The sequence below is a fragment of the Pseudomonas sp. 9_2_1 genome (genome assembly GCF_059295275.1).
The window spans coordinates 2,108,643-2,564,207 of record NZ_CM181239.1 but is presented as its reverse complement, the minus strand read 5'-3'; the positions used below and the strand labels follow the sequence as shown (position 1 = coordinate 2,564,207).

Sequence of the window (455,565 nt, the reverse complement as noted above, 5' to 3'; positions counted from 1 at the left end):
GGTGCAGGTGAATGCGGTGGCACCGGGAATCATCGATACCCCACTGCATGGGGGCAATGTGCAAGGCCTGGGCGCGCTGTCACCCAGCGGCCGCACCGGCTCGCCGCAGGACGTGGTGGACGCCGTGCTGTACCTGGCCGACTCAGCTTTCGTCAGCGGTGTGATCTTGCCGGTGGATGGCGGCAGCACTGCCGGCACCTGGCACTGAACAGAGGAGCAAGCAGCCATGCCTTATGTGCATATTCGTGTGACCGATGAAGGGGTAACTGCTGAGCACAAGCGCCAGCTGATCGAGCAGACCACCCGCATGTTGCAGCAAGTGCTGGGCAAACCGCCGGCCAGTACCTTTGTGGTGATCGAGGAGGTGCCGACCGATAACTGGGGGGTTGGTGGGGAGACGGTGACCCAGGTACGGGCGCGAGAGCGGCGGTGAGGTTGCTGCCACACGAGAACCGATCACCAGGCGTTGCGCAGAGTGTGAGGGTGATTCTATGCTCCAGGGCAAATTGCATCAGGGCTGACAGGGAGGGTGTCAGAAATTTTGTGTTCGGGCATAACATGAGTAAGAGGTGCATGTATGCCAACCAAAAAAAAACCGCTCCGAGAGTTACCAAAGGTTCCGAAAGAGCTGCTGGAACAGTTTTCCGCTGTTCCGCTGATGACCGCAGAAGCCATCGAAGAAGCCTCTGCGGCATTCAAGAAGGCGCTGATAGAGCGAGCCTTGAATGCCGAACTGGGTCATCATCTGGGCTATCCACCGGGCGCGCAGCGCCCGGTGGATGAAACCAACCAGCGAAATGGGAAGAGCGGCAAAACGGTACTCACAGGTGATGGCCCGCTAAGGCTGGATATCCCTCGTGACCGGGATGGCAGCTTTTCGCCCATTTTGATCCCCAAACATGAGCGCCGTTACACCGGTTTTGACGACAAGATCATCGCCATGTATGCCCGCGGTATGACGGTCAGAGAAATCCGTGCCTTTCTCTCCGAGCAGTATGGAACAGAGGTCTCGCCCGACTTCATCAGTTCCGTGACCGACGAGGTCATGGAGGAGATTGGCGCGTGGCAACAGCGGCCTCTGGAGCCGATGTATCCGGTCATTTTCTTTGATGCTCTGCGGGTCAAAATTCGCGAAGAAGGCTTGGTTCGCAATAAAGCGATCTACTTGGCACTGGGCGTTTTGCCAGATGGAACGCGCGATATTCTTGGCATCTGGATTGAGAACACCGAAGGTGCGAAGTTCTGGATGAAGGTATTCAATGACCTCAGGACGCGCGGCGTCGAGGATGTGCTGATTGCCGTAACCGACGGCCTCAAAGGCATGCCGGAAGCGCTCAGTGCAGTATTTCCGGAGACGACACTGCAGACCTGCATCGTCCACCTGATCCGCAACAGCCTCGCTTATGCGGCCTGGGACAAGCGTCGAGCCTTGGCCAAGGCTCTCAAACCGATCTATCAGGCCATCAACGCCCAGGCGGCTGAACAGGCACTGGATGAGTTTGAAAGCGGGCCTTGGGGCACGCAATATCCAACAGTGGTGACTGCCTGGCGACGGGCGTGGGATCGAGTGATTCCGTTCTTTGCTTTCCCACCGGCCATCCGGAAGGTGATCTACACCACCAACGCCATCGAGAGTATCAACGCTCAGCTACGCAAGATCATCAAAACCCGCGGTCACTTCCCGAACGACGACGCGGCGACCAAACTGATCTGGCTGGGGCTGCGCAACATCACAGCGAACTGGGGGGCAGCGGCGCATGACTGGAAAAGTGCGATGAATCAATTTGCGATTCTGTACGGAGATCGGTTCATCAGGCCAACCTGGTGAAATCAAGGCCTGCCGGGCGGCAGGCCGTTACCGGCCCGCACACAAAAAACCTGACACTCCCCTGACAGGTGCTTGCCATTAGAGGTGCAGCGCCTATGAGATCGAGCGCCGCGCGGGCGGCGCTCGATCTCATAGGCGCTGAAAATGCTGTGCCAAGCACCTGTCAGCCCCGATGCAATCCCCCCAAAAATCCCCTGCCAGCGATCAAGCCCCTACTGCCGCAAACGCTCCAACGCCTGCAGCACATACTCCGTCGCCCGTTCCCCCTGCCCTTCCCGGCAAGCGATGCCCAGCTGCCGCCATAACCCCGGCCGCAGCGGCCTGCGCATAACACGCCGGTCCAGCTCCGCCGCCTCACCTTCCTGCGGCAACAACGTCGCCCCATACCCGGCGCCGACCAGGCTCTTGATCGCATCGTTGTAGTTCAGCTCGATCCGCGGCTCGGGGTACAGCCCCGCCGCTGCGAACCACTCCCCGGTCACCCGCGACAGCTGGGTGCTGCTGTCGTTGAGGATCAACGCCCGCTGCGCCAGCCAGGCCGGCGTAACCTTCGCCGGTGGCTGCCAGTCGGCAGGCACATAAGCCAGGATCGGGTCGCGCCGCCAAGGGGTTACCGTCAACCCTTTCCCCGCCACCTGCGGCAAGGCCACCAGGCCGATGTCCAGCGTGCCCTCGCGCAGCCGTGCCAGCGACGCCTGCGAGGTCAGCACCTGCACTTGCACGTCGATCCTCGGGTGCTCCACCCGCAGCTGCTCCAGCGCCTGAGGCAACAAGTGGGCGATGGCCCCGGTGGACGCGCCCAGCCGCACCCGGCCGGTCAGCCCCTCGACCTGCCGGCGCACTTCTTCAAGCGCCAGGTCGGCATCGGCCAGCAAGCGACGGGCACGCGCCAGCAGCGTTTCGCCGATCGCGGTGGGCCGAACCTGGCCGCGGGTGCGGCTGAGCAAAGCACCGCCAACCCGCGCCTCCAGCTCGGCCACGTGCAGGCTGATGGTGGGCGGCGCCAGGTTGAGCTGGCGTGCAGCCTCGGCAAACGAGCCTAGGTCGCTGATGACCACCAAGGTGCGGAGGCGGTCGAGGCTGATTTCGCGCATTGTCTATACCGTCCACTTCGCAGGAAGAGCCTGAGGGCCTGTCAAACCCAGCCCCGTCCGTGTAGAAGCGGCGGTGCGGCGATCCGATCTACCCGCTAAAGGGCCGGCCTTGACATGTTCGTTCAGAAAATCTGAACACTACCGTCATGATATTCAAATTTCCTTAATCAAAGCCACAGGCGAGCATAACCCACCCCTCCCCAACCGGACCCCGACCATGCATACCCCTGTTGTCTTCATCGATGGCGACCAAGGCACCACCGGCCTGCAAATCCACGCCCGTCTGCAAGGCCGCAGCGACTTGCGCCTGCTGACCCTGCCCGAAAGCGAACGCAAAGACCCGCAACGCCGCCGCGAGGCAATCAACAGCGCCGACATCGCCCTGCTGTGCCTGCCCGACGACGCTGCCCGCGAGGCCGTGGCGGCCATCTACAACCCGCAGGTGCGGGTAATCGACGCCAGCTCCGCGCACCGCACCACCCCGGGCTGGGTCTATGGCCTGCCAGAGCTGGACGACCAACAAGCCGAGCGCATTGCGCAAAGCAAGCGTGTCAGCAACCCCGGCTGCTACCCCACCGGGGCCATTGCCCTGCTCCGCCCACTGGTAAAGGCCGGCCTGCTGCCTGCCGACTATCCGCTGAACATCCACGCCATCTCTGGCTACTCCGGCGGCGGACGCGCTGCAGTCGAACGGCATGAACAGCCCGACGCAAGCAAGGCCCCGACCCTGCAGCTCTATGGCCTGGAACTGGCGCACAAGCACGTACCAGAGATCCAGCAGCACGCCGGCCTGTCGGCCCGGCCGATGTTCATGCCCGGCTACGGCGCCTACCGCCAGGGCATCGTGCTGAGCATTCCCCTGCAGTTGCGCCTGCTGCCTGGCCAGGTCAGCGCCGGCCAGCTGCAAGCCTGCCTGGAACAGCACTATCAAGGTGCCCGGCACGTCCAGGTCATGCCCCTGCACCAGCACGGCGCTGCGGCCAACCTCGACCCCGAGGCGCTCAACGACAGCAACGACCTGCGCCTGGCGCTGTTCGCCAACCCCGAGCACGGCCAGGTACTGCTGACTGCGGTGTTCGACAACCTGGGCAAAGGCGCCTCGGGCGCGGCGGTGCAAAACCTGGACCTGATGCTTGGTGCGTTACAGGCACAAGGCTGAAACGGAAAAACCGGTTAAACTGTACAGCCCGCGCCAGCACGGCGCGGGCTGTATTCCCACCCGCCGGAGCCCGTCACCCGATGTTCATCCTGAGCCGCCTCGACAGCGTGCCGCCCGAATCTTTCCAGAACCAGATCCGCGAGCTGGTGATCCACAATGTCAGCGAACTGAGCAGTGTCGCCATCACTGCCGACAACCCCCTGTATCCGCTGTACCAGTACGGCGTCGGCATGGAGGTGCACCAGTACCTGCAAGCCATGGACGGCACCCGCGGCCTGGCGGTGGCGCTGACACTGGCGCTGGACGCCGAGGCGCCCGACCATCTGCTGGGCTTTGCCCTGTCGCTGCCGGCCGAGGACGACGAACAGGCCTGCGCGCTGGCGTTCCTGGCCGTGCAACCCAGCCACCGCCGCCAAGGTATCGCCCGCGCCTTGCTGGGTGATCTGCAGGCGCGCCATGCCTGCGTGGAACTGAACGCCTTTGCCAGCCAGGTGCCGTGGTTCGAGGCCATGGGCATGCAGGCAGTGGCCGCCAACGGGCCGCAGGTGCTGATGAGCAGTACCGGGCAAGCCAGCGGTGCGTTGATCGGGCGGCTGGACATTGCACCGATCTACGAGGCGGTTGAAGTGATGCAGATTCATACCTACCTGCTTAACCAGCAGGGTGAAGATGCGATGATCGAAGCGGAACAGATGCGCGATGAGCGGCTGGACGAGCTGGCCGTTCAGGCGCGGGAGTGTGTGCGGCAGCGCAAGACCGTACATTGATCGAGGGGCCTTTTCGCGGGCTCGCCCGCTCCCACAGGGATATCACAAGACCCAAGGGCGATGAATACCGGTGGGAGCGGACAAGCCCGCGAAGAAACCTCATAGGCCCATCAGCCATGCACCCAGCGCCGATGCAGCCCTCGCGCAAAGGCATCCAGCACAAAGCCCAGCACCCCGATCAGCAGCACCATCGCCATCAGCTCGGAATACGCCAGCCGGTCGCGGGTATCGAGGATGAAGTACCCCAGCCCCGCACTGACCCCGAGCATTTCGCACGGCACCAGCACGATCCACAAGATGCCGATGGCCAGCCGCACCCCGGTCAGCACATGGCCGATCACCCCCGGCACGATCACCTTGCACAAGGTTTCCCGGCGTGTGGCGCTCAGGCTGCGGCTCAACTGCAGCCAGCGTGGGTCCAGTTGCCTGACCCCGGCAGCGGTGTTCAGCAGAATCGGCCACAACGCGGCAAACGCCAGCAGGAAATAGATCGGCTGGTCGCCCACGCCCATCAGCATCACCACCACCGGCATCCACGACAGCGGCGAGATCATGCGCAGGAACTGGAATGCTGGCGTGGTCGCCGCCTCCAGGTGCCGGTAGCTACCCACCAGCAGGCCCAGCGGCACACCAATCAGCAGCGCCAGCAGCAGCCCGATCAGGATGCGTTTCAGGCTCACCCAGATATGCCCGTAGATCTCCCCCTGCCCCAGCAGCTCGACCAGGCTGGCCAGGGTTGCGTTGGGCGAAAAGCGCGCCGACAAGCCATCGGCCTGGCCAAACACTGCAACACCCGCCCACCACAACAGTAACAAACCGAGCAAACCCGCCAGACCAAGCCCGGCGTGCAGGACATGCGTGCGCATCAGACCGCGAACTCCTCGTTACGCTCGTAGCTGTCGGCAATGCCGAACACCGACGGCCCGCCCACGGCGGTAATGGCGTTACGCACGAAGCGGTCGTCGACCAGGTCCCTGGCGGTCTGCACCGGGTCAAGGCCGGCAAGGAACGCGTTGTCACCCTCGATCAGGGTGGTCTGCAAGCGCTTGACCAGCGCTTCGGTGTAGCTGGGGTACGGGTACGGCTGGAAGTCGATGCGTTTTTCGTCCCACTGCTGATGGCGGATGGCACCACTTGCAATGTAGCCAGCCCGGTCCTCGGCGGCCGGCGCCAGCACCTTGGCCAGCACCGCAGGCTCGTGCGGGGTGTACTTGTTGGGGCCGGCCCTGGACAGCAAGGCCGCCGCTTCGGCGCGGTGATCGCGCGTCCACTGTTGCGCCTTGACGATGGCGTTGACCACTTTCTGCGACCATTCCGGGCGATTGTTCAGGTCATGCTCGTGCATGAACACCACGCAGCAGGCGTGATTGCGCCACACATCGCCGGTGAAACGCTGCACCCGGCCAACCTTGAGGTTCTCGGCCAGGGCGTTGAACGGCTCGGCAACGATGTAGCCGGCAATGCGTTTGCTGGCCAGGGCTGGCGGCATGTCGGACGGCGGCAGCACCAGCAGGTTGACTTCATTGGCGCCCAGCTGGGCAGTGACCGGCCTCGACACCGGCGTCAGGCCGTTGTCGTTGAGCATCTGCTGCAGCACCACGTTGTGGATCGAATACCAGAACGGGATGGCCACGGTCTTGCCACCTAACTGCTTGAGGTCGGTGATGTCCGGGGCCACGGTCAGGCCCGAGCCCCCCACGTGGTTCCAGGCCACCACCTTGGCCGGCACCTTGCTGGCATAGCGCGCCCACACTGTCATCGGCGACAGCAGGTGGATGACATTGACCTGGCCGGAGATGAACGCCTCGATCACCTGGGCCCAGCTGCGCAGCAGCACCGGGCGCTCGGCCTTGATGCCTTCGGCTTCGAACAGGCCATTGTTGTGCGCCACCAGCAGCGGCGTGGCGTCGGTGATCGGCAGGTAGCCGATGCGCACCGGCGCGTCCGGTTCGGCGGCGGCGCGGGCCTGCAGGCTTGAAAGCAATGGCAGCGCGCCGGCCGCCGTGAGCATGGCACCGAGCTTGAGGAAATCGCGACGTGAAGAAGCGGAACAGCAGTCATCCATGCACATGGACAGCCTCCGAGGGCAACGGGGTTGGGGTGGGTTCGACTGTGCGGCTTGCCCGCCGAAGGGTCTTGAGGATTTCGATACGCAGGGCGCCCAGTTCGTCGACCCGCTGCGCGCGCGGCTGCGGCAGGTCGACGAGCCACTGCCCGAGGATGTGCGCTGGGTGGTTGCCCAGTAGCAGCACCCGATCGGACAGCAGCAGGGCTTCGTCAATATCGTGGGTGATCAGCACCGCCGCCGTGTTGTGGGTGGCGATCAGCTGCAGCAGCAATTGCTGCATGTCGGCCCGGGTCACTTCGTCCAGCGCGCCGAACGGCTCGTCGAGCAACAGCACCTCGGGCTGGCGGGCCAGACAACGGGCCAGTGCAGTGCGCTGGGCCATGCCGCCGGACAGCTGCGCCGGGAACTGGCCACGGGCATGGGCCAGGCCCACGGCCGCGATGGCATGGTCGATGCGTGCACGCCGCTCGGCTGCGGCCAGTCTGGGCTGGCGGGCGAAGTCCAGGCCGAAGGCGACGTTTCTCTCCAGGCTCAGCCAAGGCAGCAGACTGGGGTCCTGGAACGCTACGGCCAGCCGGGGGTGCGGCCCTTGCAACGGCTGACCGTGCAGGGTGACGCTGCCAGCGCGTGGCTGCTGCAGGCCGGCCAGTACGCGCAGCAGGCTGGACTTGCCAACCCCACTGGGGCCAAGAATGCTCACCACTTCGCCCGGTGCCAGCTGCAGGTCGAACTGCGCCAGCACCTGCTGCCAGCCCTCCTCGCGCGGGTAGCCCAGGCTGATGTCGCGGGCTTCGAGCAACACTGGGCTCATGCCGCGCCTGCCTGGCGCTGCAGTTCGGCGCGCAGTTGCACCAGGCTGGGCGTGACAATCGGCACGAAGGCCGATTCGCGCCAGCGGCGGGCAAACCCTTCGCCATACTCGCTCAGGTAAGCCTTGCCACCGCTGGCCTGCAGCTCCAGTTGTACGGCGTCGGCGGCGCTTTCAGCCAAGGTGATGCGCAGCTTGAACAACGCCGCCGGTTGCTGCTGGAAGCGGCCATCGAGCAGGCCCTGTTTCAGTTCGCTTACGGTATTTTCCAGACGCTCGCCGAGCACCTGGCGGGCCTCCTCCAGGAACGAGGCACGACCATTCAGATGCGCCCGTACTTCCTCCAGTGCACGTCGCGCCAGGCCGATGGCCATGCCACACTGCAACGCCAGAAACGCGGGGCGTACCCGCGGCAGGAACTCGCGGGCATTCTCATGCAGCAGCCATTCCCGCGACAACTGCACCTGGCGCAAAGCCAGCGCCGCCGTGTTGCTCGACTGCAGGCCCATCAGTTGCAGGTCATCCGAACGCTCCAGGCCTTGCACGTCCGATGGAATGGCCAGCACGAACGGCGCGCTTCCGGCCTCGTCTTCAATCGCTGCCGCCACCACGAATCCACTTTTGCGCAGGTTGGTCACCCAGTGCAGGCGCCCATCCAGGTCCCAGCCATCGGCTGCCGGCCGACCGCGCACCTGCAGCGCTTCGATACCGGACAGAAACTTCATGGCGTTGGACAGCCCGGTAGCCCCGGCCAATTCGCCGGTCAGCAAGCGCGGCAACAGGCGCTCGCGCAGGGGCTGGTTGGGACTGTGCAGCAGGTACTCGATGAAGGCGCGTTGGCCCCAGCAGACAAAGGCTGCGGCCAGCGAGCGACTGGCGATGGCGGCAATGGCTTCGACCGCGTCGGTAACCTGCCCGCCCGTGCCGCCAAGGGCCGGGTCTACACCAATACGCAGCAGCTGCGATTCGGCAATCTGCGCCAATACCAATTGCGGTTCGCACTGGCCCCGGTCGATGGCCTCGGCATTGGCGTCCAGCCATCGTCGAAATGCACAATCTTGCATGGTCTTGCTCCTTGGGAAACGCCAGGGCCGCTGTGCGGCCCATTCGCGGCACAAAGCCGCTCCTACAACCACCGCGTTATGGCAGGTGTCACGCGCGGATCAAGCGGAAGGCTGCCAGCGATACTTGCCAAGCTCTTCATTGAGCGGCGTCTGGGCGAACACATTAGCAAAGTTGCACAGCGTTGCCAGACTCACGCCCAGAATCACCTCCAGGGCGTTGCCCTCGCTGAAACCGGCTGCGCGCAAAGCCTGGTAGGTGGCTTCACTGACGTTGCCGCGGGTGGCGATCACTTCACGGGCGAACGCGGCGAGGGTTTCGTAGCGGGCATCGGGCAGCTCGCCGCGGGCGCGCAGGGCATCGACCACTTCCTGCGGCAGCTTGGCTTTGTTCAGGGCCACGGCGGTGTGGCCGGCGACACAGAAATCGCAGCCATGCTGGGTAGCGGCGATCAGCTGCACCACTTCGCGCTCGGCCAGGGTCAGTTCGGACTTGCCATTGAGCGCCGAAACGGTCACATAGGTTTCCAGCGCTGCCGGGGCGTTGGCCAGCACGCCGAGCAGGTTGGGGATGAAGCCGGATGCCTTCTGAGCGTTCTCGAGGAACGGACGGGCCGCTTCCGGTGCGGTCTGCAGGGTGTGTAGAGTAATGCGCGAGGACATGCAGTGGTCTCCTTTGATGGGTGTCACTACAGTCTGTTGGTTATAAGAATTACCCTCCATATTCATCAGTCGCCTTTCCTTGCTCCCGAGTCTTTGTATTAGATGATTTCGTCCAGCCCCCTTGTCGATTGGTTATTAGAAGGCCTGGAGCTCGATGCCAGCCTGTTCCATGTCGGTCGCTACTGTGGCGGTTGGCACGCCAGCACCCAAGGCATGGGCCGGGCCAGCTTCCACCTGGTGGTTCAGGGGCATTGCTGGCTGCACATCGACGGCCATGCCCAGGCGCTGCGCCTGGAGGCCGGGGACGCGGTGTTCCTGCTGCGTGACCTTGGTTATCGCTTGTCCAGCGACCAGGACCCGGCCAGCGCCTGCGCCCAGCCGCGCCAGCACATGCAGGCACTGGAAGCGGATGCGGTCGAGGGGGTTGGGCTGGTGTGCGGTTTCTTCCATTTCAAGCCAGGCTTGTCAGCGCTGATCGTCGAAGGGCTGGCCGACTGGATAACGCTGCGCGGCAACGAACCGGCCGGGCATGCGGCACGCGCGTTGTTCGAGCTGATTCTGCAAGAATGCCAACGCGACGCCGGGCCATCACAGACATTGCTGGAGCGGCTGACGCATTTGCTGTTCCTGTATGTGCTGCGCCAGCAGGTGCATGCCGGGCAATCGTTGGGCGGGCTGGTTGCACTGGCCCGGCAGGCGGCGTTTGCCGGGTTGTTGCAGCAGTTGATCGAGCACCCGGGGCAAGCCTGGACGCTGGAGAGCATGGCCGCGTGTACCGGTTTGTCGCGGTCGGCGTTTTTCAAGCGGTTCAGTGAGGTCGCCGGGCAGTCGCCGGGGCAAGTGCTGCTGGCTTTGCGTATGCGCCATGCAAGCCAGCTGCTCAGAACCGGGCACACGGTAGAACAGGTTGGCGCGCAGGTGGGGTATCAGTCGGTGGCGGCGTTTACCAGGGCGTTTGCCAAGGCCGTGGGGGTGCAGCCAGGGGCTTATCGCAGGCAGCATGAAGGGCGGTGAGCCACAGAGCGCTACCCATCGATAAGACCGCCACAGCCAACAGATTCACACTTGTTTAACCGGAATATCCCCTGCTCCTTTACCATCCCGCCGCTCGCCCATCCAGGCATTGACCTTCTGCCCGAACTCGGCCGGCGCCTTGCGCCCGAAGCGTCGCGCCAGGTCGAGAATCGTCTGCTGCGCCAGGGCCTCCTCCATGCGCTTCTGCGCGCCCAGCATTACCGCGTGAATGGCACAGGTGCCCTCGGTCGCCCAGCTGGGTGCCGAGCCCTCAAACAGGCTGCAACGTTCACGGATCTCGCGGCAGTCGAAGATCTTTTTCGGCCCATCGATGGCATTGACGATATCCAGCACGGTGATTTCATCGGACGGTCGGGCCAGGCGGAAGCCGCCGCGCACGCCCTCGGTGGCGGCCACCAGCCCGGCTCGGGCCAGTTTGGTGAACACCTTGGCCAGGTATTCCTGGGGTACACCCTGCAACTCTGCCAGATCGCGCACGCTGGAATCTCGCGAATCACCGCGCTCGTCCACCAGGAACAGCAGGCAATGGATGCCGTATTCGACGCCAGCACTGTAGAGCGACATAGTAATCTCCGACCAATATTGTCGCAAATAATACGCTTGGGGAGAGGGATAGCGCAAAGTGTGAATCTGTCGGTTGCGGGCCTGGTTGTGGGGGATGGGCTGATGGTCGTGGGGTTGGGGCTGAGAGGTGACCGACATGAGAGTTTCAGCACCTGTCAGCCCCACCCCGCACAACCGACCGGCCTGCCCCATACACCCATCTCCCCAAGGCCATACCACTCGGCCAAAAACCCCAACACCCGAAAAAACACTTGCACCAAATAACTCCGACAAATACAGTCGTAGTTATTCGAGCGACCCCAACCCGTGCTCGAAGCCCTCTTCGACCCTTGCGGAGCACCTACATGAAATCGAACATCCTCATCATCGGTTCTGGTTTTGCCGGCGTCTGGAGCGCCCTCAGCGCCGCACGCCTCCTGGACCAGGCGCAGCGCGACGACCTGAGCATCAGCGTGCTGGCCCCGCAACCGGAACTGCGCATCCGCCCGCGCTTCTACGAAGCCGATGTGCACAGCATGAAAGCGTCGGTCAGCGACCTGTTCGAGGCCGTAGGCGTGCGTTTCATCACCGGCAATGCCGAGGGCATCGATGCCGCTGGCCGTAGCGTCAGCTACACCGACACCAACGGCCAGCGCCAGCAGATCGGCTACGAGCGCCTGATCCTCGCCGCTGGCAGCCAGGTCGCCCGCCCGGCAGTGCCAGGCCTTGCAGAACATGTCTTCGATGTCGACCAGATGGAGTCGGCGATCAAGCTGGAGCAGCACCTGGCCGGTCTGGCCGCCCTGCCCACCTCGCCGGCACGCAATACCGTGGTGGTCTGTGGCGGTGGCTTCACCGGCATCGAGACCGCCACCGAGATGCCCGCGCGCTTGCGTACCTTGCTTGGCAGCGATGCGCCGGTACGCGTGCTGGTGGTGGACCGCGGCGCCAAGATCGGGGCGGCGCTGGGCGCAGGCATCACGCCGTCGATCATTGCAGCGTGCGAACAGGCCGGTGTCGAATGGCGGGCGGGTACGTCGGTGGTGGCCGTCGATGCCGGTGGGGTGACCCTGGACAACGGCGAGTACATCGCCAGCAACACGGTAATCTGGACCGTCGGCGTCAAGGCCAGCCCGCTGACTGCGCAGGTGGACGGCGAGCGTGACAACTTCGGCCGGCTCAAGGTAGACGACCACCTGAGAGTAATCGGCCAGGAGCACATCTACGCCACCGGCGATACTGCCTGGGCGGCCGTCGACGAGCTGGGCAACCATGCCCTGATGACCTGCCAGCACGCCATCCCCATGGGCCGGCACTCTGGCAATAACGCCATGGCCGACCTGTTGGGCATGCAGCCGGTGGTCTACCGCCAGCCCAAGTATGTCACCTGCCTGGACCTCGGCGACTGGGGCGCAGCCTTCAGTGAAGGCTGGGAGCGCGAACTGAAGCTGCATGGCCAGGAAGGCAAGGACCTCAAGCGCCAGATCAACTCGGTATGGATCTACCCGCCAGCAGCGGACCGCGCCCTGGCCCTGGCAGCGGCCGACCCGCTGATCGCGATCGTTTGACGGCTATTTCCAGACAGAACCGCCAGCAAATGGCGGTTTTGTCACTTCATGCCGTAACGCCGCCACCGCCGTCAACCAGGTGACCGCGGCGGTGGAACTTGAATGCCTTACAACCATTCACGGCGACTGGTTCCGTTGTTCAGAGTGGGTCGTGTCCTACAGTGGACAGGATCTGAATTTGTCTGATGTCTGCTTGCCTGTTTTCAACAGCCGCGATCTCTCCTCCTCCCTGGGTTCGCTGATGATTGGCAATCATCTCATCACGAGAAAACGGGCGTTGGACTGGCCGGTGTTCCCAAAACCTGTCATCGCCTGACTGATTGATAGTTGGCCCCTTTGAGCGAGTACGGGCGACCCAGGTCGTTGGTAGCTTCAAGAGATCTTTTTGGGGAGCGCTTTCTCCCACCAAAATGTCCGTTCGACTCACACTACGCTCCGAAAGGGGCGGACGCGTGCCCTTGTAACTCCCCGGTCCATTCCTCTGAGCTGGTTCAACTTTGACTTGGGGATAGGGCATCACCTTGGCGACAGGCAATGCTGTGATGTCATTTCTAGTCGTGGAGAATGGCTCTAGATGGCCAATCCTGAACGCCCGTCCAGGCCAGGGTGCTTTTCCCGTCGGATCAACCCAGTTGATCGGGTCACCTGCGCAATAGGCATAACTGTTCAGCCCACCGTCACCAAATGGACTCAACTGGTCCGGGCTGATAAAACGCATGAGAGAGGGAGCGTATGACCGATGCCCGTTGCCAAGCCAATAACCCTGAATCAACCCATCCAGCAGTTGGCCGTTGAACCCCAACATTGCCTCAGCACTGCTGACTGGCAGGTAACCATACGCCGTATAGTTGAGTCGGCAGTCTGAGACTTGATTGCGGCGCCGGTTCATTCCATCACCTTCACGATCTACTGATCGCAAGACTGTGCCGAAAAATGATCGCTTGTTGAATTGGCATTTTTACCAGGCAACGCGGCGGCCGGCTTGCAGTGGGTGTGACTGGCCGGGTCGAGCAATACAACGCATGACCTGAAACAGCTGGGGCCGCTTTGCGGCCCATCGCAGGCAAGCCAGCTCCTACACCGATTGCACATTTCCCATGGCTTGCGCTGTACCTGTAGGAGCTGGCTTGCCTGCGATGGGCTGCAAAGCAGCCCCTGTCACAGCACCAACAATCTATCAGTCGCTAACGCCTACAACCCGCCCCGCCTTCTCGGCAGCCTTGCCGCGAGTCGCCAGGCAGTAATACAGCGGCACCGTCACCAGCAAGCCGAACAGCCACGACAGGTCAGCGCCTTCGACAATGTTCGAATACGGCCCCACATACAGCGAGGTATTGGCAAACGGCAACTGCACCAGGATGCCGCAGGCGTAGGCAATGATCGCGTGGTGGTTGAAGCGGCCGTAGATGCCGCCATCGGCACTGAAGATCGAGGCGATGTCGTACTGGCCCTTCTTGATCAGGTAGAAGTCGATCAGGTTGATCGAAGCCCAAGGCACCAGCACCAGCAGCAGCGCCAGGATCAGGCCGATGAACTGGCCGATGAAGCCCGCCGAAGCATTCAGGGCCACCAGCCCACAACCCACCAGAATCACCGAAGCCAGGATCACCCGCACCTTGATGCTCGGCGTCCACTCGGCGACGAAGGTCTGGATCGCGGTGACGATCGACAGCACCGCACCGTACAAGTTGAGGGCGTTGTGGCTGATGATGTTGAGCAGGAACAACACCATCAGGATAGGCCCCAGCCAGCCGGTCGCCTGCTTCACCGCATCCATCGCGTCGGTGCCTTCCGGCACGCACAGCACCGCCACCGCCCCAAAGCTGAAGCACAGGATGGTGCCCAGGGTGGCGCCGAAGTAGGTCGCCCAGAACGGCTTGGCAATGCCCACTTCCCGCGGCAGGTAGCGCGAGTAGTCAGAGGTGTACGGCGAGAAGCTGATCTGCCAGATCACCCCCAGCGACACCGTGGCGATGAAGCCCGACAGGTTGAACGCGCCGCGGTTGAAGAAGTCGGCCGGCAAGTCCTGGACAAACATCATGATGAAGCCGGCCAGCAACGCCGAGCCCATCACCCAGGTGCCGATGCGGTTGAGGATATGGATGAAGCGGTAGCCAACCACGCCAATGGCAGTGGCGCTCAGGGCACCGATCACGATCGCCCCTGGCATCGGCACGCTGGGTGCAATGCCGTGGATGGTCTTGCCTGCCAGGACAATGTTGGAGATGAAGAAGCCGACATAGATCAGCGCGGTGAAGAACACGATCAGCAAGGCGCCATAGCGGCCGAACTGGCCCCGGCTCTGCACCATCTGCGGAATGCCCAGCTGCGGTCCCTGCGCAGAGGCCAGGGCGATGACCACGCCCCCGACAAGATGACCCAGCACGATGGCGATCAGCCCCCACAGCAGGTTCAGGTGGAACACCTGGACCACCATGGCGCCGGTGACGATAGGCAGTGGCGCAATGTTGGTACTGAACCAGAGGGTGAACAGATCGCGCGCCTTCCCATGGCGCTCGGCAGGTGGAACGTAATCGACCGTGTGATTCTCGACAAACTGGTTTTGCGATGACGATTGGGACATAGGATTCAGCTCGAAAGGTCGTTTTTATCGTTGTAAGGAAACCGCGTCTAGGCGGCCTCTCAGCTGCGGACCATATTATGGTATTCCAAGCTTTTGACAACACTGATCCGCATGAAAAAATGGCCACTGATCCGCTTGCGCCTGCCGTGCGACAAACCGCCTCACCGCTACAGGCCACGTTATACGTGGCTTGTAGCCATTCATCGTGAAAAACAGCGAGTGAAAATTCCGCTTGCAAAATAGGTATTACGGTATACCATCAGACACATCAACGATAAAAACCGCGGACCACCGCAGCCTTTTAGAGGTACACCAGATGATCGACGCAACCGTCTACAAGAACGTCCTGGGCTCCTTTCCGTCCGGCGTAACCGTCATCACCACCCTGGACGACGACGGCTCGGTCGTCGGCCTGACCGCCAGCGCCTTCTCCTCCCTGTCGATGGACCCGCCGCTGGTGCTGTTCTGCCCCAACTACACTTCCGATTCCTACCCGGTACTGATCAAGCAAAAGCGTTTTGCCATTCACCTGTTGTCCGGTGAGCAGCAAGCCGAAGCTTATGCGTTCGCCAAGAAGGGCAAGGACAAGGCCAGCGGTATCGAGTGGACCCTGAGCGAGCTGGGAAACCCGATCCTGGCCGGTGCCACCGCCGTCATCGAATGCGAATTGTGGCGTGAATATGAAGGTGGCGACCACGCCATCATGGTCGGCAAGGTGCACAACCTGATCGTTCCTGAAGCAGCACCGCGGCCGATGGTGTACTGCCGCGGCAAGATGGCCAGCCTGCCGGCCTTTGCCTGAAGCCTATTCTGAATCGAGACAACTGGCGCCTGCCCTGCCCGGTGCCAGCCACTTTCAAGCGTTGAGGAAAGCCACATGAAATTTTCGTTGTTCGTACACATGGAACGTTGGGATGAACAGGTCAGCCACCGCCAGCTGTTCGAAGACCTGACCGAACTGACCCTGATGGCCGAAGACGGCGGTTTCAGCACCGTGTGGATCGGCGAACACCACGCCATGGAATACACCATTTCGCCGAGCCCGATGCCGCTGCTGGCCTACCTGGCCGCGCGCACCGAGAAGATTCGTCTGGGCGCCGGCACCATCATCGCACCGTTCTGGAACCCGATTCGCGTGGCAGGCGAGTGCGCCCTGCTCGACGTGATCAGCAACGGTCGCATGGAAGTGGGCCTGGCCCGCGGCGCTTACCAGTTCGAGTTCGACCGCATGGCCAACGGCATGCCGGCCACCGACGGCGGCAAGGCGCTGCGCGAGATGGTGCCGGTGGTGCGCAAGCTGTGGGAAGGCGACTATGCCCATGACGGCGAAGTCTACAAGTTCCCGACCTCCACCAGCGTGCCCAAGCCATTCAACGCTACGCCGCCGATGTGGATCGCCGCGCGCGACCCAGACTCGCACAACTTTGCCGTGGCCAATGGCTGCAACGTGATGGTCACCCCCTTGATGAAGGGTGACGAAGAAGTGCTGGACCTGAAGAACAAGTTCCAGGCAGCACTGGACAACAACCCCGACGTGCCGCGCCCGCAATTGATGGTGTTGCGCCACACCCACGTGCACAGCCCGGCCGACCCCGAAGGCTGGAAGGTCGGCGCCCAGGCCATCTCGCGCTTCTACCGCACCTTCGACGCCTGGTTCGGCAACAAGACGGTGCCGGTCAACGGCTTCCTTGAGCCAAGCCCGGAATCGAAGTTTGCCGAAGTGCCGGCGTTCCAGCTGGAGAACATCCGCAAAAACACCATGATCGGTACGCCGGAAGAGATCATCGCGCGCATCAAGTACTACCAGGAGCTCGGCGTCGACGAGTTCAGCTTCTGGTGCGACAACAGTCTGCCTCACGCCGAGAAGAAGAAGTCGCTGGAGCTGTTCATCAAGGAAGTGGTACCGGCGTTCGCCTGAATTCCCATTGCCTGAATTGTTGCGGGACGCAGCCCGCTCCCGTGGGCCCTTGTGGCCCGCGTGAGCGGGCTTTTTTTCGAGTGGTGCCCGCGAAGAGGCCAGTACAGACGGCACGGAAATCAAGGCATCAGCCCACCTTTCGTCCCCCGGCAAGAGAAATTTCCAGACACCTCTTGCACAACAAATATTATGGTATACCATCAGACAACAAGAGCTGATAACCCTCACCAGGAGCCACCCATGAGTTTCGAAATCCGCAAGATCGTCACCTACTCCGAAGAGACCCGCATCGAAGGCGGCAAGGCCACCGACAAGCCGGTGACCATGGTCGGCCTGGCCGTGGTGATCAAGAACCCATGGGCCGGTCGCGGTTTCGTTGAAGACCTGAAGCCGGAAATTCGCGCCAACTGCTCCGAGCTGGGCGCGCTGATGGTCGAACGCCTGACCGCCGCCATCGGCGGTGCCGACAAGATCGAAGCCTACGGTAAAGCCGCTGTGGTCGGCGCCGATGGCGAGATCGAGCACGCTTCGGCGGTGATCCACACCCTGCGCTTCGGCAACCATTACCGCGAAGCGGTACAGGCCAAGAGCTACCTGAGCTTCACCAACAAGCGCGGCGGCCCAGGCACTTCGATCCAGATCCCGATGATGCAGAAGGACGACGAAGGCCTGCGCTCGCACTACATCACCCTGGAAATGCAGATCGAAGACGCCCCGCGTGCCGACGAAATCGTCGTGGTCCTGGGCGCAGCCGACGGCGGCCGCCTGCACCCGCGTATCGGCAACCGCTACATCGACCTGGAAGAACTGGCTGCCGAAAAAGCCAACGCTCAATAACAACAACCAAGACGGGCCGGGGCGTGGCGTGCTTACCCGCCGCGCCCGACCTTCAAGGAGCGCCCTCCATGATTCAGCCTGTCGCTGAACGCACACCTGCCGGCACCAGCTACCTTGCCGTCGGCCAGGGCCAGCCCGTGGTACTGATCCACGGCGTGGGCCTGAACAAGGAAATGTGGGGCGGTCAGATCGTTGGCCTGGCCAACGACTACCGCGTCATCGCCTATGACATGCTCGGCCACGGCCAAAGTGCCCTGCCGGCTGCCGACACCAACCTGGAAGGCTATGCCGCCCAGCTTGCCGAACTGCTCGACCACCTGCAGATCCCACAGGCCACCGTGATCGGCTTTTCCATGGGTGGCCTGGTTGCCCGGGCCTTCGCCCTCAATTACCCGCAGCGCCTGGCTGCGCTGGTGGTGCTCAATAGCGTGTTCAACCGCACCCCCGAGCAGAGTGCCGGCGTTATCGCCCGCGCCGCCCAGGCCGCGGAGCTGGGCCCGGACGCGAACGTCGATGCCGCCCTCGACCGCTGGTTCAGCCGTGAATACAAGGCTGCCAACCCGGCGCAGGTCGCTGCCATTCGCCAGGTGCTGGCGAGCAACGACCCGCAGGGCTACCACACCACTTACTCGCTGTTTGCCACCCAGGACATGTACCGCGCCAGCGACCTGGGCAGCATCCAGGTGCCCACGCTGATCGCCACCGGCGAACTCGACTCGGGCTCCACCCCGGCCATGACCCGCCAGCTTGCCGCCAGCATCCCTGGCGCACACAGCGTGGTGCTGGCCGAGCAACGGCATATGATGCCGGTGGAAGCACCGCGTGAAGTCAACAAGATGCTGCTGGACTTCCTCGCCCAAGCCCGCACCCTTACCGAATCCGCCAAGGGGATAGTTGCATGACCCTCGTTCGTTTCCAGATGTGCATCGACGGCCAATGGCGCGATGCGCAAAGCGGCAAGACCTTCGACAGCCTTAACCCGGCCACCGCCCAGGCCTGGGCGCAACTGCCCGACGCCGACGAAGCCGATGTCGAACTGGCCGTGCAGGCCGCCCAGCGTGCCTTTGACAGCAAGGCATGGCGCAGCATTACCGCCACCGCGCGTGGCAAGCTGCTACGGCGCCTGGGTGATCTGATTACCGAAAACAAGGAGCACCTGGCCCAGCTGGAAAGCCGTGACAACGGCAAGCTGATCCGCGAAACCCGCGGCCAGGTCGGCTACCTGCCCGAATTCTTCCACTACACCGCAGGCCTGGCCGACAAGCTCGAAGGTGGCACCTTGCCGCTGGACAAGCCCGACCTGTTTGCCTACACCGTGCACGAGCCGATTGGCGTGGTCGCCGGCATCATTCCGTGGAACAGCCCGCTGTACCTCACCGCGATCAAGCTGGCCCCGGCCCTGGCTGCGGGCAACACCATCGTGCTGAAACCGTCCGAGCACGCCTCGGCAACCATCCTCGAGCTGGCCCGCCTGGCCCTCGAAGCCGGCTTCCCGCCGGGTGTGGTCAACGTGGTCACCGGCTACGGCCCAAGCACCGGGGCAGCCCTTACCCGCCACCCGCTGGTGCGCAAGATCGCCTTCACCGGCGGCGCCGCCACTGCCCGCCACGTGGTGCGCAGCAGCGCCGAGAACTTCGCCAAGCTGTCGCTGGAGCTGGGTGGCAAGTCGCCGAACATCATCTTCGCCGACGCCGACCTGGACAGCGCCATCAACGGCGCAGTGGCCGGTATCTATGCCGCTTCCGGGCAAAGCTGCGTGGCCGGCTCGCGGCTGCTGGTGCAGGACGAGATCTTCGACGAGTTCGTCGAGCGTTTGATCGCCCGCGCCAAGCGCATCCGCATCGGCAACCCGCAGGACGACGCCAGCGAAATGGGTCCGATGGCCACCGCGCAGCAGTTGGCCGTGGTCGAAGGCCTGGTCGCTGCGGCCAAGGCCGAAGGCGCCAAGCTGCACATGGGCGGCAAGCGTGCCGAGGTCGAGGGTGAAGGCTGGTTCTACGAGCCGACGCTGTTCGAGTGCGACAGCAACTCGATGACCATCATGCAGGAAGAAGTATTCGGCCCGGTGGCAGCGGTGATCCGCTTCAAGACCGAGGAAGAAGCCCTGGCGATGGCCAACGACTCGCAGTTCGGCCTGGCGGCCGGTATCTGGACCCGCGACCTGGGCCGTGCCCATCGCCTGGCCCGTGACGTGCGCTCGGGGATCATCTGGGTCAACACCTACCGCGCCGTGTCGGCCATGGCACCGATCGGTGGTTTCAAGAACAGCGGCTACGGCCGTGAGAGCGGCATCGATTCGGTGCTGGCCTATACCGAGCTGAAGACCGTGTGGATCAACCTGTCCACCGCGCCGATGCCCGACCCGTTTGTGATGCGCTAAGAGGTAGCACGAGATGATCGAACCCGGCATCTACAAAGACGTGATGGGCTCGTTCCCGTCCGGCGTCACGGTTGTCACCACCCTGGACGCCGACGGCGGCATCGTCGGCATCACCGCCAGCGCGTTCAGCGCGCTGTCGATCGAGCCGGCGCTGGTGCTGTTCTGCCCCAACTACGCCTCCGACACCTACCCGATCCTGCGGGACAGCAAGCGTTTTGCGATTCACCTGCTGTCCGCCGACCAGACCGCCGAAGCCTACGCCTTCGCCGGCAAGGGCAAGGACAAGGCCAAAGGTGTCGAGTGGCACTTGAGCGAGCTGGGTAATCCCCTGCTGGCCAACGCCACGGCGATCATCGAGTGCGAACTGTGGCGCGAGTACGACGGCGGTGACCACGCGATCATCGTCGGCGCGGTGCAGAATCTGGTGCTGCCGGCCGAACCGGTGACCCCGATGGTCTACCACAAAGGCAAACTGGGCGCCCTGCCGCCACTTGGCTGACAGACCTCACTGGCCCCTTCGCGGGTGAACCCGCTCCCACAGGGACCGCACAGATGCCGAAACCTGTGCAATACCTGTGGGGGCGGGTTTACCCGCGAAGAATCCAACACCGATCTTCCTGCTTTGCAGGGGTCGCGCTATCGTCTCACCCTCGGTTGCGGCCCCTTTTTATTCCGGAGTACTGCCCATGAGCAACGAGAAGTACGAAAAAGGCCTGCAGATCCGCACCCAGGTGCTGGGCGAGGACTACGTCAACCGGTCGATCCAGAACGCTGACGACTTCACCAAACCGTTGCAGGAACTGGTCACCGAATACTGCTGGGGCCACGTCTGGGGCCGCGAAGGCTTGTCGCTCAAAGAGCGCAGCATGATAAACTTGGCCATGATTTCCGCGCTCAACCGGCCCCACGAGCTCAAGCTGCACATTCGCGGCGCCTTGCGTAATGGCCTGAGCCGTGAACAGATTCGCGAGATCCTGCTCCAGGTCGGCATTTATTGCGGCGTGCCCGCGGCGGTGGACAGTTTCCGCCTGGCCCGCGAAGCGTTCGCTGAAGCCGATGCGGAGTCAACCCGTTAACACCGGGCTGTTCGAACCCACGCAAGGAGCACCCCAGGTTCGTGGTGCTGTTGCGGTTGCGGCCGGGCAGCCTCTTTAAGAGCGCACTTGATGAAACGCCAGCCACTCGACGACAGCTTCAAGGTCAACCGCAACCCCGTTACCCTGCGCGAAATCGTGCTCGACAAGCTGCGCGCCGCGATCATGAACTTCCACTTGCTGCCAGGCGACCGCCTGGTCGAGCGCGACCTCTGCGACCGCCTCGGCGTCAGCCGTACTTCGGTGCGGGAGGCCCTGCGTCACCTGGAGTCCGAAGGCCTGGTGGAGTTCGCCGATGCCAAGGGCCCGCGCGTGGCCATCATCACCCTGGAAGACGCCCGCGATATCTACGAGCTGCGCTGCGTGCTCGAAGGCCTGATCGTGCAGTTGTTCACCCTCAACGCCAAGGCCAAGGACATCCGTGCCCTGGAGCGCGCGCTGGAGGTCAATCGCGAAGCGCTGGAGGAAGGCGAGCTGCAACAGGTGCTGGATTCGGTGCAGGGTTTCTACGATGTGCTGCTGGAAGGCTCCGGCAACCAGGTGGCGGCGCAGCAGCTGCGCCAGTTGCAGGCGCGCATCAGCTACCTGCGGGCCACGTCGGTATCGCAGGAAAACCGCCGCGGCGCCAGCAACCGCGAAATGGAAAAGATCGTCGAGGCGATCAAGGGTGGCGACCCGCTGGTGGCCCACCAGGCCTCGGTCGACCACGTCCGCGCCGCCGCCAAGGTGGCCCTGGACTACCTGCGCCAGAAACAGGACGACAACGCCAAGGTGCGCGACATGGTCGAGCCCCTGGCCCTCAAGGAACCCCGCATAGAACCCCGTATAGGTCGCTGATCATGCCCAACGCCCCGCGCTACTGCCCGCACTGCACCACAGAACTGGCCCGGGGCGTTCCCACAGGCGACACCCACGAACGCCTGCTCTGCAATGGCTGCGGCTACGTCCACTACATCAACCCGAAAATGATCGCCGGCTGCATCATCGAGCGCGATGGCAAGTACCTGCTGTGCCAGCGCGCGATCCCGCCGCGCCCCGGCACCTGGACCTTGCCGGCAGGGTTCATGGAAGCCGGCGAAACCACCGAACAGGCAGCGCTGCGCGAAGTCTGGGAAGAAACCGGGGTACGCGCCGAAATCGTCTCGCCGTATTCGATCTTCAGCGTGCCGAAGATCAGCGAGGTGTACATCATCTTCCGCGCCATTGCTACCGAAGAGACCGGCCAGTACGGGCCGGAGACGCTGGCGTACAAGTTCTTCGAGGCCGACGAAATTCCGTGGGACGAGATCTACTACCCGGCCATCCGGCAGATTCTCGAGCGCTACATCCTTGAGCGACAAGCCGGGGTCTACGGGATCTACATGGGCAACGACGACACCGGCAAAGTGCACTTCATTCGCTGAGCATGGAACGCTCAGTCCGCCGCCCGGCCAGCAACCGCGCCACGCTCTGCGCCAGCTCTGCCCGCCGGTAGGGCTTGCGCAATACCTCGAACCCCTTCAGCTCACGCGGCGACAGGTTGGCATACCCGGTGATGATCAGCACGGGCAAGTCTGCCTGGCGCTCGCGCATCTGCTGGGCAAATCGCACACCGGTCATCTCGGCCATGACATGGTCGGTGACCAGTACGTCCGGCATCCAGCCCTGCTCTACCAGCCGCAATGCCTGCGCCGCGCTGGCAGCTTCGGTCACCTCATAACCCAGGTCACGCAACTGCAGCGCGGTGGCATGGCGCACGATGTTTTCATCGTCCACCAGCAATATCCGGCTCGGCCGCTCGGCCAGCGGCACCTCCTGGGCATCGGCAGCACGGCACGCCGCCACTTCATCGCTGGCCGGCAGCCACAGAGTGGCCTGGGTGCCCTGGCCGGGTGTCGAGCGGATGTCAAAGCCGCCACCCGACTGCAACGCCAGGCCCTGCACCATCGGCAGACCAAGGCCGGTGCCTTTGCCCACGCCCTTGGTCGAGAAGAACGGCTCGATGCAGCGGCGCAACTGCTCCTGGTCCATGCCGCAGCCGTCATCACTCACCTGGATCCACACCAGGCGCCCAGCCGCCACGCCTGCGGGACGCGGTGGCCCCTGGGCCTCCAGGCCCGCGACGATACGCAGGCCGCCACCTTCGCCCAAGGCATCACGACCATTGACGACCAAATTGAGCAACGCCAGCTCCAACTGATGCGGGTCGACAATCACCGCCGGCAATGCCGGGTCGATCTGCAGCTGCACGGCGATGGTCGGCCCCAGCGAACGGGCCATCAGCTCGCGCATGTCCTCCACCAGTGCCGACAATGCCACCGCCTGGGGCTTGAGGGTTTGCCGGCGGGCAAAGCTCAGCAGGCGCCCGACCAGGTTGCGCGCGCGCTCGGCCGCCTGCAGGCCACCGTCGATCAAGCGCGGTGCGCGCTCTGAATGCGGATGCCGGCGCAACAGCTCGAACGAGCCGATGATCGGGGTGAGCATATTATTGAGGTCGTGGGCGATACCCCCGGTGAGTTGCCCGATCATTTCCATCTTGTGCGCTTCGTGCAGCTGCAGCATGACAGCCTCGCGCTGGGCCAGCGCAGTCGCCACTCGTTCTTCAAGGCTTTCATTGAGCAAGTGCAAGGCCCGCTCGGCACGCGCGTGGGTGATGGCTGCCCAGACCTGCTTGGCGGTTTCCTCGACCAGTTGGCAATCGTCTTCGAAACACTGGCGCGGGCTATGGAAATACAAGCCCAGCATCGCCTCCAGGCGCCCTGCCCTGAGAATGGGTACGTGCAGGCTCAAGTGCAGGCCCGGTAATCGGGCGGGCGAGTCTTCATAGGCTTGCTGCACCGTCTGCCCTGCAGTCAACTGGGCGTGCAACGAAGCACCGAAGTCCTGGTATCGATGCTGGCCAACAAGCGATGGCACGCCATCGGCCCAGTCCTGGCTCACCTTGAAGCAGACCCCATCGCCCTGGTCCTCGCCAAAGCACACCCGCGCCGCGCCCAGCTCCTTGGCCAGGCGTTGCACGGCACAGGCCTCGATGCGCTCGGCCGAGCCCAACCCTGGCAAGGTCCGGCCCAGCTGCAGCAGAAACGCCTGGCGCTGCTGGAAACGCACGCGCTCGGTGGTGTCGGTGACCAGGCACAACACGCCGCCGACACTGCCATCGGCCTCCCGCACGGCCGAATAGGAAACATCGAAGTAGACCGTTTCACCAAGCCCACGCCGCTCGATATAGAACGGGCGATCCTTGGCTGCGAACGTCTGGCCGGTCTCCCGCACGCCGCGCAGCAACGGCTCCAGGTCGTCCCACAGTTCACGCCAATGCTCCTGCGCCGGTCGGCCAAGCGCCTGCGGGTGCTTGGTGCCGATGGTGGGGGCGTAGGCATCGTTGTACAACGCCACATAGGCGGCGCCCCAGAACAGCACGAATTGCGCCTGGGCCGGCAGCAGCGTGGTCATCACGGCCTGCAGGTGCGGCGACCAGGTTTCTGGTGGGCCCAGCGGTGATTCGGTCCAGTCCATCGTCTGCAGAAGGCTGCCGATGGCACCGCCGTTCAGCAGAAAGCCGAGCGCCGGGTTCACAGGGGTTGTCGATTGCTGAAGCGATCTCATGTCTGGGTAGTCCCGGGCATATTGCCATCCATCTCTGGATAGGAGAGCTGCAATCAACAGTTCGTTCCGCGGTTTTTCTGGGCAAGATCAACAGCACCATTTAGCTGGCATGGGTGCGGACCATAAGGCAGGCCAGCGACAGCCCGAGCGCACTCATCCCATTTGCCCAGCGATCAGCCCCAGGGCCACGCTGATCATCGCCACCCCCGACACCCGCCCGACCAGCTTCGCCGCCCCAGGCCGCGTGCTCAGCAAGGCTTTGGCGCCGTAACCGACCAGCGAATAGATCACCAGCGAGCTGCACAGATGCACCAGCCCCAGCAGCAATATCTGCAATGGCACCGGCCAGCTCGACTGCGGGTCGGTGAACTGCGGCAACAAAGCCAGGAACAGCAGGAACACTTTCGGGTTCAGGCCACTGACGCAGAACCCTTTCAACGCCCAGCGCGAGCCAGACTCCCCCGCCCCGGCCCGCCCGGCTTCGGGCAAGGCCGGGCTCAGCAGCAGGTTGCCGCCCAGCCACAGCAGGTAAGCGCACCCGGCCAGCGTCAGCAGGGTCAGCGCCAGCGGGTGGCCGGCCAGTAAACTCCCCACCCCGGCAGCGACCACCAAAGTGGCGAGGAAATGCCCCGACAACATGCCCGCCACCGCAGGCATCACCCAGCGCCCGCGCATGCCCGCCGAAATGGCGTAGGCCCAGTCCGCACCCGGGGTAATCACGAACAGCATCGACACAGCCCAGAACGCCGTCAGAACACTGATAGCCACTTGTATCTTCCTTTTCCACTGCTTGGGGATATCGAAAGATTACGGATTCCACTGGAGGATTATCTTTCGTATATTTCCCCCGAGCGCCTAATGACTGGAAGAATCTTCTCAATGGACCGGACTGATCGAAAAATCCTTGCCGAGCTGCAAAAAGACGGTCGGCTCTCGGTGACGGAGCTGGCCGACCGCGTGGGGCTCAGCCTGTCGCCGTGCCATCGGCGCCTCCGGGCGCTGGAAGACTCCGGCGCGATTCTGGGCTATCACGCCCGCCTCGCGCCCAGCGCGCTGGGGCTGAATTTTGCCGCCCTGGTGTTCGTGACCCTGCGCGAGGTGACCCGCCAGCCGGTAGCGGACTTTGAAGCGGCACTGGCCGAGATCCCACAGATTGTCGAAGCGCAGCGGCTGTTTGGCGACCCGGACTACCTGTTGCATGTGGTGGCCAGGGATTTGCCCGCCTTCCAGAAGCTGTATGACGAACACCTGACCAGCATTCCCAATGTGAAGCGCTTGAGCTCGACCCTGGTAATGAAAGAGGTCATCCAGGATCGGTTATTACCTATGTAAGCGTCCGTCACCAGGCGGCTACAACTGATACATCGACTGCCCCATAAACGCACACATGCACCACGCCGGATCATCCGTTCCGGCTTGCCATCCGCCTGATCCCTCTATTTCAGGCCCTCGCGCCAAATGGCACCCTCCTTGCTACCGTCACCCGCTTAAGCTTTTGTCAGCCTTAGGTTTTTTAACGTTTGTGGGCACATATTTACTAATTTCCCGTTATCCCGGCGCCCCGCATCATCGCTCCAACAAGAACGCGTCGCCCTTCGCCGGCACGCCCCCGGGCAGTTCCCGATGCCCTACCTTGCCTTGGAGTCAGTCATGACCAGTGCAGCCAATACGGCACCCCTGATAGAAAAACACACGATCGGCTACGTGCCCCCGCAAGACCGCCATGGAAAGGTAAGGGATCTGTTCACACTGTGGTTCGGCGGCAATATCGCGCCGCTGCCCATCGTCACCGGCGCGCTGGGCGTGCAGCTGTTTCACCTGAACCTGGTGTGGGGCGTTGTCGCCATCCTGGTCGGCCACCTGGTCGGCGGCGTGCTGATGGCGCTGCATTCGGCCCAGGGCCCGCAAATGGGCATCCCGCAGATGATCCAGAGCCGCGCCCAGTTCGGCACCCTCGGCGCGCTGCTGGTGGTGGTGATCGCCGGGGTGATGTACATCGGCTTCTTCGCCTCCAATATCGTGCTGGCCGGCAAATCGCTGCATGGCGTGGTCGACGCCGTGCCGGTGTCGGTGGGCATCGTCATCGGCGCGCTGGGCTCGGGCATCATCGGCATCATCGGCTATCGCTTCATCCACGTGCTCAACCGCATTGGCACCTGGGTGTTGGGTATCGGTATCGTGGTCGGCTTCGGCTACATCTTCACCCACGTGCAAAGCGACGATTTCCTGACCCGCGGCGGCTTCAACCTGGCCGGCTGGCTGGCCACCGTGTCGCTGGCGGCGCTGTGGCAGATCGCTTTTGCGCCCTATGTATCGGACTACTCGCGCTACCTGCCGGCAGATGTAAAAGTCAGCTCTACCTTCTGGACCACCTACCTCGGCTCGGCCCTGGGCTCGAGCCTGTCGTTCATCTTTGGCGCCGTGGCGGTGCTGGCGATTCCGGCCGGCATGGACACCATGGACGCGGTCAAGCTGGCCACCGGCACCCTGGGCCCGGTCATGCTGGTGCTGTTCCTGCTCAGCGTGATCAGCCACAACGCCCTCAACCTGTATGGTGCGGTGCTGTCGCTGATCACCCTGGTGCAAACCTTCGCCTACCGCTGGATCCCCACCGCCAAGAGCCGAGCGGTATTGTCGCTGATCGTGCTGTCGGCCTGCTGCGTGGTGGCGGTGTTCGCCTCGGCAGACTTCATCGGCCACTTCGTCGACATGGTGCTGGTGCTGCTGGTAGTGCTTGTGCCGTGGACTGCGATCAACCTGATCGACTTCTATGTCATTCACAAGGGTGACTACGACATCCAGTCGATCTTCCAGGTCGATGGCGGCATTTACGGACGTTACAACCCGCAGGCGCTGATCGCCTATGCGATCGGCATCGTGGTGCAGATCCCGTTCATGAACACGCCGCTGTACGTCGGGCCGATCTCCGAGCATATCAACGGGGCCGATCTGTCCTGGCTGGTGGGGTTGGCAATCACCTCGCCCCTGTACTGGTGGCTGGCCAGCCGTGACAGTGCCTACCGTCGTCGGCAGACGAGTGCCAAGCTTGCCATGGGGCACTGATTCAGCCTGATCCGGCCCCTCAGCGGGTAAACCCTACACGGGTCTCAACCTCGGTAATACCTGAGTGGGAGCGGGTTCACCCGCGAAGAGGCCAGATCAGACAACCCACAACGCCCCTCCCCGCACAAAGCCGCCAGACACCACGCGGCGCAGCAAGGCAACAGCCAATGTCGCGATCAGACAAGCACACGTCGCCCGCAACCGGCTGCCAATCCCTGTATACAAAAATAATACACACATCGACCAGCCCCGCGCCGTGGGCTGGCTGGTGTGGTACCTGCGAGTAAGCAGCCTCGCTTCACAATTCCAACGCTGTGGCGCCTTTTTGCACCGGGCAGTTCGTCCGGGCTCATAACGATAAAACTCCCAGTATTAAAGACCCGCGCCGCGCCAGCCGGGAGTGCTTGCGCGCGTCACATTGTGAAGACTTGACTGCCATGATCGCGACTTCAATCCCCGTAGCCGGTGCTGCCACCGGCCACCGTAACGCCCTGTACGTTGCTCATATCGCCGCTGTGTTGTTCGGCCTGACCGGTATCTTCGGTCACCTGATCGAAGCCGACGCCAGCATCATCACCTTTGGCCGCGCCACCTTCGCCTTCATCGCCCTGGGCTTCGTTGCCGGGCTGAAAGGCACCCGCCTGCTCGATGCAATCACCTTGCGCAACCTGCCCGTGCTGGGCCTGACCGGCGCCCTGCTGGCCACCCACTGGGTGACCTTCTTCATCGCCGTGAAAGTGGGCGGCGTGGCTGTGGCCACACTGGGCTTCGCCAGCTTCCCGGCGTTTATCGCCATGATCGAGCGCAGCGTGTTCGGCCAGCGGATCGGTGCCGTGCAAGGTCTGCTGTTGCTGATGGTCACTGCCGGCCTGGTGATGGTGGTGCCATCGTTCGACCTGCTCGACAGCGGCACCATCGGCCTGCTCTGGGGCCTGGGCTCGGGCCTGGCCTTCGCTCTGCTGACCGTGGCCAACCGCCGCAATGCCTCGAACATGAACGCCATGCAGGTGGCGTTCTGGCAGAACGTGGTGGTGGCTGCGCTGGTGGCCCCGTTTGCCTTCACTCATCTGGGCAATACCAGCCTGGGCGGCAGTGACTGGGTCAACCTGGCGCTGCTGGGGGTATTTTGCACCGGGCTTTCGCAGTTCCTGTTCGTCAAGAGCCTGGAGGGCCTGGAAGCACGCACTGCGGGGATGATCATCGCGCTGGAGCCGGTGTACGCGATTCTGGGTGCGTGGTGGTTGTTCGGCGACCAGCCGACCCTGCGCATGGCGGCGGGGGCTGCCTTGATCGTGCTGGCGACTATCCTGGCAGCAGCGCGCAAGGCCCCGGCTGAGCAAGGGGATACCAGCCGCTGCGCGCAATGAAGTGAAGCGGCTGCTCGATCGACAGGAATAACACTATCGAGGGGAGCGGCCGCTTTATTAGTGGTCTAGAACCAAGAGCCATACGCTGGCGGGGCATCCTGCGCAAACGCGCGCGCCCCTTCATGCGCGGCAATTACAGCATTGACCTCACTCACGCAATTCAACTTCGAAATTCACAGCAAGCACGCTCAGCAGGTTGGTAAGCTGGCATTCATGTCAGGTCCAATTACCTCATTTCCCCCCTGGCATCAGACTTTGGTCAAACACAAATGCCCGCGCCACACGGCCAGGAGGAATCGTCATGAAGATCGCCAGTTTCGATGTCGACGCGCAAAACGGCTTCACCGCCAACGCCCCGCACGAGCTGCCCGTCCCCGAAGGCGACGAAATCGCGGCTGATCTGAATGCCATGGCCCTGCGCGCCGACCTGCGCCTGGGAAGCAAGGACGCCCACCCTGCCAACGCCGCGTGGGTGGTGGCCGAGCCCGCGAGCATGCTGCAACCCTTGCAGTTGGCCAACGCCGACCTGACCTGGGTCAGCCACTGCGTGCCTGGCACGCCAGGCTTCGAACTGCTGCCCGGCCTGCCCGCGCCGATCGATTACGACTATTTCGTGTGGAAAGGCGTCGAACCCGACCTGCACCCCTACGGCGCCTGCTACCACGACCTGGCCGAACGCCGCTCCACCGGGGTAATCGAATTTCTGAAGGTGCAGCAGGTAGCCGCAGTGATCGTCGGCGGCCTGGCCCTGGACTACTGCGTCAAGACCACCGCCCGCCAACTGCGCCAGGCCGGGTTTCAGGTGCTGCTGTACCTGCCGGCCTGCCGCGCCCTCACCCAGGCAGGCGCCATCGAGGCCTGTGGCGCGCTGGCCGCCGAGGGCGTGATCCTCTGCGGCGATGAAGCCGCGCTCGACCACCAGCTTGGCCTGGTCAAACAAGACCGTTGATGAGCGAAAGCGTTCTCGTAATCGTTGCCTTGGCCATGGCCGGTTGCAACCGAGGCTTTAGCCCGCTGGTCAGCCCTTCGGAACAGGTCTGCCTGGCTCAATCTCCATCGCTATACCAGCTATGGAGGTGAAGGTGATGATTGATCCAACTACAGGTATGAAGGCAGGTCAGCGCTACTCGGTGGAAAATGTTGAACGTGCACACCAGTTCACTGGCTTCTTTCTCGATGGAAAATACTATCTTGGCCCCGAGTTGCTGACAGCCGTAGGCTGGGTGGAGGGCAAACGCTTCATTTACGACAACCTGGACGCTGCGGGTGAACCGGTCTTTCCTGACCGCGTGGCCGGAGAGGTGGAAGACCTGACACTGACCTTGGTGGATGGCACAGCATTGAAGCTTTTCAGGGTGGAAGTCAGCGCCATGCCTGAAGACGTCGAGGCAGCTGATCGGGTGCAGGCCGACGCTGCGCAGGACCACGAGCCGAGCGACGTGAAACCTGGCGAAAAAAGTCTCGCGCCAACTGTTACGCAGCGATGGCTCGCAGACGGCGGTCTGACCCGTAAGGACAAAATACCGTTATTGGTGAGTGCCGCAGTCATCGGTTTCGTTACCGGGTTGATCATCACCCATACGCAGCGCCGGCGCCGCTGAAGCGCTACACGGTCAGTGCCGGCAACTGGCTGGACAAGAGCCCAGCGGCTGTTGCATTCAACATCGCGGGGCTTAGCTTGTCTCTGACTACCCATTTCAAGGCCACGATTTCATTGCAAGCCATGGGTTTTTGATCATCATCGAAATGTGTGGTGAAAACGTGGTGGACTGTACACCCCACCTTCACCGTGCACAGCGCAAACAAACCGTGGCCTTCAATGGACGTCTCCTCCCGAAGCTCCCGTACTGCGGCCGCGACAGGCGACTCGCCCTGCTCGATTGCGCCGCCCGGGAAATTCCACTTTCCACTTTTTTTCCGAACCAGCAGGACTTTGCCGCTTCGAAGGCAAATTATCGTCGCCCTGGCCTTGATCTTGGCTTTTCGCGCTTTATTGTCCCGCATGCACACACTCAGCTCGTCATTGGGTTCATATCCGTCTCGTTGTAGCGAAGAGAGACTTATTCCCTGAAGACTCACCTTTATGACGACTCGTTCAACCTGATAGACACAGCTGCTAACCAACAAGCCATTACCCTTTACTTGAGCCGCGGTTGGCTGGGCTGGACGTCGCTGACGTTTTGCAGATGTTGCTTTCACTCAATTTTCACTACTTCGAGGGCAGACTTGGTCCATCCCTACGTGATAGACCTTGCCCGACTAGCAGCGGGCTTTCTTTTGCCCGCAAATCGTATACTGCAGATGGCGCCCGGCTTGATAGCGAGGTCAGGCTTTCCCGAACGAGGCCACTACCCGCCCGCCTGTTCCAAGCTCACGCCAGCTGGATGTACACCGAGTAACACCCCAGCAGCATCCAGAATACGAGAAAGATCCAAGGCGTTCGAAGTGAGAACAGCAGCGATTTCCGATGCCCTGCCTGTGACGTTTCGGCTTCGCAGAACAGCGGCGACTCATCATAAGCCAGCCCCATGAGCGGCTCGCTGCGCAGCAGGTGGCTCTGTTTCAACTGCCAGTGGTCGATGATGCGATAGGCCGCACGTATTCCCGGCCAGGCATTGAGAGAGCTGAGAACGCCCAACAACGCGAGAAACGCGGGCACGATCAGGGTGAACATCTCTCCCCATGACTGATTCAGATTGCCCATGGAAGATACGAACGCGATGACCAGGAAGGACTGGGCGGCCAGATACGCATCAGTGCGGTTGGCCAGGATGCTGGTCTCGTACTGAATCTCTCTGCGGTAGAAATCCAGTCGCTCCTTGGGCGAACCGAACATCCTGGCATTGTGTTCCGTCACCTCATGCTCAGGGGTTTGCGGTGTAATGATTCGGGGCACTGCGCTACTCCTGAATGCATCTACGTGTATGCAGTAGAGCAACCCCCGGTTTGAAAATTCATTGCGGTTAAACCTGTGCCTGCAGGCGGACCTTGCAGTCAACCCACCTCTCGCTGCATGCCCACACACAACTCCAGAAACCGCGCAGCAGCCCGGGAAGGCGTGGCCGCATGCGGCATCAATATGGAAAACCGCCTGACCAGCGCCTGCGGCGCAACCTGCAACCGGCGCAACGCCCCATCCTCATGCCGTATCGACATCGCTGATACAAAGCCGATCCCCATCCCGGCCCGCACCGCCTCCTTCACGCCCTCCACACCGGCAATCTCCAGCGCTACACGCATCGCCACGCCGTCGCGGGCAAACGCCCGCTCGACGATCTGCCGCACACCTGATCCGCTCTCGCGCAGCACTAACGGATAAGCACCCAGCGACACCAGCGTTTGCTGGTCACTTTCTGCCAGTGGATGCCCACGCGGCACGATTGCCACGATCTCGTCCTGACGCCATGCCGTCACCTCCGTTCCCAACGGCAGCTCTTGCCCGGGGGGCCCTTCGATCAGGGCGATATCGACAGTGTCCAGCGCAGCCACGATCTCTGCAGTGTTGCCATGTGATGTAGTCACCAGCACATCCGGGTAGCGGGCGTGAAAATCGGCGATCAGGTACGGCAGCAGGTAACTGGCCGGTGTGGTGCTGGCACCGATGCGCAGCGTCCCGCGCTCCAACCCGCGCATGGCCTCGCGCAGCGCCTGGGCCTGGCGAAAGGTTTCGCGCAGGCGCTGGGCATGCGCCAGCAACTGCTCGCCAGCCGCCGTCAACCGCACGCCGCGGCCGGCACGCTGGTAAAGGGGCTCGCCAAAGGCCTCCTGCAGCAGCTTGAGCTGTCCGGACACCGCCGGCTGCGACAGGTGCAGGGCCTGCGCGGCATGGCTGATGTTGCCGTGCTCGGCAACAGTGGCAAATGTTATCAGCTGTTCTGGGGTCATGAATGGAAAATATCAGCTATGCGGATATTTGCCATTCTAAATTACGATTTTTTATAAGCTTATAACCAGATTAACGTAGGGCTTGTCGAAACACCTTCCCGGAGGACTCACATGGCCACGGTTCCGTCCAACCCTGCTTTTGCACCTACCCTCTCTACCCGAGGGCGGCTCAATGGCATCCTTTTCGTCGCGCTGTTCGCGTTTGCAGTCACCGAGCTGGCCGCCATCCCGGCCATCGCCAACCTGGGCATCAGCCCGCTCATCGTCGGCATCGTGGCAGGGGCGCTGTACGGCAATGCCCTGCGCGATGGCGTGCCGGCAAGCTGGGCGGCGGGCATCAACTTTTCCGCCCGCGGCCTGCTGCGCATTGCCGTGGCGTTCTTTGGGCTGCGGGTTAGCTTGCAGGAAATTGCCGAAGTCGGCTGGTCGGGGCTGTTGGTGTCGCTGCTGGTGGTGGGCAGCACCCTGCTGATCGGCCTTTGGTGCGGCATGAAGCTGTTCAAGCTGGACCGCGATACCGCCTTGCTGACCGCTGCCGGCAGTGCCATCTGTGGTGCCGCAGCCGTGCTGGCCTTCGAGTCGGCGCTGCGCAGCGCCCCGCATAAAAGCGCCATGGCGGTGGGTAGCGTGGTGCTGTTCGGTACCTTGTCGATGTTCCTTTACCCACTGGCGATCAACGCTGGCTGGCTGCACCTGGACACCATGGGTGCCGGGCTGCTGCTGGGCGGGACCATTCACGAGGTGGCACAGGTGGTGGGCGCGGCCAGCAACGTCAGCCCCGAGGCCACGCATATCGCCACCATCGTCAAGATGACCCGGGTAATGCTGCTGGTACCGGTGTTGCTGGTGGTGGGCCTGTGGATCAGCCGCTCGCGGCAGGCGGGCCAGGCGCAAGGCAACGGGCGCATCGCCATGCCCTGGTTCGCCTTCGGCTTCCTGGCGCTGGTGCTGGTGAATTCGCTGCAGGTGCTGCCGGGCAGCGTGACCCAGGCGGTGAACAGCCTGGACACCTTTGCCCTGACCATGGCCATGACCGCGCTGGGTATGGAGACGCGCTTCAGCCAGATCCGCCAGGCTGGGCCACGGGCGCTGGCTACCGGGGCGATCCTGAACCTGTGGCTGATGGGTGGGGGATTGGCGATTACCCTGGGGGTGCAGAAACTGCTGGGCTGACTGGAGACCGGGTCGCCTGCTTCGCAAGTAGACCCGCGAAGCAGGCGACTCGGCTTCAAGGTTTTTCACAGCCCCCCTCGTTGCCGTCCACATTTCTAGGTATGGTGGTGTCAAAGAAGGATGTTTTACCCGCACAGGAAAGACTTAGATGCCTCAACGCCATGTCATCAATGCATCCGTCAGCCCCAAAGGCAGCCTGGAGACGCTGTCACAACGTGAAGTGCAGCAACTGAGTGAAGTCGGTACCGGTAGCCTTTACACCCTGTTCCGCCAGTGCGCCCTGGCCATCCTCAACACCGGCGCCCATGTCGACAATGCCAAGACCATCCTCGAGGCCTATAAGGACTTCGAGGTGCGCATCCACCAACAGGACCGCGGCGTACGCCTGGAGCTGCTGAATGCCCCGGCCGACGCCTTCGTCGATGGCGAAATGATCGCCAGCACCCGTGAAATGCTGTTCAGCGCCCTGCGCGACATCGTCTATACCGAAAGCGAGCTGGCCAGCCAGCGCATCGACCTGGAAAGCTCCCAGGGCATCACCGATTACGTCTTCCACCTGCTGCGCAATGCCCGTACTCTGCGCCCGGGCGTGGAGCCGAAGATGGTGGTGTGCTGGGGCGGCCACTCGATCAGCACCGAGGAATACCAGTACACCAAGAAGGTCGGCCACGAGCTGGGCCTGCGCAAACTGGACGTGTGTACCGGCTGCGGCCCTGGCGTGATGAAGGGGCCGATGAAGGGCGCTACCATCGCCCACGCCAAGCAGCGGATGCACGGCAGCCGCTACCTGGGGCTGACCGAGCCGGGCATCATCGCGGCCGAGGCGCCCAACCCGATCGTCAATGAACTGGTGATCCTGCCGGACATCGAGAAGCGCCTGGAGGCCTTCGTGCGTGTCGGCCATGGCATCATCATCTTCCCCGGTGGCGCCGGTACGGCCGAGGAGTTCCTGTACCTGCTGGGCATCCTCATGCACCCGGACAACCGCGACCTGCCGTTCCCGGTGGTGCTCACCGGCCCGCGCAGCGCCGAGCCGTATCTGCAGCAGTTGCACGCGTTTGTCGGCGCCACCTTGGGCGAAGCGGCGCACCGCCTGTACGAAATCATCATCGACGACCCGGCGGAAGTTGCCCGGCAGATGGTCGAAGGCCTGAAAGCGGTGAAGCAGTTCCGCCGCGAGCGCAACGATGCCTTCCACTTCAACTGGCTGATGAAGATCGAGGAGAGCTTCCAACGCCCGTTCGACCCCACCCACCAGGCCATGGCCGACCTGCAGCTACGTCGCGAGCTGCCGCCCCATGAACTGGCCGCCAACCTGCGCCGGGCGTTCTCCGGGATTGTGGCAGGCAACGTCAAGGACAAGGGCATCCGCCTGATCGAAGAGCACGGGCCATATCAGATCCGTGGCGACAGCGCCGTACTGGACCCTCTGGGCCGGCTGTTGCAGGCCTTCGTCGACCAGCACCGGATGAAGCTGCCTGGCGGCGCAGCGTATGTGCCGTGCTATCAGGTAGTCACCTGAAACCAACTCCCCCTGCCGTTGATCTTGATCTTGATCTTGATCTTGATCTTGATCTTGATCTTCGCGACTTCAGGAGGCCGAACGCAGGCCTTGCGGAGGGAGGTGACGGGCATGGATGCCCGTCAAGCGCTGGGCCCCAGGATGGGGCCTGCAGCGCGGTCCTCCCGGGAGCAAGGCCGGAGTGAGGGCACCCCGGAGCGCAGCGTAGGGGCCGGATGATGGGAGCGAGCGGTTTTTGGTTACTTTTTTCCAAGAAAAAAAGTGACTCGCCGTAAGGGCGAAAAGGTGAGTCAGCGTCGCCATCGCACATGGACAGTTCGCCATATCTAAACCGGCGCATAAGATTCAAGCTTCACGCCATGGGCATTCATATCAAGTAGACATTCATTAGCGAGGGTGGCGCTGAGTCACCTTTCCGCCCTTACGGCGGGTCACTTTTGTCTTGGCAAAAGTAACCAAAACCGCCCGCTCCCATCATCCGGCCCCTACGCTGCGCTTCGGGGTTCCCTCGCTCCGGGCTTGCTCCCGGGAGGACCGCGCTGCAGGCCCCATCCTGGGGCCCAGCGCTTGACGGGCATCCATGCCCGTCACCTCCCTCCGCAAGCCCTGCGCTCGGCCTCCTGAAGTCGCAACCTGTGTCGCCTGGACTATCGCGCGCTTAGAAGCAAAGCAAGAGCAGAAGCAGGAACTGTTGCTGTTGCTGTTGCTGTTGCTGTTGCTGTTGCTGTTGCTGTTGCTGTTGCTGTTGCTGTTGCTGTAGATCTTGATCTTGATCTTGATCTTGATCTTGATCTTGATCTTGATCTTGATCTTGATCTTGATCTTCGCGACTTCAGGAGGCCGAACGCAGGCCTTGCGGAGGGAGGTGACGGGCATGGATGCCCGTCAAGCGCTGGGCCCCAGGATGGGGCCTGCAGCGCGGTCCTCCCGGGAGCAAGGCCGGAGTGAGGGCACCCCGAAGCGCAGCGTAGGGGCCGGATGATGGGAGCGAGCGGTTTTTGGTTACTTTTTTCCAAGAAAAAAAAGTGACTCGCCGTAAGGGCGAAAAGGTGAGTCAGCGTCGCCATCGCAAATGGACTGTTCGCCGTATCGAAACCGGCGCATAAGCTTCAAACTTCAAACTTCAAACTTCAAACTTCAAACTTCAAATTTCAAGCCATGGGCATTCACATCAAGTAGACATTCATTAGCGAGGGTGGCGCTGAGTCACCTTTCCGCTCGTACGGCGGGTCACTTTTGTCTTGGCAAAAGTAACCATGGGCCTGCCCCGTGACCTCCCTCCGCAAACCCTGCGCTCAGCCTCCTGAAGTCGCAATCCGTGGCACCTGGACTATCGCGCTTAGAAGCAAAAGCCAGAGCAAAGCAACAGCAAGAGCTGTTGCCTTGACCTTGATCGTCGCGACCTCAGGAGATGTCGATTACTGGCCGATATCAGCCATCGGCCGCTCGACAAAACGCAAACTGTCCCGCCCCCCGCGCTTGGACTGATACAACGCCACATCCCCCTGCTCGATCAACGCCGCCAAGCTAGCCGGCGCCTGGTCGAACACATTGGCGCCGATACTCAAGGTAACTGCCTGCGGAGTAGGCACCGTCTTGCCGGCATACTGCTGGAACTGCTCGCGCAACACCCCGCCCAACTCCGCTACCCGCTCGCTGCTGGCCCCACTCAGCAGAATGACAAACTCATCGCCCCCCAACCGCGCCGCCAGTGAGCGCTCGGGCAGCACCGCGCGAATCATCTCGCTCAGGGCAACCAGCAAGCGGTCCCCGGCAATGTGCCCATGCAGGTCATTCACCAGCTTGAAATTGTCGATGTCGATCAGCAGCAATGCCCCAGGCTGCGCCGGGCTCACATCCTTGAAGAAATGCGCTGCCCGCACCTCCAGCGCGCGCCGGTTGTACAGCGCCGTCAGCGGGTCGCGGGCTGCCAGCCGGGCGATGCGCTCCTCGCGCCGGTAGCGCACGGTGCCGGTCATCGACAAGGCAATCAGCATGATCGCCATCGCCCCTTCTACCAGGGAAACCTGAATGATCAGCCCGCCAAAGGTTGCCAGGTCAATCAATGTACCCGGCGTGATCGCGATGATCGCCTTCACCACATAGAACAATCCGTGGATCAGCAGTACGTAGCGCAACTGCACCGCGCCGACGCTCAGCGACTTGCCGTGCGGGCGCAGCAGGAAGCTGGCCTTGAGGGTCAATGCCGCGACCAGCAACGAGTTGACCATCAGCATCACCTTTGACCACTGCGGCCCCACGGGCAACAGCAGCAAGGCGAACCAGACCACCACGATGATCAACCAGGCACGCGACAAGCGGTCATGGGTAAAGCGCAACACGCCCAGCAGGAAGAACCCGTGGGCGATCACCAGCAAGCCATTGGCGAACCAGATGCCGATGAACAGCAAGCCGATCCCGCGCAACAACGCCAGGATGCAACCGACGGTAATAGTGGCGAAGCCCGCACTCCAGTAAAGCAGCGAGGGTTCGCGGACACTGCGCCATTCGATCGCCAGGTACAGGGCAGCTGCTGCAGCCAAGGCGATCGAGATGGTCAGCATCGTAGGTGGATCTAGCGCCATATACGCTTTGGCCTATCTGGTTAACGAGGAAAGGGCGCGATTGTATGCGCACGTGATGACTTTTCAGAGGGGGCTTGCACACTTGCCGACAAATGATAGCCCAGCCTCAAGGCCATTCATGCAGCATAGATATCATATTGATATCACTGCTCCCTGGGCACCGCAACCTGACGAGAGGCCTGCCCTTCGCGCTGTTCGCCCGCGCCCGGCGCTGCAAGCTGTTGCCCGGACAAAAAGCTCACCAGAAGCCGCCCGTGCGAACTCAGTCGCTCCCAGTCGCGAAAGCACATTCCCGATGGCGGTGTCGGCCGCCAGCAATCGCCTGCGCTTACTCATGTTCGAAAAAAAGCGATTCATACAGGGATTGCATAAGGGCTGACAGGTGTTTGCCGCAAGATATGCAGCGCCGGTGAGATCCCGTCAAAGCCAGCAAAGCCAAAAAGCCTCAAAGCACCCGCTTGATCAACGGCTCCAACCGGCTATACCGCAACCTTCGCAGCAACTTGCGCACGTCCTTCGGGTGCTCGGTCTTGGCCCCGAGCGCTTCGGCCGAGCCGATCTTCGGCGCATGCCGGCGCAATTCGGTCAGCTCCGCTTCCCGCGGCGCCAGCCACTGCCCCTGCGGGTCATCGATCAGCAGGCCGTTCTCCAGGTCCAGGTTGAACCCGCGCGGGTTCAGGTTGTTGCCGGTCAGCAGCGAATAACGCTGGTCTATCCACACGCCCTTGGCATGGAAGGTATGCCCCGGATCGTTCCAGATCCGCACCTGCAACTGGCCGCTGGCGATCGCGCCGTGGCGGCGCCGGGCGAAGGCGCGCAGGTTGTCCTCGTACAAATAAGGCAACGCACCGCTGGCACTGAACGGCTCGCCAGGGGCGATATAGAAATCGTTGGCCGTGCGGTCACCGACGATCAGCTCCACCTGTACCCCCCGCGCCAAGGCTTGATCGAGCTCGCGCATCAGCACCCGCGGCGGGTTGAAATACGGCGTGCTGATGATGACCTGCTCGCGCGCGGCCGCCAGCAACGCGCACACCGTGCGGTTCAGCGGGTTGCCACGGCCCACACCGAGCAGCGGGATCACCCGCAGGCCCTGCCCCGCTCCGCTGGCAGGTGCCTGGTAGACCATGCGCCGCAGCCGCGCGCGCAAACGCCGAATGTCCCCCCGCAGGCTGCGGGTGGATGGCGGCTGCGGCAGATCGAGGCGCGGTGTGGCGGTGTGGTGCAGCAGACGCCGCACCAGGTCGACCATGGCATCGGCCAGCGCTGGCGACTGGAACAGGTGGTAGCGGTCCAGCCGATAGCGATCGAAGCGGTGCAGGTACACGTTGTTCAGGCTGGCACCGGTGTAGATCACGCAGTCGTCGATGATGCTGCCCTTCAGGTGCAAGACCCCGAACAGCTCGCGGGTCTGCACCGGCACCCCATGGATGACGATGTCCAGCCCGTGGTGCTGGCGCTGGGCCTGGTACCACGCGGCATTGCCCGGCTGGCGCCCGCCGCCCAGCAGGCCGCGCCTGGCACGGAACCAGTCGACCACGATGGTGATTTCCAGGCCTGGCCGCGCCGCCTTGGCCTGGTACAGGGCATCCAGCACTTCCTGGCCGGCCTCGTCTTCCTGCAGGTACAGCGCGACGATGACGATACGCCGGCTCGCGGTGCGGATGCGCTCCAGCAGGCAGGCGCAGTAGGCTTTGGCGTCCGGCAATACCTGGATCGACTCGGGCGCCACGGCGTAGCCTGGCAATTCCGCCAGCATGGTTTCGGGGTTCACTCACGATCACCTTATGTGTGCAATCACTGTCGGCCCCGCCAACCGGCGGGGCCATTCCTGGCCGCAGTGCCGGGGGTGTAAGATCAACCCGGCAACGACCTATAACAACAAGAACCACGCGAGGCTGTATTTTCTCACTGCCCCTGACGAACTATGCCTCAGCTTGCACAGGAACCGCGCAATGGTCCACCCCGCATCTGCAAACCTGTCGACGTCTACAGTAAAGACCTTCGGCTTTCTGATCCTGCCCAATTTCACCACCATCGGCCTGGCCTCTGCCGTCGAGACCCTGCGCATGGCCAACCTGGCAGCGCGCCGGCCGCTGTTTCGCACCGTGCTCATCGCCGCGGACGACGCACCGGTGATGGCCAGCAACGGCATGCGCGTGCTGCCCGACTTCAGCATCGCCAACGCCCCCGCGCTGGATGCGCTGCTGGTGGTCGGCGCCAACCCGATCGACCGCGGCCGTGGCAATCGCCCGCTGATCGACTGGCTGCGCCAGCTGGCCCGCCAACGCCTGCCGCTGGGCGGTATCTGCACCGGCAGCTACCTGCTGGCCAGGGCGGAGCTGCTCAAGGGCTATCGCTGCACTATCCACTGGGAAGACCTGCCGACATTGCAGGCACAATTCCCCGGCATTGTCATATCCAGCCAGTTGTTCGAGCTGGACCGCGACCGTTATACCTGCTCGGGCGGCGTGGCCGCGATGGACATGATGCTGCAACTGGTGGCCCGCGAGCCCGGCGGCCAGGACATCGCGGCCAAGGCCGCCGAGCTGCTGCTGTGCGACCGGGTGCGCGGCGAACGTGAGCGCCAGCGGGTGCCGCTGCGCACCCTGCTGGGCAGTGCCCAGCCCAAGCTGAGCCAGGTGGTGGCGATCATGGAGGCCAACCTCGAAGAGCCGCTGGGGCTGGAAGAGCTGGCCGACCTCAACCAGGTGACCGTGCGCCAGTTGGAGCGGCTGTTCCACAAATACCTGCAGCGCACGCCCAGCCAGTATTACCTGCAGCTACGGTTGTCGCGGGCGCGCGAATTGCTGCTGCGCAGCGACGTACAGGTGCGTGAGGTGGCGCTGGCCTGCGGGTTCAGTTCACCGGCGCATTTTTCCAAGAGCTATAGCCGGTTCTTCGGGTTGTCGCCGCTGGGGGAGCGGCGTCAGGCTTCGTTGCATTGATTCAGGTTGTGTTTACGTTTTGCCGGCCCTTTCGCGGATTCACCCGCTAAAGGGCCGGCACTGGCCAATCAGTCTTCCAGGGCCACGTGGGCTGTCTCCCGGCACATCAGCATGGCTACCAGCGCCACCAGTGCCGCCGCCAGCAAATACCCCGCCGGTGCCAGCTTGCTGCCGGTCACCTGGATCAGCCAGGTGGCAATGAACGGCGCGGTCCCGCCGAACAACGCGTTGGCCAGGTTGAAACTCAGGGCAAAGCCGCTGAAACGCACCCGGGTCGGGAAGATTTCCGCCAGCAGGCACGGCAAGGTGCCATCGTTCATCGCCAGCATCGCCCCGAAGATGATCTGGATCGCCAGGATCACCAGCAAAGGCTGGCCGTCAAGCAGGCGGAACAGCGGCACGGTCAAGCCCAGGAACAACAGTGAGGCCACCACCAGCATGGTCTTGCGTCCAAAGTGGTCGGACAGCCGTCCCATCAGGAAAATCAGCCCGATATAGGTGGCCAGCGACACCGTCGAGGCGATGAACGAATCCCGCTCGCTCATGCCCATTTCAGTGGACAGGTAAGTGGGCATGTAGCTCAGCAGCAGGTAGAACGCCACCGCGTTCAGGCATGTGACGCCCAGGCCGATGGCCAGGCTGCGCCGGTGCTTGCTCAACAGTTCACGGATCGGCGCGGGGGTCATGCAGGCCTTGTTCTCCAGGCGCTGCTCCATTTCCAGAAACTTGGGCGTGTCCTGCAGGCTCATGCGGATGTAGCGCCCCACCAGGCCGAATGGCGCTGCCAGCAGAAACGGCAGACGCCAGCCCCATTCGTGCAGGGCTTCACTGCTGAGCAGCTCATGCAGCACGGCGACAAACGCCGCGCCGAACAGCAAACCGGCTGCGGTGCTGGCCGGTACGATACTGGTGTACATGCCACGCCGGCCGGGCGGCGCGTACTCGGCGAGGAAGGCGGCGGCACCGGCGTACTCGCCCGACGCCGAAAAGCCCTGCACCAGGCGGATCAGCAACAACAGGCACGGCGCCCACAGGCCGATCTGTGCATAGCCTGGCAACAGGCCAATGCAGAAGGTAGACAGCGACATGATCAGGATCGACAACGACAAGGCGTTGCGCCGCCCGTGGCGGTCACCGAAATGGCCCCAGATCACGCCGCCCAGCGGGCGCACCAGGAACGACAGGGCGAACACCGCGAAGGTCGCCAGCAGGCCGGTGGCTTTGTCGGTTTGCGGGAAGAAGGTGGCGGCGATGATGGTGGCCAGGTAGCCGTAGGCAGCGTAGTCGAACCACTCGACGAAATTGCCCATGAAACTGGCCCGGGCGGCCTTGCGCAAGGCCTGGCGTTCAGCGCTGGGCGCGGCGCCGTCGAGGGTGGGAGCGTTCAGGATGGTGCTGGACATGACGGGTACCCTCTGATTCTTTTAATTGGAGGCAGGGTCTGGTGGTCATACAGGTATTTTTTTGTTGTCTGGGCCGGCCTCTTCGCGGCTGAAGCCGCTCCCACTGGGCCCTCTACAGGCCTTATGGGAGCGGGTCAGCCGCGAAGCAGGCCGCGCGATGCTTATTTGCGAATGATGTTGTGCTCCGGCCCATACGGGAACTTGGTGATGTTCTCGGCACCGCTGTCATTGACGATCAGGATGTCATGCTCGCGGTACCCACCGGCACCCGGTCGCCCTTCGGGCAACATGATCATCGGCTCGATCGACACCACCATGCCCGGCTCCAGCACGGTGTCGATGTCTTCACGCAGCTCCAGCCCCGCCTCGCGGCCATAGTAATGGCTAAGCGTGCCGAACGAATGACCATAACCGAAGGTGCGGTACTGCAGCAGGTCATGACGCAGGAAGATCTCGTTCAGTTCATGGGCGATGTCACTGCAGCGCATGCCCGGGCGTACCAGTTTCAAGCCGGCCTCGTGCACTTCGACGTTGGCCTGCCACAGGCGCAGGTACTCGTCCGGGCAGTGGTCGAGGAACAGCGTGCGCTCCAGCGCCGTGTAGTAGCCGGCGATCATCGGGAAGCAGTTGAGGCTGAGGATCTCGCCCTTGCCGACCCGGCGGCTGGTGACCGGGTTGTGTGCCCCATCAGTATTGAGCCCGGACTGGAACCAGGTCCAGGTGTCCATCAGTTCGGCATCGGGGAAGCGCCTGGCGATTTCGCGCACCATCGCCTGGGTGGCATGCAGCGCCACTTCGTATTCAGGCACCTGATCGCGCAGTGCCTCGACCACCGCGGCACCGCCGATGTCGGCCACCTGCGCACCGTGGCGGATCAGTGCCTGCTCCTCGGCCGACTTGATCATGCGCATGCGCATGCACGGCGCACCGATGTCCAGCAGCTCGGCCTTGGGGTAGCAGGCGGCGAGTTTGCTGTGGTTCTGCAGGTTGAGGTGGTCGTATTCCACACCGATGCGCGAGGCCAGCGGCAGTGCCTGCTGAATGGCGACGAAATAGTTGTCACGTTGCCAGTCGGTGTAGACGATGTTGTCGCCGCCGACCGTGCGCCGCCAGGGTTGCCCGCCATCGATGTTGGCACTGATCGAGACCACCTTGTCCTGGGTTATCACCAGCGCATAGGGGCGGCCGAACGAGCAGTACAGGAAGTCGCTGTAGTAGTTGACGTTGTGGTACGAGGTGAAGATTGCCGCCTCGATGTCCTGCTCGGCCATGTAGGCCCGCAGCCGGGCGTGGCGGGCAGCATATTCCTGGGCCGAGAAAGTCGGCTGGACCTTGTCGCCGTTGTGGATTTTCAGGGTCTTGGGCATTTGCATGGTCGGGGTTCCTTGTCGTTGTGAGCACGCTGTTCAGGCCGGCCGCCTGAGAAGCATTGCAACAGAACCGACGAGGACGCTTTTGTACCTATCCGACCTGGAATTGGCGGGATTGCCAGTGTCTCAAGGGGCTGCGTTGCAGCCCATTCGCGGGCTTGCCCGCTCCCACAGGTACAGCGCAGCCCTCCTGTGGGAGCGGGCAAGCCCGCGAATGGGACGCAGCGCGTCCCACCGATAATGCCTTTACTTCAGGTCAAAACGATCCAGCTCCATGACCTTCTCCCAGGCCGCCACAAAGTCACGGACAAACTTGTCACCGCCATCACCGCTGCCGTACACCTCGCTCACCGCCCGCAGCTGGGCATGCGAGCCAAACACCAGGTCGACGCGGCTACCGGTCCACTTCACCTGCCCGGTCTTGCGGTCACGGCCTTCGAACGCTTCGTTGTCTGCCGAGGTCGGCTTCCACTCCACGCTCATGTCCAGCAAGTTGCGGAAGAAGTCGTTGCTCAAGGTGCCGACCTTGTCGGTGAACACGCCTTGCGTGTTACCGCCATGGTTGGCGCCCAGCACCCGCAGGCCACCGATCAGCACGGCCAGTTCCGGGGCGGTCAGGGTCAGCAACTGGGCTTTGTCCAGCAGCAGTTTTTCGGCCTTGACGCTGTATCGGTCCTTGCTGAAGTTGCGGAAACCATCAGCCAGGGGCTCCAGCACGGCGAACGACTCGACATCGGTCTGCGCCTGCGAGGCATCGGCACGCCCCGGGCGGAACGCGACGTTGAGGTTGTGCCCCGCGTCCTTGGCCGCCTTTTCCACCGCAGCGGCCCCAGCCAGGACGATCAGGTCGGCGAGTGAAATCTTCTTCCCACCAGTATTGAACCCGGCCTGGATCTGCTCCAGCGCCGCCAGCACCTTGGCGGTGCCTTCGTTGGCCCGCCAGTCTTTTTGCGGGGCCAGGCGCAAGCGGCCGCCATTGGCCCCGCCGCGTTTGTCCGAGCCACGGAAGGTCGACGCCGCAGCCCACGCGGTAGCCACCAGTTCGCCAACCGTCAGGCCCGACGCCAGCACCTTGGCCTTGAGCGCGGCAATGTCCTGCTCGTCCACTAGCGGGTGGTCGACCTTGGGAATCGGGTCTTGCCACAGCAGCTCTTCGTTGGGCATTTCCGGGCCCAGGTAGCGCGCCAGCGGGCCCATGTCGCGGTGGATCAGTTTGTACCAGGCGCGAGAGAAGGCATCCGCCAATTGCTCCGGGTTGTCCTTGAAACGCCGGGCGATGGGCTCGTAGATCGGGTCGAAGCGCAGCGCCAGGTCGGACGTGAGCATCGACGGGGCATGGCGCTTGGCCGGGTCGTGGGCATCAGGCACGGTGCCTGCCCCTTTGCCCTCTTTCGGCCGCCATTGGTGCGCGCCCGCCGGGCTCTTGGTCAGTTCCCACTCGAAGTTGAACAGGTTGTTGAGGTACTCGTTGCTCCAGCGGGTCGGGGTCGAGGTCCAGGTCACTTCCAGGCCGCTGGTGATGGTATCGCCGCCCTTGCCGGTACCGAATTTGTTGGGCCAGCCCAGACCTTGCAATTCAAGGCCTGCGGCTTCGGGCTCGGGGCCGACGTTGTCGGCAGGGCCGGCGCCGTGGGTTTTGCCGAAGGCGTGGCCGCCGGCGATCAACGCCACGGTTTCTTCATCGTTCATGGCCATGCGGCCGAAGGTGTCACGGATGTCCTTCCCCGAGGCGACCGGGTCAGGGTTGCCTTCAGGCCCTTCCGGGTTCACGTAGATCAAGCCCATCTGCACGGCGGCCAGCGGGTTTTCCAGGTTGCGCTCGCCACCCAGGTCGCGGCTTTCTTCCTCCGGGCGCTTGGCAGGTTCGGCGACCAGATCGCCCTGCCCTGGCGGCTGGGCCTTGACCTGTTCCTTGCCATAGCGGGTATCACCGCCCAGCCAGACCTTTTCCGAGCCCCAGTACACGTCTTCGTCCGGCTCCCACACATCGGCGCGCCCACCCGAAAAGCCGAAGGTCTTGAACCCCATGGATTCGAGGGCGACGTTGCCGGTGAGCACGATCAGGTCGGCCCACGAAATCTTGTTGCCGTATTTCTGCTTGATCGGCCACAGCAGGCGCCGGGCCTTGTCCAGGCTGACGTTGTCCGGCCAGCTGTTGAGCGGGGCGAAGCGCTGCTGCCCAGCGCCCGCGCCACCGCGGCCATCGCCAATACGATAAGTACCGGCGCTGTGCCAGGCCATGCGGATGAACAACGGCCCATAATGGCCGAAGTCTGCGGGCCACCAGTCCTGCGAGTCGGTCATCAGGGCGCTGAGGTCTTGCTTGAGGGCCTGGAAGTCAAGGCTCTTGAACGCCTTGGCATAGTCGAAGTCCGGGTCCATCGGATCAGATTTGGAGGAATGCTGGTGAAGAATTCTCAGGTTGAGCTGGTCAGGCCACCAGTCACGGTTGGTGGTGCCGCCACCTGCGGTTTGATGGAACGGGCATTTCGATTCGTTCGACATCTGCGGGTACCTTTGGGTCGGTTATCCAGATTTCCGGTCTATGCCAGGTGTTCTTTCAGCCGAGCGTGTGGGCTCGTGCTACCCCTCATCAGGTCTACACGGGGCTTGCGAAGCTGTCACGGCGGGTTGGCGCGGTCTTGCACGCAGGTGCTGACAGGCCGCCCGCTCGCGGAATTCGCGGGGCCAGGGGAAAGACTAGCCGAGCTTGGGCAGAGTTCTAATAGAGTGGCTGTTGCGTGCTGATAGGCTGGCTCTTTCACTGCGGTGCGTACCGCCGCCAACACCCCCGCACATCCATACAAGGCACACGGGCCTGCGCCGTGCTTCAATACACCGCCCTGCCTTTCACTCCGGAACCCGAGCCCTCATGAACCGCAACGACCTGCGCCGCGTCGACATGAACCTGCTGGTGCTGTTCGAAGCCTTGATGATCGAACGCAACCTGACCCGGGTCGGCGAAAAGCTGTTCATCACCCAGTCCACGGTCAGCGCCGCCCTCGCCCGCCTGCGTGAACTGTTCGACGACCCGCTGCTGATTCGCAATGGCCGGGCCATGGAGCCCACGCCAAGGGCCATGCAGATCTTCGCCGAACTTGGCCCGGCCATGGACGTGATTTCCGCCGCCATCAGCCGTGCTCGCGAATTCGAGCCGGCAAACAGCTGCAACGTGTTCCGCCTCGGCCTGTCCGACGATGCCGAGTTCGGCCTGTTTCCGGCCCTGCTGCAGGCCCTGCGCGAAGAAGCCCCGGACATCAGCGTGGTGGTGCGGCGGGCCAACTTCCTGCTGATGCCGGGCCTGCTGGCCAGCGGCGAGATATCGGTGGGCGTGAGCTACACCACCGACCTGCCGGCCACCGCCAAGCGCCGCAAGCTGCGCGACATCGGCGTGCGAGTGCTACGCGCCGACGACCGCCCGGGGCCGCTGACCCTTGATGAATACTGCGCCCGCCCGCATGTGATGGTGTCGTTCTCGGGCGACATGAGCGGCAACATCGACCTTGACCTGGCGCGCATCGGCCGTTGCCGTAAAGTGGTGCTGGCGGTGCCGCAGTTCGGCAGCCTGCGGGCCCTGCTGCGCAACACCGAGATGATCGCCACCGTACCGGACTACGCTGCCTGCGCCCTGGCCGACGACGGCAGCCTGCGCGCCGATCCGGCGCCGTTCGAGATCACCGAGGCCGAGCTGTCGATGGTCTGGAGCGGTGCCCAGGACAACGACCCCGCCGAGCGCTGGCTGCGCGAGCGAATTTTGCAGTTCATGGCTGCAGGCCCCCAGCCGTCATAGCGATACAGGCTTTTATTTGCGCCGCTGCATCCAGGCCGCCCCCAGTCCACTGAGGCAGATGATGGAAATCCCCACCAGACTCAGCGTATCCGGCACCTGGCTGTACACCACCAACCCCAGCAACCCGGCAAACACGATCTGGCAATAGCTGAACGGCGCCAGCAATGCCGGTGCCGCATGCCGGAAGGCCTGGGTCAGCAACAGGTGCGCAGTCATGCCGAAGCCGCCCAGTGCCAGCATCAGCAGCGCATGGTCCCAGCGCGGCACTTCCCAGAAGAACGGCACCAGCGCACTCATCACCAGGGTATTGCACAGCCCTGCATAGAAGTTGCTGGTGGTCGGGCTGTCATGGGCGGCCAGGATGCGCGTGAGCAGCTGATAAAAGCAGAAGCCCAGTGCCGAGCCGAACGGGTACAGGATCGCCGGCGTGAACATCGCCCCACCCGGGTGCACCACCACCAGCACGCCGATAAAGCCCATCACCACTGCCACCCACTGCCCTACCGTCACCCGCTCCTTCAGCAGCGGCGCCGACAACGCCGTCACCAGTACCGGGGCCAGGAAGTTGACCGCCGTGGCCTCGGCCAGCGGCAGGTACTGCAGGCCAGTGGTGAACAGCAGGCTTGTGCTCAGCAGGCTCAGTGCACGCAGCGTCTGCAACAGCGGACGACGGGTGCGCAGCACATTGAGGCCCGACTTGGGCAGGAAGATGCCGGCCATCAGCAGCGTATGCACCACATACCGCGCCCACACCACCATGATGATCGGGTACAGACCGCCGAGGAATTTGGACAAGGCATCGTGGCTGGCGAACAGGAACGTCGCCACCACCACCAGGCCAATGCCACGCAGGGGTTGGTTGACGCCGGACAGCGGTGTACTGGAACTCATGGCTCTCTCGATGACGGCGCGGCAGGTTGCAACGCCCAGGGAAGGCCGCACAGGCCTGGCCTGGCGGATGCAACTGCTCGGATTCTAGAAGAGATAGCGCAGCATAAGGAAGTTCAAATGCCGCTTGTCCAGGCCAATTGCATTTTCTGTTCGCTGATCGACCACTTTGCGCTGCGAACGCATGGCCCGCACCGCGCTGATCGCCGACCATCGAGCGCCACCCTGCTCAACCCTACAAGGAATTTACATGCAAAGGCTCACCACCCGTAACGGCCTGGACCTGCCTGCGATCGGCCTTGGCACCTGGCCAATGACCGGCGCCGAATGCACCCAGGCCGTGCGCCAGGCGCTGGACCTGGGTTACCGGCACCTCGACACCGCCACCGCCTATGAAAACGAAGCCGCCGTCGGCCAGGCCCTGCGCGACAGCGACGTACCGCGCGAGCAGATCCACCTGACCACCAAGGTGTGGTGGGACAAGCTGGAGCCCAAGACCATGCGTCAGTCGCTGGAGGAAAGCCTGCGCGCCCTGGGGACCGAGCAGGTGGACCTGTTCCACATCCACTGGCCTGGCCAGGACTGGGATCTGGCCCGCAGTATCGACACACTGGTAGCGCTGCGCGACGAGGGCAAGGCACGCCATATTGGCGTGGCCAACTTCCCGCTGGGGCTGCTGCGCCAGGTGGTGGAAAGCCTGGGGGCCCCGCTGTCGGCGATCCAGGTGGAATACCACGTGCTGCTCGACCAGCAACCGCTGCTCGACTACGCCCGCCGCCACGACCTGTTGCTCACCGCCTACACCCCGCTGGCCCGTGGCCAGGCGGCAGCACAGCCGGTGATCCAGGCGATTGCCCGCAAGCATGGCGTGCTGCCCAGCCAGGTAGCGCTGAGATGGTTGCTGGAGCAGGACGGCGTGGCGGCAATCCCCAAGGCCAGCAGCCGCGAAAACCAGCTGGCCAACCTGGCGGCCCTGCAGGTGCAGCTGGATGACGAGGACCGCGCGGCGATTGCCGGCTTGCCGAAGGATCAGCGGGTGGTGAGCCCGGTGTTTGCGCCAGACTGGAACAGCTAAGCTGCCTCGCCCACCATCTGAAACCTTAGGAGATTGCCCAGCCCATTGGGCTGCGCTGCCGGGCAGAGTACTGATGCTGGGCGCTCCGTGTAGCGCCGCGAAGAATTCAACGCGGCGCATGGCACCGGCTGCGCCCAATTACCTCACCCCCGGCAGCCCCTGAAAACTCGGCAGGATGCTCAGGCACCCCGGAATATGCCTGCATGCCTTGGCCCCGGCCGACTCCGGCGCCGCGGAGGCCAGCAAGGTGAAGCCGATGATCAGCACCACGGACAACGGTACGCTGTAAACCAGCAAGCTCTGCAATTTCATGGCAAGCACCCTCGGTCTGCATCCCCGCCAGCTGCACTGGCGGGGCCTTGCGCCACTCAGCGCTCGTCCACGGTGACAATCTCGCGCCGCTCGGCCATGCTCGCCGGCACTTGGTCCTCGTCGGTGAAGAACTGCTGGTACCACTCGCGCAACTGGTACACCGGGCCGTCGTTCTCGGCCAGCACCGGCTTGTCGATGCGGGCCTTGTGCTTCCAGATGTCAACGTCCTGGTAGAACGAGGCGCGGTTGCCCATGACATAGGCCTTGGCGATTTCGCTGTTCTGCTCCTCGGTCCAGCCCGGCACGCGCTTGACCATGCAACCGAAGCGCAGCACGAAACTGTCGGGGCCCACCGGCACGTGGCTGTTGAGCAGAATGGCATGCACCCGCACATCACCGAACATCGAGCTCAGCTCGGTAAAATGGGTGGCCGGCCCGTAATACGCCGAGGGCGCGATCAGGTCGCCACCCAGGCGCTCGGAGTCGCCGTGGAAGATCTGCCGGCCGATATGTCCCTCGAACACGTTGGCGAAGTACTTGGTGGGCGTGCCGTGCACCGGCCCGAAATGCTGAGCGTCCACCAGGTTGTCGACCAGCTCGCGCGGGTTGGTCTCGATCAGCATGGTGTCGATGTTCCATTCGTGGATCCACTCCGGGTCGTCCATCTGCGGCAGATGCGGAATCACCACGCCGGCTTTCGGCGCACGGCCTTCGGGGTTGTTCCAGATGAACAGCAGGTTGTTTTCCTCGCAGGTCAGCCAGCTGCGGGTCTTGGCCTTGGGCGGAATGCGCTTGCAGTACGGGACTTCCACGCATTTGCCGCTGCTGTCGTATTTCCAGTGGTGAAACGGGCACACCACGGTGTCGTTCTCGAGGGTGCCCTGGGACAGGTCGGCGCCCATGTGCGGGCAGAAGGCGTCGAGGATGGTGATGCCGCCAGTGCTGGCGGCGAACGCCACCAGGCGCGTGCCGAAGATATTCAGGGTATGCAACTTGCCATCACGGTAGTCATCGGCCACCCCAAGGCAGTGCCAGCCCCTGGCGTAGCGATGGGCGCGCTGGGCGCTGTCGAGGGAGAGTTCGGCGAGCTTGGTCATGTTGTTGTTATTCCTGTGTTGGATACGCCATTCATCGGCAATGCCCCTGCGCGAGCAGGGGCATTGCCTGGCTGACATCTTTGAACAGACCTGCCGGGCCCTCATCCTTCAATCGGACTAGACGGGGCCCGCCCAGGCACTACTGGCCGAAACGCCGCGCCGCCTCGGGGCCAAAGTCGCGCGGGCTGAAACCAGGCCGGTTGAGCAGGTAGCCGTTGCGCTGCTCGTTGATCAGGTTGAACGCCAGGTAGCTGCCGGCATTGAGGTCGTGGTAAAGCCCGACGCCGGCCTGCGGGCGCTGGGTTTCATAGGCATAGAAGTAGTTCACCATCGAGGTGCGCCACAGCTCGCCGCGGTTGTCGTAGTTGTCGGCCAGCATCGGGAACCAGGTATCTTCGTCGATGTACAACTTGCGTTTGCCATACAGGTGGCGGTAGCCGGGCTTGAGGGTGCCCTCCAGCTCCCACACCCGGTGGCGCTCGTAACGCATCGCCTGCGGGTTGAGATGGCCCGGAGTCAGCAGGCTGGCGTACTTGAGCTGCGGGGCATGGACCTTGTAGGCGTTGTACGGGATGAACATTTCGCGCTTGCCTACAATTTTCCAGTCATACCGCTGCCCCGAGCCGTTGAACAGGCGCACCTCGTCCACGGTGATCGAGCCGCCGCTGCCAGGGAACGACATGTCGAAGCCATACCCCGGCGACTGCCGCACCCGCCGAGTGCCGGGGTCGTACCGCCAGGCCTGGCGCGGTTCGGTCTTGTCGTTCCAGAATTCGGTGCCGGTATTGATCTCGCCCTTGTCGCGCTGCGGCAACAGCGTCTCGTTGAGGTAGAACGACGAGTTGCCGACCGTGTCGCCCGCCTTGCCCGGTTCCAGCGATGGCGCCAGGTTGCGCGAGTGCACCCGGCCCCAGTTGATGTTGCCATCCTTGAGTACATACGCGTTGTCGGAGGTGTATTCCTCTGTCCAGGCGCGCAGGGTGAACGTGGACGCATTCTTCAGCAGCTCCAGGCCGCTGCGCGGCACCGGGAACGGCGTGCCGCCGGTCTTGCCGACCACCCCCTCGCCATCATCTACCAGCTTGGCCACCTTGGCATTTTCACGGGTGGCCTGGCACACCGCATCGTCGAAACGGAAGTCCCGGTGGCTGGGGTAGATCGGCATCTTGAAGGTGGCCGGGTACAGCTTGAACAGGGCCTTTTGCCCATCGGACAGCGCGTCGGCGTACTGAGCCATGTTGTCGGCGCTGATAACGAACAGCGGCTTTTCGCTGGCGTACGGGTCGACGGGATGATGGCCGGTGCCCTTGAAGTCCACCTGGGGCGGCGCCCCCAGCCATTGGCCGGAGAACGGTGGGATACTGCCGTCGGCGTTGCCCTGCGGGTCGGCCCCCAGGCAGGTCAGGTCCTTGCCCAGGCGCTCGACGTCCTCAGGGGCGGCCTGCACGCCAGTTGCAAGGGCGCTGAGCAGCATCACCAGCGCCAGGTTCTGCGGGGCAAGCGCACGGGCAGTGAGCAGACAACGGCTGGCCGGTTTACTGTCGGTCATTCTTGTTCTCCTTGGTTACCGATAGCGGTGGCCCAGTATCGGCAGGCCTTTGCGAGGGGAGCATCGTCCGCTCGGACTAACGCACTAACGCACGTCTACCCCATGCATGCCGGCGCCGACGGCTGGGCCAGCTGCCCTGGCGCCCCCAGTGCAACCACGCTGTTGAGCATGATGCGCACCAGTTCGGTCTGGCGCCGCACCCCGGTCTTGGAGAAGATCGAACGCAAGTGCGCGCGTGCCGTATTGCGCCGGATATTGAGCCGTTCGGACGCCTCCTCCAGCGACAAGCCATTGGCCAGTTCCAGGGCCAGTGCGGTCTCGGCAGGGGTCAGGTTGTAAAGCTGCGCGGTCACCCCGTTGCTCACCAGCGATTTGCCCACCGCATCGCGCACATACACAACCACGGTCGGCTTGCCCTTGCCCTCCACCAGCTCCTGGGACGGGATCAGCTCGACCACCACCCCCAGGTTGACCTGACCCGAAGGCCGTGACACCGACATGGCCTCGGCGCCCTGCTCCACCTTGTCCCCCGGCCGGCTGCGCAAGAACGCATTGCGTACCAGCCGGGCAAGCTCGCGGTTATCGCTGGGGTAGGTCGCTTCAAGGCGACCACCCACCAGTTTCAGGCCGTCGTTGCTGTCCAGGATCGCCCGTGCCACCGGGTTCAGCTGCAGCACATGGCCGTTTTCATCGAGCACGATGGTCGCCACCGCCAAGCGGTTGATGGTTTGCGAATACAGACTACCCAGCGAGACGCTGCGGTCGAGCAAGGTGTGCATGTGCAAGGCGCGGCGCAAGTGGGCGACAAGCATCGCGCACAGCGCCCGCTCGACGGCGCCGAAACGCGGTTGCTCACGGGGCCGGTTGATGCGCAGGCGCAAGGTACCGCCATCCGGCATGCTGATGTCCACCCCGAGCATGTGGTAGCAGCTGTAGGGCTGGCAGTACAGCAGGTAGAACGACGAGCTGGCCCACTCGCGGTCGCTCATCAGGTCTTCGATGGTGAACACCTGGTCGACCGGCAACCTGTCGAACAAGGTGGATTTCTCGCAATACGCGTAGTGGTTGACCCCGCCCTCGCCCGGTTCAACGTCACCCGCCACCATCATCGGTGACAGAAAGGGCTCGTCCAGCACGCGAAGGATCAAGGTCACATAGCAGGCGCCGAACAACCCGCGCAGCTGTTGCAGGGCCTCGTTCAGGCGCCGGGTATCCAGCGCGGCGTCGTACATGTTGCCGAGCAGGCGTTCATAGTCGGCCAACTCGACCCCCAGGTGCGCCAGCACCTGGGCGTTGGACAGCGTAGTCTGCATGGACAGCCCCCAGGGCGGGCCGATGCCGCCGGCCCGCAGCATTATTGTCGTAGTGGTGGGTCAAGCCGGGTTGGCGTGGGCCGGCACACCGCCCGGCAACGGTTTGGCGCGGTCGAACCAGGCCGCCAGCGCCGGTAGCAGGAAGATCGCCCCGAACACGTTCACCAGGAACATGAACGCCAGCAGTATGCCCATGTCGGCCTGCAGCTTGAGCGGCGCGAACGCCCAGGTACCCACCCCGATCGACATGGTCACGGCCGTGAACACCGCTGCCGTACCGCGCTGGCACATGGCGCGGTAGAAGGCGTTGCGCAGGTCTTGCCCATGGGCCATTTCGTGCTGGATACGCTCGTACAGGTAGATGCCGTAATCCACTCCCACGCCAACCCCCAGCGCCATGACCGGCAAAGTGGCGACCTTCAGGCCGATGCCCAGCAGCGCCATCAGGGCATTGCACAGCACTGCCACGATGCCCAGCGGCACGACGATGCACAACACCGCCGACAACGAGCGGAAGGTCACCAGGCAGAACAGCACGACCGAGCAGAACAGCGCGGCCAGCATCCACACCTCGGCATGCTTGACCGCCTCGTTGGCAGCGGCCATCACCCCGACGTTGCCGCCCGCCAGGTGGAACGATACCGCCGACGATTGCAGGGGACCGATGACGCGCCGGGCCTCGTTGACCACATGGGCCACAGTGGCGCCCTCGTGGTCATTGAGAAACACCAGTATCTGCATGCGGCGGCAACCCTCGGTGACCAGCCCGGCATCCGCCGTGTAGGCCATCGACCCCTGCTGCAACCCGCGCGCAGAGCCGGGTATGGCAGCCCAGCGCGGGTTGCCTTCATTGTTGCCGGCGATCATTTCCTTGCCCATGCCGGCCACGCTCTGCACCGACTGCACACCGGCGACATGGCGCATCTGGAAGTCGAACGCCTCCACGGCACGCATCACGGCCGGGTTCAGGCAGGCCTCGTCGATGCCGTGGCTCTGGACGAACACCGCCAGCACGTCCAGGCCGATCGAGTAACTGCTGATGATGCGCTGGTTATCCAGGTTGTAGCGCGAATCGGCGCGCAGCTCCGGGGCACCCGACCCGATATCGCCCACCGCCAACTCGCGCGCCTTGACCACGCCCAGGCCCAGCAGCACCAGGCTGACGGCGAACACCAGCAGCGCCGGGCCGGGTTCGGCAACCGCCGACAGCTTCCACCACAGGCCATGGCGCGCACTGGCGGGTGCTGGCTGCGCGGTGCCTTGGCCGCCCACGGGCAGGCATGCCAGCACCAGTGGCAGCAGCATCTTGTTGGTGACGATCATCAGCATCACCCCAAGGCAGGCGGTTACCCCCAGTTCGTGGACGATGGGAATATCGATCAGCATGATCACCGCAAAACCCAGGGCGTTCATCAGCAGGGCCAGCGAACCGGGGATGAAGATCTTGCAGAACGCGGCATACGCCGCCTGTTGCGCCGATTCGCCGGCTACCACCTCCTGCTTCCAGGCGTTGGTCATCTGTACCGCATGCGATACGCCAATCGAGAAAATCAGGAACGGCACCAGCACCGACATCGGGTCGATACCCAGCCCCAGCAACGGCAGCAACCCCAGCAACCAGACCACCGGCAGCAACGCCACCAGGAGGGCGACACAGCTCATCACCAGCGAGCGCGTGTAGGCCCAGAGCAGCAAGGCGGTGATGACAAAGGCCACGACGAAGAACAGCAACACCGTATCCAGGCCCTCCACCACATCGCCGACCAGCTTGGCAAAGCCCACCACGTTGATCTCGATGTTCGGGCTGTTGTAGCGCTCGCGGATCTGCTCCAGGCGCTTGGCGACCTCCACGTACGACACCGGCTGACCACTGCGCGGGTCGCTGTCCTGCAGGTCGGCGCGCACCAGTGCCGATCGCTGGTCGTTGGCCAGCAGGCGCCCCACCTGGCCGGCCCGCGCCGCATTGCTGCGCACCTTCTGCAGGTCCTGCGGGGTGCCGGCGTACTGGGGCGGCACCACCAGGTCACCGACGAAGCCGTCCTCGGTGACCTCCACATAGCGCACATTGGGGGTGAACAACGAAGTAACACTTGGCCGGCTGATACCCTCGATGAAAAACACATCATCGGTGACCTGTTGCAGCACCTTGAGGAACTCGGGGTTGTAGAGGTCGCCCTCGCCCTTCCAGCGCACGTTCACCAGCAAACGGTTGGCACCGGTAAACACCCGGCTGAAGTCGAGAAAGTTGACCATGTAGTCGTGGCGGACCGGGATCTGCTTGTTGAAACCCGGGTCCAGGCGCACCTGGGTGGCGCTGTAGCCCAGGGCCAGGGTCACCAGCAGGAACACTCCCAGCCAGACGCGTCGGCCTCGGAACAGTCGGGCTGCACAGGCGTGCACGCAACGCTCGCTCAAGCTGTTGCTCATGGTTGCTGCTCCATGCCGGTGCTGGCCACCCGCTGCTGCGCGCCCTGCGATACGCCTTTTTCACCGGCGACCAGCAAGTGGCGCGGGTTGAGCCCCACCGCCGAGGTCAGTGTGCCGAGGCCACTGCGCTGGTCGACTGCCACCAGCTTGCCTTGCCCATCCAGACGGATCAGCCTGCTGCCGGCCCCAACCAGCACCAGCCCCGCCCCCTCTGGCAGCTGCGCATGGCCGTAGATTGGCTGGCTGCTGCCGACATCGATGCGTTGCCAGCTGTCGCCGAAATCGCCACTGACGTAGACATGCCCGCGCATGCCATAGGCCAGCCAGCGCGAGGCTGACAGCCGCACCACGCCGAACAGCGAACCGTTGTAGAACGCTGGCAGTTGCTGCCAGTGCTGACCGCCATCGCTGGAGCGCAGCACCAGCCCTTGCTCGCCCACCAGCAGCTGACGGCCGTCGGTGCCGCCGTCCAGGCCGTTGAAATGCGCGCCATCGCCGGGCATCTCCCGCGCTGTCCAGTGTTCGCCGGCATCGCTGGAGACCAGGAACTTGCCGTAACTGCCGTAGGCCACCACCTGTTGGCCATCAGCGCTCCACACGCCAAGCAGGGGCTCACCCAGGTCGGCATCATGGTGGCGCTCTTGCCAGCTTTGGCCGCCATCGTCCGAGCGCAGGATCCAGCCATCGTGGCCTACCGCAATCAGCACCTCCGGGCTCAGGGCGATTACACCGGTCAGGGTCGCATCGCGGCCCGCGCCGACCTGGCTGGCTTGCCAGCTGCGGCCGTTGTCATCGCTGCTGAGCAAGGTGCCACGCTCGCCCACGGCAATCAGCCGTTGCGGGGTGCTGACCAGTGCATTGACCTGGACTCGGTCGGCGAGGATCTGGGTCACGGCCAAAGGGGCGGGTTGGCGTGGCGCGAAGGCGAAGGCGACGGCGGCGATCACCAGGGCGCTCATGGCGTATGCGGTCAGCTGGCGCATGACGGGCTCCGGGGCGACAGCGGCAGGCACGTGGCGGGATTCATGGGGGCATCCTTTTAGAATTGTGCCGGGGATGATCCGGTGGCCTTGGCCTGGGGTACATCGTCCAAATGGCCTAGACAAATGTGGGAGCGGGTTCACCCGCGAAGCGCCGCCCGGGCGGCGCTCGATTTCACAGGCGATGAATCTGTCGTGGCGGACACCCGCGAAGCGCCGCCCGGGCGGCGCTCGATCTCACAGGCGCTGCAAATGCTGCGGCAAGCACCTGTCAGCCCTCGTGCAATTTGCCCCACAACGCCCGCGCCCGGCTCAACACCCGCGCTGCACCTGTGAAAGCCCGGCAGCCTAGGGCAGCTCAAACAACCCCGCCGCCCCCATCCCGCCACCAATACACATCGCCACCACCACATACCGAACCCCGCGCCGACGTCCTTCGAGCAGGGCATGCCCGACCATCCGCGCCCCCGACATGCCAAACGGATGGCCAATGGCAATGGCCCCGCCATTCACGTTGAGCCGGTCCGGCGCAATACCCAGAGCGTCACGGCAATGCAGCACCTGGCAGGCAAACGCCTCGTTGATCTCCCATAGGCCGATATCCGCCACTGTCAGCCCGAAGCGCTTGAGCAGCCTGGGCACCGCCAGCACCGGCCCGATGCCCATCTCCTGCGGCGCGCAGCCGGCCACGGCAATGCCCCGGTAGATGCCCAGCGGCGCAAGGCCACGCCGATGCGCCTCGGCGCGGCTCATCAGCAGGCTGGCCGAAGCACCGTCAGAAAACTGCGAGGCATTGCCCGCCGTGACAAACTCGCCAGCGCCGACCCACTTGCCATCCTTCCACACCGGCTTGAGCGCTGCGAGGTCTTCGAGCCGCGTGCCTGGACGGTTGCATTCGTCGCGCCCGACCCGCACCCGCTCATGCCCGGCAGGCTGGCCTTCCTTGTCGAACAGCAGCTTGTCGACTTCAAGGGCTACCAGTTCCTCGTCAAACAACCCGCTGCGCTGGGCCGCCGCCGTGCGCAACTGGCTTTGCAGCGCGTACTCGTCCTGGGCCGCGCGGCTGATGCCGTAGCGGCGTGAAACGATTTCTGCAGTTTCCAGCATGGGGATATAGGCATCCGGCATCACCTCCAGCACCGCCTGGGACTGCGCCCGATAGGTGTTCTTGTGCCGGGTCTGGGTCAGCGACAGCGACTCCACGCCACCGGCAATGGCGATTCCCAGCTCGCCGGTGACGATACCCTTGGCTGCCAGGCCGATACTGATCAGGCCCGAGGCACACATGCGGTCCACGGCCATGCCGGCCACGCTGGCGGGCAAGCCCCCGGTGTAGGCACACAGCCGGCCGATGTTGTAGGCCTGGGTCCCCTGCTGCACGGCGGCGCCCATGATCACATCGTCGATGGCCTCGGCCTCGACCCCCGCACGCTCGACCACGGCGCGCACCACGTGGCCACCCAGCACAGGCGCCTCGGTGTCGTTGAACGACCCACGGAACGACTTGGCCAGCGCAGTACGGGCGGTGGCGACGATAACGGCTTCATTCATGTCCATCACAGGCTCACTCGGCAACAGGGTTGAAGGTGTAACGGCTGATGGTGTCGACCACGCAGCCTGGGCGGCTTTCGCCCTCGATCTCGACAGTGACCCGTACCACCAGCTGCACGCTGTCACCCAGCGCTTCGGCGCGCAGGATCTGGCCACGGCCACGCACCCGCGCACCGACCCGCACCGGCGCCGGGAAGCGCACCCGGTCACAGCCGTAGTTCACCCCCATCGCCAGGTTGTCGATTACCAGCAGTTGCGGCAGGAACAGGTTGACCAGCGACTGCGTCAGGTAGCCATGCGCGATGCACGCCCCGAACGGCCCGGACGCCGCACGCTGCGGGTCGACATGAATCCACTGATGGTCACCGGTGGCCTCTGCGAACAGGTCGATACGCGGCTGGCTGATGGTCAGCCAGCCGCTGCAGCCCAGCTCCGTGCCCTCGGCGGCCAGCAAGGCCTGGGCACTGTTGAAGGTATGGCTCATGGCAGTTTCCTCAGGCTTGCTGTGAACTGACCGACAGCACTTCGCCGACCATGTAGGAGGCGTAGTCACTGGCCAGAAACATCATCACGTTGGCGACTTCCCAGACTTCGGCCGCGCGGCCGAAGGCTTCGCGGCTGGCCAGGCTGGCCAGTAGCGCCTCGCTGGAGGCCTTCTTGAGAAAGTCGTGCAGGGCGATCGACGGCGCCACGGCATTGATGCGCACACCATGCTCGGCCGCCTCCAGGGCGCTGCAGCGGGTCAGCGCCATCACCCCGGCCTTGGCCGCCGCGTAATGCGCCTGCTCCTTTTGCGCCCGCCAGCCCAGCACCGAGGCGTTGTTGACAATGGCGCCGGCGCCACGGCGCTGCATGTGCGGCAGCATGGCGCGGGTCATGCGGAAGGTACCGGTGAGGGTCACATCCAGCACCCGCTGCCACTCCTGGTCGGTCATCTCGACCACGGTCTTCTGGCCGCCCAGGCCGGCGTTGTTGATCAGCACATCGACGCCGCCCAGCAGGCTTTCGGCGCGGTCGACCAAGGCCTGCACGTCGGCCTCGACCGTGACATCGCACAGCTGGCCGTGAATGGCCTGCAGGCCGGTTTCAGCCTTGAGGCGCTCGACCGCCTCCTCCAGCCGACGCGGGTGCACATCGGAAATCATCAAGGCCCGGCAGCCTTCCTCGGCGCTGCGCCGGGCCGCCGAATAACCGATGCCGGCACCGGCAGCGGCGGTAATCAGTACCGACTTGCCGGCCAGCAGCTGGTGACCGGGTACATAGGCAGGGGCTTGCTTCACGTGGGGCACTCCAAAAGTGGGGGGTGGCTCAGGGGCGGCATTCAGCTGCCCCAAACCTTCTGCGGCGCTGGCGCCTGGCTTAGGATCTGCGCGATGACCGGGCCGATTTCCTGTACCTGCCAGCGGCCGCCCTTGTCCTGTGTAGTGCCGGTGCGCCAGCCATCGGCCAGGGAAATCCGCCCGCCCTGGCTTTCGAATACCTGCCCGGTCACCTGCGCCGAGGCTTCGCTACCCAGCCACACCACCAGCGGCGCGACGTTGTCTGGCGCCCAGGCATCGAAGCTGCCGTCATCCGGTGCCTTGACCACCTCCGGCATGGCGCTCTCGGTCATTGCCGTGCGTGCGGCCGGTGCCAGGGCATTGGCCGTCACCCCGTAGCGAGCCAGCTCCGCCGCCTGCACCAGGGTCAGCGCGGCAATGCCGCCTTTGGCTGCGGCGTAGTTCGACTGGCCGATCGAGCCCTGCAAGCCGGCGCCGGAGCTGGTATTGATGATGCGCGCCGCCACCGGGGTGCCGGCCTTGGCCAGGTCGCGCCAGCGTCGACCAAGGATGTTGGCCAGGCAGTAATGGCCCTTGAGGTGCACACGCATGACCAGGTCCCAGTCCTCTTCGGACAGGCTGATGAACATGCGGTCGCGCAGCACCCCGGCGTTGTTGACCAGTACATGCACCTCGCCAAACGCCGCCAGCGCGGCATCGACGATGCGCTGGGCACTGTCCAGCGTGGTGATGTCGTCACTGTTGGCGATCGCCTGGCCACCGCTGGCAAGGATCTCGCCGGCCACGTCCTGCGCCGCCTCGGCACGGATATCGTTGACCACCACCCGCGCGCCCTCGCCAGCAAACGCCAGCGCATAGGCACGGCCCAGCCCGCCGCCGGCACCGGTGATGATCACCGTGCGGCCTTCACATATCGCCATGTCCCACTCCTTTGCATACGGTTGACAAGCTGCGCGTCACAGGCGCTCGATAATGGTCACGTTGGCCTGGCCGCCGCCTTCGCACATGGTTTGCAGGCCGTAGCGGCCACCGCTGCATTCCAGTTCGTTGAGCAGCGTGGTGGTCAGCCGTGCGCCGCTGGCACCCAGCGGGTGACCCAGGGCGATGGCGCCGCCGTTGACGTTGGTGCGCGCCGGGTCGTAGTCCAGTTCCTTGCTCCAGGCCATCACCACCGAGGCGAAGGCTTCGTTGATTTCCACCCGGTCGATGTCGGCCATGCGCAGCCCGCTGCGCTGCAAAGCGCGGCGCGTGGCGGCAATGGGTGCGGTCAGGTGCCAGATCGGGTCGTCAGCCAGCACGGTCAGGTGGTGAATGCGCGCCCTGGGGGTCAGGTCGTAGCGTTTCAGCGCAGCTTCCGACACCACCAGCAACGCCGCCGAGGCATCGCAGGTCTGGCTCGACACTGCCGCCGTGATAGACGGATATTGCGGGTCGACTGGCTGCAGTTCGGCCATCTTTGCCAGGGTGGTCTGGCGCGGGGTTTCATCCTCGCGCAAGCCGTTACAGGCCACGATCTCGCGGTCCAGGCGGCCGCTGGCCATGGCCGCCAGCGCCCGGCGATGGCTCTCCAGGGCAAACGCCTCCATCTGCTCGCGGCTGATGTGCCAGTGCTCGGCAATGCGCTGGGCAGCATAGAACTGGTTGACCGGCTGCGCGCCGAAGCGCCTGCGCCAGCCCTCGCTGCCGGAAAACGGGTCGGCAAAGCCCAATGGCTGCCCCGCCAGCATCGCCGCGGCGATCGGGATGCGCGTCATGGTCTGCACACCCCCCACTGCGATCACGTCCTGGGTGCCGCTCATAACCGCCTGGGCGGCAAAGTGCAGCGCCTGCTGCGACGAGCCGCACTGGCGGTCCACGGTGGTACCCGGCACGCCAAGCGGCAGCCCGGCCGCCAGCCAGCTGGTGCGGGCGATGTCCCCCGCCTGGGCACCGATGGTGTCGACGCAACCGAAAATCACGTCGTCGTAGTCTTCTGCGGGGACGGCATTGCGCGCCACCAGTGCTTTGAGCACATGCGCGCCGAGGTCGATGGCATGGACCTCGGCCAGCGCACCCTTGCGCTTGCCGGTGGGGCTGCGCAGCGCATCGACGATATAGGCCTCTGGCATGGTTCACTCCTCGAAGGTATGCCCGGGCCCGAGCCGGGCGTGGTCGGCGAACAGGTAGGCACCGACACGGGATTTGTGGAAACCGCGGTCGCCCCACGACGCATCCAGCGCCCAGGCCCGCTTCATGAACATCTGCAGGTCGACTTCCCAGGTGTACCCCATCGCGCCATGCACCTGGATGCCCTTGCGCGCGGCCAGCCAGCTGGCCTCGCAGCAGGCCAGCCGGGCCTGCGAAACCCACACCGAAGCACCCGGCTCGGCATTGGCCAGGCCATGAGCGGCGCGGTACAGCACGGGTTTGGCCTGCTCCACCTGCCGCGCCACATCGGCCAGGTGATGCTTGACCGCCTGGAAACTGCCGATCGGCTTGCCGAACTGCTTGCGCTGGGCCACGTAGTCCACCGACAGGTCGAGCATGCGCTGGGCCAGGCCCAGCAATTGCCCGGCCACCGACAGCGCGCCGCGGTCGAGCATTTGCGCTTGCAGGCGGCGGCCTTGCTCACCGCTGGCCAGCAGGGTCTGCGCGGTGGGGTTCCAGCTGACCTGACCCAGGCGCCTGGAGGCATCGATACTCGGCTGCGCCTGCACATCCACCGCCGCTCGCGGCACCAGGTGCAGGTCATCGCCGGCCGGCAAGATCAACACCTCGGCCAGCTGGGCGTCGCTGACCAACGGGTTGACCGGGTGGCTGATCGCCAGGCGCAGGCTGCCTTCGGCGATGCGGGGTAACAGCGCCGCACGCGCCGGGTGCTGTGGGTCGAGCCCGCTCAACAGGCCGCTGGCGACATAGGCGGTGTCCGCCAGCGAATCGGGGATGGCGTAGTAGCCCAGTTCCTGGGTCATCAAGGCCCAGGCGACATCGTCCATGCCCAGCCCGCCCTCGGCTTCGGGCACCGACAAGGCGGTCAGGCCCTGGGCGGCGATGCGGTTGCGCAGGTCCGGCGAGCGGCCGGCGTCGGTTTCCCAGATCTCGCGGAGCATCTCCGGGGCGGCCTCGGTCATCAGGAAACGGCTGATGGCTTCGCGAAACGACAGCTGGTCATCGGTAAAGGTGAAGTCCATGGCCTGGTCCTTACTTGGGCAGGCCGAGCATGCGCTCGGCGATGATGTTGCGCTGGATCTCGTTGGTGCCGGCGTAGATAGGCCCGGACTGGGCAAACAGGAAGCCTTCCAGCCAGCCGGCGGCGTCCTCGGCCTGCCTGGCGCCGGCCAGCAGTTCACCGCGAGCGCCCAGCAGGCGCATGGCGGTCTCGTGCATTTTCAGGTCGAGCTCCGACCAGATGATCTTGTTGATGCTCGACTCGGCGCCAATCTGCTCGCCGCGCCCCAGGCGCCCGACGGTGTGGTAGGCCGACAGGGCGTAGGCCTCGGCGCCCATCCAGCAGTCGATCACTGCATCACCCAGCCCCGGGTCGCGTGCTGCGCTGTGCGGGCTGGCCTTGAACAGCTGCACCAGCTTGCGGGCGGTGTGCTGGAAGCGCGCCGGCGAGCGCAACAGCAGCCCGCGCTCGAACCCGGCGGTGGCCATCGCCACATGCCAGCCCTGCCCTTCGGCACCAATGCGGTTGGCCACCGGCACCCGTACATCGTCGAAGAACACCTCGGCGAAGGCATCCTTGCCGTTCAGCGCCTTGATCGGGCGAATGGTCACGCCCGGTGCGTTCAGCGGCACCATCAGGAACGACAAGCCATGGTGGCGGGCCGAGCCCGGCTCGCTGCGGAACAGGCCGAACAGCCAGTCGGCAAAGGTGGCACGCGTCGACCAGGTCTTCTGGCCATTGATCACGTAATGGTCGCCGTCCAGCAGCGCCTTGCTGGTGATTGCCGCCATGTCGGAGCCGGCATTGGGCTCGGACCAACCCTGCGCCCACATGTCCAGGCTTGCCGCCATGCGCGGCAGAAACCTGCGCTTCTGTTCGGGCGTGCCAAATTCCATCAGCGTGGGGCCGAGCAGCAGCTGGCCGTTCTGGTTGACCCGCATGGGTGCGCCAGCGCCGTAGTACTCCTCCTCGAAGATCAGCCATTCGATCAGGTCGCAGCCGCGCCCGCCCAGCTCGGCGGGCCACATCACCATCGACCAGCGGCTTTCGAACAGCCTGGCCTCCCAGGCACGGTGCTGCTCGAAGCCTTCGCGGGTGTCATAGCTGGCCAGCGGTTCACGCGGCATATTGTGCGCCAGCCAGGCGCGCACTTCGGCGCGGAAGGCTTGCTGTTGGGGGGTATAGGTCAGTTGCATGGCGTGCCCTCAGAACTTCGCGTCGCGTTTTTCGACGAACGCCCGACGGGTTTCAGCCGAGTCGGGGCTGGTGTAGGCCTGCAGGGTGAAGCCCTGCTCCCAGCGGTATTTGTCTTCCAGGTTGCCGTCCTCGATGCCGTTCAGGGCTTCCTTGGCCAGGCGGATCATGGCCGGGCTCTTGGCGGCGATGCGGGCGGCAATCTCCAACGCCGTTTCGCGCAGCTGCGCCCTGGGCACCACCCGCTCGATAAAGCCGTAGGCCTGGGCCTCTGGCGCGCCGATGCTGGCACCGGTGAAGAACAGGTAGCGCACCTTCTGTACCGGGAACAGCCGCTGCAGGTGCGCACCGCCGCCCATGGCACCGCGGTCAACCTCGGGCAAGGCAAAGGTCGCGCAATCGGCGGCAACGACGATATCGGCAGCGCCAGTGATACCGATGCCACCGCCCAGCACAAAGCCGTGCACGGCGACGATCACCGGCACCGGGCTACGGTGCACGGCCTTGAAAGTTTCGTAGTTGCCGGCATTGACGGTAACGATGCGTTCCGGGTGTGCATCCAGCTCCTTGATGTCGACACCGGCGCAGAACCCCCGCCCTTCGGCACGGATCACGATCACCCGCACCTCGGGGTTGCTGCCAAGGGCATTGATGTGCGCGGCCAGGGCGTGCCATTGCTGGCTGTCCAGGGCGTTGACCGGCGGTTTGTCGATCACAAGCTCCGCGATCCCCTGGTCGATCTGGGTGGTAAAGGCGCAAGTCATGAACGTTCTCCAGTGAGGGCCAGTCGGTCGGCAACGGCTGCCGGTGTGTGCTCCGGGCAGCGTGCAAGCAAGGCATCGAGGCACTGCGCGGCTTCGGCGGCGATGCCTTCGATGACCTCGCGGCAGGTCAACAGGTCGCTGATGGCTGCTGCCACCTGGCCGCTGGGCAGGATGCCGTCGTCCGGCAGGCCGTCGACCATCGAGCGTTGCAGCAGCACCGGCTGGTTGGCGGCCATCACCACCTGCGCCAGCGCCGCCGGGTCTTCACGCAGGGCGCGCAGGAACACCGTAGCCATGTGCGCCAGGCTCATGCCGGTCTGTTGCTTCCACTGCCAGGCGCTGCCCAGGGCAATGCGCAGGCGGGCGAACGGCCCGGCTTGTTCCAGGCGGTTGATGAAGCGGTTTTCGATCATGCGGTGGCGCATGCCGTCCACTGCGGTGGTAACCCGCACCTGCTGCGGGTCAGCCACCTTCAGGTAGCGCGCCAGGGTGGCGGCGGGGGTGGGCGATTCGCGGGTCATCAAGAACCGCGTGCCCATGGCGATGCCACTGCCCCCGGCAGCCAGCACCGCCGCCAGGCCGCGCCCGGTGGAGTGCCCGCCAGCGGCGATCACCGGCACGCGCACCGCCGCCAGCACCTGCGGCAGCAGGATCGTGCCCGGTACGCCGCCGGTATGGCCACCGCCCTCGCCCGCTTGCAGGGTGATCAGGTCGGCGCCCAGCTGCTCGGCCTTCAGGGCATGCTTGAGCGCACCCACGGTGGGGATGCACAGCACCCCGGCGGCCTTGAAGCGGGCGATGGTCTGCGCATCCGGCCCGCGCCCATAACTGACGGCGCGCAGGCGGTAGGCAATGGCCAGGTCGACGCACTGCGCGGCGTTGTCCTGGAACATGTGGAAGTTCAGGCCGAAGTTGCTGCCGCCGGTGGCCTCGATCACCTTGCGGATCTGGCCCTCCAGCGCATCGGCGGCCAGGGTCGCCCCGGCCAGGAAGCCGAAACCGCCGGCCTGGGTGGTGGCGATGACCAGGTTGGCGTCCGACACCCAGCCCATGGCGGTCTGCACGATGGGGTAGCGGCAGCCCAGCGCCTCGGTCAGCGCCGTGTGCATCCAGCGGCTCACAGGCATCCTCCTTCCGGCTGCGCGGCCTGCTTGTTGGCCTGGGCCATGCCCTTGGCGTCGAAGCCGCCGAGCTTGTCACCCGACAGCAGCTCGTTGTGGGCATGGGCAAACTGGTGCCAGGCAAATGCGGCATCCATGGCCGCGCGCTTGCCCTGCAGGTCTTCGACGTGGTTGATGGCCTGTTTGGTCAGGGCCAGGCCCATGCGCGGCTGGCGGGCGATGCCGGCCGCCAGCGCGTAGGTTGCCGACTCCAGCTGGTCGCGCGGCAGCACGCGGTTGACCATGCCCATCTGGTAGGCGCGCTCGGCGCTCATGCGGTCACCGCAGAACAGGAACTCCTTGGCGATACGGGGGTTGAGCTCGTAGGGGTGGGCAAAGTACTCGACCCCCGGAATGCCCATGCGCACCACCGGGTCCTGGAAGAACGCATCGTCACTGGCGACAATCAGGTCGCAGACCCAGGCCAGCATCAACCCGCCTGCAACGCAGGCGCCGTGCACCATGGCAATGGTCGGCTTGGGCAGCTCGCGCCAGCGCCGGCACATGCCCAGGTACACCTCCTGCTCACGGGCATACAGCTGCTCGCCGCCCGGCTTGTTGGTGTGGTCCCACCACAGCTGCGCGCGTTCGAACGGGCGATTGATGTCACGCCCGGGCGTGCCGATGTCATGGCCGGCGGAAAAGTGCCGGCCGTTGCCGCGCAGCACGATCACCTTGACGCTGTCGTCGTCCACCGCCTGGCGCAGCGCGGCGTCCAGGGCGTAGGTCATCTGCGAGTTCTGTGCGTTGTTGAAACCAGGGCGGTTGAGGGTGACCGTGGCAATGCCGTCGGCCACCGCATACAGCACCGGGTGTTGGGTTTCATAGACCGCGTTGTCTTCGCGGCTGACGAACTGGCTGTCGCTGCTGTGCATGCTCACATCCTCAGGCCGGGCGAATGCCAGGTGGGTTGCCCTTCACCGCTGCCGCGCGCAGCCCATGGGGGTCGAGGTGGCGGATCAGTTCCAGCTGCTCGGCACTGGGGTGCGCGGTTTCGCACAGCTGGGCAGCCTTGAGCAGCGGGAAGCCGGTGTTGTCCTGGACTTCATCGAAGCTCACGCCTGGGTGCAGGGTGCGCACCTGCACGGCGCGCTGCGGGCCTTCGAAATCCAGGGTGCACAGGTTGGTGACCACCCGGCGAATGTCCATCAGGTCACGGCGGGCGCCTTGCGGCCAGCGGTCGGCCTTGAAGCCCACGCCCGAGACCATGTCCACTTCGCCACTGACGAACACCCGCGTGTTGTGGTTGGGCACAAAGAACGAATTGAGGTGGTTGATGCTGTTGCCGGGCAGCCCGCGCACTCCGAGCATGGCGGTTCTGGGCTTGTGGTAGTCGCCGACGCAGGACAGGTTGGTCTGGCCCCAGCGGTCGATCTGGGTCGGCCCGATCATCGCGTGGCGGCGGCCGCCCCAGACGCACTCGAACACCCGCTCGAACGACAGGTAGCCGCTGTAGCGGGCGACATACTCGCCACGCGGGCCCAGCGGGATGGGTTGTTCCACCAGAAACGCCTCGCTGTCGGTAATCAACAGCTCCGGGCTATGGCTGAGCTTGGCCAGGCTGGCGCCCAGGCGCGGAATCACGCCAAGGCCCGAGGCGATCACTTCGCCATTACCGCGCCAGGCTTCGGCAGCGGCCACGATCATCAGCTCGGCCAGGGTGAAATCACAGGTAGCAGACATGCTTGGCACTCCTCAGAACACAGGTAGGGGCAAGGCGCCCATGCGCGCGGCACCGCCGTTGTGCGCTTGATAGGCCAGCTCGCCACCCGCCACGCAGGCCTCGACATACTGCTGCCAGCCGTTTTCTTCCTGGCTGCTGGCCACGTAGCGCTTCAGGTGCTCCAGGTCCCAGCCATAGTCCGATGGGCACGAGGTCGGGTGAGCCCCCAGCGGGGCATGCACCACGCCGGTGACCAGGTAGCGCTCGAAGGTGTTGCCGCGGGCCTGCTCGGCATCCAGCGACAGGCGCTCTTCCAGCCGCTCGCACGAGACGAAACACTGCTGGGCGGCGCGGGCGAACAGGTGGTCGAAATACGGGTCTGGGCCGGTGACCAGGCAGTTGCCCAGGCGGTCGGCGACATTCACATGCAAGAACGCCACGTCCAGGTTCAATGCCGGCATCGCCAGCAGCAGCTCGCCGTCGTCATAGGGCGAGCACACGGTTTTCAGGGCCGGGTTGAGCCGGGTCACGTCGGTGGCCAGGCCACAGCGGGTGGGCAAAAACGGCAAGCGCATGCCGGCCGCCCGCAGGCCCCACTGGAACATGCCTTCGTCCAGCTCCATCAACTCCAGTTCACCGGCCTCGCGGGCCTTGCGGTAGTACGGCTCGAGCGGGATAGCGTCGAGGGTGACAAAGCCGAACACCAGCTTGCGCACCTTGCCGGCAGCGCACAGCATGCCTACCTCGGGCCCGCCATAAGCGACCACAGTCAGGTCCTTCACGGACGAGCGCAGGATTTCGCGGACAATCGCCATCGGCTTGCGCCGTGGCCCCCAGCCACCAAAACCGATGGTCATGCCATCGCGCAACTGGGCGACGGCATCGGCGGCTGTCAGTTGTTTGTTCAGGGTCATGATGTTGCTCCTTGCTGCTGCCCGACCGAGAAGTCGTGGCCCCAGATGCTCACGCGGGTGAATTCGAAGGCCGAGTGCTCGGCCCAGTCGACCTGCAACCCGCCATAGCCGTATTCCAGGTCGAAACCGGACGGCGTCTTCATGTAGAAACTGGTCATGCGGTCATTCAAGTGCTGGCCGAGGGTGGCCGACAGCTGCCCGCCGTGGGCCTGCAGGCGGTCGTGGGCACGGCCGACCTCGGTCATCGAGTCCACTTCGACCATCACGTGCACGCAGCCCGACGGCACCGGGTACTCGGCCAGGGCCAGGCTGTGGTGGCGGGCATTGCGGCAATGCAGGAAGTGGATGCGTACGGGCGGGGCCGACGGGTCGGGGCGGAAGTTGAAGATGTCCGACAGGCCGAAGCCGAGCACGTCCTTGGCGAATGCCAGGGTGGCGTCGAACTGCGGCGCAGGCAGCACCGTGTGGCCCAGCCCCATGTCCCCGGTGATGAAGCGCGGTACGCCCTGTGGGGACACGAACGGCTGGCAGTCGGAGCGATGGCCCCAGCTGAGCTCATGCTGGTTGCCGGACGGGTCGGTGAGAGTGACCAGCGCCTGCACACCGCGCTGCTCGATGGCCTGGTCGGTGCCCGCCTGCCATTGCACGCCGCGGCGCTCCAGGTGTTGCAGGGCCTGGACGAACGACTGCTCCGAGGCCAGTTCCCAGCCGCTGGCCAGGTAGCGCGGGGCGTCACCTTCGACCACCAGCATGCGGAACGGGCGCTCATCCATCTTCACGTACAGGCCGCCGCCAGGTGCCGCGTGCACTTGCATGCCAAGCACATCTTCCGCGTAGCGTTGCCACTGGCTGAGGTTCTCGATCTGCGAGACGAAGTAGCTCAAACCGCGAATGTCGATCATGCCCGGGTTCCTCCTGGCTCAAGTCGTTGCCTGGGGAACATTGTGCTAAGCCCCGCGCCAGCGCTCATCGTCCGTTGAGACTACGCAGCCGCCGCGCTGCGCCGGGCTGGCGGACTAGTCCGTTTCAGTGATTCGGCGCCATCCGGCGCCTGCATAGACTCATGAGGCCGCTGTGCTGCCCGGGCTGCACGGGGTGCATCCATCCGCCCACAGAGACCCACCCATGGAATTCGCTTTCACCGACGAACAGCTGATGATTCGCGACAGCGCCGAGCGGTTTCTGGCCCAGGCCAGCGACTCGCAGGCGGTGCGCGCGGCCCTGCGCCGTGCCGACGACTACGACCCCGAACTGTGCCGGCGCATCGGCCAGGAGCTGTACTGGCCCGCCCTGCTGGTCCCCGAAGCCTGCGGTGGCATGGGCCTGGGTTTTGTCGAGCTGGCTGTGCTGCAGGAGCAATGCGGGCGCTTTCTGCTCGGCTCGCCGCTGTTTGCCACCAGCTGCCTGGCCACCCCGGCGCTGATGCTGGCCGACAACCCGGCGCTGCAGGCGCGCTGGCTGGGCGCCATTGCCGCTGGCCAGGCCTGCGCCACCCTGGCGTGCGCGCTGCAGCCCGCGCGGGTGCAGGTGCAGGCCGTGGCCGATGGCGACGGCTACCGGCTGCACGGCAGCCATGCCCAGGTCATCGATGGCGCGCAGGCCGACCTGTTGCTGATACCGGCGCGCAGCCCTGGCAGCACCGGCGAACAGGGCATCAGCCTGTTTGCCGTGCCGGCCGACACCCCCGGCCTGATGCGCACTGCCCTGCCCACCCTCGACCAGACGCGCCGGCTGGCGTGCATCGAGTTGCGCCAGGTTCACCTCGGCGACGCGCACCTGCTGTGCGCAGCAGGCCAGGCCTGGCCGTTGCTGCGCGATGCCCAGCGCATCGGCGCCATCGGCCTGGCCGCCGAACAGCTTGGCGGCGCCCAGCAAGCACTGGACCTGACCCTGGCCTACATCAGCGAACGCCGCCAGTTCGGCCGCCCGATTGCCAGCTTCCAGGCCATCAAGCACCGCTGCGCCGACATGATGCTGCAGGTGGAGTGCGCCCGCTCTGCGGTGTGGTATGCCGCCTGCGTCGCCCGTGAATGCCTGGCGGCCGATGGCGACCCGGCCGTGCGCAGCGAGCTGCTGGCCGCCGCAGCCACGGCCAAGGCCCACGCCAGCGAAGCGTTCTTCCACTGCGCAGCCGAGTCGATCCAGCTGCACGGCGGTGTCGGCTTCACCTGGGAATACGACCCCCACCTTTACTTCAAGCGCGCCAGGGCCAGCGAGCAAATGCTCGGCACCCCGGCCTGGCACCGTGAGCGCCTGGCCGCGCAATTGTTCGGAGAACACGCATGAAAATCGGCTTCAGCAGTGCAGATGAAAGCTTTCGCCAGGAGATCGCCGGCTGGCTGGCCGCGCATTTGCAGGGTGAGTTCGCGCCGTTGCGCTTTCGCGGCGGCCCCGGCGACGAGCACAGCTTCCCGAACGAACGCAAAGCGTGGGAGCGGGAGCTGGCCGCAGGGGGCTGGGTAGGCGTCGGCTGGCAGCCCGAAGATGGCGGCCGGGGGCTGAGCATCAGCCAGCAGGTGATCTTCCATGAAGAGTACGCCAGGGCCGGCGGCCCCGGGCGCATGGGCCATATCGGCGAAGGCCTGGTCGGGCCGACCCTGGCGGCATTCGGCACGCCCGCGCAACGCCAGCGCCTGCTGCCGGGTATACGCGCGGGCCGCGAGTTCTGGTGTCAGGGCTATTCCGAGCCGGGCGCCGGCTCGGACCTGGCCAACGTGCAGACCCGCGCCCGCCTCGATGCGGCAGGCGAGCGCTGGCTGATCAGCGGGCAGAAGGTCTGGACCTCGCTCGCCCACGAAGCCGACTGGTGCTTCGTGCTGGCCCGGACCGAGCCCGGCAGCGTTGGCCACCATGGCCTGTCGTTCCTGCTGGTGCCGATGGCGCAAGCGCAGATCCGCGTGCAGCCCATCGTGCAACTGACCGGTACCAGTGAATTCAACGAAGTGTTCTTCGACCAGGCGCAGACCTCAACCGACAACCTGGTCGGCCAGCCTGGGGAAGGCTGGAAGATCGCCATGGCCCTGCTCGGCTTTGAACGTGGCGTATCCACCCTTGGCCAGCAAATGCAGTTCCACAACGAGCTGGCCGAAGTGATGCGCATTGCCCAGGCCAATGGCGCCGCTGGCGACCCGCTGCTGCGCCAGCGCATTGCCCAGGCCTGGTCAGGGCTCAAGGTGCTGCGCTACAACTCGCTGCGCATGCTGTCGGGGCCGCAGGATGGCAACCTCGGCCGCGAGGCGATGATCTACAAGCTGGCCTGGTCGAATTGGCATGCCGAGCTGGGCAAGCTGGCCATGGACGTGCTGGGCGACGCCGGCGAGGTGCTGGAAGCGGCGCCATACAGGTTGAGCCGGTTGCAGTCGCTGTTCCTGTTTACCCGCTCGGACACTATTTACGGCGGTAGCAACGAGATCCAGCGCAATGTGATTGCCGAGCGGGCATTGGGCATGCCGCGCGAACCGCGCAGCCGCTGAACGATCCACAAGCCGGCGCCTTCGCGGCAGGCTGCGAAGGCGCCGGTTTGCAGCGCCTTACCGGACCCTGATCTTCGGGTCCCCTGCCCCGCGCCGCAACCCTGCCAGAAACCCTTCCAGCGGCGCCGGCTCGGCAATCTGCGGCAACGCGTCCTTGTCCGGGCGCTGGGCCCAGAACGCATCCCACGACGGGAACAGCTCGTGGAAACTGCCGGCGTACGGCTCCCGGCCCGGCCAGCGCATCTTCAGCCCGCCGATCGGCGGTTTGTTGAGGTCGCTGGCGTACCAGTAGCACGGCAAGCGCCGGCGGAAACACCAGCGCCCATCGATACGCTCGTAGTCGTCCCAGTAGAGCATCTGCATGATCACCCACTCCGGCCCGGTTTCATGCTCGTTCTTCGAATACACCACACCCGTGGCGTGGTCGGGGTCGCTGAACTCGATGATGTGCTGGCCCAGGTGGTGCGAGGTGCCGTGAAACTGCTTGCGCATGGTCTCGTCCAGCCAGGCCTTCAGGTGCGCGCGGCCCTGCTTGTCGCGGCCAACCCGCACGTCCTCGGCAAAGCAGTTGGCCATCGCGTCCATGTCGCGCATGTCCAGGGCCAGGGCATACTTGCCGGCCAGCTGGCGGATCGCGTCCAGCGACTCCAGGCGGTCGATGCGCTGCAGCAAGGCGCTGCTGTCCATGCTGGTCATTCCAGCACCGTGTACAGGTCCGAACCCCGGCCGCCGTCCACTGCCAGGCTGGCCCCGGTCACGTAGGACGCCTCGTCGCTGGCCAGGAACAGAATGGCATTGGCCAGTTCGTGGGGCTGGCCGACCCGGCGCATGGGGATGACCTTTTCGGTGTTGGCGCGGGCGCGGGCGTCGCCCAGCATGCCGGCGGTGGCCGGGGTATCGACCACGCCCGGGATGATCACATTGCAGCGTATGTTGTGCGCTGCGCCTTCGCTGGCGGCAGCCCGGCTGAAGTTGATCACTGCCGCCTTGGCCGCCGAGTAGCCGGCCATCCAGGCGGTGCCGAACAGCCCGCAGATGGAGGCGATATTGACGATCGAACCGCCCTTGCCCTGCATCAGCTGCATGGCGGTGCGGGTGCCCCAGAACGTGCCGTCCACCGTGGTGGTGAAGTTGGCGTGCCAGTCGGCGGTGGTCATGCTGTCGATGCCGCCCCACGTGTAGGCCATGGCGTTGTTGACCAGGATGTCCAGGCGCCCGTGACGCTGGGCGGTGGCCTGCAGCGCGGCAACATAGGCCTGCTCGTCGCTGACATCGGCCACCGCCACCTCGGCCCGCCCGCCCGCGGCCACAACCTGTTCAAGTACCGCCTCCAGCGGTTGCGCGCGGCGCCCGCACAGCACCACCAGCGCGCCTTCTTCGGCAAAGCGCAGCGCCGTCGCTGCGCCAATCCCGGAGCCGGCGCCGGTAACGAATGCGACCTTGTCTTGCAGACGTTTGCTCATCAGCTGTTCTCCTGTCAGATAAAGGCCATGCCGCCGTTGACGGCGATGTTCTGGCCGGTGATGAAACTGGCATCGTCACTGGCCAGGAACACCGCTACGCGGGCGATCTCGTCGGTTTCGCACATGCGCCCCAACGGTACGTTCTTCAGCAGCGCCTGCATGTGCTCTTCAGGGATGCCGGCCATCATCGGCGTGTTGGTCGGGCCGGGCACCAGGGTGTTGACGCGGATACCCTGCGCGGCAAGTTCACGGGCAATCGAGCGGGTCAGGCCCATGACTGCAGCCTTGGAGGCGCAGTAGTGGCTTGGCCCTTCGCCGGTCAGTGCGGCGGTGCTCGACAGGTTGATCAGCACCCCCTGGCGCTGGCCCTTGAGCATCAGCCGTGCGCCTTCGCGGCAGCACAGAAAAGTACCGCCGAGGTTGACACCGATCACCCGCGCCCAGCTGTCGTCGGGGGTGTCCAAAAAGCTGTCCAGGGCACCGACACCGGCATTGTTGACGACGATGTCGAGGCCGCCGAAACGTGCCTCGACCTGGCCCATGGCGTCTGCCACCGACGCTGCGTCCGCGACGTTGCAGCCCAGCGCCAGTACCTGCTCGCCCAGGTCGGCCAGGCCAGCGGCCAGGGCCGGCTGGTCGAGGTCGACGGCCACCACCTTGGCCCCTTCGGCAACGAACCGGCGCACGATGGCCTGGCCCATGCCCTGCCCGGCGCCGGTCACGAATGCCACCTTGTCTTGCAGTTTCATAGCGTTCTCCTTGGTTGAAGCGCGTGAGTGCGCCCCATCATTGGCTGCCGGGCACGGGCTCACATCGTCCGATAGGACTAACGCCCACTGCCGGGCTGGTCTGAACGGACGATGTGAGCATTGCCGGCGCAGCCCAGGATCGGATGACGCATGCCGGGCTGGCCCGGGCTTTCCCCTTCAGGCGGCGTGGCGGCCCGCCTGGCATGCAACCCTGAACCCTGCGCAACCTGGAGAACAGCATGAATCAGCCTGTCGACGTGCCCTTGCCCACCGGGCACTACACAACCCTGGCCAACGGCCTGCGCCTGCACTACCTGGATGAAGGCAGCGGCCCTGTGGTGCTGTGGCTGCACGGCAGCGGCCCGGGGGCCAGCGGCTTCAGCAATTTCAAGGGCAATTACCCGGTGCTGGCGGCGGCCGGCTACCGCAACATCCTGCTCGACCTGCCCGGTTTCGGCCGTTCGGACAAACCTGAGGATGTGCGTTACGAGCTGGCGTTTTTCGTCGAGTGTATCGCGGCGTTTCTTCAGCAGATCGGCGTCAACCGTTGCACCGTGCTGGGCAACTCGCTGGGTGGTGCCATTGCCCTGGGCCTGGCGCTGGGCCATCCGCAGTTGGTGGAACGCCTGGTGTTGCTGGCACCGGGCGGTGTGGAGGAGCGCGAAACCTATTTCCAGATGCCTGGCATCGTGCACATGGTCAATGTATTCAACGCCGGCCCGATCGGGCTGGAGGAAATGCGCAGCATGATGCGCCTGCAGCTGTTCGATGACTCGATCCTGCCTGAGCCGCTGCTGCTGGAGCGGGTGGCGGTGGCGCAGACGCAGCCGAAGAACCTGTTCAGCACCATGCTGGTGCCGAACATGCGGGCGCGGCTGGGGGAAATCGAATGCCCGATACTCGGGTTCTGGGGCAGCAACGATCATTTCAACCCGGTCAGTGGCGCCCAGTACATCATCGATGGTGCCCGGCAGGCGCGGTTCATTGTGCTGAACCGTTGTGGGCATTGGGTGCAGGTGGAGCACCGCGAGCTATTCAACCGTAGCTGTGTGGATTTTTTGCAGCATGGTTGATGGGGGTGCCCGCGTTTGAGTTTTTGGCGCCTGTGTAGGTGTCCGCCACAACATGTTCAGCGCCTGTGAAGGTGTTCGCTGCCACATCTTCAGCGCCTGTGAAATCGAGCGCCGCCTGCGCGGCGCTCGATCTCATAGACGCTGAAGATGTGGTGGCGGACACCTCCACAGCGCTGATAATTGAATGCCAAACCCACCGCCTAACCAAACCTCAAACCACCCCCGCCGGCTCGCTATTCAAGCGCGCATCCCCCGGCCGACCCAACACACACGAGGTCCCCCCCGGGGTGTACATCATCGCCACACACCGGTTACACGCAGTACAAATTGACTGGCAACTCGCCCCACTGGCCAGTTTGTTCACATAATCAGGCTCGGCAATCAGCACCCGCCCCATCGCCACCAGCTCGAACCCCTCAGCCATCACCTGCTCGATGCTGGCCAGGCTCTTGGCACCGCCCAGGTACGCCAGCGGCATCTTCACCGCCGCCCGCACCTTGCGCGCATGCTCCAGCAAGTACAGCTCACGAAACTCGACAACCGGGTCCATGCGCCGCTGGATCGCCATCGCCAGGGCAATCACCGGGTTCTTCTGCTGCACCCGGTTCTCCTTGGGGAATGACGAGCCGAACATGGTGGTGATCGACTCGGCGTTCATGCCGGCACTGAGCACCAGCAAATGTGCGCCCTCCTGTTCCAGCATCTGCGCGATCCTGGCACCGTCTTCTGCGCTGTTACCCGCGCGCACGCCTTCGGTGATGCTGTACTTGCAGATCACCGCCAGCTCCTGCCCGACGGCATCGAGCACCGCGCGCAGCACCCGACGCGGGAAGCGCAGGCGGTTTTCCAGGCTGCCGCCGTACTGGTCGCGGCGCTTGTTGTACAACGGCGAAATGAACTGGCTGAGCAGGTAGCCATGGCCCATGTGGATTTCCACGGCATCGAAGCCGGCTTCGCGGGCCAGCCGCGCGCCCTGGGCAAAATCACGCACCACCTGCTGCATGTCGGCCTCGTTCATCGCCTGCTTGAGGAACATGCCGCTCATCATGCCGATCTTGTTGAAGCCGCCACTGGCCGACAACGGCCTGGCAGTGGAGCGCTCGCGGATGAAGGTGAAGCAGCCACCATGGGTGATCTGCGCACTGGCCAGCCCGCCCTCACGGTGCACGGCATCGGTCAGTGCCCTGAAGTGCGGCAGGCTCGCACGCTCCAGGATCAACTGGTTGGGCAAGGTGCGGCCATCGCGGCTGACCGCGCAGTAGGCCACCGTGGTCAAGGCAACGCCACCTGCGGCCAGGTTGCCGTGCAACTGGGCCAGCTGCCGCGACGGCACGCCCTGGGTGCTCATGCCTTCGTTGGTGGCGGCCTTGATGAAGCGGTTCTTGAGAGTCAGCGGCCCGATGCTGACGGGGCGGAACGGCGATGCAGGCGTGGTCGGGTTCATGGCGAACGGTATCCTCGGCTTGGGCTAGAAGGTGTACTTGGCGTTGAACGACACATAGTCGCGGTCGGCCAACAGGCGGCCTTGGGCGACATCCGGGGAGCTGAGGTAGGCGACATAGGTCAGGCCCACCTGGAAGTTGCCCAGGTACTTGAAATCACCGCCCACGGTCAGGCGCTTCTCGTCACGGCCCAGGCCCTGGTAGGCGCTGCCATCGACGTTCTGCTGCCAGACCACCCGGGTGGTGAGGTCGAGGCCGTCGGCAATGGACGGGTAATCCATGTACGCGCCCACCCCGAGCAGCGTCGAGCCACGGGTCTGGGTGGCGGATTCGAAGTTGTCGAACCGGCCATCCACGCCCGGCCCGCCCCCGGTCACCACCAAGGTGTCGACACCGGCAATGTGCTGGTGCACCACTTCACCCATGAAGGTGGTCTGCTGGGCCAGCAGGCTCGGCCCGAGGATGTACGAGGCGTTGAGGTTGCCCTGCCAGATCTGCCCGGTGGTCGGGGCGCCGTTGTCGAGGTAGACCGACGCACCATCGCGGTAGCTGAGATCACCGGCGTACTGCACGGCATCGCCGACCTTGGAGCTGAAGCTGACCCCGGTCAGCTCGACATCCTCGAAATAGCCCATGCGGTAGGCGGGCGCCGCATCGGTATTGGCGCGCTGGCTGATGCGCGCGTTCGACGAATAGCGGGTCTGCCCGGTGAAGTCGAAAAACAGCGAACCGACGCGCTCGTGGTAACGGTAGTGAAACAGCCCCACCTCGGTATTCTCGGTGACCCGGTAGCGCACACCCATGCCCCACTGGCCACTGTCGCGCGGCTTGACCTCACCGGCATAGTTGACCGCCGTGAAGCTTTTGTCCGGCAAGCTGTCGATCACCCCGGCGCCAAGCCGGAAGAATTCGGCACCCGGGCCGAAGGTGTCGCTGCCGAAGTAGTCGCCCACCGGGTTCAGCTGGGTCTTCCCCCACTCGTACTGATAGAACCCGACCAGCGCCAGGTCTTCGTTCAGCGACCACGACAACGATACCTGGCCCACCGGCAGGTAGGCATCCTTGGCTTCGGTGCCCGGGACGTTGAACTTGGTGGCATCCACCGGCGCCTGGCCCTGGCTGATGTTGGCCCAGAACAGGCTTTCGCCCCAGGCCACCAAGTGGCGACCGGCCTTGAGCGAGAGGTACTGGGTGTCGCCCATCTGGTAGTTGCCATACACGTAGGCATCCAGCAACCGCGCCTTGCTGCCGCTGAGGCGCCGGGTATCTTCGACGAAGCCATCGGCGCGGCCGACCTTGTTCACCGTCTGCGGCGAGTCGTTGTCGTTGCGCTGGTGGTAGACATCATCGTAGAAGTGGCTGCCGCGCAGCACCGCGCCGATATTGTCGTGGCGCAGGCGCAATTCGCCGAACAGGCTGACCCGGTTGGTGATCAGCCCGCCGCGCTTGAAGTTGCGCGTGCCGTCATCGTTGTTGAGGTCGCCAAGGTATTGGCTGGCCTGCTTGGCGGTACGCATCGAGGCGGTGTAGTTGACCGTGAGCGATGAGTCCAGGGTGGTGTCCTCGCCCAGCTCCAGGGTCGGCCCGGCGCAGACGCCACCACTGGCCAGGCCAACGGCCATGGCCAACCAACCGCGCCCGGCAAAACCCCTGGCGGCGCCCTGCGCCAGCCGGTTCGACATAGACATGCTGCTCTCCTTTATTGTTATTGTTGCGGTATGCCGACGCAGCCTGGAACAGCGCACGCGGGCGCACATCGTCCATTTGGTGAAACCGCCAGCACCGCGTTCAGGCCCCGGCAACCACCCCACGCAGGTCGTTCTTGGCCACCTTGTTCGAAGGGTTCAGCGGCAACGCACTGAAAAAGCGCACCTGGCGCGGCACCTTGTAGTTGGCCATGCGTTCGCGGCTCCAGCCGATCAACGCCTGCTCGTCCAGTTGCTGCCCCTGGCGCAGCACCACGCAGGCGCACCCCACCTCGCCCATGCGCGCATCGGCCACGCCGATCACTGCCACCTGGGCGATGGCCGGGTGGCCCAGCAAGGCCGCCTCGATCTCCGCCGGGTAGCAATTGAAACCACCGACGATGTACATGTCCTTGAGGCGGTCGGTGATGACCAGGTTGCCGGCCGGGTCCAGCCGGCCGACATCGCCGGTGTGCAGCCAGCCGTCAGCATCGATGGCTTCGGCAGTGGCGGCCGGGTCCTGGAAGTAGCCCTGCATGATGTGAAAGCCGCGCAGGCAGATTTCCCCGGTCTCGCCCTGCGCCAGGGTGCGGTTTTCGGGATCGCGGATACTGACCTCGGTGCCGGGCAGCGGCCGCCCGCTGGTACCGGCGATAACCTCGGCAGCGTCCCGCGGGTCGCACAAGGTGGCCAGGCCGCCGCACTCGGTCAGGCCGTAGGCCGTGGTCACCACGCTGAAGCCCAGCTGGTTGCGCATGCGCTCGATCAGGCTGGGCGGGATGCTCGCCGAGCCGGTCACGGCAACCCGCAGGCTCGACAGGTCGGTGCTGGCCAGCCGTGGGTGGGCCAGCAACGACAGGTACAAGGTGGGGGCGCCCGGCAGCACCGTGACCCGCTCGCGGGCGATGCGTTCGAACACCGCTTCGGCGTCGAACACCGCATGCGGCAGGATGGTCGCCCCGGCAATCAGGCAGGTCAGCCAGCCTGCCTTGTAGCCGAAGGCGTGGAAGAACGGATTGACGATCAGGTAACGGTCGCCCGGCCCCAGGCCCAGCACCCGCACATACTCGCCAAAGGCACGCAGGTTCTGCCCATGGGCACTCATCACGCCCTTGGGCTTGCCGGTGGTGCCCGAGGTGAACAGCAGGTCGCAGACCGCTTCGGGCCCGATGCACAGGGCGCGCCGCTCGGCGGTGAGTTTCTCGATGGTGGCGGCGCCACGCAGGAACTGGCTGTAGCTCATATCGTGCGCGGGCAATGCCCCGGCGCCGTCGAACACCACCAGGTGCTCCAAGGTCGCTGGCCGGTGGGGAGCGAGCAGCGCCGGGTAATCGACTTCCAGAAAACGCTGCTGCACGAACAGCACGCGGCAGCCACTGCGCGCCAGCACGTCCGCAGCTTCAACCCCTTTCATGCGGGTATTGACGGGTACCAGCACTGCGCCGGCGCAGTGTATGCCCAACGCCGCCAGGATCCACTCGCGGCTGTTGGGCGCCCACAGGCCCACCCGATCACCGGCCTGTATGCCCAGCGCCATCAGGCCACGGGTCACCTGCAGCGCCTGGTCCGGCAAATCGGCGTAGTCCAGGCGCATGCCGTTTTCCTCGATGGCGGCATGGCCGGCAAAGCGTTGGGCGCTGTCGAACAGCAACCGGGCGATGGTGGCAGGTGCTGGCTGCCGGGAAGGGGTGGGATTGAGACTTGGATTCATGCGGGGCTCGCTCATCGGCGTCACTCGGGGAAACGGATACGCAGCTGCGCGCTGGTGGGCACGGCCTGGCAGGCCAGGATCCAGCCTTCGGCCAGCTCGCCGGCATCCAGGGCATCGTTGTGCAGCAGTTCGACATCGCCGCTTTCGAGGGTGCACATGCACGAGGCACAGCCCCCTACCCGGCAGGCACTGGGCGGGTTGAGGCCGGCGCGGTGCATGGCGTCCAGCAAGGTTTCGCCGCTGTCGCAGGCCAGCTGGTGTTCCTGGCCATCCAGGCGCACCGCCAGCTGCGCGGCCACGGCCGCGTCACTTGCGACCTGGGTGGGCGCGTCGCCTTCGCCAGGCAGCGAGACGAAGCGCTCCACATGCACCCTTGCCGGCGGCATGCCTAGCTGCTTCAGGGCTTCGACGGCGGTGTCCATGAACGGGCCTGGCCCGCAGATGAACGCCTGGGCATCGATGAACGGCCGCGCCAGCTCCGCCAGCTGCCCCGCCAGCGGAATGCCCTGCAATGCATCAAGCCAGTGCACCACCTGCAGGCGCTGCGGGTGCACGGCCGCCAGCAGGCGCAGCTCGTCGCGGAAAATCACCGACTGCTGGTCGCGGTTGGCGTACACCAGCAGGATGCGCCCCTGCCCGGCCAGCAGCGCCGAGCGCAAGATCGACATCACCGGGGTGATCCCGCTGCCGCCGCCAAACAGCAGCAGGTCTGCCGACAGGTCACGCGGCACGAACACCCCGGCCGGGGGCAGCACTTGCAGGGTCTGGCCTTCTTGCAGGGCATCGCACAGCCAGTTGGAGGCACGCCCGTCGCGCACCCGCTTTACGGTCACCCGCAGCGGTTCGTCCAGCAGCGGCGTGCTGGACAACGAATAGCAGCGTGGCAGCCAGCCGCCTTCAAACGGCACGCGCAGGGTCAGGAACTGCCCTGGCTGGTAGCGAAAGCGCTCACTGAGGGCCTCCGGCACCTCGAACACCAGGGAGCGGGCGTCGGCGCTTTCCTCGACCACCCGCGCCACGCGCAAGGCCAGGTAGTCACTCATACGAACGGGTCCGGGTTGGGCAGGCCCAGCTGTACCGCGCCGAAGCTGCGGCCGTAGGCCATGAAATTGTTGGCGATGTGCCCGCGGGCCTGGTGCAGGTCGCGGAACAGGCGCGCCACCGGGTTGCTGTTGTACAGGCCGGACGCAGCCATGCTGCGCAGCAGGTCGCTGACGCGCTCGGCACAGATGTTGGTGACGTAGGAGGACTGGTAGCGGTACAGCAGGCGCGTCTCGGTGTCTGGATACTCGCCGGCGCGGGCCAGGCGCATCAGGTGTTCGTAGTTGCGTTCGAGCACCAGCTTCAGGCAGTCGACAGTGATCACCGCCTCGGCCACGGCGGTCTGCGCCACTGGGTCGTCGGCGGTGCGCGCACCGTGCTTGCCGATGTGCTGCGCGGCGTTGTCGCGGAAGGTGTTGATCGCGCCCTGCAAGGCCCCGATAGCCGAGGTCGATACCGCCCGGGAGAACACCTGGGCAAAGGGGATGGCGTAGATCGGATTGGTGTTCACCAGCCGCCCCGGCGTGGCCTCGATCTGCCAGTTGTTGGTGCGCTGTACGCGGTGTGCCGGCACGAACGCGTCCTCGACCACGATGTCGTGGCTGCCGGTGCCGCGCAGGCCGAGCACGTCCCAGTTTGGCTCGATGCCGTAGTCGGCGCGCGGCAGCAAGAAAGTGCCGTGCTCGCTGGCAAAGTCGCCGTCGGCGGGCAGTATGCCGCCCAGCAGCACCCACTGGCAGTGCTCGCTGCCACTGGAAAACCCCCAGCGCCCGCTGATGCGGTAACCACCCGGCACCACCGTGACCTTGGCCGAGGGCATGTAGGTCGAGGAGATCAACGCGTTGTGGTCGTGTTCCCACACCTCGCGCTGTGCCTCCACCGGGTAGCGTGCCACCTGCCACGGGTGCACGCCCATCACGCCGTACACCCAGGCGGTCGACATGCAGCCTTCGGCGAGGATCATCTGGATTTCGAAGAAGGTGCGCGGGTCGACTTCATAGCCACCGAAGGCGCGTGGCTGCAGGGCGCGCAGCAGGCCGGCCGACTGCAGCTCGGCGATGGTCTGGTCGGGGATGCGCAAGTCGCGGTCGGCCTGCGCGGTACGCTCCTTGAGCAGCGGCACCAGGCGCCGCGCACGTTCGATCAGTTCGAGTTCTTCCTGGGTTTTTTCTCGCAAGCTGTGCATCACTGGTTTCTCCCGATCTCGCTGCGCCACTGCGCGAGTTGAAGCCGATGATCGGGCGGTACGCGACAGGCTTCATCGTCAATGCGGACTAGGGTTTGCCGCCACGCTGCGGGGCGTGCAGGGCCTGCCGCGCTAGTCCGTTAAGACGATGCCGGCGGGTGTTGGCGAGGCGATAGTCGTCGCCATCCACAGCCCTGAGGAAGCACCGCCATGAGTATCCTGCAGCGATTTCGAATCGACGGCAGCGTCGCCATCGTCACCGGTAGTGGCCGTGGCATCGGCCGCGCCATTGCCCTGGCCTATGCCGAGGCCGGCGCCGATGTGGTCTGCGCCGCCCGCTCACTGGACGATGTGCAAGGGGTGGCCGAGGAAATCCGCGCCATGGGCCGCAACGCCCTGGCCTTCGCCTGTGATGTCAACGACAGCGAACAGCGCCGGGCACTGGTCAGCCAGAGCCACGAGCATCTGGGGCGCATCACCCACCTGGTCAACAACGTCGGCGGCGGCGGCCCCAACGACCCACTGAGCCTCAGCCCCGAGCAGTTCGACGAGGTGCTGCGCTTCAACGTGTCCAGCGCCTACGCGTTCTGCCAGCTGTGCGTGCCGCTGATGCGCGAGGCCGGCGGCGGCAACATCGTCAACATCAGCTCGGTGGCGGCGCGTTACGCCCAGCGCCACTTCAGCGCCTACGGCACCGCCAAGGCCGCCCTCAGCCACCTGACCCGGCTGCTGGCCCAGGACTTCGCGCCTCAGGTGCGGGTCAACGCGGTCGCCCCCGGCCCCACCCTGACCGCCGCGCTCAGTGGGGTGATGCCCGCCGCGATGCGCCAGAGCATGGAAGCCAACACCCCGCTCAAATGCCTGGGCACACCTGAAGACATCGCCGCCGCCGCGCTGTACCTGGCCAGCCCCGCATCGGCCTGGGTCAGCGGCAAAATCATCGACGTCGACGGTGGCGCCGACAGCAGCGTGTGGGTGGGCTGAACAACGCTTTTCTCAGGCCGGCCTAAGCACACTCGAACCGGCCCTTTTTATTCCCTGTCTGTTCATTTTCCACTGCAGAGACCCCGCCATGGACGCCCACCTGATCACCGCGCTCGGTGACGAGCTGTTCAATGCCCTTCGTGGCCGCCAGACCCTGCCGCCGCTGACCCGCCGCTACCCGGCCATCACCCTCGACCAGGCCTACCGCATTTCGCTGGCCTTCCTGCAGCGCCGCGAAGCGCTGGGTGAGCAGGTGGTGGGCAAGAAGATCGGCGTGACCAGCCGTGCCGTGCAGGAAATGCTCGATGTCCACCAGCCGGACTTCGGTTTCCTGACCAACGCCATGCAGGTCGAGGATGCCAGTGCCGTGAGCCTGGCCCAGCACCGGCTGATCCAGCCCCGGGCCGAGGGCGAGATTGCCTTCGTGCTGGCTGAAGACCTGCACGGCCCCGGCATCAGCGCCGACGACGTGCTGGCCGCCACGCAGTGGGTGATGCCCTGCTTCGAGATCGTCGACTCGCGCATCGATGCCTGGCAGATCCGCATCCAGGACACCGTGGCCGACAACGCCTCGTGCGGTGTGTTCGCCCTGGGTACCCAGCGCGTCGACCCGCGCAGCCTGGACCTGGCCCGGGTCGAAATGCAGCTGCTGAAAAACGGCCAAGCCGCCGGCAGCGGCCTGGGTTCCGCCGTTCAGGGCCACCCTTGTGCGGCCGTGGCCTGGCTGGCCAATACCCTGGGCGAACTCGGCATCCCCTTCCGGCGCGGCGAAATCATTCTTTCCGGCGCGCTTGCGCCCCTGGTGCCGGTGGTTGCCGGCGACCGCATCAGCCTGAGCATGAGCGGGCTGGGCCATTCCAGCCTGCGCTTCGTGCCCTGATCCCCTCTCCCTGGAGCCATGAACATGAACAAGAAGATCCGCTGTGCGCTGATCGGGCCAGGCAACATCGGCACCGACCTGTTGTACAAACTCAAGCGCAGCGAGGTGCTGGAGCCGGTCTGGATGGTAGGCATCGATGCCAGCTCCGAAGGCCTGGCACGCGCCCGCGAGATGGGCCTGAAGACTACCGCTGACGGCGTTGACGGCCTGCTCCCGCACGTGCTCGAAGACCGCATCCAGATCGCCTTCGATGCCACCTCGGCCTACGTCCACGCGCAGAACTCGGAAAAGCTCAACGCCCTCGGCGTGCTGATGATCGACCTGACACCCGCAGCCATAGGCCCGTTCTGCGTGCCGCCGGTCAACCTCAAGGCCAACCTCGGCCTGGGTGCGATGAACGTCAACATGGTCACCTGCGGTGGCCAGGCGACCATCCCGCTGGTGGCCGCCGTGTCCAGCGTGCAGCCGGTGGAATATGCCGAGATCATCGCCACCGCCGCGTCGAAATCGGTGGGGCCTGGCACGCGCAAGAACATCGACGAGTTCACCCGCACCACCGCCAGCGCGGTGGAACAGGTGGGCGGCGCCCGGCGCGGCAAGGCGATCATCATCATCAACCCTGCCGAACCGCCGCTGATCATGCGCGACACCGTGCACTGCCTGACTGCCGACACGCCGGACCAGAACGCGATCCGCGCGGCGCTGGACGCCATGATCGCCCAGGTGCAGCGCTATGTGCCGGGCTACCGGCTGGTCAACGGCCCGGTCTTCGATGGCAACCGGGTGTCGATCTTCATGGAAGTCGAAGGCCTGGGCGACTACCTGCCGCGTTACGCCGGCAACCTCGACATCATGACTGCGGCCGCCGCGCGTACCGCCGAGCTGTACGCCGAAGAAATCCTCAAGGGCGAGCTGGTGCTTCGCCCCGCCCCCACTGCGCTGGCCTAAGGAAGCGACCATGGACCTCTCTGGCAAACGCATTACCGTACATGACATGTGCCTGCGCGACGGCATGCACCCCAAGCGCCACCAGATCAGCCTGGATGAGATGCAGCGCATCGCCAGTGGCCTGGATGCGGCAGGCGTGCCGTTGATCGAGGTGACCCACGGCGATGGCCTGGGCGGCAGCTCGGTGAACTACGGCTTTCCGGCGCACAGCGACGAGCAGTACCTGGCGGCGGTGATCCCGCTGATGAAGCAGGCCAAGGTGTCGGCGCTGTTGCTGCCCGGCATCGGTACCGTCGAACACCTGAAAATGGCCCATGAACTGGGGGTCAGTACCTTGCGCGTGGCTACCCACTGCACCGAAGCGGACGTCAGCGAGCAGCATATCGCCCATGCCCGCCACCTGGGCATGGACACCGTGGGTTTCCTGATGATGGCGCACATGAACAGCGCCGAAGGCCTGGTGACCCAAGGCAGGCTGATGGAAAGCTACGGCGCCAACTGCATCTACCTGACCGATTCCGCCGGCTACCTGTTGCCCCACCAGGTCAGCGAGCGGGTGGCGGCGATGCGCGCTGCGCTGCGGCCGGAAACCGAGATCGGCTTTCACGGGCACCACAACCTGTCGATGGGTGTGGCCAACTCGATCGCTGCGATTGCCGCCGGTGCCAACCGGATCGACGCGGCCTGCGCGGGCCTGGGCGCGGGCGCTGGCAACACGCCGATGGAAGTGCTGGTGGCGGTGTGCAAGCGCATGGGTATCGAGACCGGGGTGGATGTATTTGCCATTCAGGATGTCGCTGAAGACCTGGTGGTGCCGATCATGGACTTCCCTATTCGCAGCGACCGCGATGCGCTGACCATGGGGTATGCCGGGGTGTACGGCTCGTTCCTGCTGTTCGCCAAGCGCGCCGAGCAGAAGTACGGCGTGTCGGCGCGGGAGATTCTGGTGGAGATGGGGCGCCGCGGGATGGTGGGGGGGCAGGAAGACATGATCGAGGATACCGCCATGACCCTGGCGCGCCAGCGCGGCTGAGTGAGCTGGCCACAGCATTCTTAGCGCCTGTGAGATCGAGCGCCGCGCGGGCGGCGCTCGATCTCACAGGCGCTAAAAATGCTGTGGCCAGCACCTGTCAGCCCCGATGCAATCCTGTAGGAGCGGGTTCACCCGCGAACACCGGCAAAGCCGGTGCCATTCACCGCAGTCGCCTAGCGCCAGTCAGCCACAATCCCATATTGCAGCGCCAACGCCTGTGCCGCCACGGTGCGGCGCTGATACTGCGGCGCGCGTTGATCCTCGGCCAGCCACAGCATCACCGCCGCCGGTACCTCGGGCGGGGCGCTGCCGGCGCGCAGGGCAATCACGCCCTGCTCACCGATGGTCGCCTTCAGCGCTTCGGTGGTGACCACGCCGGGGTTGAGGGTATAGGCACGGATACCGCGCTCGCCCAGTTCCACCGAAAGCATGCCGGAAAGCCGCGACACCGCTGCCTTGCCGGCACCGTAGGCATAACCCCAGCCGCCTTTGTCCGCCGCCACCGGCGGGTCGCTTTCACCGGCGCCAGAGGTGACGTTGATGACCACCCCGCCGCCCTGCCCCAGCATCCGCTGCACCACCGCCCGGGTCAGCAGGAACGGGCTGAGGATATAACCGGTGAACATGCGCTCGAGGGTCTCCGGCTGCAGCGCCAGAAAGGTCGCGTTAAGGTCACTGCCCTGGTAGATCGCATTGTTCACCAGCACATCGATACGGCCGAACTCGGCCAGTACCGTTGCGCAGGCCTGTTCGGCCGTGCTGCTGTCCAGCAGGTCCATCGGCACCACCAACGCCCTGCCACCCAGGCTGCAGATAGCGTCGGCGGTCGCGTTGAGGCTGCCCGCCAGCGGCGCGCCGCTGGCATCACGCAGGGCATGCGGGTGCTGCTCGCCCTCTTCCAGGGTGCGTGCGCTGATCGCCACATCATAGCCGGCGCGGGCGAAGGCCAATGCCGCCGCCCGACCGATGCCACGGCTGGCGCCGGTAATGAAAGCCACTTTGTTCATGCAAGATCCTTTTCAGAAGCGCGGCGCACGCACCATTGCGTCCATACCGCCATCGATGAACACCACGCTGCCATGGATGAACGCCGCCTGCCCGGACTGCAGGAACGCCACCAGCGCGGCGATTTCATCCGGGGTGCCAGCACGCCCCAGCGGCGCAACAAAGTCACGCACCGCCTGGCCAAACCGGGCATCGTCCAGCGACGCCTGGTGCAGCGGCGTCTGCACCGCACCGGGTGCTACCACGTTCAGGCGTATGCCGCGGTCGGCCCAGGCCGGCGCCAGTCGCCGGGCCTGGTGGGTCACAGCATACTTGGAGCAGGCATAGGCGATATGCGGCTGGCCCAGCGTATTGGCCAACTGCACTGCGCTGGCCTCGTCCCCCTCCAGCATCGCCGCCGTCATCGGCTGCTGCTCGGCACCCGGCTGGGTCGACGCTACCGAGCCGATCACCAGCGCCGCCGGTGCCTGGCCACGGGCCAGGGCATCCTGCAGGCCATCGAGCAGCTGGCTGACACCAAAGTAGTTGACCGCCAGCACCAGCCCGCAGGACGGCGCGGTAACGCCAACCCCGGCACAACACACCAGGCCGTCCAGTACCCCGCCGCTGCGTTCCAGCACCTGGTCGATGGCGGCTTGCCGCCCCTGGGCGGTGGACAGGTCGGCGATAACCTCGGCATTGCTGCGGTCGATACCGATTACCTCATGCCCCGCCGCACGCAACGCAGCACTCACCGCTGCGCCAATGCCCGAGGCACTGCCACTGATAGCTGTAACAGACATAGTGAATCTCCATGATGGGTGCGACCAGTATCGGCAGGTGCTGCACGCGCCGGCATCGTCCTGGCGGACTACATCCGGCGCGATGGGGTGGCTTCAGGCCCGGCGTGGCAAGGCGACTGCCAGTTGGGGGGGCGGCACCTTGAGGCGGTCTATGGTTTTCAGCGCCACCTTGGGCTTCCCCAACGCGACCACGCTGTTGAGCAGGATGCGCACCAGCTCGGTCTGGCGCCGCACACCGGTCTTGGAAAAGATCGAGCGCAAGTGCGCACGGGCGGTGTTGCGGCGGATGTTCAGCACCTCGGCGGCCTCTTCCAGGGACAGGCCATTGGCCAATTCCATGGCCAGCGCGGTTTCGGCGCGGGTCAGGTTGAACAGCTGCTTGGTCACCACCTCACTGGCCAACGACTTGCTGGCGGCATCGCGGATATACACCAGCGCCGCCGGCTTGCCTTTTTCCTCGGCCCAGTCCAGCGACGGGATCGACTCCACCACCAGCCCCAGGTTGACCAGCCCCGACGGCCGGGTCACCGACATCGCCTCGGCGCTCTTCGGTGCGTCGGGGGAAAAGGCCGCGCGAATCAGGCGCTGCAGTTCACGGTTGTCGCTCGGGTAGGTGGCCTCCAGGCGCCCGCCGACCAGCTTCAGGCCGTCGGCACTGGCAAGGATGTCCTGGGCCACGGGGTTGACCCGCAGCACGCTGCCGCTTTCGTCCAGCACCAGGGTCGCCACCGAAAGCCGGCTGATGGCCTGGGAATACAGGTCGCTCAGCGATTCGCTGCGGTCCAGCAGGTTGTGCACCTGCAAGGCCCGGCGCAGGTGGGGCAGGAACATGCCGCACAGCGCGCGTTCATGGGCCGAGAAGTTGGCCGAGCGCTTGGGCCGGGTGATGCGAAACCGCAGTTTGCCGCCGTCCGGGGTGGAGATGTCTGCCCCCATCACGTGGTAGACGTCCTGCGGGCCGCAGAACATCTTGAAGTAACCGCTGAGCTCCCACTCGGTCGAGCTCATGATGTCATCGACGGTGAACACATGGTCGAGCGGCTGGTTGGCGAACGGCGAATTGGTCTGCGGGTAGGTCATGTAGCTGACATCGCCCGCCCCTTCGATATCGCCGGAAATGATCATCACGCCCATGTCGGGCTGGTCGGGCACACGCAGGATCAGGGTGACGTAGTTGGCTTCGTAGAGGGTACGGAAGCTGCCCAGGGCCCGGGCCATCAGCTTGGGGTCGAGGGCGCCTTCATAAACCTCGCCGACCAGGCGGTCGTAGGCGGCCAGGTCGAGGCCGAGGGCGGCCATTGCATCATGGGTCAAGACAGCTGTGTCCACAGTCTTCTCCTCGCTCGGGTAAGGCGTGGGCCTTCCCTTGTTATTTTTATAATTTCGGCTTGGGCCGGCGGCCCTTTGCTGCAACAGTTGCCCGTGGCCAAGTCTCGCTGGCAGGGCCCGGTGCCGACAATAGGGGCACCGGGTTTATTTCGGTTACCGGATGCTTCAGCGCTGAACACCTGCCAGCACCGCACGCGCTGCCGCCTGCCTGGCCACCAGCGGCCGGCCACGGTTGAACCAGGCGGCCAGCGCCGGCAACAGGAAGATTGCCCCCAGCACGTTGACCAGGAACATGAACGACAGCAGCACGCCCATGTCGGCCTGGAACTTCAGCGGCGCGAAGGCCCAGGTGCAGACGCCGATGGACATGGTCAGCGCGGTGAACACCGCCGCCGTGCCACGTTGACACATGGCCTGATAGAACGCCTCGCGCAGGTCCGCACCGGCCTGCATCTCGTGCTGGATACGCTCGTACAGGTAGATGCCGTAATCGACCCCCACCCCGACCCCCAGCGCCATCACCGGCAGCGTGGCGACCTTCAGGCCAATGCCCAGCAGCGCCATCAGCGCATTGCAGAGGATGGCGACGATCGCCAGCGGCACCAGGATGCACAGCACAGCCCGCAGCGACAGGAAGGTCAGCCAGCAGAACAGCGCCACCGAGCCGAACAACGCGCCCAGCATGATGACCTCGGCACGCTTGACCGCTTCGTTGGAGGCGGCCATGACGCCGACGTTGCCCCCGGCCAGCAGGAAGTCGACCTTCGGCGTGCGCACAGCGTCGATGATCCGCCGTGCTTCATTGATCGCGTGGCTGATGGTGGCGCCCTCATGGTCGCTGAGGAACACCAGGATCTGCATCTGCTGGCAGCCCTCGGTGACCAGGCCGTCGTCGGGCATGTAGGCCCGCGCGCCCTGGCTAAGGCCACGCGCGGAACCGGGGATGGCTGCCCAGCGCGGGTTGCCCTCATTGTTACCGGCGATCACCCGCTTGCCCATGCCCGCCACGCTTTGCACCGACTGCACGCCGCTGACCGCGCGCATGCGAAAATCAAAGGCTTCCACCGCGCGCATCACCTCTGGCGACAGGCAACCCTCTTCGGTGCCTTTGACCTCGGCAAACACCGACAGCACATCCAGGCCGATCGAATAGCTGCTGATGATGCGGGCGTTGTCCTGGTTATAGCGCGAGTCGGCGCGCAGCTCCGGCGCGCCGGCGCCGATATCGCCCACGGCCAGGTCCCGCGCCTTCCAGGCGCCTGCTACCAGCAGCGCCAGGCTCAAGCCGAACACCACCAGCGCCGGGCCCGGTTCGGCCAGCGCCGAAAGCCGCCACCACAGGCGGTGACGGCCGGCCCGGGCGGCCTGGGCCTGGCGCAGCGAGGCGGGCTCGAGGTGCAGCCAGGAGAGGATGATCGGCAGCATCAGCTTGTTGGTGACGATCATCAGCATCACGCCAATGCAGGCGGTGACGCCCAGTTCATGCACGATAGGGATATCGATCAGCATGATCACCCCGAAACCCAGGGCGTTCATCAGCAGCGCCAGCGAACCTGGGATGAAGATCTTGCAGAATGCCGAGTGGGCCGCCTGCAGCGAACTGGCGCCGGCCACCACGTCCTGTTTCCAGGCGTTGGTCATCTGCACGGCATGCGACACGCCGATGGAAAAGATCAGGAATGGCACCAGGATCGACATCGGATCGATGCCCAGCCCCAGCAGCGGCAGCAAACCCAGCAACCACACCACCGGCAGCAGCGCCACCAGCAGCGCCACCAGGGTCAGGCGCCACGACCGGGCATACAGCCACAGTAACAGCGCGGTGATGGCGAAGGCGATCACGAAGAAGCCGACCACGGTGTTCAGGCCTTCCACCACATCGCCCACCAGTTTGGCAAAACCGACGATGTTGATCTCGATGTCGGCGTTGGCGTACTTGTGGCGGATCGCCTCGAGGTGCTCGGCCACTGCAGCGTAATCGACCGCCTTGCCGGTTTGCGGATCGATGTCCTGCAGGTCGGCGCGCACCATCGCCGATTTCAGGTCGTTGGCCACCAGCCGGCCGACCTGCCCGGCCGCAGCGGCATTGCTGCGCACCTGGGCCAGGTCCTCGGCGCTGCCGTTGAAACGCGGCGGCACCACCACGTCACCGTAGAAGCCATCCTCGGTGATCTCGATGTAGCGCACGTTGGCGGTGAACAGCGAGGTGACACTGGCGCGGTTCACCCCGGAGATGAAAAACACATCGTCGGTGACGTTGCGCAGGGTATCGAGAAATTCCGGGTTGTACAGGTCGCCCTCGCCCTTCCAGCGCACACTCACCAGAAACCGGTTGGCACCCGTGAAATACTGGCTGAAGCGCAGGAAATTGACCATGTAGGCATGGCGTACCGGGATCTGCTTGTTGAACCCCGGGTCAAGCTGGGTATGGGTGGCGCTGTAGCCCAGGCCCAGGGTCAGCACTACGAACAACAGCAGCAAGCCCTTGCGGCCTTTCATCAAGCCGTTGGCGGTGGCCTCGACGCAACGCGCCACGCCAGTCTGTGCCTTACTCATCGGAACGCCTCTTGTTTATCCAGCGTGGCCAGGTTGCCCGCCGGCTCGACGAAAACCCCCTGCTCGCCCCCCAGCAACAGCCGTGAACCGACCATGGTTGCCGAGGTGAGGGTGCCGTGCCCGGCGATCCGGGTGGCGCTTGCCAGCTCGCCCCTGGCATCCAGGCGAACTACCGAACTGCCAGCGCCGACGATCACCAGGCCACCGCCAGGCAAACGGGCGTGGCCGTACAGCGGTAGCGCATTGCCCACCTGGACCTGGCGCCAGTGCTCGCCGAAGTCGTGGCTGACAAACACATGCCCGCGCATGCCGTAGGTAACCCAGTCGCTGGCGCTGAGGCGCACGATGCCGAACAGCGAGCCGTTGTAGAACGCCGGCAAGGCCTGCCAGTGCGCACCGGCGTCGCGGCTGCGCAGCACCAGGCCTTGTTCGCCGACCAGCATGCGCCGGCCGTCCTCACCGCCGTCCATGCCGTTGAGATGGGCGCTGTCGATGTCCAGCGCCAACGGCCGCCAGGTCGCCCCGGCGTCATCGGACTGGTAGAACTTGCCGAAGCTGCCATAGGCCAGCACCCTGTCGGCACTGGCCGCCCACACCCCCAGCAGGGGCTCGCCGAGCTGGTCGTCGTGGCGCACCTCGCGCCAGTGCTGGCCGGCATCGTCAGAGCGCAGGATCCAGCCGTCATGGCCGACCGCAAGCAGGCGCTGGCGGTCGAGGGCCACCACGGCAGTCAGGGCAACTTCGCGCTGCGGCTCGACCACCGCAGGCTGCCAGCTGGCGCCCTGGTTGTCGCTGAACAGGATGCTGCCGCGCTCACCCACGGCCAGCACGCGCGGTTCGAGGGCGAGCAAAGCGTTGACCTGCACCCGGTCGGCACGCAGGGGGTCGTCGGCGGGCGCGGCTTCGGGGCGGGGCAGGAAGGTAAAGACGATGGTCAGCCCCACGAACAGGCAGACCAGATAGCCGATCACCGAGCGCATGGGCATCGCTCCTGATCGAGGGGCAGATACAACGCAGCCATGGAGCCGTTCCTCTTGTTCTTGTCAGGCGGGGGCATGAGGGGATAGTCAGTCGGGAGCGCGGCGCAAACATCGTCCAAATGGCTTAAGGTTTGGCTGTATCGACCTTTAGGCCTTCTGCGCGGGTGAACCCGTGTGCGCCCCCTGTGGGAGCCGCGCTTGCCGGCGATGGGCCGCGAAGCGGCCCTGGCAATTTATGCACCAACTTTGAAATCGTGGGGCCGCGTCGCGGCCCATCGCCGGCCATTGCGCTCAGTTAATGCGAAGCCCAGATCATCATCGGCTACTCATCCATCAGACCGAGGGTGGTCAATTCGCGCACATGGCCCATCAGTTCGCAGGCCCAGACCCGTATGTTCGCAACTGACATTTTTGCCAGGTGACAAGCTGTCAGATCTACATGAAGCTCAAGGCACTCAATGCAGCAACGCCGAGTATCAAGGCTTTTACACAGAGCCTGACACCCTCTCACCAACGTTGTTCACCAGGGGTAGTCCAATGGGACGTTTCTCAGAAACATTCAAAACAGGCTACAACAAAGAAGTCATCGAGAAAGCCAAACTAAAAAATGGCGACAACATAACAATTCAAGCCAAACTTACAAACAACACTAAATTTCTGAGTTTAGAAACCGACGGAATCACAGCCGCTCATGATGCTCAGCAAAAATACCCCAAACGTTTTGTTTTTGATGAATCCGCATTAGGCCCATTGCATACGGAGCTGCTGGAGGATATCCATGGCGTTGCACCCGAAATCATCACGCTCTATAGCAGCAACCCAGAATTCTACAAAGATTATGAAGCCGCTTACGAAGTGTTCGTATCCGAAATAATTCAAGCGGGAGCATCGATAACAACAACTGCGAACCTAATGCCGATCTCCACCAGCCACACACCGGTACTGATTGAGCTTAAACACCCTATCGAACCCTTTTCAAAACCCCATGACAGCACGGCCATCTTTAGGGAGTCTTACACCAACAGCCTATATACCGACCCTGTTCCCCGAAAACTGAAAAACTATAGCTTAATCGGTTACCTGGATAACAACCCCCCTTCCCTGTCAAGCGCACAACACATCACCGTATCGACAGACAAAATGCTCCGAGACATCAAAACACAACTCGCGAAGACACACCCCCTACTGAATTACTTCACTGCACTTGACGACGACGACGACGACATCGACATCTCTTCTCAAGACATCCGCACAATCTATTCGCTAGCTGCCGTGGAGGATTTCAGGCCAGTAACGGAAGCGCGTGCAACAAAAAAAAACCGAATCGAGCCCCCTCCAGAGCCCGTGCCTTCAGACGCGCAGACAACTGAAACGTTGTACCCGGCTGCACACGCATTAAATAACGACATGTTGCCAAGCATGACAGGCTTCGAGCACAGTGTGTTAGGCACCGGTGATTGCGTCTGGGCAAGCCCCTGCCATGTGCTGGCGGACCGGGACCTGCAGCTGGACGAAACCGTTCACGTCTGGGCCGTCGACCCTATCGACGGACGCGTGCTGAAAACCGTCTCGCTAACAGCGACCGAAGCCAACAAGGCCCGCGTGGCCTGGCCTGTTGCGTTGGTCAAGGCGATCCAGGCCGACGAGACGCTGGTCGAAGGTTCCGTGCTGCTCCAGGCCGGGCATCTCTCGAACGACGCCGAACTGACCGAAAACACCGATGCCCCCACCTCGCAAACCTTCACGGGGTACAACAACGTCGAGAAAAGCCAGGTCGACCGTTTGTGGGCATTTGATTCGCATTGCAAGTTGCTCAGCAACCTTCCGTTCAAGGCCAATCAGGTCTGTGCACTTACGCTTCCAGATGCAGCGCCTTCCTTGGGAGATCGTGCATGCATCCAAGTACGCCACAGGACCAGCCAGCACCTGTACGAATCCCATTTTTTCCAGCCCGAAGCGAGCAGCGCCAGCGATAGCTGGAGCAAACAGATGAGCGAATTTCTCAACCAGCACAGTGCAATGCTGAGGGCCGGCAAGCGCCAGGACGATGACATCAGCATCACTCCTGCTGAGCAAGGTAATCAGCTGTGGATACCGCAACTGTCCGACCTTTCGGTTCAACTTGAATCCGTCAATTGGCTTGAGCATGCGTCATTCACTGTGAACTCGGACCTGGCCCTGGATAACGAGGTGATGATTGCGGTACACGATGATGTAACGGGCGCACCGCTACCGGGATCGCCGTTCACGTTCTCCCCAAGTAGTGAAACGCAGGCGCAGAACCAATGGCCGGCCGTGTTGGCCAGCCAGTTGGCCGGCAGTCCCTTGGCACCCTACATCAAACTGGAACCGGCAAGCGGCGGCGGCACGGCCCCTGCATCGACATGGCGTTGCTTGCGCGCAGGGGTCCCACTTCGCATCTGGATGAGTGAGCCCTTGGCTTCACCTGCTTGGTCAAGCCGCTCCGGCGAGGATATCGATGACGTGCTTGACGCCTGTCTTGGCGATGAAAGTGTTCAATTGCTCATTGAGAGCCGTGACACGCGCACGGGATGCCTCTGTCACGCCTCATCCATTACCTTGTCGGCGATGGAGGCTTCGATAGATCAGGCAGCAAAGCGGGCCAAGCTGGCGAAAACGCTTAACGAGCATTTGAAACAAAACGGGGTTGCTTGGCTTGGGCTCAGCATCGACGCCAACGTTTCCAACGCCTCCCGGAACAATTGGAAAGTGGGTGAAGCAACTGTTCTCCAGCTACAAACAACACTTGAGAAACTAACATCAACACCCATAGCGACTGGCAGTAAAAGCACCAACCCGTTCCCAATTGAAATTAATAAAGTCATCCTGAACGGACCAGTGCAGGCACATAACGCCCACGCTACCAACGCCAACCAGCGCACACCACAACCCGTCACAGACGACATATATTATCTATATGCAGAGCTACTTCAAAAACAAGTTAGTTCTCCTGCAGTCTTTCCAGTCACCACAAAAAAAATCATAAAAAATCTTGCACAACTCAATATACACACACCCCCAATCGAATTGACACACAGCGCGCTTGATGAAGTTTCAAAAGTAGTACACTCTAGACAGGAAGACATCGAAGACTCGCCATTCAGCTCCAGCATGCCAGACCCACGCCTCGTGACCACCCAGCAGGGATCTTCAATGTTTGATTCCACCTGGCTTATTGCAGCTGGATTTCATTATACACTTGCTGGTTTGCTCCGACTTGCTAAAACCACTAAACATAGAGATCTTAGCACTCTTGCGCAGATCTTCAGTGACAGAAAATTCATTGAAAAGACCTTATCAAACCTAGCGACCACCCAGTGCCACCTCGCAACCATCGACATCCATTTCTCCTCTTTGCGGCAGCAACTCTGCATTGTGCTTGATGCTCAAGCCATCGATAGACGTTTTTCTCTAGTTTCCTGCAGCCGCAATGACTACGGACTTGCACTCGACTTGAACGTCCCTTTCGAACCCGGTGAAGAAAGCGCTTCAGCAGGGATTTTGATCGGCATCGTGTCTCCTGAACTTCTGTGGAGGAAAATTCAAAGTTGCACAACAACAAAAGAAATAAGTATCGAAGAGCCTGCGCACGACACACTGTGTGCCGACATGGCAAATACCGACGGGTCCGAGCTCTTCGCCTCTAGCGGCTCGCAGCCCCATGGCGTCTCGCCCCAGACAGGCCTGTTCCACTTCCATCACACACTTGCAACGCTCTCCAGCCTCTCAGGCAACACGCCTGCGATCCCACTCGCGCTCAACTACTCGCCGTTCCGTGCCAACGAAAGCGCCCTCGGCGATGGCTTCGCGTTCTCGGGGTTTTCTTCTTTCGACAATCGAAAGCGGCGCCTGGTACTGGGTAACGGGACCGTGCATGAGCTCAGCATTGATAACATCAAGCAACTGATCGAAGGCGAGCCGATAGTGCGCCTTGGCTATACCCTCAAAGCGGGCCAAGGGACTACCGACGAGATGAGCGCTGAAGGTGGTAAACGAAAGACCTATCACCTGACGACTTTCACGATCGAATATCTTAACGGCCACGAAGAAGTGCTTGGGCTCCCCCAGGCCCATGACAACCTGGAAAGTGGCGGGACCTATAAAGATAACCTTAAAGGCCAGATCAATGTAATTATCGCGAAAATCGATAAAGCACTGGAGGACCTGAAAACACCATCAAAAGATGCACCGCCAGTATGGAGCATTATCGGCGGTTTATTGACCGGAGGCACTGGTTTTCTGGCAGCTTCAAAAGTTGATGACTACGAAAACACGCGAAGCATACAACTCTCTTCCATTGTCGCGGGCTTTATCAACACCACATGGGGCGCCGACTTATTAGGCAAGGATCGGGAAAAACTCAAACAGGTCATCGCGAATAAAAAAGATCTGAACAATCTGAAAACCGAAATGGCGCTGGCACTCGCCGATATCGAGCGCAATGCCTTGATCCTGGTGCCACTGCAACTCAAGGCCGACAACAGAGCGCTGCAACTGGACTGGCAAGGCGTAAAGGGCCATGTCCGCCTGAACAGCATAAAGGACGGTGTCAACGTGCTGCTCGAGGCCGAACACTCCGCCGAGCCGGTGCTAAAGGGTAGCCAACAGAGCGTTTTCACCCTCTGGCCAGAGACCGATGAGCGCTGCTGCATCACCCTGGACATCAAAGACTGCCTGCTTAGGCGTTTGACTCGATCCAGCGGCTCCCAGACGGACAAGCCCGACCAGCGCCTGTACTTCCAGTACACCGTGTCGGCAACGCTGGACAATGTATTGTGCTGCATTGCCGAGGACGATGGTTCACGGGAAGTGGTCGCCTACGACGAGTCATTTTACAATTCAGCACCTCGTGTCGCGCTGCACACCTTGGTACCCGGTGGCCAACAACCCAATACCCACCATGCCTGGGCCTGGGAAGGTAGAGAGCAGATCACCGCAGCCACCCGCTACGCGCACGCCCCTGTCGGCAGCGACCTGGAACAGGTGCCATCCACCCGCTGGGAGTGGTCCCACAGCGCTGACGGTGCCACGCAACTTGCGCGCCTGATCGAAAAAGTCCCCGGCGAGCAGCAGCGCATCACGCGCCATGTCTATCAGACCGACCACGCCGTGCCCGCTCCGCTGCGCCAGCCGCGGCAAACAGAGCAGCACATCACCGTCGAAGATCTCCGCGTCGCCGCCACTGCCGAGGAACAGCAGCCATGACCAGCACGGATCAGACCACCTCCAGCCCAGCCCCCACCCTTCCAGCCGCTTCGCTCACGGAAACCGCGCTCACCCGTTACCGCCCCGGCGGCCTGGAACCTATACAGTTCATCACTGACGATGGTTTGCACACACGGCTCTGGTACTACGAGGCCGACGCCCATCCACTGGCTATCAGCAAGCTGGTTGCAGGGCTGACACTGGCCAAGGTCACCACCGGTACCAACGCCACGCAAGGCACCACCGGCAGGGCGCTGGCCGATGCCACCCAGCTCACCTGCACCGAGCGCCCGGCGGCAGGTAAAGGCCTGCTGCCACTGTGCGCGCAGTACCAGTACCTGCTGCTGCCCGACGGTACCCGCCAGGCCCCGGTACTGACCCTGTTCGGCTACGCCCTGAACCAGCGCGACGAGCACGGTACCCTGCTGCCCAACACCGTGCTTACCTTCGAAGGCTTCGAAGCCTTTGCCGACAGCGACACCCTGGCCTTGAAGGACGTGAAGCTGGCCAAACCGACAGCGTTGTCCGTCTCCCTGGTGCAGGCCAACTACCAGCACCAGACCGGCGCGGTCCGCAGCAGCGAACGCATCGCCACCCAGTGGTACCAGAACGACAACGCACGCAGCACCCAGACCGTGACCGAGGTAGTGACCATCGGCCGACAGGCCGCCACCCTCGAACTGTTGCGCACCACGCCCTACTCGACGGCAACGGCCATCCTCCAACGCCACATCGTGTCGGCGCGTACCGGCCGCCTACTGCGTGAAACCCGGCAAGACAGCGAGGGCAAGGCCATAGCGTTTACCTGCCATCGGTACGATAGCCTGGGCCGGGGCGTGCGCAGTGACACCTATGCGTTCAATGAACAGGCCTTTACCACTGGCTTGGTGACCTCGCTAGTACTCACCCACTCGCAATCCATCCACTACTCGGAAGATGGCAAGGGAAACTGTGTCAGGAGTTGCGACGCCCAGGGGCGTCACCAGCAGTGCTATTACGATGGCCAGCAACGCATCGTGCGCCGTGAGCTGCAACGCGTGCCAGGGCTAGATCACGGTGCCGACAACTATTGCACGGTGGAACAAACAGCCTGGGACAGCGATGGGCAGATGGCCGGCCAAGTGAGGTTCGACTACTTGCCGGGTGGCTTACGCATCGACAACGTCAAAGCACTGCCCGAGCGGAGCAAGGACTGGTTCTGGCAGGCCCACGGGCATGACCCGGTGGTTACCGACACAAACCAGAATGTGTCGCTGACCACCCGCTCCACCCTTGGGCTGATCTCGCAGGGCGCACTGAGCACTCAACAAACCACCCAGCGCAACCTGCGGGACGGGTCGGTCACCCTGACGCACGAAACATGGAAAGGCCTGGAGAAACCTGCCGCCGGTGCAGCCATCACAACCACCCAGACGCTGAACCAGAAAGGCCAGCGCACTCAGGTGACCGAGGACATCCCCGGCTATGCCAAGCAAGCCAGAACCTGGAATATCAGCTACGACGGCCTGGGGCGCGCAGAGACACTGACCCAACCGGACAAATCGATCATTACCTGGGCCTACGAAGGCTTGAACGACGCCCCAACCCGCATGAGCGTGAAGAAGTCGGCGAACGCGCCAGAACGGGTACTGGCCAGCCGCACGTTCAACGAGGGCGCCGTGGCGACGCTGGTCAGGGGCAGCGATACCAGTCAAACGCTGCGAACCCGGCCAGACGGTTACGTGAAGCCAGACGGTACCAGCCTTTACCATGCACGCAACGACGATGGCAGCCTGTCCTGGTATGCACAAAAAGGCAGCACCGATAGCAAGACACCCTTGGTAACCTTCAAGTTGAGCCCCGTCACACAGGCCTTGCAGGCCGAACGCCCGGTGCAGGGTGATCATCAAAGCCTGGTCACCAGCGAAACCTTGCAGCCGCTGCTATTGGGCACCTGGCGCTTCAACCGGACGGTGCACGGGCAACAGCAGCGCGATGAGGGTTCGGCCTCCCTGCGCTGCGTCTTGACCGGCACATGGAACAGCAACAACCTGCCCCTGCAGGCCTGGGAAAATGCCCAAGGTTACCGCAGCCGGTTGCGCCGGGGATCACTCGAATACCAATACACATACACTGCACTGGGCCAGTTGGCCTGCCTCACGGTGCAAGACATGCGCAGCGGCCGGCACTTGCAGGTGCTGCACGACTACGATGCCTTCGGCCGCGAAACCAAGCGCAGTTATTCGCTGAACGGCCAGGAAAAGGTGCGCTACGAGCAAACCTGGTCACCGGCCAGCCAGCTGCTAAGCAAAACGCTGTACCGTGACGGCACACGGGCAAGAACCGAGACATTCGTCTATTACACCAGCGTGACCGGTACCAGCGATGAATTGCAGCAATGGACGGTGGACGCAGTGGCGGGCGAGCAGGTCAAGGATGACGAAGGGCATGCCATCAAGGAAGAGGCTTACCAATACGACGAACTGGGCAGCATGACCCAATGCTCGACCACGCGTAGCAACAACGACACGCTGGTACGCAGTTATGCCTACGACGATGCGATGCATCCAACCCGGCGTACGGCGATCACCTGCACCGCGACACTTGCCGGCAAGACCAGTACCCGCACGGTCACCCTGACGTACGACGCCAACGGCAACCTGGCGACCAACGAGCGGGAACAAACCCTGGCCTACACTGACAGCGGCCGCCTCAGGTCAGTGACTGCAAAGGGTGGCACGACGCCGCTGACCTATTACGAGTACGACGAACATGACCGGTTGATTGCCCAGTGTGATGTCGTCAACAACCAGCGGCGCATCCTCAACTATGGTGCCAATGGCCTGAGTGGGGAAACCTGGCTGGATGGTGCAGGCAAGGTGCTCAAGCGCCTGACGCTGGATGACCAGGCGGGCCTGGCGGTTGCCTTGGGCGATCAATGGCTGTTCGTGCTCGGCGACCCGCAGACCGGTGGGGGTGACGAATACCAGTTCAAGGACGGCGCCTGGGTTCGCCATTCGGTCACGTTCACGCCTTGGGGCGTTACCCATCTGGCCACTCTCAACGCTCAATCGGTGGGCGTCGGTTACAACGGCCAGCGGGTGGATCGGGTGACGGGGGGTTTCCATCTCGGCGACGGCTACCGCGTCTACGACGCCCAGCACAAAGTGTTCTGCCAGCCCGACGACTGGAGCCCGCTGGGTGCAGCCGGCCCGAATGACCGTGCCTACTGCCCGAAAGCCGACCCGGTCAACTTCGAGGATCCCAGTGGCCACATCATGCTCAACCGCCAGGCCCAGGCCGCGAGCCTGACCCGGCTCGACACCATTATTGCCGCGCTTACTCCCAGCACGGAGACAGCGCCACCCCAGGCTGCGAGCACGGGGGATTGGCTGTTGTTCGCTGGCCTGACGATTCTGGGTGGGCTGCTGATCGTAGCTTCGGCAGGCACCCTGAGTGCGCCGGTGATCGCCGGGCTGATGATCGCCTACACAGCGGGTGCCGCAGTTACGGCGACGGGGATGGCATTGAGGCAGTCGAACCCGGAGCTGTCGCGGATATTGGAACCTGTGGGGCACGTGATGATGGCGTTGGCCAGTGCGCCGGCATTCGGCTCGCAGATGGCCGGGGTGGCGAAGGCGGTGATATATGGATCGACGCTGGCGTATGCAGGTTTGACCATCGCTCAGGTATCGGTGCAACAGAGTAACCCTGAACTGGCCGAGAAACTGGGATGGGCGGCGATGGCTGCTGGCCTGGTTGACCTGGCGCATGCCGGAGCGAGTAAGCTGAGTAAAGCGCTTGGCGAAGGGTTTCATAAGCTGCGCGCTTTGCGCGCATCGCTGGGACCAAGACGATTCAAATATGCCGTTAGATCACCCCATGCTCCGCGACCTACCTCGTATCCGGGCAATCCCATGGGAGGTAAAACTGCAGGGCTCAGAGTATTCGGAAACAAGTCTCAACAAGTGATTTCTCAAGCAGCCCCCGGTAGGGCTCCCGTATGGTATCAGGACACCCTGCCCGGGCCCCAGCAGAGAATACTCTGGACCGCTGATATGACTGTAACTCACAGCGACGTAAAAGATGCGCTCATTAAAATATCCAGGCGCAACTCAAAAAGTGACATCCATGCTTATACAGGTGCTCACGGCGAAACAACTGGAGACAACTTCACTAGCTACCGAAGCACCCTAGGCAAAGTTACAGTCAGACGCGACCCTTATCTCAACGACGTAGAATTCCTTCTTGAAGACAAATCTGCCTTTTCTCACACCAAACCCAGCGACCGTTTGCGTAGACTCGTCACAGAAGACGATGTCAACAGCTTCAATATACTAAATGGAACCAACTATGATTATCGAGATGTACGCAGAAATTTACGCAACCGGAAGATCTACATTCATGATCTGAGAGGTAGCGATCTCAAAGGGGTCACCCGTGCCCAGCTCGACCAATGGGAGTCTCTTCCAGGCCATCACCTTCATGCTTACTGCTTCTCCAGGAATGACGAGCGCTTGCTTCATACTTATAATCTCGCCCCTGTCATTAGTTATCTAGGTTAACGCATACCTACGCCTCATGACTACTTCCGGCACAATAGGCCTTGCAGGTAGAAAGTCCCGAGATTTGAAAGAGGTGCTCTTCGAGTACCTCTTTCAAAACATCATCACGTTGAGGCCCGAAGTGACCTGATTAATCACCCGGATCAGCGCGAACTTCAGCAACCACCGAGCGATCGCGATACGCCCATTTTCTGATTTGAAGTGCTGCGAGCTGCTCAGCGTTGGTAGAGAATCACCAGGTCATTGATCACCGACGGCCGCTCCTGGCCGACCACGTGGGTGTTGATCTCCAGGGTCAGCTGGGTGCCGCGCTGGTTCAGCTCGACCGCCTTGACCCGGGCCCGGGCATGAATGCGCGAGCCGGCCGGCACCGGCGCCGGGAAGCGCAGGCGGTCGGAGCCGTAGTTGATCTGCGTGGTGAAGCCGGTGATCTCGAAGCCCAGCGCCAGCTTCAGCCGCGACTGCAGCACCTGCACCAGCGCGCCGTGGGCGATGGTGCCGCCAAACGGGCTGCTGCGCCGGGCGCGCTCGGGATCGGTATGGATCCAGTAATCATCGCCGGACAACTGCGCAAAGGCATCGATCAAGGCCTGATCCACCAGCAGGCTGTTGCTCCAGCCGCTGAACTGTTCGCTGACCAATGCCTGCAAGGCCTGTGCATCATTGCAATCTACCTGCACGCTGCTGCCAGGCTTGGGCTCGACCGCTGGTGTGTCAGCGCCGCCCGCCAGGGCTTCGAGGCTGTGCACGTCCTGCTCCAGGCCGGTAAAGCGCAGCAACCGCGTGCCTTTGTCGTCAGCCTCGGCGAACACCGGCTGCAAGGCCATGCCGATACGAATCTGCGCCTCGTCCAGCCCGACCAGGGTGGTGTTGATGCGCACCCCTTCGGCCAGTTCCACCACCGCCAGGGCCTGGGGCATTTCATCGGCAAAGTCCGGCAAGGTTGCAATGCGCGTCAGGGTATAGCTGTACAGGCTCGCCTGCCCCGCCACCTCGCGCCAGGCCGGGTCTGGCGCCAGGCAGGCCGGGCAGTGCCGGCGCGGGTAGAACAGCCACTGCGCACACGCGTTGCACTGCTGGATCAACAGCCGCCGGGCCTTCAGGCCCTCCCAGAACGGTGCGGAGATTTCCGTCGCCACAGGCATGGGTTTGTTATTGGACATACTGGTTATGCTCCCTGAAGGATCAATGCGCCCTGTTCGCTCATCACGCCACCGGTGCCGGAGACGTACACGCTGTCGCAACGCTGCAGCTGGCGCTCGCCGGCCGCGCCGGCAATTTGCGTGACCGCCTCGATGACCTGCGACATGCCGCCAGCAGAGCCGGCCTGGCCAAAGCTGAGCTGGCCGCCATGGGTGTTCATGGGGAAGTCGCCGCGCCAGGTCAGATCGTGCTCGCGCACGAACGCCATGCCCTCGCCTTTGCCGCAGAAGCCCGCGTCTTCCAGGGTGAGCAGCGCGGTGATGGTGTAGCAGTCATAGATCTGCGCGGCATCGACGTCTGCCGGTTTCAGCCCGGCCATGGCGAAGGCACGCTGTGATGCCGGGCCGATGGGCGTGTGCAGCATGTCCTGGGCATAGGACGGCGACTTGAACGCCAGGTGTTCGCCAAAGCCGGTAATGAACGCTGGCCGCTTGCGGGCCTTGGCCGCCAGTTCCTTCGAGGCGATGATCATGGCGGCACCGCCGGCCACCGGCATGACGATTTCCAGCACGTGCAGCGGGTCGGCGACCATCCGGCTGGCCAGCACCTGCTCGACACTCAAAGGCTGGCCGAAGAACATCGCCTGCGGGTTGGCCTGGGCGTTGCTGCGCTGGTCCACCGCAATCTTGGCCAGGGCCCTGGGGTCGTAGCCGTACTGGGCGGCGTAGCGCTGGGCGATCATGGCATAGCCGGTGTTCTGGCCCATGTGCCCGTACGGCAGGTCGAACTCCGCTTCGGGGGCACCGAACGCCGTGCTGTGGCCGCCAAAACGCATGGCCCGGGCCATCCAGCCGGGATCTTCATCCGGCCCCAGCGGGGCCATGCGCGCTGGCAGCACGCACAGCACGGCCTGGCACAAGCCCAGTTCGATGGCAGCGGCGGCGCGCCAGACCATGCCCACCGAAGTACAGCCGCCAAGGTCGACCACCTCGGCAAAGTTCAGGCGAAGGCCCAGGTATTCGGCGGCCATGGCCGGCACAAACACCGAGGCTTCGTGAAACTGCGGGCCGTTGATCACCAGGCCGTCGAGGTCCGAGGCTTGCAGGCCGGCATCGCGCAGGGCCTGGGCGGCCAGGTCGGCGACCTGTTCGAGGTGGAACATTCTGGGCGCCGTCGCGTACTTTTCCGGCTTGTACTGCGCGGTACCCACTATTGCTGCGTGGCCTTTGAGCCCCATAGTGCCTCCATGCCGGAGCCGCAGGCCCCGGCGTTGTCCAGGTGGTCGGTCAGAAGGTGTATTTCATCGAGAACGTGGCGTAGTCACGGTCGGCATAGGGCCGCTTGATCGGGTCGGGCGAGCCCAGGTAGCCCACGTAGGTCAGGCCGACTTCCAGATTGCCCAAGTACTTGAAGGTGGTGCCTACGCTGATGCGGCGGTCGCCCTGCACGCCGGCGATGCTGCCGGACATGGGCGTCGAGCCGCTGAACACATTGGAGAAGCGCACTGGCACTTCCAGATCCCAGCCTTGGAAAACCCCCGGATAACTGAACGATGCGCCCACGGTGTAGGCACTGGCGTCGCGGCTCTTCCAGCCGGATGCGGTCTTGTAGGTGTAGTCATCGGACGCTCCAACCAAGGGTGTCAGGCTGGGCAACAGGGCCACGCCTTGCAGGTTGCTGGCTGCGGAAGTGGCCTCGACACTGTCCACCCGCACATGAATGATCTCGCCGGTCAGGGTGGTCTGGCTGGCCCACGGCCGGTCACCCAGCACGCGCATGGCCGAAAGCTGGAACTGCTGGCCCTTGCCCTTGGCTGCAGTCGGTCCCATGCCCGTGTTGACCAGCACCGGCGCGCCGTCGCGGTACGACCACTCGGCCCCTATCTGGGTATCGCCGAGCTTGGTCGAGGCGCTGATACCGGTCAGTTTGATGTCTTCGAAATACTTCACCCGGTAGCCGTTGGCGGCAAAGGCGAACAGGCCGCCACCGACGGGCACCGGGCTGTAGCCCACCAGCGCTGTGGCCGGGTTCTTGTCGTGGTAGTTGACGTGAAACAGCGACAACTCCAGCGCCGGCACCGGCCGGTAGCGCAGTTGTAGGCCCCACTGGCCGCTGTCGCGGGGCTCATCGGTACCGCGATACGGCACATTGCCCGTCGGGGTGATCAGGAATTCGCGCCCTGGCCCGATCACATCGGTGCCCGACAGGTAGCTGCCCACCGGTGCCAGTTCGGTGCCCTTCCACTCGTACTGCACGTAGCCGCCAAAGGTGAACTGCGGGTTCAAGCGGTACGACGCCGACACCTGCCCCACCGGCAGCAGCACTTCCTTGACCTCGACCCCCGGTTGCGCGGCCTTGACCGCATCAGAGGGGTTCTGCACGCCGTTGACGCCGGGGTAGTACAAGCTTTCGCCCCAGGACTCGATGTGGCGCCCGGCCTTGACGTCGAGCATCGAATCGTTGTCGAAACGCCAGCCGCCGAACACGTAGGCGTCCAGCAGCCGGGTGCGGCCGCCGCTGTAGTAACGCGCATCGCTGGTGAATTCGTCGTTGTCACCGGCCTTGTTGACCGTGGCCGGTGAATCGTTGTCGTTCTTGCGGTGGTAGACGTCGTCGTAGAAGGTGCTGGCGCGCACCACGGCGCCGTAGTTGTCCATGCGCAGGATCATCTCGCCCAGGGCGCCCACCCGGTTGGTGGTCAGGCTGCCCTGGTTGAAGTTGCGGTTGGCGTCATCGGCATTGACCCCGAGCAGGCGGTCACTGGGCTTGCCCAGGCGCACGCCGATGCCGTAGCTGGTGGTCACCGACCAGTCGATGGTGGCGCCATTGTCGAACTCCAGGGTTTCCCCGGACCAGGCCGGCGTCGACGCCAGCGCGATCGCCGTGGCCACGCTGGCAAGCTGGACACTGCGGCAAGCAAGGGCAGTACCGTCATTGTTGTTCTTGTTGATCACACGGACTCTCCTGAAGGGCAACCGACTGGCCGCCTGGAATGTTCAACGTCGCCGTCGGGCCACCCGCCGCCTGCTGCGCGGGTGCCTGCCGGGCACGGCGATAGCGGTAAAGCGGTGGCTGGTACTCGCGCACGAGCAGCCCTTCGGCCATGAGGTAGTTGGCGTGGGCCAACGTTTCGCCAAGGGCCATCAGTTCGTCGAAACGACCGGACAGCCTGGGGAACAGCGCAGCCATCAGCTCAAGCGCGGTAGAGGGCGCCTCGCAGCTGGCCAGCAGGCGCGCGAGCTGGGCCTGGTGATGAGCCTGCAACTGGTCGAGCCGGGCATGCAGGTTGCAGAACGGCCGCTCGTGGGCTGGCAACACCAGCACGCTGTCCGGCAGGCTGCGCAGGTGTTCCAGCGAGGCCAGCCATTCACGCAGCGGGTCGGCTTCGGGCTCGGTGGCATGCACGCCCACCGTCGGGGTGATGCGCGGCAGGACCTGGTCGCCGGCAAGCAGCAGGCTGCCATCCTCGGCATACAGGCAGGCGTGCTCCGGGGAATGACCACGGCCGACCACCACGCGCCACTGGCGGCTGCCGATGCGCAGCCGATCACCCTCACGCAGGCGCCGGTAGCTGTTGAAATGCAGCGGCCGGAAATGGCCGTTCTGCACCAGCCGATAAAGCTCGCCGATCTGCTCGTCGCCAAAACCGGCCTTGGCATAGAAATTTACGAAGTCCCAGCCCGGCGCCTGCTCGCCTGGCACGGCGACATACAGCGAGCGGTATTCCGCAGCAGTCATGTACACCGGGCAGCGAAACCGCTCGGCCAGCCAGCCGGCGACGCCGGCATGGTCGGTGTGGTAGTGGGTGCAGATCACCGCCAGCAGCGGTTGGCCGGCGAACACCTGCTCGAACACCCGGGCCCAGACCTCTTGGGTTTGCGCTGTGTTCATGCCGGTGTCCACCACCACCCAGCCGTGGTCATGGCGCAACAGGTAGAGGTTGATGTGGTCAAGGCGAAACGGCAGCGGCATGCGCAGCCACCACACCCCCGCCGCTACCTCGCACGCTTGACCGCTCGCTGGCGGCTGCGGCCAGGGGTAGCGCAGGCCGCCACGCAGCTCATGGCCGTTGTCGTCGAGCTCAGCCATGCTGGCCACCGACGAAGGCTGGCAAGCCCAGCTGCGCAAGCAACGCGGGCGAATACGGCTGGTAGGTCTGGCTGCGCTCGTCGCGAATGAACAGCGGGTCGGTACAGGCATCCGGGCAGTAACCCTGGCGCTGCAGGTCGACCTTGCGCAGCTTGAAGGTGCTGGTCAGGTCTGCCGCGGCAGTAACCCGCACAAACACCGGCGCGGCGTAACGTGGCAGCCTGGTGTCGGTCAGGCGGTAGAAGGCCTGCGGGTCGAAAGCCTGGCCGGCCTGCATCAGCACTGCGGCCATGCCGGCGCGGCCCTCGTGCTGCGGCACCTGCACGCCATAGACGTTGATCAGCTCCAGGCCCGGCAGGTCGCCCAGGGCTTCGGCCACCTCCTGGGTGGAGACGTTTTCGCTCTTCCAGCGGAAGGTGTCGCCGATCCGGTCGACAAAATAGCAATAGCCGTCGGCGTCCTGGCGCAGCAGGTCACCGGAGCTCCACCAGGCATCGCCCTCACGCAGCACATTGCGGCGGATCTTGCTCTCGGTGGCGGCGGCACAGGTGTAGCCCTCGAAGCGGCCACCACCGATGTCCGGGTGGTCGACGATGAACCCCATGGCCTCGCCCACCTCGCCCACTTCGCACAGCTGGTAGAAGCCGTGTTCATCGCGCGGGTGGCAGTCGTTCTCGACGTCGAAGCGCACCAGGCGCAGGTTGGTACGGCTCCAGTCCGGGACCCGGCCGCACGAGCCGAGGTAGTTGTCTACATTGATCAGGTTGGTGTTGGCTTCAGTCGCCCCCCACCCTTCGAACACCTGGATCGGCCCGAACCGCTCCACCCAGCGCTGCCAGGTTTCGCCCGCCAAGCCGGCACCGAGCATGCAACGCAGGCTGTGCTCACGCTCCCCGGCCTGCGGCGGCCGGTTGAGCAGATAGCGGCAGATTTCGCCGATGTACTGGAACACGCTGATGCGATGGCGAGCAACGTCGCTCCAGAATTCGCGCACGCTGAACTTGCGCCGCACGACAATGCTGGCCCCGGCGCGCAGTGCGGTGGACGTCACCGACGTGGCGGCGGCGCCGTGGTACAGCGGCAGGCAGCAATAGAACACATCGTCGACGCCGGCCTCCAGGGTCACCTGCATCACATCGCCCGACGACAGCCAGCGCATATGGCTGTAGCGCGCGGCCTTGGGCAGGCCAGTGGTGCCCGAGGTGAAGATCAGCAGCGTCGGCGCCTGGGCTTCGATACCGGCGCGCAGTGCTGCGGGCAACGGGGTACGCGGCGCACTGGCAAGCCCGGTGGCGAAGGTGCGGTCGACCCCTTCGGGCAGTTCACCGGGCCATGGGGTTTCGGCATCGGTCACCATCCACAATGGCAGCGCGGGCAACCCGTCGGTGGCCTGCAGGTTGCCCAGGCATTCTTCGCCCACCACCAGCGCCTTGGCCGCGGTCGTCTGCAGGGCATGCAGCAAGGGTTTGCCGGCCACTTGGGTGTTGATGAACGCCACCACCACGCCAAGTTTGACCAGGCCGAACCAGCAGGTGAAGAACGCCGGGCGGTTTTCCATCATGATTGCGCACACGTCACCAGCCTGCAGGCCGGCAGCACGTGCGCGGTGGGCCATCTGGTTGGCCTGGCTGTCGACTTCGGCGTAGCTCAGCACCTGGTCGCCCGCGATCAGGAATGGCCGCTCGCCGTGGCGGATGGCCTGGGCCTCCAGGCGGTCGGCGAGGGTGTACAGGTCACGCGGCTTGATTTGCGCACTGGCCTCGGCGCGCAGGTCGAGCAGCGCCTGGGTGTGCTCGCGGCTGACAGGCGCCAGGCTGCTCAGGCTGTGCGGCAGGTTCATTGCGTCACCTCCAGGTGCTGCTGCCAGGTTGGGTAGTCGCTGTAGCCGCGGGCACCGGGGGTATACAGGGTCTTGCGGTCGAAGCCGGCCAGCGGCCTGCCGTGGCGCAGGCGTTCGACCAGGTCAGGGTTGCCGATGAAGAGGCGGCCGAACGACACCGCCGTGCCCTCGCCCGCTGCCAGCGCCGTGCGGGCGGAAGCTGCGTCGAAGCCGTCGTTGAGGATCAGCCCCTGGGGGCCATGCGCGCGCGCCAGGGCAAAGGCATCCAGCCCGGGCACGGGCGAGCGCATGATGTGCAGGTAGGCCAGCCCCAGTGGTGCCACCGCCTGGCACAGGGCCGTAGCGGTGTGTTCAGGTTCGCGGTCGTCGATGTCGTTGTAAGGGTTGCCGGGGCACAGCCGCAGGCCGACCCGGCCGGCGCCGATGGCCGCGGCCATGGCTTCGAGCACTTCCTTGGCAAAGCGCACCCGTTGCTGCACCGGCCCGCCATACGCATCGGTACGCTGGTTGCTGCCCGAAGCCATGAACTGCATCGGCAGGTAGCCACTGGTGCAGTGCAGCTCGACCCCGTCGAACCCCGCTTCGCGGGCATTCAGCGCCGCCTGGCGGAAGTCGCCGATGACCTCGGCGATAGCCGCCAGCGACAACGCCTGGGGCACATCGGCATCGACCATCCCTGCGCTATCGCTGAACAGCTGGACACGCGCCGGCAGCGATGATGGGGCTACGGTTGGCGCACCCTGGGGTTTGTTGTAATGGCTGGCAGCGCGCCCCACGTGCATCAATTGCAGCACGATGCGCCCGCCTTGTTCGTGCACGGCGCGGGTAACCTGTTGCCAGGCGCTGATCTGCTCGCGGTTGTAGATCGCCGGGGTGCGGCAATAACCAAGGCCGCTGGCAGAAGGCGCGGTGCCTTCGGCAACGATCAGTCCGGCACTGGCGCGCTGGCGGTAGTACTCGACCATATCGCTGCCCGGCACTGCGCGAGCATCGGCGCGACTGCGGGTCATCGGGGCCATCACGATGCGGTTGGCCAGTTGCAGTTCGCCCAGGCGCACAGGCTCGAACAAGATGTCCATTTCAGCTCCTTTACGTATTCTTGTTTCCGGCTTGCCGGCAACGCAATTCACCGGATATGGGCTGAATGATTCACCGTGGGCGGGTGCGAAACATCGTCCGTCGAGACTATTTTCGGTGCGGCGCCCGAGGCCGTTTTCTGCGCCGCGCCTGCGGCCGTCGGCAAGCCTGGTGACAGGTGCCTGAACTGGTCTGAACAGACGATGAAAACCATGCGCAATGCGCCGAGGATCGTGCGCACCCAAAACAAGAAGCGGAGCCTGAACAGTGAACCCATCCCCCCCTGTGACCTGGCGTACCCACTACGCCCTGCTGGTGCTGGCCGGCATCTACGTCTTCAACTACATCGACCGCCAGCTGATGGCGATCCTGATCGAGCCGGTGAAGCAGGAGTTCGGCATTTCCGATACTGGCATCGGCTTGCTATCGGGTGTGACCTTTGCAGTGTTCTACACGGTGTTCGGCCTGCCGCTGGGGCGCCTGTCAGACCGCATCGGGCGCAAACCGGTGATTGCCTTCAGCTGCATGGCCTGGAGCCTGATGACCATGCTCTGCGGCATGGCCGGCAGCTTTTTCACCCTGGTCCTGGCGCGGATCGGGGTTGCCATCGGCGAGGCCGGCGGCACTGCGCCTTCGGTGGCGATGGTGTCCGACCTGTACCCGGCGCACCGCCGCTCCACTGCCTTGGCGGTGCTGATGCTCGGTTCCAGCCTGGGCGCGATTGTCGGCCTGGGCCTGGGCGGCTGGATTGCCCAGCAGCATGGCTGGCGCTACGCGTTCCTGTTGATTGGCGCACCCGGCATTTTGCTGGGCTTGCTGCTGTTGCTGACGGTTCGCGCACCGGCCCCGGTGCGTACGCGGCAAGCAGCGAATGAGCCGGGCGAAGGATGGTTGCGTACCCTGACCGAGCTGCTGCGCATGCCTTCGTTCTTGTGGTTGATACTGACTGGCGGTGCAGCGGCCATAGCCGGCTATGCCATTGGTACCTGGAGCCCCAGCTTCCTGATTCGCTCTCATGGCCTGAACATGCAGCAGGCGGGCTTTCTGGTAGGTGTGGTGGGCGGCACGGGCTCGACCATTGGCACCCTGGTCTGCGGCATGCTCACCGACCGCCTGGCCCGGCGTGACGTGGGTTGGCAGATTGGCGTGCCGTTGCTGGGCACGCTGTTGAGCATCCCGTTTGCGCTGGCCTACTTCCTGTGGCCACAAGGGGTGGCGTTTCATATTGGCGACACGCCGGTACCGCAGGCGTTTCTGTTCTACAGCGCGTTCGGTTTCTTTGGCGTGTGGTGGGCAACGCCGTGCCTGGGCGCCATCACGCATTTGTTCCCGGCCCACCGCCTGGCCCAGGCCACGGCGATCTTCGTCATGGCCATGACCTTGCTCGGGGTAGGCCTTGGGCCGTTGCTGATCGGCATGCTCAGCGATGTGTTCCTGCCCAGCCTGCAGGGTGAGTCGCTGCGCTATGCGCTGGCGGCTTCGGTGGTGTTGCTGGTGCTGGCGGCGGGGTTTCTGGCGATGGCGTTGCCGCGGTATCGGGCGCAGATCAAGGGGGTGGCGGCGGGCAAGGTTGTTGGCGCGGTGGCGGTGTAGGGGCGCTGGTGCTTGGCACTGCATTTTGAGCGCCTGTGAAATCGAGCGCCGCCCGCGCGGCGCTCGATTTATGCCCCGGCGAAAATGCCATGCCAGGCACCTGGTAGCCCTCCCCCAACGCCCCGACAAACCTTTCACCTCACAAACAAAAAGGCCTGCCAGGGTTGATCCCTGCCAGGCCTCGTTCACTTCAAGGGGGAACTATCAGTCCATCAACGCCCGATAGCCCGCGCTGCATCCGCCGTATACATGTCCGGGGTGAACTTGCTCTCGTTCAGAATCGGCCCCTTCTTCGCTTCGTTGGTCATGCCGTAACCGGTGTACTGCCCCGAGTTCAGGTCCATGAAGAACTGCGAGCCGGCCTGCCAACCGCTCATGTCCGGGTGGTAGTAATAGTTGACCATCGCATGCTTCCACAACTGCCCACGGGCATCGTAGTTATCGGCCATCACCGCGTTCCAGGTGTCCTCGTCGATGAACAGCACGCGCTTGCCGTAGACATGCCGGTAGCCCTCCTTCAGGTCCGCCTCCACCACCCAGACCCGGCGCAACTCATAGCGCATGAACGCCGGGTTGGGGTGGTTGGGCGTCAGCAGCTCGGCATACTTGACGTTGCCGGCGTTGGCCTTGAAGGCATTGGCCGGGGTGTAGATTTCGCGCTTGCCCAGCAGCTTCCAGGTGTAGCGTTCCGGTGCGCCGTTGAACAGACGGTCCTCGTCCACCGTCATGGTGCCGTTGGTGCCGATCATCGGTTGGTCGTAACCGTACCCCGGCATCTGCCGCACGCGGCGGGTCGACGGGCTGTAGGACCAGGCCTGGCGCGACGAAGTGACGAAGTTGTACGGCTCGTGGGCAATGCTGATCACGCCGTTGTCACGCGCGGGCTTCAGGGTGGTGTTGTAGCTCATCGCCTGGACCATGTCCGAGGTTTTCGGCTCCACCGTTGGCGAGTTGGCCTGGGACAGGTTGCGCGCATGCGCGCGACCCCAACCTATGCTGCCGTTGGGCAACACCGATGCCAGGTCGGAGATCTTCTCCTCGGTGTAGGCACGTGCCGGCAACTGGTGGTTCCACAACACCTCCATGCCGTTTTTCGGGATCGGGAACGGTACCTGGCCCAGCCCCTCGACACCCAGGCCGTCGTTCACCAGCTTGGCATTCACGGCGTTGCTCATCACCCGGCGACACACGTAGTCGGGGTAACGGAAGTCGCGATGGCCGGGATAGATGTTCATCTTGTAGGTGGCGGGGTACTTCTTCAGCAGCGCCTTCTGCCCTTCGCTGAGGTGATCGGCATACTGGTCCATGTTCTGCGCGGTAATCACCAGTATCGGTTTTTCGTCGGCATACGGGTCCACGGGCTGGTCGCCCGAGAACTTCACGTGGTTCCAGCCCGGCACCTCGCCCAGGTACTTGCCGGTGTAGGGCGGGATGGTGCCGGCGGCGTTCCCCGCCTGCTCGGCGCCGACGCAGGTAAGGTCCTTGCCGAGCCTGGCGGCTTCGTCTGCCGGCACGGCGGCGTAGGCGCTGGCCAGCAGCCCGCTGTTGACTGTAATGACGGCGGCGAGCATCACACCTTTTGTTGTTTTCATGTATTGCCTCCTTCGCTGATAAGGCTTCTGGTATGGCTTCATTGTTCGTGTTCCAGGGCGATCGGCATCGTCCGGAGAGACTAAAAAGTCACTCGACGCACAGGCGTGCCTTGAGTTCGGCCTTCAGCACCTTGCCGGTGGCATTGCGCGGCAGCGGCTGATGCAGGCGAAACACCTGGGCGGGTACCTTGTAGGGTGCCAGGCGTGCAGCGATGTAGCCGCGCACCTGTTCATCCGACGGCAGCGTGGCCGGGCTGCCCTGGATTGCCAGCGCCAGCACCTCGCCCATTGCCGGATCGTCGAGGGCAAATGCGGCCGCCTCATCCACGCCCGCCATGTCGCTGATGCAGCTCTCGACTTCAACTGCCGAGATCTTCTCGCCACCCCGGTTGATCAGGTCCTTGACCCGACCGCTGATGTACAGGAAGCCCTGGTCGTCCAGGTAGCCGAGGTCACCGGTGTCCAGCCACCCTGCGCGCACGCTGTCGGCCGTGGCGGCCGGCAGGTTCCAGTAGCCCTCCATCAGCGTCGGCGAGCGCAGCCAGATCACGCCTGAAGTGCCTGGCGGCAAAGGTTGCAGCGGGTCATCACCGATGCGGACCTCGACAATCGGTAACGGCCAACCGGCCGTGGCCGGGCGGTACTCGAAAGGGTCACCGCCGATGGCTGCGCCAATACCGTTGCTCTCGGTCAGGCCGTAACCGCTGCCGCCGATCACCTCGGGCTTGCGGGCGAGCATTTCGGCCAGCAGCCCGGCAGACGACGCACCGCCGCCAAGGCCCAGGCCGAACAGGCTGGCCGTATCGTCACTGCCGTAGCGTTCAGAAGCGAGCAACTGCTGCATCATCACCGGCGCGCCGTTGAACTGGGTGCAGCGCTCATCGCGGATCAGGTCCAGCGCCTGCTCCGGGTCCCACTTGTACATCAGCAGCAACCGCCGGCCAGGGCGGAACGCCGACAGGAACTGGGCGTGCAGCCCACTGACGTGGAACAGCGGGACCGCCATCAACGAGGTGGGCGCGTAGCCACTGGCAAGCATGCCGCCGACCCGTTGGGGCGAGCTCATGGCACAGAAGGCGCCCTGGAACTCCAGTGCCGCCAGGGCCTGGCATACCGCCCGGTGACTGGACAGCACGCCTTTGGCACGGCTGGTGGTACCCGAGGTGTAGAGGATCAGCGCCGGGGCCTCGGGTGGAATTTCTGGCACCGCAAGCACCCGCGGCTCGGCCGCCAGCAGGGCTTCGTAGCGCAGGCAGCCTTCAGGCAATGCAGGCTCGGAGCTGTGCCCTACCACGATGCAGGTATGCCCACCCCGCGTCAGGTCTTCACGCAACATCGCCAGGCGCACTTCATCGCAAAACAGCAGTTGTGCGCCGCTGTCCTCGACACCATGCAGCAGCTCGTCGCGCAGCCCCCAGCTATTCAGTGGCACGCACACCGCCCCACAACGCTGGATAGCGGCGAAGGCCACCAGCCAGGCAGGCTGGTTGCGCATGGCAATCACCACCCGCTCGCCGGGGCGTACCCCCAATGGCCCGGCCAGTTGCCCGGCAAGGCGGTCGACCGCGTCGAAAAAATCATTGAAGGTCAGCCGTTGCTGCTGCCAGATGATGAATTGCTTGTCGCCATGCACGCGGCCGGCGTCGATTACCTGCATCAGGTTGCGCGCAGCGTGACGGAAATACCGCGGGCTGCCATCGGCCGGGCTCACCACTTCAAACGGCGCACCCGGCGCTATCAGCTGCTGCCAGGCCTGTCGCCACAGTTGTATGCTCATCAGGGTTCTCCCACGAGGTTTCAGGCGCAGGCCTGGTCAAGGTCGGCATAGCGCTCGCAGTGGAAGTCCCGGTCGCCAAGGCAAGCTTGCGCCACCCGCACGCGCTTCAGGTACAGGCCGACGTCCAGCTCGTCGGTGACGCCAATGCCGCCGTGCATCTGCACCGCTTCGTTGGCCACCTTCAGCGCGGTATCGCCGGCTTTCCACTTGGCCAGGCTGACCAGGCGACCACGCCGGGCAGCGTCGAGCTCGCCATCATCCAGCGCCGCCAGGCCGGCCATTACCGCACTGCGGGCCAACGCCAGGTCCACATACAACTGCGCGGCGCGGTGCTGCAGGGCCTGGAACGAGCCGATCGGGACATCGAACTGCACCCGTGTCTTGAGGTACTCGAGGGTGGTCTGGAACAACTGCTGCGCCGCGCCCAACAGTTCTGCCGCCAGGCATGCCCGGCCACGGTCCAGCGCGGCGTCCAGCGCCACCCAGCCCTCACCAGGGCAACCCAGCAAGGCGTCGCGGCCAAGCCGGACCTGGTCCAGGCGCAAGCGCCCGCTGTTGCGTGAGTCGATCAACGGCAGCGGGCTGCAGGCCACCCCTGGTGTATCGGCGGGCACCAGGAACAGGCTGATGCCCTGCGCCTCGCCCGGCTGGCCAGCCGTGCGCGCCGCTACCACATAAGCATCGGCACCGACACCATCGACCACCCAGAACTTTTCACCCTGCAGGCAGAAGCCGTCGCCATCGGCCACCGCTGCCAGGGCGATATCACGGGGCTGATGGCGGGCACGTTCATCCACCGCCAGCGCCACACGTCGCTCACCGCTGATCAACGCCGGCAACCAGTCGCCTTGCTGGGTCGGCGAGCCCGCCAGGTGCAGCAGCGAGCCGCCCAGCACCACGCTGGACAGCAACGGCGTCGCTGCCAGGTTGTGGCCGATGGCCTCGAACACCGGGCCCAGGCCCATGCAGCCGAAGTCCAGCCCGCCCTGCGCCTCGGGAAACGGTATCGCGCTCCAGCCCAACGCCACCGCATCGCGCCACACTTGCGGGTCAAAACCGCTGGCCGCGCCCTGATCGCGCAGCCGACGCTGGGCCGCCACCGGGCTGCGGGCGGCAAGAAAATCCCTGGCGCTGTCGGCCAGCAGGCGCTGCTCCTCGCTGTAACGAAGGTTCATGCTTGCACTCCTTTCTTGCCATCAGGCAGGCCAAGCACACGCTTGGCAATGACATTGAGCTGCACTTCCGAAGCACCGCCCGAGATGGTCAGCGCGTAACTGTTCAACCAGGCGCGGGTCACCGCCAGTTCGCGCTCGCTGAAGCTCTCGTGCTGCCAGCCCAGAGCGTGGCCGCCCATGGCGTCGAGCAGCACTTCGAACTTGTCGCGCTCCTGCTCGGTGTGCACCAGTTTCATGATTGCCATCAGCCCGCTGATATCGTCGCCACAGCGGCCCTCCTCGGCCATGCGCTGCACGGTCAGGTTATAGGCGTGCTCGTCCATGGCGCAGGCCACGGCGCGCGCCTGCAAGGCGCATTCGCCCTGGCTGCGCGGCTGCGGCAGGTAGTCGCGCAACAGGGCCAGCAGGTCAAAGTGCGAAGGCAGGCTGAATTCGCCGAACTTCGACATCGCCTTGCGCTCGTGCTGCAGCAGGTACTTGCCCAGGTTCCAGCCACCGTTCAGCGGCCCCACCAGATTGCTTTTCGGCACCTTGACCGAGTCGAAGAACACTTGGCAGAACGCCGACTTGCCGCTGATCAGGTCGATCGGCACGGCCTTCACCCCCGGGCTGCGCATGTCCAGCACGATCAGGCTGATGCCTTCATGCTTGGGCGCCTGGTGGTCGGTGCGCACCAGGGCGTACATCCAGTCGGACTTGTCGCCGTACGAGGTCCAGATCTTGCTGCCGTCGACCACGAAATGGTCACCGGCGTCGCGCGCCGCCATCTTCAGGCTGGCCAGGTCAGAGCCGGCATTGGGCTCGGAGAAGCCCTGGCACCAGCGCACTTCGCCCCGCGCCATGGGCGGCAGCAAGGTGCGCTTCTGTTCCTCGCTGCCGTAGGCCAGCAGCACCGGCCCGAGCATCCAGATACCCAGGTTGATCTGCGGCGGCCGGCAGCGCAGCCGACGCATTTCACTTTCCAGAACCGCCACCTGCTCGGCGTTCAAGCCTGCGCCGCCATAGGCCTGCGGCCACTCGGGGCAGAACCAGCGCTGGTCGCGCATGCGCTCGAACCACAGGCGCGCGTCGTCATTGGGGAACTGCGGCTGGCTGGCCCCCCACACCACATCACCCTCGCCCATGGCCACGCGCATCGACGGCGGGCAGTTGGCTTCCAGCCAGGCACGGGTTTCGTGCCTGAATTGCTCGATCGTGTTCATTGATGCAACCCTCGGCCCAGCCCCGGCCACTGCCGGGGGGCCTTTTGTTGGAATGACGCGGCGGCGCGGGGCGCTCAGCGCTGGTAACGCGGCATGCCCAGGCCGAACTGGGCGATCAGCTCACGCTGGATTTCATTGGTACCGCCGCCAAAGGTCACGGTGACCGACGCGCGCAGCTCGTACTCCAGCTCGCCTTGCAGGGCCGAAGCCGCCGAACCACCGCGTACCAGGCCATTGGCGCCGACGATGGCCGACAGCCGGCGCAAGATCTCGATGGCAGACTCCGAGCCATAGACCTTGGTGGTCGAACTCAGCGCCACATCCATGTGCTCGCGTTCGAGGTTGGCGGCGATGCGCAGGTTGATCAGGCGCATGGCCTCCAGGCGCGCGTAGCATTCACCCAGGGTGCTGCGCACCCAGGCCTTGTCCATCGCCCGGCGGCCCTGCTCGTCGCGGGCGCGCGCCCACAGGTAGACCCTGCGGAACAGGCCCACGACCTTGTCCGACCATGAGCCCAGGCCCAGGCGCTCATGGTTGAGCTGGTCGGTAATCAGCTTCCAGCCGCCATGCAGCTCGCCCACCAGCATGTCGGCGGGTACCCGCACATTGTCGTAATAGGTGGCGGCGGTCGGGTTGCTGGTGGTGGGGATGACCGTGCTGGCAAAGCCTGGCAGACGGGTGTCGAGGATCAGGATCGACACGCCCTTGTGCCGGGCCTGGCTTGGGTCGGTGCGCGCCGCCAGCCAGATGTAGTCGGCCGACTCGGCGCCCGAGGTCCACAGCTTGTTGCCGTTGACCACGAAGGCATCACCGTCCAGCCGGGCGCTGGTGCGCAGCACGGCCAGGTCGCTGCCGGCGTCGGGCTCGGAATAGCCAATCGCGAACATGATTTCGCCAGCGGCGATACCCGGTAGGAAACGCGCCTTCTGCGCGTCACTACCGTGCGCCATCAACGCCGGGCCGACGGTGCTGATGGTCACGAATGGCAGCGGCGCACCGGCAATGTTGGCTTCTTCGAAGAAGATCAACTGCTCGGTGGCGGCGTAGCCCTGGCCACCATGGGCCTTGGGCCAGCCCACCGCCAGCCAGCCATCGCGGCCCATCTGCCGCACCGTCTGGCGGTACAGCTCGCCACCCTCCTGGCCGCGCAGGCGTTCACGCAGCTCGGGGGTCATCAAGGCCTGGAAGTAGTCCCGCACCTTGCGGCGCAGGGCATGTTGCTCGGGGGTAAGATCGACAAACATGCTGTGCTCCTCAGGCCGCGCCCAGTATCAGGCCACTGGTCGGCACGCCGGTACCGGCGGTTACCAGCACGTTCTCGACATCCGCCACCTGGTTGACCGCGGTGCCGCGCACCTGGCGCACCGCCTCGGCAACCCCGTTCATGCCGTGGATGTAGGCCTCGCCCAGCTGCCCGCCATGGGTGTTGATCGGCAACTTGCCGCCCCGGGCATGGTGCCCCGCACGGATGAAGTCCTTGGCCTCGCCACGCCTGGCAAAACCGAACGCTTCCAGCTGCGGTAATACAAAGGGGGTGAAGTGGTCGTAGATCACCGCCGTTTGCAGGGCCTCCGGGCCGAGACCGGACTGGCGATACAGCTCCTTGGCCACCACGTCCATTTCGGGCAGCCCGGTGATGTCGTCGCGGTAGAACGAGGTCATGCTCTGCTGGCCGCAGGTGATGCCCTGGGAGCCGGCCTTGATGGTCACCGGTTTCTGCCGCAGGTCACGGGCCCGCTCGGCCGAGGTGATGACCATGGCCACGGCGCCGTCGGATTCCTGGCAGCAATCGAGCAGGTGCAGCGGCTCGCAGATCCAGCGCGACGCCTGGTGCTCCTCCAGGGTGATCGGCTTGCCGTGGAAGAACGCCTTGGGGTTGCTGGCGGCAAAGTCGCGCGCGGCCACGGCAACCCGGCCGAAGTCCTCGGAGGTGGCGCCATAGGTATGCATGTAACGCTGGGCGAACATGCCCACCCAGGCCGCCGGGGTGTGGAAGCCGTGCGGCATGTACCAGCCGTAATTGACGTTGTCGAAGATCGGCGTGGCGGCAAAACCGTAGCTGCCGCTGCCAAAGCGGTACCAGGAGCGCTCGTTCATGGCCCGATACACCACCACCACCTTGGCTACCCCGGTGGCCACCGCCATGGCCGCGTGCATCACCGGCGCGCAGGCCGCACCGCCGCCGTGCGGCACCTGGGAAAAGAACTTCACATCCTTGCAGCCCAGCAGGCGGGCGATTTCGTACTCCGGCACCTTGTCTACCGAATACGAGCTGAAGCCCTCGACTTCGGACGGGTCGATACCGGCGTCGCGCAGCGCTTCAAGAGTGGCTTCCAGCGCCAGGCGCAGTTCGGTGCGCCCGGAGTTCTTGGAAAATTCGGTCGCGCCCAGGCCAACGATGGCGGCGCGCCCGGAAATGGACAGGTTGCTCATGCTGCTGCCTCCGGTGGTCATGGCAGCACCAGCGCGACCGTGCCGGTCACGTGGTTGCCCATGGAGTTTCGGCCGCTAAGGGTCAGTTCCACTTCGCGGGTTTCGGGGTCGTGGCGGGTGACGCTGGCGTTGAAGGTAAGGCGGTCGCCCGGGTAGTTGGGCACCCCCAGCTTGATCTTCAGCGCGGTGAAGCGCGCCAGCGGGCCGGCCCAGGCTTCGACGAAGCGCTGCACCAGGCCATTGGTGGTGAGGATGTTCATGAACACATGCGGTGAACCCAGTTCACGCGCGGCGTCCAGATCGTGGTGACCGGGGAAGTAGTCGCGCGTGGCAATCGCCCCGCCGGTAATCAGCGCTACCGTGATCGGCACTTCAAGGGTCGGCAGGGTTTCGCCGGGGCGCACGTCGTCAAAGCGCTTGGTGTTCTTCGAGGTCATATTTCCATCCCAGCTTGTCGTTGTCGCTCAGCCAGTCGCCGAGCCGTTCCAGGCAGGCCGCCGCACCGCCCAGGGCAATGCCCAGGGCGCGGCTCCAGTAGAGATAGCGGTGAATCGGGTAGGTCAGGTCGACGCCAATGCCGCCATGCACGTGCTGCGCGACATGACCGATGCGGTGCCCTGCCTCGCAGGCCAGGTAGGCCGTGGCCAGGGCCTCGGAGGGCGCCGGCAGGCCGGTATCCAGGCGGTAGCACAGTTGCCACAACGTGCTGCGCAGGGTTTCCAGGGCAATATGGCTGTCGGCCATGCTCATCTGCACGGCCTGGAAACTGCCAATCGGCCGGCCGAACTGCTCGCGCTCACCGACATACGCCACGGTGCGCCGGATGTGCTCGGCACTGACCCCCAGTTGCAGCGCCGCCAGCGCCGCGATGGCGCGTGGCTCCAGCCAGGACAGGGCAGCGGCAGGCAAGACCCGGTCAGCGCTCACCCGCAGCCCTTCCACCTGCAGGTCGGCAATGGCCTCGCCGTGGGTCAGCACGCCGCAGCTACGGCGTACCGCCGGGGCGTCGAGCTCCAGCAGCAACAGCCGTATCTGGTCGTCCACCCGCACCGGCACCAGCGCTGCGTGTGCCTGGCCACCCAGGGGCAAAGCGGCAACCTGGCCGTCTACCTGCCAGCCTTCGACGCAGGGGGTGGCAAGCAACGCGATGCCATGGGCAGTGCCGAGGCTGTCCAGCGCCAGGCTCAGCAGCCGTTCGCCGCGGGCGGCCTCAGCGGCCAGCCCGGCAGCGTCACCCAGGGCAAAGTTGGCCAGGGTTGCCGCCGCCAGCTGGTGGCGCCACAGCGGCACCTGCGCCAGGCTGCGCCCTTGGGCCTGCAGCACCAGCATCAGCTCGGTCATGCCCAGGCCGCTGCCGCCTGCGCTATCGGGAATGGCCAGGGCATGCAGGCCGGTTTCCTGGCACAACGCCCACAGCGGCGCCATCAGCGCATCGCCGGTGCTGTCCCATTGGCGCAGGTAGTCATCGTGGCAATGGTCGCTGAACAGGCTGTCGGCCATCTGCTCGATCGCCCGCTGGTCTTCGCTCAACTCGAAATCCATGGTCACGCCCTCCTATTCGACCACAGGCCGGAACAACGGCAGGGTCAGTTGCTCATCGAAGGTCTCGAAGGCCACCTGCAAGCGCTGGCCGACCTGCAACTGCTCGCGCTGCACGCCGGTCAGCCCGGCGATCAGGCGCACGCCTTCTTCCAGCTCGATCAGGCCAATCGGGTTGGGGTGCTCGAAGGGCGCGACCTCCGGGTAGTGCATGACCACGAACGAATACAGGCTGCCGCGCCCGCTGGCCTGCACGCTGTCCCACTCGAAACTGTGGCAGTGCATGCATACCGGTGCCGGTGGGTGGCGCAAGGTGGCGCAGGCACTGCAGCGCTGGATCAGCAGCTTGCCTTCGGCGCAGCCTTCCCAGAAGAAGCGGGTATCGTCACTGACCCCGGGCATCGGCCGCCTGGCCTTGGCCGGCTCGGCCTGCGGCTGCGGCGCCGGTTGCGGGTTGGCCGGGCGGAACTTGAACACCCGGAACAACAGCTCGCCCACCGGCTCGTCGCCTTCGGGCTTTTCGACGAAATGGCTCATTACCAGGGTGACGAAGAAACCGGTGCCCAAGGCCGTGGTCTTCTCGTCACCCACGGCCTCCAGGCGGGTGGTGTAGTACAGCCGCTCACCCAGGTACAGCGGCCGGGTAAAGCTCAATTCGGAGTTCACCGCTACCACCGAGGCGTAGCCGTATTCCTCGATAAGCTTCAGCACTTCGTAGGGGTTCTGGTCGGTGGAGCCCGGCGGGTAGTTGTTGGCGTGCAGCCCCTCCATGGTCCACACCTGGAGCATGGCCGGTGGCGCCACCAGCCCTTGATGAGGGCCGGTGCTGGCGAACGCCGGGTCGGTGTAGAGCGGGTTGTCGATGCCCATGATCTCGCACCACTGGCGGATCATCGGCGCGTTCACCGCGTCCCAGGCATACACCCGGCCGTACTGGCGCCCAACCAGGGCGCGCACAGCGCAAAGCAATTGTGGATCAGCCAAAGTCGTCTCCTGCAGCGTTAGGGCAGCGACCCGGATCGGCCACCGCCAGGTGGTCGATCAAGTGGGTTGGGCTTGCGCGGCGTGCAGAAACGCCGGGCGTTCACCGCCGCCGTGCAGCAGCAGGTTGCAGCCGCTGGCGTAACTGGCCAGCGGCGAAGCGATGTACAAACAGGCATTGGCAATGTCGCTGGCGTCGGCCATGCGCCCGGCCGGGATGCCGGCGCTGACGGCCGCGATGCCGTGTTCGCTGCCGTAGTGCAGGTGCGCCTGGTCGGTCAGCACCAGGCCAGGGCTTACCGCCACCACTCGCACCTTGGGCGCCCACTCCACCGCCAGCGACTGCACCAGCGCCAGCACCCCGGCCTTGGCAGCGCCATAGGCCGCCGTGCCCGGCGATGCGCGCAAGGCACTGATACTGCCGATAAAGACGATGCAACCGCCCTGCGGCTGCGCCTGCATCAGCCGGTTGGCGTGCTGCGCCGCATTCAGCGGGGCGATAAGGTTCAGCCGCAGGATGCTCTCGTGAAACCGCGGCGAGGCCGTGGCAGCGACCGCCGAGGGGCTGCCACCGGCATTGTTGACCAGCACATCAAGGCGGCCGAAGTCGCGCTCGATCGTGTCGAAAAGCGCCTGCAGCGAGTCGCCGTCGCGCACGTCGGCGGCGATGAAGGCGGCGCTGCGCCCGCCAGCGCTCGGCAGGTGCTCGGGTGCACTGCGGGCACAGACGATTACCTGCGCACCGGCGGCCAGAAAGCCCTGGGCGATACCCGCGCCGATGCCCTTGCTGCCTCCGGTGACCAGCACCACCTTGCCACTGAAATCAAGCCCCATTGCATGCTCCTGGTTTTTGCTGCCAGGGACGACTCTAGAGGCTATGCGTGGGCCGTACTTCGTCTGAACGGACGATGAATGGGCAAGGGCCGGGGGCAACACTGGCCGCCATCCAACACGTTGCCCGCGAGGAATCCCATGCCTGCCACGCCCGCCCCACCCGTTCTGCTCGAACACCCCTTGCCCGGGGTGGCACTGCTGCGGCTCAACCGCCCACAGGCCACCAATGCCTTGAGCCTGGAGTTGCAGGCGTTGCTGTCGCAGCACTTCAGCACCCTGGCTGGCGACCCGGCGGTGCGCTGCATCCTGCTGACCGGGGGCGACCAGGTGTTCGCCGCCGGTGGCGACATCGGCAGCATGGCCGACGTCGGTCCCATCGATATCTACCAGCGCCATACCGAGCGCCTGTGGGCGCCGATCCAGCATTGCCCGAAGCCGGTGGTCGCCGCCGTGTGCGGCTATGCGTACGGCGGCGGCTGCGAGCTGGCGATGCTGGCCGACCTGATCGTCGCCGGCCGCAGTGCGCGCTTCTGCCAGCCGGAAATCCGCATCGGCATCATGCCCGGCATTGGTGGCACCCAGCGCCTGGTGCGTGCGGTGGGCAAGGCCAAGGCCATGCGCATGGCGCTGACTGGCCAGCCGATCAGCGCCGAGGAAGCCTGGGTGGCGGGGCTGGTCAGCGATCTGGTGGAGGACGACCAGGTGCAGGCCCACGCGCTGGAGCTGGCGCGGGTGATCGCAGCGATGCCGGCGTTGGCTGCGGAGCAGATCAAGGAGGTGATACTGGCGGGGATGGATGCACCGCTGGAGGCCGGGCTGGCGCTGGAGCGCAAGGCCAACGCGTTGCTGTTTGCCTCGCGTGACCAGAAAGAAGGGATGCAGGCGTTCATCGAGAAGCGGGCGCCGCGCTTTGAGGGCTGTTGAGCCCAGCGGCCCATCACCGCAGTCGGTGATGGGCCATACGGCCTAGATCGACATCACCAGCTGTCCACTGTCGATACGCAGCTCCACCCCATTCACGGCCCGCGACTCGTCACTGGCCAGGTACAGCACACTGCCCGCCACATCCTCCGGCAGGCACATGCGGTTCATCGGGTCGCTGTCGATGGTCAACCGCGCCGGGTCGATGCCCTGGGGGAAGCCGCCGCGGGTCATGTCGGTCAGTACGCCGTCCGGGTGCAGCGAATTGCAGCGGATGCGGTACTTGCGGCGCCTGCAGAGTGCCGCCACCGAGCGGGTCAACGCGGCCACCGCGCCTTTGGAGGCGCTGTAGGCCAGGTAGTCGTCACGCCCGGCCAGCGCCGCCACCGACGATACATTGATGATCGACCCGCCCTGGGCTTTCATCAGGGCGATACCGGCGCGGCAGCCAAGAAACACACTGCCGGCGTTGACCCGCATGATGCGCTCCCAATCCTGCAGTGCGGTGTCTTCCACCGTGCCGGTCTGCAGCATGCCAGCATTGTTGAGCAGGATGTCCAGGCGGCCATGGTGCTCGACCAGGCTGTCCATCACCCGCTGCCATGCCGCTTCGCTGCTGGCATCGTGGTGGATGAAGCGGGCGGCCGCGCCGAGCTCGTCGGCCAGGGCCTGCCCGGCCTGGGTGTCGATGTCGCTGATCAGCACCTGCGCACCTTCGGCCACCAGCAGGCGAGCACTTGCCCGGCCTATACCTTTGGCCCCGCCGGTGACCAGGGCGACCTTGCCCTGCACGCGCCCGTTACGCTCGCTCATGATGCCACCTCGCAGTCCACTGCCAAATCCGCGCCCTGCGCCACGGCTGCCCCGGCACGGCGGCCAGAGAACACGCAGTCGGCCAGGGACAGCCCACTGATGTACAGATGTGAAGGAATGCCCAGCGCCGTTCGGCCTGCGGCGAACAGCCCGGCGATTCGCTCACCGCCTGCACCCAGCACCGCGCCGGTGCGTTCGTCTACGCGCAAGCCACCGAGCGTCAGCGCGCCCAAGGGGAAGATCGGGTTGCCCACGGAAATGTCACAGGCGTAGTAAGGCCCTTGCTGCAGCACCTGGCGACCCGCGACCGACTTGCCGAACGGCTCCGGGGCCTGCCCTCGGGCTGCGGCGTTGTTGGCCAGCAGCGACTGGCGCAGGGTTTCGGCTTGCATCCCGGTGGCTGCGGCCAGCTGCGCGGGGTGTTTGCCCTTGCGTGCAGCGAACAGCATCAGCACCAGCGCCGGCAGTGCCTGGAACCACCAGTAGCCACCAAATAACGCTTCTTGCAGGGCCTTGCGCCGCAGCGGCGCATCCAGCACCAGCCAGGCCCGGCCGCCCTGCTCTTCCATCAGCGGTTGGCCCAGGGTGGCGCCATACACTTCTTCGTTGCAGAAGCGTTCACCGTCACGGTTGACCACGATGCCGCGGTGCCAGCTGTACGGTGGATTGATGAATCGCCAGGCAGATACCCGTTCCAGCCTGTCGCTGGCTGCCCCAACGCTCAGGCCCAGGCGCAGGCCGCTGCCATCGCAGCCGGTGGCGCCCACCTTGAAGTTGCGGCGAAACCTGGGCGCGTGGGCCTTGATCAACTCGCGGTTGAAGATGAAGCCACCGGTACTGAGGATCACCCCCTTGCCAGCGCGCACCAGGCAAGGCCTGGCATGGGCCTGTTCCAGCGCGCTGACGCGCTGGCGCAGCCGGTCGCAGTAGCCTGGGGCAAAGTTCTGCAGGCGCTCGGCGCGCGCGGCCAGCCGCGCATGCTGCAAGGCGACTTTGCTGCCGGCTGGCAGGCGCCACAACTCGGCGCCGATCACTCGCCCGCTGCGGTCGATGACCAGGCGCCTGGCGGCGGACTGCAGCAGCGGCCGTACCCCGGCGCGCAAACAGGCCGCTTGCAGATGGCCATACAGCACGGCGCCGCACTGGCCTTTGCCAACCGTGCGATGGCCGCGCGGGGCCGGGGGCTGCGCGCCGCCATAGGCGGGGACCAGTTCGTTGCCCGAGTAATAGAGAAAGGCACCATCGGGCGGGTACGACGTCTTGCCGCCAGCGGGCATCTGGTGCGCATAGGGCGCGCCGTGGCTTTCCAGCCATTGCAGGTTGGCCACGCTGTCGTTGCAGAAGCGCCGCAAGGTGTCGTCGCTGACAACCCCGTGGGTTTCGTGCCGGAGATAGTCGAACATGGCTTGGGGCGTGTCGTCGAAGCCGGCCGCGCGCTGCTGCGTTGTGCCGCCGCCGGCGTACACCACGCCGCCGCTCTTGGCGCTGGCGCCGCCGCCGGTGAAACGGTCGGCGATCAATACATCAGCGCCATCAGCGCGGGCTTGCAGCGCGGCGCAGGCACCTGCTGCGCCCCAGCCGATGACCAGCACGTCGCAGTGCGCCTGCCAATGCACGGCCGCGGCATCATCGACCTGCAGCGGTGCCAGAATGGGCGTGACACTGGTGTTCATCGGGCCTCCTGGCGCTGCCGGGCAAGGTGGTTGGCGGCCACGTAGGCAAAGGTCATCGCCGGGCCCAGGGTGCCGCCGGCACCGGGATAACTGGTGCCCATCACCGATGCCGAGCAGTTGCCGATGGCGTACAGGCCGGCGATGGCAGAGCCGTCGTCGCGCACCACCTGGGCCTGGGCATTGGTCAGCAGGCCACCCTTGGTGCCGATGTCGCCGGCATCCAGGCGCATGGCGTAGTACGGGCCTTTGCGCAGCGGCGCCAGGCACGGGTTGGGCTTGATGTTGCAGTCGCCGTAGTAGCGGTCGAAGACATTACCACCACGGCCGAAGTCCTCGTCCACCCCGGTGCTGGCGTAGCCGTTGACCTTGGCCACGGTCGCGGCCAGGCCTTGCGGGTCGACGCCGATCTGACCCGCCAGTGCCTCTAGGGTGTCGGCCTTCCAGTACAGGGTATCGCGCCACTCTTTGCGCAGACGGCTGTCGGGCATGACCTGGGCCGGCATCAACGGGCCCATGGCGTAGTTGAAGCGAAAATGCCCGTCGAACACCACCCAGGCCGGCACCGAACGCCCGCCGCTGCGCACGTTGTCGCGGTGCATGGCATCGACGAACTCCAGGTACGGCGCGGCTTCGTTGACGAACCGCAGGCCCTGGCCATTGACCACGATGGCGCCGGGGAAGGCGCGCTCGGCAAAGATGCCACGCGGTTTGTCCTCACCCGGCACGGCGATGGTCGGTGCCCACCAGGCCCAGTCCAACAGCGCAGTGGCCGCGCCGTGGGCCAGGCCTGCCTGCAGCGCGGCACCGGTGTTGTTGCCCGGTGGTGTGGCACTCCAGGCCATGCGCGTCGGCTTGGGCAGGTATTGCTCACGTAACGCCTGGTTCTGCTCGAAACCACCGGAGGCCAGGATCACCCCATGGCGCGCGCGCAGGTCCAGCAGTTGCCCATCGCGGCAGATGCGCACGCCGCTGACCCGCCCCTGTTCGCTGAGCAGTTCACGGAAGTCGCTGTTCAACCACAGCGGCACATTGCGGTCCATCAGCGAGCGGCGCAGCGAACACACCAGCGAGCTGCCCAGCGCCGCGCGGCGGTCCATGCGGCTTTTGCGGCGCCACTTGAAGTCGAGCTTGTAGCGCAGCATCAGGCGCAGGATCAGCAGGCGCCAGCCGAAGCCTCGGGCCATGGCCTTGTGCGCGTCACGCGCAGTCCAGGCGATGCGCCCCATCAGCAAGGTGGACGGCGACGGCCTGCGCAGGTTGTGCAGCTCGTCGCCAAGCAGGCTGCTGTCGAACAGCTCGGGATCAAGTGTGCGCCCCCCTGCCAGGGCGCCGGGCAGGTGCGGGTAGTAGTCGGGGTACTTGGCGGCTACCGCGTAGCGTACATGGCTACAGCGGGTGAGCGCCTCGATCATCTGCGGAGCGTTGTCCAGGTAGGCTTGCAGGCGGGCCGGGTCGACCTGCTCACCGGCCGCCGCCGCCAGGTAGCGCTCGGCCTGGTCGCGGCTGTCATTGCCGCCCTGGCGGGCGAAGTAGTGGTTGTTGGGGATCCAGATGCCGCCGCCGGAAATCGCCGAGGTACCACCGAACTTGTCGCTTTTTTCCAGCACCAGCACGCTGAACCCCTGGTCGGCCAGGAACACCGCCGAGGTCATCGCACCGGCGCCCGAACCGACCACTATCACGTCGTACTGGGTATGAGACTGATCTTGAGCCGTCATTGTTGTTGTGCCACTCGCTAAGGTCAGGGGATACCGCCAACACCGTTGCGCAGCCGTTGGCGGCGTGCATCCCATGATCGGCGCTGGCTGGCCCACCCTCATCGTCAAAGCGGACTAGGCGCCCTGCCCCGGCCTGGCGCTAGACGACCGCGCGCCGCCCGGCCCAGGGGTGAGCCTGCTCCAGCTGGCTGGCCAGGCGCAGCAACACATCCTCGCCACCCAGGCGGGCAGTGAACAACATGCCCACCGGCAGGCCGCTGTCACTCTGGCCCAATGGCAGGGATACAGACGGCTGGCCGCTGACATTGGCCAGCACGGTGAACGCCGCGCTGCCCATCGCCCGCTGGGCGTAGCTGTCCCAGGGCTGATCGAGGCTGAGCTGGCCCAGGGCCGGGGTGAGGTTGGCGGTGACCGGGGACAGGATCACATCGAAGCGCTGGAAGGGCTGTTCCATGGCCGCGCCGATCCGCTCGAAACGCTGCCGGGCCTGGTACATGCCGACACCGTTGATGGCCTTGGCCCGCTCCAGCACCACCTGGGTGACCTGCTCCAGGTCCTGCGCAGTGGCCGCGCGGCCCAGCGCCTGTTCGCGCTCCTGCACCAGGTTGAGCAATGCGGTGCCGATCACCGCACCGTGGGCGCCGAACAGTTCGCGCGGGTCGACCGGCAGTTGCAGGTCTTCGATTTCATGCCCCAGCGCCAGCAGCTGCTTGATGGTCTGCTCCAGGGTGGCGGCCACCGCAGCATCCAGTGGTGCGCCGGTCAGCGACTGGCGCACCACGGCCACACGCAGCGTGCCCGGGTCGCGGCGCAGCTCTTCGACATACGGGCGTGCCAGCGGCGCGCTCCAGTAGGCGCTGCCGGCTTCGTGGCCCTGCCCGGCATCGAGAAACAGCGCCGTGTCGCGCACACTGCGCGACACCACGTGGGCCACGCTGGCGCCGAACCAGCCCTCGTAATGTGCAGGCCCACTGGGGGTGCGGTAACGGCTGGGCTTGAGGCCGACCAGGCCGCAATAGGACGCCGGGATGCGAATCGACCCACCGCCATCGGTGGCATGCGCCACCGGCACGATACCGGCCGCCACCGCCGATGCTGCACCGCCGGAGGAGCCGCCGGCGCTCACGCCCAGGTTCCAGGGGTTGCGGGTTTGCCCCCAGAGCAGCGATTCGGTGGTGGTGGTCAGGCCGAATTCCGGGCAGGTGGTCTTGCCAAACGGCACCGCGCCGGCTTGTTCGTAGCGGCTGACCAGGGTGCTGGTGAAGGTGGCCGGCGGCGCATCGCGGAACAGCCGGCTGCCGTTGCTGGTGAGTGTGCCCTGCAGGTAGGTGTTGAGGTCCTTGATCAGGATCGGCACCCCGGCCAACGCGCCCTGTGTGCTGGTGCCCGCGCTGCGCTGGCGGGCGAGCGCAGCCTTGGCGTAGTCCTCGTGCAGCATGTTCACGGCCGCAACCTTGGGGTTGACCAAGGCACAGCGGGCCAGCGCCGCGGCCAGCAGCTCCTCGCCACTGAGGCTGCCGGCGCGCACCGCTTCGGCCATGGCCCAGGCGTCCAGGCCCTGATAGTCAGCCGCTGACAGGCCACTGCTGGCAGCATCGGCGAAGCGCCCGAGCAGGCCGGCGCCCACGGCGACAGCACCGGCCTTGAGCACACTGCGGCGTGGCCAGGTGGCCTGGGCAGCGGGAATGGTGGCTTGCGGATCGTTTGGCATGGTGGTCTTGGCGTCCTGTTCGTTGTTGTTTTCGGGGTTGATCAGTCGGCGGTGACCTGCGCCAGCATGGCCGCCAGAAAGTGCTCGCCATAGGGCGGCAACAGGCCCCACTCGGCGCGTGGGTCGTGGCCGGCAGCCTGGAACACCGTGCGCGCATGGCTGAATTCGAGAAACCCTTCGCGCCCGTGATAATGCCCCATGCCGGACGCGCCGACACCACCGAAGGGCGCATCGTGCAGCGCCGCGTGCATCATCACCTCATTGAGCGTGACGCCACCGGACACGGTGTGGTCAAGCACCTGCTGCTGCTCGTGCGGGTCGTTGCCGAAGTAGTACAGCGCCAGCGGCCGTGGCCGGGCATTGATGTGGCTGATGACCTCGGCCAGTGCCTCATAGGTCAGCACCACCACGGCGGGGCCGAAGATTTCTTCGTGCAGGATGCGCGCATCCTGCGGCGGGTCTACCACCACCCGCAACGGGCAGCGACGGTCGTCACCCGGCTGCACGTCAGGCAGTGATTCGATACGTGCCCCCTGCTGGCGAGCCCCTTGCACCAGCGCGTCGACCCGTGCCCAGTGTTGGGCGTTGACCACCGCCACCACGTCCGGGTTGCCGGTGACCGTCGGGTTGAGCGTGCAGTAGGCTGAGCGCAGGGCATCGAGGAACGCCTCAAGCGCGGCCCGAGGCACGTAGACCAGGTCCGGGTTGATGCAGATCTGCCCGCCGTTGGTGGTCTTGGCCACGGCAATGCTGAAGGCCGCCTTGGCCAGGTCGGCGCTGCGCGACAGCACCACCGGCGACTTGCCGCCCAGCTCCAGGGTAACCGGCACCAGGTTCTGTGCAGCATTGCGCATGACCGCGCGGCCGATGCCGGTGCTGCCGGTAAACACCAGGTGGTCGAACGGTTGCGCGGTAAAGGCCTCGGCCAGGTCGGCGCCACCGGTCACCACCGCCACCTCCAGCGGGTCGAGGTGCTCGGCGCACAGCGCGGCGATGCATGCCGCCGTGCGCGGCAGCACTTCGGAGGGTTTGAGGATCGCCCGGTTGCCCGCCGCCAGGGCCGATGCCAACGGGCTGAACAGCGTGTACAACGGCGCGTTCCAGGTGCCGATGATGCCCACCGAGCCTTTGGGCTGGTAACGCACCCACGCCTTTGCGCCGAGCTGGTCATAAGGGGCAAACACCGCGCGCGGGTCATCCTGCATCCAGCCGTGCAGGTGATCCCTGGCATGCTTGAGGCTGGCCAGCGCCCCCAGCACATCGTTCATCAGGGTAAAACCGGCTGGCCGGCCGCCGAAGTCCTGGTCGATGGCCTGGGTCAGGCGTTCATGGTGGCGTACCAGCAGATCGATCACCTGCTGGATGCGCTGGCGGCGCTGTTCGGCGCTGACCGCACCGGCCGTGCCGAATGCGCGTTGCTGCTGTGACAACAGGCTGCTGAGCGCCTGGACCGATGACGGTGCGGGTTGCATGCGTGTCTCCTCTGGCTGCGAGCTGCGCTGGCTGCGCATGTCGCCACACTAGCCATGGGACGCCGGCGCGCGCCTCGTCCGATCGGACCAGAATCGAGCAAAAGCGTTAGTCCGTTGAGACGATGCCTGCGCGGGCGGGGCAACCAATACTGGCAGTACAAAAAGCCAACCCTTGAGGCCCGCCATGGCAACACAACAGATCGGTTTCGACCCCCAGGCCTTCCGTGCTGCGCTGGGCACGTTCACCACCGGCGTCACCATCATCACCTCGCAAGACCAGGACGGCTTGCCGGTGGGCATCACCGCCAACAGCTTCAACTCGGTCTCGCTCAACCCGCCATTGGTGCTGTGGAGCTTGTCCAAGCAGGCGCGCAGCTTGCCGGTGTTCAGTAGCGGCAAGCACTGGAACGTGCACGTGCTGTCGATCGAGCAAGAGAAGTTGTCCGGGCGCTTCGCCACCCAGGGCGAGGACAAGTTCGCCGAGATCGAACTGGACAACGGCATCAGCAATGCCCCGCTGCTGCAGGACTGCACGGCGCGGTTCCAGTGCCGCACGGCGTTCCAGTACGAAGGCGGCGACCACGTGATCTTCGTTGGCGAAGTGCTGGCCTTCGACCACAGTGACCGCGCGCCGCTGGCGTTCCAGAGCGGCCAGTATGCCCTGGCCACGCGCAAGCCGCGCAGCGAATTGCGCCTGGCCACCACCCCGCCGCCCCCGGAGTGCAGCTATACCGAAGACCTGCTTGGCTACCTGCTCGGCCGTGGCCATTACCAGGCGCTTAACCTGCTGCGCCAGCTGCTGAGCAACCAGCACCTGGATGAACAGGCGTTCTTCGTGCTGGCAGTGCTGTCGATCCGCGACAACCTCAGCCTTGAAGAGCTCAACACCTTTGTCAGCTACACCGGTCATGTGGTGACCCTGGCGGGCATGCGCTTTCTGGAACGGCAGGACCTGGTGGCCATCGAGGGTGAGGCTGGCCAGTTGCGCTTTGTATTGACCGCCCAGGGGCGCGAGCTGTCGTTGCAACAGGTAGCGTTGGCCAAGGTGGTGGAAGAGGACCTCACCGCCAAGCTCGGCGAGGCCGATGCCCAGGCGCTGAAGGTGCTGCTCAAGCGCCTGATCGTGGTCAGCGACCCCGGCCTGCCGGACCTCTGGGCGCCACGGTGAGCAGCGCCGCGCCCACCTTGCCGGCGGCGGCAGTCGGCTGGCGCAGCCATGGGCTGCTGATGCTGCTGGCGGCGGTGTTCGCCGACAATTTTGTCGGTCGGCAGATCCTGGCGGTGATGTTCGAGCCGATCAAGGCCGAATTCGGCGTTGGCGACACCGCGCTCGGGCTGATCTCCGGCCTGGCGTTCGCCGGGGTATACGCCGTGCTCGGCCTGCCTGCCGGGCGGCTGGTGGACCGCCTGCCGCGCACCCGCCTGCTGGCCGCCGCCTGCTTGCTGTGGGCGCTGGCGACCATGGCCTGCGGGCTGGCCGGCAGCTTCCTGGTGCTGGCGCTGGCGCGCATGCTGGTGGCAGTGAGCGAGTCGCCGACCACGTCAGCATCGCTGTCGCTGATTGCCGACCTTTACCCGCCACAACGGCGCTCGTTCGCGATCAGTTGTTTTACCGCTGCGCCAACGTTCTCCTCGATCATTGGCCTGAGCGTCGGTGCCTGGGTAGTCGAGCAGTACGGCTGGCGCAGCGCATTCATCGCCCTGGGGGTGCCGGCCCTGGCCTTTGCCGCCGTTCTCGGTTTGCTGGTACGCGACCCGCAGCGCGGGCGCTGGGACCTTGCCCCCCACGCACTGCCCGCCGCCCGCCTAGGCCTAGGCGCCGAAGCGCGGCTGTTGTGGGCCTTGGCACCTTACCGGCGCCTGGTACTGGCGGGCGGGCTGACCACGCTTGGCTCGTACGCCGTGGCCATGTGGAACACCAGTTTCCTGGTGCGCTCCCATGGCTTGTCACTGCAGGACGCGGGGATGCTGGCCGGGGTGGTGTGCGGCACGGCGGCTGGTGTGGGTGGGCTGTTCAGTGGCTGGTTGAGCGATCGCCTGGCTCGCAGGGCTGGCCATTGGCAAGTGACACTGCCGATCATCGGCCACCTGGCGGCCACGTCGGCGCTCGCCAGCTACCTGCTGTCGCCCAGCGACGTGCTGATGCGCCTGGGCACCCTGCCAGTGCCGATGGCGATGCTGTGGTGCGCGCTGTACAGTTTTTTTGCGGTGTGGTGGGTGGCGCCATCGTACAACCTGGTGACGCAACTGGTGGCGCCGCAACGCCGGGGTACCGCGATGGCTCTGCAAACCATCGTCAGTACCTTGCTTGGCATCGGCGTCGGCCCGCTGCTCACGGGCCTGGTCAGCGACTTGCTGCAGCCCTGGTATGGCCAGGAGTCCCTGCGTTATGCCTTGCTGCTGGTCAGCCTGCCGGTGCTGGGGGCGGTGCTGCTGCTGGCCCGAACGCTGGGCCAGCTGTTCGGGTACGGCCGGCAGCGTGCCATGCCCGCCGAGTAAGCCAATGCGGCCGGCTCAGGAGGCAAGCGCCTGGCGGGCTTGCCGCACAGGCATCTGATGCCGCTGCGGTTGCTGCCAGGCCAGTTGCTCCTGCACGGCCACAGCCGCATCCAGCACTTTCTGCGCCCAGTTTTCATCCTTGGGGCAGACGACGACCACGCGGAAACCGTGGTCGACGCCTTCCAGCCGAACGCCCTCGGAATCATCGACATGCAAGTCGATATCGAAGGCAGACGGCAGCTTCGAGGGCGAGTTCTCCAGCCCGTTCTGGGCCAGGATATGCTGGTGCCGGTCACTGTTGACCACGCCGTCGACATGGATGCCGTACAACAGCAGCCAGCGGCGGATATAGGACGGGGTGCGCCCCGACGAGGTGTAGATCCAGATGCTGCAGCCCTGGCGGCGCAGGTCGCGGACCAGCTCGCGGGTGCCGCTGCGCAGCGGTTCACCGAGCCAGCGATGGACAAAGCCCGGCAGCTTGCTGTCCTCGGCGGCCGCGTGTTCGGGCAGGCAGGCGAGCGTGTCGTCGATATCGAACGAAATGCGTACCTGGCCCCGCTTCAGCTTGCGCTCGAGGGCTTGGCGGCCGCGGGCGAACAGTGAAGTGCGTTGCATCAGCGGCTCCCCTCGCAAACCGGCACGGCTGTGCCACCGAGGAAGAACTTGCCGGGCTCAGGCGCGTGCGCTTCGAGGAACGCGGCGTACTTTTTCTTGATCTTGGGTAATTCGTACAATGCCTTGACACCGTGTTTAGCGGAGTTGCGAATGACCGAGGACGGGTTGAAGTAACCCTCGGCGTTGTCCAGCGACAGCACGAATGGTGGCAGCCCGGCGCGCATCAGCAGGTAGCTGACGATGAGCGAGCCCGTGCGGTTGTTGCCTTCGATGAACAGCTGCGGCTTGCTGAGGATACGTACATAGACACCGGCAGCCCGCTTCCAGATCGAATCACTGCGGTACGAGCAGTACCAGTTGTACAAGTCCTTGATGCCACCTTCGACGTTGTTGAAAAAGTGCGCCTCGGTGGCCGCCAGGTGCGGGGCGAATTCCACACGCCGGGCCGGGTCGGTGCCGCACAGCACGGTGGCATTGATTTCCAGCATCAGGTTCAGCTGTTGCAGGTCGAACAGGTCGATACCGCGAGCGACATAGTCGTCAATCAGCGCATAGCCTTCAAGCACATTGAGCAGCACCTCGTCGGTAAACGGGTCGCGCGGTTCGGTGAAGTGCTGGCTGAGTTCGGCAAAGCGGCCCTGCACCTCGCGCAGTGCGCGCTCTACCGCTGACAGATCAAGACGACGTATCGCTCGCATTTGAAATCCCGGGTAACACTTTAACGGAAGGTAACGCGGCCGGGTGTTGCAACCTCCCTGGTTGCAACACCCGGCCACCTTGATGGGTGTGATTCAGCTGAACTTGCCGCTGATGTAGTCACTGGTCAGCTGCTCGCGCGGGTTCTGGAAGATCTGCGCGGTCGGGCCCATCTCGACCAGATAGCCGGTGCGGGTACCCTGGGAGATATCGACCGAGAAGAACGCCGTGGTGTCGGCCACACGAATCGCCTGCTGCATGTTGTGGGTTACCAGCGCGATGGTGTAGTCCTTCTTCAGCTCGACCATCAGCTCTTCCACCCGACGGGTGGCGATCGGGTCGAGCGCCGAGCAGGGTTCGTCCAGCAGCAGCACTTCCGGCTCGGTAGCGATGGCGCGGGCGATGCACAGACGTTGCTGCTGGCCGCCGGACAGCGACAGGCCGCTGACCTTGAGCTTGTCCTTCACTTCATCCCACAGTGCCGCGCCTTGCAGGGCGTGCTTCACGCGGTCGCCCAGGTCGCCCTTGTAGCGGTTCAGGCGCAGGCCAAAGGCGACGTTGTCGAAGATGCTCATCGAGAACGGGTTGGGCTGCTGGAACACCATGCCGATGTAGCGGCGCACCACCACAGGGTCGACGCCTTTGCCGTAGACATCCTGGCCAAGGAAGTGCACATGGCCTTCGAAGCGGAAACCCTTGACCAGGTCGTTCATGCGGTTGAGGCTGCGCAGCACGGTACTCTTGCCGCAGCCGGACGGCCCGATGAAGCCGGTGATCTCGTTTTTGCGGATCGGCACATGGCTGTCACGCACGGCCATGAAGTTGCCGTAGAAAATCTTGTCCAGCTTGCAGTCCATGACGATCGGGGCTTCGTTGACCATGGGAGCGGCTCTTTGCGCAGTGGATACGTTCAAGTTGGATGCTCCCTTTCTCAATACTTGGGCTTGCCGAAGACTCGGCTCAGAATGTTGATTACCAGCACGATCATCACCAGTACCAGCGAGGCCGCCCAGGCGAGCTCGAGCTGGTTGTCGAACGGCATGCCGGAGAAGTTGTAAATCAGTACGGCAAGCGATGCCGTGGGGTTCATGACCGCCAGGCTGCCGTCATGGTAGATCCAGTAGTTGCTGAACAACGCGGTGAACAGCAGTGGCGCGGTTTCGCCAGCGGCGCGGGCCACGGCCAGCATCACGCCGGTGAGGATGGCAGGCAGGCCGGTGGGCAGGACGATCTTGCAGATCACCTGGGCACGGGTACAGCCCATGCCGTAGGCGGCGTCCTTCATGATCTTGGGCACCATCTTCATCGACTCTTCGGCGGTCAGCACCACGATCGGCAGCATCAGCACCGCCAGCGCCACGCCACCTGCCGGTGCCGAATAGGTGCCGGTGGTCATCACCACCAGGGCGTAGGCGAATACGCCGGCCAGAATCGAAGGCAGGCCAGTGAGCATCTTCGCGGCAAAGCGCGCGGCGTTGGCCAGCTTGCTCTCCGGGCCGAGCTCGGCGAGGAACACGGCTGCCAGGATACCGACCGGTACCGCGATGGCGGCAGCGATGCCGACCATGACGAAGGTACCGGCCATGGCGTTACCAAAACCGCCGCCCATCTCGAAGCCGGTAGGCGGCAACTCGGTGAACACTTCCAGGCTGAGGCGCGCACCGCCGCGGGTGATCAGCATGTACAGCACGGAAATCAGCGGCACGCTGGCAACCAGCGCCGCGAACCAGGCCAGCGAGGTCAGGACCAGGCTGCGCAGGGCGCGGCCTTCGAGCTTGCGCTGCAGGCTGGGCAACGCGGCTACAGGGTTCGAAAGGTCGGTCATTGTTTGTTACCCCGCTGGGCGTAGAGCATGATCATCGAGCCGAACACGTTCACCAGCAGGGTGATGAACATCAGTACCAGTGCCGCATACATCAGCACCTCGATCTCGTTCGGGCCGGCTTCCGGGAAGTTCAGCGCCAGCAGCGCCGCCAGGGTGTTGGCCGGGGCGAACAGGGACAAGGTGATGGTATTGGCGTTGCCGACCAGCATGGCCAGGGCCATGGTTTCACCCAGTGCGCGGCCGAGGCCCAGCACCAAGGAGCCGAAGATGCCGGTGGCGGCGGATGGCACCATCACCTTGAGGATGGCTTCCCAGTGGGTGGTGCCCATACCGTAGGCCGCCTGCTTGGTTTTCATTGGCACGCTGGTCAGCGCATCCTGGGAAACGGCAGCAATGGTCGGCAGGATCATGATCGCCAGTACCAACGCCGCAGGCAGCAGGCCTGGCCCGCTCAGTGAGGTGCCGAAAAACGGGATCCAGCCCAGCTCGCTGTTCAGCCACGCGGTCAGCGGGCGAATCGCCGGGATGACCACATAGATGCCCCACAGGCCGTAGACCACGCTGGGGATGGCGGCGAGCAGCTCGACGATGGTGCGGAACACCGCGGCAAGCTTGGCCGGAAGGAAATCCTGGGTGAGGAAAATGGCCATGCTGACGCCGAAGAAGCCGGCGATCAACAAGGCGATCAGGGCGCTGTAAAGCGTGCCCCAAATGGCGGGCAGAATGCCGTATTTGCCCTGGTTGACGTCCCATACAGTGCCGAACAGCACATCAAACCCGTGCTTTTCCATGCCAGGAAGTGCCTTGCGTCCTACTTCGTACACCAGCGCGAAGACCAGCGCGAGGATCAGCACCACACCGATACGTGCAAGCGCACGGAAGGTGCGGTCAACCAGGAAGTCCTTGGCGGACGGTGGCTGGCACGCGGAATCCGGGTTATCCGGTATGGCAAAAGGTGTGTTCATGGGCGAGTTCCGGGACAAAGGGCAAACACCCCCGGCGTGACAGTCCGTCCACGCCAGGAGCGCCTGAGGGTATTACTTGATGTTTTCCGACGCTTTGCGCACTTCGGCGACAACCGACGCTGGCAGCGGGATGTAACCCATCGAGTCGGCGATCTCCTGGCCTTTGGTCAGGCCGTACTCGACCATTTCACGCATGGCCTTGGCCTTTTCCGGGCTGCCATTGTCCTTGCGGAAGATCATCCAGGTGTAGGAAGTGATCGGGTAGGACTTGGCACCTTCCGGGTCTGGCAGGTGGGCAATCAGGTTTTCCGGCATCTTCACCGCAGCCAGCGCTTCGGCACCGCTCTCGGCGTTCGGCACGACGTACTGGCCGGCTTTGTTTTGCAGTACGGCGAAGTCGACCTTGGCCAGTTTGGCGAAGCCGTATTCGATGTAGCCGATGGCGCCTGGGGTCTGGCGTACGGTGGCGGTTACGCCGTCGTTCTTCGGCGACTTGATGAACTTGTCGGTGGCCGGCCAGTTGACGGTGTTGCCTTCACCCAGGTCTTTCTTGAAGTCAGCGTTGATGGCCGACAGGTGCTTGGTGAACACCGCGTTGGTGCCGCTGGAGTCGGCACGGACCACCACGGTGATCGGCATGTCTGGCAGCTTCAGCTCGGGGTTGGCAGCGACGATCTGCGGGTCGTTCCACTTGGTGATCTTGCCCAGGAAGATGTTGGAGTACACATCGCGAGGCAGCTTCAGCCCTTTAGGGGCGCCCGGCAGGTTGTAGGCCAGGACGATCTCACCGGCGGTCATTGGCAGCAGTTGCACGCCTTCGCCGACCTTGGCGATGTCCGCTTCGCTCATGGCCGAGTCGCTGGCGGCGAAGTCGACGGTCTTGTTCAGGAAGTCCTGGACACCCGCGCCGCTACCCTTGGACTGATAGTCAACGGTGACGCCAGCAGTGTTCTTGCTGAAGTCCTTGAACCAGGTCAGGTAGATAGGAGCCGGGAAGCTCGCGCCGGAACCGGTCAGGCGAACGTTCTCGGCGGCGAAAGCCCCGGAAGTGGCGCAAAGCGAAACGGCAACGGCGAGTGCAGCAGACTTCATCAGGCGAATCATCGAAAAGCGCTCCTTGTGATGGCCGGCACACTTTGCATCAGCTGTGTTACAGCTTTGTGACGATTGAATGGCAGGCCGCACGGTAGAGCTTTTTCCCTCTGCCATGGCGGCAGGGTGATGTCATGCCTTGGTAACCGAAGGCGATTATCAATTTGCCATCTATCCCCAGCACGAGCGCTTGCCATGTCCCCGACAGAACACACCTTGATGAGGCGCATCCATCGCCAGCTGCTTGGATGAAGAGGTGGAGATGCCGAGGATCGACTTGCCACAGCGGGTCAGGCAGGAGGACTACAGCCGTAACCCGACGCCGGTGGACATGATTGTGCCGCAGGTTTATTGACAGGGGTGGGGCGGGGGCATTGTCTGGGGCACGGAAAGATCGCGTCAGGGCTGACAGGCGCTGCATGTATTGTGGCAGGCACCTGTCAGCCCTGACGCGATCTTTCCGTGCCCCAGCCTCAAGCGCAATGCCGCAACAGCGTCTTGATCGGCCGCCTGACCCGCCGCTTGGCCACCTGCCGCGGCTTGATCCAGCGGCAGGCGTCTATCTCGTTGCGAGGACGAGGCTTGTCCGCCGCGTTGCGCGCCTCGAACAAATAATGGATAACCCGCTCCTCACGGTACTCGCTGACAAAGCGCAATTCATCGAAGGCCAGGCCGGTCTCTTCCGCCATCTCCCGCCGCGCAGCCTGCAGTGGCGTCTCATCCGGTTCGACCCTGCCCCCCGGCAGGTTCCATTTCGCATTGCGCTTGCGCACAAAAAGCACCTGGCCATCCTTGCGATAAATTACCGTGGCGCGCAGCTTGATACCCTTGCGCCTGGCTGTAGCGATGTCCATTGCCTTCATGAGTCATCCCGGTTCGCCTAGCTGGACCGGAGCCTTGTAACGGCTCCTGTCTCCACCCTAAAGCCTGTATATGTCCATTGAATGACCATCGGCCGAAGCAATGGTGCCATTCGTCCATTGCCCGGCACTCTGGCGCTGCGCAGGGTTTCAACCGGTCAGGCCAATGAAGCGGGAGTGAGGACCATGCCACGCGGTGACAAAGACAAGTACACAGACAAGCAGAAGCGCAAAGCCGAGCACATCGAGGCAGGCTATGAGCACAAGGGCGTACCGAAAGACGAGGCCCAGGCGCGCGCCTGGGCCACGGTCAACAAGCAGTCGGGGGGTGGCGATAAAAAAGGCGGTTCGGGGAAAACGACCGCCTCCAGCGAAAAGCAGTCCGCGCGCTCGGACTCGGCAAAACGTGCCGCCAAATCACGTCAGGGCCACTCACGCACCTCTGGCAGTTCGCTGGAAACCCAGACCAAGGCCAGCCTGATGAAAGAAGCGCGAAGCAAAGACATCAAGGGGCGTTCCACCATGACCAAAGCCGAGTTGGTCGAAGCGTTGCGCACACACGGTTAGCGGCAGGGTTGCCGCGACACCTCCCACCAGTTCTGGAGACTTCACATGCCGCGCCTGGGCTAAACGCGACTTGTACGCACACAGCGCTCAGAGGTGGAACGACTGGACCAACCGCTACGCCCAGCAGTTCCTGGACCGGTTCGACATCATGTTCGAAGCCAAGGACAAAAACCTGGCGACGCTGGACTATTACCGGCGCTACCTGGCCTGATCAGCCATTGCCGGCGATATCCGCCCCGCCTGCATCACAGCAACCGTTGCGCGAAGCGCACTCGTATTCCGCGGCAGCGCGGGTCGGGAAGTTGATGCTCAGGCGCACCTTTTCCAGCGTGTCATACAGGTCGTAGCCCTCCCCCAAGGCGGCCGGGAAGCCAAAACGGCGAGGGAGCAATTCTTTCTGGAGCGGCACAGCGGGAACTACTACGAAGCGCGTCTGCATGATCATCCCTCTTCCAGCAGTGCTTAAGTATTAGTACCACTATGTGAAAGCATCAAGATGGCTCATGCAAAATTTCAGTGCAGCGCGTGTTTCTGCCCCCATGCGCATTGCTCGTGACTGCTGCATCCCGGCCTTGATCCCCGCCGACCCGGCAGATGCCAGGGCGTGGGATTTGATGCAGACGGGATCGGCATGCAGTTGACGCAAATCAAGCCGCCGTATCGGGTTCGCGAGACGATGGCAGCAAGCAGCGCATCGATAACCGCGCGATCTTGGACAAGGAGCCCCACATGAGCCCGCTGAAACACATACTGGTAGCCACCGACCTGTCACCCTTTGCCCGCAACGCAGCGGAGCGCGCGGCCGTCCTCAGCCAGGCGCAGCAAGCCCCGCTGGACCTGCTGTATATTGCCAACCCGGCACCCTTCGAGCGCCTGAAGCAGCTGGTGGTACCTGATGACGACCTGTTGCAGCGGGTGCGGGACAGCGCCGGCGAAAAGCTGCGCGCACAGGCGGCAATGCTGTTCCAGCGCTATGACATTGCCGCTGGCGTGCAGGTGGCCAACGGCTCGGTGACCACGGAAATCTCCCGTGTGGTGCAAGACAAGCGCAGCGACCTGCTGGTGTGTGGGGCGAAAGGCCAGGGCGTGGGCCGGCGCTTGCTGCTGGGCTCTACCGTGCACAAAATGCTTGATCGGATGCCCTGCCCTTTGCTGGTGGTGAAGCAGGCGCCCCGCGATGCCTACCGCAGCGTGCTGGTGCCCGTCGACTTTTCGCCAGCGTCGCAGCGGGCCATCGAACTGGCCAAGGCCATTGCGCCTCAGGCCGAAATCATCCTGTTGCATGTGTACGAAGCCCCGTTCGAAAGCAGTATCCGCTTCGCCCACATCGACCATGACACCCTCACCCATTACCGCAACGTCATCCGCAAGGATGCCGTGAAACAACTCGCCGCACTGAGCGAGATTGCCGGCGTGGCCGACGCCCGGCAGATCGTGCTGCATGGCGACCCTGGCTGGCGGATTGCCGAGCAGGAGCTGGCGCTGGAGTGCGACCTGATCGTGGTCGGCAAACAGGGTGAAAGCGCCCTGGAAGCGCTGTTGGTCGGCAGCGTCACCAAACATGTGCTGAACGAATCGCAGTGTGACGTGTTGGTATCGCCATGAACTGACGGTGTCGACGATCTTGCCGGGCGTCTTTCCACAGCCGCCTCGGCAGGAGTCGACGTTTACCGCTACGCACTCGCACGATATCGCCGTGCGCGCCGCCCTACCCAAACAAAGCGGATTTTGAACGCGCTGCCCAAACGGTCCTCCACATGGTGCTGGGGGGCGTCGCGCCGGGACAGCAAGCTGCAGCGGTGAGCTTTCATCGATTGCACTGATGATCACTATCGAGCGGCGCGCCTGTCGGCCTGGCAGGGCCGTCCCTATAATCGCCTGCAAATCTCCCCGCTCCTGCGCCTGCCACAGGCGACATCCCCTCATGGAACCGCACCCCATGCCAAATACCCCCCAGGCCCGTCAGGGCCTTCCCGAACACAGCCAACAGAGTCTCACCCAGCAGTGGCTGGCGATTCTTTCGGTCGCCGTTGGTGCCTTCGCCCTGGTCACCAGCGAGTTTCTGCCGGTGGGCGTGCTCAACGATGTGGCCAGCGACCTTGGCATCAGTGCCGGCCTTGCCGGCCTGATGGTGACCCTGCCCGGCATCATGGCCGCGCTGGCCGCGCCTTTGATTTCCGTGGGCGTCGGTGCACTGGACCGGCGCTACCTGCTGATCGGCCTGACGCTGATCATGATCATCGCCAACGCGATCGTCGCCTACGCCGTCGACTTCAACCTGCTGCTGGTCGGCCGGGTGCTGCTGGGCGTCAGTATCGGCGGCTTCTGGGCCACCGCCATTGCCCTCAGCGGCCGCCTGGCGCCTGATGGCATGGGCGTAGCCAAGGCCAACTCGATCATCATGGCCGGGGTTACCCTGGCGACTGTAGTGGGTGTGCCCGTAGGTACCTGGCTGAGTGGCCTGATGGGCTGGCGCATGACCTTTCTGGTTACCGCGCTGGTGGGGATCCCGGTGCTGCTGGCGCAGGTACTGTTGCTGCCGCGGCTGAACCCGGAGAAGGCCATTCGCGTGAGCGACCTGCCGGCCCTGTTCATCAACCCGCAAGCGCGGGTCGGTTTGATCGCCGTCCTGCTGATCGGTCTGGCGCACTTTGCCGCGTACACTTACGTTGCACCGTTCTTCAAACAGAATGCCGGCTTTGATGGCCCTACCATCGGCTCATTGTTGCTGCTGTATGGCGTGGCCGGATTCATGGGCAACATCTTCGCCGGTTTCGCGGCCAACCGCAGCGTACGGCATACCCTGATGCTGGTCGCGCTGCTGATCGCTGTCAGCACCGCCCTGTTCCCGCACTTCGCCACCGGCATGACCGGCGCCGCGATGCTGATCGCGCTGTGGGGCTTTGCCTTTGGCGCGTTCCCGGCCTGCGCCAATATCTGGATGTTTGTGGTCGCGCCCAAGGATGTCGAGCGTGGCATGCCGCTGTTCGTGGCGATGTTCCAGGTGATCATTGCGCTGGGCTCGTTCTTCGGTGGGCAGGTGGTCGACCATATGGGCACGGCGGTGCTGCTGAGCCTGGCCACGGCGCTGGTGGGCTGTGGGTTTGTCACGGTGCTGGTGCTGGGGCGCAATGTCAGCAACAGCCTGGCAGCCCAAAGCGCTTGATGAAAGCGCGAGTGCCCCAGGCAAAGTCCGCTCCTCTGTAGGGGCGGACTTGCCCGCGAATACGGCAGCAGCTCAGACGCTACGCGTCAGGCCACCATCGACCTTGATGTTCTGCCCAGTGATGTACGCGCCACCCTCGCTGGCCAGAAAGGCAATGGTCGCGGCAATTTCCTCGCTGGTGCCATAACGCTTGAGCGGCACGCTGTCGCGACGTTGCTCGGTGGCCGGCAGGCTGTCGATCCAGCCCGGCAGCACATTGTTGATGCGCACGTTATCCGCCGCATAGGTGTCGGCAAATATCTTGCTGAACGCTGCCAGGCCCGCACGGAACACCGCCGAGGTCGGGAACATTTCGTTGGGTTCGAACGCCCAGGCGGTGGAGATGTTGATGATCGCCCCGCCCTTCTGCCGTTGCATGATCGGCGTCACCAGGCGTGTCGGGCGGATGACGTTGAGCAGGTAGGTGTCCATGCCCTTGTGCCAGTCGCCATCGCTGATCTCGAGGATCGGCGCACGTGGACCATGGCCGGCACTGTTCACCAGTACATCGACACGCCCCCACTGCTCGACCACGGCATCGACCAGCCGCTGCAAATCCTCGACCGACTGGTTGCTGCCCGTCACGCCAATCCCGCCCAGCTCCCTGGCCAGCGCCTCGCCCTTGCCCGAGGACGAGAGAATCCCGACCTTGAAGCCGTCTGCGGCCAGGCGGCGTGCTGCCGCAGCGCCCATGCCACTGCCACCGGCGGTGATGATTGCTACCTTTTCTACCGACATACTGCCTCCGTTGAAGATGCAACGCTGTGCTTACAAGTGCATTCACAGTAGCAGCCACGCCGCGACCGAGGGAGGCAGCCAGGCTTCGCCTAGCCAGTAGATTTTCTTTCGTCAACTTGCGCCTTCAGCCAGGCCCTCACCGTTTCCAGCACCGCAATGGGCTGGCCTTTACGTGGCCATACCAGGTAGAACGCCTTGTCCAGCTGCAGGTGCTGGGGGAATACCTGCACCAGCCGGCCGACCGCGATGTCGTCACGGACAAAGGCATGGCTGGCCAAGGTGATGCCCTGGCCGCCAATGGCCGCTTCTATGGCCAGCGAGGTCTGGTTGAAGCGCACGGTCCTGGCGGTGGGCGGTGGGTGACCAGGGAACACCGTTGCACAGAATGACGGCCAGAAATTGTGCGCATCGTGCAGCGCCACATAGCGCTGCAGGGCGGCGAAGCCTTGCGGCCGGCCCATACCGGCCAACAGTGCCGGGCTCGCCACTGCCACCACACGCGGTTCCATCAACAACTCTGCGTTCAACCCGGCAGCAAATGGTGGCTGACCATAACGCACCGCCAGGTCCACCCCATCGGTATGAAAGTGCGAAAGCCGGTCGGTGGCCAGCACCCGCAGGTCGATATCAGGGTGGCTCTCGGCAAAGTGCCCTAGCCTGGGGATCAGCCATTTCGAGGCAAAGGTCGGCGTCACGCTGACGGTGAGGTGGGAAGGTGTCGGGCGCAGCAGCCGTGTGGCCTCGTCGATCATCGCCAGGGCACTGCGCACACTGGTGCTGTAGGCATGCCCGGCATCGGTCAGGCCAAGCCCGCGCGGCAAGCGCTCGAACAGGCGCACCTCCAGGCCGGCTTCCAGCCCGCGAACCTGCTGGGCAACGGCGGCCTGGGTGACACCGAGCTCCTCGGCCGCCAGGCGAAAGTTCAAGTGGCGCGCCACCACCTCGAACACGCGCAGCGCGTTGAGTGAGGGCAACCCGGGAAAACCTGAGGTCATGGCGATGGATTTTCTATTGGCTGGGCTGGCAGCATTGCGCCGAGGCTAACCTCATCGGCCGAGGAAGTCGATCACGGCAGCGCAAACGCATGTGGCTGATCCAGCATGACGAAAACGTCCGGCCCGCTGCCCTCGACCTGCACCGACATGCGCTGGGTGTTTTCTGGTGCAGGCAGGCTCGGCGAGGCGGATACCGAGGTCAGTGTCAGGCTGGTGGCGGATGTCAGCAGACCCCAAAACCAAAGCCTAGCCCGGCACTACATCGCCCTGGCCGCCTGCGCCAAGCGCTGGACGGCCCGGCGAATTTCATCCGCATCCAGCGAAGCAAACCCCAGGCGCAAGGCGTTCTCGGCATGCCCGAACGGCGAAAACTGCCGGCCACTGCGCACTACCAGGTCCAGCTCCTGCGCTTTGCGAACCAGCCGGTCCACATTGATGGCGTCGGCAAACCGCACCCACAAGGCCAGCCCGCCCTCCGGTTCGCGTACCGTAATCTGTTCGCCAAACGCATCCCGCAGGCAAGCCAGCAGGGTCTCCCGACGCCGGCGGTACTCGCGGTTGACCCGGCGCAAGTGTTTTTTCAGCTCGCCATCATTGATCAGCTCGGCCAGCATCCGCTGCATCACCGCATCGCCCTGCCCCAGGTTCAGCGTCGCCCTGCGCTCCAGCACTTGTGTCACCTCTGCCGGCGCCACGATAAAGCTGCAACGGAACGTGCTGCCCAAGGCCTTGGACAGCGAGCCGATGTAGATCACATGCCGCTGCTGGCGGTCGCTGGCCAGCGGCAGATAGGGCCGCCCGACGACGTGATACTCATAGTCGTAGTCTTCTTCGACCACACAGAAGTCATGCTGGCGCGCCAGCTCCAGCAACCGCTGCCGGCGCCCGGCTGGCAGACTGACGGTGGTCGGGAACTGGTGATGGGGCGTGATGTACAGCATTCGCACCGGGTGCAGCCGGCATATCGCCTCCAGCTGATCGACCCGGCAGCCCTCATCGTCCAGCTCCACCGTCACCAGCCGAGCGCCCAGCTGACGAAAAATCTCCCACGCCGGCGGGTAGCTCAGGCGCTCGACCAGCACCACATCACCCGGCTTGAGCAACACACTGGCCACCAGGTGCAGCGACATCTGCATGCCCTGGGTCAGGCAGATATGTTCGACGCCAACGTTGAGGCCGCGATTGTGCCGCAGCATGTCGGCCAGCGCAGTGCGCAGGTAGCGGCTGCTGCAGTCGCTGCCATGGCGCACGCTGTTGCTGGCAAAGCTGCTGCGCAACGCATTGCGGTAGTAGCGATGCAGCACGGCCTGGGGTAGCAGGCGGTGGTCACAGGCGCCGTTGTCGATGAACAACGCACCTGGCCGCCCCTGCTGCGCGGCAGCCAGTTCATTGGCGGCGAAGTAGGCGACGGCAGGCGCCTCTGGCAGCGCCAAGGCAAAGGGCTGCGCGACACTGTGTTCGACCTGCGTGCCAGCCGCCAGCTGCTGGCTGACGAAGGTACCTCGGCGCTGCACGGTTTCCAGCCAGCCCTTGGTCTGCGCTTCCTCATAGGCAAGGATCACCGTCTTGCGATTGACGTTGAGCAGCCGCGCCATCTCGCGCGTGCCCGGCAATGGCGTGCCAGGGCGCAGGCGGCCCTCGCTGATCGCGGCCACCAGCCCCTCGACGATCTGCCTGTACGAAGCCTGCGGTTGCGCGCCATCGAGCTTGAGCAGCGGCGGCCATTTGCGAAGCTGGACCATGTGAATTATCCAAAACTGGAGGTTCTTCTGGTCCTGGACTATAGCAACAATCAAACCTCCATTTGCCCCGAGGTGCTCATGCAAAGCCGCCACGTCATTGAATTGTCGCCTTCGGGCAAAACCTTTGAAGCCAGCCAGGAACTGCTGCTCGACGCCATGCTCGCCAGCGGCCTGCCGGTGCCCTTCTCCTGCCGCCGCGGCGCCTGCGGCTCGTGCAAGGTCAAGGTGGTGGCTGGGCAGTACCAGGCCAGGCAACGCGATACAGACGCGCCCGCGCCGTGCTATCCACTGGCCGACGACGAGATGCTGCTGTGCCAGAGCCACGCTTGCAGTGACATGCGCCTGGAGATCCCGGGGTGGTCCCTGGAAACGCCCGTACTGCAAACCCAGGCGCAGGTGGTTGCCCAGCGCGAACTGAGCACCGATATCGTCGAACTGGTGCTGCAGCCTGCCCAGCCGCTGGAGGTGCGGGCGGGCCAGTACGTCAGGTTCCTGCTCGACAACGGCGACAGCCGCTGTTTCTCCATCGCCAACCTGCCAGCCCAGGACCAGGGGCAGCTGGTGTTCTACATCCGCAAGGTCAGTGGCGGCCTGTTCACGCATCACCTGCTGCCCACACTGCAGGCAGGCGACACACTGCAACTCGAAGGCCCCGTGGGTGCCTGCACCTGGCAGCATGATGACCAGCTCCCGGTGGTGCTGTTCGCCACCGGCACCGGTTACGCAGGCATCAAGCCCTTGCTGCTGACGGCGTTGGCCGGTGATGCGCAGGTCACCCTGTACTGGGGCGGTTCATCGCAGGCGGATTTCCATGACTGCGCTTTTCTCGACGAGGCCAGCCGTACGCACCCCAACTTCCGCTGGCACCGGGTTCTTTCGGCCGAGGCACGCGTGCAACAGGTGGCGCTGGCCCAGGCACACCGCTGGTCCGACATCCAGGTTTATGCTTGCGGCAACGCGACGATGATCAGCCAGGCCCGCGAGCTGTGCCTTGCAGCAGGCGTGCAGCCCCATCGTTTTGTCGCCGAGGCTTTTGTTTCCAGCGGCACTTCGCCGGCGGCCGCTGCTTTATCCAGCGCACTGCACCCCGAGCTGGAAAAGGTCGGCCCGCGTTACTCGCTGGACGGCATGCTGGCGGCGCGCGAGCAGTCGGTACGGGCAGTCGCCGCCATCGCCAGCCAGCTGCAGGTCGGCATGACCACCGCCCAGGCGCTGGAAATGGCCGCGCACACCTTGCAGGCCATGGGCGCTTCACATACCTGGCACCCGACCTACATCCGTTTTGGCGACGACACGGTCCGTACACCTCGGCAAGGCGTTGATTTGAAACGTGTATTACGTACCACAGATATCGTCGTGGTTGACGTTGGCCCGGTATGGGACGGCTACGAAGGCGACTATGGCGATACCTTCGTGTTTGGTGAGCACGACCTGCACCACGCCTGCGTCAAGGCGCTGCATGAAGTGTTCGACGAAACCCGCCAGGCCTGGGGCCGCGGGCTGACCGGACGGGAGCTGTATGACTTCGCCGAACGCAGCGCCCAGGCCAAAGGGTGGCAGCTTGAACGCAACCTGGCCGGCCACCGCATCGCCGATTTCCCGCATGTGCTGTATGGGCAGGACAAACTGGCCGAGGTGGAAATCGTCCCGAGCGAAGTGGTGTGGGTGCTGGAGATACAGCTGTGCCACCCAACCGAGCCGGTGGGGGCGTTTTTTGAAGACATCCTGATCGGCGATGGCAAGCGGGTCGTGAAACTGGCGGCCTGATCAACGCCTCAAGCGGCGCCGTGAAAACTGGCGGCTGGGAACAAAGGCAAATGGGTCGGGCAAAAAGCTCCACTCCGACTGAAATATATCTGGGCCATTAGGGTAAGGCCTCAAGCAGTTCCAGTTCCTGCTAGTGATCAAGGGTGGGTTAAACGTCATTATGTAATCAGCCCCTTGGGAGGCGAGATGGTGGGTGATTTTTTATTTCGCGAGGTATCAAAGTGAATACAGTTGACCCTGGATTGATTGCGCTGTTGATCCTTGCGCCCATCATTTTTTCTATTATCGTGCTGTTTTACATCGCACATAAATACACTGAGCACTTTGAGTCGCTTCTTCCGAACTGTACGTACGTGACCGGAAATAAAAAAATATTCCAGCATGCAGGCTTACTGGGCAAAGTCATGCTGTACCAGCGGCCACGACTGATAAATGGGCTAGTGGGCGAGCAAAAGCGGCGGGGCTTCCGATGAGCCCCGCGTTGTGATCAAGGTGCTGAAGGTTCGTTGGTCAGCTTCGCATGAGTGCTCAGTTCTTCAGTGATGAATGCCGAAATCATCGCCCGGTAGACCTGCTCCACGACCTCAGCAGAGGCACCGGTTTCGTCAGCCATTTCACGAACCTTCCTTATTACTTGCTCAACCCGTGCAGGCGCACGTACATCATCGGAGGTTTTCTTGAAGGCCGCCGCTTGCGTGACGAGCCTTCCCCGTTTGGCGAGAAGCGAAACGAGGCTGCGGTCTATGTCATCGATGCCTTGGCGGACTTCGTCCAGAGAGGTGCAAAGTACATCCATTTTCTTGACTTCCTTATCATAAGCCTGCGATTGATTGAAGCAGGCAGTTGATGGTGATTCGGGGCTCTATCGTAGCCTCTGGTGGCCGTGAGTTAAGTGGAACCAAGGCATCGTTGAACGCACGTGTCAATGACTATCACAACGTCACTTTGGCTGTTCCATGCGTGCGCCTAACCGCATCAGGCAGCAATCGGCGGAAGCATCGGCTCACAGCATAACCCGCTCGCTATCCCCCAGAAAAACCGTCCCATGCATGAAAGTCTCTCGCTCATCGGCTGTGGTCAGGGCAAACTTTGCGATGTGGGTATGCGCGACCCTTCTCAGTTCTTCCCGCCACCGCTCACGCGTTTGCTCATCATCAATGTTGCGCCCATCAAGCACCTCGGGCGGATAGGCAGCTGCAAGGTCAACCGGTATGGCATGGAGCGTGCCGATGCGCGAACGCAGGTTCACGGTCGACAGCTCCACAATCAACCCGGTCGGCCCCTTGGCCATCAATTGCCTGAGAACCTTCAGCTTGTTTTTCGCCGAGAAGCTCGTCGCCTTGAGCAAACTGTTGTAGTAGGGCTTGAAGTAATTGATAAGGCCCGCTTCGACCAGCGACACAACTTCATGGCGCTTCAGACGCACGCCCTGCAAGCGCTTGAAGTGTGCCAGGTCGGCGTGGTCGTCCGCCTGGGCATCGACGTTGAAATCGCCGCCATTGCTGACCACAGTGCGCCCGTGCTCGAAGCGATACAGCAACAGCAAAACCTCATGCTCGTAGAAGTTGGTGAGCGTGTCGGCAAGGATCCTCTGCAGGGTGCTGTGGCATTGCAGCCTGTCCAGCGCCGTGCGCGCACGGGTTCGGCCAATCCCCTGCCCCACGTAAAGCACCTCCATCGCGGTGTCTTCATCGGCAAGCTCATGTTCCGATGCGGCGATGATCACGCTAGCCGACATCATCTGCTTGCCACAGGGTGTGATAGCAACCATCGCAGCGCCATTTACCGCGATCGCGACATCCACGATCGGCACATCTGCGGGGATGGAGCTTTTTGGAATTTCGTAGACAAATGGAACCGCCACCATGCCCTGCGCACGGCGAACCAGGAAGTTGCCGGTTACGGTCCGGCCGCTGAGGCTGAAACTCTCCGGCTGCAGGTACACCCGGGGGCGGCGGACGATGAGGTAGATGTTGCAGTTCTGCAGCGCCGCAAGGTGTGCGGGCTCGTGCTTCACATTGTAGAGATCTGCGGGGGTGAGTATTGCAGGGTCGCTGGAGTACAGGTGGGCTGCGCCTTCCATGGAATACAAACGTTGCACATTGTTGATGTCGTTCATGGCATCCGGTCCTCAATTCCTTTGAGTGAGTTGCGTCAGCTCTCAATAGTCCAACTTAGCCTTCGTCTGCTGACAAGTCGCCAGCTGGCCGCGCACCTTTCCATACAGCGCTTTGGTCTCCATCGACTGCACTGCCTGGGTGTCGGCATAGTCCTTGCGGATGACGTCGAAGTCAGCCTTGGTTTTGGTCAGGTGTTCGACGCACTGGTTGATGGTTTGCCGGGTCAGCGTTCTGGTACCGCTGGCGTTTGGGGTGCCTTGCGGGCGGGCATCGAACGCTACGCTGATTGCGCCGATTTTGGTGCGGGCGGTCTTCTCTCTGTCCTCGCCGCAGCCTGTTAGTATCGATGCGATTGCAAGACCGAGTACACATTGCTTGATCAATGGAAATTCCTTTTAGTGGTTGATCGTCTGTAGCTCAAGTTCTGGTGAGCGAGTCATCCTAGCAGAGCCGGCCATGGAGTCTCGGTCCGTCGACCTACGTCCAGCTGCCACCCTTTTTGCTTGACGGCAAAATAAAGTGCAGCGCAGCAATTGTTGAAAATATCTGCATGCTGAAGATAGCTCCAGACCGCCCGCACAATTCACACTCCCTTGAAGAGAATTTTGACCGGCATCGACCCATTGCAAACGTTCGAGAATCGCTGCTTCTGCAATAGGCTAGCTATTCGGCAAGCTCGACGTAACTAGACTCGCCCCCACCCGTCGCACCTGATAACCATCCCCAAACAAAGTGAAGCGTCGTGCGGCCATGTTGGTCTAGGCCAATCTCACCGCGCGACCAGCCAGCGAGGATCCCCACTCGCCCAGGTGCCCAGGTGCCCAGGTGCCCAGGTGCCCAGGTGCCCAGGTGCCCAGCCTAGGTAAGCACGATGTAAGCGTTGCGCTGCACGATCCCGGCATGTGGCCCTTCGACCAGGTGCACATATCGCCCACCGACCTGATCGATTGGCAAACAGTCATCAACATCCAGCACCGCATCGGTGTGGGCTTGAGCCCAATGCGGCAGGATCTGCCGCTTGCCTTTTGCCTTGGCCTCACGCTTGTCCCTGGCCACGACCAACAGATAATGATGCGCTTCGCCGAAAGTCTGTGACTCGTAGCCACCCAGGTTGATGAAGTAAAGGCGAGGCGCATCCGGCAATGGCGCCAAGGTGCTGAATTCCACGCGCCAGCCCTCGACACCCTCGATGGCCATCCACGCGTCGATGTGCATGCCCTTGGGGCTGCCGAACCAGCTGTCACGCAGCTGCGGGTAGGCTTGCTCCAGCGTATCGGCCACGACGAAAGCGACGTCGTGCACCTCTATTTTTGCCCGCGGATGTTTACCGCCTAGCAGCACAACGAAAAGCATTCGATACCCCCGTCACCGTATTCATTACCAGACCATCCGGCTCCGGCAACTTTATCACCAACCTCCAGGCCAGCGCCGCACGTGCGGGAGCCGTGCTGGCCGACTATTTGCGAACCGGGGGCCCAGGTCACTTTGTCAAAGATGACGGTGGTATAGGCGTTTACTGCAGGGTTGGTAGAAAGAGGATGGCTTGATAGGCCTGGCTTTCAGGGATACTGGCAACCTTTCGGGTGCCTGAGCCGCCAAGATTTCAACAAATGCTTGACCAGGGAGAACGATCGTTCTACCTTAGCCACATGGATAAGCCAATGACCGATACACGCGAAAAAATTCTGGCTACTGCCGAGAAGCTGATTTACGAAAACGGGATTCACGCCACTGGCATGGACCTCCTCGTAAAGACCTCGGGTGTAGCACGTAAAAGTATTTATCGCTATTTTGCGAATAAAGACGATGTAGCGGCAGCGGCGCTCAATGCACGCGATGTACGCTGGATGCAGTGGTTTCGCAGCGAATGCGAGAAAGCGCACACTCCACAACAACGTGTCCTGGGCATTTTTGATGTGCTCAAGCGTTGGTTTGAGTCTGACGGTTTTCGCGGATGTGCTTTCATCAACACCGCCGGGGAGATTGGCGACGCAAACGATCCCATTCGACAGATCGCAAAGCTGCATAAACAAAAGCTGCTTGACTATACCCTCGAACTGACCAGCGATTTAGGCGTCACAGATCCGATTGTTCTGGCCAGGCAATTGTTCGTGCTTATAGAGGGCACGATAACCGTGGCCCGCATAATGGGCGACTATACCGCGCTCGATAGCGCGAAAGAAGTCGCCGAAATTTTGCTTAAAAAAGAAGTACAGCGCACACGCGCTTGAAGTTGCACGAAATGCTAACTCCACTGAACGATCCACATGATTGGAGGCACCCTCATGCCCAACGAACAAGCTCGCCCGCCACTTCCTCCCTTCACTCGCGAATCAGCGATTGAAAAAGTCCGACTTGCTGAGGATGGTTGGAATTCCCGCGCTCCCGAAAAAGTTGCGCTCGCCTACACGCTGGATACCCAATGGCGTAACCGCGCCGAGTTTGCCACCAATCGCGAAGAGGCCCAGGCATTCCTCACTCGCAAGTGGAAGAAAGAGCTGGACTACCGGCTGATCAAAGAGCTCTGGGCCTTCACCGACAACCGCATCGCCGTCCGTTACGCCTACGAGTGGCACGACGATTCGGGTAACTGGTTCCGCTCCTATGGCAATGAAAACTGGGAATTCGAAGCGGATGGCTTGATGCACCGCCGGTTCGCCTGCATCAACGATATGCCTATCAAGGAAAGCGAGCGCAAGTTCCACTGGCCACTGGGTCGCCGACCAGACGATCACCCAGGCCTGACTGAACTGGGGCTGTAAGGCATGCTGGACCTGATGCTGTTTACGCAAAGGATCAGGTCTTGCCGGGGAACGTAATCGGTGCGCAACCGTTTCTAGTTGCCGCCGTGCAAGGCTCAGCGCACGTGAGATCAAGCGCCGCCCGTGCGGCGCTTGATCCCAAAGATGGTGAACAGCCTAAGGCGCCATCACTTCGTCCAGAGCCTGCTCAAGGGTGCTGACCGTACGCTCGATGTTGTGCAGCTTTTCGAGGCCGAACAGCCCGATGCGGAAGGTCTGGAAATCGGCCGGCTCATCACACTGCAACGGCACACCCGCCGCTATCTGCAGGCCATGCTCGACAAATTTCCTACCGCTCTTGATGTCGGCATCATCGGTGTAGCTGACCACCACGCCCGGGGCCTGGAAGCCGGCGGCGGCGACACTGTTGATGCCTTTGCCGGTCAACATGGCGCGCACCCGGTCGCCCAGCAGCTGTTGTTCGCTGCGCAGCTTGTCGAACCCGTAGGCCTGCATCTCGTTCATCACTTCGTTGAACCGTGCCAGAGAATCGCTGGGCATTGTGGCGTGGTAGGCATGCCCGCCCTGTTCATAGGCCTGCATGATCTGCAGCCACTTTTTCAGGTCGCAGGCAAAGCTGCTGCTTTGCGTATGCCCGATGCGCTCGACAGCCAAGGTACTGAGCATCACCAGGGCGCAGCAAGGGGATGCGCTCCAGCCTTTCTGGGGTGCGCTGATCAGCAGGTCGACTGCGCACTTGTGCATATCGACCCAGACGGTTCCCGAGGCGATGCAGTCGAGCACGAACAAGCCCCCCACCGCGTGCACGGCATCGCCGACAGCGCGCAGGTAAGCGTCGGGCAGGATGATCCCGGATGAGGTTTCAACGTGGGGGGCGAAGACAATTTGCGGCCGGTGCGCCTGAATGGCCGCCAGCACTTCGTCCAGCGGGGGTGGCGCATAGGCAGCCTGGCGACCGCTTTCGACCGGCCGGGCTTTAAGTACGGTGGTGGCCGCCGGGATGTTGCCCGTTTCGAGGATCTGGCTCCAGCGATAGCTGAACCAGCCGTTGCGGATCACCAGGCATTGCTGGCCGGTGGCAAACTGCCGCGCCACCGCTTCCATGCCAAATGTACCGCTGCCCGGCACTACCGCAACAGCCTGGGCGTTGTAGACCTGTTTCAGGGTCGTGGAGATGTTCTTCATCACGCCTTGAAATGCCTGCGACATGTGGTTGAGCGAGCGGTCGGTGTAGACCACCGAGTACTCGACCAGCCCCTCAGGGTCAATACTGGGATAGAGCTTTGACATGGGTGACTCCTTGGCAGAGATGTCCGTGTTAAGGACCCTGCCCTAAGCTTGGGCAAATGACAAGATTGATCGGGGCTGGCTTTGGGGCGCATCAGGGCTGACGAGTGCTGGCCGCAAGAAATGCAGCGCCTATGAGACCGGGCGCCGCCCGCGCGGCGCTTCGCAGCACAAGGCTGCTCATTTGTTGCAACGTGGCCATGCCTGTAGAAGCGGCGTTGCCTGCCCTGGTCGCTTCAAGCACCGAGCGAATCCAGCACGGCCTGCAGCTTGCCCCGGGTGAATGGCGTGCAGGCCTGCATGGGCTCGCGCAGCTCGTCACTGATCAAGTCTTGCAGGTGCAAGGCCGCCTTGATCACCGCCGGATTGGGCTCGGCGAAGGCCAGCCTGATCCACGGCAGAATCTGATAGAACGTGCCGCGCGCGGCCAGCCAGTTGCCACCTTCGACCTGCTGCAGCATGCGTACATACAGGTCTGCGCGCACCTGCGCCGAAGCCGAAATGGCCCCTGCACCGCCCAGGCACAGGTTGTTGAAGATCTGCAGGTCTTCGCCAGCCAGCACCTGGGCGTGGCCGTCCTCGATCAGGGCCAGGGTGGTTTCGCTGTCGCCGCTGCAATCCTTGACGGCGGCAATGCGCGGGTGGCGCACGATACGGCGCAAGGTTTCCCGCTCGATGCGCACGCCGGTGCGGTAAGGGATGTCGTAGACGATCAGCGGTACGCTGGCGGCATCCGCCACCGTGTTGAAAAAGCCCTCGATGCCGGCTTGCGACGGGCGGATGTAGCACGGTGCGGGCACCAGCAGCCCGCCGATCTGGCGCTGCTGGATTTGCGCCTGGAAGGCCAGCAGTTCACCCAGGTTGTACCCCGACAGGCCCATCACCACCCTGCCCGGCTCCACCCAGGCCAGCACGGCATCCAGCACGGCCAGCTGCTCGGCCTTGGACAGCGCGGCCGCTTCCCCCGTGGTACCGCACACCACAAAACCGGAGACGCCGTCTTCGAGCAGCTTGTTCACCAGCTTTTCCAGCGCGACAAAGTCGACTTCATTGCCGCGCAATGGCGTGACCAGGGCGATCCAGATACCACGGAAATTCGACATGCAAAAACTCCTGATGTTGACCGATAGTCAGCGTCAGCAGGGCGAAGAGAGGAAGTGGTCTGGCAGGGATACCTGGCGCCTTCTGTCTCGTCAGCCCACCTGACGAGACAGCGCGCCTCGGTCAGATGAGCGGCTGTTTCTTGGATTTCTTGGCAACGGCAACGCACGCGTCTGCCTGGGCGATAAAGCCCGAAGCGGAAATGGCGTGGTTGGTCATGGACATGCTGGAAAGCCCGTTGCGTGGGTATGGCTGGATAATGGTGGGGCGGTGTGCCCGGTGTCAACCTTCCAGTCAATCACCGCCACTCGCTATAGGGCTCCAGCGGTGTCACCGGCAGCGCCAGGTTGCCGCGCCACGGCTCGAACAGGTAGCGCAGGTAAAGCATGCCATGGCTGGGCGCATAGTCATCGCTGTGCTGCCAGTCGAAACCGCCGCCCAGCACCCAATGGTCACTCAGGCGCCGTTTGAACAGGCCGCGCAGGCGATAGCCCAAGCCGCTGCTGTCACTGGCTTCAGTCATGGCGTCGAGGTTGGAGTCGACAGCATACTGCGCCAGCACCTTGCGGTTGAGGTGTACGTCCGGGTACAGCCGGCTGCTGGCACTGTGGGCCTGGGACCAGCTGACGGACCCTTCCAGCAACAGTGACCAGTCGTAGTTGCGCCAGGCATAGCTGACCGGCACACCCACCGAGGTATAGCGCTGCGGGCTGTAGTAGCCGCCCTGCCCCAGGCTGTAGCCGCCCAGGTCCTTGTCGTGGCGCCAGTGCATCAGCGTCAGGCCGACACGCACGCGCTCGTCGGCCTTTTCCACCACGCGGTGGTAATAACCGGCCATGGCCCGCGTGCGTTGGTTGTCAGCAACGTTTTGGCCGTACAGCCAATGGTGCCCAAGGCTGGCCCAGACCCCGTTGTCGCCGCCCTGGTCCCAGCTCAGGCCGAGCGTGGCGCCGTTGGCCGTGACCCCGCCCCAGCGCACACCTGTCGGGCGGTCACGGGCGCCGGCGAACGACAGCAGCGAGTTGCTCATGGGCCGCCGCGAAGCGGTCAGCGACCAGCCGACCTGGCCGAGGTCGCCGTTGAGCTTCGCGCCCCCCAGCCAGTTGTTGATCGCGTAGCCCTGGGTGGTGCCCAGGTCGAGCGCCCAACGGCTGCCCTGCCAACCCAGCGCCAGGACACTGCCGTCAGCGCTTTGCGAACCGCCCTCGCAGGCGGGCAGCGCCTTGCCGTCAGCGCTGCTGCCGACAAACTGGCAACTGCCGAAATCCGGGGTGTAGCGCCCCTGCGCGTTCTGCTCGAACGCGCCCGCATCCATGCCGATGCGCTCGACCCGCGCAAAGGCGGTGCCGTCCTGCCAGGGGGTATCCACATGCAGCAAGGTCGAGTGGGTGCTCAGTTGCGACGTGCCCGGAGTACCGTCATCCTCGCGCCAGCCGTAGTCGTGCATCAGGGTCACGTGGGTGTTGCGCTGGCGGTACAACGCATCCACATCACTGCGCAGGCTGCGCGCCAGCCAGTCGTCGCTGGCTTGCTCACGGCTGGCAAGCGTCAGTGCCTGGTCATCCCGCGGCGCTGCGCCAGCACGATCCAGCAGCTGTGCATCGGCCATCGCTGCGGCATACAGGTCCAGCGCCCGCTGCGGGTCGGCCTGCGCTACCAGGCGCGCTGCATCGCGTCGCAGCAGTGGGTCGGGGCGAGGCGACTGCGCGGCAAGCTGATCAAGCTGCCTGGCCGCCTGGTCGTGTTCGCCCAGGGCAACCCAGACCGCTGCCAGGCGCCGCTGGCCGTTGTTGTCATCGGCGGCCAACCGGGGCACCTGCACCCCCAGCATGTGCCGGGCCTGTGCCAGATTGCCTTCGGCCACCGCGCTTTCGATCACCCCAAGACGCGCTTCGGGTCGCCCGGGTTGCACGGCAAGCACTCGCCAGTAATAGTCGCGCGCCTTCCCTGGTTCCCCGCGCGCGGCTGCCCAGTCGGCCAACAGCATCAGGTCGTCGGGGCCGCCCTCACCCCGCGCCAGGCCGGCTTCGAGCAGGGTTGTGGCCTCGGCACCGCGGCCCTGTGCCTGCAACTGCTGCGCCGAGGCCAGGGTCAGGCGCCGCTGGATACGCTGCTGCAGCGCGTGCATGTCAGCGTTCCAGGCTGCCGGCGGCACCGCCGCGAGGCTATCGAGGGCCAGGGCATCGCGGTCGCTGGACTCCAGGAACAGGCCATGGGCGTAGCGCGTGGCCGGGTCGCCAGGCTGCTGCCGGACCAGCCTGGCGAAAGCCGCATCGGCCTCGGCGCTGCGCCCCTGCTGACGCAGGCTGTTGGCCAACTGGTAGACCAGCCAGGGCTCATCGGGGGCCAAGCTCGCAGCCTGGGCCAGGGCCTGGCTGGCGGTGGCCCAGTCTTCGCGCTGCAAGGCTGCTTCCCCTTGCTGCCTCAACCGCGCGAGCTGCAGGTTGCGACGCAGGCTGGCGAACTGCACTTGCTGGCGTGGTGGCAGGCTGTCCAGGTACGCCTGCGCCTTGTCGGGTGACTGTGCCTGGTACACGCGCATCAAGCCGCGCACGGCGCTTTCGTTGTCCGGCGCCATGCGCCGTACCTGCAGGAACTGCCGCTCGGCGGCAGCGGCGTTGCCCTCGGCCAGCGCAACATCCGCCAGGCCCAGGAATGCGTATTCATCCTTTGGCCGCTGCTGACGCGCCTGCAGGTAAAACGCGTGTGCGCCGGGCAAATCCTGCGCCTGCAATGCCCGCTCGCCCTTGTTCAGCAGTGCCCAGTACTGGCTGGACGACTCCAGGTCCTTCCACTGGCTGATCGAATAGGTGTCCTGCTCCTTCGCGCTGGCCGCGCGGAACGCTGCATGGGCGTCTTCATAGCGGCCCTGACGCATCAGCGCGTAACCTAGTGCACCGTGCAGGCTGGCGTCATCCGGGTACTGGCGCAGCGCCCGGCGCAGCTGCGCTTCGGCTTCGGCGTTGCGCCCCTTGTCGACCAACGCCTTGCCACGCTGGCCCGCCTGCCAAGCCGGGTCGGCCAGCAACGTGCGCTGCTGTTGCAAGGTCTGGCCGGCCTGCGCCAGCAGTGGCGAGGCCGGGTAGCGCTGGAGGAAGGCTTGCCAGGCCGCTGCGCTGGCAGTGCTGACCGACTGCCCAGCCAGGTAGTCGAACTCGCGCTGGGCAGCAGCATCCCGCGCGTTGGGGTCGCGGGCCAGCTCATCGAGCAGGGTCAGCGCTTCGCGGTCACGCTTTTCGGCAAACAGCCAGCCGGCCAGGGTCTGGCGCAACCCGGCGTTGCCGGGATACTGGCGGTCCAGTTGCTGCAACTGCCTGATCGCCGCCGGGCGCTGGCCTGGCAGGTTGCCGCGCACCCGCCAGTAGTCCAGCGCCAGCTCCAGGCTGGGTGGCTCGCCTGCGAACAACTGCTCGTACGCTGCCAGCGCCTCTGCATTGCGCCCGGTAACGGCCAGCAGCCGCGCTTGCTGCAAGTGCCGCGCCGCTTCGGGCTGCTGCAGCTGGAGCAGGCGTGTGGCCTGGCGAGCCTGCAGGCTGCCGGGCGCCAAGGCGCTGAGCCTGGCCTGTAACTGTTCAGCCTGGGCGCTGTTCTTTTCGCGTAGCGCCAGGCCCAAGGCCGCCAGCAGCACATCGGGGTTGCGCGGTTCCAGCAACTGCAGACGGCCGAGCGCATCGCGCACCAGGTCGTCACGGTGCAGCGCTTCGCCGCGGCGAACCTGCTCCAGCAGCCACTGGCGCTGCTCGCTGGCATCCTTCGGTTGGCCGAGGGCCTGGCAGCTGATCGCCGCCAGCATCAGCACGCCGATTACTCGCTGCATGACGGGCTCCAGGCGGGCAACAGGCGGCCGTCGGCGGCAAAGCGATAACGGCCTTGGTCATAGCCCTGGCCGAACAGCGCCAGCACCTGGCTGTAGTAGGCCTTGGGCTCGACCGGTTGTTCGGCCAGGCGCTGGCGCTGCTGCGCCAACGCCGCCGCGTGCTCGGGCGACGCTGCCAGCAGTGGCAGCAACGCTGCCGAAAAGCCCGCCGGGCCATGCCCGGTGGCGGCGCCGCTGCGCGCATCCACGCGCTCGGGTGGGCGCCCCTGACTGTGGGTCAATGCCGCCATCGGCGCATAGTGGGCCAGCAGCTCGGTCCGCTGCGCCGCGTCCTCGGCCAGCATGCCGACCCACAGGTACACGCGGATAGCGTCATAGTCACCGGCGTTGCCGTGTTGCGGGTCGGATGCCGGTTCACCGGCCGGGGTCCACAACAGCCAGTCCGGGGCAAAGCCTTTGGGTGAAGAAGCCAGCCACACACGTCGACTGTTGGCCGCCAGCTCGCCCCACAACGGGTCCACCAGGCTGAAGCGGTCGAGCAGTTGCAGCGGCAGATAGCTCGGGTTCAGGCGGCTGCCGCTGGCATCCTCGAAGCCGTAGTCACCCGGCAACAGCATCACGCCCAGGCCCGGTAGTTTTCGTACGGTCTGCGCGGCGATGCGCCACAACAGCCGCTGCCCCAGTTGCGCATAGGCCGGTTCGTCCCATAACCGCCCGGCTTCGAGCAGGCTGTAGGCAATCCACAGGTCGGCGTCACTGGCATTGTTGGTGTCCAGCACCTGCCACTGGCGCTGGCCATTGCGCCCCCACAACCAGGCCGGCAGATGCCGGGCCAGGTCGCCCTCGGCCAGGTTGTTGCTGGTCCAGCGCAGCAGCTTGGCGAAGCCCGGACGGTCATTGCCGACCAGGGCAAAGAACAGCGCATAGCTCTGCCCTTCCGAAGTGCTGATCAGGCGCGCGTCACTCGGGTCGATGACCCGGCCATCCACGCTCACCAGTTCGGCCTTGAAGTGCTCCCAGGCAGGCCACGAGCAGGCCGCCCCGGCATTGGCGAAAACAGGCAGGCCCAGGGCGACCAGCCCTGTCAGCAATGGTCGCATCATCAGGCCGCCTCACCCAACCGACGTCGGCCAGCCCAACGCAGTGCCCGCCACAGCAGGAAGGCGAACAGCACCACACTCACGGCAGCGATCGCCGCCAGCAGCACCGGGTGCTCGGACAAGTGGAACCACAACAACAGCCACCAGGGCAAGGCGCCGACAAAATAGTGCTCGCCAACGAACTGGCTGGTCACGCCGCTGCTGCGCACCAGGCTCACCGAACCGGCCACGGCGTCGAGCTTGCCGACGTCGCCAAGCACATCACGCAACAACGCATAGTCGCTGTCGCTGCTGGCCAGCAGTGCAACCACGCTGCGCTGTGGGTGGAATGGCGACTGCAAGCCGGTGATGGCGGCGATCGGCGCCTGCGCACTCACCGCCACGCGGCTGCTGGCAGGAACGCCTGCGGTATCGAAACGCTGGCTGCCAGGCAACCCGGTGCTGCGGCCTTGCAGCAGCCAGTCACGCTGGGCGCTGAGCAGCAGGCCGAGGTTGGGCGCGTCACTCAGGCCCTGCGGCAGGTTGCCGATCAGCAGCAAGTCGGCATCGACCGCTGCCGCCTGTTGCCAGTCATCTGCAAGCTTCAGGCCCAGTGCCGGGTAACCGATCTGCCCGGCCAGGCCGGCCACTGTGTCGAGCAAGGTGCCCACCTGCATTGGCGTGGGCTTGGCCGGCACCATGACCAGGGTTTCGGAAAGGTCGGCCATGCGGCTGAACGGGAAGCCGCTGCGGGCGAATGCGCGCAGGTCGGGCATGGCGATGTAGTGGTGGTAACCGGACAGGTCGATGGTCGAGTTTTCATCGATCGCCGCACGCACGTCCACCGGCAGCGAGGTCTGGCAACGATCGCGCTGGGCGCTGCCCAGGGTGCTGGCGAAGCTGAAGTCGAAGCGCAGGCGGTTGCGGTCGCCGATCTTCAACGCCGGGACCAGCGACTTTTCGGTCAGTGCCGTGTTGTCACCCGACAGCACCGCCAGGCGCATTTCCTCCAGCGTGCCACCGCGCCGGTCATTGCCCACCAGCGGCATGCTGGTGATGTACTGGTCGTTGACGCTGATGCTCAGCCGCGATTCGTCGGTCACTGCCGGTGCCGTGTAGCGATACAAGGTACGCAGTGGAATGCCCTGGTTACGCCAGACGAAAAGGTCGGGCGGCAAGTTCAGTTGCAGCGTCACCGGGTGCGGCTGCAGGCCGCTGACCTGCAACTGCCCAGGGTAGTCGAGCAGCTCGGCGAAACGTACCGGCCGGTCGGTGCGCGTCCAGTTCGGTGCGTCGTAGGGCTGGCGCGGTTGCAGCGCGGCCATCTGCTCCACTTGCACCCGGGCACCGCGGAACAGGTTGTTGCCCACCGCCAGCGCCGAGGCTGCCTCGACCAGGTCTTCGTCGTTGCGGCCCAGCACCAGCAGCACTTTGCTGAAGCGGTCGTCGGGGTGGTCGATCAGCTGCAACACCGGGCCGTCGACCGGAGGGAACTGCTGCAGGTCGGCAAGGAAGCCCGGGCGCCGGTCATTGCTGGCAAACACGATACTGGGCGTGGGTTGCTCGCCACGGGCCGGCAGGCGGTTGTACAGCACCGGGAAAGTTGCCTTGCGCCAACCGGCCTGGCTGCCGAAATAGGACACCAGGATCGCTGCGGCGCGCTGCTGCTCCAGGCTCGGCGAGCCACTGAACACCACTGGAAGCACAACCTTGCCGGTGTCGCGCGGGTCGAAGAACGGCAGCGGGAAATACGCCAGGTCGTTGTCCAGCGCCAGTGCCTGTTCATGCAGCTGCACCTGGCTCTTGCGGTTCAGGTTCAGCCACAGGCCGCTGTGCGCCGGGTCTTCGCAAATGTCGGTGTAATGCCCGACGAACTCCAGGCGCACCCGGTTGAAGTCGCTGAGCAGCTTGGGGTCCAGCGGCAGCTGGCGGCGTACGCGCTGGCCGAGCTGGTCTTTTTCCACCGGCACCACCCCCATCAGCTCGTCATTCAGGTAGACGCGCAGGTGCGACAGGTTCGGCAACAGGGCTGGTGAGGGTGTGTAGTCCAGCTGCAAGGTGGCATCGGTGGCCAGGCGGTCGCGACGCACGCCAAACTCGATCTGCTCGCTGTTGCGCACCCCCAACAGCAGGCTGTCGGACGCATGCCCGAGCTGCTCGAAGGTTTTCGCAACCGGCCAGTTCGGTACCGTGGGTACACCTGGCTCGGCAAGCGGCGCTGCGCTGGCAGCAACAGCGGGCTGGGACAAGGCGGCGCACAGCGCCAGCGCCAGGCCCCAGGTACGCAAGGGATAACGAGTCATCATGCGTCTCGGTCAACAAGGTTCATGGGAAGGACAGGCGCGGGTGTACGTGGCCTGTAGCTGGCCAGCCAGTGCCCCAGGCTGCGCAGCGGGCGTAGCCATGCACGCGCCCAGGGCGGCATGTGTTCGATCAGGCGCAGGTAGCCGACCCCGCCCAGCTTGAGCACATCGATCAGGCTGCGCAGCGGTCGGTCGACCTCATGCTGCGCGCCCCAGCCAAGCCAGGCATCGGCCCGGGCAAAGGTGCAGTGCACCAGGTCGATGCGCTGTTGCGGGCTGAGGTCGTGGAACACCAGGCCCGCGTGCTGCCCGACGGTACGGGTGACACAGGCCTGGAAGGCAAACTCGCGCTGGCCGCGGTTAAGCAGCAGCCGCACCCGCTCCCCGGGTTTCAGCACCAGGCCCGGGTGCAACTGCAGGCCCACGCCGCCATCGGAATAGTCGACCAGGGTGCAGGGGAAGGCATGCCCAGTGCCCAATACCAGCGCCGCCGGCAGCTGCATCTGTACCCGGTGAGCGCGGCGCACCTGGCGCACTTCGGCGGCCACGGCGACTGCGGCGCCGATGATCAGCAGGTTGTAGACCACCCACAGCGAGCTGACGATCACCGTGCCGATTTCTGCCGACGGGCCAGTGAACAGGCGCCACACGGCAAAACCCAGGCCGGCCACGTTGAGCACCGCGAGCCACAGGTAAGGCTGGGCGATACGCCAGTCGAACTGTTCCTGCTCCATCAGGCCGCCCTTGGCAGTAACGTTGAACGTGCCCTTCTTCGGCGCGAACAGCGCCACCGTGGTGGGGCGTGCGATGTACCAGGCCAGCACGGTCTCGTACACCTCGCCCCAGAAAGTCTGCCGGTATTTACCCTGCATGCGCGAGTTGGTCAGGCTGGCGTGGATCATGTGCGGCAGCACGTACAGCAGGATCATCAGCGCCGGTGCGTAGATGATGTAGGCATGCAGCAACAGGAACGCCAGCGGCGCCGTGAGGAACACCAGCCGCGGCAGGCCGGCCAGGAAGTGCAGCATCGCGTTGGCATAGCACACCCGCTGGAACAGGCTCAGCCCACGCCCGAACAGCGGGTTGTCGGTGCGGAATATCTGCACCATGCCGCGGGCCCAGCGAATACGCTGGCCAATGTGCGCCGACAGGCTCTCGGTAGCCAGGCCGGCCGCCTGCGGCAGGCTCAGGTAGGCCGACGACCACCCCTGACGGTGCATGCGCAAAGCGGTATGGGCATCTTCGGTGACAGTCTCGACGGCGAAGCCGCCGATGCTCTCCAGCGCGGTACGCCGGAGCACCGCACACGAACCGCAGAAAAACGCCGCGTTCCACATGTCGTTGCCGTCCTGGATCAGCCCGTAGAACAGCTCCCCTTCGTTGGGGCGACGGCGGAACGAGCCCAGGTTGCGCTCGAACGGGTCGGGCGAGAAGAAGTGGTGTGGCGTCTGCACCAGCGCCAGCTTCGGGTCCTTGAGAAACCAGCCCACCGTCATCTGCAGGAAGGAACGCACCGGCACATGGTCACAGTCGAAGATGGCAATCAGCTCGCTGTCCGTCACGCCCAGCGCGTGGTTGAGGTTGCCGGCCTTGGCGTGCCTGCTGTCTGGCCGCACGATATAGCCCACCCCGACCTCGTCGGCGAACGCGCGAAAGGCTTCGCGGCGGCCATCGTCAAGAATGTAGATGCGCAGGCATTCACGTGGCCAGTCCAGGCCCAGGGCCGCCAGCACCGTGGTGCGTACCACCGACAAGTCTTCGTTGTAGGTGGGGATCATCAGGTCCACCGTCGGCCAATGCTGCGGGTTGGCCGGCAGGCTCGCCGGCTTGCGCTGCAACGGCCAGCTGGTCTGGATGTAGCCCAGGATCAGCACGAACCATGAGTAGGTCTCGGCCGCCAGCAGGATCACCCCGCACACCAGGTCGGTGCTGTCGTTCCAGTTCAGGGTCGCGGTGTAGCGCCACCACAGATAGCGGCAGGAGATGATGGTCGACAGCACGATCAGCATCAATGTCGGGAAGCGGCCCGGCATGTGCCGCACCAGCATGGCGATGCCCAGCAACAGGCAGATGAACACCAGTTGCGCCAGGTAGCCGAAGGGCTCGGTCACGCACAGCAAGGCCAGGCTGACGGCGCACAATGTCAGCACGCCGTAGAACGCCCGGCGGGCGAGCACGCTGAGGTTGCGCAGGCGTACCGAGGCGCCGTGCCTGAAGGCACTGGCACGGTAACGTGCGGGGACTTGCTGCAGGCTGGCAATCAGCAGGCTCCGGCAGTGGTTTGCCGCTTGCCGCATGCGCCGCAGTTGCGCCCGCAAGGCGCCCAGAGCGCGGCGTGCGGCGCCAGGCTGGCGTGGCTGCGGCTGACGCCGCAGCAGCAGCCACAGGCTTTGAATCAGCAGCCGCAGCGGGTCGCCCAGGCTCGGGCGCTTGCCCGCCAGCTGCGGGTACAGTCGCTTGCGCTCAGCCAGCAGCGCCTGCCAGGCGGGCGATTCCAGACGCAGGAACAGATACGCCAGCCACACCCCAAGGGTGAACAGCCAGGCGACCGCTCGGCGCGCGCCGCGGGCATTGAACCAGGCGTAGGCCGACAATGGCATCAATGTCACGACTGGCGCCTCGTCAGGCAACGCACCGCCAGGCTCTGCACATCCCGGCAGGCCAGGCTCTGCGGCGCGTAATGGCCCAGCGGGGCCTTGCACGCCAAGGCTTCGAGAAACGCCTCGTCGCGGTGCACCACCTGCAGCGGCAGGCGATCACGGAACAGGTCGCGCCAAACCATCAGCAAGTCGCTTTGCAAGCGGCTGGCGGGGTCGTAGCGGTTGACCAGCAACAGGTCATAGTGCTCGACCGGTCGCCGCCCAAGCAGCAGGTGGCTGGCCATTTCAGCTTCGGCGACCAGCACACGCACATCGGTTTTGACCCCGCTAGCGCCATCGCCCGGCAACTGCGGCAGGTCGAACAGCACCCAGTCGAAATGTCCGGCCAGCTCTGCCTGGCGCACGCGCCATGCATCCGCGTCCAGCACAGGCGGCGGCGCGCCAGCAGACAGATTGCCGAACGGCAACAGGCACAGGCCGTCGAGCACCTGGTACACGGCGTCGCCGAACGGCCGCCCTTGCCGCTCGGCCAGCGCCCAGCCTTCACACGTGTCGAGGGGCAGGTTGAAGTGCAGACCCAGCAGGTTGCTGGGGCACAGGTCGACCAGCAGCACCCGCTCCCCCACGCCATGCAGCGCATAGCCCAATGCGGCCAGCAACGCGCTGCGGCCCAGGCCGCCGCGTACACCGTGCAATGCCAGGCTGGTCATGACGACACCGCCTCACGCGGCGGCGCCGCTGCGTACAGTGTGCCCTGGGCGCCGGCGCGGCAGCTTTCACCGAGTAACGGCCAGCGCTGCAGGGCCTGCTGAACACCCACCAACAGGGAGATATCCTGGTAGTTCAGGTCGGGCATGCCCAGGTGCTGGCGCAGCTGGGCGATGTCGTCGCTACGCTCGGAGGGGTCTGCTGTGCCAGTGATCATGGGCGCTCCTTGGGAATGGGCTGCCAGTCGGCCTGGCCTTGCAGGCGCATGTAGGCGCGCCCCTGGTAGTTCACAACCTGTGCGCCGGAGGTTTCGGCGACCTGCTCGGTGGCCGGCAGGTCGCTCAGCAGGCTGGGCACATCCAGCGCCTGCTGCTGCCCCAGGCCCGCATACACCCGCGAGATCAGTTCGGACAACGCCAGGTAGCTGGTGGGCGCCGTCACCCGCAGCGGCTCGCTGCGGGCAGGCTGCCCCATGCCGATGAACTTCAGCCCCACCGGTACATGGGTAATCGATGGTGTGGGGATCTCGCGCATGCCCGACAGCTGCATGCGGTCCCCGTGCAGCGCAGCGCCGTGCTCCGGCACAATCGCCACCACCACCCGCCGGCCACTGCGCTCCAGTTCATCGAGGAAGCTGCCCAGCTCGCCGAACAGCCGATTGGCCCGGGTGGCGTAATCGGCCACGCGGGTGCCGCCGTCGGCGGTAACGATGCGGTTGCCGTCGTGCAGGCTGATGCTGTTGTAGAACAGCGACACATGCTCGGCCGAAGCCCCCTTGCGCTGCCCCCACCAACGGCGCAGCACGTCCAGGTCGCTGGCGATGGGCGAGCCGTCGAAGCCGACCAGTGCCCGCGGGAAGTCGGTGTTGCGCAGGCCCGGTTGTGGCATGTTCTGCTGGCTGATGTCGCCGATGAAGTTGTCGAAACGGCCGCTGTGGTTGAGCAAGGTATTGCTCTGGAAACCAAGCTTGGCCAGGTTCTCGAACAGCAGGCACTGCTCGGCTGCGGGCTGGTACAGGCCGGCATGGGACGACTGGCCACAGCTGGCACGCAGCACGCGGATCGCGGCGGGCCCGCTGTAGGACGTGGCCGAATTGAACTGGTCGAATACCACGTCCAGGCGCGAGAACAACGGGTTGTCCCGCAGCCCGACCGCTGACAGGTCATCCCAGGCCAGCGAGCAGATATTGATCACCAGCAAGTCGAAGGGCTGTTCATCGGCCTTGATCGCCGGGAACGCCGTCACCCGCTCCCGCTCACTGGCGAAGAAGCGCTCAAGCCAGTTGTCGAGGCTGGCATTGTCGGCCACTGCCCCGCCCTGTACCTGGCCGGCGGCGCTGGCAACCTCGGCGCCTGGCGCCGGGCCCGCGCTGAACCCCAGCGACGGCAAGCCGCCGACAGCCAGCCACGCCAGCCCTAGCAGGCTCAAGGTACTCAGGCGCAGCCAGTGACGCAGGTACAGGTAACCCACCAGCAACAACGCCAGTGCGCCCATCAGGTTCCAGTTGACGAAGCGGCCGATCAGCTCCAGCAAGTACTCCCAGGAGAAATCGAGCACCCCCGGCTGCGCCAGCAGGCGGCTGAACGGCGGCAACCAAGTGTCCTGATAGAACAACGCAATACCGATGGGCACGGCCGCCAATTGCCGGGCAACACGCAGCCACTTGCCCGCCAGGGGGATCAGCAGAAACGCGGCAAACAGCAGGTTGGGCAATGCCTGGAAGTCGAGCATGCCGAGGCTGACCAGCAGGAACTTGGCCAGGAAATAGAAGTTCCACCCTCCCAGTCCAGGCCATCGGGCCAGCACCGGGAGGGAGGCTGAAGTATTAGTCATTGCGGGGTTCCTGGCGTGCGGCGCGGTGGCGCACGCCCAGCGGTTTCAGGTAACGGGGGGACAGGCGACGGCGCAGCCAGCGGCGCACTGCCCGCTGCAGGCGCAGCACCAGCAGGGCCAGGGCCAACGTGACCAATGCGCTGATGCCCGACACCTGCAACAGTTGTGCAAAGTTCACGCTGCACCCCACTTGCCCAGGCCGACCCGACGTGGCAACAGGGCTGGCCGTGCCTGTGCAGGCAGCTGCGCCGCATCGTCGCGCGGTGGCCGTGGCAAGCGCTCATCGAGAAACGCCGGGGTGGCGAGGCTGTCGATGCCGGCCAGCACCTCCTGGCTGATGAACAGCTCTTTGCACGACAACTGGAAGATGTGGTCAAGCGCCTGTTCGACGCCTTCGGAGCGGCAGGCAAACAGGAACAGGAACAGCACTTCACCGACCACGCAGGCGATATCGCCATCACGGCGGAATACGGCGCGCGAGCAGGCCTGCAGCGGGCTCAGGCCCGGGGCCGGGCGCAGCACCAGCAGCTGGTGGACGATCTCGCCGTTTCGCACGCCGTGCCACATGCTCTGCACGGCTTCGGCAAATGCGCGTGGCGCGACCAGCCCGCAAATGGCCAACGGCCGCAAGCGTGCCAGCAAGGCGTCAAAGTCGCCGGGCAAGCGCCGGCGCCAGACGTAGCCCTGGATGCTCTCGACCATGGTCAGGAAGCGCGAAAGGCTGGCACCAAACGGCACGATCTGGCTGGCGCCGCAGCCCAGCAGCAGCTGTTCGTCCTGATAGCGCAGGGTGGGCGCCATTTCGCGCACCACCAGCTTCAGGGCATTGCCGCGCAGCTGGCGTAACCGGTGCAACTGCCGCGCCAGGCTGTCCAGCCGTTGACCGGCGTCCATGGCGAAGATCACCGTGGCGGAAACCGCCCGGCTGGCCTTGGCACCAAGGTCGTCAGGGCCTTCACACACCACCCAGTGTTCGGAGAAGGCCGGTGCACCTTCCAGTACCGCGCGCTGGGCCAGGTACTGCAATTCGTCGCCACCGGTATCTGCGGCTGCCTGCGGCGCCTGGGCAGCGGCAAAGCCTGCCTGAAGGCGCGCCAGTTCCACGTCGCGGGTACCCGCTTTGCCCAGCAGGTTGCTCCAGAAATGCTGCAAGTAGCGCACGCCGCCTTTGCCGCGATACAGCTGCGCCAGGCCGTCGACAGCCTGGTTGAATGCGCGCAGGTGCGCCACCAGACTGGCGCCCTGCCCACTGCTGATGACCAGCAACAGCGCACCTGCGGCCAGCAACGCCGGGCGCAGGGCATTGCACCAGCGCTCGACGTCGTCGCCTGCCCAGGTGCCAGCCGGCGCCATCAGCACCAGCACGCGCTCGCCCGCATCCAGGCGGGGCAGGTCCTGTGCCAGGTTGCAGATGGCCTGCGGGGTAGATTCATACAGCGCCAGCTCGGCCGGGCCACTGGCTGAGTCGAGCACCGCCAGCACGTCGCCCAAGGTTTGCGCATCGGCAATCAAGGCGCCGCGTGCACTATCGGGCATGCCTTCGATTACCTGGCGGCAGAGCAAAATGGCGTCTTCGGCGGCATCGCAAGCTAACCAATACAGTCCTTGTTGATGAAGCTGGCTGCTTTCGGCGCCTAAGCCGGGGATAGCCAACAACGGCATTCCATTCGTCAAAACACTGGCTCTGCAAAAAAAATAAATCGGATTTCTGGGGAATGTGACACAAACACCGTTGTCGCCTTAATGACTCACGTCAATAAAACGGCAAAAGGAGGTTATTACCAGGGAAGCCGTCAATTCTACAGCACCACCGACTGTTTATGACAAAGTAAATGTAAGCAATTGCAAAGGTATGTAAGGGCGGGCCTCCCTTCGCCCTACGACAGCGCCGCACCCGCAAACCAGAGGAGGGTCAAGCCAGCCAGAATGCCTGCCTGCAACGCATCATTCCACGCCTGATCACGGCACCCTGAAACCAGCTGGCCAGCCCCGTCTGCAGGCGAATACTGCGATGTGCTGTATGGTTACCTGCTAAGCGAATGCAGATTTCCCGGAGACAAGCATGCTTCGTATCTTTGAACAACGGCTCGACCCCTTCCCCCCTGACGAGGCGCCACCGCCACCGGTTGGCCTGATGCGCTTCCTGTGGGCCTGCACCCGGGGCGCCCGTGGCTACATCCTGGCGCTTGCCTTGCTCAGTGCCGGCGTGTCGATCTACGAAGCCTGGCTGTTTGCCTTTCTCGGCCAGGTGGTCGACCTGCTGTCGGCCTGGCAGGCGGGTGGCGCAGCAAGCGCCCAGGAAAGCAGCGCACTGTGGGGCATTGGCATCGTGCTGCTGGTCAGCATCGGCCTGGTGGCGTTGCGCACGATGGTTCAGCACCAGGTCCTCGCGATCAACCTGCCGCTGCGCCTGCGTTGGGACTTTCACCGGCTGATGTTGCGCCAGAGCCTGTCGTTCTTCTCCGACGAATTTTCTGGCCGGGTCACCACCAAGGTGATGCAGACGGCGCTGGCGGTGCGCGAAGTGCTGTTCACCGTCATCGAAATCCTGCCCGGTATTGGCGTGTATTTCATTGCCATCATTGCCCTGGCCGGTGGCTTCGCCCTGAAGCTGATGTTGCCGTTCATTGCCTGGCTCCTGCTGTTCGGGCTGGCCATGCTGTATTTCGTGCCACGCCTGGGCAAGGTCGGCCAGGAACAAGCCAATGCCAGATCGTCGATGACCGGGCGGGTGTCCGACGCCTATACCAACATCACCACGGTAAAGCTGTTCTCCCATTCCAAGCGCGAAGCGCACTTTGCCCGCGCTGCCATGGAAGACTTCAAGCAGACCGGTTTTCGCCAGATGCGCCTGGTCAGCCAGTTCGAGATCGTCAACCAGGCGCTGGTGGTGGGTTTGATCTTTGGCGCGGGCGGTTATGCCCTGTGGCTGTGGCACCAGGGCCAGGTCGGCACCGGAGCCGTGGCGGCGATTACGGCCATGGCCTTGCGCATCAACGGCATGTCGCACTGGATCATGTGGCAGATGACCTCGCTGTTCGAAAACATCGGTACCGTGCAGGACGGCATGGCCACCCTCACCCGCGGGCCCAAGGTGCAGGATGCGCCAGGTGCCGGTGAGCTGGTGACACGCGGTGGCGCGGTGACTTTCGACAAGGTCGGCTTCAACTACAACGGCGAGCGGCAGGTGCTCAACGATCTGAGCCTGCACATCCGCCCGGGTGAAAAAGTCGGGCTGGTCGGCCGCTCCGGGGCGGGCAAGTCTACCTTGATCAACCTGCTGCTGCGCTTCTACGACGTTGACAGTGGTGAAATCCTCATCGACGGGCAGAACGTGGCCAAGGTCACCCAGGACAGCCTGCGCAGCGCCATCGGCATGGTCACCCAGGACACCTCGCTGCTGCACCGCTCGATTCGCGACAACATTGCCTATGGCCGTCCCGATGCGACCGAGGCGCAGATCCGTGCCGCTGCTGCCAATGCCCAGGCCGATGGTTTCATCAGCCAGCTCAGCGACCGCCAAGGCCACAGCGGTTACGACACCTTGGTGGGTGAGCGCGGCATCAAGCTCTCCGGCGGCCAGCGCCAGCGCATCGCCATTGCCCGGGTGATGTTGAAGAACGCGCCGATCCTGCTGCTGGACGAAGCCACCAGTGCGCTGGACTCGGAGGTGGAAGTGGCGATTCAGGAAAGCCTGGATGAAATGATGCAGGGCAAGACTGTCATCGCCATCGCTCACCGGTTGTCTACCATCGCGGCCATGGACCGGCTGATCGTGATGGATGAAGGGCGCATCATCGAGCAAGGCACCCACGCCGAGTTGCTGGCAAAAAACGGCACCTACGCGCGGCTGTGGCAGCACCAGAGTGGCGGGTTCCTGGGTGAGGACCAGGGTGTGGCCGAGGCAGTGGAATAGGCCTTGGCGCTGCTGGCGCTCAGTCCAGAACCGGCCGCAGCAACGCCTGAGCCTCATACAAGGGCGGCAGATAGCGCAAGCGTATTTCATCAACACTCAACCGCGATGCGTGGGTGGTGATGGTCAGCGTGGCTTTCAGCCGCCCGGCCCGGTCCAGTAGCGGCACACCCAGCACGCGCATGCCGATTTCGTACTCCTGGTCAACGATACAGAAGCCCTGCCCCTTGATCCGCTGCAAATCTGCCTCCAGCTGCTGCCGGTCAGTCTGGGTGTAAGGCGTCAAGGCGCGCAGCGGGTTACGCGCAAAGTAGCCATCCCGCTCACCTTCATCCAGCCAGGCCAGCCAGATGCGCCCACTGGCGGTGCAATGCATCGGCACCCGCGAACCAGGCCTGATCGACAACGAAGCCACATGGCTGTAGCGGCTGCGCACCAGGTGGATGATTTCGTCACCATCGCGGGTGCCCACCGACACGTGTTCCTGGGTCTGCCGTGCCACCTGCTCGACAATCGGCCGCAGCATGCGCGGCAGTTGCGCCGAGTCCACATAGGCCTGGCCGATGCGCAGGGCCTTGGGCGTCAGCCAGTATTCGCGGCTGTCGGTTTCGGCAAAACCTTCGTGCACCAGCGTCAACAGAAAGCGCCGTGCGGCACTTGGGGTAAGGCCTGACAACCTGGCGGCCAGCGGCACGCTGAGGCGCGGCTGCTCGACGCTGAACAGCTGCATCAGCGCCAGGCCTTTTTGCAACCCGGCGATGAGATCACGAGGGTGGATTTCTGGAATGGTCACGGAATCGGCTCACAAGCAGGATGCGAAAACGGCGATTAATTCGATAATCGCAACATGGATGCGATTATCGCATTAACTGCCACTCCCGCGCATTGTTGCACACGCGCTGCTGCATCAGGCTTGCCTCCACAACAACGCCAAGAAGGAGGTCAGCATGATTCGTGGTTCAACGGAACTGGTCGCTATCGTCGGTTCGCCCATCGCCCAGGTGAAGTCCCCGGAAAACTTCAACACCTGGTTTGCCCACAACAATTGCAACCTTGCCATGCTGCCCATCGACCTGCAGGAAACGGCGCTGGACAGCTTTGCCGGCAGCCTGCGCGGCTGGCAGAACCTGCGCGGTTGCGTAGTTACCGTGCCTTACAAGCAGGCCCTGGCCAGCCGCCTGGACGGCCTGAGCGAGCGTGCGGCCGCACTGGGCTCGGTCAATGTGATCCGCCGCGAGCGTGACGGCCGCCTGCTGGGCGACAACGTGGATGGCGCCGGTTTTCTGGGGGCCGCGCGCAAGCATGGCTTTGAGCCGACCGGCAAACGGGCGCTGGTGATTGGCTGCGGCGGAGTCGGCAGTGCCATTGCCTATGCACTGGGCGAGGCCGGCATCGCCAGCATTACCCTGCATGACCCCAGCGCCATGCGAATGGGCGCGGTATGCGAGCTGCTCGGCAATGCCTTCCCCGAAATCGCTATCAACACGCAGTTCTATGGCCTGGAGGACTTCGACCTGGTCGCCAACGCCTCCCCCGTCGGCATGGGCGCAAGCGCGGAGCTGCCGCTGTCAGCCGCCCTGCTGGCCACCTTGCAGCCCGACACCCTGGTGGCCGATGTAGTCACCTCGCCCGAGATCACCCCACTGCTGAACCGGGCACGCCAGGTAGGCTGCGCGATCCAGACCGGGCCGCAAATGGCCTTCGCCCAACTCGGCCACCTCGGCGCATTCATGGGCGTCACGCCGCTGGAGATCTGAAGCCATGGCAACTCTCGAACACAGCGTTGACCTGATCGTCCTCGGCAGCGGCGCCGGCGGCTTGGCTGCCGCCGCCACGGCCGCCCGCCGCGGGCTCAAGGTACTGGTGGCGGAAAAGGCCGGGCAGTTTGGCGGTACCTCGGCGATTTCCGGCGGGGCGGTGTGGCTGTACGGCACCGACCAGGCCCGTGCCGCTGGCGCCGAGGACTCACCCGCAGCCATGCGCACCTATCTTGAACATGTCATTGGCGATGGCTACGACCCCGCCCTGGTCGATGCCTTCATCGAGCACGGTCATCAGGCGCTGCGCTGGCTGGAGCAGCACACCGAACTGCGCTACAGCCTGCGCCCACACTCGCCGGATTATTACCCGGATGCGCCCGGCGCCACCCAGTTCGGTCGGGCGCTGGAAATGGTCGAGTACGACGGCAAGCACCTTGGCCCGCGTTTCAAGGACTTGAAAATGCCACCGCCTGGCATGCTGCTGTTCGGCGGCATGATGGTCAACCGCGTGGATATCCAGCACTTCCTAAACCTACGCCGCTCGCCCGGGTCACTGTGGCATTGCCTGAAGCTGATGGCGCGCTATGCACGGGACCGCCTGCACCACCCGCGTGGCACCCGGCTGACCACCGGCAACGCGTTGATCGCGCGCCTGGCCACCAGCGCATTCGCCCACGGCGCGCAGCTGTGGTTGCGCAGCGAGGCACTGGAGCTGATCGTCGAACGCGGCGCGGTGACAGGCGTGGTGGTGCAGCGCGAGGGCCGCCGTGAGCGGGTACTGGCCCGCGGCGGTGTGGTGTGCGCCATGGGTGGGTTCGCTGCCGGCGCGCTGGCTGCCAGCTACCGCCCAGCCCTGGGTGTGTCGCACCTGAGCATGTCGCCATGCAGCAATGACGGGGCCGCCTTGCGCCTTGGTCAAGCTGTGTCGGCAGCCGTGGGCGAGGGCCTGGCGGCCAATTTCTTCTGGGCACCGGTTTCTGAACTGCGCCATGCCGGTGGCGAGCGCGAGCGCTTTCCGCATCTGGTCACCGACCGCGCCAAACCAGGGGTGATCGCGGTGGACCCAAGCGGGCGCCGCTTCGTCAACGAGTCCGACTCGTACCACCACTTTGTGCAGACCATGTTCGCCAAAGGCATTGCCAACTGCTGGCTGGTCTGCGATGCCGAGGCGATGAACCGTTACGGGCTCGGTCTGGCGCGACCAAAACCGGTGAAAAACCAGGCGTTGATCGACGCCGGCTATCTGTACCGCGCCGCAACGCCGCAAGCCCTGGCCCAGGCGATCGGCATCGACCCGCAGGTATTCGCAACGACCCTGGAGCAGTTCAACAGCGATGCCCGCAACGGCATCGACCGCGCGTTCGACAAAGGCGGCAACAGCTACAACCGCTACATGGGCGACCCGCAGCACACGCCCAACCCGTGCCTGGCGCCGCTCGCCAGCGGCCCCTACTACGCCATCCGCGTCCACACCGGCGACCTCGGTTCGGCCTGCGGCCTGGTAACCGACGTCAATGCCAACGTACTGGACCGCAACGCTCAGCCCATCAGCGGGCTCTACGCAGTCGGCAACGACATGAACTCGATGATGAAAGGCACGTACCCAGGCCCCGGTATCACCCTGGGTCCCGCCCTCACCTTCGGCTGGCTCGCTGCCAACCACATCACCGCGCGCCTGCAGGCGCCGACCACTCAAACGGAGACTCACGCATGTACTACGAACTGAGAACCTACACCCTCGATCCGCTGAAAATGGCTGACTGGCTGGCCCTGTACCAGAGCCACGCGCTGGAAGTACAAAGCGAGCACCTGGGCAACCTGGTCGGCTTCTTTACCAGTGAGTTCGGCGACGCCAACCAGGTGGTGCACATGTGGGGCTATGCCAGCCTCGACGAGCGTATGGCACGGCGCGCCGCCATGGCTGCAGACCCGCGCTGGGCGGAGTTTTCGCGGCGCAACCGCGAGCTGGGTGCAGTACTGCACCTGCAGTCACGGCTGCTGCGGCCCACCGGCTTTTCGCCGCTGCAGTAAGCGCACGCCCTTTCTTTCAATGCCTGAGCGAAACCCCACATGCATCCCCTCGAATGTGACGTACTCGTCATCGGCTCTGGCGCCTCTGGCCTGGCTGCCGCCGTTACTGCCGCGCACCACGGCCTGCAGGTGATCGTCGCAGACAAAGCCAGCCAGCTGGGCGGCACCAGCGCCTGGTCGGGGGGCTGGTTGTGGATACCACGCAACCCGCTCGCCATCGCCGACGGCATCGTCGAAGCCGACGATGCCCCGGAGCGCTACCTGCGTGCGCAAACCCACAGCTGTGAGCTGGACGCGCGCCAGCGTGCGTTCCTGCAGCATGGGCCGGAAATGGTGGCGTTTTTCCAGCAACACACTGCCGTGCAGTTCCAATCCGGCAACCGCATGCCCGACATGCACGAAGGCGACGGCAGCGCACGCGGCGGCCGGTCGCTGTGTGCGCTGCCTTTCGATGGGCGCCTGCTTGGGCCTTGGCTGCACAGGTTGCGCCCGCCGCTGGATATCGTCAGCCTGGCCGGCATGGGCATCGCCGGTGGGGCAGACATGGCTGCTTTCTTCAACGCCACGCGCTCGCCCAAGGCCGCATGGCATGTCGGCAAGCGCCTGCTGCGCCACGGCCGTGACCTGATGCTGTACCGTCGCGGCCGGCAATTGGTCAATGGCAACGCACTGGTGGCACGCCTGCTGCGCAGCGCCCTTGACCTTGGCGTCACGCTGCTGACTGACAAGCCGGCCAGCCGCCTGCTGGGTGACGGGCGGGTCAATGGCGCGGCGTTCGCCGACGGCCAGGTGATCCACGCCCGCCGGGGTGTGGTGCTCGCCTGCGGTGGCTTCGCGCATGATCGTCAGCGCATCGCGCAACTGATGCCGCACGCGCCGGACGGTGTGCAGCATTACTGCGCAGCGCCCAGGGAAAACAGCGGTGACGGCCTGCGCCTGGGCGAGCAAGCTGGCGGCCGGATCGGCACCCCATTGTCCCAGGCTGGCGCCTGGGCACCGGTATCCAAGGTGCCGTATGGCGATGGCCGTTTCGGCCACTTTCCGCACCTGATCGACCGCGCAAAACCTGGCTTTATCGCCGTGCGTCGCGACGGCCGACGCTTCGTCAACGAAGCGGATTGCTACCATGACTTCATGAATGCACTGTTCGCCGCTACGCCACAGGGAGAGCCTTACGAGGCATGGTTGATCTGCGACCACGCCGCACAACGTCGCTATGGCATCGGCTGGGCAAAACCCTTCCCCTTCCCTACTCGCTATTATCAGCGCTGCGGCTATTTGCACAGCGGCCGCACGCTGGCGCAACTGGCGCAGCGCTGCGGGATCGACGCTGGGCAGTTGCAGCGCACGGTAGAGGGTTTCAACCACCATGCGGGCCAGGGTGAAGACCCAGCCTTCCAGCGCGGGGCTTCAGCCTACAACCAGGCGCAGGGCGAACCGTTGCAGGCCCCCAACCCGTCGCTGCGGCCGCTGCTGCACGGGCCGTTCCATGCGGTGAAACTGCTGCCGGGCAGCCTGGGTACCTTTGCCGGCCTGGCGACCGACAGTTCGGCCCGCGTGCTGGACCACGCGGCGCAGCCGATTCCCGGGCTGTATGCGGTGGGCAACGACATGCACAGCGTGATGGGCGGGCATTATCCCAGCGGCGGCATTACCCTTGGGCCGGGGATGACGTTCGGTTACCTGGCCGGCAGGGGGCTGAGCGGGTTGTAGTCCTCCATCTGCCTTGTGCAGCTAATCGGGCTTATCAAGGCCGGTCATACCATTCCCCAACCTGGGTCACGATGGGTGGCTGTTGCAGCAGGCCGCGTGGCAACCGGAAGCCCTTGAACGGTTGCTGGGTAATGGGATTGAAAGCCTTCTCGGCGTTGAGCCGATAGCGCATCACCCCATCGCCGGTCCTGAAGCTCAGGTCCACGCTGGTCGCGGTCCGCCCGTTGAGCGAGCCGCGGCTCAACAAGCGGAACATCGACCATGGGCCGCGGTACTCCAGGCTACTGCTATTGCCATTGTTGCGGAGCAAGGTCAGGTTGCTGCGCACGTGCTGGCCCAGGGTGTTGGGCCAGACAACACCGGTAATCTGGCTCGGGCCATGGGTGTAGGAGATCAACTGGCCATCCAGGTCCAGCAGGCTGGTGCGTTGATTGGCACTCAGCCCCAGCGGCTCGATGCTGAATTGCACACTCAGGTTGCCGCGCTGATCGAAAAAGGTTTCGCGGACGCGCTCTGCCAACGCCAACTGCTCGATCACATCGCTGCGGATCAACGACTGCCCCTGCTGACCGGATTGCAGGGCTTCCAGGTTTTCCTTCAGGAACACCTTCAGGTACTGATCATTGAACTGCTGCAGGCGCCCCTTCGGCCCAAAGAACGCTTCGAAATCATCCAGAGAAGCATCGCTCCCGCTCACTAAAAAGGGGTAGCGACCTGCGAGCCGTTGCTGGAAGAAACTGTACACCTGCGTATCCCAGCGACGCTCCAACTCGCGCAGTGCTTCGACATTCAATACCTGGGCAGTCTGATAAGCCACTTTTCTGACCTGGTGATTGAGCGGCTCCGGCAAGCCGGTGGCCACCCGCTGCAAGCTGCTGATCGGGTCGTGCCCGGTCATCGAAAAGCGCTGATGCACCGCCTGCAATGCCGCCTTGCCGCGGTCCGGGCTGTCCTGCACCGCCTTGGCATAGTCGTGAACGGCCACGATGGCGGCGACGGTTTCATCGTGGTAGCTCGGTTTTTCGGCGGTTACCTGCAACATGGCAGCCAGCCCAGCGAATGCACGTTGAATAGCCATCGCCTGCTGTTGCTCGGGTCTGCTGCTTGCTGGCCGCTGTATCGTTGCCTCGCTCGGCGTCTGAACATCCACTGGCGATGAAAACGCGGTGTTTTCCCGCACCGCATCCAGCAGCCGGTGCAACGGCGCAGCGGGGCCGGTCAACTGCTCCAGAACTGCCACTGCATGATCCAGATCAGCAAAGTCAGCCACCGTAAAGGCATTCAAGGCACGCCGCCAGCTGTCAATATAATCGGCGCTGTAAAGGTTGCTCAGGCGTTCGGTGAGCGCATGCCGGTCGCTCTCCGAATAATCGAGGTGGTCGCGCTCACCCAGCGCCCATTGGTCGATCATTGCCATGTCGGCGAACTGCTGACTGCGTGGCTCAAAGTACTCCCTGAACCCTTTGGCGGTGAGCAACGGCGAAAGCAGCACGCTATTGTCGCCATCGCTGACCCCGGCAGACGGCCGGTACACCACATCGAAAGCTGGGCCCACCTGATGCCGCAGGTCGAGGCCGCTGTGCAGTTGCTCCCCGGCCTGGCGTTTGAGACCTGCATAGACCCGCTCGGGCAGTGGCACCTTGCGTAATGCTTGCTGCACCGCTGCGATTTCCTGGCGATACTGCGGCAGATCGGTATCGACATAGGCCAATGCGTATTTCAGGTGGTGCATCAGGTCGCGTTGCAGTTGCCCCTGGCCCGGGAAAGCCTGCTGCCAAATGCGGGCCATCCAGTCCTCTACCCATTCAGGCCGACGGTTCTGCCGGTCCTCAAGCATGCGGTAAACCCTGAGCGCGGCCATTTGCTGCTCGCTGCCCGGGGGAGCAGCGTTCATGGCATCGACCACTCCGCTGGCCAAGGCCGGCAAGAAGCGCCTGGAGAGTAAACTCAGGTAAGCCTCATCGACCCGAGGCCCGATAGCGCGGCCCTGATACAGGCCAACATCGGCAACACCCGGCCAGGCAGCGCGATAGTCGCCAAACACCGCGACAGCATCGCGAATCTGGTCCAACGGCTCCAGCAGGTTCCGCCCGGTCGAGTCCAGGTGCGGGTCCACTTCCTGACGACTGTACGCCTGGCTCTTGGCAAGTACGCCGACTGCCTTGGTACTGTTGATATCAAAATAGCGTTGCCAGCTGGCGATGACGACACAGAATGCCAGAGCACCTACACCAGACCCTACCCAGAACAACTGGCGCTTGCTGCGCGCAACCTTGGTATTGTCCCCACCAAGCCCGGCTTCCGGGTAAATGACACGCCTGAAGGCCTGTTCAATGAAGTAGACCAGCGCCTTGCCTTGCGCCTTGCCTTCACGCAAGGGAAGTTTTGTCTGGTAGGGCTGTGCCGCCTCGCGGACGAAAGCGTTGAGCATGTCGCCTTGTTGCACGACCGACGACCAATACACGCCGCGGACCAACGCAGGCGTGGTGAAACGGTCACTCGCCAGCGTTTCCTGCAGAAAGCCCAGCAGTATCGGGCGCAGCCCGATCATCTGTGCATGCAAAGAGTACAAGCGCCCCCGCAAGGGGGCGCTGCCCAGCCTATCGAGCTGGTCAACGAGCTGCTCGAACAATTGCTTGAGCAGGTGATCGTAGTACTCGCGATATTCGTCCAGCCAGGCGTCATACGAATCGACTGTATCCAGCTTGAACGTGAACCCCAGCATGTGTTCGCGCTTGGCGGCCGAGTGCTTGCTGAACGCTTGGTCAAAGCCGTCCAACAGGTCGAACTTTGTCAGCACCACATACAAGGGGAGACGCGAGCCAAGCTGGCTGCTTACCTCGTACAGACGCGTGCGCAGGACGTAAGTCAATGCAACACGTTGTTCGGGCGTACCATGCAGCAGCGCAGGCAAGTCGACTACCAGAATCAAGCCGTTGAGCGCTCGCTGGCTACGATTTCGCAGCAACCAGCCCAGCAAATGCTGCCACAATCTGGCCTGGGTTTCGGCCGTTGTCGAACCACCCGGCGCGGCGGCTTGACTGATCAAAGCACCCGGCGGATCGATGATCACGGCATCATCACTGACCCACCAGCCCACCGGGTAAGCAAGCACCTCAGCCAGTTGGGCTCGTGCCTGGGCCCTGTCGATGCGGGTCAGGGAAAAGCACTGATCGGTGTGGTCGATGAAACTGCTTTTACCGGCGTGTTCAGCACCCAGCACCAGATACCAGGGCAACTGGTACAAGGCACGCTGGCCGCCGACATTGTCCAGGTAACGGGCGAGGTCTTGGCTCAAGGCCTTGTCTTGAGCCAGGATAAACGGCAATGAACAATCCAGCTCGGCGGCCACTGCTTGCTGGCGTTCCGCTTGCAGCCGGCGAAAGCGCGTGCGCAGCACAATGAGCCAGCACAGGAGTGGTATCAGGACCAGCATCAGGCTAGCCACACTTCGATTGGCCACACTTGCCAGCGGCTGATGCTCGCGCCAGGTCCATTCCGGGCCGAGCCACCAGATGGCAACCAGCATCAGCACTGCGCCAAGCCCAAGCAGCATGGGCATCGCCAAGCCGATACATGTCATCAGCGGCAAGCCCCAACGTATGAGTTGCTTAAATTTCAGATTCATCGAGGCTCCTGCTCCTTGTTCCGATCGGCCAACGCTGTGGGGGCTGCGTACTGCTGCAGCCGCTGAAACACTTCGGGCTCCCACGCATCGGCGGTGGTGTTCTGCATGGTCCTGGCCACGCCGCTGCACAAGTCCTGGGCCAACCAGGACACGCCTCGAGTAGCCAGCAGGTCTGCCGCAATCACCGTGGTGTGGCAACGCTCACGGGGGGTGTCGAGATTCGCCTGCATGCCCTGCAGTTTGAGAAGTAACGGTTCGATGCCACCGTTTTCCAGCTGGCTAATCAGCTCCTCGCGCAGGTTGGCGAACGCCTGAGAGGCCGCACCGGGTTCGGATCGCCCTTGAGCCCCTTTGAGCCAGGCCAGGCACTGGTCGTCGACAAACCCCACGCCGTCGCTGAAGCACAATCGCTGCAACGCAGGCAGGCGCTGGACGAACCGTGCGCTTGCAGACCTGATGGCCTCCGCGACTTCGCCCATCGCCAATCGGGCAGCGACGGTTGCTGCCAGGTAACTGCCGCGAATCCAGTAGGGGCTGGCCGTGACACTTTTTTCAATACGCTGGAGCAGCGCAGGGTCAACCGCCGAGCTGGATATGGCGTCTTCATAGAACCCGACAATATCCACTGGCACCGCCATCAACTCGGTACGGTTGCCCTGCCGTGCCTGGGGGGCAGCCTGAATGTGGGCCCACAAGCCAAAACGACGTAGCTGGTAGCCGACGGGGTCGTAGGGGTCCTGTTGATTGATGTGCTCGGCCATGATCAGCACGGCGCGCCGTGTTTCACGTTCGTTGCCCATCGACACGGCGGACTTTGGCGTGGCCATGACCTCGGCCAACGAAGCGGGTCTGCTGATGGGTGAAGGAGTGATGGGCTCTGCAGGCTGGCCTGCGCCCTCGGCAAGATCCATGTGCATGAGTAGCAGGCGCTGCAAATCGCTCAGCACAGCTGGATCCAGCTGCGTGGCAGCCTGCAGCGGTTGCATGCGCAGCAACGCAGCCTGCGCTGCCGCTGCATGGTCCCGGCTGTAGGTAAAGCGATCGAGACGCGGTAGCGCTTCGATCAGTCGATTGAGCATCAGGCCTGCGAGCTTGCGCTTGGCCAGATAGCCTTTGGGACCTGGCTTTGGATGAGCGGCCTCCCAGTAGCATTCAAGCATACCGGCCAGCAACGCCAGGGTGAGTGCCCAGCGCTCCCAGCAACCGTTGCGCAGCCAGGCCACACCCAGGTGGGCGACGATGCGCAGGTGCTTGCACTGCTGGCCGAGGTAATGGCGGGCGGCCTCGTCGATGTAGGCCCAGTCGATTGAAGACTCCTGCAACCCACCCAGCTTGACCATCTCCTGGTCGATGGCCTGGTATGTTTCATCCTCCACGTCAAACAGGCCAGCCGGCGTTGCCGGATCGATCGGCGCGAGCAGCCGGCTGATTTCCGCTTCGGATCCACCCGTTACCAGCGACATGTGCTGCGCGCCTTGGTGATCAGTGCGTCCAGCCCCTGCGCGTCGAACATCAGGCCATCAATCACAGGGTTGTCGCTGAGCACCTGTATCCGTCCTGCACCGATCAGTTTCCTGATCTGTTCGATGGCTGGCAGCCCCCGCCCCGCGTCGAGGACCTGGCCGTTTTCCATCACCTGCCACGGCGTTGCAACCGTGGATCCGCGCATCCCTTGCAGTTGTACCTTGGCCCGCTTCGCTTCCAACGGCTGACCCGTGATCAGCTGGAGCCTGGAGATGCTCTCGATACAACTGATAGCTAGGTAAGGGCGGGGCTCGACAGACGCGATTGCCGGTGCTGATATCACCAGACCCTGCACTTGCCAATCCTCCGCGCGAGTACTCGTGATGAAGGTCAGATCATCTGGCCCACGCGCGTTTTCATTGGCCAACACGCGCAGAACGCTGGGGGCCTCCTGCTCCGGGGCGGACCACTGCCGCTTCGGGGCATATGCAGGCGTTTTTGCAGCTTGATCAAAACAAGCCAGACGCTCCACGTTTGACACTATCCCAGGACAGTCCCGGGTAGGGTTCGCCAACGCCGACGAAACAAAAACCAGCGATAGCAGAGTAAAACCACCGGTAGCATGGGCGATCATAGTGAGTCCACCTTCCTTCGCAACAGCACATATTCACTACTTATAAATTCTCTCTTTCCTACAACCCATATGACTTAGTCAACTTGAACAAAGCAAGCACGACTCATCAAGTCATGCGCAATCGTCTGCAGCCTAGCCCATCACAAAACTCGAATACATAAAAATATTATCTTACACTTTCTCGCTCGACTATTTTCGCACTTCAAGCGCATGGTTTTTATGCGAGAAAAACTTTCAACAAGTCACTCACCGGCACCCACCCACAAATACGTAGGAAACTTCCTACATATGGAAAGCCTATATAAACGGACATATAACCATGAGCAAATCTACCGGATCCGTGGCGCCAAAAGAGCGCATAAACATCAAGTATGTTCCCACGACCGGCAACGAACAGGCCGAAGTAGAGCTGCCGCACAAAATGCTGGTGCTGGGCGACTTCGGCCTGGATGACGACCGAGCACTGGAAGACCGTCCGGTCATGCGCATCGATAAACACACGTTCAACAACGTGTTGAATGATGCCGACGTTCGCATGGACATGTCAGTGCCCTGCCTGCTCAGCGCGACCGCCGATGCCGAGCTGGCGGTCAACCTGCAGTTCAAGTCGATCGACGACTTCGGCCCCGATCAGATCGCCCGCCAGGTACCGGCGTTAAATCAGTTGCTGGAGCTACGCGAAGCGCTGGTGGCGCTGAAAGGGCCATTGGGCAACGTCCCTGCTTTCCGCAAGCAACTGCAGCACTTGCTCAATGACGAACAAGCGCGCAAGCGGCTCGCCCACGAACTGGACCTGGTGCTCGAGGCGCCCAAAGCAGACTGAGACAACGGAGCGTCCCCATGTCAAAGCCAAGCAATGCAACTGTCATCTCTGAAACAGCTGCCGATGTGTCGAGCAATGCCACTTTGCTCGACCAGATCATGGCCGAAACAAAGTTGGCGCCCACGCAAGAGGGCTATCAAGTTGCCCGCCAGGGCGTTTCTGCCTTTATCACCGAAATCCTCAAAAGCAATGATCCAGATCAATTAATCAATAAGCATCGCGCCGACCAGATGATTGCAGAGCTGGATCGAGTGCTCAGCAAACAGATGGATGCAATTCTGCATCAGCCGGCATTCCAGCAGCTTGAGTCATCATGGCGCAGCCTGAAACTTCTGGTCGACCGTACTGACTTCCGTGAAAACATCAAGCTTGAGCTGTTACATGTCAGCAAAGAAGAGCTGCTCGATGACTTCGAAAACGCGGCTGACATCACTTGCAGTGGCATCTACAAACACGTTTACACCGCAGGTTATGGCCAGTTTGGTGGCGAACCTGTGGCGGCCATGGTTGGCAACTACAATTTCGGCCCCTCTTCACCCGATATCAAGTTGCTCAGTTACATGGCTTCGGTCGGCGCCATGTCGCATGCGCCATTCCTCGCAGCCCCCTCCCCCGAGTTTTTCAACCTCGCAAGCTTCGAAGAGCTGCCCAACCTCAAGGAGATCAAGGACATTGTCGCCGGCCCGCGGCATGCCAAATGGCGTGCATTCCGTGACAGCGAGGATGCCCGCCACGCAGCGTTGACCGGTCCGCGCTTCATGCTCCGCTCTGCCTATCACCCTCAAGAACACTCGATCGAAAGCTTCGGCTATGAAGAGAACATCGACGGGCGACACGACAACTATTTATGGGGCAATTCCGCCTTCCTGCTGGCCAGTTGCATCAACGACAGCTTTGCCCGCTATCGCTGGTGCCCGAACATCATTGGCCCACAGTCGGGCGGTGCCGTCGAAGACCTGCCCGTGCACCTGTACCAATCCCTCGGCCAGTTGCAGGCAAAGATTCCTACCGAGGTGCTGATCTCCGACCGCAAGGAATTCGAGCTGGCCGAAGAAGGCTTCATCGCCCTGACCATGCGCAAGGACAGCGACAACGCCGCGTTCTTCTCGGCCAATTCGGTGCAGAAACCGAAGCACTTTCCCAAGACACCGGAAGGCCTGCAGGCGCAGACCAACTACAAGCTCGGCACCCAGCTGCCGTACCTGTTCATCGTCAACCGCCTGGCCCACTACATCAAGGTGCTGCAGCGCGAGCAGATCGGCAGCTGGAAAGAGCGCAAAGACCTCGAATCCGAGCTCAACAAGTGGATCAAGCAGTACGTCGCCGACCAGGAGAACCCTTCGGCCGATGTTCGCAGTCGTCGCCCGCTGCGGGCGGCCAAGGTAGAAGTCTCGGACGTGGCCGGTGACCCGGGCTGGTACCAGGTATCGCTCGCCGTGCGCCCGCACTTCAAGTACATGGGCGCCAACTTCGAGATCTCCCTGGTCGGGCGGCTCGATACGCCATGAGCAGCTTGTTTGATCGCCTGATGGCGGACCCGTCCGTCGCCCGAAACCCGACCCGCCAGGAGAACGCTTTGCACAAATTCGCCGCCATCAAGCGTCATCTGGAAACGTTGCTCAACGCCCGCCAGGGTTGCTCGCAGAGCAGCCCTGAGCTGGGCCTGAGTGACTTCAACGGGCATGACGCGAGCAGCGGCGACCTGCTGGGGCAAGTGAGCGCCGATATCCGCCACACCCTTCAGCGTTTCGAACCGCGCATCAAGGTGCGAACCCTCAAGGCAGTACCCGATTGCCATGCCCCGCTGGAGTTGCACTTCAGGCTGGACTGCCAGGTGCAGGTCAATGACCACACAGAGCAGCTGCAACTGGAGCTGCTGGTCAATGGGCACAACCGCTACACCCGCGTGAGGTGACCCATGTCTCTGAAAGATCGATTCAGCGAAGAACTGCGTCACCTGCACGAACTGGGCAACGACTTCGCCAGGGACAACCCGCAACTGGCGCGGTGGCTGGGCAAAGGCGGGAGCGACCCCGATGTCGAACGCCTGATGGAAGGCTTTGCGTTCCTCACGGCCAAGCTGCGGCTGAAACTGGAAGACGACCTGCCGGAGTTGACCCACCCCATGCTGCAGCTGCTGTGGCCCAACTACCTGCGGCCATTGCCCAGTGCCACGATCGTCCAGTTCACAGCGCGCAAGCAGTCGCTCAGCCAGTCACAGCAGATTCCCAAGGGGTCGCGGTTGTTCTCGAAACCTGTTGACAACGTGGCCTGCGAGTTTCGTACCTGCACGCCGGTAACTATTCATCCGTTCGACATCGACACGGTAGCCACAACCCAGACCCTCGACAGCGCGGTGGTGCGCATCGACCTGCAGCCTCTGGTCGAGCGGCCCCTGGATACCTTGGAATGCGCCAGTCTCGACTTCCACCTTGGCGGCGATGACCTTACCGCTCGCACGTTGTATCTGTGGATCTCTCAATACCTCAAGCACATCAGCGTCAACATCAATGGCGAAGTTCGCCGGGTGCCGGCCGATAACGTCGTCTTTTCCGGCTTCAGCCCGGACGACGCCCTGCTGCCTTATCCGCAGAACGTCTTCGATGGCTACAGGATTCTGCAGGAATACTTTCTTTTCCCACAGCGCTTTCACTTCTTCAGCGTGACCGGGCTGGCAAGGCTGTGGCCGGCACATGCCAGTCAGCAGGTGAGCATCGAGTTCCACTTCAGCCGCCAGTTACCTGCTTCGCTGCGGGTGGGCAAAGCCGATTTCAGTCTGTCTTGCACCCCGGCAGTCAACCTGTTCAAGCACAGCGCCGAACCCATCGATCTGTCCAGCGAAGCTGCCCAGGCAGAGCTCAGGCCCAAAGGCAAAGAGCAGCACGCCTACGAAGTGTTCAGCGTCGACGAGGTCATCAGCACCCGCACTACCACCGATGGCAGTATTGGCGAGCACTTGCGTACCTTTCGCCCGTTCGAATCGTTCGCCCATGAAATCGAACATCTCCAGGGGCGCACGGCGCTCTATTACCGTTACTCACTCGAGGAATCCCTGCGTGGCGATGGCGTCACGCATCGCATGGCCTTTGTGCGCGCCGATGCCAACGCCTACATCGGCGAGCTGGAAACCGCCTCTATCGAGCTGACCTGCACCAACCGCGACCTGCCGCTGGCACTGGCCATCGGTGATATCAACGTGTTCACCGAAGCCACGCCGCCCCTGGCGACCTATACCAACCTGCGCACGCCCACCCGACCCTGTCGCCCGGTGCTGGACGGCCAGTTGCAGTGGGCGCTGCTCTCCAACATGTCGCTCAACTACCTGTCGCTGCTTTCAGTCGAGCCGCTGAAGGCGGTGATCCGCGCCTATGACTTCGCCGCCTTATATGACATTCAACAGGCACGCACGACCCGCAAGCGCCTAGAAGGCATTCATGACATCCACACGCAACCCATGGACTGGCTGATCAAGGGCCAGCCCATTCGGGGCCTGCATACCCGGCTGAAGCTGGACCAGGGCGCCTTCCTCTGCGAAGGCGACCTGTACCTGTTCAGCTGCGTGCTCGCGCACTTCTTCGCCCTGTACGCCAGCCTCAATTCCTTCCACCAGCTGGAAGTGATCAACACCACCAACAACGAGCACTACACATGGCCCATCCAGACCGGCAAGCAACCGCTGATCTAGCTGACCGGCTGCTCGCCGACGCGCACCAGTACAACTTTTTCCAGTTGCTGGAGCGTCTTCACGGGCTGCACGGCGATGACCTCGAACCGCGTTGGCCCAGCGAGGCCGCCCGCCTGCGTGTACGCCTTGGCAGTGACCCACGGCTGACCTTTCCCGTGTCGGACGTGTACAAGGCCGAACGCATGCCTGGGGAACAAGAGCGCTACCGCGTGTGCACCACTTTCATGGGCCTGCATGGCACTGACTCGCCCCTGCCCAACTATTACCTGGAGCAGGTTGCCTATGAGCATGCACACGGCATCGGCGTGCGGCCGGCGTTCTTCGACTTCTTCAATCACTACGTGCTGAGCCTGCTGCACCGCATCTGGCGCAAGTACCGCTACTACATCCGCTTCCAGGCGGGTGCCACAGATGGGTTTTCACAGTACATCTTCGCCCTGCTCGGCCTGAACGACAAGCAGCTGCGCGGCGACACCCCGCTGCCCTGGAGCAGGCTGCTCAGCTTCGCCGGCGTGATCGCCAGCCGCAGCCGTTCACCCGGTACCGTCGCCGGCATCATCGCTCACTGCTTCGACCTGACGCATGTGCGGATCCGTGAGTTCGATTCGCGCTCGGTACCCACCGCCGCGAAGCAACTGGTCAGCCTGGGGCGTAGCAACGGTCAATTGGGCAGCAGCTTCATGGTCGGCAGCCGCACGTGCACACGTAGCAGCAGGTTCACCATCGTGATCAGGGAACTGGACCAGGCGCAACTGCGTGACCTGCTGCCCAGCGGCATCAACTTCGGCCGCTTGCGGGCACTGATCGATTTTTTGCTGCGTGACGGCCTGGCCTACGACCTGGAACTGCGGTTGAAGCAGAACGCGTTGTCGCTTTTCTGCCTGCACCGCAGCCAGGGCGCGTACCTGGGCTGGACCAGCTTTATCGATGACCGCCACGGCGAGATCAGCCCGGTGGTTCGATTTCGAGGACGTTCATGAGCACATTGACCTTGAGCATCATCAACATCGAACAGCTGCAGCACACCAGCAGTGCTCGGCATGAGTTCGATCGCAACGGCGGCACCATCGGTAGCAAAGGGAGCACCTGGCAAGTGGATGACCGTCAGCTGGCCATTGCCCCGATCCACTGCGAAATCCGCTGGATCGAAGGCAGTTACTGCGTCATTGACCACTGCCAGCGCACGTATCTGAACGACAGCATCGCGTGCGTGGGTGCGCATCCACCCCGGCGCCTGGGTCACGGCGATCAGCTGCGTATCGGCGCGTATCGGCTGCTGGTCCAGTGCACCGATGCCGATACGCGTTCGCTGCAAGATCTGCTCGATCCGGATAGCACGCTACTGGACCAGTGGCTAAGCGATGCGCACGCCGATGCGTGGCAACCCGAAACGCGTCCCCTACAGCCGCTCCCCGAGATCTGCTCGGCGTTCGAACCTGCGCTGGGGAATGATCCCTTGGCGGCACTGGATGCAGGGGCGGCTGCAGCGCCTACGGCGGACGACCCGCTGCAGCGCCTGCTTGCGGGAGACCGCCCATGAACCGCCAGGCGTCGTTGCTCACGCCGCTGCTGATCGCGCTGGTCGCACTGCCTGGCTGCACGTCATGGAACAGAGCCAGCCAGGTAATCAGGGACCACTCGTTGCCCATCGGCCCGCCTAGGGACCACCCCACCGAAGTCGCATTCAGCATCAACGCTAGCCCCACGATCAATGGCAACCCGAACAGCCTCGAGGTAGCACATGCATCCGAAAACGCCTTGGAGCCCAACCCCTATGCGGTCAGCCTCAGCGCCGGCGACCCCTATGCGTTGACCGAGAAAATCGGGGCCTTGTTCGAGTATCTCCAGGAGCAGTTCCCTGCGATGTCGCCCGTCGTGATGGACGAAGACCACGACCTTAATCCGCAACACTCGCCGCTTGAGGAAAGCACGCCAGGCAGCTACGGCGACCCGACGGTAGTCCTTGCACTCCCGCCCACTGCCACCGCGCCCCCTGGGCCAATCGCCACGCCGATCGCCATCAAGATCCTGCAGCTGAGCGACGACTCGCTGCTGCGCAACAGCGTGTATCAGTTGTTGCACAAAGACCCGGCCAAAGCGCTGCGCAGCAGCTACGTCCGTGATGACGACTACCTGCTGCGCCCCGGCCAGTTCAAGTTCATCCCCTTCGTGCCCATCGAGCCCGAGACCCGGTTCATCGCGGTGATTGGCGATTATACGAACCAGGAAAACGCCACTTGGCAGCAAGTGCTGCGCATCCCCCCGCGTGGCCACCAGATCGTCCTGTCGGTACGGGTCAACGACACCCAGATTCTGCTCAAGGAAGAGGACTAATGCTGCCTCTAGCCCTGCCCTTTTCGCTGACTCTCGATGACAAGGATCGCCCATGAGCTCCCGCAACCCCGTCCTGTGGCCTGAGGGCCTGTTCGTCAAGCCGCAACATTTCCAGCAAGCCGCCCGGGCCAGCGAAGCTGCCTTGCAGCAACGCTTCGCCAGCCTGAATGCAGCGTTCTACGGCTTCAGCGAACTGCAGCTGAACGACGAGTACCTGAGCCTGGGCAAGATCGCCATTACCCGCGCCCGAGGCATCATGCCCGATGGCACGGTGTTCGACATTCCCGCAGATCTGCCACCGCCGCCACCGCTGGAAATCATTGATGACGGTGCGACTGACAGCGAGGTATTCCTGTGCCTGCCACTGCGCACCGAAGGTGGCCGCGAGGTGAGCTGGCCCGACAGCGCGGCCAACGTTCGCTACAACGCCCAGGCCCATGAGATCAAGGACACCCACAGTGCCGACGGCGACCTGGTGCAGGTCGACTTGGCCGTGCCCAACCTGCAACTCAAGCGCAAGGCCGATGACAGCAGTGCCTACACCCGCCTGGCAGTGGCACGTATTCTTGAGCGCCGTCCCGATGGCAGCCTGCAGCTGGACGAAGCGTTCTATCCCACAAGCGTTTCGGTACGCGCAGTACCAGCCCTGCAACGCTCCCTCGAAGAAATCACCAACACCCTGCGCGAACGCGCGCGCAACCTGGCCGCCCGCATTGGCGCATCCGGCCAATCGGGCATTGCCGACATCCGCGACTTCAACCTGCTGCAAGCCATGAACCGCTGGTGGCCGTGCTTCCAGCACCTGGCCAGGCAAGGCCAGACGCACCCCGAACAACTGTACCTCTGCATGAGCCAGGCCTGTGGCGAACTGGTGACCTTCACCGACGAAGGCAGGTTGCCGCAGGAATACCCCGCCTATCAGCACACGGCGCTGCGCACATCGTTCAAGCCGCTGCAAGACACCCTGCGTCGTGCGCTGGGCACGGTGTTGCAACCGCGCGCCGTATCCCTGCCCCTGGCAACCCAGGACTACGGGGTGATGACAACAACGCTGGAAGACCGCCGCCTGATCGACGAAGCCGACTTCATCGTCGCCGTGCGCGCCGACCTGCCGCCGACGACGTTGCGCAAGCTGTTCGTGCAGAAAGCCAAGGTAACTTCACTGGAAGGCTTGAATGATCGCGTTCACAAGCAGTTACCCGGAATTCCGTTGCGGCAGTTGCCAGTAGCGCCTCGCGAACTGCCCTTCCATGCAGGGTTCAGCTACTTCGAACTGGACCGCCGCGACCCGGCCTGGGGCTGCATGAAGACGGCAAATGGCTTCGGGATACACATCGCCGGGGAGTTCCCGGGGCTTGAGATGCAGTTCTGGGCAATCAGGAGTGAATGAAATGGATAAAACTGACAACACGCACAACGGCACCAGCAAAGCTGAGGGTGCGCGGCTGCCCGATACGCTGCATAAATCGGAGCCTGGCCCCACAGCCGCTGCTGGCGCTTGCGAGGCCCCGACGCAGGAGCCCAAGCCGGAGCCCGGCCATGAAGGTTATGCCGCTGATCCCGAGTTCCAGCTGCGTGGCGGCTACGACAACCTGATGCTGGACGCCGCATCCCCCCTGTTCGGCTTGGTCATGCGCCTGCGCACCCTGGATGAATTACCCAACATCAAGGACGTGCACCGGCAGGTACGCAACCAGATCGACAACATCAGGGAAGAAATGCGCCAGCACGGCTACGAGCACACTCAGCTGCTGGCCTACTCCTACGGTCTGTGCCTTTACATCGATGAAGCGGTCATGGAAACACCCTGGGGCCAGACCAGCTGCTGGAGCCAGGAGCCACTGCTGAGCATCTTCCACGACGAAACCTGGGGTGGCGAAAAGATCTTCACCGTGCTCTCGCGCCTGATGCAGGAACCCGAGCGCTACCAGGACGTGCTGGAGTTCATGTATTTCGCGCTGTGCCTGGGCTTGAAGGGCAAGTACGCCATCGCGCCGAAAGGCGAAGAGTCGCTGAACGGCCTCATTCACCAGCTTCACGGGATCATCCGCGAACTGCGCGGCCCCGTGCCGGAATCGGTCGGCGATCCCTACACCAACGTGGCCCCGCGCAATTTTCGCATGAACCGGCAATGGCCCTGGTGGAGCCCGTTGGTGATTTCTGCAGTCGCCATGGCCGTGGCCTACAGCATCTACAGCTACCGCCTGCACCTGATAACAACCGAGGTGCTGGAGTCACTCAACGGCATCTTGCAGCAATAGCGCGTCGAACAGCGACGCAACCGAATCCAACGAATTGACGAGGTACCTGCCTCGTTGACAAGCCCATCGTTTCCGATGGCCACGCCGCTCGTGCTGGCGTGTTGTATCCACATGGACGCAGGAGAAACTGCCATGCCAACACCCGCTTACATCAAGATCGAAGGCCAGACCCAAGGAAATATCACCGCAGGCGCCTTCACCTCTGACTCGGTCGGCAACGTGTTCGTCGAGGGCCATGAAGACGAGATCCTGGTGCAGGAAATCAAGCACCAGGTGACTACCCCAACCGACCCGCAGAGTGGCCAACCGGCGGGCCAGCGGGTGCACAAACCGTTCATTTTCACCAGTGCCCTGAACAAAGCCACACCGCTCATGTACCAGGCCTTGGCCAGCGGCGAAATGTTGCCGACGGTAGAGGTCAGCTGGTATCGCACCTCAGTGGAGGGCAAGCAGGAACACTTCTTCACCACCAAGCTGGAGGACGCCACCATCGTCGATATCCACACCACCCTGCCGCATGCGCAGGACAAGGAAAACGCTGATTTCACACAATTGATCGAAGTGTCCATGTCCTACCGCAAGATCTCCTGGGCTCATGTGGTTGCAGGCACCGAAGGCTCGGACGACTGGCGCAAACCGATCGCCTGACCCCACTGAATTGCCCCAGGCAAGCCTCGCGCTGCCTGGGCTTTCAACTCTTCGGACGGCGGACAAGGATCTTTTATGCCTAGCCAATCTGATTTGCGCTACAGATTCGAGCCACTGGTGGGCGACGTTGAGTTCGAAGTGGTGTCGTTTGAACTCAGGGAAGCGATCAGCGCACCCTTTACTTTGGAACTGGAGCTGGTCAGCTTCGAGCCCGATATCGACTTCGGCCAAGTGCTGGACAAACCGGTGGTACTCACCATCCTGGATGAAGAAGGGCCGGTGCGTTACGTGAACGGCCTGGTGAGCAGCTTCAGCCAGGGCGAAAGCGGCTTTTACCGCACCTACTATCACGCGCTGGTCGAACCCATTCTGGCCCGCGCCGGCCTGCGTTCGAACTGGCGCATCTTCCAACAAAAAACCGTGCCGCAGATTCTTGAGTTGATGCTCAAACGCCAGGGCATCGATCAGTACGAACTGCACGCGGTCGATAACCATCAAGTGCGCGAGTTCTGCGTCCAGGCCGGTGAAACCGACCTTGCCTTTATCGCCCGCCTCGCTGCAGAAGAAGGCTTTGTCTACCGCTTCGAGCATAGTGAAAAGCTGCACAAACTGATCATCACGGATCGCGTGCAGTCGCTTGGCCTGATCAGCCACGGCGCGCTCAAGCGCGAGGATGAAGACGAAGGATTTTTTGAAGACGGGGAAGTGATTGACCCCAATACCGTGCTGTATCAGTCCAACAGTGGCGGCGATCAGGCCAGGCCCTGCCTGCGGCGCTTGCGCTATAGCGAGCAGGTGCGGACAGCGCGGCAGGTCCAGCGCGATTACACCTTCACCCATCCTGCCTATCGCCAGGAACACCGCGCGTCTGGCCCCTTTCTGGAGCATCAGTCCAGCGAATATGAGCGCTTCGATTATCCCGGCCGCTACAAGCGCGATGCGGTGGGCAAACCGTTCACTGAAAACCGCATCACCGCCTTGCGTCATGATGCACGCATTGCCGAAGTTCAGGGGGATGACGCACGGCTACAACCCGGGCTGAGCTTCACGCTGACCGGTCACCCTCGCGATGACCTCAATGCCCACTGGCGAGTGAACAGTGTCGTTCACAAGGGCCGCCAGTTCACCAGCCTGCAGGAAGAGGCTGCCAGCGTCGACCAAAGCACGCGCTATGAGCAAACCGCAGTGCTGGTGCCAGGTCGCACCGAATGGCGCCCTGCCCCTTTGCAGAAACCTCGCGTGGACGGCCCGCACATGGCCACCGTGGTCGGCCCGCCCGGTGAGGAGATCTATTGCGACGAGTGGGGCCGGGTCAAGGTCAGCTTCCCCTGGGACCGCGAGAGCAGGAGCAACGAGTTCAGCTCTTGCTGGGTGCGGGTATCGCAAGGCTGGGCCGGAGGCAGTTGGGGCGCGATGGCCATCCCGCGTATCGGCCAGGACGTGATCATCCAATACGTCAATGGCGACCCAGACCAGCCGATGATCACCGGGCGTACCTATTGCGGTGATCAGCTACCGCCCTATGACCTGCCCCGACACAAGACGCGTATGACCATCAAAAGCCAGACCCACAAGGGAAATGGCTTCAACGAACTGCGTTTTGAAGATGAACTGGGGCAGGAAGAGGTGTTCATCCACGCACAGAAAGACCAGAACATCGTGGTCAGGCACGATGAGTCCACGCAGGTCGGTAATGACCGCACCGAACAGGTCGATAACGACGAATCGATTCAGATCGGCCATGACCGCACTGAAACGGTCGGCAATGATGAGCGCGTCAGCATCGGACAGGACGCTGCTCTGGATGTCGGCCGTAACCAGACCATCAAGATTGCCAAGGACCGTGTGGAAACCATCGGCAATCACCGCCACGACAAGATTGCCGCCAATCATCACAGCAGCATCGGCGGCAACCTCGAACAGCAGGTCGAAGGGCATGCCGAGCTCGAAGCCCGAGGAGAAATCCGCAGGCGCACCCGCCGCTACGAGCTACGCACAGCGCAAGCCGTGATCATTCAGGGCCCTGGGGGTTCCATCCAGATCGATGGGACAGGCATCACCCTGGAGGGCCCGACAATCCGCATAAACGGCCAGTTGCTCAAATCGGCAGACGGGGCAACCAACCCCTTTTCCATCAGCAGCGCACCGGTCACGGGAAAACCCCTTGAACGTGGATGCGGGCGCCGCCCCGATGGCACCTGCGGGCTGCCCGACTGCCGCTGCATCAGAGGGCCGGGCCAATGAACACCACCACTTCGAACGCACCGCCTGGCGAGCAGTTCGGACAAGGCGCTCGCTTTCTGGTGCTCATGACCAGCGTGCTCGAATACTGGGCCTACCGACCCATCCCTCAGGAAGGTGAACTGGTCCCGGCCTATGCCCCCTCGGTGCTTGAGCTCATCAATGACGTAAACCGAAATACCCAGCATGAATGGCTGTGGAGGCGCAGCATTCTGGACGAGCAGCATGATTTTGGGCCGTTGCTGGTAGACGTGACGGAAGCGCCTGATCTGCTTGTCCATGCTATATCGACCTGGATGCCGATTGGCGGCGCCATTGCCCTGGATGCGCAGATTGGCCTCACCGCGTTGGCAGCTCACTTCACCAGCCTTGTTCAAATCACCCTTCCCGATCAGGGATCTGCGACCTTTCACTTCAAACCGGACCATCTCGAAGCCTGGCTGAATGCACTGGATGACGACCATCTGGCCACTTGGCTTGGGCCAGTGACTTCACTGGCCTGGCGAGCCAACTGGGGGCCGGCTCACGCGTGGAAAACCCTTGAGCGCAGCCCGACCACCGGCCGCTCCTTCGCGGACACCCCCATGCGCCTTCGCCAGTTGGAAATCGAGCGATTGCAAGCAGGCATGCACGAGCACTTCGTTCTGTCTTTGGCGCATGAGGTGTTAGCGCTGCAACACCCTTCCACCCATATATTGGCCGACATTCGGCGCTGGATTGAAACCCTGCTGCCACAACTGAAGGCCCTCAACTTCCGCGATGAGGAAGTCGCTGGGCAGTTCATCAGGCTGATGGCTAGGCACATGTGGCTCATGGGCAATGATCAAGCCGGGAAGATCTACACCAACCTCGATGAGTCCCCACAGAGCCGCCTTCGCGAACTGCAAGCCTTGATAGAAAGCAAGGAGCCCGTCCATGAATGACGCCAGTGTCAGCAGTGCCACCTCCGGCCCTGCCTGCAGTGCGCGCGTGCCGATCCTGCCGGTGCGCTATGCCATCGTGCCGCGTACGGGCGCTACCCCTGCCTGCCGCTACGCCGACGCAGGCTTCAACCTGGAACAAGGCTTTACCCCCCTGCAGCACTCCGCCTACACCCTGCGTGCCCTGCGCCCTGGCTACATCTACGTGTTCATGCAAGGCCCCCAGGGCGAAAAGCTGGTCATTCATGAATACGACGGCGAAGGCCACTACAAGGAACTGCACTACCGGGGCCTGGAGGCCTATCACCTGCGTCATCGCTACCAGGCCAGCCGGACCGTGGGCTGGGTGTGGGCCGATACCTGCCCGGACACCGCCAAGGAAGTGTGGATCGGCTACAGCCCGCATTTGTGGACCAACGCCACGACCGCGCGCATCACCGGTTCAGCCGCCTTGCGCAAACGGCATATGCGCCAGCTGGACATGGCCGAGCTGGTGGCCGGCAACCAGTCACCGTCCAACCAGCCCCATGTGTTGCCGGTCAGCGCCCTGCAAACCTGGGTCGAAGACTTCAAGCCGGCCAGCCGGCGCATGCCACTGACCTGGAGTAGCCATCCGTTCACCGACACGCTGCCCATCGGCAACCTCACCGCCATGGCGCGGCACTACCCGAGTACCCAGCCGAAAGTCCCGGTGGTGGTGGCCCTCGCCGATGCCGAAGGCATGGCCCTGGACCTGGGCCTGTCGGTGTCGGCCTACCAGCATCAACTGCGTGACCTGATGCCCGCCGAGCAGCTGGAACACACCCGACCTGCGCAAGGCCCCGAGCATGAACGGGTGCCGGCGTGCTACCGGCTGGATGCCGAACAGCTGAGCCGACAAAGCCGCGATTTCCACCATCGCAACCTGGTGGGCATGCTGCTGAACAAGACGCTGGAAAGCCTGTACCCGGCCGATGCACCGTCACCGGAGCTGGCCGCCTTCAGGATCAACACGGAACGCCGCGGCCCCGCCGCTGCTCCGGCAGCGGCACGCTTCGAGGCCCTCACTCACCAGGACTACTCCCCCGGCGGCGCCCGCCTGGCACAGCGCATTGATACCGCCAAATACCTGCGCTTTCTCGCTGAACGCGATGCGCTGGAAGAGCGGCTTGCAAGCCTGCGCAACCTGGCCTTGCAAGCCAGCAACGATCACGACGTCTGGCTGGCCACGGCGGAGGCCGCTGCTGTCGATAATCCCTACAGCCTTGCTGCGGCGCTGGCCTGCTACGACCGTGACGAACGCCTCTCCGCCCGCGGCCTGGAAATATCCCTGGCGCTGATAATCAATCCAATGGGTCAGCCAACACCCGGTACCGAAGACCAGGATCGACGCTTCAAACGCCTGGAACAGTGGCTGGATCAGCACGACAGCCCGCTGTACACAGCCCTGGCACCGTTCAACCCGTTCAAGGACAAGGCCGACTCGATCGGCAGTCTGTTCGGCGCCAGCGACAATGTGGTCGAGGGCCTGGCCGGTCGTTTCCCGGCCATGGCCGACATCACCGACCTCACCGCCCAGTCGGTCAATGCCGTGGTGCTCAAGCGCTTGCGTGGAAAGACAAGGTGGGATGCCAGTCATGGCCTGCGTCAGCAAGTGCTGCTGGCAGCACGTGAAGGCAATGCCGAGAAAGCGCTGGGGCTGCTGGCAGCCCGGTATCGGATCACCGAGCAGGCAATTCGGGAAAATCCGTTCAGCCAGGAGGTAGAGAAATACCTCAAGAACGGGATGGCGCAAGTTGAAGAAATGAAGCAACTGCGTATCTCGGGAAGCCGAACGGTGTCAATTGAACTGACCACTACCGCGCGGGTGAAGCCTAACTTTGTCGGGTTGCTTGTTTCTGGCGGCGGAGGCGGTTTGAACGCGGGGATGCTGTGGTTCAACGTGCTGTCGCTGAAGACGGCCTATAACAGCCTGCAGAAGAGCGATGCCCCGGAATACGCGATGGGGTTTGCTTCATCCATTTTTGGCGTGATCGGTGCGGCAGCGGCGACGTTGGTCAGCACACGGGCCACGCAAAAGGCCGTCATGCTGAGGCTGAGTTCAACAGCCCCGGGGATGGCTTTTGGCAACGGCGTTATCAGTTTTTGAGCAGTAATCTGTTTGCGCGTTTGGCGGGGTATCCCGCAATAGCGTTTAGCTTGTTTTCTGATGGTTCCAAAGCATGGCGTCAGAATGCAAACGGCAATCAAGCGGCGGCCGCATACACAATGACTGGTGGATTAACCATGGCATTGGGTTCTGCTGTCGTCCTTGAGGCAGGACTTGCAGTCGCGGGCGCTACATCGATTGTGCCCTTTGCCGGATGGGCTGCAGTTGCGGTTGTCCTCGTAGGGGTGGGCATCATTGCAGGAGGTCTCTACCTTCATGCCAAAGCTCACGAGCACCTTCACAGTTCAATTGAGCTTTGGGCAGCCCGCAGCATCTTCGGCAATCGCATCAATGATGGAGAAACCCGCGCTGAAATTACGCTGGACTATGAGAAGAAACTTCCCGCCTTTACTTCGCTGCACGCAGAAATCAAAGCTTGGCACAATGAGCATTATGGGCCAAAAGTGCTATCAGCCGAGCAAGCTCGATCACTCGGTGTAAAGAGCATCGATAGCAGATGGCGTGAGAACAATCACTGGGCGCCACCAGACTGGACTGCCATCACACGCAACGAAGTAGCCACGACTCAACCAACCGCTGAGTTCGTAGTGCTTCTGCCAAGCTTCGTGCTAGGGGTAAGCGAATGGGCTGGAAGTTTGGCCGCCTTTCGTAGCGACCAAGGTATGGACGTGTTCCCCATCACGCCTACCGGGCACATCACAGGCGCCGGGTTGGTTTTGCATTTCAAAAACACGCTAACCCACCATAAATCTATATCTCTGCGGCTAGTCTACTTATCTAATCAGGGGTTAGATGGCGACAGTGAGACCCACTCAAACTTCCTTCTCGAGCGCTGATCATGGCGACCATCTGGATATTCAACACAACATCAGCCTCAGGGCATAAACCCGCCATTGGCGGGCAGCTAGCTAGCTTATCCGAAACCACTTTATGCCTGCGTAATCCTTGGGTCACAGACTCTGTCTTCATGGGCAAGCTGTACTGCGCGATGATTATCGCTTTGATGATCGGCTTTTTTCCATTCCTGCTGTCCAACGAAGCCTGGGCCCCCTATACCTTCAACCCTATCTTGATCATCGGAACAGCGTGCGGGCCTTTGATCTTTCTTCCATTCCTGATTTATCGAATATATTTCATAAAAGGCTTATCCAGCTTCTGCCTCAACCGCTCAACCCAAAAAATTTACTATCAACGCTTAAGCAAGTTAATTGTCTTCGACTGGAACAATACCGGCGGAGGCGTTTTCAAACGCACCGAATATGGTGGCTCGTCGTTCAGCACCAGTTACGCCCTTGCCTTCGCCCCTCGCCGAGAGGACGGCACTCTCCATCAGAAAGACTGCCTCTGGATCGACAGCAACGAACCCACAGAACCCGGGGTCAGGCACGTCGCCGAAGTCTGGGAATACCTACGCCATTTCATGGACCACGGCCCGGACAAACTTCCCCCGCCAAGTGAACCCAACTGGTGGCACAAGCCGCTTCACGCCATCTGTCTGACCCCGGCAGAAGCCTGGCGCCACTATGCCCCATGGCGAACCGGCGAGCCGGGAGAAATGCAGGGCAAAAAGAACTGGCAATTGCCATTCTGGGCGGTGCTGTTCCCCTACAACCTCACGCTTGCCATCTGCTGGTACGGCCTCTGCCGGCTCTTCAACATCCGGGCCGCCGCACCACCCCAGGCGGCCTTCGAAGAAGCACCGGTCATTCAACCAGGTAAAAGGAAGCGCAAATGAAACCCATCGTACTTGTAGGCCATCGTCATGAGTGCCCGATCCATGGGGTGGGCATCGTGGAAACCGGGGCAAGCGCCGCGTTCGTGGATGGCAAGGCCATCGCACGGGTCGGCGACCGCATCAGTTGCGGCGCCGTCATCGAAACCGGCGCTGCCTGCACGATCATCGAAGGCCAACCGGCCGCCAGGGAGGGAGATACTACCAGCCATGGAGGCGTGCTGGTCGAGGGAGACCCGGGTTGGCTGATTAACTAACCGCAACCACCAACTAAGCCGTGCATTCTCATGCCTGCCTGTCAACGACCGGGGCCGTCCTGCGGCCTCTTATCGCCAGCCGCTTCTTTCAGGAACGCCCCATGGAACCACGCCATGTTCTATCAAGTACTCTCGTGTAGGAACAAACTTACAGATATCTCTCGGCATTAAACAAACCATTCGCCGACACACCCACTAACATCTTCAAAAATAACTTCTCAAATTATTTCACTGCTTGCATTACGGCTTTGCAGCCACTAACACTATCTCCATCAACCGCTGGAGATGAACCATGTCCCGCCTTGCCGAATTCCGCGCCCTGGAGCGCCTGCTCGCTGCTAAAAAATCCGAACTTTCCTTCATCAAGGTCAATCCCCATTTCAAACGCGAATTCGAATTCGAATGCAAACTCCACGACTTGCTTGCCGAATACCAGTTCAACCTGTCGAATGTCGTGGCCATCCTCGAGAGCCAGAGCCGGCAGGAATACGACGATAGTTATCAGCATTGGTCTCGTCTCGCACCATCCCCGCGTTACCGCGCGCGGCAAAGCAAGTACTACAAGAACCCGTACACGGGCGAGGTGGTGGAAGCGAAAAGCACTTTGCACAAGACAGTGCGATCGTGGATCGAGCAATACGGCCGCGCCGAGGTCGAGCGCTGGGCTACTGCCTGGGCCTGAATGCACGCTGGCATGACGTCCATAACCCGCACTTCCCCCCTCCCGCACGACTTGCGCCATCCTGTATCCAGCGCCAGTCCCGACTACCTTCATCAATTGACCGGCCCCTGCCCCACACGCAGGCAACGCAACCGTTCGATAACCGAACAGTAGCCCGTCTCTCGAATTGACGCTGCCGGCATCACTGCTCACCATGCACCGGCCTTGCGTGCCCTCTGCCCGGTAACTGGTCACGTACCCGTAGCACCGCAGCTGACTACAATTTCAAGAAACGAGCAGTCTATGAACCATTCCAAGATCACCCCCGCCGCCACCCGGATGCCTCAGGGTTCGATCGGCGACAAGCTTCGCGGCGCCTTCGGCGTCGGCAAGACCCGCTGGGGCATGCTTGCCCTGGTGTTCTTCGCCACCACCCTGAACTACATCGACCGCGCCGCACTCGGCATCATGCAGCCGGTGCTGGCCAAGGAAATGAGCTGGACGGCGATGGACTACGCCAACATCAATTTCTGGTTCCAGGTCGGCTATGCGATCGGCTTCCTGCTGCAGGGCCGTTTGATCGACAAGGTCGGAGTAAAGCGCGCGTTCTTCTTTGCCGTGCTGCTATGGAGCCTGGCCACCGGGGCCCACGGCCTGGCCACCTCGGCGGCCGGTTTCATGGTTTGCCGTTTCATTCTTGGTCTGACCGAGGCCGCCAACTACCCGGCCTGCGTGAAGACCGTACGCCTGTGGTTCCCGGCGGGTGAGCGGGCGATTGCCACCGGCCTGTTCAATGCGGGTACCAACGTCGGCGCCATGGTCACCCCGGCGCTGCTGCCGGTGATCCTGGCGGTGTGGGGCTGGCAGGCCGCGTTTATCGCCATGGGCAGCCTGGGCCTGGTGTGGGTGGTGCTGTGGCTGCTGAAGTACTACAACCCTGAAGACCACCCCAGCGTGCGCCAAAGCGAGGTCGAGTACATCCAGCAGGATGACGAGCCCGAGCCCACTCGCGTGCCATTCAGCCGCATCTTGCGCTTGCGTGGCACCTGGGCGTTCGCAGTGGCCTATGCGATTACTGCGCCGGTGTTCTGGTTCTACCTGTACTGGCTGCCGCCGTTCCTCAACCAGCAATACAGCCTGGGCATCGACGTGACCCAGATGGGCATCCCGCTGATCATCATCTGGCTGACTGCAGACTTTGGCAGCATCGGTGGCGGCATCCTGTCGTCCTGGCTGATCGGACGCGGCGTGCGCGCAACCACTGCGCGGTTGGTGTCGATGCTGATCTTTGCCTGCACCATGCTCAGCGTCACCTTCGCGGCAAACGCCAGCGGCCTGTGGGTCGCAGTGGCGGCCATCTCGCTGGCGGTGGGTGCGCACCAGGCGTGGACGGCGAACATCTGGAGCCTGGTGATGGACTACACACCCAAGCACCTGGTGAGCACAGTGTTCGGCTTCGGCAGCATGTGCGCGGCGATTGGCGGCATGTTCATGACGCAGATTGTCGGTAGCGTGCTGACTGCTACCCACAACAACTATGCCGTGTTGTTCACCATGATTCCGGCCATGTACTTCCTGGCGTTGGTGTGGATGTACTTCATGGCGCCGCGCAAGATCGAGAGCGCCTGAGGACGTTAGCCATTTACCTCTACGGGGCCCTTGCGGGCCCTTTTTTTGCCTGGGTGACCGGACCTGCTGAATGCGCCGGGGTGATCGCCGGCAGGCCAGCCCATGGGGATCGCGTCAGGGCTGACAAGGGCCTGCCGCAAGGCCTGCAGCAACCGTTAGCCTTGATGCGATCCCCGTAGCTTCCCCCGCGCAGAGGCCACCTCAGGCAACCGATCAATCAGCGCTGCAACGTGGCCATGTCGATCACGAATCGATACTTCACATCCCCGGCAATCATCCGCTCATACGCCTGGTTGATATTGCGGATATCCAGCATCTCAATATCACAGCGAATGTCATGCTCGGCACAGAAATCCAGCACCTCCTGGGTTTCAGCGACCCCACCGATCAACGACCCTGCCAGCACCCGGCGCTTCATCACCAGGTTGGCAGCATGCACCGCCGGGTCGATCGGTTCGATCAGGCCGACCAGGATGTGCACGCCATCGAACTTCAGCGTTTCAAGGTACGGGTTGAGGTCGTGCTGCACCGGAATGGTATCGAGCAGGAAATCGAAACGGCCGGCAGCGGCGCGCATCTGTTCAGCATCGGTGGACACGATCACGTGGTCGGCGCCTTGTCGGCGGGCTTCCTCGGCCTTGGCCTGGGAGCGGGTGAACAAGGTCACTTCGGCGCCCAGGGCCTTGGCCAGCTTGATGCCCATGTGGCCCAGACCACCCATGCCGAGGATGCCGATCTTGTGGCCCGGGCCGACGCCATGATGCTTGAGCGGCGAATAGGTGGTGATGCCGGCGCACAGGATCGGCGCGGCGCTGGGCAGGTCCATGCCGGCCGGGATACGCAGCACAAAGTGCTCACTGACCACGATGCTGCTGGAGTAACCGCCCATGGTGTTGCTGCCGTCGACGCGGTCGGGGGTGGCATAGGTCATGGTCGGGCCTTCCAGGCAGTACTGCTCCAGATCCTTGGCGCAGGCCTCGCAGTGGCGGCAGGAGTCGACCATGCAGCCGACGCCAACCAGGTCGCCGACCTTGTGCGCCGTCACCTGGCCACCCACCGCAGTGACGCGGCCGATGATCTCGTGGCCAGGCATCAGCGGGTACACGGCGATGCCCCATTCGTTGCGCGCCTGGTGGATGTCGGAGTGGCACACGCCGCAGTACAGGATCTCGATCGCGACGTCGTCCGGGCGCGGGCTGCGGCGCTCGAAGGTCATGGGGGCCAGGGGGCTGGTGGGGGTTTGGGCGGCGTAACCAATGGCAGTGTACATGCAGGGCCTCGCAGTGAAGTGAAACGATTCAGGCGGCGCATTCTGCGCGTGGTTTACCGCCGCGCCCACGGCTGATCCTCCGGCATGCATGCCTGATTCTCCGAAGATGCCATAGGACACCTGGCGCTCTGCCTCCAATCTGCGATGATCAGGCTGTCTGATTCTCTGCCTTGGTTCACTATGCAACTGACCCGCCACGTCGATGCCAATGCGCCGCTCTGCGAACTGATTCGCAGCCTCGCCACCCGCCCGGGTTTCGTGTCCACGCATTTGCCCCAGGTGCAGGTACTCAGCTGGGACCACTATGTGGCCAGCAGCCCGCAGATCTATGAGCCCAGCCTGATGATCCTGGCGCAGGGCAGCAAGCTGGCCCGCCTCGGCCCACGCACCCTGGAATACGGCGCGGGGCACTACCTGGTGCAGGCATTGTCGGTGCCGTTCATGTGTGAAACCTTCGCCACCCGCGAAGCGCCGTTGCTGGGGGTGGCGGTGGACATCGACCGTGCCGTGCTCGGTGAACTGGTGCAGCGCATGGACCTGGCGCCGGACGTTGCGGTGCAGGCGCAAACACCGCAATCGATGACCTCGGCGGCGCTGGACGCACCCATGCGCGAAAGCGTGGAGCGCTTGCTGCGCTGCCTGCAGGACCCGCTGGACGCCAAAGTGCTAGGCGCGTCGCGGGTCCGCGAGGTGCTGTACACCGCCCTGCGCGGCCCGCAAGCCGGCGTGTTGCGGGCACTGGTGGAGCAACAGGGGCACTTCGCCCGCATCGGCGCCGCCCTCGCTCACCTGCGCGAGCACTACACCGAACCGCTGAGCGTGGAGGCGCTGGCGGCACGCGCCAACATGAGTGTTTCCACGTTCCACGAGCATTTCAAACGTTGCACCGACATGGCGCCGATGCAGTACCTCAAGCGCCTGCGGTTGCTGAAGGCGCAGCAGATGCTGATCGGCGAAGGCCTTGGGGTGGCGCAGGCGGCACACCGGGTGGGCTACCAGAGCACGTCGCAGTTCAGCCGCGAGTACAAGCGCCAGTTCGAGCGCAGCCCGGGGGACGAGTTGCCCTACCAGAGTTTGCCGGTTTGAGGCGACAGGGCTGCAAGGCAGCGTGAAATTGTAGCGTCAAAGAGCTACCCGACCGTTCATCCGGGTGGTAGATTCGCCGCCATGAAAACCACCCGGCACACTCGCACGCTGACTGCCTGGACGCTCTATGCCAGCGTCCTGTTCAGCCTGTTGCTGTGCGGCCTGCATCATGGCCAGATGGGCGGCCTGCGCCTGGCTGGCCTGGAAGGCGGTTTCTGCTCGGTCAACAGCGAACACGGCGTGGCCATCGACCTCGATGGCGCCGGCGGTGACCAGCACATGGCCCAGCTCGACTGCCCGGTGTGCTCCTCATTTGGCCTGGCCGTGCCGCTCGGCAGCAGCGGCTGGTCGCTCACCCCGGCGCAAGCCGTTGCCAACTCGCCCATCGTCGTGCGCAGCTGGGCGCAGCCGCCCCCGCGCTACCTACGCCCCGCGCTCAATCCTCGCGCCTCCCCCACAGCCATCCCCGCAGCCATACTTCATCTCGCCTGACCTCAGCCGGGCGCGCCTGCCTGCGCGCTCGCGGTCAGCCATGACCTTTGCGTGGAAGACACATCAACATGCTTCGCCATTCCTCCCTGGTGCTCCTGATGGGCACCTGCAGCTTTGCCTGGGCCGACGGCGCCGCCGTGGAACTGGGCGCCACCACCATCGACGGTGAGCGCGACCCCGCCAGCGGCGTACAACTGGACGAGCCGATCCGCACGGGCTCACGCCTGGGCCTGACCGCGCGGGAAACGCCCGCCTCGGTCAGTGTCTCGGACCGCCGCCTGATCGAAGAACGCGGCGCCAAGGACAGCCAGGACGTGATCAACGCCATGACCGGCGTCAACGCCTCGGCAAACCCCGGCTTTGGCGGTTTCGTCGCCTACCGCGGCTTCACCCAGAATCAGGTCACCCAGTTGTACAACGGCATCAACCTGGGCTACAGCAGTGCCACCCGACCGATAGATGCCTGGGTGCTCGACCGGGTCGAGCTGATCGGCGGCCCCTCCTCGTTCCTGCATGGCGCCGGTGCGGTGGGCGGCTCGATCAACTACATCAGCAAGCTGGCCAGCCGCGACCAGCAAATCGTCGACGGCCGTATCCGCTACGGCAGTTTCGACGACAGCGAAGTGGCGTTCGGCATCAACCAGGCACTGGCCAGCAACCCGGCCGACGCCCGGAACTTCGCCCGCCTGGACTTTAGCCGCGGGCATGGCAACGGCTACGTCGACCGCAACGAGCGGCACAGCGACAGCCTGGCGTTCTCGCTGCTCAGCGATCTGGCGCCCAACCTCACCCACACCCTGGCGCTGGAGTATCAGGAAGACCGCGAAGACAGCCCCTACTGGGGCTCGCCGATCCTCCCCGGGCGCAGCACGATGAAAATCGACAACAGCCGCCGCTTCGAAAACTACAACGTCGCCGACGGCCGCTACGAGCAGCGGGTGCGCTGGCTGCGCTCGATCCTCGATTACCAGGTCAGCGACAGCACCAGCGTGCAGAACACCCTGTACCACTACAACGCCCAGCGCGATTACCGCAACCTCGAACGCTACGCCTATACACCCGACGGCAAAGTGCAGCGCAGCAGCCCCTACCTGCAAAGCCACCAGCAGAACCTGCTGGGCGACCGCCTCGAAGTGCGCCACGACAACCAGCTGCTTGGCCTGGCCAGCCAGTGGTCGCTGGGGCTGGAATACTCGCGCATGCGCCAGACCCTCTACCCCACTTCCAGCAGCTGGAGCGATGTGGTGGATGCCGAGCACTTCGACCCCGGCAGCTTCGATGACATACCCGGGGTCAATGCCGGCCTGACCAAGCAACGCCGCCACGAGGTAACCAACCGCGCGGTGTTTGCCGAAAACCGCCTGCAGCTCACCGAGCGCCTGGCCCTGCTGACCGCCCTGCGCTACGACTACCTGGACATGCAGGTAACCAACTACGGTGCGGTCACGCCAACCTCGCCGGCGTATTTCGAGCGCCGCTGGGAACCGCTGTCCGGGCGCATCGGCCTGACCTATGCGTTGACCGCCAACGCCAGCCTTTATGCGCAGTACAGCAGTTCGGCCGACTTGCCTGCCGGTTCGCTGGCGGCAGCGACCTATTCCAACGTGGGGTTGTTCGACCTGTCCAAAGGCGAGCAGTGGGAGGTGGGCAGCAAGTTCGATTTCCTCGATGGGCGCGGCGCGGCCACGCTGGCGCTGTACCAGATCGTGCGCAAGGACTTTGCCGTACGCGACTCGAACGACGCCAACCTCACGGTCCAGGCCGGACAGCAGACCTCGCGGGGCGTGGAGTTGTCCGGGCGCCTGCAGGTAACGCCGAGACTGCTGGCCGAGGCCAACTATGCCTATGTCGATGCGCAATACGATGAGTTCAACGAGGCGGTCAACGGCGTGTCGGTGTCGCGCAAGGGCAACGCCCCGGTGAACGTGCCGGCCAGTGTCGCCAACCTGTGGCTGACCTACAGCCTGTCCGCGGCGTGGTCGGTGGGCGCGGACGGGCGCTACGTGGGTTCGGTGTATGCCGACAACGCCAACAGCCTCAAGGCCCCGGCGTACACGCTGTTCGGCGCCTTCGCCCGCTACCGGCTGGGTGAGCAGACCACGCTTACCGGGCGCGTGCGCAACCTGACCGACGAGGTGTACGCCAAGCAGGCCTACAGCAGCCAGTACTACATGGGGCCACCGCGCACCGTCGAACTGGCGCTGGACATGCGCTTCTGATGCACAGGGCGATGCCGGCCTGGTGCTGGCATCGTCCTTAAGGGCAGTTCCTACGCACAAACTCCACAAAACCGTCGACCGCCCTGAGTGATAATGGTCGTCATCACCCATGCCGGCATGAAAGCTGGCCCCTGCATCATCAAGGAAGTCCCTCTGTTCAGACCGTTGTCCCCAGCGCTGGTGGTTGTCACCCTCATCGCGCTGACAGGCTGCCAGAGCCGTCCTGCCTCCGAGCCCGACACGCTCAGCCTGCAAACCTTCACCCGTGACATGCAGCAAGCGTTGCAACTCGGTATCGCCACCGCCGATACCGGCGAGCCTGACGCTGGACCTGAGCCGGCTGCCCGGCTTCAGTACTGACGAACAGGGCAAGGCCCAGGGCTACAGCGAACTCGAATACGCGCCGTGGAAGGTCGGGAGACTGTAAGAACACTGCGCCCCTGGTTGAATCGAATATCCCGAGGTCGCCCTCGACACAGCACCCTTGCGCTCCCGGTTATCTACTGGCGAATACTACCAATGGAACCGGAGAGCCCCCGCATGCCCGCACCTCATGAGGTATCCCCCGCCACCCTGCGCCGGGTGATCGCTGCCTCGGCCATCGGCAACTTCGTCGAATGGTTCGACTTTGCCGTCTACGGCTTTCTCGCCACGCTGATCGCCAGCCAGTTCTTTGCCAGCGAGGACGCCAGCGTAGCCTTGCTCAAGACCTTTGCGGTGTTCGCCGTGGCCTTTGCCCTGCGCCCACTGGGCGGCATCGTGTTCGGTGCGCTGGGCGACCGGCTGGGGCGCAAGCGCATCCTGTCGCTGACCATCCTGCTTATGGCCGGCTCCACAACCCTGATCGGCCTGTTGCCAACCTACGCCAGCATCGGCCTGGTCGCCCCCGTGCTGCTGACCCTGGCGCGCTGCCTGCAGGGCTTTTCTGCCGGTGGCGAGTATGCCGGTGCCTGCGCCTACCTGATGGAGCACGCGCCCAGCGACAAGCGAGCCTTTTATGGCAGTTTCGTACCGGTCTCGACCTTTTCCGCCTTTGCCTGTGCAGCGGTGATCGCCTATGGCCTGGAGGCCAGCCTGTCTGCCGAGGCCATGAGTGCCTGGGGCTGGCGTGTTCCGTTCCTGATCGCGGCACCGTTGGGGCTGGTCGGGCTGTACCTGCGCTGGCGCATGGAAGAAACCCCGGCCTTCCGTGAAGCGGTCGCTCAAGGCAAGCAGCACGAACACTCGCCTCTCAAGGAAACCCTGCGTCACCATGGCCGGGCGATTCGTAACCTGGGCGCTTTCATCTCGCTGACGGCGCTGTCGTTCTACATGTTCACCACCTACTTCGCCACGTACCTGCAACTGGTCGGCAACCTGACCCGTGCGCAGTCGCTGCTGGTAACCACCGTGGCCCTGCTCTTCGCCGCCGTCGGCTGCCCGCTGGCCGGGGCGTTCTCGGACCGGGTCGGGCGGCGCAAGACCATCGGCTTTACCTGCCTGTGGGTGATGCTGTGCGTGTTCCCGGCGTATTGGCTGGCCAGCTCCGGTTCGCTGTCGGGCGCACTGCTGGGGGTGATACTGCTGGCGGTGGGGGCATTGTGCAGCGGCGTGGTGACCGCGGCGTTGCTGTCGGAAAGTTTCCCTACCCGCACCCGCTATACCGCCTCGGCGATTACCTACAACGTCGCCTACACATTGTTTGGCGGTACCGCGCCGCTGGTGGCGACCTGGCTGATCGGGCAGACCGGCAGCAGCCTGGCCCCGGCGTTCTACCTGGTGGTGATTGCCCTGGTGGCGTTGGTCGGGGGGTTGGCGTTGCCGGAGACTTCGCGGATTTCGTTGCATGATGACGTGGCGGCGGACGGCGCTAGCGGTGAGGCTCGTCGTAACGTTTGAAATCCTGGGGCCGCTGCGCGGCCCATCGCCGCGGTTCGTCGCCACGACAAGCCAGCTCCCACAGGGATTGCGTCAAGGCCGACAGCCGCGATCCCTGTGGGAGCTGGCGCCCCGGATTATCAGCCCTCCTGCGCCTCCTCCTCCCGCCGATACGCCCACTGATACAGCGCCGGCAACACCAGCAATGTCAGTGCGGTAGACGACAAGATCCCGCCAATCACCACGGTCGCCAGCGGCCGTTGCACCTCTGCCCCGGTTCCGGTAGCCAAGGCCATCGGGATGAACCCAAGCGACGCCACCAGTGCCGTCATCAGCACCGGCCGCAACCGCGTCAGCGCGCCCTCCTCGACCGCCACCCGCAACGTGCGCCCTTCCTCACGCAAGCCACGGATGAAGGCGATCATCACCAGCCCGTTGAGCACCGCTACCCCGGACAGGGCAATGAACCCCACCCCGGCAGAAATGGACAGCGGAATATCCCGCAGCCATAGCGCCAGCACCCCACCGGTAAGGGCGAACGGAATGCCGGTAAATACCAGCAGCCCATCCCTGAGGTTGTTGAACATCATCAGCAACAGCGCCATGACCAGCAGCAAGGCTACCGGCACCACCACCTGCAGCCGCTCGGTCGCCGACTGCAACTGCTCGAACTGGCCACCCCAACGCGTCCAGTAACCCGGCGGTATCGGCACTTGGCCAATCAACGCCTGTTCGGCCTCATCGACAAACGAGCCCAGGTCACGCCCGCGCACATTGGCACTGACCACCACCACCCGCTTGCCGTCCTCACGGCTGACCTGGTTGGGCCCAAGCTGCAGGTTCAGCGTGGCCACCTGCGACAGCGGGATAAAGCCGATTTGCCCGGTGCCCGCAGTGGCACTGGCCGGCACCGGGATCAACAGGCTGGCCAGCCCGTCGACATCGGTGCGCAGGGTTTCCGAAAGGCGCACCACCATATCGAAGCGACGGTCGCCTTCATACAGGGTGCCGGCCGTACGGCCACCCACGGCGATGGCGATGGCATCCTGTACGTCGCCCACATTCAGGCCATGGCGGGCGGCCTTGTCGCGGTCGATGTCGATGGTCAGCACCGGCAGGCCGGTGGTCTGCTCGACCTTCACCTCCGAGGCGCCAGGCACGCCCTGCAGGCTGCTGGCGATCTGCGCAGCGGTGCGGTTGAGCACGTCCATGTCATCACCGAACAGTTTCACCGCCACATCACTGCGCACCCCGGAAATCAGCTCGTTGAAGCGAAGCTGAATCGGCTGCGACAGCTCGTGATTGCTGCCCGGCACGCTGGCCGCAGCCCGCTGCACCTCGGCGATCAATTCGTCCCGTGGCTTGCCCGGGTCGGCCCATTGCGCAGTTGGACGCAGCATCACATAGGCGTCGGAAATGTTCGGCGGCATCGGGTCGGAGGCAATTTCGGCCGTGCCGGTACGGGCGAACACCCGTTCCACTTCCGGCACCTGGGCTATGATCGCCCGTTCCAGACGCTGCTGCATGTCCACCGACTGCGACAGGCTGGTACCCGGCACGCGCAGGGCCTGCAGGGCAAAGTCCCCCTCGCTGAGGCTGGGGATGAACTCGCTGCCCATGCGGCTGGCCATCACCCCGGACAACACCACCAGGGTGGCGGCGGCGGTGAACGCCAGCTTGCGCCGGACCAGCACCCAGGCCAGCACCGGGGCATAGCGCTGGCGCGCGGTACGCATCACCAGGCCTTCCTCTTCCTTGACCTTGCCGGTGACGAACAGCGCGAGGGCCGCGGGCACGAAGGTCACCGAGAGGATCATGGCGCCGAGCAGGGCCATGACCACGGTAAAGGCCATGGGGTGGAACATCTTGCCCTCGACCCCGGTCAGGGCGAAGATCGGCAGGTACACCACCATGATGATGAGCTGCCCGTAGATCAGCGGCCGACGCGCCTCGCGGGCGGCGGCAAACACTTCATGGAAGCGCTCGCTGCGGGTCAGCATGCGGCCATGCCGTTGCTGGGCATGTGCCAGGCGGCGGATAGCGTTTTCCACGATCACCACCGCGCCGTCGACGATGATGCCGAAGTCCAGCGCACCCAGGCTCATCAGGTTGGCGCTGACCTTGTTGCTGAACATGCCGGTAAAGGTGAACAGCATCGACAGCGGAATGACCATGGCGGTAATCAGTGCAGCGCGGATGTTGCCCAGGAACAGGAACAGCACGGCGATGACCAGGATGGCGCCTTCGACCAGGTTCTTCTTCACCGTGGCAATGGCTTTTTCCACCAGGTTGGTGCGGTCGTACACCGTCACCGCGACCACGCCCTTGGGCAGATTGCGGTTGATCTCGACCAGCTTGGCAGCCACCGCCTGGGACACCGTGCGGCTGTTCTCGCCGATCAGCATGAACACCGTGCCCAACACCACCTCGCGGCCGTTTTCGGTTGCCGCGCCCGAACGCAGTTCCTCGCCCAGGCCAACCTGGGCGACATGGCTGACGCGGATCGGGGTGCCGTCGACGCTGGAGATGACGATGTTGGCGATGTCCTCGGCGGAGGCCACCTGCCCGGGCGCACGGATCAGCAACTGTTCGCCGTTGCGCTCGACGTAGCCGGCGCCGACGTTCCCGTTGTTGCGCTCCAGCGCCGTGATCAGATCGTTCAGGGTGAGTTTGTAGGCGGCCAGGCGCTTGGGCTCCGGCGCAATCAGGTACTGCTTGGCATGGCCGCCGATGCTGTTGACTTCGGCCACCCCCGGCACATTGCGCAGCTGCGGCTTGATGATCCAGTCCTGGATCACCCGCAGGTCGGTCAGGGTGTAAGGGCTACCGTCATCCTTCAGCGCCCCCTCCTCGGCCTCCACAGTCCACAGGAAAATCTCGCCCAGCCCGGTAGAGATCGGCCCCAGGCCAGCCTGGATGCCATCGGGCAACTGCTCGCGGGCCACTTGCAGGCGCTCGTTGACCAGCTGGCGGGCGAAGAACAGGTCGGTATCGTCATCGAAGATGACCGTAACCTGCGACAAACCGGAGCGCGACAACGAGCGGGTCTGCTGCAGCCCGGGCAGGCCGGCCATGGCGGTCTCGATGGCGAAGGTGATGCGCTGCTCGGTCTCCAGCGGCGAATAGCCGGGGGCGGCGGTGTTGATCTGTACCTGGACGTTGGTGATGTCGGGTACGGCGTCGATCGGCAGCTTCTGGTAACTGTGGATACCCACCGCGGCCATCAGGACCACGGCCAGCATCACCACCAGGCGCTGCTCGATGGCGAATTGGATCAGGCGTTCGAACATGCAGGTGTCCCCGTGATCAATGACTGTGCTGGGCCGAGCCCTTGCCCAGCTCGGACTTGAGGACAAAGCTGCCGGCAGCGGCTACCCGGTTGCCGGCGGCCAGGCCGCTGGTGATTTCCACCTGCCCACCGTCGCGGCGGCCAGTGGTTACCGGGCGCGCTTCGAAACCTTCCTCGGTGCGGGCAAACACCACGGTCTGCTCCTCCCAGGTCTGCAGGGCGCTTTCCGGCACCGCGACGGCGGCATTGAAGCGCTCGACGCTGACCGCGACATTGACGAACAGCCCGGGGCGCCAGGCGCCGTTGGGGTTGGCCAGGGTAGCGCGCACGGTGGCAGCGCGGTTCTGCTCGCCGAGCAGGCTGCCGACGTAGTTGACCTTGCCTTCGACCTGGGCGCCCAGGTCCGGGGCGCTGACCGTGACATGCCGGCCAGTCACAACCTTGTCCAGGTCACGCGGGGCCACGGCGAACGTGGCCCATACCCGGCTCAGGTCGGACAGGGTGAAGGCGTTGCTGGTCTCATCGACCACCTCGCCCACGGTCAGGTGCTTTTCCACCACCACCGCATCGAAGGGCGCCCGCAGTTCATAGCGGTTGCCAGCGCCGGCCGGGCCCACGGCGGCGACCTTCTGCCGGGCGTTGGCCAAGGCGATCTCGGCCTCTTGCACTACCTGGCGAGCCTGCAGGTAATCCTGTTCGGCGCTGATGCGCTCCTGCCACAGCTGCTGCTCGCGGCGCAAGGTCAGCCGCGCCAGTTCCAGGCGGCGCTGGGCGGCCTGTTGCTCGCTGCGCAGGTCGGAGATCTGCTGGCTGGCGATCACCGCCAGTACCTGGCCGCGCTTGACTGCCTGGCCCAGCTCCGCCTGTACCGCCTCGACCACCCCCGGCACGCGCGGTACAACATGGGCGGTGCGGTCCTCATCGAAGCGTATTTCACCGGGGAAGCTGATGGCGCTCGCCAACTCACGGGGTCCGGCGGTGGCCAGCTGCACACCGGCGGCGTTTATCTGCGCGATGGACAGGTGCAGCTTGCCCTCTTCTTCGGCATGACCTGCTTCGGCCTGGTCTTGGCCATGGCCGTGGCCGTCTTCGCCATGCTCGTCATGGCGGGCTTCAGCATTCGACGCCTGGCCGAGGTTGCCGGTCCAGGCCAGGCCACCGACGCCCAGCACGGCCATCGCGGCGACCAATAGCGCTATCTTGGATGGGTTAGTCATTGTTGCTCCTGCTGTTCGGGTGTTTGCTCAAGCCATCAAGGGCGCCGTAGATGCGCTCGACCTGCGCCCGCGCGTCAGTCGCCGAGGCCAGGGCCTCGAGGTAAAGCCCGCGGGCCTGGATCAGGGTGCGTTGGGCATCGAGCACGTCGAGGAAGGCGAATTTGCCCATCTCGAAACCACGGGTAGCGGTGTCCACCGCCTGCTGCGCAGCAGGCAGGATGGTGCCGTCATAGGCGTCCACCTCCTGCATCGCCGTGTCCCACTGGCTGAGCGCGCTACGGGTTTCACTGCGCAGGCGCAATTCCACGGCATTGCGCAGGTCACGTGCCTGGTCGGCGCGGCGCGCAGCGGCCAGCACGTTGCCCTGGTTGCGGTCGAACAGCGGCAGCGGCATGGACAGGCCGAGCACGTTGACCCGCTCGCGGTCCTCACGGCTGTACTGGCTGCCAAGGCTGACGGTGAGGTTGGGAATGCGCTGGGCCTTTTCCGACCCCAGGGACGCGTCACCGCGCTCAACCTGGGCAGCGGCCAGGCGCCATTCGACTGTTTGCTCGATGCGGTCCAGCAAAGCATCGGCGTTCGGCGCCACGCCAGGCGAGAGGCTGCTGGCCTGCAACTGGTCGAAGCCTGCCAGCGGGCTGCCGGTCAACCGTGCCAGAACCTGGTAGGCAACGCGGCGCTGGCTTTGCGCACGGCGCACTTCGGCCTGGGCCTGGGCCAGCTGCACCTGGGCACGGGTGGTTTCCACGGGCGCTGACTGGCCGGCGGTCACCCTCCCCTGCACTACCCGCAGCCCGCGCTCGGTCACCGCCAGCGACTGCTGCGCCAGCTCCAGCGCAGTCTGTGCCCGCAACGCCGCATGGAAGGCCTGCACCACGTCGGCATGCAGGCCATTGCGCTGGCGCTCCAGGTCGAGCTGGGCAATGGCCTGGCCGGCACCGGCCACGGCGATACGCGCGCCGCGCTTGCCGCCCAGTTCCAGCGGCTGGCTGAGTGTGACGGTGGTGGTGCTGGTGTCGCGGCGGGTGTCCTCGACCTCCCACGCCAGCTCGGGGTTGGGCAGCAAACCGGCCTGGCGCCGCTCACCGTCGGCAATGCCGATTTCCCGGCTGGCAGCGGCCAGCTCCGGGTTTTGGGCAAAGGCGGCAGCCAGCGCCTGGGGCAGGCTCAGGCTCTGGCTAGCCTGGGCGCTGTGGGCACCGAACAGCAGCAGGCAGAGCAAGGCGATCTTGCGGGGGATGGGCACGGACAGGTCCTCGACGGCGAGCGGTGGCGAGGGACTTTAGGGAAGGGTGGTTATCGGGGTGGTGGCGGCAGAATTACAATTTTGTAATGCCCCGGGGTGTTCGCCTTGACACATTCAGCGCCTATGAGACCGAGCGCCGCGCGGGCGGCGCTCGGTCTCATAGGCGCTGAATGTGTCAAGGCAAACCAGTCCGATAATCGCCCACTTTCCCCACCCGAAGCACCAGCCTAATTGACGGAACTAACCAGTCAGTACAAAACTAGGCGCAACCAACAACAAAAAGTGATGCCCCTCATGAAGCCACTTATTCTCGTGCTCAACGGCCCTAACCTGAACATGCTGGGCACCCGCGAGCCTGCCCAATACGGCCGCGAAACCCTGGCCGACCTGGCCCAGGGCTGCGCCGATACTGCCCAAGCCCACGACCTGGAACTCGAATTCCGCCAGACCAACCACGAAGGCGAACTGATCGACTGGATCCACGCAGCCCGGGGCCGCTGCGCCGGTATCGTGATCAACCCGGGCGCCTGGACCCACACCTCGGTGGCCATCCGCGACGCCCTGGTGGCCAGCGAAGTACCGGTTATCGAAGTGCACCTGTCCAACGTGCACAAGCGCGAACCGTTCCGCCACTTGTCGTTCGTATCGTCCATTGCCGTAGGCGTGATCTGCGGGCTGGGCAGCCATGGCTACCGCATGGCTATCAGCCACTTCGCCGGGCTGTTCCAGGAGCGCACGGCATGAGCCAGCAAGCCATCCTCGCGGGCCTGATCGGCCGCGGCATCCAGCTGTCGCGCACCCCGGCCCTGCATGAACATGAAGGCGATGCCCAGGCCCTGCGCTACCTGTACCGGCTGATCGACGCCGACCAGCTGCAACTGGATGACAGCGCCCTGCCCGGCCTGCTGGATGCCGCGCAGCGCACCGGCTTTACCGGGCTGAACATCACCTACCCGTTCAAACAGACCATCCTGCCACTGCTCGACGAACTGTCGGACGAAGCGCGTGGCATCGGCGCGGTGAATACCGTGGTGCTCAAGGACGGCAAGCGGGTTGGCCACAACACCGACTGCCTGGGCTTTGCCGAAGGCTTGCGCCGCGGCCTGCCCGATGTGGCGCGGCGCCGGGTGGTGCAGATGGGCGCCGGTGGCGCCGGCTCGGCGGTGGCCCATGCGTTGCTGGGTGAAGGGGTCGAGCAGTTGGTACTGTTCGAGGTTGACACGGCCCGGGCGCAGGCCCTGGTGGACAACCTCAATGCCCATTTCGGCGCTGGGCGCGCCGTGGTCGGCAGCGACCTGGCCAGCGCCTTGGCCGAGGCGGACGGGCTGGTCAACACCACGCCGGTGGGCATGGCCAAGCTGCCGGGTACGCCGCTACCGGTGCAGCTGCTGCACGCGCGCTTGTGGGTGGCGGAAATCATCTACTTCCCGCTGGAGACCGAGCTGCTGCGCGCTGCCCGGGCACTGGGTTGCCGCACGCTGGATGGCAGCAACATGGCGGTGTTCCAGGCGGTGAAGGCGTTCGAGCTGTTCAGCGGGCGCCAGGCGGATGCGGCGCGGATGCAAGCGCATTTCGCCAGCTTCAGCTGAACAGGCCAGCTTCAAAGCGATGTACCAGGCATGTCCTGCAACAACACCCGCGGCGGAACTGGCGGGCCATGCTGCAGGTCATCCCTTACATGCGCACATCCATGAAGATCTACGTAGCCCTCGCCATCCTGGCCCTGATCGCCGCTGCAGGCCTGCTCGGCTCGCCGTGGATGAACCAGCGCTTCCACATGCCCGCCGAAAAAAACCAGGCCCAGCAACGCGAAACGGCCGGGTCCACAAGGGAGCCGGCCGTTTCGAGAAGCGAGTGACGCTTAGTGCTGCTTGCCAGAACGAATCTGGTGCACCACACCCATCGCCACCACGATCGCCGCAGCGATACCGGTAGAGATCACCAGGATCTGGTAGTCAGGCATGAAGGCCATGGTCACCAGGGCCGCCACGATGAACGCGATCACCAGGTAGGTCAGCCACGGGAACAGCCACATCTTCAGGCGCACTTCCTTGCCTTCGGCAATCAGCTTGCGGCGCATGCGCAGCTGCGAGAAGGCAATCACCAGGTACACCAGCAAAGCGATCATGCCAGTGGTGTTCATCAGGGTATCCAGCACGTCTTTCGGGCGCAGGGTTTCGCTGAAGTTGATCAGCGCACAGACCACGGCCACGGCGCACGAGCCGATGATCGCGTACACCGGTACACCAGTGCCGGCGCGGGTGATCTTGAAGAACGACGGCGCATCGCCACGCTGGGCCAGGGAGAACAGCATGCGCGAAGCGGTGTAGTGGCCCGAGATCAGGCAGCTGCTCACCGAGGTCAGCACCACGAAGTTCATCAGCAGCTCGGCATACGGCACGCCCAGCAGTTCCAGGGTACGGCGGTACGCACCATAGCCGGAAACGCCCAGGTGCGGGTCATTCCACGGTACCAGGCAGACGATCAGGAAGATCGAGCCGACGTAGAACAGGCACACACGCCATACCACCGAATTGGTGGCCTTGACGATCTGGGCCGCCGGGTCCTTGGCTTCGGAAGCGGCGATGGTGACGATTTCCGCACCGAGGAAGGCAAACATCACCCCGAGCAAGGCACCAATCACGGTGCTGATGCCGTTGGGCATGAAGCCTTCGGCAGTGAGGTGGGTGATGCCACGTACTTCGCCGAACTGCCAGACGTTGGTGACCGCAGCGGTACACACGATCAGGAAGCAGACGATCGCGATCACCTTGATCAAGGCGAACCAGAACTCGAACTCACCGTAGTGCTTGACGTTGAAGAAGTTGACGGTGATCAGCAACAGGGTCGTGGCCAGCACGAACACGTTGACGCTGACGTCCGGGAAGAAGCCATGCAGGATCTTGCCCGCCACATAGGCTTCCCAGGCCATGAGGATGACCCAGTACCACCAGTACAGCCAGCCGATGGTGAAACCGGCCCAGCGGCCGATGGCGCGGTCGGCGTAGGTGGAGAACGAGCCTGTGTCCGGCGAGGAAGTCGCCATTTCGCCGAGCATGCGCATGATCAGCACCACCAGGATGCCGCCTGCCAGGTAGGCCAGGACAGCGGCTGGGCCGGCGCTGTGGATCACGCTGCCGGAACCGACGAACAAGGCGCCGCCAATAACCCCGGCGATCGACATCATCGTCAGGTGGCGCGACTTCAGCGAGGCACTGAGCTTGCTCTCGTGCCCGCTTTTCGCGGTGGTGGTTGTGGATGTTGCGTCCATCAGTTGTGTACCCCGTGCTTCTTTTTATCCAAGGAAAACTGTAAAACCCCGATGGCTGGCGGTTTCACCTGTACATCAGTGCTAATGCGGGCAGGATGGTGTGAACAAACACACGCAGGCCATCCGTGGCGGCCTGCTGACGCGCCCCGGTTGTTGCGCCCGGAGCTAACTGAACATGCTTTATGTGGCGATATCCGACACCTAATGTAAAAATGTCTGACGCAGAGAGCCATGCACAGTGGCATGAATCTCGCACTGCACTGTACAGGTCGCCCATGCAGTACACCCTGCAAACGCCTGGCGATACGCACCCTGAAGGCCACGAATGCTCGAATTACATCCAGACTCCTCGACCCCTTTGGTCAACCAGATCATCGACGGGCTGCGCGAGCTGATCGACAACCAGACCCTCAAGCCAGGCGCCAAGGTGCCGTCCATCCGCGCCTTTGCCGCGACCTATTCGGTGAGCACCTTTACCGTGGTCGAGGCCTACGACCGCCTGGTTGCCCAGGGTCTGCTGGTAAGCCGTGGCAATGCGGGGTTCTTCGTCAACCGCGCAGCGAGCGAAATGCTGGAGCAGCACAACGCTGAAGCCGACACCAGCCGACCCACGTTCAACTCCGAGTGGTACCTGCAACAGATCTTTGAAATCCGCCAGTTGCCGTTCAAACCAGGGTGCGGCTGGTTGCCCAACGACTGGATGTACGAAGACGGCTTGCGCCGCGGCCTGCGCCAGGTGGCCGGCAGCCCGCTGGAGCTGTCGGGCTACGGCGACCCCATGGGCCTGCAGGAGCTGCGCGCACTGACCGCGCAAAACCTGCAGCAGGATCTGTCGATCGTCGCCAACCCGGCGCAACTTATGCTCACCCACGGCGCCAGCCAGGCCCTGGACCTGGCTGCGCGCACGCTGGTACGCCCGGGTGATGTGGTGCTGGTGGACGACCCCGGCTACCCCAACCTGATGAGCATCCTGCGCACCCAGGGCGCGACCCTGGTCGGTGTGCCACGCACGCCGGCCGGCTACGACCTGAACCAGCTGGAGCAGTTGCTCACCCACCACCGCCCGACCGCGTTCTTCACCCAACCGCACCTGCACAGCCCGACCTGCTCGCGCACCCCGCTGCCGCAACTGCACCGGCTGCTGCAGCTGGCCAGCCAGCATGGCTTCCGCCTGGTGGAAAACAACCTGTACGCCGACATGATCGCCGAACCGCAGCCGTGCCTGGCCAGCCTCGACCACCTGCAGCAGGTGGTATACGTGGGCAGCTACTCGAAAAGCATTTCGCCCAACGTGCGGGTCGGCTACATGCTCGCCAACCCGGAGCTGATGCAGAAACTGCTGCACCTGAAGATGCGCTCGGGCCTGACCACCTCGCAGGTGATGGAGCGCGTGGTGTATGCCGCAATCATCGACGGCCGCTGGCGCAAGCATCTCAAACGCCTGCGCCAGCGCTTGGCCGAGGCGCACCAGGAAGTCGGCCGGCATCTGCATCGATTGGGCTTCGAACTGTTCACCGAGTCGGATGAAGGCATGTACATCTGGACCCGCCACCCGGCCATCCTGGACAGCGCGGCGCTGCTGGATGATGCGCTGGAGAAAGGCATCATGCTTGGGCCTGGGCAGTTGTTCATGGTCGATGCCAAGGCCACCGGGTGGATGCGGTTCAATGTGGCGTTCAGCACCGATCCTGCGATGTGGGAGTTGCTGGAAAAGGTGTTTGTGAAGCATGTGCGCCGGGGTGGAATGTAGTTCGCCATTACCTTTTCAGCGCCGGTGAGATCGAGCGCCGCGCGGGCCCTCAATGGACGGCACATCCATTCATGCTCGAACAGAAATACACGTTCAAAGATGCTTTATAGGGATTAGCTATGATCACGCCGGCAGCCGCATCGAGCTGCCGGCCCGCTGAACTTACTGCCAATCCACCTTGTCAGCAAAAAACGCCCGCGCATTCGCCTCCAGGCTCTCAAGGTGATACCCCCCCTCCTGTACAATCAGGCAAGGCAACCGCAACGCCCGAATCCGCTCACCCAATGCAGCAAACCCCTCAGTCGTCACCGCCACCTTGCTCTGCGGGTCCAGTTCGTAGATATCGAACCCCAACGACAACACCAGCACCTCGGCACCAAAATCCTTCACCGCAGCCAGCGCAACCTCCAACTGCGCCATGAAGTCCTGTTCGCCCGCCCCATGTGCCATGGGCAGGTTGAGGTTGTACCCCTCCCCCTCACCGCTGCCGCGCTCATCCTCAAACCCGGCCACACCTGGGTAAAAATTAGTCGGGTCGCCATGCACCGACACATACAGCACATCGCGGCGATCGTAGAAAATCTCCTGAATCCCTTGCCCGTGGTGCATGTCGGTGTCGAGCACCGCCACGCGGCTGAAACGGCTGCGCAGGGCCTGGGCGGCCACGGCTGCGTTGTTGATGTAGCAGAAGCCACCTGCTGCATCGAACCGCGCATGGTGCCCCGGCGGTCGGCACAGGGCATAGGCAGCAGGTTCGCCCTCGACAATGGCCTTGGCGCCAGCCACTGCGCTCTGCGCCGACCAGTAGGCCGAGCGCCAGGTATGTTCACCGACGGGGCAACTGCCATCGGCCAGGTAGCGCCCGGCCTGGGCGAGAATGCCACGCAGGGCGTTGGGCTCGCGCACGAAAATGTTGGACATGACCTCGTCGCCCCAGTCCTCCGGTATTTCCTTCCAGCGCGCATGAGCTTCTTCGAGGAAAGCGAGATAGGCCTCGCCATGCACCGCCTTGAGCGGATCAAGGCCGGCATCCTCGGGCCGGCAAATATCGAAGCCCAGGTCCTTGGCCGCCTGCAGCAGGCGCTGGGCGCGCTCGGGGACTTCCTGCGGGGTGCGCATGGCGCCGCGCGAATAGTAGCTGCGCGGGTGGTGCAGCAGCTGTTCGGGGTGGAAATAGCAACGCATCAGGCTTCTCCTTGATCGACACGGCCAGCGCGGGCCAGCACGGCATTGAGCAGTACATCGGCACCCTTGCGGGCGTCTTCAGGTAATACATCCTCCGCTTCGTTGTGACTCAAGCCGCCGACGCAGGGGATGAACACCATCGCGGTCGGGCAGTAGCGGGCCAGCAGGATGGCGTCGTGGCCGGCGCCGCTGACGATCGACTGCTGGGCGTAGCCAAGGCCGTCCACCGCCCGCTGCACGGCGGCCACGCAATCGCCGTCGAACGGGGTGGCCGGGCTGACCCAATGGCGCTCGATGCGCACCTGCAGGCCGCGCTGGCTGGCGATGGCTTGCAGCTTCAGGGCCAGGTCGCGCTCCATCGCCTCAATGGCTTCATCACGGTGGTGGCGCAGGTCGACGGTGAACTGCAGCAAGCCGGGGATGGTATTGCGCGAAGACTTGGCGATAGACAGTTCCCCCACGGTGGTGAGGCCTTCCGGGGCAAAGTCGGCTGCCAGTTGCTCAACCGTCTGGATCATGCGCGCTGCGCCATACAAAGCATCCTTGCGCAGTGGCATCGGCGTGGTACCAGCGTGCGCCGCCATGCCTTCGACGGTCACGTCCAGCCAGCGGATCGCCTGGCCGCCGCTGACCACGCCGATGGCCTTGGCATTATCCTCAAGGATCGGGCCTTGCTCGATGTGCGCTTCAAAATAGGCATCCACCGGGCCACCCAAAGGACGCTGGCCGGCGTAACCGGTGCGTTGCAGCTCGTCGGCGACGCTGATGCCATCGGCGTCGCGGATGGCCAGCGCGTCGTCCAGCGCCAGGCTCCCGGTGAACACCGCCGAGCCGAACATGGCCGGGGTGAAGCGGGCGCCCTCTTCATTGGTCCACACGGCGATTTCCAGCGGCTTGCGGGTATGGATGCCCAGGTCATTGAGGCGGCGTACCACCTCCAGTCCTGCCAGTACACCATAGACGCCGTCGAAACGGCCGCCTTCGGGTTGGGTGTCGAGGTGGCTGCCGATCATTACCGGCGCCGCCTGTGGGTCACTGCCAGCGCGGCGAGCGAACAGGTTGCCGATCGCATCCACGCTCAGCGTGAGGCCGGCTTCGCGGCACCAGTGACAGAACAGTTCACGGCCGGCCTTGTCCTCGTCGCTGAGGGCCAGTCGGCAACTGCCACCACGGGCGGTAGCGCCGATTTCGGCCATGGCCATCAGGCTCGCCCACAGGCGTTCGCCATTGCTTTTCAACATGTGCGGGTACTCCAGAGTAAAGCGCTTCAATCAAGCGAGTTCCAGGCGCTGGCTGCGGGCGTACTGGCGCGACAGGGCAAGCACGCATACCAGCGAAATGGTGGCGATCAAGGTGTAGAAGGCAGCCATGGGCCACCACTGGCCGCTGAAGGTGTGGGCCAGCCAGGTGCCGATCAGCGGGGTCAGGCCACCGGCGATGGCACCGCAGATCTGATACGCCAGGGAAATAGCGGTGTAGCGCACGCGGGTTTCGAACATGCCGCTGACATAGCCGGCAATCACCGCGTAGAACGAAGCCATGCACGCTGCGGCAAGGGCGATGCCGAGCACGATCAGCGGGCCTTGGCCAGAGCTGACCAGCACGAACATCGGGTATGGCGAGGCCATCGCCAGCAGCGCGACCAGGGCCAAAAAGCGCGTGGCCCCGATCTTTTCCGACAACCAGGCGGCCAGCGGCTGTACGCAGAACTGAATGACCGCCACGAAGAACAGGCATTCAAGGATCAGCGAGCGCTCCAGGTGCAGTTGCTGGGTGGTGTAGCTGATCATGAAGGTGTTGGTGAAGTAGACCCCGGCAATGCCCAGGGTGTTGGCACCGATGCACAGCAGCAGCGGGCGCCAGGCCGTGCGCAGCACTTCGAAGACCGGCGCCTGCTCCTTGCGTTGGGCCTTTTCCGCCTGCTGGCGGCTGGCGATGAACTCGGGGGACTCATTCACCCCCAGGCGGATCGCCAGGCCCACCAGCAGCAACAGCGCGCTCGCCAGGAACGGCACTCGCCAGCCCCAGCTCATCAAGTCTGCCTCGGGCAGGCGGGTCACCGCGCCGAAGGCCAGCAGCGACAGGATCAAGCCAGCCGGGCTGCCCAGCTGGGCGAACGAGGCGAAGAAATTGCGCCGCCCCTTGGGCGCATGCTCGCCGGCCATCAGCACCGCCCCACCCCACTCGCCCCCCACGGCGATGCCCTGGACGATGCGCAGAATGATCAGCAGCACCGGGGCCATGGCGCCGATCTGCGCGTAGGTCGGCAGCAGGCCGATGCACACCGTGACGATGCCCATCATCAGCAGCGTGATGACCAGCGACTTCTTGCGCCCGATCCGGTCGCCCACATGGCCGAAGATAATCCCACCCAATGGCCGGGCGAAAAAGCCCACGGCAAAGGTGCCGAAGGCGGCCATGGTGCTGAACAGGCTGTCGTCGGAAGGGAAGAACAGTGCGCCGAACACCAGTGCGGCAGCGGTGGCATAGATGTAGAAGTCATACCATTCGATCATGGTGCCGATGAACGCGGCGGCGGCGGCACGGCGCGGCTGGGGGGACGTGGTGGGCTGCATGAGGGCTCCTTTGCTTGTTGTTCTGGCAGGAGTTGTCGGGATCACGGTGTCGCTCTGCTGGCGCTTGCACTGCGATTTATCGGCCCAGGGCTATGATTAGTCAATTTTCTATTTATTATTTGCACTATTAGCCATGCTTATCATAGAGCCCTGCCATGCCTGACCGCCTGCTCAACGACCGCCTCGACTGGAACCTGCTGCGCACCTTCCGGGTGATCGGCCAGGAGCTGTCCATCAGCCGCGCCGCCGCCCGCCTGCACCTCACCCAGCCAGCGGTGAGCCAGGCGCTCAAGCGCCTGGAAGAACAGCTCGGGCGCCAGCTGATCGCCCGCCGTGGGCCGCGCTTCGTCCTGACGGAAATGGGCGAGCAACTGTTCCTGCTGGCGGGCGAGGTGTATGGGCAGATGTCGCAGATCGGCGGGTTGCTGGAAGAACCAGCGGACGAACTGGTAGGCAAGGTACGCCTGCTGATGATCAGCCGCATCGTCGACGAACGCTTCGACGACTTTCTCGCCGGGTTCCATCGCCAGCACCCGCGGGTGGAGTTGGAGATTGACGTGATGCGCAGCTCAGACATCGTCGCCGCCCTGCAGGAGAAGACCGCCACGGCGGGCCTGAGCCTCAGCCGGCGTACGCAGCCAAGGCTGGAACAACGGCTGTTCCTGCGCCAGCGTTATGCGTTTTTCTGTGGCAAGCACCATGCCTTGTTCGGCCAGGCAGAAGGCGATCTGCAGCGGGAGAACTTCGTCAGTTTCACCAGTGACCAGATTGGCGGCATGTTGTCGCCGCTGACCATATTCCGGGACCAGCAGGGGTTTGCCGGGCGGATCGTGGCGTCATCGCCGAGCCTTGAGGAAGTGCGTCGGCTGGTGATTGCCGGATTTGGCATCGGCTGCCTGCCCGAACATGTGGTGGCCCCGGATGTCGAGGCAGGCTTGCTGTGGAAGCTGCCGCCGCAGGAGGGGATTGCCGATGTGGACATTCATCTGTTGTGGAACAGGGAGCAGCGGTTCAGCCGCGCAGAGGAGGTGTTTATCGAGGCGCTGCGACAGTTGCATGACGGTTCAGGCCCGGAAAACAGGTGACAAAGCTGACTTAAGCGCCACTACATCGCCACCAAGCATTTCTGCCAGTAGCCCCACGACCTGATGCGGTTCACCATCGCCTCAGGTACTCAAGAGGCTGCTGCGAATGGACTGGCTGATCTTGTTACATCTGGCAAGCTACGGCGCCGCGCTGGTCATCATCGCCGCCTTTGCACTTATCTACGCGGCTCGCTCGCAGTTCATGCCCTACCATGCTGCAGTGATCGAACGCCCTTGGCATACCCTCGACGCCCCGCTGCAATTTCTGCTGCTAGCCCTGATACGCCTGCTCGGCTGGGGATGGCTGGCGATCGCCTGCGCCGGGTTGGTGATGCTCTACCAGCTGTTCGTGCTGCGTGTCCCCTTACCGCTGCTGGTGCTGCTACAAGCCTATTGCCTGCTGGCGATCACCCCGATCATCGCGGTGACCAGCCAGGTAAAACGTCGTACCAATGGATCACCCCCAGTCATGGTCGGTTGGGTCACCATGATGCTGTGCTGGTTGGGCTTTTTGTTCGGGCTGCTGGCCCGGGCTTGTGCATAGGCGGAGCGCCTCATGAAAAACAACTTGTTCTGGAAAACCATGGAAGGGCTGCGCCCGCTGCCCAATGTCGCCCAGTTGCTTGGTTGGAAGCTAGTGAAGCACGAGCAGCGCACTCGCGAGATTTTCGTAGAGTTTGACGCCTCAAGCGCGTTGACGAACCCGGTCGGCAAAATCCAGGGCGGCATGCTGACCGCCATGCTTGACGATTGCATGGGTCCCGCTATCTACGCCTTGCTCGAACAGCACGAAATCGCCCTGACGACAAAAATGGCGACGTGCTTCCTTCGACCCGCCTCGCCTGGCCGAATTACGGGTATTGGCAAGATGCAGAGACGGTGCGATGACACTTGCTACACGAGAGGCGAACTCAAAGACAGCATGGGCCGAACCCTGGCAACCGCGACCGCTCGTTACAAGATCATTGACCTGGCGCCACGCAACTCCGTTGAAGCTTGATGCCACAACTTGGATCCCATCCCCTGAAAGGTTATGCTCGCACAATAGCCAAAAGCCATCAGTGGCAAGCTTGGCGCCTGCACTCAAGGACGAGCCCTCTTGCCCAGCCACCCGACCCGCCACACGATCGCCCGCCAGTGGCAGTTGCTCAAATTGTTGCCCGGCCGCCACCCGGGCATGAGCTCCACGCAGCTGCAGGCTGCACTGACAACCGTGGGCCACACCACCAGCAAACGCACCGTCGAGCGCGACCTGGTCGAGCTCGCGGCGCTGTTCCCGCTGCAATGCAACAGCAAGGGCATGCCCTACGGCTGGCATTGGCAGCCAGGCCTGAGCCTGGGCGAAGCGCGGCAGCTGCAACCCGATGTACTTGCGCCCCCCGTGCAGGTTCAGCTGCACGCCTGGGTCGACGACGGGCTGGCGCGGCGCCTGCAAGCGCAGCCACTGTCTGCAGACATGCAACTGAGCGCGCAAGCGGGCGGTGGCGCCACGCTGGTCGCCACTGTCAATGACAACCGGGCGCTGATGGGCTGGCTGCTGTCCCAGGCCGGCTCGATCCGGGTGCAGGCCCCGCAGGCGCTGCGCACGGCCATGCTGGAGCAGTTGCGCCACAGCCTGGCACTGCATGATGGGGGCGGTTGACCCCTCACAAAGTGATTGCCCTCGGGTGGCACCTTGCGCTGCGAAGAGGCCGGTACAGACAAAACAGTTGTAGCGCTGCTACTGGCCTCTCGCAGCAACAGGCTGCGCCTACAGGTGGCGCGCCTGGTGCGGGGTACGGCGCGCCACACAGGCGTAGGCCAAGCCGAGCAGGCCCAGGGTCAACATGCCCAGCAGTATCAGCAGCTCACGGCTGTAACGGGCGACCATGGCGGGGAGCCCGGTGAACTCGCGGTACACCTGCACATCCGCAACACCATTGGCGTGGCTGATGCTGACCCCGCCCTGGCGGATCTGCGAGTAGTCTGCGTCGAAGTACACCCAAACCTTGCACGCCCCGCCAGGTTCGATGCCGGGGATGTCCACCTGCGCAGTGGCGGCCTCGACAATGGTGTCGTTGCCAGCGGCATCACGCACCTGCACCAGGCCCTTGGCAGGCAGGCGGATCCTGACCTCGCGTACCGGCGCGTCGCCACTGTTGCGCAGTTCGATCAGCAACCCGGTGCGGTGGTCGACCAGGCCGGCCTCGAAAGGCTTGGCAAACAGCTGGGCATAGGGTGCCTGGGCCATTTCAACCAGCCGCTCGACCTGGTCGTGGCTCAGCTCGCCTTGGCCAATGTTGTTGATACGGCCCTGCAACTGCTCGTACTTGAGCTGCTCGCTGGCCTTGCTGATCCGCTCGCTGAACTGGCTGGGGTAGGTGAGGTAGGCATAGGTCAGTGACGCCTCCAGGCGCGGGTTGCCCCTGAAAATCGCGTAGGCGGCCAACAGCACTACCAGGCCAATCAGCGCGGCTACGAGGAGTTTCCCCACCTTGTCCCAGCTCAATGCAAACATCCTTCTGTGGTGATACAGACAATTCAACCGGCCCAAGGGTGCCAAGTTAGCGGCCCCCAGGCAAGCCTACGCGGAGAGTAGGACGCTGCCTGCCCCACTACAATGACCAATGGGGTGAAAAGGCCTACTTTCGGAAATGGACCACAAGAAGACTGTAAAGGGGCTGGTGACAACCGATCTGCCGCTTGACCGCCTCCCGACAGTGGCGGACGATCAACCTCCCCCACCCAAGGACGAACACCATGCTACGCATACTGGGCAGAGCCTCTTCCATCAATGTGCGAAAAGTCCTGTGGGCCTGCGCCGAATTCGAGGTTGCGTTCGAGCGCGAAGATTGGGGCATAGGCTTCAAGAGCCCGGACAGCGTCGAGTTCCTTGCCCTGAACCCCAACGCCATGATCCCGGTGATCCAGGACGGCGACTTCACCTTGTGGGAATCCAACAGCATCATCCGCTACCTGGCCAATCGCTACGGCGCCACCGCGTTCTACCCCGTCGAGGCGCAGGCGCGGGCCAAGGTCGACCAGTGGATCGACTGGCAGGCCTCGGACCTGAACCGTTCCTGGAGCTACGCGTTCATGTCGCTGGTCAGGCATTCGCCCGCCCACCAGGACCCGCAGGCACTCGCCGCCGGCTGCGCCGACTGGTCGCGCTACATGCACATTCTCGACCGCCAGCTGGCCAGTACCGGCGCCTATGTGGCGGGCAACGAGTTCACCCTGGCCGATATCCCTATCGGCCTAGCGGTCAACCGCTGGTTCGAAACGCCCTTTGAGCACCCCCAGTTGCCGGCGGTGCGCGACTATTACGAGCGCCTGAGCGAACGTCCGGCCTACCACCTGCATGGCCGCAACGGTACACCTTGACCAGGGAGGGTTGACAGGTGCTTGCCACAACATATGCAGCGCCTGTCAGCCCTGCCGCGATTGCCTATGCCCTCACCCGCGAACACCGGCCACCCCGCTACCAGCCACCCCCCGCCCACGCCAGGCAAACACCAGCACCATCAGCAAACCCAGCGCCGCCATCGCCGCCCCCGCCAGGGAGATCGCCGGGTAGCCCAACCCCGCATTGATCACTGCCCCACCCAGCGCCGCGCCAATTGCATTGCCCAGGTTGAACGCACCAATGTTCACTGCCGAGGCCAGGTTGGGCGCATCCTTGGCCGCCTCCATCACACGCATCTGCAGCGGTGGCACCAGGGCAAAGCTGGCAGCGCCCCAGACCAGTACCGCCAGCGCCGTGGGCAGCGCCCAGTCCATCACCAGCGGAAACACCAGCAACACGGCAATCAGCACGGCCAGCGACAGCATCAGCGTGCGGTCGACAGAACGGTCGGCCGCTTTGCCACCCCACATGTTGCCCAAGGTCAGGCCAATACCGAACAACACCAGCATTACCGTGATGAAGGTGGTGGAGGCAGCTGCCTCGCTGTGCAGGATCGGCGCGATGTAGGTGAACACCGTGAACATCGCACTCGAGCCCACCACCGTCAGCGACAGTGCTGCCAGCACTGGCCCGCGCAGCAACACGCGGATTTCCGCCATGGCCCCGTCACCCCTGGGCAACGCCACATTGGGCAGCGCGTACCACAGCGTGGTCATCGCCACCAGGCCCAGCCCGGCGATACCCCAGAACGCTGTGCGCCAGCCGAGCATTTCACCAAACCAGGTCGCCAGCGGCACGCCACCAATGGTGGCCAGGGTCAGCCCCATGAACATCGCCGCAACGGCCCCGGCACGCTTCTGCGGCGCAACCACACTGGCCGCGACAATCGAACCGATGCCAAAGAACGCACCGTGGTTGAGTGAGGTGACCACCCGGGCGACCAGCAAGCTGGTGTAGTCGCTGGCCAGCGCCGACATCAGGTTGCCCAGGGTGAAAATGGCCATCAGCCCGATCAGCAGGTAACGCCGCGGGATCTTCACCGTGGCCAAGGTCATCAACGGTGCGCCGATCAGCACACCAAGCGCATAGGCACTGACCAGCAGGCCGGCGGCGGGGATGGAGACGCCAAGGTCGGTGGCGATATTGGGCAACATGCCCATGGGGGCGAACTCGGTGACACCAATGCCGAAGGCACCGATGGCGAGCGCGACCAAGGGGGGATTGATACGCATGGCAAAGCTCCTTATCTATGCCGCGAATGCTACGATCCACGGCTAAAGTGCACTAGACCGTGTTGCTGCGAATCACCTTTGCTTGCGAGGCACAAATGGACTTCAGCGGAAGATCCGGAGAAATGGAGATTTTTGCCAGGGTGGCGCAAGAAGGCAGCCTGTCTGCCGCCGCCCGGGCCCTTGGCCTGACGCCGTCGGCAGTCAGCCGCATCATCGCCCGCACCGAACAGCGGCTGGGCACCCGCCTGCTGCTGCGAACAACCCGCGCACTCACCCTCACCCCCGAAGGCGAGGCCTACCTGCGCGGGGCACGGCGGGTGCTGGCCGACCTGCTCGAAGTGGAACAGGCCATCACCGACCAGGGCGTGCCACGCGGGCGCCTGCGGGTCAGCGCGGCGCTGGGCCATGCACGGCTGACCGTGGTGCCATTGCTGGCGGCGTTCAGCGCGCGTTACCCGCAAGTGCTGGTCGACCTGACCCTGAGCGACGAAGTGGCGGACATTCTCGGCGGCCAGGCCGACGTGGCGCTGCGTTTCGGCCACCTGCCGGACAGCTCGTTGACCGCGCGAGCCTTTGGCGAGACCGGCCAGGCGATCGTCGCCTCGCCCGAGTACCTGCAGCGCTGTGGTACCCCCGTAGTGCCCGAAGACCTGGCCCGGCACAACTGCCTGCGCTTCAACTTCCGCCGCGCCGAACCCGACTGGCCGTTCCGCCGCGATGGCCACGTGTTCTCGTTGAAGGTGACGGGCAATATCCAATGCAGCAGCGGCGAAGCCCTGGCGCAGCTGGCCAGGCTTGGCGCCGGCATAGCACGCATCGGCACCTTCACCGTGGCCGATGACCTGGCCAGCGGGCGGCTGGTACCGTTGCTGGAAGCGTACAACCCTGACGACCGCGAGCCGATCCATGCGGTGTTCGTCGGCGGCCCGGCGATGCCGGCGCGCGTACGGGTGTTCGTGGATTTTCTGCTGCAGCATCATCAACATGGCTCGACATTCACCGAGCATGACAAATGAAAAAGCAGGTAGCGGGTCAATTGGAGTAACTAGCCCAACATGAGCGACACTGATACTCACGTGCCAACAGATAGCGCACCACGCCCGGCTTGAACGACGCGTACACTTGCCTTCAGCGCAGCTTCAGGAGTTTCCGCATGCCCTACCCCATCGAACAGAAACTGGTCATCGGCGTGGCTTCGAGTGCGCTGTTCGACCTCACCGTTTCCGACGATATCTACACGACCGAAGGCGTCGAGGCTTATCGGAAGCATCAGGAGCAGAACCTTGACGAGCCGTTCCCCAAAGGCGTGGCGTTCCCGTTCATTCGCCGCTTTCTGAGCATCAACAAGGCCTTCCCCGAGCAGTTGCCGGTGGAAGTGGTGCTGCTGTCGCGCAACTCGCCGGAAACCGGTTTGCGGGTGTTCCGCTCCATCAATCACTACCAGCTGGATATCACCCGCGCAGCGTTCATGTCGGGCCGCTCGCCCTACGAATACATTCCGGCGTTCAATGCCTCGCTGTTTCTCAGCGCCAACGAAGAGGATGTGCAGAAAGCCATCGACGCCAACTACCCGGCAGGAAGGGTGTTGCCAACCCACATCTACGATGACGAGATCGACACCGAATTGCGGGTGGCCTTCGACTTCGATGGCGTGATTGCCGACGACGAGGCCGAGAGCGTGTTCAAACGCAACGACAACCTGGATGATTTTCAGGAACACGAACGCGTCCACAAGGGCATCCCGCATACGCCAGGGCCGTTGGCGGACCTGTACCGCAAGCTTTCGCTGATACGCATGCTCGAAGACCGCAAGCTGGCCGAAGACCCGGCGTACAAGCGGATTCTGCGGATTGCCATCGTGACGGCGCGCAACGCCCCTTCGCATGAGCGCGTGGTGACCACGCTGAAGGATTGGGGCGTGTCGCCAGATGAGTGCTTCTTCCTGGGTGGGATGGAAAAGCCCAGGGTGCTGTCGATCCTCAAGCCCCATGTGTTTTTCGACGATCAGCGCAGCCACCTGCAGTCACCGGCAGGGGACCTGCCGATGGTGCATGTACCGTTTGGGGTGGCGAACAGGCGGCACTCACCGCAAGCGCCTTGCCCCGAACACGATCAACCGCCGGTCGCACCTCACCTGCTAAAGAATGCACCCTGTCTGTAGGAGGTTGCCCAGCCTGGTGGGCCGCGCTGTCGCGCAGAGAACTGATGCCGGGCGCTCCGCGTACCCTGTGGGAGCGGGTTCAACCTCGAACACCGCCAAAGCCCAGTCTTAGCGGGCAATACTTTCGGTCGGCGCTGGCCCGACAGAGCGCTTGCGCTGCCCCAGCAAAGCCCGCGCTGCCACGGCCGCCACCACCAGGCCAGGTGACGCCGCCAGCAGCAAACCACCCACCCCGGCCCCCGCCGCCAGAATCTGCCCAGCCGCCAACGGCCCGGCCATGGAACCTAGCCGCCCTACCGCCACCGATGCGCCGACACCCGTGGCACGCACCTGGGTCGGGTACAAGGTAGGCGCCAGCGCATACAGCACCAGTTGCCCGCCGATGGCGCAATAGCCCGCAGTAAACCCGGCGAGCAGCATCAAGCCGAAACCGGTCGACAACCCCAGCCCCGCCAGCGACGCCAGCATCCCGGCATAGGCGATGAACACCGCCCGGCCGGCGTAGCCACGGTCCATCATGCGCCCGGTCAGGAACGAGCCGGCAGCGCCACCGAGGTTGAAGAGGATCTGCACCGCTCCCGCCTGCGGCCTGCTGTAGCCCTGCCCGATCAACAACGACGGCAACCAGTTCAGCAGCATGTACAGCACGGTGAGCGTGAAGAAACACGCCACCCACAGCAACAGGGTGCGGCTGACCTGCCCTGGCCCGAACAGCTGCGCCAGCATGCCATCAGCGCCAGCACTGGCAGCGGGCCGGGCGCGGAATGCCTGGGACTCCTTCAACCACAGCATCAGCACGAAGGCGATCGCAATCGGCGCGATACCCCCGACGTAGAACACCGTCCGCCAACCTTCGCCCAGCCCGGCCATGCCGATGACCGAAGCAATGGCCCCGCCCAGAGGCACACCACAATAGGTCAGGCTCACCGCGGTGCTGCGAAGACGGTCCGGCGCGGCTTCACTGGCCAGGGCGATCAGGATCGGCAAAGCCGCACCCAGGCCCAGCCCGGTCATCAGGCGGGCGATCAGCAACGTGTTGTAGCTTTCGGCATGGGCAGTGCCCAGGGAAAAACCACCGAACAACAGCACCGCCACGATCAGGATGACCTTGCGGCCCAGCCGATCGGCCAGCCAGCCACCGATGAACGCGCCCGGCAGCAGCCCGAGCAACCCGGCACTGAACACCCAGCCGAGCATGCCAGGCGTGAGCGCGAACTCCTTGGCCATGTGCGGTGCAGCAACACCGGTGGCCTGTAGGTCCAGGCCCTCCAGCAGCGCCACCAGAAAACACAGGCCGATGGTGAGCACCGGCTTGCTTGAAGATGAGGAAGAGTGACTCATGTGTGGCCCCTTTTGTTGTTATGGATCGGGAAAATCAAAGCCTGAAAGTGGCGCGCAAGGAGACGAATGAAGCATCCTCGCCGCCGGCCTCCTTGATGGCAGCGCCCACGTCGTAGTACTTGAGGTCGAGGTCCAGCGTCAGGTTGGGCGTGGCCAGCCAGCGGCTGTTGGCACGATAGATGGTGCCCACATGGCGGCCGGTGCCGCGGGTGTTGGCCAGCATGCTCATGCCGGGCATGTACACGCCGTCTTCTTCGCGCTGCTTCCAGACCTCGAGCACGCCCTGCTCGAAGCGAACCGTAGGCCAGGGCGAGAAGCCGAAGGTAGGCCCGACCACGATGACGTTGCTCAAGGTAGTCAGGCTGGCTTCGCCGTAGACCCCGTTACGTGGAAACAGCGGGTCGAAGGTACCGACCTTGCCGTCGCCTGGGTCGCTGTCGCCGCTGGCAGCATCGATGCGCATGCCCAGGCGGGGCTGCCAAGGGTGGGCGAAGGTGTAGCCGCTGTCGCTCGACACCGCCCAGGCGCGGATCGACGCACCGCCCAGGTGGCCCCCCTGCCCGGCCAGGTTCCAGCTCCAGTCCAGGGCCTGGTAGCGGCCGAACAGGCGCGTGCCGTAGGTGTAGCGCTGCTCGTCGCCAGCCTCGCCGGCCAGGCTGCGCTGGTCGGTTTCCAGGCCGAAGGCGAACAGGTCCAAGTTCCAGATGGCCGTCAACGGCAAGGTGCCGTACAGGCCATAGAACTTCACGGCGTTATTGCTGCCGTCATCCCAGCTGTCCTCACCGGTTTTCAGCGGCCTCACGGCAAAGGCATCGAGCTTGCGCCCGTCCTTGAGGTTGAGGCTGGCACGCACGCCATCGAAGCTGAGGCGGATGTTCGGCACGTCGCGGTAGGTAACGAACACCTGGTCGCCGAAGGCCATCTCCTGGCGGCCCACACGTGTGGTGTAGCGGCCATCGGCGAAGTCATGGTTGAAGTCGACGAACGCCTGGCGTAGTTCATTGCGCCCTTCATCGTTGGGTGAGTACAGGTCCTTGCCGAAGGCGCGGGTGTTTTCCACCTGCACGAAGGTGCGCAAAGCATCATCGAACAAGTGCAGGTCAGCGTGTACCTGCAGCCGTTGCAGCAGATAGGAGTCGTCCTTCAGCCCGCGCAGGCCGAAGAACGGCCGGTTCATTGCATCGGCGCGATAACGCGCCTCGGCACCCAGCTGCAGCCAGGCCGACTCGGACAAACGGTGGTAGCGCAACCCATCGAACGGGTCGTCGACCTTGGCGGGGTCATCCAGAAAGCGATAGTCCTCGATCCAGCGCGGTGCCCCCGGCCGGCCAGGCCGGCTGTCTTCAAGCGGGCTGGCCGCGTACGCACACTGGCACAGCGATAGCAGTACAACGGGCATCAACGCCCGGTTCAACGGCCTCGTCATCAGAATTTCCCTTTACTTGTTTTTATAAAATTGGATAACTCTGTTAACGATTATTTTTGTTAATCATATTGCCGTCAATAGTCAACTGATGCCCGCAAGGGGCAAGCGCCATTAAACGTTCGCTGATCGAACGCTAATGAGCCAAACGGCTGCGAATCAGCCTGATTCACCGCTAGTATCTATCCTGCGCAGCGTCTGTTATGAACCTGCGCGACACGACTCACCTATTAAAACAACAAGAGCACCTTCATGAACTGCCTCAAACCCCTAGCCGCTCTCGGCTTGCTCATGCTAGGCGCCAGCCAGGCCATGGCTGCGCCAACCGTTAAACAACCGAACATTTTGCTTGTAGTCGCCGACGACCTGGGCTTTTCCGACCTGTCGGCGCTGGGCAGCGAAATCCGCACCCCGAACCTGGACAAGCTGCTGGCCGACGGCCGCCTGATGCTGGACTTCCACGCGGCGCCCAGCTGCTCCCCCACCCGGGCGATGCTGATGTCGGGCAATGACCCGCATATCTCCGGGCTGGGCATGATGGCCGAAGCACGCAAGCGCCTGCCCGCAGGTTCGGAGGTGCGCGCCGGCTATGAAGGCGTGCTCGGTGGCAATGTCGCCACCTTGGCCGAACTGCTGCACGACGCCGGCTACCGCACCTACATTTCCGGAAAATGGCACTTGGGCATGCAGCCCGCGCAACAACCGCAGAACCGCGGGTTCGACCAGGCCTACGTGCTGCTGGAAGGCGGCGCCGCGCACTTCAAGCAGGCCAACATGGACCTGCAATCGAACTACAGCGCAACGTTCCAGCACAACGGCAAGCCTGTCGAGCTACCCGACGACTTCTACTCCACCACCTGGTTCACCGACCGGCTTATCAGCGCCATCGACGAGGGCAAGGCCAGCGGCAAACCGTTCTTCGCCTTCGCCGCCTACACCGCGCCGCACTGGCCCCTGCAGGCACCAGACGCCTACCTTGCGCAATACCGCGGCCGCTACGACCAAGGCTACGAGGCCATTGCCCGTGAACGCCTGGAACGACAGCGCAAGGCCGGCCTGGTACCGGCAGACTACCCCCTGCAGCCGCAACTGGAGGGTGTGCCGGCCTGGGCCTCGCTGAGTGAACAGCAGAAGCAGCAGTCGGCCCGCACCATGGAGGTTTATGCGGCCATGGTAACGGCGCTGGATGCCGAAGTCGGGCGCCTGGTCGATCACCTGCGCAAAAGCGGTGAGCTGGACAACACCCTGATCCTGTTCATGTCCGACAATGGGCCGGAGAACGCGACCCGGGTCGACCCGAACTGGATCAAACAGCACTTCGACAACAGCCTGGACAACTACGGTCGCCGCGATTCGTTCTTGATGATCGGCTCGGCCTGGGCCCAGGTCAGCGCCCTGCCCAGCCGCCGCTACAAGATGACCACTTACCAGGGCGGCATCCGCGTGCCTGCGTTCGTGTATTACCCGGCAACCATCAAACCCGGGCGCAGCGAACAGCTGGCCAGTGTCCGGGATATCATGCCGACCTTGCTACAACTGGCCGGTGCGCCGATGCCAGGCATCAAGTACCGCGACCGCGATATCGTGCCGCCACAGGGCACCTCTGCGCTGAACTACCTGCAAGGCAACGACACGCGCATCCACGCCGAGGACGAAGCCCTGGGCTGGGAAATCAACGGCAGCGCCTCGCTGCGCAAGGGCCCGATGAAGCTATTGTGGGACGCCACCGACGGCCAGCCGGCCTGGCACCTGTATGACCTGCACAACGACCCCGGCGAACACCACGACATCGCCGCCGCACACCCTGAGCAGGTAACGCAGATGCTGCGGGACTGGAAGGCCTATGCCCAGCGCAGCAACATCGTCATCGACGCCGATGGCCGCCCTGCCAGCCCTGCCATACAGGCCCGCCAGGCCGTGGCCGGCAAGCAATGATCGCCCGGGTAGCCGGCTGCGCCCTGGTCGCCGCCGGCCTGCTCGTCGCCGGTTACAGTGCCTGGCCCGAGGCCCCGGCACCGGTGTTGCTGTGCGACGGCTACAGCGGCTTGCCAGCCGCACGGCAAGGTGCCTGGCGTGACGGCATGGTGCGCCTGCCGGGCGGCGGGTTCAGCTTTGGCTCGGACCGCTACTACGACGAGGAAGGCCCGGCCCATGCGGCGAAGGTGTCGGCTTTCTGGATCGATGTGCACCCGGTCACCAACGCGCAGTTCGCCCGCTTCGTGGCCGCCACCGGCTACCTCACCCATGCCGAACGGGGCATCAGCACCGAGGACGACCCCACCCTCCCCGAGCACCTGCGGGTGCCCGGGGCAATGGTGTTCCAGCAAGGCCCGGATGTACCCAGCCCTGGCTGGCAGTTCGTGGCCGGGGCAAATTGGCGCCACCCGCTGGGCCCGGACAGCAGCGTGATAGCGCAGGACAACCACCCGGTGGTGCAGGTGGCGCTGGAGGATGCGCAGGCCTATGCCCGCTGGGCCGGGCGCAAGCTGCCCACCGAGGCCCAACTGGAATACGCCATGCGCGGCGGCCTGCAGGATGCCGACTTCAGCTGGGGCACGACGGAACTGCCCAAGGGCAAGCTCATGGCCAATACCTGGCAGGGCCAGTTCCCATACCACAACGCGGCTGCCGATGGCTTTACCGGCACCTCGCCGGTAGGCTGCTTCCCGGCCAACCGCTTTGGTTTGTTCGATGCCGGCGGCAATGTCTGGGAGCTGACCCGCACCGGTTACCGGCCCGGCCATGCCGCGCAAGACAACGCCAAAGCGGATCCGCCCGGCCCCAGCCTGGCGCAAAGCCTGGACCCTGCCGAACCGGGCGTGAAGGTGGCGGTGATCAAGGGTGGCTCGCACCTGTGCTCGGCGGACCGCTGCATGCGCTACCGGCCGTCGGCGCGGCAGCCACAGCCGGTGTTCATCGCCACTTCACACGTGGGCTTCAGGACGGTTCGCTGATGTACGGCAAAGGTGCTGCGGCCGCCTCGACGGCCGCCACCTGCCGGTCGAAATCGGGTAGCAGGTAGTTGAAGAAGAACCCCACGCTTTGCTGCTTTTCCAGCCGCTGCGGCGCATCCAGCGGCAGTGCCTGGATGCAGCGCGCGGTGCGCGCCCAGGCGTAGGCTTGCAAGGCGGTGGCGCACAATTGCAGGAAGCCGCCCGCGGCACGGTATGCATACTCGGGGTCGTCTGACGCGGCACGCATGACCTTGGCAAGAACGTCCTCCAGCGTGTCGCACACCCTGCGCAGCGCATCGCCCTCCTCGCGCAGTGCCTCCAGAAGCAGCGCGAAGCCTTCGCCACCATCGCCCAGCACCTTGCGCAGCAACAGGTCATTGGCCTGCACTTCGTTGGTGCCTTCGTAGATCATGGCGATGCGGCTGTCGCGCAGGGTCTGTTCGATGCCGAACTCGCCTGTGTAGCCATACCCGCCAAACACCTGCAGGGCCTTGCTGGCCAGGCTGAAACCGTAGTCGGTGAAGGCCGCCTTGACGATCGGCGTCAGCAGGGCCGCCAGCTTAGACGCCTTGGTCCGCTGTGCCGGGTCGGCTGCTGCGGCGGCCACATCCAGCCAGTGCGCCGTCCAGTAGCCCAGCGCGCGCATGCCTTCGCTACGCACCCGCAGCTCCAGCAGCACCTGGCGCATGGCAGGGTGCAGGGCGATCGGGTCGGCATCCCCTAGCGCATGCCCCACCGCACGCATCTGCCGACGCTCCAGGGCATAGTCCCGGGCGCATTGCCAGGCCGCCTCGGCATGCGCCAGCCCTTGCAGGCCGACATGCAGGCGGGCCGCATTCATCATCACGAACATGGCCGCCAGGCCGCCGTGCGCCTGCCCGACCAGCCAGCCGCTGGCGCCCTCGAAGCGCAGCGTGCAGGTAGCGCTGGCGCGGATGCCCAGCTTGTGTTCCAGGCCATCGCAGTGCACGGCATTGCGTTGGCCATCCTCCAGCCATTTCGGCACCAGCAGCAGCGACAAGCCGCGGCTGCCTGCCGGCGCACCCGGCAGGCGGGCCAGCACCAGGTGCAGGATATCGTGGGTGAGGTCGTGGTCGCCGCCGGAGATGAACAGCTTGTTGCCGGTGACGGCATAACGGCCTTCGCCCACAGCTTCGGCGCGGCAGCGCAGCAAGCCAAGGTCGCTGCCGGCCTGGGGCTCGGTGAGGCACATGGTGGGCAAGGTTGCGCCACTGACGATCCCCGGCAGGTACCGCGCCTGCAGCTCGGCAGAGGCATGGGCCTTCAGGCACAGGTACGCGCCATGAGCGATGCCGGTATACATGGCCCAGCCATGGTTGCTGGCAAACAGCATCTCCTGCATGGCAGCGTCCAGCAGCACAGGCAAACCCTGGCCACCCAGCGCCGGATCACAGGCCAGCGCAGGCCAGCCACCCTCGACATAAGCCCGATAGGCCGCCGGGAAACCCTGCGGCGTGCGCACGTTGCCATGCTCCAGCGTACAACCCTGGCGGTCACCCGTTGTGTTCAGCGGCACCAGTACCTGCTCGCTGAAACGGGCAGCCTGTTCCAGCACCTGCATGGCCAGATCAAGGTCGACCTCGGCATAGGCCGGCATTGCCTGCCAGGCGCGGTCGGCCCGCAGCCAGTGTTGCAGTACGAATTGCATGTCCGCCAAAGGTGCCTTCCAGGCCATGGGATACCTCGTGTTCAGCCAATGAAATGGGGGTTTTCGAGCAGCAGTGCCATGCCTTGGCCGCCGCCGATGCAGGCTGCGGCAACCCCGTAGCGCAGGTTGTCCTGACGCAGTTGCCGGGCCAGGGTGTGCACCAGCCGCAGGCCGGTGGCGGCCAGCGGGTGGCCGAGGGCAATGGCCCCACCGTGGACATTGAGCTTGTTGACATCCAGCTGTAGCGACTGGACCACGGCCAGCACTTGCGCGGCCTGGGCTTCGTTGATTTCGAAACGGTCGATCTGCTCCAGGCGCAGACCGCTGCGCGCCAGCAGCAGCGCGATCGCCGGCGCTGGCCCGATACCCATGGTCTGCGGTGGCACACCAACTGCCGTGACCATCCGCAAGCGGGCCAACGGTGGCCGCGTGCAGGTGGACAAGCGCGCCACCAGCGCCGCCGCAGCGCCATCGACCACTGCGCAGCTGTTGCCGGCGGTTTGCACGCCCCGGGTGTGAACGGCACGCAGCCGGGCCAGCGCCACGGCGTCGGTAGGCCGCGGATGGCTGTCGCGGCTGACCTCGCTCACCCCCCGCGGCAGTTCGATGCCACGTGGCAGGCAGCCTTCGGCGTCAAAGGTCTCAGCCGTGATGCGGACAACTTCCTCATCGAACCAGCCCGCGTGCTGCGCCTGCAGGGCACGCTGATGGCTGCGCAGAGCCCAGGCATCCACTGCAGTGCGGTCCAGGCCATGCTCACGCGCCAGGGTGTCCGCAGTGCCGATCATGTCCACACCGGCAGCGGGGTCGTGCAGCGCCTCCCAGAGAAAGTCCTTGAAGCCCACTGGCGCCCCCAGGCGAAAGCCACCGCGGTGCTCGTAGGCCGCGATCGGGTTGCGCGACATCGACTCGGTACCCACGCACAGCACCTGTTGCGCACCACTGCGCAGCTGCTCGCCGGCCTGGCGCAGCAGTTCCAGCCCGGTACCGCAGATGCGCTGTACCGCCAATGCGGGCGTGGCCTGCGGCACACCGCAGTACAGCCCGACATGGCGCGGCAGGAAGTAGGCATCGAAACTGGCGTGGGCCATGCTGCCGGCCAGCACGCTGTCCACGGCCTGCGGATCAAGGCCGGCGCGCACCAGCACGGCCCGGCCTGCCTTGATGCCCAGGTCGATGGGCGACACACCTGCCAGCGCCCCGCCCAGGTCGACCCAAGGCGTGCGTGCCATTTCGACGATGGCCACATCGTCGAACGCGGTGCATAACCCGCCGCTGCTCATGGCCGAGCCTGCGCGTGCAGCTGGGTGGGGTGTTCGCCGCAGTACAGCGCCTCTACCTGCGCGGCACGACGCTGCAATACCGCGCGCTGGTTGATCGAGCCCTTGTCGGTGATTTCGCCTGCGTCGATCGAGGGCGGCTCGTCCAGCAGCGCCAGCCATTCGATGCGGCTGGCGTTGCCCTGGGCATCGCGGTTCAGCCGCGCCAGCCAGTCAGCGAACCAGCTGCGCACCGCAGTGCTGCCCAGTACCTCGGCATCGCTGGCATCGGCCGCCAACCCGGCGAGCTGGCGGCATTCGGGCAGGCGCGCAAATACCAGCACGCCCAGGCACTCCCGGTCCGGCGCCGTTACCACGATGTCCTGCACATAGGGCGAACCTTCCAGCACCGCACGGTTACGCAAGGGGCCGACGCTGACAAACACCCCGGACGACAACTTGAAGTCCTCGGCGATACGGCCATCGAACATCAGGCCCTGTTCCGGTTGCTGCAGGTCGGCCAGTCTCAGCGCATCGCCCGAGCAGTAGAAGCCCTCCTCGTCGAATGCCTCGGCGCTCTGCTGCGGGGAGCGCCAGTACCCCGGCATGATGTGCGGCCCGCGAAAACGCGCCTCCAGCTTGCCCGCCTGCGGCACCAGCTTCACTTCGCAACCCGGTGCCGGCAACCCCACATAGCCCGCCATCGACAGCGGCCCGGTGGTGAAGGTGCAGGACGGCGCGGCTTCGGTCATGCCCAGGCCAGCCATCATGCGGATACGTTCGCCGCAGTGTTGCTCGGCGATGCGGTCCAGGCGGTCCCACACGCTTTGCGAAAGGCCTGCGGCAGCGAAGAAGAACAGCTTGATACGGGCAAAGAACACCTCGCGCAACTGGGCGTCCTGCTCCAGCGCCTTGGCCAGCTCTTCCCAGCCCTTGGGCACGGTAAGGTAGGCCGTAGGCGAGATTTCGCGCAGGTTGCGCAACGTTTCGCCGAAGCCTTGCGGGGTGGGTTTGCCGGCGTCCAGGTAGAAGCTGCCGCCGTTGTACAACACGATGCCGAGGTTGTGGCTGCCGCCGAAGGTGTGGTTCCAGGGCAGCCAGTCGACCAGCACCGGCGGCTCTTCGGCAAATACCGGAAAGGTCTGCAGCAGCATCTGCTGGTTGGCGCAGAGCATGCGCTGGGTGGTGATCACCGCCTTGGGCAGCTTGGTGGAGCCAGAGGTGAAGAGGAACTTGGCGATGGTGTCGGGCCCGGTAGCGGCAAACGCGGCGTCGGCGGGCGCCAGGTCGCAGGGTTGCAACAGACTGGCAAAATCGATGTGCTGACGGCCCTGGGCCTGGCCACGCACACTGACCACCGCTACCGACGGATCAAGCACGGCATCGAACGCGCGCTGGAACGGCTGCGCGTCGGTGGCGAATACCAGCCCCGGGGTCAACACCTCGCAGACATGCCGCAGTTTGGCAAAGTCCTGCGACAGCAGCGCATAGGCCGGCGACACCGGGCAATAAGGAATGCCGGCATACATGGCGCCCAGGGCGATCTGCAGGTGCTCGATGTCATTCCCGGAAAACAGCGCCAGCGGCCGCTCGGCGCTCAGGCCGAAACCCAGCAGGTTGGCGGCAATGGTGCGCACCTGGCCGAGCATTTGCGCGTAGGTGATCGCGCGCCAGCTGCCGTCAGGTTCGCGCGCCGCAATAAAGGTGATATCGGAGCGCGTGTGCGCCCAGTGCAGCAGCCGGTCGAGCAGGCGCGCCGGCAGCGGCGCCAAAGGTTCGACGGGGTGCATGCGCACAATGCCGTCAGCCTGGCTGACCTGCACCTGGGGATGGCCGATGGACACCTGCCGGTAGCGCGGAGGTTGGCCAGGGTCGGTCGACCGTGAGCGGGCTTCGGTATTCACGCAGGTTGCTCCTTGTTCTTGTTGTACATCCTGCCGCCGCCCGGCGCTGCCGGTGGCGGCCAATCGCGTGTTGCTCAGATGGGGTAATGGCGCGGGCCGTTCTGCAGGGTGACCCAGCGCAACTGGGTGAACTGGTCGATCGCCGTACGGCTGCCGAAGCTGCCGTAGCCACTCGCCTTGACCCCGCCAAACGGCATCTGCGCCTCGTCGTGCACGGTCGGGCCATTGATATGACAGATGCCCGACTCCACCCGTTGCGCCAGGGCCAGCGCGCGGCTGGTGTCACGGCTGAAAATGGCCGACGACAGGCCGAACTCGGAGTCGTTGGCCAAGTGCAGCAAAGCCTCGTCACCTTCGGCGCGCAGCACCACGGCCACCGGGCCGAAGGACTCTTCGCGATACAGGCGCATGCTGGCGTCGACATTGTCGAGCAGGGTCGGCTGCAGGATGCTGCCCTGCAACTGGCCGCCGCACACCAGGCGCGCGCCTTTGGCCACGGCATCGTCGATCAGCGCCTTGATGCGCTCGCCAGCCGCACTGCTGACCAGCGAACCGAGCACTGAAGTGCTGGCCTGCGGGTCACCGGCGCGCAGCCCGGCAACCTTCGCCGCCAGCTTGTCGACGAAGGCATCGGCAACACGGCTATCCACCACCAGCCGCTCGGTGGACATGCAGATCTGCCCCTGATTGAAGTAGGCGCCGAAGGCGGCGGCTTCAACGGTGGCATCCAGGTCGGCGTCGTCGAGCACCAGCAGCGGTGCTTTGCCACCGAGCTCCAGCAAGGCGGGTTTGAGGTGCCGTGCAGCCAGCTCGCCGACGATCCGCCCGACCTGGGTAGAGCCGGTGAAGTTGACGCGGCGCACGGCCGGGTTGGCAATCAGTCGCTCGACGATGGCCGGGGCATCATCCGGGGCATTGCTGATCACGTTGACCACGCCATCGCCCAGGCCGGCATCGTGCAGCACCTGGCCGATCAGCCGATGCACCGCAGGGCTCAGCTCCGAGGCCTTCAGCACCACGGTGTTACCGCAGGCCAGCGGCATGGCGATCGCACGGGTGGCGAGGATGACCGGGGCATTCCACGGGGCGATGCCGAGCACCACACCGCAGGGCGCACGCAGGGCCATGGCGAAGCTGCCGGGTACATCCGAAGGAATGACCTCGCCGGTGATCTGTGTGGTCATCGCTGCGGCTTCGCGCAGCATGTTGGCGGCCAGCTTCACGTTGAAGCCGTACCAGTTGGCCATGGCCCCGGTTTCGCCGGCCGCCGCAATAAACTCGTCGGCCCGCGCCTGCAACAGGTCGGCCCCCGCCAGCAAGCGCCTGCGCCGCTCGCCGGGCGCCAGGGCAGCCCAGGCCGGGAAGGCCGCGCTGGCAGCGGCAACCGCTGCATCGGCATCGGCCAAGGTGGCCGCGGCCACCTGCGAGACCACCTCGCCGGTGACCGGGTTACGGCGTTCGAAGGTTCGTCCATCGCTGGCGGGGCACGACCGCCCGCCGATCAGCAAAGGCACCTGCAACATGCTTATTCCTCTTGTTGTACTTATCGGGAATATCCGCGGGCTGTGCCGGGTAACGGCCCAGCCCGCCTGAACTCAGCGCTTGTAGGCCTGCAGGCCGGGCTTGATGCTTTTGTCGTCGAGGAACTGCTTCATGCCCTGCTCGCGCCCGCCTTCGGTGTCCAGCAAGCGGGACTGGTCGAGCTTGGCGTACAGGTAGTCTTCGTTCTGCTCCCAGGTCAGTTCGCGGCAACGCTTGAAACCATTCTTGGCTGCACGCAGCACCACCGGGTTCTTTTCCAGCAGGTTCAGCGCCAGTTCGCGGGTGGTGTCACGCAGTTGCGCCAGCGGCACGCTGTCGTTCACCAGGCCCATCTCGGCAGCCTTGGGGCCGCCGAAAGTCTTGCCGGTCATGATGTAGTACAGCGACTGGCGGTGGCCAACGGTATCGGCCATCGCCTTGCTCACCAGGTTGCCCGGCGGGATGCCCCAGTTGATTTCCGACAGGCCGAAAGTGGCTTCGTCGGCGCAAATGGCCAGGTCACAGGCCACCAGCGGGCTGAAGCCACCGCCGAAGCACCAGCCGTTGACCATGGCGATGGTGGGTTTGGCATACATGCGCAGCAGCTTCCATTGCCACTGCGAGGCCTCGCGGCGGATTTTTTCCTGGAGGATTTCCGGCCCGGCGTCCACCTCGCGGAAGTACTCCTTCAGGTCCATGCCTGCGGTCCACGACTCACCAGCGCCGGTCAGCACCAGCACGCCGGCGTCGGCGTCCTGCTCGAGGGTTTCCAGCACGTCGACCATTTCCCGGTTCAGCGTGGGGCTCATGGCGTTGCGCTTTTCCGGGCGGTTGAGGGTTACCCAGGCAATGCCCGATTCCAGTTCGACCTTGACGGTAGCCCAGCGGCCTTCGTATTTGCTCATGGTTCTGCACTCTTGTTGTTCGAGGTGGTGACATCAAGCTAAGCGAGCAGATTAGTTATGTCAATTAACCATTATGAAATTTATCTTTCTCCGAGGCGCGTGCTGAAGGGCATTTTCCCGTGCCCTCCCCTAGCCGGCAGGCGACAAGGCAGGCAAACTGGGTAACTTTCTTACCCATGAACGAGGAGCATGCACCCCGATGGCAAGGTCTGCCCGCACTACCGACACCGCCGCCACGCCCGCTACGCCGGCGGAGGCGGTGCTTGAAGACTTGCTCGGTTACGCCCTGCGCCGCGCGCAGTTGAAGCTGTTCCAGCACCTTATCGGCCGGCTTTCGGCCCATGACCTGCGCCCGGCGCAGTTCTCGGCGCTGGCGGTGATCGAGCAGAACCCAGGGCTGATGCAGGCCGACCTGGCCCGCGCGCTGGCGATCGAGCCGCCCCAGGTGGTGCCGCTGTTGAACAAGCTGGAAGAACGCGCCTTGGCCGTACGCGTGCGGTGCAAGCCGGACAAACGTTCGTACGGGATTTTTCTAAGCAAGGCAGGCGAAGCGTTGCTCAAGGAGCTCAAGCAGATCGCCAGCGACAGCGACCGCGAGGCGACTGCGGCGCTGGATGATGAGGAACGGGGGCAGCTGTTGCGGTTGTTGACGAAGATTTACCAGGAGTGAGGCGTTGGCCGAATGCCAGTCAGTCAAGGATGATGGGGCTGCTGCGCAGCCCATCGCCGGCAAGCCAGCTCCCACCCCGACCGCATCGAATTCAAGCCATGCGCCGTACTTGTGGGAGCGGGTTCACCCGCGAACACCGGCGCAGCCGGTGCCATGTACCACGGTGTACGGCTCGCAACGGATCCACCAAGCCGCCACCGGCCTCGGTCACCGCGCTCCTGGGCAGAAATTCAACTGGCCCAGCAAGACTGGCGAATGACGCTGCAGAAATTGCCGGGCCGGAATGCCGGGTCCTTGTCGGCGATCACATCCGCTTTCACATTGCCGAACGTGGTCTGCGGCTTATGACGAATACCGTTGTAGAACGCCTGGATGATCGCCTCCTTGAACTGCTCGCCACGCGGATGCGCCTGCACCACCGCATCCCGCGCGACGACACCCAGCCCTTCATGGTGCAACCCCAGCACATCGGTCTCCACCCCGGCGGTCACCAGCGCAATCAACGGATGCATATGCTCCGCAATGCCCGGCGTGGTATGCAACGCGATCGCTGTCCACACGCGCTCGACATCGCGCTCGTCCACGCCATGGCGCTGAAGGAAGTCGCGCGCCACATTCGCACCATCCACTTCAAAGCGGCAACAATCGCTGCTGTGCTGATGGGTCAGGCCCATGTCATGGAACATGCAGCCTGCGTACAGCAGTTCGCTGTCGTAGCGCAGCCCCAGCCGCTGCCCGGCAAGGGCGGCGAAATAGAACACCCGGCTGGAGTGGTGGAACAGCAATGGGGAAGCCGTGTCACGGACGAGTTCGGTAATTTCCCGGGCCATGGCGCTGTCGGGCAGCTGGATACCGGCGATGGATGAGGACATGTTCGCTCCTGGTGGGTTGATGACAGGCTCAGTCTGAGGTTGAACACCAATGTCCTCAATTGACTTTAAGCGCCGGATCCTGCCATTGTCGATGGATTACGGACTTGCAGCGAAACGCCCGGAGTAATCATGCCCCCTATCACCATCGCCATCCTGGCCATGCCCGGCGTGCAACTGCTGGACGCCTGCGGCCCGCTCGACGTCTTCGCCGAGGCCAACCGCCAGGCCGGCCGCGATGTCTATCGCCTGCTGTTGCTGGCTTGCGAACCGGGGCCGCTGGTGAGCTCGTCCGGGACGCGCCTGGTCGCCGACGGCTGGATCGGCGAAGACCTGCAGGCCATCGACACACTACTGGTTGCCGGCACGCCGCAAGCTGCCGACCAATACTTGCGCCCCGGCATTCTCGACTGGCTGCGCCACCGCGCAAGCGCTTGCCGCCGCTACGGCTCGGTGTGCACGGGGGCATTTGCCCTGGCGGCTGCGGGGTTGCTGGACGACAGGCGCGTCACTACCCACTGGGCCGTAGCCCAGCCGCTGGCCGAGCGCTACCCGCGAGTGCAGGTGGATGCCGATGCCATCCAGGTGCATGACGGCAAACTGCGTACTGCTGCCGGGGTGACCGCCGGGCTGGACCTGGCACTGGCCTTGGTCGAAGAGGACCTTGGGCGGGACATTGCCAAGCAGGTGGCTGGGCACCTGGTGATGTACTTCAAGCGGCCGGGCGGGCAGTTGCAGTTCAGCCGACAAGGCGCGACCTCACCGGTTGGGCGTTCGGCGTTGCAGGGCCTGCAGCGTTACGTGGCTGCCAACCCGGCGCTGGACCATGGGGTGGCCAGCCTGGCTGCGCGGGTCGGGCTGAGCCCAAGGCATTTTGCGCGGGTGTTTCAGAGCGACGTGGGCATGACGCCGGCGGCCTGGGTGGAGCTGGCACGGGTGAATGCGGCGCGGATACGGCTGGAGGCTGGGCGGGAGGCGCCCAAGCAGGTGGCGGCGTTGTGCGGGTTTGCCAATGCGGATACGTTGCGGCGGGCATTTGTGAAACACATGGGGGTGACGCCGGCGGAATATCGCAAGCGTAATGGTGGTGCCGCTGGATAGCAGTGGATGGCCCGCGAAGGAATAACGGGCCATGGGAGGCTGCCGTCAATTGAGCAACCAGGGCCGCTTTGCGGCCCATCGCCGGCAAGCCAGGCTCCCACAAGTGCGGCGCATGGCTTGAAAGGGATGCGGTCTGGGTGGGAGCTGGCTTGCCGGCGATGGGCTGCGCAGCAGCCCCATTAGCCTTGACTGACTGGCATCCGGCCATGGGATACAGTCTACTTAGCCACAAACCTCTCAATCTATCTGTGCGGGGAACCCCATGAGCCTGATCCCGGGTCTGACTGGCAAAGCCAGTGTGCTGGTGTGCGGCGCAAGCCGTGGCATAGGCCTGGCGCTGTGCGAAGCATTGCTGGCGCGAGACGACGTGGGCCGGCTGTGGGCAGTGGCCCGGCATGCCCGCACCGCCCCCGCACTCGTGGCACTGGCCAGCGAACATGGCGAGCGGCTGGCGCTGATAGATTGCAACGCACTGGACGAAGCGGCACTTGCGAGGCTTGCCACCGAAACAGGCACCACCTGCCCGCACCTTCACCTGGTCGTCAGCACCCTCGGCATACTGCATCAGGACGGCGCCAAGGCTGAAAAGTCGCTGGCGCAACTGGAGCTATCCGGCCTGCAGGCCAGCTTTGCCACCAACGCATTCGCGCCGATCCTGCTGCTCAAACACCTGCTGCCGTTGCTACGCAAACAGCCCGCCACGTTTGTGGCGCTTTCGGCCAGAGTGGGTTCGATCAGCGACAATCGTCTGGGTGGCTGGTACAGCTACCGCGCAAGCAAGGCAGCGCTCAACCAGCTCCTGCACACGGCGAGTATCGAATTGAAGCGCTTGAACCCTGCAGCCACGGTGCTGGCGTTGCATCCGGGCACTACCGATACCGAGCTGTCCAAGCCCTTTCAAGCCAACGTGCCGGAAGGAAAGCTGTTTGAGCCAGCGTTTGCTGCACAATGTGTGATCGAGCAGGTGGGGCGGTTTGGGCCGGCGGACAGTGGCAGCTTCCGGGGCTGGGATGGCGAGCGTATCGCCTGGTGAATGCGCTCGCGCCGGGTGCACTGTTGCAGCCCGGCCGAGGCAGTGCGTTCGATCGCGGGGCCAACTCAACGAGGGCGGCCGCCCTGATGGCCGCCAAAGCCAACGCCACCGCCACCGCCGTGGCCACCACCATGACCACCGCCCGGCTGCCAGCCGTTGGCCGGTCAGGCAGCGGGCGGATTCCAGAGTGGAGGTGTGATGGCCCGCGGAAACTTTGCGTATCTTTACAGTCGGCGTGCGCCACCGCTGCTACAGACAGTCAGGCCCACCTTGACCTGTTCCAACCCGCCGCCGCATGCTTGAACGCTTCCACCCACGCTCAAGGAACGATCGCATGCAGCTGGAAACTCTCGCCATCCACGCGGGCTTCAGCCCCGACCCGACCACCCGGGCGGTGGCCGTGCCGATCTACCAGACGACCTCCTTCGCATTCGACGGCACCCAGCATGGCGCCGCTTCATTCTGCAAAGCTGGATAGCCCTGCAATGACCTTGTTCTACCTGAAACTCATCGTCACGCCCGTGCTGATGTGGGCCATCTCCCTCGCCTCGCGGCGCTGGGGTGGCCTGCTGGGCGGGCTACTGTCCGGGCTGCCCATCACCTCGGCGCTGGTGATGACCTTCCTGTGCCTTGAACAGGGCACGGCCTTCGGCATGGGCGCCATACCCGGCGCGCTGGGCGGCCTGGCGGCGGTGCAGGCGACCTACGCCTTCTACCTGCTGGCCACGCGCCGGCTGGGCATCGCCACGGCCGTGCTGCTGGCGATGCTGTTCTATGGGCTGGCCGCCTATGCGTTTACCCATTGGGGCAATCTGTACCTGTCGATTGCCGTGGCGCTGTTGCTGATCGGCGTGCTGATACGCGCCAGCGGACGCGAGCCCAGGCCGGACACATTGGCCCGCCCTCGGCATCGGTACTGGGAGATCCCCCTGCGCATGGTTTCGGCCACCGCGCTGCTGATGGCGACTACCGGCCTGGCCAGCTGGCTGGGCCCGGCAACCAGCGGGATGCTGGCGCCGATCCCGGTGATCGCCTGGCCGCTGGTGGTGTTCGCCCATGTACAAAGCGGCCGAGCGGGGATGGCGGCAATGGTGCGTGGCAATGCGATCGGGGCGGTAGGGGTGATCGCGTTTTACCTGGTGCTGGCAGGGTTGCTGGAAACATGGGGCATCGCCGTCACCATCAGCGTGGCGATGGTATGTGCCGTGGTGCTGACGGTCGGGCTTGCCACTGCGTTGCGACGGGCCTGACAGGCTGACGTAAACCTTGCACAAAAGGGAGTTCAGCAGGCGCCGCCGCTCGGGCAGCGCCTGGCCTGTCGTGGCAATACCCTCAGCGAGATTGAGGATGCTCGGTGGACACCGAATTATTGGCTTCGACGTCCTTCATTTCCTCTTCTATGGGGCCGTCATCGTCTGAAGGTAACGGCACTTCTCCTTCAGCGCCTGCGCTTTGCTCGTCTTTGGTTCTTGCGCTGCCGTTATCCCGCTCGAGCTGGCTGTCCTGGTCCGAGCCAGGGTTGCCGGGAGGCGGGTCCCAGTCTACCGGGCGTTTCTCGGACCAGGATTCACCGACGCCCTGCTTGGGCTCGGACTCGCTTTGTTCAAGGCCAGAGCCGTGGGCCGCGCCGGTGTCGGGCGTATTTTCTGCTGGGCCTGGGTAGGGGGCGTCTGGGCCGTTCTGATCGATTGCCATGGGCGTTCTCCTGCTATGGCGCGGTGGGGTTCACCTGGTTAAGAGGGAACATGGCGAGCGGGAGTGCCTTGGGTACGACCGGTGGCGCCAATAGCTGGGGCTCCGGTGAATGCCAGCCAGTCAAGCAATTGGAATTGGGGCCGCTTTGCGGCCCATCGCCGCGGTTCGTCGCCACGGCAAGCCAGGCTCCCACAAGTACCGCGCATGGCTTGAATTCTAAGCGGTCGGGGTGGGAGCTGGCTCGCCGGCGATGGGCTGCGTAGCAGCCCCATTAGCCTTAATCGCCACACCCCCTTCAGGCTTGCGGCCTAACCGAACGTCCGCATGAAAGGTTCAGCACACTGCCGGATCGCAGCGGCTACCCGAGGGGCGCGCTCGCAAAGCTCGGCCGAACCGTCAAGCACCTGCTCCAAGGTGGCGAAAATGTCCTCTGCTCCGTCCCAGGCCAGAATCTCCTCAAGCTTTTCTCCCGGAAACTGCTGGCGGCGCAGCAGCGCATCGACCTGATCGGAACTCACTGCAACCCGCCCGATTGGCGAGCTGCTGCCAGACAGCGCCAGCAAAAGCATGGGATCGACATTCACCACTTTGGCCAGCCGATTGCGCAGCTGCTCCAGCACATAACCCTCAGGAAGGTTCATCTGGAAGATCGGGTGCAGCTCTCGGTGACGGTATTCTTCCAGGCGCGCAGGCATGAGCATACTGATCGCTGCAGACGCCCGCGCATCCTCACGGTAGCGGAACAGGTAGTCGCCCCCAGCATTGATAATCCTGCCGCTCTCGCCTTCAGGGGTTGCCACACGCAAGGTGGTCATCATCAGCTGAATACTCCCTCTATTTCATCCAGCGTAGGCATGGCAGCGGGCACCAAGGCAAACTCGCAATCCAGGGCTCCGACTACCCGCGCATAGGCTGTCATGCCTACCGTCAGGTCACCTTTCTCGATGGCAATGACCTTTTGCCGGGTGATGCCAGCCAACGCTGCGAGCCTGGCTTGCGTCAGCCCGCGATTCAGCCGCCGGTTGCGCAACTGTTCGCCCAGCCGGGTGGTAATCAGCGAGTAATCCATGTTCTGTTTACGTGACAATTCAAGATAGATGTAACGTATACCTAACCCGAAAAGGAATCAACGTTTCTCTTGCACCATCCTCGGCCAAGGCCAGTCACTGCCTAAGCGGCAATGAACCTTCGTAGCTGCAGGCGTTCAGTTGATCACGCCCCTGCGACAGCCACAAAGGATTGCCATGACCCCTGCTCGCCCCACTGCCCTCCCCGAGCTCCGCGTCGAACGTGAGCTGAGCCTGAGGGCGGTGCTCACTGGCGCGATGCTGGGCATCTTGCTCACCCCCTCAAACGTTTACGTCGGGCTGAAGATCGGCTGGTCATTCAACATGTCGATCATCGCCTTGCTGATCGGTTTCGCCTTGTGGCAAGGCCTGGCAGGGCGCAGAAATCAGCGCCCCCCGTGGACGTTGCACGAAAGCAACATCAACCAGACCGTGGCATCCGCCGCCGCCTCGATCGTTTCCGGCGGGCTGGTGGCGCCGATCCCTGCCTACACACTGCTCACCGGCCAGCAGCTGGACCCGGTGCCGATGATGGCCTGGGTGTTCTCGGTGAGTTTTCTGGGCATCTGGATCGCCTGGTACCTGCGCCCTGCCCTGCTCAACGACCCTGACCTGAAGTTCCCCGAAGGCATGGCGACCCTGGAAACGCTGCAGCAGATCTACCAGCACGGGCAGGAAGCAATAACCCGGATCAAGGTACTGTGCAGTGCCGCGCTGTTGTCCGGGCTGGTGAAATGGATCGACAGCTTCGCCTGGGCGATACCGCGCTGGTCACCCACACCTGCGCTGGAGCGCCTGACCTTCACGCTCGATCCTTCATTGTTGCTGATCGGCTTTGGCGGCATCATCGGCATTCGCGTGGGCCTGACGCTGCTGTTGGGCGCCGCACTGGCGTGGGGCGGGCTGGCGCCGTGGCTGATCGAGCATGCCTGGGTGGTGCTGGGCCCGAACGCCAGCGGCCCACAGTTTGCCGCGCTGGTGGAATGGCTACTATGGCCCGGCGTGAGCCTGATGGTGTGTGCGACCCTGACTTCATTGGCTGTTCGCCTGGTGCACGTGCGGCGGCGATCACCCGCTGATGCACTGACCGCCCGGCCGCCGCGCGCCAGGCTGCGTTTTGCCCCGGCGGCTGCGTCGGGCCTGCTGCTGTCCATCGCGCTGGTCGTGACCCTGCAGGCGCTGCTGTTCGGGATCGACTGGTGGATGGCGCTGTTGAGCATCCCGTTGGCGGTATGCCTGGCCGTGGTCGCCGCGCGCGTGGTCGGCGCCACCGGTATCGCGCCCATTGGCGCCATTGGCAAGCTGTCGCAGCTCAGCTTCGGTCTGGTCGCCCCGGGCCAGGTGGCGATCAACCTCATGAGCGCCAACACGGCGGGCGGCGCGGCCGGGCAATCGACCGACCTGATGAACGACTTCAAGGTTGGCCTTGCGATCGGCGCCACCCCGCACAAGCAGCTGATTGCGCAGTGCATCGGCATTTTCATCGGCAGCGTGGTCGGCGTGCTGGTGTACCTGATGCTGATACCTGATCCGCAGGCCATGCTGCTCACCGAACAGTGGCCGGCCCCGGCCGTGGCGACCTGGAAAGCGGTGGCCCAGACCCTGACCCAGGGCCTGGGTGCGCTGCCGCCGGAGGTGCGTTGGGCGATCGTGGCCGGTAGTGGGGCCGGCGTGCTGCTGGGCGCACTGGACAGCCTGCTGCCGCAGCGTGTGGCGCGCTGGCTGCCGAGCACCGCGGCGCTGGGGCTGGCATTCATTCTACCGGCATCGATCGCCATGATGATGGGCCTTGGCGCGGTGCTGACCTGGCTGGTCAGTCGCCGCTGGCCGAGCATCACCGAGCGCTTCGCGATCACGGCGGCAGCCGGGTTGATTGCCGGTGAAAGCATCATGGGCGTAGGGGCATCGTTCTGGGAGATGCTGCGCACGCTATAGCACTGCCGATAATCGTGGCCATCCACTGCAATTGTCCCCTGCAGGGGACATCGCCCGCCGCCGCCTCACGTACAGTCATTTGCACACCTGAAGAGCCCTGAGCTCATACAAGAATAAGGACGTGCATTGCCATGCATCAGCCCCAAAGCGAGCCGCGGCGCTCCCTGTATTTCGACTATCACGTGTTCCCTGCCCACACCGCCAGCGTCGGCGCTGCGCACCCTGACCGCAAACCGGTGGTGGTGCTCGGCGCCGGCCCGATCGGCCTGACCACCGCCCTGGACCTGGCCCGCCATGGCATCGCCTGTGTGGTGCTGGCGTCTGAGCGGCAGCTCAGCGAAGGCAGCCGGGCAATCGTGTTCACCCGCCGCTCGATGGAAATCCTGCAACAAGTGGGCGTGGCCGAGCGGGTCTGCGCGCTGGGCCTGCCATGGAGCTGCGGCAATTCGTTCTACCGCAACCAGCTGGTGTTCCGCATGGAAACCCCGCACGACCCGGACGACCGCCATGCACCCATGACCAACCTGCAGCAGCCCTGCCTGGAGCAGTTACTGGCAGAGGCTGCCGAGGCCAACCCGCTGGTGGACATCCGCTGGGGCAACCACGTGACCGGCCTGGCGCAGCATGACGGCTTCGCCCGCCTGAGCATCGATACCCCTGCCGGCAGCTATGAACTGGACGCCGACTGGGTGGTGGCGGCTGACGGCGCCCGCTCGGCGATCCGCACCTTGCTCGGCCTGAAACTGGAAGGCACCGCCTACGAAGGGCGGTTCGTGATCGCTGATATCAAGATCGACCTGGACCTGCCCACCGAGCGGCTGGCCTACTTCGATCCCGCCTGGAACCCGGGCAACACAGTGTTGATGCATCGCGAGCCGGGCAATATCTGGCGCATCGACTACCAGCTGCCGGAAAACGAGACCCCGGAGCAGGCGCTGCAACCTGAGTCCTTGCGCCGGCGCATCAACGCTCAACTGGAGATGCTCGGCGTCAAAGCCCCTGAGTGGGAGATGGACTGGAGTTCGGTGTATTCGGCGCGTGCCCTGACGCTGCCGGATTATCTGCACAAACGCGTGATATTCGCAGGGGACGCAGCCCACCTGTTGCCGATTTTCGGGGTGCGTGGCGCCAACACCGGCTTCCAGGATTGCCACAGCCTGGTATGGAAACTGGCGTTCACCCTCAAAGGGCTGGCAGGCCCGAGGCTGCTGCCTTCCTATTCCACCGAGCGGGTCAGTGCCGCGCGGGAAATCATCAGCGAGGCCGGCAAGAGCACCCGGTTCATGGCCCCGCCCAGCGCTGGTTACCGGCTTGTACGTGATGCAGTGCTGTCGTTGTCCCTGACCCAGGCATTCGTCCGCCCGCTGTACCACTGGCGCACCTCGCGGCCGCACGATTACGCCGATTCGGTGCTCAATTGTGCAACTGACGACAACGACCTGTTCAGTGCTGGGCCGCGCAACGGTGCGCCGATGCTGAACATCAAGCTGGCCGAAAACCACTACCTGTTCGACCGCCTTGGTGCGTGTTTCCACCTGCTCTGCTTCACCGACAGTGACTGTATCCCCAGCGATGTGCGCGCGCAGGCGACTGCCATTCGCGACAGCGGCGTGCCCTTGCAGATCATCGCGATTGCGCAAAGCGCGCAGCCTGCCATCACCGGCGCCGACCAGCTGATCGACGACCCGACGGGCCATATCGCCAGCAAGTACGGCATCACCCGTGGCGGCGCCTACCTGGTGCGGCCGGACCAGCACATCTGCGCCCGCTGGCAGCAACTGTCTGCCGAAAAACTGCACCTCGCCATCGACACCGCCCTGGGCAAACACTGAGAGCAACCGCAATGAATACCCTTAGCGCAACAGACCTGGAAGTGGTTTACGACGTACTGGCCGAAGCCCTGGACCAGGCCACACCGGCCAAGGCCGAGCTATTTCTGACCAAGCTGGCCTTGCTCGGTGCCCAGGCTATCGGCGATGCCCAGACCTTCACCGAACTGACCCGATCCGCCCTGCAGGACCTGTAGAACCTGCGGCTGCACAAGCACCGGCGCAGCCCTTGCCTTGCGCGCCGGCACAGCGGCCGGTGCCGCTCAAACCAATAATAATCAGGCGCCCAGATGCACCACACCACAGCCCCCATTACCACCGCAACAACCACCGGCAACCCGCAGCAAGCGGTAATGCGCAAGGTTTCAAGGCGCTTGCTCGGCTTTTTGTTCGCCTGCTTTGTGCTGTCGTTTCTCGACCGTATCAACATCGGCTTTGCCGGCCTGACCATGATGGGCGACCTGGGGCTGAGCAGTACCCAGTTCGGCATGGCCACCACGCTGTTCTATATCGCCTACATCGCCTGTGGTATCCCCAGCAACATGGCGCTGGCCAAGGTCGGCGCGCGCAAATGGATCGGCAGCCTGATGATCGCCTGGGGGCTCGCCTCCACGGCGACACTGTTCGCGACCGATGCGCACAGCCTGTACTTGCTGCGAATCCTGGTCGGCATTACCGAAGCCGGTTTTCTACCTGGCGTGCTGCTGTACCTGACGTTCTGGTTCCCGGCGGCCTATCGGGCACGGGCCAATGCCCTGTTCATGATCGCCATGCCATTCACGGCAGGCTTCGGCTCGGCGCTTTCCGGCCTGATTCTTGGCCTGGACGGCACATGGGGGTTGCACGGCTGGCAGTGGCTGTTCCTGCTCGAAGGCATGCCATCGGTGATCATGGGTCTGGTGGTGTTCTACTACCTGAACGACAAGCCGCAACAGGCCCACTGGTTGAATGCGCAGGAAAAGCAGCATTTGCAGCACGCCCTGGCCGCAGACACCCCGGCAGCCACCCCCACCCCCGAAGACAAGGGCCCCAGCCTGCTGCGCGAAATGCTCTCGCCCACGGTGCTGATGTTCAGCCTGGTGTATTTCTGCCTGGTCAACACCCTGGCAATGATCGCCGTTTGGACGCCGTTGATCATCAAGAGCATCAGTGCCGCCGGCAGCAGTAACAGCACCATTGGCTTGCTGGCGATGATTCCACAGGTATGCACCATTATCGGCATGCTGGTGTGGGGCCTGCATTCCGACCGTACCCGGGAACGCAAATGGCACCTGGTGCTGCCCATGCTGGTGGCAGCGGCCGGCTGGATGTTCACTGCGTATGCCGGCGACCCCCAGGTGCAGCTGGCAGGCATCTGCATGGCCGCCACCGGCTCGTACACCGCCATGTCGATCTTCTGGACCACCCCGGACCAGGCCATGTCGCTCAAGGCACGGGCGATCGGTATTGCGGTGATCAACGCGTTCGGCAACATCGGCTCGGCGCTCAACCCGCTGGTGGTCGGGTGGCTGAAGGACCTGACCCAAAGCTTCACTGCCGGGATTGTCTACGCCACGCTGCTGCTGGTGATCGGCGCGCTGTTGACCTTCTTGCTGCCATTGCCCTCGTCCACCCCAAAGCCAACACCGAACCTGTAGGAGATTGCCCAGCCCATTGAGCTGCGCTGTCGAGCAGAGAGCTGATGCTGGGCGCTGTGGGAGCGGGCGCGCCCGCTCCCACAAGGCCCCTGCTAAATCAGTAAGTCATGTGCAGTTCTATGAGCGAACTTGCACACCCCACAAATCAATGCCTCAAGCGCTTGCCGACACCGGGCGAGGTGCGCGCACACCCCACAACCAGTAACCCAGGGACAACAGGACCAGCCAGCCAACCCCGACATACATCGCTGTGCGGCTGGCCGGAAACCAACCAAGCACGCCAAAGATGAACACCATGAATGCAATCGCACACGCTGGCCCTACCGGCCACAGCGGCACGCGATATTCCAGAGCAGCCGCCTCTTCCTTGCTCATGCCACGGCGCATGGCCACCTGGGACAGCAGGATCATCAACCACACCCAGACAATGGAGAACGTAACTACCGAGGCGAGCACCAAGAACAGGTCCTCTGGCACCAGGTAGTTCAAGACCACCCCCAGCAACAGCGCGATGCCCATTACAGCAACCGTCATCCACGGCACACCGAAACGCGAGAGTGACGCGAAACCGGCAGGCGCCTGGCCGTTCTGCGCCATGCCGTACATCATTCGCCCAGCGCTGAAGATATCGCTATTGATCGCCGAAACCGCCGCAGAGATCACCACAATGTTCAACACGGTTGCCGCAGAACTGATACCCAGACCACTGAAGATCTGCACGAACGGGCTACCGTGACTGCCAATACCCGTCCAAGGGTAAATGGCCATGAGTACCAGCAGGGTAAGGATGTAGAACAACAGGATGCGCAGTGGCACCGAATTGATCGCCTTGGGCAGCACGCGCTTCGGGTCCTTCGCCTCCCCTGCAGTAATACCGATCATTTCGACCCCGCCGAAGGCGAACATCACCACGGTAAAGGAGGCAATCATGCCACTGACGCCATTGGGGAAGAACCCACCATGGCTCCATAGATTCGAGATGCCGGCAACAGTGCCCGTACCAGTATTCAGCTGGATACCCAGCAGCAGCACGGCGGCCCCTGCGACAATCATGGCGACGATGGCGGTTACCTTGAGCAACGACAACCAGAACTCCATCTCGCCGAACACTTTCACGCTGCACAGGTTCAGCGCCCCGATAAAGAACACTATCCCAAGCACCCAGACCCACGCGGGTGTTTCAGGGAACCACAGCCCCATGTATATGCCGAACGCCGTCACGTCTGCCAGGCACACCATCAGCATCGAGAACGCGTAACTCCAGCCCGTCAGAAAGCCTACATAACGACCGAGGTACTGGCTGGCATAGTGGCCGAACGACCCGGACACCGGGTTGTGAACCGCCATTTCGCCAAGGGCGCGCATCATCATGTAAATGGCTGCGCCACCGATCAGGTAGGCCAGCAACACCGAAGGCCCTGCCAACTTTATTGCCGATGCCGAGCCATAAAACAGCCCCGTACCGATAGCAGAACCCAAGGCCATGAAACGAATATGCCGGGTAGTGAGACCCCGCTTGAGTTGCGGTGAGGATTGAGCGTTCATAGATACCTTCTTGATTTTATTATCAGGCCCGCACAACACCGATGCTGCGCGGTTTAATCAGGCACGCGTCATTGCACTCATCAAGCCCTTGGCCACAACACCGGGAACAGTTCATGGTCCATCGTGGCACCGCTGGCCAGTTGCGTTTCAAGCCCGGGAAACGGTGGCGAGGTTTTCCATTGGCGTGGTGCGTGAGTAATGTCGTCGCCCAGGAAGCGCACCGAAAAAGCACGCCGCCGGCGATTGCCACCGACACCGCCAGAGGCGTGTAACGTCAACATGTGGAAGAACACCGCATCACCTGGCGCGAGCTCCCAGCCGAGGATATTCCAGGCGCTGCGATCGGCCTCGATATCCGGCAGGTCGGCCAGGCTGCCTTCCGGGAACCATTGCGCCTGGCTGTCGAGGAAACTGCGCGGCATCAGCCAGGGGCCAAGGTGCGAGCCGCCGACAAACTCCAGGGTGGACTCCCTGGCGACGGGATCGATCGGCATCCACATGCTGCAGTTCTGGCGCCCATCGATGTTGTAGTAGGGCTGGTCCTGATGCCACGGCGTGCGCTGGCGGGTATTGGGCTCCTTGACCAGCAGGTGGTCGTGATACAGCCGGGCTGTTTCGCTGTTCATCAATTGCGCGGCAACGCTACCCACCCGGCTTTCGAAGATGAACTGGCGATAGGCCGAAATATCGCCCCAGTTGCAAAAGTCCTCGAAGAACCAACCCGGGTCATCCGGGCGACTCGCGACTTTGGCGCGTTCACTTGGCGCTTTCAAATTCTGTTCAATGCCGGTTTCCAGCAGGGCAACTTCTTCTGGCGTGAACAATTGACGTACGCAGACAGCACCCTCGCGCTGGAATGCCTCGATGGTTTCTTCAGTTAGTTGAAATTCGGCGGACGGTTTCATAGAGCACCCTTTAGTCTTTTTATTGGGCAACAGCACCCCTGCCAGGTGTATGAACGCGATAAGCAAGGTGCGCAGCGAGTATTGCGTTTTGGCACCAATAGGAAAAGAATATAATTCCTAATTTTGAGTATAGGAAAACATGATAGGGTTCTCCTTCCGACAGCTCGAATACTTCGTCGCCGTGGCCGAACATGGCAGCATCAGTGCTGCCGCCAGGGCCCGCCACGTGTCCCAGCCTTCGGTTTCGGTTGCGATTGCCCAGCTGGAAGAGGCGCTGAACGAGCGGCTGTTCCGCCGCCAGGTCAGTCGCGGGCTCGAGCTTACTGCTGCGGGCACGCGGCTACTGGCCCAGGCACGCGAAATCATTGGCATGGCCATCGCCATGAATCAAAAGGCGGAGACCGCTCCGGGCTCACTACGCGGCAACCTGTCGCTTATCTGTTTTCAGGACTTGGGGCCTTATTACGCGCCGCGGTTGCTATCCGGTTTTCGCAAGCAACACCCCGATGTCGAGGTCACACTGTTCGAGACTGATCTGGCAGGGGTACACCGCCACCTCAGTGCCGGTAAAGCCGAGCTCGCGCTGACTTATGACATAGGCCTTGATCCCTCGCTGCCGCGCCAGGTACTGGCGCAATTGAAACCCTACGCGCTGGTCGCCACTGACCACCGGCTAGCCGGCCTGGCAGCGATACCCCTGCATGAGCTGGCGCAAGAGTGCGTGATCCTCGAGGACATCGCCCAAACCCGCGAGTATTTCCTGTCACTGTTCTGGGCGCACAACCTGCAACCGCGTACCCAGCAATTCACCCAGACGTTCGAGATGCAAAGGGGCCTGGTCGCGCATGGCTACGGGGTTGCCCTGTCATGCACCCGGCCCGCCGGCGACCACTGCTATGACGGCACCCCGCTGTTGTGCCGGCCATTACTGGAAGAGGTATCCCCGCAGAAAGTGGTGCTGGCGCAATCCGCTGCAATGCACCCTTCGCCGGTCGCGGAGGCATTCAGCCGTTGGGTTGCTGGTGAGGTTGCAGGCGGAGCGGTCTGAAGCCGGAATCTTCGCGGGCCGGCCCGCTCCTTGGATGCAGTACCTGCACGGCACGATGTGCGCCGCATCACGTTCCGGAACACGCTAGTACATGCGTACTATTCTCCGCGCGGCGAGCGCTCCCGATACTCCCGGTGTTAATGCGTTGCACCTAAGGAATGCCATTGCCCTCGAGGCTGGCAGCCACTTGCGTGGCATCAAATGGAGTATCTGGAGTCGCCATGAACCCCCTATTCAGACTTTCCCCGCTCACGTTCGCGATCACCCTCGCCATGCTGCCGAACGCCCACGCGGCGGACTACATCCTCGACAGCGGGCAAGACACCTTCAGCAGCGACCGCGCGTATGACGGCACGGTGTCACTGCGCCCCGGCAACGGTGTCCCTGCCAGCCTGACCATCAACAACGGTGCCGAACTCACCAGCAAAGGCGGGCGAATAGGTGGCTCGCTTACCAACAACGAAGCCAGTGCGGCCATGGCCACCGTCACGGTCCAGGGCCCCGGTACCCGCTGGGTGGTGCCGCGGACCACTGCCGTGCTGGGCAACACCCTCGTTGTTGGCGGCGCCGGCCAGGGCACACTGAATGTGCTCGACGGCGGGCAAGTGCTGGTGCGCGACCTTCAGCTCAGCGACAACGGCAATGCCGGCAATGCCCTGTCCCGGGCGAACCTGCTGGTCAGCGGTCAAGGCTCGAAGGTGGATGCCGTCAACGTGACCTCAGGCGGGGTGTTTCTCTACGACTCGCGCATTACCCTGAAGGATGGTGGGCAGCTTGCCAGCGAACGCGTGGCCATCAACTCGATCAGCGAGCTGTCCGGCGCCAACACGCGCTGGGACAACACTGGGACCTTCCGTAACCGCAACGACATGAGCCTGAGCAATGGCGCGGTGCTGACCAGCGACTCCATGGAACTGGGCTCTGCCAACATCGGCCGCAACACCGTGGTCAGCGTATCCGGCGCAGGCACGCGCCTGGCCACGCGCACGCTGACCGTGGGTACCACGACCTACAGCACCAACCTGGTGCTGTCCGATGGCGCCGAGCTGAGCAGCACCGAGGGCGTCGACATCAGCGAGCTGACCAGTATCAACTCGGCTGCACGCGGCACCCTCAGCATCGGTGGCGGGGTTGTCAGGGATGACAGCCGCACCGATATCGACGCCATCACCGCCGGCGCCGCGCAGGCCGCCGGGCGCCTGGACCCGCAAACGGCGATCCGCTTTGGCGCCGGCAGCGGAGCGCTGGCGTTCAACCACACCGACAGCGACCTGCAGGTCAGCAACAGCATCAGTGGCGCAGGGCGTGTCTACGCCTTCAGCGGCAATACCACCCTCAGCGGCGACCTCAGCGGCATGTCCGGCAGCACCGTGGTGCGCGGCGGGCGCCTGGTGCTGGCCGGCGATGTTGACCAGAGCAACCCACGCGGCACCTCGTTGCTGAGCGTCGGCAACGGCACCCTGGTGGTCAACGGCACCGTCGGCCACACCGACGGCGCCGGCAACTACAGCAACCGCGCTCAGGTACTGGACGGCGGCGTGCTGGCCGGTAGCGGTCAGGTCGGTACAACCCAGGTCGCCTCGGGCGGTACCCTCTCCCCGGGTGAGGGCGCGTTGGGGACCTTGTCGATCAAGGGCGACCTGGACATGGCGGCCGGCTCGCGGTACGCCGCAGACATCGCCGGCGATGGCGGCTCGGACCACATCAATGTCAGCGGCACCGCGACCCTGCGTGGCACGCGGGTGGATGTGACCACGCTGAATGATGCGCAAAGCTACCAGACCGGGCAAACCTACACCTTGCTGGCCGCCCAGGGCGGCGTAGTCGACGGTGCCGCCGCCGGCACCGCGTATGCCCAGGCATTCACCCAATCCGCGTTCCTCGACGTCAGCCTGCAGCGCACGGCCAATGAACTGAACCTGACCATCGCGCAGAAGACCACCACGCCGGAACCGCCTGTAGAGCCGCCTGTAGAGCCGCCTGTGCAACCGCCGGTCGAGCCGCCTGTGCAACCACCGGTGCAGCCTCCGGTCGAGCCGCCTGTGCAACCACCGGTGCAGCCTCCGGTAGAGCCGCCTGTGCAGCCTCCGGTGCAGCCGCCTGTCGAGCCACCGGTGCAGCCACCCGTCCAGCCGCCAGAAACGGGCGGGCCAGGCACACCGGGGATCTTCCAGACCGTGGCGCTCACCGAGAACCAGTGGAGCACTGCGGGCGCACTCAGCGTTCTGCAGCAGAGCGGCGACCCGCTGCGGCTGTACAACAACCTGCTGGTGCTGGATGCCGACAGCGCGCGCAATGCCATCGATCAGCTCTCCGGCGACTACCACAGCAGCACCGGGACCGCGTTGATCGCCAACAGCCAGGTGGTCTCCGGCGTGCTGGGCACTCGTCTGCGCGGCCTGTTCGACAGCACCACGGTGCGCATGCCGCTGGGTGCATCGAGCCTGATGCCAACCACCCCTGAAGCGCAGGGCGGGGCCTGGGCGCAAACCTTCGGCAACTGGTCGCGGCTGGACGGCAATAACGGCGCCAGCGGCCTGCATCAGCGCACCGGCGGTGTGCTGATCGGCGCCGACGGCAGCTTCAACCCCGACTGGCGCGCCGGCGTCTACGGTGGCTACAGCCGCACCAAGTTCGATGCCGACGACCGCGATGCCAAAGGCCACAGTGACAACTACCACCTGGGCCTGTACACCGGTGCCCAACTCGATGCCCTGCGCCTGAGTGCAGACGTCGGCTACACCTGGCACAAGCTGGACAGCAAACGCAACGTGGCCTTTGCCGGCTTCACCGACCACCTCAAGGGCAAGCGCGACGCCAACACGCTGCAGGCCAGTGGCGAAGCAGCTTATCGCATCGGCCTGGGTGCGGTGGCGCTGGAGCCGTTCGTGGGCGTTTCCTACGTGAAATACGACGCCGACAGCTTCCGTGAAAAAGGCGGTGCAGCGGCCCTGGATGTGTCCAGCGAGCAGCAGGACACCTGGTTCTCGACCGTGGGCATGCGCGCTTCGACACACACCCGCGTGGCCAACCACGACACCCAGTTCTACGGCTCGCTGGGCTGGCGCCGCGCTTACGGTGACCTGGACCCTGGCAGCACCCAGGCCTTTGCCGGCGGCCCGGACTTCGCGGTACAGGGGATCGCCCAGACGCGCAACGTGGCCATGACCGAAGTGGGCGCGAAGGTGCAACTGAACCGCCAGACGGATGTGGGGCTGTCGTATCAGGGCCAGTTCGGTTCGGACGCCCGCATGCACTCGGTGAATGCGGGGATCACGGTTCGCTTCTGAGCCACGGGGCTGCTGCGCAGCCCCGCTTCATCTGGCTGCCTGGCTGACAAATTGGTTATCCTGCTCAACAGCCCCCGCCAGGCTAATGCCAGTCAGTCAAGGCTAAAGGGGCTGCTGCGCAGCCCATCGAGTCCACGCCATGCGCCGTACTTGTGGGAGCCTGGCTTGTCGTGGCGACGAACCGCGGCGATGGGCCGCAAAGCGGCCGCGATTGCTTGACTGACTGGCCTTCACCCGCCGGGCCGCGTACAACAATAAATCATGCCTTGTCCCCACGGAGCTCAGCATGGAATTCTGGCCATTACGCCCATCCACCAGCGACTTCCGCCTGAGCGTCGAGCAAACCGCCAGCCTGCTCTCGCGCACAAGTGAAAGCCACGGCAAGCTACTGGCCGCCGACATGCTGAAATTGCTCGGCGCTCAGGTGCCCCTGGCGCAATGCACACTCTTCGCCTACAGCCCCAACCGCAGCCCGCAGATCATTTCCTTTGCCGACCGCGCCCGCATGCTCGAGCTGCCCAGAATCTCCAGCAACTACGCCGAACGCTTCTACAGCATGGACGGCAACCAGCAGGCGATGACTGCACGCCCTACCCCCTCGAGCGCCGAGCGCATCATGGTGCAACGCCAGGGCATCGAGGACATCGCCCACCGCGACTACCGACGCATCTGCTACGAGCTGCCGCAAATATCCGAGCGCGTCGCGCTGCTAAGCCACTGCGATGGCAACCGCTGGCTGTCGATAAATTTCTACCGCGGCCGAGAACACGGCCGCTTCTCAGCCAACGAGATCAATGTCATCGAAACAGCCGCCCCGCTGATCGTCCAAATCTCCCGCCTGCACTACCGCGCCTATCTTGAAGCCAATGAAATGCCAGCGCTACTCAGTGAGCGCGTCATCAGCCTGTACCCGGAACTGACCCGGCGTGACCATGAGCTGCTGCAGCTGATGCTGGCCGGCTGCGACGTGCAAGCCATCAGTACGAGCATGGGCATACAGCAGTCGAGTGCGGCCACCTACATCAAGCGGCTGTATCGCAAGCTGGGAATTGCCGGCCAGCGGGAGTTGCTGGCCCTGGCGACCCAACGCAAGTGGTCGAGCCCGGTTCATTGACGGCCCCTCTACTCCAGGGCCGCCATGGGATCAGCGGCAAAGAAACCTTCATCGGCAAGCCGACGCGCCCTGGCAACACCCCAGGCCAACGCCCGGGCCATCGACTCGTTTGGCCGCGAGGCAAACGCCTCTTCGTGTAATGCCATGCCGGAACGCGCATACACCCCCAGGAACATCTGCGTGCTACCGGTGCGCGAAAGCCTCACCTGCACGTCGATCCGGCTGCCGTCGCCCAGCGTTTCTTCATGGGAGCGGTGGTGAAGCGTAGGATCGACCCATGCCCAGTAAACGTTACCCCTCATTCGCATATAGCCCTCCAGCGACCAACATTGGCAGTGTCCAAAGGCGCGCGGGGAATCCTACTTTCGAATTAGCCCCATCCAACTGGATCGACCACTGGAGATGGCAAATTGCTTCATTTTTTTCATCTCTATAAACACCGCTTCACGGGCACATCAGTGAAGTGCTATCACCGCGCCCTGTACCACCACTCACGCGGAAACGGATTTGCTATGATCGCTGCTCTTCTTCGCTGGGTGAGCTGCCCGTTCACCCAAGCCATGTACACCCTGCTGGAAGCCCCCGATGAACAAATTGATCCTGCCTGTCGCCATCTTCTTCAGCGTCCTGATCAGCGGAAAGATCGCCGAGCATTACGGCCTGGAAGGCAACTGGAAGATCGGCCTGCTGTGCCTGGTGGCCGCTGCCGTGCAGATCGCGGTCAGCCGTTTCCAGCGTGCACAGCGGCAAAAAGCATCGCGATGATCACGGTCTGGGGACTTTTCTTTCACCTAATTTTCACGAGACCCCAGGGACAATCGCACCATCCCTACGTGATAGACCTTGGCCCGCTTCGGCGGGCTTTCTTTTGCCTGCGATTTCGCTTCCATCCAGGTGTCGAGGCCAGCCACAATCGCCCATCAGCTCCAAGCTCGGACGCACGGCATGCTCACCACCCTCGCCATCGGCAACTACCGCTCCATCAACCATCTCGTCCTGCCCCTCGGCCAGCTCAATCTGGTAACGGGCGCCAACGGCAGCGGCAAATCCAACCTCTACAAAGCCCTGCGCCTGCTGGCCGAAACCGCCCAGGGCGGGGTAATCGAAGCCCTCGCCCGCGAAGGTGGCCTGGACTCCACCTGGTGGGCCGGCCCGCAAACCAGTGCGCGCATGAAGCGCGGCGAAGTGTCCATCCAGGGCCAGCACCCAAGCGAAGCCAAACGCCTGCGCCTGGGCTTCGCCACCGAAGATTTCGGCTTTGCCATCTCCCTCGGCCTGCCGATCCCCCTGCCCTACCCAACCGCCTTCATGCTCGACCCCGAAATCAAGTGCGAAGCCATCTGGGGCGCCGGCGCCTATCGCCCCGCCTCGCTGCTGGTCGAACGCAAGAACGCCATGGTGCGCGCCCGCGAGGGCAACAGCTGGACCGTGCTCGACCAGCATGCCGACAGCGGCGAAAGCTTTTTCAACATTGTCGGCCGCCCCCGCCAGGCGCCGGAGATTGGCGACCTGCGCGCGTTCATCAACAGCTGGCGGTTCTACGACCACTTCCGCATCGACCGCGACGCGCCTTGCCGCCAGCCACAGCTAGGGACCCGCTCGCCGGTGCTGCATCACGATGGGCGCAACCTGGCTTCGGCTTTGCAGACCATTATCGAGATTGGCGAGGTTGAAGACCTTACAGCGGCCCTGGAGGACGCGTTCCCCGGTAGCCGGCTTGGGATTGATGCGCCGCCGGGAGGGTTGTTCAGCGTGCGGCTGCATCAGCATGGGCTTTTGCGGCCGCTGGGCGGGGCTGAATTGTCCGATGGGACCCTGCGTTACCTGCTGTTGATGGCGGCGCTGCTTACCCCACGGCCACCGTCGCTGATGGTGCTGAACGAACCGGAAACCAGCCTGCATGCCGACCTGCTGCCGGCCCTGGCGCGGCTGATCATTCGCGCTTCGCAACGCAGCCAGGTGTGGGTGGTCTCGCACAGCAAGCCGCTGATCGACGCGCTGACGGCGTGCGACGGGTGCAATGTGCTGGAGCTTGAGAAGCACCACGGGCAGACCCAGTTGCGTGGGGTCGGGTTGCTGGATGAGCCGCTTTGGCGATGGGTTGATTGAGTTGGGCGATGGCAGCCTATCGGGGAATGCCAGTCAGTTAACCAATGGGGCCGCTTTGCGGCCCATCGCCGGCAAGCCAGGCTCCCACAAGTACGGCGCATGGCTTGAATTCGATGTGGCGGGAATGCCTGTCAGTCAAGCAATGGGCCGCTTTGCGGCCCATCGCCGGCAAGCCAGGCTCCCACAAGTACGGCGCATGGCTTGAATTCGATGTGGCGGGAATGCCTGTCAGTCAAGCAATGGGCCGCTTAGCGGTCCATTGTCGGCAAGCCTGGATCCCACAAGTAGGGCGCATGGCTTGAATTCGATGCGGTCTGGGTGGGAGCTGGCTTGCCGGCGATGGGCTGCGCAGCAGCCCCATCAGGCCTTGACTGACTGGCTTTAGCCTATAGGGCCTTTGCTTCGCTGCATGGCACCGGCTTCATCGGTGTTCGCGGGTGAACCCACACACAGGCTCCCCCTGCCAAATCCACGGTTTGCGCTGTACCCGCACGACTCGGCGCTGGCAAAATGCGCCTTTCAAGAATAGCCCCAGCCATGGATTGCAAATGTCAGGAACAAGTGGTTTCACCGCCAACGATATCGCCCAGGCGATGAAGGCCAAGGCACAGGACGCCTTCGGCGAAAAGGTCACCGCGCCAGTCAATGTGCAAAATGTGCAGCAGCACCGGGCCGAGCTCACCTATACCGTCACCGCCAACTACGCGTTCGAGTACCAGAGCCGCTACGTCAGCCAGGCGACCGGCCCGCTGTATGACCAGGCCGATATGCGCGCGGTACTCAGCCATCGACAGCAACAGCTGCTGGCCGCACCAGGTTTTCTGCGGGACCAGACTCAGGCGCAGCTGAAAAGTAATGTCAGCCGCTACCGAGAGCCTGGAAAGTTTCGCATCCTCACTGACCAGAATGTGTACTGCGGCATCGAAGACTGCCAGGGGTGCGCCGGACATGGCACAACCCAATGCTCCAGATGCAGGGGCAGCGCCCTCGAACCGTGCGATCGATGCTACCGCTCATTACGCCTGCCTTGTAACGTTTGCAACGGCAACCGCCGGCCCGGCATGCCTTGCAACAGGTGCAATGATTCGGGAACGATCCCCTGCCACATCTGCCACAGCTCAGGGAACATCACCTGCAGGTCGTGCCGAGCGGGCAAGGTCACCTGCGCCACGTGCAAAGGCGCTTGCCAACTGATCTGCGAATACCATCTGGACGTCTTCGCAGACACCTCCGTGAACTTCCAATGGGGTGCGATGAGTGCAGACTGGTTGCTGCCAGCCCTGCGGGAAGTGATGAACACCCCGCACCGCCACCAGGTATTTGCCGTGGATCGCTACCAGACCACCGCCGACCAGCCAAACGTGTTTACCGCCAGCGGTCACGCGGTCGCGGCACAGGCGCAAGTGACCTATCAACAGGCAAGCGGCACCTGCCGGTTCATCGGCCCAAACCTGCACACCGTGTTCCTTGATGGCGTGCTCAGCGGCGGCTTCAAGAAAGCCGTCGACGGTGTGCAGCAATACACCAACATCTGGCAGGTCAACCAGGCATCGAACAGCAAGATCGCGCGCTTGCTGATAAAGGAAATGGAGCGCGAGACCGACGTCGAGAAAACCTCACCCGTGCGTAACGGCATCATCAGCGCGGCCGACGCGACTGCTTTCATGGATGCCCGTAATCGCTCGCTTTACCACATCATCTCCACCAGCCTGAAGTTCCGCTTGAGCGCCGTGCTGGGGCTGGCGTTCTCGTTAAGCGCAGTGATGACCGTGCTGTATGGGGCAATGAGCTTGCTGCACCGCAACACACCCAGTGCCATGGCCGGGAACGAGGGTTACATCGGGCTGTTTGCGCTGGCGCACAACCCCGACTCGGTAGTGGCGGCGTTCATGTTGCCGCTGCAATCGCTGATAAACAGCGTGGCACAACGCGGGGATTACTGGCCGCTGGCCTGCTGGGGGCTGGTTGCCCTGGTCTTCAACCGCATGGTCCTGCCCCTGCTGGCACCCAAGGTCTGGCGCTGGACCGAGGGCCATCTGCTACGCGCCATTGTGCTGGCCGTGCCCGGCATCCTGCTGCTGAATCTGTTCATGGCCCTGCATCCGTCAGGCTATGTAGTGCTCAGGTTTACCGAACTGATGCCTGACATTCGCCTGACCGGTGCCCTGGGCAGGACGACGCAATGGTTGATCACCTATGTGCCACAGATCTTTGCCTTGTCGCTGGTTGTTGCGCTGCTCAGGTACAAGGCCGCGGGGATGCATTGGGGGCGGCGCCAACTCAGGATGCTGCTGCAGAAACGCGATGTGGCCGGGTATCTGTCGCTGATCAAGTGACACCGGGCGGTGTAATGACCGATGCCGTATCCGTCTGGGCAGACAGGGTCAGGAACGCAAGGTGCGTTTCATACCGTTCCAGCACGTCGTCGATGATCTGCTGCCTGGTCAAACCCATCAGGTCATAGCCACCCGAGCCGGTCTGGGTATACACCTCCAGGCGGTAGTACACGTCGGTCTCCCGCGACATGCGGCCGCCGAACATCGGCACCGGTGCCTCTACCATGGCAACGTGGTAGAGGAAGTCGCGGAACGTGTCCATCGGCAGCCGCAGTATCGGCTCTTCGATGCCGTAGGCATTGCTGATGTTTTCACGCTCGACCTGGTAGTCCTGGTTACCGAATTCGGCGGCGACTTCATCCAGTGCAGGCCGGACAGTGCGCTGCAGAAACTGGCTGACCTGGCGCTGCGACGGAAACGCACGCATCTGCTCCAGCCGCTGCTTCCATGAACGCTCTGGCACGTGGCCACCGATCGGGGCCATCGATGGCCGTCGCAGCACCTGCCCTTCGCGCTCGGCACGCTCCATGCGCAACACCTTGTAGAACGAGGCCATGACCAGGTAGGCAATGACCGTGACCGGCAAGGCGAAGATCAGGGTGGCGTATTCCATGGTGGTCACCCCTCCCGCAATCAGCATCGCCACGGTGAGTACCGCAGTCATGATCGCCCAGAAGATGCGCAGCCAGCTCGGCCCGTCATGCGAAGGGTCCGGGATCGACGTAGAAAAGTTCGACATCACCATCGCGCCCGAGTTGGCGCTGGTCAGGTAGAACAGCAGCCCGGACAGCGTCGCCAGGCCGATCAGGAACATCGCGCCAGGGAACATGCCGAGCAGCGCGTACCAGCCTCGCTCCGGGCTTTGCATTGCCAGTTCGGCGAATTCGGTGTTGCCCTGCATCACTTGAAACAACGCGGAATTACCAAACAGCGAGACGATGATGAAGTCACACAGCACCGGCGCTGTGATGGCAGCGATAACGAATTCGCGCAGGGTGCGGCCACGGGAGATGCGGGCCAGGAATACCCCCACGAACGGCCCCCAAGCCAGCCAGAACGCCCAGAAGAACAATGTCCATGAGCCCATCCAGTCGGTGGTGCCAGGCTGGTAAGCAAAGGTTTGCAAGGTGCGTGCGGGGAATGTGACGATGAAGCGGCCGATGTTTTCCACCAGCGCATTCAATAGAAACGCCGTCTGCCCGCTGAACAGGATGTAGAGCATCATCGCCACCGCGCTCCACAGATTCAGCTCGGCGATCCAGCGGATACCCCGGTCGACACCGGAGGTGGTCGCGGCGATGGTCAGCAGCACCGCACCGCCGACCAGCGCGATCTGCAGCCCAAGCCCCTCTGGCAGGCCGAAGATGAGCGAGAAGCCGACGTTCAGCAACACCACGCCGATGCCCATCGAGGTGGCGACACCGAACACCGTGCCGATCAACGCGATGATGCTGATACCATCCCCAAGCGGGCCCCGCACGCGCTTGCCCAGCAAGGGATACAGCGCCGCTCGAATCGACAGCGGCATGCCCCAGCGGTAAGCAAAATAGCCCATGGCCATGCCCAGCAATGCATACATCGCCCAGCCAGCGATGCCGTAGTGGAACATTGTCCAGACCACGGCATCCTGCATGGCCGCCGGCGTGCCGCCTTGGCCAGCGGGCGGTGTGAGGTACTGCACGACCGGCCCGGTGACCGAGTAGAAGAGCATGTCGATACCCACGCCTGCCGCGAACAACATGGCGACCCAGGTCACCAGCTTGTATTGCGGCCGCGAGTGATCAGGCCCGATGCGCACGTCACCTTCCTTGGAAAACGCCACCCACAGCACAAAGGCGATCACCAGCGTCATGGTCAGCACGTAATACCAGCCGAGGTTGATCGCGATCCAGTCCACAATCAGCTTCATGGTCGTGCGCGCTTCAGCGGGGCTGAGTATCGTGCAAATCGAGAACACCAGAATCACCACTGACGAAATGATCACTACCGACCAGTTGATATGCGACTGGTAGTCTTCGATGAGCTCTTGCGGGCCTTTGCTGAGGTCACTTCGCGACACGGGCGCATCGTCTTCATGACGCTCATGGCGGCGGTCCAGACCACCGAAGCGCTTGCGCTCCAGGGCGGCGCGTAGCGGTTCATTTTCAGCGTTCGGCATCGGGCCATTGGGCTGTATTGTGTTCGGCTGATCCTCGTCAGACGGTTTGACAGGCATGGTCTACTCCTACTTCGATGTGGCTTGAAGCACACGGGGAACGGGTGAGCGCTCGCTGATTGGAAACGCTGCGGGATCAGATGTCGGCAGCCGTACGCATGGACGGGCAAACACCTGGGATATGTCACGGGCGGGAAGGCAAAGCGGGTGCAAATATCACCTCGCCAAGCCACCTACCATAACATTTTCTGCAGGGATGGCTTTGATGGGGGGCGTTAACTCACTGATTTCACGCTGAACCTGGCCTGATGGCCAGACCTCGCGGGCAGCACCGTTGCGATGCTGCAGTCACAACTTCAGTGGGTACGATGCGCCTTCAGCGTATGCGAAGGCAACTCCCCGAAACGCTCCTTGTACTCCTTGGAAAAACGGCCGAATTGCTGAAAACCGTAATCCATGGCAATACTGGAAACCTTCTCCGAAGCGCGTGCCTGGGTCAGGCGCACACGTACTTGTTCGAAGCGTAACTGGCGGTAATAGGCCATCGGCGTCATCCCGTAATGGGTATGAAAATCACGGTACAGGCGCTCACGTGAAACACCCGCAGCGTGCTCGAGGTCTTCGAGCGTCAGTGGCGCTTCAAGCGACGCGTTGAACAGCGCTTCAAGTTGGGCCAGGTACTGCGGGCGCCCGCTTTGTCGCGCTTGCAATTCATCAGAATAGTTATGCCGTTGAGAGAACAGCAGGCTCGTGACCAAGCTGCCTTCAAAGTTGCTCCAGACTTCTGGCAGGTCGCACAAAGAGTTCTCGGTCTGCAGCATCGACTGAACACTTTCCACCAACTTCCACCAGTCTTGCATCGCCCCTTGCACCGGCACCATGGGTTCAAAAAGTATAGGCTGCACGATTTGCCGACCGAGTAACTTGGACAGTTTTGCCTCCAGCGCGCTGCGCGAGAGTTTGACCATTTTTTTCAGGCATTTTTCACCGATGGTCATGCGCAACGACTGGTTAGGCGAGAGGATTACGCCCACCGAAGGGTTGGAAACAAAGGCCTTGCCCTGATGCTCGATGCTTTGCTCGCCGTACACGGGCAAGTTGATGCTGTAGCTCTCCTGCAAATCCTGGATCTTGACGCTGACCAGGGTCGAGTATTCGATCAAGCCGATAGCGGCATTACCAATGATCGTGCCGTGATGACGAAAATCCAGCTCGCCAGGCCTGGGGACTTCAAGATCATGTGGCCCATTGATGCTCAACATCCACTGTATGGCTTGCGCGGGCGTATTGAGAACGGTTGAGAATTGCTGACGACTGGCATTGTTTTTATTGTGGGTGTTACGCATGGCATTTCCTCATAGGGCCCGAACCGCGAGCGTCTCATGTATGCGCTTTTGCGGTAGCACGCGGGACCAAGCTATTTCGCTCGGGTGCCAACGTCAAGCACCGTCAGTCCTGCCAGCGGCCTGATGGAAAACGCAAAACTGCATAGCAATCACGTGGTAGCCGAATAGTGCCGGGACGGGCTGGGGGGTTTAATCGAGCCATTCCCGCAGCAAGCAAAGGTCAGACTCCATGAGCACCAAATCAATTGCCCAGTGGCAGGACTTTATCCAGGGCTGCCTGGACTTTCGTCCCGTGGAAGGCGTGTACCGCATCGCCCGTGACATGTTCACCGAGCCGGCGCTGTTCGACCTCGAGATGGAGCTGATTTTCGAGAAAAACTGGATCTATGCGTGCCATGAAAGCGAGATTAGCCAAAAGCACGACTTCATGACCATGCGCGCCGGCCGCCAGCCCCTGATCATCACCCGCGACGGCGAAGGCCAGCTCAACGCGCTGATCAACGCCTGTCAGCATCGTGGTACGACCCTGACCCGCGTCGGCAAGGGCAACCAATCGACCTTTACCTGCCCCTTCCATGCCTGGTGCTACAAAAGCGACGGTCGTCTGGTCAAGGTCAAGGCGCCGGGCGAATACCCGGAAGATTTCGACAAGGCAACGCGCGGCCTGAAAAAAGCCCGCATCGAAAGCTACAAGGGCTTTGTCTTCGTCAGCCTCGACATCCACGGCAAGGATTCGCTGGAAGACTTTCTGGGCGACGCCCGGGTGTTCTTCGACATGATGGTCGCGCAGTCCGCCACTGGCGAACTTGAAGTGCTGCCGGGCAAGTCGTCCTACACCTACGACGGCAACTGGAAGCTGCAGAACGAAAATGGCCTGGACGGCTACCACGTCAGCACCGTGCACTACAACTACGTGGCCACCGTGCAGCACCGCCAACAGGTCAATGCCGAGAAAGGCCTGACCGCCAGCGGCACCCTGGACTACAGCAAGCTGGGGGCGGGTGACAAGGAAACCGATGACGGCTGGTTTGCCTTCCACAACGGCCATAGCGTGCTGTTCAGTGATATGCCCAACCCAGCCGTACGCCCCGGTTACGCCGCGATCATGCCGCGCCTTGTTGCAGAGCATGGCCAGGACAAGGCCGAATGGATGATGCACCGCCTGCGCAACCTGAATATCTACCCAAGCATGTTCTTCCTCGACCAGATCAGTTCGCAGCTGCGCATCATCCGTCCGCTGGCCTGGAACAAGACCGAGATCAACAGTTTCTGCCTCGGCGTCAAAGGCGAGTCGGACGCCGACCGCGAGAACCGTATCCGTCAGTTCGAGGACTTTTTCAATGTCTCGGGCCTGGGTACACCGGACGACCTGGTGGAGTTTCGTGAAGCGCAGCGCGGTTTCCAGGCGCGCCTGGAGCGCTGGAGCGACATTTCCCGCGGCTGCGACAAGTGGGTCGATGGCCCTACCCGCAACAGCGAAACCATCGGCATCGCCCCGGCCCTGACCGGCACCGAGTTCACCCACGAAGGCCTTTACGTCAACCAGCATGGCAACTGGCAGCGCTTCCTGCTCGAGGGCCTGGCCCGCAAGGCCGAAGAACAGCAATCCCTCAAGCTCAAGGAGGTATGACCATGAATGGCGAACTGCAGTACCGCGTCGAACAGTTTTTCTACCGTAACGCCGAGGCCTGCGATGCCCAGGACTGGGACGCCTACCTGGCGATGTTCAGTGAGGACAGCGAGTTTCACCTGCCGCAGTGGGACTCGGAACACGTCTATACCCTTGACCCAAAGCAAGGCATGTCGCTGATCTACTACGCCAACCGCGGGGGGCTGGAAGATCGGGTGTTTCGGATTCGCACCGGCAAAGCGGCTTCGACCATTCCCATGCCGCGCACCCTTCACCTGATCAGCAACGTCCGCATTGCGCCGCTGCACGGTGGTGAGCTGGAAGTGAAGGTGAACTGGCACACGTTGTACTACCGGCTGCAGAACGCCGAGCAATTCTTCGGCCGCGCCACCTACCGCCTGCGGCCCGACGGCGAGAGCTGGAAAATTGCCCGCAAGCATGTGGTGCTGCTCAACGACACGATCAATTCGGTGCTCGATTTCTACCATCTCTGACACGGCGGAGGAGCCATCATGACGTACAAGGTTGCCTTCAACTTTGCCGATGGAAAAACACTGTTCTGCACCGTTCAGGGCAACGAAGTGCTGCTTGATGCAGCGCTGCGTGCAGGCATCAAGATTCCGCTGGATTGCCGCGAAGGTGTGTGTGCCACCTGCCAGGGGCGCTGTGAGTCTGGGCAGTACACCCAGGACTACGTGGACGACGAGGCGCTGTCGGCCAATGACCTTGCCCAACGCAAAGTGCTGGCCTGCCAGACCCGCGTGCAGTCGGATGCAGCGTTCTATTTCGATTTCGACTCAACACGTTGCCATGGCGCGGATACCCGTGAACACCGCGGCATTGTCAGCGCCGTGGTGCAGGTTTCGCCGACCACGGCGATTGTGCACGTCGATGCCAGCGCCGCAACGCAGCGCCTGGATTATCTGCCCGGCCAGTACGCCCGTATTCAGGTGCCAGGCACCGATCACAAGCGTTCGTACTCCTTCGCCAATCAGCCCAACAGCGCCAACCAGTTGCAGTTCCTGATTCGTCTGCTGCCTGACGGGGCAATGAGCAACTATATCCGTGAGCGTTGCCAGGTTGGCGACCCGTTGGTATTCGAGGCGCCTTTGGGGGCCTTCTACCTGCGCCACATCACCCGGCCACTGGTGATGGTTGCCGGCGGCACGGGCCTGTCGGCGTTCCTGGGCATGCTCGACGAGATTGCCGACCGGGGTGGGTGCGGCCAACCCGTGCACCTTTACTACGGCGTGCGCCAGGCAGCGGACCTCTGCGAGCTGGAGCGGATCGCAGGCTACGCCAAGCGCATTCCAGGCTTCAGCTTCACCCCGGTAATCAGCGACGCCGATGCTGGTTGGAGCGGCAAGTGCGGCTATGTCACGGAGCATTTCCAATTGCCAGACATGCACACCACGCCGTTCGACATGTACCTGTGCGGGCCACCGCCGATGGTCGAGTCGGTGAAGAACTGGCTGAACGAGCAAGGCCTGGAAAACTGCCACCTCTACTACGAAAAATTCGCCCAGAGCAACACCTGAGACCTGAAGGTGCATTGTTCGAATGCCGAACCGCCGCGTGGCGGTTCGGCTGTTTCTGTTCAGCCTGCCTTTAACGCAAGAGACTGCGCCATGCCAAAAAACACCGCTGAATACCAATACGTTACCGGGCAGTATCGCCCCAGCTTCACCGCGCTGTTCGAGCAGTACCAAGTGGCCAACGCCCAGGTGCTAAGCGAGCGCACCTGGAATCTTGAGGTGCGCTACGGCCTACACCCCAGGCAAACCCTGGACCTGTGCGTTGCCCAAGGCAGCGCCAAAGCCAACCTGATCTACCTGCACGCCGGCTACTGGCAGTCGCGGGACAAGGCACAGTTTCGCTTCATCGCCGCGGCACTGAGTGCACGCGGCTACAACGTCGCCCTGCTGAACTACCCGTTGTGCCCTGATGTAGCTGTCGATCAGATAGTCGCCAGCGTAGGCCACGGCCTGCTTTTCAGCCTCACGACACTTCCGGTCAGGGACCGGCAGCTGCCGCTGATCGTCGCGGGGCACTCGGCGGGGGGGCACCTTGCGGTCGAGTTGGCCCTGGCGCAAACCGCGCTCGCGCCCCAGCAGCGCCCCATCGCCGCGATAGTACCGATCAGCGGGGTCTACGACCTGGCGCCGCTGATCGAAACCAGCCTGAATGACAAGCTACGCCTGGACATGCGCCAGGCGCACGCTTGCTCGCCACTCGCCCGCGTCAGCGGTGATCTGGTGCCAGCAGCGTTTGTCGTCGGGGGGGAAGAAACGCCAGCGTTTCTGGAGCAGAACCGCAGCATGGCGGAGGCATGGGCACTGACAGGTAGCCCGGCGACCTGCCTGGAGATTGCAGGCCGTGATCACTTCACCGTTTTGCAGGCGTTCGAGGGGCCGGGTGGCATGCTGCTCGAGCTGATCGACAACCTTTACCAAGCGGCCTGCCCTGCTACTGAAACAGCCTGAAGCATGAGCGCGGCCGCCCCTGAGGGCGGCCTGCGAGCCACTAGAACTTGAAGGTGTAGCTGGTGATAAAGCGGTTCTCCTGGTAATCCACCCCCGCGGCCTGACCGTTGCCATAGCGCGTCTTGACGTCGATGTTGCGCCACTCGAACGCAACGCCCTGCAGCGGGCCACTCTGCACCACGTAGCTGATGAAGAGGTTGCGCTCGCTCTCCACGTTCTGGTCCAGGGCGTTGTTGCCACGATCGATGCCGGTGCCGCGCAGGTAGCGAGTCATCAGCTTCAGCCCCGGCACACCGTAGCCGGCAAAGTCCAGGTCATAGCGCAACTGCCAGGAGCTTTCGTTGGGTTTGACGAAGCCGACGGCAGACCAGTTCACCAGGTAGGGTTGCGGTGCATAGCCATTGAGGGTGGGAAATGTGCTTTCGCCGAGCATGCGCTGATAACCGACCGCGACGGTGTGCGAATTCTTCCTCAGGCTGGCGAGCAAACCGTAGGAACGGTTGTCGATGTCGCCATACAGGGCCTGTCCATCTTCCCTGTTGTCGAAATAGCGCAGATCGGTCTTCAACACCAAGCCGTTACCCAGCTCGGTGTTCTGGGTAAGGCCCAGGTACTGCTGCTGATAGATATCTTCCAGTTGCCCATAAAAGTACGTCGCCGACAAACGCGGGGTGAATGCGTAACTGGCACCGCCGAAGTTGAGCCCATCGCTGGTGCGACGCGGGCCATTGGGCCCGGTGAACAGGTACATTTTTTCGCGATTGGAAGACTCGCGGCTGCTGATCTCGGTAAACCGCCCAGCCGTCAGGACCAGGCCGTCCACTTCACGCGAGTCCAGCAACAGGCCGTGATAGGTGGTAATGAGCTGGCGCGTATCGTCGATGAAGGCAACCGGCAGCATCGGGCGGTGTTCGCCGACTTTCAGCTCGGTTCTGGAATAGCGCACCTTGCCGGTCAAGGCGGCGCGGCCATAGTCGTGTACCGGTTGGCCCTTGCTGTCATCGTAGGGGATGACACTATCGGGGCCCCGACCACCGCCGCCATCCAGGCGATAGGCATATTGCCCGGACACATCAAGACCGAATTGCAAAGGGCCTTCGGTGTAGCCAGAGATGGCGCGAAAATCGAACCCCTGGGTCCAGCTACCGACCCGTGACTGGGGCGCCCCGTTCTGCTTGAAGTCGCGATCCAGGTAGAAGTTGCGCAGCCCCAGACTGATCTGGCGGTCTCCCACGAAGTCTGCCTGGGCAGAAATCGGCACGCACATCCCCATCAAGCCCGCGGCAACGCCGCTGGCCAGCCAGTTTTTATGGAACATCGAAGTGAGCCCTTCTGAGGTGTGCAAAGCACAGCCGTGGAGGCAGGTCAGTTGGCCGAAAGGCAGAGCTCCGGCACTCGACCTACGTTGTTATTTTTATGACCACTTACTGAATCGGAGGGGACCGCCAGTGGGTGCAGGCGCAACATGGTGTCGTGCCTGCACGTAGCGGGAGCGAGCCCTGGGTTCGTCAGGCAAAACGCTTCTGGAGTTTCTTCGCGGTGCTGTCAGGGTCAAGGCACAGGATGCTGACAAACCCCATCACCACCAGGTAACAACCAATGTAGGCGAACGAAGCATTCATGCCTTCGGCCAGCCGTGCGGTCATTTCCAGGCTCTGTGGCGCACCCTTGCCCACTTGCAGGTACCCTGCCCGCTCCATCAGAAGGCCGACCATGACCGGCGCCACAATGCCGCCCAGCGATGCTACCGCTGTCAACGTTGCCATGACCGCGCCACGTTGTCTGGATGCAACGCAAAAGGCCACTGCCGTCGGCGCCAGGGGAAAAGTCATCGCCAGCCCCGCGGCCACAACCAGCATGGTGACCGCGCTATACCCTTGCAGGTGCGGAAGAACCAGAAAACAGACGCCGGACAGCAGCAGGACCAGGCCGAACGAGGCACCCAAGGACAGGTATACCGAAACACCTCGGCGCATCATTACCCGTGACGCATAACCCAGCACACCCAAGGTCAGCGCGCCGAACAACCACGGAAAGGTCGATACCAGCCCGACCATCTCGGGCGACAGCGACACTACCGCACCGAGGTAACGCGGCGACCAGGTGGTCAGAAAGCCCTGCGCCCAGAAGCACCCGGCACCTGCCAGCGTGGCAATGATGAACATCCGCGAGCAGAACACCCGAACAATCGGCACCTGCGCAAGTGTGTCCGACTTTTCTGTAATGCTCGCTCGCTCACTGGCAGGGGCCTGGTCCTGCGCCGGCTGCGCGCCTGGTGCGTGGTCCTGTTGCTTGCCCTTGAGGTGGCTGTAGGGGCCCTCCTTGGCGACCACCAGCCAGAGTACCGACCAGATGAAGCCGATCAACCCGAGAAAACCGAATGCCCAGCGCCACCCCCACTGCGGGTGGGCAATGATATAGGCCAGGATGGGCGCTGCAATGATCGGCCCCAGGGTAGAGCCAATGGCGACCAGGGTGCTGGGCAAACCGCGCTCCCGCGCGGGAAACCAACCGTGCACATGGTGCAGGGTAGTCGGCGTTGCGGGCCCTTCGGCGGCGCCGAGCACAATGCGGGTCACCAGCAGTATTGCAGCGCCCCCGCCAAACAGCATGGGAAACTGCAAGACCGACCAGAGCACCCCCATGGTCAGCAAGATCCATCGGGTCGGCACCTTGGCCGCGAGAAAACCGACGCACACGGCACTGATAGCAAACAGAAAGAAAAAAGCGCTGCCGATAAAACCGAACTCACTCGCCGACAACCCGAGCTCACCCATCGCAGGCTCGGCAACCAATCCCAGAACAGCCTTGTCGGCAAAGTTGATCATCTGAAAGATCACCAGCATGCCGGTGATCAACCAGGCGCGGCGATTCATCTGCCCCTTGGCAACCGCAGCACGCAGTGTATGAGGCGGATATGCGGTTTGAGTGAGCTCTGTCATGTTCACACCTCGACGGCTTCAGACGCAGGCAAAAGAGTGTTCGAGCAAGCAGCAGTGACCGTGCCACCCACGCGGAAGCTGTCGTTATCCTCTGCCGCGAAAACCTTGCCGCTGAAGTCACGGCGGGCGGCCCGGAGCATTTTCTCGATGTCTGCCGCGCCCGGCACGTTCGGCACGATGTGGTGCAGGATCAACTGGCTGACGCCCGCTGCCTGCGCCACCTTGCCGACCTGTTCGTACGAGGTGTGCGACTCTTCCAGATGCACGGCAATACCTTGGCGGGTCGGCCCTTCGGGGAAGGTGGCGAGGATAGCATCCAGGTCGATGACTTCATGCAGCAGCACGTCGGCCCCCTTGGCCAGGCGGATGCAGTTTTCCGAATAGGTCGTGTCGCCGGAGATCACCACCGACCCATACTGGCTATCGATACGGAAACCAAAGGCTGGGTAGCACAGGCGGTGATCAACCAGAATCGCCGACACCACGACGTTCTCGTCCCGATACACTTCAAAGGGGTCCATCACCGGGTGACGGGCCAGCACAGGGTCCGCATTGGCGTGCGCCGGCACTTCGATATCGTGGCCATACACCCACTGGTTGGGGCTGGAGCGCCCTTCGTCGGCCATGCGAATGGCAACGTCAGAGGCGAATACGCGGTTGATCAATGCATCCACCACATCCGCAGTGCCGACCATCGGGTGGTCGCCGCCGCAGCAGCCCGGCACCACGGGGTGATCACCGTGAACATGCAGGGCGGGTACGCGCGGCGGTTTGGCCGGGCCGTAAACGTGAATCGGCTGGCTGAAGGACTCGCCCGGCACCTGCCAGCCGGTCAGCAAATAAGAGCCCAGGTCGTAAATATGATCAGAATGGTGATGGGTAATGAAAATCGCGCGCAGTTGATCCCACGTGCAATGGGAGCGGTAGTTACGAATACTGCCCATGCCACAGTCGAACACGTAGGAACAGCCATCAACTACCACCGCTGTCGAGATACCCGCGCGGCTGGCGGAGACAACTGGCCCACCACCAGTACCGAGCGTGTGAACAGTCATTCCGGAATGATTTGCCTGGCTCATCTGACTACCTTTTTATTCTAATTGATTAAACATGCGGGTTATTGCCACAGCAATCTAATTCAGGCCCTGGGCCTATCACTATGCGGTTCTCGTTGGGTTTATATTCATTTTTGCTTTGGGTAATCAGCCACCCCGGCAGGATGGCTGAGCCGTTGGTCTATTCGAAGTTCGGCGAAGTACCGGGCTTGGCAAACAGGATGTTGCGCAGCCCGGACAGCCTGACCACCTCTTCGGGGCTGGCCTGGTTGTGCAACTCATCGAACAGGCTGGACAGGTCGTTACCTGGGCTTACCCAGAACAGCCCGCGGGCGGGTTTGTCCGCATCGATGCGGTACCCATGGCTGGAACCACGTGGCCAGCAGACGTGATCGCCCGGCTTGGCGGTCATCCATTCGCCATCTTTGTACAGCGAGTACTCACCCTCCAGCACGAACACATGCTCATCCTGGATAGGGTGCGTATGGGGCGGTATGAAGCTGCCGGGCGGGTCATAGGTCAACCAGGCAAAACTGCTCTGATCATCCCCGCCAAGAATCGGCCAATACGAAGTACCCAGCACGTTCCAGACTTTACGGCCGATCATGGATTTAATGTCGTCAACACCGAAAGGCAGTGGCACGTTTTGCGCCGAGTGCAGTTCCCCTGAAGCCATGGAGTTCACCCCTTTTGAATATGATTCGTCGGATTTTTTAGCAGGGGTTACATTAGCCAACGGCCCAGCGTGCGGGCTATGCAGATATTCGATCAACGCTGTGCTTTTTTAGTACGGCGGTTGCCAAGAAGTGCATAGCGTTAAGCAAGAACTGCCCTAGCCAGGTAAACAGAACCCTTCAGAATGCCAACGCAGGCGGTCGATCGACTGCACACCACCAGCGTTCAAATAGAAGGTTCGTTGCCATGCTGCATCCACCCGCTGAAAAATCGCTGAAATCCCGATTCCGTCAGGTCTTTGCACTGGCCGAAGGGTGCGAACCCGACCCACGCTTCACGCTCGCCAATGAACGCACCTTTCTGGCCTGGATCCGCACGGCCCTTGCCCTTCTGGCCAGTGGTATCGCACTGGATGCGCTGCCGCTGGAGCTGCTGGCCGGGCGCCCACAAGCGCTGCTGTCCTATGCCCTGACGGGCATGGCGCTAGTGGTCAGCGTCAATGCGACCCTGCGCTGGCTCAATGTCGAGCGCGCCCTGCGCCATCGGCAAGCGCTGCCGTACCCGATTTTGGCACCGCTGCTGGGTTTGTTCGGGCTGATCGTTTCCACCTTGCTGTTGCTGCCTTGAGCGCACCTCATATGCCCCCGCATGACGACCAAGGCCTGCAGCCCGAGCGCACGGCGCTTACTTGGGAGCGCACGGTGCTGTCTAGCCTGGTATTGGGATGCATCGCGTTTCGTCATCCACTGGCCCATTACGGTTCCATGACCACGCTGATGCTCATGGCCTTGGCGATAGGCAGCGTCTACTCGCTGTTGATCATCGGCGGCTATCGCAGGGCTGCGCGGCATATACGCGAAGAGAGGTCGACACCGCGACTGGGCGCAGTGCTGGCGATGGGCGTGGGCGTTACGCTGGTGAGCATTGCGGCATTGTGCGGCGTCTGATCGGCGAGGTTGCAGTGAAAATCAGAGTAATCACCCCGCCTGTGCGAAAGGATCGGGCGAACTGACGCAACCGGCACGTGGTGGATGGCACCGGCTACGCCGGTGTTCGCGGCTGAAGCCGACCTCATGAACCAAATCGTATCTCCATGATTTGACGCGGTCACTGTGGGAGCCCGGCTTGCCGGCGATGGGCTGAGAAGCAGCCCCAATGCAGGCGACACCATTCTGGCGGATTGTGACTGAATTGAGACCTTGGGGCCGCTGCGCAGCCCATCGCCGGCAAGCCAGGCTCCCACACCTGATGCGGCGGGCTTGCGGGCAGAGTTCCCTGCGCGACAGCGCAGCCCGGAGGGCTGGGAGACGGGGTGTAGCTGCAGTTGATCAGTTAACCGGAACAAGACGCTCGCGCTGAGCAGCAGTCAAATCGTCGATTACGCCAACTTTCAGGGGCTGCGCGCCGATGTCAGCCAACGGCTTGCCCATATCTGCAGAGGCGAATTCCGGCAGTTTGTACATGGCGCCGGTGAGAGGATCGACGATCAGCAGGCCGATGATTCCCCCGATCAGAATGTTGCCCCAGTACCAACCGCTGAGGCTCGAATCCAGTTCCACGGTCTTGTCCGGATAGCCTTCTTTCTTGAACCGCAGCGTATAGGTCTGCCCCGAGAAATAGCCTTTGCCCGACTTCAGGGTAACGGTACTTGGGGTATTGCCCGTGTGTACGACTGTGCCGTTCTTGTCGGTGATTTCAAATGACGCCCCCATCGGCGCACTGGATACCGCGACCGGGTATCGCGACTCTCCAACGATGCTCGCGCAACCCTGAGTACCCAGCATTGCTACGACTACTGCTGCCCCAATCAACTTCCGAACCATCATCAGGAGTGCTCCACTGCGCCATCATTGGCAAGGCCGGTCATCGGCCGGGCGCAACTATATCCAAAGTGATATCACTTTGATACTAGTGATGAAGCCATGCACGCGACGCCTTACGCGGAACCCGGCTTGCGATGATCCGCGCTCATTTCTGCCGAGTACGCTGGGCTTTACCTATGCCCATGCAGCCTGCTGGAAGCCCCGATAAACAAAATGATTCTGCCTTTCACCATCTTCTTCACCGTCCTGATCGTCGGAACGATAGGCGATTATTTTGGGCTGCAGGGCGGCTGGAAGATCGGGCTGCTTTTGCCTGGTGGCAGCCGCCGTGCAGATCGCAGTCAGCGGGTTTCAACGTTCACAGCGGCAGTGAAGTGACGAGATTTGCCCGAGCCCAACATGGCTTGAAGCGCGTTTACCCGAATTTGCGATCAGCATGATCACATGCCGTGAATCGCCCGAATGAGAAGGCTAGAAGTCCCCCTTCATCGCCGCTCACCTCTCAGGCGCCCGCCAATGAACCGCCCTACCCTCAACCGCTGATGCGCTGCCGGGCGCGCGATGCGTGACATCAATTTGACACTACCCCACCAATTTGCAAACCTTCCGTACCACAGAATCCCCGCATTGATGCGGCCTTGGAAAGCAAGCGATGGAAAGCAAACATCAGCAATTGACGGAAGCGTACCGCCAAGCATTATCAGACCTCCCGCTGCATTGGCTGGACCGCAGCCGCGATCAAGAAGCGGATTTCAAGCACCTTTCAGGCTTGTTCCTTCCTGGTACCTCACCGGAATTCGAGCAGGCCACGAACCGCATCATGGTCGTGGGCCGCGAAACGCGCCGTTGGGATGTGTTGACCCCCGGCAAACCCTTTGCAGACCTGGACGAGTACATCCAGCGCGCCATGGCAATACAGCAAAGCCATTTTGCAAAGTATCTACACGACAAAACCGACCGCGGAGCCAGCTTCTTCAACTTTCTCCGCGAAATACGCCAGGCTGATCAAACCCTGGGTATCGCCTGGGCCAACCTCTTCAGCTTCGCATGGCAGCGAAGCTCCCCAATGCGTTGGCGGCATTTCACGCAGCTCATGCAGGTATCCAAGCGCCTGCTCGAGGCGCAAATCGACATTCTTCGCCCTGACATCATCGTGTTTGCCAACGGCGCGAGCAGTGCCCGCATAAGGCAGCAGTTCTTCCCGCACAAGGGTGAGCACAGTGTTTGCAGCGAGCTTGGTGATTACCGTATGCACGGCATACCGGTTAACCAACTGTGGCGCTTCCGCCTGCATGACTCGGTGCAGTGCTACCGCATACAGCACCCGAGCAGCGTCAGTGCCAAATCACGTGCAGCACGCCGCTTCCTGATCGACCAGATCCTCCTGCGCAATCTGCCGGACCTTCAAACCGTCGCGGCCAACAGCACGGTTGATGACGAACCCTACCGTAAAGCCACGCCGAACGGCGCCCCTACAACCGATCGACTAACCCCAGGCAACCCATGGTCAACTCAGTAGTATCGATATCCGAACAGGCATTCTTCAGCATCGTCACCTCGGCGCTGGAAGCCTACAAGGTCGAGCACCAACTCGAAAACGGTGATTTCTCAGCGCGGGTGGAAACGTTCGGCCACCTGTGGGGTTATGCTCAAACCACCATTGGCGGACAAACCCTGTATCGCGTGGTTTGGGCAGACACGTGCACCGCTGTCACCCGAGACAAAGGGTCGATTTCCTACGGTGCTGCCCCGCAGGAAATCAAACAAAGCTTCATCGATACGTTCTTCCCCGAGGTCACGTTCCTCGGCGATTACCACAGCCATCCGTATAGCTATCAGGATGATGAGATCAAGACCGAACTGGAGCTGGAGCGAGGGGGCTACTATCGTTTCTCCGATGCCGACTTCCGCGCGGTGAAACAGCAACAGGATAGCGGCCTGGATTATCGCGTCGGGCTGGTAGCCACCGTTTTCGAGCGCGACGAAAAGATCAAGCGAGCGCTGAAGATTCTGGATGAAGAGAGCGCCCTGCGGTTTCAGGTCGGTTCCGTGACGATCTGGCTCAAAGCCTATGTGTGGACGGAGGACGAAAACCTCAAATACCGCCGCAAGGCAGACCGCATGGTGCGCCTGGTGTGCCCAAGCTTGAACGTGTTTGCAGGCATGCGGGACGGGTGGGCTGGCCTTCCGCAGCAAAACTAGAAAGGCACTTACCCACTTCAAACCTTGGTATCAGGGCCGCATCAGCGGCTCGATACCGATCCATTTCTTCACCGGGTGATAACACAACCGCAGCGGCGGAATCGCCACCTCGCGCCCCTGCACCTTCAGGCTACCCAGGTGAATGGTCCACTTGGCGTCGGCGTTCAGCTTGTCCGTCTGGAAGATCACATAAGCCGAGCCATAGCGCTTGTTGTTGGTGAGCTTGGGAATCATCCGGTGCACTTCATCGCTGTTGATGTCGTACGGCGATGGCCTGGCAGCCCGCTCGGTCACAGTCGGATAGTCGTAGATATCGTTGAGGCCCACGTACACCTCGGGCCGCGCATTCAGGCGCGAGCCGTCTTCGAAGGTAATGTAGGCCTGGCGGCTGTCGTACAGCACCGGGATCGGCGGCTGGCCCCTTTTGGAGTCGGTCGACGGGCGCTGGCGGTCCTTGTTGTAGGCGATCATCTGCACGAAGAATTCCGGCCGCGGGTACTGCTCGCCCGGGTACTGCACGTGCAGGCCTTGCTCGTAGCGCTTTTCGCCCCATAGGGCGGCGTGGTCGTAGAGGTAGGTTTCCAGGTAGAGGGTGGTTTCGCCCTGCGGGCCTGGGACTTTGAACTGGAATTCGGATTGGCAGAGGTCCGCGTAGGCGGCGCGTTCGCGTTTCCAAGGGAGGCACGCGGTGAGTGAGGCTGTAGCCAGCAACAGCAGCAGGGAGGTGGCGCGCTTGAGATTGGTCATGACCTGCCTTGGTCTGGGTGCGAGCCAGTCAGTTTCGGGGGCTGCGGGACGTAAGTCCATGATGACCGTTTGACATCATCGGGACATAGCTGGATACAGCAATTACTGGCTGGTTAGCTTTTTGAGAGCTTTCGATTGTTGAACGAGCAATGAACGCTGCAGATTTCTGGCGATGAAAGCGGGTGAAAAATCAGAAATAAGAACTTCCTTGTAGGGCATTTCCCAAAGATACTCGCTACGCCTGATTTCCATTGCGCATGGTCAACGCGGGTCCTAGTCTCGGCTGGTCGCTGCCAATTCAGCGACCGGTTTTGACAGACCGCTGACGTTGTCCACATAAGCACGCTTTCATGGCGGCTGTTCGTGGGGCACCTTCTGGTGCGCCGAGTGCCAACGTCTCGGTCTGTCAACCCGCGTACAGCTGCCACCCTCTTGTTTGACAGCAAGGTTGAGGTAGCTCCACTTCCTGACGTTGGAGTTACACCATGCTCAAGATTGTTCCAGATCCACCCCACAAATCCCTCTGCCTTGAAGACACGTTGATCGAAGCAACGGATTACGCGCTATGCGCGGCGACCGTCGTGCATCAGGCAATGCTGCTGCAGCCCAAGTCGCCTGCATCAATTTTGATGATGACCTCGATGCACGAGCTGGAGACGCTGCGAGCATTGCTTGAGTCCGCGCTGGTTCAGCTACAGACACCCACTGAAGCCGCGACTTCGCACTGACGTCCAACTGGTTGTGTGGCCTGGGCACAACCCATCACCAGCAAGCCAGGCCCCGACAGTGGACCGACCTACGTCACACGCCTTCGCGCTTGTGAGCAGCTGTGGGGGATTGCTGGCGATGGCGTTAGCACAGGTACTAGAGATTTCGGGGAGATTGAACAATGTCTACAGAAGAAACCAAATTCACCGTCGGCAAAACCACCTTCTTCCAAGGTGAGAACCAGACCCACCCCCTCTTTCGCATCGAAGCCGGCATTCCTTGCCAGAGCGCCCGTGAACAAGCCTCGGAGCTGATGGGCTATGCACGGGATATGACCTTGGACGGCTTGATGGAAGATAAGCCGCACCTGATCTGGGCGTCGCACTACCTCTGCGCCTTGGCCAAGGCCCTGCTCGACGATGCCGAACTGGGCTTGATGAAAGACCCTTGATTACTCTCATCCTCCCGGCCCAACGTCGCACCCTGGAGCGGATTCATCCGCGATGGGCCGCATAGCGGCCCCACCTGTTCAAGCATCAGGACGTTGGCAAGCCTCTCTGAGCCAGACTGGGACACCAGTTCAAATTGGCCTGCGATCATTGAACGTCCTCAGCCATGGCCAAGCTTTGTCTCACTTGGCGAATACTCTTGGTGATTCTGTAGCAGGTAGCAAAGGCAAGCTGGTCAACTCAGCACCCATCAATCGCTCCTCATCCAAATCGAATGGAAGCGCGTGCAGTCTTAATTCACTTCCGAAATCAAACGGTGCCAACGGCTGTTTGAAGTCGGCCCAAGATGGGTAAATCAGCACCATCTCCCCCTGCCCTCTCAGGTACTTCTGTCCATAGCCATACAGCTGATAAAAGTCGCTTTGGCTTAATCCATATTTGTTCGCGCGATCTGCCCCATTCAGACGCTTCCATTTGGTATCCAGTACCCATTCCTCGCCGCCATGCTGCAACAACAAGTCCGGCTCTAAGCGGAAGATAGGTTTCCCTTCGTGCAAGCAAAGAGAATGCCTGGAGGCGTGTGGAATCACTTTGGCGCCAGTCAGCATGTTCCGTTGCAGCCATCCTGCCACATATCGCTCGAACAGCTTTTCCATAGGAAATAGCAGACTCATACCTTGCCATTGGCCGCTCACGGCGATTGGCATCTGCTGGTTAAGGATCAGCTCGCACCAGGGTTTGATCGGCTGGTAATGCGCCAAAAGCCGGTCTCGACTCCAGGCACGAAAATCTGCTTGGACCTGCTTACTGCTTGGTATCTCAACAAGCATGGAGCGCAGCTCGTTGGCTAGGCGCCAATTGCTCGCATCCTGTGTGGTCTTGGCCACCTGCTCCAACGCCATTTTGAGCAGTCGATTTTCAGCGCGATCTGGTAGGAACACATCGTGACGAATCTGAAAATGATGTTGTCGCCCCATAGGCTGACGCATCTGTGCAACTATATTCATTTGCCCCCGCAGAAAACGCTGCTCCTCTTCGATGCGTTGATAGTCGAAACGCACGCCGCGTTTGACCAACAGATCTAGTTCTCGGAGAAACTCACCCATCACCCACTCGCTCAGGGGAGCCTCGAATAACTCCAAACTGGTCACTGAGGCTTCGCGGGGTTTGAGTGATAAAGCGCTTTGAATCAGCTTGCGCAGCAACTGACGGCTTTGAAGCACACAATCGCCGCGCTCGAAGTGCTTGGGCAAAATTTCCAGCCGAGTGCCGCAGGGTGCTTCCAACACCCCTACATAGCTGTCCCACTTGAGCGAGCGGCGCCCCTCCACCTGTAGCAGGGTCGCACCGCTGCGACTGAAGCTGGCGCTGAGCTCACACAACCAATCAAAGACTCTAGAGGACACTTGAGCCAAATCCAATGAAGGCGTCACTGCCTCAGTGGTCAGACGTGCATATTCACGAACGGTAATCAGCGCGCGGTTCACGTTGCTTAGCCCAAGATGTTGCGGTAGCTGGAAAGCGAGCCAAATGCATCGTTATTTAGCTCCCAGCGTTGATCGTTTAGCTTGCCAGCTACCTCATTACCAAATAGGGTCGCAAGCCCCTTCTGGGTAACCGGTCGTTGTATGAAAGGATCAGTGCCATTTGCCTTAGCGTGGTGATCATTCAACACCCAGCCGATACGTTCCCAATCTTCGAAGAAGTACTCCTGCAACAACGGCAGAATCTGATTGCGGAATATCAACTTCAATCGATCAAGACTTGGCTCGGCCCGCAGCGGCATAAAATAGGCATGCCCAAGACAGTGATCACGATCAAGCAGCACCTCGATGCGCTGGTTCATCACACGCAGGAGTTCGCCGATCGGAATGCCTTCCACTTCAACTTTATCCAGGAGATCGGGCCGAGGCGGCATCTCTCGGAAGGTAAAGCGCCTGCGCAAAGCGATATCCACACCCGCCAACGAGCGGTCAGTAGTGTTCATGGTGCCGATCAAGTAAACATTTTTTGGAACGCTGAAACGCTGCTTGGAATACGGCAGCACCGCTGACAACGCCTCGTCGGCGCCCGCCCGCTTGGATGGCTCGATTAGAGTGATCAGCTCGCCGAAGATACGCGAGACGTTGCCCCGATTGATCTCGTCGATGATCAGAACGCGAGCATCACTGCCAGGCCCACTATCTGCCGCCGGAACCGCCTGGCTTAGCATATGCTCTACCAGCGGCGCCAATATGTTGTTGTAGCCGTTGACCATGTAGGGCTCAAGACTCGTTCCCGGAAGCTTTTCAATCGCCTTTTTGTCACGGATGTCTTGCAGGGTGATCTGCCGAGAACGTACAGCGTTGACCAATGTATCCAACAGGCGGAGTGACAACCCCAAAAAATTGCCATTGGGCTTCTTGAGCTCCAGCAAATCAGCACTGGCGTGAATAACTTGGTAGTCCCGGCTAAAGACCTGCCCCGTGCTGAAGCCCGCAGCAGTCCCTACGCTCGCTACGCTTTGAGCCCCCAACAGCGCCTGCAATTTTTCCTGGTTCAGCGTCGGGCTTCGCAATTCATATAGCGTCATCTGACTGGACTGGTTATTAAGCAGTTCAGTATGTGGTAGTGATGGCGTGTACTGACGCAACCACTTCACTGGCCGCATTTGCGAGTAGTCTGCCTCATACTCAGGGTGAGCCTTGAAACTGTAGTCACCCGTGATTTCACCGATGGCCCGGAATTTAAAATTCCCATCGCTGACCACCACCAAATCACCAGGCTTCATCTTGGTCACGAAGAGAGTGACACTGGTCAGGCTGTAATCCATAGCTCCTTCCAGCGGAACGCCTTCATCAGCAAAGCGCTGCTTCACATCGCTACGGCTCTTACAACCGCCGAAGTTGATCGCCCCACCGTATCCCAGCAGGACATAGCCCCCCTGCAAGCATTCTTCGTAGATACTAGAATCACTGCCAAGCGTATTGCCCAATGACATCTTCCAGATCCGACGGCTGCCCAGCTCTAGCGGTGCCTCAGTTTGTTGGATGACCTTGGCTGCCGCCACTTCGCACAAGCTTTTGAAAACACCATCGACGACTTCATAGCGCAGCTGTCCACTGGACTCATCGCTCTCGGCACGCAAGCCCTCTACGAAATCCTCATAGCTAAAGCTCTGGTGGAAGGTTACGAAACGGATTCGTCCATCCTTTACTAACTGATCGAAGCGAGCCTTTAGCGAAGCACGATCAGCTTTCCATGATTTCAGAAATTCGGCGTCCAATACCTCTAGCGCAGCCTCGATAGTGGCGTAGGTTTTACCGGTGCCCGGAGGCCCAAACAGGATCTGATTGAGTGGCACACTGGGCATAACAGTGGTTCCTTTAAAGGTAACAGGATGGACGTCATCACCGAGTTCCGTCCCCTCATAGGCGCTGCAGAGCGCTTCCAAGGCCTCGACTCCACTTAGGGTGATGCACGCAGCCTCCCGACCATTGGCCAGTTCAGGAGCACACGAGCTCAGGTTGCTATTGCGGCTCCGATCGGGGAGGTAGTCATCACGACTTAATGGCGGCTCGACCATTGAGTTCAGCCAGGCGCCAGGAGCCACAAACAGAGTCAACTTCTTTCCTTCTCGGATCAGCGCCAATTGCCGCCCATTAATCAGCCGATAACCCGCTACCTTCTGCGTCGTATTAATGGGGAAAAAACGTTCAGGCTGTTCGTTGAAGTAGGCCAGCGCTTGCTCGCCCACTGCCTGCTGCAGCAGCCAGGACTTAGCGGTAGCCCAGCAGCTGTCGGCATAGGCAAACATGTTCTGATCGCCACGCTCAGCGAGCAACTGGCGCTGTAATGCAGGTGCAGATAGTGCACTAGGCTGGTTTGTGGCAGCACGCAGAAACCGCAGGCCATAGATGGGCAGCACGCATGGCTGCTCGGGGCGTTGATACAAAAAAGCCAATTTCCATTTTAGTGCTGGCCCCAATCGAGCCTGCTCCACCGCTTCCAGATCACCGGCCCGAGCCGCTTTGGCGACAAGCACGATCTGGCCAAGTACCTGAGCAAAAGCCTCGTCGGCCGTAGCCCCGTACTGGCTGTACCACGCGTAATTAGTCGAATAGGATCGCTCGCTATCACTGACCTTCTCCGTTTGGTCGCGCCGCGAGTAGACACCGAACTTAAACGCAGAACCGCCCCATATCGAACCCAGCGACTCAGTCAATATTTCAAGCCAGTAAACGAAGCAGTCCTGATCGCCCGAATGGCTGTATTGCACCAGCCTCATATTCTCCAGCGCTTCCAGCGGCCAGCGATGTAAAAAGCTTTCCCAGAGTGCCTGACGCTCTTCGATGAGCTCATTCATGCCTGAGGCCTCAGCAGCAGGCTAAACTCCGCCACTTGTACCTCAGAAACGCCGTGCGATAGGCCCTGGATAAACGCACGGCCCTTTTCCAACAACTGATCCTGCGTGGCTTCGAAGGCCTGTATGCTTAGATCAGGTAAAATCGGGTAATACACGTACACATCCTTTTCTTGACCAAGGAGGCACTGGCTGCGCGTCCTTGCGGGAAATTCCGCGACAACTTTCAGCGTTTTCCTACAGGAGATCAAGCCATAAACTGGATGTTTGCCGGATCGCTGAAGCCGCTTAGCCAGCGCCTCAACGAGATCGTGACCTACGGGGGCAATCCGGGAATGATCTTCGCGACCCCACTCAGCGGGATTCGGGCGGTATTCAAGAAACCGAAGAAAGCAAACATGGCGGCGCTTCCGCCCGAAGAGCTCCCCGAGCTCATGCTGGAGATCGCGAACGCCAGTATCAAGCGCACCACCCGATGCCTGATCGAATGGCAGTTGCACACAATGACTCGCCCCGCCGAAGCGGCAACTACTCGCTGGACAGACATCGACTTTGAAAGGCGTGTCTGGACCATCCCACCGGAGCGGATGAAAAAACGCCGCCCACACAGCATCCCGTTGAGCGATCAAGCCATGGCATTGCTGGAAATACTGAAGTCCCACAGTGGTCATCGAGAGTACGTCTTTCCGGCAGACCGAAATCCTCGTACTCATGCCAATAGCCAGACCGCCAACATGGCTTTGAAACGCATGGGCTTCCAGGATCGCTTGGTCAGCCACGGCATGCGTTCGATGGCCAGCACCATCTTGAATGAACATGGGTGGGACCCCGAGCTCATCGAAGTGGCGTTGGCGCACGTAGACAAGGATGAGGTACGCAGTGCCTACAACCGAGCCGACTACATCGAGCGCCGGCGGCCGATGATGGCTTGGTGGAGCGAGTACATTCTGAAGGCGTCAACCGGCAATCTCTCGGCCAGCGCGATGAACGTGCTTAGGGATCGGAACGTAGTACCTATCCGATAGGACGGCGACACTGGCGACACTGGCGACACTGGCGACAGACCGCGTGGCATCTACATCCTTGTCGTCTGAGCTGATGGCGACAGTCGCCAACTCGTCTCGCTTTGGCTTCTCCGGCTAAGCCCGTGAGCATGGGGAGGCTTCGCATCCCCGTGCTCACGGGCTAACACTAGAAAAGCGACAAACGGCCACTCTGCCACTAATACCCACCGACTTCCAAAGCACGCCAGAGGTGGAATCTGGCGCATTTCCATGTGCCCTTCACCAATTGACCCGTGCCGCGGTGACCGATAGAACGAAGATTCAAAGCGCTGCCTTAGGCAGCACCCCAGATGACCAGAGCCTTCAAGGTCATGCCGCTAACCCGGTGGTTCATCCCAAAGTGCGATTCGCGCCCGGAGGCTCGCACGGTCATTCGCCAGAATGATGGACGCCCTCTAAACAATCAGCCTAGTGCGGCTGCCCGCTAACCCTTTAGCCCTGCAGCAACGAACCTGCTCGGCCAACGTTTTGCGCCAACCGTTCGCCCGTCTCTTTTTCCAGAAAAGAGACGGGCGCTCCTACCACTGCTGCAGCCCTCATCGCACAGGGCTTTGCGGCAATTCCCCTCGTGACAATCGGCGTGACAAACGCCGATGTCACCAGCAACAGCGCTGTAGATGATGGTGCCGCAGCCCAAGGAATGGACTGCACCTGACTGACAGTCAGGCATGTCCCGGTCATCGCATTGCTGCTTGCTTGTGGCTCAGGATCTCGCGGCGCTGGTCTCGTCAGCCAGTGCAGCCTCCACCCGCCCACCGGTAACGGTGCTCAGGAGGCCAGATCATGAGATGCCCTTGCTCCTGGTCGTAAAGAGCCGCCAGTCCCACGTTAGTGGACACCCTCACAGGTCGCAGGGGCCTTGATCCCTGATAACACTCAGCATTCTTGGCGGGATGACGTGGGGCGAGGATCGGAGATCGGCTGATGAGGTGACTGACATGGCATTGGTGGGTAGACGCGATGGCCGCAATTTCGGTTACGGCAGGCAATTGAGCTACGCAGGTCCGCAGGCGCTGAAAGATATGTTCGGCGGTGGCCATTACGGCACGGTCAAAGCTCACTGTGATCGGTGGCAGGCATTCGTGAAGTGGTGCCGCTCCGATCAGGGCCCCGGTATCAATGATGCGCGGCGGATTGATCGGAAGTTGTTGGCAGACTATGCGGCGTATCTGCGTGACCTGGTTGGGCGCGGTGATCTCGCCGTCAGCACCGCACAAAACCGGCTATCCAGCGTTAACAGAACCATGGCAGCGCTTCGCGGTGATCAGTACGTGAAGTTGCCCAGTCCGAGCAAGGCGTTGGGTATGCAGCGCACCGGGATTCGCCACTCAGTGCCGCAGGGCCAAGACCGCGATCAGGTTAATGAGATCGTCAATGCGCTTTGCCGCAATCATCAGCAACGCGCCGCTGCAATCGTTCTGTTGGCGCGAGCCACCGGCATGCGCTTGCGTGAGGCGATCCTAGCCGACTTGCCACGGCTGAGCCGTGAGGCTAACGACCTAGGCAGGATCAACATTCAGGACGGCACCAAAGGCGGCCGAGCTGGCGCCTCGGCGCCCCGTTGGATTGCGGTGCACGACCATATTCAAGGTGCACTTGGGTTTGCACGGCAGGTGTCGCCTGCGGGTAGCCGCAACCTCATTGCGCCGCACGAAAGCTACCTTGACGCTCTACAGGACATCGTCCGCCCGGCGCGGGACATCCTGCATGCACACAGCCTCAAAGGCTTTCATGAGCTGCGAGCGGCGTACGCATGTGAGCGTTACGAGCAAATCACCCAACACCGCTCACCTATAAACGGGGGTCAATGCTGCCAGTTAGATCAGCACCTTGACCGCGAGGCTCGGAGGCAAATCAGCTATGAGCTGGGGCACGGTCGGGTCGACGTCGTCACTGCGTACATTGGAGGGCGTACATGAGCAAGCCATTCGATATGGAGCTGTTCTTTACCAGCGTGCTGAGCGGATCGCACGCCACTCAACAACGCCATTTGCGGCAGGCGAGAATCATCCAAACGGAAATCTCAAAGCGCTGGCAACGACAGATACCTTGGGCTTGGCAGAAAAAGCATTTGGCTTGGTTTCTCGATGAACACTTGAAAATGCATGCTGAGGCCACCCGGTATCAATACCTACTGACCGTGAGGCTGATCACCCGTCGATTAGAAAAACCATGGATATTCAACCGCTGAAACCTCCAACCAAATGTTGGGTAGACGGCTAAATTGGAGCCTACGTAGAGCAAAATCGGACGCGAAATCCATCAGGCGAAGGAAGCCGAAGCAGGCTAGACTACGACATGGCCAATTGATACCATCGTGCTTCGCGGTGGTGATTAAACAGCACCGACTACTGCACTGAGGAACCTATGGACAGGTTACGATTTGATCTTAACTTTATATTCAGGCTCTTGCTGACTTTCAATGCCACGTCGCTGCTTGTCATCGTTTTTCTTGTCCAGAAAGGTTTTACGCTAGGATATTTCTTTTCTAACAGCCTATGGCTATCCAAAATGCCTAACGCTGTCTCCTATCTATTTTACTTATCGATTCCGATCACACTTACAGGAGCAAGCCTTTTACTCAGCTCTTTCTTAGGCAAAGACGAATTCAAAAAAGGACAAACGAGCAGCATTGACCACGCAAATAATAGTTTCTTACCAAGCTATCTCGGATATTTCTTTGTAGCTCTAAGCGTGAGCAATTGGGAGACCTTGTTTTTTGTCTACGGCATTTTATTCGTCTTCACATTTAGATCTCAAGCACTATATTTCAATCCTCTATTTCTACTTTATGGATATGAATTTTACAACATAACCACAACATCTAAATCCTCCATATTCCTGATCAGCCGCCAGAAATACAAAACCCCCTCCGAGATAGCAATAACAAAAGCATCTAGAATAAATAACTACACATTCATTGAGCGAGACTAAAAACATGGATCACGTTCTGGTAAAGGTAAAGAAATTACGTAAGAAACCAGTTTTTAAATTAATATCAGACTACACGCTATTTTCGCGCATCGAAGTCGATCCTGCGGCATGCACCTCCTACAACCCAGACCACAACCTGGATGAAGAGTGTTGGTTTAAAGTCGAGAATTTTTCACAGCAAGCTTACTGCTCAGAGATACTGACAGCCGACATTGATCCCAAAAACTACGACGAACTTCCCAAAGACAAATTTCCGGACATATCTCACATATGCGCACTTCAAGGAAGTGACTTCTATTTCCAGAAGGTTACTCCATCATTATTCCTGCGACGTAAGACTTTTGTATTCGGTGAAGTCGCAGAAGTTGAAGATGATCGGCTAAGGCTCGTGATCAACTCCCAACCGGACGCTGTATATTTCTCCAAACAAGATGTGCTGATTTTTAAAAATTTGGCGACGATTTCAAGTATTTTCCCGGGAATTGATGAACTTTATAAAGAGGCAACACAGGAAGAGGTAAAGCAATTCCTCGACGAACCGTTCATAAGTCTTAGCAATGATTTCGATGCCAACAAAGTATCGAAACCCAATAGAAAAAGAATTGCACTGGCTATGGCTACTCTGGCGGCATTACCAGAGCAAGATAAAGAAGGCATGCTTTCCTACATCGACGGCTATTGCGGAGAAAGCTTGAAGTTTAACAAAGACGAGGGAACGTTTGACATCTCCACAGACAACGAGTTAAAAATGCTGATTTATGGTATAGAACAACGATTTTACACAACCCAATTCGGACAAGAAAAGCGTTTAGCTAACTCTGTCCAAGCGCTTGGATAAATATAGTGGAGAACTGCAGGTTTGTCGACCTGCCATTACCAACCTGCACTGTATTCCCCTTTACATATTAAACCACCTTCAAGGCACCTCATGACTTATTGCGTCGCTTGGAGAACAGAAACCTCTACATTCATCATTACGGACAGCGCAGCAACCAGTCTAAGCCCTTACGCTTATGAGCAAGTCGGCTGCCACACTTCATTTGGCGAGCTGCAGGGAAGTGTGACCAAAAGAAACGAATACGTATCTGAAAGCGCCTTCAAAATCTACACATACGAAAACACAGCCATTTGCTTATCGGGCGATTCAAATTTTGGCCACAATTTTATAGCCATTCTAATTGACCACCTCAGATATGGAGCAACTCATCAAGAAGCGCTGAATCGTGCAATCGCTAACTTCCAGAACATTCGAAGTGAGCCACATATCAAGATTGCCATAGCCTTCCACTTGAGTTACCCAGAGCTGATAACATTTGACAATAGAGCAGAAGCCTCCATTCAAACAGATGTGGAATATGCCTCTTTCGGCTCGCCGCCTGATGACCTAAAAAAGTACACCAAAAGCTTCTGGCAGGGATTCAAAGAAACCTGGATACAGGAGAAGTATCTTGGTGCTGAAGCCGATGAGCGCTTCTTGATGCGAATGCTAGGTTTATTACAGGTTTATGGGATTCATAACCCGACCATTAGTGAACGTATCGGCGGGGCCTACACCGGCATTTATGTCTCTGCGAATGGACTAAACACCCAACCTAATGTTTGTTATTTAGTTTCAGGTGAGTCCGTGGCATTCGAAGTCCAACGCATAGTCTCCATATGCGTAAAAACAGATCACTTCTGTATAATTAGCAATGGCGAACACAACTTACTAATTACAAATACAACATGCTGCCCCAACCAAGACGGGCCCAGGCTATCTGCTTCTTTCGGCGATGCTGTTAATGAATTTGACAACGGACAATTTGGTTACGTAGTGCTTCTCAACACGGCGCGACACTCAGCAAGCATCGTACAGATGAACGATAACATTCATCATCAACTACTAAGCATTGACATTCACGGCAATGATCCGGAGACACTGGGCTTCATCATCAGTGAAGCGTTAGTCAAGATACATAACGACTATCACCAGCCCGTTGAAACACCGAAATATGCGCTCATTACTCTTACCCCTTACATCCCAATTTCCGCAGATAAGCTTAGCCTTGTGGAGGCTCAGTTAGAGAGACTGCGTATCGAAAAAATCCATGGCGAAGCGATGGATACTCTCAAGTTCATAACCTATGAAAACTCTCAACCCAAAGAGTGGTTCTTCGGCACTCCGACAACAATATTACCATTCATAAATCATTATAAGAACTCTGAGCTAATCAGAGTAGTAGACTTATCCTCTGACTGTGTCGTTCTCGAATATTCCTCGGAGAAAATAATTTTTCCCGAGCCCGAACTAGACCTTAATCAAGTCTTCGGGAAAATTACTAAGAAGGTCAGAAATGAGAACCTTTATCTTTTTGAAGTCTTATCAGAGACGAAAACTCCAGATAGCTTCGAGCTGAGTATATTTTCATCTAATTTTGAAGATGCGGAAGAAAAAGCCACACAGCAAGCAAGCCTCAACTTTGATAACTTCAGGCTAATTTTTGTCGGCGTACGCTTCTATCACCCGGCCTACGTATTCTGACTATACTACAAAGGGATTTCTCACTTTAAACGCAATCACTAGGTACTATAAATAACCTGCATGGCGATCATGACGCATGGAAGCCAAGTCATAGAATAAAAATCAATAATAATAAATTTCAAACCCGTAGCTACTTTCCCCTTGCTCGATTGCCATTTTGCGATTTTCGTTCAATCACCTCACCACCATATCAACCCGGCCAACAGATCAACCCAAACTGCACTCCAGAATAATCATACTTAGTATTACTTATTTTTATCAGCCGAACCGCTATTCAATCCAGACCACTTCGATAAAAAAGACGCCTTATGGCGTCTTTTTTGACTTGAATCTAGTCAATAGCAAGCTGAGATCAATGAGCCACTTTCTTAACTAATTGACCCCATAATTCAGGGCATCAATGATTAATTTTTAGATCTAGTGGAGCCAAGCAAGTCCGCCCCCGAGTCTTTCTTCAATAGTTCATAGACCACCGTCAGGAACACGCTCCGTGTCGACTCATCGCTGAGCAGCTTAGTTGCCATGCTGGCGTGACTATTCATCGCTGCCGCAATGGCGGCCACCGCCTTGGCTGGTAGATCGGCCTTCATGGCCTGCTCCAACGTATTATTTTGCACTTGGGCCATCACCACACTGTCAGCGCGCAACCTCTCGGAAACGTGCACGGCGAAAGCCACTTGGTCGGTATCAGTGATGTCTTTGCCGAACGCATTGTTGAGCTTTTCGATCAATTCGGTTAGATACTTCTTCTCACGATCACGGGCATCACGCAGCCCGTTGTCAGTGATGCCATATAGGCCAGGTGTTTCCGCCTGAACAACCACGCCACCGAGGTTGCTGCCCTTTTTGATCTTGAAGTGGCTGAGCTTGAGGTCCCCCAGATCCACCTGCTCGGCAGTAATGCCCTTGAGCCGTTTACGCAGCAGGCGTGCATAGCTGGCAAAGGCCTCCAGGCTGGGGTCGCCGAAGTCGATCAACTGGGCGATGTATTCATAGCTGCGCACGAACTTGGTCAGGCTCTCACTGAAGATCATCAGCGCGTCGCGGGCCTTGCAATACTCCGAACGGCGCACATCGGCGTATTCCATGTCTTTGTCGCTGCCCTCGTCATGGGCTTTCTCCCAGGCTTTTTCCCACTGGTCGATTGCATCGTTTAGCGTCTTCAATTTTCCGTTGAAGCGGTCGGTGGCCGACTGTGTGAGCGAGAACAGCTTCTGATGCGTCACTTTCGGATCAACGATGGCATCACCAAAAGCCTCCACCTCAGCCTGCTCATAGATGAACATGCCATCCAGGCGCTGCTTGATGTCGTAGACGATGTTCGGATCCTGGATGTCCACTACCTGGGCATCACGATAGAAGGTCTTGAACGATGCGAGCATCTCTTCGGCCTTGTTAGCGAAGTCGATGACGAAAGTCTTGTCCTTGCCGGGGAAAGTGCGGTTCAGGCGCGAGAGGGTCTGCACCGCCTCCACACCCGATATTTTTTTGTCCAGATACATGGCAACCAGCTTGGGCTGGTCGAAGCCGGTCTGGTACTTGTTAGCGACGATCATGACCCGGTAGTCCGGAGTGTCGAACACCTTGCGCATATCGCGGCCATGCAGGCCGGGGTTCAGGTTGGTTTCACTGAATTGGTGACCCTTGGGCAGGCTGGCCGCTTCCACATCCGTATTAGGCACCTCACCTGAGAAGGCCACCATCGCCAGCACGTTGTCATAGCCCTTGCGCTTGCAGTAGTCCTCCAACGCCAGGTGGTACTTCACCGCTGCAGCACGCGAGCTGGTCACCACCATGGCCTTGGCCTGGCCGCCGAGCAGGTGCGCGACGTTCTTGCGGAAGTGCTCGACGATCAACTCGACCTTCTGTCCCACATTCACCGGGTTGAGCGACAGCCATTTGGCCAGTTTGCGCCCGGCGCTCTTCTCGTCCACGCGCTTGTCATCAACCATCTCGCTGCCAATTTTGAACGCCACCTCGTAGCTGGTGTAGTTCTTCAGCACATCGAGGATGAAGCCTTCGTCTATCGCCTGCTGCATGGTGTAGAGGTGAAACGGTGTCGGCGGGTTGTCGGTGCTGACGAGCTGCGCCGGATTGCTCGGACGGCCGAACAGGCTCAGCGTCGAATGTTTGGGCGTGGCGGTGAAGGCGAAGTAGCTAGCATTGCCTGGGCGCGAGCGCGAGCTCTGCCACACGGACAACCGCTCCGCCTTGGAGAGTTTTTCCCACTCAGCCTCGCTCTGCCCGGTCAGTACATAACGTAGGTCATCCGCCGTGCTGCCCCCAGTGGAGCTGTGCGCCTCGTCGATAATGATCGCGAAACGGCGATTGCGCAGGCTCTGCTCGCCGAGGATGGCCTTCTGCGCATAGGGGAACGTCTGTAGGGTACAAACGATAATCGGCACACCATCGAGCATGGCCTTGGCCAACTGCTGGCTCTTGGGCAGGCTCGACTGTTGGCGGTCGATAGCGCACACCACGCCGGCCTGATGCTCGATCTGCTGGATGGCATCCTGCAACTGCTGGTCCAGCACCTGGCGGTCGGTCACCACTATCACGCTGTGGAAATACGGCTCACCGTCCGGACGGCGCACACGAATCAGCGAATGCGCGGTCCAGGCGATGGTATTGGTCTTACCCGAGCCGGCGCTGTGTTGGATCAGATACGGTTGCCCTGCCCCTTCTACCCGTACCGCGTCGATCATCCTCGTCACACCTTCCCACTGATGGAAGCGCGGGAAGATCAGGCCTTCCTTGAAGTAGGTTTTGCCGTTGACGTCCTGAGCCTCCTTACGCTCCTGCAGAACGAAACGATGGAAGATGTGCAGCCAGTTGTCCTTCTGCAGCACCCGCTCCCAGAAGTAGCTCACCGGGTAACTACTGTTTCCACCCGGCGGGTTGCCGGCGGCGCCATCATTGCCCCGGTTGAACGGCAGGAAGAAGGTCGAATCTCCGGACAGCTTGGTGGTCATGCGTATGTCGCTATCGCTCATGGCGAAATGCACCACCGCACCACGCTTGAAAGTGAGCAGAGGCTCCAGACCACAGCTCTTGCGCTCAGGTCGGCGGTCCATGCAGTACTGCTGCATGGCGGCTTCAACTGACTGGGTGAAGTCGGTCTTCAACTCCACCGTGGCCACCGGAATACCATTGATGAAGAAGGCCAAATCGATCTCGTCGGCTTTGTCCAACGAGTAACGCAGCTGCGGCACTACGCGCAGACGGTTCGCCGCATAACGATCGACCACCGTGTCGTTGCGCGAGTCTTCGGGCAGCGCCTGGCTCATAGCCAGGGTGCCGCCACCGGCCACGGCAAAGCCGTATCGCAGCACATTCACCGTGCCACCATCGACCTTGTTCTCCAGCTGCTTGACCAGCCGGTCCAGCACCACATCACGCGTGCCAACACCATTGAGGGCAACAATCTTGGCCATAGCCACTGGCTGACTGTCCTCCAGCCAGCCCACCACGTCCTCAGGGATTAGAGCCCGCCCTTGATCATAGTCCGCCGATTTACCCACCAGCCACCCGGCCCCTTCAAGCTGCTCAACGATATAGCGTTCCAGTTCGCATTCGTGGTGGATCTGATTCATCGTTTCGTCCTTCAACTTCGCGGCCATCCTTGGGAACAGCCCATCTAGTAATGTCTATCGTGCGTATCTACAGATACAGCCGGGGCACATCCACTCACCGTCGTCTCAGGCGCCACCAGTCAAGTTCGTAAGTTGGTGGCGCCAACAAGATCAACCGCTGCGACTGCTCGTTCTTATTCACTGAGCAACTCATTTTCCGGCTTCAAACCGATACCACACAGTTGACTGTCCTGCCAGGCGGCATAAGTTTCGCCACTACCTTCGACTAACCAAGAGGTTCGACCACTGGCTGCACGACCATACACAACCGCTGCTGCGGCACTTGGGCTACTGAAGGCATAGTCGTCCTTGAATATTAGGTACTCACTTCCGTCACTGATTATGACACCGTCACTCACCAACTGCTGGTAAAGGTTCCGATAGTTGTGATCCGCCGTTCCTACCCACTGAGCCCGAGCTCGAGACCCTTTCAGTACAAAAAAATCACCATCAACCTCTTGCGCTTGCGCGCGCTCCTTGCTCTTTGGGAGCTGTAATGCAAAACGTGGGGACTGACTAACTGGTTGCTCGACTGGTGCGGTAACAAGCTTGGAGGGTTTGATCAGCTCGCGCAGGAATTCGAAGCCCAGTACAGGAAGCACGATACGGATCTGTTCGAGGAAAAACGCCATGTCAGCACGATCCGACTCAGGCAAGTTGGTGTAGCTATGCGCTGTGCCATTTCCTACTACACAACGACCAGCTTGACTGGCGATCTGGATAAGTTGGCTCTCCAAGTATTTAGCATGAGCCTTGGTCAGGTTCTGGTCCTTGCTGGTAATTAGACACACACGCTCCCAGAAATCCTTGCCACCCTGCTCTTGCGGGCGGTTATGTTGTTTCAGACGCAGGGCCACATCATCAGATTCGCCTATGTACACGCGGGTACGGAGGCTATCGTCTGGATCGGGGCCGACAAGAAAGTACACGCCAGTACGCGCGCATTCAGGACGTTGCACCAGTTCAGCCAACTTGGAACGCGGGCCGGTAAGCACATGGCCAGTCCAGTTCATGATCTCGGCGGTCAGCAGGCCATTGGGCGTGCCGTCCACCAGAAACAGCCGCAGACCACGACCCTGGCTCATTCCGCCCCCCTCAAATCGAGCTGGCCGGTGACCGCAGCTGTGATCAGAGCGGCGCGGCGTTCTTTTAGGAGTTCGATGCTCCGTTCAGTTTTGGCTCTCAAGTTGTCTAACCTTGCGGTGGCCTGCTCCACCCAAGCAACAATCTCAATCTGCTCGTTGAGCGGAGGCCTGGGAAGATGGACGCTATTCAGTGACTCACGATTAATCTTCGGCATAGCCACGCGATCAGCCTCCAACACAGCGAACGCAGAAAATGGTTCGGAGAGAAGGAACCAGAAAAGAAACTGGTTACTCATTCCAGAATGCCCCCGCATCGGGTACATATCAGCGCTGCACAGGCTCACATCCGGAGCGATGCAAACCTTTCTCAGTGCCGGACGGATTTTACTGTAAACAACGTCACCCTTATTACACAGATACTTCCCGCTCTCAGCGTTCTGCTCTTCAGCCGTCTCGGTGTAAAGAAGCTGCCCCGAGCCAGACTCGATGTGGTTGGGTGCAAGCAATACCATTTCCCGATAAGGCGACTCTTCCGGATCAACTTGTCCTTCAGCGATGCGAACGCACCGCTGGAAGCTGAGCACATCCCAATGCTCCGGCACCTCCCCCAGCCATTCCACGCCAGAGCATTTCATCTTCACATCGGACGCGAGGCCCTTGGTGACGGCATGGGTGATCAGCGCCTGACGCTTTTCGCGTAGCAATTCGATAAAACAAGTTTTTTTCTCGATCAGCGCGTCGATGCGGGCGGTTTCGCGGTCGAGGTGGGCAGCGATCAATTGCTGCTCATCTTTTGCAGGTACACCCAAGACGAAGTCTTTAAATTGGTCTTGAGACAGATTCTGCATGCTTGAGCTAGTACCTGTACAAACCATCTTTACCTGGGCGCGATAGGATCCTGCCTGCGTCCAGTAATACGCAAACGCAGGCATGACTCCATAGAATCGGACTTGCCAAAGTCTATCCGGAAGGAAGATCCCATCTAACGCTTGACGAACCAGACCGGCCGCCCCCACAAGATCTGGCGTGTTCATTCGACTAACTATAAGAGAGCCAATCACCAAAGGACATGTGGCACGCCCATACTCCTCAGGAACAATAGCTTTGTTTTCCGCAGGATCGAACTTCCCACTGTACACGCAGCTTGTTTTTAGAACGCCAAGTTCGCCCGCTCCGGCCGGAGTATCTGTTGCGTTAACGCTTGTCCCGGACTCGATACCTGAAATCAAGTATTTGAGAGGAGAGACATCCCAATGGGCTGGCACCCGTCCCAACCATTCCACCCCGGAGTCCTTATACGCCGCGTAGGGCCTGTAATAGTTCACGCCGTTACCTCGCCCAGCAGCGCGGCAATCTCGGCCTCTACGGCCTTGAGGTCGGCATCAATCTCGGCCAGCGGGCGCGGCTGCTGGTATGTGTAGAAGTAGCGGTTGAAGTTGATCTCGTAGCCGACGACACCGACCTGGCCATCCTTCGCATCCTTCTTGCTGGTATCGATCCAGGCATCAGGCACATGGGGCAGCACTTCGCGAGCGAAATAGTCATCGATGCTCTGGCTGAGTGGTACGTTTTCGAATTCGCGTAGGTCGGAGTCGGCCTGCAGGTTGCCCTTGTCGTCCAGCACCGGCTGAGCATTGGCGTCGCGCTCACCAAAGCTGGCTAGTGCGGTTTTCAGCGCGCCCTTGCCGAGCTTCTTGATACCGGCGGCCTGGAGAAAAGCCGCCAGGCTGTCGAATTCGCCCTGTACGCCTGCAAAGGCCTCAGTCTGATCGGCGCCCTTGGTGTTTTGGTAGGCAGCGAGCTTGTCCGGGGTCACCGAGAAGCGCAGGCGCAGCGGGCGCTCGACAGTGATGCGGCGGTAACCAAAGTCCGTGGTGGCGAAGGTCTTGGAGTTCGCCCCTTCCTCTAAGGCCTCGTGCAGCTTAGCTATCTCGGCAATTTGCTCGTCTGACAGGAATTTACGCTTGCTGCCCAGGCTCTTGCGCATTGGCGCATGCATGGCGCTGGCGTCGATCAGCTGCACCCGGCACTTGCGCAGCGCGTCTTTGTGGTTGGACAGCACCCAGATGTAAGTGCCGATGCCGGTGTTGTAGAACAGGTCGTTTGGCAGGGCGATGATTGCCTCCAGCCAGTCGTTCTCCAGAATCCAGCGGCGAATCTCCGACTCGCCCGAACCAGCACCACCGTTGAACAGCGGCGAGCCGGACAGCACGATGCCGATGCGGCTGCCGCCCAGTTCGATAGGTTTCCGCTTGGACAGCAGGTGCATGAGGAATAGCAGCGAACCATCGCCCACGCGCGGCAGGCCGGCGCCGAAGCGGCCGGCGTAGCCTTGCTGGCTGTGTTCGGCCTGCACCTTCTTCTGGACGTTCTCCCACTTCACACCGAACGGCGGGTTAGCCAGGCAGTAGTCGAACTGCTCATGGGGTAGGTGATCGTCGGACAGGGTGTTGCCGAGCTTAATGTTACGGGTGTCGTAGCCCTGGATCAGCTTGTCCGCCACGGAGATGGAGTAGGTTTCCGGGTTCAGCTCCTGGGCGTAGGGCACGAGGCGGGCATTGGGGTTCCACTCGTAGACCTGCTCGATGGCCGAAGACAGAAAACCGCCCGTGCCGGCTGCGCAGTCGTACACAGTGCGCACTACACCATCGCCGTTAAGTGCCTGATGATCCGGCGCAAACACTAGGGTGGTGGCCAGGCGCACCACATCGCGCGGGGTAAAATACTGCCCGGCATCGTCGTTGGATGACTCTGCAAACTTGCGGATCAGGTGCTCGAAGACGAGCCCCATTTCGTGGTTGCTGATCTTGTCCGGGTGCAGATCGACTGCTGCAAACTTCTGCGTAACCAGGTACAGCAGGTTGGCCTTCTCCAGCTTCTCCAACCAACGGTCAAAGGCGAAGTGCTCGAACACCTGGCGGGCGTTGCCGGAGAACTTGGCGATGTAGTCTTCCAGGTTCGCGCGGGTGCTGGTGGAGCCCACGCTGTCCAGGGAAAACTGAGAGACGTTATAGAAGGTTGCGCCGGCCGTGGCCGGCAAGATCAGGTCCATGTCCACGCCACTGGCCTTCATCGCCTCATACTGGCTGTGTACCTTGCCGCGGGTGGGTTCCAGCACACATTCCAGACGACGCAGCACGGTGAATGGCAGGATGATGCGGCCGTACTCGGAGGGCTTGAAGGCTCCCAGAAGCAGATCTGCGATATTCCAGATGAAGGGGGCCAGGGTCTGCTGGTTCACGCGCACGTTCCTTACACAGAAGCAGGGAGGGCGTGCTCGCCGCATCCCTGTGAGGTATATGTGATGAATGCCACACCTTAACCGGTTGGATAGCTTCGAGCCAGTATCGGCAAACGGCTAAGGTGCTGATTTCATTCATTTCAACCAGGAAATGCTCACGATAGGTTTGCTCGCGCTTACAGGCGTACTCCATATCGGAAAAGCTCATCCCACTCAGCGGGGGGCGCCTATTGAAGGTTGATAGGAAGCAAAAGGAGCGCAACAGTGGGGATGCAGCTCAGCACCTACCGTCCTCTCTGCATCGTCAATCCGATACTTGCGTTATTCCAAATGGCATTCCAGATGAATCTTCAAAAAGAAAATAACCATTTAAATCATATTATTGGGAACACGATTCAAATTACCCCGACTCACCGGACTGTCCTACAGATCTATAATATCTCCCACACAAAAAAGCCCAGTCGTTACCGACTGGGCTTTTTCGTTTTCAATAATGGTCGGGACGGAGTGATTCGAACACTCGACCCCTTGCACCCCATGCAAGTGCGCTACCGGGCTGCGCTACGCCCCGACTGGGCTTTGAAGCATGTTCTCAATCCTGCCGAGAACGTTGAAGAATGTACCCTAACCATCTGATAAGTGAAAGCTTTTTCTCAAAAAATTTTCCACTCATCAGAAAATCCCAGGGCTCACTTCTTCAAAACCACCAGCACATCCTCCAACTCAACAATCATCTGCCGAATCAGCTGCTTGTACTGGCTGGATTCATCCTTGGCCTCATCACTGGAGAGCCGCAACCGCGCCCCGCCAATGGTGAACCCCTGCTCATACAGCAAGGCCCGAATCTGGCGAATCATCAGCACGTCCTGCCGCTGATAATACCGCCGGTTCCCCCGCCGCTTCACAGGGTTCAGCTGGTCGAACTCCTGCTCCCAATACCGCAGCACGTGCGGCTTTACCGCGCAAAGCTCGCTTACTTCACCGATGGTGAAGTAGCGTTTGCCCGGTATGGGGGGCAGTTCGTCGTTATGGCTTGCTTCCAGCATAGGCCTCAACCCGGGCCTTCAACTTCTGCCCTGGACGAAAGGTGACGACGCGCCGTGCAGTGATCGGGATCTCTTCCCCGGTTTTGGGGTTGCGGCCCGGCCGCTGGCGTTTGTCGCGAAGGTCGAAGTTGCCGAAACCGGACAGCTTGACCTGCTCGTTCTCTTCAAGTGCGTGCCGAATTTCTTCGAAAAACAGCTCGACCAGCTCCTTGGCCTCACGCTTGTTAAGCCCCAGCTCCTCGTACAGCCTTTCGGCCATCTCAGCTTTCGTCAGAGCACCCATGCCGTTATTTCCTTAACGTGGTGTTCAACCTTTGTTCGAGCGAGGTGAGGATGTTTTGCAGGGTAGTGTTCACCTCATCGTCGTTAAGAGTGCGCGATGGATGCTGCCAGGTCAAGCCGACGGCAAGGCTTTTTCTATCAGGATCAATGCCTTTACCTTGGTAGACATCAAACAGCCTGAGGTCTGTGAGCCATTCGCCTGCATTGTCACGAATTAATTCAAGCACCGCGCTGGAAGCGACATCACGGCCGGCGATCAAGGCCAGGTCGCGTCGGGTTTCCGGGAACTTGGACAGTTCGCTGAACTTCGGCAGGCGGCCTTCGACCACTTCGCCCAGCACCAGCTCGAACAGGAACACTGGGCGGTCCAGGTCCAGGGCTTTGGCCAGCTCTGGGTGGATGGCGCCGAGGTAGCCGACCAGTTTGCCGTCGCGCTCGATGGCGGCGGTCTGGCCTGGGTGCAGGGCTGGGTGCTTGCCGGCGCTGAAGGTGAAGTCGGCCAGGGCACCGGAGTAGCCCAGCAGGGCTTCGACGTCGGCCTTGACGTCGAAGAAGTCGACGCTGTCGCGGCCGTTGGCCCAGCCTTCTGGCAGGCGGCTGCCGGTGATAACGCCGGCGATCATTGGCTGCTGCTGCAGGTCACCCAGCTGGCCGACGAAGCGCAGGCCGCTTTCGAACAGGCGCACGCGGTCTTGCTGGCGGTTCAGGTTGTGCTGCAGTGCCTTGACCAGGCCTGGCCACAGGGACGCGCGCATGGCGGCCATGTCGCTGGAGATGGGGTTGGCCAGCAGCAGCGGCTCTACGCCTGGGCTGAACAGCTCGAACAGTTTCGGGTCGACGAAGCTGTAGGTGATGGCTTCCTGATAACCGCGGGCAACCAGCAGGCGGCGCAGGGTTGGCAGGTCACCGCGGGTTTCCGGCTTGCCTTGCGGGGCCAGGCGGGCTTGCGGGTAGCGAACCGGCAGGTTGTTGTAGCCGTACAGGCGGGCCAGCTCTTCGATCAGGTCTACTTCCAGGCTGATGTCGAAGCGATGGCTTGGCACGCTGACGGTCCACTGCCCTACCCCTTCACGGGTGGTGGTCAGTTCCAGGGCGTTGAGCAGTTGCTCGACCTGGGCTGGGTCCATTTGCATGCCGAGCATCTGGGTGATGCGCTCGTCGCGCAGGGTCACCGGGGCCACTTGCGGCAGGTGCTGCTGGCTGACGGCTTCGACGATCGGGCCGGCTTCGCCGCCAACGATGTCCAGCAGCAGCGCGGTGGCGCGCTCCATGGCTTCGCGGGCCAGCTGCGAATCGACGCCGCGCTCGTAGCGGTGCGAGGCATCGGTGTGCAGGCCGTAGGAACGGGCTTTACCAGCGACGGAAATCGGCTCGAAGAAGGCGCTTTCGAGGAACAGGTCGCGGGTTTTTTCGGTGTTCACACCGCTGTGCTCGCCACCCATGACGCCGGCGATGGCCAGGGCGCGGGTGTGGTCGGCGATTACCAGGGTGTCGGCGCGCAGGGCCACTTCCTGGCCGTCGAGCAGGACGAGTTTTTCGCCCTCTTCGGCCATGCGTACGCGGATGCCGCCGTTGATTTCTGCCAGGTCGAAGGCGTGCATCGGCTGGCCGAGTTCGAGCATCACGTAGTTGGTGATGTCGACGGCGGCGTCGATGCTGCGCACGTCGCTGCGGCGCAGGCGCTCGACCATCCACAGCGGGGTCGGCTTGCTCAGGTCGACGTTACGAATAACGCGGCCCAGGTAGCGTGGGCAGGCAGCCGGGGCGCTGACTTCGACCGGGCGCACTTCGTCGTGGGCCGGCGCGACGGCAGGTACCACCGGGCGAGTGACCGGGGTGTCGTACAGGGCGCTGACGTCGCGGGCCAGGCCAGCGATGGACAGGCAGTCACCGCGGTTCGGCGTAAGGCCGATTTCGATGCTGGCGTCGTCCAGGCTCAGGTAGGTGCGAATGTTTTCACCCACCGGGGCGTCGGCAGCCAGTTCCAGCAGGCCGTCGTTTTCTTCGCTGATTTCCAGCTCTGCAGCCGAGCACAGCATGCCGAACGACTCGACGCCGCGCAGCTTGGCCTTCTTGATCTTGAAGTCGCCAGACAGCTCGGCGCCGATCATGGCGAATGGCACCTTGATGCCTGGGCGGGCGTTAGGCGCGCCGCACACGACCTGGAAGGTTTCCTGGCCGTTGGTCACCTGGCACACGCGCAGCTTGTCGGCGTCCGGGTGTTGTTCGGTGGCGAGGATTTCGCCCACGACAATGCCGCTGAACTGGCCGGCAGCGGGGGTAACGCTGTCGACTTCGAGGCCGGCCATGGACAGGCGGGCGACCAGTTCGTCACGGGAGACTTGCGGGTTTACCCAACCGCGCAGCCACTGTTCACTGAATTTCATGCTGTTCTCCTGAAAGTTGCGTCGGCATTGACCTAGCGGAATTGCGCGAGGAAGCGCAGGTCGTTGTCGAAGAACAGACGCAAATCGTTGACGCCATAGCGCAGCATGGCCAGGCGCTCGGCGCCCATGCCGAAGGCGAAGCCCTGGAACTCTTCAGGGTCGATGCCGGACATGCGCAGCACGCTTGGGTGCACCATGCCGCAGCCCATGACTTCGAGCCAGCCGGTTTGCTTGCACACGCGGCAGCCGTTGCCGGAACACATCACGCACTGGATGTCGACTTCGGCGGACGGCTCGGTGAAGGGGAAGAACGATGGGCGGAAACGTACCGCCAGTTCTTTTTCGAAGAATACCCGCAGGAATTCTTCGATGGTGCCCTTGAGGTCGGCGAAGTTGATATCGCGATCGATCAGCAGGCCTTCGACCTGGTGGAACATCGGCGAGTGGGTGATATCCGAGTCGCAGCGATAGACGCGGCCCGGGCAGACAATGCGGATCGGCGGCTGGCTGGACTCCATGGTCCGCACCTGCACCGGCGAGGTATGGGTGCGCAGCAGCATGTTGGCATTGAAGTAGAAGGTGTCGTGCATCGCCCGGGCCGGGTGGTGGCCGGGGATGTTGAGCGCTTCGAAGTTGTGGTAGTCGTCTTCGACCTCTGGGCCTTCGGCAATGCCGTAGCCGATGTGGGTGAAGAACTGCTCGATGCGCTCGAGTGTACGGGTGATCGGGTGCAGGCCACCGGTGGCCTGGCCGCGGCCTGGCAGGGTGACGTCAATGCATTCGGCAGCCAGGCGAGCGCTGAGCTCGGCCTCTTCAAAGGCGGCCTTGCGGGCATTGAGCACAACGGTGACGCGCTCTTTGGCGTCGTTGATCAGCGCGCCGACTTTCGGCCGCTCTTCGGCTGGCAGGTTGCCCAGGGTCTTCATCACCTGGGTCAGCTCGCCCTTCTTGCCGAGATAATTAACCCGGATCTGTTCCAGGGCATTGATGTCTTCAGCGCGCTCCACGGCCTCAAGGGCTTGGGAGACCAGCGCATCCAGGTTTTCCATGTACAGACTCCAGATACGAAAATAGGGGAAGAGCTTTGAAGGCTCTTCCCCTATCGATGACGTTCAATGCCCGACGGCGCTAGCGCCGCCGGGTGATTGTCGCGGGTACTTAAGCCAGAACGGCTTTAGCTTTCTCGACAATCGCAGCAAACGCCGCTTTTTCGTTCACTGCCAGATCAGCCAGAACCTTACGGTCGATTTCGATCGAAGCCTTTTTCAGACCAGCGATGAAACGGCTGTAGGACAGACCGTTAACGCGGGCACCGGCGTTGATACGAGCAATCCACAGTGCGCGGAACTGACGCTTCTTCTGGCGACGGTCGCGGTAGGCGTATTGGCCTGCCTTGATGACCGCTTGCTTGGCTACACGGAATACGCGCGAACGTGCACCGTAGTAACCTTTAGCCAGTTTCAGAATTTTTTTGTGACGCTTACGAGCGATAACGCCGCGCTTAACACGAGCCATGAGTAACTTCCTCTATCTTAACCAGAATTAACGAACGCGCAGCATGCGCGCGACTTTCGCCACGTCGGACGGGTGCAGCAAGCTGCTACCACGCAGTTGACGCTTACGCTTGGTCGACATTTTGGTCAGGATGTGGCTCTTGAAAGCGTGCTTGTGCTTGAAGCCCGAAGCTGTCTTCAGGAAGCGCTTCGCAGCACCGCTTTTGGTTTTCATTTTTGGCATGTTGAACTCCGCATTCGAAAAAAATTACACAATAATCATCAGGCCTGCCGTGCCCGGGAGATTACTTCTTCTTTTTGGGGGCGATGACCATCATAAGCTGGCGTCCTTCCATCTTAGGATGCTGCTCAACGGTGCCGTATTCGGCGAGGTCAGCTTCAACCCGCTTCAACAGCTCCATGCCCAGCTCCTGGTGGGCCATCTCACGACCACGGAATCTCAGAGAGATCTTGGCCTTGTCCCCATCGGTAAGGAAACGTACCAGGTTGCGTAGTTTTACCTGGTAATCCCCATCCTCCGTCCCTGGACGAAACTTGATTTCTTTGACCTGGATGATCTTCTGGTTTTTCTTGGCTTCGTTGGCCTGCTTCTTCTTTTCGAAGATGTGCTTGCCGTAGTCCATGACCTTGCAGACCGGTGGTACCGCGTCTGCAGAGATTTCTACCAGGTCCAGCTTCGCTTCATCAGCGATACGCAGCGCTTCATCAATCGAGACGATGCCAACCTGCTCGCCGTCTGCGCCAATTAACCGAACCTCGCGGGCCGAGATATTCTCGTTGATCGGGGCCTTCGGTACAGCACGCTTATCGTTTCTCATTTCACGCTTAATAGTCATTACTCCGATTCTTGGCGACCACGCCGGGAAACCGCTTGTGTCAGCAGCTCTGCGAATTGGGCGACGGGCATGGAGCCCAGGTCAGCGCCTTCGCGAGTGCGCACAGCGACGGTTTGCGTTTCGACTTCGCGGTCCCCTATAACCAAAAGGTACGGGACCTTGAGCAAAGTATGCTCGCGGATTTTAAAGCCGATCTTCTCATTTCTCAAGTCCGACTTGGCACGGAAACCGCTACCGTTCAGAGATTTCTCTACCTCAAGGGCGAAATCGGCCTGCTTGTCGGTGATATTCATGATCACCGCCTGGGTCGGTGCCAGCCACGCCGGGAACACGCCAGCGTAGTGCTCGATCAGCATGCCGATGAAGCGCTCGAACGACCCGAGGATGGCGCGGTGCAGCATGACCGGGCGCACACGGCTGTTATCTTCGGCGATATAGCTGGCATCCAGGCGCTCTGGCAGGTTCGGGTCGTACTGCAGGGTACCACACTGCCAGTTACGGCCGAGGCAATCGCGCAGGGTAAACTCGATTTTCGGGCCGTAGAAGGCGCCCTCGCCCGGCTGGTATTCCCACTCAAGGCCCGATTCGTTCAGGGCGTCGGCCAGCGCTGACTCAGCGCGGTCCCACAGCTCTTCGGAACCTACGCGCTTGGCCGGACGCGTGGACAACTTCATGGCGATGTCGCTGAAGCCGAAGTCCTTGTACACGTCCAAGGTCAGCTTGATGAAGTCTGCGGCTTCTTTCTTCACCTGTTCTTCGGTGCAGAAGATGTGCGCATCGTCCTGTACGAAGCCACGCACGCGCATGATGCCGTGCAGGGCGCCGGAAGGCTCGTTACGGTGGCAGGCACCAAACTCGGCCAGGCGCAGCGGCAGGTCGCGGTAGCTTTTAAGGCCCTGGTTGAACACCTGCACGTGGCATGGGCAGTTCATCGGTTTTACCGCGTAGTCACGGCTTTCCGACGAAGTGGTGAACATGTTCTCGGCGTAGTTGGACCAGTGGCCGGAACGCTCCCAGAGAATGCGGTCGACAACCTGCGGGGTCTTGATTTCCAGATAGCCGTTGGCGCGCTGAACCTGGCGCATGTACTGCTCAAGCACCTGGTACACCGTCCAGCCGTTGGCGTGCCAGAACACCATGCCCGGGGCTTCTTCCTGCAGGTGGAACAGGTCGAGCTGCTTGCCGATCTTGCGGTGGTCGCGTTTTTCGGCTTCTTCGATGCGCTGGATGTAGGCTGCCAGCTGCTTCTTGTCAGCCCAGGCAGTGCCGTACACGCGTTGCAGCTGCTCGTTCTTGGCATCGCCGCGCCAGTAGGCGCCGGACAGCTTGGTCAGCTTGAATGCCTTGAGGAAACGGGTGTTGGGCACGTGCGGGCCACGGCACATGTCGACGTATTCTTCGTGGTAGTACAGGCCCATGGCCTGTTCATCCGGCATGTCTTCGACCAGGCGCAGCTTGTAGTCTTCGCCACGGGTGGTGAACACGTCGATGACTTCGGCACGCGGCGTGACCTTCTTGATCACGTCGTAGTCTTTTTCGATCAGCTGCATCATGCGCTTTTCGATGGCGGCCATGTCTTCCGGGGTGAAGGGCCGCTCGTAGGCGATGTCGTAATAGAAGCCTTCGTCGATGACCGGGCCGATCACCATTTTGGCGGTCGGGTAAAGCTGCTTCACCGCGTGGCCGACCAGGTGGGCACACGAGTGACGGATGATCTCCAGTCCCTCTTCATCTTTAGGGGTGATGATCTGCAGGGTGGCGTCGTGGTTGATCAGGTCGCAGGCGTCGACCAGTTTGCCGTCGACCTTGCCGGCGACGGTGGCCTTGGCCAGGCCGGCACCGATCGAAGCGGCAACGTCGGCTACGGATACGGCGTGATCGAACGAACGTTGACTGCCATCGGGAAGAGTAATTACGGGCATGGCGCCTCCTCTCCTAGTGGTGACCCCTACCAAAGGTCACGTGGGTTGGGATGAGCCAGTACAAGATCCGGCCTGCCTTCCTTCATCAAGGAAGCCTGCCTCACAGTGGCAGAAGCCTTTCGGCTTGTCAGGGGCGAACCAGAGTGACTGGAAAGAAAAAAGATAGCTGCAGCCGGCACAGTGCGACCACAAGCCGAGCATGCTAGCACGCGGGTTGCACCCCAAGCAGAAATATTTGGCAATTGCGCCGAAGCGGTGAACTAACGCGGAAAAATACCGCTCAGACTTTGGGAAGCAACCTACTCTTGATGAGACCTTGACCCAAGGAGTAACCGGTTATGAGATTTCCGTCCCTTCTGGCCGTATGTGCCATGAGCGCCCTGCTGCCGCTGGCGGCTCACGCAGGCGATTTCCCGCCAGGTAAGGAGCAGGGCTACATGACCCAGTGCCGGGAGGTAGCGACAAACCAGGGCGTGAGCACCGAAATGGCGACCAAGCACTGCTCGTGCGGCGCGCAGGCCATCAAGAAAAACTTCACCGATGCAGAGATTGCAGACCTCGATAGCAGTGACGGGGTAGACGCCAAGCTTATGGCCAAGGCTCAAAGCGTTGTAAAAAAGGCCTGCACACCCCATAGCTGAAGCCTTAAAGCGGGGTTGGCGAGCATTTATTTGAGCTGAATCAGCTTCTGATGAATGTAAAAGGCGCTACACGCGCAGAATTAGACTATGATGTTGTCCGTGCTCCGTAGCTTTCGCCGCATTGCACTACTGAAAATTTAATGTCTGGAGATTCATCCCATGTCCAATCGCCAAACCGGCACCGTCAAATGGTTCAATGATGAGAAAGGCTTCGGCTTCATCACCCCACAAGGCGGCGGCGACGACCTGTTCGTTCACTTCAAGGCCATCGAATCCGACGGCTTCAAGAGCCTGAAAGAAGGCCAGACTGTTTCCTTCGTCGCCGAGCGCGGCCAGAAGGGCATGCAGGCTGCACAGGTTCGTCCGGAGTAATTCGGAAGCTGTGAAAAAACCCGCCCATGTGGCGGGTTTTTTTATGGGCCACCGCCCCTGAAGCCGGCGCCGAGCTGGTAGGAGCAGCCTTGTGCTGCGAAGTGGCCCACATGGCCGGCACATAATGGTCGGTCAGTGCCGGCCTCTTCGCAGCACAAGGCTGCTCCTACTGATCAGGCTGCGAGTTTAACCGCAGTTGACGCGGGTCACGGTGCCCTGCTCGTTTACATTCAGGTTCAGACGCTCGGAGCGATATTCCAGGGTAACCACATCGTGGGGCTTGAGAATGCGCGCCATCTGCGAACCACTGGCCTTGCGTGCCTGCTCCAGCAGCTCGGCGCTGCCCTGCTTGCCGATGGCGAAATCGGCGCCGCTGGCTTCGCAGCGGCCATCGTTGCCGGCTGGGGTTTCTGGCGCCTTGCCACCCCCAGCGCTGCCACCAGTGCTGCAACCAGCCAGGACAGCTGCCACAGCCAGGGTTGCCAACAAAGCACGGGTACGGAACATGAATCCTCCTAAATCGGTGTGGGAACTGCCTGATACGACAGTTCCGCCAAGCGTTGGTTGCAAAACCGGACAAGTCTGCCTCAACCCGGCGTGTCAGGCGAAAGGTAATCGTGACCGAATTTTACCGCTTAACTGACGAGGCGCTTGGTTTGCCCTGCAAAGTCATGATTTACTTTAGGAAGTGAAGGCACAATGCCTCCTGCGAACATCAGGATCCGGTGTTCGCCCCTTCGTCCCGGGCCGCAAGCGAGAGCCTTTCATGAGCAGCCACAGCATCGATGCCGATATCAAGGTCAGGTGGGCCGAGGGCCAGAGCGCCTATAGCCCCAGTACCCCCGAGGAATTGCTATTGATTGCCGTCGACCTGCTGGTGCGCGATCGCGGCAGCGAGGCGGCACGCAGCTTTATCGACCAGGTGTTCGAGCGGTTTGCTTCGCATGCCGCTGTTCCGATCGCGCCAAACGGGCGTTGAGCGGGTTGGGCTGCATCGGGACTGACAGGCGCCGCATATTTTCCGGTAACCACCTGTCAGCCCTGATGCAATCCCTGACGGACTGCCTTGCCAGCGATCAACGGCCAACACCCACCTTCAAAAGGTCACCCCAGAAACAAGCGCAATATTGCTATAAGGCTGACACTCCCCAGTACGCACCACCGCCCGGGCACTGCGCGACAGCACCTTGAATTCTTCATGGCTCAGCCATTCCCGCTTGCCCAGCTTGCCCTTCAAGCGCTCGATCTCGACCAGCGCCGGCGGCACCACTTTCTGCATCTCCTCCGCCAGCACATGCCGCTCGACCTGCAATTCGCTCAGCACCACCCGCAACACGCTGGCGAAATCCGGCAGCCCCGGGGTGATGGCCAGGTCAATCAGCTCGACCCCCGGCGGCACTGGCAACCCAGCATCACCGATCACCAGAATATCGCCATGCCCCATGCCGGCAATGGTCCGCGACAGGGCAACGTTCAGCAGCGGGGTTTTCTTCATGGCGCTAGCTCCGCCAGATAAGGAATGGACGGCTGGGCCCCGGCGCGGGTGACCGACAGGGCCGCTGCGCGCTGGCCGAAGGCGATGGCCTCGCCCTCCCCCAGCCCGCGCACCAGGCCAGCGGCAAAGCCGCCGATGAAGGTATCGCCGGCAGCAGTGGTGTCCAGCGGTTGCACCACCGGCGCCGGATAGTGCTGATGGCCTTGGGCGCTCACCCGCAACGCCCCTTGCGCGCCCAAGGTGATGATGACCTTGCCCGCCCCCAGTTGCAGCAAGCGCTCGCCGGCCCGCCGGGCACTGCCCTGGTCGGTGACCGCAATACCGGTCAGGGCCTCGGCCTCACTCTCGTTGGGGGTGAGGTAGTCGATGTGCGCGAACCAGTCCGCGGGCAACGGGCCCGTGGCGGGCGCGGGGTTGAGGATCACCTGCTTGCCCAGCTCACGCCCCCTGGCCAGGGTCCAGGCCACGGTACCCATGGGCACCTCCAGCTGGCAGATGATCACCTCGGCCGCCTGCAGCAACGCATCAAACGCCTTTACCGATTGTGGCGTCAGCAGGCCATTGCCGCCGGGGATGATGACGATGCAGTTCTGACTGGCGGCATCCACGGTAATCAGCGCTATCCCGCTGGACACCCCCGGGCAAGTGCTGACGCCCTGGCAGTCGATGCCCTCGACGTACAAGGCCCGGTGCAGTTGCCGGCCATAATCATCGTCACCCACGTTGCCGATCATCGCCACGCTGCCGCCCAGCCGCGCCACTGCCACCGCCTGGTTGGCACCTTTGCCGCCCGGCACGGTGAAAAAACTGTCGCCAGGCAGCGTTTCGCCGGCCCGGGGCAGGCGCTGCGCGCGGGCCACCAGGTCCATGTTGAGGCTACCGACCACCACGACCTTGGCATTCATGACATTTCCTTAGCGTTAGCGGTAATCGTTGAACAGGTCCGGGCGCGGCCCGGTGGACTCGCGCAAGACAATGCGCGGGGCAACGATGCGTTGCTCTGCCGCGCCTTGGCGTGGCGTACCGATGCGCGCCAGCAACAGCGACGCGGCGTTTTCGCCAAGCTCGCGAATCGACTGGCCCACCGTGGTCAGCGGTGGGTACACGTAACGGCTCAGTTCGATGTCGTCGAAACCGATCACCGACAACTCGCCAGGTACGTTGATATTGCGTTCGGCCGCCGCACGCAGCACGCCAAAGCCGATCATGTCGTTGCCGGCAAAAATCGCGGTGGGCCGCTCGCCCTCCAGCACCCGGGCTGCCGCTGCATGGCCGCCGGGGCTGGTGAAGTCGCAGTGCAGCACGCGGTTGCCCTGTACTTGCACCCCGGCGTCGGCCATGGCCCGGCGAAAACCGCCGAGGCGCAGCTGGGTGACGCCGGTTTCGGCGGGGCCGCCGATGTAGGCGATGTCGCGATGGCCAAGCTCCAGCAGGTGCCGGGTGGCCAGGTAGGCGCCCTGCTCGTGGTCGATGCGCACCAGGTCGGCATCGACGCCTTCCAGTTCACGGTCGACGATCACCATCGGCGTGCGCACGCAGGCCAGGCTTTGCAGCAGGTCGCTGTCCTGGCCCACCGAGGCCACCACCAGGCCGTCGATGCGCTTTTCCAGCAGCACGCGCAGGTAGCTGCGCTGCTTTTGCGGGTTGTCGTCGGAATTGCACAAGATCACGCAGTAGCCGTTGCGTTCGCAGACGTCTTCGATGCCCCGCGCCAGCTCGGCGAAATACGGGTTGACGCTGTTGGGCACCAGCAAGCCGATGGTGGCCGTGCTGCGCGCCTTCAGCGAGCGCGCCACGGCACTGGGCACGTAGTCGAGCTCGACGATGGCGGCTTCTACCTTCAACCGTACCTGCTCGCTGACAGGCCGGGTCTTGTTCAGTACATGGGACACGGTGGTGTAGGAAATACCCGCCAGTGCCGCGACATCTTTGATGGTTGCCATGGTTTCAGTTCCGCCGGGCTGCACGCCGGCTGCGGTAAGTGTCCAGCACCACGGCGATGACGATCACCGCCCCGGTGATGATGCGTTTGGTGGGTTCGCTGGCGCCGATCTGCGCCAGCCCGGCGGCCAGTACAGAAATGATCAGCACGCCAAAAAAGGTGCTGATGACCGAGCCGCGCCCGCCCATCAGGCTGGTGCCGCCAATCACCACGGCGGCGATCACCTGCAGCTCCAGGCCGGCGCCGGCATTGGGGTCGGCCGCTTCCAGCCGCGATATCTGGAACAGCGCGGCCAGGCCGGCGAGCAGGCCCATCAGGGCAAACACCAGCACTTTGTACGGGCGCGGGTCGATGCCAGCCAGGCGCACAGCCTCTTCGTTGGTGCCGATACCGATCAGGTAGCGGCCGAACACGGTCCGGGTCAGCACCAGATGGGCCAGCACGATCACCAGCAAGGCGATGATGAACGCAGGGGAAATACCGAACGCGACCGGGTCGGAGAACCAGGCATAGGCATCGCCGATATAGGCAGTGCGCGAGTCGGTGAACTGGTAGGCCAGGCCACGGGCCATTTCCAGCACGCCGAGCGAAACGATGAACGACGGAATGCGCCAGGCCACGGTGACGGCGCCGGTAATGCTCCCCGCCAGCGCGGCCACGGCCATGCCCAGCAGCGCCGAAGGCAGCACGCCCCAGCCCCAGCCCAGAATCGCCACGCTTACCGCCGAGGCCGCCAGCGCAAGCACCGACCCCACCGACAGGTCGATGCCGCCAATGATCAGCACAAAGGTCATGCCCACCGCCAGCACCATCAGGTCGGGGATCTGGTTGGCCAGGGTGCTGAAGGTGTTGTAGGACCAGAAATGGCTGCTGAGCAACGAGAACAGCACGATCATCGCCAACAAGGCGCCGGCCAGGCCCAGGTAGGTACCCAGGCCATGGTAGCTGCCACTGCGGCGCACGGGGGTAGCGCCCTGGCTGTCAAGCGGGGTGGTTTTCATGCGTCCATCCTGGGGGCTGCATCATGCAGCAGCGCGTCACGTTTCTGATAACCGGCGAAGGCGGCCGCCAGCAGCTGGTCCTGGCTCCAGTGGTCACGGTCGAAGGTGTCGATCAGGCGGCCGGCGGACAGCACGGCGATGCGGTCGCAGATCAGCATCAGCTCGCGCAAGTCGCTGGACACCACTACCAGCGCCTTACCCTGGCGCGCCAATTCGGCCAGCAGGCCATAGATGTCGAACTTGGCTCCGACGTCTATGCCACGGGTGGGCTCGTCGAACAGCAATACCTGGCAGTCGCGCTCCAGCCAGCGGCCAATCACCACCTTCTGCTGGTTGCCGCCAGACAATTCGCCCACCACCTGGTGGGTGCCGGCACTGCGGATGCGCATGGCCTGGATCTGGCGCTCGGCCAGGGCCCGCTCGGCCTCGCCATCGAGTACACCGGCGCGCGACACCGCGCCGAGGTTACCCAAGGCAATATTGGCGCTGATCGACTGGGTCAACAGCAGGCCTTCGCCTTTGCGGTCTTCGGTAATCAAGGCAATACCGGCCCGCACCGCCGCCCTGGGCGAATCGATCTTTACGGCCTGCAGTGGCTGGCCCAGCGCGATGCTGCCGCTGTCGGCACGGTCAGCGCCGTAGATCAGCCGCAGCAGCTCGGTACGGCCGGCGCCGATCAGGCCGGAGATGCCGAAGATCTCCCCTGCCCTGACCTCGAATGACACTTCGCGCACCTTGTCAGCGCGGCTGAGCTTGTCGACCTTCAGCAGCGGCGCGCCGATCTGCCGGCGGCCCAGGTCGATATGCTCGCCCAGTTCGCGGCCGACCATCAGGTTGACCAGCTCGGCGCTGCTGTAGCGCTGGATCGGCTCGTCGCACACCAGCTTGCCGTCGCGCAGCACGACGATGCGCTGGGCCACGCGCTGCAGCTCTTCGAGCCGGTGCGAAATATAGACGATGGCCACCCCGCGCTGGCGCAGCCGTTCGATCTGGGTGAACAGCAGCTCCACCTCGCGCGCGGTGAGCATGGCGGTGGGCTCGTCGAAAATCAGCACATGGCAGTCGCCGATCAGGTTGCGGGCGATTTCGACCATCTGCTGATGGCCGATGCCCAGCTCGCCGACCGGGGTGTCCGGGTCGATGGCGTCGAGGCCGACCTGGGCCATGGCAGCGGTGGCCAGTTGGCGCAGGCGCTTGTGACTGATCCAGCCAAAACGGCTGGGCAGGTTGTCGAGAAACAGGTTCTCGGCCACGGTCAGGGTCGGCAGCAGGTTCAGCTCCTGCATGACCATGCGTATACCCATGCGCTCGGCCTCGCTGCGGCTGCCGGGCGCATAGGCCTGGCCGCGGTAGCGCATGTGGCCGGTGGTGGGAGTTTCCAGACCACTTATCAGCTTGGACAGGGTGCTCTTGCCGGCGCCGTTTTCGCCGGTCAGGGCCAGCACTTCGCCGGCACGCAGGTTCAGGCTGACCTCGCCCAGCACGGGCTGGGCGTAGGTCTTGCCCAGGCCGCTGGCGGCGAGCACCACTTCATTGGCCGATGCCGGCATGGCCGTTTCTCCTGGCAGCGTCAGGGCTTCTTGGTGATGAGTTCGACCGGGGTCTGGATGACATTGTCGGCATCCACATCGGGCTTCTCGCCCTTGACCATTTTCAGCGCGGCCTGAATACCGTAAACGGCCTGCTGACTGGCAGCCTGGTCGAGGGTGGCGAGCACGCGGCCATCGGCAAGCATCGGCTTGATGGCGTTGATGTTGTCGTAGCCCACCACTTGCACCTGCCCGGTCTTGCCGGCGGCGCGCACGGCCGATACGGCGCCCAGGGCCATGCTGTCGTTGCCGGCCAGCAGGGCTTTCAGGTCGGGGTACTCGTTGAGCATGGACGCGGCAACCGCGTTGCCTTTGTCGATTTCCCAGTTGCCGCTCTGCACCGAAACGATCTGCATCTGCGCGGCATCCATGGCGTCCTTGAAGCCGGCGGTGCGCTGCTGGGCGTTGGTGGTGGTCGGCACGCCTTCAATGATGCCCACCTGGTCGCCGGCCTTGAGCTTCTGGCTGGCCAGGTAATCGCCGACCATGCGTGCGCCCTTGCGGTTGTCGGGGCCCACAAAGGGCACGCTGATGCCTTTGCTCTTGAGCAGCTCAGGGTCCAGGCGGTTGTCGATGTTGATCACCACCACGCCCTTGTCCATTGCCTTCTTGACCGCCGATACCAGCGCCTTCGAATCAGCAGGGGCAATAACCAGGGCCTTGGCGCCGGCATTGACCATCTGCTCGACGATGCGGATCTGTTCGCCGGTGTCGGTCTCGTTCTTGATGCCGTTGGCGACCAGCTCGAATTGGTCGGGGTGGGCTTTCTGGTAGTCCTTGGCGCCGTCTTCCATGGTGCGGAAGAATTCGTTGGCCAGCGACTTCATGACCAGGGCGACCTTGGGCGGGTCTTCGGCGTGGGCGGCGGAAAACGGCAGGGTGAGGGACAGCGAGGAAACGACAGCGAGGGCCAGCAGACGACCGGGGAACGGCAGTTTCATGGACGATGACTCCGAATCTTGTTTTTTTATCGGATCGCAAACGTTTGCGTTGACTAACTATGGTAACAGGACCGTGGTTTGTCAATGCCGCTTGGCTATCGTTGGCCAAAACACTGCTGGCCCGATTATCCAGATTTTTTCCGAAAAACCGAACACCTTTTCCTATGCTTGTTCGGAATCTCGAATGGAATGCTTGCCTTTGCAGGCGCGGCCTTGTGTCGCGATGGGCTGCGCAGCAGCCCCAGGATGGATGATTCAGCGAAGAAAGTCGGGGCTGCTACGCAGCCCATCGCGGCACAAGGCCGCTCCTGCAGACAGCACGCTCCGGTGTGGTATGAAAAGTGCCTGAAACACGGGGCGACACAACAAACGTCTCATTAGGAAGAGAGAACAATAACGATGAATGCCGCACTGAAAACCTTCGCCCCCAGCGCACTCGCCCTGCTGCTGATCCTGCCCGCCACCGCCTCGGCCAAAGAAGCCGAAACCCAGCAGAAGCTGGCCAACGTGGTCATCCTCGCCACTGGCGGCACCATTGCCGGTGCTGGCGCCAGCGCCGCCAACAGCGCCACCTACCAGGCCGCCAAGCTGGGCGTCGACAAGCTGATCGCCGGCGTGCCGGAACTGGCCGATATCGCCAACGTCCGCGGCGAGCAGGTGATGCAGATCGCCTCCGAAAGCATCACCAACGAAGACTTGCTGAAACTGGGCAAGCGCGTTGCCGAACTGGCCGATAGCAACGACGTCGACGGTATCGTCATCACCCACGGCACCGACACCCTGGAAGAGACCGCGTTCTTCCTCAACCTGGTGGAAAAGACCGACAAGCCGATCGTGGTCGTCGGTTCGATGCGCCCGGGCACCGCCATGTCCGCAGACGGCATGCTCAACCTGTACAACGCCGTGGCCGTGGCCGGCGACAAGCAGTCGCGTGGCAAGGGCGTGCTGGTGACCATGAACGACGAGATCCAGTCGGGTCGTGATGTCAGCAAATCGGTCAACATCAAGACCGAAGCCTTCAAGAGCGCCTGGGGCCCGATGGGCATGGTAGTGGAAGGCAAGTCCTACTGGTTCCGCCTGCCGGCCAAGCGCCACACGGTCAACTCCGAGTTCGACATCAAGCAGATCAGCAGCCTGCCGCAGGTGGACATCGCCTATGGCTATGGCAACGTCACCGACACCGCCTACAAGGCGCTGGCACAGGGCGGTGCCAAGGCGCTGATCCATGCTGGTACCGGCAACGGTTCGGTGTCGTCGCGGGTGGTGCCGGCGCTGCAGGAGCTGCGCAAGAATGGCGTGCAGATCATCCGTTCGTCCCACGTCAACCAGGGTGGCTTCGTGCTGCGCAACGCCGAGCAGCCCGATGACAAGAACGACTGGGTCGTGGCCCATGACCTGAACCCGCAGAAGGCGCGGATTCTGGCGATGGTGGCGATGACCAAGACCCAGGACAGCAAAGAGCTGCAGCGGATCTTCTGGGAGTATTGATCGCTTAACCCGAGGAAGCCGGGGCACCCTCGTGCCCCGCTTCCCTGGGTCTCACCCCTGCAGGTTCATGACCATTTCATGCCAGGCCATGCCGCCGTGGTCAGAGGGCGAAGGCTGTACGTACTGATAGCCCATCTTGCGGTACAACTCGACGTGCTGTTCCTTGCACATCAGGTGAATGGTCTGCTTGCCCTGCGCCTTCATGCGCTGGATGAATTCATTCATCAGCAACCTGGCGTAGCCTTTGCCCTGTTCTGCCGGGTCGACCACTACCGACATGATCACCACGTTGGGTGCCTGCGGGTCGTGGCCGACCAGTTCCTTGAACGCTTCGTCGGACATCACTACCTGGTGGGCGCAGCCGCTGTTGATGAAGCCGACGATGCCTTGCGAGTCTTCGAGCAGCAGGAAGCCTTGCGGGTACTGGCTGATACGGGTGCGGATCTTTTCCAGGGTGGCGGCTTCGTCACCCTCGTAGGCGCCAATCTCGATGGCGTAGCAGCGCTCGGCGTCTGCCACGACAGGCTGGCGGAATTGCGTGTTGCTCATGGGACAGGCTCCAGAATCAGTTTGATTGTATTATCGCAGTGCATGGCACCGGCTGCGCCGGTGAGCGCTGGCAAGCCAGGCTCCCACCGATACTGCAGATGGCTTGACACCCATGCAGTCGAAGCAGGAGCGGCCTGGGGAATCAAGGTTCGATACGCTTCAGGTCATTCAACAACCCCATCAACTGCTGCAGCTTCTGTTCGTCAAACTGCGCTCGGATCGGCCCGGTGGGGAGTATTCCGGGCCAGCCCCAAAACCTGTCAGCAACACCGTTACCGGAACCGATACTCCAACCCCGCCCCCGCATACCAGGAGCGCCCAGGCGCTGCCTCGTAGTACCGCCCATTGCCGTCGCCGACAATCACCGACCCCACGTACTGCCGGTCAAACAGGTTGTCCAGCCGCACCAGCTGGTGGAACGTCCACGCCCCGACATGCTGCTCGAACCGCGTGCGCCAGTTGAACACGGCATACGCCGGCGCCGCCTTGGCGCTGTTGCTGTCATCCACGTAGACCTTGCTGCGGTACTGGCCTTCAACACCCATGCTGATGGACGCGACGGGCTTCCACAGCAGCTCGCCATACAGGTTGTCGAGCGGCACACCGGGCAACCGGTTACCGCTTTCGATGGTCTGACTGACATCCTCGGCGTAGCGCGCATCGGTGCGGGTGTAGACCAGGGTGGTCTGCCACTGCTCGCTCAGGTCACTCTGCAGGCTCGCCTCAAAACCGCGCCGCACAGTACGCCCGGCATTGCGATAGCTGGTGCGGCCGTCTTTTGAACTGTCGACGACGATTTCGTCATCGGTCCGAATCTCATACACCGCCACATTCAGCCGCGTGCGTTCGCCAAGCCGGTACTTCACGCCCATTTCATACTGCATGCTGGTGGCGGGTTCGAGGCCGAAGTTGAAGCTTTCGGCGGTACCCGGGGCATAGGCCATCTCGGCCTGCGTGGGGGTTTCGAAGCCTTTGCCAACACTCACGTAGCCACGCAGGTCAGGCGTGAACGCGTACATCACCGACAGCGAAGGCGTGGCCTGCTGGTACTTTTTCGAGCCGCTGGAATCACCGTTGGCCAGGTAATGGTCATCTACCCGCATTTCCATCGTGCTGTAGCGCAGCCCCAGCTCGCTGGTCCAGTTGCCGATTTCCCAGTGGGCCTGAAGGTACGGGTCCAGGCTGGTGGCGGTGTCCTGCTCGTCACGGCGCAGTTCGCCCTTCACGCCTAGCTGGTCGCCGCTGAAGTTCTGGTAGCCGCGGCGGTCGTCCTTGCTCTGGTCGTAATCGGCGCCGACGGTAAAGGTGAGGTTGCCCGGCACAGCGGCAACCGGCTGGATCCAGCGCAGGGTGCCACCGTGAAACTGCCGATCAAAATCCACCACCCCGCCACCGCGCTGGCTGTTGGAGGCAACTGTCCTGGGAATGGACAGGTACTGCACCACACTGCGCTGCCCCGCATACAGGTTGAACTGCAGCGTGGCATCGTCGAAATAGCGCTCGTAGTTCATGCCAAGCTGCTGATGATCGATGCTCTTGCGGGTGTTGTAGGTATCCGCCACTGGGGCGCTTGAACGCGGGTCGTGTTTGTAGGCGTCCCAGGTCTGCCCCAGCGGGTCCTGCGTGTTGTTCTGCTCCAGGCTGCTGTAGATCAGCGCCAGGCGCGAGTCATCGTCGAGCTTGAAATTGACCTTGGCGAAGGTCTGATCGCGACGCGCGGCACTGTGGTCGCGGTAGCCATCGGTGTCCATGCGCGATGCATCCAGGACGAAACCGGCGGTGTCGGTACCGCCTTCGGCAGACAGGTGGTTCTTGTTGAAGCCATCGCTGCCGAAGGTGGTTTCGGCGCCGACCCGGGCCGGCCCCTGGCCGTCACGGGTGAACATCTGGATCACCCCACCGGCATTGCTGCCGTACAGCGTCGCGGCAGGGCCGCGCAGCACCTCGATGCGCTCGGCCACGTCCAGGTTGAGCGTGGCCGCCTGCCCCTGGCCATCGGGGGTGCTGGCGGGTATACCGTCGCTCAGCAGCTTGATGCCGCGTACACCGAACGCTGAACGGGCACCGTAGCCGCGCGAGGAAATCTGCAGGTCCTGGGCGTAGTTCTGGCGGTTCTGCACCACCAGCCCCGGCACCTTGGTCAGAACTTCCGACAGGTTGACGCCAAGCTGGCCGTCGGTGCCGTTGGACAGGTCAACGGTATCGACCGAAAACGGCAAGTCGAAGCTGCTGGTGGGCGCATAGGCACCGGTGACCACCATGGGGTCCATGACCACCACATCGGGGGCACGGGGGGCGGCATGGCCAGCGGCATTCATGCCCCCTGCCAGAAACAGGGCAAGGCCCGTGCGTGCGGGTAAACGAGAAGGGATTTGATACATGCAAAACTTCCTGAAACCCAGGCCGACCCTTTGCAGGTCACGCCCGGGGCAACGCCACCGTGCGGCTGGCACGGTATACGAAAGCAGATAGATGAATTCAAAGGGTGTTGGTAACGCAGGCCTAGATCCTGTTGATGTAACAGTGGCCTTGGGTGCTGACCACCGACAGCCGCTTCTCGATTGCCCTGCCCTGGTAATCCAGCGCAATGCGCACGATCTGCAGCAGCGGCGCGCCTGGCTCCAGACCCAACAACTGGGCCTGATCGGCATCGGCACAGATAGCGAAAATACGCTCATCGGCATGCGCCACCGTTGCCCCGAAGCGCTGCTGATATAGCCGGTAGAGGGTGTTGGGCAGCACTTCCGGCTGGCGCTCCAGGCCGAAGAAACGCTCGGCACACAGGATGATGTCTTCGTAGATGGCTGGCTTGCCGTCCAGTTCGCGGATGCGCGAAATATGGATGACCTTGGCCCCCGGCTGCAGGCCCAGCGCTTGTGCTTCCTGCACGCTGGCCTTGCGTACCTTGCGCCCCAGCACGATCGACACCGGCAGGCAGCGTTCGCCGTCCGGGCGGCAGATATTGAAGAAACGGAACAAGGCATGGTCACCATCATGGGTGGCAACCGACGTTCCCTTGCCCTGCTGGCGTACCACCACATTCTCGGCCACCAGCTCATTGAGCGCCTTGCGCAGCGTGCCGACGCTGACCTGATAAGTGGTCGCCAATGCAGCCTCGCTGGGAATGAACGTGCCAGGTGACCACTCCCCTGACTGGATGCGCTCCATCAGCAAGTCCTTGATCTGCATGTACAGCGGCTGAAAGGTCGGGGCCTTGGGCGGATTTTGCAGGGCGTCGTTCATGGGCATCTGGCGTCGGCAGTTCGTAGAGCTGGAGTATAACCCGAACGAGGGAAAAAGCATCTCGCCTTGACTATCCTACAACCTATGTCCTATACATGACCTACGGCATATGAATGACCGTCACAGGAGAACAACAATGAGCATTGATTTTGTCGTCCACGATGCCGACGACGCTGTCGGCGTCGTCGTAGTCGAAGGCGTGCAGGCGGGCCAGAAGTTGACAGGTTGGGTCATGGACCAGGACCAGACCCTGGAATTCGTGGTGCGTGACGCCATCCCGATCGGCCACAAACTGGCCATTCGTGACCTGCAGGAAGGCGATACCGTGATCAAGTACGGGGTCGATATCGGCCGGGTCGTCAAGCCCATCCGTGAAGGCGAGCACCTCCACGTCCACAACGTCAAAACCAAGAGGTGGTAAGCATGGAACTCAACGGGCGCACTTTCCTGGGCTACCGCCGCGACAATGGCCGTGTGGGCATTCGCAACCACGTGATCATCCTGCCGGTGGACGACATCTCCAATGCCGCTGCCGAAGCGGTGGCCAACAACATCAAGGGCACCCTCGGGCTGCCGCACCCTTATGGTCGGCTGCAGTTCGGCGAGGACCTGGAGTTGCACTTCCGCACCCTGATCGGCACCGGCTGCAACCCCAACGTCGCGGCAGTGGTAGTGATCGGCATCGAGCCAGGCTGGACCCGACGCGTCGTCGAGGGTATCCGAGCCACCGGCAAACCGGTGGAAGGCTTCTGGATCGAGCAGAACGGCGACCACAACACCATCTGCGCCGCCTCGCGCAAGGCCCGCGAGTTCGTGCAGTACGCCACCGAGCTGCGCCGCGAGGCATGCGACATCAGCGAGTTGTGGGTGTCGACCAAGTGTGGCGAGTCCGACACCACTTCCGGCTGTGGCGCCAACCCCACCGTCGGCAACGCTTTCGACAAGCTGTACGCCCAGGGCTGCACCCTGGTGTTTGGCGAAACATCAGAGTTGACTGGCGGCGAACACCTGGTCGCCGAGCGTTGCAGCACCCCGGCGGTGCGGGAGAAATTCCAGTTCATGTTCGACCGCTACAGCGCCATGATCGACCGCTGGAAAACCAGCGACCTGTCCGAGTCGCAACCGACCAAGGGCAACATCGAGGGGGGCCTGACCACCATCGAGGAAAAAGCCTTGGGCAATATCCAGAAGATCGGCCGTAAATGCCGGGTGGACGGTGTGCTGGACAAGGCCGAGGAACCCACCGGGCCGGGCTTGTGGTTCATGGACTCGTCGTCTGCCGCCGCCGAGATGGTGACCTTGTGCGCAGCGTCCGGGTATGTGGCGCATTTCTTCCCAACCGGGCAGGGCAACGTCATCGGCAACCCTATCTTGCCGGTGATCAAGATCTGCGCCAACCCGCGCACCTTCCGTACCATGGGTGAGCATATCGATGTCGATGTATCCGGCCTGCTGCGGCGCGAGATAAACATGGACGATGCGGGCGACCGCCTGCTCGACATGCTGATGCGCACTGCCAACGGGCGCTTCACCGCCGCCGAAGCGCTGGGGCACCGCGAGTTCGTGCTGACCCGGTTGTTCGAAAGCGCCTGACCGGCCACGCCGTTGCCTGCCACGGGCAACGGCGTTGGTTTTTTGCCTGCGTTCAAGAAGTACGTCTCACAACAACCATAAATGGAGACCTTCATGAAACCGCTCCGCCCTGCCCCCACTCCTCCTCCCCCTCCGCTGTTTCTCCCCCAGCCCGCGCAACCACCACGACCGTACTGACCTGCACCGGGCCCTACAAAAATAAAGACCCTGTTCCCTGCCCTGATCAGCGCGATTGGCGTGGGGTATACGCTCATGGAGAAACAACCGTGAAAATTCTCAAGAACCTGTATGTCCAGGTAGTCATCGGCCTGATCGCCGGTATTCTCCTCGGCTACTGCTGGCCCTCGCTCGGGGTCGAGATGAAGCCCCTGGGTGATACCTTCATCCGCCTGATCAAGATGCTCATCACCCTGGTGATCTTCTGCACCGTGGCCATCGGCATCGCGCGCATGGAAAGCCTGAAGGAGCTGGGCAAGGTCGGTTTCAAGACCTTCATGTACTTCGAAGTGGTGACCACCCTGGCGCTGCTGCTGGGCATGATCATCGCCAACCTGGTGCAGCCCGGTGCCGGCATGAACATCGACCCGGCCAGCCTCGACAGTGGCGCCATGTCGCAGTACCTGGACCAGGTACACGCGCAGGAGTCTTCCAGCCTGCTCACCCAGTTGATCCCCAACTCGGTGGTCGGCGCCTTCGCCAGCGGCAACCTGCTGCAGGTATTGTTGTTCTCGGTGCTGTTCGGCGTGGCGTTGTCCGGCATGTCCAGGCGCAGCCGGCTGGCCGCGCGGGTGATCGAACAGTTTGGCGAAACCCTGCTGCGCATCGTCGGCATGATCATGTGGCTGGCTCCGATCGGCGCGTTCGGCGCCATGGCCTTCACCATCGGCAAGTACGGCATCGGTGCACTGCAGCAGATGGGCCTGCTGATTGTCTGCCTGTATGTCACCAGCCTGCTGTTCATCGGGATTGTCCTGGGCTCGATCAGTTTTGCCTGCGGGGTCAATATCTGGTCGCTGCTCAAGTACTTTCGCGAGGAGTTGCTGATCGTGCTGGGCACCTCTACCACCGAGTCGGTGTTGCCCCGGCTGATGCAGAAACTGGAACGGCTGGGTTGCGACAAGTCGGTGGTCGGCCTGGTGCTGCCAACGGGCTACTCGTTCAACCTCGACGGCGCCGCCATCTACCTGACCATGGCCTCGCTGTTCCTGGCCCAGGCGTTGAACATCGATTTGTCGTGGGGCCAGCAACTGAGCCTGCTGGTGATCTTGCTGATCACCTCCAAAGGCGGTGCCGGGGTGGCCGGTGCGGCCCTGATAGTGCTGACAGCGACGCTGGCCAGCCACGACATCATTCCGGTAGCGGCGATTACGCTGATTCTGGGCATTGACCGCATTCTCAATGAAGTACGGGCCCTGACCAACATGATGGGCAATGTGGTCGGCACCCTGGCGATTGCCCGCTGGGAAGGCAAGCTCGACCTCGCCCAGGCCCGCGCTGAACTGGCCGCCCCTGGCCGCTTGCCGACGCTTGATCAAGCCCCCCTGAACCTTTCGCAGAAAAAATCATGACCCCCTGCAAGGAGCCAATTCATGACTGTGCAAATCAGCGTTCGACGTGCCCGTGATCTGGCGGTGCAGGCCCTGCTCGGCGCCGGCATGCCGCAAAGCAGCGCGCAGAGCTGCGCCTATGCCCTGGTGCAGGCCGAATGCGAAGGCCTGCCATCGCATGGCCTGTCGCGCTTGCCGTTCTACCTTGAACAGATGGCCACTGGCAAAGTCGACGCCAAGGCCGTGCCAGATATGTCGGTCGAAGGCGCGGTGGTGCGGGTTGACGCTGCCTTCGGCCTGGCCTTCGCGGCCATCGATGCCGGGCTCGGCCCGGCGATGGCCACGGCACGGCGGCTGGGTATCGCGGCATTGGCCATCAGCCGCTCGCACCATTTCGGTGTGGCCGGGCAACCGGTAGAACGGGCCGCGCGCGAAGGCTTGCTGGCCCTCGCCCTGAGCAATGCGCCAGCGGCAATGGCGCCTTGGGGCGGGCGCACACCGTTGTTCGGCACCAATCCCATCGCCTTCGCCTCGCCCCGCCTGGACGACGCACCTGTTGTCATCGACCTGTCGCTGTCGAAAGTTGCCCGCGGCAAGGTGATGCTGGCCAGGCAGGCCGGCACGTCGATCCCGGCCGGTTGGGCCATCGACCAGGCCGGGAACGACACTACCGACCCGGCGGCTGCGCTGGCCGGCAGCATGCTGCCCATGGGCGATGCCAAGGGTGCTGCGCTGGCCTTGATGGTCGAGTTGCTGACGGCTGGCCTGACAGGCAGCCACTTCGGTTTCCAGGCCAGCTCGTTTTTCGATGCCCAAGGCGACGCGCCGGGGGTGGCTCACCTGTTGTTGCTGATCGACCCGCAACGGTTCGGGGTGGGCTACCTGAGCCATGTCGAAGCGTTGTTCGCGGCCATGCTGGAGCAGCCTGGCGTGCGTTTGCCAGGGCAGCGGAGGATGCGCGAGCGGCAGGCCAACAGTGACTTCATCGAAGTGCCGCAGGCGTTGCTGGATACGTTGCAAATGTGCGCCTGAGCTCACCAGCCTGGGGTGCATTGCGCCCCATTCACGCGACAAGCCCGCGCCTGCAACGACCGCACAGGGACGGGCTCATGCTGCCTGTCAGACGTCCGGCAACAACACCAGCTTGCTCGACGCCGTGCGCTGCGCATGCAGGTCGCCGAAGGCCTGCGCGCCCTCGCTCATGCGCCGCGTCTCGACCCAGCCCAGATCACCGAAGGCCCCGTCTTCCAGCGCCTGTACCGTGGCATGCATGTCGGCCATGCTGTAGGTGTAGGTACCCAGCAGCGACACCTCGGCCAGCGTCAGCTTGCGCATGTCGATTTCGCTGGCCCAGTCCTGCAAGCCAATGTGCATGATCACACCACCCGGCTTTATCGCCTGCAGCGCGGCGTGACGGGTGGCTTTGGCCCCCACCGCATCGATCACGTAGTCGAACGCGTCGACCGGGGTATCCGCTTGCAGCGGGTTGAACACCTCGCAGCCTGCACGCTCGCGGGCAGACTCGCGGCGCAGTGGGTTTACCTCGGCCATGCTCACCCGTCGGCAGCCATAGCTGCGCAACAGCAGGGCAGCCAGCAGCCCCACCGCACCGCCACCGATGACCAGGGTACGCAGCTCGGGCAGTGGCCGCGCCAGCACACGCAATGACAGGTTGATGGCATGCAGGGCAGTGGCCGCAGGCTCGGTGATTGCCGCCTGCACCATCGACAGGCTGTCGGGAATGGGGATCACCGACGCCGCCGGGATCGCCAGGAATTCGGCGAAGGCACCCGGCCGGCTCATGCCGATCATGCTGCGGTTGGCGCACAGGTTGTCGCGCCCGGCACGGCAATATTCGCAGTTGCCGCAGGTAATCAGCGGGTTCGCGGTAACCCGCTGGCCCTCCTGCAGCCGCGGGCTGGCACTTGCCACTACCACGCCTGCCAGTTCGTGGCCCAGCACCAGCCCCGGCTGGCGCCGCGGGTCGTGGCCGTGGAAGGCGTGCAGGTCCGAACCGCAGATACCGGCAGCGGCCACTTTGATGATTACCTCCCCGGCCTGCAGCGTCGGGTAGGGCCGCTCCTGCAACTGCATTTGCATCGGTTGGGTGTAGACAAGCGCTTTCATGGCTGCTCCTTGTTGTTGGGGTCCTGCATCGCTTCAGCGTGCCGGGGCAGGCTGGTAACCCGGCTCGGTCATGCCCTGCGACTGGTGCCGGCCAATCCAGCGGGCGCACCAGGCACTGAGCAAGCCGATGCCAAGCACGTAACTGCACAGCAACCAGGGATCGCCGGCGTTCATGCCCGTCAGCAATGCAGCGATGATGGGTGTCATGCCCCCCGCGAAAACCCCGGCCACCTGGTACACGAACGAAATGCCGGTGTAACGCACCGAGGCGTCAAAGCACTCCGAAAACAACGACGACATGGTGCCGAACACGGCCGCATGGAAGATCCCGAAGGGGATGATGATCGCCAGCCACACCAGCGCCAGTTGCCCGGAAAAGCTGTGCATCACCCAGAACGCCGGGAACACCGACAAGGCCGACAGCAAGGCCCCGGCACCATACACCCGCGCCTTGCCAACACGGTCCGCCACATGGCCCCACAGTGGAATGAAACAACTCATCAGCAAGGCGCTCAGCATGATCCCCACCAAGGCACTGGTGCGCGGCAGGTTCAGCGATTGCGTCAGGTAGTTCAGCGAATAGACCCCGAACACATTGAAGAACACCCCATCGATCATTCGCGCGCCCATGCAGGCGAAAATCATCCGCGGGTAACGCCGCAACATGATCAGGATCGGCAGCGCCTGCCGGGCCGGGGCATCAGCCTGCGGGCGGGTTTGCTTGAAGTCCTGGGTTTCACTGACGTGGGTGCGAATGTAGCTGCCCAGTAGCACGAACACGCCACTGAGCAGGAATGCGCAACGCCAGCCCCAGCTCATGAACTGCTCATCGCTGAGCAACCAGGACAGCAGGCCGATCACCCCCGATGCAATGACCAGGCCCAGCGACATGCCGATCTGCGGCAGGCTGGCGTAGAACCCGCGGCGCGCCGGCGGCGCCGACTCGTAGGTCATCAGCACCGAACCACCCCACTCCCCGCCCAGGCCGATGCCCTGCAGGATGCGGCACACCAGCAGCAGGATGGGCGCCAGCACGCCGACCTGATCGTAGGTCGGGATCAGGCCGATAACGACCGTGGCACCGCCCATCAACGCCAGGGTGATGATGAGCATTTTCTTGCGGCCCAAGGTGTCACCAAAATGGCCAAAGACAATGCCGCCGACCGGCCGCGCGATAAACCCCACGGCGAACACGCCATAGGACAACAGTACCGAGATCAATGGGTCGTCGGCGGGAAAGTACAGCTTGTTCAGTACCAGGCCGGCAACGACCCCATACAGGAAGAAGTCATACCATTCGATCACCGAGCCAAGCACGCTCGAGATCGTGGCACGACGCAGGTTGGATGAGGCAGGCGCAGTGGAAGTCATTGTTGTTATCTCCACGGTCGAACCGGTTGTGGCCGCCTGCTGGGCGGCCTGGTTAATTGGCGGTGTAGCCACCATCGACCATCAACGTCTGGCCGGTGACGTAGCTGCTGGCATTGCTGGCAAAGAACAGCGTGGCACCCACCAGGTCCTCGAGGTTGCCGTTGCGCCCGATGCATGTGCGTTCGGCATGGCGCTGGGCCAATGCCTGGTCGGCGAACACCTGAGCCGTCAAGGCGGTAGGAAAGAACCCCGGGCCGATGGCATTGCAGGTGATGCCGTGACGCGACCAACGTTGGGCGATCGCGCGGGTAAGCTGGACGATGCCGCCTTTACCGGCGCCGTATGGCGCACTGTCGGCGAAGGCGCGGCTGGACTGCAGCGACGCAATGTTGATGATGCGCCCCCAACCGCTGTCGGCCATGCCTGGGGCCAGAGCCTGTGCCAGGAAGAACGGCGCTTTCAGGTGCAGGGCCAACTGCTCATCCCAGGTCTGCGGGCTTACCTGCTCGAAGGGTTCACGGCGATTGACGCCAGCGGCATTGACCAGGATGTCCACCGTGCCGAGTGACCGCGCCGCCGCTTGCAGGTCATCCACGCAGGTCAGGTCGCAGCATCGGTAACTGGCTTCGATATCGGCCTGTTGCAAGTGCGCAACCTGCTGCTGCAAGGCTGCTTCGCTACGCGCCATCAACACCACACGGGCGCCCGCAGACCCCAGTGCCTGGGCCATCAGCGCGCCGATGCCGCTACCGCCCCCGGTCACCAGCGCGGTGCGGCCTTGCAGGTCAAACAGTACTGCCGGGTTCATGCATCACTCCTGTCGCCCGGGCCAGCGCCCGAGCGGGTATGGGTAGATGAGCAGGGACGATTGCTTCAGCGGGTAACCGGCTCACCGCAATCGAAGCCTTCGCCGGGGAAGTACTTGGCCAGGCGGTCATCGGCCGTGCGCGCATGGGCCTCCATGCCCTCCAGGCGCGAGATGCGCGCCGTCACCTGGCCGATCTGGCGCACAGCACTGCGGGGCATGCGTTGCCAGGTCAAGGTCTTGAGGAACTTGTGCACCGACAATCCTCCCGAGTAGCGGGCTGCACCTTTGGTCGGCAGCACATGGTTGGGCCCGCTGCATTTGTCACCGAAGGCCACCGTGGTTTCTTCACCGAGGAACAGCGAGCCATAGCAGGTCAGGTTGTCCAGCCACCAGCCAAGGTCGTGCGCGTGCACTTCCAGGTGTTCGCTGGCATAACGGTCGGACACCTCTACCACCTCGTCACGGCTGTCGCACAGAATCACTTCGCCATAGTCGCGCCAGGCGCAGAACGCCGCATCGCGGGCTACCGGCGGCAGGGCTTCGATCAGCTCCGGTATCTTGGCCATCACCGCCTGGGCGAGGCTGCGCGAAGTGGTGAACAACCAGGCCGGCGACTCGTGACCATGCTCGGCCTGGCCCACCAGGTCACTGGCCACGATAGCCGCATCGGCGCTGTCATCGGCGATGACCGCCACCTCCGAAGGCCCGGCGAACACATCGATGCCCACCTTGCCGAACAGGGCGCGCTTGGCCTCGGCGACAAATTTGTTGCCGGGCCCCACCACGACATCGGCGGGCTTGCCGCTGAACAGGCCGTAAGCCATGGTGGCAATGGCCTGCACCCCACCCAGGGTCATGATCAGGTCGGCACCGGCCGACTTGAAGGCATACAGCACATAGGGGTGGATGCTTTCTCCCAGAAACGGGCTGGAACATGCCAGCACCGTCCTTACCCCGGCGGCCTTGGCCGTGGCCACCCCCATGTAGGCCGAAGCGATATGCGCGTAACGCCCTGCCGGTGCGTAGCAGCCCACCACATTCACCGGGATCACCCGCTGCCCGGCAATTACTCCGGATGGCAGGGTCACTTCAAGGTCTTCGATGGAGCGTCGCTGGGCGCAGGCAAATTCATACACTTGGCGCGCGGCGAAATCGATGTCGTCACGAACACGTTTGGGCACCTGCGCAGTTCGCCGGTCGATCTCGGCATCGCTGAGCACGATATCGCCCTGCCACTTGTCGAGCGTGCGGGCATAGTCGCGCACCGCGTCCTCGCCGCGCCGCTGGATGTCTTCGAGCATTTCGGTTACCACTCGCTGTGCTTCGGCTGTGTTGGCGTCGGCAGATTTGCTGGCCTGCTTGAGGTAAGTGATGGTCATGGTGTCTCCGGCAAATGTTCTTGCAAAGAAATGAAAGCGCTTTCATTCAACGTAGCCTCTGCTCCGCCAAGATCAAGAACATTGGGAAAAAAGTGCCGAATGGTTGTATTGTCAGGTACCGCTCACTTACCAGACCGCCATGAATTCACGCCCCCGCCTGCATGATGTAGCCGCCCTGGCCGGTGTCTCCCCCGCCACGGTTTCCCGCGCGCTGTCCAACCCGCAGCTGGTGCGTGCCGACACCCGGGAAAAAATCCAGCACGCAATCGAGCGCCTTGGCTACCTGCCCGACGGCTCGGCCCGGGCATTGGCCTCGGGGCGTGCACGGATCATCGGCGCTATCATGCCCACGCTCGACAACGCCATTTTCGCCCGTGCAGTGCAAGGCCTGCAGACCACCCTGGCCAACGAGGGTTACCAGTTGCTGCTGGCAACCCACGAATACAACCCCAACGCCGAGCTGGAGCTGGTGCGGGCCCTGCTTGGCCAGGCAATCGATGGCCTGGTGCTGGTGGGTGCGGACCATCCCCAGCCGGTGTGGGAGATGGTGCGTGCGCATGACGTACGCCTGCTGGTGACCTGGGCCAGCCACCCTACCCAGCCGTCGCTGGCCTTCGACAACTACCGTATCGGCCAGCTGGCTGCCGAGCACCTGTTACGCCTCGGCCATCGGCAGATGGGCGTGATCTCGGGTTTCTTTCGCCATAACGATCGGGCCCGCGCGCGCCTGGCCGGGTTCCGCGAAACCTTGGCCGTTGCCGGTTGCACCCTGCCCGACGGCAACATCGTCGAGCAGCCGTTCGGCTTCGAAGGCGGCCGTGCCGGGCTCAACCAGCTGCTGCGCCTGAACCAGCGTCCGACGGCGGTGTTCTGCGGCAATGATGTGCTCAGCGTGGGCTGCCTGTTCGAAGCCCAGGCTTTGGGGCTTGAGGTCCCGGCGGACCTGTCCATTGTCGGGTGCGACAACCTGCCCCTCACCGCACAGGTCACCCCGGGAGTGACGACCGTGTTACTGCCTACCTACGAGCTTGGCCAGCGTGCCGCCAGTACCTTGTTACAGTGGATCCGCAGCGGTCAGGCTCCGCAAAGCGAGTGCCTGCCGGTCGAGCTGATCGTGCGCGGCACAACCGCTGCGCCGCGCTGAACACTGAGGCTCGCCTGCGCCACACACACTTGCCTGCCAGGATCATGGTCGGGTCCATGGCAATCCGCTTTTTTGCTCGCTGCTGAATCAGAACCCGACGATGAGGAACCCTGTGGAATACGCGGGATACAGCCGCCCACGGTCCGGCCCAGGCTTGAGCAAGGTTTTCGCCTGACAGGCTGTTGCGAAATTACTTACAGTGAAATACTGTATGCGCATACAGCAAAACAAGGAAATGCCTGTGTCCAGGACCGCCTCTGCCACCCCAAGCAGCTATGAACAGCTGGGTGTACGCATCCAGAAGATCATCAACAGCCCCACCGCCCAGCGCAGCCGTGCGGCGCTGATCTATCGCCTGGAACAGGAAACCCCGGAAGACTGGGAAACCCTGCTCGAGGAGATTGCCGAAAACGACAATGTCACCCTCGCCCACCGCGATGATGGCGGCGTGCAGATCTTCTGGACCGTGCCAAAGGAAGACTGACCACGCATGAGAGTTTCGTTTTTCGCGGCAGCCTGCCTGTTATTGATCACCCCATTTGTGCAAGCCGACGCGCCGCGCACCTTCCAGGAGGCGAAGAAGGTCGCCTGGAAGTTGTACGCGCCACAATCGACCGAGTTCTATTGCGGCTGCAAGTACAAGGGCAACAAGGTCGACCTGGCGTCGTGCGGCTACACCCCGCGCAAGAATGCCCAGCGCGCAGCGCGCATCGAGTGGGAGCACATCGTGCCGGCCTGGCAGATCGGCCACCAGCGCCAGTGCTGGCAGAACGGTGGGCGCAAGCAGTGTTCGCAGCATGACGAGGCGTACAAGCGCGCCGAGGCCGACCTGCACAACCTGGTGCCCAGCATCGGCGAGGTCAACGGCGACCGCAGCAACTACAGTTTCGGCTGGTTGCCCGAACAGCGCGGGCAATATGGCAGCTGCCTGACCCAGGTCGACTTCAAGGCGAAGAAAGTCATGCCGCGCCCGTCTATCCGCGGCATGATCGCGCGCACCTATTTCTACATGAGCAAGCAATACAACCTGCGCCTGTCCAGACAGGACCGCCAGCTGTTCGAAGCCTGGAACAAGACCTACCCGCCGCAAGCCTGGGAGCAGCAACGCAACCAGCGAGTGGCCTGCCTGATGGGGCGTGGCAATGAGTTTGTCGGGCCGGTCAACCTCAATGCCTGCAGCTGAGCATCACGCCAATGCCTGCAGATAGGCACTGGCTTGGCGGTAACGGGTCAGCCGCGCCAGGTCGTCAAGGCCTGGGGAAGCGATGCGCGAAAGATCACTGTTGTCCGCCAGGTCGGCCAGTTTGACGCTGCGCGCCAACGGGTCATCGCCCAGGCGCACCACGAAGTCCTGGTAAGCTTCGCCCTCGCGGCGGCTAAGCGCCAGCAAGGCGGCAAGGATCTTCAGCGCAAAGCCCTCGCGGGCCAGGTCGGACAAGGTCAGCGGCGTGTCTTCGATCACGTCGTGAAGCACCGCGACAATCCGTTGTTCAGGTGTGGCAACCCGCATCATCACGCGTAGCGGGTGGAGGATATAAGCCGCCCCACCCTTGTCGTATTGCCCTTCATGCGCCCTGGCAGCCACGGCAATGGCCCGCTCCAGTGTAGACATGAGGCCCTCCCCGTTCAGCATCTCCCAACCCAAGCATAGCCAAACTTGTGTGAAAAATGTCGCAAGCACTGGCTGCGGTCAGGACCAGCGGCTGGCCAACATCCCTTCAGCCGTCGAACCGCCGCGAAAGGGCCGGGCCTGCAGGCCAATATCCCCCGGCCATTCACCGTCGCAGCCGCCGTCGCATTAGCGGGTGAACCTGCAGACTATCTACATTGATCGTGAAATCAGCGGGCCACGCCGTGCTGGATGACCACCGAGTCGGTGCCCAGTTTGGCCATTACCTCGTCCCTGCGCGCCTGCGCTTCTTCGCGGGTAGGGAATGGCCCCATCAGCACCACCGGCTTGCCGTTGCGGTACTCAACCGAGGACGGGATGCCCTTTTCGATCAGGCGTGCGGTCATGTCGCTGAGTGCGCCCATGTTGGCGCCCTGGACCACTTCTACATCCCAGCCTTGCGGGGCCGGCTGGTCAGCCAGCGCGTCGGCGCGCCGCTGCAGGTCGGCACCACCGCAGATCTCGCGAATGCGCAGGTTATTGCCGCTGTCGTCGACGATGATGTCGTACTGGCCATCGCGCTTGATCGCCACGTAGCTGCGATAGGCCTCGTACTGCCCGGCATCATCCTTGCCGCGGACCTGGCCGCAGATGGTGCCCTGGGTATCGATGCGTACGTTGCCGAACTTGGCCGTCTTGGGGTTGTGCAGGTGTTCGGCCACCTGCTTGTGTACGCCTTCGACCTCGTTTTCACAGCCCGCCAGGGCGAGCACTGCCATTACCACAGCCAGTTTGCGCACGCGTGTACCTCCAGATTCGAAGGGGCGGATTCTAGCATGCAGGCAGTGCCGGGAACCGCGACCAAAGGTTACACGCTGCTACGAGCGCACATGCAAAAAGGGCGATCATTTCTGATCGCCCTTTTCGGATTTGGTAGGCACAATTGGACTCGAACCAACGACCCCCACCATGTCAAGGTGGTGCTCTAACCAACTGAGCTATGTGCCTGTCGTGTGGTGCGCATATTAGTGATCGAATGCGTACCTGTAAAGCTTTTTTTTCAGAAAAATCAAAAACTTTCGACTGCCAGCGCATCACCCTTCAATCGCAGTCGCATTGCCCGATAAACGGGACAATGAAAAAAGGGATGACCCTTGCGGATCACCCCTTCTTCGATTTGGTAGGCACAATTGGACTCGAACCAACGACCCCCACCATGTCAAGGTGGTGCTCTAACCAACTGAGCTATGTGCCTGTCGTGTGGTGCGCATTCTACTGATTCCAAAAACCCTGTCAACACTTTTTTTCGAGCTAACCTACTGAATCTTAACCTCTTTATATAAAGGTGCTGCCCCGGGGCCGAGTAAAGGATTTTCAACGGACGACTAGCGGGTGTTTATTATTATTGATAGCATCGGTACATTCGTTAAAAATATAAAACACAGAGGTTCCTGCAGCATGGCTAACACCCCCTACCCCCAGTCCTACTACGCCGCCTCGGCCAACCCGGTGCCGCCACGTCCGGCGCTGCAGGGTGAGGTGGAAACCGATGTCTGTATCATCGGTGCCGGCTACACCGGCCTGTCCAGCGCGCTGTTCCTGCTGGAAAACGGCTTCAAGGTGAGCATTGTCGAAGCGGCCAAGGTGGGCTTTGGCGCATCGGGCCGCAACGGCGGCCAGATCGTCAACAGCTACAGCCGCGACATCGACGTCATCGAACGCACCGTCGGCCCCCAGCAGGCTCAACTGCTGGGCCACATGGCTTTCGAAGGCGGGCGCATCATTCGTGAGCGCGTGGCCAAGTACAACATTCAGTGCGACCTGAAAGACGGTGGCGTATTCGCCGCCATCACCAGCAAGCAGATGGGCCACCTGGAGTCGCAAAAACGCCTGTGGGAACGCTTTGGCCATAATCAGCTGGAGCTGATGGACCAGAAGCGCATCCGCGAAGTGGTTGCCTGCGACAGCTACATCGGTGGCATGCTCGACATGAGCGGCGGCCACATCCACCCGCTCAACCTGGCACTGGGCGAAGCCGCTGCGGTCGAGTCGCTGGGCGGCATCATCTATGAGCAAACCCCGGCCATTCGTATCGAGCGCGGTGCCAACCCGGTCGTACACACCCCGCAGGGCAAGGTCCGCGCCAAGTTCATCATTGTCGCCGGCAACGCCTACCTGGGCAACCTGGTACCCGAGCTGGCCGCCAAGTCGATGCCATGCGGCACCCAGGTGATCACCACCGAGCCACTGGGCGAGGAACTGGCGCGCACGCTGCTGCCACAGGACTACTGCGTCGAGGACTGCAACTACCTGCTCGACTACTATCGCCTGACCAGCGACAAGCGCCTGATCTTCGGCGGTGGCGTGGTGTACGGCGCGCGTGACCCGGCCAACATCGAGGCGATCATCCGTCCGAAGATGATCAAGGCGTTCCCGCAGCTGAAGAACGTGAAAATCGACTACGCCTGGACCGGTAACTTCCTGCTGACGCTATCGCGCCTGCCTCAGGTCGGCCGTATCGGCGACAATATCTACTACTCCCAGGGCTGCTCGGGCCACGGCGTCACCTACACCCACCTGGCGGGCAAGGTGCTGGCCGAGGCTCTGCGTGGCCAGGCCGAGCGTTTCGATGCCTTCGCCGGCCTGCCGCACTACCCGTTCCCGGGTGGCCAGATGCTGCGCGTACCGTTCAGCGCCATCGGTGCCTGGTACTACAGCCTGCGCGATCGCCTGGGCTTCTGATGCAGGCAGGCCGGTAGCGGCTAATGCCGGTCAAAAGGTTAATGGGGCTGCTGCGCAGCCCGTCGCCGGCAAGCCATGCTCCCACAAGTACGGAGCATGGCTTGAATGCGATGGGCTGCAAAGCGGCCCCAATTGCTTGAATGACTGGCATTCCGGCAGCGGCACACTTATTTGTTCAGGCTGTTCACGGCCTGCTTCGCCGCAATCTCCTGCCCCGCCCGCGCCAGCTCATCCGCAGCCTGCAACCAACGCTGGCGGTCGACCTGGGCCGGCAACTGGCGCGGTGGCTGCACCAGCACCGCCCAACTTCCCTGCTTGGCCCACGCCGAGACAAAATCATCGAACGCCATCACCTGCCGCCGGTGCATGCCCGAGCGCAATAGCACCCGCTGCTTGTAGCGGTCATAACCGATCAGCACGGCATAGCGTGGCTCGCTCCACCAGGCCGAACCGTCCTCATAACGCAGCAACACCGGGTTGCCCGCCGCTACCTGGGTCAACAGCGCGTCCAGCTGCTTGTCCAACGGGTACACCACCATGCCGTAGTCCCGCGCCACGCGGGGGATGCCGCTGTCCAGTGTTTCGGCGCCCTGGGGCAGGTTCAGCGGTTTGTCCAGCAGCCCGGGGGTGATCGGCGCGCCCTGTTGCGACAGCACCGCCGCCAGGGCCATGGCGCCGCTGTGGTTGGCGTTGCCACGGTAGAAGGGCACGCTGCTGATCTCGACCCGTTGCGGCAGGCCCTTCAGATTGCCGGGAGGCGTGCCGGCACAGCCAGCCAGGGTTACCGCAATCAGGCACGCCAGCAGCAACCGCCGCGAGCCAGTGAATGGCGACTTGCAGGAAACGTGCTCCATGGACACTCGCTTGTTCCAACGCCAGGCAGGCAGCGCCCGGCTCTGGGCACCGATCATAGGTCCCACGACGGCGCGGGTATAGTCCGACAGCCGCTTGAAGCGAATCGGACCAAAGCGCAGGGCTTTATTCGATGGAACGTCACACGGGCCGAGCTAGACTAAAGCTGTGTCTGGAACGCGAGCGCTGGCATCCCCGAGCGCTTGCTGTAGAGATGGAGGCACAGATGAGCCTGACCTTGGCAATCCTCATGCTGGTGGGTATGTGGCTGAGCGTCGCAGCCGCCATGTTGTGGGGTGTACTGCGTATCGTGCGGCGTCATGCCCACCACCTGCCACCCCAAACCCCGGCCAAGCCGCAAACCGTGCGCCGCACGGGGCGGCATGCCGGAGTGCACTGATCTGAGCATTACCCGAGGCCCGCAAACGGGGCGCAACGCGCCCCGTTTTCACATCAACCTTCCGCCGCCTCGCGCTTCATGCGCGCCCGGCGGGCGAAGATGTTGAGCATCTCGATCACCGTCGAGAACGCCATGGCCGCATACACATAACCTTTCGGTACATGGGCGCCAAAGCCTTCGGCGATCAGGGTCATGCCGATCATGATCAGGAAGCCCAGCGCCAGCATGACCACGGTCGGGTTGTCGTTGATGAAGTTGGCCAGCGGGTCGGCAGCCACCATCATCACGATGACCGCAGTGATCACGGCGATGATCATGATCGGCAGGTGCTCGGTCATGCCCACGGCGGTGATGATGCTGTCGACCGAGAAGACAATGTCCAGCAGCAGGATCTGGAAGATTGCCGCAGCAAAGCCCAGGGTAACTGTCGAACCCACCTTGGCTTCTTCCTTGGCGCCATGCGGGTCGACGTTTTCGTGAATCTCCTTGGTTGCCTTCCACAGCAGGAACAGGCCACCAGCAATCAGGATCACGTCCTTCCACGAGAACGCATTGCCGAACACCTCGAACACCGGGTCGGTCAGCTGCACGATCCAGGCCACCGTGCTGAGCAAGGCCAGGCGCATCACCAGGGCCATGCTGATACCGATACGCCGTGCCTTGGAGCGGTACTCCACCGGCAGCTTGTTGGTCAGGATGGAGATGAAGATCAGGTTGTCGATGCCCAGTACGACTTCCATGGCTACCAGCGTAGCCAGGGCGACCCAGGCGGTAGGGCTAGCGGCGAGTTCCAGCAAGTATTCCATTGTTCAAGTCCTGCAGCGGCGGTTGGGGTCAGATTTCCTGGGTGTCTTGTTTTTTGTTTTCGGCGTCCTTGGGCTTCTGCCCTTCAGTGCCGATAGCCTCGTTCAACGCTTGCTGGGCGGCCTTGTTGGTGTCATCGATGGCCTGTTTGGCCGACTGCGCCGCCTGGTCGAGCATCTGCTGGGCAGATTTCTCGGCCTGGTCGCAACCGGCCAGGGTGAACAGGGCCAAGGCTAGCACCAGCGGCGTGCCGATGGATTTGAATTGCAGCATGGGTTCCTCGCTTGTCGATATTCCGGCGGCGCACAGGGCGCCTGATGGTGGAGAATTCTAGCCAACGCAATACATCAGGAAAATTCGTATTTTCAGCGGTTATACTTCGGCTTTTACGAATCGGGAAAAGCTCCGATGCTCAACTATCGGCAGTTGCACTATTTCTGGGCGGTGGCCAAGACCGGCAGCGTCGCCCGCGCCAGCGAACAACTGAACCTGACCCCGCAAACCATCAGCGGGCAGATCAGCCTGTTCGAACACACCTACGGCCTGGACCTGTTCCAGCGCGTGGGCCGGCAACTGGAACTGACCGAAACCGGGCGCCAGACGCTGATCTATGCCGAGCAGATGTTCCAGCTGGGCAGCGAACTGGAGGCCATGCTGCGGGCTGGCCCACAAGAGCAGATACTGTTCCGGGTGGGGGTGGCTGACGTGGTGCCCAAGTCCATCGTCTATCGCCTGCTGGCCCCGACCATGGAACTGGACGACGTGCTGCGCATCAACTGCCGCGAAGACAAGCTCGAACGGTTGCTGGGTGACCTGGCGATCCAGCGGCTGGACCTGGTTATCTCCGACAGCCCCATGCCCAGCCACCTGGACATCAAGGGCTACAGCCAGAAGCTGGGCGAGTGCGGGCTGAGCTTCTTCGCCACGCCCGCGCTGGCACAGCGTCATGCCGGCGCCTTCCCTGCCTGCTTGCAGGACGCACCACTGCTCATCCCTGGCCAGGAAACCGTGGTGCGCAGCCGCCTGCTGCGCTGGCTGGGCGAGCAGCAGGTGCAGCCCAGGATTGTCGGCGAGTTCGATGACAGCGCCTTGATGCAGGCATTCGGGCAGTCGGGCAGCGGCATATTCGTGGCACCCAGCGTGATTGCCGATGAAGTGTGCCGCCAGTATGGGGTGCAACTGGTCGGGCAGACCGACGCCGTGCACGAGTCGTTCTATGCCATTTCGGTGGAGCGCAAGGTCAAGCACCCGGGCATCGTGGCGATTACCGAGGGGGCGCGGCGGGAGCTGTTTCATTGGTAGCCATCAGGGGCCGTTGATGGAGAAGTGGCCGGAACAGCCCTACAGAGGTCTATGGTAAAGTCCTGCCCTTTCCGGATTCCGAGACCTCGCTGCACATGACCCCTGTCCTCCACCTTCTCAATCGCGTCAGCCTGGTGACCCAGATCGTCATCGGCCTGCTCGCCGGTATTGTCCTGGCCCTGCTTGCGCCCGCCGTCGCCAACGACCTGGGCTTCCTCGGCAAAGTGTTCGTCAGCGCGCTCAAGGCGGTGGCGCCCGTCCTGGTGTTCATCCTGGTGATGGCCTCGATTGCCAACCATCGCCATGGCCAGGAAACCCATATCCGTCCGATCCTCTGGCTGTACCTGCTGGGCACCTTCGCGGCGGCAGTGGTAGCGGTGGTTGCCAGCATGCTGTTTCCGTCGACCCTGGCGCTGAGCGCCGGCGATGCCTCGTTGAGCGCCCCCGGGGGCATTGCCGAGGTGCTGCAGAACCTGGTGTTGAGCGCCGTCGACAACCCGATCAATGCGCTGATGAACGCCAACTTCATCGGCATCCTGACCTGGGCCATCGGCCTGGGCGTGGCCCTGCGCCATGCTGGCGAAACCACCCGTACCGTGGTCGAGGACCTGTCCAATGGCGTGACGTTGATCGTGCGCGTGGTCATCCGCTTCGCACCGCTGGGCATCTTCGGCCTGGTCAGCTCCACCCTGGCCCAGTCGGGCCTGGACGCCCTGCTCGGCTACCTGCACCTGCTGGCGGTGCTGATTGGCTGCATGCTGTTCGTGGCGCTGGTAATGAACCCGCTGATCGTGTTCTGCAAAATCCGCCGCAACCCCTACCCGCTGACCCTGCTGTGCCTGCGCGAAAGCGGGATCACCGCATTCTTCACCCGCAGCTCGGCGGCCAACATCCCGGTCAACCTGGCGCTGTCGCAGCGTCTTGGGCTGCATGAAGATACCTACTCGGTGTCGATCCCACTGGGCGCGACCATCAACATGGCCGGTGCGGCGATCACCATTACCGTGCTGACCCTGGCGGCCGTGCATACCCTGGGCATTCCGGTGGACATGCCGACTGCCGTGCTGCTCAGCGTGGTGGCGGCGGTGTGCGCCTGCGGCGCCTCGGGTGTGGCCGGTGGCTCGCTGCTGCTGATTCCACTGGCCTGCAGCCTGTTTGGTATCCCCAGCGAGGTTGCCATGCAGGTGGTGGCAGTAGGTTTCATCATCGGCGTGCTGCAGGATTCGGCCGAAACGGCGCTGAATTCTTCGACTGATGTGCTGTTTACCGCGGCGGCGTGCCAAGCCGAAGTACAGCGTAACGCCTGAGATTGCCGGGGCCGCGTTGCGGCCCTTTCGCCGGCAAGCCAGCTCCCACATGGATCGTATCGCCCTCAGGTCGTATGCAGTCCTGTGGGGGCTGGCTTGCCGGCGATGATGCCAGTGATTGCTTAAGCCTGGCGCTTTACCTAGGCTAGTGGCCTTTCCCCAGTAATGAGACAGGGCCATGTCAGAACACGAAACCGCAGGTGAAGGCCGCTTCAGCAGCATCGAGATCCGGGTCCTTGGCTCACTGATCGAAAAGCAGGCCACCAGCCCGGAAAGCTACCCGCTGACCCTCAACGCCCTGCTTTTGGCCTGCAACCAGAAGACCAGCCGCGAGCCGGTGATGAACCTTACCCAAGGTCAGGCCGGCCAGGCCCTGCGCGCCCTTGAAGGCCAGGGCATGACCCGTCTGCAGATGGGCAGCCGCGCCGACCGCTGGGAACACCGGGTGGACAAAGCGCTGGAACTGGTGCCGGCGCAGCTGATACTGATGGGCCTGATGTTCCTGCGTGGGCCGCAAACCCTCAACGAACTGCTCACCCGCAGCAACCGCCTGCACGAATTCGATGACACCGAACAGATCCAGCACCAGCTGGAGCGCCTGATCTCACGCGACCTTGCCGTGCACCTGCCACGCCAGGCAGGCCAGCGCGAAGACCGCTACACCCATGCCCTGGGCGACCCGGCGGAAATCGAGGCGATTCTGGCCGCACGCCAGCACGAAGGCAGTGCACGCAGCAGCGCTGGCACTGTGGCGGAGGAGCGGATCGAAGCCCTTGAGGCGCGCATCGCAGCCCTCGAAGCACGCCTGACCGAACTGGGCGGCTGAGCGATCAGGGTTCGGGGTCGGGGAAGTTGCGACAACTCTTGCGCTCGGCCAGCTCCCGGTCACTGGGGCGCTGGTCGACGAACACGGTGCGGCCGTCGGCGTAGATCTCGAGGTAGCCCCAGTGCAGGTCCTGCTCTCGCTGGCCGGGCTTTGGAGGGACTAGCCACCAGGGTTCGCGGCTGATCAGGGTCATGGGTGTGATTCCTGAGGGGTCTGCACTAATCATAGACACCCTCAGCCTTCGAAGGCCCTCTCGCCGGCAAGCCAGCTCCCACAAGTGCACCACAGATCTGAATTCTGCGATCACCTGTGGGAGCTGGCTTGCCGGCGAGAGGGCCAGTGCAGGCTTACGCCGGCGCCGACGTCCGGATCAGGTGATCGAAAGCCGCCAGCGAAGCCTTGGCCCCCTCACCCACCGCAATCACAATCTGCTTGTACGGCACAGTGGTCACGTCACCTGCCGCAAACACACCCGGAATACTGGTCTGGCCCTTGGCATCGACGATGATCTCGCCACGCGGCGACAGCTCGACGGTACCCTTCAGCCAATCGGTATTCGGCAGCAAGCCGATCTGTACGAAAATGCCTTCCAGCGCCACCTCGTGTTGTTGATCGGTGGTGCGATCCTTGTAGCGCAGGCCGGTCACTTTCTCACCATTGCCCAACACCTCGCTGGTCAGCGCACTGGTGATCACCTTCACGTTCGGCAGGCTGTGCAACTTGCGTTGCAAGACCGCATCGGCACGCAGCTGGCTATCGAACTCGATCAGCGTCACCTGGGCGACGATACCAGCCAGGTCGATGGCCGCTTCCACACCCGAGTTACCGCCACCAATCACGGCCACACGCTTGCCCTTGAACAGCGGGCCGTCACAGTGCGGGCAGTAGGCCACGCCGCGGCCGCGGTACTCCTGCTCACCGGGCACGTTCATTTCCCGCCAGCGCGCGCCAGTGGCCAGGATCACGGTCTTGGCCCTGAGCGCAGCGCCGCCAGCCAGGCGCACTTCGTGCAGCCCGCCGTCTGTAGCCGGGATCAACGCTTCGCCGCGCTGCAGGTTCATGATGTCCACGTCGTACTGCTTGACGTGCTCTTCCAGCGCCGTGGCCAGCTTCGGCCCTTCGGTTTCCTGCACCGAAATGAAGTTCTCGATGGCCAGGGTATCGAGTACCTGGCCGCCGAAGCGTTCGGCGGCAACCCCGGTACGGATGCCTTTACGTGCGGCGTAGATGGCAGCTGCCGCGCCCGCTGGGCCACCGCCGACCACCAGCACGTCGAACGCGTCCTTGGCGTTGATTTTCTCGGCCTGGCGAGCCCCGGCACTGGTGTCGATCTTGCCGAGGATTTCTTCCAGGCCCATGCGGCCCTGGCCGAATACTTCGCCATTCAGGTAGATGCTCGGCACCGCCATGATCTTGCGCGATTCCACTTCTGCCTGGAACAGCGCACCGTCGATGGCCACGTGGCGCACGTTGGGGTTGAGCACGGCCATCAGGTTCAGCGCCTGGACCACATCCGGGCAGTTCTGGCACGACAGCGAGAAGTAGGTTTCGAAGTTGAATTCGCCTTCCAGCGCCTGGATCTGCTCGATCACTTCGGCGCTGGCCTTGGACGGGTGGCCGCCGACTTGCAGCAGCGCCAGCACCAGCGAGGTGAATTCGTGGCCCATGGGGATGCCGGCGAAGCGCAGGCTGATGCTTCTGCCATCAAGGGCAGCACCCGGGCGGCTCAGCGAGAACGAGGGACGACGGGCGTCGGTGCCGTCCGCGCTGAAGGTAATCAGGCTAGACAGGCTGGCAATTTCCACCAGCAGGTCATGCAATTCGCGGGACTTCGCGCCGTCGTCGAGGGAGGCAACGATCTCGATCGGCTGGGTGACCCGCTCCAGGTAGGTTTTCAGTTGCGATTTAAGCGTGGCGTCCAACATACGGGGCGATTCCTTTTTTCAAAACTCGGATACAAAAACGCCCAGGCGAGTTCGCCCGGGCGTTTTTACGGGGCGGGAGAAACTTCAGCTTTGGCGGCTGGCTACCGCCCGCGACTGGCACATGGCCTTAGATCTTGCCGACCAGGTCCAGCGATGGCGCCAGGGTGGCTTCGCCTTCTTTCCACTTGGCCGGGCACACTTCGCCTGGGTGAGCGGCAACGTACTGGGCAGCCTTCACTTTGCGCAGCAGCTCGGCAGCATCGCGGCCTACACCACCGTCGTTCAGTTCGACGATCTTGATCTGGCCTTCCGGGTTGATCACGAAGGTACCGCGATCGGCCAGGCCGGCTTCTTCGATCAGCACGTCGAAGTTGCGCGAGATAACGTGGGTCGGGTCACCGATCAGCGGGTACTGGATCTTGCCGATGGTGTCCGAAGTGTCGTGCCAGGCTTTGTGGGTGAAGTGGGTGTCGGTGGACACGCCGTAGATTTCCACGCCCAGCTTCTGGAACTCGGCGTAGTTGTCGGCAAGGTCACCCAGTTCGGTCGGGCAGACGAAGGTGAAGTCGGCCGGGTAGAAGAACACGACGGACCACTTGCCTTTCAGGTCGGCTTCGCTGACCTGAACGAACTCGCCCTTGTGGTAGGCGGTGGCGTTGAACGGTTTGACCTGGCTGTTGATGATTGGCATGAGAGACGCTCCTTCATGGGGTTGGAATCAGTTGATGGAAAGAATCCTAACCGTTCATCCCGTTCAAGGCTCATTGGCAAAGCTCATGCTTGTGATTGGTTTTGGCTATAACCGGGGTTTATTAATAGAAGGGAATGGGCTGAGCAAAGGATTGCGCAGGCTGCATGGCCGGACATCGCTCGGGCAGGATCAGCCTTGCGCTGCGAAGAGGCCGGCATGGCAACAGACCACCTGCTCCCCTGTCGGCCTCTTCGCAGCACAAGGCTGCTCCTGCAGCATGAATCTGCGCCGGGTGATCAGCGGGTCACGGTGCGCATGGTTACGAACTCTTCTGCCGCCGTCGGGTGCACGCCGATGGTTTCGTCGAACTGCTGCTTGGTCGCCCCCGCCTTCAGGGCAATGCCCAGGCCCTGGATGATCTCGCCGGCATCGGGGCCAACCATGTGGCAACCCAGCACCTTGTCGGTCTCGGCATCGACCACCAGCTTCATCAGGGTTTTTTCCTGAATGTCTGTCAGGGTCAGCTTCATGGCGCGGAAGCGACTCTCGAACACCTGCACCTTGTGGCCAGCGTCCAGCGCCTGCTCCTCGGTCAGGCCCACGGTACCGATTGGCGGCTGGCTGAACACTGCGGTGGGGATGTTCTGGTAGTCCACCGGGCGATATTGCTCCGGCTTGAACAGGCGCCGCGCCACAGCCATGCCTTCGGCGAGGGCTACCGGGGTAAGCTGCACACGGCCGATCACATCGCCAATGGCAAGGATCGACGGCGCGGTGGTCTGGTACTGCTCATCGACGCGGATGAAACCGCGCGCATCCAGCTCGACGCCGGTGTTTTCCAGGCCCAGGTTGTCCAGCATCGGGCGCCGGCCTGTGGCGTAGAACACACAGTCGGCCAGCAGCTCGCGACCATCCTTGAGGGTGGCCTTGAGGCTGCCGTCCTCAAGCTTGTCGATGCGCTGGATGTCCGCATTGAACTGCAGGTCGAGGCCGCGCTTTTCCAGCTCTTCCTTGAGGTGCGTGCGCACCGAACCGTCAAACCCACGCAGGAACAGGTCGCCACGGTACAACAGCGTGGTAGCAGCCCCCAGGCCCTGGAAGATCCCGGCGAACTCGACGGCGATGTAGCCGCCACCCACCACCAGCACCCGGCGTGGCAACGCCTTGAGGTAGAAGGCTTCGTTGGAGGTGATGGCCAGTTCCTTGCCCGGAATGTCCGGCACCTGCGGCCAGCCACCGGTGGCAATCAGGATGTGTTCGGCGGTGTAGCACTTGCCGTCGACTTCGACTTCATTGGCACCGGTCATGCGCGCATGGCCCTGCAGCAGGGTCACCCCGCTGTTGACCAGCAAGTTGCGGTAGATGCCGTTGAGGCGCTCGATTTCGCGGTTCTTGTTCGCAATCAGCGTGCCCCAGTCGAAATGCCCTTCTTCGAGGGTCCAGCCAAAACCTGCGGCTTGCTCCAGCTCGTCGGCGACGTGCGCGCCGTACACCAGCAGCTTTTTCGGCACGCACCCGACGTTGACGCAGGTGCCACCAAGGTAGCGACTTTCAGCCACCGCCACTTTTGCGCCAAAGCCCGCAGCAAAGCGCGCCGCGCGCACACCGCCGGACCCGGCGCCAATCACGAACAGATCAAAATCGTAGGCCATGTATTCAGTCTCCTAGGCAGGCGCCCAGCATAACGCCGTTGGTCGCCGCAATCGAGTAGGAGGCGGGCTCACACCCGCCGTCCTCTCACACCACCGTGCGTACGGTTCCGTACACGGCGGTTCAAGCTATGCGGCTAAGCCGGTTGATCGTATCCAGTATCGAGACCAGTCCGAGTCGATCCCATAGCTTCTTCGGCAGCGCCTGATTCATATGTGGCGCCCCCGAGTTCCACCACGGGCCTCGGCCGTTACAGACCGATTTACAGGCACGCTCTTCGCTCAAGCCCAGACGCATCAGGTTGCGCGCCCTCGTAGAGGGCTGCTTCCATTGGCGCCAGATGGCACAGCGGAGTTTGTGCCTGATCCAGCCATCCAGTTCCTCAAGTGGCCGTTTGCTCTGGCTAAGCTTGAAGTAACCCGCCCAGCCTCGCAGGACAGGGTTTATCCGCTCGATGGTATTCGTCATCTTGCGACCCCGTGCACCGCGTAGCAGCTCTGCGAGCCGGTCGCGCAGGCGACCCAGGCTCGTCGTTGCCACCCGCAGCCTTGGCTGCTGATGCCAGCTCATCCCATAGCCCAAGTAGTCACACTTCCAGGCTCTCGCGACTCGACTCTTCTTCTGATTCACCGTCAGTTTCAAACGTTGATTCAGGAAGCGTTCGACACTGGCCAGTACCCGTTCGCCAGCCCGAGGGCTGCGTACATAAATGTTCGCGTCATCGGCATAGCGCACGAAGCGGTGGCCCCGCCGTTCCAGTTCGCGGTCAAGTTCGTCGAGCAGGATATTCGACAGCAGCGGCGAGAGCGGGCCGCCTTGCGGCGTCCCCTCCTGCCGTGGGCTGACGACACCGCCTGACATGACTCCCGCTTCAAGGTAGCGGCGGATAAGCCTGAGTACGCACTTATCTTTGACCCGGCGCTCGATACAGGCCATCAGGATGTCGTGGTTGACCCGATCGAAGAACTTCTCCAGATCGATTTCCACGCACCAGCGGTGTCCCGCTGTCACATGAGCACGAGCCATCTCGATGGCTTGATGCGTACTTCTGCCCGGACGAAAACCATAGCTGTAGTCCGAGAACAGTGGGTCGAAGATAAGTGTGAGCTGCTGCTGCAGTGCTTGCTGGATCAGGCGATCCACGACGGTGGGGATTTCGCGCGACCTTCCTGCTTATGCCTGTCGGATTTACGTCACAGCGCTCCGTGCAAGTATTGGGCTTTGGCGATTGTTGCCGCCTGACCTCGCTGTGCCGCCTGATCCGCTTCCTGTTCGTCAGGCCAGCATTTTGCCTCGGGCTTCCTTCAGATTCGCAGTCGCCCGCGACACCCTTGCCTCCGGCTAACACTTCCCCTTGCCGGGTGTGTAGAGGACTTTCACCTCCAAGTCACCCGCTCGGCCACCACAGCCAAGCAGGTTGCGCTTACGCGCAACGCGCCATGCCTGGCGCACAACAAAAAAGCCACCCGCAAGGGTGGCTTTCATCAGGCCAGCAGGGCTTATCAGTAAGCCTTGCCAGTCTTGTAGTAGTTCTCGAAGCAGAAGTTGGTCGCGTCGATGTAGCCCTCGGCGCCACCGCAATCGAAACGCTGGCCCTTGAACTTGTAGGCAATCACGCAGCCGTTCTGAGCCTGCTGCATCAGCGCGTCGGTGATCTGGATTTCGCCGCCTTTGCCTGGCGGGGTGTTCTGGATGATATCGAAAATATCGGGGGTCAGGATGTAGCGGCCGATGATCGCCAGGTTGGACGGCGCGTCCTCCGGTGCCGGCTTCTCGACCATGTTGGTAACACGGAAGATATCGTCGCGGATCATGTCACCGGCGATGACGCCGTACTTGTTGGTTTCCTGCGGGTCGACTTCCTGGATGGCGATGATCGAGCAGCGGAACTGGTTGTACAGCTTGACCATCTGGGTCAGCACGCCGTCACCTTCGGGGTTGACGCACAGGTCGTCCGCCAGCACCACGGCGAACGGCTCGTCGCCGATCAGCGGGCGGCCGGTAAGGATGGCGTGACCCAGGCCTTTCATTTCGGTCTGGCGGGTGTAGGAGAACGAACACTCGTCGAGCAGACGACGGATACCGACCAGGTATTTTTCCTTGTCGGTGCCCTTGATCTGGTTTTCCAGCTCGTAGCTGATGTCGAAGTGGTCTTCCAGGGCGCGCTTGCCGCGGCCGGTGACGATGGAAATCTCGCTCAGACCGGCATCCAATGCTTCTTCAACGCCATACTGGATCAGTGGCTTGTTGACCACCGGCAGCATTTCCTTGGGCATGGCTTTGGTAGCAGGCAGGAAGCGGGTGCCGTAGCCGGCTGCCGGGAACAAGCATTTTTTGATCATATACGTCCTTACAAAAGGCTAGGCCTGTGGGATTCGGCGCAGTCTAATCAGGCGGCAGTCACCTTACAATGCCCCACCCCTGGCCGATCGTTGGGATGATAGAGATAACCCAGTGTAGATAGTTCCGGCGGATCGTAAATATTACCGTCATACATGACCGTTGGATGACAGCCGAATCTGGCAGCCTGCACCGGCCTTTTCCCAGGGTCGCGCTCGCCCTGTGGCAGCGGGTTCACCCGTGCTGAGGCCGGCACAGGCGACACATCAACCGCCGGTCCCCTGCCCGATCAGCACGCCATCCACCTTCTGCCCATACAGGTTCACCCCGTCATTGGCATGAAACTTCACCCGCGTCTTCTCGATGGAGCCGTCCACCAACCGCGGGTCCTGCGGGCGTTCATGGCGATTGATCCACGCCGCCACGTCCCAGGCCTGCTGATCACTGAGGCTGCCCGGCTTGCCCAGCGGCATGTTGTACTTGATGAACGACGCTGCGGTGTTGATCCGGTGCATGCCGGCGCCCCAGTTGTAGGCATCCTTGCCCCACAGCGGCGGCATCACGTACTCGCCCGCCACCTGCTGGCCTTCGCCATTGTCGCCGTGGCAAATCGCGCACTGCTCACGGTACACCTGCCGACCGCGCGTGAAGTCATATCCGCCTTTAGGCTGTGCAACCTCAGGGTAACCGCGCCCGGCAATCTCGACACCGGTCGGCGCCTTGGTCGAAAGCCAGTACGCATACACCGCCAGCGCCGTCATCTGCGGGCTGTCAGCGGCAGGCGGCTTGCCGTTCATGCTGAACTGGAAGCACCCCTGGATACGTTCGGCATAGGTGTTGACCTTGTCGTTTTTCTTGCGGTAGGCCGGGTACATCGGGTAAGCGCCCCACAAGGGTGCGGAGTGCGCCAGGCGCCCCTGATCGAGGTGGCAGTTGCTGCAGTTCATGCCATTGCCCACGGCCTCGGGCATCAACCGGCGGGTGTCGACGAACAAGGCATGGCCCTCACGCACCGCCTTGCCAAAGGCATTATCAGGCAGCTCGCTTTCAGCGGGTGGCACGAACTGCGGCGCGGCCTGCACGCCGGGCACCCTCAACTGCGACTGGTCTTCCATGGCGATCGGTGTGGCCTGGGCGCTGGCCATGGCCAGCAGCAATAACGCCGGAGTCATCCGTTTCATGGCGTGACCTCCTGGCTGGCGGGGCGGGCAAAGAATTCGGCAATGGCCTTGATCTCGGCATCGGTCATGGCCTTGGCCACGCCGACCATCAGCTGGTTGGGGTCATTGCGGCGGCTACCGTCGCGCCAGGCATCGAGCTGCGCCACCAGGTAGCTGGCGGGCTGGCCGGCCAAGGGTGGGAAATGCTCGCCAACCCCACCGCCACCAGGGCCGTGGCATTGCACGCAGCCCGGGATCTTTCGGCTCCAGTCACCGTAAAGGGCCATGCGCGTTGTGGGGTCATCGGCGATCTGCTGGCGGCGCAGGTCACCTGCGGGGTCTGCTGGCAAGCTGGCCAGGTAGCCGCTGACCGCATTGATTTCATCCTCGCTCAGGGCCTTGGCCAGCGGCTCCATCACCGCATGCTTGCGGCTGCCGCTGCGCCAGTCATGCAATTGCTTGCCGAGGTAACCGGCCGGGAGCCCGGCCAATCGTGGAAACCCGGCGGCGGCAATGCCCTTGCCATCCGCGCCATGGCAACCGAGGCAGGCCATGGCAGCGGGGTTGGCCCCGCCCTGATTGAAGACTTTCTGGCCGTCAGCGGCTTGTACCGCGGGCCAGGCCAGGATCAGCAGGCTGCTGACCACGACGCGACTCAACGCTGTCATCACGAACCTCCATTTCTTTTGTTATAAGCTTAGGCTTAAAAAACATAAGCAAATGGATACTATCCCTGCCAGGGAGATCGCAACAACGCCAAGGCGGGCCAAGCCATGGCCAAGGGCCGCTTAACCGCCTGTTACTTGCCCCAGATCAATTTCCGGAGATGCATTGGGTAGCCGCCGTGCGCACATCACCCAAGCGCAGCGGGAAGTTGTTCAACCGTTCGTGCAGCGTGATGCTGCTGCCACTGCCACGCTTGTCGATGTCCACCAGCGCCGCCGGGCCCACCCCCGAGGTGATCTTCTGCGGCACGATCAGCCGCAGGCCATCCCCACGCTGCTCTTCGGTCAGCGGGTCGCGGGTCTCGGCCAGCTTCTGCTTGATGCAATCGGCATACTCGCGCGGGCTCTTGCCAGACATTACATCCAGTGTTTCATGCGACTGTTCCAGTTCTGCAACACTGACACAGCCACCCAGCGCTACCGACAACGCCGCCACCATCCACTTCATTTGCAGCACCTCCGCCATCAAGAATTCGGTTCGACCACGACCAGGCGATTTTGCTCCCCGTACTGGCAGATTTATCCACGCCCGGCGAACAGCGCGGCAGTGTATCGACACATCGTGGTATCTTTTGCCTTTGCAGATCCAAACCTTGCGGAGCATCACATGAAATTCGTACACCAGCGCGAGCACCTCAACGAAGACGACATCGTCGTCGTCGAGTGCTCCCAGCGCTGCAATATCCGCCTGATGAACGACGCCAACTTCCGCAGCTTCAAGAATGGCGGCCGTCACACTTACCACGGCGGCCATTTCGAGCAGTTCCCGGCAAAGATCACGGTGCCCAGCACCGGCTTCTGGAACATCACCATCGATACCGTGACCACCCGCCCGATCTCGGTCACCCGCAAGCCGACCCTGACCCACAAGATCAAGATCATCCGTCGTTCGTCGTCGAAACTCAGATAAGGCCACCATGACCCAGATCATCAAGTACGTCATCAAATACAAGCTCGACGGCGAGCGCCGCTGGGACTTCGCGCTGATGCCCGATGCCTCTCTCGAGCAAGCCCTCGATGCCCTGCGCAAGATCCACGGCGACGACGCCGACAAGATCAGCGACATCCAGGTCAGCAAGGCCCTGTAAAACTGCTGTAAGCCCCGCCGCACCGCCAGCCCCGCGCAAGGAGAATCGCATGAGCCATTGGCCCGACCGCCGTATCCTCGACCTGCTGGGCATCGAGTTGCCTGTGCTCCAGGCGCCCATGGCGGGTGCAACCGGCGCGCCGATGGCGATTGCCGTGGGCCTGGCTGGCGGGCTGGGCGCCCTGCCCTGCGCCATGCTTACGGGCGAACAGGTGCGCGCCGAGATCGCCGCCTTTCGCAGCGGCTGCCCGGGCCGCCCACTGAACCTGAACTTCTTCTGCCACCAGCCGCCAGCGCCCGATGCCGAGCACGACGCACGCTGGAAGCAGGCGCTTGAACCTTATTACCGTGAAGTGGGTGCCGATTTCGCGGCGCCCACGCCAGTGTCGAACCGCGCGCCGTTCGATGAGCAGAGCTGCCAACTGGTCGAGGCGTTGCGCCCGGAAGTGGTGAGCTTCCACTTCGGCTTGCCCCAGGCCGACCTGCTGCAACGGGTCAAGGCCAGCGGTGCCAAGGTACTGTCCAGCGCCACCACCGTGGAAGAGGCCGTCTGGCTGGAGCGCAATGGCTGTGACGCGATCATCGCCATGGGCTATGAGGCCGGCGGCCACCGCGGCATGTTCCTGAGCAGCGACATCACCAGCCAGATCGGCACCTTTGCCCTGGTGCCGCAGGTGGCCGACGCGGTGAGCGTGCCGGTGATTGCCGCTGGCGGCATTGGCGACCACCGCGGCCTGGTGGCAGCACTGGCCCTGGGCGCTGCGGCCGTGCAGATCGGCACGGCTTACCTGTTCTGCCCCGAGGCCAAGGTTTCGCCGGCGCATCGCCGGGCCCTGGACAGCGCCCCTGCCAGCGACACGGCGCTGACCAACCTGTTCACCGGTCGCCCGGCGCGGGGTATCAATAACCGCATCATGCGCGAACTGGGACCGATGAATGACCTGGCCCCGCGCTTTCCGCTGGCGGGCGGGGCATTGATGCCCCTGCGTGCGATCACCGAGCCGCAGGGCAACAGCGACTTCAGCAACCTGTGGTCGGGGCAGGCGCTGCGCCTGGGCAGGCATATGCCCGCTGGCGAATTGACCCGCGAAATTGCCTGCAAGGCGCTGGCAATGGTCGGGTGTCAGGCATCTTCTTAAGCAGGTTTGGCCCTTTCGCGGGCGAATCGATCAGCCCCTTCCCGGCAAATGGCCTATCGCTATATAGTTAAGGCCATAACGATAACCCCAAGGAGCTGTATTCATGCGTGTCCGCCCGTCCTGCCTGGCCGTCACCGCCCTGGCCAGCCTGTTCGCCTTCAACACTGCCTGGGCCGATGAAGTCCAGGTTGCGGTCGCAGCAAACTTTACAGCGCCGATCCAGGCCATCGCCAAGGATTTCGAGAAGGACACCGGCCACAAGCTGGTCGCCGCCTATGGTGCTACCGGGCAGTTCTACGCACAGATCAAGAACGGTGCCCCGTTCGAAGTGTTCCTCGCCGCAGATGACAGCACCCCGGCCAAGCTTGAACAGGAAAAGGCAATCGTCCCGGGTTCGCGCTTCACCTACGCCATCGGCACCTTGGCCTTGTGGTCGGCCAAGGACGGTTATGTAGACGCCAAAGGCGACGTGCTGAAAATGAACGCGTACAAGCACCTGTCCATCGCCAACCCGAAAGCTGCGCCTTATGGCCTGGCTGCCACCCAGGTTCTGGACAAGCTCAAGCTGACTGACGCCACCAAGGGCAAGATCGTCGAAGGCCAGAACATCACCCAGGCCTTCCAGTTCGTTTCCACCGGCAACGCCGAGCTGGGCTTCGTGGCGCTGTCGCAAATCTACAAGGACGGCAAGGTCACCAACGGCTCGGCCTGGATCGTCCCTTCCGAACTGCACGACCCGATCCGCCAGGACGCCGTCATTCTCGACAAAGGCAAGGACAATCCGGCCGCCAAGGCCCTGGTCGATTACCTGAAAGGCCCGAAAGCCGCTGCAGTGATCAAGTCCTACGGCTATGAAATCTGATGCCACTGGACGCCAGTGACCTGGGTGCCATCTGGCTGACCATCAAGCTGGCCAGCCTGACCACCCTGATCCTGCTGATTATCGGCACACCCATCGCCTGGTGGCTGGCGCGCACGCGCTCCTGGCTGCGCGGGCCGGTGGGCGCCGTGGTGGCGCTGCCTCTGGTGCTGCCGCCAACGGTGATCGGCTTCTACCTGCTGATCGCCCTCGGCCCGCACGGCTGGCTGGGCCAGGCGACCCAGGCACTGGGCCTGGGCACCGTGGTATTCAGCTTCACCGGCCTGGTGATCGGTTCTACGGTGTATTCCCTGCCATTCGTGGTCCAGCCGCTGCAGAACGCCTTCGGCGCCATCGGCCAGCGCCCGCTGGAAGTGGCGGCGACACTGCGTGCCAGCCCTTGGGACACGTTCGTCCATGTGGTGCTGCCCCTGGCGTGGCCCGGCTTCATCACCGCCAGCATCCTCGGCTTCGCCCACACGGTGGGCGAATTCGGTGTGGTGCTGATGATCGGTGGCAACATCCCTGACAAGACCCGCGTGGTTTCGGTACAGATCTTCGATCACGTCGAGGCCATGGAGTATTCGCAAGCCCACTGGCTGGCCGGTGCCATGCTGGTGTTCTCTTTCCTGGTGCTGCTCCTGCTGTACGCCGGACGCCGCGGCAAGGCTGGCTGGAGCTGAAATGACCGCATCGATTGTGGCGCGCCTGAAACTGGCGCGCGACGAATTTACCCTGGATGTCGACCTGCTACTGCCAGGGCGCGGCATCAGCGCGCTGTTCGGCCACTCGGGCTCGGGCAAGACCAGCTGCCTGCGCTGCCTGGCCGGGCTGGAGCGGGCTGCCAGCGCCTATATCGAGGTCAACGGTGAAGTCTGGGAAGACAGCGACCGCGGCTACTTCCAGGCACCGCACCTGCGCCCGGTGGGCTACGTGTTCCAGGAGGCCAGCCTGTTCCCGCACCTGTCGGTACGTGGCAACCTGGAGTTCGGCTGGCGCCGGGTGGCCCCGGCTGAACGCAAGGTCAGCCTCGACCAGGCCAGCCAACTGCTGGGGATCGGCCACCTGCTGCAACGCCGCCCCGCCACCTTGTCCGGGGGCGAGGCGCAGCGGGTAGGCATTGCCCGCGCCCTGCTCAGCAGCCCGCGCCTGTTGTTGATGGACGAGCCTCTGGCTGCCCTCGATGGGCCGCGAAAGCGCGAGATCCTGCCCTACCTGGAGCGCCTGCACGACGAACTGGACATCCCGCTGGTGTACGTCAGCCACGCCCAGGATGAAGTGGCGCGGCTGGCCGACCACCTGGTGCTGCTGGAGCAAGGCCAGGCGGTGGCCAGCGGCCCGATTGGCGAAACCTTGGCCCGCCTCGACCTGTCGCTGGCCCAGGGCGAGGATGCCGGCGTGGTGTTCGAGGGCATGGTGGTGGGCCACGACCCGTACTACGACCTGCTCGACCTGCGCCTGCCCGGTAGCACTGGGCCGTTACTGCGCATCGCTCACCCGGCGCATGTGATGGGCAGCACCTTGCGCGTCAAGGTACAGGCCCGTGACGTCAGCCTGGCGCTGGCAGCCGACAGCACCTCGAGCATTCTCAACCGCTTGGCGGTGCGCGTGCGCGAAAGCCGACCGGCCGAGAACCCCGCGCATGTGCTGGTCAGCCTGGATGCCGGCGGCAGCCCCCTGCTGGCCCGCATCACGCGCTTCTCGGCTGACCAGCTGGGCTTGCACCCGGGGCAGATGCTGTTTGCCCAGATCAAGTCGGTCGCGCTGTTGGGCTGAGCAACCCCGAAGCGGCTGTTGTCCATTGATCAGTAACTTGATCGAGGCTTGCCGCACATGCTCGACTGCCCTCTGCCGCGTACCCTGCATTACGTTGACGACAGCCAGCCGGGCCTGACCCGCAAGCGCTGGCGCGACCGCTTCATCTATCTGGATGCCGATGGCCAGCGGGTGCGCGACAGCGAAACCCTGGCGCGCATCGCCGCGCTGGTGATCCCACCGGCCTATACCGATGTGTGGATCTGCGCCGACCCCATGGGCCACCTGCAGGCAACCGGTATCGATGCCCGTGGCCGCAAGCAGTACCGCTACCACGTGCAGTGGCGCGAGCTGCGCGACCAGCACAAGTACGGGCGCATGCTGGCCTTTGCCCAGACCCTGCCCAAGCTGCGGGCGCAACTGGAAAACCATCTCGCCCGGCCAGGCCTGGACCGCGAAAAGGTCATGGCGCTGGTGGTGAGCCTGCTGGACCATACCCTGATCCGCATTGGCAACCAGCGCTACCTGCGGGACAACCAGTCCTACGGGCTGACTACGCTGCGTAACCGCCATGTGCAGATCAAGGGCAGCACTATCCGTTTCCAGTTCCGCGGCAAACGCGGCGTCGAGCACAACGTCACCCTCAATGACCGGCGCCTGGCCAGCCTGCTCAAGCGCTGCATGGAGTTGCCCGGCCAGGCGCTGTTCCAGTACCTGGATGAAGACGGCCAGCGCCACAGTGTCGGCTCCAGCGAGGTCAACCAGTTTCTGCAACAGCTTACCGGCGCCGACTTCACCGCCAAGGACTACCGCACCTGGGCCGGCAGCAGCCTGGCCCTGGACCTGCTACGGCCGTTGGCCTGGGAACCCGAAACCGAGGCCAAGCGCCAAGTGGCCGGCATTGTCCGCCAGGTGGCCGCGCGCCTGGGCAATACACCCGCGGTGTGCCGGCGCTGTTACATTCACCCTGCTGTACTCGAGCACTATGCACTGGGGCGTCTGGCCAACCTGCCGAAAAACCGGGTACGCAAGGGGCTGGACCCCGAAGAAGTCGCATTGCTGCTGTTTTTACAGGCACTTGAGGAACAGGAGGCCCATTGAGCCTGTCTATTCAGCCCATGATGCGAAGAAATTTCCCATTGGTCGCCAAGCGCCCTATCCTTGACACCGAGCACCTTGGCCGACAAACCGCTGACGGTTTGCCCAGCCACCTGCAACTGAAGACACGCAACAGAATTTGTCTGTCGGGGAATTACTATCCGCCGAAAGCGTCTTTAATGAGAAGGAAGAGGGACACGCTCCCGCCGCCGAGGCAACTGGCCCGACGGTTTTTTACATCACCAAGGAGAACTACATGCTGATACTCACCCGTAAGGTTGGCGAAAGCATCGTCATCAACGATGACATCAAAGTCACCATTCTGGGCGTCAAAGGGATGCAGGTGAGGATCGGTATCGATGCACCGAAAGATGTCCAGGTTCATCGCGAAGAGATCTTCAAACGCATCCAGGCCGGCAGCCCGGCCCCGGAAAAGCACGACGACTCGCACTGAGCGACTTGCCTCAAGCCGCACGGATGCGCTTGATCGCCCCGCGCCTCAGGTGCCCAGCAGTTCGCGCACCTTGGCGATCATACAATCCATGTCGAACGGTTTGTCGAACACGGCGGCGAACAGTTCCGGGCATCCCTGGTTGGCCTGCGCGCCACTCATGAGGATGACCGGCAACTCGCTCAAGGACGGGTCTTCACGCATTGAGCGCACCAATTCCTCGCCATTGAGCAGCGGCATCATATAGTCGGTGATAACCAGCTGCACGCGCTTCTCCTTCAGCGCCTCCAGGGCCTTGCAGCCGTTGCTCGCCTTTTCCACCGCGTAGCCTTCGTCTTCCAGGGCGAAGCCGAGGATATCGGCGATCAGGTACTCGTCATCGACGATCAGGATGGTGTTCATCTGCTCATCCTGTTAGCCGCTCCCTTGCGGTACGGGCGTTCCCGAAAGCACACCACTGGCACCTTCGAACGCCTTGCGCAAGTTAATGCCCTGCGGCCCGATCAGCAGCTCGTGCAAGGCGGGGTCATGGTGGCTGTCACGCACCTTGAGAATCGACAGCATGCGCCGCAGCTGCGAATCCAGTTCGACGAAGCGCATCAGCACCAGGTTGTCGACAATGCTCGACAGGTCTGGCGCGGGCGCGCTGATTTCCGAACCGAAGATGTCGCGCATTTCCCAGGTCAGTATCACGCTTACATCGCGCGCGCGCAGCTCGCCAGCCAAGGCACGGAAAAACGCATTGAGCCGTGTCGGGTCGATGGCAAGGCGGCTGAATGCGCCAAGGCTGTCGATCAGCACGCGCTTGCTACCGTGCGCCTCCACCTGCTTTAGCAGGCGTGCGCCAACCTGGTCCAGCAAGCCCTCTGTGGTCGGCTGCCAGAACAACTGAAGGCTGCCGCCCTGCTCCATTGCGGTAAAGTCATAGCCCAACGATGCGGCTTTGCTGCGCAGCCGTTCGGGCGTTTCGTAAAAGCCGAAATGCAGCCCAGGGGCCTGCACAGTGCTGGCGCCGAGAAACGCCAGGCCCAACGATGTCTTGCCAATGCCCGAAGGCCCGATCAGCAGGCTGACCGAACCGGTGGCCAGGCCACCGTCGAGCATTTCATCCAGGTCGGCCACACCGCTGGTGACACGCCCAAGGTTTGCGCTGCCCATCTGGCTAGGGTGGCTGAACAGCGACTCCAGCCGCGGAAACACGTGCATGCCCGCTTCATCGATAAGGCACTCGTGGCGCCCTGACAACGCCGCACTGCCGCGCGTCTTGCGCAACTGGACATGGCGCACGGCGCGGCTGCCCACCAGCTGTTCACCCAGTTCGATCACCCCGTCGACCATGGTGTGCTCCGGGCTGCCCTCGTCCAGCCGGGCACTGGTCAGCAACAGCAAGGTGCAGCCGGCAAAGGCCGCATGGCCCTGCAGTTCGGAGACGAACTTCTTGGTGTCCAGCGCGGTTTCCGCGCGCACGCGGGCATTGAGCACCCCGTCGACGATCAGCAGGCTGGCCTGCTGCCGGGCGATTTCCTGGCGCAGCAAGCGCACCACCGCATCCAGCCCTTCCTGTTCGAGGGTATCGAAGGCGCTGACGAACTGGATCTGGTCGCCCACCAGTGCCGGGTCGAAGAAGTCCAGGGTAGCCAGGTACTGGAACAGCCGCTCATGCGATTCGCTGAGCAGCGTGGCTACCAGTACCCGGCCGCCGGAGCGCACATGACCACACGCCAGCTGATTGGCCAGGATGGTCTTGCCGGCACCCGGCGGGCCTTGAATGATGTAGGACGAACCGGCAACCAGGCCACCCTTGAGCAACGCATCAAGGCCTTCTATGCCCGTCACCAGCCGCTTGAGTGCCTGTGCCATGCTGTCTACCTGTGGAGTTGGCTGTCTGTCGGAGGCTGGTACACTGGCAAGTAAAGCTGCATGCAAGTTCCATGGCCGGGGTCGCTGTCGACGCAAATCGCACCACCGCTCTGCCTGGCAAAGCCATACACCTGGCTAAGGCCCAGGCCGGTGCCTTTGCCAAAAGGCTTGGTGGTGAAAAACGGCTCGAAAATACGTGGCAATACCTCTGGCGCAATACCCTCGCCGCTGTCCTGCACTTCGAAACGCACGAAGCTGCCGCGCAACCCTTCCACCTCGCCAACCAGTTCGACCACATCCACCATCAGGCTGATCCGGCCCTGCCCGGTGATGGCATCGCGGGCATTGAACAGCAGGTTGAGCAGCACCATCTGCAACTGCCCGGCATCCACCTCGATCAACGGTAGGTCCGGTTGCAGCACGACGTGCAGGTCAACCGCATCAGGCAATGCATGCTCCAGCAGGCCACGGGTCGCGGTTACCAGATCAGCCGGTGCGACGCACGTCACATCGAGCTTGCGATGGCGGGCAAAGCTGAGCAATTGCTGGGTCAGTTCAGTGCCCCGCTGCCCGGCATCGAGGATATGCTGCAGCATGCGCTGGGTCCGCAACGGATCTTGGGTAGCCAGCGCCAGGCGCGCCGAGCTGATGATGATGGTCAGCATGTTGTTGAAGTCATGCGCCAGGCCACCGGTCAACTGGCCGAGTGCTTCAAGCTTCTGCGCCTGGAACAACTGGGCGCGCACGGCATCCAGCTGCATGGCCGACTCACGGCGGTCGGTAATGTCGCGGGTAACCTTGGCCAGGCCAACGATCTGGCCGAGATCATCGCGGATCACATCCAGCGCCGCCAAGGCCCAGAACTGCGTGCCGTCCTTGCGTACCCGCCAGCCTTCATCCTGTGCCACACCCTGTTCCAGCGCTTGGCGCAGCAAGCGTTCGGGTCGGCCATCGGCACAATCCTGAGGGGTGAAAAACAGCGAAAAATGCTGGCCGATCACTTCGTCGGCGCGGTAACCCTTGATCCGTTGCGCGCCCGCATTCCACGACACCACATGGCCGGAAGGGTCGAGCATGTAGATGGCGTAGTCGACCACCGACTGAACCAGCTGTTCATAGCGGTGGGCGGGCATGACAGGGTGGTCGAGACAGTCAGCTGAAACCATGAATACTCCACTGGCACAGCAGCAGGAACTAAATGAGGGTAACCCAGGCGCCCGCCGATGGGCACCCAGACAACTACCGCCAGTCAGCACTCTTCGACAAGCACTGGGCCAGGTAAAACCGCAACAGTGGCGCAATGACAGCAAGGTGTCAATTGAGCATTTGATCGACCGTTCATTCTGTTGATGATAGGTGCTGTGGTTGACTCACCTATAACGATGGGTTATAAAGCGCGCTTGATTGCGAAGCCCTTCTACTTAGAAGCGAGCTGGTCGTTGCGACCCCTTCAAGCGTGCGAGTGTGGTGGAATTGGTATACACAGCAGACTTAAAATCTGTCGGCGTGAGCCTTGCGGGTTCGAGTCCCGCCACTCGCACCAAACTTCTGTGAAAAGGCGCCCCTGCGGCGCCTTTTTGCTGCCTGCCAGCAATGTTTTGCGCAGCTGCTAAAGTGGAGCTTGTCCCCGTCCACTGGAACGCCACCATGCGCTACTCCCTGTTCGATGGCCAACGCGACATCATTATCCTGATTGCCCGCGTGCTGCTGATGATCCTGTTCGTCCTGTCTGGCTGGGCAAAGCTGACTGGCTTCGACGGCACGGTTGGCTACATGACCTCGCTGGGCGCCCCTGCCCCGATGCTGGCAGCTGGCATTGCCGTGCTGATGGAGTTCGTTGTCGGCATCCTGCTGATCCTCGGCTTCTATACGCGGCCGCTGGCCTTGCTGTTTGCCCTGTTCGTGCTGGGCACGGCGCTGCTCGGGCATCCGTTCTGGAACATGGTCGACCCCGAGCGCAGCGCCAACATGACCCAGTTCCTTAAGAACCTCGCCATCATGGGCGGCTTGCTGTTGCTGGCCGTAAGCGGTCCCGGGCGCTTCTCGGTGGACGGGCGCTGATTCAATCGTCTACGCAGTCGTCAAACCAGGCTGGGTGATCGCGCTCCTCATCATCGAGGTCATCCAGCGTTTCCTCGTCCTCCTCCACCTCATCCTCGGCGCCTTGGGCATCCGCCTCGTGCTCCATGTCTTCGTAGAGAAATTCGTGATCAAGCAGGTGATCGTGTTCGGGTTCGTGCAGGTCGTCTTCGTCGTGCATGCTGGCTCCTGGGCAAGTGGCAGGCCTGTATAGGCTGATCGCCTTTGCAGGTCAATGCGTTGCCGCTTAATGCTGGGTTAACCGGCCAGGTCCAGTCTGCAGGCTCTCCCTTCAAAACGTCATTTGCCCGCCTTTCATGGCGGGCTTTTTTATGCATTTACCCAAGTGAGACATGACACGCTGCCGACCTGATCTTCACAAAATGATGACATCCAGGTGGGCACACTGGTCTCGCTCCGTATGTTCTTGCAGCCCGCCGCATTCTTGCCGCGGGCTTTTCTTTTTTGAAGCTTTTCAGGTATTCGCCATACCGCCCCATGACCTGAAGCAGTTTTCCCCGACCAGGCAAGGGCTATGCTAACCCAGCCATAACCCAAGCTCACCCGGATAGACACGGAGGCTCTTATGAAAGCTGCTGTTGTTGCACCAGGCCGTCGCGTGCAGGTGGTGGAAAAAACCCTGCGCCCCCTCGAACACGGCGAAGCGCTGCTGAAGATGCAGTGCTGCGGGGTGTGCCACACGGACCTGCACGTGAAAAATGGCGATTTCGGTGACAAGACCGGCGTCGTGCTGGGCCATGAAGGCATTGGCGTGGTTCAGCAGGTAGGCCCCGGCGTCACCTCGCTCAAACCCGGTGACCGCGCCAGCGTTGCGTGGTTCTACCAGGGCTGCGGGCACTGCGAATACTGCACCAGCGGCAATGAAACCTTGTGCCGCGAAGTGAAGAACTCCGGCTACACCGTGGACGGTGGCATGGCCGAGGCCTGCATCGTCAAGGCCGACTACTCGGTAAAAGTGCCCGACGGGCTCGACTCCGCCGCCGCCAGCAGCGTTACCTGCGCCGGCGTGACCACCTACAAGGCGGTGAAAATTTCCAACATCCGCCCCGGCCAGTGGATCGCCATCTACGGCCTCGGCGGCCTGGGCAACCTGGCCCTGCAATACGCCAAGAACGTGTTCAACGCCAAAGTGATTGCCATCGACGTCAACGATGAGCAATTGCGCTTCGCCAGCGAAATGGGCGCCGACCTGGTCGTCAACCCACGCAGCGAAGACGCGGCCAAGGTCATCCAGGCCAAGACCGGCGGCGCCCATGCCGCTGTGGTTACTGCCGTAGCCAAGGCGGCCTTCGACTCCGCCGTCGACGCCCTGCGCGCCGGTGGCCGCCTGGTTGCCGTCGGGCTGCCATCAGAAGCCATGAACCTGAACATCCCGCGCCTGGTGCTGGATGGCATCGAAGTGATCGGTTCGCTGGTGGGCACACGGCAGGACCTGCAGGAAGCCTTCCAGTTTGCCGCTGAAGGCAAGGTGGTGCCCAAGGTGACCCTGCGGCCGATCGAGGACATCAACCAGATCTTTGAGGAGATGCTCGAGGGCAAGATCAAGGGGCGAATGGTGATCCAGTTCGAAGGCTGATAGCCTGAAGGTCGATGTCACAGCCCGTAATGAGCCCGCAGACGTCCTCTACGGGCTTTTTTACTTTGCTGGGCGTCAAGGAACAGACCATGAGCTTCGACTGGCACGCCGGCCCGATCACCCGCACCACCCCGCTGGACAAGCATTACCGCAACACCCAGAAAGTTCGTCAGTTTCTGCTGAGCGAATGCGGCGAGGCATTCAGGTTCGACCGCACATTCATGGCCTGGATCAAGAGCGGGACGCCATCCACCATGGGTGAAGTGGCAGATGAATGGCTACGTATGCACCGGCGACCGTCAGCCTCAGATGCGTGCAGGCACGTGTGCGCCGCTTTGCAATCTTCACCCATGGCCGCTTCTTTCAGGATTTTATCCAACGATTCAACCATGCTTGAATAGTCCATTTCATGACTCCGTCGTCGGTGGAACCCACTTGAAGATCCCAACGATAGCTTCCGAATATTTCAGAATCCTGCGACCAGCAAGTCGCTGTCTGTTCTGATGACCGGGAAAACGGTCAGGAGGTTCAAGATTTGACCGTCCACAGCTGATCGATCCGCGTTGTAAAGGACTGGCTCATCAGCTCCCGCCGCATGCCCCAGTCCGGTACCGCCGGAACACTGGCAGCCCGCATCGTCCCCCTGCCCCAGCGCTCGTTGATGTTGTCCATCACTTGCATCAGCCGGCCGCACGCCACTGACTGCTTGAGCGCAAACAGGTCCTCTGAAAACTCCCCCGGCTGGCGAAGATCCATCAGCAGCACTTCGGCTTTGCTGTAGCGAAACCCAGGCCGAAAAATACGCGCTACCGCATCGGTGGCCAACCGCGTCAGCAACAACGTGTCACACGTTGGATACGGCAGCTCGACCAGCGCACCCTGGGCATGATGGGCCTCGTCCGGGTTGAACATGCCGGTGCGGATACTTACCCGCATGCGCTTGCACACCGAGCCTTGGGCGCGCAGTTTTTCCGCTGCACGGCCGACGTAAGTGGCCACTGCCTGCGTGATCGGCGTCAGTTCGGTGAGCCGCTTGCCGAACATCCGGCTGCAGCAGATTTCCTGCTTCGGCGGCTCGGCTTCATCCAGTTCCAGGCAGGGTGTACCGGCCAGCTCCCGGGCCGTTTTCTCCACCACCACGCTGAACCTGTCACGCAGCGTGCGGGCGTCGGCCTTGGCCAGGTCCATTGCCGTGCGTATGCCCATTGCCTCGAGGTGCGCAGTCATCTTCCGGCCAATTCCCCAGACTTCCTTCACCTCGGTATTGCGCAGCACCCAGTCCCGCTTGAACGGGTCGCAAATATCTACCACGCCACCGGTGTGAGCCTGCAGGCGTTTCGCCATGTGGTTTGCCAGCTTGGCAAGCGTCTTGGTGCTGGCGATACCCACCCCCACCGGAATGCCCGTGCACTTGAACACCCGGGCGCGCACGTTGTGGCCAAACTGGGTAAGGTTTTGCGCAATGCCGCTGAGGTCGGCGAAACACTCGTCGATGCTGTAGATCTCGACCGCCGGCACCATCGACTCGATCAAAGTCATGACGCGCTCGCTCATGTCGCCGTAGAGCGCGTAATTGCTGCTGAAGGCCAGGACGCCGTGACGGCGCAGCCTGTCCCTGGCCTGGAAGTACGGTTCACCCATTTTCACGAACGATTTCGCGTCATACGACCTGGCGATCACGCAACCGTCGTTGTTGCTCAGCACCACGATCGGGGTCTTGGCCAGGTCTGGCCGGAACACCCGCTCGCAACTTGCATAAAACGAGTTGCAATCAATCAACGCAAACACCGGGTCACTGCGCATGGTCACGCACGCTATAACGCACCACACCCCAGACGAGCAGATCGTCGCCTTCCATGATGTAGCGCGGCGGATACGCCGGGTTTTCCGACTTGAGTATCACCACCCCGTCACGCCGATGCAGGCGCTTGCACACCGGCTCGGTATTGACCGCGGCGATCACGATATCGCCATGCTCCGCCTCGCGCCCACGGTCGACGATGACGATATCGCCAGAGTAGATACCGGCCCCCTGCATGCTGTCGCCTTCTACCTTTACCAGATACACATGCGGCGCGCGGAGGTCGAACAATTCATCGAGCGATATATGGCCTTCCAGATGGTCCGCCGCAGGTGACGGAAACCCGGCCGGAACCTGGAACGCGTAAAGCGGGATGGGTTGGGTACCGCCGGCGGGCGTACCCAGAAAAGTAATGGTCATGATGGACGGCTCGACGCAAACTGTATGCATATACAGTAAATCCGGCATCGGTCGTCCGGTCAATCCTGAGCGACGAAGTTTCTGACAGGCGAGAGGTGGGAAATGTGTGGACGGTACTCGATCTACGAGTCGATGGATCATTACCTGCGCCAGCTGTCGCTGGACCTGGTGGTGATCAACGGGTACGACCATGAACCGATCAACCGCTACAACGTGGCGCCGTCGACCCGCGTAGAGGTAGTCCGCCAGCTTGACGACGGGCTGAGCGTGGACCGGGTGAAATGGGGCTGGTCGCCTTTCTGGGCGAAGGGAAAACGACCAGACCCGATCAACGCGCGGGCCGAAACAGTGATGACCGGCAAATTTTTCAAAGACCTGTGGCCAGGCGGCAGAGCCCTGGCGCCAGCAAATGGCTGGTTCGAGTGGATCCCGGACCAGCACGACCCGAAGCACAAGCAACCCTGGTACATCACCGGCGTCGATGGCGCCCCGCTGTACTTCGCCGCGCTGGCGGAAGTTCACCCAGGTATGGAGCCAGACCCGTGTGACGGCTTTGTGATCGTTACCGCTGCAGCAGACCAGGGCCTGGTGGACATCCATGACCGCAAGCCCCTGGTGCTGACACCTGACACGGCCAGGGAATGGCTCGACCCGACCACGTCAGCCGAGCGCGCAGCTGAAATTGTGCGGGAGGGATGTCGGCCGGCAGCATCGTTTCACTGGTACCCGGTGGGCAAAGCCGTAGGCAATGTGCGCAACCAGGGCGCCGAGCTGATCATGCCGCTCGGCGGAACGAACCAACAGGCGCAATTTGAGTTCTAAACTGTGTAAAAGCGTGAATCCTGCCCGGTAATCGGGCCGGCCCGTGCGGTACCGGTTGGAACGGAGAAGACAGCATGACAGAAGAAGAAGCCAAAGATGTTGTTGAGCGCATCCAGTACGAACTGAGCCATCCCCATGGCCGCGTTGCCACGCGGATCGAAATTCACGATGTGGGGTTATGGACGCGACTTGAGGGGGCATGTGGTACCAACTACAACGCCGTGGGTGGCGGCACACTCTTTGAGAAACCGGTTGTGCTGGGGCCCAAGTGTGATGCTTCGTACACCATCCTGTACCAGGTCTGAGCGATAACAACGTTTCGGGGTTTTCGCCTCAGGGGAAACTTCTGGCCCACATGAAGCCCGCAGACTTCGTCTGCGGGCTTTCTTCCGACCTATAGTCGTTTGAGAAAAATAGCCGCAATGAGCATTCGCAGCCTGGCAAAGAACCTGCCTGCAGACCCCGGTAACGAAGGCTGGGTGCTGGGATGGGGCGTGCTGCGGGATAGACATCCATGGCACTTTGTCGACGTCTATGCCGACCGGCAAACAGCCGTGGCAGAAGCGCAACGCCGCGGTGACGAGTACGTGGTGGAGTATGGCTCGCACCGCCTTGGCTCGAGTGAATTCGTCTGCGGTATCAACCCGCCTGAGGGTTAACGGGCCGGCGTTTCCAAAGGCCTACCTGATCTCAGTTCCGTTCAGCTTTCTGGTCGTCCTCCAGAGATGTCCCGTCAGGGCTTGAAACCTTGATTTGGGCAGCTGACGGTAAGTGGTTTTGGGACTTCGGTATTTTCCCTCGCCCAAAGAAAAACCCCGCAGACGTTAATCTGCGGGGCTTTCGAATGGTGGAGGCCGAGGTCGGAATCGAACCGGCGTAGACGGATTTGCAATCCGGAGCATAACCACTTTGCTACTCGGCCTCAAAGGTCGGATCTAGCTGCTTGCGCTTTGCTATCTCCTTGAAACGCTGAACTTTTTTCAAAGTTTGCTGCGTTTCGATGGGCGCCATTATGTCGTCATTCTTCTAACCTTGCAACCCCCTGAACGAAAAAAAATTTCAACGGGTTCAAGGTGTTAGCGCAGCCGGCCAAGTTTACTCCACAAGCCCACCACGGTGTTCTCCACAGTGCCGCTGGCAGCCATGCCGATTCGCTCTTGCAGGCTCTTGCGTTCGGCGTAGTGCAGGTGGAACAGGTTGGCATTGCGCGCCCGGTCGCTGAGGTATTCGTCACTGGTCTGCAGTTCGTCCACCAGCTGCCGATTGAGCGCCGCGACACCGAGCCAGACTTCACCGGTCGCCACTTCGTCGATGTGCAGTTGCGGGCGATAGCGGGCGACGAAGTCCTTGAACAGCTGATGGGTGATGTCCAGGTCTTCCTGAAACTTCTCCCGGCCCTTCTCGGTGTTTTCACCGAACACGGTCAGGGTGCGCTTGTACTCGCCGGCAGTCAGCACCTCGAAGTCGATATCGTGCTTTTTCAACAGGCGGTTGATGTTGGGCAACTGTGCCACGACGCCGATCGAACCCAGCACGGCAAACGGTGCGCTGACGATTTTTTCGCCGATACAGGCCATCATGTAGCCCCCGCTGGCGGCCACCTTGTCGATGCACACGGTCAACGGAATACCCGCCTGGCGGATGCGCGCCAGCTGCGATGCAGCCAGGCCGTAGCTGTGCACCAGGCCACCGCCGCTTTCAAGGCGTAGCACCACCTCGTCACGCGGGGTGGCGAGAGTCAGCAGTGCAGTGATTTCGTTGCGCAGGCTTTCGGTGGCCGAAGCTTTGATGTCGCCATCGAAGTCCAGGACGAATACCCGGCCCTTTTCTTCAGCCTTGGCCTTGCCCTTCTTCTGCTGTTTTTCCGCCTTGGCCTGCTGCTTGCGCAGGGCCTTGAGCTGGGTCTTGTCGAGCAGGCCGGACTCCAGGCGCTCGCGCAGGTCCTGGTAGAATTCGTTAAGGCGGGTGACCTGCAGCTGCCCACCCGGTTTGCGCCGCCCCTTGCCGCGCAGCCCGGCGATAGCCGACAGCACCACCAGGATGGCGATCACCAGGGTGGCGGTTTTGGCGAGAAAGCTTGCGTACTCGGCAAGAAACTCCACGTTGACTCCTTGAATGCATGCGCCACTACGGCGCGTAACTGTTGCAAGCATACCGTTGCGCCTGAGGTGCTGCCAGCCGGTGTAAACGCTGGCAACATCTTTCAAACAACCTTTTCAAACGCTTGTATGTTTTTTCGTTGACAGCCCGTGTGCTGCATCCTAACCTCGCAGCAACCTCCAACAGGCCGGAACCTTTCGTGGGCAACCTCTACCTGATCCGACATGGCCAAGCCTCCTTTGGTGCCGATGACTACGACGTCCTCTCGCCTGTGGGCGTGTGCCAGAGCCAGGCCCTGGGTGAGCACCTCGCACAGCTGGGGGTTCGGCTGGACCGCTGCGTGGCAGGCGACCTGCGTCGCCAGCAGGATACCGCACGCCTGGCCCTGGAGGCATTGCACGGCAGTGGCTGCCCGGTGCCGGCTGTTGTGACCGACGTGGCGTTCAATGAGTTCGATGCCGACGGCGTGATCCGGGCCTTGTTGCCCGGGCTGCTGGTAGATGAGCCCGATGCCCTGCACGTGCTGCGCAACGCTGCCCAGCACCGCAGCGAATTCCAGCGCCTGTTCGCATTGATGGTGCAGCGCTGGCACGATGGTGAGCATGCCGCCGATGGCCTGGAGACGTGGCAGGCGTTCACCACCCGCGTGCAAGGTGGCCTGCACCGTGTACTCGACGCTGCCGGCAGCGGTGACAATATCGCCATCTTCACCTCGGGTGGCACCATTGCCGCCCTGCTCCACCTGGTAACCGGTATTACCCCCAGCCAGGCGTTCGCGCTGAACTGGCAGATCATCAACACGTCGCTCAGCCAGCTCAAGTTCCGCGGCCGCGACGTGGCACTGGCTTCCTTCAACAGCCAGGCCCATGTGCAGTTGTTGAAGGCGCCGGAGCTTGTCACCTACCGATAAGCCCGGCTAGTTGTGTCCCTGCGGGGACGTGTAAATCACTCTATAAGGAATGCGCCATGACCTCCGTAGCTGATGCCGTGAAAAAGATGCAAGAGAAGTTCAACCCATCCGCTGCCGCCGGCCTGGACCTGGTGTTCGGCTTCGACATCACCGACGAAGGCAAGAAGTATGCACTGATCGTCAAGGACGGCACCTGCGACCTGCAGGAAGGCGAGAACCCGGATGCCAACTGCACCCTGGTGATGGACAGCGAAACCCTGAAGGGTATCGTCAGCGGCGAAACCGACGGCATGCAGGCCTTCATGGGCGGCAAGCTGCGCGTCGAAGGCGACATGATGCTGTCGATGAAGCTCAGCGAGCTGTTCCCGTCCTGAGGGCAGGGAATACCGGATGATCGAAAACCGAAGCCTGACCGGCTTCGGTTTTTTTTTGCCCGATGGTTGCGGGTCTATCAAGGCAGCTGATCGGGCAGCAACACCCTCGCCTATTTGGCGCCTGGCACGCTTGTTCCAACCTTGGCAGCGCATTAGATTAGCCAATAGTCCTTGCGATCGAGAATAAGGAAACCGCATGACGCTCACCGACCAGTCCACCCAGGTACGCCCCGGCGAAGAACTCGATGCGGCCGTCATCGACCCTTACCTCAAGGCCAGCATCCCCGGTCTGGAGGGCCAGCCGAGGATCAGCCAGTTCCCCGGTGGCGCTTCCAACCTCACCTATCTGGTCAGCTACCCGGGCCGCGACTTCGTGCTGCGTCGCCCGCCGTTCGGCCAGAAGGCCAAGTCGGCCCACGACATGGGTCGCGAGTTTCGCATCCTCAACCAGCTGAACAGCGGCTTCCCGTACTGCCCAAAGGCCTACGTACATTGCACCGACAGCAGCCTGATCGGCGGTGAGTTCTATGTGATGGAGCGGGTCAAGGGCATTATCCTGCGTTCGGACATTCCGGCAGAACTCAACCTCGACGCCAACCGCACCGAAGCCCTGTGCAAAAGCTTTATCGACCGTCTGGTCGAGCTGCACCAGGTGGACTACGACGCCTGCGGCCTGGCCGACCTGGGCAAGCCTGAAGGCTACGTGCAGCGCCAGGTCGAGGGCTGGACCAGCCGCTACCAGAAGGCCCTGACGCCAGACGCCCCGAACTGGGAAAAGGTGACCGCCTGGCTGCACGACAAAATGCCCGCTGACCACCCGCGGCCCGCCATCGTGCACAACGACTACCGTTTCGACAACGTGATCCTCGACGCCGACAACCCGATGCGCATCATTGGTGTGCTGGACTGGGAAATGGCTACCCTGGGCGACCCGCTGATGGACCTTGGCAACAGCCTGGCCTACTGGATCGAGGCCGGCGACCCGGCACCGGTACAACTGATGCGCCGCCAGCCAAGCAACGCCCCCGGCATGCTCACCCGCCGCCAGTTCGTCGATTACTACGCCGAACGCGCCGGCATCCAGCTGGACAACTTCGATTACTACTATTGCTATGGCCTGTTCCGCCTGGCCGGCATCGTCCAGCAGATCTACTACCGCTACTACCACGGCCAGACCCAGGACAAGCGCTTCGCCCAGTTCATCCACATGAACCGCTTGCTGGAGCAGATGAGCCTGCAGGTGATTGCCAAATCCAGCCTCTGAGCAGCGCCCACGACGACGGATAACAAGGAAAACAGCATGCCCAAGACCCACCTGTTCGACCTCGACGGCAAGATCGCCTTCGTTTCCGGCGCCAGCCGCGGCATCGGCGAGGCCATCGCCCACCTGCTGGCGCAGCAAGGTGCCCACGTGATCGTCTCCAGCCGCAAGCTGGACGGTTGCCAGCAGGTGGCCGACGCCATCATCGCGGCCGGTGGCAAGGCCACGGCAGTGGCCTGCCACATCGGTGAAATGGAGCAGATCCAGCAGGTGTTCGCCAGTATCCGCGAACAGTTCGGGCGCCTGGACATCCTGGTCAACAACGCTGCCACCAACCCGCAGTTCTGCAATGTGCTGGACACCGACCTGGGCGCGTTCCAGAAAACCGTGGACGTGAACATCCGAGGCTACTTCTTCATGTCGGTGGAGGCCGGCAAGCTGATGCGCGAACAGGGCGGTGGCAGCATCATCAACGTGGCGTCGATCAATGGCGTGTCACCAGGCCTGTTCCAGGGCATCTATTCGGTTACCAAGGCCGCAGTGATCAACATGACCAAGGTATTTGCCAAGGAATGCGCCGCGTTCGGCATCCGCTGCAACGCCCTGCTGCCGGGGCTGACGGATACCAAGTTCGCCTCGGCACTGGTGAAGAACGACGCCATCCTCAATGCCGCGCTGCAGCAGATCCCGCTCAAGCGCGTGGCCGACCCCAAGGAAATGGCCGGCGCGGTGTTGTACCTGGCCAGCGATGCGTCCAGCTATACCACCGGCATGGCGCTCAATGTCGACGGCGGCTACCTGTCCTGATCAGGCCTTGACCGCGATCAGGGTGTAACTCAGGGGCAGGCGTGCCGGCTGGTCGCGCAGGCGCCATTCGCCATCGTCGCCCTTGACCATCTGCCCCGGCAGCGCCTCCCAGGGGATGCTCTGGTGCTCGGCCAGTGCCGTCAGCTGCAGCCCGTTGGCCAGCAAAGCCGTGATCACCTCACCGAGGCCGTGGTTCCATTCGTGCGTCTCGGTATGGGCCAGGCGTTGATCGGTTTCAACGTAGGTCTGGTCGGTGTGCCACACCGTCGGTTGCTCCTGCTCGAAATAGGCGTATTCGAGCTGCAGGCGGTCCTGGTGGTCTTCGTTGACTGCCATCAGCATCGGGTGGCCATCGCGCAGGAACAGCCGCCCGCCCGGCTTCAGCAGCGCTGCAACCGTGCGCGCCCACGGCTCGATACGGGGCAGCCAGCAAAGCGCGCCGATGCCGGTATAGACCAGGTCGAAAGTGCCTGCCGGCAGTACCTGGTCGGCGGCGTAGACGTCGGACTCTACATACTCGATGGGTGCCGCGCAGCGCTTGGCAAGTGCCCGCGCCTCGGCCAGCGACGCGGCCGAATAGTCCAGACCGCAGACTTTGGCGCCAAGGCGCGCCAGCGAGAGCGTGTCGGTGCCGATGTGGCACTGCAGGTGGACGACATTGAGCCCGTCGATATCGCCCAGCAATGGCAGGTCGAAGCGCACGGTTTCGGAAAGGTGGCCCGGGGCCTCGACCAGTCGCTCGACTTCGTAGTCCCTGGAGGCAGCGTGCAGCGGGGCGCGTTCGTCCCAGCTGGCGCGGTTGAGTTGCAGTGAGTGTTCCATGCTGTCGTCCTTGAGGGGGAGAAGCTCATGCTAGCCTCTGCCTGCTCGCCGACGACACCACTGCCGTGCTAAAAATTGTAAGGCTGGCGCGGCGCGTTGCAGCTGCCAATTGCTACAAGCAGGTCGCCGCCGCCGCGCGACGCTGCAGCGCCACACCATCGTTTTTCTGCGCGTAGTAATCGACCCCCGTACCACCCGCCTGCGGGTAGACGTCGACGAACGCCTCGGCCCCGCGGGTATACACGGTCAAGCCACCCTGCTTGCGCGGCTCCAGGTAACCACTGGCATCGTCGCCGAACACCTTCTCTTCCTGCCAGCTGAACTGGATGCACTGGGCAACCAGCTGTGGCGCCTTGTGCGAGTCGAGGTGCGCAGTCGGCTTGCCGCCGCGCGCCGTTTCCATGGTCGAAGAAGCACAACCGACCAGCATCAGCGCTGCGGCCATCGGCAGAATCGCACGCATGTTACATCCTCAGGGTTTTGAAAAAGAACGCGACTCTAGCACCAGCTGGCATCGCGAGTGAATTGTCGCGCACCTGCCGCTGTCGCAATAAAGGCATGACGTCAAAAGGAGACCGCCATGAAACTGCACTATCTGCTATTTGCCGCGCTGCCCTGCCTGCCTCTGGCTGCAACCGCCGCGCCTGCGCCCGAAGAAAGCATCACCGCGCCGGAAACCCACAACCGTGAGCTCAAGGTCGGCGACAAGGCGCCTGATCAGTACAAACGCGACGACGCGGCAATCAAGGACTGGAAAGCGAAGGGCCTGCCCGCCCCCGAGAAAGAAAGCCACTGGGTGCGCATGGGCGACCACTACGTGCTGGTGCAGACCACCAATGGTGTAGTGCTGGCGATCCAGTCGGGGTCCTGATTCAACCCGCCTCGACCAGCGCCGCCATGTGCACCGTGTTGCGCCCGGCGGCCTTGGCCTGGTACAGCGCCGCATCGGCCTGGGCCAGCAGGCTGGCAGTATTGTCCTCGGCGCCCGGCACCCCGCACCACAAGCCGACGCTGAAGCGCATCTCGATCTGGTCACCGGCAAAACAGGCGGGGCTGCGCGCAATGGCCTCGCGCAGCCCTTGCAGCGCCACCATCGCCCCATTGCGGTCGGTGCCTGGCAACAGCAGCAGGAATTCCTCCCCGCCGTAACGACCAAGGTTGTCGCCGTGGCGCAAACGCTGCTGCAGCTGGCGCACGCAATGGCACAGCACCTCATCGCCAGCCAGATGCCCATAGAGGTCGTTGATGCGTTTGAAATGGTCGATGTCGATCATCGCCACGGCCAGGCTGCTCTGTTGTTCGCGCGCCCGGTCCAGCTCCACGGCAAAGCGCTGCAGAATGGCCCGGCGATTATAGCTGCCGGTCAGCACATCACGCAGCGCAAGGTGCTGCAGGCGTGACTCGCTGCGCTCCTTGGCCATCAGCACCAGGCCGATCGAATACATCATCACCGTGGCGGTGCCAATTGCCACCGAAAAGCTCTGCTTGAGGTTGCTGGTGTCATAGCGCATTTCCACCGCCGTGCCATTGGCCACCGCGACTACGCGCATGCCCAGGCCGACCAGGCTGATCAGCGCACCAATCTCCAGCAGCAGGTGGGCCCTGCCCGGCCGTTCGGCGTGGCGCCAGGCCCAGTAGAGAATCAGCGAGCATTGCAGCATCAACACCAGCGTCGCCAGCAGCATACGCGGCTCCAGGGTATCGAGCAGCAGCATCAGCCCTACCAGCATGCAGGCCGGGATGACGAAGACAGTGCGCCAGGGCACCCGCTGCTCACGCACCCGGAACAGGCTGGCCGTGTAGAACGCCAGCGCCAGCGACAACAAACTGTTACCCAGGCCATAGCTGAGCCACAGCGGGGCCTGCGCATAGACGGTGTAGCAGACATACGCCAGGGCGTGCGCCAACAGCCCGCACCCGGTCAGCATCAGGTTGTCCCGGCGGTTGCTGCGCCCGACCAGCAACAGGCAGAAGGCAAGGATGGTTGCGACCAGGGCAACGGCGGCGAACAGCGTGGGGGTGTGGGCGATCATCGTGATTCACCGTGTGGCAGGTTGCCGTCTTGGCTGCGGCTTGCCCTGAAGTCTAGGGCGCCATCAGCCGTTCGGCCATGACCGAACGGGACAGAACAGCAACCCGCAGGCTCGCCACCCATCGCCTCCAGCACATTTTTTTGCCCGCCCGGGAAACCAAATGGATCATTCCCAGTCTGAAGAAGTGCCCCGTAAACCTTTGCGGATCAAGGACCTATATCGTGATATCGCGTATTGCAAGCCTTTCGCTGGTTGCCGTTGTGCTGTTGACCGCCGGCTGCCATAGCCATCGTTATCATGACGACGACGATGGCTGGCGTGACCGCGACCGCGGCCATCGTCACCACCATCGGCATGACCGCAACGATGACGATGATGACAATCGTCAATACCGCGGTGACCGTTACTACCGCTGAAGCGTCTTTGCAACCCTGACTTGCCGCCCCCTGTTTCGCGGCACCTTAACCTGATGATTCCTTTGAGGTTCGTATCATGCGTCTGACTCTGCCTTCCATTGCCCTCGGCCTGTTGCTGTGCCAGGGCGCTTTCGCCGGTGACGGTACCGCCGCCATTGGCGGTGGCCTGGGTGGTGTGCTGGGTAACGTTGTCGGCCAACAGCTTGGCGGCAAGACCGGCGCAGCCATCGGCGCCGGCGTCGGCGGCGCAGCCGGCAGCGCGGTAGGTGCACGCAAGGGCAACCGCACCGAAGCCGCCATCGGCGGTGGCCTGGGCTCGGCCGGCGGTTCGCTGCTGGGCGGCGCGGTAGGCGGCAAGACCGGTTCGACCGTAGGTGCCGGCCTGGGCGGCGCAGCCGGTGGCGCCCTGGGCAACCACATGGGCGACAACAACGGCAGCAGCAAGAAGCACCGCCGTCACCGCCACTGATCGACATCGAGGACTGAAAGGGCCGCACAGCGGCCCTTTTTGTTGCAGCACATCAACACCCCCTTCAGCACAAGCTGGCACACTGGCTGCTACTGTCTATCGTGCCCTGTGTGAAGGAACGCCCCCTCCCCATGAACCAAGAGCTGCTCTGGGTCCTTGGCCTGCTGGCCATCGTGGTCATCCTGTTCGTCATCAACCGCCCGCGCATGGACGTGGTCGCACTACTGGTGATTCTCGCCCTGCCGCTGCTCGGCATCCTCACCGTGGAACAGGCCCTGGCTGGCTTCAGCGACCCCAACGTGGTGTTGATCGCCGCCCTGTTCGTGATCGGCGAAGGCCTGGTGCGCACCGGCATCGCCTACCGCATCGGCGAGTGGATGAGCGAGCGCGCCGGCAACAGCGAGGCACGCCTGCTGGTGCTGCTGATGGTGGCCGTAGCCGGACTGGGGTCGATCATGAGCTCTACCGGCGTAGTGGCCATTTTCATTCCGGTGGTGCTGAGCATCGCCGCGCGCCTGCAGATCTCGCCCAGCCGCCTGATGATGCCACTGGCGTTCGCCGGCCTGATCAGCGGCATGCTCAGCCTGGTAGCCACGCCGCCCAACGTGGTGGTGCACAGCGAGCTGGTGCGCACTGGCGAACAGGGCTTCAGCTTTTTCAGCTTTACCCCGTTCGGCCTGGTGGTACTGGTGCTGGGGATCGGCTACATGCTGCTGACCCGGCACTGGCTCAATGGCGAGGTGCGCAAGGACGGCCGCGTGGAAAGCCGCCGCACCTTGCTGGACCTGGTGCTGGACTACAAGCTCAAAGGCCGTGAACGGCGCCTGCGTATCCGCCCCCACTCGCCGCTGATCGGCCACACTCTGGGCGAGCTGGAGTTGCGTACCCGGCACGGCGCCAACGTGATCGGCATTGAACGCCAGCACAAGTTCACCACGCGGGTGATCAGCGCCGATTCCAATACCGTGCTGCACCAGGGTGACGTGCTGCTGCTGGACCTGTTTGCCAACCGTGATGACCTGCGCACCTTGTGCCAGACCATGCAGTTGGAGCCGCTGCACTTCAAGGCGGCCTACTTCATCGACCAGTCCCAGGAACTGGGCATGGCCGAAGTGTCGCTGCCCCCCGGCTCGCAACTGATCGGCAAGAGCATTCTCGAACTGGCCTTCCGCACCCGCTACGACCTCAACGTGGTCGGCCTGCGCCGCGAACAGGCGGCCATCGAAGCGCAACTGGTGGAAGAAAAACTGCGCCTGGGCGACACCCTGCTGGTGGTCGGCCCATGGAAGGCCGTGCGCCTGCTGCAAAGCCAACCCAAGGACTTCCTGGTACTGAGCCTGCCGGCAGAAATCGACCAGGTGGCGCCCGCCCGAACCCGCGCACCGCAAGCATTGCTGAGCCTGGCAGTGATGGTCGGGCTGATGGTGAGCGGTGTCGTACCCAACGTGATCGCGGCGCTGATCGGCTGCCTGCTGATGGGCGCCGGCCGCTGCATCGACATGAACAGTGCCTACCGCGCCATCCATTGGCAAAGCCTGGTGCTGATCGTGGGGATGCTGCCCTTTGCCAAAGCCCTGCAGCAAACCGGCGGCATCGACCTGGCCGTAGGCGGGCTGGTCAGTGTATTGGGAGGTGCCGGGCCTGGCGCCATCCTGGCCTGCCTGTTCGCGGTCACGGCGATAATCGGCTTGTTCATTTCCAACACGGCCACTGCAGTCCTGATGGCGCCGGTTGCCGTCAGCACCGCAGCGCAGTTGGGCATGTCGCCCTACCCGTTCGCCATGACCGTGGCGCTGGCAGCATCGGCGGCGTTCATGACCCCGGTATCATCGCCAGTCAACACGCTGGTGCTGGGCCCCGGCCAATACCGCTTTGCCGACTTCGTCAAGATCGGGGTGCCATTCACGTTGCTGGTAATGGTGGTGACAGTGGTGATGGTGCCGTGGTTCTTCGGCTTGAACTGAAATGGCAAAGAGTGAAGGCAATTTGGCATTATTCCAACCAATCGCGGCAGATTGACATCAACTCCCCTGACGAAACACACTGCCCGGTAATTGCCCCAGGTGCTTCGAAGGCGTTTTCCTGGATTTCGTTTCCGCTTGTCGGTCGAGCCCATGGTTTTTCCAGCCCAATCGCGCTTGTTGCCCTACATTACCCTGCTGTGCCTGACGTTTGCCCTCACCCTTGGCGGCATCCTGGCACGCCCGATCGAATCGCTGTCGTTGTTCTGGCCGGTGAATGCCGTATTGGCCGGCGTGCTCTTGCGCTACCCCCGTCTGGCCACGCTGATCGGCTTCAGCCTGGTCTGGCTGGCCATGATCGGCGCTGACGTGCTGTGCGGCAGCGCCTGGTTGCCGGCCTTGTGGTTCAACCTGTGCAACCTGGCCGTGGTGATTACCCTCTGGCAGCTACTGTCGCGCGTGCCGCGCCTGCACCGGCGCATGCGCACCCCACGCGGCGTGCTCAGCGTGTTCGCCGCCTGTGCCGCCGCCGCGCTGGTAGCGGCCAGCATGGCAGCGGTAATGGCCGCGCCGTGGTTCGAGCAATCCTTGCGTGCCACGTGGCTGGCCTGGTTCAGCGAGCAGTTTTCCACCGGCGTAATGGTGCTGCCGGTGCTGCTCACCGCGCCCTCGTTGCGCGCCCTGGGACGCGGCGGCGCCCAAGCCATCCGCCTGGCACCGCTGGTGGTGCTGCTGGCCTCGCTGGCGTTCAGCATCGCCTTCGGCGGCCCCGGCGCGATTGCGTTCCCGATCGCCGCTCTGCTGTGGTGCGCCTGGACCTACTCGCCGTTCATGGTCGCGCTACTGGCGCTCATCGCTGGCAGCACGCTGATCGTGGCGGTGGCGCAAAATCTCATGCACTTCGTTGTGCCGCAAAGTGGGCCCGGGGTGACCACGCTGATGTCAGCGCGCCTGGGCATCGCCATGCTGGTGCTCGGGCCGCTGGTGGTGGCCTGTGTCAGCCAGGCCAATCGCAGCCTGATGGCCCGCCTGGCGCATCAGGCCAGCGTCGACCACCTGACCGGCGTGCTTACCCGCAGCGCCTTCACCCGCCGCGCCAACGCGCTGCTGGACAGCCGCCAGCAGCACGCCCAGGCACTGCCGCTGACCCTGATGATGCTGGATATCGACCACTTCAAGTCGATCAACGATGCCCACGGCCACGCGGTCGGTGACCAGGTGCTGCGCCAGTTTGCCGGCACCCTGCAAGACCAGCTGCACAACAGCGAGTTGTTCGCGCGACTGGGGGGCGAGGAGTTCGTCATCATCCTCCCTGGCCTTGCCCCTGAACGGGCCAAGTTCACCGCCGAACGCCTGCGCCGCGCCGTGCAGGACCTGCATGTGATACAGGCCGACCAGCGCCTGCAGATCACCGTCAGTATCGGCCTGGCCGGCTGTGACGCCGACCTGCCGGCGCCCAGCCTGGACGAGCTGCTGGCACGTGCCGACCAGGCGCTTTATCGGGCCAAGGCCCATGGCCGCAATCGCATCGAACAAGCCGAGGCGCAACGCCAGGTGATCTGACCCAGGGTTGCCTAGCCAACCAGCAAGTCCCACGACAGTTTGGCGATCAGCACGCACAACAGCACCAGGAACAGCCCGCGCACAAAGCCGGCACCCTTGCGCACAGCCAGCCAGGTACCGGTAAGCGCGCCAAGAATGTTGCACGCAGCCATAGGCAAGGCAATCGCATACAGCACGTTGCCTGTGGGCACGAAGAACACCAGCGCCGCCAGGTTGGTGGCAATGTTGACCACCTTGGCCGAGGCCGAGGCATGCAGGAAGTCCAAGGCAAAGAAGCGGATGAACAGGAAGATCAGGAAGCTGCCGGTACCCGGGCCGAACAGGCCATCGTAAAAGCCGATCGCGCCGCCGATAAGCACCGCCAGGCACTGTTCCTTGCGGCCGATTTTCGCCGGTTTGTGCAGTGTGCCGAAATCTTTCTTGCAGAAGGTGTAGATGGCCATCAGCACGATCAGCACCAGCACCGCGGGCCGCATGACGCTGGGCGGCACCAGCGAAACCGTGGCGGCACCGGCGAACGACATGACAAAGGCGCTGAGCGCTGCCGGTACGATCAGCCCCCAGTCCAGCGTCACCTTGCGGATGAACGAGCGCGCGGCGAAGGCTGTGCCACATATCGAAGCCAGCTTGTTGCTGCCAAGCAATGCCGCCGGTTGCGCAGTGGGCAGCACGTTGAACAGCGCCGGAATCTGGATCAGCCCGCCACCGCCCACGGCGGCGTCGATCAGCCCGGCGGCGAAGGCAAACACGCAAAGCACAGCAATATCGATCATGACGCGGTTCCAGGCAGTTAAGACGCCTGCAAGGCTAATCAAAGTGGCGCACTTGTGGTGAAATGCCATATTGCGAAAACTGCAACAAGGAGCAGGCAATGGCATTGGACATGCTGAGAGAAATCCAGGCGTTCGTCAGCGTGGCGCACAAGCGCAGCTTCGTCGCCGCAGCCCGTGCGCTCGGGCGCTCACCCAGCGCGGTAACCCGTGCTTTGCAGACCCTGGAAGACAACGCCGGGAGCAAACTGCTCAACCGCAACGCCAATGCGGTGACCCTGACAGAAGCAGGTGAGCGCCTATTACCCCACGCCGAACGGTTGCTGGATGTGCAACGCGATGCCGCCGACGAACTGGCTGCGCTCAGCGGCAGCGCGCAAGGCTGGATTCGCTTTGCCGTGCCGCAGTTGCTGGGTGAACACGTGCTGCCTGGGGTGCTCGCCGAGTTTACCCGTCGCCATCCGCAGGTGACCCTGGACGTACAGTACAGCGATGAAGCCCTCGACCCGCTGCAGGGCAAATTCGATTTCGTGGTGCGCGGCGCCTTCCCGCAATCGAGCGAGCTGATCGGCTACCCCCTGTGGGCCTACCAGCGCTATCTGTATGCCAGCCCGAATTACTTGGCTCTGGCCGGCACGCCCCGGAAACCTGAAGACCTCGAAGGGCATGCGCTGATCCTGCACACCGCCCCGCGCATCCTCAAAGCCTGGCATTTTTGCCACGAGGGCCAGATCACCAGCCTGCGCCCAAGGCCCAGGCTGCGTCTGGGCTCGGGCGATGCGGTGTACCACAGCACCCTGGCCGGCGCCGGCATCGCCCGTCTGGCCGCCTGGGTGGGCGAAGCGCAGGTCAAGGCCGGGCACCTGGTGCGGGTGTGCCCGCACTATCGGCTGACATCCAGCAGCGGCCAGGATCCGCTGATGCATGCTGTGTACCCCGCCGGCGAGCTGCCCGCGCGGGTGCGCGACTTGCTTTCTGCGCTGCGCAGCGCCGGCCCCGGTCAGTGAAACCGCCTTGTCGAAAACGACTGTTCAAAATCTGCTCAATTTAACAGAGCCCACCGTGGGTCTGGCTTGCAGCACTTTATCCACAGACCTACCCACGTTTTTTGTGGACAGATTTCCCAGCGCAAAGAACGACTTATCGCACAAGCAGCAATGCCGAATTGGCCAGTTTCACCAGCTCGATCCACTCCAGTGTACTGATTACGCCGGCGCGCTCCAGCACCTCGGCACTGCGCAGTGCCTGCTCATAATCTTGTTCATCAAGGGAGCCTTCGGCGAGAAAACGGCTACGCCACTCCAGCATGGCTGAAGTGGCTATGTTGCATTCCATCAGTGTGTCGGCTCCAAGGCAAAAAGACCGGCGCGAGTGCGCGGCGGCGGCAGACTACGCGAGGCTTTTGGGCGTGAGAATGACTTGCCGCTACCACTTGTCCAACAGTGGAAGGCGGGAGAATACTGGCCATTTGGTCAGGTGTTGGGCCCGTCGGTTGAAGTAGACGGGCCGCGTTGGGAAACTGCAGTTTAAGTCAGCTTGGCGGGATGGTGCCAAGAATACCAATCAGAATGGTCAGCAGCAGAAAACCACCCAGGAACAGCGTCAGCTTGCCCATCGGAACCTCTACAGTGTGATGCGGGGATGGACATATTGTCGGACCTGGGCTGATACGGTTACAGATTCAGGTTTATGGAAAAAAAGCGGATCAGATGAACTGCGCAGGCTAACCCGCCAGTAGTCCTGGGCATCCACCGTTACAGCCGCCAGCGCATTCGCCTGACAGCCCGCACGGTCAAGGCATGGCCTTGCTGCAGCTTTTTGCCAGTCAAGTCAGCTGCTGAAGTTTTTCCGCCGGCAGCCAGCCCAGCTCGCCATTGCCGTGGCGTCGGCACCACAGCCAGCCGTTGAGCGGGCGCACGCACTGCACCAACTGCCCAGGGTCGGCGTCCAGTTCATGTGCGCAGTAATGCTCCAGCGCCCTGCCCTGGCCAACGCTGAGCCGCTCGATCACCTGGGCGGGCACCCAGCCCGATTCCTGGCCGGTGCAGCTGCACAGGTACCAGTCCTGCCAGCCTGGCTCGCCTTCATAGCGCGGGCCGATCTCCAGCAACGTCCCCTTGGCGAAGCGGATGGGCCGCGGATATTCGCTGCGGTGGGGTTCAATGACAACGTAATGCATGGGGCCGCTCCCTGGCCGGAAAACCATCAATCCTAGCAGAGGCCGGAACGCCCGCTGCTGCCGTGTACTTGTATCCTTATGTGTACAGAATGAGACCTGATACACAAGAACGTTTCCTACAGGGTAATCGGACATATCGGCGGTACAGACGTCATCTGTACTGGCACCCATCAACCCGCACCGATGGTTTTGCCAAGGAGATGCCCGATGCCCGCCCGTCACTTGACCACTGCCCTGCCACGTCGCTTCAGCCGGACCCTGCTCGCCTGCGCCCTGCTGCCGCTTGGGCTGTTGACCGCCAACGTCGCCACAGCAGCCCCCCAGAAGCCTCAGCCCATGGCAGCAGCAGCCACGCCTACCTTCGGCCCGCTGAAACAGGTCCACGCTGGCGTGCTCGATGTGGCCTACGTGGATCAAGGCCCGGCCGATGGCCCGGTGGTGATCCTGCTGCATGGCTGGCCGTATGACATTCACAGCTTCGAGGAAGTTGCGCCGAAGCTGGCGGCCAAGGGTTACCGGGTATTAGTGCCCTACGTGCGCGGCTACGGCCAGACCCGCTTCCTGTCCGCCTCCACCCCACGCAACGCCCAGCCCACTGCCCTTGCCAGCGATGTGATCGCCTTCATGGACGCCCTGCACGTCCAACGCGCCGTCCTGGCCGGCTTCGACTGGGGAGCGCGCACCGCCGATATCGTCTCGACGCTGTGGCCAGAACGGGTGAAGGCGCTGGTCTCGGTCAGTGGCTACCTGATCAGCAGCCAGGAAGCTGCCAAGGCCCCGTTGCCGCCCAGCGCCGAGCTGCAGTGGTGGTACCAGTACTACTTCGCGACCCCACGCGGTCAGGCCGGCTACGAGCAGAACCGCCATGCCTTCGCCAAGCTGATCTGGCAGACCGCCTCGCCCAGATGGGCCTTCGATGACGCCACCTTCGAGCGCAGCGCCAGTGCCCTGGACAACCCCGACCAGGTAGCGATTACCGTGCACAACTACCGCTGGCGATTGGGTCTGGCCAAGGGCGAAACGCGCTACGACCCGCTGGAGGCAAAACTGGCCAGTTTCCCGAGTATCGCCGTGCCGACCATTACCCTGGAAGGCGACGCCAACGGCGCCCCGCACCCACCCGCAGAAGCGTATGCGCAGCGCTTTACGGGCAAATACGAGTACCGGCTGATCAGCGGTGGCATCGGCCACAACCTGCCGCAGGAAGCGCCGCAGGCGTTTGCCCAGGCGGTGGTGGATGCAGATCACCTGTAGGCTGCCGGCGGCATTTGCTACAGAACGTTTCAAAAGCGCAGCAGGCGCAACGTTGAGCCACGATGAGCGCCTGCTGTGCCGAAACCGATTGAGCCCGGCTAAAAACGGGGCGTGGAGCGCGATCAAGCGGATATGAATTGAAACGTAGCTTGTAGGATCTATTACCGTGCGCTGTAGGGGAAATCGAGCTAACGGGATTTGCCTGTATGAAACATCAGTTTCTCTGGCAATTTCGAGCTGCTACGGTCCATTTTTCCTACAACGGCACGGAGGCCTACAGCATGAGAAAAGCATGGACACATACAATGCCTCGGCCCTGAAGCTGCAGAAAACCTTGCTCAGCCTGCGCCTTGAGCGTGATCGCCTGAAAACGGAGGGCAAGGACCAGGAAGCCAATGCCCTTGCGGGGCCGATCGCGAAGCTGGAAGCTGCCCTGCGGGACTTGCCGGACGACCTGAAGCCGGGGACGCTGCAGTGACCACCGGAGCAGATAGACCCTGATCCGCCTCAACTGGCGTCGAGGGGGCTACGGCGCAGGCCCTTGGGCCCCGCGCCAAAGCAAGTCACCGCAAAGGCAATCAGCAACGCCCCCGTCCCCAGCAGAAAGATCAGTTGCTGGTTGGAGCCCTCCACCAGCATGGCAATCAGCGCCGGGGTCACCGCCGCAGCGCCCATCAGGGTGATACTGACCAAAGGCGTGAGCTTGCCAGTCGGATCATTGGTCGTGATCAGTGCCATGTAATACGACAACGACAGCACCCAGCCAAAATTGATCAGCAGCAGCGCGACAAACAGCTGCATTGGCGTGCGGGTATGGCCGGTCAGCATGGCGATCGAGATAAACACCGCCACCAGCCCCACGGCGATCATCAACTGCCGATTGACCCGTGCACCCAGCAAGCTCGGCAACCCCGCACCCGGCAAGCCACCGATCGCCGAAAGACCAAACGCCCAGCCGATATCGACGCCGGCAATGCCCTGGTCCCGCGCCAGCTGATCAATGAAGCCCCACACGCAGTAGATGGCCACCTGCATGAACAACATGCCCAGCAGCGCAGTGCGCCCCGTGCGCGCCGAACCACCCTGGGCGGGCGAACCTTCGCCACTGGCCAGCGCCACTGCCGGGCGACGCGGCAGCACCAGGCTGGCCCCGCAGATCAGCAGGTACCACAGGCCAAATGCGCACAAGGCGGTCACCGTACCGCTCTGCGCGGCAAGCAGCGGCAGCGCTGCGGAGAACAGCGAGTACTCCGGGGTCTGCAGCAACAGCATCAACCCGAACGAACGGTCCTGATTGGGCAGGCGGCCCAGCGTCGACACCGCATATGCATATACCAGCCCGGCACAGGTGCCAGCCCCCATGCGCACGGCCAGCAGCATCGTGTTGCTGGTGGTGAAGGCAGTGGCAATGCTCAACGCCACGCACAGCGCGCCAACCAGCAGGCACAGGCTGCGACCGCCATGGCGCTTCATCAGCAGCGGGCAAAGCAAGGTGCCCAGCGTCATGCCGATCATCTCGACCGACACCACCCAACCCTGCTGGTCGAGCGACAGGCTCAGTTGCTCGGTGACCAGCCCCATGAAGATAGGTTGTACGCCACAGACAATGAACGAAGTACAGGCAATGAAAATCAGCGCGGCACGCAGCAGCTTGGAATCTTGGGTCATAGGGGGACTCCGACACAGCATTTGTTTTTATTGTTTATGAAACCTGCCCTGAGAGGCGCCGTAGCAGGCGCCTGGGCTGATCCTGGGAGCAATGCTGGGCCGAGTTCGAAAGGTTTGAAAGTTAATTATCGGCATCGGGTTCAGTGGGGTTTTTAATGCAGGCAAACGGCACTCACCTGCATCCAGAAACGCACTGCATGCAATCCTGATAATTAATTTGTGACATGACCGCATCCTCCCTACCGTGGGACATCACCCAAGCCTCAGTGAAAAGGCCCGATCATGAACGACCGTGAGTTCATCAACGCCATCGATGCCGATGGCCTGCCCCTGCACATCGCTGTTACCAACGGCCGCATCACCCACATCGGACCGCTGCGTGCCAGCAGCCCAGCCCGCGAAACCATCGACCTGGAAGGCCTGCTGGTGCTGCCCGGCTTCGTCGACGGCCATATTCACCTGGACAAGAGCTTTGTCGGCGACCGCTGGCGACCGCACCAACCTGTCGCCAGCCTGCGCGAGCGCCTGGCCGTGGAAAAACGCGAACTGGCCAGCGCCCCGCCGATCGTCGAGCGCGCCGACGCGCTGATCCGCCAGGCCGCCTCGTTCGGCACCCTGGCCATGCGCTGCCATGTGGACGTGGATGCCAGCACCGGCCTGAGCAACCTGCGGGCCATGCTCGAAGCCCAGGACAAGTGGAAAGAGCTGATCGACATCGAACTGGTGGCCTTCCCCCAGGCCGGCGTGGTGACCTGCCCTGGCACCGCCGAAGTGATGGAAGCCGCCGTGCGCGAAGGCGTGCAGGTGGTCGGCGGCATCGACCCGACCACCCTGGACGGTGACGCCGAAGCCCAGCTGGATATCGTGTTCGGCATCGCCGACCGGCATGGCGTGAAAGTGGACATCCACCTGCACGAGCCCGGCGATATCTGCATCGCCCAGCTTGAACGCATTGCCGCACGCACCCAGGCACTGGGCATGCAGGGCCTGGTTGCGGTCAGCCACGCCTATGGCCTGGGCGATGTAGCGGATTCAGTGCTCGACCGCACCGCCGAACTACTGGCCGGCGCGGGCATCTCGATCATGACCAACGCCCCTGGCGACCACGCCTTCCCGCCTGTGCTGCGTTTACGTGCTGGCGGCGTGCGCGTATTCACCGGCAACGACAACATCCAGGATGCCTGGTGGCCTTACGGCAACGGCGACATGCTGCAGCGTGCGATGCTGGTCAGCTATCGCTCGGGCTTTAACACCGACGAAGAACTGCGGGTTGCGCTGCACATGGCGACCGAGGCCAGTGCCGCGGTGATGGGCAAGCAGGATTACGGCTTGAAGGTCGGCAACGAAGCCAGCTTTGTCCTGTTCAAGGCTCCGAATGCCGCGGCGGCGGTGGCGGCAGCCCTTCATGAGCGAGTGATCGTGCGGCACGGCGCATTCTGGGGCGGGCCCGCGCAGTTGCAGTTGCAGGCTGCGCAGTTTGCAGCAGAGCTGCGGCGCTAGCGCAAACAATCGGCCAACGCGGGCGGGTCCGGGTGCGACCTTGTACCGCGAAGGCCATTCACCGCCTCACCTGAACTTTGGCGTCCCGGCAGGGCCTTCCGTTGATACAGGAGGAGCCACCATGAACCCATCGAAAGAGCTGCACGCCACTATCATCTGCCTGCAGGCCGACAAGATTCTGCTGGTGCGCCAGGAGGCTTCAGTGTGGTCTCTGCCTGGCGGCAAGATCGACCCCGGCGAAACACAGCTCGAAGCGGCACACCGTGAGCTGTTTGAAGAAACCTGCTTGCACCTCAGTGATGCCCAGTTTCTCGGACATAGCGTGCTCCAGTACGAAGAACACTGGGTCTATCGCATGACCGTCCCGGCGCCGATGCAGCCCCAGCCCTCGCATGAAATCGTCGAGTGTCGCTGGTTTTCGGGCGACGAGTTTCATCAAGTCACGATCAAGCCAACCCACATGGAGCTGCTGCGACGAGAAGGCTTTGTCTCCGCCGGAAAGTAGTACGGCGAACCTCGGTGCCGGAGGCATTGCCCAAGCCCCCTATCGGCCGTGGCTCACTCGGCCTCGGCGCGCAAGATACCGATCAGAATCTCGGCAAGCTCGATAACCATCGGGTCTGCCGTGGGCCGATGGAAAATCGCCGCCTCAAACACTGTGATCGGCTTGAACCCCTCCTGCGCCCCCAGCACCTGATGCCTGGGCGTGACAACGCGGGACGGCAGCAGGCTCACCCCCAACCCATTGGCGACCGCTTCCTGAATCCCCGCCAGGCTGGAACTGGTAAACGCGATACGCCAACTGCGCCCCATGGCCTCAACCGCCCCGATCATGTCATCGCGGTACAGGCCACGCGCCGGAAAGGTCACCAGCGGGATAGGGTCCTGGGCAAAACACGGGTATTGCGCACTGTCGATCCACTCGATGCGCTCTGGCTGGCAGGCATTGGCCTCCCGGCTATGCCGACGCTGCTTGATCAGCACCAGGTCGAGCTCGCCACGGTCATAGCTGCTCATCAGGTCGCGGCTCAGACCACCGGTAATTTCCAGTTTCACTGTCGGATTACGCCGGTTGAAGGCCGCCAGCGCCTGCATGGTCTTGCCAGCGACAAAATCGTCCGGCAGGCCGATGCGCGCGGTCACGGTCACCCCGCCCGACATCGCTTCGGTCAGCTGGCTGCTGACCGCCAGCAGGTGGCGTGCGAAGCCCAGCAAGGTTTCTCCGGCATCGGTGGGGTGCACCTCGCGGTTGCTGCGGTCGAGCAACTGGTGGCCGACCATTTCCTCCAGCCGCCGCACCTTCTGGCTGACCGTTGACTGGGTGGAATGCAGGCGGGCAGCGGCGGTGGTAAAGCTGCCGCAGTCGGCCACCATGACCACGGTGCGGAGCATGTCCAGGTCGTAGATGGCGCGGTTGGGTTTGCTGGAGTCTGGCATTGGGGGGTTCAGCTTCTGGCAACTGGCTGGACACATGATGCCTGAACCCGAAGTGCATGACGCATTGCCTTGACGCCAGGAGACTTTGTAGGTGTGCACGGGCTTTAAATGGCCTGCGGCTGAATTGCGACAAATAGCGACCGAAACTGCCCGCATATCGCACAACAGTTCGATAATCGCACAAATTCCGCCAAACCCTCTCTACTGTTGCCCTATCTTGCGGCACGCTATAGCGAAAGTCAGCAACCAATTCCAGCTGCTGACTGGCCCCATCGCTTCACCGCGCGCCGGCCAGCCCTACAACTCAACTCCAGGAACAACCAGGAGCTCGCCTTGATCAATAAAACGTTTGAGTCCATCGCCAGCGCGGTGGAAGGGATCACCGACGGTTCGACCATCATGGTCGGTGGCTTTGGCACTGCCGGCATGCCGTCCGAACTGATCGACGGCCTGATCGCAACCGGTGCCCGCGACCTGACCATCATCAGCAACAACGCCGGCAACGGCGAGATCGGCCTGGCCGCCTTGCTCATGGCAGGCAGCGTGCGCAAGGTGATCTGCTCGTTCCCGCGTCAGTCCGATTCCTACGTGTTCGACGAACTGTACCGGGCCGGCAAGATCGAGCTGGAAGTGGTGCCGCAAGGCAACCTGGCCGAGCGTATCCGCGCAGCGGGCTCGGGCATTGGTGCGTTCTTCTCGCCGACCGGCTACGGCACCCTGCTGGCCGAAGGCAAGGAAACCCGTGAGATCGACGGCCGCCAGTACGTGCTGGAAATGCCGCTGCACGCCGACTTTGCGCTGATCAAGGCGCACAAGGGCGACCGTTGGGGCAACCTGACCTACCGCAAGGCCGCCCGCAACTTCGGCCCGATCATGGCCATGGCCGCCAAGACCGCCATCGCCCAGGTTGACCAGGTCGTCGAACTCGGCGAACTGGACCCGGAGCACATCATCACCCCGGGTATCTTCGTCCAGCGCGTGGTCGCCGTGTCCGGCGCTGCCGCTTCTTCGATTGCCAAAGCTGTCTGAGGCCTGCCATGACCATCACCAAAAAACTGTCCCGCACCGAGATGGCCCAACGCGTGGCCGCAGACATCCAGGAAGGCGCCTACGTAAACCTGGGCATCGGCGCACCGACCCTGGTGGCCAACTACCTGGGCGACAAGGAAGTGTTCCTGCACAGCGAGAACGGCCTGCTGGGCATGGGCCCGAGCCCGGCGCCGGGCGAGGAAGACGATGACCTGATCAACGCCGGCAAGCAGCACGTGACCCTGCTGACCGGCGGTGCCTACTTCCACCACGCCGACTCGTTCTCGATGATGCGTGGCGGCCACCTGGACATCGCTGTGCTGGGCGCCTTCCAGGTGTCGGTCAAGGGCGACCTGGCCAACTGGCACACCGGCGCCGAAGGTTCGATCCCTGCCGTAGGCGGCGCGATGGACCTGGCTACCGGCGCCCGTCAGGTGTTCGTGATGATGGACCATCTGACCAAGACCGGCGAAAGCAAGCTGGTGCCCGAGTGCACCTACCCGCTGACCGGCATCGCTTGCGTCAGCCGTATCTACACCGACCTGGCCGTGCTTGAAGTGACGCCTGAAGGGCTGAAAGTGGTCGAGATTTGTGCTGACATCGACTTTGATGAACTGCAGAAGCTCAGCGGTGTGCCGTTGATCAAGTGATCCAGGCCGCCGGCCTGCAAGATTGTCGAGGCCCAGGGGGCGATCAGGTTTACAGCCGATATCGCCTCCAATCACCTACAAAGTGATACACAGCGCGCTTTTCTGGACATACCCGGGATAAACGCCGTTGACACCATGGCACCGCGAAACGCTGCGACATCCCGCGCGCAGCGTTGATACCTCGGAGCCCGCCATGAACCGCCACGCCGAAACTGCCAGCCTCCAGGGTTGGCGACTGTTCTCACTGTTGTCCCTTTTGGTGCTGATCGTCACTTCGCTGGCGCTGTGGTACCAGCCTCAATGGGTAGAAGCCCTGCGCAGCGCGATCCGGACCACCGCACGTACATCCTTCGCCCTGTTCCTGCTGACCTTCCTCGCCTCCTCCCTTGCAGCCCTGGTACCGACTGCCTTCACGCGCAGCCTGCTGCGCAACCGGCGCTTTCTTGGGCTGGCTTTTGCCTTTTCCCACGCTGTGCATGCGGTCCTGATCCTGTTGTATGTGAAGTTCTTCCCCGACACCTTCTGGCATGGCCGTACGGCCACAGCGAATATTCCTGGGTCGATCGGCTATCTGTTCATCATCCTGATGACCATTACCTCCTTCCCCGCCGCAGTGAAACTGCTGGGCGCTCGCGCGTGGAAATGGCTGCATGTCACCGGCACTTGGGTGATTGCTGGCGTATTCATGCTGTCATTCTACAAACGCCTGCCCATGGGTTCCTGGTATCCGCTGGGCTTCGCACTGATCTTCAGCGCCATGCTCTTCAAGCTCACCGCCCAGCTGGCCATACGCCTGCGGCGCAACGCCATAGAGCCAAGCGCTACTCACTGATCATTATCGTCGGTTAGGCAATAGTGTGCCCGTGGGCAATGGCACTGGCTTCAAGTTTTGCACGCTCCGCGTCCAGAAAAACATACGTAGCTTGCAAGCCAGTGATCCGCGCCTGAATGTCGGCCATTTTGCTGGCGACCAGCGCCGCGCCTTGGGCGCAGTTGATCGTATTGCCCCGCTTGGCCGCGAGTATCTCCCCAATCTCGGCGAGTGAAAAACCCACGCCCTGGGCACTTTGAATGAAGGCCAGATCAATCACGGCCTGCTCGCTGTAGCGACGGTAGTTATTGGCCTGTCGATTGGCCGCGATAAGCCCGAGCCGTTCGTAATAACGCAATGCATGGCGGCCGACGCCACTGCGCCGCTCCAACTCCCCAATGTTCACAACAAAAACTCCTTGACTGTAGAGCGGGCTCTACACTTTAGCCTGCGCCCATTATCCAGACAAGGAATCAGGCATGAGCGTGGAATGCTTCGTTACCGGCGGCAGTGGGTTTGTGGGCCAACATTTAATGGCCCGCCTGACTGCAACAGGGCACAAGACCTGGGTGCTTATGCGCAGCCCCGAAAACATCGAGCGCCTCAAAGAGCAGGTAGGCCGATTGGGCGGTAATCCTGCGCATATCCATGCGGTTGAGGGCGATATAAGCAAGGAAGGGCTTGGACTCAGCGAGGTCGACAGGCAGTACGTGGCTTCGGCGTCGGTAATCTTCCACCTCGCCGCGCAGTTCTGCTGGGGGCTGACAATGGAGCGCGCCCGCACAGTGAATGTGCAAGGGGCACTGAACGTAGCGAGGCTGGCAGCGAACCAGCGTATCCGACTGGTGATGGTGGGTGGCTTCATGCTGCAGAACCTTAGCCATCTTGCCAGTATCGGGGTTGATCACCAGCACCCTGAAAACACCCACTGGCCCGCAGTCTACGGCCGTGTTGGCGGCTACGAAGGCAGCAAGCTCGAGTCCCATTTTGAAGTCATTCGTTACATGCACGAAGCCGGCGCGGATTACACCATCGTTCACCCCGCGACGGTATGTGGACACAGCGAGAGTGGGCACATCGTGGAAGGGCAACCTATGGCCGAACTGATCCGAAACCTGGCGCAAGGCCGGTTCAAGGCCATACCCGGTTCCGCCAGCCATTGGTTGCCGTTAGTCAGTGTCGATTATCTGGTGACGCTGATAACCCGCGTGGCGTTCGACCCCGCTATGGCCAATCGGCAGGTTCTGGCGCTGTATAAGCACACACCGAACTTACAGGGGATGCTTACGCAGATGGCACAAACGCTGGAGGTGAAGCCGCCCCGCCACCATGTATCAATAAGGTTGCTGAGGTGGCTATTGAAGATTCCCGGACTGGCAACCCGATTCTCGATCAGCGCAGAGTCATTGAACTTCATCCAGACGCAGCGCTTCGACATGAGTGGTACCGAGTGCCTGGAGCGGAAGTATCAGCTTACGCATCCCGACATGGCGCGCACTTTGGAAAAGACGGTGCGCTACGTCAAAGGCTCTTTGATCACATGACCCAGAATGCTCAGACCATCTTCGTCAGGTAGCATTGCGAATGTTCGGCTAAGCCGACGTCGCAGCATTTGTCTTGCTCTGTTTGATCGTTATGGTGTTTTCTTCAAGGCCAGGTTCACTTCCCGGCTGAGGGCTCCGGGCGGACATCAGTGGGTGCTGGCCTGGCTCAGCTTGCTGTACAGGTCTGCAGGGAATGGGTTGCCGTTGGCATCGAACTGGTTCCACTCAAGCGGGTCATCTCTTGGCAAATCGCTGAAGCCATGAAAAGTCAGAAGGTGACTAAGAAAGCACTGGCTGCACGCATGCACACCAGTCGTACCGCAGTGGATCGCGCACTCGACCAAGACGATCCGGGCATGACGCTGGCGAGCGCCGCCCGCGCACTAGACCAGCGCGTGGAGGTGCGACTGGTGCCAGAGCAAAAGCCTGCTCACGTATAACCTCGCCCCGCATCAGCGGGTTTTGGAATCAGACTCGCAGTACAGCAGTCTCATAGACTTCGTCGTCGCGTCGGGCCCCAGCGCACAGGACAACCACGATTTCAGTACCCTGGATACGATAGACGATGCGCACATCGCCAGTCCGAATGCGGCGGCATCCAGCCAGTACACCCCGAAGGGGCTTACCGGGCTTGTCGGGTTCACCTTGCCAAGCAATGTAAGGTGAAGAAGACACGGCGGTCGCCTCGCAGAGTCAAGCTGCTCGCACCAGCACTCCGCGCGCTGCAAGCGCAGGCACGGTACCCTAGGCAACTGCCGGCAGACCTCATCAAGGTCGTCGAGCGCGATAACCGGACGATTCGCGAGCAGCGTGTACAGTTTGTCTCTCACAACACGGCCACGGGCGAGCCGTACCCGTCCTCGGACGTACTTCGGCACGGCTGGTGGATCCACCATCTGGTAGGTGTCGGCGTTCGCCAGCACGGATCGAACACCGGCCGACATACCTTCGCCAGCCAGATGCTGAGCAGTGGCCTGGCCACACCAGAGTGGATTGCGGATCAGTTGGGGCACACCTCGACAGCCATGATTTTCAGGAACTACGCGAAGTGGATCAGCCAGGACGGACCAGATGTGGTGGGGTTGCTAAACCAGACACTCAGGTTGAGTTGAGAACATAAAAAAAGGGGCCATAAAGGCCCCTTTTTTTGCCTTCGATTCCCAAAGTGTTCCCAAACGTTCCCTTTTGAGGATTCAACGGGGATGAACATCAATGAAATCAGGCACTTGTATGGCGGAAGCGTAGAGATTCGACTCTTTATATCAGGAGCCCCGGTCTAACCTATCTTCTAGACGCCCTACGTATCCCGGTGTGAGCGCATTCTAACCCAGCAAAACCGGGGCTTCCAAGCTTTTTTTGCAACAATCCTCTAAAAGATGCAACTCGTTGCACCTTACCCTCCAAAAGCCCTACCTCGCCCAGACCAGCATCGCCCCCCTCACGAGACTGCTTCAGCCGCCTTCAAGGGCCCACACGACAACGAAAAGGCATTCCCACCCTTCCCTGCCTGCCGATAGAATTTGCCATCGAATAGCGTCCCGCTGAGGAGCCATGGATGATTCTTCCCACCCGCGCTGAGATCGTTGAACTCAATCAAAACGGAACGTTACTGGACGCCATTTTCAGTGATCGGTGGGAGTGTCGTTACCTGCACTTTGAGCCTATTGCGCAAGAGCTGGCCAATGCCCATAACGACGGTGAAATTGACCTACTTGAACCATTTTCCTGCATTGCACTAGATGGCGCACTAGACGGCGAACAAAACGAAACTGAACACGGCACACCGAAACGTGCGCTGAACAGCTTCAGTGACCATCGAGGTTACCAAGGGCGGCGCATCTACGGTCTGGCAATCGAACGATTGGAGGCGTGCTTACCTGCGGTGTTAAAGACGCTGAAAATTCTCGCCCGCCTTTCTGCCGGAGAAGAACATGAGGTCACCGAGACGCTAAGTCGATGGTGCAGCGCATCGCCAAATAGGCCAAAGGAACTCCTTGCTCTCATTGACTCGGGCGAAGCGGATCCCAACGAACTTTACAGCTTAACGATAGCTATCCGTTCAGGACTCAACGCCGACTTGCCGTACTTCGCAGGTCGCGCCTTTCGCTTCGTTCAAGTAGGCACTGCGATGGAGAAAGCTTACGCAATCGAAGCGTTATCTATACCGCCGTTCATCCTTGAGGAAGAGTGGCGACAGGCGCTCGCTATACTTCGTGAGTCGGTGGCAGGCGAGACTGACGATGAGCTTCGCGGTGCACTAACACGAACGCTGTTGAGTTGGACAGAGTCGATTCCCGCGGATTTGACTACAGATCTGGAGGCACTGATAAGCCAGGCTTCCGTGCCCACTTCACCCAAGGTTGCTCACCACCTTGCTTACGCACTAGCTTTCAGCTTCAAAAATCTCTCATCATCAATGAGAACTGCACTGCTCTCATTGCTGCGCGCCGTCGAGCTTGCTCCGCAGACCCTGAAGCTGATCGACCTAGGTCTAGTTCATTTGATCAAGGAAGGCGGCGCTGATGACGCTCGGGCGTTCATTGCGGATGTCTTGCTGAGGCTAGACTCGGCATTCCAATTCGAAAATTTCGACTCCACCATTAGAAGGCTGGGCGATGGCCCTGCCCAAGATATCGAATCGTGGATAGTTGATTGGTTGCGGACAGGCCCAAACAGCCTATGTGAAGCGTTAAACGATGGGCTATTCAATGGTAAAGACACATACGTCTTCCAGCTGGATTTTGATCAGTTTGACTTCACTAAACGTGAAATCGAGAGCATTGCTTGCAGGGGTGTCGCGACGTTTTTCATGAAGCCTCAGATCGCCGCGAGCTTTCTAGTTGGCTTGGGGCGATGCTTAACTACCCTGAGGCGTGACTCTGCCGGCGAGGACGAGGATTTAAACTCGAAGAGGTTGAGCCTGACTCCGAAAGCCAGCGCTCTCAGCCAAGTAGTACGCGCGGCTATCAAGCCCTCAGGGTGGCACACATCAGCACGGCCTAGAGAGGGTGCTCGGCGGCCGAAAATGCGTGAAGAGCAAGCCAGTGCAGAGCAAGCTAGTGAGGAGCTTTTACCTGAAGAGCAGCAAGGCAGTCCATCGCCGCCAACGCAACTTTCCCTGGTGCTGAGCGACCTGTTGTTCAACCCGATTCTCATCAACTTCACGAGCATCGAAGAGAAACTTCGGACTATCGCTGACAACAAGGAAGACAAAGCTGCTCCGATCGTAAGGCGCGCACTTGATCAGCTGAACCAATACCGAGATGCACTTGAGCAGGTTGGCTTCATTGCAGAGCTACAGCCTTCCGAACGTGAGAGGCAACTCGAAGGACAACGCCGCTCCGACGCCATGAATGACATGATGCGCGAGTCGCGCCAAAGCTCCCCCCTGGCCAGTCTGATTTCAGAGCGAATTCTGCTTCATGGCAACGGCATGGTTACGTGGGTAGACGACAGTCTTCTCCATCGGGACGAGAATGGTGATGGGGAGCACAGCGCCAAAGAGCCGAGAAGAATGGAACAATTCCTTGCGAGCTTTAGCCACAGCTTTGAGTTACCTCGCGAAGAAGTCCTTGACCCAATCGGACTGCAAATGAAGCTGCTCACGCTTAAAAGCCAAGGTCAACCAAAAAACCGAGCTTACCCCAAAAGCCAAGGTCAACCAGAATGAAGCTTGTATTCAGAGAGTACCTTGCCTCCCTGCGTGAACGGCGCGAGCTCGACGTGGTGCTGCCCGACCTCTTGAGCGAACTGGGCTTCAACGTGATTTCGCGTCCTTCAGTGGGTACGCGCCAGTACGGCGTGGACGTTGCTGCAGTGGGTCGCGATATCGATACGATGACCGACATATCAGAGGACAAGATGTTTTTGTTCTCAATCAAGCAGGGGGATCTGACACGCAACGATTGGGACGTTGGCACACAGTGTCTGCGAAGCTCGATCAACGAAATCACGGATTTTTATATTCCCGTGCTGATTGCTGAGCAGTACAAGCACCTGAAGGTGGTCATCTGCCTGTGCTTTGGTGGGGAGATCCACGAGGCCATCCAGGGAAACGTCACGCAATTCATCAAGCAGAATACCGCTGAGCGGGTGTCGTTCCAGATCTGGAATGGCGATTTCCTCGCTGGAAAGCTGACACAAGGCGTCTTGCAGCAACAGCTGGTTGACGAGAAATTGCGCAGCAGCTTTCAAAAATCGGTCGCTATGATTGATGAGCCCGATATCGCTTACAAACACTTTTCCCAGTTGGCAAAGGGGTTACTCACCGGCGAGGAGATGGCACCCCAGGCTCGCCTTACCAGGCTGCGGCAAATCTATATCTGCCTGTGGGTACTGTTTGTATGGGCGCGTGCGGCTAACAACCTTGAGGCGCCCTACCGAGCAAGTGAGCGCACAATCCTTTTGGCCTGGGATCACATCAAAGGTCACGTCGCCTCGAAGCCACAGAAAATCTCGGTGGACTTGGGAACCACCTTTTCAGAGTTGTTGGATCTTCATTTTCAGATCTGGGATGAATTGCTGGGTAAAAAGATCCTACCCCACGTACACGTACGACACGGGCTGAGCGCGGCGCTCAACACCTCGACATCGGTCGACATCAATATCAAATTGTTCGAAACGCTGGGGCGGCTTGCACAGCGCGGTCTATGGATTCTCTGGCAAACGAGTAAGAATGACTTAACCCCTCGGCGATGCTCCAGCACAGAAGCCGCGGATCCCGACACCTTCGAGGAGGCCTCCTCGCTCGCCTCACTGATAAGAGCGCTGATTGCCAACAACCCGATCTTGCTCAGTCCGATCACGGATGAGCAGTCAACTGACATTGGTGTTGCCGTGACTTTTCTGTCCATGATGGACGAGTGGCAACCCCTGGCACAGAACTACTGTAATCACTTGCTCGACAGCTACAGGCTCACCTACTGCTCGCATGGCCGGTACCCTGCGATCGATGCCAGCTATCGCTATCTCATTGAACACCCCAGAGAAGCAACGGATGCCTATCGCGAAGGGCAGACAAAAGGGAGCACTCTGATCCCACTCCTGATGGCCGGCGCAACATCTCGCGGCGAGACGCCAAGCAGCGCCAAGTTCAGCCGTTTCACCAAAGAGTCGCACCAACACTGCAACATGCAGCTTTGGCTGCCAGGGTCTGATAGTGAAGAGAAGCTTTACAGGGGTAGCCCAGGGCACGGATTGGCATTGACGGACGTACCCATCACTGCAGACGGCGCTGCTGCCATGAGGATGCTGACCGCCGAGGTTGACCGCGCTGAGCACCTCATGAGGTTATCAGCCGTCGCGCTTGGCCATTGGCCGATTCTGGTCATGGCCTGCCGGCACTATCGATTGCCCCTTCCTCCTCACCTGTGGCTGCCACTCCTATCGCATACTCAAGCGGCCAGCGATACCAAGCTGGCGACCCGTGCAGAAGTGGGAAATGGCTGATGCGGCACGATCCACACGAAGAGTTCGAAGATGTGCCCTCGGAAGCTATCGTTCACAAGAGGGCTGAGGCTGAACGCACTTATCAATATATATTTAAATCAAACTTCAACACACTTTCCGATCCACTTTAGTTTACAAAAGAGCATTGCACCCTGAAGCTCAGCATGCTAACTTCGCGTTCTCGGTCAACCTGAATCGCGCGGTCGGTTTGCAAAGGCAATTGCCAACAGGTGTTACATCCTCCAGCACGCATTTCGACGATAGTCAGCGGGCAGCCGATACCCTGACGTTGGAGAATTGCCATGCGCGTTCCAATTCACATCAACGACACCCGCCCTAATGGTGCACTCGCAAAGTCTGCCCGACTAATAAAGAAATTCTGGCCTGGTTCGAAGCCTATGCTTTTTTTACAAGCTAGAGAGCTTCTTGCCAGGGGCTTGGGTTATCGTGACCAACACGACCTAGCTCATTCAATTCGAAGCGAACCATTCATCGGTGAATGTCCACCGCTCGAAATAATCCAATCCAACGTTATTAAGGCTGCCCTCACCTATCTAAGCGAAGATGAGCGAAATACTGCTGGACTGTCTATTCTTGTCGGCCGACTGCCACTAAATAAACTCACCTCAATTGCACCACACTGCGCCAGCAAAAACCTCAATTCAGGCGCCGATCTTCTTCCAGATGAAGAAGCCCTCCAGCATGATGAGGTAAGAGCTTCGAGGCAGGCCCCAGCCAGCGCCAACATGCCGGTGGCTAACATACCTCGCCATTATTTGAGCGTGAGCAAGACACTTCTTTCCGAAAGTGATATGTCGACACTGAGAGCGGCAGCATCTCGCTGCAAAAACCCACAAGATCAGTTCCTTTTTTATGGGCTGCTATCCGGGTTACGCCTAGCTGAACTCCTGCCGACTCTAGAACAAATCGACAAAAAATACTCCTGTACAGGGCGCTTCGAAAGCGAAATCGGCGAGCACATAAAGTTCAAAATAAATCTGACGAAAACGCAGAAGCAATTTTCGCCTAAGGGATTCTCCACAGAAAACTTATACACCGACTTTAATGAAAATCACAAAGAACCACTGAAGCGACACAATGTAAAATCCAAGCTGCAAAAGTGGTCGACGGCAGCAGGCATCAAAAAAGAAATCACCCCACACATGATTCGCAGATCCTATGTAAACCTGTATCTGAAACACATGTCCAAGCCTCTGCCTAATCCTTAAACAAAAAGCTGAAAAAACCCACTAAAAAACAGGCGATGATCAGTCACCCCTAAGAATGGGGCTGCACTGATCTCGCCGATATTGGAGAGGGTGGCAAATCTGTGCGCGACTCGCTACTTAGGTAGCGATACAGCGAACGAAATGCTGTGCCCTCATCGCCCAATGACTTGAATTCAGTTAAGCGTCCAACGGCTATCCGTAGGGGCATGCGGAGCAATGCTCATACTGAAGGCCCGGCACATTGCTCATAATTTTTCGTCACCTGAGATTTGATTAGTCTTCTGATACCCGCAAACCTGGAAGACACCCGCTCAACCATGAGCAGGTATTTGCGCAACTGCTGAACTTGCTACAAGTCCAGCAGTTGCAGCCGAAATCAGGAAGCAGTTTCTGGAAGCATCTGGGCAAGACCTACTAGCCGCTCCTGGTCTTCGCCCTTCCCTTCTTGCTCCAGGTAACGTCGACCGATGTCAGTGACCGCAATTTGTTCAACGCCATACTCCAGTACATCTGCCTGTGAGATCAGATCAAAGATCTGTTCGTTCTCGGCCCGACTCACCTCTTCCGCTACCACAGACCCTGAAGACGCCTCGGAAATAGCCGCTGCTGCCTGTCTCTTGGAATCGAATAGCTCAAGGATCCGCACATCCTCATGTCCGTGGCGCGAAAGGACAAGGACAGGTGTACCAGGGGAGCCAATGAAGAACACCGCACGCTTCTTGAATCCAAGTACCTGAGGGTGTTTCGGCCCGCGGCGAATGAGCCAGACGCCATTGGGGCCTCTAGCGGTGCGGTGAGGAATGAGCATTAATTGGCGCGTTCTCATACTCTCGAAGCAGCGCAAGGACAACGTAGGCCTGCCAACATGAATCAGCGTGCTTCCGCAGCGCAATGTCGCACGCTCACCCTCCGCCTCACTCCAGGTACCGTTTTGCTCAGTCCGGCTTGCCACTCTCCAAATGGCAGGTACAAGCTCACGAGTCTTTTGAGTCATGTCTTGGGCGAACGTGATCAGTCTGGCATCTCTTCGAGACAGCTCTGAATCTGGGATAGGGCTCATCAGCTCGTTATCAAGCGGAAAGTAGTCCCACTCAAGGAAGCCCTCCTGATAAAGCTTGGCAGCACGTATAAAGTCATCGTCGTGAAACCGTAATTGCTCCGAGCGCAGGGGGATGCAATCCGTCGCGCGCGGAGCCCTCCCCGCATCAGGATCTGGCACGATTGAGTCGATGCGCGACTTCCAGTTAGTAGTCTCACCGTCGCTGCCTTCCCAAATCAGCACCCCGTCAGAAAATTCTGCTCCGGAGCTATTCTGCTGTGGATCACCGTCATAAAACCTTACGCCTGGGTTAATCCCAAAAAACGCGCGAGTATAGACCTTAGGCAGTGGCTTGGCGCCGGAAACCTTCGTGTACTTGACGACAACATCCAGATCACCACAGGTCAGAGCTCCTCGAGCGTACGAGCCAAACACCCAGAGCTGATTCACCGTCAAACGACAAACGCTCGGCTCATCGAAAACCTTGTACTCAAAGTCGCGTGTCGAGACCTTGTCCAGCGCCTCACAAATCCGGATCAACTGCTTAGTAAATCGCTCTCTCGGGTACCGCTTTTCCTGTGTATCCATAACAATGATCTCCACGCAAATGGAATTCAGGATGCCCCTCGGAAAGCCAAGAGACAATAGCGATACGCCATCAGACCAAGCGGTTGCTTGAAGTTTTAAGTGTCAATTGAGTCGACGCCAACCCGAGGCCAGCGATTGGTGAGTTACGTCAAATTGGCACAACCCGTCACGCCTTTCGTTAATGTCAATCAGAGATCAGAGGCGCGGCGTCAGGCTGCTAGTCGAGACCGACTACCCCATCCAGCCCAACGATGAGCAACAAGGCAACGCGTGAGCCGTTCAGAAATCCAGCAGAAGCGGGTGGAATCGCTCTGGGAAGTAGCGTTCGAACTGAGACCTCGCATTCTCCAGCAACTCGTTCGTGTTGAAGTAGTCCGAGCTATAGCGCCCTGACTTGGCGTTGATCAGAAGCCACTGGCCTGGCTCTTCAGCAGTGAAAGCTTCGTCCAGATGCCTGATTTCTCCAGCGATGCGCGCGGGCTTGAACCCCGTAGTGCTTGGATGACCTCGATTGTCATATTTCAGTAACAGTTGAGCGAACGCATGTCGGAGAGAGCACGAGCAATGCAACAAGGATTACCGACAGCTGCGCCCCCAGACGGCATAGATACCGGCAAAGGCGAACAGCCCGTTGAAAAACGACATGATAATGGTGAAGGCCCAGAGTAACTTAGCCACTTAGTACGCCTGTGTGTGGTGGCCAGAACTTGGCTGGTTGCAATCTGGCCTGGCTGTGTTGCAACAGTCTCCAGCCCGCCCACTCAGATCCTAGGCCGAAGCCGAAGCCTCTTCTTCCGAATGCTTGATAGCAGCCTCCACCTCCAACTGATGCCGCGTCCACTCAGCAGCGATGACAGGGTTCTCAATGATCTGCTGCTCAATGCGCTGGGTCTAAGGGCCTTGGCGCTCATCGTCCATTGCGTTTCTACGCCCAATTGCTCCAGCTCCGCGCGGATGGCAGGCAGGCCGATGCGGAAAAACTCCTTGCGCGGGTTGACCTTGTTGACCTGCTCCCGAAGGAAGTGACGATAGAGCTGCTTCTCCAGTCCAGGGGCATCGTCACTGAAAATCATCGCGTGAACATCGAACTCAAACGGCACGCTTGCATCACCCAGCTCACGCACCCGATCCAGCGGTTCCTCGAAGCGCACCATATCAGAAACCATCATTCAGCCTGAATGCCTTAATGACAAGTTTACGTCGCATCTTCCGCTCATAGATTACCACTACAACCCATTGATTTTTAATGTTTTTGAAGCTATCAAGAGAATTGGTATTGCACTTCTCGTAGTCAACTGGCATTTTTATCAAAAAACATGGAACCGCAAGCCACAGGAAGCTGCCATGGCCAACACTTACAATATATACAAAGTGAAACACCACAAACTTGACCAGCTCAAAGAAAAGCTCAACGCAGTCGGATTGATAGAACAAAAAACGCAATATACAAAAAACTACGCAAAGACATTCTATTACTCGCAAAACAATCAGGGCAATGACGTCTGGTGGTGGTCTACATACCGACAATTTTTCAATGATGACGTGCCGGAGCCAAAGAATATCTTCAACTTTGGCATGCTGCTCTGCCAGCATAACGAGAACCCAGAGACAGTCTATGCTGTTAGCTTGGGGAAATCGCACTTTTACCTTTCAAAGTTCATCCATCTTGACTTCGGCATAGAACTCGCGATTCGCATGGCTGATGAGAACTCGATCCTACTCAAAAAAAGCCGCTATTTCACTGGCACAAAACGTCAAGATGTGTCGTCGTACCAGCAATTTCAAGCCGATAGCTATGAGCCAGGAGAGTCAGTCGATCACTTGAAACTAAAGGCCGCAGACAGAGAAATCTGGGGCAGTCGAAATATCATTTTTGCTGACTCCATCCAAATGGATATGGATCGTCAACCTTTAGAGCTCTCCGAGATTTTTGACCAAATCGATGAAAGCTCGAAAGGCGAAACTATCATTCGCCTACCCAAGCTGGAGCCTGTCAAGGATGAGCTAGCACGGGAACTGGATGCTGTAGCATTTCAATGCCTGAAAACAGGAGACGGGCATATTCATATAGATGAGTTCCAAGTCCATGGAGTTGCAATTTGCTTTAGCTTTCACGACTATGACTACCGAATTTCAGCACGGGCACCGAATAAATGGCATCGGCACTCCTTGGGCAACACCCTAGAGATCGAGGCCATCTCTGAGTTCATTAATGACAATGACGACATCACCGACATCAATGAGTTATCGATCCAGTTCCAGAGCGAAGATACACCCTCATTTACCAAACCGCTTAAAGAGCTCCTTGATTTTCCTGTCACTTTTGATGAAGCGCAATATTTTCTAAAGCGAGGTGAGTGGTTTTTCTTCAACCAAACCTTCATGGATTACTTGAAGCATTCTTTAGAGAGCATCCCGACGGAAAAAGAAGAAGACCTGATCGAGGCAGACTTTGAGGCCTGGAAAATAGATAAAGTCATACAAATCGAGGCAAATACGGCAAAAGATAAATTGCTTTATCGTGAGGCATGGTTTAACGAGAAGATCTGCAAAGAGCGTGACTACCTCTTGCTCGATCGTCAGCTAGTGGCAATTCAGGCCATAGCCGAGCAGAAGAAAAAATACAAAGTCGAGATTGCAGACATCTACAAGGATGGTGAGGTCATCTCTGTAAAGATCTCAGAATCCAACCCTGAGATTATTTACAACATTGAACAGTCTAAAGTAGCCATCGAGCTCTTAAAGCGAAACGTCATCAAGTTTGATCACGAAATTAAAGTTGCGGCGCTTTGGTTTGCATTTGAAAGAGAGGTAAATAAAATCACCGAATTCAATTCAATCCAATTTCTTCTAGCTGTCGAGTCATGGCACAAGCAGGTTAAGAGTTTGGGTTTGACACCAAAAATCTACTTATCAAACCATGTAAAGAAAAAATAATATCACACAACCACCTAGAACTACCGACCCTTGTGACTTTCGTCAAAAAAACCTCAGGGCATGGCAACTATCAGAAACAGAGATCACTTTGTGACCTCTGTTTCTTCAAAACTAATAACCCACATAAGCGAACTAAGGTGCTTCAGTCGAATCCTGAGACGCACGCTGATTTACATTGCGCCCTTTTGCTGTAAGCAACTTTGTATAATACACATAAAGCTTGACATTCAGCTCATCTCGATTCTTATAAGTCAGAATTCGCTCGCCCTGAAGATCGAAGGCGACATCATCCAGCGTTTCCGACACAAGCACAATATTTTTGCCCAAACTGTGTGCAATACCTAGTTCGTAGTGAACATTAGGATTCCGGCCATTGATATTCGCAATAATATATGGGGAAACTAATATCTGCTCAATAATGTGTTTGAGAATATTACCCGCCTTGAACGCTTCATCGCCTCGAACTGCAACAAGTCCGTTAAGTTTGCACGCGGACTTAATCGCCAAATAAGTTGACTCGTACATCTCATGAAATGGCGTCAGCACGAACACTTGATTAGGCACCATTTTTAGCGAGCCAACATCAATCCCTAACTCATCTAGAAAGTGGCTTTGATCGATCCGAGGCACACCAGTGTATGGACTGCTTTCATCAGGCGCATTGGAATTGCCATCAAGTATCAAATGATTGACTTCTTTCCAACGTTGAGGATTAGACTGCATTCGTTGAGTTAAGTTGTAAATTTTCTCCTCAAATGAACGGCGCATCACGTCCAACTCCATACGCCGCGTCTCCTCATTATAGGTAGACTTACTGCGCCTAAAGTATAAGATGCAGGCAAGCGACAGCAGGGAAATAAAGACGGAGGCAACTGCCGAGTACAATACAGCTTCCTTTATCACTTCAGCTGGCATTTTGCTTCCCCACCAGTAAAGACACTGCGAATATCGCCATTAAAATAGTCACAAAAAAATTAAATATCGTACTGAGCGTAATGCCAACCAAACCTCGAGTTGTTAGTGCACCTCTGTCCAACACGAACATTGACTTGCGCCAGACTGATATTGACATTACTTTAAGAACTACAAACCCAATGAGCCAGAACAGAAACTTTGATAGCCCGTCCCCCTCACCCACCAATATCATAAAACTGATTAGTGTTGAAACGCCAAAAATAGATATATCAACTGGCACTTCCATCGCCGCCCGCCAAACATCTAACAGGCTGTAGTTTTTCCCAATCATCAATTTTAAAAAGAAAACCAAAATTAACAAAGCGATTGGCAGAGTCGCTGTGTACATCGCGGGGGTCATGCGGTGTTTTCCTAACAGGCATTGGTCTAAATCTAAATCCAGGACTAGTACTCTGCTACCCTACTCAGAGGGTTCCAAGAGAGGCGGCATTATGCCACCTAGCGACAAAAAAAGCGCCTATAAATGGTCAACACGGTGAAGATGAATGCAGTTCTTCGGACAAAATTAGGCAAATATGCCACGTAGGCCAAAATCGCTCCGATAGCGCGTTCTTCAACCTCGTCCATCACACTCGCTCATCTAGGCACGTGATCAGTGAAGAGTGTCGTCGCGGAGCCCCATCACTCGCTGCTGAAATTCAGAGACCGCCTGGAAGAGACTCTCAGCCTCCAGGCGCATACGCTCAATCTCGTTCTCAGAAGCCTTCGCAGCCTGAGCCTCGTAGTAGCGTTTCATCGCAACCAATGCCTGGGTCATCAACGGGTTGCCCGGCTCCAAAATCGAGAACATGTGCTTGTTCACTTGCCTGAGTCCTCCGTGCATCAAAACCTGAGCCCCTAGAGACCCATCACCGACCCCGGGTCGCACCGCTGCTCCGCTCCGCGCCGCGGCCACCTCTCACTGTCACGCTGCATGCATAATGCGCGTTATGTCAGCGCATGACTCGAACTCCATGAAATCGCTCATCGACCGCAATCCCAAAGAGAAAGCCGCAGAGCAGACGTTCTTGGCGCTCGCACAGAAAGGCTACGTGCCCATTGCGCCAGAGCTCGCCGATTAGGCCTTCGAGATAGCAAACCAACACAAGTGTCAGGCGACAAACTACGAGCAGCCGAAGACCCAGCGTCTGATCCAGAGGGCACCAGATCGCCCCGCTGCGCCGAAAACGACTCAATTGACTCCACACCCCATCTTAGCCCCTTCCACGACGTCGAGAACTAACTATGATCACTTTCGATTTGAACACAAACGACGCCGAGGCCCTGCTCCGCCATTGCGAGCAATTCATTCCTCAATCGGGCGATGCCCGGGAAGACCGTCGTTTAGAGGATGCCCTCCTCACCTTGGAGGAAGCGCTGAGGGCTCACCTCGAATTTGAGTGATTTCTCAAGTCAGGCCCCTCGCCCTTTCTCGCTTCCGTGTTACTCGATGGTGGTGAACTACTCACCTGCCAGCCTTAGCTCGCCCTTGAAGCCAGACGGCATCCGCAGCAGCAAAGTAATTTGCTCCCGGCTCGCCGTGCGCTCTACGCCAACTGCACCACCGCGGTCTAGAGCAAAGCCGCACTGTTCAATGTGTTGTTCCCGGTGAATGCCCCCCAAAACAAGCCGATCTCATCGCTGTACAGTCAGGCTCCCATCGCTGTCCAGGCGGGTGAAATCCAACTGTTAATACCCTCCTGGATCGTAATCAATAGCTCATCCCCGTCGACTCGCACGAAGCTGCCTTTGGCCCTTACGGCTCGCTGCAATTCAACCGCCCCAGCTCCATCCAAAAAATCAGGTGAGAGGAATTGCTAACCATCGAGCGATACAGCATAATTACTATACGCATAGTTTTTATACTATCTTGAGGTTTGATCATGACAAACGAGTCCAAACTCACGGTCGACCAACCCACCAGCAAAGGACGGCATGGAGCACGTTGGGGCCAGGAACGTCGATTGGAATTCATTGACTATCGACTGCGATGGGATGGCCAGATCAACCGAAGCAGCCTTACGGACTTCTTTGGCATCTCGGTGCCGCAAGCTTCGCTGGACATCACTGAGTATTCGAAGCTCGCTGAGGGCAACTTGGAGTACGACACCCGCGCCAGGGTTTACAGGGCGACGGACACATTCAAAGCGGTTTTCTCGTCCACCTCGGTGGAGCGGTACCTGGAAGATCTGCTGCGCGTCGCCGTTCAGCCAGAAAGCCCGTATGGCAGCTTCCTCGGCTGGCAACCCCCTGTCGCAGCGGTGCCCAAGCTGGGTCGTCGCTTGAACGCAGACATAGTTGGGGTAATACTTCGCGCGATTCGTGAGAGCCAATCTGTCGCGGCCTTCTATCAATCCCTAACAGACCCTGAAGGTGGTGAGCGAATGCTCTCTCCACATGCCTTGGTGCATGACGGTAACCGCTGGCACGTCCGGGCGTACTGTCACAAGCTTAAGGCCTTCCAGGATTTCTCTCTGAGCCGTATCAAACACTGCAAATATGTAGAACCAGATCGGGATCGGGATTATGAAGATTACGCCTGGAACACGATGGTGAATGTGGTTCTCACTCCCCATCCCGGCCTCACCCCCGCTCAGCGCAGGCTGATCGAGGACGACTTCCTGATGGAGGACGGCGAACTGCATGTCGAGTGTCGCCAAGCTCTTCTCTTCAACCTCCTGTCCCAGCTCAACCTGAATGAAGACCAAGCCGATCAGAAGCCCGAGGTCATCCAATTGGCTCTGAAGAATAGGGATGAGATCAAGGCACTAATCCAGTATTGACACTTAAAAATTCGGCCAACACTCAACACCTCGGCTACCGGAATTGTCACGATGGCAAAGCTTGAAGATAAACTCATTCTGAGTGCGGGCAGCATCTCCAAAAAACAGAGATGGCCTTGATCGATCTCGCGCACGACTTCAGGCGTTGACAACCTGGGCACACCTTTTGAGCCATTACGCGGGCTGGGGTTCCCCCATACTGCCAGCATCAGCTATGTGGACGATAGGAGCATGGCATTAAACATGCGCTACTAGGTTGGACACGCTTTGGCTTTGTCACCAATGTTGGCGACCTGGCTAGTTAAAGGATGAAAACTGCGAGCGAAGACGGTTGACGCGTATTGCACCAGTACACAACGTCGCGCCTCGATAAGTCCATCATCACGCTCGTCGAACAGGGCGCAGCACGTTAGTCGCCCTCCCTTACAAAAACCGGCCCACCGGGCCGTTTTTGTAGTAAGCAATACTTAAGACACCCAGGACTCCACTTCGTCTGCCCCGTACTGAGCCTTCCACTCTTTGAGCAATTTGTGGTTGCCGCCCTTGGTCTCAATTATTTCGCCGTTATGCGGATTCTTGTACTGCTTCACTTGGCGGGCGCGGCGCGGCGCTTTCTCAACGGCAACCGTGGCAACACGACGATTAGATTGCGGATCCAGAAGGTTAATGATGTCACGCAGGCTAAAGCCATATTGGTTCAGCAAAGCGCGAAGCTTATCTTCAAATTCAATCTCTTTCTTGAGCTCCGTGCTGCCTTTCAACTGCTCCAGCTCAGCCAACTGCTGGGCGAGTTTTTGTTCGAGCTGACGAAACTCTGCTAGACGGGACATTTCAGCACCTTAATACGTTGATGTAGGGAAATACTAAACCATTTCACTGTGCCAATGTAACTTATTTCCACAAGTAAAAAATGATTAATGCGAAGGACAAGATAAGCCTCACCCCCCTTGCGCCTTCCTCTCACGCTCATCAAGCCGCGCAACTACAATTTTCAACTCTTGCTCTCTGTTCCATTCACCGGGAGCTGGCTGCTCGTGAGGCAAGCCCGTAACCTCGGCGAGCCTTTTGATGATCTTAACTACCTTCACCCCCAAGCTGGAGTATCCGTGCTGCCTGTGCCAGAAGTACTCTGGATGATCCGGTGGGTCATAGTCATACTCATTGATAGCCCGGAGCTTGCCATGAAGTTTTTCCTGCTGATCAGGTATCCGAATGATCGCGTACATCAAATCCTTCGGCAGCAATCGCCAGTCTATATCCAACTCCAGCGGTTTGAACGTGGGCACCTCCTTGACTATCTCGCACTGACCACCCTCGCCCGCCGGTTGCCCCTGAATTGTCCCATCATCACCGGCGACTTCCAGGCATTCGGTAGCGAAGCGATCTAGATGGGATATCAGGATGATGCCCGCATAAGCAGCATCTCGTTTTCTCTTTTGCCGTTGAGCCCACCACTCTTTGGTCAGGACGAAGAAATTTCCCACCAGTACGCCAGCGATGCCCGCCCCGGCACCGATGATGGCTGAAACATTGCCTGAATCCACTGTTATCTCCCCATGCTGGTTTTCGCTCTTGCAACAGTATGGATTTACCAGATGACAGCGCAACAGATCCTGACCAGATGACGCTTGCACCCTTGTACGCACGAAGGGCCTTCAAGTGTTATTCGTCTACCCCGAAATGTAGTAGTACTCACCGCCAAGGAAGCCACAGTAGGCGGGATCGTCATCTGGGCATTGCGAATTCAACACGAGAAAGTAGGTGCTTTTGACCCCATGTTTGTGCTCCAACTCCTTCGCGATTTCAAGGGCAATTTCCTGGCGCTCACCAAGGTCTCGGTCGGGATCCAATTCGTCCAAGGAAGCCAGATATCGGCCCATCTTGTTGACCTTTATTCGACCCGTTGTCACAAGGGCTCTGACGTAGCGATGGGTGTTGTCCTCAAACCAGAGCCAGCAACCACCCCTTTCATGAATGGGCCCCTTGGGCCTTAAACTTTCATGCATCAACACGCGGGACGAAAAGTCGAGCGTTGAAACATGCGCCTCTAAGCTATTCATCCAGAGAGGTGCGTCCCAATCCATGCAGGAAGGAAGGACAGCCTCGTCTATTTTATCTCTGCTAATACCTTCAGCGTTCGCGGCTAGCATGTCGCAAACCAGGACATGACTGAAATGCTGGGAAGCCACTATTTTGCGATCTATCAGGGTCAATATATCGTACCGAACTCCACGAGCCGTTTTCATATCGGGGACGACCACTCCTATTCCTGACCATTTCTTCACCTGAAGCTTGAGACCAGGAATCTTGTTCCCTTCAAATCCGTTGGCCTCGATTTTCTCGATGCAACGCTGATAGTTTCCCGGATACGTCCATCGCCAATCTGAGCATTTGGACATGTACCTCGCTGACCTGAGTGCCCCAGCCTTCGCCATCTCCCGCAGTTCCATCAAACGTGCGCATAATGAATCCATATCCTCTGGATCGACCTCTTGACATGGTTCAAACCGCTGAATGCCACCTTTGGTGGCACTTTTCCACGGAAACGTGAGAGCGTATTGAGTGACCACACCATCCTGCGGCCTAGCCCCCTTGCGCAAATCGATCAGGTCAGCAGGGTTGAATTCCGTGAAGGAAACCGCTGCCTTGGGGCCCAGTATTGTTCGCTTACCCTCACGTACGCCGTAGGTAGCCCATAGGTGATGAAAGCGCAGGGCATAGCGGAGCAGAAAACCAGCAGACCACCGATCGTCGTCATTTAAGCAGTTGGGAGGAAATGACTCAGGTATGAATTCCGGGCACGTCCTACCCGTCAGATCGACATCTCGAAAAAAGTGAGCCAGACGGGAGCAGAACATCAGATCGATTTTCTTCGACATGTCGTAGATCTCCATTTCTGAAGGCGACGAGACTGAGCCCTCAAGAATGAAGGTGTAGGGCTCGCTAACTACCGTGCTCAGTGAAAATAGACGCTAAAGTGATACGAAGCAAGCCCAGATATTTAAAAATTAACTTAATACAAAAAATACTTTTCGAATAAAGCAAATATTGACCTTAGAGACGAATGTCTCAAAAAAACATTTACAAACCACAAAACAAAACCCTTTAAAATAATTAGCTCGATAAGCCAGAAAGCAAAATCACATCAAAAATAAACCAGCCAAACTGGGAAATATGTTTTAAAAGACTAATATTTTCTAACAGAAAACCAATCAAGACTTGAAAAGCCAGGATCACTAAAAAATCGTGAAAGTTGAGGCCGCATATTGCATTAGATGTTCAAGGGAAGCTCCGAACAAATAGGCCCAAGTGCGAAATATGCAGCGCATTGACCCGGTCTAGGGAAGTTGTTCGAAGCTTCCCTGGAGTGTAGTCATCGGGATAGCTTCACGGGCGGGGGAATGACTGACGCTCTCAATGAAGGGTTGCGCTAGGGCGCCCCAGCACCCGCAGTTGGTAGTCGGAAACCGCTTTCCACAGCGCTTCGGCTTCAAGCCTCAGGCGCTCAACCTGATCGCCTGGCAGCTCTGCTGCCACGGCCTCGTGGTAGCGCTTGAAGGCATCAAGCGCACTCGTCATGAGCGGATTGCCCGGCTCCAAGATAGCGAACGCTTCCTTTTTCATCCGCATGCCCTCCTGCCCATGACGCCGTGCTGGCCCTGTTACTGAAGGACTGTTTTGACCTTCGAGCTGATGACTGTAACGACAACAAAGCCTAGCAGCCTAGCCCACATCGGGTCTAAGTAGACATAGACATCTTCACTGAACCACACCCGAAACGCAGGCGTCAGTGCCAGCCAGGACAACCCTAGAAAAAATGGCCAGGACGATCTCATTGGAAACTTCACACAGCTCAATGCAAAAGCGCCACCACCCCAGATGAGCGCTAGCCATCCGAGTACGTCCATCGTCGTCTCGAAATCAAGCCGCACTAGGTTTGCCAGGGAGCTGACAGTTCCCACAACTACCAAGAACACCACGAGGAGCCCGATCACCCAAGGCGCCGCACCACTAGAACCCTCACGCATCATTTTACCTCTATCAAGAACATGGGCCATCAAACTGACATTAGCCCGGTGGGTGCTGCAACTCGACTGTATGCAGTTAATCCCCCTCCCACCATGAGTCGCACCCCTGAATAGTGAGCTACGCCTATCGAATGCCCGCTTTCGCCTTATAACGCTCATTCACGTTCTCTCAAGGGACAGCGCTGCAGGACGCGACAAGCCTCATGGTTGCAGATTTTCGAGAGGCTCCTCCATGTGCTTGAGTGGCTCGCTTACGAGTGACACGATGCGCCATCAATTCGACTCGATGAGTCACATTGATGGCAAACAATCTTCAGGCCAATACTGAGGTATCTGCCTGGGGAGGCACGAAATATGCAAACAAGATTTGTTATCGTTCCAGCAGTTCCAATCGAAAAAGAATGTTTCCAATCAGGATCTCGGTTCTATGCCGCTACGGTGTCAGGGGGATTCGACATCTACGACAACCAAGAAAAATTACGACTGAAGCCAAGCTACTCGACCAGGGCACTCGCAGAAGCAGCACGTCTGAGGTTGAATAGCGAATGTCGAAATCCAGACGAGCAGTTCCCCTTCTTGCGGATTGATGGCTCCATCATGGAATAGTGCTTTGGGGGTTCCGACGCCGGCAATGCTGTGCCGCGCGATCCCCAAAATGAAGCGCAATCACAACCAAAGCCGAGGCGTCCACACATTGCGGCCGTCAGGGCAGCCGCGTAGGTGCCTCCGGGGTCAACCGAAAAGCCGAACGCTGAAGGGCTGTGCCTCGTCGCGCTTAGCTCACGCGCACTTACTGGCAACGTTTGCAAGGTCATCCGTGAAGAGGCCACGCTGATACACGTACACCCTTCCACCCGAGCTTCCTTTGTACGCCTCGATCACATTGTCTGCTGCAACGGGGCTGCCCAACACGACCCGGTAGCCACGATTAGCTTGCGAGAGACGAGGGTCTCGATGAGCTTTTTGGAGCGTCTGCATCACACAGGTGGAATACGCTTCAGGCGACTTTGACGTGGTGAGCTCCAGCGTGGGTTGATTGGGGGCGGAACTACAGCCTGTCAACGTGGCGAGAGCCATTGGAAACAAACTGAGGGCTAGCGTGCGCATTGGGCGGAATCCGAGTGAGCAGTGGGAAAAGTGCGACAATTTTCCCTTCCAACTGGCTGATAGAAAATATCCAAATGTCGATAGCACTTATCTATAAAATTGATAGATTCCACGGGCCGATCAGGGAGCGCTGAGCCCCTTTCCCGTGGTGCTACTCGATGTGGAATGACTATGCGCAGGGGGCTAGCAAGATCGCGTCGGCGCAGTTCATGGAGAGCAGCCAAAATTCATTACGTCCAGCAGCTGAAAGCCTGGCAGAGGTCTTCCATGGGGTGCTGGTCGACGGCTTGAGAAAATAGAAGGATCAAGCCAGTCCCGCGACGGCGTCGACGGCGTCGAAAGAGCTAACCTAGTTGCACAGGACTTAAGCAACCTCATCGAGAAAGCCCATGTGCAACGGAGGGTATCAGGCATCGCAGTAGCGTCTTAACGCCTCAGCATTCCAGCTTTATCTCAACGTAAAATGCCCCTTCAATACCGGCCTTTACCATGAGATACGGCTGGGCCTTATAAGTGGCCTGCTCACATTCCAAGGTCATACCCTAACAGATCTTCGACCAACGCTTCAGGCGCCACCTCGTTCGCGACCAGAGGCCGCTGCAGGCCACGGTACAAGTAATGGCGCAGACGTGAACGCAGTTCGAGGTGCCAACCCTGATCAAAGAAGCGGACGTCTCGCCGATTGGACGCCCTAAGCGACGTGAGTAAGGCGACATAGCCCTGAGAGCCGATGCAGCCTGGAGTCAATCGCGCGATTGAGTCGATACCTGGACTGCGTGCATAGCTATTGAGCAGGTCATTGAGGATAGCCGGCAGATCTCCGCCATACACCTGCACGGCGATATCCCAAACCAAGCGCTCCACTCCGCCAACCGTTTGACTGTCATGTGCCAATAGCGAATGCCTTTCCAACTTCACTGCTCATTGGTGAGAAATATATCGATTAACTGACGAGCTTGCACACGCGTAGCGGCCCTCCCGCACGCACCGCAATTGAGCTCCAAATACCGGCTGGGATAGCGGTAATAAATCATCGACACTCTCGATCATTAACGCCCACTTTTGCCGTTTTTAACGATCGATCGATCTGATTAAGCTACTCCGCATTCGTATCTTTGCAGGCAGTTCGGTAGCGAATCATGTTAGAAATTCGTAAAGCGGGCGAGCGCGGTAGTACCCGTTTGCCCTGGCTCAAGTCCCGTCACTCGTTCTCCTTCGGCGCTTATAAAAACCCGCAGGAAATGGGGTTCTCCGACCTGCGGGTCATCAATGACGATCGTGTAGCACCGGGTAAAGGGTTTGGTCAGCATGGCCACCGCGATGTCGAGATCCTCACCTACGTGCTGCAAGGAACCCTGGCCCATCGGGATACCCTGGGAAACAGTGCAAAGATCAAGGCCGGTGAGTTTCAGCTCATAAGCGCTGGATCTGGTATCGAGCACAGCGAGTTCAATGCATCGAGCACCCAGCCCGTCCATTTCTTGCAGATCTGGCTGACACCGCAGGCCCCACGCACCAAGCCTAGCTATCAGCAGAAGCAATTTTCAGTCGATCAGCATCGGGGCAAGCTTCAGCTGGTTGCCTCAAAAGAGGGGGCCAGCGGCTCGCTGAAGGTGCGCCAGGATACGAAGATTTACGCAGGCCGCTTTGGTGCCGGCGACTCGGCAACCTTGCCAATCAGCAGCCGGCGCCAGGTCTATGTGCATGTGATTGATGGTCGGCTCCAAGTGAATGGCGTAAGGCTTGCTGAAGGAGACGGGTTGAAGCTCGCTGACTCCAGAGAGCTCGCGATTTCTGCCACCGCCGACGCACAGGTGATGGTGTTCGACCTCCGCTCCGTGATAGGAAAAGCTTCAAAGCTCAAGAATGCTGGTCTGTGTGTCACGCGCGCATGCGGCAGTCCGAAGCGATGAACCGGCTCCTATAGATCCATGTTTATGTTCGGTGCCGTGCGCATGCGGCATTGGATCAAAGACTGCTACACGATGTTGGCGGCGTGCTTCATCCTGAAGAACCAATGACCATCGTTTTTTGGAAAGCTCATGATGGCAATTGCCGTACCCCCTGACCTAAACAGCGCGGAACACCCGATCCAACCCTTGGCCCGCACCTATCCCCGAGGACTGGCGATCGAGCCTCACATGCATGATTGGGGGCAACTGCTATATGCAGAAAGCGGGGTTATGTGGGTCGACACGCCGAGCGCCGCGCTGCTGGTGCCGCCCCATCGCGCCGTCTGGATTCCCCCGCATATCCATCATGGCGTTCGCGTGGTGTCCGACCTGGAAATGCGCAACATCTACCTGCGAGAAGAACTGGCTGTCCGCATTGGCAATGAGCTCACGGTGGTGGAGGTAAGCCCATTACTACGTGAACTGATTAGGCGTCGCGTCAGCGTGGGCGCTACACCTGATGAGACCTACCGAACTGCCCTGGATAGCTTGCTGGTGATCGAGCTGCAACAAGCACGTACCGCATCGCTGCAAGTGCCCATGCCCGCCAATGGCGATCGACGTTTGCGAAGCCTGTGCGAGAACATCCTGAAAACGCCATCCCTGGACATCTCGTATGAACAGCATGCCGAGGCCATCGGCGCCAGCACACGGACACTGACCCGTCTGTTCAATCTAGAGCTGGGCCTGGGATTCACCGAGTGGAGGCGGCAAGTGCAACTCGCATACGCATCTGCCCGTCTGCTCGAAGGTGCAGCCGTCGGCGTCATTGCTGGCGAGCTCAGTTTCAACCTGGGCAGCTTCAGCGAAATGTTCCGCCGCTCGGTAGGCATTGTTCCTTCCGTCTACGCCTCTCATCACCTGCAGAGATGAAGCCAAACTGTCAGATACGCGTAAGTATCTGGCAGGCGCGGCAGGACGGACGACCTTAAGCTGGGACGCATCATCCCACTTGAGGTAACGCATCATGAAGGCTCTGCAGTTCACGACTACCGGCAGCATCGATCACCTGAGCTTGGTCGATCTGCCTACCCCTACCCCGGCTACTGATGAGATTCTGGTTCGCGTCAAAGCTGCAGGCCTCAATCCGAGCGATGTCAAGAACGTCCTTGGACGCTTCCCTTACACCACATTGCCTCGCGTACCGGGCCGGGACTTTGCCGGCGTTGTTGAGCAAGGCCCTGCGGACATGATTGGTCAGGAAGTCTGGGGCACGGGCAAAGGGCCCGGTTTCCTACGCGATGGCTCGCATGCCGAGTTCTTTACCCTGCCAGCAACCGGCGTGGCGTTGAAACCGAAAAGCCTGTCGTTTGCCCAGGCAGCCGCCATCGGGGTGCCCTTTACAACTGGCTACGACGCTGTTGAGCGCACTGGCATCAAGCAAGGCACGTCCTTCTTGGTCATTGGTGCCAATGGCGCTGTCGGTACTGCTGCACTGGCCTTGGCGAAGATCCGTGGAGCTCGCGTGCTGGCCGCCGTGCGCAGGCCAGAGCAAGCCGCTGCACTTGAGGCCAAGGGTTACCAGACCATCGTTCTCGACTCGGCGGAATCGTTGGGCGCTCAGGTCGCAGAAGTTTTCCCGGACGGTGCCGAGGTCGTCTTCGACACCACCGGCTTCTGGCTGCCGGCGTCGGTGTCAGCACTCGCGAACTTCGGGCGTATCGCGATCATCGCGGCCCCTGTCGATGGCATGGTGAATTTCCCTGCCCTGGCCCTGTACCGCAAAGGCGGAGTGCTGGTGGGTGTGAACTCCCTGTTGTATGACACCACGCAATGCGCGGCCATGCTCAAAGATTTCGGCCATTACTTCGACGAGGGTGTATTGCCTGCACCAGAGGGCGTACGCGAGGTCGCGCTAATCAACGGGATTGCCGAGTACAAGGCCGTTGAGGGCGGCAGCAGCGACAAGACCGTCCTGATTCCCTGAGTGCTAAAGGATATGGCCAGGCGGCGCACCGCCTGGTCAACGCGTCATGCTATCGGCTGGTGCGCATCCGGCGCTCCCACTTGTTGTAATAGTGGGAGTAATCCTCGTCACGACCACCTGACTCGATCCAATCTTCGTACTCAGGACTATCTTCAAAGCGACCAGACATAATCGTCTCCTTACGGTTAAGAAATCGTCTACAGGCAAAATGCCAGCGTAGACGATAGGCGCACGCGCGCAAGCATGGAGAACGACGAAGCCACGAAGAAATGCAAGCAGTTAGAATTATGATTGGCACGCGATTTTTTTACCGCGCCCCAACCTCGCAGAAGCTAAGGTTGAGCCGAAAAACGGTTAGCCAGATGTGATCGAGACCTCGCCCTAGTAAGCACGCTTCAGGTTTGCAATGGACATTAGGCACACCGCTACCTTAGGAAATATTAACCCCCGTTCGCTTACAGCGAGAAGGGGCCTTACCACCCCTTCCCGAGACGACGCTTGATCAAAGATCAGCGTATGCAACCCATTTTAGCAGCCGCGCCTATTAGCTTGTCGGTAATGATAACGACACGAATATTCTCGTCCATATTCTTGTTAGCGGCGTAACCGTAAGCTTGAACAACCAGGTTGTCACACATGCCCCCAGCGCGCGACATATCATCCATGGCCAATGCCGCTCTCTCAGCATCATCACTGCCGGAGCCTATCGAAGCATGTTGGGTTTTTCGAAGCTGAGCGGGGCTATGGGCAAACCGGTACTCCTGGAGCGGGCCGGAAATCTTGTTCCGCAGTTCAGCAGTTACAGTTGAGGCACCTCTGGCTTGCTCAACCTGATTCAGCAATCTTTCAGCCATATCCAGCGATTTAATATCGCTTAGATCCGCTGCATTGGCGGTTGCCAATGCCAACTTGGCGTCCATGTTTCCCAGCTCGCTAGATTGCTGAAGGAGGCTGAGATACATGGTTCTCGACTCATCCGTTAGCACATTTGCCGCCTGCAGGGTCTGTGACTGAGTGTACAGGTCAGTCCCCAATTGAACATCAGTCTTAATGGGCGTTCGCGCGCGCTCGGCCTCATTCTTTCTGAGCTGTACGAATGCGCACCGATAAAATATTTCCGAACTTTGCTGATCAGACTCATCCGTTGACTTGCCGACAGCTTGGGCCTTGTTGCAGATATCGTAATACTGGCTCTTAAAGCTTTCATGCTTACTCACAATTTTTTGAGTACGCGATTTTGACACACCGGCCAGCGACGCTTTGAAACTGGTAGTATGGCGAATTTGTTCAGAATTCAGGGCATTCGACATACACTGATTTTTCAGAAGCGCCGTTGGATCGCTCTTGTAATCCATGCAAGCCGCATAGGGATCGGCAACTTTTTGCCCGATCGAAGACAGCTCAGTGAGCATGTTATTTCGACGCTCCAACGACCGCTCACCTGCAACCAAAAGCTGATCGGAGGCCGCTTTCTCAGCGAGAATTTTATCGTCCCTCACCTTGTTAATAGGCAGACCTTGATTGAGGAGATATGGCATTTCTCCGTCAATCCGCTTCAAGAACGCATCATAAGCCCGAGCAACCTCCCTGTAACGCCACGTGTCACACAATGTAGCTAGTGCCTGCCTGGCAGGAAGTACTAGCCCTGCTGCAGTAGACGCCGCCTCTGTAGCAGCCTGGTCAGTTAGTCCTGGATTAACCCATTTCGGCCCACGGCTACGCAGGTACTGGGCCAAAATACCGCTGTACAAATGTGCGACACCAATTCCGCAGGACTTCTCATCAGCCTTAAAGTTTTCATCACCTATCACACTGGTTAGATAGGTTTTGAACATCTCACGAGCTTGCTGGGGATCGGTCGCCAGGCGTGTATACGGCACACTCACACCCTGCTTAGCTATGATGGCTGCGATCACGGCGCTGTTGCGATAGACGTCGTGCGGGACACCCTGCTCAACACCTGGGTCGAGGGTACCAAGTGAACGCCAAGCCGCAGGCTCCGTGAGAAAACTGACAAAAGATGCCATTTCTTCTTCACCTTTTGCCACGGCTTGCTGTGTAGCTACCAACGTAAAAGCGGCCAGCAAAATCTTACGGATCAATTCATTCTTCCTTGCGCTGAATGAGCTTTTTAGTTGACGTCGACGTCACACATTACTCGACGGTGGCATCTCTTGGATGCCTTGTGAACTCGACAAAGGTGTCGGCAGGATTATCAATAGATTGAGTGCTTAAGCAAATAAGTCCTTACTGGGCGCCTCGACGCACCTTCCCCCAGAAATGGCAACGCCCACTAACCATGTCAGGCAAAGGCCTCAATGCGACCCGGATTAGTCGAAAAACGCAAACACTCAGGTCGCTCAAAGCACAATTGTTCGCGGATCTAGTCGCGCGTAGCCTCACCTCCAAGCCTCCCGTCAATTGACTCGGTGAGCGCCAACACTCAGCAGCCTCGCCCGAATAAAAATAAAAGGAAGCAGGTATGTACACACGTGCGTTTAAGAATGCAGCGCTTCGTCTCGCCCCCATTTTGACAATCGGAGTCCTTTGCTCTGCGGGTGCGCTCGCAGCAGAAGATCCCTTGGGCAGCCTGGTCGGCAATACCGCGCTGGGGAAACAGTTGAAGGAGGACTATGGGGTCAAGGTGTACGGTTGGGCTCAAGCAGGCCTGATCTACAACAACAACTCCACCGACGACGTCAGCAAGCAGGCATTTTTCAACACGGATGAAGGCTTCAACCTCAACCAATTGGCCTTAGGCATCCAGCGCTCCCCCGTCAGCAACGTCCAAGGGCGCATCGGCCCCTTCCCCGGCCCAATGCCGCAGGAAGCCGACTGGGGTTTCAACGTCACGACGGTCTATGGCAAAGACGCCCGTTACTTCAAGACCTACAGCTGGGATGAAGACCTCGGGGTCAACCGGAACAACAAGCCCGAGGACGAGGCGTTCACCATCGCTCAGGCCTACCTGGAGTTCTACTTCCCTGTGCTCGGTGGCTCGGACTTGATGCTTGGCATCTTTCATACCCCGCTGGAGAATGAGATTGGCTTCCCGCTGCCCTCCCCAGCGCCCACAGACTTCTACAGTCACACCTATTCCTTCATGCATGGGCCAGCCAAGCATGCCGGTGCCCTGTACTCCTTCAAGCTGCCATCGGCACCGGGCGACAGCATGCTCGGTTTCGAAGTGGGCGTCGTTCAAGGATGGAACAACCTGCAGAGCGAGAACCACGACCCGCATGTCATCGCCAACGTCCGCTGGCGGTCTGCCGACTTCGGCACCTGGGTGGACTGGGAGAACATCTACGGCAACGGCGCGGGCGACAGCTTCGCCAACTGCTCCTGTGGCTCGCCCATGCCCGCTGGCAATGAGGACGACACCGCCCAGCGCTACGAGACCTACCTGACCGTATCGCACCAGCTTGATCCGGCGAACCGTATTGCTGTTGAGACCTCCTACGGCAAGCAGAAGAACGGCGCGCTCGCCGGATTTGCCAACAAAACCGACGCGACCTGGTACGGCGCCAACTTCAATTTCCATCATCAGCTGAGCGAGAACCTGAGCTGGAACAACCGCGCAGAGTGGTTCTACACCGATGCGCCGGTGCATGTGGTGATGGCCAATATTGACTCGCGCACCGGTATCCCTGACCCCAGCTGGGGCAGCTTCTACGCGGTCACCACCAACCTCTCCTGGCTGCCGACGCCGAACCTGCGCCTGCGTCCCGAAGCGCGTTACGACATCCACTCCGGCCCTGGGCGAGACGCTTTCGGCGACGGCAGTCGGGATGCACAACTGGTGCTGTCGTTCGACGCCACCGTCTTCTTCTAAACACTGTCCACCACCCGACCTGGTTCAGGTGGGCGGCGGAACTGGCCTTCATCCCAACGTCGGAGCTGACCATGCGAGACGACAACAATAAAAACCTCGTCGGTGGATTACCGGTAACACGGCGCAACTTCCTGCGCGCCACTGGCATCGTGGCAGGTACCGCTGCACTTACCAGCATGCCCTTCGGGCCGTTACTGGCGGCTGAGCGCACCATCAAAATTGGCTACGTCAGCCCGCAAACGGGGCCGCTCGCGCCCTTCGCTGCAGCTGACCAATACATACTCCAATCGCTACAGCGTGTGATGAACAACACCATCGGCATTGGCGGCAAGACGTACAAGTTCGAGGTCGTGGTCAAAGACAGCCAATCGAACCCGAATCGGGCAGCGGAGGTTGCCAGCGAGCTAATCCTCTCGGACAAGGTCGACCTGATGCTGGTGTCTTCCACACCCGAGACGACCAACCCTGTGTCCGATCAGTGTGAAATCAACGAAGTCCCCTGCATCTCTACAGTCGCGCCCTGGCAGCCTTGGTTCTTCACCCGTGGCGGTGATCCGGCCCAAGGTTTCGAATGGACGTACCACTTCTTCTGGGGCCTGGAAGACGTCATCGCAGCCTATACCGGCATGTGGGCAGCCTTGGACACCAACAAATCGGTGGCGGGCCTGTTCCCCAATGATGGCGATGGCAACGCTTGGGGAGACGCGAAACTGGGCTTCCCTCCGACCTTGAAAGAGAAGGGTTTCAGCCTGGTCGACCCAGGTCGCTTCCAGAGCCTCACCGACGACTTCTCGGCACAGCTTTCGGCATTCAAGAAGGCCAACACCGAGATCGTCACAGGGGTGGTCATCCCGCCCGACCTCACGACCTTCTGGACGCAGGCGCGCCAGCAGAACTTCGAGCCCAAGATCGTCTCGGTCGGTAAAGCGCTGTTGTTCCCGAGTGCAGTCGAGACACTCGGCAAATCAGGCCACAACCTCTCGACCGAGGTCTGGTGGAGCCCTAATCATCCGTTCAGTTCCTCCCTCACAGGTGCCTCATCGAGCCAACTAGCCCGCGAGTTCACCCAAGCCACCGGCAAACAATGGGCGCAGCCACTGGGCTTCGTTCATGCGCTGTTCGAACTGGCTGTCGACATCCTGAAGCGAACCGAGGAAGTCGGAAATCCTGAAGCGGTGCGGGATGCATTACGCAAGACACGCCTGAATACCGTGGTGGGGCCGGTGAACTGGAGCGACAGCCCGATCAAGAACGTGGCGAAGACGCCCCTGGTGGGCGGTCAGTGGCGCATGCAGGACAGCGGCAAGTTCGATCTGGTCATCATCAGCAACGCCAGTGCTGCCGTCATTCCCGTTGGCGGCGAAATGCAGCCGATTGTTTACCGGTGAGGAGGTTGTGATGAAGCAGCTACTCGCACTGGAAAATGTGCATAAGAGCTATGGCTCATTCAAGGTCACCGAAGGCGTCGACCTCTGCTTAGGGCAGGGCGAGGCGCTCGGCATTATTGGGCCCAACGGAGCAGGCAAGAGCACTCTGTTCAACCTCATCGCGGGAGGCGTTATGTGCGATGTGGGCTCGATTCAGTTTGATGGGCACGAGGTCACCCGGGAGCCGGTGTTTCGACGGTGCTATCGCGGGATCGGGCGATCCCATCAGATCCCACATCCGTTCGTGAAAATGTCAGTCTTCGAGAATCTGCTGGTAGGCGCTTCATTTGGAGGCCAGCTGTCTGGGCGTGCAGCGCAGGAGTGGTGCGTTCACGTCCTTGAACTCACCGGTCTGCTCAAGAAGGCTAATCAGCCGGCAGGTTCGTTGACACTCTTGGATCGCAAACGGCTCGAAATGGCACGAGCGCTTTCGACACGCCCCAAACTTCTCTTGCTGGACGAGATCGCGGGCGGCCTGACCGAACCCGAATGCCATGCATTGGTGGAGACCATCCAAGGCATCCACAAAGGTGGCACGTCGATCATCTGGATCGAACACATTGTGCACGCGCTGCTCGCCGTCGTCAGTCGCCTGATGGTGTTGAACTTCGGTCGCAAGATTGCTGAGGGCGATCCGCACCAGGTCATGGCGGACAAGCACGTCCAGGAGATCTACATGGGCATGGGGAGCGCTGCGTGATGCTAACCACCAAAAATCTGTCTGCACGGTACGGCGACTTCCAGGCCCTGTTCGATATCAGCCTGGAGCTCCAACAAGGCGAAACCGTGGCCATCATCGGCTCGAACGGTGGTGGGAAATCGACCTTCTTGCGCTCGCTCGCCGGCCTGATCAGGAATGCACCGGATGCGATCGTGTTTAACGGTGCAGCGGTGGGCGATAAACCCGCCAACCAGATCCTCTCCTCAGGCATTGCCCTGGTACCGGAAGGTCGCCGACTATTCCCGTCTCTCTCAGTCGAGGAAAACCTGCGCATCGGTGCTTATCGCAAGCGCCCGGGGAACTGGTCGCTTGAGCGGATCTACGCACTCTTCCCGGTATTGGAGAAACTTCGCAAACGCCCAGGTACTGCGTTGTCGGGTGGCCAGCAACAGATGGTCGCCATAGGACGGGCTCTCATGTCCAACCCTCAGCTGCTGTTGTGCGACGAGATCAGCCTGGGGCTCGCGCCCACCACCATCAGGGACATCTACGCCGCCCTGCCCTCCATCAAGTCAGACGGCACCACCGTCATGCTCGTCGAGCAGGACATCAACCAGGCACTGGCGGTCAGTGATCGATTTTACTGCTTCCAGGAAGGGCGAGTTTCACTGACCGGGATGTCTGGCGAAGTCGGTATGGATCAGATCAGAGCAGCGTATTTCGGGGTGTAGCATGGACTGGATTAATACCGTACTGCAGGGTGTCCTGCTGGGTGGCCTCTACGCTATGTTCGCCGTTGGGCTCTCGCTCATCTTCGGCGTCATGCGCCTGGTCAACATCGCCCACGGCGATTTCATCGTGCTCGCGTCGTACCTGGCCTTGGTGGTCGTGTCGCACTTCGGCCTGTCGCCCTTGGCCAGCCTTGCCATAGTCGTTCCGATCATGTCCATCCTCGGGTATGTGCTGCAGCACGTCCTGCTGAATCGCACCCTGGGCACCGACATCCTGCCGCCCCTGCTGGTGACCTTCGGGCTCTCCATCATTCTCCAAAACGGGCTCATGCAGCTCTTTTCCGCCGACAGCCAGAAGCTGTCACAGGGTGAACTGGAAGTGGCCAGCGTTAGCATGGGCAGCCTGAGCGTCGGAGTGATGCCGCTCATAGTGTTCTGCACCGCAGTCGTCATCATCGGCGGGTTGCAGCTGCTTTTCTACAAGTCATCGATCGGTCGGGCATTCCGGGCCACGTCAGATGACCAACACACCGCTCAGCTCATGGGCATCAATAACGCTCGAATCTTCGGGATCGCGATGGCCTTGGCCATGGCCGTCGTGTCCATTGCCGCCGTTTTCCTGTCGATTCGTACCAGCTTCGATCCCACGGTCGGGCCGGCACGGCTGCTGTACGGATTCGAGGCAGTGATCATCGGCGGACTGGGTAGCCTCTGGGGCACCCTCGCGGGCGGCATCATTCTGGGAGTTGCCCAGGCTGTCGGCGCCAAGATTGATCCTGGCTGGCAGATCCTCGCCGGTCACCTGGTCTTCCTAGCCATTTTGATCGTGAGGCCTCGCGGCCTATTCCCCCGGAGTGTCGACTGATGAACAGCATGACAAACAACATAGGCAAACCGGTGGAGGTGGCCGCTATTCAGTCCTCTCTCTCCTTTGAGGTGCAGCGCTCGACGCGCAGCAGCATGGTCGGCTTGCTCCTGATGACGATTGCCCTAGCCGTCTTGCTCAGCGCTCCAGCCTGGGCTGAGCGAGCCACCTTGCGCCTGATCGTGGAGTTCACCTGCTACCTTGCGCTGGCTCAGATGTGGAACCTGCTGGCCGGGTACGCGGGCCTGGTTTCTGTAGGTCAGCAGGCGTTCGTCGGGCTCGGCGGATATCTGCTGTTCATCCTGGCCACAAAGTTCGGCCTACACCCGATGGCCGCCGTGATCATGGCCGGCATTGTGGTCGGGATCCTGGCGATTCCCACGGCCTTGATCGTATTCCGGTTGGCGGGGGCCTACTTCGCAATCGGCACCTGGGTTGTCGCTGAAGCGTTCCGACTGGGCATCGCACAGTCAGCAGCCTTGGGCGGAGGTTCCGGACAGAGCCTGCCAGTGGCCGTGGTGAAGCAACTCGGGCCGTACCGCGAGGCGATCATCTACTACGCTGGAGTGTCACTGCTGGTTGTCGCAGTGCTCGGAAGCTTCCTCTTCTTGCGATCTCGACAGGGCCTTGCCCTCACTGCAGTGCGAGACTCGGTGACGGCGGCGGGCAGCCTGGGCGTGAACACCTATCGCATCAAGCTGATGATCTACGTCGCCACGGCCGCATTCACGGCACTCATAGGAGCCTTGCTGTTCTTGCAGAAGCTTCGGATCTCGCCGGATGCGGCCTTCAGCCTGCAGGACTGGACGGCGGTGGTCATCTTCATCGTCATCATCGGCGGCATCGGGACATTAGAGGGGCCTATCATCGGCACCCTGCTCTACTTTGCCCTTAGGGGGGCGCTCGCCGAATACGGCACGCTCTACATGATCCTGCTCGGCGCGGTTGCGGTGGGGATGATGCTTTGGGCTCCCAAAGGCATTTGGGGCACGGTGCAGGAAAAGGTGGGATGGCAGTTATTGCCCATGCGCCGAGTTTTGATCATCCACTGACACGCGTGACGCAGCGGTTGCGAGGTGGCTTTCAAGGACGTCTCGCAACGCTGTTGTAGCCCTGAGTACGGTCATGCCATATTGCCAGCTCAACTTACCCAGGGATGTCATCTCATGAAATTCCTCGCTGGCTTAATTGGCGGACTGATGTTGGCCATCTTGACCATGTTCCTCGTTTCGATTGCCTCAGCCAGCACGACGACTCCGTCGAATTCCGCTGGGCCAACCGTGTTCTTCATCACTTGGATTGCCGCGATCATTACCGCCCTTGCCGCGCCTCGGGCCGCAAAAGCTTGGCGCCGGCTACTGCTCCTCTCCGGAATCGTGTCATTCATGATGCCGCTGGCAGGTGTCATCTTCACCGGCAGCTTCCTGGCCAACCAGAACGCCAGCTCCGCAGCGGAGACAGCAGGTGCAGCCGTGGGTGGCACCCTGGTCACGGGCGCACTCGGCTTCATCGGCTTCTTCCTAGGCGTCATTTTCGTGCTGTCCGGCCTACTGATTGGCCGGGACAAACAGGTGGTGTACGTCAGCGCTTCACAGCCCCAGGAACCGCGCTAACTTCATTGCGAAAAGCAAATCCACCCTTCTAACAGTTGACATGGGCGACCTAGATCAGATTACGCAATGTGATCGCTGAGGCTTCGAGCAAGAGCGGCTCGACGATCCATGAGCCGCTGCAACCCGCCTCAACAGGAATAGAGCGCAGCTCAACAGGATTGAAATCACTTCACGCTAAAGCGACAATTCCATATTGCCATCACGCAGCGAAGCGTAGGGATTATCTATGGAATACAATGAAAAAGAGCTTACAACCAGATTACATGCCGAGTCGCTAATCGAACTTCAACAAGATTATCCCAGCATCCAAAAAATAGACTTCCCATTAATACTAACCCTACATCTGGTCAGCATCTTGGGCGATTTAAAACAAGGATCTCATGCACTTGAACCTTTAATACAGGAAGTTGCACAATCCACTATATTAAAAACCCCCGAGCGATGGAAGGTCAATAATGATCTTAAAGCTCAAATATCCGAAACAATTCATAGCCTAAAGAAATCAACACTAATCAACGACATGGTACTAGTAGCAAACTATCTCTTTGACTTAGTGCTTACTCGTCGCTATGGAATTCATCGGACGCACCCTCGAATCACCGCAACTCTGGCTAGCGCGATTTACGACAATGGTACATCAGGCCCTTTGGTTGACGTTGTCCCTAGCACTGCCGAATTATCTATTAAACACTCTCCGGGCACAAGACTTAACACTATGATAATTGGGCCAGCCATTGGCAAAGCTGAACAATCATTATTGAAACTAAAACTCAGACTCAGCAATCTAGCCCCAAGTAATGTTTCAAATGATGAATTCTCCGACCCTGTCTTTGACAGAGCTACTTTCTTTATCGACCACCCTCACACCAACCCCGATGATTTGCAATCCTCAGAGCCTGCAGCCACGGTAGAGAAATTATTTAACAGCATCTCACACCCGTGCCAACTAATTATCATAACACCCATCTCAAAACAAATACCAAGAATCCAGAAAATCCTTCTCAAATGGAAACACATACAGCTGGATGCCGTTATCAACTTCAGCTCCTCACGGCACCCTTCTACCACTGTAGACCGCAGCGCTCTAGTACTGAGTCTTGGACTAAAAAAGCGCGACACCACCGTATACATTGATGTTTCATCAAAAAATAGATCCCTACCAACATTAACCAAGACAGACCGAGTAATTTTGGCCGCTAAGATATTCCACCTACACCAAAACTCATTAAAAAAATCACTAAAACTAGAAAGCAAACCGATTCAACAATTTTTGAATACACACTTTTCCAGCGGCTATACAAATCTTAAGCACACTTGCATCTCTGTTCCTAAAGACACTTCACAACCTATAAAGCTGCGATCAGCCAGAAGCCTACTAATCCAACACAGCCGCGAATCAGGTGCAATATTTAAAACTGCAAACCTCGACAATCTTACAGGGCTGATCAACACAAAAAGCGCAGCCAATTGCGTATTCATCATAGGGAACAATGGAGCGGGTAAGAGCATGCTACTGCGCGAGCTTGCCACCCAACTAACAGAGAGCGGCACCACCGTCGTAGGGATATCAACAACCATTCAAGATCGTTTTAATTTCAGTGAAAAACACCGCCAAGCCAATAGATTCATCTATAAGGGCGTACGCACAAGCCCTAACAACATTTCTCTACTGCATCTCGATAAAAGTGCTCACCTGCAAACTGCTGAAATTTTTAGGAGGCAGGAAAAACTTGACGCCATGGTGAAGTGCCTTTCACACCTAGGGTATGCCCCTCGATTTTATCTCATGAAAAAAAAGGTCGTTGATGATGATTCAACTGCCTCCGAAAACTTTAAAGCACTCAGCTTAACATCAAGCGAAAACAACATCCCAACAAATCTTGATGATTATGAACTCGGCGTTGTTAGAAAAGGCGAGAAAGCGGTAGTTCGCTCGTTTAGCTCACTTAGCTCCGGCGAACAAAATATTAACCACCTGCTATTCAACATAATCAGCAGCACAGAAGCTGATCGCGTATTTCTTATTGACGAACCAGAAATTAGCCTCCATCTCCAGTGGCAGCAAAGCCTTCCACACGTATTACATATTCTCTCGAAACAATTTGGTGTTTCTTTTGTTGTGGCCACACACTCCCCCACGCTCATCACCAATGCCAACGATGAGAACATGCATTGCTTCCAGTTACACGATGGCAAGCTGCGCCTTCTCAATGATGACGAACGATACTCTGTTGAGTCCATCATACTAGAAGGCTTTAAAACATATACACCTAACAACCGTGGCGTGCATGAGAAATGTGCAAAACTAGTAGCGCAAACCATTAAAGAAAAAAACACGCCTCATCTACCCCTGGAAAGCAAGGCCTTGACAGAACTTGAAGAACTGGAGCGCCTGATACTGAAAACTGGTGGAAAATCTCCTTCAAGCGGGATGAAAGATGACCTCGATCTAATCAAGAAAGCACAGACAGCCATAACCCTGCTATTGCAGGACGATGCAGTAACCGCATAATTGAGATCTAGGAACATGACCACCTACTACATCATTGACCAAGCCGAAATGGTGCACCATCTGGATCTATATAAGTCAAAATGCCACAAAGCCATTAAACATCGCAGATGGACACTCCAGATACTGGCGCGCTTCGAAAGAGACGCACTAAAAATATTTAAAAGCATGCAAAACGGAGAACAACCACCCATTGACGACCTATGGAGGAAGTTATCCGACCTCAAACCCACTCCCCAGAGAAAATATCTTCCGAAAGGCGGAGATATAAAATCGGCGTTTCGTGCATTCATAGCATCTGAACACGGTAACTTCTGCTGTTACTGTCAGCGATGGCTATTGAACAATGCGAATGCAAAACCCATCGAACATATTTTGCCGCGTCGCTCATTCCAGCAGTACTCATTCCACTTCTGGAATCTTGCAGTCGCTTGCGTCGATTGCAACGGCTTAAAGAAAGACGAAGTCTGGTGCAATGAAGATAAAAAAAATATGGAGTTATACCCTGCCCCCTCATCGTTCACCGAAATGTTTCACCCACGTTTCCACAGATTCAATGATCATGTCCGTTTCATCCGCGTACAGACTAACGACCACAGTATTACGCTCTACCGTGGCATCACGCCCCAAGGCAAGAAGCTTTGCAAAGATTTGCTGAAGAACATCGCCGCGAAAGAGATCCTGGTCAACGGAAACTCCAACCTGAAAAGCTCGCTGGAAGTCATTGATCGGTTCGAGACGCAGGACGGTTCTGAACTGGAAACGGCGATGAGCAATCTGCAGGCTGCATTTTCCAAGTCAGCCATGAAAGTGCTCAATCACTAGCGAGACGTGGGAAAGGAGGCCTTAGAGCCGGCCTCCCCTAGCACTAGATGTACAACTGCATCACTGCGTTGCGGCTTTCCTGCAGGCCCGGCTTGGGCTGGAAGCTCAACGCGTAGCTCTGCTCCTTGGCTACCTCGCGCATCAGCTCATCCATGGCGCACGATATTGCTAACAGACCATCGAACTTGCTCTCTGCATCGAAGATTGCTCGTGAGCCGTCAGGCACGCGCAGCCGCCTGGCCTCGTCCTTGTAGATCCAGAGGTAATCCAGGTAGCGCTGTGTCTCTGCAAGGATCGCCAGTTCGTACACATAGCCAGCAGTCAAGTGCCCCATGTTGGCGTGGTACATGATCGAGGCGAGGTCGAAGCTGGAGAGGTTGACTGACCGCCCCTCTGCCTCCAGTTCAGCCTTGATGTTCTTGCACAGCCGGATGGATTTTCTGAGCCCACCGAGTGTGGAGTCGCAGCGATCCGTGACTTTCTTGATATGCAAGAACGGCCAGTTGTTGATCGTGGACATCTTGTGAGCGTCCAGAATCGTAACCGCGCGATCGTGCTTCTGCCGTGACGACTGATAGGCAGCAGTGTCGTACCAGTGCGCCGGCACGACATCGACGGGCCGAGCGAGAGAGGCACCGTAGATTTTCACAGCCTTCGCCCCCTTGGCGTCCAAGGTGGCCGAGGGAAACGCAGCGCGCAGGGCCCGCTCTGTTTCCCAGCGCAAAGCACTCAGCACCCCCACCGATGTCTTTCCCGGAGTCGCCGAGTAATACCCGGTTCCCGCACTCACGCCGTTGGTGTCATAAACAAGAAAACCGCCGTCCAGAATAAGCAGATCGACGTCACTCACGCCTCGGATATGCACGTTTAGCGGCACAGAACCCTGCAGTTCGAATTCCACACCCCCGCCTAACCGCTTTTCCAATTGGTTGCGAACGCGCTCAGCGGTTTCCAGGCTGATCCTCGTGTAGGTGGGGTCGACTTCTTGCATCGCACCCAGTGCGAAGGTGGTGTGCGGCTTGTTGCGTGCTCGATTTTCCCATGCCTCTTGGTTTCGGCTTTGGTTGACGATGAAATCCTTGGCATCCTGGGTGACCACAGAGGCCCGATCCATCCCCGAACGCCGGGAGCGCAGCCGGCTGATCCTATCGTTAACTGCGTTGCTCATGCTTCTTTCTCAGCTCCATCCGCCCGTACGTTGGCCGCCCATAACCGTTGAAGTAGTCTCCAGAGGCGGTATCCAGTGATTTTGAGAACAATAGGTTTGCGCTGCCTTGGTGGCCCCTGAGTACGGGCTCACCGGGCCTCGGGTCATTTTTGTAGTTGTAAAGCAGTGTGTAGCCGTCTGCCTCGTCGAACGCCAAGGCTGCGGTAATGCTGTGAGAGGACGACTGAGCCGTTTTGAGGCGCACGCGGATCTTGTCCCAGGTTTGAGTAATGTGAACAACCGCTTGCCAGGTGAACCGGACATTCCCCAGATCATCCAGCGTCGTGCCCGTACATTCCCATTCGCCCGACAGGTCGGGTACCTTGAGAAACTTGACTGCCCAGGGCCATTTCCACACCGCCCGACTAAACGCCGCGTACAGGATGGTAAACACGACGCCTGCGCCTATAAGGGACATTAGAGTGGGCGGAACATTGACGTTCAGATTGAACCGCTTGGCCAGATCCACAAGAGTCAGAACTACGAACACCAACGTGGCAGATACACCGCTTGCAAGCAGCGTGATATAGCGGCCAATTACAGCTCGGTTGATTCCCCCGAGCAAACTGTATTCATGATCGTGCACCATGTGACTTGAACCGTCCGGTGGTTTAAGAAGCGGCTTGGCAGGCTTTGCCGGGTAAGCATTGGAGAGGACGACGAGCTTATGCCTCTGCTACATCCGCCGCGATCAAGGCCTGCAGCTGCTCAGCTGACTCCCCCTCGCCCAATGCGAATAGGGTCTGGCTGATGCCCACTGTTTCCTGCAAGTAGCTTTCACGCTTGGCGAGGGTCAGCACATCCTGCCCAGTGGGAAAGTGCTGCAGCAGCTGCCGGGCAGTCTGCTGAATGTCTTTCGGAAGCCGAGCGTCCTGGGTAAGGTTTTTCAGGAATTGGCGAGTGGCAACAGTGGCGATTGTACGGTGTATAGGCATGACGCGCTCCAGTATCCAGAGGGCGCAGCCACGCATGGCCACCCCCTACTGCTAGGGCGCTATTCTACCCGACCTTCACGATCACAGCGTCGCCCTCAAGCAAGATAATCGCCCCGCCTTCAACCTTGAAGGGCACGCTTTCGAGGCGCGCTCCGGCGCAGGGGCCGTCCACACACAGGCCATCCTCAAATCGGAACATCGCCGAGTGGTGCGCGCACATGATGAGCTGGCTTTGGTAGGTACAGAACTCGCCTGGCTGGTAGTCGAGGGGCACAGAGAAATGAGGGCAGCAGTTGCGGTAGAGCCAGGCCTGCTCACCTCGCTTCACGGCCACCAGAGGCTGCGCTTTACCCTTGATCACTACCTCCAGCGCCTTGGCCCCGCCCTCGGGGATGTCATCCAACCGGCAGAGAGCCACCTTTTCGTCTGTCATCACGATAACTCCGGGTTGCCCAGGCCCCAGCTCCAAGGCCGCACCACGACCTGCTCAAAGATACCGGCTTGCATGTAGGGGTCATCGGCCAGGAACGCTTGAACATCCTCGACCGAGTTGGCCTCGACCACCAGCAGCGTGCCATTCATTTTCCCGCCCGCACATTCCAAGGTCGGCCCGCCGAGCCTGACCACAACGAAATGCGGCGATGGGTTACGCAGGTACTGTCGATGAGCCGCGCGTATGCGCTCTCGCACTTGCCCTTGTTCAGGTTTGTCAGTGGCGAACACGGCGAAGTACTGGCTCACGTTGACACCTGAGGGAGCACAAAGTCATAGGCAGCGTGCTGGAACGCCTGTTTGAAGCCGAACACCTTGGCCAGCGGATCATTGGCCTCGCGGGGCTGATAGACCACCCGCAACGAATCCTTCACACCGAACACGGCGTCGGAATCCAGGTAAGGGTCGTCGTGGTTGAAAAGGTGTGTCACCAAGGTTCGATACCCTGGTGCTTCAATCATGAAGTGCAGGTGGGCAGGTCGCCACGGATGCCTGCCAGTGGCAGACAACAGCTGCCCTACCGGGCCGTCAGTGGGAATCGGGTAGCTCACCGGTACCACTGTACGTATGGCGTACCGACCCTGCTCATCGGTGTGGTATCGCCCACGCAGGTTTCCAACCGGCTGCTCAGTGTCCTGGCCGGAGTACATACCATTGGTAGCGGTCTGCCAGATATCCAGAGTCGCATTGGCCAATGGATAACCGTCAGCGTCAGTGATCTTGCCTGTCACCAGTGCAGGAACACCCGGTGTGAAGGCCATGTTTTCGCCATACTCCCGGTCGGGCATGCCCTCGATGTAGAACGGCCCAAACACGGTGCTTTCAGTAACAGTGTGCTGAGCACGGTGGTTAATGGCATCGACCAGCATCGACAGTCCAAGCACATCTGACAGCAAAATAAATTCCTGACGCACCAAGCCATCGCACATCTGGCCAGTGGAGGTCAGGAAGCGGATGCCTTCCAGCCACTCCTGCTCAGTCAGCTCAACCTCCTGGGCGAAGGCGTGAACGTGACGAGCAAGGTTTTGAACAAGCTCGCGGAGCCTAGAATCCGGTGTAGCACTGAAGCTGGCAATCGCCTTCTCGGTGATCGTCGCTTCTGCAGGGGTCTGTTTCATTGCTATTGGCTCCCTGAAAAAGGGCCCAGGCTCCCCGCACGGAAGCCTGGGCCAAAGGTTGAACACATCAGGCGGGTGCCATCCCCAACCTTGCTCGCTCAAGCATCTGCTCAATCGGCGAACGCTCAAATGGCCGAGGGTTGTAGTAAGGACTTTCACAGGCAATCCGCGCGGTTTCAGCCGGCCCCTCTACCGGGAAGCCGATGGCCTCCAGAGCCAGTGGAATACCCAGCTTGCGGTTCAGCTCGTAGAGCAAAAGCCCAACCTCTTCTGCTTCAACACCGCCCAGTGCGCGGGCAGCGCGCTTGAGCTGGGTGGCTGCTGCACTACGGTTGTAGTGAGCCGAGTGCGGCAACATGATCGCGTGGGCTTGGGCGTGTGGCAGATTGAAAGTGCCGCCCAAGGTATGGCAAAGCTTGTGGTGGATCGCCATCCCGACCGAACCCAGGCAAATGCCCGCCAACCAGGCTCCATAAAGCGCTTCTTCGCGTGCCAATGCGTCGTGAGGATCAGCCACTACCGCTGGCAAGGCATTGGCCAGGGCCCGGATGGACTCTTCCGCCATCAAACTGATCACGGGATTCGCATCCTGGGCATACAATGCCTCTACCGCGTGAGCCATCGCATTCATGCCTGAACAAGCGGAGATTTCGGGCGGCAAGGTATGGGTAAGCCGTGGATCGTAAATCACTGTCTTGGGCAGTACGCGGCTGTCTCGCCCGGTTTTCTTCAGGCGGTTCTCCGTAAGGCCCCAGATAGGCGTCATTTCCGAGCCAGCGTAAGTGGTGGGCACCGCGACAATGGGCAGACCGGAATCCAAAGCAATTGCTTTGCCCAGGCCGATCGTGGAGCCGCCACCAACCGCCACACAGCAATCCGCACCACGTTTGGCAGCTTCCACGCGAGCCGCCTGTGCGACCTCCAGCGGCACATGCATGACCGCTTCTGCATACACTCCGGCACTGCGCTGACCAATAAGCTGAGCAATTTCCTCGCCCATGGCCCGCTGCTCTGGCGTGGTCAGAATGAGCGCACGCTCGGCACCCAGGCGCTCGATTTCTTCGGCCAATTTTTCCAGCGCGCCTGTGCCAAACACGACGCGACTGGGGTTACCTTGATACGTGAAAGACTTCATGGCGACCTCAGCGTTTGAAGTGCGGTGGGATGTTGGCATCCACATTGACCCAGACCGAATGCGCCTCGGTGTAGTCATGGATAGCCTCAAAGCCCATTTCGCGGCCATAGCCGGATTGCCCCACGCCGCCGAACGGACTGCCCGGGCTCACACGTTTGTAGCAATTGATCCAGCACATGCCGGCGCGGATCTTCGAAGCCATCTGGTGTGCGCGCTGCAGGTTCTGCGTCCACAGGCCGCTACCCAGGCCGTAGGCAGTCCCGTTGGCAATGGCCAGCGCTTCTTCGTCGGTCGAGAACCGCATCACTGTCACGAATGGCCCGAACACCTCTTCCTGCGAAACACGGTGGTGCGGCAAGGCCTCAACCACAGTCGGCTCGACGTAGTAACCGTCGACCAGACCATGCGCGGCGGGTGCTCGGCCTCCCGTAAGGATCTTTCCACCTTCCTCCTGGGCAACTGCCACATAGGAAAGGACGCGATCCCGGTGCAAAGCCGACGTCAGCGGGCCCATCTCGGTGTTCGGATCCAGCGGATCGCCCAAGCGGATCGACTCGGCCAGCTTGATGAATTTTGCCAGGAACTCATCGGCGATGCTTTCATGCAGCACCAGGCGGGAACCCGCAATACAGGCTTGACCCTGGTTGTGGAAAATGGCCCAGGCTGCCCCGTTCACCGCCGCGTCGATATTGGCATCTTCAAAGACGATGTTCGCGCCCTTACCGCCCAGTTCGAGTTGGACGCGCTTGAGGTTTCCCTGGGAGGCCTCGACGATCCGCTTACCTGTGGCCGTCGACCCCGTAAAGGCGATCTTGCCCACCCCAGGGTGTTCGGCCAGCCGTTGGCCAGCTGTATGACCATAACCAGGCACCACGTTGACAACGCCGTCAGGGAAGCCCACTTCTTTCATGAGCTCGGCAATGCGCAGCGTGGACAGCGGCGTGATCTCGGAAGGCTTGATCACAACGGTATTGCCGGCTGCAAGGGCTGGGCCCATCTTCCAGCTGGTGAACATGAGGGGGAAGTTCCAGGGCACGATCTGGCCAACGACCCCGATGGGTTTGCGTTGGACGTAGTTCAGGAACCCGGCTTCGACAGGAATCACTGAGCCTTCGATTTTGTCTGCAATGCCACCGAAGTAACGGAAGCATGCAGCGGTGCGCGGCACGTCCAGGTTACGCGAGTCACGGATAGGATGGCCGGTGTCACGCGACTCCAACTGAGCCAGTTCCTCGGCATTTGCCTCAATGGCGTCTGCCAGTTTGAGCAGCAGACGTCCACGCTCTGCACCGGAAAGCGCGGCCCACGCCGGAAACGCACGCTGCGCGGCAGCAACAGCTAGGTCGACATCTTCTGCTTCCGCAGCAGCAATCCGAGTGAGCAGCGAGCCGTCGGCAGGACTCATGACATCGATTTCACCGCCTCTAAGGGCAGGAACAAAACGTCCGTCGATAAAAAGTTGGTTTTGCATGGCTATGACTCTCCCTACGCCGCATGGTCTGCGACGTGGTTCAAAAAGTTCGGTGGAACGGAAAATCAGAAGTCGACGGGATACGGCTTGAGTTCGCCGCTCTCGTAACGCTGCGGCAGGTTTGGGGTCGCGTTCTCCCACACCAGCAACATCGAGCGCTTGGTGGAATACCCCTGGTGACGGATGTCGGCAGGCATGGCGGCGATGTCGCCGGCCCGCATGGTCAGTCGAGCGCGCGGGGTACCGTCGTCCTTGTCACCGACATCCCAGATAATTTCGTCCGACATCTGCAGGAACCACTCGACGCGGTCATTACCGTGGAAAACCGGAAGGATGTATTCCTCGGTGGTCGGACAGAACAAACTGGCCTTGCAGACTGAGCTGACCGATGGGTTCCAGGTGACGTCGGAACGCGACAGGTACTTGAACAGGTTGATGGCATGCAGTTCGCCTTCAAAGCCTGCGGCGACGTGAACCTCTGGCTCGTCCTGAACGACATCTTCAAACTGGCGGTTGACCGGCAGGTCGTTGCGCAGCGGTGAATCACCAGGCAGACCCGGCATACGCTTCGTGGCAATGCGGAAGCGCTCGATGGCCTCAATGTTGTCGCCATGCTTGCGCCCGAACGCGCTACCGGTCTCCTCCGGCGCGGCAAATGGATCGAAGCCTTCGTTTGTCCAATCGCGCAGGATCGCCTTGAAGGTCGCCATAATTTTCGGCGTTTCGAATTGCTCGATGTAGTCAACACCGGCATCACGCAGCACGCCGTTGAAGGTGCCGGCGTAAAGGTCGACCTTGCCGTAATGGTTGTGTGTACCGATTACAGAATCGAAGTTGACCCAGCCGTAGAAAAAGCCCCAGGCGACATCACGCATCAGCGCGCGCAGGAAGGCATCTGCTGGAATCAGGTGCGAACGGGTCTGGCCCTTGGCCGGCCACTCGACACGAGCAAAATACTCATCGCGGGAGATGGTGAAGGCACCTAGGCGGAAGGTTCGATAACCGGTGATGGCATCGGGTGCGCTGGCATCAACGTCTTCGAGCAGTGGAAGCGTGTGTTCGACAGTTTCAAGCATGGCCATGTTGCAGTCTCCTCAGTCGTTAAAAGTCGAATTACTTCAGGCAGATTTCTGCCCACTTCTCGACGGAGAGAGGGCCTTGAATGGTCTGCTGGAGGATCACGCCAGGGCGTGGACTTTCAAAACGGTAGGCGCATCCAGCTGGCAGCAAGGCCTGGTGGCCACGGCGCAGGATGACATAACCCATAGGGCGACCTTTGGGCTCATCACCTGCCAGTTGCGTGCCGTCAGAACCTTCGAACGGCTGATCGAGCTTGAGGAAGTCGATGCGCACATCGCCATCCATGCAGATCGCGAACTCATCGTGTGCGCAGGTGAACCAAGGTGAGCGACCTTCTGCCCGGAGCACCTCGATCACGTAGCCCAGGTTCAGGCCGACGATGACTTTCTCGTAGGGGGCCGATTTATCAGCGACCTCGAAGACGTTGGAAAACGCGTAGTGGCGGGCATCGCCCTTAACCAGTTCGATGGCACCCTTGCGATAGTTCGCCAGTGAACCAAAGACAGTGCGATAGGCAGCACTCATGTCGGATTACCTTTGTTGTTGTATTCGTGAGTTCAAGGTAAATCCCATGAGGATCACCAACAATCCCACATCCACCGACCTCAGTGTTCGCGAAATCCAAACAACCAAGGCACACGAAAACCAGCCCATCCTGAGCGACGCCATGTCCTAGCGAATCCAGCCTTTTTCCAGTAGGGGTTTGTCCCAAAAGGGTTCGTCAGCCATTCGTTCAAGCAGGAAGTCGATCAGCGTGCGCACCTTGAGCGCATTGCGCTGGGTTGCCGGGAACACCGCTGAGAAATTGAAGGACGCAAGTGGGTAGTCCGTTAGCAACGGCACCATCCGTTCACTGAGTAGGTCGGGACTGGCGACCAGCGTGGGCAGGCAGACCAACGCCTCTCCGGTGAGGGCATAGTCCCTGAGTAAGTGCACTGAATTGGATCGAATGTGGCCCGGAAGGCTCAACTCGATGACGCCCGAGCTGTGATGGAAGTGCCAGCGGTTGCGGGTCGGATACCCCTCATACAACGCGATACGGTGATTCAAAAGGTCTTCTGGCCGTTCTGGAACACCATGTAGCTTCAGGTAACCAGGCGTAGCAAGGAATAGTCTACGAACGCTGAACAGCTTGCGCTCGATGAGCGTCTCCGCTTGAGGCGGGAACATCTGGAAGGCGACATCAAACCCCTCCTCGATCGGGTCTACGACGCGGTCATTGACGATTACGTCGACTTCGATATCGGGATAGAGCGTCGTGAATTCCGCGAGCAAAGTGCCGAAATGGTTTATGGCAAATCCAGGCAGCATTTGCACCCGAAGCTTACCGACGGGCTTGGCGCGCTGGTCGCGCATCTGCTCGGTCAGGGCATTGAACCCAGCAACCATGTCAGCGCATTCGCGGTAATAATTTTCACCGATCTCGGATAATCGAACATGACGCGTACTGCGGTGAAACAGCGGAGCTTTGATGAATGCTTCCAACTGCTGAATACGGTGCGTCACCACGGAGCGGGTCACACCAAGCTGCTGCGCAGCACGGGCAAAATTGCGGGTCTCAGCGACACGAACAAATGCCTCAATGCTCAGTAGGCGATCCATTGGACACCTCCATGCTTTTATTTTTTTGAATGCAGCTACGCCAGCGAGGCCGTCTACGAGTCTAGCTGGCGTGGGAATAACTCGGGCCCGTTAAGGCCCAAGGGTTACTTCTTGACGGCTTCCAGCGAGACGGTGATGGTCACGTCATCGCCTACGTACGGCACATACTTGCTGGCACCGAAGTCGCTACGTTTGACGACCACTTCTGCGTCAGCACCGATAGCGTCTTTCTTGAGTAGCGGGTGTGGCATGGCGACGTAGTTGGTGATCTTCAGGGTGACCGGTTTGGTTACGCCCTTGATGGTCAACTGGCCGTCCAGCGCGACAGGCTTGTCGCCTTCGAAACGTACCTTGTCACCCTTGAAGGTGGCAGTTGGGTACTTGGCGGTATCCAGGAACTCTGGGCCCTGAATGTGGCCGTTGAACACGTCGAAGCCGGTGTCGACCGAGGTAGTGTCGATGGTGATATCAACCTTGGCAGTTTTTGCTGCCTTGTCGATGATCACGGTACCAGTAGTCTTGTTGAACTTGCTCAGCTGAGTCGACATGCCGAAGTGGCTGTACGAGAAACGCTCGAAGGTGTGCGAGTTGTCGATGACAAAGGTTTCCGGTGCGGCCATGGCTGCGGTGGCGGAAACCGAAGCGGCGCCAGCGATGAGCAAGGCTGCGGTCAGTTTGGTCAGGGATTTCACGGTGTAGTTCCTCGAATTCGGTTGAGGTGGATTGTTGGGTATCACTTGGCGGCCGCGGTGATGCGCACTTTGACCTTGATGTCATTGGCGACGACGTCAAACGATGACCACTCGCCTTCCCCAATCGCGTAATCGCCGCGTTTGAGGACAAAGGTGCCTTCAAAGACACCGGTGCTGCCTTGCTCGGTGAAAGTGGCCTGAGCGACGATGTCTTTGCTAACACCCTTGATGCTCAGCTTGCCGGCGACTTCATAGTTGTTTCCGCCCTTGGGCGTCAGGCCAGTCAGTTCAAAATGGCCTTTGGGGAACGACGCGGTGTTGAACCAGGTCTTGCCGACCACTTCATCGTCGTTCTCAGGCGAACCGGTATCTACGCTGGCCAGGTCGACATCCAAATTCGCCTTCGCGTTTTCCGGTTTGGCAGGATCAAAACTGACCTCGCCATCGACCTTCTTGAAGTGACCATCCATCGAGACGCCCATCTGCTCGTAGGCGAATTCAATGCTGCTCTTATCAGGCTGGAACTGGTTGAATTCAGCAGCCCATACGGAGGCGGTGCCTGCACTCAGAAGTGCAAAGGCAAGTGCAAGCGTTTTCATAATAATTCTCTCAGTGGTGAATGAACCGGGGCAGCATCCGCTTTAGAATGTCGTCACGATCAATGAAGTGATGTTTCAGTGCCGCAAAAATATGAACTGCCAGCAGAGCAATAAGTGAAATGTTCAACCACAAGTGCAGCATTAACAGTTGGTCACCCAGCACTTTATCTCGGCTCACCAGATCAGGAAGTGGAAGTACTCCGAACCACACGGTTTGAAATCCCTTGGCCGAGCTCATCGCCCATCCCGACAGCGGTATCGCAAACATCAGCGCGTACAGCGCCAGGTGTCCGAGGTGAGCAGCTGCCCGCTGGGCTGCAGTCATCGCCGAAGGCAATGCCGGAGCCTTATGGCTCAAGCGCCACAAGATGCGAATCAGAGCCAACACAAAGACACTGACACCTGCCCATTTATGCCACGAGTACAACTTTAACTTCGAAGGCGAAATTGGCAGGTTATGCATGTAAAAGCCAAGACCGATCAAACCGAATATCATTATAGCAATAGTCCAATGCAGGGCTTTAGCGGTTTTCGTGTAGTGAGTGTTCACGGTATAGGCTCTCTTTGCAGCTGGACTTTACAGCTGTCGATTTAGGAGCCACTCTACCGCCAATCATTGGTGCTAAAAAGTAGACAATGTAGAAATGTCTGTTCACCCTGGAGTAAACAATGAACCGCATTGAAGCCATGAATGTCTTTACCCGAGTAGCCGAGCTCGGAAGCTTTTCCGCTGCGGCTTCGCAGCTCGGCATTGCGCGTTCCATGGTCACTCGCCAGGTCGCCAACCTTGAGAAATTCCTCGGCGCCAAGCTCCTGGTGCGCACGACGCGGCACGTCTCGCTGACCTCTGCGGGACAGGCTTACCTGGAGAAATGTCGGGAGATTCTGTCTTTACTGGAAGAGGCAGAATCTGGGGTCATGGAAGAGCGCCACACCCCTAGTGGACGTCTGCGCATCAGCTTGCCGCTGAGCTTTGGTTTGAGCACATTGGTACCGCTGCTGATGGATTTTCGAGGTGAATACCCAGACATCCGCCTCGCCTTGGACTTTAGCGATCGCACGGTCAACCTGGCAGAAGAAGGCATCGACCTCTCCATCCGGATCACGAGTTACCTCGACCCTATTCTGATCGTGCGCAAGCTCGGAGAGGCACGCCTGCTGACCGTTGCATCACCGTCTTACCTGCTTGAGCACGGCACTCCGGATCACCCGGTCGACCTGAGCCGCCATGCGTGCCTTGGTTATTCCCCACAAGTGAATAATCGCCCATGGGCGTATGCCGTGGATGGCAAGCCTGAACTGTTCTACCCCACCTTCGTCATGCAGGCGAACAATGGCGATGCCATGGCGCAGGCAGCGGTGAAAGGCTTGGGCATCACCCTACTCCCGGACTTCATCGTCGCGCCACACATCGTGAACGAGGAGCTCAAGATCATACTTCAGGCCTTCGAGCCCTCGCCTCTTGGGGTTTATGCCGTGCTGCCCAGCAACCGCTACGTGCCACTGCGCGTGCGGGTGCTGTTGGAGTACTTGTCAGAAAAGATAGGCAAAATAACCCCTGTGCTGGATCACTGATCCACTACTTACATGCATGCGCACTGTCTCGCAAAAAGTGCGCATGCCTTTCGAGCTTACTCAACTTTTTGAGTGCTGGCTGGGGCTGGGCGCCATAAAACTTATTGTCCCACTAAATGATTCAAGGTTTGCAACAAACAGCCTGCCGCCTCTGAACCTCTAGGGCACTGCATGCCAAGTGGCAGTTTGCCAGATGAGATAGTATCAGCGCTCAATCTATGGAGCCAAGGTCACAGAAATGATTACTAGCGGCTATCTAATCGGTCAAATCATCGACGAATTCTCCGCCCTTGGAGAGCAGGCAAAGCTGAGGAACAGGCTCGGATTTTCAGATATTTCGGTGTTCAGCGAAAATTTCTTCCGCGACATCCTGAACATTATTGAAGGCTATAAATTAGTCAACACCAACGAAGACCGCGCCAATGAACCTGGGTTGAACCTATCCCGACGCGAGATCTGAAATAGAGTTGCTCGTTACCGAAAATCTTGTGCAGATTAACACAGACCCGGTAGATTATGATGATCATGGGCTGACTCCACCTGAAGTTGATCTGTGCATGTGCGTGGGGCATAAGGGAATACAGTTATCGTTCTATGAATTTGTAACAGAGAACAATTTATCTTTTAAGCATGTATTTGTAGAATTGGATTTTTCTCAGTTCAAGATCAAAGGCGGCGCACAACACAAGCGCCGCCGCACCTCATGAACGAATAGGTGTGGCCTGGTAGGCCGCCAGCTTCCAATGCCCTTCCAATTTCACCCAGACGGCAAGGCTCTTATTACGCAGTGAGCGCTGCTCTCCGTTGATGATCATCTCAGCGTTCATTTCGCCGATGACGAGCACGGACTCGCCATACACGCGAATCTCATCGATCGGGTGGTCGATGGACTGGTAAACGTAATAGCCACTGCGACATTTCTTCAGGTAGCTCTCCAGTGAGTCGACTGTGCCGCTCGAATGCACGTAGGCGATTTCTGGATGCGCCAGTGACGCGAACTGATCAAAGTCGCCATCAATGACCGCCTGGAACCTCTGGTTCTCCAGGCTGCGGATGAGCTGCTCGCAGGATTGTTCTTTGCCTTGCATGATGCCGTACCTCTAGCGTGGGGCTATTACTGGGTGTCGCGTGCCGGGAGCATGCCCACCAGCACTTCGTCCTTCTCGATAAAATGGTGTTTCAGCGCGACTAGCATATGGCCGCCTACCAGTGCACCACATAGCCAGGCCACGTAGGTATGAATCACCTTGGCCAAGTCGTACAGGCTTTGGTCTGGATCAACCAGCGGTGGCAGCACGAACAGCCCAGCGACCAGAATCGGTTTGTCAGCAACCGAACTCCAGTACCAACCCGAAACAGGAAGCGCCAGCAGTGCCACGGAGTACAGCAAAAGGTGACCCACGAAGGCACCGCTCTTCATCAACGGACTCATGGTATCCGGCAGTGCCGGCGCCGCATGGGTCAGGCGCCAGGCGATTCGGGCAACAACGAGGAAAAGCAACGTGCTTGCCATCGCCTTGTGCAAGAAGGTCAGTTCATGGTGAGCGTTGAGTTCGTCACGCCAATGCGTGGCCAGGATGCCAATGGCCCAGACGGCAATCCAGATCAACGCCATACCCCAATGCAACCACTTTGCTGTCGCGGTGTAGCTTCCCGCCTTGGCCATCAAATACTCCCAGTTCGAATGTTTTGGATGGCCAATTATCGACTTGGCTAGCCATCAAAAAAATGGCGAATTTTTACTAAAACCAATAGATTAAATCGAACTATTCGCTTGCTATCGATGTTAAATGTCTAGACAAGCAGCTTATTTATCTATTTATCTGATCTATTTGCGGTGTTTTTTGGTTAAATTTACGAATGCCAATCAGGGTACAGTCGGCAGTCTTCTGGTATCGCAGCCCAGGGACGCTTCAGCCTTCGGGCTGCATAGCTGCGCCTTGAATGAGACCAGTCGCGATGCTCAATCAACTCATCAACACCCCCTGTGTCGGACGGTGCTCCACTGTTTTCGGTGATCGTGTATGCCGAGGCTGCCACCGCTTTCAGCAGGAGGTCATTGATTGGAATGGCTAAGCGCTGCGACGTTGCCTGTCCCTCCAGTGCAAGCAAGTCGCTGTCGGTACTCAGGTGCGCGTCATCCACTAACAATAGGGTTCCATTGCCTTCAAGCGTGGGAAGGGTTGCCGGGAGTACCTCGTCGCCACGCACGGCATAAATCCTCCACCCCCGCGCTGCAAAGACATGCGCTGTCTGGAACGCACAAACCGACTTTCCTGTTCCAGGTTCACCCACCAACCGCGCTGAGTACGCCATCTCCAGTTGCCGGAGTAGGAATTCAGCTTCGGCCAGGCGCGGGCAGGCCAGTGCGTCTGCCGGGCCGAGTGGCCTCCCTAAAAGAGCAGGGCCTATGTCACGGCTCTTGTCGAAGATCACTTCGCGCCAGGAGGGAGTACTCGATCGCTGAATGTCCAGGGATTGAGACCCTGGAGCCGAGAATGCCCGGTTTGCAATGACCTGAACGGTTCGCGCCAGCGTCGCAGCGTCCACTCCGAGTTCCGGATAAAACGCGTCAGCGACGGTCGGATGGCTAAACATTAGGGACTCAATGTCACTCCACCCCATAACCTGCACGGTGAATCTTCCTTGACGCTCTCTGTCGACGGAAATCTCACGCGCAATTTGCTGCAGCTCTCCGTCTGCAGGCGCAGTAGTCGCCAATACCCAATGTTCGAGCGTTGGGCTGAATTTATCCGCCTTGCTAATCTCGGCGAGCAGTTCAGATTTAGTCACTATCGCACCCAGCGAGTCATCCTTCCCTTTGCACTGGACACCCTGAAAGCGAGAACGGCTGCCATCTACAGCTCCCCATACATCAACGCCGTGTTGAGGTTGTCCTGCTCGACCGTTCTTTTGGGCGAAGCTGTCTTTCCAGGCCTCCTTGAACAAGGCAAGGCATAACTCTTCAAATTCCTGCCAATGCTTGGGCCTAGGGATCTGCTTGTTTCTTAAATCCATTTAGGGACGTCGGCTCGCTCTAATCGGTCTACGGTGTGGACTCCGCTAATCATAGATGTGTTGGCCAGGCGAATACCATTGCGAATTGGCATCGTAAGCCAACTCTCTCTTTTGCGGACTAGAGCCATGGAAGGGTGCTAACCACGCCTGGTTTAAGTCAACGCCCCTTGACTCGGTAGCTCAGCTGAGCGCGGGTCATGCCGAGCATCTGAGCTGCGAGGGTATAGTTACCATTGCTACGCTCCATAGCAGTCGCAACCAGGAGATCCTCTATCTCCTCAAGAGTGGTGCCGAGGGTCGCTTGATCGCCACGCAGAAACGCGCGCAAGCGTGAAATCGGACGTTGCTGCACCGCGCTCAATTCTGGCTCAGCGATTTCTTTTCTGGAGGGCAGTGGCGCAACTGACGGTGAGTGCTGCATCTGAAGATGGCCATTGGCGTTAAGGCCAATGGCTTCATTGATGGGGTTGTGTCCGCCTTGAGTGAGATGATGAATGTCCATCAGTTCTTGGTCTTCGGCGCTTATCACACCACGCTCGATCAGGTTCTGCAGTTCACGTATGTTCCCTGGAAACGGATAAGCGAGCAGCGCATTGACCAACCGGGAGGTAAAGCCTGCGACCGAACGCTCATGTCGAGAGCAAAACTTTCGTAGGAAATGATTCATCAATAGGGGGATATCTTCACGCCGCTCCCGTAGGGGTGGGAGATGTATTGGGTATACGTTGAGCCGATAGTAAAGATCTTCACGAAAACGCCCCGCCTTAACCTCCTCAAGCAAATTAAGATTTGTCGCAGCAACAACCCGCACATCAACGGCAATGGCTTTACTCCCGCCCACCCGCTCAATTTCTCGCTCTTGCAAAACTCGCAGTAATTTGCCCTGAGCTGACAAACTGAGGGTGGCAATTTCGTCGAGAAAAAGTGTTCCACCATCAGCCCTCTCAAAACGGCCACTTCGGGAGCGGTCTGCCCCGGTAAAGGCACCTTTTTCCACCCCGAAAAGCTCAGACTCGACTAGATTTTCCGGTAATGTCGCACAGTTAAGTGCGACGAACGATTTGTTGCTCCGAGGGCCGATGGTATAGAGCATATGGGCGAACAGCTCTTTGCCCACACCAGACTCGCCAGTGAAGAGTACGGTAGCTTGGGTGGAGGCAACTCTTCGCAACATATGGCAAGCCGCCGTGAACGCTGACGACACACCAATCATTTGCTTGTCAGAACGCCCCTCCTCTGTCTCTGCCGGCTCACTAATACCGCCTCCGTGATAGGCACTTCGACTGAGGAAGTCTTCAGCGTTGAAGTGATTGAGGTCACCCTGTACATCTGGCCACTGTTCAGCAGGCTTCCCGATGATACGGCATTGACTCTGGCCGGTAGAGCGGCACTCCACCTCTCGATAGATGATTAGTCGCCCCAGAAGCGAGGAGGCATAACCGCTAGCATAGCCAATCTGCATCCAACAGGCGGACTCACTGCCTATACCGTGCGCAGCAATATGGCTGTCATCCTCGATGGAGTTATGCCAAATGAACTCTGCATAGAAATGCCCATGTGCATTGTCAAATTCGAACCGAATGACCTCATTTTTAACTAGCCCCTCCAGCGCATGAAGGCGTGGGCCGGCAGAGAAAAGAGCAGCATGATCGCCATTCGGCCAACGTTCACTCACTAGCCGAGCATCACGAGCCCCAGCCATCCATCCAAGTCGCGTGAAAAGTCCTCGGGTTTTGTCGAGCCCAATAGTTTCAATAAGCTCACTTCGCAGCGCTCCCAGGGAAGAGCCATGCATGAGCATCACCCGTTGACCGCAGATCCAGATGCTTCCGTCATCCGGCGAAAACGCGACGGTTTCAGCAAGCTGCTCAAGGGTCGGTGTACGACCAAGTGTCAGATGATGTTGGGGGTCAGTCAGAAGGTCGGGGACATCGTGCGGGGCAGAAGAAGGAGAAGCTTGGGTGTGATTCTTAATTGTAGTCATTGAATACTTCCTGATGGCTGCCACGCCCCAAAGGCGTGGCAGTCACTGGATTGGTGTAGGTTCAATATATCCTATTCGCGCTGATTCCTGAGGACGTGGGTAGAGGTTTCAGTCGGTTGTCGGACAAAGAATCACACCGTAGCCATTATTGCGCTGCTCACAGACCGTGGCTGCTGGCCAGGATGTGGGAATGCATACCACCGTCAACTGCCAGGTTCGTGCCGCGCATCCAGACCGATCCTTCACTGAGCAGGAATGCCACGACGGGAGCGATATCTGCAGCCGTGCCGGGACGATCCATGGTTTTCATGTCTTCTTCAGCGCGAGCACCAAGCGTTTCCAGGAAATCTTTCAAGATAGGGGTGTTTACTGGCCCTGGACTTACTGTGTTCATGCGGATGCCACGGTCTCGCCACGTCCATCGATTCTGCAGCGTCCAAGCGATCAATGCTTCTTTGGAGAAAAAGTAACTGCGTGCTCCGACAATGTCGTGGGCCTTACAGAATTCTTCCGTCACCGCAAAGCTCAGACCATCTGCAGCCTTGATTACACTCACTGCACCTGGCCACCCTGCCCCGGCCAATGACGCCAGATTGACGATCGACGCATTATCGTTGAGCTTGGAAATCAGACCCAGGGTTAAGTGTTTGAGCCCAAGCAGATTCACCTTGATTACGAGCTCGGCAGGTTGCGTGGGCGCAAGCCCAGCAATATTTGCAAGGCCATCGATCCCGTCAGGAAGTGCCTCTAAGAGCGCATCGATCGAAGATGGAGAAGAAAGGTCGGTTTTAATGAATGAGTCGACTTCAACACTAGGCTGGTGCAGGTCAACGCCGATGACAAAGGCTCCGTGTTGACGGGCAACGCGCGCGGTTTCTTCGCCGATACCCGATGCGACACCTGTGATGACGATAATTTTGTTCTTCAACATGAGTCTATCTCCGAAAAGAGCTTTAGAAAGGGTAGCGACGAGCGCCGTGCTGCACGCTGATCCAGTGATCGGTTGTGAACTCTTCGATTGCCCAGTCACCGTTGAAGCGCCCTAAGCCAGAGTTCTTCTCTCCGCCGAATGGGGCGTGAGCTTCATCGTTCACTGGTATGTCGTTCACATGGGTCATTCCCGCATTGATTTGGCGAGCAAAGCGTGCGCCGCGCTCTAGATCGGCGGTGAAGACAGAGCTGGATAGGCCATATTCGCTGTCGTTGGCCAGCTCAAGCGCATGAGCCTCATTTCGTGCACGCTGGATACCAACCAGGGGGCCGAAAATTTCTTCTCTGGAAATCTCCATTTCGCTTGTTACATCAGTGAATACATGCGGCGGTAGCACCTGACCCACAGCCTGACCTCCGCCAACCACCAGTCGAGCACCCTCTTCCTTGGCGATCTCGATTTTCCTCAGCAATCCCTGCAGCTGCCGAGCGTTAATAACCGGCCCAACCACCGTGTCTGGCTCTTGTGGATTGCCGAACTTGAGAGCACTGACTCTCTCTACGAATCGCTCAACGAAAGCGTCATGGATGCCCTCTTCGACAATAATCCGATTTATGGCCATACATATTTGGCCCTGGTGCAAAAATTTACCCATCACAGCTGCGTTAACAGCTAATTCAAGATCTGCATCGTCAAGCACTACTAAGGGACTGTTTCCACCCAGCTCCAGGGCCACATGCTTAAGATGCTTGCCGGCTGTCGCAATCCGACCTATGTTCTGTCCAACAGGGGTCGACCCTGTGAACGAGATGAATTTAGGTACCTTATGGGCGACGAACGCATCACCGATTTTCGATCCTGCCCCCACGACGACGCTTAGGACGCCAGCCGGCAACCCCGCCTCCTCATAGATCCGTGCCAGCAGCAAGCCACCAGTAACAGGAGTGGCGCTAGCGGGCTTGATCACAACGGCATTACCCAATGCGATGGCCGGCGCAACTGATCGCTGGCTTAGATGCAGCGGAAAATTCCAAGGGCTGATAACACCCACCACCCCAAGAGGCTCGCGGTATACCCGATTTTCTTTGCCAGGAATATTCGAAGGCAAGATTCGTCCGTGTACACGCGCAGGGAACGAGGCCGACTCTAAGGTGATATTGCGCGCAGCGCCCCATTCGATTTGGGCTTTAATACGAGTGCTGCCCGACTCTCGAATGATCCAGTCAATGATTTCTTCGCGACGCTTGTCAAAAACCTGAACAACTCTGTGCATCAAGGCCGCACGCTCTCCAGGCCCTACCTGAGCCCAAGCTTTCTGAGCTTGAGCTGCGGCAGAGTATGCTTCGTCTAGATCACGATCATCAGCCATTACCATCTGAGTAAGAGAAGCACCATCGAATGGATCACTCACTTGCAGAACGTTGCTGTCTTGGCCATCTCGCCAGATTCCTGCAACGAACTGCTTGGTGAAAGGAGGATAATTGTTCTCGGCAAGTTCAGTCATTGATTACCTCTTATTGGTATTGTGTGGACGTGTACAACGCTACTCGTCCTTTGCTGCAAGGGTCTCAAGGTACTTACAAATCACGTGCCAGAAATCTCGGTCAGGCTCTATTCGCCCGCTGTCAAAGGCCCCGCCGCGGGCAAGGCGCATGAAATGGCTGTATTTGGCGGAAACCGAAGTGATCAATGTAAGAATTTCGTTAACAAAATTCTCAAACCGACTGGCTTCCAACAGCTAACCATCAATGCGCATTCTCTTAGTTGATGTCAGCGGGAAGTCACGCAGCCGAACCCCACCTCTGCAGCTTGTCTCATCAGACCCTCATCGCTGGGCTAATTGTACAATCCGAGGTCTATGGCCTATCCCTGAGGCAACCGACATGAAACTGGAGCCTATAATTTGTTTCTAGAGCTACAGGCGGCATGCTGCGCCACGCGAAATAGCCAAACGGTTCGAGATACTAACGAATACCACCCGAAATTAGATGCACAGCGAAGAATTTAAAGTCCGGCACAGTTGTGTCGACACTGCTTTTAATGAGAGGCGCACTATCCGTCAAGCTGCTTGCAAGCTTCTCCGGAATATTAGCATCAACAAACTCAGCTCTTCATGGCATAGTATTATGGCTGGATGATCTCACGCTGGAGTACAAACAGTTACCACTTTATGCGCAGGATGCAAAGCTTGTATTTCAAATATCAAAATAAATACTTGCTCGGCAAGCCCCCAACCAAAACCCACAGAATCCCAAGGGATTACCGTTAGTAACATTCGTTACCCCTAAGGCCACAAGCATGTATCGACTGAATTATTCAGTAACCGAATTCAATCTTTATTTGATCCAGCCTCCTAGAATATTTGATCCATTAGGTCATTAAGGGTGCATTCATTAATGGCTTAATTTTTGCGTGACGTCCGCAAGGTAACCAGCAGGAGCGAGCTATGACCCAGCAGAGGGTGATTTCAACCGTCGACCTTCCGCCTAATGAACGCGTTGAATTCTGGCACGATTCAGTACGCCGGCATTTTGCGACGTTAGACATTGGGGTGCACCAAGATGAGATCTTGAAAGGCTTTCGCTCTACGATGGTGCACGCCTCGCTTGGACCGCTTGACCTTATCAAATTAGATGCTTGCAAACACGGCGTGAAACGCGACTACAGAAAAATTATAGCCGACAGCAATCGTAAAGATTACTTCATCTTTAGCCTTCAACAGTGCGGAGTAGGCATGGTTGAGCAGGAGGGTCGGAAGACCGTCATCCAGCCAGGAGAGGCCGTCATACTTGATACCTCACGACCCTACTCATTTGATCATAATAGCGACTTCACTAAGTGTGTAGTTCGTATTCCTGCACACCTTATGAAGAAGCATTTTTCACGCCCAGATAGGCTCTGCGCAGTGAAAATACCTCATAACACAGTTAGCTTAC

At 61.8% G+C, this 455,565-nt stretch carries 408 protein-coding genes, 5 tRNA genes and 11 pseudogenes (2 of these 424 running past the window's edge); 194 read left to right on the top strand and 230 right to left on the bottom strand.

Features of this window, described 5'->3' with window-relative positions; all coding sequences use genetic code 11:
* The 3 genes from AC5O5I_RS11525 to AC5O5I_RS11515 form a co-directional block, all read left to right on the top strand.
* Positions 1 to 208, top strand: the final stretch of a protein-coding gene (locus AC5O5I_RS11525; RefSeq protein WP_172227778.1) for an SDR family NAD(P)-dependent oxidoreductase. It extends 527 nt beyond the left edge of the window; 208 of the gene's 735 nt are visible here — the last part of the coding sequence; the start codon falls outside the window, past its left edge; its stop codon occupies positions 206 to 208.
* Between the two features lie 18 nt (positions 209 to 226).
* On the top strand, positions 227 to 433 hold the full coding sequence (locus AC5O5I_RS11520; protein ID WP_172227776.1) for a tautomerase family protein: 207 nt from the start codon (positions 227 to 229) through the stop codon (positions 431 to 433).
* 144 nt (positions 434 to 577) lie between these two features.
* A complete protein-coding gene (locus AC5O5I_RS11515) occupies positions 578 to 1,828 on the top strand; it encodes an IS256 family transposase (RefSeq protein ID WP_494511211.1) in 1,251 nt (416 codons plus the stop codon).
* 212 nt (positions 1,829 to 2,040) lie between these two features.
* Here AC5O5I_RS11515 and AC5O5I_RS11510 read toward each other — a convergent pair whose 3' ends face one another.
* Positions 2,041 to 2,922, bottom strand: a complete 882-nt coding sequence (locus AC5O5I_RS11510; RefSeq protein ID WP_172229730.1) for a LysR family transcriptional regulator — start codon at positions 2,920 to 2,922, stop codon at positions 2,041 to 2,043.
* Between the two features lie 217 nt (positions 2,923 to 3,139).
* On the opposite strand from AC5O5I_RS11510, the gene argC reads away from it, so the two are divergent.
* Both argC and AC5O5I_RS11500 read left to right on the top strand, forming a co-directional pair.
* Positions 3,140 to 4,081, top strand: coding sequence for an N-acetyl-gamma-glutamyl-phosphate reductase (gene argC, locus AC5O5I_RS11505; RefSeq protein WP_494512604.1), 942 nt, complete (start codon positions 3,140 to 3,142; stop codon positions 4,079 to 4,081).
* An 80-nt stretch (positions 4,082 to 4,161) separates the two neighbouring features.
* Positions 4,162 to 4,848 carry a GNAT family N-acetyltransferase gene (locus AC5O5I_RS11500; protein WP_494512603.1) on the top strand — a complete coding sequence of 229 codons (687 nt, stop codon included), beginning with the start codon at positions 4,162 to 4,164 and terminating at the stop codon, positions 4,846 to 4,848.
* Between the two features lie 110 nt (positions 4,849 to 4,958).
* Here the strand turns inward: AC5O5I_RS11500 and AC5O5I_RS11495 are convergent, their stop codons facing one another.
* From AC5O5I_RS11495 to AC5O5I_RS11475, 5 genes are all read right to left on the bottom strand, one after another.
* Entirely contained in the window at positions 4,959 to 5,714 is a 756-nt protein-coding gene (locus tag AC5O5I_RS11495) for an ABC transporter permease (RefSeq protein ID WP_494512602.1), read from the bottom strand.
* Positions 5,714 to 6,919, bottom strand: a complete 1,206-nt coding sequence (locus tag AC5O5I_RS11490) for an ABC transporter substrate-binding protein (RefSeq protein ID WP_172285283.1) — start codon at positions 6,917 to 6,919, stop codon at positions 5,714 to 5,716. Before AC5O5I_RS11490 ends, AC5O5I_RS11495 begins: the two co-directional genes overlap by 1 nt.
* Positions 6,906 to 7,727, bottom strand: a complete 822-nt coding sequence (locus AC5O5I_RS11485; protein ID WP_494512601.1) for an ABC transporter ATP-binding protein — start codon at positions 7,725 to 7,727, stop codon at positions 6,906 to 6,908. The genes AC5O5I_RS11490 and AC5O5I_RS11485 overlap by 14 nt, the downstream gene beginning before the upstream one ends.
* Complete coding sequence (locus AC5O5I_RS11480; protein ID WP_172229715.1) at positions 7,724 to 8,788, bottom strand: acyl-CoA dehydrogenase family protein; 1,065 nt, start codon at positions 8,786 to 8,788, stop codon at positions 7,724 to 7,726. Before AC5O5I_RS11480 ends, AC5O5I_RS11485 begins: the two co-directional genes overlap by 4 nt.
* Before the next feature lie 99 nt (positions 8,789 to 8,887).
* Positions 8,888 to 9,448, bottom strand: coding sequence for a carboxymuconolactone decarboxylase family protein (locus tag AC5O5I_RS11475; protein WP_172285281.1), 561 nt, complete (start codon positions 9,446 to 9,448; stop codon positions 8,888 to 8,890).
* A gap of 102 nt (positions 9,449 to 9,550) precedes the next feature.
* On the opposite strand from AC5O5I_RS11475, the gene AC5O5I_RS11470 reads away from it, so the two are divergent.
* The gene (locus AC5O5I_RS11470) at positions 9,551 to 10,462 is read left to right on the top strand and encodes an AraC family transcriptional regulator (protein WP_494512600.1); all 912 of its coding nucleotides are present in this window, start codon (positions 9,551 to 9,553) and stop codon (positions 10,460 to 10,462) included.
* Positions 10,463 to 10,507: 45 nt separating this feature from the next.
* On the opposite strand, the gene AC5O5I_RS11465 is transcribed toward AC5O5I_RS11470, so the two are convergent.
* Positions 10,508 to 11,047 carry an RrF2 family transcriptional regulator gene (locus tag AC5O5I_RS11465; protein WP_172230233.1) on the bottom strand — a complete coding sequence of 180 codons (540 nt, stop codon included), beginning with the start codon at positions 11,045 to 11,047 and terminating at the stop codon, positions 10,508 to 10,510.
* A gap of 344 nt (positions 11,048 to 11,391) precedes the next feature.
* On the opposite strand from AC5O5I_RS11465, the gene AC5O5I_RS11460 reads away from it, so the two are divergent.
* Complete coding sequence (locus tag AC5O5I_RS11460) at positions 11,392 to 12,594, top strand: NAD(P)/FAD-dependent oxidoreductase (RefSeq protein ID WP_172285279.1); 1,203 nt, start codon at positions 11,392 to 11,394, stop codon at positions 12,592 to 12,594.
* Between the two features lie 139 nt (positions 12,595 to 12,733).
* Here the strand turns inward: AC5O5I_RS11460 and AC5O5I_RS11455 are convergent, their stop codons facing one another.
* The gene (locus AC5O5I_RS11455) at positions 12,734 to 13,483 is read right to left on the bottom strand and encodes an RHS repeat-associated core domain-containing protein (RefSeq protein ID WP_494512599.1); all 750 of its coding nucleotides are present in this window, start codon (positions 13,481 to 13,483) and stop codon (positions 12,734 to 12,736) included.
* Positions 13,484 to 13,771: 288 nt separating this feature from the next.
* Complete coding sequence (locus AC5O5I_RS11450; RefSeq protein WP_494512598.1) at positions 13,772 to 15,178, bottom strand: purine-cytosine permease family protein; 1,407 nt, start codon at positions 15,176 to 15,178, stop codon at positions 13,772 to 13,774.
* 316 nt (positions 15,179 to 15,494) lie between these two features.
* Between AC5O5I_RS11450 and AC5O5I_RS11445 the strand changes: the two genes are divergently transcribed.
* The 9 genes from AC5O5I_RS11445 (at position 15,495) to AC5O5I_RS11405 (ending at position 22,810) form a co-directional block, all read left to right on the top strand.
* On the top strand, positions 15,495 to 15,980 hold the full coding sequence (locus tag AC5O5I_RS11445) for a flavin reductase family protein (protein ID WP_172230222.1): 486 nt from the start codon (positions 15,495 to 15,497) through the stop codon (positions 15,978 to 15,980).
* Between the two features lie 75 nt (positions 15,981 to 16,055).
* The gene (locus tag AC5O5I_RS11440) at positions 16,056 to 17,096 is read left to right on the top strand and encodes an LLM class flavin-dependent oxidoreductase (RefSeq protein WP_494512597.1); all 1,041 of its coding nucleotides are present in this window, start codon (positions 16,056 to 16,058) and stop codon (positions 17,094 to 17,096) included.
* 240 nt (positions 17,097 to 17,336) lie between these two features.
* On the top strand, positions 17,337 to 17,933 hold the full coding sequence (locus AC5O5I_RS11435; RefSeq protein ID WP_003256068.1) for an amino acid synthesis family protein: 597 nt from the start codon (positions 17,337 to 17,339) through the stop codon (positions 17,931 to 17,933).
* A 68-nt stretch (positions 17,934 to 18,001) separates the two neighbouring features.
* Positions 18,002 to 18,835, top strand: coding sequence for an alpha/beta fold hydrolase (locus AC5O5I_RS11430; protein ID WP_172285276.1), 834 nt, complete (start codon positions 18,002 to 18,004; stop codon positions 18,833 to 18,835).
* Complete coding sequence (locus tag AC5O5I_RS11425) at positions 18,832 to 20,313, top strand: aldehyde dehydrogenase (RefSeq protein WP_172285275.1); 1,482 nt, start codon at positions 18,832 to 18,834, stop codon at positions 20,311 to 20,313. Before AC5O5I_RS11430 ends, AC5O5I_RS11425 begins: the two co-directional genes overlap by 4 nt.
* A gap of 13 nt (positions 20,314 to 20,326) precedes the next feature.
* Complete coding sequence (locus tag AC5O5I_RS11420) at positions 20,327 to 20,812, top strand: flavin reductase family protein (RefSeq protein WP_172226353.1); 486 nt, start codon at positions 20,327 to 20,329, stop codon at positions 20,810 to 20,812.
* Positions 20,813 to 20,999: 187 nt separating this feature from the next.
* Positions 21,000 to 21,389, top strand: a complete 390-nt coding sequence (locus tag AC5O5I_RS11415) for a carboxymuconolactone decarboxylase family protein (RefSeq protein ID WP_008100863.1) — start codon at positions 21,000 to 21,002, stop codon at positions 21,387 to 21,389.
* A gap of 90 nt (positions 21,390 to 21,479) precedes the next feature.
* Positions 21,480 to 22,244, top strand: coding sequence for a GntR family transcriptional regulator (locus tag AC5O5I_RS11410; protein ID WP_172226350.1), 765 nt, complete (start codon positions 21,480 to 21,482; stop codon positions 22,242 to 22,244).
* Positions 22,245 to 22,246: 2 nt separating this feature from the next.
* A complete protein-coding gene (locus AC5O5I_RS11405; protein ID WP_172226347.1) occupies positions 22,247 to 22,810 on the top strand; it encodes an NUDIX hydrolase in 564 nt (187 codons plus the stop codon).
* Here AC5O5I_RS11405 and AC5O5I_RS11400 read toward each other — a convergent pair.
* Both AC5O5I_RS11400 and AC5O5I_RS11395 read right to left on the bottom strand, forming a co-directional pair.
* On the bottom strand, positions 22,800 to 24,992 hold the full coding sequence (locus AC5O5I_RS11400; protein WP_494512596.1) for a response regulator: 2,193 nt from the start codon (positions 24,990 to 24,992) through the stop codon (positions 22,800 to 22,802). The two genes, AC5O5I_RS11405 and AC5O5I_RS11400, sit on opposite strands and share 11 nt — an antisense overlap.
* A 153-nt stretch (positions 24,993 to 25,145) precedes the next feature.
* Positions 25,146 to 25,760 (bottom strand): LysE family translocator, encoded by a 615-nt coding sequence (locus tag AC5O5I_RS11395; protein WP_494512595.1) that lies wholly within the window; start codon positions 25,758 to 25,760, stop codon positions 25,146 to 25,148.
* 111 nt (positions 25,761 to 25,871) lie between these two features.
* Here AC5O5I_RS11395 and AC5O5I_RS11390 point away from each other — a divergent pair, with 111 nt between their 5' ends.
* From AC5O5I_RS11390 to AC5O5I_RS11370, 5 genes and pseudogenes are all read left to right on the top strand, one after another.
* Complete coding sequence (locus AC5O5I_RS11390; protein WP_172226338.1) at positions 25,872 to 26,324, top strand: Lrp/AsnC family transcriptional regulator; 453 nt, start codon at positions 25,872 to 25,874, stop codon at positions 26,322 to 26,324.
* Between the two features lie 318 nt (positions 26,325 to 26,642).
* Positions 26,643 to 28,055: a purine-cytosine permease family protein gene (locus AC5O5I_RS11385; protein ID WP_172226335.1), complete on the top strand. Its 1,413-nt coding sequence runs from the start codon at positions 26,643 to 26,645 to the stop codon at positions 28,053 to 28,055.
* Positions 28,056 to 28,492: 437 nt separating this feature from the next.
* The gene (locus AC5O5I_RS11380; RefSeq protein WP_172226332.1) at positions 28,493 to 29,422 is read left to right on the top strand and encodes a DMT family transporter; all 930 of its coding nucleotides are present in this window, start codon (positions 28,493 to 28,495) and stop codon (positions 29,420 to 29,422) included.
* A 301-nt stretch (positions 29,423 to 29,723) separates the two neighbouring features.
* Positions 29,724 to 30,371, top strand: a complete 648-nt coding sequence (locus AC5O5I_RS11375) for an isochorismatase family protein (RefSeq protein ID WP_172226329.1) — start codon at positions 29,724 to 29,726, stop codon at positions 30,369 to 30,371.
* A 136-nt stretch (positions 30,372 to 30,507) separates the two neighbouring features.
* Positions 30,508 to 30,787 (top strand): annotated as a pseudogene (locus tag AC5O5I_RS11370) (SDR family oxidoreductase); the annotation flags it as partial.
* 240 nt (positions 30,788 to 31,027) lie between these two features.
* On the opposite strand, the gene AC5O5I_RS11365 reads toward AC5O5I_RS11370, so the two are convergent.
* The 3 genes from AC5O5I_RS11365 to AC5O5I_RS11355 all read right to left on the bottom strand — a co-directional run bounded on the left by AC5O5I_RS11365 (position 31,028) and on the right by AC5O5I_RS11355 (position 33,307).
* Entirely contained in the window at positions 31,028 to 31,426 is a 399-nt protein-coding gene (locus AC5O5I_RS11365; RefSeq protein WP_172226326.1) for an NUDIX domain-containing protein, read from the bottom strand.
* Positions 31,427 to 31,793: 367 nt separating this feature from the next.
* Positions 31,794 to 32,318: a hypothetical protein gene (locus AC5O5I_RS11360; RefSeq protein ID WP_172226323.1), complete on the bottom strand. Its 525-nt coding sequence runs from the start codon at positions 32,316 to 32,318 to the stop codon at positions 31,794 to 31,796.
* Between the two features lie 98 nt (positions 32,319 to 32,416).
* A complete protein-coding gene (locus tag AC5O5I_RS11355) occupies positions 32,417 to 33,307 on the bottom strand; it encodes a LysR family transcriptional regulator (protein WP_172226320.1) in 891 nt (296 codons plus the stop codon).
* 111 nt (positions 33,308 to 33,418) lie between these two features.
* Here AC5O5I_RS11355 and AC5O5I_RS11350 point away from each other — a divergent pair, with 111 nt between their 5' ends.
* Both AC5O5I_RS11350 and ppnN read left to right on the top strand, forming a co-directional pair.
* Complete coding sequence (locus tag AC5O5I_RS11350) at positions 33,419 to 34,480, top strand: YeiH family protein (RefSeq protein WP_172226317.1); 1,062 nt, start codon at positions 33,419 to 33,421, stop codon at positions 34,478 to 34,480.
* Between the two features lie 148 nt (positions 34,481 to 34,628).
* Complete coding sequence (gene ppnN / locus AC5O5I_RS11345; RefSeq protein WP_172285266.1) at positions 34,629 to 36,002, top strand: nucleotide 5'-monophosphate nucleosidase PpnN; 1,374 nt, start codon at positions 34,629 to 34,631, stop codon at positions 36,000 to 36,002.
* Positions 36,003 to 36,476: 474 nt separating this feature from the next.
* On the opposite strand, the gene AC5O5I_RS11340 is transcribed toward ppnN, so the two are convergent.
* The 3 genes from AC5O5I_RS11340 to pssA form a co-directional block, all read right to left on the bottom strand.
* Positions 36,477 to 36,878 carry a hypothetical protein gene (locus AC5O5I_RS11340; protein ID WP_494512798.1) on the bottom strand — a complete coding sequence of 134 codons (402 nt, stop codon included), beginning with the start codon at positions 36,876 to 36,878 and terminating at the stop codon, positions 36,477 to 36,479.
* A gap of 542 nt (positions 36,879 to 37,420) precedes the next feature.
* Entirely contained in the window at positions 37,421 to 38,566 is a 1,146-nt protein-coding gene (locus AC5O5I_RS11335) for a GGDEF domain-containing protein (protein ID WP_172229596.1), read from the bottom strand.
* A gap of 466 nt (positions 38,567 to 39,032) precedes the next feature.
* Positions 39,033 to 40,361 (bottom strand): CDP-diacylglycerol--serine O-phosphatidyltransferase, encoded by a 1,329-nt coding sequence (gene pssA, locus AC5O5I_RS11330; RefSeq protein ID WP_172229574.1) that lies wholly within the window; start codon positions 40,359 to 40,361, stop codon positions 39,033 to 39,035.
* A 181-nt stretch (positions 40,362 to 40,542) separates the two neighbouring features.
* Between pssA and cahR the strand changes: the two genes are divergently transcribed.
* Positions 40,543 to 41,535, top strand: coding sequence for a transcriptional regulator CahA (cahR, locus tag AC5O5I_RS11325; protein ID WP_172229571.1), 993 nt, complete (start codon positions 40,543 to 40,545; stop codon positions 41,533 to 41,535).
* Positions 41,536 to 41,603: 68 nt separating this feature from the next.
* Here the strand turns inward: cahR and AC5O5I_RS11320 are convergent, their stop codons facing one another.
* The 3 genes from AC5O5I_RS11320 to katG form a co-directional block, all read right to left on the bottom strand.
* Positions 41,604 to 42,938 carry an MFS transporter gene (locus tag AC5O5I_RS11320; protein WP_172229568.1) on the bottom strand — a complete coding sequence of 445 codons (1,335 nt, stop codon included), beginning with the start codon at positions 42,936 to 42,938 and terminating at the stop codon, positions 41,604 to 41,606.
* Between the two features lie 161 nt (positions 42,939 to 43,099).
* Positions 43,100 to 44,311 (bottom strand): creatinase, encoded by a 1,212-nt coding sequence (gene creA / locus AC5O5I_RS11315; protein ID WP_172229565.1) that lies wholly within the window; start codon positions 44,309 to 44,311, stop codon positions 43,100 to 43,102.
* Between the two features lie 243 nt (positions 44,312 to 44,554).
* Positions 44,555 to 46,813 carry a catalase/peroxidase HPI gene (katG, locus tag AC5O5I_RS11310; protein WP_172227551.1) on the bottom strand — a complete coding sequence of 753 codons (2,259 nt, stop codon included), beginning with the start codon at positions 46,811 to 46,813 and terminating at the stop codon, positions 44,555 to 44,557.
* Between the two features lie 367 nt (positions 46,814 to 47,180).
* On the opposite strand from katG, the gene AC5O5I_RS11305 reads away from it, so the two are divergent.
* A complete protein-coding gene (locus AC5O5I_RS11305) occupies positions 47,181 to 48,098 on the top strand; it encodes a LysR family transcriptional regulator (RefSeq protein WP_172227549.1) in 918 nt (305 codons plus the stop codon).
* A 12-nt stretch (positions 48,099 to 48,110) separates the two neighbouring features.
* Here AC5O5I_RS11305 and AC5O5I_RS11300 read toward each other — a convergent pair whose 3' ends face one another.
* Positions 48,111 to 48,989, bottom strand: a complete 879-nt coding sequence (locus AC5O5I_RS11300) for a DMT family transporter (RefSeq protein WP_172227547.1) — start codon at positions 48,987 to 48,989, stop codon at positions 48,111 to 48,113.
* Between the two features lie 247 nt (positions 48,990 to 49,236).
* Between AC5O5I_RS11300 and AC5O5I_RS11295 the strand changes: the two genes are divergently transcribed.
* On the top strand, positions 49,237 to 50,061 hold the full coding sequence (locus tag AC5O5I_RS11295) for an aldo/keto reductase (protein WP_494512594.1): 825 nt from the start codon (positions 49,237 to 49,239) through the stop codon (positions 50,059 to 50,061).
* Positions 50,062 to 50,199: 138 nt separating this feature from the next.
* On the opposite strand, the gene AC5O5I_RS11290 is transcribed toward AC5O5I_RS11295, so the two are convergent.
* The 19 genes from AC5O5I_RS11290 to AC5O5I_RS11200 form a co-directional block, all read right to left on the bottom strand.
* Complete coding sequence (locus AC5O5I_RS11290) at positions 50,200 to 50,373, bottom strand: hypothetical protein (protein ID WP_494512593.1); 174 nt, start codon at positions 50,371 to 50,373, stop codon at positions 50,200 to 50,202.
* 56 nt (positions 50,374 to 50,429) lie between these two features.
* Positions 50,430 to 51,470, bottom strand: a complete 1,041-nt coding sequence (locus AC5O5I_RS11285) for a 3-ketosteroid-9-alpha-monooxygenase, oxygenase component (protein WP_172227541.1) — start codon at positions 51,468 to 51,470, stop codon at positions 50,430 to 50,432.
* Positions 51,471 to 51,609: 139 nt separating this feature from the next.
* On the bottom strand, positions 51,610 to 52,944 hold the full coding sequence (locus AC5O5I_RS11280; RefSeq protein ID WP_172227553.1) for a DUF1329 domain-containing protein: 1,335 nt from the start codon (positions 52,942 to 52,944) through the stop codon (positions 51,610 to 51,612).
* A 170-nt stretch (positions 52,945 to 53,114) separates the two neighbouring features.
* Positions 53,115 to 54,332, bottom strand: a complete 1,218-nt coding sequence (locus tag AC5O5I_RS11275; RefSeq protein ID WP_172227539.1) for a helix-turn-helix transcriptional regulator — start codon at positions 54,330 to 54,332, stop codon at positions 53,115 to 53,117.
* 60 nt (positions 54,333 to 54,392) lie between these two features.
* A complete protein-coding gene (locus AC5O5I_RS11270; protein WP_494512592.1) occupies positions 54,393 to 56,759 on the bottom strand; it encodes an efflux RND transporter permease subunit in 2,367 nt (788 codons plus the stop codon).
* Positions 56,756 to 57,742, bottom strand: coding sequence for a WD40/YVTN/BNR-like repeat-containing protein (locus AC5O5I_RS11265; protein ID WP_172287402.1), 987 nt, complete (start codon positions 57,740 to 57,742; stop codon positions 56,756 to 56,758). Before AC5O5I_RS11265 ends, AC5O5I_RS11270 begins: the two co-directional genes overlap by 4 nt.
* Positions 57,743 to 58,087: 345 nt before the next feature.
* The gene (locus tag AC5O5I_RS11260; protein ID WP_494512591.1) at positions 58,088 to 59,296 is read right to left on the bottom strand and encodes an acetyl-CoA C-acyltransferase; all 1,209 of its coding nucleotides are present in this window, start codon (positions 59,294 to 59,296) and stop codon (positions 58,088 to 58,090) included.
* A 7-nt stretch (positions 59,297 to 59,303) separates the two neighbouring features.
* A complete protein-coding gene (locus AC5O5I_RS11255; RefSeq protein WP_172231230.1) occupies positions 59,304 to 59,774 on the bottom strand; it encodes a MaoC family dehydratase in 471 nt (156 codons plus the stop codon).
* A 10-nt stretch (positions 59,775 to 59,784) separates the two neighbouring features.
* Entirely contained in the window at positions 59,785 to 60,570 is a 786-nt protein-coding gene (locus AC5O5I_RS11250) for an SDR family oxidoreductase (RefSeq protein WP_172231233.1), read from the bottom strand.
* A gap of 41 nt (positions 60,571 to 60,611) precedes the next feature.
* A complete protein-coding gene (locus AC5O5I_RS11245; protein WP_494512590.1) occupies positions 60,612 to 61,490 on the bottom strand; it encodes an SDR family oxidoreductase in 879 nt (292 codons plus the stop codon).
* 36 nt (positions 61,491 to 61,526) lie between these two features.
* A complete protein-coding gene (locus AC5O5I_RS11240; protein ID WP_494512589.1) occupies positions 61,527 to 62,678 on the bottom strand; it encodes an acetyl-CoA C-acetyltransferase in 1,152 nt (383 codons plus the stop codon).
* A 3-nt stretch (positions 62,679 to 62,681) separates the two neighbouring features.
* Positions 62,682 to 63,740, bottom strand: a complete 1,059-nt coding sequence (locus AC5O5I_RS11235; RefSeq protein ID WP_494512588.1) for an acyl-CoA dehydrogenase family protein — start codon at positions 63,738 to 63,740, stop codon at positions 62,682 to 62,684.
* A gap of 10 nt (positions 63,741 to 63,750) precedes the next feature.
* On the bottom strand, positions 63,751 to 64,914 hold the full coding sequence (locus AC5O5I_RS11230) for an acyl-CoA dehydrogenase family protein (protein WP_172222681.1): 1,164 nt from the start codon (positions 64,912 to 64,914) through the stop codon (positions 63,751 to 63,753).
* Positions 64,915 to 64,923: 9 nt separating this feature from the next.
* On the bottom strand, positions 64,924 to 65,676 hold the full coding sequence (locus tag AC5O5I_RS11225; protein ID WP_172222686.1) for an enoyl-CoA hydratase family protein: 753 nt from the start codon (positions 65,674 to 65,676) through the stop codon (positions 64,924 to 64,926).
* Positions 65,673 to 66,797, bottom strand: coding sequence for an NAD(P)H-dependent flavin oxidoreductase (locus AC5O5I_RS11220; protein WP_172222689.1), 1,125 nt, complete (start codon positions 66,795 to 66,797; stop codon positions 65,673 to 65,675). Before AC5O5I_RS11220 ends, AC5O5I_RS11225 begins: the two co-directional genes overlap by 4 nt.
* A complete protein-coding gene (locus AC5O5I_RS11215; RefSeq protein WP_172222694.1) occupies positions 66,794 to 67,711 on the bottom strand; it encodes an enoyl-CoA hydratase in 918 nt (305 codons plus the stop codon). Before AC5O5I_RS11215 ends, AC5O5I_RS11220 begins: the two co-directional genes overlap by 4 nt.
* A 10-nt stretch (positions 67,712 to 67,721) precedes the next feature.
* Positions 67,722 to 68,519: a CoA-transferase subunit beta gene (locus AC5O5I_RS11210; RefSeq protein WP_494512587.1), complete on the bottom strand. Its 798-nt coding sequence runs from the start codon at positions 68,517 to 68,519 to the stop codon at positions 67,722 to 67,724.
* Between the two features lie 12 nt (positions 68,520 to 68,531).
* Complete coding sequence (locus tag AC5O5I_RS11205) at positions 68,532 to 69,407, bottom strand: CoA transferase subunit A (protein WP_172222770.1); 876 nt, start codon at positions 69,405 to 69,407, stop codon at positions 68,532 to 68,534.
* Positions 69,408 to 69,409: 2 nt separating this feature from the next.
* Complete coding sequence (locus AC5O5I_RS11200) at positions 69,410 to 70,315, bottom strand: VOC family protein (RefSeq protein ID WP_172222702.1); 906 nt, start codon at positions 70,313 to 70,315, stop codon at positions 69,410 to 69,412.
* A 223-nt stretch (positions 70,316 to 70,538) separates the two neighbouring features.
* Here AC5O5I_RS11200 and AC5O5I_RS11195 point away from each other — a divergent pair, with 223 nt between their 5' ends.
* Positions 70,539 to 71,699 (top strand): acyl-CoA dehydrogenase family protein, encoded by a 1,161-nt coding sequence (locus AC5O5I_RS11195; RefSeq protein WP_172222706.1) that lies wholly within the window; start codon positions 70,539 to 70,541, stop codon positions 71,697 to 71,699.
* On the top strand, positions 71,696 to 72,886 hold the full coding sequence (locus AC5O5I_RS11190) for an acyl-CoA dehydrogenase family protein (protein WP_494512586.1): 1,191 nt from the start codon (positions 71,696 to 71,698) through the stop codon (positions 72,884 to 72,886). The genes AC5O5I_RS11195 and AC5O5I_RS11190 overlap by 4 nt, the downstream gene beginning before the upstream one ends.
* Positions 72,887 to 72,943: 57 nt before the next feature.
* Here the strand turns inward: AC5O5I_RS11190 and AC5O5I_RS11185 are convergent, their stop codons facing one another.
* The 3 genes from AC5O5I_RS11185 to AC5O5I_RS11175 are packed head-to-tail and all read right to left on the bottom strand — an operon-like array spanning position 72,944 to position 75,098.
* The gene (locus AC5O5I_RS11185; RefSeq protein WP_172222713.1) at positions 72,944 to 73,573 is read right to left on the bottom strand and encodes a nuclear transport factor 2 family protein; all 630 of its coding nucleotides are present in this window, start codon (positions 73,571 to 73,573) and stop codon (positions 72,944 to 72,946) included.
* Between the two features lie 5 nt (positions 73,574 to 73,578).
* Complete coding sequence (locus tag AC5O5I_RS11180) at positions 73,579 to 74,349, bottom strand: SDR family NAD(P)-dependent oxidoreductase (RefSeq protein ID WP_172285552.1); 771 nt, start codon at positions 74,347 to 74,349, stop codon at positions 73,579 to 73,581.
* Positions 74,350 to 74,363: 14 nt separating this feature from the next.
* Positions 74,364 to 75,098 (bottom strand): SDR family NAD(P)-dependent oxidoreductase, encoded by a 735-nt coding sequence (locus tag AC5O5I_RS11175; RefSeq protein ID WP_172222720.1) that lies wholly within the window; start codon positions 75,096 to 75,098, stop codon positions 74,364 to 74,366.
* A 239-nt stretch (positions 75,099 to 75,337) separates the two neighbouring features.
* Here AC5O5I_RS11175 and AC5O5I_RS11170 point away from each other — a divergent pair, with 239 nt between their 5' ends.
* The gene (locus AC5O5I_RS11170; RefSeq protein ID WP_494512585.1) at positions 75,338 to 76,171 is read left to right on the top strand and encodes an alpha/beta fold hydrolase; all 834 of its coding nucleotides are present in this window, start codon (positions 75,338 to 75,340) and stop codon (positions 76,169 to 76,171) included.
* A 211-nt stretch (positions 76,172 to 76,382) separates the two neighbouring features.
* On the opposite strand, the gene AC5O5I_RS11165 is transcribed toward AC5O5I_RS11170, so the two are convergent.
* From AC5O5I_RS11165 to AC5O5I_RS11145, 5 genes are all read right to left on the bottom strand, one after another.
* The gene (locus AC5O5I_RS11165; RefSeq protein ID WP_172285551.1) at positions 76,383 to 77,615 is read right to left on the bottom strand and encodes an NADH:flavin oxidoreductase; all 1,233 of its coding nucleotides are present in this window, start codon (positions 77,613 to 77,615) and stop codon (positions 76,383 to 76,385) included.
* Positions 77,616 to 77,639: 24 nt separating this feature from the next.
* Entirely contained in the window at positions 77,640 to 79,301 is a 1,662-nt protein-coding gene (locus tag AC5O5I_RS11160; protein ID WP_494512584.1) for a DUF1302 domain-containing protein, read from the bottom strand.
* Between the two features lie 100 nt (positions 79,302 to 79,401).
* Positions 79,402 to 81,009 carry a FadD3 family acyl-CoA ligase gene (locus AC5O5I_RS11155; protein ID WP_494512583.1) on the bottom strand — a complete coding sequence of 536 codons (1,608 nt, stop codon included), beginning with the start codon at positions 81,007 to 81,009 and terminating at the stop codon, positions 79,402 to 79,404.
* A 20-nt stretch (positions 81,010 to 81,029) separates the two neighbouring features.
* Entirely contained in the window at positions 81,030 to 82,052 is a 1,023-nt protein-coding gene (locus AC5O5I_RS11150) for a 2Fe-2S iron-sulfur cluster-binding protein (RefSeq protein ID WP_494512582.1), read from the bottom strand.
* Positions 82,049 to 83,236 carry an acyl-CoA dehydrogenase family protein gene (locus tag AC5O5I_RS11145; protein ID WP_172222739.1) on the bottom strand — a complete coding sequence of 396 codons (1,188 nt, stop codon included), beginning with the start codon at positions 83,234 to 83,236 and terminating at the stop codon, positions 82,049 to 82,051. Before AC5O5I_RS11145 ends, AC5O5I_RS11150 begins: the two co-directional genes overlap by 4 nt.
* A gap of 210 nt (positions 83,237 to 83,446) precedes the next feature.
* Between AC5O5I_RS11145 and AC5O5I_RS11140 the strand changes: the two genes are divergently transcribed.
* From AC5O5I_RS11140 to dmpG, 4 genes are all read left to right on the top strand, one after another.
* Positions 83,447 to 84,220: a glucose 1-dehydrogenase gene (locus tag AC5O5I_RS11140; protein WP_172222742.1), complete on the top strand. Its 774-nt coding sequence runs from the start codon at positions 83,447 to 83,449 to the stop codon at positions 84,218 to 84,220.
* Positions 84,221 to 84,308: 88 nt separating this feature from the next.
* The gene (locus AC5O5I_RS11135) at positions 84,309 to 85,100 is read left to right on the top strand and encodes a fumarylacetoacetate hydrolase family protein (RefSeq protein ID WP_172222763.1); all 792 of its coding nucleotides are present in this window, start codon (positions 84,309 to 84,311) and stop codon (positions 85,098 to 85,100) included.
* Between the two features lie 24 nt (positions 85,101 to 85,124).
* Complete coding sequence (locus AC5O5I_RS11130) at positions 85,125 to 86,048, top strand: acetaldehyde dehydrogenase (acetylating) (RefSeq protein WP_172285546.1); 924 nt, start codon at positions 85,125 to 85,127, stop codon at positions 86,046 to 86,048.
* Positions 86,049 to 86,058: 10 nt separating this feature from the next.
* Positions 86,059 to 87,081, top strand: coding sequence for a 4-hydroxy-2-oxovalerate aldolase (dmpG, locus tag AC5O5I_RS11125; RefSeq protein ID WP_172285545.1), 1,023 nt, complete (start codon positions 86,059 to 86,061; stop codon positions 87,079 to 87,081).
* 173 nt (positions 87,082 to 87,254) lie between these two features.
* Here the strand turns inward: dmpG and AC5O5I_RS11120 are convergent, their stop codons facing one another.
* The 5 genes from AC5O5I_RS11120 to AC5O5I_RS11100 form a co-directional block, all read right to left on the bottom strand.
* Positions 87,255 to 88,088: an SDR family NAD(P)-dependent oxidoreductase gene (locus AC5O5I_RS11120; protein ID WP_172232045.1), complete on the bottom strand. Its 834-nt coding sequence runs from the start codon at positions 88,086 to 88,088 to the stop codon at positions 87,255 to 87,257.
* A gap of 12 nt (positions 88,089 to 88,100) precedes the next feature.
* Positions 88,101 to 88,868 (bottom strand): SDR family oxidoreductase, encoded by a 768-nt coding sequence (locus AC5O5I_RS11115; RefSeq protein WP_172232048.1) that lies wholly within the window; start codon positions 88,866 to 88,868, stop codon positions 88,101 to 88,103.
* A gap of 93 nt (positions 88,869 to 88,961) precedes the next feature.
* Positions 88,962 to 90,197, bottom strand: a complete 1,236-nt coding sequence (locus AC5O5I_RS11110) for a helix-turn-helix transcriptional regulator (RefSeq protein WP_494512581.1) — start codon at positions 90,195 to 90,197, stop codon at positions 88,962 to 88,964.
* Positions 90,198 to 90,362: 165 nt separating this feature from the next.
* Positions 90,363 to 92,753, bottom strand: coding sequence for an efflux RND transporter permease subunit (locus tag AC5O5I_RS11105; RefSeq protein WP_172225223.1), 2,391 nt, complete (start codon positions 92,751 to 92,753; stop codon positions 90,363 to 90,365).
* Entirely contained in the window at positions 92,750 to 93,733 is a 984-nt protein-coding gene (locus AC5O5I_RS11100) for a WD40/YVTN/BNR-like repeat-containing protein (RefSeq protein WP_172225226.1), read from the bottom strand. The genes AC5O5I_RS11105 and AC5O5I_RS11100 overlap by 4 nt, the downstream gene beginning before the upstream one ends.
* 537 nt (positions 93,734 to 94,270) lie before the next feature.
* Between AC5O5I_RS11100 and AC5O5I_RS11095 the strand changes: the two genes are divergently transcribed.
* Together AC5O5I_RS11095 and AC5O5I_RS11090 are read left to right on the top strand one after the other, a co-directional pair.
* A complete protein-coding gene (locus AC5O5I_RS11095; protein ID WP_494512580.1) occupies positions 94,271 to 98,959 on the top strand; it encodes a hypothetical protein in 4,689 nt (1,562 codons plus the stop codon).
* Positions 98,956 to 103,503: an RHS repeat-associated core domain-containing protein gene (locus AC5O5I_RS11090; RefSeq protein ID WP_494512579.1), complete on the top strand. Its 4,548-nt coding sequence runs from the start codon at positions 98,956 to 98,958 to the stop codon at positions 103,501 to 103,503. The genes AC5O5I_RS11095 and AC5O5I_RS11090 overlap by 4 nt, the downstream gene beginning before the upstream one ends.
* A 215-nt stretch (positions 103,504 to 103,718) precedes the next feature.
* On the opposite strand, the gene AC5O5I_RS11085 is transcribed toward AC5O5I_RS11090, so the two are convergent.
* Genes AC5O5I_RS11085 through AC5O5I_RS11060 form a run of 6 tightly spaced genes read right to left on the bottom strand, consistent with a single transcriptional unit; the run spans position 103,719 to position 111,654 of the window.
* Positions 103,719 to 104,666 (bottom strand): bifunctional OB-fold nucleic acid binding domain-containing protein/MaoC family dehydratase, encoded by a 948-nt coding sequence (locus AC5O5I_RS11085; protein WP_494512578.1) that lies wholly within the window; start codon positions 104,664 to 104,666, stop codon positions 103,719 to 103,721.
* 5 nt (positions 104,667 to 104,671) lie between these two features.
* Complete coding sequence (locus tag AC5O5I_RS11080; RefSeq protein WP_172225254.1) at positions 104,672 to 105,883, bottom strand: thiolase family protein; 1,212 nt, start codon at positions 105,881 to 105,883, stop codon at positions 104,672 to 104,674.
* A 49-nt stretch (positions 105,884 to 105,932) separates the two neighbouring features.
* Positions 105,933 to 107,600 carry a DUF1302 domain-containing protein gene (locus AC5O5I_RS11075; protein ID WP_494512577.1) on the bottom strand — a complete coding sequence of 556 codons (1,668 nt, stop codon included), beginning with the start codon at positions 107,598 to 107,600 and terminating at the stop codon, positions 105,933 to 105,935.
* Positions 107,578 to 108,735: an MBL fold metallo-hydrolase gene (locus AC5O5I_RS11070; RefSeq protein ID WP_494512576.1), complete on the bottom strand. Its 1,158-nt coding sequence runs from the start codon at positions 108,733 to 108,735 to the stop codon at positions 107,578 to 107,580. Before AC5O5I_RS11070 ends, AC5O5I_RS11075 begins: the two co-directional genes overlap by 23 nt.
* The gene (locus AC5O5I_RS11065; RefSeq protein ID WP_172231748.1) at positions 108,728 to 110,575 is read right to left on the bottom strand and encodes a long-chain-acyl-CoA synthetase; all 1,848 of its coding nucleotides are present in this window, start codon (positions 110,573 to 110,575) and stop codon (positions 108,728 to 108,730) included. Before AC5O5I_RS11065 ends, AC5O5I_RS11070 begins: the two co-directional genes overlap by 8 nt.
* The gene (locus AC5O5I_RS11060) at positions 110,572 to 111,654 is read right to left on the bottom strand and encodes an alkene reductase (protein WP_172231745.1); all 1,083 of its coding nucleotides are present in this window, start codon (positions 111,652 to 111,654) and stop codon (positions 110,572 to 110,574) included. The genes AC5O5I_RS11065 and AC5O5I_RS11060 overlap by 4 nt, the downstream gene beginning before the upstream one ends.
* A 265-nt stretch (positions 111,655 to 111,919) precedes the next feature.
* On the opposite strand from AC5O5I_RS11060, the gene AC5O5I_RS11055 reads away from it, so the two are divergent.
* Positions 111,920 to 113,245 carry a spinster family MFS transporter gene (locus AC5O5I_RS11055; protein ID WP_172287472.1) on the top strand — a complete coding sequence of 442 codons (1,326 nt, stop codon included), beginning with the start codon at positions 111,920 to 111,922 and terminating at the stop codon, positions 113,243 to 113,245.
* Positions 113,246 to 113,457: 212 nt separating this feature from the next.
* Here the strand turns inward: AC5O5I_RS11055 and AC5O5I_RS11050 are convergent, their stop codons facing one another.
* The 10 genes from AC5O5I_RS11050 to AC5O5I_RS11005 all read right to left on the bottom strand — a co-directional run bounded on the left by AC5O5I_RS11050 (position 113,458) and on the right by AC5O5I_RS11005 (position 124,778).
* Complete coding sequence (locus AC5O5I_RS11050; protein WP_172226729.1) at positions 113,458 to 114,837, bottom strand: DUF1329 domain-containing protein; 1,380 nt, start codon at positions 114,835 to 114,837, stop codon at positions 113,458 to 113,460.
* A gap of 88 nt (positions 114,838 to 114,925) precedes the next feature.
* Entirely contained in the window at positions 114,926 to 116,614 is a 1,689-nt protein-coding gene (locus AC5O5I_RS11045; protein ID WP_172226726.1) for a class I adenylate-forming enzyme family protein, read from the bottom strand.
* A gap of 20 nt (positions 116,615 to 116,634) precedes the next feature.
* On the bottom strand, positions 116,635 to 117,789 hold the full coding sequence (locus tag AC5O5I_RS11040; protein WP_172226723.1) for an acyl-CoA dehydrogenase family protein: 1,155 nt from the start codon (positions 117,787 to 117,789) through the stop codon (positions 116,635 to 116,637).
* Complete coding sequence (locus AC5O5I_RS11035) at positions 117,786 to 118,991, bottom strand: acyl-CoA dehydrogenase family protein (RefSeq protein WP_172226720.1); 1,206 nt, start codon at positions 118,989 to 118,991, stop codon at positions 117,786 to 117,788. The genes AC5O5I_RS11040 and AC5O5I_RS11035 overlap by 4 nt, the downstream gene beginning before the upstream one ends.
* 74 nt (positions 118,992 to 119,065) lie before the next feature.
* Positions 119,066 to 120,235 carry an acyl-CoA dehydrogenase family protein gene (locus tag AC5O5I_RS11030; protein WP_172226717.1) on the bottom strand — a complete coding sequence of 390 codons (1,170 nt, stop codon included), beginning with the start codon at positions 120,233 to 120,235 and terminating at the stop codon, positions 119,066 to 119,068.
* A gap of 10 nt (positions 120,236 to 120,245) precedes the next feature.
* Positions 120,246 to 121,424 carry a lipid-transfer protein gene (locus tag AC5O5I_RS11025; protein WP_172226735.1) on the bottom strand — a complete coding sequence of 393 codons (1,179 nt, stop codon included), beginning with the start codon at positions 121,422 to 121,424 and terminating at the stop codon, positions 120,246 to 120,248.
* Positions 121,425 to 121,441: 17 nt separating this feature from the next.
* Positions 121,442 to 121,861: a MaoC/PaaZ C-terminal domain-containing protein gene (locus tag AC5O5I_RS11020; RefSeq protein ID WP_172226714.1), complete on the bottom strand. Its 420-nt coding sequence runs from the start codon at positions 121,859 to 121,861 to the stop codon at positions 121,442 to 121,444.
* Entirely contained in the window at positions 121,833 to 122,966 is a 1,134-nt protein-coding gene (locus AC5O5I_RS11015) for an acyl-CoA dehydrogenase family protein (RefSeq protein ID WP_172226711.1), read from the bottom strand. Before AC5O5I_RS11015 ends, AC5O5I_RS11020 begins: the two co-directional genes overlap by 29 nt.
* 12 nt (positions 122,967 to 122,978) lie before the next feature.
* Entirely contained in the window at positions 122,979 to 123,947 is a 969-nt protein-coding gene (locus AC5O5I_RS11010; RefSeq protein ID WP_172226708.1) for a bifunctional MaoC family dehydratase N-terminal/OB-fold nucleic acid binding domain-containing protein, read from the bottom strand.
* Positions 123,948 to 124,004: 57 nt separating this feature from the next.
* Positions 124,005 to 124,778: an SDR family oxidoreductase gene (locus AC5O5I_RS11005; protein ID WP_172226705.1), complete on the bottom strand. Its 774-nt coding sequence runs from the start codon at positions 124,776 to 124,778 to the stop codon at positions 124,005 to 124,007.
* A gap of 138 nt (positions 124,779 to 124,916) precedes the next feature.
* On the opposite strand from AC5O5I_RS11005, the gene AC5O5I_RS11000 reads away from it, so the two are divergent.
* Positions 124,917 to 125,702, top strand: a complete 786-nt coding sequence (locus tag AC5O5I_RS11000; RefSeq protein WP_172226702.1) for an enoyl-CoA hydratase — start codon at positions 124,917 to 124,919, stop codon at positions 125,700 to 125,702.
* Between the two features lie 42 nt (positions 125,703 to 125,744).
* Here the strand turns inward: AC5O5I_RS11000 and AC5O5I_RS10995 are convergent, their stop codons facing one another.
* The 5 genes from AC5O5I_RS10995 to AC5O5I_RS10975 all read right to left on the bottom strand — a co-directional run bounded on the left by AC5O5I_RS10995 (position 125,745) and on the right by AC5O5I_RS10975 (position 133,086).
* Positions 125,745 to 126,512 (bottom strand): SDR family oxidoreductase, encoded by a 768-nt coding sequence (locus AC5O5I_RS10995; RefSeq protein WP_172226699.1) that lies wholly within the window; start codon positions 126,510 to 126,512, stop codon positions 125,745 to 125,747.
* Positions 126,509 to 128,185, bottom strand: a complete 1,677-nt coding sequence (locus AC5O5I_RS10990; protein WP_494512575.1) for an FAD-binding protein — start codon at positions 128,183 to 128,185, stop codon at positions 126,509 to 126,511. Before AC5O5I_RS10990 ends, AC5O5I_RS10995 begins: the two co-directional genes overlap by 4 nt.
* Positions 128,182 to 129,903 (bottom strand): FAD-binding protein, encoded by a 1,722-nt coding sequence (locus tag AC5O5I_RS10985; RefSeq protein ID WP_172228959.1) that lies wholly within the window; start codon positions 129,901 to 129,903, stop codon positions 128,182 to 128,184. Before AC5O5I_RS10985 ends, AC5O5I_RS10990 begins: the two co-directional genes overlap by 4 nt.
* A gap of 139 nt (positions 129,904 to 130,042) precedes the next feature.
* A complete protein-coding gene (locus AC5O5I_RS10980) occupies positions 130,043 to 131,614 on the bottom strand; it encodes an amidase (RefSeq protein WP_172285985.1) in 1,572 nt (523 codons plus the stop codon).
* 41 nt (positions 131,615 to 131,655) lie between these two features.
* Positions 131,656 to 133,086, bottom strand: a complete 1,431-nt coding sequence (locus AC5O5I_RS10975; RefSeq protein WP_494512574.1) for a coniferyl aldehyde dehydrogenase — start codon at positions 133,084 to 133,086, stop codon at positions 131,656 to 131,658.
* Positions 133,087 to 133,270: 184 nt separating this feature from the next.
* On the opposite strand from AC5O5I_RS10975, the gene AC5O5I_RS10970 reads away from it, so the two are divergent.
* Both AC5O5I_RS10970 and AC5O5I_RS10965 read left to right on the top strand, forming a co-directional pair.
* Positions 133,271 to 134,254 (top strand): flavin reductase family protein, encoded by a 984-nt coding sequence (locus AC5O5I_RS10970; protein WP_172285987.1) that lies wholly within the window; start codon positions 133,271 to 133,273, stop codon positions 134,252 to 134,254.
* 59 nt (positions 134,255 to 134,313) lie between these two features.
* Positions 134,314 to 135,585, top strand: coding sequence for a spinster family MFS transporter (locus tag AC5O5I_RS10965; protein ID WP_172228963.1), 1,272 nt, complete (start codon positions 134,314 to 134,316; stop codon positions 135,583 to 135,585).
* Between the two features lie 15 nt (positions 135,586 to 135,600).
* Here AC5O5I_RS10965 and AC5O5I_RS10960 read toward each other — a convergent pair whose 3' ends face one another.
* From AC5O5I_RS10960 to pstS, 6 genes are all read right to left on the bottom strand, one after another.
* A complete protein-coding gene (locus AC5O5I_RS10960) occupies positions 135,601 to 136,200 on the bottom strand; it encodes a hypothetical protein (RefSeq protein WP_172285988.1) in 600 nt (199 codons plus the stop codon).
* Entirely contained in the window at positions 136,200 to 136,898 is a 699-nt protein-coding gene (locus tag AC5O5I_RS10955) for a Fic family protein (RefSeq protein ID WP_172227740.1), read from the bottom strand. The genes AC5O5I_RS10960 and AC5O5I_RS10955 overlap by 1 nt, the downstream gene beginning before the upstream one ends.
* A gap of 93 nt (positions 136,899 to 136,991) precedes the next feature.
* On the bottom strand, positions 136,992 to 137,777 hold the full coding sequence (gene pstB / locus AC5O5I_RS10950; RefSeq protein WP_218583469.1) for a phosphate ABC transporter ATP-binding protein PstB: 786 nt from the start codon (positions 137,775 to 137,777) through the stop codon (positions 136,992 to 136,994).
* Between the two features lie 50 nt (positions 137,778 to 137,827).
* Entirely contained in the window at positions 137,828 to 138,721 is an 894-nt protein-coding gene (pstA, locus tag AC5O5I_RS10945; protein ID WP_494512573.1) for a phosphate ABC transporter permease PstA, read from the bottom strand.
* Positions 138,718 to 139,686 (bottom strand): phosphate ABC transporter permease subunit PstC, encoded by a 969-nt coding sequence (gene pstC / locus AC5O5I_RS10940; protein WP_172227734.1) that lies wholly within the window; start codon positions 139,684 to 139,686, stop codon positions 138,718 to 138,720. Before pstC ends, pstA begins: the two co-directional genes overlap by 4 nt.
* A gap of 72 nt (positions 139,687 to 139,758) precedes the next feature.
* Positions 139,759 to 140,790 (bottom strand): phosphate ABC transporter substrate-binding protein PstS, encoded by a 1,032-nt coding sequence (pstS, locus tag AC5O5I_RS10935; protein WP_172227732.1) that lies wholly within the window; start codon positions 140,788 to 140,790, stop codon positions 139,759 to 139,761.
* A 238-nt stretch (positions 140,791 to 141,028) separates the two neighbouring features.
* On the opposite strand from pstS, the pseudogene AC5O5I_RS10930 reads away from it, so the two are divergent.
* Positions 141,029 to 141,133, top strand: a pseudogene (locus AC5O5I_RS10930) (polyphosphate kinase 2); the annotation flags it as partial.
* A 118-nt stretch (positions 141,134 to 141,251) separates the two neighbouring features.
* Here AC5O5I_RS10930 and AC5O5I_RS10925 read toward each other — a convergent pair.
* Complete coding sequence (locus AC5O5I_RS10925) at positions 141,252 to 141,641, bottom strand: NUDIX domain-containing protein (RefSeq protein WP_172227730.1); 390 nt, start codon at positions 141,639 to 141,641, stop codon at positions 141,252 to 141,254.
* Between the two features lie 183 nt (positions 141,642 to 141,824).
* On the opposite strand from AC5O5I_RS10925, the gene AC5O5I_RS10920 reads away from it, so the two are divergent.
* Complete coding sequence (locus AC5O5I_RS10920) at positions 141,825 to 142,205, top strand: termination factor Rho (protein ID WP_172285997.1); 381 nt, start codon at positions 141,825 to 141,827, stop codon at positions 142,203 to 142,205.
* A 58-nt stretch (positions 142,206 to 142,263) separates the two neighbouring features.
* Positions 142,264 to 142,416: pseudogene (locus AC5O5I_RS10915) on the top strand (UV damage endonuclease UvsE); the annotation flags it as partial.
* Here the strand turns inward: AC5O5I_RS10915 and AC5O5I_RS10910 are convergent.
* Positions 142,417 to 142,650, bottom strand: coding sequence for a hypothetical protein (locus AC5O5I_RS10910; protein ID WP_494512572.1), 234 nt, complete (start codon positions 142,648 to 142,650; stop codon positions 142,417 to 142,419).
* 284 nt (positions 142,651 to 142,934) lie between these two features.
* On the opposite strand from AC5O5I_RS10910, the gene AC5O5I_RS10905 reads away from it, so the two are divergent.
* Together AC5O5I_RS10905 and AC5O5I_RS10900 are read left to right on the top strand one after the other, a co-directional pair.
* The gene (locus AC5O5I_RS10905; protein WP_494512571.1) at positions 142,935 to 143,810 is read left to right on the top strand and encodes a universal stress protein; all 876 of its coding nucleotides are present in this window, start codon (positions 142,935 to 142,937) and stop codon (positions 143,808 to 143,810) included.
* 334 nt (positions 143,811 to 144,144) lie between these two features.
* Positions 144,145 to 145,371 (top strand): MFS transporter, encoded by a 1,227-nt coding sequence (locus AC5O5I_RS10900; protein ID WP_172227724.1) that lies wholly within the window; start codon positions 144,145 to 144,147, stop codon positions 145,369 to 145,371.
* A gap of 72 nt (positions 145,372 to 145,443) precedes the next feature.
* On the opposite strand, the gene AC5O5I_RS10895 is transcribed toward AC5O5I_RS10900, so the two are convergent.
* The 3 genes from AC5O5I_RS10895 to pdxR form a co-directional block, all read right to left on the bottom strand.
* A complete protein-coding gene (locus AC5O5I_RS10895) occupies positions 145,444 to 146,148 on the bottom strand; it encodes an SDR family oxidoreductase (protein ID WP_172227722.1) in 705 nt (234 codons plus the stop codon).
* 89 nt (positions 146,149 to 146,237) lie between these two features.
* Positions 146,238 to 147,143 (bottom strand): LysR substrate-binding domain-containing protein, encoded by a 906-nt coding sequence (locus AC5O5I_RS10890; RefSeq protein ID WP_172227720.1) that lies wholly within the window; start codon positions 147,141 to 147,143, stop codon positions 146,238 to 146,240.
* Between the two features lie 257 nt (positions 147,144 to 147,400).
* The gene (pdxR, locus tag AC5O5I_RS10885; protein ID WP_494512570.1) at positions 147,401 to 148,885 is read right to left on the bottom strand and encodes a MocR-like pyridoxine biosynthesis transcription factor PdxR; all 1,485 of its coding nucleotides are present in this window, start codon (positions 148,883 to 148,885) and stop codon (positions 147,401 to 147,403) included.
* Here pdxR and AC5O5I_RS10880 point away from each other — a divergent pair, their 5' ends adjacent.
* Complete coding sequence (locus tag AC5O5I_RS10880) at positions 148,886 to 150,652, top strand: M24 family metallopeptidase (protein WP_172225674.1); 1,767 nt, start codon at positions 148,886 to 148,888, stop codon at positions 150,650 to 150,652.
* A 487-nt stretch (positions 150,653 to 151,139) separates the two neighbouring features.
* On the opposite strand, the gene AC5O5I_RS10875 is transcribed toward AC5O5I_RS10880, so the two are convergent.
* The 4 genes from AC5O5I_RS10875 to AC5O5I_RS10860 form a co-directional block, all read right to left on the bottom strand.
* Positions 151,140 to 151,448 carry a chorismate mutase gene (locus tag AC5O5I_RS10875; RefSeq protein ID WP_494512569.1) on the bottom strand — a complete coding sequence of 103 codons (309 nt, stop codon included), beginning with the start codon at positions 151,446 to 151,448 and terminating at the stop codon, positions 151,140 to 151,142.
* Positions 151,449 to 151,655: 207 nt separating this feature from the next.
* Complete coding sequence (locus tag AC5O5I_RS10870; RefSeq protein WP_172285995.1) at positions 151,656 to 152,771, bottom strand: hypothetical protein; 1,116 nt, start codon at positions 152,769 to 152,771, stop codon at positions 151,656 to 151,658.
* Positions 152,772 to 152,813: 42 nt separating this feature from the next.
* Positions 152,814 to 153,155, bottom strand: a complete 342-nt coding sequence (locus AC5O5I_RS10865; protein WP_172225665.1) for a hypothetical protein — start codon at positions 153,153 to 153,155, stop codon at positions 152,814 to 152,816.
* Positions 153,156 to 153,630: 475 nt separating this feature from the next.
* Positions 153,631 to 154,125 carry a DUF1543 domain-containing protein gene (locus AC5O5I_RS10860; protein ID WP_494512568.1) on the bottom strand — a complete coding sequence of 165 codons (495 nt, stop codon included), beginning with the start codon at positions 154,123 to 154,125 and terminating at the stop codon, positions 153,631 to 153,633.
* Between the two features lie 296 nt (positions 154,126 to 154,421).
* On the opposite strand from AC5O5I_RS10860, the gene AC5O5I_RS10855 reads away from it, so the two are divergent.
* Complete coding sequence (locus AC5O5I_RS10855) at positions 154,422 to 155,003, top strand: TetR/AcrR family transcriptional regulator (RefSeq protein WP_494512754.1); 582 nt, start codon at positions 154,422 to 154,424, stop codon at positions 155,001 to 155,003.
* A gap of 54 nt (positions 155,004 to 155,057) precedes the next feature.
* Positions 155,058 to 155,534, top strand: coding sequence for a nuclear transport factor 2 family protein (locus AC5O5I_RS10850; protein ID WP_172225656.1), 477 nt, complete (start codon positions 155,058 to 155,060; stop codon positions 155,532 to 155,534).
* A gap of 156 nt (positions 155,535 to 155,690) precedes the next feature.
* Here AC5O5I_RS10850 and AC5O5I_RS10845 read toward each other — a convergent pair whose 3' ends face one another.
* From AC5O5I_RS10845 to AC5O5I_RS10795, 11 genes are all read right to left on the bottom strand, one after another.
* Positions 155,691 to 156,824, bottom strand: a complete 1,134-nt coding sequence (locus tag AC5O5I_RS10845; protein WP_172225651.1) for a pyridoxal-phosphate-dependent aminotransferase family protein — start codon at positions 156,822 to 156,824, stop codon at positions 155,691 to 155,693.
* 233 nt (positions 156,825 to 157,057) lie between these two features.
* A complete protein-coding gene (dapA, locus tag AC5O5I_RS10840) occupies positions 157,058 to 157,924 on the bottom strand; it encodes a 4-hydroxy-tetrahydrodipicolinate synthase (RefSeq protein ID WP_172225648.1) in 867 nt (288 codons plus the stop codon).
* Between the two features lie 296 nt (positions 157,925 to 158,220).
* A complete protein-coding gene (gene bcsC, locus AC5O5I_RS10835; protein ID WP_494512567.1) occupies positions 158,221 to 161,739 on the bottom strand; it encodes a cellulose synthase complex outer membrane protein BcsC in 3,519 nt (1,172 codons plus the stop codon).
* Entirely contained in the window at positions 161,727 to 162,842 is a 1,116-nt protein-coding gene (gene bcsZ, locus AC5O5I_RS10830; RefSeq protein ID WP_494512566.1) for a cellulose synthase complex periplasmic endoglucanase BcsZ, read from the bottom strand. Before bcsZ ends, bcsC begins: the two co-directional genes overlap by 13 nt.
* Complete coding sequence (gene bcsB / locus AC5O5I_RS10825; RefSeq protein WP_494512565.1) at positions 162,842 to 165,124, bottom strand: cellulose biosynthesis cyclic di-GMP-binding regulatory protein BcsB; 2,283 nt, start codon at positions 165,122 to 165,124, stop codon at positions 162,842 to 162,844. Before bcsB ends, bcsZ begins: the two co-directional genes overlap by 1 nt.
* Complete coding sequence (gene bcsA, locus AC5O5I_RS10820; RefSeq protein WP_494512564.1) at positions 165,121 to 167,730, bottom strand: UDP-forming cellulose synthase catalytic subunit; 2,610 nt, start codon at positions 167,728 to 167,730, stop codon at positions 165,121 to 165,123. Before bcsA ends, bcsB begins: the two co-directional genes overlap by 4 nt.
* Positions 167,727 to 168,431 carry a cellulose biosynthesis protein BcsQ gene (gene bcsQ, locus AC5O5I_RS10815; RefSeq protein ID WP_172228243.1) on the bottom strand — a complete coding sequence of 235 codons (705 nt, stop codon included), beginning with the start codon at positions 168,429 to 168,431 and terminating at the stop codon, positions 167,727 to 167,729. The genes bcsA and bcsQ overlap by 4 nt, the downstream gene beginning before the upstream one ends.
* Positions 168,428 to 168,646 carry a cellulose biosynthesis protein BcsR gene (gene bcsR / locus AC5O5I_RS10810; protein WP_172228245.1) on the bottom strand — a complete coding sequence of 73 codons (219 nt, stop codon included), beginning with the start codon at positions 168,644 to 168,646 and terminating at the stop codon, positions 168,428 to 168,430. Before bcsR ends, bcsQ begins: the two co-directional genes overlap by 4 nt.
* A complete protein-coding gene (bcsG, locus tag AC5O5I_RS10805; protein WP_494512563.1) occupies positions 168,643 to 170,262 on the bottom strand; it encodes a cellulose biosynthesis protein BcsG in 1,620 nt (539 codons plus the stop codon). Before bcsG ends, bcsR begins: the two co-directional genes overlap by 4 nt.
* Positions 170,255 to 170,440: a cellulose biosynthesis protein BcsF gene (bcsF, locus tag AC5O5I_RS10800; protein ID WP_172228249.1), complete on the bottom strand. Its 186-nt coding sequence runs from the start codon at positions 170,438 to 170,440 to the stop codon at positions 170,255 to 170,257. The genes bcsG and bcsF overlap by 8 nt, the downstream gene beginning before the upstream one ends.
* On the bottom strand, positions 170,437 to 171,924 hold the full coding sequence (locus tag AC5O5I_RS10795; RefSeq protein ID WP_494512562.1) for a BcsE family c-di-GMP-binding protein: 1,488 nt from the start codon (positions 171,922 to 171,924) through the stop codon (positions 170,437 to 170,439). Before AC5O5I_RS10795 ends, bcsF begins: the two co-directional genes overlap by 4 nt.
* A gap of 400 nt (positions 171,925 to 172,324) precedes the next feature.
* Here AC5O5I_RS10795 and AC5O5I_RS10790 point away from each other — a divergent pair, with 400 nt between their 5' ends.
* Positions 172,325 to 174,178 carry an ABC transporter ATP-binding protein gene (locus tag AC5O5I_RS10790; protein ID WP_172285431.1) on the top strand — a complete coding sequence of 618 codons (1,854 nt, stop codon included), beginning with the start codon at positions 172,325 to 172,327 and terminating at the stop codon, positions 174,176 to 174,178.
* Positions 174,179 to 174,197: 19 nt separating this feature from the next.
* Here the strand turns inward: AC5O5I_RS10790 and AC5O5I_RS10785 are convergent, their stop codons facing one another.
* On the bottom strand, positions 174,198 to 174,968 hold the full coding sequence (locus tag AC5O5I_RS10785) for an IclR family transcriptional regulator domain-containing protein (RefSeq protein ID WP_494512561.1): 771 nt from the start codon (positions 174,966 to 174,968) through the stop codon (positions 174,198 to 174,200).
* 154 nt (positions 174,969 to 175,122) lie between these two features.
* On the opposite strand from AC5O5I_RS10785, the gene AC5O5I_RS10780 reads away from it, so the two are divergent.
* From AC5O5I_RS10780 to AC5O5I_RS10765, 4 genes are read left to right on the top strand one after another with little or no spacing between them, the layout of a single operon-like run.
* The gene (locus AC5O5I_RS10780; RefSeq protein ID WP_172228190.1) at positions 175,123 to 175,932 is read left to right on the top strand and encodes a shikimate dehydrogenase family protein; all 810 of its coding nucleotides are present in this window, start codon (positions 175,123 to 175,125) and stop codon (positions 175,930 to 175,932) included.
* Between the two features lie 4 nt (positions 175,933 to 175,936).
* Complete coding sequence (locus AC5O5I_RS10775) at positions 175,937 to 177,661, top strand: FAD-dependent oxidoreductase (RefSeq protein WP_494512560.1); 1,725 nt, start codon at positions 175,937 to 175,939, stop codon at positions 177,659 to 177,661.
* Positions 177,646 to 177,966, top strand: coding sequence for an NIPSNAP family protein (locus tag AC5O5I_RS10770; protein ID WP_172285428.1), 321 nt, complete (start codon positions 177,646 to 177,648; stop codon positions 177,964 to 177,966). Before AC5O5I_RS10775 ends, AC5O5I_RS10770 begins: the two co-directional genes overlap by 16 nt.
* 39 nt (positions 177,967 to 178,005) lie before the next feature.
* Positions 178,006 to 179,679 carry an FAD-dependent oxidoreductase gene (locus tag AC5O5I_RS10765; RefSeq protein ID WP_494512559.1) on the top strand — a complete coding sequence of 558 codons (1,674 nt, stop codon included), beginning with the start codon at positions 178,006 to 178,008 and terminating at the stop codon, positions 179,677 to 179,679.
* 34 nt (positions 179,680 to 179,713) lie between these two features.
* Here the strand turns inward: AC5O5I_RS10765 and tssM are convergent, their stop codons facing one another.
* The 3 genes from tssM to vasI are packed head-to-tail and all read right to left on the bottom strand — an operon-like array spanning position 179,714 to position 185,405.
* Positions 179,714 to 183,307: a type VI secretion system membrane subunit TssM gene (gene tssM, locus AC5O5I_RS10760; protein ID WP_494512558.1), complete on the bottom strand. Its 3,594-nt coding sequence runs from the start codon at positions 183,305 to 183,307 to the stop codon at positions 179,714 to 179,716.
* On the bottom strand, positions 183,304 to 184,770 hold the full coding sequence (gene tssA, locus AC5O5I_RS10755) for a type VI secretion system protein TssA (RefSeq protein WP_494512557.1): 1,467 nt from the start codon (positions 184,768 to 184,770) through the stop codon (positions 183,304 to 183,306). The genes tssM and tssA overlap by 4 nt, the downstream gene beginning before the upstream one ends.
* On the bottom strand, positions 184,758 to 185,405 hold the full coding sequence (gene vasI / locus AC5O5I_RS10750) for a type VI secretion system-associated protein VasI (protein ID WP_494512556.1): 648 nt from the start codon (positions 185,403 to 185,405) through the stop codon (positions 184,758 to 184,760). The genes tssA and vasI overlap by 13 nt, the downstream gene beginning before the upstream one ends.
* Before the next feature lie 319 nt (positions 185,406 to 185,724).
* Here vasI and tssB point away from each other — a divergent pair, with 319 nt between their 5' ends.
* From tssB to AC5O5I_RS10665, 17 genes and pseudogenes are all read left to right on the top strand, one after another.
* Complete coding sequence (gene tssB, locus AC5O5I_RS10745) at positions 185,725 to 186,228, top strand: type VI secretion system contractile sheath small subunit (RefSeq protein WP_172285423.1); 504 nt, start codon at positions 185,725 to 185,727, stop codon at positions 186,226 to 186,228.
* Positions 186,229 to 186,245: 17 nt separating this feature from the next.
* A complete protein-coding gene (gene tssC / locus AC5O5I_RS10740; protein WP_172285422.1) occupies positions 186,246 to 187,736 on the top strand; it encodes a type VI secretion system contractile sheath large subunit in 1,491 nt (496 codons plus the stop codon).
* Positions 187,733 to 188,143, top strand: coding sequence for a type VI secretion system baseplate subunit TssE (tssE, locus tag AC5O5I_RS10735; protein WP_172285421.1), 411 nt, complete (start codon positions 187,733 to 187,735; stop codon positions 188,141 to 188,143). Before tssC ends, tssE begins: the two co-directional genes overlap by 4 nt.
* Positions 188,144 to 188,146: 3 nt before the next feature.
* Positions 188,147 to 189,913 (top strand): type VI secretion system baseplate subunit TssF, encoded by a 1,767-nt coding sequence (gene tssF / locus AC5O5I_RS10730; RefSeq protein ID WP_494512555.1) that lies wholly within the window; start codon positions 188,147 to 188,149, stop codon positions 189,911 to 189,913.
* Complete coding sequence (gene tssG, locus AC5O5I_RS10725) at positions 189,877 to 190,893, top strand: type VI secretion system baseplate subunit TssG (protein ID WP_172285419.1); 1,017 nt, start codon at positions 189,877 to 189,879, stop codon at positions 190,891 to 190,893. Before tssF ends, tssG begins: the two co-directional genes overlap by 37 nt.
* The gene (locus tag AC5O5I_RS10720; protein ID WP_494512554.1) at positions 190,890 to 191,453 is read left to right on the top strand and encodes an FHA domain-containing protein; all 564 of its coding nucleotides are present in this window, start codon (positions 190,890 to 190,892) and stop codon (positions 191,451 to 191,453) included. Before tssG ends, AC5O5I_RS10720 begins: the two co-directional genes overlap by 4 nt.
* Entirely contained in the window at positions 191,450 to 192,247 is a 798-nt protein-coding gene (gene tssJ / locus AC5O5I_RS10715) for a type VI secretion system lipoprotein TssJ (RefSeq protein WP_494512553.1), read from the top strand. Before AC5O5I_RS10720 ends, tssJ begins: the two co-directional genes overlap by 4 nt.
* A 52-nt stretch (positions 192,248 to 192,299) precedes the next feature.
* On the top strand, positions 192,300 to 193,637 hold the full coding sequence (gene tssK, locus AC5O5I_RS10710; protein WP_172285416.1) for a type VI secretion system baseplate subunit TssK: 1,338 nt from the start codon (positions 192,300 to 192,302) through the stop codon (positions 193,635 to 193,637).
* A gap of 1 nt (position 193,638) precedes the next feature.
* Positions 193,639 to 194,508 carry a type IVB secretion system protein IcmH/DotU gene (gene icmH / locus AC5O5I_RS10705; RefSeq protein ID WP_494512552.1) on the top strand — a complete coding sequence of 290 codons (870 nt, stop codon included), beginning with the start codon at positions 193,639 to 193,641 and terminating at the stop codon, positions 194,506 to 194,508.
* A 132-nt stretch (positions 194,509 to 194,640) separates the two neighbouring features.
* Positions 194,641 to 195,156 (top strand): Hcp family type VI secretion system effector, encoded by a 516-nt coding sequence (locus tag AC5O5I_RS10700; RefSeq protein ID WP_172285754.1) that lies wholly within the window; start codon positions 194,641 to 194,643, stop codon positions 195,154 to 195,156.
* 75 nt (positions 195,157 to 195,231) lie between these two features.
* Positions 195,232 to 197,400 (top strand): type VI secretion system Vgr family protein, encoded by a 2,169-nt coding sequence (locus tag AC5O5I_RS10695; RefSeq protein WP_494512551.1) that lies wholly within the window; start codon positions 195,232 to 195,234, stop codon positions 197,398 to 197,400.
* Positions 197,397 to 198,320 carry a DUF4123 domain-containing protein gene (locus tag AC5O5I_RS10690; protein WP_172288572.1) on the top strand — a complete coding sequence of 308 codons (924 nt, stop codon included), beginning with the start codon at positions 197,397 to 197,399 and terminating at the stop codon, positions 198,318 to 198,320. Before AC5O5I_RS10695 ends, AC5O5I_RS10690 begins: the two co-directional genes overlap by 4 nt.
* Positions 198,313 to 201,302: pseudogene (locus tag AC5O5I_RS10685) on the top strand (T6SS effector BTH_I2691 family protein). The gene AC5O5I_RS10690 and the pseudogene AC5O5I_RS10685 overlap by 8 nt, the downstream one beginning before the upstream one ends.
* 2 nt (positions 201,303 to 201,304) lie before the next feature.
* Positions 201,305 to 202,201: a DUF6708 domain-containing protein gene (locus tag AC5O5I_RS10680; protein ID WP_494512550.1), complete on the top strand. Its 897-nt coding sequence runs from the start codon at positions 201,305 to 201,307 to the stop codon at positions 202,199 to 202,201.
* Positions 202,198 to 202,455, top strand: coding sequence for a PAAR domain-containing protein (locus AC5O5I_RS10675; RefSeq protein ID WP_494512549.1), 258 nt, complete (start codon positions 202,198 to 202,200; stop codon positions 202,453 to 202,455). The genes AC5O5I_RS10680 and AC5O5I_RS10675 overlap by 4 nt, the downstream gene beginning before the upstream one ends.
* Before the next feature lie 292 nt (positions 202,456 to 202,747).
* On the top strand, positions 202,748 to 203,137 hold the full coding sequence (locus tag AC5O5I_RS10670) for a histone-like nucleoid-structuring protein, MvaT/MvaU family (protein ID WP_172226236.1): 390 nt from the start codon (positions 202,748 to 202,750) through the stop codon (positions 203,135 to 203,137).
* 282 nt (positions 203,138 to 203,419) lie between these two features.
* Positions 203,420 to 204,745 (top strand): MFS transporter, encoded by a 1,326-nt coding sequence (locus AC5O5I_RS10665; RefSeq protein ID WP_172226239.1) that lies wholly within the window; start codon positions 203,420 to 203,422, stop codon positions 204,743 to 204,745.
* 217 nt (positions 204,746 to 204,962) lie between these two features.
* On the opposite strand, the gene calA is transcribed toward AC5O5I_RS10665, so the two are convergent.
* Positions 204,963 to 206,015 carry a vanillin reductase gene (calA, locus tag AC5O5I_RS10660; protein ID WP_172226242.1) on the bottom strand — a complete coding sequence of 351 codons (1,053 nt, stop codon included), beginning with the start codon at positions 206,013 to 206,015 and terminating at the stop codon, positions 204,963 to 204,965.
* Positions 206,016 to 206,195: 180 nt separating this feature from the next.
* On the opposite strand from calA, the gene AC5O5I_RS10655 reads away from it, so the two are divergent.
* The 5 genes from AC5O5I_RS10655 (at position 206,196) to AC5O5I_RS10635 (ending at position 211,690) form a co-directional block, all read left to right on the top strand.
* Positions 206,196 to 207,101 (top strand): AraC family transcriptional regulator, encoded by a 906-nt coding sequence (locus AC5O5I_RS10655; RefSeq protein WP_172226245.1) that lies wholly within the window; start codon positions 206,196 to 206,198, stop codon positions 207,099 to 207,101.
* Positions 207,102 to 207,182: 81 nt separating this feature from the next.
* A complete protein-coding gene (locus tag AC5O5I_RS10650; RefSeq protein WP_172226248.1) occupies positions 207,183 to 207,593 on the top strand; it encodes a DUF2946 family protein in 411 nt (136 codons plus the stop codon).
* Between the two features lie 68 nt (positions 207,594 to 207,661).
* Positions 207,662 to 209,812: a TonB-dependent receptor gene (locus tag AC5O5I_RS10645; protein ID WP_494512548.1), complete on the top strand. Its 2,151-nt coding sequence runs from the start codon at positions 207,662 to 207,664 to the stop codon at positions 209,810 to 209,812.
* Positions 209,813 to 209,905: 93 nt separating this feature from the next.
* Positions 209,906 to 210,172, top strand: a complete 267-nt coding sequence (locus AC5O5I_RS10640) for a hypothetical protein (protein WP_172226218.1) — start codon at positions 209,906 to 209,908, stop codon at positions 210,170 to 210,172.
* A 180-nt stretch (positions 210,173 to 210,352) separates the two neighbouring features.
* Positions 210,353 to 211,690, top strand: coding sequence for an MFS transporter (locus AC5O5I_RS10635; RefSeq protein WP_494512547.1), 1,338 nt, complete (start codon positions 210,353 to 210,355; stop codon positions 211,688 to 211,690).
* Positions 211,691 to 211,809: 119 nt separating this feature from the next.
* Here the strand turns inward: AC5O5I_RS10635 and AC5O5I_RS10630 are convergent, their stop codons facing one another.
* Genes AC5O5I_RS10630 through AC5O5I_RS10620 form a run of 3 tightly spaced genes read right to left on the bottom strand, consistent with a single transcriptional unit; the run spans position 211,810 to position 217,421 of the window.
* Entirely contained in the window at positions 211,810 to 214,959 is a 3,150-nt protein-coding gene (locus AC5O5I_RS10630) for an efflux RND transporter permease subunit (RefSeq protein WP_494512546.1), read from the bottom strand.
* Positions 214,960 to 214,975: 16 nt separating this feature from the next.
* Positions 214,976 to 216,175 carry an efflux RND transporter periplasmic adaptor subunit gene (locus AC5O5I_RS10625; RefSeq protein ID WP_172222021.1) on the bottom strand — a complete coding sequence of 400 codons (1,200 nt, stop codon included), beginning with the start codon at positions 216,173 to 216,175 and terminating at the stop codon, positions 214,976 to 214,978.
* A complete protein-coding gene (locus AC5O5I_RS10620) occupies positions 216,168 to 217,421 on the bottom strand; it encodes a TolC family protein (RefSeq protein WP_172222024.1) in 1,254 nt (417 codons plus the stop codon). The genes AC5O5I_RS10625 and AC5O5I_RS10620 overlap by 8 nt, the downstream gene beginning before the upstream one ends.
* Positions 217,422 to 217,715: 294 nt before the next feature.
* On the opposite strand from AC5O5I_RS10620, the gene aroQ reads away from it, so the two are divergent.
* The 3 genes from aroQ (at position 217,716) to AC5O5I_RS10605 (ending at position 219,279) form a co-directional block, all read left to right on the top strand.
* The gene (gene aroQ / locus AC5O5I_RS10615; protein ID WP_172222027.1) at positions 217,716 to 218,165 is read left to right on the top strand and encodes a type II 3-dehydroquinate dehydratase; all 450 of its coding nucleotides are present in this window, start codon (positions 217,716 to 217,718) and stop codon (positions 218,163 to 218,165) included.
* The gene (locus tag AC5O5I_RS10610) at positions 218,162 to 219,010 is read left to right on the top strand and encodes a shikimate dehydrogenase (protein ID WP_172222030.1); all 849 of its coding nucleotides are present in this window, start codon (positions 218,162 to 218,164) and stop codon (positions 219,008 to 219,010) included. The genes aroQ and AC5O5I_RS10610 overlap by 4 nt, the downstream gene beginning before the upstream one ends.
* Before the next feature lie 89 nt (positions 219,011 to 219,099).
* Entirely contained in the window at positions 219,100 to 219,279 is a 180-nt protein-coding gene (locus tag AC5O5I_RS10605; RefSeq protein ID WP_172222103.1) for a hypothetical protein, read from the top strand.
* A gap of 3 nt (positions 219,280 to 219,282) precedes the next feature.
* On the opposite strand, the gene AC5O5I_RS10600 is transcribed toward AC5O5I_RS10605, so the two are convergent.
* Positions 219,283 to 220,692, bottom strand: a complete 1,410-nt coding sequence (locus AC5O5I_RS10600; protein WP_172222033.1) for an amino acid permease — start codon at positions 220,690 to 220,692, stop codon at positions 219,283 to 219,285.
* Between the two features lie 325 nt (positions 220,693 to 221,017).
* Between AC5O5I_RS10600 and AC5O5I_RS10595 the strand changes: the two genes are divergently transcribed.
* On the top strand, positions 221,018 to 222,442 hold the full coding sequence (locus AC5O5I_RS10595; protein WP_172222036.1) for an aminotransferase-like domain-containing protein: 1,425 nt from the start codon (positions 221,018 to 221,020) through the stop codon (positions 222,440 to 222,442).
* A 162-nt stretch (positions 222,443 to 222,604) separates the two neighbouring features.
* Here the strand turns inward: AC5O5I_RS10595 and AC5O5I_RS10590 are convergent, their stop codons facing one another.
* From AC5O5I_RS10590 to AC5O5I_RS10580, 3 genes are read right to left on the bottom strand one after another with little or no spacing between them, the layout of a single operon-like run.
* Entirely contained in the window at positions 222,605 to 223,627 is a 1,023-nt protein-coding gene (locus tag AC5O5I_RS10590) for a histone deacetylase family protein (RefSeq protein WP_172222039.1), read from the bottom strand.
* On the bottom strand, positions 223,627 to 224,868 hold the full coding sequence (locus AC5O5I_RS10585) for a Zn-dependent hydrolase (protein WP_494512545.1): 1,242 nt from the start codon (positions 224,866 to 224,868) through the stop codon (positions 223,627 to 223,629). Before AC5O5I_RS10585 ends, AC5O5I_RS10590 begins: the two co-directional genes overlap by 1 nt.
* Before the next feature lie 30 nt (positions 224,869 to 224,898).
* The gene (locus AC5O5I_RS10580; RefSeq protein WP_172222045.1) at positions 224,899 to 226,203 is read right to left on the bottom strand and encodes an MFS transporter; all 1,305 of its coding nucleotides are present in this window, start codon (positions 226,201 to 226,203) and stop codon (positions 224,899 to 224,901) included.
* A gap of 155 nt (positions 226,204 to 226,358) precedes the next feature.
* Here AC5O5I_RS10580 and AC5O5I_RS10575 point away from each other — a divergent pair, with 155 nt between their 5' ends.
* The 4 genes from AC5O5I_RS10575 to AC5O5I_RS10560 all read left to right on the top strand — a co-directional run bounded on the left by AC5O5I_RS10575 (position 226,359) and on the right by AC5O5I_RS10560 (position 228,930).
* Positions 226,359 to 227,288 carry a LysR family transcriptional regulator gene (locus tag AC5O5I_RS10575; protein ID WP_494512544.1) on the top strand — a complete coding sequence of 310 codons (930 nt, stop codon included), beginning with the start codon at positions 226,359 to 226,361 and terminating at the stop codon, positions 227,286 to 227,288.
* 106 nt (positions 227,289 to 227,394) lie between these two features.
* Complete coding sequence (locus AC5O5I_RS10570) at positions 227,395 to 227,832, top strand: hypothetical protein (protein WP_494512543.1); 438 nt, start codon at positions 227,395 to 227,397, stop codon at positions 227,830 to 227,832.
* Between the two features lie 12 nt (positions 227,833 to 227,844).
* Positions 227,845 to 228,288, top strand: a complete 444-nt coding sequence (locus tag AC5O5I_RS10565) for a PaaI family thioesterase (protein ID WP_494512542.1) — start codon at positions 227,845 to 227,847, stop codon at positions 228,286 to 228,288.
* 99 nt (positions 228,289 to 228,387) lie between these two features.
* On the top strand, positions 228,388 to 228,930 hold the full coding sequence (locus AC5O5I_RS10560; RefSeq protein ID WP_172222057.1) for a WYL domain-containing transcriptional regulator: 543 nt from the start codon (positions 228,388 to 228,390) through the stop codon (positions 228,928 to 228,930).
* A gap of 108 nt (positions 228,931 to 229,038) precedes the next feature.
* Here AC5O5I_RS10560 and AC5O5I_RS10555 read toward each other — a convergent pair whose 3' ends face one another.
* Positions 229,039 to 229,776 (bottom strand): hypothetical protein, encoded by a 738-nt coding sequence (locus AC5O5I_RS10555; protein WP_494512541.1) that lies wholly within the window; start codon positions 229,774 to 229,776, stop codon positions 229,039 to 229,041.
* Between the two features lie 251 nt (positions 229,777 to 230,027).
* Between AC5O5I_RS10555 and AC5O5I_RS10550 the strand changes: the two genes are divergently transcribed.
* Positions 230,028 to 230,651, top strand: coding sequence for a glutathione S-transferase family protein (locus AC5O5I_RS10550; RefSeq protein WP_172222062.1), 624 nt, complete (start codon positions 230,028 to 230,030; stop codon positions 230,649 to 230,651).
* A gap of 72 nt (positions 230,652 to 230,723) precedes the next feature.
* On the opposite strand, the gene AC5O5I_RS10545 is transcribed toward AC5O5I_RS10550, so the two are convergent.
* Complete coding sequence (locus AC5O5I_RS10545) at positions 230,724 to 231,905, bottom strand: MFS transporter (protein WP_494512540.1); 1,182 nt, start codon at positions 231,903 to 231,905, stop codon at positions 230,724 to 230,726.
* A 95-nt stretch (positions 231,906 to 232,000) separates the two neighbouring features.
* On the opposite strand from AC5O5I_RS10545, the gene AC5O5I_RS10540 reads away from it, so the two are divergent.
* Together AC5O5I_RS10540 and AC5O5I_RS10535 are read left to right on the top strand one after the other, a co-directional pair.
* Positions 232,001 to 232,921 (top strand): LysR family transcriptional regulator, encoded by a 921-nt coding sequence (locus AC5O5I_RS10540; RefSeq protein ID WP_172287286.1) that lies wholly within the window; start codon positions 232,001 to 232,003, stop codon positions 232,919 to 232,921.
* 137 nt (positions 232,922 to 233,058) lie between these two features.
* Complete coding sequence (locus AC5O5I_RS10535; RefSeq protein ID WP_172222071.1) at positions 233,059 to 234,066, top strand: 5'-nucleotidase; 1,008 nt, start codon at positions 233,059 to 233,061, stop codon at positions 234,064 to 234,066.
* Between the two features lie 108 nt (positions 234,067 to 234,174).
* On the opposite strand, the gene mhpT is transcribed toward AC5O5I_RS10535, so the two are convergent.
* A complete protein-coding gene (gene mhpT / locus AC5O5I_RS10530) occupies positions 234,175 to 235,407 on the bottom strand; it encodes a 3-(3-hydroxy-phenyl)propionate transporter MhpT (protein ID WP_172222074.1) in 1,233 nt (410 codons plus the stop codon).
* A 34-nt stretch (positions 235,408 to 235,441) separates the two neighbouring features.
* The gene (locus AC5O5I_RS10525) at positions 235,442 to 236,833 is read right to left on the bottom strand and encodes an alginate export family protein (protein WP_494512539.1); all 1,392 of its coding nucleotides are present in this window, start codon (positions 236,831 to 236,833) and stop codon (positions 235,442 to 235,444) included.
* Between the two features lie 249 nt (positions 236,834 to 237,082).
* Here AC5O5I_RS10525 and AC5O5I_RS10520 point away from each other — a divergent pair, with 249 nt between their 5' ends.
* Positions 237,083 to 238,765: an arylsulfatase gene (locus tag AC5O5I_RS10520; protein WP_172222080.1), complete on the top strand. Its 1,683-nt coding sequence runs from the start codon at positions 237,083 to 237,085 to the stop codon at positions 238,763 to 238,765.
* Positions 238,762 to 239,784, top strand: a complete 1,023-nt coding sequence (locus AC5O5I_RS10515; protein WP_172287285.1) for a formylglycine-generating enzyme family protein — start codon at positions 238,762 to 238,764, stop codon at positions 239,782 to 239,784. The genes AC5O5I_RS10520 and AC5O5I_RS10515 overlap by 4 nt, the downstream gene beginning before the upstream one ends.
* Here the strand turns inward: AC5O5I_RS10515 and AC5O5I_RS10510 are convergent.
* The 5 genes from AC5O5I_RS10510 to AC5O5I_RS10490 all read right to left on the bottom strand — a co-directional run bounded on the left by AC5O5I_RS10510 (position 239,768) and on the right by AC5O5I_RS10490 (position 247,042).
* Positions 239,768 to 241,480 (bottom strand): acyl-CoA dehydrogenase, encoded by a 1,713-nt coding sequence (locus tag AC5O5I_RS10510; protein ID WP_494512538.1) that lies wholly within the window; start codon positions 241,478 to 241,480, stop codon positions 239,768 to 239,770. The genes AC5O5I_RS10515 and AC5O5I_RS10510 overlap by 17 nt on opposite strands.
* A 14-nt stretch (positions 241,481 to 241,494) precedes the next feature.
* Positions 241,495 to 242,736: a thiolase family protein gene (locus tag AC5O5I_RS10505; protein ID WP_494512537.1), complete on the bottom strand. Its 1,242-nt coding sequence runs from the start codon at positions 242,734 to 242,736 to the stop codon at positions 241,495 to 241,497.
* A complete protein-coding gene (locus AC5O5I_RS10500) occupies positions 242,733 to 244,616 on the bottom strand; it encodes a feruloyl-CoA synthase (protein WP_172231082.1) in 1,884 nt (627 codons plus the stop codon). Before AC5O5I_RS10500 ends, AC5O5I_RS10505 begins: the two co-directional genes overlap by 4 nt.
* Before the next feature lie 74 nt (positions 244,617 to 244,690).
* Positions 244,691 to 246,139 (bottom strand): aldehyde dehydrogenase, encoded by a 1,449-nt coding sequence (locus tag AC5O5I_RS10495; protein WP_172231085.1) that lies wholly within the window; start codon positions 246,137 to 246,139, stop codon positions 244,691 to 244,693.
* A gap of 72 nt (positions 246,140 to 246,211) precedes the next feature.
* Positions 246,212 to 247,042 (bottom strand): p-hydroxycinnamoyl CoA hydratase/lyase, encoded by an 831-nt coding sequence (locus AC5O5I_RS10490; protein ID WP_172231088.1) that lies wholly within the window; start codon positions 247,040 to 247,042, stop codon positions 246,212 to 246,214.
* A gap of 199 nt (positions 247,043 to 247,241) precedes the next feature.
* Here AC5O5I_RS10490 and AC5O5I_RS10485 point away from each other — a divergent pair, with 199 nt between their 5' ends.
* Positions 247,242 to 247,712, top strand: coding sequence for a MarR family winged helix-turn-helix transcriptional regulator (locus tag AC5O5I_RS10485; protein WP_172231091.1), 471 nt, complete (start codon positions 247,242 to 247,244; stop codon positions 247,710 to 247,712).
* Between the two features lie 230 nt (positions 247,713 to 247,942).
* On the opposite strand, the gene AC5O5I_RS10480 is transcribed toward AC5O5I_RS10485, so the two are convergent.
* Complete coding sequence (locus AC5O5I_RS10480; RefSeq protein ID WP_172287485.1) at positions 247,943 to 248,584, bottom strand: HD domain-containing protein; 642 nt, start codon at positions 248,582 to 248,584, stop codon at positions 247,943 to 247,945.
* A 129-nt stretch (positions 248,585 to 248,713) separates the two neighbouring features.
* Between AC5O5I_RS10480 and AC5O5I_RS10475 the strand changes: the two genes are divergently transcribed.
* The 4 genes and pseudogenes from AC5O5I_RS10475 to AC5O5I_RS10460 all read left to right on the top strand — a co-directional run bounded on the left by AC5O5I_RS10475 (position 248,714) and on the right by AC5O5I_RS10460 (position 251,965).
* Positions 248,714 to 249,682, top strand: a complete 969-nt coding sequence (locus tag AC5O5I_RS10475) for a GlxA family transcriptional regulator (protein ID WP_172231620.1) — start codon at positions 248,714 to 248,716, stop codon at positions 249,680 to 249,682.
* A gap of 262 nt (positions 249,683 to 249,944) precedes the next feature.
* Positions 249,945 to 250,715 carry an SDR family NAD(P)-dependent oxidoreductase gene (locus AC5O5I_RS10470; protein ID WP_172231623.1) on the top strand — a complete coding sequence of 257 codons (771 nt, stop codon included), beginning with the start codon at positions 249,945 to 249,947 and terminating at the stop codon, positions 250,713 to 250,715.
* Positions 250,716 to 251,049: 334 nt separating this feature from the next.
* Positions 251,050 to 251,178: pseudogene (locus AC5O5I_RS10465) on the top strand (PLP-dependent transferase); the annotation flags it as partial.
* A gap of 22 nt (positions 251,179 to 251,200) precedes the next feature.
* Positions 251,201 to 251,965: a hypothetical protein gene (locus AC5O5I_RS10460; RefSeq protein ID WP_494512536.1), complete on the top strand. Its 765-nt coding sequence runs from the start codon at positions 251,201 to 251,203 to the stop codon at positions 251,963 to 251,965.
* Positions 251,966 to 252,047: 82 nt separating this feature from the next.
* Here AC5O5I_RS10460 and AC5O5I_RS10455 read toward each other — a convergent pair whose 3' ends face one another.
* From AC5O5I_RS10455 to AC5O5I_RS10445, 3 genes and pseudogenes are all read right to left on the bottom strand, one after another.
* Positions 252,048 to 252,410, bottom strand: a complete 363-nt coding sequence (locus AC5O5I_RS10455) for a hypothetical protein (RefSeq protein ID WP_494512535.1) — start codon at positions 252,408 to 252,410, stop codon at positions 252,048 to 252,050.
* Positions 252,411 to 252,820: 410 nt separating this feature from the next.
* Positions 252,821 to 253,228, bottom strand: a pseudogene (locus AC5O5I_RS10450) (HipA N-terminal domain-containing protein); the annotation flags it as partial.
* Positions 253,228 to 253,479: a helix-turn-helix transcriptional regulator gene (locus AC5O5I_RS10445; RefSeq protein ID WP_172219159.1), complete on the bottom strand. Its 252-nt coding sequence runs from the start codon at positions 253,477 to 253,479 to the stop codon at positions 253,228 to 253,230. The gene AC5O5I_RS10445 and the pseudogene AC5O5I_RS10450, both read right to left, overlap by 1 nt.
* Before the next feature lie 175 nt (positions 253,480 to 253,654).
* Here AC5O5I_RS10445 and AC5O5I_RS10440 point away from each other — a divergent pair, with 175 nt between their 5' ends.
* The 4 genes from AC5O5I_RS10440 to AC5O5I_RS10425 all read left to right on the top strand — a co-directional run bounded on the left by AC5O5I_RS10440 (position 253,655) and on the right by AC5O5I_RS10425 (position 258,878).
* Positions 253,655 to 255,412, top strand: coding sequence for an OPT family oligopeptide transporter (locus AC5O5I_RS10440; RefSeq protein WP_494512534.1), 1,758 nt, complete (start codon positions 253,655 to 253,657; stop codon positions 255,410 to 255,412).
* Positions 255,413 to 255,543: 131 nt separating this feature from the next.
* Positions 255,544 to 257,244: an FAD-dependent monooxygenase gene (locus tag AC5O5I_RS10435; RefSeq protein ID WP_494512533.1), complete on the top strand. Its 1,701-nt coding sequence runs from the start codon at positions 255,544 to 255,546 to the stop codon at positions 257,242 to 257,244.
* Between the two features lie 11 nt (positions 257,245 to 257,255).
* On the top strand, positions 257,256 to 257,438 hold the full coding sequence (locus AC5O5I_RS10430) for a DUF2783 domain-containing protein (RefSeq protein WP_172219153.1): 183 nt from the start codon (positions 257,256 to 257,258) through the stop codon (positions 257,436 to 257,438).
* A 93-nt stretch (positions 257,439 to 257,531) separates the two neighbouring features.
* Positions 257,532 to 258,878, top strand: coding sequence for an MFS transporter (locus AC5O5I_RS10425; protein ID WP_494512532.1), 1,347 nt, complete (start codon positions 257,532 to 257,534; stop codon positions 258,876 to 258,878).
* A gap of 153 nt (positions 258,879 to 259,031) precedes the next feature.
* Here the strand turns inward: AC5O5I_RS10425 and AC5O5I_RS10420 are convergent, their stop codons facing one another.
* Together AC5O5I_RS10420 and AC5O5I_RS10415 are read right to left on the bottom strand one after the other, a co-directional pair.
* Positions 259,032 to 260,423, bottom strand: coding sequence for an amino acid permease (locus AC5O5I_RS10420; RefSeq protein ID WP_494512531.1), 1,392 nt, complete (start codon positions 260,421 to 260,423; stop codon positions 259,032 to 259,034).
* An 80-nt stretch (positions 260,424 to 260,503) separates the two neighbouring features.
* Positions 260,504 to 261,328 (bottom strand): phytanoyl-CoA dioxygenase family protein, encoded by an 825-nt coding sequence (locus tag AC5O5I_RS10415; protein ID WP_494512530.1) that lies wholly within the window; start codon positions 261,326 to 261,328, stop codon positions 260,504 to 260,506.
* A gap of 139 nt (positions 261,329 to 261,467) precedes the next feature.
* On the opposite strand from AC5O5I_RS10415, the gene AC5O5I_RS10410 reads away from it, so the two are divergent.
* The 3 genes from AC5O5I_RS10410 to AC5O5I_RS10400 all read left to right on the top strand — a co-directional run bounded on the left by AC5O5I_RS10410 (position 261,468) and on the right by AC5O5I_RS10400 (position 266,780).
* Complete coding sequence (locus tag AC5O5I_RS10410) at positions 261,468 to 262,376, top strand: LysR family transcriptional regulator (RefSeq protein WP_172219150.1); 909 nt, start codon at positions 261,468 to 261,470, stop codon at positions 262,374 to 262,376.
* Positions 262,377 to 262,678: 302 nt separating this feature from the next.
* On the top strand, positions 262,679 to 265,666 hold the full coding sequence (locus AC5O5I_RS10405) for an autotransporter domain-containing protein (RefSeq protein WP_494512753.1): 2,988 nt from the start codon (positions 262,679 to 262,681) through the stop codon (positions 265,664 to 265,666).
* A 286-nt stretch (positions 265,667 to 265,952) separates the two neighbouring features.
* Positions 265,953 to 266,780, top strand: a complete 828-nt coding sequence (locus AC5O5I_RS10400) for a helix-turn-helix transcriptional regulator (protein WP_172219149.1) — start codon at positions 265,953 to 265,955, stop codon at positions 266,778 to 266,780.
* An 8-nt stretch (positions 266,781 to 266,788) separates the two neighbouring features.
* Here the strand turns inward: AC5O5I_RS10400 and AC5O5I_RS10395 are convergent, their stop codons facing one another.
* The gene (locus AC5O5I_RS10395; RefSeq protein ID WP_172219148.1) at positions 266,789 to 267,088 is read right to left on the bottom strand and encodes a hypothetical protein; all 300 of its coding nucleotides are present in this window, start codon (positions 267,086 to 267,088) and stop codon (positions 266,789 to 266,791) included.
* 277 nt (positions 267,089 to 267,365) lie between these two features.
* Here AC5O5I_RS10395 and AC5O5I_RS10390 point away from each other — a divergent pair, with 277 nt between their 5' ends.
* Together AC5O5I_RS10390 and AC5O5I_RS10385 are read left to right on the top strand one after the other, a co-directional pair.
* Positions 267,366 to 267,545 carry a hypothetical protein gene (locus AC5O5I_RS10390; RefSeq protein ID WP_172219147.1) on the top strand — a complete coding sequence of 60 codons (180 nt, stop codon included), beginning with the start codon at positions 267,366 to 267,368 and terminating at the stop codon, positions 267,543 to 267,545.
* 180 nt (positions 267,546 to 267,725) lie between these two features.
* On the top strand, positions 267,726 to 268,889 hold the full coding sequence (locus tag AC5O5I_RS10385) for an AAA family ATPase (RefSeq protein WP_494512529.1): 1,164 nt from the start codon (positions 267,726 to 267,728) through the stop codon (positions 268,887 to 268,889).
* A 551-nt stretch (positions 268,890 to 269,440) separates the two neighbouring features.
* Here AC5O5I_RS10385 and AC5O5I_RS10380 read toward each other — a convergent pair.
* Entirely contained in the window at positions 269,441 to 269,839 is a 399-nt protein-coding gene (locus AC5O5I_RS10380) for a hypothetical protein (protein WP_494512528.1), read from the bottom strand.
* Positions 269,840 to 270,142: 303 nt separating this feature from the next.
* On the opposite strand from AC5O5I_RS10380, the gene AC5O5I_RS10375 reads away from it, so the two are divergent.
* On the top strand, positions 270,143 to 271,225 hold the full coding sequence (locus AC5O5I_RS10375) for a hypothetical protein (RefSeq protein ID WP_172286278.1): 1,083 nt from the start codon (positions 270,143 to 270,145) through the stop codon (positions 271,223 to 271,225).
* Here the strand turns inward: AC5O5I_RS10375 and betT are convergent.
* Positions 271,218 to 273,440: a choline BCCT transporter BetT gene (gene betT, locus AC5O5I_RS10370; RefSeq protein ID WP_172219140.1), complete on the bottom strand. Its 2,223-nt coding sequence runs from the start codon at positions 273,438 to 273,440 to the stop codon at positions 271,218 to 271,220. The genes AC5O5I_RS10375 and betT overlap by 8 nt on opposite strands.
* 296 nt (positions 273,441 to 273,736) lie before the next feature.
* Entirely contained in the window at positions 273,737 to 274,726 is a 990-nt protein-coding gene (locus tag AC5O5I_RS10365) for an AraC family transcriptional regulator (RefSeq protein WP_172219138.1), read from the bottom strand.
* 229 nt (positions 274,727 to 274,955) lie between these two features.
* Between AC5O5I_RS10365 and antA the strand changes: the two genes are divergently transcribed.
* The 4 genes from antA (at position 274,956) to AC5O5I_RS10345 (ending at position 278,839) form a co-directional block, all read left to right on the top strand.
* The gene (gene antA / locus AC5O5I_RS10360; protein ID WP_172219136.1) at positions 274,956 to 276,356 is read left to right on the top strand and encodes an anthranilate 1,2-dioxygenase large subunit; all 1,401 of its coding nucleotides are present in this window, start codon (positions 274,956 to 274,958) and stop codon (positions 276,354 to 276,356) included.
* A gap of 2 nt (positions 276,357 to 276,358) precedes the next feature.
* Entirely contained in the window at positions 276,359 to 276,850 is a 492-nt protein-coding gene (gene antB / locus AC5O5I_RS10355; RefSeq protein ID WP_172219134.1) for an anthranilate 1,2-dioxygenase small subunit, read from the top strand.
* Between the two features lie 18 nt (positions 276,851 to 276,868).
* The gene (gene antC / locus AC5O5I_RS10350) at positions 276,869 to 277,894 is read left to right on the top strand and encodes an anthranilate 1,2-dioxygenase electron transfer component AntC (protein ID WP_172219132.1); all 1,026 of its coding nucleotides are present in this window, start codon (positions 276,869 to 276,871) and stop codon (positions 277,892 to 277,894) included.
* A 90-nt stretch (positions 277,895 to 277,984) separates the two neighbouring features.
* Positions 277,985 to 278,839 (top strand): alpha/beta hydrolase, encoded by an 855-nt coding sequence (locus tag AC5O5I_RS10345; protein WP_172219130.1) that lies wholly within the window; start codon positions 277,985 to 277,987, stop codon positions 278,837 to 278,839.
* A gap of 40 nt (positions 278,840 to 278,879) precedes the next feature.
* Here the strand turns inward: AC5O5I_RS10345 and AC5O5I_RS10340 are convergent, their stop codons facing one another.
* The 4 genes from AC5O5I_RS10340 to AC5O5I_RS10325 all read right to left on the bottom strand — a co-directional run bounded on the left by AC5O5I_RS10340 (position 278,880) and on the right by AC5O5I_RS10325 (position 283,512).
* On the bottom strand, positions 278,880 to 280,157 hold the full coding sequence (locus tag AC5O5I_RS10340; RefSeq protein ID WP_172219129.1) for an OprD family porin: 1,278 nt from the start codon (positions 280,155 to 280,157) through the stop codon (positions 278,880 to 278,882).
* Between the two features lie 190 nt (positions 280,158 to 280,347).
* Positions 280,348 to 281,715, bottom strand: coding sequence for an MFS transporter (locus tag AC5O5I_RS10335; protein ID WP_256676312.1), 1,368 nt, complete (start codon positions 281,713 to 281,715; stop codon positions 280,348 to 280,350).
* 68 nt (positions 281,716 to 281,783) lie between these two features.
* Positions 281,784 to 282,836, bottom strand: coding sequence for an MBL fold metallo-hydrolase (locus AC5O5I_RS10330; protein ID WP_172219127.1), 1,053 nt, complete (start codon positions 282,834 to 282,836; stop codon positions 281,784 to 281,786).
* A gap of 181 nt (positions 282,837 to 283,017) precedes the next feature.
* Positions 283,018 to 283,512, bottom strand: coding sequence for a cupin domain-containing protein (locus tag AC5O5I_RS10325; protein ID WP_494512527.1), 495 nt, complete (start codon positions 283,510 to 283,512; stop codon positions 283,018 to 283,020).
* A 245-nt stretch (positions 283,513 to 283,757) separates the two neighbouring features.
* Here AC5O5I_RS10325 and AC5O5I_RS10320 point away from each other — a divergent pair, with 245 nt between their 5' ends.
* Both AC5O5I_RS10320 and AC5O5I_RS10315 read left to right on the top strand, forming a co-directional pair.
* Positions 283,758 to 284,138 carry a YidH family protein gene (locus AC5O5I_RS10320; protein WP_172219125.1) on the top strand — a complete coding sequence of 127 codons (381 nt, stop codon included), beginning with the start codon at positions 283,758 to 283,760 and terminating at the stop codon, positions 284,136 to 284,138.
* Positions 284,139 to 284,149: 11 nt separating this feature from the next.
* Positions 284,150 to 284,458: a DUF202 domain-containing protein gene (locus tag AC5O5I_RS10315; protein WP_172286271.1), complete on the top strand. Its 309-nt coding sequence runs from the start codon at positions 284,150 to 284,152 to the stop codon at positions 284,456 to 284,458.
* Positions 284,459 to 284,839: 381 nt separating this feature from the next.
* Here AC5O5I_RS10315 and AC5O5I_RS10310 read toward each other — a convergent pair whose 3' ends face one another.
* Positions 284,840 to 285,337 (bottom strand): peptidase associated/transthyretin-like domain-containing protein, encoded by a 498-nt coding sequence (locus AC5O5I_RS10310; protein ID WP_494512526.1) that lies wholly within the window; start codon positions 285,335 to 285,337, stop codon positions 284,840 to 284,842.
* 210 nt (positions 285,338 to 285,547) lie between these two features.
* Here AC5O5I_RS10310 and AC5O5I_RS10305 point away from each other — a divergent pair, with 210 nt between their 5' ends.
* The 3 genes from AC5O5I_RS10305 (at position 285,548) to AC5O5I_RS10295 (ending at position 287,536) form a co-directional block, all read left to right on the top strand.
* The gene (locus AC5O5I_RS10305) at positions 285,548 to 285,712 is read left to right on the top strand and encodes a hypothetical protein (protein WP_494512525.1); all 165 of its coding nucleotides are present in this window, start codon (positions 285,548 to 285,550) and stop codon (positions 285,710 to 285,712) included.
* Positions 285,713 to 285,986: 274 nt separating this feature from the next.
* Positions 285,987 to 286,853 carry a hypothetical protein gene (locus tag AC5O5I_RS10300; RefSeq protein WP_494512524.1) on the top strand — a complete coding sequence of 289 codons (867 nt, stop codon included), beginning with the start codon at positions 285,987 to 285,989 and terminating at the stop codon, positions 286,851 to 286,853.
* Positions 286,838 to 287,536 carry a hypothetical protein gene (locus AC5O5I_RS10295; protein ID WP_494512523.1) on the top strand — a complete coding sequence of 233 codons (699 nt, stop codon included), beginning with the start codon at positions 286,838 to 286,840 and terminating at the stop codon, positions 287,534 to 287,536. Before AC5O5I_RS10300 ends, AC5O5I_RS10295 begins: the two co-directional genes overlap by 16 nt.
* A 30-nt stretch (positions 287,537 to 287,566) precedes the next feature.
* On the opposite strand, the gene AC5O5I_RS10290 is transcribed toward AC5O5I_RS10295, so the two are convergent.
* A complete protein-coding gene (locus tag AC5O5I_RS10290) occupies positions 287,567 to 288,283 on the bottom strand; it encodes a hypothetical protein (RefSeq protein WP_494512522.1) in 717 nt (238 codons plus the stop codon).
* 485 nt (positions 288,284 to 288,768) lie between these two features.
* Between AC5O5I_RS10290 and AC5O5I_RS10285 the strand changes: the two genes are divergently transcribed.
* Together AC5O5I_RS10285 and AC5O5I_RS10280 are read left to right on the top strand one after the other, a co-directional pair.
* Complete coding sequence (locus AC5O5I_RS10285; RefSeq protein ID WP_300032301.1) at positions 288,769 to 289,011, top strand: hypothetical protein; 243 nt, start codon at positions 288,769 to 288,771, stop codon at positions 289,009 to 289,011.
* A gap of 161 nt (positions 289,012 to 289,172) precedes the next feature.
* Complete coding sequence (locus AC5O5I_RS10280) at positions 289,173 to 289,442, top strand: DUF3077 domain-containing protein (protein ID WP_494512521.1); 270 nt, start codon at positions 289,173 to 289,175, stop codon at positions 289,440 to 289,442.
* A gap of 180 nt (positions 289,443 to 289,622) precedes the next feature.
* Here AC5O5I_RS10280 and AC5O5I_RS10275 read toward each other — a convergent pair whose 3' ends face one another.
* Both AC5O5I_RS10275 and AC5O5I_RS10270 read right to left on the bottom strand, forming a co-directional pair.
* Entirely contained in the window at positions 289,623 to 290,927 is a 1,305-nt protein-coding gene (locus tag AC5O5I_RS10275; RefSeq protein ID WP_494512520.1) for an McrC family protein, read from the bottom strand.
* 5 nt (positions 290,928 to 290,932) lie between these two features.
* Positions 290,933 to 293,785 (bottom strand): DUF8426 domain-containing protein, encoded by a 2,853-nt coding sequence (locus AC5O5I_RS10270; RefSeq protein ID WP_494512519.1) that lies wholly within the window; start codon positions 293,783 to 293,785, stop codon positions 290,933 to 290,935.
* 272 nt (positions 293,786 to 294,057) lie between these two features.
* Between AC5O5I_RS10270 and AC5O5I_RS10265 the strand changes: the two are divergent.
* The 6 genes and pseudogenes from AC5O5I_RS10265 to AC5O5I_RS10240 form a co-directional block, all read left to right on the top strand.
* Positions 294,058 to 294,807, top strand: a pseudogene (locus AC5O5I_RS10265) (tyrosine-type recombinase/integrase); the annotation flags it as partial.
* A gap of 977 nt (positions 294,808 to 295,784) precedes the next feature.
* Positions 295,785 to 296,765 carry an integrase domain-containing protein gene (locus AC5O5I_RS10260; RefSeq protein ID WP_494512518.1) on the top strand — a complete coding sequence of 327 codons (981 nt, stop codon included), beginning with the start codon at positions 295,785 to 295,787 and terminating at the stop codon, positions 296,763 to 296,765.
* The gene (locus AC5O5I_RS10255; protein WP_494512517.1) at positions 296,762 to 297,037 is read left to right on the top strand and encodes a hypothetical protein; all 276 of its coding nucleotides are present in this window, start codon (positions 296,762 to 296,764) and stop codon (positions 297,035 to 297,037) included. The genes AC5O5I_RS10260 and AC5O5I_RS10255 overlap by 4 nt, the downstream gene beginning before the upstream one ends.
* Before the next feature lie 176 nt (positions 297,038 to 297,213).
* Complete coding sequence (locus AC5O5I_RS10250; protein WP_494512516.1) at positions 297,214 to 297,780, top strand: KwaA family protein; 567 nt, start codon at positions 297,214 to 297,216, stop codon at positions 297,778 to 297,780.
* A 4-nt stretch (positions 297,781 to 297,784) separates the two neighbouring features.
* Positions 297,785 to 298,618 (top strand): ATP F0F1 synthase synthase, encoded by an 834-nt coding sequence (locus AC5O5I_RS10245; RefSeq protein ID WP_494512515.1) that lies wholly within the window; start codon positions 297,785 to 297,787, stop codon positions 298,616 to 298,618.
* Between the two features lie 90 nt (positions 298,619 to 298,708).
* Entirely contained in the window at positions 298,709 to 300,301 is a 1,593-nt protein-coding gene (locus AC5O5I_RS10240) for a hypothetical protein (protein WP_494512514.1), read from the top strand.
* A gap of 404 nt (positions 300,302 to 300,705) precedes the next feature.
* Here the strand turns inward: AC5O5I_RS10240 and AC5O5I_RS10235 are convergent, their stop codons facing one another.
* From AC5O5I_RS10235 to thrS, 13 genes are all read right to left on the bottom strand, one after another.
* Complete coding sequence (locus AC5O5I_RS10235; RefSeq protein WP_494512513.1) at positions 300,706 to 303,894, bottom strand: type I restriction endonuclease subunit R; 3,189 nt, start codon at positions 303,892 to 303,894, stop codon at positions 300,706 to 300,708.
* A gap of 173 nt (positions 303,895 to 304,067) precedes the next feature.
* Positions 304,068 to 305,018 carry a GIY-YIG nuclease family protein gene (locus tag AC5O5I_RS10230; protein WP_494512512.1) on the bottom strand — a complete coding sequence of 317 codons (951 nt, stop codon included), beginning with the start codon at positions 305,016 to 305,018 and terminating at the stop codon, positions 304,068 to 304,070.
* Complete coding sequence (locus tag AC5O5I_RS10225; RefSeq protein WP_494512511.1) at positions 305,015 to 306,301, bottom strand: restriction endonuclease subunit S; 1,287 nt, start codon at positions 306,299 to 306,301, stop codon at positions 305,015 to 305,017. The genes AC5O5I_RS10230 and AC5O5I_RS10225 overlap by 4 nt, the downstream gene beginning before the upstream one ends.
* A 38-nt stretch (positions 306,302 to 306,339) precedes the next feature.
* Entirely contained in the window at positions 306,340 to 308,259 is a 1,920-nt protein-coding gene (locus AC5O5I_RS10220; protein ID WP_494512510.1) for a type I restriction-modification system subunit M, read from the bottom strand.
* Between the two features lie 494 nt (positions 308,260 to 308,753).
* Positions 308,754 to 308,830 (bottom strand) — tRNA-Pro (locus AC5O5I_RS10215).
* A 118-nt stretch (positions 308,831 to 308,948) separates the two neighbouring features.
* Positions 308,949 to 309,305 (bottom strand): MerR family transcriptional regulator, encoded by a 357-nt coding sequence (locus AC5O5I_RS10210; RefSeq protein ID WP_172229993.1) that lies wholly within the window; start codon positions 309,303 to 309,305, stop codon positions 308,949 to 308,951.
* Complete coding sequence (gene ihfA / locus AC5O5I_RS10205; protein ID WP_054887105.1) at positions 309,286 to 309,588, bottom strand: integration host factor subunit alpha; 303 nt, start codon at positions 309,586 to 309,588, stop codon at positions 309,286 to 309,288. Before ihfA ends, AC5O5I_RS10210 begins: the two co-directional genes overlap by 20 nt.
* Positions 309,589 to 309,592: 4 nt before the next feature.
* On the bottom strand, positions 309,593 to 311,974 hold the full coding sequence (pheT, locus tag AC5O5I_RS10200) for a phenylalanine--tRNA ligase subunit beta (RefSeq protein WP_494512509.1): 2,382 nt from the start codon (positions 311,972 to 311,974) through the stop codon (positions 309,593 to 309,595).
* Between the two features lie 32 nt (positions 311,975 to 312,006).
* Complete coding sequence (gene pheS, locus AC5O5I_RS10195) at positions 312,007 to 313,023, bottom strand: phenylalanine--tRNA ligase subunit alpha (RefSeq protein ID WP_172229999.1); 1,017 nt, start codon at positions 313,021 to 313,023, stop codon at positions 312,007 to 312,009.
* 109 nt (positions 313,024 to 313,132) lie between these two features.
* Positions 313,133 to 313,489: a 50S ribosomal protein L20 gene (gene rplT, locus AC5O5I_RS10190; protein WP_040069108.1), complete on the bottom strand. Its 357-nt coding sequence runs from the start codon at positions 313,487 to 313,489 to the stop codon at positions 313,133 to 313,135.
* A 27-nt stretch (positions 313,490 to 313,516) separates the two neighbouring features.
* Positions 313,517 to 313,711, bottom strand: a complete 195-nt coding sequence (gene rpmI, locus AC5O5I_RS10185; RefSeq protein ID WP_008100408.1) for a 50S ribosomal protein L35 — start codon at positions 313,709 to 313,711, stop codon at positions 313,517 to 313,519.
* Between the two features lie 61 nt (positions 313,712 to 313,772).
* Positions 313,773 to 314,324, bottom strand: coding sequence for a translation initiation factor IF-3 (infC, locus tag AC5O5I_RS10180; protein ID WP_172230002.1), 552 nt, complete (start codon positions 314,322 to 314,324; stop codon positions 313,773 to 313,775).
* Positions 314,324 to 316,246, bottom strand: a complete 1,923-nt coding sequence (gene thrS, locus AC5O5I_RS10175; protein WP_172285952.1) for a threonine--tRNA ligase — start codon at positions 316,244 to 316,246, stop codon at positions 314,324 to 314,326. Before thrS ends, infC begins: the two co-directional genes overlap by 1 nt.
* A gap of 338 nt (positions 316,247 to 316,584) precedes the next feature.
* On the opposite strand from thrS, the gene AC5O5I_RS10170 reads away from it, so the two are divergent.
* Positions 316,585 to 316,887, top strand: a complete 303-nt coding sequence (locus AC5O5I_RS10170) for a hypothetical protein (protein ID WP_172225305.1) — start codon at positions 316,585 to 316,587, stop codon at positions 316,885 to 316,887.
* Positions 316,888 to 317,046: 159 nt separating this feature from the next.
* A complete protein-coding gene (locus AC5O5I_RS10165; protein ID WP_012273095.1) occupies positions 317,047 to 317,259 on the top strand; it encodes a cold-shock protein in 213 nt (70 codons plus the stop codon).
* Positions 317,260 to 317,445: 186 nt separating this feature from the next.
* On the opposite strand, the gene AC5O5I_RS10160 is transcribed toward AC5O5I_RS10165, so the two are convergent.
* Positions 317,446 to 317,766 (bottom strand): I78 family peptidase inhibitor, encoded by a 321-nt coding sequence (locus tag AC5O5I_RS10160; RefSeq protein ID WP_172225308.1) that lies wholly within the window; start codon positions 317,764 to 317,766, stop codon positions 317,446 to 317,448.
* Between the two features lie 259 nt (positions 317,767 to 318,025).
* On the opposite strand from AC5O5I_RS10160, the gene AC5O5I_RS10155 reads away from it, so the two are divergent.
* On the top strand, positions 318,026 to 318,238 hold the full coding sequence (locus AC5O5I_RS10155) for a hypothetical protein (RefSeq protein WP_172225311.1): 213 nt from the start codon (positions 318,026 to 318,028) through the stop codon (positions 318,236 to 318,238).
* A gap of 117 nt (positions 318,239 to 318,355) precedes the next feature.
* Here AC5O5I_RS10155 and rbsD read toward each other — a convergent pair whose 3' ends face one another.
* Genes rbsD through AC5O5I_RS10125 form a run of 6 tightly spaced genes read right to left on the bottom strand, consistent with a single transcriptional unit; the run spans position 318,356 to position 324,227 of the window.
* Positions 318,356 to 318,754, bottom strand: coding sequence for a D-ribose pyranase (rbsD, locus tag AC5O5I_RS10150; protein ID WP_172225333.1), 399 nt, complete (start codon positions 318,752 to 318,754; stop codon positions 318,356 to 318,358).
* The gene (gene rbsK, locus AC5O5I_RS10145; protein WP_494512508.1) at positions 318,751 to 319,659 is read right to left on the bottom strand and encodes a ribokinase; all 909 of its coding nucleotides are present in this window, start codon (positions 319,657 to 319,659) and stop codon (positions 318,751 to 318,753) included. Before rbsK ends, rbsD begins: the two co-directional genes overlap by 4 nt.
* A gap of 15 nt (positions 319,660 to 319,674) precedes the next feature.
* Positions 319,675 to 320,697 (bottom strand): LacI family DNA-binding transcriptional regulator, encoded by a 1,023-nt coding sequence (locus tag AC5O5I_RS10140; RefSeq protein ID WP_494512507.1) that lies wholly within the window; start codon positions 320,695 to 320,697, stop codon positions 319,675 to 319,677.
* Positions 320,698 to 320,701: 4 nt separating this feature from the next.
* Entirely contained in the window at positions 320,702 to 321,697 is a 996-nt protein-coding gene (locus AC5O5I_RS10135) for an ABC transporter permease (RefSeq protein WP_172225341.1), read from the bottom strand.
* Positions 321,694 to 323,247, bottom strand: coding sequence for a sugar ABC transporter ATP-binding protein (locus tag AC5O5I_RS10130; protein ID WP_494512506.1), 1,554 nt, complete (start codon positions 323,245 to 323,247; stop codon positions 321,694 to 321,696). The genes AC5O5I_RS10135 and AC5O5I_RS10130 overlap by 4 nt, the downstream gene beginning before the upstream one ends.
* Positions 323,248 to 323,267: 20 nt before the next feature.
* A complete protein-coding gene (locus AC5O5I_RS10125) occupies positions 323,268 to 324,227 on the bottom strand; it encodes a sugar ABC transporter substrate-binding protein (protein ID WP_494512505.1) in 960 nt (319 codons plus the stop codon).
* 399 nt (positions 324,228 to 324,626) lie between these two features.
* Here AC5O5I_RS10125 and AC5O5I_RS10120 point away from each other — a divergent pair, with 399 nt between their 5' ends.
* Positions 324,627 to 325,715: an asparaginase gene (locus tag AC5O5I_RS10120; RefSeq protein ID WP_172225350.1), complete on the top strand. Its 1,089-nt coding sequence runs from the start codon at positions 324,627 to 324,629 to the stop codon at positions 325,713 to 325,715.
* Positions 325,716 to 325,766: 51 nt separating this feature from the next.
* Here the strand turns inward: AC5O5I_RS10120 and AC5O5I_RS10115 are convergent, their stop codons facing one another.
* The 3 genes from AC5O5I_RS10115 to AC5O5I_RS10105 form a co-directional block, all read right to left on the bottom strand.
* Positions 325,767 to 326,264 (bottom strand): GNAT family N-acetyltransferase, encoded by a 498-nt coding sequence (locus AC5O5I_RS10115; protein ID WP_172286383.1) that lies wholly within the window; start codon positions 326,262 to 326,264, stop codon positions 325,767 to 325,769.
* A 272-nt stretch (positions 326,265 to 326,536) separates the two neighbouring features.
* Complete coding sequence (locus tag AC5O5I_RS10110) at positions 326,537 to 328,636, bottom strand: TonB-dependent receptor family protein (RefSeq protein WP_494512752.1); 2,100 nt, start codon at positions 328,634 to 328,636, stop codon at positions 326,537 to 326,539.
* A gap of 130 nt (positions 328,637 to 328,766) precedes the next feature.
* Positions 328,767 to 329,507: a GntR family transcriptional regulator gene (locus AC5O5I_RS10105; protein WP_218583479.1), complete on the bottom strand. Its 741-nt coding sequence runs from the start codon at positions 329,505 to 329,507 to the stop codon at positions 328,767 to 328,769.
* A gap of 136 nt (positions 329,508 to 329,643) precedes the next feature.
* Between AC5O5I_RS10105 and AC5O5I_RS10100 the strand changes: the two genes are divergently transcribed.
* From AC5O5I_RS10100 to AC5O5I_RS10085, 4 genes are all read left to right on the top strand, one after another.
* Positions 329,644 to 329,928 (top strand): UxaA family hydrolase, encoded by a 285-nt coding sequence (locus AC5O5I_RS10100; protein WP_172225359.1) that lies wholly within the window; start codon positions 329,644 to 329,646, stop codon positions 329,926 to 329,928.
* 2 nt (positions 329,929 to 329,930) lie between these two features.
* A complete protein-coding gene (locus AC5O5I_RS10095) occupies positions 329,931 to 331,100 on the top strand; it encodes a UxaA family hydrolase (protein ID WP_172225362.1) in 1,170 nt (389 codons plus the stop codon).
* 266 nt (positions 331,101 to 331,366) lie between these two features.
* On the top strand, positions 331,367 to 332,668 hold the full coding sequence (dctA, locus tag AC5O5I_RS10090; RefSeq protein ID WP_172286381.1) for a C4-dicarboxylate transporter DctA: 1,302 nt from the start codon (positions 331,367 to 331,369) through the stop codon (positions 332,666 to 332,668).
* Between the two features lie 21 nt (positions 332,669 to 332,689).
* Complete coding sequence (locus AC5O5I_RS10085) at positions 332,690 to 333,679, top strand: Ldh family oxidoreductase (protein ID WP_494512504.1); 990 nt, start codon at positions 332,690 to 332,692, stop codon at positions 333,677 to 333,679.
* An 87-nt stretch (positions 333,680 to 333,766) separates the two neighbouring features.
* On the opposite strand, the gene AC5O5I_RS10080 is transcribed toward AC5O5I_RS10085, so the two are convergent.
* The 4 genes from AC5O5I_RS10080 to hpsN form a co-directional block, all read right to left on the bottom strand.
* Entirely contained in the window at positions 333,767 to 334,774 is a 1,008-nt protein-coding gene (locus AC5O5I_RS10080; protein WP_172231611.1) for an alcohol dehydrogenase catalytic domain-containing protein, read from the bottom strand.
* Between the two features lie 33 nt (positions 334,775 to 334,807).
* A complete protein-coding gene (locus AC5O5I_RS10075; RefSeq protein ID WP_172231608.1) occupies positions 334,808 to 336,145 on the bottom strand; it encodes an MFS transporter in 1,338 nt (445 codons plus the stop codon).
* A gap of 52 nt (positions 336,146 to 336,197) precedes the next feature.
* A complete protein-coding gene (locus AC5O5I_RS10070) occupies positions 336,198 to 336,953 on the bottom strand; it encodes an SDR family NAD(P)-dependent oxidoreductase (RefSeq protein WP_172286378.1) in 756 nt (251 codons plus the stop codon).
* 65 nt (positions 336,954 to 337,018) lie between these two features.
* On the bottom strand, positions 337,019 to 338,332 hold the full coding sequence (gene hpsN / locus AC5O5I_RS10065) for a sulfopropanediol 3-dehydrogenase (protein WP_172286377.1): 1,314 nt from the start codon (positions 338,330 to 338,332) through the stop codon (positions 337,019 to 337,021).
* A gap of 139 nt (positions 338,333 to 338,471) precedes the next feature.
* On the opposite strand from hpsN, the gene AC5O5I_RS10060 reads away from it, so the two are divergent.
* The 3 genes from AC5O5I_RS10060 to AC5O5I_RS10050 all read left to right on the top strand — a co-directional run bounded on the left by AC5O5I_RS10060 (position 338,472) and on the right by AC5O5I_RS10050 (position 340,659).
* The gene (locus AC5O5I_RS10060; RefSeq protein WP_172286376.1) at positions 338,472 to 339,476 is read left to right on the top strand and encodes a LacI family DNA-binding transcriptional regulator; all 1,005 of its coding nucleotides are present in this window, start codon (positions 338,472 to 338,474) and stop codon (positions 339,474 to 339,476) included.
* Positions 339,477 to 339,717: 241 nt separating this feature from the next.
* On the top strand, positions 339,718 to 339,960 hold the full coding sequence (locus AC5O5I_RS10055; protein WP_172230726.1) for a DUF1654 domain-containing protein: 243 nt from the start codon (positions 339,718 to 339,720) through the stop codon (positions 339,958 to 339,960).
* Positions 339,961 to 339,966: 6 nt separating this feature from the next.
* Positions 339,967 to 340,659, top strand: coding sequence for an endonuclease (locus AC5O5I_RS10050; protein WP_172230723.1), 693 nt, complete (start codon positions 339,967 to 339,969; stop codon positions 340,657 to 340,659).
* A 3-nt stretch (positions 340,660 to 340,662) separates the two neighbouring features.
* Here the strand turns inward: AC5O5I_RS10050 and AC5O5I_RS10045 are convergent, their stop codons facing one another.
* The 4 genes from AC5O5I_RS10045 to AC5O5I_RS10030 form a co-directional block, all read right to left on the bottom strand.
* A complete protein-coding gene (locus AC5O5I_RS10045) occupies positions 340,663 to 341,088 on the bottom strand; it encodes a GTP pyrophosphokinase (protein WP_172230720.1) in 426 nt (141 codons plus the stop codon).
* Between the two features lie 227 nt (positions 341,089 to 341,315).
* Complete coding sequence (locus tag AC5O5I_RS10040) at positions 341,316 to 341,885, bottom strand: SPOR domain-containing protein (protein WP_172230717.1); 570 nt, start codon at positions 341,883 to 341,885, stop codon at positions 341,316 to 341,318.
* Positions 341,886 to 342,016: 131 nt separating this feature from the next.
* A tRNA-Val gene (locus tag AC5O5I_RS10035) sits at positions 342,017 to 342,093 on the bottom strand.
* A gap of 170 nt (positions 342,094 to 342,263) precedes the next feature.
* Positions 342,264 to 342,340, bottom strand: a tRNA-Val gene (locus AC5O5I_RS10030).
* A gap of 203 nt (positions 342,341 to 342,543) precedes the next feature.
* On the opposite strand from AC5O5I_RS10030, the gene AC5O5I_RS10025 reads away from it, so the two are divergent.
* Complete coding sequence (locus AC5O5I_RS10025; protein ID WP_172287248.1) at positions 342,544 to 343,827, top strand: NAD(P)/FAD-dependent oxidoreductase; 1,284 nt, start codon at positions 342,544 to 342,546, stop codon at positions 343,825 to 343,827.
* Positions 343,828 to 343,994: 167 nt separating this feature from the next.
* On the opposite strand, the gene AC5O5I_RS10020 is transcribed toward AC5O5I_RS10025, so the two are convergent.
* On the bottom strand, positions 343,995 to 344,738 hold the full coding sequence (locus AC5O5I_RS10020; protein WP_172232844.1) for a peptidase C39 family protein: 744 nt from the start codon (positions 344,736 to 344,738) through the stop codon (positions 343,995 to 343,997).
* A gap of 167 nt (positions 344,739 to 344,905) precedes the next feature.
* Between AC5O5I_RS10020 and AC5O5I_RS10015 the strand changes: the two genes are divergently transcribed.
* Positions 344,906 to 345,079 carry a hypothetical protein gene (locus AC5O5I_RS10015; protein WP_172232841.1) on the top strand — a complete coding sequence of 58 codons (174 nt, stop codon included), beginning with the start codon at positions 344,906 to 344,908 and terminating at the stop codon, positions 345,077 to 345,079.
* A 53-nt stretch (positions 345,080 to 345,132) separates the two neighbouring features.
* Here the strand turns inward: AC5O5I_RS10015 and AC5O5I_RS10010 are convergent, their stop codons facing one another.
* Both AC5O5I_RS10010 and AC5O5I_RS10005 read right to left on the bottom strand, forming a co-directional pair.
* Positions 345,133 to 345,885: a TerC family protein gene (locus tag AC5O5I_RS10010; protein ID WP_172287250.1), complete on the bottom strand. Its 753-nt coding sequence runs from the start codon at positions 345,883 to 345,885 to the stop codon at positions 345,133 to 345,135.
* Between the two features lie 28 nt (positions 345,886 to 345,913).
* Positions 345,914 to 346,156 (bottom strand): hypothetical protein, encoded by a 243-nt coding sequence (locus tag AC5O5I_RS10005; protein WP_172231028.1) that lies wholly within the window; start codon positions 346,154 to 346,156, stop codon positions 345,914 to 345,916.
* 135 nt (positions 346,157 to 346,291) lie between these two features.
* Here AC5O5I_RS10005 and nhaR point away from each other — a divergent pair, with 135 nt between their 5' ends.
* The 3 genes from nhaR (at position 346,292) to AC5O5I_RS09990 (ending at position 349,318) form a co-directional block, all read left to right on the top strand.
* Positions 346,292 to 347,185, top strand: a complete 894-nt coding sequence (gene nhaR / locus AC5O5I_RS10000; protein ID WP_172231025.1) for a transcriptional activator NhaR — start codon at positions 346,292 to 346,294, stop codon at positions 347,183 to 347,185.
* 95 nt (positions 347,186 to 347,280) lie between these two features.
* Positions 347,281 to 348,492 (top strand): serine/threonine transporter SstT, encoded by a 1,212-nt coding sequence (gene sstT, locus AC5O5I_RS09995; protein ID WP_172231022.1) that lies wholly within the window; start codon positions 347,281 to 347,283, stop codon positions 348,490 to 348,492.
* A gap of 178 nt (positions 348,493 to 348,670) precedes the next feature.
* The gene (locus tag AC5O5I_RS09990) at positions 348,671 to 349,318 is read left to right on the top strand and encodes a YceH family protein (RefSeq protein WP_494512503.1); all 648 of its coding nucleotides are present in this window, start codon (positions 348,671 to 348,673) and stop codon (positions 349,316 to 349,318) included.
* Positions 349,319 to 349,322: 4 nt separating this feature from the next.
* On the opposite strand, the gene AC5O5I_RS09985 is transcribed toward AC5O5I_RS09990, so the two are convergent.
* From AC5O5I_RS09985 to AC5O5I_RS09945, 9 genes and pseudogenes are all read right to left on the bottom strand, one after another.
* Positions 349,323 to 349,511, bottom strand: coding sequence for a hypothetical protein (locus AC5O5I_RS09985; RefSeq protein WP_172231016.1), 189 nt, complete (start codon positions 349,509 to 349,511; stop codon positions 349,323 to 349,325).
* A gap of 154 nt (positions 349,512 to 349,665) precedes the next feature.
* The gene (ahpF, locus tag AC5O5I_RS09980) at positions 349,666 to 351,243 is read right to left on the bottom strand and encodes an alkyl hydroperoxide reductase subunit F (protein WP_172287252.1); all 1,578 of its coding nucleotides are present in this window, start codon (positions 351,241 to 351,243) and stop codon (positions 349,666 to 349,668) included.
* 127 nt (positions 351,244 to 351,370) lie between these two features.
* On the bottom strand, positions 351,371 to 351,934 hold the full coding sequence (gene ahpC / locus AC5O5I_RS09975; RefSeq protein ID WP_004375926.1) for an alkyl hydroperoxide reductase subunit C: 564 nt from the start codon (positions 351,932 to 351,934) through the stop codon (positions 351,371 to 351,373).
* 296 nt (positions 351,935 to 352,230) lie between these two features.
* Positions 352,231 to 353,586 (bottom strand): glutathione-disulfide reductase, encoded by a 1,356-nt coding sequence (gorA, locus tag AC5O5I_RS09970; RefSeq protein WP_172287253.1) that lies wholly within the window; start codon positions 353,584 to 353,586, stop codon positions 352,231 to 352,233.
* A 121-nt stretch (positions 353,587 to 353,707) separates the two neighbouring features.
* Positions 353,708 to 354,751 (bottom strand): annotated as a pseudogene (gene ltrA / locus AC5O5I_RS09965) (group II intron reverse transcriptase/maturase); the annotation flags it as partial.
* A gap of 335 nt (positions 354,752 to 355,086) precedes the next feature.
* Positions 355,087 to 355,926 (bottom strand): UTP--glucose-1-phosphate uridylyltransferase GalU, encoded by an 840-nt coding sequence (gene galU / locus AC5O5I_RS09960; RefSeq protein WP_172231040.1) that lies wholly within the window; start codon positions 355,924 to 355,926, stop codon positions 355,087 to 355,089.
* Positions 355,927 to 356,190: 264 nt separating this feature from the next.
* On the bottom strand, positions 356,191 to 357,105 hold the full coding sequence (locus AC5O5I_RS09955; protein WP_172285317.1) for a c-type cytochrome: 915 nt from the start codon (positions 357,103 to 357,105) through the stop codon (positions 356,191 to 356,193).
* Entirely contained in the window at positions 357,102 to 357,752 is a 651-nt protein-coding gene (locus AC5O5I_RS09950; protein ID WP_172285318.1) for a c-type cytochrome, read from the bottom strand. The genes AC5O5I_RS09955 and AC5O5I_RS09950 overlap by 4 nt, the downstream gene beginning before the upstream one ends.
* A 145-nt stretch (positions 357,753 to 357,897) precedes the next feature.
* Complete coding sequence (locus AC5O5I_RS09945) at positions 357,898 to 358,257, bottom strand: hypothetical protein (protein WP_172285319.1); 360 nt, start codon at positions 358,255 to 358,257, stop codon at positions 357,898 to 357,900.
* 159 nt (positions 358,258 to 358,416) lie between these two features.
* Here AC5O5I_RS09945 and AC5O5I_RS09940 point away from each other — a divergent pair, with 159 nt between their 5' ends.
* From AC5O5I_RS09940 to csrA, 8 genes are all read left to right on the top strand, one after another.
* On the top strand, positions 358,417 to 358,719 hold the full coding sequence (locus AC5O5I_RS09940; protein WP_172218870.1) for a DUF1883 domain-containing protein: 303 nt from the start codon (positions 358,417 to 358,419) through the stop codon (positions 358,717 to 358,719).
* Between the two features lie 7 nt (positions 358,720 to 358,726).
* Entirely contained in the window at positions 358,727 to 358,897 is a 171-nt protein-coding gene (locus AC5O5I_RS09935; RefSeq protein WP_172218871.1) for a hypothetical protein, read from the top strand.
* 49 nt (positions 358,898 to 358,946) lie between these two features.
* Positions 358,947 to 360,035, top strand: coding sequence for an NAD(P)H-dependent flavin oxidoreductase (locus tag AC5O5I_RS09930; RefSeq protein ID WP_172218872.1), 1,089 nt, complete (start codon positions 358,947 to 358,949; stop codon positions 360,033 to 360,035).
* Positions 360,036 to 360,138: 103 nt separating this feature from the next.
* Entirely contained in the window at positions 360,139 to 360,897 is a 759-nt protein-coding gene (gene modA, locus AC5O5I_RS09925; protein ID WP_494512502.1) for a molybdate ABC transporter substrate-binding protein, read from the top strand.
* Positions 360,897 to 361,577: a molybdate ABC transporter permease subunit gene (gene modB / locus AC5O5I_RS09920; protein ID WP_494512501.1), complete on the top strand. Its 681-nt coding sequence runs from the start codon at positions 360,897 to 360,899 to the stop codon at positions 361,575 to 361,577. Before modA ends, modB begins: the two co-directional genes overlap by 1 nt.
* A gap of 1 nt (position 361,578) precedes the next feature.
* Positions 361,579 to 362,670, top strand: a complete 1,092-nt coding sequence (gene modC, locus AC5O5I_RS09915) for a molybdenum ABC transporter ATP-binding protein (protein ID WP_172218899.1) — start codon at positions 361,579 to 361,581, stop codon at positions 362,668 to 362,670.
* A 57-nt stretch (positions 362,671 to 362,727) separates the two neighbouring features.
* Positions 362,728 to 363,750 (top strand): DNA topoisomerase IB, encoded by a 1,023-nt coding sequence (locus AC5O5I_RS09910; RefSeq protein ID WP_172218901.1) that lies wholly within the window; start codon positions 362,728 to 362,730, stop codon positions 363,748 to 363,750.
* Positions 363,751 to 364,003: 253 nt separating this feature from the next.
* Positions 364,004 to 364,201 carry a carbon storage regulator CsrA gene (gene csrA, locus AC5O5I_RS09905; protein ID WP_004375914.1) on the top strand — a complete coding sequence of 66 codons (198 nt, stop codon included), beginning with the start codon at positions 364,004 to 364,006 and terminating at the stop codon, positions 364,199 to 364,201.
* A 45-nt stretch (positions 364,202 to 364,246) separates the two neighbouring features.
* Here the strand turns inward: csrA and AC5O5I_RS09900 are convergent, their stop codons facing one another.
* From AC5O5I_RS09900 to AC5O5I_RS09890, 3 genes are read right to left on the bottom strand one after another with little or no spacing between them, the layout of a single operon-like run.
* Positions 364,247 to 364,600, bottom strand: coding sequence for a response regulator (locus tag AC5O5I_RS09900; protein WP_172218903.1), 354 nt, complete (start codon positions 364,598 to 364,600; stop codon positions 364,247 to 364,249).
* Between the two features lie 12 nt (positions 364,601 to 364,612).
* Entirely contained in the window at positions 364,613 to 366,058 is a 1,446-nt protein-coding gene (locus tag AC5O5I_RS09895) for an ATPase domain-containing protein (protein WP_172285323.1), read from the bottom strand.
* Between the two features lie 5 nt (positions 366,059 to 366,063).
* Positions 366,064 to 367,224: a two-component system sensor histidine kinase NtrB gene (locus AC5O5I_RS09890; RefSeq protein WP_494512500.1), complete on the bottom strand. Its 1,161-nt coding sequence runs from the start codon at positions 367,222 to 367,224 to the stop codon at positions 366,064 to 366,066.
* Positions 367,225 to 367,516: 292 nt separating this feature from the next.
* Between AC5O5I_RS09890 and AC5O5I_RS09885 the strand changes: the two genes are divergently transcribed.
* Positions 367,517 to 367,601: transfer RNA gene (locus tag AC5O5I_RS09885), tRNA-Leu, on the top strand.
* A 104-nt stretch (positions 367,602 to 367,705) separates the two neighbouring features.
* Positions 367,706 to 368,119 carry a DoxX family protein gene (locus AC5O5I_RS09880; protein ID WP_172285325.1) on the top strand — a complete coding sequence of 138 codons (414 nt, stop codon included), beginning with the start codon at positions 367,706 to 367,708 and terminating at the stop codon, positions 368,117 to 368,119.
* A 1-nt stretch (position 368,120) separates the two neighbouring features.
* Here the strand turns inward: AC5O5I_RS09880 and AC5O5I_RS09875 are convergent, their stop codons facing one another.
* Positions 368,121 to 368,318, bottom strand: coding sequence for a hypothetical protein (locus AC5O5I_RS09875; protein WP_494512499.1), 198 nt, complete (start codon positions 368,316 to 368,318; stop codon positions 368,121 to 368,123).
* A gap of 405 nt (positions 368,319 to 368,723) precedes the next feature.
* Between AC5O5I_RS09875 and adhP the strand changes: the two genes are divergently transcribed.
* Positions 368,724 to 369,734 (top strand): alcohol dehydrogenase AdhP, encoded by a 1,011-nt coding sequence (gene adhP, locus AC5O5I_RS09870; RefSeq protein ID WP_172218913.1) that lies wholly within the window; start codon positions 368,724 to 368,726, stop codon positions 369,732 to 369,734.
* Between the two features lie 89 nt (positions 369,735 to 369,823).
* Positions 369,824 to 370,024: pseudogene (locus AC5O5I_RS09865) on the top strand (DUF6434 domain-containing protein); the annotation flags it as partial.
* 238 nt (positions 370,025 to 370,262) lie between these two features.
* Here AC5O5I_RS09865 and AC5O5I_RS09860 read toward each other — a convergent pair.
* Together AC5O5I_RS09860 and AC5O5I_RS09855 are read right to left on the bottom strand one after the other, a co-directional pair.
* Complete coding sequence (locus tag AC5O5I_RS09860; RefSeq protein WP_494512498.1) at positions 370,263 to 371,537, bottom strand: Y-family DNA polymerase; 1,275 nt, start codon at positions 371,535 to 371,537, stop codon at positions 370,263 to 370,265.
* Positions 371,527 to 371,955 (bottom strand): LexA family protein, encoded by a 429-nt coding sequence (locus AC5O5I_RS09855; protein WP_172285327.1) that lies wholly within the window; start codon positions 371,953 to 371,955, stop codon positions 371,527 to 371,529. Before AC5O5I_RS09855 ends, AC5O5I_RS09860 begins: the two co-directional genes overlap by 11 nt.
* Before the next feature lie 102 nt (positions 371,956 to 372,057).
* On the opposite strand from AC5O5I_RS09855, the gene AC5O5I_RS09850 reads away from it, so the two are divergent.
* From AC5O5I_RS09850 to AC5O5I_RS09840, 3 genes are all read left to right on the top strand, one after another.
* Positions 372,058 to 372,777 (top strand): SOS response-associated peptidase family protein, encoded by a 720-nt coding sequence (locus AC5O5I_RS09850; protein ID WP_172218921.1) that lies wholly within the window; start codon positions 372,058 to 372,060, stop codon positions 372,775 to 372,777.
* 74 nt (positions 372,778 to 372,851) lie between these two features.
* Positions 372,852 to 373,082, top strand: coding sequence for a hypothetical protein (locus AC5O5I_RS09845; protein WP_172218923.1), 231 nt, complete (start codon positions 372,852 to 372,854; stop codon positions 373,080 to 373,082).
* Positions 373,083 to 373,199: 117 nt separating this feature from the next.
* Positions 373,200 to 373,436: a hypothetical protein gene (locus tag AC5O5I_RS09840; protein WP_172218925.1), complete on the top strand. Its 237-nt coding sequence runs from the start codon at positions 373,200 to 373,202 to the stop codon at positions 373,434 to 373,436.
* A gap of 189 nt (positions 373,437 to 373,625) precedes the next feature.
* Here the strand turns inward: AC5O5I_RS09840 and AC5O5I_RS09835 are convergent.
* Positions 373,626 to 373,699 (bottom strand) — tRNA-Cys (locus AC5O5I_RS09835).
* Positions 373,700 to 373,853: 154 nt separating this feature from the next.
* A complete protein-coding gene (gene sohB, locus AC5O5I_RS09830; RefSeq protein WP_494512497.1) occupies positions 373,854 to 374,879 on the bottom strand; it encodes a protease SohB in 1,026 nt (341 codons plus the stop codon).
* Between the two features lie 197 nt (positions 374,880 to 375,076).
* On the opposite strand from sohB, the gene AC5O5I_RS09825 reads away from it, so the two are divergent.
* The 4 genes from AC5O5I_RS09825 (at position 375,077) to AC5O5I_RS09810 (ending at position 378,229) form a co-directional block, all read left to right on the top strand.
* Entirely contained in the window at positions 375,077 to 375,787 is a 711-nt protein-coding gene (locus tag AC5O5I_RS09825) for a histidine phosphatase family protein (RefSeq protein WP_172285328.1), read from the top strand.
* 56 nt (positions 375,788 to 375,843) lie between these two features.
* Entirely contained in the window at positions 375,844 to 376,161 is a 318-nt protein-coding gene (locus AC5O5I_RS09820; RefSeq protein WP_172218639.1) for an SCP2 sterol-binding domain-containing protein, read from the top strand.
* Positions 376,162 to 376,357: 196 nt separating this feature from the next.
* Positions 376,358 to 377,425 carry a phosphotransferase family protein gene (locus tag AC5O5I_RS09815; protein WP_172285329.1) on the top strand — a complete coding sequence of 356 codons (1,068 nt, stop codon included), beginning with the start codon at positions 376,358 to 376,360 and terminating at the stop codon, positions 377,423 to 377,425.
* 36 nt (positions 377,426 to 377,461) lie between these two features.
* Positions 377,462 to 378,229 (top strand): SDR family oxidoreductase, encoded by a 768-nt coding sequence (locus AC5O5I_RS09810; RefSeq protein WP_494512496.1) that lies wholly within the window; start codon positions 377,462 to 377,464, stop codon positions 378,227 to 378,229.
* Here the strand turns inward: AC5O5I_RS09810 and AC5O5I_RS09805 are convergent, their stop codons facing one another.
* Both AC5O5I_RS09805 and AC5O5I_RS09800 read right to left on the bottom strand, forming a co-directional pair.
* Positions 378,230 to 379,051 carry a class I SAM-dependent methyltransferase gene (locus AC5O5I_RS09805; protein ID WP_494512495.1) on the bottom strand — a complete coding sequence of 274 codons (822 nt, stop codon included), beginning with the start codon at positions 379,049 to 379,051 and terminating at the stop codon, positions 378,230 to 378,232.
* A 112-nt stretch (positions 379,052 to 379,163) separates the two neighbouring features.
* A complete protein-coding gene (locus AC5O5I_RS09800) occupies positions 379,164 to 379,514 on the bottom strand; it encodes a hypothetical protein (RefSeq protein ID WP_172218647.1) in 351 nt (116 codons plus the stop codon).
* A 117-nt stretch (positions 379,515 to 379,631) separates the two neighbouring features.
* Between AC5O5I_RS09800 and AC5O5I_RS09795 the strand changes: the two genes are divergently transcribed.
* A complete protein-coding gene (locus AC5O5I_RS09795) occupies positions 379,632 to 379,922 on the top strand; it encodes an RcnB family protein (RefSeq protein WP_172218649.1) in 291 nt (96 codons plus the stop codon).
* Position 379,923: 1 nt separating this feature from the next.
* On the opposite strand, the gene AC5O5I_RS09790 is transcribed toward AC5O5I_RS09795, so the two are convergent.
* Positions 379,924 to 381,084, bottom strand: a complete 1,161-nt coding sequence (locus AC5O5I_RS09790; RefSeq protein ID WP_172218651.1) for a GGDEF domain-containing protein — start codon at positions 381,082 to 381,084, stop codon at positions 379,924 to 379,926.
* Between the two features lie 224 nt (positions 381,085 to 381,308).
* On the opposite strand from AC5O5I_RS09790, the gene AC5O5I_RS09785 reads away from it, so the two are divergent.
* The 4 genes from AC5O5I_RS09785 (at position 381,309) to AC5O5I_RS09770 (ending at position 385,493) form a co-directional block, all read left to right on the top strand.
* Entirely contained in the window at positions 381,309 to 381,500 is a 192-nt protein-coding gene (locus AC5O5I_RS09785; protein ID WP_172285344.1) for a hypothetical protein, read from the top strand.
* A gap of 76 nt (positions 381,501 to 381,576) precedes the next feature.
* Positions 381,577 to 381,969 carry a glycine zipper domain-containing protein gene (locus AC5O5I_RS09780; RefSeq protein ID WP_172218653.1) on the top strand — a complete coding sequence of 131 codons (393 nt, stop codon included), beginning with the start codon at positions 381,577 to 381,579 and terminating at the stop codon, positions 381,967 to 381,969.
* A gap of 131 nt (positions 381,970 to 382,100) precedes the next feature.
* The gene (locus AC5O5I_RS09775; RefSeq protein WP_172218654.1) at positions 382,101 to 383,933 is read left to right on the top strand and encodes an SLC13 family permease; all 1,833 of its coding nucleotides are present in this window, start codon (positions 382,101 to 382,103) and stop codon (positions 383,931 to 383,933) included.
* 135 nt (positions 383,934 to 384,068) lie between these two features.
* Positions 384,069 to 385,493 carry a GGDEF domain-containing protein gene (locus AC5O5I_RS09770; protein ID WP_172285332.1) on the top strand — a complete coding sequence of 475 codons (1,425 nt, stop codon included), beginning with the start codon at positions 384,069 to 384,071 and terminating at the stop codon, positions 385,491 to 385,493.
* Positions 385,494 to 385,504: 11 nt separating this feature from the next.
* Here the strand turns inward: AC5O5I_RS09770 and AC5O5I_RS09765 are convergent, their stop codons facing one another.
* Complete coding sequence (locus AC5O5I_RS09765; RefSeq protein ID WP_172218658.1) at positions 385,505 to 386,266, bottom strand: sulfite exporter TauE/SafE family protein; 762 nt, start codon at positions 386,264 to 386,266, stop codon at positions 385,505 to 385,507.
* A 98-nt stretch (positions 386,267 to 386,364) separates the two neighbouring features.
* Between AC5O5I_RS09765 and AC5O5I_RS09760 the strand changes: the two genes are divergently transcribed.
* Entirely contained in the window at positions 386,365 to 387,270 is a 906-nt protein-coding gene (locus AC5O5I_RS09760; RefSeq protein WP_172218660.1) for a LysR family transcriptional regulator, read from the top strand.
* 133 nt (positions 387,271 to 387,403) lie between these two features.
* On the opposite strand, the gene AC5O5I_RS09755 is transcribed toward AC5O5I_RS09760, so the two are convergent.
* Together AC5O5I_RS09755 and AC5O5I_RS09750 are read right to left on the bottom strand one after the other, a co-directional pair.
* Positions 387,404 to 387,598, bottom strand: a complete 195-nt coding sequence (locus tag AC5O5I_RS09755; RefSeq protein ID WP_172218662.1) for a hypothetical protein — start codon at positions 387,596 to 387,598, stop codon at positions 387,404 to 387,406.
* Positions 387,599 to 388,088: 490 nt separating this feature from the next.
* On the bottom strand, positions 388,089 to 388,442 hold the full coding sequence (locus AC5O5I_RS09750) for an SH3 domain-containing protein (protein ID WP_172218664.1): 354 nt from the start codon (positions 388,440 to 388,442) through the stop codon (positions 388,089 to 388,091).
* A gap of 207 nt (positions 388,443 to 388,649) precedes the next feature.
* On the opposite strand from AC5O5I_RS09750, the gene AC5O5I_RS09745 reads away from it, so the two are divergent.
* Both AC5O5I_RS09745 and AC5O5I_RS09740 read left to right on the top strand, forming a co-directional pair.
* The gene (locus tag AC5O5I_RS09745; protein ID WP_494512494.1) at positions 388,650 to 389,696 is read left to right on the top strand and encodes an alpha/beta fold hydrolase; all 1,047 of its coding nucleotides are present in this window, start codon (positions 388,650 to 388,652) and stop codon (positions 389,694 to 389,696) included.
* Between the two features lie 292 nt (positions 389,697 to 389,988).
* Positions 389,989 to 390,174 (top strand): hypothetical protein, encoded by a 186-nt coding sequence (locus tag AC5O5I_RS09740; protein WP_172218666.1) that lies wholly within the window; start codon positions 389,989 to 389,991, stop codon positions 390,172 to 390,174.
* 29 nt (positions 390,175 to 390,203) lie between these two features.
* Here the strand turns inward: AC5O5I_RS09740 and AC5O5I_RS09735 are convergent, their stop codons facing one another.
* Complete coding sequence (locus tag AC5O5I_RS09735) at positions 390,204 to 391,364, bottom strand: MFS transporter (RefSeq protein ID WP_172218668.1); 1,161 nt, start codon at positions 391,362 to 391,364, stop codon at positions 390,204 to 390,206.
* A 282-nt stretch (positions 391,365 to 391,646) separates the two neighbouring features.
* Here AC5O5I_RS09735 and AC5O5I_RS09730 point away from each other — a divergent pair, with 282 nt between their 5' ends.
* Positions 391,647 to 392,864, top strand: a complete 1,218-nt coding sequence (locus AC5O5I_RS09730; RefSeq protein ID WP_494512493.1) for an amidohydrolase family protein — start codon at positions 391,647 to 391,649, stop codon at positions 392,862 to 392,864.
* Positions 392,865 to 392,985: 121 nt separating this feature from the next.
* Positions 392,986 to 393,369: an NUDIX domain-containing protein gene (locus AC5O5I_RS09725; RefSeq protein WP_494512492.1), complete on the top strand. Its 384-nt coding sequence runs from the start codon at positions 392,986 to 392,988 to the stop codon at positions 393,367 to 393,369.
* A gap of 53 nt (positions 393,370 to 393,422) precedes the next feature.
* Here the strand turns inward: AC5O5I_RS09725 and AC5O5I_RS09720 are convergent, their stop codons facing one another.
* A complete protein-coding gene (locus AC5O5I_RS09720) occupies positions 393,423 to 394,301 on the bottom strand; it encodes a LysR substrate-binding domain-containing protein (RefSeq protein WP_172218672.1) in 879 nt (292 codons plus the stop codon).
* A gap of 333 nt (positions 394,302 to 394,634) precedes the next feature.
* On the opposite strand from AC5O5I_RS09720, the gene AC5O5I_RS09715 reads away from it, so the two are divergent.
* The 3 genes from AC5O5I_RS09715 (at position 394,635) to AC5O5I_RS09705 (ending at position 396,812) form a co-directional block, all read left to right on the top strand.
* Complete coding sequence (locus AC5O5I_RS09715; RefSeq protein ID WP_172218674.1) at positions 394,635 to 395,330, top strand: 3-oxoacid CoA-transferase subunit A; 696 nt, start codon at positions 394,635 to 394,637, stop codon at positions 395,328 to 395,330.
* An 8-nt stretch (positions 395,331 to 395,338) separates the two neighbouring features.
* Complete coding sequence (locus AC5O5I_RS09710) at positions 395,339 to 395,980, top strand: 3-oxoacid CoA-transferase subunit B (RefSeq protein ID WP_172218676.1); 642 nt, start codon at positions 395,339 to 395,341, stop codon at positions 395,978 to 395,980.
* A gap of 193 nt (positions 395,981 to 396,173) precedes the next feature.
* The gene (locus AC5O5I_RS09705; protein ID WP_172285340.1) at positions 396,174 to 396,812 is read left to right on the top strand and encodes a cytochrome b family protein; all 639 of its coding nucleotides are present in this window, start codon (positions 396,174 to 396,176) and stop codon (positions 396,810 to 396,812) included.
* Positions 396,813 to 396,825: 13 nt separating this feature from the next.
* On the opposite strand, the gene AC5O5I_RS09700 is transcribed toward AC5O5I_RS09705, so the two are convergent.
* Positions 396,826 to 397,197 (bottom strand): MerR family transcriptional regulator, encoded by a 372-nt coding sequence (locus tag AC5O5I_RS09700; RefSeq protein ID WP_494512491.1) that lies wholly within the window; start codon positions 397,195 to 397,197, stop codon positions 396,826 to 396,828.
* A 73-nt stretch (positions 397,198 to 397,270) separates the two neighbouring features.
* On the opposite strand from AC5O5I_RS09700, the gene AC5O5I_RS09695 reads away from it, so the two are divergent.
* Both AC5O5I_RS09695 and AC5O5I_RS09690 read left to right on the top strand, forming a co-directional pair.
* Positions 397,271 to 398,335, top strand: coding sequence for an SDR family oxidoreductase (locus AC5O5I_RS09695; RefSeq protein WP_494512490.1), 1,065 nt, complete (start codon positions 397,271 to 397,273; stop codon positions 398,333 to 398,335).
* 161 nt (positions 398,336 to 398,496) lie between these two features.
* Positions 398,497 to 398,775, top strand: coding sequence for a Fis family transcriptional regulator (locus tag AC5O5I_RS09690; RefSeq protein WP_494512751.1), 279 nt, complete (start codon positions 398,497 to 398,499; stop codon positions 398,773 to 398,775).
* 28 nt (positions 398,776 to 398,803) lie between these two features.
* Here the strand turns inward: AC5O5I_RS09690 and AC5O5I_RS09685 are convergent.
* Positions 398,804 to 398,980: pseudogene (locus tag AC5O5I_RS09685) on the bottom strand (type II toxin-antitoxin system RelE family toxin); the annotation flags it as partial.
* Positions 398,981 to 398,997: 17 nt separating this feature from the next.
* Between AC5O5I_RS09685 and AC5O5I_RS09680 the strand changes: the two are divergent.
* The 4 genes from AC5O5I_RS09680 (at position 398,998) to AC5O5I_RS09665 (ending at position 405,012) form a co-directional block, all read left to right on the top strand.
* On the top strand, positions 398,998 to 399,447 hold the full coding sequence (locus AC5O5I_RS09680) for a site-specific integrase (protein WP_494512489.1): 450 nt from the start codon (positions 398,998 to 399,000) through the stop codon (positions 399,445 to 399,447).
* A 443-nt stretch (positions 399,448 to 399,890) separates the two neighbouring features.
* Positions 399,891 to 402,005, top strand: a complete 2,115-nt coding sequence (locus AC5O5I_RS09675; protein ID WP_494512488.1) for a hypothetical protein — start codon at positions 399,891 to 399,893, stop codon at positions 402,003 to 402,005.
* Positions 402,002 to 403,783, top strand: a complete 1,782-nt coding sequence (locus AC5O5I_RS09670) for a chemotaxis protein (RefSeq protein WP_494512487.1) — start codon at positions 402,002 to 402,004, stop codon at positions 403,781 to 403,783. Before AC5O5I_RS09675 ends, AC5O5I_RS09670 begins: the two co-directional genes overlap by 4 nt.
* 302 nt (positions 403,784 to 404,085) lie before the next feature.
* Complete coding sequence (locus AC5O5I_RS09665) at positions 404,086 to 405,012, top strand: site-specific integrase (RefSeq protein WP_494512486.1); 927 nt, start codon at positions 404,086 to 404,088, stop codon at positions 405,010 to 405,012.
* A 376-nt stretch (positions 405,013 to 405,388) separates the two neighbouring features.
* Here the strand turns inward: AC5O5I_RS09665 and AC5O5I_RS09660 are convergent, their stop codons facing one another.
* Both AC5O5I_RS09660 and AC5O5I_RS09655 read right to left on the bottom strand, forming a co-directional pair.
* Positions 405,389 to 406,654 (bottom strand): hypothetical protein, encoded by a 1,266-nt coding sequence (locus AC5O5I_RS09660; RefSeq protein ID WP_494512485.1) that lies wholly within the window; start codon positions 406,652 to 406,654, stop codon positions 405,389 to 405,391.
* Positions 406,655 to 407,400: 746 nt separating this feature from the next.
* Positions 407,401 to 407,808 (bottom strand): GIY-YIG nuclease family protein, encoded by a 408-nt coding sequence (locus tag AC5O5I_RS09655; protein ID WP_494512484.1) that lies wholly within the window; start codon positions 407,806 to 407,808, stop codon positions 407,401 to 407,403.
* A 175-nt stretch (positions 407,809 to 407,983) separates the two neighbouring features.
* Here AC5O5I_RS09655 and AC5O5I_RS09650 point away from each other — a divergent pair, with 175 nt between their 5' ends.
* Complete coding sequence (locus AC5O5I_RS09650; RefSeq protein WP_494512483.1) at positions 407,984 to 409,576, top strand: DUF6119 family protein; 1,593 nt, start codon at positions 407,984 to 407,986, stop codon at positions 409,574 to 409,576.
* Positions 409,577 to 409,708: 132 nt separating this feature from the next.
* On the opposite strand, the gene AC5O5I_RS09645 is transcribed toward AC5O5I_RS09650, so the two are convergent.
* The 3 genes from AC5O5I_RS09645 to AC5O5I_RS09635 all read right to left on the bottom strand — a co-directional run bounded on the left by AC5O5I_RS09645 (position 409,709) and on the right by AC5O5I_RS09635 (position 411,353).
* The gene (locus AC5O5I_RS09645) at positions 409,709 to 410,491 is read right to left on the bottom strand and encodes a hypothetical protein (protein WP_494512482.1); all 783 of its coding nucleotides are present in this window, start codon (positions 410,489 to 410,491) and stop codon (positions 409,709 to 409,711) included.
* A complete protein-coding gene (locus AC5O5I_RS09640) occupies positions 410,481 to 410,891 on the bottom strand; it encodes a hypothetical protein (RefSeq protein WP_494512481.1) in 411 nt (136 codons plus the stop codon). Before AC5O5I_RS09640 ends, AC5O5I_RS09645 begins: the two co-directional genes overlap by 11 nt.
* Before the next feature lie 252 nt (positions 410,892 to 411,143).
* Positions 411,144 to 411,353: a hypothetical protein gene (locus AC5O5I_RS09635; protein WP_494512480.1), complete on the bottom strand. Its 210-nt coding sequence runs from the start codon at positions 411,351 to 411,353 to the stop codon at positions 411,144 to 411,146.
* A gap of 422 nt (positions 411,354 to 411,775) precedes the next feature.
* Between AC5O5I_RS09635 and AC5O5I_RS09630 the strand changes: the two genes are divergently transcribed.
* Positions 411,776 to 411,934 carry a hypothetical protein gene (locus AC5O5I_RS09630; RefSeq protein ID WP_494512479.1) on the top strand — a complete coding sequence of 53 codons (159 nt, stop codon included), beginning with the start codon at positions 411,776 to 411,778 and terminating at the stop codon, positions 411,932 to 411,934.
* A 560-nt stretch (positions 411,935 to 412,494) separates the two neighbouring features.
* Positions 412,495 to 413,313 carry a helix-turn-helix transcriptional regulator gene (locus AC5O5I_RS09625; RefSeq protein WP_494512478.1) on the top strand — a complete coding sequence of 273 codons (819 nt, stop codon included), beginning with the start codon at positions 412,495 to 412,497 and terminating at the stop codon, positions 413,311 to 413,313.
* 467 nt (positions 413,314 to 413,780) lie between these two features.
* On the opposite strand, the gene AC5O5I_RS09620 is transcribed toward AC5O5I_RS09625, so the two are convergent.
* From AC5O5I_RS09620 to AC5O5I_RS09605, 4 genes are all read right to left on the bottom strand, one after another.
* Positions 413,781 to 414,143, bottom strand: a complete 363-nt coding sequence (locus AC5O5I_RS09620; protein ID WP_494512477.1) for a histone-like nucleoid-structuring protein, MvaT/MvaU family — start codon at positions 414,141 to 414,143, stop codon at positions 413,781 to 413,783.
* A gap of 108 nt (positions 414,144 to 414,251) precedes the next feature.
* A complete protein-coding gene (locus tag AC5O5I_RS09615; protein WP_494512476.1) occupies positions 414,252 to 414,857 on the bottom strand; it encodes a hypothetical protein in 606 nt (201 codons plus the stop codon).
* Between the two features lie 126 nt (positions 414,858 to 414,983).
* Complete coding sequence (locus AC5O5I_RS09610) at positions 414,984 to 416,192, bottom strand: DUF4427 domain-containing protein (RefSeq protein WP_494512475.1); 1,209 nt, start codon at positions 416,190 to 416,192, stop codon at positions 414,984 to 414,986.
* Between the two features lie 535 nt (positions 416,193 to 416,727).
* Positions 416,728 to 416,937, bottom strand: coding sequence for a hypothetical protein (locus AC5O5I_RS09605; RefSeq protein WP_494512474.1), 210 nt, complete (start codon positions 416,935 to 416,937; stop codon positions 416,728 to 416,730).
* A gap of 758 nt (positions 416,938 to 417,695) precedes the next feature.
* On the opposite strand from AC5O5I_RS09605, the gene AC5O5I_RS09600 reads away from it, so the two are divergent.
* Complete coding sequence (locus AC5O5I_RS09600; protein WP_494512473.1) at positions 417,696 to 417,947, top strand: hypothetical protein; 252 nt, start codon at positions 417,696 to 417,698, stop codon at positions 417,945 to 417,947.
* A 1,023-nt stretch (positions 417,948 to 418,970) separates the two neighbouring features.
* Here the strand turns inward: AC5O5I_RS09600 and AC5O5I_RS09595 are convergent.
* Positions 418,971 to 419,303 (bottom strand): hypothetical protein, encoded by a 333-nt coding sequence (locus AC5O5I_RS09595; RefSeq protein ID WP_494512472.1) that lies wholly within the window; start codon positions 419,301 to 419,303, stop codon positions 418,971 to 418,973.
* A gap of 284 nt (positions 419,304 to 419,587) precedes the next feature.
* On the opposite strand from AC5O5I_RS09595, the gene AC5O5I_RS09590 reads away from it, so the two are divergent.
* The 3 genes from AC5O5I_RS09590 (at position 419,588) to AC5O5I_RS09580 (ending at position 422,327) form a co-directional block, all read left to right on the top strand.
* Entirely contained in the window at positions 419,588 to 420,361 is a 774-nt protein-coding gene (locus tag AC5O5I_RS09590) for a pirin family protein (RefSeq protein ID WP_494512471.1), read from the top strand.
* A 132-nt stretch (positions 420,362 to 420,493) separates the two neighbouring features.
* Positions 420,494 to 421,273, top strand: coding sequence for an AraC family transcriptional regulator (locus tag AC5O5I_RS09585; protein ID WP_494512750.1), 780 nt, complete (start codon positions 420,494 to 420,496; stop codon positions 421,271 to 421,273).
* Positions 421,274 to 421,367: 94 nt separating this feature from the next.
* Complete coding sequence (locus AC5O5I_RS09580) at positions 421,368 to 422,327, top strand: quinone oxidoreductase family protein (RefSeq protein WP_494512470.1); 960 nt, start codon at positions 421,368 to 421,370, stop codon at positions 422,325 to 422,327.
* Positions 422,328 to 422,836: 509 nt separating this feature from the next.
* On the opposite strand, the gene AC5O5I_RS09575 is transcribed toward AC5O5I_RS09580, so the two are convergent.
* Positions 422,837 to 424,429 (bottom strand): hypothetical protein, encoded by a 1,593-nt coding sequence (locus AC5O5I_RS09575; protein ID WP_494512469.1) that lies wholly within the window; start codon positions 424,427 to 424,429, stop codon positions 422,837 to 422,839.
* A 380-nt stretch (positions 424,430 to 424,809) separates the two neighbouring features.
* Between AC5O5I_RS09575 and AC5O5I_RS09570 the strand changes: the two genes are divergently transcribed.
* The 9 genes from AC5O5I_RS09570 (at position 424,810) to AC5O5I_RS09530 (ending at position 434,790) form a co-directional block, all read left to right on the top strand.
* Complete coding sequence (locus AC5O5I_RS09570; protein ID WP_494512468.1) at positions 424,810 to 426,159, top strand: outer membrane beta-barrel protein; 1,350 nt, start codon at positions 424,810 to 424,812, stop codon at positions 426,157 to 426,159.
* Positions 426,160 to 426,230: 71 nt separating this feature from the next.
* Positions 426,231 to 427,547: an ABC transporter substrate-binding protein gene (locus AC5O5I_RS09565; protein WP_494512467.1), complete on the top strand. Its 1,317-nt coding sequence runs from the start codon at positions 426,231 to 426,233 to the stop codon at positions 427,545 to 427,547.
* 10 nt (positions 427,548 to 427,557) lie between these two features.
* Positions 427,558 to 428,286: an ABC transporter ATP-binding protein gene (locus AC5O5I_RS09560; protein WP_494512466.1), complete on the top strand. Its 729-nt coding sequence runs from the start codon at positions 427,558 to 427,560 to the stop codon at positions 428,284 to 428,286.
* Positions 428,286 to 428,978: an ABC transporter ATP-binding protein gene (locus AC5O5I_RS09555; RefSeq protein ID WP_494512465.1), complete on the top strand. Its 693-nt coding sequence runs from the start codon at positions 428,286 to 428,288 to the stop codon at positions 428,976 to 428,978. Before AC5O5I_RS09560 ends, AC5O5I_RS09555 begins: the two co-directional genes overlap by 1 nt.
* A 1-nt stretch (position 428,979) precedes the next feature.
* Positions 428,980 to 429,843: a branched-chain amino acid ABC transporter permease gene (locus AC5O5I_RS09550; RefSeq protein WP_494512464.1), complete on the top strand. Its 864-nt coding sequence runs from the start codon at positions 428,980 to 428,982 to the stop codon at positions 429,841 to 429,843.
* Positions 429,843 to 430,895, top strand: coding sequence for a branched-chain amino acid ABC transporter permease (locus tag AC5O5I_RS09545; RefSeq protein ID WP_494512463.1), 1,053 nt, complete (start codon positions 429,843 to 429,845; stop codon positions 430,893 to 430,895). Before AC5O5I_RS09550 ends, AC5O5I_RS09545 begins: the two co-directional genes overlap by 1 nt.
* Before the next feature lie 114 nt (positions 430,896 to 431,009).
* Entirely contained in the window at positions 431,010 to 431,456 is a 447-nt protein-coding gene (locus AC5O5I_RS09540) for a hypothetical protein (RefSeq protein WP_494512462.1), read from the top strand.
* Between the two features lie 226 nt (positions 431,457 to 431,682).
* Positions 431,683 to 433,968, top strand: a complete 2,286-nt coding sequence (locus tag AC5O5I_RS09535; RefSeq protein WP_494512461.1) for an AAA family ATPase — start codon at positions 431,683 to 431,685, stop codon at positions 433,966 to 433,968.
* A gap of 15 nt (positions 433,969 to 433,983) precedes the next feature.
* Positions 433,984 to 434,790, top strand: coding sequence for an HNH endonuclease (locus AC5O5I_RS09530; protein WP_494512460.1), 807 nt, complete (start codon positions 433,984 to 433,986; stop codon positions 434,788 to 434,790).
* Positions 434,791 to 434,833: 43 nt separating this feature from the next.
* Here the strand turns inward: AC5O5I_RS09530 and AC5O5I_RS09525 are convergent, their stop codons facing one another.
* The 14 genes from AC5O5I_RS09525 to AC5O5I_RS09460 all read right to left on the bottom strand — a co-directional run bounded on the left by AC5O5I_RS09525 (position 434,834) and on the right by AC5O5I_RS09460 (position 445,671).
* The gene (locus AC5O5I_RS09525) at positions 434,834 to 435,958 is read right to left on the bottom strand and encodes a nucleotidyltransferase family protein (RefSeq protein ID WP_494512459.1); all 1,125 of its coding nucleotides are present in this window, start codon (positions 435,956 to 435,958) and stop codon (positions 434,834 to 434,836) included.
* Positions 435,942 to 436,586 (bottom strand): Cap15 family cyclic dinucleotide receptor domain-containing protein, encoded by a 645-nt coding sequence (locus AC5O5I_RS09520; RefSeq protein WP_494512458.1) that lies wholly within the window; start codon positions 436,584 to 436,586, stop codon positions 435,942 to 435,944. Before AC5O5I_RS09520 ends, AC5O5I_RS09525 begins: the two co-directional genes overlap by 17 nt.
* Positions 436,587 to 436,662: 76 nt before the next feature.
* The gene (locus tag AC5O5I_RS09515) at positions 436,663 to 436,932 is read right to left on the bottom strand and encodes a BPSL0761 family protein (RefSeq protein ID WP_494512457.1); all 270 of its coding nucleotides are present in this window, start codon (positions 436,930 to 436,932) and stop codon (positions 436,663 to 436,665) included.
* 64 nt (positions 436,933 to 436,996) lie between these two features.
* Positions 436,997 to 437,365: a Rieske (2Fe-2S) protein gene (locus AC5O5I_RS09510; RefSeq protein WP_494512456.1), complete on the bottom strand. Its 369-nt coding sequence runs from the start codon at positions 437,363 to 437,365 to the stop codon at positions 436,997 to 436,999.
* Complete coding sequence (locus AC5O5I_RS09505) at positions 437,365 to 437,673, bottom strand: YciI family protein (RefSeq protein ID WP_315693860.1); 309 nt, start codon at positions 437,671 to 437,673, stop codon at positions 437,365 to 437,367. Before AC5O5I_RS09505 ends, AC5O5I_RS09510 begins: the two co-directional genes overlap by 1 nt.
* Positions 437,670 to 438,542, bottom strand: coding sequence for an intradiol ring-cleavage dioxygenase (locus AC5O5I_RS09500; RefSeq protein WP_494512455.1), 873 nt, complete (start codon positions 438,540 to 438,542; stop codon positions 437,670 to 437,672). Before AC5O5I_RS09500 ends, AC5O5I_RS09505 begins: the two co-directional genes overlap by 4 nt.
* Positions 438,543 to 438,609: 67 nt before the next feature.
* Entirely contained in the window at positions 438,610 to 439,677 is a 1,068-nt protein-coding gene (locus tag AC5O5I_RS09495; RefSeq protein ID WP_494512454.1) for a maleylacetate reductase, read from the bottom strand.
* A 7-nt stretch (positions 439,678 to 439,684) separates the two neighbouring features.
* Positions 439,685 to 441,148: an aldehyde dehydrogenase family protein gene (locus AC5O5I_RS09490; protein ID WP_494512453.1), complete on the bottom strand. Its 1,464-nt coding sequence runs from the start codon at positions 441,146 to 441,148 to the stop codon at positions 439,685 to 439,687.
* Between the two features lie 65 nt (positions 441,149 to 441,213).
* Positions 441,214 to 442,230, bottom strand: coding sequence for a hydroxyquinol 1,2-dioxygenase (locus AC5O5I_RS09485; RefSeq protein WP_494512452.1), 1,017 nt, complete (start codon positions 442,228 to 442,230; stop codon positions 441,214 to 441,216).
* A gap of 31 nt (positions 442,231 to 442,261) precedes the next feature.
* A complete protein-coding gene (locus AC5O5I_RS09480; RefSeq protein ID WP_494512451.1) occupies positions 442,262 to 442,753 on the bottom strand; it encodes a cupin domain-containing protein in 492 nt (163 codons plus the stop codon).
* Between the two features lie 147 nt (positions 442,754 to 442,900).
* Positions 442,901 to 443,830 (bottom strand): LysR family transcriptional regulator, encoded by a 930-nt coding sequence (locus AC5O5I_RS09475; RefSeq protein WP_494512450.1) that lies wholly within the window; start codon positions 443,828 to 443,830, stop codon positions 442,901 to 442,903.
* 104 nt (positions 443,831 to 443,934) lie between these two features.
* Positions 443,935 to 444,522: a YceI family protein gene (locus AC5O5I_RS09470; protein WP_494512449.1), complete on the bottom strand. Its 588-nt coding sequence runs from the start codon at positions 444,520 to 444,522 to the stop codon at positions 443,935 to 443,937.
* 41 nt (positions 444,523 to 444,563) lie between these two features.
* The gene (locus tag AC5O5I_RS09465; RefSeq protein ID WP_494512448.1) at positions 444,564 to 445,121 is read right to left on the bottom strand and encodes a YceI family protein; all 558 of its coding nucleotides are present in this window, start codon (positions 445,119 to 445,121) and stop codon (positions 444,564 to 444,566) included.
* Positions 445,122 to 445,131: 10 nt separating this feature from the next.
* A complete protein-coding gene (locus AC5O5I_RS09460; protein ID WP_494512447.1) occupies positions 445,132 to 445,671 on the bottom strand; it encodes a cytochrome b in 540 nt (179 codons plus the stop codon).
* 119 nt (positions 445,672 to 445,790) lie between these two features.
* Here AC5O5I_RS09460 and AC5O5I_RS09455 point away from each other — a divergent pair, with 119 nt between their 5' ends.
* On the top strand, positions 445,791 to 446,696 hold the full coding sequence (locus AC5O5I_RS09455; protein WP_494512446.1) for a LysR family transcriptional regulator: 906 nt from the start codon (positions 445,791 to 445,793) through the stop codon (positions 446,694 to 446,696).
* Positions 446,697 to 446,934: 238 nt separating this feature from the next.
* Positions 446,935 to 447,156, top strand: a complete 222-nt coding sequence (locus tag AC5O5I_RS09450; protein WP_494512445.1) for an SMEK domain-containing protein — start codon at positions 446,935 to 446,937, stop codon at positions 447,154 to 447,156.
* Between the two features lie 241 nt (positions 447,157 to 447,397).
* Here AC5O5I_RS09450 and AC5O5I_RS09445 read toward each other — a convergent pair whose 3' ends face one another.
* Both AC5O5I_RS09445 and AC5O5I_RS09440 read right to left on the bottom strand, forming a co-directional pair.
* Positions 447,398 to 447,784 carry a nuclear transport factor 2 family protein gene (locus tag AC5O5I_RS09445; protein ID WP_494512444.1) on the bottom strand — a complete coding sequence of 129 codons (387 nt, stop codon included), beginning with the start codon at positions 447,782 to 447,784 and terminating at the stop codon, positions 447,398 to 447,400.
* Positions 447,785 to 447,810: 26 nt separating this feature from the next.
* Positions 447,811 to 448,362 carry a cytochrome b gene (locus tag AC5O5I_RS09440; RefSeq protein WP_494512443.1) on the bottom strand — a complete coding sequence of 184 codons (552 nt, stop codon included), beginning with the start codon at positions 448,360 to 448,362 and terminating at the stop codon, positions 447,811 to 447,813.
* Positions 448,363 to 448,655: 293 nt separating this feature from the next.
* Here AC5O5I_RS09440 and AC5O5I_RS09435 point away from each other — a divergent pair.
* Positions 448,656 to 448,769 (top strand): annotated as a pseudogene (locus tag AC5O5I_RS09435) (DUF1289 domain-containing protein); the annotation flags it as partial.
* 573 nt (positions 448,770 to 449,342) lie between these two features.
* On the top strand, positions 449,343 to 449,657 hold the full coding sequence (locus tag AC5O5I_RS09430) for a hypothetical protein (protein WP_494512442.1): 315 nt from the start codon (positions 449,343 to 449,345) through the stop codon (positions 449,655 to 449,657).
* Positions 449,658 to 449,871: 214 nt separating this feature from the next.
* Here the strand turns inward: AC5O5I_RS09430 and AC5O5I_RS09425 are convergent, their stop codons facing one another.
* The 3 genes from AC5O5I_RS09425 to AC5O5I_RS09415 all read right to left on the bottom strand — a co-directional run bounded on the left by AC5O5I_RS09425 (position 449,872) and on the right by AC5O5I_RS09415 (position 454,133).
* Entirely contained in the window at positions 449,872 to 451,698 is a 1,827-nt protein-coding gene (locus AC5O5I_RS09425; protein ID WP_494512441.1) for a sigma 54-interacting transcriptional regulator, read from the bottom strand.
* Between the two features lie 157 nt (positions 451,699 to 451,855).
* Complete coding sequence (locus tag AC5O5I_RS09420; protein WP_494512440.1) at positions 451,856 to 452,629, bottom strand: coniferyl-alcohol dehydrogenase; 774 nt, start codon at positions 452,627 to 452,629, stop codon at positions 451,856 to 451,858.
* A gap of 22 nt (positions 452,630 to 452,651) precedes the next feature.
* Positions 452,652 to 454,133 (bottom strand): aldehyde dehydrogenase family protein, encoded by a 1,482-nt coding sequence (locus tag AC5O5I_RS09415; protein ID WP_494512439.1) that lies wholly within the window; start codon positions 454,131 to 454,133, stop codon positions 452,652 to 452,654.
* 942 nt (positions 454,134 to 455,075) lie between these two features.
* Here AC5O5I_RS09415 and AC5O5I_RS09410 point away from each other — a divergent pair.
* Positions 455,076 to 455,565, top strand: the 5' portion of a protein-coding gene (locus AC5O5I_RS09410; RefSeq protein ID WP_494512438.1) for an AraC-like ligand-binding domain-containing protein. Its footprint extends 485 nt past the window's final position; 490 of the gene's 975 nt are visible here — the first part of the coding sequence; its start codon is at positions 455,076 to 455,078; its stop codon lies beyond the right edge, outside the window.

Bases quoted from the DNA above. Each gene is read 5' to 3' on its own strand.
- AC5O5I_RS11520 (WP_172227776.1), top strand. From the start codon at position 227: ATGCCTTATGTGCATATTCGTGTGACCGATGAAGGGGTAACTGCTGAG.
- AC5O5I_RS11515 (WP_494511211.1), top strand. From the start codon at position 578: ATGCCAACCAAAAAAAAACCGCTCCGAGAGTTACCAAAGGTTCCGAAA.
- AC5O5I_RS11510 (WP_172229730.1), bottom strand. From the start codon at position 2,922: ATGCGCGAAATCAGCCTCGACCGCCTCCGCACCTTGGTGGTCATCAGC.
- argC (WP_494512604.1), top strand. From the start codon at position 3,140: ATGCATACCCCTGTTGTCTTCATCGATGGCGACCAAGGCACCACCGGC.
- AC5O5I_RS11500 (WP_494512603.1), top strand. From the start codon at position 4,162: ATGTTCATCCTGAGCCGCCTCGACAGCGTGCCGCCCGAATCTTTCCAG.
- AC5O5I_RS11495 (WP_494512602.1), bottom strand. From the start codon at position 5,714: ATGCGCACGCATGTCCTGCACGCCGGGCTTGGTCTGGCGGGTTTGCTC.
- AC5O5I_RS11490 (WP_172285283.1), bottom strand. From the start codon at position 6,919: ATGTGCATGGATGACTGCTGTTCCGCTTCTTCACGTCGCGATTTCCTC.
- AC5O5I_RS11485 (WP_494512601.1), bottom strand. From the start codon at position 7,727: ATGAGCCCAGTGTTGCTCGAAGCCCGCGACATCAGCCTGGGCTACCCG.
- AC5O5I_RS11480 (WP_172229715.1), bottom strand. From the start codon at position 8,788: ATGCAAGATTGTGCATTTCGACGATGGCTGGACGCCAATGCCGAGGCC.
- AC5O5I_RS11475 (WP_172285281.1), bottom strand. From the start codon at position 9,448: ATGTCCTCGCGCATTACTCTACACACCCTGCAGACCGCACCGGAAGCG.
- AC5O5I_RS11470 (WP_494512600.1), top strand. From the start codon at position 9,551: ATGATTTCGTCCAGCCCCCTTGTCGATTGGTTATTAGAAGGCCTGGAG.
- AC5O5I_RS11465 (WP_172230233.1), bottom strand. From the start codon at position 11,047: ATGTCGCTCTACAGTGCTGGCGTCGAATACGGCATCCATTGCCTGCTG.
- AC5O5I_RS11460 (WP_172285279.1), top strand. From the start codon at position 11,392: ATGAAATCGAACATCCTCATCATCGGTTCTGGTTTTGCCGGCGTCTGG.
- AC5O5I_RS11455 (WP_494512599.1), bottom strand. From the start codon at position 13,483: ATGAACCGGCGCCGCAATCAAGTCTCAGACTGCCGACTCAACTATACG.
- AC5O5I_RS11450 (WP_494512598.1), bottom strand. From the start codon at position 15,178: ATGTCCCAATCGTCATCGCAAAACCAGTTTGTCGAGAATCACACGGTC.
- AC5O5I_RS11445 (WP_172230222.1), top strand. From the start codon at position 15,495: ATGATCGACGCAACCGTCTACAAGAACGTCCTGGGCTCCTTTCCGTCC.
- AC5O5I_RS11440 (WP_494512597.1), top strand. From the start codon at position 16,056: ATGAAATTTTCGTTGTTCGTACACATGGAACGTTGGGATGAACAGGTC.
- AC5O5I_RS11435 (WP_003256068.1), top strand. From the start codon at position 17,337: ATGAGTTTCGAAATCCGCAAGATCGTCACCTACTCCGAAGAGACCCGC.
- AC5O5I_RS11430 (WP_172285276.1), top strand. From the start codon at position 18,002: ATGATTCAGCCTGTCGCTGAACGCACACCTGCCGGCACCAGCTACCTT.
- AC5O5I_RS11425 (WP_172285275.1), top strand. From the start codon at position 18,832: ATGACCCTCGTTCGTTTCCAGATGTGCATCGACGGCCAATGGCGCGAT.
- AC5O5I_RS11420 (WP_172226353.1), top strand. From the start codon at position 20,327: ATGATCGAACCCGGCATCTACAAAGACGTGATGGGCTCGTTCCCGTCC.
- AC5O5I_RS11415 (WP_008100863.1), top strand. From the start codon at position 21,000: ATGAGCAACGAGAAGTACGAAAAAGGCCTGCAGATCCGCACCCAGGTG.
- AC5O5I_RS11410 (WP_172226350.1), top strand. From the start codon at position 21,480: ATGAAACGCCAGCCACTCGACGACAGCTTCAAGGTCAACCGCAACCCC.
- AC5O5I_RS11405 (WP_172226347.1), top strand. From the start codon at position 22,247: ATGCCCAACGCCCCGCGCTACTGCCCGCACTGCACCACAGAACTGGCC.
- AC5O5I_RS11400 (WP_494512596.1), bottom strand. From the start codon at position 24,992: ATGAGATCGCTTCAGCAATCGACAACCCCTGTGAACCCGGCGCTCGGC.
- AC5O5I_RS11390 (WP_172226338.1), top strand. From the start codon at position 25,872: ATGGACCGGACTGATCGAAAAATCCTTGCCGAGCTGCAAAAAGACGGT.
- AC5O5I_RS11385 (WP_172226335.1), top strand. From the start codon at position 26,643: ATGACCAGTGCAGCCAATACGGCACCCCTGATAGAAAAACACACGATC.
- AC5O5I_RS11380 (WP_172226332.1), top strand. From the start codon at position 28,493: ATGATCGCGACTTCAATCCCCGTAGCCGGTGCTGCCACCGGCCACCGT.
- AC5O5I_RS11375 (WP_172226329.1), top strand. From the start codon at position 29,724: ATGAAGATCGCCAGTTTCGATGTCGACGCGCAAAACGGCTTCACCGCC.
- AC5O5I_RS11365 (WP_172226326.1), bottom strand. From the start codon at position 31,426: ATGCGGGACAATAAAGCGCGAAAAGCCAAGATCAAGGCCAGGGCGACG.
- AC5O5I_RS11355 (WP_172226320.1), bottom strand. From the start codon at position 33,307: ATGACCCCAGAACAGCTGATAACATTTGCCACTGTTGCCGAGCACGGC.
- AC5O5I_RS11350 (WP_172226317.1), top strand. From the start codon at position 33,419: ATGGCCACGGTTCCGTCCAACCCTGCTTTTGCACCTACCCTCTCTACC.
- ppnN (WP_172285266.1), top strand. From the start codon at position 34,629: ATGCCTCAACGCCATGTCATCAATGCATCCGTCAGCCCCAAAGGCAGC.
- AC5O5I_RS11340 (WP_494512798.1), bottom strand. From the start codon at position 36,878: ATGCCCGTCACCTCCCTCCGCAAGGCCTGCGTTCGGCCTCCTGAAGTC.
- AC5O5I_RS11335 (WP_172229596.1), bottom strand. From the start codon at position 38,566: ATGCTGACCATCTCGATCGCCTTGGCTGCAGCAGCTGCCCTGTACCTG.
- cahR (WP_172229571.1), top strand. From the start codon at position 40,543: ATGGTCCACCCCGCATCTGCAAACCTGTCGACGTCTACAGTAAAGACC.
- AC5O5I_RS11320 (WP_172229568.1), bottom strand. From the start codon at position 42,938: ATGTCCAGCACCATCCTGAACGCTCCCACCCTCGACGGCGCCGCGCCC.
- creA (WP_172229565.1), bottom strand. From the start codon at position 44,311: ATGCAAATGCCCAAGACCCTGAAAATCCACAACGGCGACAAGGTCCAG.
- katG (WP_172227551.1), bottom strand. From the start codon at position 46,813: ATGTCGAACGAATCGAAATGCCCGTTCCATCAAACCGCAGGTGGCGGC.
- AC5O5I_RS11305 (WP_172227549.1), top strand. From the start codon at position 47,181: ATGAACCGCAACGACCTGCGCCGCGTCGACATGAACCTGCTGGTGCTG.
- AC5O5I_RS11300 (WP_172227547.1), bottom strand. From the start codon at position 48,989: ATGAGTTCCAGTACACCGCTGTCCGGCGTCAACCAACCCCTGCGTGGC.
- AC5O5I_RS11295 (WP_494512594.1), top strand. From the start codon at position 49,237: ATGCAAAGGCTCACCACCCGTAACGGCCTGGACCTGCCTGCGATCGGC.
- AC5O5I_RS11290 (WP_494512593.1), bottom strand. From the start codon at position 50,373: ATGAAATTGCAGAGCTTGCTGGTTTACAGCGTACCGTTGTCCGTGGTG.
- AC5O5I_RS11285 (WP_172227541.1), bottom strand. From the start codon at position 51,470: ATGACCAAGCTCGCCGAACTCTCCCTCGACAGCGCCCAGCGCGCCCAT.
- AC5O5I_RS11280 (WP_172227553.1), bottom strand. From the start codon at position 52,944: ATGCTGCTCAGCGCCCTTGCAACTGGCGTGCAGGCCGCCCCTGAGGAC.
- AC5O5I_RS11275 (WP_172227539.1), bottom strand. From the start codon at position 54,332: ATGCAGACTACGCTGTCCAACGCCCAGGTGCTGGCGCACCTGGGGGTC.
- AC5O5I_RS11270 (WP_494512592.1), bottom strand. From the start codon at position 56,759: ATGAGCAACAGCTTGAGCGAGCGTTGCGTGCACGCCTGTGCAGCCCGA.
- AC5O5I_RS11265 (WP_172287402.1), bottom strand. From the start codon at position 57,742: ATGCGCCAGCTGACCGCATACGCCATGAGCGCCCTGGTGATCGCCGCC.
- AC5O5I_RS11260 (WP_494512591.1), bottom strand. From the start codon at position 59,296: ATGGACATGAATGAAGCCGTTATCGTCGCCACCGCCCGTACTGCGCTG.
- AC5O5I_RS11255 (WP_172231230.1), bottom strand. From the start codon at position 59,774: ATGAGCCATACCTTCAACAGTGCCCAGGCCTTGCTGGCCGCCGAGGGC.
- AC5O5I_RS11245 (WP_494512590.1), bottom strand. From the start codon at position 61,490: ATGGCGATATGTGAAGGCCGCACGGTGATCATCACCGGTGCCGGCGGC.
- AC5O5I_RS11240 (WP_494512589.1), bottom strand. From the start codon at position 62,678: ATGCCAGAGGCCTATATCGTCGATGCGCTGCGCAGCCCCACCGGCAAG.
- AC5O5I_RS11235 (WP_494512588.1), bottom strand. From the start codon at position 63,740: ATGGACTTCACCTTTACCGATGACCAGCTGTCGTTTCGCGAAGCCATC.
- AC5O5I_RS11230 (WP_172222681.1), bottom strand. From the start codon at position 64,914: ATGCAACTGACCTATACCCCCCAACAGCAAGCCTTCCGCGCCGAAGTG.
- AC5O5I_RS11225 (WP_172222686.1), bottom strand. From the start codon at position 65,676: ATGACTTGCGCCTTTACCACCCAGATCGACCAGGGGATCGCGGAGCTT.
- AC5O5I_RS11215 (WP_172222694.1), bottom strand. From the start codon at position 67,711: ATGCACAGCAGCGACAGCCAGTTCGTCAGCCGCGAAGACAACGCGGTC.
- AC5O5I_RS11210 (WP_494512587.1), bottom strand. From the start codon at position 68,519: ATGTCTGCTACCTGTGATTTCACCCTGGCCGAGCTGATGATCGTGGCC.
- AC5O5I_RS11200 (WP_172222702.1), bottom strand. From the start codon at position 70,315: ATGATCGACATTCGCGGTTTGAGCTACTTCGTCTCGCAGATCGAGAAC.
- AC5O5I_RS11195 (WP_172222706.1), top strand. From the start codon at position 70,539: ATGGAATTCGCTTTCACCGACGAACAGCTGATGATTCGCGACAGCGCC.
- AC5O5I_RS11190 (WP_494512586.1), top strand. From the start codon at position 71,696: ATGAAAATCGGCTTCAGCAGTGCAGATGAAAGCTTTCGCCAGGAGATC.
- AC5O5I_RS11185 (WP_172222713.1), bottom strand. From the start codon at position 73,573: ATGGACAGCAGCGCCTTGCTGCAGCGCATCGACCGCCTGGAGTCGCTG.
- AC5O5I_RS11180 (WP_172285552.1), bottom strand. From the start codon at position 74,349: ATGAGCAAACGTCTGCAAGACAAGGTCGCATTCGTTACCGGCGCCGGC.
- AC5O5I_RS11175 (WP_172222720.1), bottom strand. From the start codon at position 75,098: ATGAAACTGCAAGACAAGGTGGCATTCGTGACCGGCGCCGGGCAGGGC.
- AC5O5I_RS11170 (WP_494512585.1), top strand. From the start codon at position 75,338: ATGAATCAGCCTGTCGACGTGCCCTTGCCCACCGGGCACTACACAACC.
- AC5O5I_RS11165 (WP_172285551.1), bottom strand. From the start codon at position 77,615: ATGAACCCGACCACGCCTGCATCGCCGTTCCGCCCCGTCAGCATCGGG.
- AC5O5I_RS11160 (WP_494512584.1), bottom strand. From the start codon at position 79,301: ATGTCTATGTCGAACCGGCTGGCGCAGGGCGCCGCCAGGGGTTTTGCC.
- AC5O5I_RS11155 (WP_494512583.1), bottom strand. From the start codon at position 81,009: ATGAATCCAAGTCTCAATCCCACCCCTTCCCGGCAGCCAGCACCTGCC.
- AC5O5I_RS11150 (WP_494512582.1), bottom strand. From the start codon at position 82,052: ATGAGTGACTACCTGGCCTTGCGCGTGGCGCGGGTGGTCGAGGAAAGC.
- AC5O5I_RS11145 (WP_172222739.1), bottom strand. From the start codon at position 83,236: ATGCACAGCTTGCGAGAAAAAACCCAGGAAGAACTCGAACTGATCGAA.
- AC5O5I_RS11140 (WP_172222742.1), top strand. From the start codon at position 83,447: ATGAGTATCCTGCAGCGATTTCGAATCGACGGCAGCGTCGCCATCGTC.
- AC5O5I_RS11135 (WP_172222763.1), top strand. From the start codon at position 84,309: ATGGACGCCCACCTGATCACCGCGCTCGGTGACGAGCTGTTCAATGCC.
- AC5O5I_RS11130 (WP_172285546.1), top strand. From the start codon at position 85,125: ATGAACAAGAAGATCCGCTGTGCGCTGATCGGGCCAGGCAACATCGGC.
- dmpG (WP_172285545.1), top strand. From the start codon at position 86,059: ATGGACCTCTCTGGCAAACGCATTACCGTACATGACATGTGCCTGCGC.
- AC5O5I_RS11120 (WP_172232045.1), bottom strand. From the start codon at position 88,088: ATGAACAAAGTGGCTTTCATTACCGGCGCCAGCCGTGGCATCGGTCGG.
- AC5O5I_RS11115 (WP_172232048.1), bottom strand. From the start codon at position 88,868: ATGTCTGTTACAGCTATCAGTGGCAGTGCCTCGGGCATTGGCGCAGCG.
- AC5O5I_RS11105 (WP_172225223.1), bottom strand. From the start codon at position 92,753: ATGAGTAAGGCACAGACTGGCGTGGCGCGTTGCGTCGAGGCCACCGCC.
- AC5O5I_RS11100 (WP_172225226.1), bottom strand. From the start codon at position 93,733: ATGCGCTCGGTGATCGGCTATCTGGTCTGCCTGTTCGTGGGGCTGACC.
- AC5O5I_RS11095 (WP_494512580.1), top strand. From the start codon at position 94,271: ATGGGACGTTTCTCAGAAACATTCAAAACAGGCTACAACAAAGAAGTC.
- AC5O5I_RS11090 (WP_494512579.1), top strand. From the start codon at position 98,956: ATGACCAGCACGGATCAGACCACCTCCAGCCCAGCCCCCACCCTTCCA.
- AC5O5I_RS11085 (WP_494512578.1), bottom strand. From the start codon at position 104,666: ATGTCCAATAACAAACCCATGCCTGTGGCGACGGAAATCTCCGCACCG.
- AC5O5I_RS11080 (WP_172225254.1), bottom strand. From the start codon at position 105,883: ATGGGGCTCAAAGGCCACGCAGCAATAGTGGGTACCGCGCAGTACAAG.
- AC5O5I_RS11070 (WP_494512576.1), bottom strand. From the start codon at position 108,735: ATGGCTGAGCTCGACGACAACGGCCATGAGCTGCGTGGCGGCCTGCGC.
- AC5O5I_RS11065 (WP_172231748.1), bottom strand. From the start codon at position 110,575: ATGAACCTGCCGCACAGCCTGAGCAGCCTGGCGCCTGTCAGCCGCGAG.
- AC5O5I_RS11060 (WP_172231745.1), bottom strand. From the start codon at position 111,654: ATGGACATCTTGTTCGAGCCTGTGCGCCTGGGCGAACTGCAACTGGCC.
- AC5O5I_RS11050 (WP_172226729.1), bottom strand. From the start codon at position 114,837: ATGAAAACAACAAAAGGTGTGATGCTCGCCGCCGTCATTACAGTCAAC.
- AC5O5I_RS11045 (WP_172226726.1), bottom strand. From the start codon at position 116,614: ATGAGCATACAACTGTGGCGACAGGCCTGGCAGCAGCTGATAGCGCCG.
- AC5O5I_RS11040 (WP_172226723.1), bottom strand. From the start codon at position 117,789: ATGAACCTTCGTTACAGCGAGGAGCAGCGCCTGCTGGCCGACAGCGCC.
- AC5O5I_RS11035 (WP_172226720.1), bottom strand. From the start codon at position 118,991: ATGAACACGATCGAGCAATTCAGGCACGAAACCCGTGCCTGGCTGGAA.
- AC5O5I_RS11030 (WP_172226717.1), bottom strand. From the start codon at position 120,235: ATGTTTGTCGATCTTACCCCCGAGCAACATGCCCTGCGCCGCAAGGTG.
- AC5O5I_RS11025 (WP_172226735.1), bottom strand. From the start codon at position 121,424: ATGAGCAACCTGTCCATTTCCGGGCGCGCCGCCATCGTTGGCCTGGGC.
- AC5O5I_RS11020 (WP_172226714.1), bottom strand. From the start codon at position 121,861: ATGACCTCGAAGAACACCAAGCGCTTTGACGACGTGCGCCCCGGCGAA.
- AC5O5I_RS11015 (WP_172226711.1), bottom strand. From the start codon at position 122,966: ATGGATTTCGAGTTGAGCGAAGACCAGCGGGCGATCGAGCAGATGGCC.
- AC5O5I_RS11005 (WP_172226705.1), bottom strand. From the start codon at position 124,778: ATGGGGCTTGATTTCAGTGGCAAGGTGGTGCTGGTCACCGGAGGCAGC.
- AC5O5I_RS11000 (WP_172226702.1), top strand. From the start codon at position 124,917: ATGCCTGCCACGCCCGCCCCACCCGTTCTGCTCGAACACCCCTTGCCC.
- AC5O5I_RS10995 (WP_172226699.1), bottom strand. From the start codon at position 126,512: ATGAGCGAGCGTAACGGGCGCGTGCAGGGCAAGGTCGCCCTGGTCACC.
- AC5O5I_RS10990 (WP_494512575.1), bottom strand. From the start codon at position 128,185: ATGAACACCAGTGTCACGCCCATTCTGGCACCGCTGCAGGTCGATGAT.
- AC5O5I_RS10985 (WP_172228959.1), bottom strand. From the start codon at position 129,903: ATGACGGCTCAAGATCAGTCTCATACCCAGTACGACGTGATAGTGGTC.
- AC5O5I_RS10980 (WP_172285985.1), bottom strand. From the start codon at position 131,614: ATGCCAAACGATCCGCAAGCCACCATTCCCGCTGCCCAGGCCACCTGG.
- AC5O5I_RS10975 (WP_494512574.1), bottom strand. From the start codon at position 133,086: ATGCAACCCGCACCGTCATCGGTCCAGGCGCTCAGCAGCCTGTTGTCA.
- AC5O5I_RS10970 (WP_172285987.1), top strand. From the start codon at position 133,271: ATGGCAACACAACAGATCGGTTTCGACCCCCAGGCCTTCCGTGCTGCG.
- AC5O5I_RS10965 (WP_172228963.1), top strand. From the start codon at position 134,314: ATGCTGCTGGCGGCGGTGTTCGCCGACAATTTTGTCGGTCGGCAGATC.
- AC5O5I_RS10960 (WP_172285988.1), bottom strand. From the start codon at position 136,200: ATGCAACGCACTTCACTGTTCGCCCGCGGCCGCCAAGCCCTCGAGCGC.
- AC5O5I_RS10955 (WP_172227740.1), bottom strand. From the start codon at position 136,898: ATGCGAGCGATACGTCGTCTTGATCTGTCAGCGGTAGAGCGCGCACTG.
- pstB (WP_218583469.1), bottom strand. From the start codon at position 137,777: ATGGTCAACGAAGCCCCGATCGTCATGGACTGCAAGCTGGACAAGATT.
- pstA (WP_494512573.1), bottom strand. From the start codon at position 138,721: ATGACCGACCTTTCGAACCCTGTAGCCGCGTTGCCCAGCCTGCAGCGC.
- pstC (WP_172227734.1), bottom strand. From the start codon at position 139,686: ATGAACACACCTTTTGCCATACCGGATAACCCGGATTCCGCGTGCCAG.
- pstS (WP_172227732.1), bottom strand. From the start codon at position 140,790: ATGATTCGCCTGATGAAGTCTGCTGCACTCGCCGTTGCCGTTTCGCTT.
- AC5O5I_RS10925 (WP_172227730.1), bottom strand. From the start codon at position 141,641: ATGAAGGCAATGGACATCGCTACAGCCAGGCGCAAGGGTATCAAGCTG.
- AC5O5I_RS10920 (WP_172285997.1), top strand. From the start codon at position 141,825: ATGCCACGCGGTGACAAAGACAAGTACACAGACAAGCAGAAGCGCAAA.
- AC5O5I_RS10910 (WP_494512572.1), bottom strand. From the start codon at position 142,650: ATGATCATGCAGACGCGCTTCGTAGTAGTTCCCGCTGTGCCGCTCCAG.
- AC5O5I_RS10905 (WP_494512571.1), top strand. From the start codon at position 142,935: ATGAGCCCGCTGAAACACATACTGGTAGCCACCGACCTGTCACCCTTT.
- AC5O5I_RS10900 (WP_172227724.1), top strand. From the start codon at position 144,145: ATGCCAAATACCCCCCAGGCCCGTCAGGGCCTTCCCGAACACAGCCAA.
- AC5O5I_RS10895 (WP_172227722.1), bottom strand. From the start codon at position 146,148: ATGTCGGTAGAAAAGGTAGCAATCATCACCGCCGGTGGCAGTGGCATG.
- AC5O5I_RS10890 (WP_172227720.1), bottom strand. From the start codon at position 147,143: ATGACCTCAGGTTTTCCCGGGTTGCCCTCACTCAACGCGCTGCGCGTG.
- pdxR (WP_494512570.1), bottom strand. From the start codon at position 148,885: ATGGTCCAGCTTCGCAAATGGCCGCCGCTGCTCAAGCTCGATGGCGCG.
- AC5O5I_RS10875 (WP_494512569.1), bottom strand. From the start codon at position 151,448: ATGGATGTACTTTGCACCTCTCTGGACGAAGTCCGCCAAGGCATCGAT.
- AC5O5I_RS10870 (WP_172285995.1), bottom strand. From the start codon at position 152,771: ATGAACGACATCAACAATGTGCAACGTTTGTATTCCATGGAAGGCGCA.
- AC5O5I_RS10860 (WP_494512568.1), bottom strand. From the start codon at position 154,125: ATGCTTTTCGTTGTGCTGCTAGGCGGTAAACATCCGCGGGCAAAAATA.
- AC5O5I_RS10855 (WP_494512754.1), top strand. From the start codon at position 154,422: ATGGATAAGCCAATGACCGATACACGCGAAAAAATTCTGGCTACTGCC.
- AC5O5I_RS10850 (WP_172225656.1), top strand. From the start codon at position 155,058: ATGCCCAACGAACAAGCTCGCCCGCCACTTCCTCCCTTCACTCGCGAA.
- AC5O5I_RS10845 (WP_172225651.1), bottom strand. From the start codon at position 156,824: ATGTCAAAGCTCTATCCCAGTATTGACCCTGAGGGGCTGGTCGAGTAC.
- dapA (WP_172225648.1), bottom strand. From the start codon at position 157,924: ATGTCGAATTTCCGTGGTATCTGGATCGCCCTGGTCACGCCATTGCGC.
- bcsC (WP_494512567.1), bottom strand. From the start codon at position 161,739: ATGCAGCGAGTAATCGGCGTGCTGATGCTGGCGGCGATCAGCTGCCAG.
- bcsZ (WP_494512566.1), bottom strand. From the start codon at position 162,842: ATGATGCGACCATTGCTGACAGGGCTGGTCGCCCTGGGCCTGCCTGTT.
- bcsB (WP_494512565.1), bottom strand. From the start codon at position 165,124: ATGATGACTCGTTATCCCTTGCGTACCTGGGGCCTGGCGCTGGCGCTG.
- bcsQ (WP_172228243.1), bottom strand. From the start codon at position 168,431: ATGACCAGCCTGGCATTGCACGGTGTACGCGGCGGCCTGGGCCGCAGC.
- bcsR (WP_172228245.1), bottom strand. From the start codon at position 168,646: ATGATCACTGGCACAGCAGACCCCTCCGAGCGTAGCGACGACATCGCC.
- bcsG (WP_494512563.1), bottom strand. From the start codon at position 170,262: ATGACTAATACTTCAGCCTCCCTCCCGGTGCTGGCCCGATGGCCTGGA.
- AC5O5I_RS10795 (WP_494512562.1), bottom strand. From the start codon at position 171,924: ATGCCGTTGTTGGCTATCCCCGGCTTAGGCGCCGAAAGCAGCCAGCTT.
- AC5O5I_RS10790 (WP_172285431.1), top strand. From the start codon at position 172,325: ATGCTTCGTATCTTTGAACAACGGCTCGACCCCTTCCCCCCTGACGAG.
- AC5O5I_RS10780 (WP_172228190.1), top strand. From the start codon at position 175,123: ATGATTCGTGGTTCAACGGAACTGGTCGCTATCGTCGGTTCGCCCATC.
- AC5O5I_RS10775 (WP_494512560.1), top strand. From the start codon at position 175,937: ATGGCAACTCTCGAACACAGCGTTGACCTGATCGTCCTCGGCAGCGGC.
- AC5O5I_RS10770 (WP_172285428.1), top strand. From the start codon at position 177,646: ATGTACTACGAACTGAGAACCTACACCCTCGATCCGCTGAAAATGGCT.
- AC5O5I_RS10765 (WP_494512559.1), top strand. From the start codon at position 178,006: ATGCATCCCCTCGAATGTGACGTACTCGTCATCGGCTCTGGCGCCTCT.
- tssM (WP_494512558.1), bottom strand. From the start codon at position 183,307: ATGAATCTGAAATTTAAGCAACTCATACGTTGGGGCTTGCCGCTGATG.
- tssA (WP_494512557.1), bottom strand. From the start codon at position 184,770: ATGTCGCTGGTAACGGGTGGATCCGAAGCGGAAATCAGCCGGCTGCTC.
- vasI (WP_494512556.1), bottom strand. From the start codon at position 185,405: ATGATCGCCCATGCTACCGGTGGTTTTACTCTGCTATCGCTGGTTTTT.
- tssB (WP_172285423.1), top strand. From the start codon at position 185,725: ATGAGCAAATCTACCGGATCCGTGGCGCCAAAAGAGCGCATAAACATC.
- tssC (WP_172285422.1), top strand. From the start codon at position 186,246: ATGTCAAAGCCAAGCAATGCAACTGTCATCTCTGAAACAGCTGCCGAT.
- tssE (WP_172285421.1), top strand. From the start codon at position 187,733: ATGAGCAGCTTGTTTGATCGCCTGATGGCGGACCCGTCCGTCGCCCGA.
- tssF (WP_494512555.1), top strand. From the start codon at position 188,147: ATGTCTCTGAAAGATCGATTCAGCGAAGAACTGCGTCACCTGCACGAA.
- tssG (WP_172285419.1), top strand. From the start codon at position 189,877: ATGGCCCATCCAGACCGGCAAGCAACCGCTGATCTAGCTGACCGGCTG.
- AC5O5I_RS10720 (WP_494512554.1), top strand. From the start codon at position 190,890: ATGAGCACATTGACCTTGAGCATCATCAACATCGAACAGCTGCAGCAC.
- tssJ (WP_494512553.1), top strand. From the start codon at position 191,450: ATGAACCGCCAGGCGTCGTTGCTCACGCCGCTGCTGATCGCGCTGGTC.
- tssK (WP_172285416.1), top strand. From the start codon at position 192,300: ATGAGCTCCCGCAACCCCGTCCTGTGGCCTGAGGGCCTGTTCGTCAAG.
- icmH (WP_494512552.1), top strand. From the start codon at position 193,639: ATGGATAAAACTGACAACACGCACAACGGCACCAGCAAAGCTGAGGGT.
- AC5O5I_RS10700 (WP_172285754.1), top strand. From the start codon at position 194,641: ATGCCAACACCCGCTTACATCAAGATCGAAGGCCAGACCCAAGGAAAT.
- AC5O5I_RS10695 (WP_494512551.1), top strand. From the start codon at position 195,232: ATGCCTAGCCAATCTGATTTGCGCTACAGATTCGAGCCACTGGTGGGC.
- AC5O5I_RS10690 (WP_172288572.1), top strand. From the start codon at position 197,397: ATGAACACCACCACTTCGAACGCACCGCCTGGCGAGCAGTTCGGACAA.
- AC5O5I_RS10680 (WP_494512550.1), top strand. From the start codon at position 201,305: ATGGCGACCATCTGGATATTCAACACAACATCAGCCTCAGGGCATAAA.
- AC5O5I_RS10675 (WP_494512549.1), top strand. From the start codon at position 202,198: ATGAAACCCATCGTACTTGTAGGCCATCGTCATGAGTGCCCGATCCAT.
- AC5O5I_RS10670 (WP_172226236.1), top strand. From the start codon at position 202,748: ATGTCCCGCCTTGCCGAATTCCGCGCCCTGGAGCGCCTGCTCGCTGCT.
- AC5O5I_RS10665 (WP_172226239.1), top strand. From the start codon at position 203,420: ATGAACCATTCCAAGATCACCCCCGCCGCCACCCGGATGCCTCAGGGT.
- calA (WP_172226242.1), bottom strand. From the start codon at position 206,015: ATGTACACTGCCATTGGTTACGCCGCCCAAACCCCCACCAGCCCCCTG.
- AC5O5I_RS10655 (WP_172226245.1), top strand. From the start codon at position 206,196: ATGCAACTGACCCGCCACGTCGATGCCAATGCGCCGCTCTGCGAACTG.
- AC5O5I_RS10650 (WP_172226248.1), top strand. From the start codon at position 207,183: ATGAAAACCACCCGGCACACTCGCACGCTGACTGCCTGGACGCTCTAT.
- AC5O5I_RS10645 (WP_494512548.1), top strand. From the start codon at position 207,662: ATGCTTCGCCATTCCTCCCTGGTGCTCCTGATGGGCACCTGCAGCTTT.
- AC5O5I_RS10640 (WP_172226218.1), top strand. From the start codon at position 209,906: ATGGTCGTCATCACCCATGCCGGCATGAAAGCTGGCCCCTGCATCATC.
- AC5O5I_RS10635 (WP_494512547.1), top strand. From the start codon at position 210,353: ATGCCCGCACCTCATGAGGTATCCCCCGCCACCCTGCGCCGGGTGATC.
- AC5O5I_RS10630 (WP_494512546.1), bottom strand. From the start codon at position 214,959: ATGTTCGAACGCCTGATCCAATTCGCCATCGAGCAGCGCCTGGTGGTG.
- AC5O5I_RS10625 (WP_172222021.1), bottom strand. From the start codon at position 216,175: ATGACTAACCCATCCAAGATAGCGCTATTGGTCGCCGCGATGGCCGTG.
- aroQ (WP_172222027.1), top strand. From the start codon at position 217,716: ATGAAGCCACTTATTCTCGTGCTCAACGGCCCTAACCTGAACATGCTG.
- AC5O5I_RS10610 (WP_172222030.1), top strand. From the start codon at position 218,162: ATGAGCCAGCAAGCCATCCTCGCGGGCCTGATCGGCCGCGGCATCCAG.
- AC5O5I_RS10605 (WP_172222103.1), top strand. From the start codon at position 219,100: ATGCGCACATCCATGAAGATCTACGTAGCCCTCGCCATCCTGGCCCTG.
- AC5O5I_RS10600 (WP_172222033.1), bottom strand. From the start codon at position 220,692: ATGGACGCAACATCCACAACCACCACCGCGAAAAGCGGGCACGAGAGC.
- AC5O5I_RS10595 (WP_172222036.1), top strand. From the start codon at position 221,018: ATGCTCGAATTACATCCAGACTCCTCGACCCCTTTGGTCAACCAGATC.
- AC5O5I_RS10590 (WP_172222039.1), bottom strand. From the start codon at position 223,627: ATGCGTTGCTATTTCCACCCCGAACAGCTGCTGCACCACCCGCGCAGC.
- AC5O5I_RS10585 (WP_494512545.1), bottom strand. From the start codon at position 224,868: ATGTTGAAAAGCAATGGCGAACGCCTGTGGGCGAGCCTGATGGCCATG.
- AC5O5I_RS10580 (WP_172222045.1), bottom strand. From the start codon at position 226,203: ATGCAGCCCACCACGTCCCCCCAGCCGCGCCGTGCCGCCGCCGCCGCG.
- AC5O5I_RS10575 (WP_494512544.1), top strand. From the start codon at position 226,359: ATGCCTGACCGCCTGCTCAACGACCGCCTCGACTGGAACCTGCTGCGC.
- AC5O5I_RS10570 (WP_494512543.1), top strand. From the start codon at position 227,395: ATGGACTGGCTGATCTTGTTACATCTGGCAAGCTACGGCGCCGCGCTG.
- AC5O5I_RS10565 (WP_494512542.1), top strand. From the start codon at position 227,845: ATGAAAAACAACTTGTTCTGGAAAACCATGGAAGGGCTGCGCCCGCTG.
- AC5O5I_RS10550 (WP_172222062.1), top strand. From the start codon at position 230,028: ATGCTACGCATACTGGGCAGAGCCTCTTCCATCAATGTGCGAAAAGTC.
- AC5O5I_RS10545 (WP_494512540.1), bottom strand. From the start codon at position 231,905: ATGCGTATCAATCCCCCCTTGGTCGCGCTCGCCATCGGTGCCTTCGGC.
- AC5O5I_RS10540 (WP_172287286.1), top strand. From the start codon at position 232,001: ATGGACTTCAGCGGAAGATCCGGAGAAATGGAGATTTTTGCCAGGGTG.
- AC5O5I_RS10535 (WP_172222071.1), top strand. From the start codon at position 233,059: ATGCCCTACCCCATCGAACAGAAACTGGTCATCGGCGTGGCTTCGAGT.
- mhpT (WP_172222074.1), bottom strand. From the start codon at position 235,407: ATGAGTCACTCTTCCTCATCTTCAAGCAAGCCGGTGCTCACCATCGGC.
- AC5O5I_RS10525 (WP_494512539.1), bottom strand. From the start codon at position 236,833: ATGACGAGGCCGTTGAACCGGGCGTTGATGCCCGTTGTACTGCTATCG.
- AC5O5I_RS10520 (WP_172222080.1), top strand. From the start codon at position 237,083: ATGAACTGCCTCAAACCCCTAGCCGCTCTCGGCTTGCTCATGCTAGGC.
- AC5O5I_RS10515 (WP_172287285.1), top strand. From the start codon at position 238,762: ATGATCGCCCGGGTAGCCGGCTGCGCCCTGGTCGCCGCCGGCCTGCTC.
- AC5O5I_RS10510 (WP_494512538.1), bottom strand. From the start codon at position 241,480: ATGGCCTGGAAGGCACCTTTGGCGGACATGCAATTCGTACTGCAACAC.
- AC5O5I_RS10505 (WP_494512537.1), bottom strand. From the start codon at position 242,736: ATGAGCAGCGGCGGGTTATGCACCGCGTTCGACGATGTGGCCATCGTC.
- AC5O5I_RS10495 (WP_172231085.1), bottom strand. From the start codon at position 246,139: ATGTTGCAGGTGCCTTTGCTGATCGGCGGGCGGTCGTGCCCCGCCAGC.
- AC5O5I_RS10490 (WP_172231088.1), bottom strand. From the start codon at position 247,042: ATGAGCAAATACGAAGGCCGCTGGGCTACCGTCAAGGTCGAACTGGAA.
- AC5O5I_RS10485 (WP_172231091.1), top strand. From the start codon at position 247,242: ATGGCAAGGTCTGCCCGCACTACCGACACCGCCGCCACGCCCGCTACG.
- AC5O5I_RS10480 (WP_172287485.1), bottom strand. From the start codon at position 248,584: ATGTCCTCATCCATCGCCGGTATCCAGCTGCCCGACAGCGCCATGGCC.
- AC5O5I_RS10475 (WP_172231620.1), top strand. From the start codon at position 248,714: ATGCCCCCTATCACCATCGCCATCCTGGCCATGCCCGGCGTGCAACTG.
- AC5O5I_RS10470 (WP_172231623.1), top strand. From the start codon at position 249,945: ATGAGCCTGATCCCGGGTCTGACTGGCAAAGCCAGTGTGCTGGTGTGC.
- AC5O5I_RS10460 (WP_494512536.1), top strand. From the start codon at position 251,201: ATGACCTTGTTCTACCTGAAACTCATCGTCACGCCCGTGCTGATGTGG.
- AC5O5I_RS10455 (WP_494512535.1), bottom strand. From the start codon at position 252,410: ATGGCAATCGATCAGAACGGCCCAGACGCCCCCTACCCAGGCCCAGCA.
- AC5O5I_RS10445 (WP_172219159.1), bottom strand. From the start codon at position 253,479: ATGGATTACTCGCTGATTACCACCCGGCTGGGCGAACAGTTGCGCAAC.
- AC5O5I_RS10440 (WP_494512534.1), top strand. From the start codon at position 253,655: ATGACCCCTGCTCGCCCCACTGCCCTCCCCGAGCTCCGCGTCGAACGT.
- AC5O5I_RS10435 (WP_494512533.1), top strand. From the start codon at position 255,544: ATGCATCAGCCCCAAAGCGAGCCGCGGCGCTCCCTGTATTTCGACTAT.
- AC5O5I_RS10430 (WP_172219153.1), top strand. From the start codon at position 257,256: ATGAATACCCTTAGCGCAACAGACCTGGAAGTGGTTTACGACGTACTG.
- AC5O5I_RS10425 (WP_494512532.1), top strand. From the start codon at position 257,532: ATGCACCACACCACAGCCCCCATTACCACCGCAACAACCACCGGCAAC.
- AC5O5I_RS10420 (WP_494512531.1), bottom strand. From the start codon at position 260,423: ATGAACGCTCAATCCTCACCGCAACTCAAGCGGGGTCTCACTACCCGG.
- AC5O5I_RS10415 (WP_494512530.1), bottom strand. From the start codon at position 261,328: ATGAAACCGTCCGCCGAATTTCAACTAACTGAAGAAACCATCGAGGCA.
- AC5O5I_RS10410 (WP_172219150.1), top strand. From the start codon at position 261,468: ATGATAGGGTTCTCCTTCCGACAGCTCGAATACTTCGTCGCCGTGGCC.
- AC5O5I_RS10400 (WP_172219149.1), top strand. From the start codon at position 265,953: ATGGAATTCTGGCCATTACGCCCATCCACCAGCGACTTCCGCCTGAGC.
- AC5O5I_RS10395 (WP_172219148.1), bottom strand. From the start codon at position 267,088: ATGCGAATGAGGGGTAACGTTTACTGGGCATGGGTCGATCCTACGCTT.
- AC5O5I_RS10390 (WP_172219147.1), top strand. From the start codon at position 267,366: ATGAACAAATTGATCCTGCCTGTCGCCATCTTCTTCAGCGTCCTGATC.
- AC5O5I_RS10385 (WP_494512529.1), top strand. From the start codon at position 267,726: ATGCTCACCACCCTCGCCATCGGCAACTACCGCTCCATCAACCATCTC.
- AC5O5I_RS10380 (WP_494512528.1), bottom strand. From the start codon at position 269,839: ATGTCCGGCGCACCCCTGGCAGTCTTCGATGCCGCAGTACACATTCTG.
- AC5O5I_RS10375 (WP_172286278.1), top strand. From the start codon at position 270,143: ATGAGTGCAGACTGGTTGCTGCCAGCCCTGCGGGAAGTGATGAACACC.
- betT (WP_172219140.1), bottom strand. From the start codon at position 273,440: ATGCCTGTCAAACCGTCTGACGAGGATCAGCCGAACACAATACAGCCC.
- AC5O5I_RS10365 (WP_172219138.1), bottom strand. From the start codon at position 274,726: ATGCGTAACACCCACAATAAAAACAATGCCAGTCGTCAGCAATTCTCA.
- antA (WP_172219136.1), top strand. From the start codon at position 274,956: ATGAGCACCAAATCAATTGCCCAGTGGCAGGACTTTATCCAGGGCTGC.
- antB (WP_172219134.1), top strand. From the start codon at position 276,359: ATGAATGGCGAACTGCAGTACCGCGTCGAACAGTTTTTCTACCGTAAC.
- antC (WP_172219132.1), top strand. From the start codon at position 276,869: ATGACGTACAAGGTTGCCTTCAACTTTGCCGATGGAAAAACACTGTTC.
- AC5O5I_RS10345 (WP_172219130.1), top strand. From the start codon at position 277,985: ATGCCAAAAAACACCGCTGAATACCAATACGTTACCGGGCAGTATCGC.
- AC5O5I_RS10340 (WP_172219129.1), bottom strand. From the start codon at position 280,157: ATGTTCCATAAAAACTGGCTGGCCAGCGGCGTTGCCGCGGGCTTGATG.
- AC5O5I_RS10335 (WP_256676312.1), bottom strand. From the start codon at position 281,715: ATGAATCGCCGCGCCTGGTTGATCACCGGCATGCTGGTGATCTTTCAG.
- AC5O5I_RS10330 (WP_172219127.1), bottom strand. From the start codon at position 282,836: ATGACTGTTCACACGCTCGGTACTGGTGGTGGGCCAGTTGTCTCCGCC.
- AC5O5I_RS10325 (WP_494512527.1), bottom strand. From the start codon at position 283,512: ATGGCTTCAGGGGAACTGCACTCGGCGCAAAACGTGCCACTGCCTTTC.
- AC5O5I_RS10320 (WP_172219125.1), top strand. From the start codon at position 283,758: ATGCTGCATCCACCCGCTGAAAAATCGCTGAAATCCCGATTCCGTCAG.
- AC5O5I_RS10315 (WP_172286271.1), top strand. From the start codon at position 284,150: ATGCCCCCGCATGACGACCAAGGCCTGCAGCCCGAGCGCACGGCGCTT.
- AC5O5I_RS10310 (WP_494512526.1), bottom strand. From the start codon at position 285,337: ATGATGGTTCGGAAGTTGATTGGGGCAGCAGTAGTCGTAGCAATGCTG.
- AC5O5I_RS10305 (WP_494512525.1), top strand. From the start codon at position 285,548: ATGATTCTGCCTTTCACCATCTTCTTCACCGTCCTGATCGTCGGAACG.
- AC5O5I_RS10300 (WP_494512524.1), top strand. From the start codon at position 285,987: ATGGAAAGCAAACATCAGCAATTGACGGAAGCGTACCGCCAAGCATTA.
- AC5O5I_RS10295 (WP_494512523.1), top strand. From the start codon at position 286,838: ATGGTCAACTCAGTAGTATCGATATCCGAACAGGCATTCTTCAGCATC.
- AC5O5I_RS10290 (WP_494512522.1), bottom strand. From the start codon at position 288,283: ATGACCAATCTCAAGCGCGCCACCTCCCTGCTGCTGTTGCTGGCTACA.
- AC5O5I_RS10285 (WP_300032301.1), top strand. From the start codon at position 288,769: ATGCTCAAGATTGTTCCAGATCCACCCCACAAATCCCTCTGCCTTGAA.
- AC5O5I_RS10280 (WP_494512521.1), top strand. From the start codon at position 289,173: ATGTCTACAGAAGAAACCAAATTCACCGTCGGCAAAACCACCTTCTTC.
- AC5O5I_RS10270 (WP_494512519.1), bottom strand. From the start codon at position 293,785: ATGAATGAGCTCATCGAAGAGCGTCAGGCACTCTGGGAAAGCTTTTTA.
- AC5O5I_RS10260 (WP_494512518.1), top strand. From the start codon at position 295,785: ATGGCATTGGTGGGTAGACGCGATGGCCGCAATTTCGGTTACGGCAGG.
- AC5O5I_RS10255 (WP_494512517.1), top strand. From the start codon at position 296,762: ATGAGCAAGCCATTCGATATGGAGCTGTTCTTTACCAGCGTGCTGAGC.
- AC5O5I_RS10250 (WP_494512516.1), top strand. From the start codon at position 297,214: ATGGACAGGTTACGATTTGATCTTAACTTTATATTCAGGCTCTTGCTG.
- AC5O5I_RS10245 (WP_494512515.1), top strand. From the start codon at position 297,785: ATGGATCACGTTCTGGTAAAGGTAAAGAAATTACGTAAGAAACCAGTT.
- AC5O5I_RS10240 (WP_494512514.1), top strand. From the start codon at position 298,709: ATGACTTATTGCGTCGCTTGGAGAACAGAAACCTCTACATTCATCATT.
- AC5O5I_RS10235 (WP_494512513.1), bottom strand. From the start codon at position 303,894: ATGAATCAGATCCACCACGAATGCGAACTGGAACGCTATATCGTTGAG.
- AC5O5I_RS10230 (WP_494512512.1), bottom strand. From the start codon at position 305,018: ATGAGCCAGGGTCGTGGTCTGCGGCTGTTTCTGGTGGACGGCACGCCC.
- AC5O5I_RS10210 (WP_172229993.1), bottom strand. From the start codon at position 309,305: ATGCTGGAAGCAAGCCATAACGACGAACTGCCCCCCATACCGGGCAAA.
- ihfA (WP_054887105.1), bottom strand. From the start codon at position 309,588: ATGGGTGCTCTGACGAAAGCTGAGATGGCCGAAAGGCTGTACGAGGAG.
- pheT (WP_494512509.1), bottom strand. From the start codon at position 311,974: ATGAAATTCAGTGAACAGTGGCTGCGCGGTTGGGTAAACCCGCAAGTC.
- pheS (WP_172229999.1), bottom strand. From the start codon at position 313,023: ATGGAAAACCTGGATGCGCTGGTCTCCCAAGCCCTTGAGGCCGTGGAG.
- rplT (WP_040069108.1), bottom strand. From the start codon at position 313,489: ATGGCTCGTGTTAAGCGCGGCGTTATCGCTCGTAAGCGTCACAAAAAA.
- rpmI (WP_008100408.1), bottom strand. From the start codon at position 313,711: ATGCCAAAAATGAAAACCAAAAGCGGTGCTGCGAAGCGCTTCCTGAAG.
- infC (WP_172230002.1), bottom strand. From the start codon at position 314,324: ATGACTATTAAGCGTGAAATGAGAAACGATAAGCGTGCTGTACCGAAG.
- thrS (WP_172285952.1), bottom strand. From the start codon at position 316,246: ATGCCCGTAATTACTCTTCCCGATGGCAGTCAACGTTCGTTCGATCAC.
- AC5O5I_RS10170 (WP_172225305.1), top strand. From the start codon at position 316,585: ATGAGATTTCCGTCCCTTCTGGCCGTATGTGCCATGAGCGCCCTGCTG.
- AC5O5I_RS10165 (WP_012273095.1), top strand. From the start codon at position 317,047: ATGTCCAATCGCCAAACCGGCACCGTCAAATGGTTCAATGATGAGAAA.
- AC5O5I_RS10160 (WP_172225308.1), bottom strand. From the start codon at position 317,766: ATGTTCCGTACCCGTGCTTTGTTGGCAACCCTGGCTGTGGCAGCTGTC.
- AC5O5I_RS10155 (WP_172225311.1), top strand. From the start codon at position 318,026: ATGAGCAGCCACAGCATCGATGCCGATATCAAGGTCAGGTGGGCCGAG.
- rbsD (WP_172225333.1), bottom strand. From the start codon at position 318,754: ATGAAGAAAACCCCGCTGCTGAACGTTGCCCTGTCGCGGACCATTGCC.
- rbsK (WP_494512508.1), bottom strand. From the start codon at position 319,659: ATGAATGCCAAGGTCGTGGTGGTCGGTAGCCTCAACATGGACCTGGTG.
- AC5O5I_RS10140 (WP_494512507.1), bottom strand. From the start codon at position 320,697: ATGGCAACCATCAAAGATGTCGCGGCACTGGCGGGTATTTCCTACACC.
- AC5O5I_RS10135 (WP_172225341.1), bottom strand. From the start codon at position 321,697: ATGAAAACCACCCCGCTTGACAGCCAGGGCGCTACCCCCGTGCGCCGC.
- AC5O5I_RS10130 (WP_494512506.1), bottom strand. From the start codon at position 323,247: ATGCCGGCATCGGCCAATGAAGTGGTGCTCGCCGCCAGCGGCCTGGGC.
- AC5O5I_RS10125 (WP_494512505.1), bottom strand. From the start codon at position 324,227: ATGAAACTGCCGTTCCCCGGTCGTCTGCTGGCCCTCGCTGTCGTTTCC.
- AC5O5I_RS10120 (WP_172225350.1), top strand. From the start codon at position 324,627: ATGAATGCCGCACTGAAAACCTTCGCCCCCAGCGCACTCGCCCTGCTG.
- AC5O5I_RS10115 (WP_172286383.1), bottom strand. From the start codon at position 326,264: ATGAGCAACACGCAATTCCGCCAGCCTGTCGTGGCAGACGCCGAGCGC.
- AC5O5I_RS10105 (WP_218583479.1), bottom strand. From the start codon at position 329,507: ATGAACGACGCCCTGCAAAATCCGCCCAAGGCCCCGACCTTTCAGCCG.
- AC5O5I_RS10100 (WP_172225359.1), top strand. From the start codon at position 329,644: ATGAGCATTGATTTTGTCGTCCACGATGCCGACGACGCTGTCGGCGTC.
- AC5O5I_RS10095 (WP_172225362.1), top strand. From the start codon at position 329,931: ATGGAACTCAACGGGCGCACTTTCCTGGGCTACCGCCGCGACAATGGC.
- AC5O5I_RS10085 (WP_494512504.1), top strand. From the start codon at position 332,690: ATGACTGTGCAAATCAGCGTTCGACGTGCCCGTGATCTGGCGGTGCAG.
- AC5O5I_RS10080 (WP_172231611.1), bottom strand. From the start codon at position 334,774: ATGAAAGCGCTTGTCTACACCCAACCGATGCAAATGCAGTTGCAGGAG.
- AC5O5I_RS10075 (WP_172231608.1), bottom strand. From the start codon at position 336,145: ATGACTTCCACTGCGCCTGCCTCATCCAACCTGCGTCGTGCCACGATC.
- AC5O5I_RS10070 (WP_172286378.1), bottom strand. From the start codon at position 336,953: ATGAACCCGGCAGTACTGTTTGACCTGCAAGGCCGCACCGCGCTGGTG.
- hpsN (WP_172286377.1), bottom strand. From the start codon at position 338,332: ATGACCATCACTTACCTCAAGCAGGCCAGCAAATCTGCCGACGCCAAC.
- AC5O5I_RS10060 (WP_172286376.1), top strand. From the start codon at position 338,472: ATGAATTCACGCCCCCGCCTGCATGATGTAGCCGCCCTGGCCGGTGTC.
- AC5O5I_RS10050 (WP_172230723.1), top strand. From the start codon at position 339,967: ATGAGAGTTTCGTTTTTCGCGGCAGCCTGCCTGTTATTGATCACCCCA.
- AC5O5I_RS10045 (WP_172230720.1), bottom strand. From the start codon at position 341,088: ATGTCTACACTGGAGCGGGCCATTGCCGTGGCTGCCAGGGCGCATGAA.
- AC5O5I_RS10025 (WP_172287248.1), top strand. From the start codon at position 342,544: ATGGCTAACACCCCCTACCCCCAGTCCTACTACGCCGCCTCGGCCAAC.
- AC5O5I_RS10020 (WP_172232844.1), bottom strand. From the start codon at position 344,738: ATGATCGGTGCCCAGAGCCGGGCGCTGCCTGCCTGGCGTTGGAACAAG.
- AC5O5I_RS10015 (WP_172232841.1), top strand. From the start codon at position 344,906: ATGAGCCTGACCTTGGCAATCCTCATGCTGGTGGGTATGTGGCTGAGC.
- AC5O5I_RS10010 (WP_172287250.1), bottom strand. From the start codon at position 345,885: ATGGAATACTTGCTGGAACTCGCCGCTAGCCCTACCGCCTGGGTCGCC.
- AC5O5I_RS10005 (WP_172231028.1), bottom strand. From the start codon at position 346,156: ATGCTGCAATTCAAATCCATCGGCACGCCGCTGGTGCTAGCCTTGGCC.
- nhaR (WP_172231025.1), top strand. From the start codon at position 346,292: ATGCTCAACTATCGGCAGTTGCACTATTTCTGGGCGGTGGCCAAGACC.
- sstT (WP_172231022.1), top strand. From the start codon at position 347,281: ATGACCCCTGTCCTCCACCTTCTCAATCGCGTCAGCCTGGTGACCCAG.
- AC5O5I_RS09990 (WP_494512503.1), top strand. From the start codon at position 348,671: ATGTCAGAACACGAAACCGCAGGTGAAGGCCGCTTCAGCAGCATCGAG.
- AC5O5I_RS09985 (WP_172231016.1), bottom strand. From the start codon at position 349,511: ATGACCCTGATCAGCCGCGAACCCTGGTGGCTAGTCCCTCCAAAGCCC.
- ahpF (WP_172287252.1), bottom strand. From the start codon at position 351,243: ATGTTGGACGCCACGCTTAAATCGCAACTGAAAACCTACCTGGAGCGG.
- ahpC (WP_004375926.1), bottom strand. From the start codon at position 351,934: ATGCCAATCATCAACAGCCAGGTCAAACCGTTCAACGCCACCGCCTAC.
- gorA (WP_172287253.1), bottom strand. From the start codon at position 353,586: ATGGCCTACGATTTTGATCTGTTCGTGATTGGCGCCGGGTCCGGCGGT.
- galU (WP_172231040.1), bottom strand. From the start codon at position 355,926: ATGATCAAAAAATGCTTGTTCCCGGCAGCCGGCTACGGCACCCGCTTC.
- AC5O5I_RS09955 (WP_172285317.1), bottom strand. From the start codon at position 357,105: ATGAAACGGATGACTCCGGCGTTATTGCTGCTGGCCATGGCCAGCGCC.
- AC5O5I_RS09950 (WP_172285318.1), bottom strand. From the start codon at position 357,752: ATGACAGCGTTGAGTCGCGTCGTGGTCAGCAGCCTGCTGATCCTGGCC.
- AC5O5I_RS09945 (WP_172285319.1), bottom strand. From the start codon at position 358,257: ATGAAGTGGATGGTGGCGGCGTTGTCGGTAGCGCTGGGTGGCTGTGTC.
- AC5O5I_RS09940 (WP_172218870.1), top strand. From the start codon at position 358,417: ATGAAATTCGTACACCAGCGCGAGCACCTCAACGAAGACGACATCGTC.
- AC5O5I_RS09935 (WP_172218871.1), top strand. From the start codon at position 358,727: ATGACCCAGATCATCAAGTACGTCATCAAATACAAGCTCGACGGCGAG.
- AC5O5I_RS09930 (WP_172218872.1), top strand. From the start codon at position 358,947: ATGAGCCATTGGCCCGACCGCCGTATCCTCGACCTGCTGGGCATCGAG.
- modA (WP_494512502.1), top strand. From the start codon at position 360,139: ATGCGTGTCCGCCCGTCCTGCCTGGCCGTCACCGCCCTGGCCAGCCTG.
- modB (WP_494512501.1), top strand. From the start codon at position 360,897: ATGCCACTGGACGCCAGTGACCTGGGTGCCATCTGGCTGACCATCAAG.
- modC (WP_172218899.1), top strand. From the start codon at position 361,579: ATGACCGCATCGATTGTGGCGCGCCTGAAACTGGCGCGCGACGAATTT.
- AC5O5I_RS09910 (WP_172218901.1), top strand. From the start codon at position 362,728: ATGCTCGACTGCCCTCTGCCGCGTACCCTGCATTACGTTGACGACAGC.
- csrA (WP_004375914.1), top strand. From the start codon at position 364,004: ATGCTGATACTCACCCGTAAGGTTGGCGAAAGCATCGTCATCAACGAT.
- AC5O5I_RS09900 (WP_172218903.1), bottom strand. From the start codon at position 364,600: ATGAACACCATCCTGATCGTCGATGACGAGTACCTGATCGCCGATATC.
- AC5O5I_RS09895 (WP_172285323.1), bottom strand. From the start codon at position 366,058: ATGGCACAGGCACTCAAGCGGCTGGTGACGGGCATAGAAGGCCTTGAT.
- AC5O5I_RS09890 (WP_494512500.1), bottom strand. From the start codon at position 367,224: ATGGTTTCAGCTGACTGTCTCGACCACCCTGTCATGCCCGCCCACCGC.
- AC5O5I_RS09880 (WP_172285325.1), top strand. From the start codon at position 367,706: ATGCGCTACTCCCTGTTCGATGGCCAACGCGACATCATTATCCTGATT.
- AC5O5I_RS09875 (WP_494512499.1), bottom strand. From the start codon at position 368,318: ATGCACGACGAAGACGACCTGCACGAACCCGAACACGATCACCTGCTT.
- adhP (WP_172218913.1), top strand. From the start codon at position 368,724: ATGAAAGCTGCTGTTGTTGCACCAGGCCGTCGCGTGCAGGTGGTGGAA.
- AC5O5I_RS09860 (WP_494512498.1), bottom strand. From the start codon at position 371,537: ATGCGCAGTGACCCGGTGTTTGCGTTGATTGATTGCAACTCGTTTTAT.
- AC5O5I_RS09855 (WP_172285327.1), bottom strand. From the start codon at position 371,955: ATGACCATTACTTTTCTGGGTACGCCCGCCGGCGGTACCCAACCCATC.
- AC5O5I_RS09850 (WP_172218921.1), top strand. From the start codon at position 372,058: ATGTGTGGACGGTACTCGATCTACGAGTCGATGGATCATTACCTGCGC.
- AC5O5I_RS09845 (WP_172218923.1), top strand. From the start codon at position 372,852: ATGACAGAAGAAGAAGCCAAAGATGTTGTTGAGCGCATCCAGTACGAA.
- AC5O5I_RS09840 (WP_172218925.1), top strand. From the start codon at position 373,200: ATGAGCATTCGCAGCCTGGCAAAGAACCTGCCTGCAGACCCCGGTAAC.
- AC5O5I_RS09820 (WP_172218639.1), top strand. From the start codon at position 375,844: ATGACCTCCGTAGCTGATGCCGTGAAAAAGATGCAAGAGAAGTTCAAC.
- AC5O5I_RS09815 (WP_172285329.1), top strand. From the start codon at position 376,358: ATGACGCTCACCGACCAGTCCACCCAGGTACGCCCCGGCGAAGAACTC.
- AC5O5I_RS09810 (WP_494512496.1), top strand. From the start codon at position 377,462: ATGCCCAAGACCCACCTGTTCGACCTCGACGGCAAGATCGCCTTCGTT.
- AC5O5I_RS09805 (WP_494512495.1), bottom strand. From the start codon at position 379,051: ATGGAACACTCACTGCAACTCAACCGCGCCAGCTGGGACGAACGCGCC.
- AC5O5I_RS09800 (WP_172218647.1), bottom strand. From the start codon at position 379,514: ATGCGTGCGATTCTGCCGATGGCCGCAGCGCTGATGCTGGTCGGTTGT.
- AC5O5I_RS09795 (WP_172218649.1), top strand. From the start codon at position 379,632: ATGAAACTGCACTATCTGCTATTTGCCGCGCTGCCCTGCCTGCCTCTG.
- AC5O5I_RS09790 (WP_172218651.1), bottom strand. From the start codon at position 381,084: ATGATCGCCCACACCCCCACGCTGTTCGCCGCCGTTGCCCTGGTCGCA.
- AC5O5I_RS09780 (WP_172218653.1), top strand. From the start codon at position 381,577: ATGCGTCTGACTCTGCCTTCCATTGCCCTCGGCCTGTTGCTGTGCCAG.
- AC5O5I_RS09775 (WP_172218654.1), top strand. From the start codon at position 382,101: ATGAACCAAGAGCTGCTCTGGGTCCTTGGCCTGCTGGCCATCGTGGTC.
- AC5O5I_RS09765 (WP_172218658.1), bottom strand. From the start codon at position 386,266: ATGATCGATATTGCTGTGCTTTGCGTGTTTGCCTTCGCCGCCGGGCTG.
- AC5O5I_RS09760 (WP_172218660.1), top strand. From the start codon at position 386,365: ATGGCATTGGACATGCTGAGAGAAATCCAGGCGTTCGTCAGCGTGGCG.
- AC5O5I_RS09755 (WP_172218662.1), bottom strand. From the start codon at position 387,598: ATGGAATGCAACATAGCCACTTCAGCCATGCTGGAGTGGCGTAGCCGT.
- AC5O5I_RS09750 (WP_172218664.1), bottom strand. From the start codon at position 388,442: ATGCATTACGTTGTCATTGAACCCCACCGCAGCGAATATCCGCGGCCC.
- AC5O5I_RS09745 (WP_494512494.1), top strand. From the start codon at position 388,650: ATGCCCGCCCGTCACTTGACCACTGCCCTGCCACGTCGCTTCAGCCGG.
- AC5O5I_RS09740 (WP_172218666.1), top strand. From the start codon at position 389,989: ATGGACACATACAATGCCTCGGCCCTGAAGCTGCAGAAAACCTTGCTC.
- AC5O5I_RS09735 (WP_172218668.1), bottom strand. From the start codon at position 391,364: ATGACCCAAGATTCCAAGCTGCTGCGTGCCGCGCTGATTTTCATTGCC.
- AC5O5I_RS09730 (WP_494512493.1), top strand. From the start codon at position 391,647: ATGAACGACCGTGAGTTCATCAACGCCATCGATGCCGATGGCCTGCCC.
- AC5O5I_RS09725 (WP_494512492.1), top strand. From the start codon at position 392,986: ATGAACCCATCGAAAGAGCTGCACGCCACTATCATCTGCCTGCAGGCC.
- AC5O5I_RS09720 (WP_172218672.1), bottom strand. From the start codon at position 394,301: ATGCCAGACTCCAGCAAACCCAACCGCGCCATCTACGACCTGGACATG.
- AC5O5I_RS09710 (WP_172218676.1), top strand. From the start codon at position 395,339: ATGACCATCACCAAAAAACTGTCCCGCACCGAGATGGCCCAACGCGTG.
- AC5O5I_RS09705 (WP_172285340.1), top strand. From the start codon at position 396,174: ATGAACCGCCACGCCGAAACTGCCAGCCTCCAGGGTTGGCGACTGTTC.
- AC5O5I_RS09695 (WP_494512490.1), top strand. From the start codon at position 397,271: ATGAGCGTGGAATGCTTCGTTACCGGCGGCAGTGGGTTTGTGGGCCAA.
- AC5O5I_RS09675 (WP_494512488.1), top strand. From the start codon at position 399,891: ATGATTCTTCCCACCCGCGCTGAGATCGTTGAACTCAATCAAAACGGA.
- AC5O5I_RS09670 (WP_494512487.1), top strand. From the start codon at position 402,002: ATGAAGCTTGTATTCAGAGAGTACCTTGCCTCCCTGCGTGAACGGCGC.
- AC5O5I_RS09665 (WP_494512486.1), top strand. From the start codon at position 404,086: ATGCGCGTTCCAATTCACATCAACGACACCCGCCCTAATGGTGCACTC.
- AC5O5I_RS09655 (WP_494512484.1), bottom strand. From the start codon at position 407,808: ATGATGGTTTCTGATATGGTGCGCTTCGAGGAACCGCTGGATCGGGTG.
- AC5O5I_RS09650 (WP_494512483.1), top strand. From the start codon at position 407,984: ATGGCCAACACTTACAATATATACAAAGTGAAACACCACAAACTTGAC.
- AC5O5I_RS09645 (WP_494512482.1), bottom strand. From the start codon at position 410,491: ATGCCAGCTGAAGTGATAAAGGAAGCTGTATTGTACTCGGCAGTTGCC.
- AC5O5I_RS09640 (WP_494512481.1), bottom strand. From the start codon at position 410,891: ATGACCCCCGCGATGTACACAGCGACTCTGCCAATCGCTTTGTTAATT.
- AC5O5I_RS09630 (WP_494512479.1), top strand. From the start codon at position 411,776: ATGATCACTTTCGATTTGAACACAAACGACGCCGAGGCCCTGCTCCGC.
- AC5O5I_RS09620 (WP_494512477.1), bottom strand. From the start codon at position 414,143: ATGTCCCGTCTAGCAGAGTTTCGTCAGCTCGAACAAAAACTCGCCCAG.
- AC5O5I_RS09610 (WP_494512475.1), bottom strand. From the start codon at position 416,192: ATGTCGAAGAAAATCGATCTGATGTTCTGCTCCCGTCTGGCTCACTTT.
- AC5O5I_RS09605 (WP_494512474.1), bottom strand. From the start codon at position 416,937: ATGAAAAAGGAAGCGTTCGCTATCTTGGAGCCGGGCAATCCGCTCATG.
- AC5O5I_RS09600 (WP_494512473.1), top strand. From the start codon at position 417,696: ATGCAAACAAGATTTGTTATCGTTCCAGCAGTTCCAATCGAAAAAGAA.
- AC5O5I_RS09590 (WP_494512471.1), top strand. From the start codon at position 419,588: ATGTTAGAAATTCGTAAAGCGGGCGAGCGCGGTAGTACCCGTTTGCCC.
- AC5O5I_RS09585 (WP_494512750.1), top strand. From the start codon at position 420,494: ATGGCAATTGCCGTACCCCCTGACCTAAACAGCGCGGAACACCCGATC.
- AC5O5I_RS09580 (WP_494512470.1), top strand. From the start codon at position 421,368: ATGAAGGCTCTGCAGTTCACGACTACCGGCAGCATCGATCACCTGAGC.
- AC5O5I_RS09570 (WP_494512468.1), top strand. From the start codon at position 424,810: ATGTACACACGTGCGTTTAAGAATGCAGCGCTTCGTCTCGCCCCCATT.
- AC5O5I_RS09565 (WP_494512467.1), top strand. From the start codon at position 426,231: ATGCGAGACGACAACAATAAAAACCTCGTCGGTGGATTACCGGTAACA.
- AC5O5I_RS09560 (WP_494512466.1), top strand. From the start codon at position 427,558: ATGAAGCAGCTACTCGCACTGGAAAATGTGCATAAGAGCTATGGCTCA.
- AC5O5I_RS09555 (WP_494512465.1), top strand. From the start codon at position 428,286: ATGCTAACCACCAAAAATCTGTCTGCACGGTACGGCGACTTCCAGGCC.
- AC5O5I_RS09550 (WP_494512464.1), top strand. From the start codon at position 428,980: ATGGACTGGATTAATACCGTACTGCAGGGTGTCCTGCTGGGTGGCCTC.
- AC5O5I_RS09545 (WP_494512463.1), top strand. From the start codon at position 429,843: ATGAACAGCATGACAAACAACATAGGCAAACCGGTGGAGGTGGCCGCT.
- AC5O5I_RS09540 (WP_494512462.1), top strand. From the start codon at position 431,010: ATGAAATTCCTCGCTGGCTTAATTGGCGGACTGATGTTGGCCATCTTG.
- AC5O5I_RS09535 (WP_494512461.1), top strand. From the start codon at position 431,683: ATGGAATACAATGAAAAAGAGCTTACAACCAGATTACATGCCGAGTCG.
- AC5O5I_RS09530 (WP_494512460.1), top strand. From the start codon at position 433,984: ATGACCACCTACTACATCATTGACCAAGCCGAAATGGTGCACCATCTG.
- AC5O5I_RS09525 (WP_494512459.1), bottom strand. From the start codon at position 435,958: ATGAGCAACGCAGTTAACGATAGGATCAGCCGGCTGCGCTCCCGGCGT.
- AC5O5I_RS09520 (WP_494512458.1), bottom strand. From the start codon at position 436,586: ATGGTGCACGATCATGAATACAGTTTGCTCGGGGGAATCAACCGAGCT.
- AC5O5I_RS09515 (WP_494512457.1), bottom strand. From the start codon at position 436,932: ATGCCTATACACCGTACAATCGCCACTGTTGCCACTCGCCAATTCCTG.
- AC5O5I_RS09510 (WP_494512456.1), bottom strand. From the start codon at position 437,365: ATGACAGACGAAAAGGTGGCTCTCTGCCGGTTGGATGACATCCCCGAG.
- AC5O5I_RS09500 (WP_494512455.1), bottom strand. From the start codon at position 438,542: ATGAAACAGACCCCTGCAGAAGCGACGATCACCGAGAAGGCGATTGCC.
- AC5O5I_RS09495 (WP_494512454.1), bottom strand. From the start codon at position 439,677: ATGAAGTCTTTCACGTATCAAGGTAACCCCAGTCGCGTCGTGTTTGGC.
- AC5O5I_RS09490 (WP_494512453.1), bottom strand. From the start codon at position 441,148: ATGCAAAACCAACTTTTTATCGACGGACGTTTTGTTCCTGCCCTTAGA.
- AC5O5I_RS09485 (WP_494512452.1), bottom strand. From the start codon at position 442,230: ATGGCCATGCTTGAAACTGTCGAACACACGCTTCCACTGCTCGAAGAC.
- AC5O5I_RS09480 (WP_494512451.1), bottom strand. From the start codon at position 442,753: ATGAGTGCTGCCTATCGCACTGTCTTTGGTTCACTGGCGAACTATCGC.
- AC5O5I_RS09475 (WP_494512450.1), bottom strand. From the start codon at position 443,830: ATGGATCGCCTACTGAGCATTGAGGCATTTGTTCGTGTCGCTGAGACC.
- AC5O5I_RS09465 (WP_494512448.1), bottom strand. From the start codon at position 445,121: ATGAAAACGCTTGCACTTGCCTTTGCACTTCTGAGTGCAGGCACCGCC.
- AC5O5I_RS09455 (WP_494512446.1), top strand. From the start codon at position 445,791: ATGAACCGCATTGAAGCCATGAATGTCTTTACCCGAGTAGCCGAGCTC.
- AC5O5I_RS09450 (WP_494512445.1), top strand. From the start codon at position 446,935: ATGATTACTAGCGGCTATCTAATCGGTCAAATCATCGACGAATTCTCC.
- AC5O5I_RS09445 (WP_494512444.1), bottom strand. From the start codon at position 447,784: ATGCAAGGCAAAGAACAATCCTGCGAGCAGCTCATCCGCAGCCTGGAG.
- AC5O5I_RS09440 (WP_494512443.1), bottom strand. From the start codon at position 448,362: ATGGCCAAGGCGGGAAGCTACACCGCGACAGCAAAGTGGTTGCATTGG.
- AC5O5I_RS09425 (WP_494512441.1), bottom strand. From the start codon at position 451,698: ATGACTACAATTAAGAATCACACCCAAGCTTCTCCTTCTTCTGCCCCG.
- AC5O5I_RS09420 (WP_494512440.1), bottom strand. From the start codon at position 452,629: ATGTTGAAGAACAAAATTATCGTCATCACAGGTGTCGCATCGGGTATC.
- AC5O5I_RS09415 (WP_494512439.1), bottom strand. From the start codon at position 454,133: ATGACTGAACTTGCCGAGAACAATTATCCTCCTTTCACCAAGCAGTTC.